The organism is Pseudomonas sp. Y5-11, assembly GCF_022368695.1.
Taxonomy (GTDB): Bacteria; Pseudomonadota; Gammaproteobacteria; order Pseudomonadales; family Pseudomonadaceae; genus Aquipseudomonas; species Aquipseudomonas parakoreensis.
In genome coordinates, this window is sequence record NZ_CP058974.1 from 2628036 (window position 1) to 2989641 (window position 361606).

Consider the following 361606-nt stretch of genomic DNA (forward strand, 5'->3'; position numbering starts at 1 on the left):
GGCTTGGTCTGACCGTGGTCAAGGCCGTGGCCCGGGCACATCAGGGAGAATTGCGGCTGCGTTCGCGTGTCGGGCGCGGCACGTGCGCGCAGGTGATCCTGCCGCTGTTTTCCGCTGTACAGGGAGCTGAGTAAACGTCATGGGCATCAAGGTTTTGCTGGTCGAGGATGACCGCTCGTTGCGCGAAGCGCTGGCCGACACGCTGTTGCTGGCAGGCCACGACTACCACGCGGTCGGCAGCGCCGAAGAGGCGTTGCAGGCGGTTGAGCGCGAAGCGTTCAGTCTGGTGGTCAGTGACGTCAACATGCCCGGCATGGACGGCCATCAACTGCTTGGACTGTTGCGCGCCCGACAGCCGCAACTACCGGTACTGCTGATGACCGCACATGGCGCGGTGGAGCGAGCGGTCGATGCGATGCGCCAGGGAGCGGCGGATTATCTGGTCAAGCCGTTCGAGCCCAAGGCTCTGCTGGACCTGGTTTCGCGGCATGCGCTGGGCTGTGTCAGTGTGGCTGATAGCGACGGGCCGGTGGCGGTCGAGCCGGCCAGTGCGCAGTTGCTCGAACTGGCGGCGCGGGTGGCACGCAGCGATTCCACAGTGTTGATCTCCGGCGAGTCCGGTACCGGCAAGGAAGTGCTGGCGCGCTACATCCATCAGCAATCCCATCGTGCGAGCCTGCCGTTCATCGCGATCAACTGCGCGGCGATTCCTGACAACATGCTTGAAGCCACGCTGTTCGGTCACGAGAAAGGCTCATTCACCGGCGCCATCGCGGCGCAGCCCGGCAAGTTTGAACAAGCCGATGGCGGCACCCTTCTGCTCGACGAGATTTCCGAAATGCCCCTGGGCCTGCAAGCCAAGTTGCTGCGGGTGCTGCAGGAGCGTGAAGTCGAGCGTGTCGGTGCGCGCAAGCCGATCGCGCTGGATATTCGCGTGGTCGCGACCACCAACCGCGATCTGGCTGGCGAAGTGGCGGCGGGGCGCTTCCGTGAAGACCTCTTTTACCGTCTGTCGGTTTTTCCTCTGGCGTGGCGTCCACTTCGCGAGCGCACTGCCGATATCCTGCCGCTGGCCGAGCGGTTGCTGAACAAACACGTCAATAAAATGAAGCACGCGCCGGCGAAGCTGTCGCCAGAAGCCCAGGTTTGCCTCACTGGTTATCCGTGGCCGGGCAATGTGCGTGAGCTGGATAACGCCATTCAACGGGCGCTGATTCTGCAGCAGGGCGGTTTGATCCAGCCGCAGGATTTCTGCCTGACGGGCGCGGTGACGTTTGGTACTGCGCCGTCCGTCGTGCCGGTGCAGCCGCTGGTGCGCGAGATCGAAGTCGAGGCTGAATCCGCCGGTGCGTTGGGCGATGACCTGCGGCGTAGGGAGTTTCAGATGATCATCGATACCCTGCGCACCGAACGCGGCCGGCGCAAGGAGGCGGCGGAAAAACTCGGTATCAGCCCGCGAACCCTGCGCTACAAGCTGGCGCAAATGCGCGATGCCGGGATGGACGTCGAAGGCTATCTGTTCGCCACGTGAGCGGTGGAGCGAATGTTTGAAAGTGCTTTTCTGAAAGGCTGCCCGATAGCTGGCACCCTTGTTGCTAATACCTGTGTACCCGCCGAGTGAGTGTCAAAAAATTGCGGGCCGCCCAAGAGAGTAGACCATGAGCCAAGGTATTGAATTTAATCGGTTGATGATGGACATGAAGGCCATGAAAATGGACGCCATGGCCACGCCGAAATCGACTGCCGCCGTCCCTGAACTGGCAGGCAGCAGCTTTTCCGACATGCTCGGTCAGGCCATCAACAAAGTCAGCGATACCCAGCAGGCATCGACTCAGTTGGCCAACGCATTTGAAATCGGCAAGAGCGGCGTCGATCTGACCGACGTGATGATCGCCTCGCAGAAAGCCAGCGTGTCGTTCCAGGCTCTGACCCAGGTGCGCAACAAACTGGTTCAGGCTTATCAAGACATCATGCAGATGCCGGTTTAAGGACGAGATTGAGTCATGGCAGAAGCAGTCGCCGATAACGTTCCGGCCAAGGCCACCCCGATAGACGGCAAACCGCCGCTGTTCGGCCTGTCCTTCCTGGAAAACCTCTCCGAGATGACCATGCTGCGTCAGGTGGGCCTGTTGGTCGGCCTGGCTGCGAGCGTGGCGATTGGCTTTGCCGTGGTGCTGTGGTCGCAGCAGCCGGATTACCGTCCGTTGTACGGCAGCCTTGCCGGCATGGACGCCAAGCAGGTCATGGACACCCTGGCCTCCGCCGACATCCCTTACACCGTCGAGCCGAACTCCGGCGCCTTGCTGGTCAAGGCTGACGATCTGTCCCGTGCGCGGATGAAACTCGCGGCCGCTGGTGTCACTCCCAGCGACGGCAACATCGGTTTCGAAATCCTCGACAAGGAACAGGGGCTGGGCACCAGCCAGTTCATGGAAGCGACCCGTTACCGTCGCGGCCTCGAAGGCGAACTGGCACGCACCATCTCCAGCCTGAACAACGTCAAGGGCGCCCGCGTGCACCTGGCGATTCCGAAGAGCTCGGTGTTCGTGCGCGATGAGCGCAAGCCAAGCGCTTCGGTTCTGGTCGAGTTGTACTCCGGACGTTCGCTGGAGCCGGGTCAGGTGGTGGCGATCATCAACCTGGTGGCGACTTCCGTGCCTGAACTGAGCAAATCGCAGATCACCGTCGTCGATCAGAAGGGCAATCTGCTCTCCGATCAGGCGGAGAACTCCGAAATGACCATGGCCGGCAAGCAGTTCGATTACAGCCGCCGCATGGAAAGCATGCTCACTCAGCGCGTGCACAACATTCTGCAGCCGGTGCTGGGTAACGATCGCTACAAGGCTGAAGTCTCGGCCGACATCGATTTCAGTGCCGTCGAATCGACCGCCGAGCAGTTCAACCCGGACCAGCCGGCGTTGCGCAGCGAGCAGTCGGTCAATGAGCAACGCACCGCCAGCAATGGTCCGCAAGGTGTCCCGGGGGCGCTGAGCAACCAGCCGCCGGCGCCGGCCTCGGCACCGCAAACCACCGGTGGCGCGCAAGGCTCTACCGGCATGGTTCAACCCGGTCAGCCACTGGTGGATGCCAACGGTCAGCAGATCATGGACCCGGCCACCGGCCAGCCAATGCTCGCACCGTACCCGGCGGACAAGCGTCAACAATCCACCAAGAACTTCGAACTGGACCGTTCCATCAGCCACACCAAGCAGCAGCAGGGTCGCCTGAATCGTCTGTCGGTGTCGGTGGTGGTCGATGATCAGGTCAAGGTCAATGCGGCCAACGGGGAAACCACCCGCGCGCCATGGAGCGCCGATGAACTGGCGCGCTTCACCCGTCTGGTGCAGGACGCCGTTGGCTTCGATGCCAGCCGTGGTGACAGCGTCAGCGTGATCAACATGCCGTTCTCCGCCGAACGCGGTGAAGTGGTTGCCGATATTCCGTTCTACTCCCAGCCATGGTTCTGGGACATCGTCAAACAAGTACTGGGTGTGTTGTTCATTCTGGTGCTGGTGTTTGGTGTGCTGCGTCCGGTGTTGAACAACATCACCGGTGGCGGCAAAGGCAAGGAGCTGGCCGGTCTGGGCAGCGACGTGGAACTCGGTGGCATGGGCGGCCTGGACGGCGACCTGGCCAACGACCGCGTGAGCCTCGGTGGTCCGCAGAGCATTCTGTTGCCGAGCCCGAGTGAGGGTTATGACGCACAACTGAATGCAATCAAGAGCTTGGTGGCCGAGGATCCGGGTCGCGTGGCTCAGGTCGTGAAAGAGTGGATTAACGCAGATGAGTGATAACCGAGCCGCAACCGTCAAACTGAACAAGGTCGACAAAGCCGCGATTCTGCTGCTGTCCCTGGGTTCGACCGATGCCGCGCAAGTGCTGCGCCACATGGGCCCGAAAGAGGTTCAGCGGGTGGGTGTGGCCATGGCTCAGATGGGCAACGTCCATCGCGAGCAGGTCGAGCAGGTCATGAGCGAGTTCGTCGACATCGTCGGCGACCAGACCAGCCTCGGCGTCGGCTCCGACGACTACGTGCGCAAAATGCTCACCCAGGCGCTGGGCGAAGACAAGGCCAACGGCCTGATCGACCGCATCCTGCTCGGTGGCAACACCAGCGGCCTCGACAGCCTGAAATGGATGGAGCCGCGCGCCGTTGCCGATGTGATCCGTTACGAACACCCGCAGATCCAGGCCATCGTCGTCGCCTACCTCGACCCGGATCAGGCCGGTGAAGTGCTCGGCAACTTCGACCACAAGGTGCGCCTGGACATCATCCTGCGCGTTTCGTCGCTGAACACCGTGCAACCGGCTGCGCTGAAAGAGCTGAACCAGATTCTCGAGAAGCAGTTCTCCGGCAACTCGAATGCCTCGCGCACCACCCTGGGTGGCATCAAGCGTGCGGCGGACATCATGAACTTCCTCGACAGCTCGATCGAAGGCCAGCTCATGGACTCGATCCGCGAAGTCGACGAAGACCTGTCCGGTCAGATCGAAGACCTCATGTTCGTGTTCAACAACCTGGCCGACGTCGACGACCGCGGCATCCAGGCACTGTTGCGCGAAGTGTCCTCGGACGTGCTGGTACTGGCCCTCAAGGGCTCGGACGAAGGCGTCAAAGAGAAGATCTTCAAGAACATGTCCAAACGTGCGGCCGAACTGTTGCGCGACGACCTCGAAGCCAAAGGCCCGGTGCGCGTCAGCGACGTGGAAACCGCGCAGAAAGAAATCCTCACTATTGCCCGTCGTATGGCCGAAGCCGGCGAGATCGTGCTCGGTGGCAAGGGCGGCGAGGAAATGATCTAACCCCATGGACAAGCATGACGAGTCAGTGACGGATTTGATCCGCGCCCGCGATGTCCGTGGTTTCGAATCCTGGGCGCTGCCCAGCTTCGATCCGCCGAAACCGGAACCCGAGCCGGAACCGGAGCCCGAACCGCCGGAAATGGAAGAAGTGCCGCTGGAAGAAGTCCAGCCACTGACCCTGGAAGAACTCGAAAGCATCCGTCAGGAGGCCTACAACGAGGGCTTTGGCATCGGTGAGAAGGAAGGTTTTCACAGCGCCACGCTCAAGGTGCGTCAGGAAGCCGAAGTGGCGCTGGCGGCAAAACTGGCCAGCCTCGAGCAGTTGATGACCCACCTGTTCGAGCCGATTGCCGAGCAAGACACCCAGATCGAAAAGTCGCTGGTCGACCTCGTGCAACACATCACCAGACAGGTGATCAAGCGCGAACTGGCGATCGATTCCAGCCAGATCGAACACGTCATGCGCGACGCGCTCAAGCTGCTGCCGTTGGGCGTGGACAACGTGCGTCTGTACGTCAATCCGCAGGACTTCGAGCAGGCCAAGGCCTTGCGCGAACGCCATGAAGAAACCTGGCGCATCGTCGAGGACGAGTCGCTGATGCCCGGTGGTTGCCGGGTTGAAACCGCGCACAGCCGCATCGACGCGAGCATTGAAACCCGCATCACCCAGGTCATGGGCAAGCTGTTTGACCAGTTGCACGAACAGTCTCTGCACCCGGCTGCGCCGGATCTGAGTCTGGACATTCCTGAAGAAATCCCATCGGCGGCTGCGCCGCAAGCGCCGCTCGCGGACACCCCCGATGCGCCTTGAACGCACCAGTTTCGCCAAGCGCCTCAGCACCTATGCCGACGCCACTGACATCGCTGGCGCGCCGATTCTTGAAGGCCGTCTGCTACGCATGGTCGGCCTCACCCTCGAAGCCGAAGGCCTGCGCGCCGCCATGGGCACACGTTGCCTGGTGATCAATGACGACAGCTATCACCCGTCCCAGGTGGAAGCGGAAGTCATGGGGTTTTCCGGCAGCAAAGTCTTCCTGATGCCGGTCGGCAGCGTCGCCGGCATTGCCCCGGGCGCCCGTGTGGTACCGCTGGCTGAAACCGGTCGTCTGCCGATGGGCATGAGCATGCTCGGTCGCGTACTCGACGGCGCCGGACGCGCGCTGGACGGCAAGGGCGGGATGAAGGCTGAAGACTGGGTGCCGATGGACGGCCCGACAATCAACCCGCTCAACCGCGACCCGATCCACGAACCGCTGGACGTCGGCATCCGTTGCATCAACGGTTTGCTGACGGTCGGGCGTGGTCAGCGTCTGGGCCTGTTCGCCGGTACCGGTGTCGGTAAATCGGTGCTGCTGGGCATGATGACCCGCTTCACCGAGGCCGACATTATCGTCGTCGGCCTGATCGGTGAACGGGGTCGCGAAGTGAAAGAGTTCATCGAGCACATCCTCGGTGAAGAAGGCCTCAAGCGTTCGGTGGTCGTCGCCTCGCCGGCGGACGATGCGCCACTGATGCGTCTGCGCGCGGCCATGTACTGCACGCGCATCGCCGAGTATTTCCGCGACAAGGGCAAGAACGTCCTGTTGCTGATGGATTCGCTGACCCGTTTCGCCCAGGCCCAGCGGGAAATCGCCCTGGCCATCGGCGAGCCGCCAGCGACCAAGGGTTATCCGCCCTCGGTGTTCGCCAAACTGCCGAAACTGGTGGAGCGCGCCGGTAACGCGGAAAAGGGCGGGGGATCGATCACCGCGTTCTACACCGTGTTGTCCGAAGGCGATGACCAGCAGGACCCGATTGCCGACTCGGCGCGGGGCGTGCTCGACGGCCACATCGTGTTGTCCCGGCGTCTGGCCGAGGAAGGTCATTATCCGGCCATCGACATCGAAGCCTCGATCAGCCGGGTGATGCCGGCTGTGGTCTCGGCGGAACACATGCAGCGTGCGCAGTACTTCAAGCAGCTGTGGTCGCGCTATCAGCAGAGCCGCGATCTGATCAGCGTCGGCGCTTACGTCGCCGGTGGCGATCGCGAGACCGATCTGGCGATCAATCTGCAGCCGCAACTGACCCGCTACCAGCGGCAGGGGCTGAACGACAAGATCAACATGGGCGAAAGCCAGGCCTATCTGGAAACCCTGTTCGCACCTGCGGCGGGCGGGTAACCGGCCATGGCCGTGAGTCGCGCCGCACGTCTGGCACCGGTGGTGGAAATGGCCGAACAGGCCGAAAAAACTGCCGTCCAGCGTCTGGGATACTTTCAGGGCCAGGTCAAGGTGGCCGAAAGCAAACTCGCCGACCTCGACGCCTTTCGTCTGGATTATCAGGAGCAGTGGATCGTGCGTGGCAGCGACGGGGTTTCCGGACAATGGCTGCTGGGGTATCACGGCTTTCTCGCGCAACTGGACACTGCGATCGACCAGCAGCGGCAAAGCCTGGTCTGGCACCAGAACAATCTGATCAAGGCGCGAGACGCCTGGCAGCAGGCGTTCGCCAAGGTCGAGGGCCTGCGCAAACTGGTGCAGCGCTACCGCGAAGAGGCGCAACGCCTCGAAGACAAGCGCGAGCAGAGATTACTGGACGAGTTGTCGCAGCGTTTGCCGCGGCACGATCCTCTTGAATAATGTCAAAAGTTCACAGCCTTCGGCAGCTCCTGCAGGTGATTGATGTAGGAGCTGCCGAAGGCTGCGATCTTTTGATCTGGCTTCCAGCCTTGCCCCAACCCTGTCCAAGTGCTAAACCTTGTACACGTTCGTCAATGACAAGGAAGCCAGTCAATGTCAGTCGTTACAGAAGTCTCTCCGGATGGCCAAAAACTGACGATTTCGGTCAGGGGGCGGTTCGATTTCGGGCGCCATCAGGAATTTCGCGAGGCCTATGAGCGGCTTAACCACAAGCCTGACTCCATCGTGGTCGATCTGAAGGATGCCACCTACCTAGACAGCTCCGCGCTGGGCATGCTGCTTCTGCTGCGCGATCACGCCGGCGGCGACGACTCGGACGTGCGGGTGGTCAACAGCAACTCCGACGTGCGCAAGATTCTCGCCATCTCCAACTTCGACAAACTGTTCGACATCAGTTGACGGTCATGCAGGCACAAGAGCCGCTGACGATCCTGATCGCCGAAGACAGCGCCGCCGACCGGTTACTGTTGTCGACCATCGTCCGGCGTCAGGGGCATGAAGTGCTGACCGCCGCCAATGGCGCCGAAGCGCTGGAAGTGTTTCGGCGCCAGCCGCCGCACCTGGTGCTGATGGACGCAATGATGCCGGTGATGGATGGCTTCGAAGCGGCGCGACAGATCAAGGCGCTGGCGGGGGAAACCCTGGTGCCGATCATCTTCCTGACCTCGCTGACCGAAAGCGAAGCGCTGGCGCGCTGTCTGGAGGCGGGCGGCGACGACTTTCTGGCGAAGCCGTACAACCAGGTAATCCTTGCCGCCAAAATCAAGGCGATGGATCGCTTGCGTCGTTTGCAGGCCACGGTGCTGCAGCAGCGCGACCTGATTGCCAAACATCACGATTACCTGCTCAACGAACAGCGCGTGGCCAAAGCGGTGTTCGACAAGGTCGCGCATTCGGGTTGCCTGAGCGCGCCGAATATTCGCTACCTGCAATCGCCCTATGCATTGTTCAACGGCGACCTGCTGCTGGCGGCCTACACGCCGGCCGGCGACATGCATGTGCTGCTCGGTGATTTCACCGGCCACGGTCTGCCGGCGGCGGTGGGGGCGATGCCGTTGGCCGAAGTGTTTTACGGCATGACGGCCAAAGGTTACGGCCTGGCCGAAACCCTGCGCGAGATGAACGCCAAGCTCAAGCGCATCCTGCCGGTGGACATGTTCTGCTGCGCGACCATGCTTTGCCTGAGCTTTCAGCGCCGTACTGTGGAGGTGTGGAACGGGGGCATGCCCGATGGCTATCTGCACCGGATCGCCACGGGCGAACGGCTGCCGCTGCCGGCGCGGCATTTACCGCTGGGGGTGCTCAGCCCGCAGGCATTCGACGATCGCACCGAAGTGCAGGCCATGGCGGCAGGGGACCGAGTGTTCCTGCTGTCAGACGGCGTGATCGATACCACTGATGCCGATGACCGGTTGTTTGGTGTCGAGCGTTTGCAGCAACTGTTTGCCGCCAATCGTGAACCGGACAATCTGTTCGCCGAGATCGAACAGGCCTTGCACGCATTTCGTGGCGAGCCCCGCGACGATGTGAGCATGGTCGAGATCAGTCTGCTGGAAGCGGCGCAGGTGGTGCCGTCGGCGCCGGTGTATTCCGACAGTGGCCAATCCTGTCCGCTGGACTGGTCGGTAAGCTTCGAGTTTCGCGGTGCGACGCTCAAACGCTTCAATCCGTTGCCATATTTGCTGCAATTGTTACTGGAAGTACATGGCTTGCGCACCCAAAGTGGCGCAATCTACAGCGTGCTTGCCGAGCTGTATTCCAACGCACTGGAGCATGGCGTGCTGGGACTCGATTCCAGCCTCAAGCGTGATGCGGCCGGATTCGCTCGCTACTACGAGCAGCGCAATGCACGACTCGAGGCGTTGCAGGACGGTTATGTGCGCGTGCATTTGCAAGTCAGGCCGCAAGGTGCCGGTGGTTGCCTGGTCATCCGCGTCGAGGACAGCGGCAAGGGGTTTGACGTGGCGCGCGTGATGGAGCGACCGCTGGACGGCGTCCGTCTGTCGGGGCGCGGCGTCAGCTTGATCCGGCAATTGGGGCATAACGCCAGTTGGTCGGACGAAGGTCGCAGTGCTTGCGTAGAGTTTTTCTGGGAGGTTAGGGCATAATTCGCCGATTCTTGATCAAGGAGTGAACAAGTGACTGACCAACATGTGGATCGCGAAGTACTCGATGCGTTGCGCGAAGTGATGGAAGACAGCTATCCGGATTTGCTGGATACCTTCCTGACCGATTCTGAAAGTCGCTTGCATCAATTGCAAAAGACCGCCGACGCCAAGGTGTTGGCCGAGGTCGCCCATAGTTTCAAGGGCAGCGCCAGCAACATGGGTGCTGTGCGACTGGCGACGCTCTGTCAGGCGCTCGAGGCGGACGCCAGAAACAAAAGTCCCGCCGAAATCGTCGATCTGGTGGCGGACATCAGCAGCGAATTTGCCGATGTGCGACCTGTATACGAAGACGAACGCCAGCACGCCATCACGCATTGAATCCTGCCGTCCGGCGCTTTTCGCCAGCGCCGGACAAAACTGGCCCGACACTTGCAATAATCCCCGTCAACTGTACCTACGATCCCAGTGCAGCGGAGACCGTGTCATGCCTGCGACCCCCAATGTTCTTCTTCAATCTGCCGCCCAGGCCAAGGCGCAAGCCGCTGCCGCAAAAGCGCCGGTCATGGCCGCAGACACCGGGGACAAGGCCTCAAGCTTCGCTCAGGTGTTCGCCGATCAAGGCCCGAAAAAATCGCTGGCGAGCGCTGACAGTTCGCTGAAACCTTCGCGCGACAAGGTTGCCGACAACAGCGACAAGAAAGATTTCGGCAAGGACAAGTCTGCCGCCACACAACCGGCCGTTGCCGATAGCGGCAATGCCTTGCCTGCCGACAAGACCGCTTCGACTGCATCCGATGAACAGGCGGCCGCTGACAAGGCCGCCACCGATGCGGCCGCTGATAGCGCGCAGACGCCAGTGGCAGACACCACCCCGGTAGATCCGGCGCTGGTGCAAACCCTGCAACCGCTGGTGACTGCACCGGCGGTGCCCGCGCCAGTCGCTGCAACACCGGAGCCGGTCAAGGCCGAGACGCCGGTCGTGGCTGCAACCGTTGCGCCAGCCGTGGTCAAAGACCCGGCGGCATCGACCGATAGCGCTTTCGACCCGGCGGCCGATCCACTCGATTCGCTGCCGGCGGTGCGCATGGCGATGGAGCAGGGCGGCCACATTTCCGCCAGCAGCCAGGCACAACCCAAAGCTACGCCGGCACAGACCCAGGCCGACGGTGAATTGACTTCAGCGCAGAATTTCGCCGCTGGCATGGCCAGCATGCTCGATGTGCAGGCCGACAAGGACAGCACCAGTCAGAACGGCGAGAAAGCCTTCAGCGGTCTGATCGACGATGGCCTGAAGGATCTGAAGGCTGCCACCAGCGACACCCGTGTCGATGATTTCGCCAACCGTCTGGCGGCGCTGACTCAGGCGGCTACGCCGAAAACCGCGAACGCGGTGCCGGTGAATCAACCGATCGCCATGCACCAGAGCGGCTGGACCGAAGAAATCGTCAACCGCGTCATGTACCTGTCCAGCGCCAATCTGAAGGCGGCGGATATTCAATTGCAGCCGGCAGAGTTGGGACGCCTGGACATCCGCGTGAACATGGTGCCCGACCAACAGACTCAAGTGACCTTCATGAGCGCACATCCAAGTGTGCGTGAAGCGCTGGACGGCCAGATGCATCGCCTGCGTGACATGTTTACCCAGCAGGGCATGGGCCAGGTTGACGTCAACGTCTCTGACCAGAGTCGTGGCTGGCAGGGTCAGCAGGGTCAGGAACAGGCGCAGCACGGTCAGAGCGGCCGTACCAGCGCTGCAGGTGGGCGTCTGGATTCGGCGGAAGAAGAATTGGCGCCTGTGAGCGTGGCCGAAGCCGCTGCACAAACCACCAGCGTGATCGGCAGCAGCGCCGTCGACTATTACGCCTGATTCAAGGTGTTCACAAAAACCTGTGGGAGCTGGCTTGCCAGCGATGGCGGCGGCACATTCAGAACCAATGTGTCAGACCAATCGCTATCGCTGGCAAGCCAGCTCCCACAGGGCTTGTATCGATTCATGCATCCCGCTCCTCCAACGCTCCGACACTTCTGGCATAACACTTGCTCTTGCCTTGCCGTGCGACTGTGAAAACCCGATTAGTGACGGATTATTGGCATGGCGAAGAGCGAAGCAGCAGCTGTAAAAGACCCCGCGACCAAAGGCAAACTCAAGATGATCATCCTGATCGTGGTGGCTCTGCTGCTGGCGATCGGTGTGTCCGTGGGCGCGACCTGGTACTTCATGCACAGTGCTCAGAGCAAGCCTGCCGCCGCGGCCGAGACCGCGCCGGTCGGCAAGCAGCCGGCGATTTTCGAGCCGATGGCGCCGGCGTTTGTCGCCAACTACAACCAGAACGGCCGTCAGCGCTACATGCAGGTGAGCATCACCATGCTGGCGCGTAACCAGGCCGATCTGGACGCGCTCAAAGTGCACATGCCGGTGATCCGCAACAACCTGGTGATGCTCTTCTCCGGTCAGGATTTCGCCACACTGGCGACCCCGGTCGGCCAGGAGATGTTGCGCCAGAAGGCCACAGCCAGCGTCCAGGAAGTGGCGCAGAAAGAGCTGGGCAAAGTGGTGATCGAACAGTTGCTTTTCACTAATTTCGTACTGCAGTAGGAACACGACATGGCCGTGCAGGATCTGCTGTCCCAGGATGAAATCGACGCGCTGTTGCATGGCGTCGACGATGGTCTGGTACAGACCGATAACGCTGCCGAACCCGGCAGTGTCAAAAGCTACGACCTGACCAGCCAGGATCGCATCGTCCGTGGACGCATGCCGACCCTGGAAATGATCAACGAGCGTTTTGCCCGTTACACCCGCATCAGCATGTTCAACATGCTGCGCCGCTCGGCGGACGTTGCCGTCGGTGGCGTGCAGGTGATGAAGTTCGGCGAATACGTGCACTCGCTGTACGTGCCGACCAGCCTCAACCTGGTCAAGATCAAACCGTTGCGTGGTACCGCGCTGTTCATCCTCGACGCCAAACTGGTGTTCAAGCTGGTGGACAACTTCTTCGGCGGCGACGGTCGTCACGCCAAGATCGAAGGGCGTGAATTCACCCCGACCGAACTGCGCGTGGTGCGCATGGTGCTGGAGCAGGCGTTCGTCGATCTGAAGGAAGCCTGGCAGGCGATCATGGAAGTCAATTTCGAGTACATCAACTCGGAAGTGAACCCGGCCATGGCCAACATCGTCGGCCCGAGCGAAGCGATCGTGGTCTCCACCTTCCACATCGAACTCGATGGCGGTGGCGGCGATCTGCACGTGACCATGCCGTACTCGATGATCGAGCCGGTGCGCGAAATGCTCGATGCCGGTTTCCAGTCGGACCTCGACGATCAGGACGAGCGCTGGGTCAACGCCTTGCGTCAGGACGTGCTCGATGTCGACGTGCCGATCGGCGCCACTGTGGCCCGCCGCCAGTTGAAACTGCGCGACATCCTGCACATGCAGCCGGGGGATGTGATCCCGGTCGAAATGCCGGAAGACATGATCATGCGCGCCAACGGCGTACCGGCCTTCAAGGTCAAGATGGGCTCGCACAAAGGCAACCTTGCGTTGCAGGTGATCGAGCCGATCGAGCGGCGCTGAAGCGCCGCTCTCACCCCCACGCATTTAACTGAATTGTTGCCCGCCGAGGACAAATGATGAACGACGAAATGAACGCCCAGGACGATCAGGCACTGGCCGACGAATGGGCTGCAGCCCTGGAAGAGACCGGTGATGGCAGCCAGGCTGACATCGACGCGCTGCTGGCCGCCGACGCTGGCGCGGCAAGCTCCAACCGTCTGCCGATGGAAGAGTTCGGCAGCGTGCCGAAGAACAACGATCCAGTGACGCTGGATGGCCCGAACCTCGACGTGATCCTCGACATCCCGGTGTCGATCTCAATGGAAGTGGGCAGCACCGATATCAACATCCGCAACCTGCTGCAACTGAACCAGGGTTCGGTGATCGAGCTCGATCGTCTGGCCGGCGAGCCGCTGGACGTGCTGGTCAACGGCACCCTGATCGCGCACGGCGAAGTGGTGGTGGTCAACGAGAAGTTCGGCATCCGCCTGACCGACGTGATCAGCCCAAGCGAACGCATCAAGAAGCTGCGCTGAGTGAAACGGTTTCTCTGGGCATTGCTGGCATTGCCATTGAGCGTGCTGGCCGCCGAGCCGTCGACGGCGACCACCGTGCCTGCTGCCACCGCGCCGATGGTCAGCAGCGGCGTGGCCGGGCAACTGACGCAACTGGTGTTCGGGCTGTTGCTGGTGCTGGGGTTGATCTTCTTCCTCGCCTGGCTGCTGCGCCGGGTGCAGCAGGCCGGGCCGGCGGGCAAGGGCCAGGTGATCGAACTGATCGGCTCCCGCGCGCTCGGTCCGCGTGACCGCTTGATGCTGGTGCAGGTCGGCAACGAGCAGATTCTGTTGGGCCTCAGTCCTGGCACCATCACCGCGCTGCATGTGCTCAAGGAGCCGGTGCAAGTACCGAGCAGCGGCGAAAAAGCGACCCCGGAATTTGCCCAGCATCTGCTGAAGATTCTCGGCAAGGATCAGAAGGATAAGAAGTAATGGCTGCGCTACGCATCGTCTTGACGCTGGCCCTGATGCTGGCCGCGCCGTTGGCGTTCGCCGCCGATCCGTTGTCGATTCCGGCGATCACGCTGGGCACCAACGCCAACGGCGCGCAGGAGTATTCGGTCAGCCTGCAGATCCTGCTGATCATGACTGCCCTGAGCTTCATTCCGGCGGCCGTGATTCTGATGACCAGTTTCACCCGGATCATCATCGTCTTCTCGATCCTGCGTCAGGCCCTCGGCTTGCAGCAGACGCCGTCGAACCAGATCCTCACTGGCATGGCGCTGTTCCTCACGCTGTTCATCATGGCTCCGGTGTTCGACCGGGTGAACAACGATGCGCTGCAGCCGTACCTGGCGGAAAAACTCACCGCGCAGCAAGCGGTGGAAAAGGCCCAGGTACCGATCAAGGACTTCATGCTCGCCCAGACTCGCACCAGCGATCTGGAGCTGTTCATGCGTCTGTCCAAGCGCACCGACATCGCCACCCCGGATCAGGCGCCGCTGACCATTCTGGTGCCGGCGTTCGTTACCTCCGAACTGAAAACCGCGTTCCAGATCGGTTTCATGATCTTCATCCCGTTCCTGATCATCGACCTGGTGGTGGCGAGCGTACTGATGGCGATGGGTATGATGATGCTCTCGCCGCTGATCATTTCGCTGCCGTTCAAGATCATGCTGTTTGTACTGGTGGATGGCTGGGCGCTGATCATCGGCACCCTGGCCAGTAGCTTCGGAGGTGTTTCGCCATGACGCCGGAAGTGGCGGTCGATATCTTTCGTGAAGCGCTGTGGCTGACCACCTTGATGGTCGCGATTCTGGTGGTGCCGAGTCTGTTGGTCGGCTTGTTGGTGGCGATGTTTCAGGCCGCGACGCAGATCAACGAACAGACCCTGAGCTTCCTGCCGCGTCTGTTGGTGATGCTGGTGACGTTGATTGTGGGCGGTCCGTGGATCGTGCAGACGTTCATGGAATACATCATCCAGCTCTACAAAAACATTCCGATGGTCATCGGCTAAGCCATGCAATCGCTGCTTCAGCTGACCGACACCCAGATCAGTACCTGGGTGGCGTCGTTCATGTTGCCCCTGTTTCGTGTCGCCTCGATGCTGATGGTCATGCCGGTGTTCGGCACCACCCTGGTGTCACGCCGCGTGCGGTTGTATTTCGCCGTGGCCATTACCGTGTGCATTGCCCCGGGGCTGCCGCCGATGCCGGCGGTCAATCCGCTGGCGCTCAGTGGCTGGTTACTGATTGGCGAGCAGATTCTGGTCGGCGCGGTGCTGGGGTTTTCCCTGCAACTGTTTTTCCAGGCGTTTGCCGTGGCCGGACAGATTGTCGCGATCCAGATGGGCATGGGCTTCGCCTCGATGGTCGACCCGGCCAACGGCGTCTCGGTGGCGGTCATCGGCCAGTTCTTCACCATGCTGGTGACGTTGTTGTTCCTGTCAATGAACGGCCATCTGGTGGTCTTCGAAGTGCTCACCGAGAGCTTCACCACGCTGCCGGTCGGCGGCGGCTTGATGACGGCGCAGTACTGGGAACTGGCCGGCAAGCTCGGTTGGGTGCTCGGGGCGGCGTTGTTGCTGGTGTTGCCGGCGGTCACCGCGCTGCTGGTGGTCAACATCGCGTTCGGCGTGATGACCCGCGCCGCGCCGCAACTGAACATTTTCTCCATCGGTTTTCCGCTGACCCTGGTACTGGGCCTGTTCATCGTCTGGGTCGGTCTGGCGGACATCCTCAATCAGTATCAACCGCTGGCCTCCGAGGCCCTGCAGTTGCTACGCGAACTGGCACGGGCGCGCTGAGGCATGGCTGAGAGCGAAAGCGGTCAGGACAAAACAGAAGACCCCACGGAGAAACGCAAAAAGGACTCCCGTGAGAAGGGTGAGATTGCCCGCTCAAAAGAGCTCAACACCCTGGCGGTGATGCTTGCTGGCGCTGGTGGCCTGCTGATCTTTGGCGGCATGCTGGCGCAGGAGTTGATGGACCTGATGCGCCTCAATTTCAACCTTTCGCGGGAAGTGATCATGGACGAGAAATCCATGGGCACCTTCCTGCTGGTTTCGGGCAAGATTGCCCTGTTAGCGATCCAGCCGGTCATGATTACACTGTTGCTGGCCGCATTGATCGGGCCGATCTCCCTCGGTGGCTGGCTGTTCGCTGCCGGCTCCATGGCGCCGAAATTCAGCCGGATGAACCCCGCTGCGGGCCTTAAACGCATGTTCTCGATGAAGGCCGTGATCGAACTGGTCAAGGCGCTGGCCAAGTTCATCATCACGCTGTTCGTGGCCTTGATGGTGTTGTCGGCCGACATCGATGACTTCCTGCGGATCGCCCATGAACCGCTTGAGCAGGCGATCATTCACAGCGTGACGCTGGTGGGCTGGAGTTCGCTGTGGCTGGCCTGCGGGCTGATCATCATCGCTGCGGTGGACGTGCCTGTGCAGCTGTGGGAAAGCCACAAGAAACTGCTGATGACCAAGCAGGAAGTGCGCGACGAGCACAAGGATCAGGAAGGCCGGCCGGAGGTCAAACAGCGCATCCGCCAGACCCAGCGCGAGATGTCGCAGCGGCGGATGATGGCGGCGATTCCCGACGCCGACGTGGTCATCACCAACCCGACCCACTACGCCGTGGCGCTCAAGTACGACTCGGAGAAGGGCGGCGCGCCGGTCCTGCTGGCCAAGGGCAGCGATTTCCTCGCGCTGAAGATCCGCGAAATCGCCGTGGCCAACAACGTCATGCTCCTCGAATCGCCCGGGCTGGCACGCTCGATTTACTACTCCACCGAGCTGGAACAGGAAATCCCCGGTGGGCTGTACCTGGCGGTCGCTCAGGTATTGGCCTACGTCTACCAGATCCGCCAGTACCGCGCCGGCAAGGGCAAGCGCCCGGATCCGCTCAAGGACGATTTGCCGATTCCGCCGGATCTGCGGCGCGATTCCTGACGTCACTGTGATGAAAAAACCGCCGCCCCGATTTGACGAGGCGGCGGTTTTTTTATGCCTGACCCAATGATATTTTGGTTCCTGTCGCCGTCATTGTGGTGAGGGGATTCATCCCCGACGGGCTGCGCAGCAGCCCCAAAACCTACCGCCACGATCCCCGAAATATCAAGGATTCAGGATTTGCGGCTGCTGCGCAGCCGATCGGGGATGAATCCCCTCGCCACAGGTTCTTGTCTGCCTTCTTAGCCCGCCAACTCCAGATTATTCAACGCCCGATTCACCGCCAGCTCCCCAAGCATGATCAATTGCGCGATGCCCAGCAGCGTTCGTCGCTGCGAGGCGGGTATGAGGTGGGCGAAGTCGTGGGCGATGGTTCTGGCTGACGCGAGGGTTTCGCAGGCATCGGCCAGCAGCTCCTCGTTTTTGAAGTCTGCGGTCACGGCTTACATCGAGCGGGTTTTGCGTTGAATGGGGGCGCCGCCGGGCGGGCAGAGGTAGTGGTCGAGTGCGCGGTCGGCCGCTTCGTGGAGTTTTTTTGAGTCGAGGGATTCGTAGGGGGAGGTGGCGTCGGTTTCGGGTGGGTTGGGTGTTGGTTTGATCATGATGAAGCCTCTAGAGTGGTGAGGCCGACACCGTTCGCTGCTAACGAAGGAGGTGGCGGCTGTACGCGGGTTAGCAGACCAGGACTCTAGAACCCGGCGCACCGAAGTGCCCCACGCAAAGCCGCCATAACGGCAACGGACTTTGTGCGTCTAGAGAAAAATCCGGGCTGCTAAACCCGATCACTGAACAATCAGCGACCGACCCACAATAGAACCCGACCTCAAGGCGCACAAGCCGGCAGATTCTGGCTTAGCTGTAGGCAATGGCGCAAGGATGTGTAGCCCAAAAGGCGTGTCTTCAAGTGTCTTAAACACCAGAGTTTAAAAGAGCAATTTGCGCTGACTGCACTGACCCCTTCGCGAGCAGGCTCGCTCCCACATTCGGAATGTATTTCACTCCCGGATTTGGAATGCATTTCCACTGTGGGAGCGAGCCTGCTCGCGAAAGCGTCAGTCCAGGCGCCGCAATTTCCCCGATGAATCACCGCTCGGCTACAAAATCAAAAGATCGCAGCCTTGGGCAGCTCCTACAAAGATCGGTGTAGGAGCTGCCCAAGGCTGCGATCTTTTGATCTGGCTTTTGAAAAGCGAAAGATCGTCCGGTCGCGGCCCGAGCCTTCGGCAGTTTTTACAGAGGTCAGAGAAGCGTTCTACTGCGGCAACTGCAGATTATCCAGCGCCCGATTCACCGCCAGCTCCCCAAGCATTATCAATTGCGCGATCCCCGGTTGCGTCCTGCGCTGCGACGCCGGTATGAGGTGGGCGCGGTGTCAGTGCCGTTTGTCTGAAATCTGCACGTACCTGTTAGTTCTGACAGTGGTCGAACGTTGTCGTGAAGTTTTCAATGCCCTCTCCAGATCCTTGGCAAGCCGCCACAGATTTTTTCAGGAGCAGGGCAATGATTGGTTTGATGGTGATGCCGATTTCGGATGAAATTGACGATACGCAACATGACATTGTCCCTTTTGACTCCAGCGGAGGTCTGGGGCTCTTTTCGCTGTACCCGCCCAATATCCCCGGGCAGTTCACAGGTATCGATTTTCCCCCGGCGCAAGTGGGGGTCAACCGCCCCTTGCTTTATACGAGTGCCAAGGGACTTCGGGTACTGGTTCAGGCTTATCTGAATATGGCGCAAGAGGACACCATTCGACTGTACGTCGATAAGAATCTGGTTGCCACCTCGGTGTTGCCTGCTGATCACGGTAATCTCGACGTGGTGATGCACATCGCTGCGAATCAGGTTCCGGCCGGCGTGCATACCTTGCGCTACGAGATTCTGCGCAAAAGCGGTCAGCCCCCCGAGGGGGCGCAGATCGAGGTCTGGTTCAAGATCGATCCGCCGGGCGGCAACGATCCCGAGCCGGACTTGCCCGGCCATCAACGACTCAAACCGGCTCGACTTCAGTTGAAGCCCGGGCAGGTCATTGACGAGGAAGTGGCTGCCGAGGGGGTCACGGCGATCATTCCTCCCTGGCCCTTCATGACCAAAGGGGACCAGTTGAAACTCCGTTTCCACGGTATTGCTGTCACGCCCTACACGGTGCTGGAGGGCGAGGTCGGAAAAGAGATCAGTGTTTTCATTTCGCCAGAGAATATCCGGGTTGCGGGCCCCGCGAATCCGGCGGTGGTGGTCTATCAGATCGAAGATCAGGTAGAGAACGTCAGCGACTTTTCGGAGCGTACGACCGTCGTCAGCGATCCAGACAACAACTGGCTCGATCCGGTATTCGTTCCTCTCGCCTATGAAGATCTGGTCAGTCTTGATGAGGTTGGATTCGACGACCTGGAGGTTCAGATCATTACGCGCCCCGGCTTTGCGCTGAAAGAGAAACTACTGCTTCGATGGGCAGCTACAACGCAAAGCGGTGAAGTGGTCGAGCACAGTGAAGAGCAATCGATTAGTCGTCTCGGCATTCAGTCTTTTAAAGTTCCCAATTCCGTTGTGCTTGCCAGCGCTTCCGGCCAGGTGCAAGTGGATTACCTGCGGACCAAAGCTGACGGTGAGCAAAATCGTTCAGAGATCTATGTCTTTACGTTGCAAGGAAAGACCTTGCGACTGCCGGCGCCGCTGATAACGGATCTGGTGGGTGGCACTCTGGATCCTGCGCTAAGCCGGACTGTGGTGTTGTGCGGTCCCGATGACCGGATAAAAAAGGGCTTCAGAGTCACATTGACGTGGCTGGGAACCAGTGCTTCCGGGCGTCCGCACCTGTATCAGACGTATCGCGACGTCAGTGATCGATTGGTCGGCCAGGCTATTGCCTTTAACGTAACCGGCAAGGACATCGCCCCATTGAATCGAGGGTCGGTCGTTGTCTCTTTTGAAGTCAGTCACGCCACGTTGAATCCTGCGCTGGTTTCCGAGGCGACGAATGCGCGCATCGGTGAACTCAAACCCGTCTTGCCAGCGCCGCAGGTTGGGGGGGCCGTGGACGGTGTGCTCAATCCTGCGCAGGTGCCGTACGGCACGGATATTCAAGTTGCGGCGGCTGCCTATACCCGCTTGGGCGATGTGGTGCACGTGGAAGGTCGTGGGGATGCGGGCGGCGTGGTTTTTCGGGACAAGTTGCCGATAGATCAAACCCAGGCAGGCAAGGACCTTGAGTTCTGGCTGGACGGCGAGGCTATCGAATTCTATCGGGAGCAGTTCTTCAATCTGCTTTGGTGGATCGAGCGGCCAGACGAACTGCCGCAATCATCCGCGTTGCTCGAGTTGTATATCGGCGACCCGGCGCAGTCGTTGCAGCCACCAACTGTTCGGCGCGCGCCTGATGGCGTACTTGACCCGCTGGAAAATAATGGTGGTGCCCGCGCGCGTGTCCATGTGGCCAGCCCGCGCCCGGGTGATCAAGTGCGATTGCTGGTCAAAGGCGCGCCGGGAGATGGCTCGCCGACGTTTGCTCCTCAGCAGTTGAATACTGACAACGTTGCATTCTTTGTGCTGCGGCCTTCATTCATTGTGGAAAATCTGGGAAAACGGGTTGAAGTTCTTTACGAGCTGCTCAGAAATGGCAAGACGATCCAGTCCAGGCCGTTGAATTTGACGGTCAAGACAATCAGTGACGGTGATCCCGTCCTGACTCGGCCGCATATCGTCGAAGCCGGTGCTGTACCGCTGATCGATCTGAGAATCATCCAGACTGACCTCACATGCGTGGTCAAGCCGCCGCTGCCGATTGCCGAGGTCGGGCAGCGCGTCTGGATCATGGTCAGCGGCGAGGGCGTTGAGCCGTTGGTATTGCGCCCCGGTACCGCGTTGACTGCCGAAGAAGTGACTCAAGGCATCAGCGTCAAGGCGGCGCGAAGCTGGTTCTTTGAACTGAAGGATCTCTCTGGCTGTGAGGTGACCTGCAAAATAGCGCTGGGCAGCTCTGATGGTGAGGACACGGCACTGGTGCTACCGGTGGCGCGGTATACCGTCAAAGTCACACAGAAATTGGCGATTGATACTCAGCCGATGCTTTTGAATGGCTGGAAACTGTTGGGCGGCGCAGCGTATGGATTACGCGAGCTGGAGGTCGTCAACAACGTGCAAGTGCGCGTGCCAACGGGTGGACGGCCGCCTTACACCTATCGTTCAGCCAATGCCGGCATAGCATCGGTCGATGCCAACGGCAAAGTGTCGGGGCTGAGTAATCAATCAACCACCATCACGGTGACGGATGCCGATGGAAACCAGGTGGCCTATCCGGTGCGGGTGATGAATGTCCACCGGCTGATATTGAACGATACCTTCATGACCGCAGCCCAGGCCGGCGCCTGGTTCAGGCAATTCGGTGCCGTCAGCATGGACAACAGTGGACAACCCATGGGATGGGGGATTTTGCAAACCAACTTTGTTGACGTGACGCCTATTTATGGTGGGCGGGGCTTGTATTACGGGCGATTTGTGTCGGTCAATCTTTCATACCCGCACTTGTATGCGATCGAACATTCGTTGCTCGAGAGCGACGGGAGAATGGGCAGTCGCAACGTGCTTTTATCCGATGGGGCGACTCGCTCTCGGGTAATGGGGTATTTCCCGACGTAGTCGGTCAGGCATGTGTCATTTTCATGAGTCTGAGGAAATCGTGACATTTGGCTGTCCTGAGCAAGAGTATGTCGAGGAAGGAGGTAGGCCGTCCGTAAGGGGACGGGCTATCTGGTGGGCCGCGACTTGCTTCTTGGTGAAATTAAGCCAGAGCAAATTTTGATTGCCTGATAAATTCGTCAGTGCGCGGTTTTTCTGATTTTTGTTCACCTGCGCTAATGGTGATAGCCGTCCCGCGTCTGTTTTGCGGTCGGCTCCAGGGCGCCCGGCTTCAGGCAAGACAATTCCCCGAAACAAACTTCAATTTCAATCCCCGGCAAAAGTTGGAAGGCTTCTTGCAATAGCCGCCGTGCGCCTGCTTCGGGCGTCAAAAGTTTGCTTTAAAGGAACGGGGAAAACCGGTGGATCGCTCTCAGTTATTCAACACTGCTCGCTCGAATGTTGCCGACCTCAGTCGAGGCAATCTGGGCGTGCCGTTGTTGCTGCTGGTCATGCTGGCCATGATGATGCTGCCGGTGCCGCCGTTCCTGCTGGACGTGTTCTTCACCTTCAACATTGCCCTGTCGATTGTCGTCCTGCTGGTCTGCGTGTACGCGCTGCGGCCGCTGGATTTCGCGGTGTTCCCGACGATTCTGCTGGTGGCGACGCTGTTGCGGCTGGCGTTGAACGTGGCCTCGACGCGGGTGGTGATGCTCCACGGGCAGGACGGCCACGCCGCCGCCGGTAAGGTGATCCAGGCCTTCGGTGAAGTGGTGATCGGTGGTAACTACGTGGTCGGTATCGTGGTGTTCGCGATCCTGATGATCATCAACTTCGTCGTGGTGACCAAGGGTGCCGGGCGGATTTCCGAGGTGAGTGCGCGTTTCACCCTCGATGCGATGCCCGGCAAACAAATGGCGATCGACGCCGACCTCAACGCCGGTTTGATCGATCAGAACCAGGCCAAGGCGCGCCGTCAGGAAGTCGCGCAAGAGGCGGAGTTCTACGGTTCGATGGACGGTGCCAGCAAGTTCGTGCGGGGTGACGCCATTGCCGGCTTGCTGATCCTGTTCATCAACCTCATCGGTGGCATGGCGGTCGGTATCTTCCAGCACAACATGAACTTCGCTGACGCCGGCAAGGTGTACGCCTTGCTGACCATCGGTGACGGTTTGGTGGCGCAATTGCCATCACTGTTGTTATCGACAGCGGCAGCGATCATGGTGACCCGTGCTTCCGGTTCGGAAGACATGGGCAAGCAGATCAACCGGCAGATGTTCGCCTCGCCCAAAGCCCTGGCGGTGGCGGCAGGTCTGATGGCGGTCATGGGCCTGGTCCCGGGCATGCCGCATTTCTCGTTTCTGAGCATGGCTGCGCTGGCCGCCGGTGGCGCGTACCTGTTCTGGAAAAAGCAGAACGTCGCCAAAGTGCAGGCGCTGCAGGAAGTTCAGCGTCAGCAGGAACTGCTGCCGTCGCCGGCCCGCGCCATGGAAACCAAGGAACTGGGCTGGGATGACGTGACGCCGATCGATATGATCGGCCTGGAAGTCGGCTATCGCCTGATCCCGCTGGTGGATCGCAATCAGGGCGGGCAGTTGCTGGCGCGGATCAAGGGCGTGCGCAAGAAGCTCTCGCAGGACCTGGGCTTCCTGATGCCGACCGTGCACATCCGTGACAACCTCGATCTGGCGCCGAGTGCCTATCGCCTGACCCTGATGGGCGTGATCCTGGCCGAAGCCGAGATCTACCCGGATCGAGAACTGGCGATCAACCCGGGGCAGGTCTACGGCACGCTCAACGGCATTACCGCCAAAGATCCGGCTTTCGGCCTGGAGGCGGTGTGGATCGAAGTCAGCCAGCGCGCGCAGGCGCAATCGCTCGGTTACACCGTGGTCGACGCCAGTACCGTGGTCGCAACCCACTTGAACCAGATTCTGTACAAACACTCCAGTGAGCTGATCGGCCACGAAGAAGTGCAGCAACTCATGCAATTGCTGGCCAAAAGCTCGCCGAAACTGGCTGAAGAGCTGGTGCCGGGTGTGGTGTCGCTGTCGCAATTGCTCAAAGTGCTGCAGGCATTGCTGGCCGAACACGTGCCGGTACGCGACATCCGCAGCATTGCCGAAGCCATCGCCAACAACGCCGCCAAGAGTCAAGATACCGCCGCTTTGGTGGCCGCCGTACGCGTCGGCGTATCCCGCGCCATCGTCCAAAGCATTGTAGGCACTGACTCCGAGCTGCCTGTGATCACCTTGGAACCAAGGTTGGAACAAATATTGCTCAATAGTCTGCAGAAGGCAGGACAAGGCTCGGAAGAGGGCGTTCTGCTGGAGCCAAGCATGGCCGAGAAGCTGCAGCGTTCGCTCATCGAAGCGGCGCAGCGCCAGGAAATGCAAGGTCAACCGGTGATCCTGTTGGTAGCAGGCCCGATCCGCGCGATGCTCTCGCGTTTCGGTCGCCTCGCCGTCCCGGGGCTGCACGTGCTGGCCTACCAGGAAATTCCGGACAACAAGCAAGTGACCATCGTTGCGACAGTAGGGCCCAACGGCTGAGGTAGTGGTTTATGCAAGTTAAGCGTTTTTTCGCCGCCGATATGCGTCAGGCCATGAAGCTGGTTCGTGATGAGCTGGGCGCTGATGCCGCCATCATTGGCAACCGCCGCATTGCCGGCGGTGTCGAGCTGACGGCGGCGCTGGATTACAAATTGTCGGCGCTGGCGCCGCGGGTTCCGAACATGGAACTCGAGGACGAACTGCGCAAGACCCAGTCGCGCATCGTCACCGCTCAGGCCGAACTGAGCCTGCGTGGCGAAGCCGATGGCAATAGCAATCGCCAGATCTTTGCCGGGCTGCCGTTGACGGCCGGCCTGCCACTGACCGCTGCCGAGCCGTTGAGCGAACCGACCTACGCCGCCCCGGCGCGTCCGGCGCCGGCACCTGCACCGGCATCGGCGGGTGTCGATCCGCGTGCGCTGGATTCGATGCGTTTCGAATTGAACAGTCTGCGTGAGCTGATGGAAGTACAGCTCGGCACCCTGGCCTGGAACCAGCTGCAAGGCAGCCGTCCGGCACAGGCCAATCTGTATCGCCGCCTGCAGCGCATCGGTCTGTCCGGGCCGTTGTCGCGCGATTTGCTGGCGATGATCACTGACATCGAAGAACCGCGTCAGGCCTGGCGCATGTTGCTCGCGCACCTGGCGCGGATGATTGCCGTACCGGAAGTCGAGCCGCTGGAAGAGGGTGGAGTGATTGCCATGGTCGGCCCGGCCGGCATGGGCAAGACCACCACCCTGGCCAAACTGGCTGCGCGCTACGTGCTCAAGTACGGCGCGCAGAATGTCGCGCTGGTCAGCATGGACAGCTTCCGCATCGGTGCGCAGGAACAACTCAAGACCCTGGGGCGGATTCTCAACGTGCCGGTGACCCACGTCGACCCGGGCCAGTCGCTGGTGCAGGCGCTGGATCCATTGCTGCGCAAGCGCGTGGTGCTGATCGATACCGCCGGCCTGCAGGCCAGCGATCCGGCGCTGCGCATGCAGCTGGAAAGTCTGGCCGGGCGTGGCATCCGTTCAAAAAATTATCTGGTGCTGGCAACCACCAGCCAGAAACAGGTTCTAACCGCCGCTTATCACAGTTACAAGCGTTGCGGGCTTGCCGGCTGCATCCTGACTAAACTGGATGAGACGGCCAGCCTTGGCGAAGTGTTGAGCCTGGCGATCAGTCATGAACTGCCGGTCGCGTACCTGACCGATGGCCCACGGATTCCGGATGATCTGCATCTGCCGCGCCGTCATCAGCTGGTCAGCCGCGCTGTCAGCGTGCAAATGCAGGAAGAACCCAGCGAAGAAGCCATGGCTGACATGTTCGCTGATATCTACCACAGCCCGACCAAGCAGGTTGGCTGAGGTAATGAACAGTTTTTGTACCTACATCGATGGTCTGCCATGCATTGTTCCGGTTGTGAACGCGCAGCCAGTAATGTGGCCTCCGTCTATGCAAGACAAGGTAAAGAAATAACATGGGCAGCATGCATCCCGTACAGGTGATCGCGGTGACCGGCGGCAAAGGTGGCGTCGGCAAGACTAACGTGTCAGTGAACTTGTCTCTGGCGCTGGCAGAGCTTGGCCGTCGGGTCATGCTGCTGGACGCCGACCTGGGGCTGGCGAACGTCGACGTTCTGCTGGGACTGACCCCCAAACGCACGCTGGCTGATGTGATCGAAGGCCGCTGCGAGCTGCGCGACGTGCTGTTGCAGGGCCCCGGCGGGATCCGCATCGTGCCGGCCGCTTCCGGCACCCAAAGCATGGTGCACCTGAGCCCGGCGCAACATGCCGGTCTGATTCAGGCGTTCAGCGACATCGGCGACAATCTCGATGTACTGGTGATCGACACCGCTGCGGGCATTGGTGACTCGGTAGTCAGTTTCGTGCGCGCGGCGCAGGAAGTGTTGCTGGTGGTCTGCGACGAGCCGACCTCGATCACCGACGCCTACGCGCTGATCAAACTGCTCAATCGCGACTACGGCATGAACCGCTTCCGCGTCCTCGCCAACATGGCGCAGAGCCCGCAGGAAGGGCGCAACCTGTTCGCCAAGTTGACCAAGGTCACGGATCGCTTTCTCGACGTCGCCTTACAATACGTCGGCGCGGTGCCGTACGACGAAAGCGTGCGCAAGGCCGTGCAGAAGCAGCGAGCAGTCTATGAAGCCTTTCCGCGTTCCAAGTGCGCGCTGGCGTTCAAGGCGATCGCGCAGAAGGTCGATACCTGGCCGCTGCCTGCCAACCCGCGTGGGCACCTTGAGTTTTTCGTCGAGCGCCTCGTGCAGCAAACGGCAGGGCCTGTGTTATGACCGCCAGCGGTATGAACTACTACAAGAAATCGGCACGTGACGCGCAGTACGAGTTGATCGAGCGTTACGCGCCACTGGTCAAGCGCATTGCCTATCACTTGCTGGCGCGCTTGCCGGCGAGTGTGCAGGTCGAAGACCTGATTCAGGCCGGGATGATCGGCCTGCTCGAAGTCTCGACCAAATATGACGCCAGCAAAGGCGCCAGTTTCGAAACGTACGCGGGCATCCGGATCCGCGGCGCGATGCTCGATGAAGTGCGCAAAGGGGATTGGGCACCACGCTCGGTTCACCGCAACACCCGTATGGTCAGCGACGCAATTCGCTCAATTGAAGCTAAAACCGGCCGTGATGCTAAAGATCACGAGGTTGCGGCCGAACTCCAATTGAGTCTCGATGATTACTACGGGATTTTGAATGACACGCTGGGCAGCCGGCTGTTCAGTTTCGACGACCTGCTGCAGGACGGCGAACACGAAGGGCTGCACGAGGATGGCGCCAGTGCTCATCTTGAGCCGTCACGCGATCTGGAAGATGAACGCTTCCAGGCTGCGCTGGCGGACGCGATTGCCAATTTGCCGGAGCGTGAGCGACTGGTGTTGGCGCTGTACTACGACGAAGAACTGAACCTCAAGGAAATCGGTGAAGTCCTTGGCGTCAGTGAATCGCGGGTCAGCCAGTTACACAGCCAGTGCGCGGCCCGTTTGCGGGGGCGTTTGGGGGAGTGGCGAGCGCGCTGAAGGCAGTGTGGGGACACTGCGAACGAGGCTGGTGCGGTGATGAACGGCACCGGTCTTGCTCTGTTGTGCTCCAGACAGTCATCGAGTGCTTTGCCGGATTGATTGAAATGGCGCGTCCAGGTGCTGGGCGCGTTTAAGACTGCTTGGAGGTCGAATTGGACAAGAACATGAAAATCCTCATCGTTGATGACTTCTCAACGATGCGGCGGATCATCAAGAACCTGCTGCGTGATCTGGGGTTCACCAACACCGTCGAGGCCGACGATGGCACCACTGCCATTCCGGTGCTCAACAGCGGAAGCATCGACTTTCTGGTAACGGACTGGAACATGCCGGGCATGACCGGTATCGACCTGCTGCGCCACGTGCGTGCCGATGAAAAACTCAAGCACCTGCCCGTGCTGATGGTGACTGCCGAAGCCAAGCGCGAGCAGATCATCGAAGCGGCCCAGGCCGGCGTCAACGGCTACGTGGTCAAACCTTTCACGGCTCAGGCGCTGAAAGAAAAAATCGAGAAGATTTTCGAACGCATCGGCTGATGAACGCGCGGGGGAGCTATGGAGCATAACGAATCTTCACAGGGCGATTTCGAATCGACCCTGAAAAAACACGCGGTCGAACTGGTCGAGAGCCTTGAAAAAGGCAGGTTCGGCGACGCTGTGCAACTGATCCATGAGCTCAATCAGACCCGTGACCGTGGCCTGTATCAGGAAGTGGGCAAGCTCACACGCGAACTGCACAGTGCGATCGTCAACTTCCAGATCGATCCGCACATGCCGCAGGCCGAGGAAGTGTCGCAAATCACCGACGCCACCGAACGCCTGGGCTATGTGGTCAAGCTGACCGAAGCCGCGGCCAACCGCACCATGGATCTGGTGGAAAGCGCGACCCCGGTGGTCAATGGCCTGGCTGAAGAAGCCCAGGCGCTGAGCACCGATTGGGGCCGCTTCATGCGTCGTGAAGTCGGGGCTGAAGAGTTCCGCGAACTGGCGCGCCGGGTCGACGGTTTTCTGTCACGCAGCAGCACGGACAACCGTGCGGTGTCGAGCAACCTGAACGACATCCTGCTGGCTCAGGATTACCAGGACCTCACCGGTCAGGTGATCAAGCGTGTGACCCAACTGGTCACCGAAGTCGAAAGCAATTTGCTCAAACTCGTCCTCATGGCCAGTCAGGTTGACCGCTTTGCGGGCATCGAACACGACCGTGCCGCGATGCTTGCAGAAAAAGATCCACAAAAACATCTCTCGCAGGGTGAAGGTCCGCAGATTCATGCCGATAAACGAGAAGACGTTGTGTCCGGTCAGGACGATGTGGACGATTTGTTATCCAGCCTCGGATTCTAGAGTTTTGGAATTTTAGGTTTTTTGGGTTTTTAGACCTGTAGGAGCACCCCATTAATGAGCTTCGGCGCCGATGAAGAGATCCTTCAGGATTTCCTGGTTGAGGCCGGCGAGATTCTTGAGCAACTGTCCGAGCAACTGGTCGAGCTGGAAAGCCGCCCGGATGACGCAGATCTGCTCAACGCAATTTTTCGCGGTTTCCACACTGTAAAAGGGGGCGCCGGCTTCCTTCAGCTCAACGAGCTGGTGGAGTGCTGTCACATCGCCGAAAACGTGTTCGACATCCTGCGCAAGGGTGAGCGTCGCGTTGATGCAGAACTGATGGACGTGGTGCTTGAAGCACTGGACGCGGTGAACAGCATGTTCAGCGAAGTCCGTGAACGTGCACCGATCACGGCGGCCACTCCGGAACTGCTGGCCGCGCTGGCGCGTCTGGCCGAACCGCAATCGGCCGACGAAGCCCCGGCTTCGCCGGTGGCCGAGATGATCGAAGAGCTGGTCGTCGAAGGCGATTCGAACGATTCGGGCGACATCACCGATAACGAATTTGAACAGCTGCTGGATTCGCTGAACGCCGTCAAGGCCGAAGCCGAAGCCCCGGCCGCTGCTGCGCCTGCGCCGGCTGCCGATGCGGCCGCCAGCGATGAAATCACCGACGCCGAATTCGAGTCGTTGCTCGATCAACTGCACGGCAAAGGCCAGTTCGCGCCAGACGCCGTCGCACCGACTGCGGCTGCTCCAGCGGCACCGGCGGCGGGTGACAGCTCGGACATCACCGACGACGAATTTGAAGCACTGCTCGATCAGTTGCACGGTAAGGGCAACTTCGCCGTCGAAGCACTGGAATCGGCTATTGCTTCGGCACCGGCGGCGCCTGCCGCACCGGCGGCCGCCGCTGCCGGCAGCGATCTGATCAGCGATCACGAATTCGAATCGCTGCTCGACGAATTGCACGGCAAAGGCAAGTTCACCGACGTTGGCGCCGCTGCTGCGGGCACCGCGTCGACCGTGGCTGCGCCTGCCGCCAAGGCTGCCGCTCCAGCTGCTGCGCCGAAAGCGGCGCCCAAGCCTGAACCGAAAGCCGAAACGCCGAAACCGGCTGCCGCTGCTGCACCGGCTCCGGCCCGTGCGCCCGCTGCGCCGCCGCCGGAAAAACCGGCGAGCGAAGCCGAGACCACCGTGCGGGTCGATACCGCGCGTCTCGACGAAATCATGAACATGGTCGGCGAACTGGTGCTGGTGCGTAACCGCCTGGTGCGCCTGGGTCTCAACAGCGGCGACGAAGCCATGTCCAAGGCCGTGTCGAACCTCGACGTGGTCACGGCTGACTTGCAGACCGCGGTGATGAAGACCCGGATGCAGCCGATCAAGAAGGTCTTCGGGCGCTTCCCGCGTCTGGTTCGTGACCTCGCGCGTCAGTTGAAGAAAGAGATCAACCTGGAACTGGTGGGTGAAGAAACCGACCTCGACAAAAACCTGGTCGAGGCCCTGGCTGACCCGCTGGTCCACTTGGTGCGCAACGCGGTCGACCATGGCATCGAGTCGCCGGAAGAGCGCGAAGCTTCGGGCAAGGCCCGTGGCGGTCGCGTGGTACTGGCGGCCGAGCAGGAAGGCGACCACATCCTGTTGTCGATCTCCGACGACGGCAAGGGCATGGACCCGAACGTCCTGCGTTCGATCGCGGTAAAGCGCGGTGTGATGGACAAGGACGCGGCCGATCGCCTGAGCGATACCGAGTGCTACAACCTGATCTTCGCCCCGGGTTTCTCGACCAAGACCGAGATCTCCGACGTGTCCGGCCGTGGTGTCGGCATGGACGTGGTGAAGACCAAGATTTCCCAGCTCAACGGTTCGATCAACATCTACTCGACCAAGGGCCAGGGCTCGAAGATCGTCATCAAGGTGCCGCTGACCCTGGCGATCATGCCGACCCTGATGGTCATGCTCGGTAATCAGGCGTTTGCGTTCCCGCTGGTCAACGTCAACGAAATTTTCCACCTCGACCTGTCGACCACCAACGTGGTGGATGGCCAGGAAGTGGTGATCGTGCGGGACAAGGCGTTGCCACTGTTCTACCTCAAGCGCTGGCTGGTCAGCTCCGCCGCTCACGAAGAGCAGCGTGAAGGCCATGTGGTGATCCTGTCGGTGGGCACCCAGCGGATCGGCTTCGTCGTCGATCAACTGGTCGGCCAGGAAGAAGTGGTCATCAAGCCATTGGGCAAAATGCTGCAGGGCACTCCGGGCATGTCCGGCGCCACCATCACCGGTGACGGCCGCATCGCGCTGATCCTCGATGTTCCAAGCATGCTCAAGCGTTACGCGACGAAGCGTATTTGAATCCGGGGCGGCGGGACGACAACGTCCCGCTGCACCTAATGGAGTGTTTATGGCAGTCAAAGTCCTGGTGGTGGACGATTCGGGTTTTTTCCGCCGCCGCGTCTCGGAAATTCTTTCAGCGGATCCGAGCATCCAGGTGGTCGGCACGGCCACCAACGGTAAAGAGGCGATCGATCAGGCCCTGGCCCTCAAGCCGGACGTGATCACCATGGACTACGAGATGCCGATGATGGATGGCATCACGGCCGTGCGGCACATCATGCAACGCTGCCCGACCCCGGTGTTGATGTTCTCCTCGCTGACCCACGAAGGCGCCCGGGTGACCCTGGATGCGCTGGACGCTGGCGCGGTGGATTTCCTGCCGAAGAATTTCGAAGACATCTCGCGTAACCCGGAGAAGGTCAAACAACTGCTGTGCGAGAAGGTCCATAGCATCTCGCGCACCAATCGTCGTTTCAGTGCCTACAGTGCGCCGGCTCCGGCCGCTGCACCGACGCCTGCGCCAGCCCCGGCGGCTTCGAGTTTCAGCAGCCACAGCACTGCTGCTCCGACGCGTCCGGCGCCGGCTCCAGCACCTGCTCGCGCGCCAGCCGCCAGCGCGTCGTCGCCGGCTCCGAAACGCAAAGCCTACAAACTGGTTGCCATCGGTACCTCCACGGGCGGTCCGGTTGCGCTGCAACGGGTGCTGACTCAGTTGCCGGCAAACTTCCCGGCACCGATCGTGCTGATCCAGCACATGCCGGCGGCGTTCACCAAAGCCTTTGCCGAGCGTCTGGACAAGCTGTGCCGCATCAGCGTCAAGGAAGCCGAGGATGGCGACATCCTGCGTCCGGGCCTGGCGCTGCTGGCCCCGGGTGGCAAGCAGATGATGATTGACGGCCGTGGCGCGGTGAAAATCCTGCCGGGCGACGAGCGTCTGAACTACAAGCCGTGCGTGGACATTACCTTCGGTTCGGCGGCCAAGTCCTACGGCGACAAAGTTCTGGCGGTGGTCCTCACCGGCATGGGCGCCGACGGCCGTGAAGGCGCGCGTCTGCTCAAGCAGGGCGGCAGCTCGGTATGGGCCCAAGACGAAGCAAGCTGCGTGATCTACGGCATGCCGATGGCTATCGTCAAAGCCGATCTGGCTGACGCGGTTTACGGCCTGGACGACATCGGCAAGCACATCGTCGAGGCGTGTATCTGATGGATGTTCTAAGCCTTATCGGGATTATCCTGGCGTTCGTCGCCATCATCGGCGGCAACTTCCTTGAAGGCGGTCACCTCGGCGCGCTGGCCAACGGCCCGGCGGCGCTGATCGTTCTCGGGGGCACCATCGGTGCAGCGCTGCTGCAATCGCCGATGAGCGCCTTCAAGCGCGCCATGCAGATTCTCGCCTGGATCCTGTTTCCGCCACGGGTGGATCTGGCTGGCGGCATCGACCGCGTGGTCAACTGGAGCCTCACCGCGCGCAAGGAAGGCCTGCTCGGCCTGGAAGGCGTCGCCGATGCCGAACCGGACAACTACTCGCGCAAGGGCCTGCAACTGCTGGTCGATGGCGCCGAGCCGGAAGCGATCCGCAGCATTCTCGAAGTGGATTTCTACACCCAGGAAGCCCGCGACATCGAAGCGGCCAAAGTCTTCGAAAGCATGGGCGGCTACGCGCCGACCATCGGCATCATCGGTGCGGTGATGGGCCTGATCCATGTGATGGGCAACCTCGCTGATCCGACGCAATTGGGCAGCGGTATTGCCGTGGCATTCGTCGCGACCATCTACGGCGTGGCCAGTGCCAACCTGGTGTTGCTGCCGGTGGCGGCCAAGCTCAAGTCAATCGCGTTGCGGCAGTCGCGTTATCGCGAAATGTTGTTGGAAGGTATTTTGTCGATCGCCGAAGGTGAAAACCCTCGCTCTATCGAGCTGAAGCTTCAGGGCTTCATGGATTGATGGGGGTAATGGACTATGGCTCGCCGCAGGCATCAGGAAGAACACGTTAATCACGAGCGCTGGCTCGTGTCCTACGCGGATTTCATCACGCTGTTGTTCGCGTTCTTTGTGGTGATGTATTCCATCTCGTCGATCAACGAAGGCAAGTACAAAGTCATTTCTGAAGCGCTGATCGGGGTTTTCACCGACTCCGATCGCTCGCTCAAGCCGATTCCGATTGGTGAGGAACGACCGAAAACCGTGACCCCGGCCAAGCCGCTGGTCAAGGACAGCGAGCAGGTCGATGCCGGTATCGCCGGGGCCAGCGATCCGTTGAAAAGCATTGCCGATGACATCAGTGCCGCGTTCGGCGACCTGATTGCTTCCAACCAGATGACTGTGCGCGGCAACGAGTTGTGGGTCGAGATCGAACTCAACTCCAGCCTGTTGTTCGGCAGTGGCGACGCGATGCCGAGCGACATCGCCTTCAACATCATCGACAAGGTCGCGGCGATCCTCAAACCGTTCGACAACCCGATCCACGTCGAAGGTTTCACCGACGATCAGCCGATCCGCACCGCGCAATACCCGACCAACTGGGAGTTGTCCTCGGCGCGTTCGGCGAGCATCGTGCGCATGCTGGCGATGCAGGGCGTGAACCCTGGGCGTCTGGCCTCGGTGGGCTACGGGGAGTTTCAGCCGGTGGCCAACAACGCCACCGCCGAAGGCCGGGCGAAAAACCGTCGCGTGGTGCTGGTGGTGTCGCGCAACCTCGATGTGCGCCGCAGTCTGACGGGGACCGGAACCGCCAATGCGCAACCGGACGCGGCATTGAAGCGTGCTGGCACACAAACTGCACCGACCCCGGTCAAGACGCCGGGACGCGAGAGTGCCGTCAATTCTCCGTCGCCCGCATTAATACGCTGAGCTATGTCTCGGTCGAGGATCTCGGCCGGGAGGAACGAACCGAATGAGAGTCTGGGCAGTCGCCAATCAAAAGGGTGGTGTCGGTAAAACCACATCTTCCATCGCTTTAGCCGGGTTGCTGGCGGAGGCGGGCAAGCGCGTGGTTGTGGTCGATCTCGACCCGCACGGCTCGATGACTAGCTATTTCGGCTACGACCCCGACAGCCTGGAACACAGCAACTACGACCTGTTTCTGCACAAGGGCAGCGTGCCGCAGGGTTTGCCCGGGCAGTTGCTGTTGTCGACCAGCGACGAACGCATTTCCCTGTTGCCGTCGAGTACCGCACTGGCCACCCTCGAGCGCCAGTCGCCGGGGCAGAGTGGTCTGGGCCTGGTGATCGCCAAGAGTCTGGCGCAGCTGTGGCAGGACTTCGATTACGCGATCATCGACAGCCCGCCGTTGCTCGGCGTGCTGATGGTCAACGCCCTGGCCGCGAGCCAGCAACTGGTGATCCCGGTGCAGACCGAGCACCTGGCCGTCAAAGGCCTGGAGCGCATGGTCAACACCCTGGCGATGATCAACCGCTCGCGCAAACAGGCGCTGCCGTTCAGCATCGTGCCAACCCTGTTCGACCGCCGCACCCAGGCGTCGCTGGGCACCTTGCGCGTGCTGCGCGACAAATTCCCCGAAGAGATCTGGCAGGGGTACATCCCGGTCGATACCCGTTTGCGCGACGCCAGCCGGGCCGGGGTCACGCCTTCGCAATTCGACGGCAAGAGTCGTGGGGTGCTGGCGTACCGCGCGTTGCTCAAGCACCTGCTGGCGCAACAACTTGTTCCGCAGGTGGCCTGAGCATGATCTCTCTTCGTGTAGGAGCTGCCGCAGGCTGCGATCTTTTGATCTTGCTTTGTGGTGCTTCTGAAAAGATCAAAAGATCGCAGCGTTCCGCAGCTCCTACAGGGGGGGGCGTATGAATCGGCCGCTGAAGTTGACGTCGAAGCCGCAACTGGCGCTGCAGTCCTATCTGGACAGCTTGCTGCAGGAGATTCCTGACGAGTTGCCGCCAGTGGAAATGCCGGTCGAGGCGCCGGTCGAGGTGGCCGAAAGTGCTGCGGCGCTGGATGAGTTTCAGGCTGCGGTACTGGAAGAGCAGGCGCGTGATGCGCAGAAAGCCGCCAAACCTGCCGCCCCGGTTGTCGCGCCTGTCGCCGCACCGATCGCCAAGGCGCCGGTGGCGCTGATCGAACAAGCCGAGCCGCCGCGCGCGCCGGTTTCGACACTCGCCCCGCTGCTGCAGACCCAATTGCTGAAAACCGCGCCGGAACCGGTTGTGACCGAACCTGCGCCGGTTGCGCCGGCACCCGTCGAACAGACGCGGGTGCCTCCGGTGGTGGAAGTTCACCTGCCACCGAGCAACACGCCGCCCCCGGTGGACACCGATGGCCGTCCGGCCTGGGCTGCCGAAGCGTTCGAGTGCCTGTTGTTCGATGTCGCCGGGCTGACGCTGGCGGTGCCGCTGGTGTGCCTGGGCTCGATCTATTCGCTGGCCGGCCACGAGTTGACGCCGCTGTTCGGGCAGCCGGAATGGTTCCTCGGGATTCTGCCGAGCCAGGCCGGCAATCTGAAAGTCTTGGACACCGCGCGTTGGGTCATGCCGGATCGCTATCGCGATGACTTCCGTCAGGGCCTGCAGTACGTGATTTCGGTACAAGGTTACGAATGGGGCCTGGCGGTGCATCAGGTCAGCCGTTCGTTGCGTCTGGATCCGAATGAAATCAAATGGAGAAGTCACCGGGGTCAGCGGCCATGGCTCGCCGGCACGGTGATTGAGCACATGTGTGCATTACTTGATGTAGCCGCGCTGGCCGAGTTGATCGCCAGCGGCGGGGCAAAGCACATGGGCGGCCACAAGCCGCTACATAAATCGACATAGCAGCCGACATAACAGTCAGGCGAAGGCATTTTTCAATGCCTCCACACAGAACACACACCGCCCAGTGCGGTTTTTTCGAGGGGTCAGGGTATGAGTAGTCAGGCGACGAATGCAAAAGGTTCTGAAGATCCGATCCTGCAATGGGTGACCTTCAAGCTGGACAACGAAACCTACGGCATCAACGTGATGCGCGTGCAGGAAGTCCTGCGGTACACCGAAATCGCTCCGGTACCGGGTGCGCCAAGCTACGTGCTGGGCATCATCAACCTGCGCGGTAACGTGGTCACCGTGATCGACACCCGTCAGCGCTTCGGCCTGAACAGTGGCGAGATCAGCGACAACACCCGTATCGTCATCATCGAAGCCGACAAGCAAGTGGTCGGGATCATGGTCGACAGCGTGGCCGAAGTGGTTTACCTGCGTCAGTCGGAAATCGAGACCGCGCCGAACGTCGGTAACGAAGAGTCGGCCAAGTTCATTCAGGGCGTGTGCAACAAGAACAACGAGTTGCTGATCCTGGTCGAGCTGGACAAGATGATGAGCGAAGAAGAATGGTCGGAACTGGAGAGCATCTGATTGATTCTCGAAGTTGCGGTCATTGTCCTGTTTCTGTTCTGGGCAGGCACGCTGGCAATGTTTCTGGCGTACATCAAGGCGCAGCGCGTAATCGCTGCGCAACAGGCTCAGGGCGATGCGCTGCGTGACCAGCGCATCAAGGACCTGGCCAAGCGCGTTGACGACTACCAGAACGGCAACGTGCGCATGGGCGAAGCCCTGCACGAGCTGCGCTCGGTAGTCGGTCCGTTGCCGGACAAGATTGTGGCGCTGGAACAGCGCGACCCGTCGAGCCTGTCGTTCGCCCAGGCGGCGAAACTGGTGGGCATGGGCGCGAGTGTCGATGAGCTGACTCAGTCCTGTGGCTTGACCCAGGCTGAGGCGGAGTTGATGCGCAAGCTGCACAGAAGCTGAAGCTGAAGATCAAAAGATCGCAGCCTGCGGCAGCTCCTGCATTGGAACGCGTTTCCCTGTAGGAGCTGCCGCAGGCTGCGATCTTTTGCTTTCAAGGCTCAATAATCATCCCCGCGTGCGGTGATGTCCTTCTCGACCATCGGCGCATCCGGATCCTGTCCCTCGGGGAATTTCCCCTTCAGATTCCATGCAAACGCGATGATCTCGGCAATCGTGCGGTACAGCTCTTCGGGGATGCTGTCGCCCAGCTGCATTCGCGCCAACAGGCGCACCAGCTCGGCGTTTTCATAGATCGGCACTTCACAGTCGCGGGCAATGCGCAGGATTTCTTCGGCCAGTTCTTCGTCGCCCTTGGCGGTGAGGGTCGGGGCGTGGTTGCCGTCGTATTTGAGGGCGATGGCCTGACGTGGAGCAGTGGAATCGTTCATGCGGTTTCGTCGACCCAGCGGTGTTCGAGACGGGTTTGATTGCCTTGCGGCGGGGTGCCGAGGTGGCAGTCGAGATCACCGACGTTCAGCCCGCGATCAAGCAGACGCTGGCGCAGCGCGAACAGGTTGGTTTCGATCAGGTCGGCGGTGTATGGGCGTTCGGCCCAGAGCTGACTCGACAGGCTGCCGGCAATCAGCTGCGCCTGAATCTGCATCGGCCCCAACGGCTCCATGTCGAACGCCAGATCGACGCGCCACAGTTGTTGTCTGGGTTCGCGCTCGTCGCGGCGTTCGTTGGGTTGCGGTTCTCTTTCCGGCGCTTCTTCGCGCTGGAACTTGACCTGCAACGGCACGATGTCCTGCAGGTTGCGCATGGGGATTTCCAGCTGCCAGGTGCTGAGCAGGCGGCCGTCATCGGTGACCCCGGTCTGTTCCAGACTCGACAACTGATGGCTTTGCAGGCGCGACACGGCGGCGGCGGCGAGGCGCAGCAGATGTTCCAGATCGCCTTCGCCGTCCAGGCTTTGCAGCAGGCGGTCGGGCAGCGGGAAACTGCTCGGCACGGGTTTGGCGCTGACCTGACCCAGGGTGCCGAGGGCGTTGCGCACGAAACTCGGTAGCGCTTGCGCCAAGGTGTTGGCGGCGATGATCGCGTTGAAACTGGCATTGCCTGGCACACCCGGCGACAGTTGCGCGATCAGCTTGAGCAGATCGGCTTTCATGTCCGGGGCCAGCGCCGGATTCTGTCCGCTGAGCAATTTGGCTTCGAGGAAGGCGCCACTGTTGGCCAGGGCCAGGGCCACGCCTTTGGCGCTGCTCATCTGCTGTACATCGGGCAGATTGGCAAGCAGACGCACGACGGCAGCGCGCAGATCCTGCGAGGTCTGATCGTCGTCGGCCGGCAAGTTCTGCAAGGCGTTGAGCAAACCGTCCAGCGAGCCTTGGCGACTCTGCTGGCCGAGCAGTTGCTGGCTCACCGCCAATTGCTCCTGACGGCTGCTCAGCGGCACGAACTTGAGGGTTTGCGAATCCTCGACCAGTGCCGAGAGCAGGGTGCCGATGCGCAGCGGCGTCGGGCTGTCGATGTCCAGCGTGGCGCCACGTTGCGCGGTGTTGAGCAGACTGACCAGCGAGCGGTACACCGTCGGCTGCCCCGGCACTTGCGGCAGTGTCTGCGAGGTCAGCACCTTGCCTTGCAGCAGTGTGCCGACCGGCAACTGCGCGGTATCGATGCGGGTGAGGGCGGCGACGCTGCTGGCAATCGCCTGTTGCACGGTGATCGCCAGATTGCCCGCCGATGGCTGAGTAACCGCCAGGTTGGTGCCGGTCGGCAACGGCAGGTTGCTGCTGGCTTGCACGGTGGTCTGGCGGCCGCCGTCGACGGTCACCTTGAGCAGCAGTTGGAAAGTCTGATCCGCCTGCTTGAGTGACAACACCTCGGCCTGAGCGCTTTGCCCGGCACCGATCAAGCCTTCGACCGGGGTCAGCAGCTTGAGCAACTCACCGCTCATCACCAGCGGGCGCGTGTTCGCCGGGGTGGTGGGCGGAAGCGGGAGGATGTTCATTTCGCCTGTCATACGCGGACACAACCTGAGGAAATTGCGCTCTTGGGAGTAAGGCACGCCATGTATAATGCCGCGCGTCTTGCGCTTCGTTCAGAAAACATAGCAATTGTTTGATCCAGCTCTCTGGTTCGCACCGTCATTGCATTTATCCTGCATCTCTTTAACGGCCGCGCCAGAGCCGACTTGAACCGTATAAGGCCCGTGATCCCTTGACCAGTCCTGTCCTGCAAACCGTTGCCCTTGCCTGCGAGCGAGACCTGCGGCTGCTCTTCGAAAATCTCGAATTAAGACTGGCCAGTGGCGATATGGTGCAGATCAGCGGCCCCAACGGCAGCGGCAAGACCAGCCTGCTGCGCCTGTTGTCCGGGCTGATGCAGCCGACCAGCGGTCAGGTGCTGCTCAACGGTCAGCCTTTGACCGCACAACCGAGCGAACTGGCGCGCAACCTGTTGTGGATCGGTCACGCCGCCGGGATCAAGGACCTGCTGACCCCGGAAGAGAACCTGTCCTGGCTCTGCGCCCTGCATCGACCCGCCGCGCGCGAGGCGATCTGGCAAGCATTGGCTGCCGTAGGATTGCGCGGTTTCGAAGATGTTCCCTGCCACACCCTGTCCGCCGGTCAGCAACGCCGCGTGGCACTGGCGCGGCTGTATCTGGACAGCCCGCCGCTGTGGATTCTCGACGAGCCGTTCACTGCGCTCGACAAACAGGGCGTGGCGCAACTTGAAGAGCACCTGGCCGGGCACTGTGAACGCGGCGGTCTGGTGGTGCTGACCACGCACCACACGCTGAGCCGGATGCCGGCCGGTTATCTCGATATCGATCTGGGGAACTGGGCAGTATGAGTGTGTTCGGCCTGCTGGTTGCCCGTGAGTCCCGCCTGCTGTTTCGCCGCCCGGCAGAACTGGCCAATCCGCTGATTTTCTTCGCCATCGTCATCGCATTGTTCCCGCTGGCCGTCGGCCCGGAAACTCAAGTCTTGCAAAACCTGTCCCCGGGGTTAGTCTGGGTGGCCGCGCTGTTGTCGGTCCTGCTGTCGCTGGACGGATTGTTTCGCAGTGATTTCGAAGATGGCTCCCTGGAACAGTGGGTCCTTTCGCCGCACCCGCTGCCCCTACTGGTGCTGGCCAAGGTGCTGGCACACTGGCTGTTCTCGGGACTGGCACTGGTTCTGCTCTCGCCGTTGCTGGCGTTGATGCTCGGTTTGCCGGTCGCCTGCCTGCCGGTGTTGCTGTTGTCGTTACTGCTGGGTACCCCGGTGCTGAGCTTGCTCGGTGCGGTGGGTGCGGCGCTGACGGTCGGTCTGAAACGCGGCGGCCTGTTGCTGGCGTTGCTGATTCTGCCGTTGTACATCCCGGTGTTGATCCTTGGCAGTGGCGCCTTGCAGGCCGCGTTGCAAGGCATGCCGGCGACCGGGTATCTGCTGTGGCTGGGTAGCCTGACTGCCCTGGCGATCACCCTGACACCTTTTGCAATAGCGGCTGGCCTGAAGATCAGCGTCGGCGAATAATGAGGTCTGGTTAAAAATTAACCAGCAAAGACCCTGAGACCGCTCACATCGATGAGCGGCACCGTGATGGAAACAGTATGAACTGGACCTGGTTTCACAAGCTCGGCTCGCCCAAGTGGTTCTACGGCATCAGCAGCAAGTTCCTGCCGTGGTTGAGCATCGCAGCGTTGCTGCTGATCAGCATTGGCGTGGTCTGGGGCCTGGCCTTCGCGCCGCCGGACTATCAGCAGGGCAACAGCTTTCGCATCATCTATATTCACGTGCCGGCGGCGATGCTCGCGCAGTCGATCTACGTGATGCTGGCGGTGTGCGGCGTGGTCGGCCTGGTGTGGAAGATGAAACTGGCCGACGTCGCCCTGCAATGCGCCGCGCCGATCGGCGCGTGGATGACCGCCGTGGCGCTGGTCACCGGGGCGATCTGGGGCAAGCCGACCTGGGGCTCGTGGTGGGTCTGGGATGCGCGGCTGACGTCGATGCTGATTCTGCTGTTCCTGTATTTCGGGGTGATTGCGCTGGGCAACGCGATCAGCAATCGCGACAGCGCCGCCAAGGCCTGCGCGGTGCTGGCGATTGTCGGAGTGATCAACATTCCGATCATCAAGTACTCGGTGGAGTGGTGGAACACCCTGCACCAGGGCGCGACCTTCACCCTTACGGAAAAACCGGCGATGCCCGCTGAAATGTGGCTGCCGCTGTTGCTGACGGTGCTGGGGTTCTACTGCTTCTTCGGTGCCGTGCTGTTGCTGCGCATGCGCCTTGAAGTGCTCAAGCGCGAAGCGCGCGCCAGTTGGGTCAAAGAAGAAGTGCAGAACAGCCTGGAGGCCGTGCGATGAGTTTCGCTTCATTTGGCGACTTCCTCGCCATGGGCCACCACGGCCTGTATGTCTGGTCGGCCTACGGCATCTGTCTGGCAGTACTGATCCTCAACGTGGTCGCACCGATTGCGGCCCGCAAGCGCTATCTGCAACAAGAGGCGCGTCGTCTGCGCCGGGAGAACGGCAAGTGAATCCGCTGCGCAAAAAACGTCTGACCCTCATTCTGGCGATTCTGGTCGGGGTCGGCGCTGCCGTCGGCCTGGCCCTCAGCGCCCTGCAGGAAAACATCAACCTGTTTTACACGCCGACCCAGATTGCCAACGGCGAAGCGCCGCACGACACGCGCATCCGCGCTGGCGGCATGGTCGAGAAGGGCTCGCTGCAACGTTCGCCGGACTCGCTGGACGTCAAATTCGTCGTCACCGACTTCAACAAAGCCGTGACCATCACCTACCGCGGGATCCTCCCGGATCTGTTCCGCGAAGGGCAGGGCATCGTCGCCCTGGGCAAACTCAACGCCGACGGCGTGGTGGTGGCCGATGAAGTGCTGGCCAAGCACGACGAGAAGTACATGCCGCCGGAAGTGACTAAAGCGCTGAAAGACAGTGGTCAATCGGCACCGACCCCAGCGAAGGAGGGTTGATTGATGACGTCTGCACTGTTTATTCCCGAGCTCGGCCATCTGGCGATGATTCTGGCGCTGTGTTTCGCGCTGGTGCAGGCCGTGGTGCCGCTGCTCGGTGCGTGGCGCGGCGACCGTCTGTGGATGGGCCTGGCCCAGCCGGCGGCGTGGGGGCAGTTCGCGTTCCTGCTGTTTGCCTTCGGTTGCCTGACCTACGCATTCATGACCGACGATTTTTCGGTCGGCTACGTGGCCATGAACTCCAACAGCGCCTTGCCGTGGTACTACAAGTTCAGCGCGGTGTGGGGCGCCCACGAAGGGTCGCTGCTGCTGTGGGCGTTGATCCTCGGTGGCTGGACCTTCGCCGTATCGGTGTTTTCCCGGCAGTTGCCGCAAGTCATGCTCGCTCGCGTGCTGGCGGTAATGGGCATGATCAGCACTGGTTTCCTGTTGTTTCTGATCCTCACCTCCAACCCGTTTTCGCGGATCCTGCCGCAGATTCCGGCCGACGGTCGTGACCTCAATCCGCTGCTGCAGGACATCGGCCTGATCGTGCATCCACCGATGCTCTATATGGGGTATGTGGGGTTCTCGGTGGCGTTCGCCTTCGCCATCGCCGCACTGCTCGGTGGTCGTCTTGATGCTGCTTGGGCGCGCTGGTCGCGGCCGTGGACGATTGTCGCCTGGGCGTTCCTCGGCATCGGCATCACCCTCGGTTCGTGGTGGGCCTACTACGAACTCGGCTGGGGCGGCTGGTGGTTCTGGGACCCGGTGGAAAACGCCTCGTTCATGCCCTGGCTGGTCGGCACCGCGTTGATCCACTCGCTGGCCGTCACGGAAAAACGTGGGGTGTTCAAGAGCTGGACGGTGTTGCTGGCGATTGCCGCATTTTCGTTGAGCCTGCTCGGTACCTTCCTCGTGCGTTCCGGCGTGCTGACCTCGGTGCACGCGTTTGCTTCCGACCCTGAGCGCGGCGTGTTCATCCTGATCTTCCTGCTGTTCGTGGTCGGTGGTTCGCTGACGCTGTTTGCGTTGCGCGCGCCAGTGGTCAAGAGCCAGGTCGGCTTCAACCTGTGGTCGCGGGAAACCCTGCTGCTGGGCAACAATCTGGTGCTGGTGGTGGCGGCGTCGATGATCCTGCTCGGCACCCTGTATCCGCTGATTCTCGATGCCTTGAGCGGCGCCAAGCTGTCGGTCGGCCCGCCGTACTTCAACGCGCTGTTCATCCCGCTGATGGCGTTGTTGATGCTGGTGATGGCGGTCGGCGTGATCGTGCGCTGGAAAGACACGCCGGTGAAGTGGCTGGCGAACATGCTGACCCCGGTGCTGCTGGGCAGCGTCGCGTTGGCGGTGGTGGCCGGTGTCGCTTACGGCGATTTCAACTGGGCGGTGATCGCGACGTTCCTGCTTGCTGCGTGGGTGCTGCTCGCCGGTGTGCGCGACATCTTCGACAAGACTCGCCACAAGGGCCTGATCAAAGGCCTGCCAACCTTGACCCGCAGCTACTGGGGCATGCAGATCGCGCACCTGGGCATCGCCGTGTGCGCCCTAGGTGTAGTGCTGTCGAGCCAGAACAGTGCCGAACGCGACCTGCGTCTGGCGCCGGGCGAGTCGATGGACCTGGCCGGCTATCACTTTATCTTCGAAGGCGCCAAGCACTTCGAGGGGCCGAACTTCACCTCCGACAAGGGCACCATCCGGGTGATCCGCGACGGCAAGGAAGTCAGCGTGTTGCACCCGGAAAAACGCCTGTACACCGTGCAGAGTTCGATGATGACCGAGGCCGGGATCGACGCCGGTTTCACTCGCGATCTCTATGTCGCCCTAGGCGAGCCGCTGGAAAACGGCGCGTGGGCGGTGCGGGTTCACGTCAAACCGTTCGTGCGCTGGATCTGGTTTGGTGGTCTGCTGACCGGTCTGGGCGGATTGCTGGCGGCGCTGGATCGGCGTTATCGAGTCAAGGTCAAAGCCCGGGTGCGTGAAGCCCTCGGCCTGCAAGGAGCGGCTGCATGAGACGTTGGTTGATGCTGGTACCCCTGGCGATTTTCCTGCTGGTGGCGGTGTTTCTTTATCGCGGTCTGTACCTCGATCCGGCGGAACTGCCGTCGGCGATGATCAACAAGCCCTTCCCGGAATTCAGCCTGCCGAATGTGCAGGGCGACAAGACCCTGACCAAGGCCGACATCCTCGGCAAACCGGCACTGGTCAACGTCTGGGGCACCTGGTGCATTTCCTGCCGGGTCGAGCACCCGGTGCTGAATAAACTGGCCGAGCGCGGCGTGGTGATCTACGGCATCAACTACAAGGACACCAACGCCGATGCGTTGAAGTGGCTGGCCGAATTCCACAACCCGTACCTGCTGGACATCCGTGACGATGAAGGTTCGCTGGGCCTCAACCTCGGCGTGTACGGCGCGCCGGAAACCTTCTTTATCGACGCCAAGGGCATCATCCGCGACAAGTACGTCGGGGTGATCGACGAACAGGTCTGGCGCGAAAAACTCGCAGCCAAGTATCAGGCGCTGGTCGATGAGGCCAAGCCATGAAGCGCTTTATCGCTGCCGTGGTCTTGGGCCTGAGTCTGGCCGGTATGGCGCATGCCGCGATCGACACCTACGAGTTCGCCAAGGAAGGCGATCGCGAGCGTTTCCGCGAGTTGACCAAGGAACTGCGCTGTCCCAAGTGCCAGAACCAGGACATCGCCGACTCCAACGCACCGATTGCCGCTGACCTGCGTAAAGAGATTTTCCGCATGCTCGGCGAGGGCAAGGACAATCAGCAGATCATCGATTTCATGGTTGATCGCTACGGTGATTTCGTCCGCTACAAACCGGCGCTCAACGCCAAGACTGCGCTGCTGTGGTTCGGCCCGGCCGGGCTGCTGCTTGGCGGTCTGGTAGTGATTGTGCTGATCGTGCGCCGTCGTCGCGGTCAGCGCGCCGAAACCCCGTCATCGCTGTCCACCGAAGAACGTCAGCGCCTCGACCAACTGTTGGATAAAAACCAAGAATGATTGATTTCTGGCTTGCCGCAGGGCTGTTGCTTCTGGTCGCCCTGAGTTTTCTGCTGATTCCGGTTTTGCGTGGCCGTCGCGCCCAGCGTGAAGAGGATCGGACTGCTCTGAACGTCGCGCTGTATCAGGAACGCGTCGCCGAACTGCAAGCGCAGCAGGCCGAAGGCGTGCTCGATGCGGCGCAAATGGACAGCGGTCGTGCGGAAGCGGCGCGTGAACTGCTCGCCGATACCGAGGGCGTTGCCGCACCGCGTGTGTCGAAACTGGGCAAGCCGTTGCCGTTGTTGGCAGCGGTGCTGGTGCCGGTGTTGGGCCTGGGGCTGTACCTGCATTTCGGTGCTGCGGACAAGGTCGAGCTGACCCGCGAGTTCGCCCAGGCGCCGCAGTCGATGGAAGAGATGACCCGGCGTCTGGAACGAGCCGTCGCCGCGCAACCGGATTCGGCGGAAGGTCTGTACTTCCTCGGTCGCACCTACATGGCCCAGGATCGCCCGGCGGACGCGGCGAAGATGTTCGAACGCGCGGCCAACCTTGCCGGTCGCCAGCCGGAGCTGCTCGGGCAGTGGGCACAGGCGCAGTATTTTGCCGACGGTAAAAAATGGTCGGACAAGCTCCAGGCCCTGACCGACGAAGCGCTGAAAGCCGACCCGAAAGAAGTCACCAGCCTCGGCCTGCTCGGCATCGCCGCGTTTGAAGGCGAGCGTTATCAGCAGGCCATCGACTATTGGAATCGCCTGCTGGCGCAATTGCCAGAGGACGACAAGTCCCGCGAAGCCCTGCAGGGCGGCATCAACCGCGCCACTGAACGGCTTGAAGCCAGCGGCGGCAAGGTCGCCGCCGCACCGGCCGCCAAGGTTGCCGCGCTGCTCAAGGTGCGCGTCGATCTGGCCAGCGAACTCAAAGGCAAGGTGCAACCGGGCGACAGCGTGTTCATCTTCGCCCGTGCCGTTTCCGGCCCGCCGGCACCGTTGGCGGCCAAGCGCCTGACCGTGGCGGACCTGCCGGTGACCGTCGAACTGGGCGATGCCGACGCGATGATGCCGCAGTTGAAACTGTCGAACTTTCCTGAAGTCCAACTGGTTGCGCGCATCTCCCGCGCCGGTCAACCGACCGCCGGGGAGTGGGTGGGTCGCAGCGGCCCGCTGGCCAGCAGCACCACCGCGCCGCAAACACTGACCATTGACAGCCCGGACCAATAACCCCGGAACCCACAGGAAAGCACCGCCATGCACAGCCTCGCCCGCATCACCGTCATTACATTGGCCTTGAGCATGAGCGCATGTGCGGTGCACCGACCGGAACCGACCACCAACCTGCCACCCATCCCGCCGTCACAACCGAGCCCGACCCCGTCGACCTCGCCGACACCAGGCAAGAGCATCCCGGCTAAACCGTCCAAGCCAGTCCCGCGCACCTCAGCCAGTTTCGCCCCGCCACCGGGCGGCAACAGCCACTGGGACCAGAAACTCGGCGTCTACGTCCTCGACAACCAGCCCAACACCTTCTACCGCCAGCGCACCTACTTCCGCTGGAACAACGGCTGGACCCGCTCGATCAGCCCCAACGGCCCGTGGGAAGACACCGACATCCACGGCGTGCCGCCGGGGTTGGGCAAACAGTTCGGGCAGTGATGAGCACGCGGCGATCTTTGGATCGCCGTTTGTTTGTCTGGTGTTCCAAAACGAGTATTCAGAGCATCGCACGGTAGGCGCTAAGCGCCCGAACTGACTCAACCAATCCCTGGCGCCGCAAAAGGTCAAGGAACGGCTCGATCTCCATTGGCGGAAATTTCAGTTGTTGGCGCTGTCGTTGCGCCGCAGCGATAACAGCTGCCGGATTAAGGTGAAACAGGTTCTCGACAAACTCATCTGGGTGTTGGGCCTCGACGCCATAGGGGGCGAGGCAGGTATCGGGAAAATCTTTCAGGTTGAATGTCACGATCACCCCAGCGCCGCAGCGTATGGCTGCAGCCAATACATGGCGGTCGTTGGGATCGGGCAGGGAAAGCCCGGTGATCAGCGCTTCATAGTCACAGACACAGGCATCGGGTATCGCACGATCCATAAGCTCGGACGTGCGATCCAGTTGCTCCATCGTCAGATCGGTTCGCTTCTTCAATAAATTGCGTTTCCATTCGCCGTGAATCTCCTGGGTCCATCGGGCTCGAAATCGCCCCGAAAGCGCGAGCCACATCAGCAAGTCTCTAAGCGGGGCGGGGTACAAAACACATGCATCGTATACAGCGGTGAAAGGGGAATGCCTCACTCGTATCCTGTCCTTAAAGCCTGTGCCTGCTCCGCGAGAAGCGCCATTGCCTGCTCGCTGGCGGTATCGCGCCGGGTTTTATAGTCCATCAAATCGGCGAAACGCACACGTCGGTGCTTGCCGGTTTTGTGGTAGGACAACTCGCCGCTTTCCAGCAGTTTTATCAGGTGCGGGCGTGAGACATTGAGCAGGTCGGCGGCCTCCTGAGTGGTCAGTTCGGCATGCACCGGTACGACTTTGACGGCGTTTCCTTCAGCCAGCTCCGCCAGAATATCCATCAGTAGCCGCAGTGCCGACGTCGGAAGCTCGACCTGATGCGCCTGGTTCTGTTCGTCGAAAATCTGGATGTGCTGTGTTTCGAATTGGGTCGCCAGATAGGCGGCGAGCGCGCGTTTGCCTTCGATGGCGGCTTGGACTTCGCGCTCCACCGGGAGGTTGAGAGAGGGGTGGAGGACAATCGACATAATGGATTCCAGCATTCTGAATAAGATGCCGGAACGTTATTCGAATTAAACGAAAACCGCAATAAACGAAACAGGCGCTGGTTCAGTTCAGGTGTGTCAGCAAGTTTTCCATGTACTCCACAAATGCCCGCGCCTTCGCACTGACCATCCGTCCCGTGGGGAACACCGCCCACAAATCCTGATCCGGCAATGCCCAATCACTCATCACCGCCCTGACCGCGCCGCTTGCCAGCTCCGGGGCGAACATCCATTGCGAGGCAATCGCCAGGCCCTGATCGGCCAGCACGGCTGCGCGCAAACCTTCGGCGGCGCTGACGCGCAGGCGGCCGGTCAAGGTGTGTGTCTGCTGTTCGCTGCCTTTGGTGAAGGTCCAGGTGGCGCCGCCGCTGAGGTTGTAGACAATGCCTTGATGCTGATCCAGATCGGTCGGGCAGCACGGCTCACCGTGGCGGGCGAAGTAGGCCGGGCTGCCGAGCACCACGCGGCGGCAGTCGGCGATTTTGCGCGCGGTGAGGCTGGAGTCACTGAGCGGGCCCATGCGCAGGGCGACGTCGATGCCTTCTTCGACCAGATTGATGTTGCGGTCATCGAGCATCAGGTCGATGTTCAGGTGCGGATGCTGAGCGAGAAACGCCCCCAGTTGCGGCACGACGTGCAGGCGACCGAACGTCACCGCCGCGCTGATCCGCAGGTTGCCGCGCAAACCGCCGGCGCTGCCACGGGCGGCGTTATCGGCTTCGTTGGCTTCGTCGATGGCGCGTCTGGCTCGCTCAAAAAACGCCAGGCCGGCTTCGGTTGGCGTCAGGCCACGGGTCGAGCGCAGCAACAGGCTGACCGCCAGGCGCTTTTCCAGCTGAGCGATGGTTTTCGACACGGCGGGCTGGCCGATATTCAAGAGTCGCGCGGCGGCGGAAAACGAGCCGGTTTCGACGACGCAGACGAAGGTTTCCATGGCGGCGAGGCGGTCCATCTCAGGTCCTTGTGCAATCTTCAAGCATTCAGAGGAGCCCTGTGGGAGCGAGCTTGCTCGCGAAGGCGTCGGATCAGCCAGCACATTTGTTGAATATCAGACCGCTTTCGCGAGCAGGCTCGCTCCCACAGGGGAACAGTGTGTTGGCCAGGATATAGCTTTGCGAGTCGCTGAGTTTAATCCGTGGACAAGACTGTGCCATCGATCACATGCGGTAAAACAACCGAACGTCGTTCTGCAGATTCATGTGCTTGAGTAAAGATAACTCTAGAGTTACTTTTATTCGGCCGGAGCAAGAAGGCGGTAGGTGCAAAGCAGGCTATTGATCAAGGAGCTGGAGGAGGCAGGCTGGACGCTGGATCGAGTCACCGGCAGTCATCACATCTTCAGGCATCGTTACAACCCGTACACCATTCCCGTTCCCCACCCGAAAAAGGATTTGCCGCTGGGGACGGTCAAAAGCATCAGGAGGCGTGCCGGGTTGTACCACCCGCCAGCCAGCTGCAAGGGAGATCCATAATGCAATATCCGATCTGCATCGAATGGGGTGACGACAACACCGCCATCGGTATTCAGATACCTGACATTCCCGGCGCCGTCACGGCCGGGGACACTTTCGAGGACGCTTACAACGCAGCCGTTGAAGTTGCCCATCTCATGCTGCAGGAGATGGCGGCGGACGGCGAATCGATTCCGATGCCGACGTTGGCAGCAACCCATCGCAATAACCCGGAGTTTGCCGACATGGGCTGGGGCATGCTCGAGCTGGATATCTCGCCGTACATGGGCAAGACCGAGAAGGTCAACGTGACGTTGCCAGGCTATGTGATCCAGCGCATCGATCGCTATGTGCGTGAACACAATGTCAAAAGCCGTTCTTCGTTTCTGGCGGATGCGGCGATGGAGAAACTGGTTCGGTATTGAGCGTCATCGCTCCCATGGGCCCGGTGAACAACCTGTGGGAGCGAACCTGCTTGCGATGCTTTTGACGTCTTAAGCGGTTGCCAATGAACCACGTTGCGAAGCACTCAAAAACCGCACCAGCGCCAGCAGCGGGAACGCGCTGCCGATAATCACGATCCACAACCAGCCGCCGTGCTCATATACCGCACTGGCAACCGACGAGCCGAAGGCGCCGCCGATGAAGATGCTGGTCATGTACAGCGCATTCAGGCGACCACGGCTTTTGGCGTCCAGCGAGTAGACCGCGCGCTGGCCGAGAACCATGTTCATCTGCACGCAGAAATCCAGTACCACGCCGGTCACGGCCAGGCCGATGACGCTGTAGGCCGGGTGGATGAAGGCGGGCAGGAAGCTCAGGCTGGCGAACAGCATGGCCAGCAGCGAGGCGATGCGGGTGTGGCCGGCGTCCGCTAGGCGTCCGCTGATCGGCGCGGCGATGGCACCGATGGCGCCGACCAGGGCGAAGATCGCGATCTCGCTCTGCGACAGGCCATGGTTACGCGCCAGCTCCAACGGCACGGCGGTCCAGAACAGGCTGAAGGTGGCGAACATGCAACCCTGATAAAACGCGCGCTGACGCAGCACCGGTTGCTGGCGCAGCAATGTCCACAATGAGCCGATCAGTTGGCCGTATGTGGCGCTGTGATCCGGTTGACGCTTGGGCACGGTCAGCGCCAGCACCACGCTGATCGCTGCCATCAACGCCGCAGCAATCATGAACATCGCGCGCCAGCCGAAATGGTCAGCGACGACGCTCGATACCGGTCTTGCCAGCAGGATGCCCAACAGCAAGCCACCCATGATCCCGCCGACCACCCGGCCACGGGATTCTTCCGGCGCCAGATGTGCAGCCAGCGGAATCAGGATCTGCACCGACACCGAACTGAAGCCCACCAGCAAAGAGATCAGCAGGAACACGTTCGGCTGACTGGTGAACGCCGCGCCGAGCAGGCTGGCAATGGCCACCACGGTGGTGATGATCATCAGTCGGTGGTTTTCCAGCAGGTCGCCCAGCGGCACCAGGAAAAACAGACCCAGCGCATAACCGATCTGTGTCAGCGAGACGATGAAGCTGGCCATGGTGTCGGAGAGGCCGATGTCCGGTGCGATCAGACCAATGATCGGTTGCGCGTAGTAGATGTTGGCGACGATGGCACCGCAGCAAAAGGCGAACAGCAGCACCATGCCTCGGGTCATTGCGTGAGTTGTAGCGTTCATAAGGTTTCTCGATCCAGCGAAAGGGAATGCGGTGAGGCTAAGGGACGCACCGACGTGGCGGTAGAAGCCTTGTATCGATAGCAGTTATTCCGTTGCGGAATGATTGGCTTCAAGCGCGGTGTCGTCCATCGGCGAACCTTGCGTCCGGCCGGAGAGCGTCGATGATACATTCACTTACATCTTCTTCGATAGCGTGCTTATGTTTACCGCTGCTGTTCAACTGTTTACCAACGGAGGATTGCCATGTTGCGTCGGCTGCTGCGTCACACCACCACGATTGTCCTGATCGGTCTGCTTGGCGCCAGCGCAGTACAGGCTGCGGATGCCCCGGGGATGCGGATCGGCGTACGCGGCGAGATCACCGGAGTCAGCGCTGACTCGTTGAAAGTCCACGTCAACAGCGGCGAGAACGTGGTGATTCAATTGACCGCTGACACCAAAGTGCGCGCCGTCACCCTGGCCAATATCGAGGACATCAAACCCGGCAGTTACATCGGCTCGGCGGCCATGCCGCAAGAGGACGGTACGCTCAAGGCGCTGGAAGTGCATGTATTCCCACCAGAACTGGCCGGCAGCGGCGACGGCCATCGGCCGTTCGACCTGGCCAAGGGCAGCAGCATGACCAATGGCAGCGTCGGTGATCTGGTGGTGAGCAATGGCCGGGTGCTGACCGTCAACTACAAGGGCGGGCAGCAGAAGATTCTGGTGCCGGAGGACGTGCCGATCGTCAACCTGATGCCAGGGGATCGGAGTTTGCTCAAGGTCGGGGTGAAGATCGTGACGTTCGTCACGCAAGGCGCGGACGGCACGCTGACCGCGCAATCGATTTCCGCTGGCAAGGATGGCGTCACGCCGCCGATGTAACTGTAGGAGCTGCCGCAGGCTGCGATCTTTTGATCTTGGTTTTTAAAATCCAAGTCAAAAGATCGCAGCCTGCGGCAGCTCCTACAGGGGTTCGCCACAAAAAAGGCGACCTGTTGAGGTCGCCTTTTTCATTTCAGTTCACGCCTTACTGACCGGTATAAATCTGATCAAAGATCCCGCCATCATTGAAGTGGGTCTTCTGCACCGAACGCCAGTCGCCAAAGGTCTTCTCAACCGAGAGGAAGTCGACTTTCGGGAAACGATCGGTGTACTTCGCCAGCACTGCCGGGTCCCGTGGACGCAGGTAGTTGGCGGCGGCGATTTCCTGGCCTTGCGGCGACCACAGGTACTTCAGGTATTCATCGGCGGCAGCGCGGGTGCCTTTCTTGTCGACCACTTTGTCGACCACCGACACTGGTGGCTCGGCTTCGGCGGAGACGCTCGGGTAGATCACTTCAAACTGATCGCGACCGAATTCGCGAGCGATCATCTCGGCTTCGTTCTCGAAAGTCACCAGCACGTCGCCGATCTGGTTGGTCAAGAACGTGGTGGTCGCGGCGCGGCCACCGGTGTCGAGTACTGGTGATTGCTTGAACAGTTTGCCGACGAAGTCCTTGGCCTTGTTTTCGTCACCGCCATTTTTCAGCACGTAGCCCCAGGCCGAGAGGTAGGTGTAGCGGCCGTTGCCCGAGGTTTTCGGGTTCGGCACGATCACCTGCACGCCGTCCTTTAACAGGTCCGGCCAGTCTTTCAGGGCTTTCGGGTTGCCTTTACGGACGATGAAGACGGTGGCCGAGGTGAACGGCGCGCTGTTGTTCGGCAGGCGGGTGACCCAGTTTTCCGGCACCAGTTTGCCGTTGTCGGCGAGGGCGTTGATGTCGGTCGCCATGTTCATGGTGATGACGTCAGCAGGCAGGCCATCGATCACCGAGCGCGCCTGCTTGCTCGAACCGCCGAAGGACATCTGCACGGTGATGTTTTCGTTGTGCTCGGCCTGCCAGTGTTTCTGGAACGCCGTGTTGTAGTCCTTGTAGAAATCGCGCATCACGTCATAGGAGACGTTGAGCAGGGTCGGTGCGGCTTGAGCCACGCTGCCAAAGGCAAGACCGGCGGCGAGAAGTGAGGCGCCAAAGAGTTTTTTCACTGCGCATTCCTTGTTTTGTTTTGTGTAGGAGCTGCCGCAGGCTGCGATCTTTTGATTTTGGTCTAAAAACAAGATCAAAAGATCGCAGCCTTCGGCAGCTCCTACAGGGATTGTGGGTGATGCCAATTTGCTAGTGACTATAACGGGGCACGCATAGTCGTTTAAAGATTAAAAAGCTCTGTGCTTATTCCATTTTCTTGAACAGCTGACTGCCACACCGAGAGCAAAACGCTGCGTTCTGTTCATGGCTGTTTTTCTTGCACACCGGGCAGTCGTGTTGCAGCTGTTCGCCCCGCATGGCGTTGGCCAGTTCTGCGGTGAAGATCCCGGTGGGCACGGCGATGATCGAGTAACCGGTGATCATCACCAGCGAGGAAATTACCTGGCCCAGCGGGGTTTTCGGCACGATGTCGCCGAAGCCGACGGTGGTCAGGGTCACGATAGCCCAATAGATGCCTTTGGGGATGCTGGTGAAGCCGTGTTCCGGGCCTTCGATCACGTACATCAGGGTGCCGAACACCGTCACCAGGGTGCAGACGCTGACCAGGAATACCACGATCTTCTGCTTGCTGCCGCGCAGCGCCGACATCAAATAGTTGGCTTGCTTGAGGTATGGGCTGAGCTTGAGTACGCGGAAGATCCGCAGCATCCGGATGATCCGGATGATCAGCAGGTACTGCGCATCGCTGTAATACAGCGCGAGGATCCCCGGCACGATCGCCAGCAGATCCACCAGTCCGTAGAAACTGAAGGCGTAGCGCAACGGCTTCGGTGAGCAGTACAGGCGCAGGATGTACTCGCCGAGAAAAATGACGGTGAAGCCCCATTCGATGTAGGCCAGCACATCGGCGTAGTTCTGGTGAATGCTGTCGATGCTGTCGAGCATCACCACCACCAGGCTGGCAAGGATGATCAACAGCAAGGTGCCGTCGAAGCGCCGCCCGGCGAGGGTGTCGCTCTGGAAAATCATCACGTAAAGCCGTTCACGCCAACTGTTGCTGCTGTCCATGGATAACGCCTGAATTGAAGATCAGCGCAGCCTAGGTTGATTGTCCCCCTGTGCGCAAGGCGTGGCGTCGACGGCCGCTTTGCCGAGCATCTGGATCCCGGCGCGGATCAGCCAGCCGGCGAGGATGAACGGCGCGGTCAGCGTCGCCAGACCAAGGGCGGCGAACAGCGGGGTGACCAGCAGCGCCAGGACGATGCCCAGCAGCGGTAGCCACGGTTGTTGACGCTGTGAACTGAAGGCGAGGGCGGCGAGCACCGCGTTGTAACTGCCCAGTCCCAGCAACGCTGCAGCGGTTTCGTGGTGCAGCAGGCTGGATGCCAGGCCGATGCCGGAAGCCAGCAGCGCCCAGCAGAACGCGCGGCGATCGGCGATCAAAAGACCGATGCCGATCAACGCGCCGGCCAGCGGATGACCGAGGAACATCACCTGACCCAGTCCACGCAGTTCAGCGGCGAGCAGGTTCAGCGTGGTCATCTCGATGTGAGTCATCGGCGCAGACGGTTCGGCGAACAACAGTAACACCCAGCTCATTGCTACAAACGGTGAGGTGTAGGCCGGTATCGATCGGCTGCGGTACACGTGTTTAAGCCATTGCTGAGTGACCATCGCACTGAGGCCACCGGCCGCCAGAATCAGCGGCGGCAGCATCGGCGACCACGGGAAATACAGGCTCAGCACCAAGCCAAGCAGCACGCCGTTGTAACTGAACAACCCGGCCTGACGATCCGCCTTGACATAGTTGCGTCGTTGCGCGGTGAGCAGTCCGGCGACTGCACCGAGCAGCGCGCCGGCAAACAGCACCGGCGCAGTGAGCAGGATCGCCAGCAGGCACAACAGGCCGCACAGCGGATGGCGCTGGAGGAAAATCTGACTGAAACCGTTGAGCAAAGCCTCGGCCCAGTCGGGGCAGTGGGTGTTGAAATGATTGGCAGGCATGTTGAAAAAATCTGGGCAGTGGGACAATCAAAAGGTCTTGCTTACCTGTGGTGAGGGGATTTATCCCCGATGGCTGCGAAGCAGCCCCAAATCGGTGAATGCGGTTTTTCTGTGAAAACCGTCACTCTCTTGAAGCGGTGACTGCTGCGCAGTCAATCGGGGATGAATCCCCTCACCACAGGTTTTGTATTCACATCAAAATATGGGTCAGATCAGCGTTTCGATCCGCAGTGAGTTGGTCGATCCCGGCTGCCCGAACGGCACACCGGCGGTGATCAGCAAGGTATCGCCACGCTCGGCCATGCCTTGCGCCTGGGCGATTTCCAGCGCCGTCGAACACACTTCATCGACCTGACGCAGGCGATCGTTGACCACCGAATGAATGCCCCATGCCACGCTCAAGCGCCGCGCGGTCTGCAGGTTCGGCGTCAGGTTGAGGATCGGCGCTTTCGGTCGTTCCCGTGCCGCGCGCAAAGTCGAAGCGCCCGATTCGCTGTAGTTGACCAGCACCGCCACCGGCAGCACGTTGCTGATGCGGCGGATCGCGCAACTGATCGCATCGGACACCGTTGCCTCGGCTTTCGGTCGGCTGACGTCGAGTTGGGTCTGGTAGTCCGGACCGTTTTCCACCTGGCGAATGATTTTGCTCATCATCTGCACGGCTTCCAGCGGGTATTCGCCGGACGCGGTTTCGGCCGACAGCATCACCGCATCTGCGCCTTCAGCCACGGCGTTGGCCACATCGGTGACTTCGGCGCGGGTCGGGGCCGGGGAGAAACGCATCGATTCGAGCATCTGCGTCGCCACCACCACCGGTTTACCCAGTTCGCGGCAGGTGCTGATGATGTTCTTCTGGATTTGCGGCACGCTTTCCGCCGGCACTTCCACGCCGAGGTCGCCGCGAGCGACCATGATCGCGTCGCTCAGTTGGGCGATTTCGCGCAATTGCTCAACCGCCGACGGCTTCTCGATTTTCGCCATCAGGAAGGCCTTGTCGCCGATCAGCTCGCGGGCTTCGAGAATGTCCTGCGGGCGTTGCACGAACGACAGCGCCACCCAGTCCACCCCCAGTTCCAGACCGAAACTCAGGTCGCGGCGATCCTTGGCGGTCAGTGGGCTGAGGTCGAGCACCGCTTGCGGCACGTTCACGCCTTTGCGGTCCGACAGTTCGCCGCCGGCGAGCACGGTGGTGTCGATCGCGTCGGAGTATTTGCTGACCACGCGCAGGCGCAGTTTGCCGTCATCCAGCAGCAGATCCATGCCGGCTTCGAGCGCGGCGATGATCTCCGGGTGCGGCAGGTTCACCCGGCGTTCATCGCCCGGGGTCGGGTCCAGATCGAGGCGGAACGCCTGACCGCGATGCAGCTGCACCTTGCCGTCGGCGAACTTGCCGACGCGCAGTTTCGGCCCCTGCAAATCCATCAGAATGCCCAGCGGATAGTTGAGCTGGCGCTCGACTTCGCGGATCCACTGATAGCGCTTGGCGTGGTCGGCGTGATCGCCGTGGCTGAAGTTCAGGCGGAAGATGTTGACCCCGGCCTCGACCAGTTCACGGATGTCTTCGATGCCGTCGACGGCAGGCCCGAGGGTGGCGAGGATTTTGACCTTTTTATCAGGCGTCATGATTTGCAGTTCTCAAGGATCAGGATGGCGCGGAAGTCGTTGACGTTGGTGCGGGTCGGTTCGGTGACGATCAGCGCGTCGAGCGCCTCGAAGTAGCCGTAACCGTTGTTGTTATCCAGCTCGTCGCTGGCGCTCAAACCGAGGGCGGCGGCGCGGGCGTAGCTGTCCGGGGTCATGATCGCGCCGGCGTTGTCTTCCGAACCGTCGATGCCGTCGGTGTCACCGGCCAGCGCGTAGACGCCGGGCTGGCCTTTGAGGCTGTCGGTGAGGCTGAGGAGGAATTCGGCGTTGCGCCCGCCACGGCCATTGCCGCGTACGGTCACGGTGGTTTCGCCGCCGGAGAGAATCACGCACGGCGCTGCCAGTGGCTGCCCGTGATTGATGATCTGCCGGGCGATGCCGGCGTGGACCTTCGCCACTTCGCGGGATTCACCTTCCAGGTCGCCAAGGATCAGCGTGCTGAAACCGGCCTGGCGGCATTTCACCGCCGCGGCATCCAGCGATTGCTGCGGGCGGGCGATCAACTGGAAATGGCTGCGGGTCAGGCTCGGGTCGCCGGGTTTGACGGTTTCCGATTCCGGGCTTTGCAGCCAAGTACGCACGGACGCCGGGACTTCGATGCCGTAGCGCTTAAGGATCGCCAGCGCTTCGGCGGAAGTGCTCGGGTCGGCCACGGTCGGGCCGGAAGCGACGACCGTGGCGAGGTCGCCCGGCACATCGGAAATCGCATAGGTATAGACAGTGGCAGGCCAGCAAGCCTTGCCGAGGCGCCCGCCCTTGATCGCCGAGAGGTGCTTGCGTACGCAGTTCATTTCGCCGATGGTCGCGCCGGATTTGAGCAGGGCTTTGTTGATCGACTGCTTGTCCGCCAGGGTGATACCTTCGGCCGGCAGGGCGAGCAGGGCAGAGCCGCCACCGGACAGCAGGAAGATCACGCGGTCGTCTTCAGTCAGATTGCTGACCAGTTCCAGCACGCGTTTGGCCACGGCCAGGCCGGCAGCGTCCGGTACCGGGTGCGCGGCTTCGACCACTTCGATTTTTTCGCACGGGGCGCCGTGACCGTAACGGGTCACTACCAGGCCCGAGACTTCGCCCTGCCAGCTGCGCTCGACCACTTGTGCCATGGCAGCGGCGGCTTTGCCGGCGCCGATGACGATCACCCGACCCGTGCGATCGGCAGGCAGATGGGCTTCGAGGACCTGGTTCGGATGGGCCGCGTCGATGGCTGTGGCAAACAGCTCACGCAGCAGTTGTTGCGGATCGACCGACATGGCGGGCTCCCGGAATTCTTGTTATTGGGATGGAACGACAACGGTGCAGCGACGCGATCCTTGTGGGAGCTGGCTTGCCAGCGATTCAGGCGCCGCGGTCATTCAGGCGGACCGAGTCGATGCCATCGCGGGCAAGCCCGCTCCCACAGGGAGCGAGCCAGAAGCGCAGATTACTTCTTGTCGCGAATCGAGAAGTTGGCCATGTGTTCCAGGCCCTTGATCAGCGCCGAGTGGTCCCAGTTGCTGCCACCGATCGCCGCGCAGGTGCTGAACACTTGCTGGACGTTGGCGGTGTTCGGCAGGTTGATGTTCAGTTCCTTGGCGCCTTGCAGGGCCAGGTTCAGGTCCTTCTGGTGCAGGCTGATGCGGAAGCCCGGGTCGAAGGTGCCTTTGATCATGCGCTCGCCGTGCACTTCGAGGATCTTCGACGAAGCGAAACCGCCCATCAGCGCTTCACGCACCTTGGCTGGATCGGCACCGTTTTTCGAAGCGAACAGCAGGGCTTCGGCCACGGCCTGAATGTTCAGCGCGACGATGATCTGGTTCGCCACCTTGGCGGTCTGACCGTCGCCATTGCCACCGACCAGGGTGATGTTCTTGCCCATGGCCTGAAACAGCGGCAGGGCGCGTTCGAAGGCATCGGCATCGCCACCGACCATGATGCTCAGGGTCGCGGCCTTGGCGCCGACTTCACCGCCGGATACCGGGGCGTCGAGGTACTGCGCGCCTTTTTCGTTGATCTTCGCGGCGAAGGCCTTGGTGGCGGTCGGCGAGATCGAGCTCATGTCGATCACCACTTTGCCTTTGCCGATGCCAGCCGCGACGCCATCGGCGCGGAACAGCACGTCATCGACCTGCGGGGTGTCCGGGACCATGACGATGATGAATTCGGCTTCCTGCGCCACTTCGCGCGGGTTGGCCAGGGCGACGGCGCCAGCAGCTACCAGGTCGGCCGGAGCGGCGTCGTGGTGCGCCGACAGGAACAGGCTGTGACCGGCTTTCTGCAGGTTCGAAGCCATTGGGTGGCCCATGATGCCGGTGCCGATAAATCCGATTTTAGCCATGAGAAAATCCTCTTGTTTTTGTGTGGCTCTCTGTAGGAGTTGGCGAAGCCTGCGATCTTTTGATCTTGATCTTGAAAAGCAAAGTCAAAAGATCGCAGCCTTCGGCAGCTCCTACAGGAATGACCGTGTTCGATCAGATTGCGTTATGCGTTTTGAGCCAGCCCAGACCGGCTTCAGTGGTGGTCAGCGGCTTGTATTCACAGCCGACCCAACCCTGATAACCAATCCGATCCAGGTGTTCGAACAGGAAGCGGTAGTTGATCTCGCCAGTGCCCGGCTCATTGCGCCCCGGGTTGTCCGCGAGCTGCACATGGTTGATCTCGGCCAGGTGCGATTGCAGGGTGCGGGCCAGATCGCCTTCCATGATTTGCATGTGGTAGATGTCGTATTGCAGGAAGAGGTTGGCGCTGCCGACCTGCTCGCGAATCGACAGGGCTTGCGCCGTGTTGTTCAGGTAGAAGCCCGGGATGTCGCGGGTGTTGATCGCTTCCATCACCAGTTTGATGCCCGCCGCCTGCAGCTTGTCGGCCGCGTACTTGAGGTTGGCGACGAAGGTCTTTTCCACGGTGGCATCGTCGACGCCTTGCGGGCGGATACCGGCCAGGCAGTTGACCTGGGTGTTGCCCAGCACCTGCGCGTAGGCAATCGCCAGATCGACCCCGGCGCGGAACTCTTCAACGCGATCCGGCAGGCAGGCGATACCGCGCTCACCCTTGGCCCAGTCACCGGCCGGCAGATTGAACAGCACTTGGGTCAGCCCGTTGGCATCGAGCTTTGCCTTGATTTCGGCAGAGCTGAAGTCGTACGGGAACAGGTATTCCACACCACTGAAACCGGCCTTGGCGGCGGCGTCGAAACGGGCAAGGAAATCCTGTTCGGTGAACAGCATGGACAGGTTGGCTGCGAAACGCGGCATGGTGGTCTCCTGTTGCGAATTAATGATGATGGCTTTGTGTAGGAGCTGCCGCAGGCTGCGATCTTTTGATCTTGATCCTGAAAAACAAGATCAAAAGATCGCAGCCTGCGGCAGCTCCTACAGGGGAGTAACCGCGGCCATCAAATCCCGGCAGATCAGTCGAGCAGCGAAATCGCCGTTGGCGCGTCGTTGCCGACCAGCGCCAGGTCTTCGAATTCGTTGACGGCGTTGATCTCGGTCCCCATGGAGATGTTGGTCACACGCTCCAGGATGATTTCGACGATCACCGGCACCTTGAACTCTTCGATCAGCTCTTCGGCCTTGCGCAGGGCAGGGGCGATGTCCGCCGGTTCGAACACACGCAGCGCTTTACAGCCCAGGCCTTCGGCGACGGCGACGTGGTCGACACCGTAACCGTTGAGTTCCGGCGCGTTCAGGTTATCGAAGGACAGCTGCACGCAGTAGTCCATTTCGAACCCGCGCTGGGCCTGACGGATCAGGCCCAGGTACGAGTTGTTCACCACGACGTGGATGTAAGGCAGTTTGAACTGAGCGCCGACCGCCAGCTCCTCGATCATGAACTGGAAGTCATAGTCCCCCGACAGGGCCACGACTTTACGGTTCGGATCGGCCTTGACCACGCCCAGCGCTGCCGGAATGGTCCAGCCCAAGGGGCCGGCCTGACCGCAGTTGATCCAGTGACGCGGCTTGTAGACGTGCAGGAACTGCGCGCCGGCAATCTGCGACAGACCAATGGTGCTGACGTAGCAGGTGTCTTTGCCGAACACCTGATTCATTTCTTCGTAAACGCGCTGTGGCTTGACCGGCACGTTGTCGAAGTGGGTCTTGCGCTGCAGGCTGGCCTTGCGCTGCTGGCAATCCTGCAGCCAGGCACTGCGGTTTTTCAGCTTGCCGGCGGCTTGCCATTCGCGGGCGACTTCGATGAACACGGTCAGCGCGGCAGCAGCGTCGGAGACGATGCCCAGGTCCGGGGTGAACACACGGCCGATCTGCGTGCCTTCGATGTCGACGTGAATGAACTTGCGACCTTCGGTGTAGACGTCGACCGAACCGGTGTGACGGTTGGCCCAACGGTTACCGATGCCCAGCACCACATCGGATTTGAGCATCGTCGCATTGCCGTAACGGTGCGACGTCTGCAGACCGACCATGCCGACCATCAGCGGGTGATCGTCAGGAATGGTGCCCCAGCCCATCAGGGTCGGGATCACCGGAATACCGGTCAGCTCGGCGAACTCCACCAGCAGATCGCTGGCATCGGCGTTGATGATGCCGCCACCGGCTACCAGCAATGGACGCTCGGCCTGATCCAGCAGCGCCAGCGCCTTTTCGACCTGAACGCGGCTCGCGGTCGGTTTGGCCAGCGGCAGTGGCTGGTAAGCGTCAATGTCGAATTCGATTTCAGCCATCTGCACGTCGAACGGCAGGTCGATCAGCACCGGGCCTGGACGGCCGGAGCGCATTTCGTAGAAGGCTTTCTGGAACGCGTAAGGCACCTGGCCTGGCTCCAGAACGGTGGTCGCCCACTTGGTGACGGGCTTGACGATGCTGGTGATGTCGACCGCCTGGAAGTCTTCCTTGTGCATACGGGCGCGAGGTGCCTGGCCGGTGATGCAAAGGATCGGGATCGAGTCGGCCGAGGCGCTGTAGAGCCCGGTGACCATATCGGTACCGGCCGGGCCGGACGTACCGATGCACACGCCGATGTTGCCGGCCTTGGTGCGGGTGTACCCCTCGGCCATGTGCGACGCGCCTTCGACGTGGCGAGCGAGGACGTGATCGATGCCACCGACTTTTTTCAGTGCGGAGTACAGCGGGTTGATCGCTGCACCCGGAATGCCAAAAGCGGTATCAACCCCTTCACGGCGCATCACCAGAACGGCGGCTTCGATTGCTCTCATTTTGCTCATGGTTTTGTGCCTCTTTACGTTTTGTAATTGTATACAAGTGGCTTTGCGCAGAGTGTATTCACGGCGGACGGCGCAGGTCAATCCATTTTCTCAAGCGTCTGTTTCATTCGTCGGAAGCCATTTTTACTGTGGCTTTTCGTCGCATGCGGCGCTTTTCGAGAATTATTGTATACAAAAAAATAATTTATTGTGTTCTATTTGTGGCATCGGGCTGCGGCACAAACGCGCAGTTCCACGACTTTCCCAATAACAAAATGAGGACGGCACCATGAGCGCTTTAACCTTGAAAGTCGCAGTCAACCTGGTCGAACAGGCCATCACTACCGGGCGCGGGATCAACGCCGCGCCGCTGACCATCGCGGTACTCGACACCGGCGGCCACCTGATCACCCTGCAACGCGAAGACGGCGCCAGCCTGCTGCGCCCGAACATCGCCATCGGCAAAGCCTGGGGCGCCATCGCCCTGGGCAAGGGCTCACGCCTGCTGGCACTGGATGCGCAACAACGCCCGGCGTTCATCGCCGCACTCAACAGCATGGGCCAGGGCAGCGTCGTGCCTGCGCCGGGCGGGGTGTTGATTCGTGATCAGGCGGGAAATGTGCTGGGCGCGATCGGGATCAGCGGTGATCTGTCGGATATTGACGAGCAGGTCGCGATCAAAGCGGTGGAGGCGTTGGAGTTGAGGGCGGATGCGGGGGTGGCGGCTTGATTTTGTAGCGTCTGAACTGAAGTTTTCGCGAGCAAGCTCGCTCCCACAGGTTTGTGTTCTGACACATAAAGTGTGAACACCTCAAATCTCCTGTGGGAGCGAGCTTGCTCGCGAAGGCGATTCAACGGACACATCTGGCTAACAGTCTTGACGCTTCCTCCCCGTGTGCAGATCTAACCTTTCAGGTCATCTCTTGAAAGGGGCAAAGGAATGCCGAAAATTTCCGCTTCACATCGCTTGCGCTTTGGTCGTTACGACGAGCTCAACCGAATTTATCTGCTGACTGCCAATACGCTAAATCGCGAACCCGTTTTCCGCGATTTTGCGTTAGGCAGGTTGGTCGTTGCCCAATTTCGAAGCGCCCAAGAGCAGGGCTTTGCCAACTCTTTGGCGTGGGTGGTTATGCCTGACCACTTCCATTGGTTGATCGATTTGAAGCGAGGTTCCTTGAGTGACCTGATGCAACGGACAAAATCCTTAAGCGCGCGGGCAGTGAATCTGGCTGCGAATAGAGAAGGCAGCCTATGGCAGCAGGGATTTCACGATAGGGCACTACGGCGAGAGGAGGATCTGGTGAAAATAGCGCGATATGTCGTGGCCAACCCATTGCGGGCAGGTTTAGTGCAGAAGCTTGGCGACTATCCGCTGTGGGATGCCATTTGGGTCTGACAGTCAAACCTGGTCGCTCCATTCGCGAGCAAGCTCGCTCCCACATTGGATCTGCGGCGTTCACAAATCCCTGTGGGAGCGAGCTTGCTCGCGAAGCAGTCACCGCGGTCTATCAGTCCGGCTCGCACCCCTTCAACACCAACCGGATAATTGTCTGCGCCGCCGCTTCGTAATCCGCCTCGTCCAGCTTGTCCTTTCCCGTCACCGCAGAAATCTGCCAGTCGAAGTCGGCGTAGGTCTGGGTCGCGGCCCAGATGCTGAACATCAGGTGGTTGGGGTCGAGCGGGGCGATCTGGCCGCGGTCGATCCAGCTCTGGATGCAGTCGATGTTGTGCTTGGCCTGGCTGTTGAGCTGCTCGACCAGGTCGGCGCTCAGGTGCGGGGCGCCGTGCATGATTTCGCTGGCGAACACTTTGGAGGCGAAGGGCAGGTCGCGGGAGATGCGGATCTTCGAGCGGATGTAGCCGCTGAGCACTTCGCTCGGCACGCCGTCCGGGTTGAACGGGGTCGAGGCCTGCAGGATCGGCACGATGATGCTTTCCAGCACCTCGCGGTAGAGGTTTTCCTTGGACTTGAAGTAGTAGTAGACGTTGGGCTTGGGCAATCCTGCCTTGGCGGCGATGTCGCTGGTTTTGGTCGCAGCGAAGCCCTTGTCGGCGAATTCCTCACTGGCGGCACGCAGGATCAGTTCTTTGTTGCGCTCGCGGATTGTGCTCATAAACCCGGTGGTTCCTTGCCTGTTCTGGCGGTTGCGCATGGTAGCACCGGCCTCGCGCATGGCTCAAGAATGCCCCGTGTGGCCCGCAGTCGCGGTATGCTGCGCGGCATTATTCACATAAGGAAACACGATTCATGGCAGGAAGCAGTTTGCTGGTGCTGATCGACGATATTGCCACCGTTCTGGATGACGTGGCGTTGATGAGCAAAATGGCCGCGAAGAAGACCGCCGGGGTACTCGGCGATGATCTGGCGCTCAATGCCCAGCAAGTCTCCGGGGTTCGCGCCGAGCGGGAAATTCCCGTGGTCTGGGCGGTGGCCAAGGGCTCGTTCGTCAACAAACTGATTTTGGTGCCGTCGGCGCTGGCGATCAGCGCATTTGTGCCGTGGCTGGTGACGCCGCTGCTGATGGTCGGCGGCGCGTACCTGTGTTTCGAAGGCTTCGAGAAACTCGCGCACAAGTTCCTGCACAGCAAGGCCGAAGATGATGCCGACCACGCGCAACTGAGCGCTGCGGTGGCCGAGCCGACCACCGATCTGGTGGCCTACGAGAAGGACAAGATCAAAGGCGCAATCCGCACCGACTTTATCCTCTCCGCAGAAATCATCGCCATTACCCTCGGCACCGTGGCCGACGCTTCGCTGACCCAGCAAGTGATCGTGATGTCGGGCATCGCCATCGTCATGACCGTGGGCGTTTATGGTCTGGTGGCCGGCATCGTCAAACTCGACGACCTCGGTCTGTGGCTGACGCAGAAATCCGGCTCGGCAGCAAAAAGCATCGGCAATGCGATCCTGCGCGCCGCGCCGTACATGATGAAAGGCCTGTCGGTGATCGGTACAGCGGCGATGTTCCTCGTCGGTGGCGGCATCCTGACCCACGGCATCCCGGTGGTTCATCACTGGATTGAAAGTGTCGGCGCAGCGGCTGGCAGTGCCGGGTTTGCCGTGCCTGTGTTGCTCAATGGCGTAGCGGGGATTATCGCAGGCGCGGCGGTGCTGGCGGTGGTGTCGGTCGTGGGCAAAATCTGGCGTGCGATCAAGGGATAAACCCATCACCCCTGCTCGCGAAGGCGTCGAGTCAGTCACCCCTTTCGGGTCTGATGCACCGCATTCGCGAGCAGGCTCGCTCCCACACTGGATTTCAGTGATCCATGAAAAAGGGCCATTCGACTCGCATCGAATGGCCCTTTTTTGTTGCCGCTGAAGTTACTCGGCAATCTGCAGCTTGCGCGACTCGGTGTAGACGTAGCGCACTTTCTCGTACTCGAACGGCGAGTTCATCTGGCCGTAGCGGAAGTTGGTCTGGTAGCGCTTGTCGACTGCACGCAGGGCCCAGATTTCCGGGTGGTTTTCGCTGACTTTCGACACGTTCAGGTAGTTGATCGCCGATTCGGCGGTGTAGTCCACGGCCAGGCCGGCGGTATCGCGGATGTTCGACGGGCCGAGAATCGGCAAGACGAAGTAGGCGCCGCCCGGTACGCCGTAGAAACCCAGGGTCTGACCGAAGTCTTCGCTCTGGCGCGGCAGGCCCATGGCGGTCGCCGGGTCCCACAGGCCGGCAATGCCGATGGTGGTGTTGAGCAACAGGCGCGCGGTGGTTTCCATCGAACGCTTGCCCTTGAACTGCAGCAGGCTGTTGACCAGGTTTGGCACATCGCCGAGGTTGTTGAAGAAGTTGCTCACCCCGGTGCGCAGGAAGCTCGGCGTCACATAGCGATAACCGTCGACCACCGGCAGGAACACCCATTGGTCGAAGCGGTAATTGAAGTGGTAGACGCGGCGGTTCCACGACTCCAGCGGGTCATAGACGTTGAGCGCGTTGAGTGTCGAACGTTCGAACTCGCGTTGGTCCAGCCCCGGGTTGAACTTGAGTTTGGACAGCGGCTCCTTGAAGCCGTCGCTGTCGACCACCACTGGCGCGTTGGCTTTGCTGTTGTCGGCCTGGGCCACGCCTGCACTGAGGAGCGCTGCAATCAGCAGGAGATATTTAGCCACGGAAGAACTCCAGCATGGCGTCGCTGTTGACGCGGTAGTTAAGGTTGCCGCAATGGCCGCCCAGTGGGTAAACAGTCAGGCGATCACCGAAGGTCTTGCGCAGGAAACCCAGGTCGCCAGGGCCGAGGATCACGTCGTCAGCGTTGTGCATGACCGCGATTTTCGGGCTGTCATGCAGGTAATCCTTGAGTGCGTACAGGCTGACCTGGTCGATCAGTTGCAGCAGGCTGCCGCCGTCGGTACGGGCGCGCCACATCGGGATCACCTGTTCGGTCAGGTAGCAGTCGAAGTCGCATTGCAGCGCACGCTTGAGAAACGGCGTGAGGCTGGTGCCTTCGGTGATCGGGAATTTCGGCGGAGTGATCAGGCCCCGACGGTTGATCAGATCGGAGGTGAAGGCAATGTCGGCGGCCGAGAAGCGGAACGAGGTGCCGATCAGCATCGCCATCTGCTCGTTGGTCAGGTGCTGTTTGGACTGCTGGAAGTCGTAGAGCAGGGCGTCGTTGAGGTCGATGTAGCCTTTCTGCTGGAAGTAGCGGGTCAGCTTGTTCAGCACCAGTTCATAGAAAGTGGTGCTGTTGTTGATGCCCTTCACCTCGGTCTGTACCAGCTTGTCGAGGTTGCTGATGGACGTGTAGAGGTTGACCGGCGGGTTGAGCAGCAAGACTTTCTTGAAGTTGAAACTGCGTCGGGTCTCGTCCAGGTGCGCGACGAACGCGGCATCCAGCGCGCCAAGGCTGTAGCCGCTGAGGTAGTACTCGGTGACCGGCAGTTTCGGATGTTGCGCGCGCACGGCCTGCATCACCCGGTACATGTCTTCGGCGTCTTCCTTGGTGATGCCCGGGGTGGCGAAGCGTGAAGCGGCGCTGATGAAGTCGAAGCTGGTTGGCGACGACAACTGCACGACGTTGTAGCCGGCCTTGTAATAAAGCTTCTTCAGGTACTCATTGAGCGAACTGTCATAACGCGCACCGGTGCCGGCGATCAGGAAGATCAGCGGCGCCGGTTTGTCCTGCTCGGCGATACGGTAGGTGAGTTTTTTCACCGGCCAGAAGTTGTCCGGGAGGATGAAGGCCCGTTCCGGGCGCAGGGTGATGCTGTGGTCGGACTGATTGATCTCGTCGTTCGACGGCAATTCCGGACGCAGGTCCGGTGGCGTGGTGGCGATGGTCGCCTCGAACGGGTTGGTCAGGGGATAGCCATAACTGGCGGCATCGATATCCACCGCCAGTGCGGACGCACTCAGAATAAGGCCGCTGAACAGCGCGGCGAAGCGCAAGGAACGGAGCATGACTGGATCCCTTAAAGGAAGGTGCCGAATGAAGTTCGCAGGCTATGACCACCGGGCTTGCGCCAAAGTGCCATGCCTCGGCACCAAACAGGCAGAATTCGGAGTAATAGTAGCTGGACGATACACTCTGCAAGGCGCGGATGACCAGTTAACAGTTGTTAGTGCTTGCCAATGCGTGCGGGCAGATTAAGCTGGCCGCCGATTTCGTTGATTGGAGAGATTCATGTCCCGCCGCTTGCCCGTGATTCTGTTGCTCGTGCTGTTGCCGCTGTGGCTGGCCGCCAGTTATGGCGCGCGTTATGGCTTCATGGAGGATGGGCAGTGGGTCGGCATCTGCGTCGATGAGGCGAGCCGCTGGGAATGCGCGGTGCGCTCGAACCTGGGACTGATGATTCACTTCAAGGTATTGGGCTGGACCGCGCTGGGTGCGGCGCTGCTGGGTTTTGTGCTGCCGGGGCGGGCAGGGTGGTGGCTGGCGGTGCTGGCGCTGGTGTTCGGGTTGCCGGCGCTGGCGTTGTACAACACGACGCTGGCGGTGTTTGCGGTGGTGATTGCCGGATTGCGGCTGGTCCGGGCATCCCGCAGCGCCTGACAGAAAAAGATCGCAGCCTTCGGCAGCTCCTGCAAGGGGCAGTGAACCCTGTAGGAGCTGCCGAAGGCTGCGATCTTTTGATCTTGCTGCTAATCAGCGACTGCGAACCCGCAGACAGCGCCACAACGCAGCGACCATCAACCCGCTGACCAGCGCCCAGCCCCACGCCTGCTGATTCAACAAGCCTTCTTCATACAGCTGCGGCGCAATGCCGGCGCCGATGATAAAGGTCAGCAGGGCGATTTCCCGGCGCGGCACGCTGACCGGGCGGCACACATACACCAGCGCCGGCAGAATGAACGCCATGCTGGCAAAGCTGCGATAGCGTGCGTCAAAAACCATCTCCAGCATCATCACCGCTGCCGCAAAACCGGCCACGGCAACCAGCCATCCGGCGCGGCGTTCCAGCAGACTGAACGCGCGTTCACGCCAACCCTGGCGGGCGCTCAGGCTCAGCGCGGCATGTGCCAGCACCAACAGATTCAATACGGTCAGCAAGCCGACCCACAGCCATTCGCTGGCAAACCGCGTGGTCACTCGCGCCAGATCGCCCCAGGCGCCGATCGAACAGGCGGCCAGCGCACCGAGCAGCGGCAGGATCAATGCCGATCGGGTGGTGCGCACTCGGCCGCCGAGCAGCAGGGTGCCGAGGAAAATCAGTCCGCCGACGCCCAGCCATGCTTTCCAGTACGGCACATTGCTCACCGGCCCGGCGAGCACGCCCTTGTCCTGGCGATCGGCATCGAACAGGCCCCAGTAACCGCCGACTGCACCTTCGCTGCCACGCTTCCATGGCTGGTCGAACGCTTCGATCAAGTTGTAGTGCCAGCCTTCCTTTTCGGCCATCGCGACAAAACCACGAATGAACTTGGCCTCGTTGACCCGGCTCGGCAGGGCGGTTTCGCGCTGGCGACCTTCGCTGGGCCAGCCGGTCTCGCCGATCATCACGTCTTTGGGCGCGAATTTGTTGCCGAACACCTGGCGTACATCCGCCACATGTTGCAGGGCGACGTCGATGTTCGACGGATCATCTTCCCAGTACGGCAGCAAGTGAATGGTCAGGAAATCCACCGCCGGCGCGACTTCCGGGTGCTTGAGCCAGAACTCCCAGACATCGGCATAGGTAACCGGTTGCTTGACCTGGCTTTTGACCTTGTTGATCAGCTTCGCCAGTTGCGCGCCGGTGACTTCCTTGCGCAGCAGCGCTTCGTTGCCGACGATCACCGCGCTGACCACATCCGGGTTGGCGTTGGCCGAGGCAATCAGCAGGTCGACTTCCTTTTCGGTGTCCACCGGGTTGCTGTTGACCCAAGCACCGATCATCAGCTTCAAACCGTGCTTGCGCGCCAGTTCCGGCAGCGCTTCGAGGCCGGTCATCGAATAGGTGCGGATACATTCGAAACGCGTCGCCAGCAGGGCGAGGTCGGCATCCATGCGCTCCGGGCGCAGTTTGAACGGCACGTCGAACGGCGACTGATCCTTGTCGAACGGCGTGTAGGAGGCGCATTGCAACTTGTGCGTCGGGGTCGCGGCGTCCGGCAGGATCACCGGTTTGCCGAGGCCGTACCAGAAGCCGCCAAGGGCAAACAGGCCGAGCAGGCAGGCGAAGAGATAAGGAACAAGCGGGAAGCGGGAGGTTGCGGACATGGTCAGGCCGAGTGGCTGCAAAGCGACGCATGTTACCTGCATTTATCCGCGGGTTGGTGGCCTGCATGATTTGCACATGCAAAGTTCGGGCGGATTGTCTGGCGCCAATTATTCAGAGGTGATTAATGGCCTTCTGATGTCGTTTCTCGGTGTATTGAGGTCGCTGACAGAGCAGGTCGCGTTTGGCGTCAGGCCGATGATCGAAAGCGTCAGTACTCCACTGATGGTCGGTCGAGTTTGCAGTCAGGCGTGATGGGGGCGCTGTGCACCATAACAATACGTTGACGATGCCCGGCATCCGTCGGGCGCAGCATTTCGGGGAAGTAAACGATGAACATGCGACGACTTTTAGGCGCAGGTGCCGCTCTGGTGCTTGCGATGAGTTCCACATTCGCCAGCGCTGAAAAACAGACCCTGAACATCGGTTACGTTGACGGCTGGTCCGACAGCGTCGCGACCACCCACGTGGCGGCCGAGGTGATCAAGCAGAAACTCGGCTATGACGTGAAGCTGCAAGCCGTCGCCACCGGGATCATGTGGCAGGGCGTGGCCACCGGCAAACTCGATGCGATGCTCTCGGCCTGGTTGCCGGTGACCCATGGCGAATACTGGGCGAAGAACAAGGATCTGGTCGTCGATTACGGCCCGAACTTCAAGGATGCGAAAATCGGCCTGATCGTGCCGGAGTACGTCAAGGCGAAATCGATCGAAGACCTCAAGACCGATGACAGCTTCAAGAACCGCATCGTCGGCATCGACGCCGGCTCGGGCGTGATGCTCAAGACCGATCAGGCGATCAAGGATTACGGTCTGGACAAATACACCCTCAAGGCCAGTTCCGGCGCCGGCATGATTGCCGAGCTGACCCGCGCCGAGAAGAAGAACGAATCGATTGCCGTCACCGGTTGGGTGCCGCACTGGATGTTCGCCAAGTGGAAACTGCGCTTCCTTGACGACCCGAAAGGCGTGTATGGCGCGGCTGAAACCGTAAACAGCATCGGTAGCAAAGAATTGGCTACCAAGGCGCCGGAAGTGGCCAAGTTCCTGAAAAACTTCCAGTGGGCGTCGAAAGACGAGATCGGCGAAGTCATGCTGGCCATCCAGGATGGCGCCAAGCCTGACGCGGCGGCCAAGGATTGGGTCGCCAAGCACCCGGACCGCGTGGCTGACTGGACCAAATAAAAGTACCAACAACGCCTGACCCCTGTGGGAGCGAGCTTGCTCGCGAAAGCGGTGTAACAGTTGACAGAAATGTTGGCTGATACGACGCCTTCGCGAGCAAGCTCGCTCCCACATTTATTTCCAGCGACAAGTCCCGTCTTGCAGGGTTTACGGCTGTTTCAAAGCCGCTTTCCAATTCTTTCGGCTAATTAGCGTCCGAAAATTGGCGAAAACGTCATGTCGTTCTAATACTAAGGTCGTCTGGAAGCCGTTCCGCAGCCGCATACAGTGGATACGTTCCAACAATAATCTGTGCTGCGAGGATAAAAACAATGAACGACAGCATTTACCTCTCGATTCAAAACAGCCCGCGTTTCAAGGAGCTGGTGAGAAAAAGAGAAAAATTCGCCTGGATACTCTCGGCGATCATGCTCGGGCTGTATTCCGGATTCATCCTGTTGATTGCTTACGGGCCGCAAGTGCTCGGCGCGAAACTCAGCCCCGGGTCTTCGATTACCTGGGGCATTCCGATCGGTGTCGGGCTGATTGTCTCGGCCTTCGTCCTGACCGGTATCTACGTGCGACGCGCCAATGGCGAGTTTGACGACCTGAACAATGCGATTCTCAAGGAGGCTCAGCAATGATCCGGCGTCTACTGGCTCTTTTGAGCATCGCAGCATTCGCTCCGGCTGTCTGGGCTGCTGACGCCTTGACCGGCGAAGTCCACAAACAACCGCTCAACGTTTCCGCCATCGCCATGTTCGTGGTGTTCGTCGGTGCGACCCTGTGCATCACCTACTGGGCGTCCAAGCGCAACAAGTCGGCTGCCGACTACTACGCCGCGGGCGGCAAGATCACCGGCTTTCAGAATGGTCTGGCGATTGCCGGCGACTACATGTCGGCGGCGTCCTTCCTGGGGATTTCCGCGCTGGTGTTCACCTCTGGCTACGATGGCCTGATCTACTCGATCGGCTTCCTGGTGGGCTGGCCGATCATTCTGTTCCTGATCGCCGAGCGTCTGCGTAACCTGGGTAAATACACCTTTGCCGACGTGGCGTCCTACCGCCTCGGGCAAACCCAGATCCGCACGCTGTCTGCCTGTGGTTCGCTGGTGGTGGTGGCGTTCTACTTGATCGCGCAAATGGTCGGTGCCGGCAAGCTGATCCAGCTGCTGTTCGGCCTCGACTACTACGTGGCGGTGATTCTGGTCGGTATCCTGATGTGCCTCTACGTGCTGTTCGGTGGCATGCTGGCGACCACCTGGGTGCAGATCATCAAGGCGGTGCTGTTGCTGTCCGGTGCTTCGTTCATGGCGCTGATGGTGATGAAGCACGTCAACTTCGACTTCAACATGCTGTTCTCCGAGGCGATCAAGGTTCACCCCAAAGGTGAGGCGATCATGAGCCCGGGCGGTCTGGTGAAAGACCCGATTTCGGCGTTCTCCCTGGGCCTGGCACTGATGTTCGGTACTGCTGGCCTGCCACACATCCTGATGCGCTTCTTCACCGTGAGTGACGCGAAAGAAGCGCGCAAGAGCGTGCTGTATGCCACCGGCTTCATTGGCTACTTCTACATCCTGACCTTCATCATCGGCTTCGGCGCCATCCTGCTGGTCAGCACCAACCCGGCCTTCAAAGATGCAGCGGGCGCTCTGCTCGGCGGCAACAACATGGCGGCGGTGCACCTGGCTGACGCAGTGGGTGGCAGTATTTTCCTCGGCTTCATCTCGGCGGTGGCGTTCGCGACCATTCTGGCGGTGGTGGCCGGTCTGACCCTGGCCGGTGCTTCGGCGGTGTCTCACGACCTGTATGCCAGTGTGATCAAGAAGGGCAAGGCCAACGACAAGGATGAGATTCGCGTGTCGAAGATCACCACCATCGCCCTGGGTGTGCTGGCGATTGGTCTGGGCATCCTGTTCGAAAGCCAGAACATCGCGTTCATGGTCGGCCTGGCGTTCTCGATTGCGGCGAGCTGCAACTTCCCGGTGCTGTTGCTTTCGATGTACTGGAAGAAGCTGACGACCCGCGGCGCGATGGTCGGTGGCTGGTTGGGGCTGGTGAGTGCGGTGGGTCTGATGATCCTCGGCCCGACCATCTGGGTGCAGATTCTGCATCACGAGAAGGCGATCTTCCCTTACGAGTACCCGGCGTTGTTTTCGATGATCATTGCGTTCATCGGTATCTGGTTCTTCTCGATCACCGACAAGTCGGCGGCGGCCGAGAACGAGCGGGCGCTGTTCTTCCCGCAGTTTGTGCGTTCGCAGACGGGGTTGGGGGCGAGTGGGGCGGTTTCGCACTAAGCGTTGGTTGCATGGTTGAGAGAAATGCCCTGGTTGAGAGATCGGGGCATTTTTTTGTGGGCGGTTATCGGACTTGGGCCTTCGTGGTTGGCGGTTATGAGTACATATCCGTTGCTGCGGTAACGGCGGCTTAGGGTTCCGCCCTGACGGCGGGTCACTTTGGCAAAAGCCCCAAAGTAACCAAAGGGCTTTACCCTGACGTTCGGCCCTCGCTTGGGCTCGGGTTCCTTCGCTGCGGGATTCATCCGGGGGGCAGCGCCTACGGTTTGCTTCGCTGCACCTCCTCTCGCTGTGTTTGGCTGCGCCAAACGGTCGCTGCGCTCCCACCCCCGGATAAATCCCTCCACTCAGCCTGCCGACGGGCCCTCAGATCAAGAGCGGTACTCGAGCTAACGCTCATCGTGTGGAGTGGGGCGGCTTCGCCGCATGGGGCGTGCACGAATAAAGTTGTGGGAGCTGGCTTGCCAGCGATGGCGGCCTGACAGCCGACCAATTTCTAACTGAAAACACCGATCCCATGTAGGAGCTGCCGAAGGCTGCGATCTTTTGATCTGCTTTGGCTTTGGCTTTGGCTTTGGCTTTGGCTTTGGCTTTGGCTCTTGATCTGGCTTTTGATTTTTGCCCCATCGGCAGGCCGAGCGAAGGTGTCCATCAGGGGGAAGGCGCGCAGCGCCATGCGGCGAAGCCGCATACATCGAGAGGAGGTGCAGCGAAGCAAACCGTAGGCGATGCCCCCGGATGGACACCGTAGCGAGGGAACACTGAGCCTCAGCGAAGTGCCGTACGCCGGGGCAAAGCCTTTTGGGTTACCTTTTCGGCGTCTGGAAAAGGTGACTCGCTGTAAGAGCGAAACCGCCAGCGGCAGCACCCGCAGCAACGGATATGCCCACAAACACCCAAAAGCCAGTCGGCCCACAGGCCGCTGCGACCACACAAACAAAAACGGCCTCTATATAAATAGAGGCCGTTCCCGATACAACTTCAAGACATTATCGCAAGACAAGCCTTATTTGCGGTCTTCCAGCTTGGTGATATCACGCGACTCATAGCCAGTGTACAACTGGCGCGGACGGCCAATCTTGTACGGGCTGGAGAGCATTTCTTTCCAGTGCGAAATCCAGCCGACAGTACGTGCCAGGGCGAAGATCACGGTGAACATGCTGGTCGGAATACCGATCGCCTTGAGGATGATCCCCGAGTAGAAGTCGACGTTCGGGTACAGCGAGCGTTCGATGAAGTACGGGTCGGTCAGCGCGATCTCTTCCAGGCGCATGGCCAGTTCGAGTTGCGGATCGTTGTTGATACCCAGCTCCTTCAGTACTTCGTCGCAGGTCTGCTTCATGACCGTCGCGCGAGGATCGCGGTTCTTGTAAACGCGGTGACCGAAGCCCATCAGCTTGAACGGGTCGTTCTTGTCCTTGGCCTTGGCGATGAACTTGTCGATGTTGGAAACATCGCCAATCTCGTCAAGCATGGTCAGAACGGCTTCGTTCGCACCGCCGTGGGCAGGGCCCCACAGTGCGGCGATGCCGGCGGCGATACAGGCGAACGGGTTGGCACCCGAAGAACCTGCCAGGCGCACGGTGGAGGTCGATGCGTTCTGCTCGTGGTCGGCGTGAAGGATGAAGATCCGGTCCATGGCCTTGGCGAGTACCGGGCTGATCGGTTTGATCTCGCACGGGGTGTTGAACATCATGTGCAGGAAGTTTTCCGCGTACGTCAGGTCGTTGCGCGGGTACATCATGGGTTGGCCCATGGAGTACTTGTAAACCATCGCTGCCAGGGTTGGCATCTTGGCAACCAGACGGATCGCGGAGATTTCGCGATGCTGCGGGTTATTGATGTCCAGGGAGTCGTGGTAGAAGGCCGAGAGGGCGCCGACTACGCCGCACATGACGGCCATCGGGTGGGCGTCGCGACGGAAGCCGTTGAAGAAGGTTTTCAGCTGCTCGTGAACCATGGTGTGGTTTTTCACGGTGCTGACGAACTGGGCCTTCTGTTCTGCAGTCGGCAATTCGCCGTTGAGCAGCAGGTAGCAGGTTTCCAGGTAGTCCGACTTTTCAGCCAGCTGTTCGATCGGGTAGCCGCGGTGCAACAGAATGCCGTTGTCGCCGTCGATATAGGTGATCTTCGATTCGCACGAGGCGGTCGACATGAAACCCGGGTCGAAAGTGAAGCGGCCCGTGGCCGTCAGGCCCCGAACATCGATTACATCGGGACCAACGGTGCCGGTTAAAATGGGCAGCTCGACGGGGGCTGCGCCCTCGATGATCAACTGCGCTTTTTTGTCAGCCATGTGGCCTCCTATTTATGCTTGAACCATCAGACAGACCCCCCACGCAGGGCCCGCACCACTATAGTGAGATAAATTCGAATGTCAATTTGCCTAAAGTCTTGCTCCAGAAGGCTTTAAGCGCACTTTTTCCTCGAAATTGCCTGCCATTTACGCCTTTTATACGACTTGTGCAATCAGCTATTTGGGGTAGGTGATTGCGTTGTCATTAGTAGCCTAACTGTCTATACTCGGCCACCGACCGCCAAGGGCTTTTGGGCCTGCTTTATTGGGGGTCGCATCCCTGGGTGGTGGTTACCTGACCAGTGCACTCCCCAACAACTTTGCCCTGATTGTTAGGGGCTCTTCAGTGTGAAAAAAAAGCCGTGAAAAGCCAACGACCTGTAAACCTAGACCTAAGGACCATCAAACTCCCCATCACCGGCGTTACGTCGTTTCTTCACCGTGTTTCCGGCATCATCCTCTTCCTGGGTATCGGCTTCATGCTTTATGCATTGGGCAAGTCTCTGGGTTCCGAGGAAGGTTTTGCCGACGTGAAGGCATGCTTGACCAGCCCGCTGGCCAAGTTCGTAGCATGGGGCCTCCTGTCCGCTCTGCTGTATCACCTGGTAGCCGGTGTGCGCCACTTGATCATGGATATGGGCATCGGTGAGACGCTGGAAGGCGGCCGCCTGGGCTCGAAAATTATCATCGCGGTTTCCGTGGTGCTGATCGTTCTGGCAGGAGTTTGGATATGGTAACCAGCGTTACGAACCTTTCGCGTTCGGGCCTCTATGACTGGATGGCGCAACGTGTGTCTGCGGTTGTTCTCGCGGCTTATTTCATCTTTCTGATCGGATACCTTGCAGTGAATCCGGGCATTGGCTACGACCAGTGGCACGGCCTGTTCGCTCACAACGGGATGCGTATCTTCAGTCTGCTGGCCCTCGTTGCCCTTGGCGCTCACGCCTGGGTCGGCATGTGGACCATCGCGACCGACTACCTGACGCCAATGGCGCTGGGCAAGTCCGCGACCGCAGTACGTTTCCTTTTCCAGGCAGTATGCGGCGTTGCGATGTTCGCTTACTTCGTCTGGGGTGTGCAGATTCTCTGGGGTATCTGAGTCATGGCTAACATTCCAACGATTTCTTTCGACGCCATCATTATTGGTGGTGGCGGTGCCGGCATGCGCGCTGCGCTGCAACTGGCACAAGGCGGTCACAAGACTGCGGTGATCACCAAGGTTTTCCCGACCCGTTCGCACACTGTATCCGCCCAGGGCGGCATCACTTGCGCGATCGCGTCCGCTGACCCGAACGATGACTGGCGCTGGCACATGTACGATACCGTCAAGGGTTCCGACTACATCGGTGACCAGGACGCTATCGAATACATGTGTCAGGAAGGCCCGGCTGCCGTTTTCGAACTGGACCACATGGGTCTGCCGTTCTCGCGTACCGAGCAAGGCCGTATCTACCAGCGTCCATTCGGTGGTCAGTCCAAGGACTACGGTAAAGGCGGCCAGGCTGCTCGCACCTGCGCAGCATCCGACCGTACCGGTCACGCGCTGCTGCACACCCTTTATCAGGGCAACCTGAAAGCCGGTACCACGTTCCTGAACGAGTACTACGCTGTCGACCTGGTGAAAAACCAGGAAGGCGAGTTCGTCGGTGTGATCGCGATCTGCATCGAAACCGGCGAAACTTCGTACATCCGCGCCAAGGCCACCGTATTGGCCACTGGCGGTGCCGGTCGTATCTACGCCTCCACCACCAACGCCCTGATCAACACCGGTGACGGCGTTGGCATGGCGCTGCGTGCTGGCGTACCGGTACAAGACATCGAAATGTGGCAGTTCCACCCGACCGGCATCGCCGGCGCCGGTGTACTGGTTACCGAAGGCTGCCGTGGTGAAGGTGGTTACCTGATCAACAAGCACGGCGAGCGTTTCATGGAGCGTTATGCTCCGAACGCGAAAGACCTGGCTGGTCGTGACGTGGTTGCTCGCTCGATGGTTAAAGAAATCATCGCCGGCAACGGTTGCGGTCCGAATGGCGACCACGTAATGCTCAAACTCGACCACTTGGGCGAGGAAGTGCTGCACAGCCGTCTGCCAGGTATCTGCGAACTGTCGAAGACTTTCGCTCACGTTGACCCGGTGGTTGCTCCGGTTCCGGTGGTTCCGACCTGCCACTATATGATGGGCGGCGTTGCCACCAACATTCATGGTCAGGCAATCACCCAGAACGCCGAAGGCGTGGATCAGATCATTCCTGGTCTGTTCGCCGTAGGTGAAGTGGCTTGCGTATCGGTACACGGTGCCAACCGTCTGGGCGGCAACTCGCTGCTCGACCTGGTGGTATTCGGCCGCGCTGCCGGCCTGCACCTGGAAAAGGCGCTGACCGACGGCATCGAATACGACGACGCTACCGAAGCCGACATCGAAGCAGCCCTGTCGCGTCTGAACGCGCTGAACGGCCGTACCGATGGCGAAGACGTGGCAACCCTGCGTCGCGAGCTGCAAAGCTGCATGCAGAACTACTTCGGTGTATTCCGTACTGGCGAATACATGCAGAAGGGCATCGCTCAGCTGGCCGATCTGCGCAAGCGTATCGCCAACGTGAAGATCAACGATAAGTCGCAAGCGTTCAACACTGCGCGTATCGAAGCTCTGGAACTGCAAAACCTGCTGGAAGTGGCTGAAGCTACCGCCATCGCGGCCGAAGTACGTAAAGAGTCCCGCGGCGCTCACGCCCGTGAAGACTTCGAAGACCGTGACGACGAAAACTGGCTGTGCCACACCCTGTACTTCCCGGGTGAGAAACGCGTCGCCAAGCGTGCCGTAAACTTCTCGCCGAAGACTGTTCCGACTTTCGAACCTAAAGTCCGGACTTATTAAGGGTGATCGCCATGTTGCAAGTCAGTGTTTATCGCTACAACCCTGATCAGGACGCTGCGCCGTTCATGCAGGAATTCCAGGTCGATACCGGTGGTAAAGACCTGATGGTGCTGGACGTGCTGGCCCTGATCAAAGAGCAGGACGAGGGTTTCTCCTATCGTCGCTCTTGCCGTGAAGGCGTCTGCGGCTCCGACGGCATGAACATCAACGGCAAGAACGGTCTGGCGTGCATCACGCCGCTGTCCGCTGTCGTAAAAGGCAACAAGTTGATCGTTCGTCCGCTGCCAGGTTTGCCGGTTATCCGTGACCTGGTTGTCGATATGAGCATCTTCTACAAGCAATACGAGAAGGTTAAGCCTTACCTGCAGAACGACACGCCGGCTCCGGCCATCGAGCGTCTGCAGTCCCCTGAAGAGCGTGAAAAGCTCGACGGTCTGTACGAGTGCATCCTGTGCGCCTGCTGCTCGACCTCGTGCCCGTCCTTCTGGTGGAACCCGGACAAATTCCTGGGTCCAGCTGCCCTGCTGCAAGCGTACCGCTTCCTGGCAGACAGCCGTGACACCAAGACGTCCGAGCGTCTGGCTTCGCTCGATGACCCGTTCAGCGTCTTCCGCTGCCGGGGCATCATGAACTGCGTCAACGTATGTCCGAAAGGCCTGAACCCGACTAAGGCCATCGGTCACATCCGTAACATGCTGCTTTCGAGCGGCGTGTGATTCAGCTGCTGTAACCGTAGAACCGCTGTAACGAAGAGGCTGTGGCGCGGGCTTCAACCCGCGTCATGGCTATAACCAGAGCAGTAGCCACAAGCTGCAGCTCTTATTTTGAAGAAATGAGACAAGCAGGGGCATCCGGGCTGGTACCCGGACTATCAGCGTGATCCTAAGTGGCTTGTTTTGGTCGCTGCATTCGGACTTCTGCAAGTTTGCTCGGTATTGACGCCGATGGTGTTCCCCTAACCGAGGGTGACCAAGCATGCAAGAAAGCGTGATGCAGCGCATGTGGAACAGCGCCTACCTTTCAGGTGGAAACGCTGCCTATGTGGAAGAGCTTTATGAGCTCTACCTGCACGACCCTAACGCTGTGCCAGAAGAGTGGCGCACCTACTTTCAGAAGCTGCCTGCCGACGGCAGCTCTGCCACTGATGTTTCGCACTCCACAATTCGCGATCATTTCGTGCTGCTGGCAAAGAACCAGCGCCGCGCTCAACCGGTTTCCGCCGGGAGCGTGAGCAGTGAGCACGAGAAGAAGCAAGTTGAAGTGCTGCGATTGATCCAGGCCTACCGTATGCGTGGCCACCAGGCAGCCCAGCTTGACCCGCTGGGGCTGTGGCAGCGTCCTGCACCTGCAGACCTGTCGATCAATCATTACGGCTTGACCAATGCCGATCTTGATACGACCTTCCGTGCCGGCGACCTGTTCATCGGCAAAGAGGAAGCGAGCCTACGCGAAATTCACGAAGCGTTGCAGCAGACATATTGCCGCACCATCGGCGCTGAATTTACGCACATCACCGATTCCGAGCAGCGCCAGTGGTTCCAGCAGCGTCTGGAAAGCGTGCGCGGTCGTCCGACGTACTCCGCCGATATCAAGAGCCACCTGCTTGAGCGCGTGACTGCCGGTGAAGGCCTGGAAAAATACCTGGGCACCAAATACCCGGGCACCAAGCGTTTCGGTCTGGAAGGCGGCGAAAGCCTGATTCCGATGCTCGACGAACTGATCCAGCGTTCCGGTTCCTACGGCACCAAGGAAGTCGTCATCGGCATGGCCCACCGTGGCCGTCTGAACGTGCTGGTCAATACCTTCGGCAAGAACCCGCGCGAGCTGTTCGACGAGTTCGAAGGCAAGAAGAAGGTCGAGCTGGGTTCCGGTGACGTTAAATACCACCAGGGCTTCTCGTCCAACGTGATGACCGCCGGCGGTGAAGTTCACCTGGCCATGGCGTTCAACCCGTCCCACCTGGAAATCGTTTCCCCGGTGGTAGAAGGTTCGGTTCGCGCCCGTCAGGATCGTCGTAACGACCCGACCGGTGAGAAGGTTCTGCCGATCTCCATCCACGGTGACGCTGCATTCGCAGGTCAGGGCGTGGTCATGGAAACCTTCCAGATGTCGCAGACCCGCGGTTTCAAGACCGGCGGTACCGTGCACATCGTGATCAACAACCAGGTCGGTTTCACCATCAGCAACCCGCTGGACTCGCGTTCCACCGAGTACGCCACCGACGTTGCGAAGATGATCCAGGCACCGATCCTCCATGTGAATGGTGATGATCCGGAAGCTGTGCTGTTCGTGACCCAGCTGGCCATCGACTATCGCATGCAGTTCAAGCGTGACGTGGTGATCGACCTGGTCTGCTACCGTCGTCGCGGCCACAACGAGGCCGACGAGCCAAGCGGCACCCAGCCGCTGATGTATCAGCAGATCACCAAGCAGCGCACCACCCGTGAGCTGTACGCTGATCGTCTGACTCAGGCCGGTGTGCTCGACGCAGAGCGTGTACAGGCGAAAGTCGACGAGTACCGCAACGCGCTGGACAACGGTCTGCACGTGGTGAAATCGCTGGTCAAAGAGCCGAACAAAGAGCTGTTCGTGGATTGGCGTCCGTATCTGGGCCACGCCTGGACTGCGCGTCACGACACACGCTTCGATCTCAAGACCCTGCAGGAACTGTCTGCCAAGCTGCTGGAAATTCCGGAAGGCTTCGTGGTTCAGCGTCAGGTTGCGAAGATCTACGAAGACCGTCAGAAGATGCAAGCCGGCGGCCTGCCGATCAACTGGGGTTACGCCGAAACCATGGCGTACGCGACCCTGGCGTTCGAAGGTCACCCGATCCGCATGACCGGTCAGGACATCGGCCGCGGTACGTTCTCGCACCGTCACGCTGTGCTGCACAACCAGAAAGATGCCGGCACCTACATTCCGCTGAAACACCTGTACGAAGGTCAGCCACGTTTTGACCTGTATGACTCGTTCCTGTCGGAAGAAGCGGTACTGGCCTTCGAATACGGCTACTCGACCACCACGCCAAACGCGCTGGTGATCTGGGAAGCCCAGTTCGGCGACTTCGCCAACGGTGCACAGGTTGTTATCGACCAGTTCATCACCAGCGGCGAGCACAAGTGGGGCCGTCTCTGCGGTCTGACCATGCTGTTGCCGCACGGCTACGAAGGTCAGGGTCCTGAGCACAGCTCGGCACGTCTTGAGCGTTACCTGCAACTGTGCGCCGAGCACAACATTCAGGTGTGCATGCCGACCACGCCGGCGCAGATCTACCACTTGCTGCGCCGTCAGGTGATTCGCCCGCTGCGCAAGCCATTGGTCGTTCTGACTCCAAAGTCGTTGCTGCGCCACAAGCTGGCCGTCTCGACTCTGGAAGATCTGGCCGAAGGTTCGTTCCAGACCGTGATCCCGGAAATCGACGCCCTGGACCCGAAAAAGGTCGAGCGTGTTGTTCTGTGTAGCGGCAAGGTCTACTACGACCTGCTGGAAAAACGTCGTGCCGAAGGCCGTGACGATATCGCCATCGTGCGTATCGAGCAGATGTATCCATTCCCTGAGGACGACTTGAAAGAAGTCCTGGCGCCTTACACCAACGCCAAAGCGGCCGTCTGGTGTCAGGAAGAGCCAATGAACCAGGGCGCCTGGTACTGCAGCCAGCACCACCTGCGTCGCAGCATCGGTAACCTCAACAAATCTCTCGTACTCGAGTACGCGGGCCGTGAGGCTTCTGCTGCACCTGCATGTGGTTACGCATCGATGCACGCCGAGCAGCAGGAAAAACTGCTGCAAGACGCGTTTACCGTTTAACGCCTTCGCGCACCTGAAACCGAATTTAAGGAACCACAGATAATGGCTATCGAGATCAAAGCCCCCACTTTCCCGGAATCGGTTGCCGATGGCACCGTTGCCACCTGGCACAAACAACCGGGCGACGCCGTCAAGCGTGACGAACTGATCGTCGACATCGAAACCGACAAAGTCGTACTGGAAGTGCTGGCTACCGCCGACGGCGTGCTGGGCGCAATCGTCAAGAACGAAGGCGACACCGTTCTGTCCGACGAAGTCCTGGGCTCCATCACTGAAGGTGGCGCTGCTGCCGCTGCTCCAGCCGCCGCTGCTGCTCCGGCCGCTGCTGCCGCTGCCCCGGCTGCTGCCGAAGGCGAAGACGATCCTGTTGCTGCTCCGGCTGCGCGCAAGCTGGCTGAAGAGAACGGCATCAACATCGCCTCCGTTGCCGGCACCGGCAAAGGCGGTCGTGTGACCAAGGAAGACGTGGTGGCTGCTGTTGCCGCGAAGAAAGCCGCTCCGGCTGCCGCTCCTGCGAAAGCTGCTGCTCCGGCCGCTGCTGCCCCGGTATTCGCTGCCGGTGACCGCGTTGAAAAACGCGTGCCAATGACCCGTCTGCGTGCCAAGGTTGCCGAGCGTCTGGTTGAAGCCCAGTCGAACATGGCCATGCTGACCACGTTCAACGAAGTCGACATGACCGAAGTCATGGCCCTGCGTTCGAAGTACAAGGACCTGTTCGAGAAGTCCCACAACGGCGTACGCCTGGGCTTCATGTCGTTCTTCGTCAAGGCGGCCACCGAAGCGCTGAAACGCTTCCCGGCGGTCAACGCTTCGATCGACGGCGCAGACATCGTTTACCACGGCTACGCCGACATTGGTGTTGCCGTTTCCAGCGACCGTGGTCTGGTTGTTCCGGTTCTGCGTAACGCCGAGCTGATGAGCCTGGCTGAAATCGAAGGCGGCATCGCCACGTTCGGCAAAAAAGCCCGTGACGGCAAACTGTCGATGGAAGAGATGACCGGTGGTACCTTCACCATCACCAACGGTGGTACCTTCGGCTCGATGATGTCGACCCCGATCGTCAACCCGCCGCAGGCAGCGATTCTGGGCATGCACAACATCATCCAGCGTCCTATGGCCATCAACGGTCAGGTCGTGATCCGTCCGATGATGTACCTGGCACTGTCCTACGATCACCGTCTGATCGATGGCAAAGAAGCTGTAACCTTCCTGGTGACCATCAAGAACCTGCTGGAAGATCCGGCTCGTCTGTTGCTGGATATCTGATAGAAGCAGCCATGCGCTGCGGGTGGCGTACCGTCGGCAACGGCGGTACGGCCCGCAGCGCGCGGCTTGAAGCTTTTCGCTAAAGAGGATTTTTTGAATGTCGCAGAAATTTGACGTAGTAGTGATCGGTGCCGGCCCTGGCGGCTATGTTGCTGCCATCAAGGCCGCGCAGCTGGGTCTCACCACTGCCTGCATCGAGAAGTACACCGACGCTGAAGGCAAACAGGCCCTCGGTGGTACTTGCCTGAACGTCGGCTGCATTCCGTCCAAGGCGCTGCTGGACAGCTCCTGGAAGTACAAGGAAGCCAAAGAGAGCTTCAACGTTCACGGTATCTCGACCGGCGAAGTCAAAATGGACGTCGCTGCGATGGTTGGCCGCAAGGCTGGCATTGTCAAGAACCTGACTGGCGGCGTTGCCACCCTGTTCAAGGCCAACGGCGTGACCTCGATCCAGGGCCACGGCAAGCTGCTGGCTGGCAAGAAAGTCGAAGTCACCAAGCCGGACGGTTCGGTTGAAGTCATCGAAGCCGAAAACGTCATCCTGGCCCCAGGTTCGCGTCCGATCGACATTCCACCGGCTCCGGTCGATCAGAAAGTCATCGTCGATTCGACGGGTGCTCTGGAATTCCAGGCCGTCCCTAAACGTCTGGGCGTGATCGGCGCTGGCGTGATCGGTCTGGAACTGGGTTCGGTGTGGTCGCGTCTGGGTGCAGAAGTGACTGTCCTGGAAGCTCTGGACACTTTCCTGATGGCAGCCGACACCGCTGTTTCCAAGGAAGCACTGAAAACCCTGACCAAACAGGGCCTGGACATCAAGCTGGGCGCTCGCGTGACCGGTTCGAAAGTGAACGGCGACGAAGTCGTTGTTAACTACACCGATGCCAACGGCGAACAGACCATCACTTTCGACAAGCTGATCGTAGCCGTTGGTCGCCGTCCGGTGACCACTGATCTGCTGGCTGCCGACAGCGGCGTGACCCTGGACGAGCGCGGTTTCGTGCACGTTGACGATCACTGCGCCACCACCGTACCGGGCGTTTACGCCATCGGTGACGTGGTGCGCGGCATGATGCTGGCGCACAAGGCCTCGGAAGAGGGCATCATGGTTGTCGAGCGCATCAAGGGTCACAAAGCCCAGATGAACTATGACCTGATCCCTTCGGTTATTTATACTCACCCGGAAATCGCGTGGGTTGGCAAAACCGAGCAGGCCTTGAAAGCCGAAGGCGTTGAAGTTAACGTCGGCACCTTCCCGTTCGCCGCTTCCGGCCGTGCCATGGCCGCCAACGATACCGGTGGTTTCGTCAAGGTCATCGCTGATGCCAAGACCGACCGCGTATTGGGCGTGCACGTGATTGGCCCGAGCGCTGCAGAACTGGTTCAGCAGGGCGCGATCGGTATGGAATTCGGCACCAGCGCTGAAGACCTGGGCATGATGGTTTTCTCCCATCCGACCCTGTCTGAAGCCTTGCACGAAGCTGCTCTGGCGGTGAATGGCGGCGCCATCCACATTGCCAACCGCAAGAAGCGTTAAGACACACAATAAGAAACCACGGCGGTAACGGCCCGTCGTGAGCCTTGCGAGCAAGTCTCACCGCGGAATGTCCGCTGGACGCAGTCTTGCGTAGCTGAACCGGGTAACCGGATGGCTACGCAAGCAGCAGTCACAGGTGGCGCGGCACTCATCAAGAGCGCAGCGCCGAATGCGCAGTACCTAACGAAGACGGTAAAAAGCATGAATCTTCACGAGTATCAGGGTAAGCAGCTGTTCGCTGAATACGGCCTGCCAGTTTCCACTGGTTACGCAGTAGACACCCCGGAAGCAGCAGCAGAAGCTTGCGACAAAATCGGCGGCAGCGAGTGGGTTGTCAAAGCCCAGGTCCACGCCGGTGGTCGCGGTAAAGCGGGCGGCGTCAAGCTGGTTCGCAACAAAGAAGACGCCAAGGCCTTCGCACAGCAGTGGCTGGGCAAGCGTCTGGTGACTTACCAGACTGACGCCAATGGTCAGCCAGTCACCAAGATCCTGGTTGAATCGTGCACTGATATCGCTAAAGAGCTGTACCTGGGCGCTGTCGTTGACCGTTCGAGCCGTCGCATCGTGTTCATGGCCTCCACCGAAGGTGGCGTGGACATCGAGAAAATCGCTCACGACACGCCAGAAAAAATTCTGAAAGCCACTATCGATCCACTGGTTGGCGCTCAGCCGTTCCAGGGTCGCGAGCTGGCGTTCCAACTGGGTCTGGAAGGCAAGCAAGTTGCCCAGTTCGCCAAGATCTTCGTCGGTCTGGCCAAACTGTTCCAGGATCACGATCTGGCCCTGCTGGAAGTGAACCCGCTGGTGATCAAGGCTGACGGCGATCTGCACTGCCTGGACGCCAAGATCAACATCGACGCCAACGCCATGTACCGTCAGCCTAAGCTGAAGACTTTCCACGATCCGTCGCAAGACGATCCGCGCGAAGCGCACGCTGCCAAGTTCGAACTGAACTACGTAGCCCTGGAAGGCAACATCGGCTGCATGGTCAACGGTGCCGGCCTGGCCATGGGTACCATGGACATCGTCAACCTGCACGGCGGCAAGCCAGCCAACTTCCTCGACGTAGGTGGTGGTGCTACCAAAGAGCGCGTGACCGAAGCCTTCAAGATCATCCTGTCCGACACCAATGTCGCTGCAGTACTGGTCAACATCTTCGGCGGCATCGTTCGCTGCGACATGATTGCCGAAGGCATCATCGGCGCCGTGAAAGAAGTCGGCGTGAAAATCCCGGTTGTTGTTCGCCTTGAAGGCAACAACGCTGAGCTGGGCGCTAAAGTACTGGCAGAAAGCGGTTTGAACATCATCGCTGCTACCAGCCTGACCGACGCTGCTCAACAAGTTGTCAAAGCTGCGGAGGGCAAATAATGAGCGTCCTGATCAATAAAGACACCAAAGTTATCTGCCAGGGTATTACCGGTTCGCAAGGTAGTTTCCACACCCAGCAAGCCATCGAATACGGCACCAAGATGGTTGGCGGCGTAACCCCGGGCAAAGGCGGCACCGAGCACCTGGGTCTGCCAGTGTTCAACACCGTTAAAGACGCAGTCGCAGCCACTGGCGCTACCGCCAGCGTGATCTACGTTCCGGCTCCTTTCTGCAAGGACTCGATCCTGGAAGCAGCGTTCGGCGGCATCAAGCTGATCGTCTGCATCACCGAAGGCATTCCTACCCTGGACATGCTGGACGCTAAAGTTAAGTGCGACGAGCTGGGTGTTACCCTGATCGGCCCTAACTGCCCAGGCGTGATCACTCCAGGCGAATGCAAGATCGGCATCATGCCAGGTCACATTCACTTGCCAGGCAAGGTCGGTATCGTTTCGCGTTCCGGCACCCTGACCTACGAAGCTGTGAAGCAGACCACTGACGCCGGTTTCGGTCAGTCGACTTGCGTCGGCATCGGTGGTGACCCGATCCCGGGTTCGAACTTCATCGACATCCTGAAGCTGTTCCAGGAAGACCCGAAGACCGAAGCGATCGTGATGATCGGCGAGATCGGCGGTTCGGCTGAAGAAGAAGCGGCTGCCTACATCAAGGCACACGTGACCAAGCCGGTTGTTTCCTACATCGCGGGTGTGACTGCTCCTCCGGGCAAGCGCATGGGCCATGCTGGCGCAATCATCTCTGGCGGCAAAGGCACTGCAGACGAGAAATTCGCTGCGCTGCAAGACGCAGGCGTAAAAACCGTGCGTTCGCTGGCAGACATCGGCAAGGCCCTGGCCGAGCTGACCGGTTGGGCTGTCAAGTAAGCCTCGTGCTTGACTGACGCTTCACCAGACAAAGGCCACCTTCGGGTGGCCTTTGTTGTTTCTGCAATCTGGAAAATATATGGGTTTTTGTGGCGAGGGGATTTATCCCCGATGGGCTGCGAAGCGGCCCCCTGATCCCGTGAGTGCGCTCAGTCTGAAAAAACCATACGGTCTCAATCGGGGCCGCTGCGCGCCCCATCGGGGATAAATCCCCTCGCTACATGTCCTGGTTCTTCCTGCAGAGTGCTCCGCAGGAAAAATAGATGCGTAAACGCGACACCGACACGTCGTGTATCGGATAGTTCGCCCTCAAACAGTGCGTTTGTCAGACAAATTCGTTAGGCTAGCAGCCATTTTTGCGTCTGCCGCCCACAAGGCATGCAACGCGCTAAACGGGTCAGCCCCATACGGACTGACAGCATTTCCCTAACCCCACAGGGAAATCCCCCTCTAAATTCCGATTCAGTAGTGTGGTATTTCCTTAATGAAAGTTTTGAAAGGTCAGGACATCCTGGCACTGGGCTTTATGACATTTGCCCTGTTCGTCGGGGCCGGCAACATCATTTTCCCGCCTATCGTCGGCCTGCAGTCCGGACCTAACGTCTGGATGGCGGCGCTGGGCTTTTTGATCACGGCAGTCGGTCTGCCGGTGGTCACCGTTGTCGCTCTGGCCAAGGTCGGTGGTGCGATGGATGCGCTGAGCAGCCCGATCGGCAAGATCGCCGGTGGTGTGCTCGCCGCGGCGTGCTACCTGGCGGTTGGCCCGTTGTTCGCCACCCCGCGGACCGCGACCGTGTCGTTCGAAGTGGGTCTGGCGCCACTGACCGGCGAAAGCCCGCTGGCGCTGTTCCTCTACAGCTCGGTGTACTTCCTGCTGGTGTTCTTTATCTCGCTGTATCCGGGCCGTCTGCTCGATACCGTGGGGCGTTTCCTCGCGCCGCTGAAAATCATCGCCCTGGCGGTACTCGGCATCGCCGCGTTCGCCTTGCCGGCCGGTGATATTGGCCAGGCCACGCCTGAATACGTCGCGGCACCGTTCTCTCAGGGCTTCATCAATGGTTACCTGACCATGGATACCCTCGGCGCGCTGGTGTTCGGCATCGTCATCGTCAACGCAATCCGCTCCCGTGGCGTCGAGTCGCCTGCGCTGATCACCCGTTACGCGATCATTGCCGGCCTCATCGCCGGTGTCGGTCTGGCACTGGTGTACATCAGCCTGTTCCGCCTCGGTTCCGGCAGCCATGAAGTCGCGGTCGGTGCCACCAACGGCGCGGCGGTGTTGCATGCTTACGTGCAGCACACCTTCGGTTCGCTGGGCAGCGGTTTCCTCGCGGTGCTGATCTCGCTGGCGTGCCTGGTGACCGCGGTCGGTCTGACCTGCGCCTGCGCTGAATACTTCAGCCGCGTGCTGCCGCTGTCCTACAAGACCCTGGTGATCATCCTCGCCGCGTTCTCGCTGCTGGTGTCCAACCTGGGCCTGACCAAGCTGATCGCGTTCTCCATCCCGGTACTGACCGCAATCTACCCGCCGTGCATCGTTCTGGTGGCTCTGAGTTTCTGCAAGGACTTCTGGCATGAACACGGGCGGATCCTCGGCCCGGTCATGCTGGTGTCGTTCCTGTTCGGCACCATCGACGCGCTCAAGGGCGCCGGTCTGGCTGACTGGATGCCGTCGCAGCTGGCGCACCTGCCGCTGAGCGAGCAGGGGTTGGCCTGGCTGGTGCCATGCGTGATGACCCTGGTGGTCGCCGTGGTCTGCGATCGCCTGCTGGGCAAGCGCAGCGAAGCGGTTGCCTGACGTTGTCTGACCCGCCACAAGCGGGTCTTCAGCGCTTAAACGGAAATGCCCCGTATCAATCGATACGGGGCATTTTTTATGGGCGTCTGGCAGTGTCTTTTTTCGCGAGCTAACGTCGAAAGGTTGCCGAAGTCTTAATGTGGGAGCGAGCCTGCTCGCGAAAGCGTTGTGTCAGCCGCCATCAATGTTGTGTGATACGCCGCTTTCGCGAGCAGGCTCGCTCCCACAGGTAGCATCCATACTCCACAGGGAATTGCATGTCGTTCATCCAAGCCAACCTGATCCATCTGCTGGCCGCGCTCTGGTTTGTCATCTGCTGGGGCGGTTACACCCGTTATGCGTCGTGGAAGGCCCGCGATACCGCGTGCCTGGCCAGTGTGTTGCACCTGTACCGCGAAGACTGGATGCGCCGCATGCTCCTGCGTGACAACCGCATCGCCGACGCCAGCGTGATTGGCAATCTGGAACGCAACGCCTCGTTCTTCGCCTCCAGCACGCTGATTATTCTTGCCGGTATTCTGACCGTGCTCGGTGCATCCGAACGCGCCGTGTCGTTGCTGGCGGATATCCCGATGGTGCAACAGGCATCGCAGGGCATGTCGGAGATCAAGTTGCTGTGCCTGGCGCTGGTGTTCGTCTATGCGTTCTTCACGTTCAGCTGGTGCATGCGTCAGTACAACTTTGCCGCGGTACTGGTCGGCTCAGCGCCAATGATCGGCGAACGCCAGGTGTCCGAGCAGGAGCGCAAGGCGTTCGCACTGCGGGCGGCACGGGTGATTTCGATGGCGGCCAACCAGTTCAACTTCGGTCTGCGTTCCTACTACTTCGGCATGAGCATGCTGGCGTGGTTTGTCAGCCCATGGTTGTTCATGTTGATGAGTGCCGGTGTGGTTCTAGTGTTGTACCGCCGCGAGTTTCATTCCGACGTGCTCGATGTGATGGTCTATACCCCTACAGAGGCGCCATTGCCCGAAACCAATAAAGAGGCTGTTTGATGAGTATTCCGTTCTGGTGTGTGTTTATCAGTGCATTGTTGATCTACATCGCGCGTATGCCGGTGGGTAAAGCCATGAAAGAGCAGGGCGGTTACAACAACCACCTGCCGCGCCAACAACAGGCGCAACTCACTGGTTACGGCGCGCGGGCGCTGGCGGCGCATCAGAACTGCATCGAAGCGTTCATCCTGTTCGCCGTGGGTGTGCTGATGGCGCACACCACGCAAACCCAAGGCTGGTTGATTGATGCTCTGGCAATCATTTTTGTGATCGCGCGGGTTCTTTACGTGTGGTTGTACCTGGCGGATAAACCATCCCTGCGCAGCCTGGTGTGGCTGGTCGGCCTGCTCTGCAGTTTGTTGCTGATGATTAGTCCGACTTTTAGAACCGTATTGCTCTAAGAAAGCCTCTAAGCCAAGACTGACCAAAAATCACAGGCAAAAGAAAACCCGCACTTGGCGGGTTTTCTTTTTCTGCATCAAGTCGCAATTATTGCTTCTTGGCAGCTTCTTCCTGAGCAGCTTGATTCGATTCAGCCTGAGCTTTGGCAGCTTCGGCGTTTTCTTTTGCTGCGTCGTTCACTTTATCCTGAGCTTTGTTCATGTCTTGCTGAGCTTGCTCAGCATGTTGGTTGGCATCTTGAGCTTTGTCCTCGGATTTTTTATCGCAGGCAGCGAGACCGAGGGAAGCGGTCAACATCAAGGCAATAGCTAAAGTCTTACGCATGGGGTGTTTCTCCTTATGGAAAATAACTACTGGCCTTAAGAGCGCAGCGCCAAAGGTTAAGTTCCTCATTTTGTTCAGATATATAAGTTTGTTTTTCAGTGGAACTTTTGCCGTATTGCTTACTACTGGCAAAAGGCTCTAACGAGAGTAATTATCAAATGGCTGAAAACCCCGTTTTTGAGCGCGCGACACGCTTTCTCTCCGCCCTGCGCCATTGTCAGGTGCTCGGTTTGACGGTGCACAGCGCCAGCAGCGAAGGGCTGACAGTGAAGCTGCCGTACAGCGCGAAAATCGTTGGCAATCCGCAAACCGGGGTCATCCACGGCGGTGCGATTACTTCGCTGATGGACACCGCATGCGGCATGTCCACGTTGTGCGTTTTGCCGGAATTCGAAGTCTGCCCGACCCTGGACCTGCGCATCGACTACATGCACGCCGCAGAGCCGAACAAGGACGTCTACGGTTTCGCCGAGTGTTATCGGGTCACCACCGATGTGATCTTCGCCCGCGGTTTTGCCTATCAGGACGACCCGCAGCAACCCATAGCCCATGTGGTTGGCACCTTCATGCGCATGGGCAAGGGGCTGAAAGGCACCCAGGGATTTGGCGGCAGGATCAAAGGAGAACTTCGATGAGCGATGACTGGAAGCAACAACTGCTGCTGGCTCACGCCCAAGGCGATTACGCGCCTTTGCTGCAGATGATTCCCTACGCCGGGCTGATCGGCGTCGAATGCTCGCGAGTCGGTGATGACCTGCTGTTCAAGCTGCCGGCGAACAAGGACAACATTGGTAACCCTTTATTGCCTGCGATCCATGGCGGGGTGATCGCCGGATTCATGGAGCTGGCAGCCGCGTTGCATTTGCTGATCTTCACCGGAGCGCCCGGGGTGCCGAAGATCATCGATTTTTCCCTGGATTACCTGCGCGCCGGGCAGTTTCGCGACACTTGGGCCAAATGTCAGGTCTGCCGTCAGGGCCGGCGTGTGGCCAACGTCGCCATCACGGCCTGGCAAAGTACCGAGAGCGAGCCGATTGCCACCGCCCGTGCACACTTCAAAATCGATGAGCCCTTGAAATCCTGAACGCTGCCCCCAACTCAGTGAACAACCCGCCGCCGACCCTCCGGGTCGCGGCCACTGCCATCTGATTGGAGTTTGATGACCATGAGTGTGGAAACTCAAAAGGAAACCCTGGGCTTCCAGACCGAGGTAAAGCAACTGCTGCACCTCATGATCCATTCGCTGTATTCCAACAAGGAAATCTTCCTTCGCGAATTGATCTCGAACGCCTCTGACGCTGTCGACAAGCTGCGCTTCGAAGCTCTGGCCAAGCCGGAATTGCTCGAAGGTGGCGCTGAACTGAAAATCCGTGTGAGCTTCGACAAGGACGCCAAGACCGTCACCCTCGAAGACAACGGTATCGGCATGAACCGTGACGATGTGATCACCCACCTGGGGACCATCGCCAAATCCGGTACCGCCGATTTCATGAAGAATCTCTCGGGCGATCAGAAGAAAGATTCGCACCTGATCGGCCAGTTTGGTGTCGGCTTCTACTCCGCCTTCATCGTTGCCGACAAAGTCGATGTGTACAGCCGTCGCGCCGGCACTCCTGCCAGCGAAGGCGTGCACTGGTCGTCGAAAGGCGAGGGCGAGTTCGAAGTTGCCACTATCGACAAGCCAGAGCGCGGTACCCGCATCGTCCTGCACCTGAAGTCTGGTGAAGACGAGTTCGCCGATGGCTGGCGTCTGCGCAACATCATCAAGAAATACTCCGACCACATCGCGCTGCCGATCGAGCTGCCGAAAGAAGTGGCTGCTGCCGAGGGCGAAGAGAAACCAGCCGTTGAATGGGAAACCGTCAACCGCGCCAGCGCCCTGTGGACCCGTCCGCGCACTGAAGTGAAGGACGAGGAATACCAGGAGTTCTACAAACACATCGCCCACGACTTTGAAAACCCGCTGGCCTGGAGCCACAACAAAGTCGAAGGCAAGCTCGAGTACAGCTCGTTGCTGTACGTGCCGGCCCGCGCGCCGTTCGACCTGTACCAGCGTGAAGCGCCGAAAGGCCTGAAGCTCTACGTGCAGCGCGTGTTCGTGATGGATCAGGCCGAGTCGTTCCTGCCCCTGTACCTGCGCTTCATCAAAGGCGTGGTCGATTCCAACGATCTGTCGCTGAACGTGTCGCGGGAAATCCTGCAGAAAGACCCGATCATCGACTCGATGAAGTCGGCGCTGACCAAGCGCGTGCTGGACATGCTGGAAAAACTGGCGAAGAACGAGCCTGAGCAATACAAGGGCTTCTGGAAAAACTTCGGTCAGGTCATGAAAGAAGGCCCGGCAGAAGATTTCGCCAACAAGGAAAAAATTGCCGGTCTGCTGCGCTTCGCATCGACCACCGAAGGTGACGGCGAGCAGATCGTCGGTCTGGCGGACTACCTGGCGCGCGCCAAGGAAGGTCAGGACAAGATCTACTACCTCACCGGTGAAACCTATGCGCAGGTCAAGAACAGCCCGCACCTGGAAGTCTTCCGCAAGAAAGGCATCGAAGTGCTGCTGCTGACCGATCGTATCGACGAGTGGCTGATGAGCTACCTCAGCGAGTTCGACGGCAAGACCTTTGTCGACGTAGCACGCGGTGACCTCGATCTGGGCAACCTGGACTCGGAAGAGGACAAGAAAGCTGCAGAAGAAGTCGCCAAGTCCAAAGAAGGTCTGGTCGAGCGCCTGAAAACCGCGCTGGGCGATTCCGTTGCCGAGGTTCGCGTCTCTCACCGCCTGACCGACTCGCCAGCCATTCTGGCCATCGGCGAACAGGACCTGGGCCTGCAAATGCGCCAGATCCTCGAAGCCAGCGGGCAAAAAGTGCCGGAGTCGAAGCCGATCTTCGAATTCAACCCGAGCCACCCGCTGATCGAGAAACTCGATGGCGAGCAGAACGAAGCGCGTTTTGGCGACCTGTCGCACATCCTCTTCGATCAGGCCGCTCTGGCGGCTGGCGAAAGCTTGAAAGACCCGGCCGCTTATGTGACCCGTCTGAACAAGCTGCTGGTTGAGCTGTCAGCCTAATCACGATGTAGAAAAACCCGCTTCGGCGGGTTTTTTCATTCTGGTGTTTAACTAATCAGGAGTCAGAAATGAGCCAAGTTACTGTTCGTTCCGTGGTCTATCAGTTGGATGGTCAGCCCTATGAAGGTCGTCTGGCGTTCGATGCCGAGCACAAGGGCGCGCGCCCGGGTCTGTTGATGGCGCCGAACTGGATGGGCGTCAGCGCCGGTGCCGAGGAGATCGCCAAGTCGGTCGCGGCCAAGGGTTACGTGGTGTTCATTGCTGACGTGTACGGGCAAACAGTACGTCCGCAGAATGCTGACGAGGCCGGCGCGGCGATGATGCCGCTGAAGAACGACCGTGCACTGCTGCGCAAGCGCATGCAGGCGGCGTTCGAACAACTGCAGAAGCAGGCTGAGGCGGCGGTTGATACCTCAAAACTGGCGGTGTTCGGGTTCTGCTTCGGTGGTTGCTGTGCGTTGGATCTGGCGCGGACCGGTGCGCCGGTGAAGGCGGCGGTGTCGTTCCACGGCACGCTGGACTCGCCGAATCCGGCGGATGCCAAGAACATCAAGGGCTCGGTGCTGGTGCTGCACGGCGCTTCCGACCCGTTGGTGCCGAAAGAGCAATTGCCGGCGTTCGAAGATGAAATGAACGCGGCGAAGGTCGATTGGCAGTTGCTGAGTTACGGCGGTGCGGTGCACTCATTCACCGATCCGCACGCCAATGTGCCAGGCAAGATGATGTACGACGCGAAGACCGCCAAGCGTGCGTTCAAGTCGATGCATGATTTGCTGGAAGAAGTGTTCAAAGGCTGATTGTTTCAAAATCAAAAGATCGCAGCCTGCGGCAGCTCCTACATGCGATCGATGTAGGAGCTGCCGCAGGCTGCGATCTTTTGCTTTACCGGCCCGCCGGCAATTCAATCCGCTCAACTTCCCCCGGTACCGTCGGCCAATCCCCGGCCGCCCACTTGCGCCGCGCCTCATCGATCGCCGCCGGATCGCTCGCGACAAAATTCCAGTTGATCCGCCGTGGCCCGTCCAGTGCGGCGCCGCCAAACACCACCGCGTGCACATCACTCTCGGCAAACAGACTCATCGCTTCCCCGCCCGGCAACACCGCCAGCGCGTGGGGTTCAAGGGGCTCGCCATTTAATTGCGCATCGCCACTCAGCACATACACCGCGCGTTCTGCGTGCTCGGTCGGGATCAGCAGTGTGGTCGCGGTCTGCATTTTTATTTCGGCATACAGCGTAGGAGAAAGCACCGGTACCGGTGATTCCAAGCAAAAGCCTGACCCGGCAATCATCCGAATCTGCACGCCAAGGTTATTGCTGACCGGCAAGGTTGCGGCCGGGTGATGGCTGTAATGCCCAGGGCCTTGCTCATGATCCTTGGGCGAAGCCAGCCAGATCTGCAAGCCGTGCATCGTGAAGCTTTGCGCCCACAGCGGCTCGGGCGTGCGCTCGACATGGGCAATCGCACTGCCGGCGGTCATCCAGCTGACATCGCCGGCGCTGACCACCTGATTGGAGCCAAGGCTGTCCTTGTGCTGGATCTGCCCTTCGAAGAGGTAGGTCAGGGTCGACAGGCCAATGTGCGGATGCTGTCGGATGTTCATGCCTTTGCCCGTCGGATAAACCGTCTCGAGCATGTGGTCGAAAAATACAAATGGCCCGACGCTGCGGCATTTGGCTGACGGCAGCGGGCGCAGGATCGGCTGGCCTTCGACGTCTTCGGCGCGCGGGCGGATGATCAGTGGTTGCGTGTCCATGGTGCATTCCAGGCTGAGCGGGTGATGCCAGAAGCATAACCCGCCGCTGGCAAGAGGGTGATTACTGGCTGTCGAAGCCTTGTGGAGCGTGGGTTTCGATGCTGACGTCGCTGGTGGTCATCAGTTTGTGAATCGGGCAGCGATCGGCGACGCGCAGCAGTTCTTCACGCTGGGCATCGGTAAGGACGCCCTTGAGGGTAAGCGTCACATGCAGGGCATATTTGCCTTTCTGCTCTTCGCTGTTGTCGCGCTTGACCTCAACGCCGACGCCGGTCAGCGGGATGTCTTTCTTCTTCGCGTACATTTTCAGGGTCAGGGCTTTGCAGGCACCGAGCGCGGCGTCGAAGTAGTCGTGTGGCTCGGGTGCCGAGCCTTCGCCGCCGGCAGACTTCGGCACGTCGGCAAACAATTCGTGGTCATCGATCTGTACGGTGTGACGAAAACCTTCGGCGGAGACGGTATTGACGGTAACAGTCATGGCAACCTCACTGGCAGTAGGAAAAAGTCGTGCGATCAAAAAAGACCTTGCAGTTATAGAGCATTCCTACGGAGGCGCGTTCCACTTTCCTGCAGGATGAACCCTTGTTCTCGGCTCAGGGTCTAGGCTATGCCTACCTGTCGGAGATTACTTGTGTCCTTGTTTCGTTTGAGTCTTGCCTGCCTGCTGGCATGTGCCGGTAGCGCCAGCGCCCGTGATTACACTTACAGCGATGCGCACCTGCACTACGTGGATTTTTTCCAGGAAACCGCCGGCATGGCGAAATTGCTCACGGCCATGCAGGACAATTCCATCGACCATGTGATGATTTCCGGCATTCCCGTGGCGAAGAAATGGCATGAAGACGAACCCAAACGTCCGCGCTATTACGCCGGTGATGACGCCGACGCCTACTGGTACAGCGCCACCGACATGATCGTTGCCGATGCCGTGCAGAAACTGACGCCGGAGCAGCGTCTACACTTTCACCCATTCCTCTCGGGCTTCAACCCTAACGACAAGAACTCCGCCGCACACATCCAGCGCCTGCTCGATCTGTATCCGGGGCTGTGGCAGGGCATCGGCGAAGTGTTCACCCGCCATGATGACCTGACGGCACTGACCGCTGGCGATACCCCTCGGGCCAATAATGAAGCGATGAAGCGGATATATCACCTGGCCGCCGAAAACGATCTGCCGGTGATGCTGCATTCCAACATCACCTCCAAGCGTGAGAAAAATCCGCTGTACCTGAAAGAAGTCGAAGAACCGCTGCGAAATCACCCGCACACCCGGTTCATCTGGGCGCACGCCGGCACCAGTGCGGAGATCCATCGGCACCAGACGCAGCTGGAATTCCTTCTGCCCACCGTCAGCCGAATGTTGGAGGCTTACCCGAATCTGTTCATCGATCTGTCGTGGAGCATGCTCACGCCGTATCTGCTGGATGAGCAGGGCAAGCCGCGTGCGCAATGGCTGGCATTGGTGGAGAAATACCCTGAGCGCTTTATGCTGGGTTCGGATGTTGTAGGCCGATTCAACAAGCTCGGTGAGGAAATGCGCAGTTTCACGCCGTTCCTTGATGCCTTGCCCGAAGACGTGGCGCGTAAAGTCGCCCGGGATAACTTCCTGGCGATATTGCCGCGAACAGCAGCAAAGTCCGGTCAACCGCGCTGAATCGTTAATGCCGAGGGTTCGAAGTATCAAGGCCTTTTGATATCACCTTTTGGTCTTACGCAAATTTGCGCGGGGCCGATACCTTCTAGAGCAACCAGCTGCAGGGTTGATGCAGCGATTTTGGAAGGAACCAGAGTAATGAGCATCCGTAGTCTCAATATCGCGCCGCGTGCCGGCCTGGGTTTTGGTGTGTTGGCCTTGATGGTGTTTGCCTTGGGGGCGTTCGCCTTGCTGCAAATGTCGAACATGCGCGCCCAGTCGGATGAGGTCGACAACAACTGGCTGCCGAGTGTGATGGCGGTTGGCGAGATGAGTCAGGACATGCTGCGCCTGCGTGCGCTGACCATGCGTCTGTTGCTCAATCGGGATCCGCAGGCGCTGGCGCAGAATGTCGCCAAGCTCAATGACCTGCGCGGCGTGTTGAGCGAAGCCCAGCAACGCTATGACGTGTTGATCGTGCTGCCCGAAGAGCGCAAGTTGTTCGACCGCTTCAAGGTCGCCGAGCACCAGTATCTGGAGTTTCAGGCGCAAGTCATGCAGTTGTCCGCGAAGAATCGGGTGGAGGAGGCGGCGGCGATTCTCAACGGTGAGATGAGCCCGTTGGCCGATGACATGGCGGTCACTCTGAAAGAGTTGGTCGAGCTGAACAAGCACAACGCCAACCTTGCCACCGAAGCGGCGCGCCTGGTCTTCATCAATTCGCGGGTCTGGGTCGGCGTGATGATCGGCATCACTGCACTGATCACCATCGGTCTGGCGTTGTTGCTGACCCGCAGCATCGTCTTGCCTCTGACGCAGTCGCTGGGCGTGGCGGAAGTGGTGGCCGGTGGCGATCTGACGGGCGATATCAATATCTCCGGCAAGGACGAACCGGCGCGGCTGCTGCAGGCGCTGAAAAGCATGCAGCACAACCTGCGCGACACCATCCGGCAGATTTCCGAGTCGTCCAGTCAGTTGGCTTCGGCTTCGGAGGAGCTGAGTTGCGTCACCGAAGACGCCACACGTGGGCTGCACCAGCAGAGCCTGGAGATTGAACAGGCCGCCACGGCGGTCAATCAGATGACGGCTGCCGTTGAGGAAGTGGCGAGCAATGCGGTGGCGACGTCCGAGGCGTCACGCGAGTCTGATCGCATCGCCCAGCGTGGTCGCGAGCAGGTGCGGCAGACCGTGACGTCAATCGAATCCCTGGCAGATGACGTCACGTCGAATGCCACGCAGGTGGAGGATCTGGCGCAGAAGGTTCACGGCATCAGCAAGGTGCTGGATGTGATCCGTTCGATTGCCGAGCAGACCAACCTGCTCGCGCTAAACGCTGCGATCGAGGCAGCGCGGGCCGGCGATGCCGGTCGCGGCTTCGCGGTGGTGGCCGATGAAGTGCGCGCGTTGGCGCACCGCACCCAACAATCGACCCAGGAAATCGAGCAGATGATCGGCGGTATCCAGCAGGGTACCGATTCGGCGGTCAATTCGATGCAGCAGAGCAGCCTTCGCGCCAATTCAACGCTGGAACTGGCGAAGGCGGCGGGTGAGGCACTGGAGGAAATCGCCTCGGCGTTCACCTTGATCAACGAGCGCAACCTGGTGATCGCCAGTGCCTCGGAGGAGCAGGCGGCAGTGGCGCGGGAGGTGGACCGCAATCTGATGAATATTCGCGATCTGGCGACGCAGACTTCTGCCGGGGCTAATCAGACCAGTGCGGCGAGCCAGGAGTTGTCGCGGCTGGCAGTGGATTTGAACAATATGGTGGCCAGATTTTCGGTCTGATCTGACCGCTGAAGATCGAGCTGAACCCTGTGGGAGCGAGCCTGCTCGCGAAAGCGGTGTATCAACCACAAACATGTCGGCTGAACTGACGCCTTCGCGAGCAGGCTCGCTCCCACAGGGGGATATGTGTCGTCGCGAAAACTGCAGGCACAAAAAAGCCCCGCATCTGCGGGGCTTTTTGTTGTAGCGGCGGATCAGCTGCCCTTAACGGTTTTGCCGTTGACCGTGCCGTCCTGGAGCATGATGTTGTACTCCTTGCCGTCGGTTTCAACCTGTTGCAGGCGGACCAGCAGGTAATCCCAATCCTTGGCGAACCACAGCACGGTGGTGCGCTTGCTTTGTGTCGGATCGCGCACGCGCTCGACCTTGATTGCATCGATCTTGCCGGCCTTGGTGTCGACTTTCTCGGCACCCAGTACACGGAAGTCATAGGTATCGACTTCACCGTCATCGACCACCTGGTAGCTCATGGTCTTCTTGCCGGAGGCGACGTCGTGCTGCAGCGCCAGTTGATAGGTCGACTTGTCGACCATGCCACGGTTCAGCGGGATCTTCACTGCGTCGCCACGGTCGGTGCCGGTGACCATCTTGCTGTTCCAGTCGAAGTCCAGATCAGCCTTTTTCGCTTTGCCCAGACCACCACGTTCAAAGTGGTAGGACTGCGGCAGCAGAGTGTCCTTGTCCAGGGTCAGGGTGCTTTCTTCAGTCAGGCTGGCGATCATCATCGACGCCTTGAAGCTGAGTTTCCAGACGCCGTTGGCTTCCTTGGTCAGGCTGCGTTCGGCGGTGCCACTCATGGGCAACTGTTTCCAGTCGGCGGTGTAGCTCGCGGAGAACGGTTGAAGGTCTGCCGCCTGCGCGAAGGGCAGGGCGAGCAGAGCACAAGCGAAGAGCAGGGCGCGACGCATAAAATCTCCTAGTGTCGAATCAAGTGGCCGCTGGCCGCGAGTAACTGGCCATCCAGTAAAGCACCTTGCTCACCGAGTGCCAGTCGGCCTTCGGCAAACCAGCGTACAGCCATCGGGTAGATCAGGTGTTCCTGGACATGCACTCGCTGCGCAAGTGTCTGCGGCGTGTCGTGCAACTCTACCGGTATTACTGCCTGTACGACCAGTGGTCCACCATCGAGTTCCTCGGTGACGAAGTGCACGGAGCAGCCGTGTTCCGCGTCGCCGGCCTCGAGCGCCCGCTGATGAGTGTGTAACCCTTTGTATTTGGGCAGCAGCGACGGGTGGATATTGAGCAGGCGACCCTGGTAGTGACGCACGAAATCAGCGCTGAGAATGCGCATGAAGCCGGCCAGCACCACGAGTTTCGGGTTGAATTCGTCGATCAGTTCGATCAGGGCCGCATCGAAGGCCTCGCGACCTTCGAAGGCCTTGTGATCCAGCGAGCGGGTGGCGATACCCGCGTCACTGGCGCGTTGCAGGCCGTAGGCGTCGGCGCGGTTGGAAATCACCGCGGCGATGCGGACCGGGCTGTCGCCGGTCCGCGTGCTGTCGATCAGAGCCTGCAAGTTACTGCCGGTGCCGGACAACAGCACCACGACATCACAGGTCTGGGACATCAGTGAGCCTTGAGGTTTTTCAGCTCGACTTGAGCAGCGCCTTCGGCAGCGGCAGCGATCTGGCCGATGACCCAAGGCTGCTCACCAGCGTCACGCAAGGTGTTGAGGGCGACTTCAACGTGTTCCTGAGCCACGCAGATGACCATGCCAACGCCGCAGTTCAATACGCGGTGCATCTCGGTCTCGTCAACGTTGCCTTTCTCCTGCAGCCAGTCGAAGACCGCCGGGCGAGTCCAGCTGGCCACGTCAACCACGGCCTGAGCGCCTTTTGGCAGAACACGCGGGATGTTGTCCAGCAGGCCGCCACCGGTGATGTGGGCCATGGCCTTGACTGCGCCGGTGTCCTTGATCAGCTTGAGCAGCGGCTTCACGTAGATGCGGGTCGGGGCCATCAGCAGTTCGGTCAGCGGCTTGCCGTCGAGCTGAACGGTTTCGATGTCGGCGCCGGACACTTCGATGATCTTGCGGATCAGCGAGTAGCCGTTGGAGTGCGGGCCGGACGATGGCAGGGCGATCAGCGCGTCGCCGGTGGCGACTTTCGAGCCGTCGATGATGTCGGCTTTTTCCACGACGCCGACGCAGAAGCCGGCCAGGTCGTAGTCTTCGCCTTCATACATGCCAGGCATTTCAGCGGTTTCGCCGCCAACCAGAGAGCAGCCAGCCAGTTCGCAGCCTGCACCGATACCAGTGACGACGGTGGCGGCCACGTCAACGTTCAGCCTGCCGGTGGCGTAGTAGTCGAGAAAGAACAGCGGTTCAGCGCCGCACACCACCAGATCGTTGACGCACATGGCGACCAGGTCCTGGCCGATGCTGTCGTGCTTGTTCAGGTTCAGCGCCAGGCGCAGCTTGGTGCCAACGCCATCGGTGCCGGAAACCAGCACAGGCTGCTTGTAGCCGGCCGGGATTTCGCAGAGGGCGCCGAAACCGCCCAGGCCGCCCATGACTTCCGGGCGCGCAGTGCGCTTGGCGACGCTCTTGATGCGTTCGACCAATGCTTCACCGGCGTCGATGTCTACACCGGCGTCCTTGTAGCTCAGGGAGGGTTGCTTGCTCATGATCCAGGCCTTTAGGGGAGGGGATTCAGGGGTAACGACCGAGTTCAGCGGGAACATCGAAATCGAGAGGGCGATGGCCTCACGCGAATTTCGGGGTGCCCGGCTGTTGCCGGTCTGCGAAGGCGCGCGATTTTATCAGGCTTGAGGGGCAGCGGCCATCCTCGCGCCGACGGGCAGGGGCATAATCAGCGGAAATTTTTTGCAATTGTGCCGGGTGGCTGCCTGTATAAGGTGTACCGATTAACCGTCTATCGTTATCCCTGTGCAAAAACTTACCGCCGCCGTGTGAATGTTTTGCGATGGCAGATTGTCACAGCCTTGCTTAACCGGTTCACGCGGCCTGTTCCAGCCGCTCCTGTCGACGGGAATTTTCCATGCGTTTTTGTAAATTGTTGGTTGTGGGTTGTTTGTCCGTGGTCAGCCTGGCGAGTCATGCCGAAAACCTCAAAGGTCTCTATCAAGTGCGTCAGCCGGTCAGCAGCCAGGCGCCGGAAGAGCGTGATCGCGCCACGCAGGCGGCGCTGGATACGTTGGTATTGCGCCTGACCGGCGACCCGAAGGCGGTGCAAAATCCAGGGTTGGCAACGATTCGCAAAGACCCGCAGCAGATCATCAGCCAGTTCGGTTTTGATGCCGGGCCACCGGAAGTGCTGAAAGTCGATTTCGACCCGGCCACCACTGAGCAGGCGCTGCGTCGTGCGGGATTGTCGCTGTGGGGCGCGAGCCGGCCGTCGATCCTGAGTTGGTGGCTGAACGATTCGACTGAAGGTTCGAGCCTGGTCGGCGACGGTCAGGCAGCGGCGGCACCACTGCGTGCGGCGGCTCAGCATCGTGGTTTGCCCTTGCGTTTGCCGCTGGCGGATCTGAGTGAGCAACTGGTGGCCACCGCGCCGGTGCTCGACGGCACCGATCCCGCGCCGTTGCGCGGCGCTTCGGAGCGTTACGGCGCAGATGCCTTGCTGGCGGTGCATGCGCACGAAGAGGGCGGGCAGTGGCAGGCCAAGTGGCATCTGTGGCTGGGCGATCAGAAAGAGGCCGGCAGTGTGCAGGGCGCCGATCAGGCTGCCGTGGCCGATGCGGTGATGCTGGCGGTAGCGGAGCGTCTGGCGCCGCGCTTTGTCGCCAGGCCTGGCGCTTCGGGTCAACAGACTCTGGAAGTGCAGGGTATGAATCTTGAGCATTACGCCACGCTGCTGCGGTTACTCGAACCGTTCGGTGTGCGTCTGCAAAGTGTCGATGGTGATCGCATCGTGTATCGGGTCAACGGCAGTGCCGATCAGTTGCGCGCGCAATTGTCGCTGGCGAAGTTGCAGGAGTTGCCGGCCGAAGCTCCAACGCCAGCGCCAGCGCCAGTGCCAGCGCCAGCGCCGCAGCCAGCCGTCGCAGGTGCGGCGCCTGTTGCGGCTCCGGCGCCTGCACCGATAGCGCCTTCGTTGCGGTTTCGCTGGTAAGTCTTTCCTTATATAGAAAAGCAGGAGTGATACATGGCCGATACGCGGCGTTGGTTCTGGCTCGGTGGGGTAGTCCTGCTTTGCGCGTTTGTCTGGTTGCTGCACCCGATCCTCACGCCGTTTCTGGTGGCGTTGCTGCTGGCGTACCTGTTCGATCCGCTGGTGGATCGTCTGGAACGGCTGGGCCTGTCGCGAACCTGGGGCGTGATCGCGGTGTTTGCCTTGTTCACCCTGATTGTCACCACGTTGTTGCTGGTGTTGGTACCGATGCTCGCCAAGCAGTTGCTGCGCTTGTACGAACTGGCGCCGCAGATGCTCGATTGGCTGCAGCATACGGCGCTGCCCTGGGCGCAGTCGAAACTGGGGCTGTCGGATGGCTTCTGGAAGTTCGACAAGGTCAAGGCCGCGATCAGCGAGCACATGGGGCAGACCACCGACATCGTCGGTGTGGTGCTGAGTCAGGCCACGGCCTCGAGCCTGGCGCTGATCGGTTGGCTGGCGAATCTGGTGTTGATCCCGGTGGTGAGTTTTTATCTGCTGCGCGACTGGGACGTGATGATGGCCAAGATCCGCAGCCTGTTGCCGCGTGATCGTGAAGAAACCATCGTCTCGCTTGCGGGGGAGTGCCACGAGGTGCTCGGCGCGTTCGTGCGCGGGCAGTTGCTGGTGATGCTGGCGCTGGGCGTAATCTACGCAGCAGGTCTGATGATCGTTGGGCTGGAACTGGGGCTGTTGATCGGCCTGATCGCCGGTCTGGCGGCCATCGTGCCGTACATGGGCTTCGTGATCGGGATTGGCGCGGCGCTGATTGCCGGCTTGTTCCAGTTCGGTGGTGATCTGTATCCGATGATCGGGATTGTGGCGGTGTTCATGGTCGGGCAAGCGCTGGAAGGCATGGTGCTGACGCCTTTGCTGGTGGGTGACCGGATCGGTCTGCATCCGGTGGCGGTGATTTTCGCGATTCTGGCCGGCGGCGAGCTGTTCGGCTTTACCGGTGTGCTGCTGGCACTACCGGTGGCGGCGGTGATCATGGTGCTGGTGCGTCACGTGCATGATTTGTACAAGGACTCGGATATTTACAGCGGGACCGATGAGCCCGAGTTGTAATCCGATCACGGGTGGCCCGACATTGCGCCGGGTTGGCCCGTGTTTTGCGGTGAGTTCGTTCGGCGCCGCGTCAGAGAAACTGTCATAAAACCAGCGTGTTAACGCAAACCTTTGATTTTGCTTGAGGTCTGTCGCATTGTGCGCTCAGCTTCACGGGTATAAACTTCGCAAACTTTACACAGAGGCCACTAACGGTTCCTTGAGAACTGTTCAGTCAGCATGAAACCGATTCAGCTGCCCCTAGGTGTGCGTCTGCGTGACGACGCCACCTTCATCAACTACTACCCAGGCGCCAATGCCGCTGCACTCGGCTATGTCGAGCGCCTATGCGAAGCCGACGCCGGCTGGACCGAAAGCCTGATCTACCTGTGGGGCAAGCATGGGGTAGGGCGTACGCATCTGTTGCAGGCGGCTTGCCTGCGTTTTGAGCAGATGGGTGAGCCGGCGGTGTACCTGCCGCTGGCCGAATTGATGGATCGCGGCATCGAAATTCTCGACAACCTTGAACAGTATGAACTGGTCTGTCTCGATGACTTGCAGGTGATTGCCGGCAAGCCGGACTGGGAAGAGGCGATGTTTCATCTGTTTAACCGTCTGCGCGACAGTGGTCGACGCTTGCTGATTGCCGCTTCAACCTCGCCTCGCGAGCTGCCGGTGAAACTGGCAGACCTCAAATCGCGTCTGACGCTGGCGCTGATCTTCCAGATGCGCCCGCTTTCCGATGAAGACAAATTGCGTGCCCTGCAATTGCGTGCTTCGCGACGCGGCCTGCACCTGACCGATGAAGTCGGACACTTTATTCTGACCCGTGGCACCCGCAGCATGAGTGCATTGTTCGACCTGCTCGAACAGCTGGATCAGGCTTCGTTGCAGGCGCAACGCAAGCTGACCATTCCGTTCCTGAAGGAAACCCTCGGCTGGTAGTGCAGCCCTTGAAATCCGCAGGTTTCAGGCGGTTTCGACATATTTCAGGCGCCAGAAAATCCGCTTTTCCGCACGGGGTGCAGACTGCGTATCGAGTCAAATGGGCTTAAGCGCTTAGATGTAAACGAGAAACCGGGAAGTCACAAAAAGATCGATTGAATTTGCAAATGAGGCCGATAGCGGGCATAGTCTCGGCTTCTTTACAACTTCAGCCACGGTCGTGCCCATGCTAAATCGCTTCGCACCCCTCGTGCCTCTCGCACTCGTCACCCTGTTGTTCGGTTGCGCTGCTCATTCTCCAGTTCAAGAGCAGCCTCAACAGGTTAAAAATTCTGCCACTGCCCAGTCTTCCGTTATTTACCAGGAAGAGCTGGCCACCGAAAAAGAACTCGCCGATTTCAACGGCAAGAAGCCCTACGAGCTTCCGGTTCTGGCCGACAGCATCCTCGAACGCGGCATGTCCCTGATCGGTACCCGTTACCGTTTCGGCGGTACCTCTGAAGCCGGTTTTGACTGCAGCGGTTTCATCGGTTATCTGTTCCGCGAAGAAGCCGGCATGAATCTGCCGCGCTCCACCCGCGAAATGATCAACGTGGATGCGCCTCTGGTCTCGCGCGGTAATCTTGAGCCGGGCGATCTGCTGTTCTTCGCCACCAATGGTCGTCGCGGTCGTGTAAGCCACGCCGGGATCTACCTGGGTGACAATCAGTTCATTCACTCCAGCAGCCGTCGCAGCGGCGGTGTCCGCATCGACAGCCTGGGTGACAGCTACTGGAGCAAGACCTTCATCGAAGCCAAGCGCGCCCTCGCGATGGCACCGACCGTGGTCACCGCTCGCAAGTAATTCCCCGTTGTCGCCACGTCCGTGGCGACAAAAACGGATCCCGGCAAGGGAGTAGACCTAGACTTTACAAGGTGAAGTTAAAGTCTTACTTGAAGTTTGCCGTGTAGCCGCTAGAATCCTGTATCTATATTGATGGCAAACCGCCTGCGTGCTCCGCAGGCGGTTTTGTTTCTGTCCATTCGGCAGAGAAAGCCGCAGCCAGATCAGGATGTTCTGCTTATGACGATGTCGGCCCGCCTCACATTGATTTTCTTCGCAGCGCTGCTCAGCGCCTGCGCCAGCCGCACCCCGCCGCCTGCGCCCGTGGTACGCGCTCCGGTGGTGTTCGGGCCCTCCCAAGCTTTTTCGCCCGCTGCTGAGGATGTGCTGTTTCGCGCGCTGGGCCTGGTTGGCACGCCCTATCGCTGGGGCGGCAACACGCCAGACTCCGGGTTTGATTGCAGCGGTCTGATCGGTTTCGTCTACCGCGATGCCGCCGGCATCTCCCTGCCGCGCTCCACCCGCGAGATGATCGTGATGCAGGCGCCGAATGTGGGCAAGGAAGGGTTGCAGACCGGCGACCTGATCTTCTTCGCCACCAACGGCGGCTCTCAGGTCAGCCATGCGGGGATCTACGTGGGGGAAGGTCGCTTCGTGCATGCGCCAGCCACCGGCGGCACAGTGAAGCTGGACAGCCTGTCGAAGGCGTATTGGCAGAAGGCGTATTTGAGTGCCAAGCGGGTGTTGCAGCCGGAGCATCTGGCGCATAACCCCTAGTAAAAAATCGCAGCAATCCTAATGTGGGAGCGAGCCTGCTCGCGAAAGCGGTGTATCAGTCAACTCAATGTAGGCTGACACTCCGCATTCGCGAGCAGGCTCGCTCCCACAGTTGTTTTGTGGCGGGCCCACGTTACTTGGCGGACGACACTCGCCACACCTTGTTCCCCACATCATCGGCCACCAGCAAACCACCTTGCTGGTCAATCACTACGCCAACCGGGCGGCCCAATGCGTTCTCGTCCTTGTCGAGGAAGCCGGTCAGCACATCCACCGGTGCTCCGTTCGGCTTGCCGGCGGTGAATGGTACAAAAATCACCTTATAGCCACTGTGCGGTTTGCGGTTCCATGAGCCGTGCTGGCCGATAAACGCGCCTTCCTTGAACTGCGCGGGCAAGTTGTTGCCCTCGGCGAAGGTCAGGCCCAACGAGGCGGTGTGCGGGCCGACGGCATAATCCGGAGCGATGGCCTTGGCCACCAGATCCAGATTCTGCGGCTTCACCCGAACATCCACGTGCTGACCGTAATAGCTGAAAGGCCAGCCATAGAAGCCACCGTCCTTGACCGAGGTGATGTAGTCCGGCACCAGGTCGCTGCCGATTTCGTCACGTTCGTTGACCGCTGTCCACAGCGCGCCTGTGGTGGGCTCCCACGCCAGGCCGTTGGGGTTACGAATGCCCGAGGCGAAGATCCGGTGATTGCCCGTGGCGCGATCCACTTCCCAGATCGCGGCGCGACCTTCCTCTTTATCCAGACCATTCTCGCCGACATTGCTGTTCGAGCCGACGGTGACATACAGCTTGCTACCGTCCTTGCTGGCGATGACGTTCTTGGTCCAGTGATGGTTCAGCGTACCGCCCGGCAGGTCGGTAACCTTGATCGGCTGTGTGTTGATCTCCGTCGCACCGGGTTCGTAGTGGAAGCGCAGCAGGCGATCAGTGTCAGCGACGTACAAATCGTTGCCGACCAGGGTCATGCCGAACGGCGAGTTGAGGTTCTGCAGAAACACCGTGCGGGTCTCGGCCATGCCGTCGTGATCGGCGTCGCGCAGCAGGGTGATACGGTTCGGGCTTGGCACGCCGGCACCGGCTTTGCCCATGACTTTCTTCATCACCCAGCCGCGAATACCGCTGCTGTCATCCGGTTTGGGCGGCGCGTTGGTTTCCGCCACCAATACGTCACCGTTGGGCAGCACGTAGAGCCAGCGTGGGTGATCGAGGCCTTCGGCAAATGCAGCCACTTGCGTACCGGCTGCGGCGGTCGGTTTGCCACCTGCAGGCCAGCCGACCGCTGGGGCGATGTTCACCGTCGGGATCAGGGTTTTGTTCGGTTCAGGCAGTTTCGGTGACGGACCGGTGCCGTCGGAAACTTGCAGGCTGGAGGATTCACCGCAGGCGGCGAGCCCTCCGGCGAGAGCGATGACGAGAGCGAGTCGGGTTTTGCGCATTGCTGATCTTCCCTATGAATGCATGCTTAATCATAGAGAACCCTGCGCACCCGATGGTTCAACCGCTATCCGCGAGCCTCTTTGAACAGCACGGCGATGCCCGGGTGATAATTGCCCGCTTCGCTGCGCAACTTGCGGTAGGCGTAGGGGAAATACCAGGCCACGGCGCAGCAATGCTCCTTTTGCAGGTCGTCGACCATGTCCTGCAGTTCTTCGGGGCTGGCACTGTGCTGGGCCTTCTGCGGGGCGACGAACAGACAGCCGAGCTTGAGGTCGCTGGCGAAGCTGATGCGTTTGGCATCGCTGGTGATGTCCAGCAGGGCCTGAGTCAGGTTGAGGTTGTTGACCCGCGGCCAGCGCTGGGTGGCCTGAAGGTAGGCGCGGTCTTCGGCGCCGGCGATGAACAGATCGGCGCGGGCATTGCGCTCGCCATCCTCGTTCTGTTTGCGAGTGGTGGTATCGCAGAGGGTAACCAACTCGGCCATCCAGGCCGCAGCGGAGAGCAAGCCGAGATTGGCGTTCTCGTCATGCCAGTAGGGCGTGTCGTTGTCACCGCGTACCGCGTTGTAACGGTCAATACAGTCAAACCAGCGTTCAAGCACCGGGCGCAGGAATTCCAGGCGCGGGTTGCTGATGATCATGCCTTGCATCGTCATCATCCTTATTGTTGTGGTGTGCTTTTTCAATCAAAAGCATGGCTCTTTGATATCACTTGTCTCAGTGTGGCACAAGATTGGCGTCAGATAATTGATCGGCGGCAGTTATTCGCCCGACGGCCCCCTCTTTAATTGACGCTCCACCCCCAACCCTCTAACCTTCGCGGCTTGTTTCAGGTGCTCTGTGACGCGTGTCGACAGAGTGAAACAGGGAAGCCGGTGAGGGTTGTCTTCAGGTGAAGCACGATCACGATCCCGGCGCTGCCCCCGCAACGGTAAATGAGTGAAAACTGCGCATTGAGCCACTGTGTCGACCGACGCGGGAAGGCGCGCAGTCAGGCGATTCGCCGCTCATGAGCCCGGAGACCGGCCTGATCCATCCAGCGGCATCACGGTGGGCGATGCCAGGCTTTTTGCCGTCTGTTCTTGTGCCTGCCCGCCGTTATCCAGCCTCAACGGAGAGCTCCCCCATGACCGATTCCCCCGAGCGCGACGAACGCCATCTGGCGCGTATGCAGCGCAAAAAAGCCGTGATCGACGAACGCATCGCCAATTCCCCTGACGAGTGCGGCCTGGTGCTGGTGTTGACCGGCAATGGCAAAGGCAAAAGCAGCTCGGCGTTCGGCATGCTTGCCCGTGCCATGGGCCACGGCATGCAGTGTGGCGTGGTGCAATTCATCAAGGGCCGCAACAGCACCGGTGAAGAGTTGTTCTTCCGCCGCTTCCCCGAGCAAGTGCGTTTTCACGTGATGGGCGAGGGTTTCACCTGGGAAACCCAGGATCGCCAGCGTGACATCGCCGCCGCTGAAGCTGCGTGGGCAGTGTCCCGCGAGCTGCTGCGTGATCCGTCGATCGGCCTGGTGGTGCTGGATGAACTGAACATCGCCCTGAAACACGGCTATCTCGATCTGGATCGAGTGCTCAGCGACCTGCAGGCGCGTCCGCCGATGCAGCACGTGATCGTCACCGGTCGCGCGGCCAAGCCGGAAATGATCGAAATGGGCGATACCGTCACCGAAATGGGCATGCTCAAGCACGCCTTCCAGGCCGGCATCAAAGCGCAGAAAGGCGTCGAACTTTGAATCAACCACGTCACTGCCCGGCGGTACTCATCGCCGCGCCGGCCTCCGGTCAGGGCAAGACCACCGTCACTGCCGCGCTCGCTCGCTTGCATCGCAATCAGGGGCGCAAGGTGCGCGTGTTCAAGTGCGGCCCGGACTTCCTCGACCCGATGATTCTCGAACGCGCCAGCGGTGCGCCGGTGTATCAACTGGACATGTGGATGGTCGGCGAGCAGGAAAGCCGCCGTCTGCTGTGGGAAGCTGCTGCAGAAGCCGATCTGATCCTGATCGAAGGCGTGATGGGCCTGTTTGACGGTACGCCATCGAGCGCCGATCTGGCACGGCATTTCGGCGTGCCGGTGCTCGGCGTCATCGACGGCACGGCCATGGCCCAGACGTTCGGCGCATTGGCCCTGGGCCTGGCGCGCTATCAGCCGGACTTGCCGTTTGCCGGCGTGCTGGCCAACCGCGTCGGCACGGTGCGCCATGCGCAGTTGCTGGAAGGCAGCCTCACCGAAGGCCTGCGCTGGTACGGCGCACTGTCGCGGGAAACCGGAATCGAGTTGCCGAGCCGCCATCTCGGTCTGGTGCAGGCCAGCGAATTGAATGATCTGGACCTGCGTCTCGACGCGGCCGCCCAAGCGTTGGCCAGCAGTTGCGAGGTAGCGCTGCCACCGGCCGTGGAGTTCGCCGCGCCTGAAGTGATCCCTGCCGAACCGCTGCTCGACGGCGTGCGCATTGCCGTCGCTCGTGACGAAGCCTTTGCCTTCACCTACGGCGCCAGCCTCGATCTGCTGCGGGCGATGGGCGCCGAGTTGAGTTTCTTCTCGCCGATCCGCGATACGCAGTTGCCCGACGCCGACAGTCTGTATTTACCCGGCGGTTACCCGGAGTTGCACCATGTGGCGCTGGGGCAAAACACCGCGATGCTGGATGCGATTCGCGCGCACCACGCAGCCGGCAAACCGCTGCTTGCCGAGTGCGGCGGCATGCTCTATCTGCTCGACGCGTTGACCGATGTCGACGGCACCCGCGCCGAACTGGTCGGGCTGCTGCGCGGTGAGGCAGTGATGCAAAAACGTCTGGCGGCACTGGCACTGCAAGCGGTGGATTTGCCAGAAGGTTCGTTGCGCGGCCACACCTATCACCATTCCCTGACCAGCACCGAACTGACGCCGATTGCCCGGGGAGTCAGCCCGAATGGCGGGCGCGGGGCGGAGGCGGTTTATCGGGAGGGGCGGATGACGGCGTCGTACGTGCATTTTTACTTTCCGTCGAATCCGGCGGCGATTGCCGCATTGTTTGCGCCAGATCTCAAGGCCGCCATCGCTGGCAAGCCAGCTCCCACAGTGGCCGGTGTCATGCCTGAAGAAACGCGATTCCCTGTGGGAGCTGGCTTGCCAGCGATGGGGCCATGACCGACAACGCCTATTCCGAGGCCGAACGCGCAGCCGTCTACCGAGCCATCGCCGAGCGCCGCGACATGCGCCACTTCACCGGCGGCACGGTCGAGCCGGAGCTGCTGCGCCGTCTGCTGGAAGCCGCGCATCAGGCGCCCAGCGTCGGCCTGATGCAGCCATGGCGCTTTATCCGCATCAGCGATCGCGCCTTGCGTGGGCAGATCCAGAACCTCGTCGAAGAAGAACGCGTGCGCACCGCCGAAGCCCTCGGCGAGCGCAGTGACGAGTTCATGAAGCTCAAGGTCGAAGGCATCAACGACTGCGCCGAAGTGCTGGTCGCGGCGCTGATGGACGATCGTGAAAAACACATTTTCGGCCGTCGTACGCTGCCGGAAATGGACCTGGCCTCGCTGTCCTGCGCGATTCAGAATCTGTGGCTGGCGTCCCGTGCCGAGGGGCTGGGCATGGGCTGGGTGTCGCTGTTCGAACCGCAGGCGCTGGCCGATCTGCTGCAGTTGCCGGCCGGGGCCAAGCCATTGGCAGTGTTGTGCCTGGGGCCGGTCAAGGCATTCTATCCGGCGCCGATGCTGGTACTCGAAGGGTGGGCGCAGGCGCGGCCGCTCAATGAGTTGCTGTACGAAAATTATTGGGGAGTGAGTCAATGAGTGTGGCGTTGTTGAGTGTCGCCGCAGTCGCGCTGGATGCGCTGCTGGGTGAACCGAAACGCTGGCATCCGCTGGTGGCGTTCGGCAATTTTGCCGGGCGCATCGAGCGCCGTTTCAATGCGGGCGGACGTGGCTGGCGCAGTCACGGGGTCACCGCGTGGGTGATCGCGGTGCTGCCGCTGACCTTGCTCGCCACCGCGTTTTCCTGGGCGCCGTACGTGGGCTGGATCGTCGAGATTCTGGCGCTGTATTGCGCCCTTGGCATGCGCAGTCTTGGCGAACACGTCGAGCCCGTGGCCAAAGCCCTGCGCAGCGATGATCTGGAAGAAGCACGCAAACGCGTGGGTTATCTGGTCAGCCGTCAGACCAGCGAACTGGACAGCACCGCCGTCGCCCGCGCCGCCACCGAATCGGTGCTGGAAAACGGCAGTGACGCGGTGTTCGCCGCGCTGTTCTGGTTTGTCGTGGCCGGTGCGCCGGGCGTGGTGCTCTATCGCCTGAGCAATACGCTCGACGCAATGTGGGGCTATCGCAACGAACGCTTCGAGCGCTTCGGCTGGTGCGCGGCAAAAATCGACGACGTGCTCAACTACATTCCGGCCCGACTGGTGGCGCTGACCTACGCGCTGCTGGGCAACACCCGGCTCGCCTGGAAATGCTGGCGCAGCCAGGGCCCGCAATGGGACAGCCCCAACGCCGGTCCGGTAATGGCGGCTGGCGCCGGTGCGTTAGGCGTCGAACTGGGCGGACCGGCGATTTATCACGGTGAGCTGCATGAGCGTCCGCAACTGGGCGAAGGTGCGCCGGCGGATGCCGATTCGATTGATCGCGGCTGGCAATTGGTCCAGCGCGGGGTATGGTTATGGCTGCTGATTCTCTGCGTGGGGGCTGAATTCTATGCTTGAGCACGGTGGCCGGCTGCGCAAGGCTGCACTCGATTACGGGATTGCCGAGGCCAACTGGCTCGACCTGTCCAGCGGGCTTGCGCCGTGGCCGTTTGCGGTGCCGCAGATTCCGTTGCGCGCCTGGGCACGCTTGCCGGAAACCGACGACGGGCTGGAGCAGGCCGCGTGTGATTACTACGGTGCTTCGCAGGTGCTGCCGGTGGCCGGTTCGCAAATGGCGATCCAGCTGCTGCCGCGTTTGCGCCGTGCCGGCAAGGTCGGTGTGTTGTCGCCGTGTTATGCCGAGCACGCCGAAGCCTGGCGTTGCAGTGGTTATATCGTGCGCGAAGTGCTGGAGCAGGAAGTGGAATTCTTTCTCGACAGCCTCGACGTGCTGGTGGTGGTCAATCCGAACAATCCCACTGGCCTGAGCCTGACCCCGGCGCGGCTGCTCGATTGGCATGCGCGGCTGGCCCAGCGCGGCGGCTGGCTGGTGGTCGATGAAGCGTTCATGGATAACACGCCGCAGCTGAGCCTGGCCTCGCACACCCATCAAGTTGGCCTGATCGTGTTGCGCTCGTTCGGCAAGTTTTTCGGTCTGGCGGGGGTGCGTCTGGGGTTTGTACTGGCCGAGCGCAAGTTGCTCAGGTTGCTCGCCGAACAGGTCGGACCGTGGGCGGTGAGCGGGCCGACACGGGTGCTCGGTCAGGCCTGTCTGCAGGACACTGAAGCGCACACTCGGCAACGTATTCGCAGCGATGAGGCCAGTGAACGTCTGGCGCTGCTGCTGGAGCGTTATGGCTTCAAACCCCATGGGGGTTGTGCGTTGTTTCAGTGGCTGATCACCGAGCACGCGCCTGCGTTGCACGAGTTCATGGCGCGACGCGGCATCCTTCTGCGCCTCTTCACCCACAACAGCAGTCTGCGTTTTGGCCTGCCCGCCAACGCCGCTGAAGAAGCGCGCCTCGAACAGGCGCTGCAAGCCTTTGCCAAGGAATCGAAATGACCACCCTGATGGTGCAAGGCACCACCTCCGACGCCGGTAAAAGCACGCTGGTGACGGCGCTGTGCCGCTGGGCCACCCGTCAGGGCGTGGCGGTGGTGCCGTTCAAACCGCAGAACATGGCGCTCAACAGTGCGGTGACCGCCGACTGCGGCGAGATTGGCCGGGCGCAAGCGGTGCAGGCGCAAGCCGCGCATCTCGAACCGCACACCGACATGAACCCGGTGCTGCTCAAGCCCAACAGCGACACGGGCGCGCAGGTGATCATCCATGGCCGCGCGATCACCAGCATGAACGCAGTGGCGTATCACGACTACAAAGCCATCGCCATGCAAGCGGTGCTCGCGTCGCACGAGCGGCTGAGCGCGGCCTATCCGCTGGTGATGGTTGAAGGCGCCGGCTCGCCGGCCGAGATCAATCTGCGTGCCGGTGACATCGCCAACATGGGCTTCGCCGAAGCGGTGGATTGCCCGGTGCTGCTGATCGCCGACATCAATCGCGGCGGGGTGTTTGCGCATCTGGTCGGCACGCTGGAGTTGCTGTCGCCGAGCGAGCAGGCGCGGGTCAAGGGCTTCATCATCAACCGCTTTCGCGGTGACATCGCCTTGCTGCAACCGGGCCTCGACTGGCTGGAACAGCGTACCGGCAAACCGGTGGTCGGCGTGCTGCCGTATGTGATGGATCTGCATCTGGAGGCTGAGGACGGTATCGACCAGCGCCAGACCGACAAGGCTGAGCAAGTGCTGAAAGTGGTGGTGCCGGTGCTGCCGCGTATCAGCAATCACACGGACTTCGATCCGCTGCGTTTGCATCCGCAGGTTGATCTGCAATTCATCGGCCCGGGGCAGGCGATCCCTGCCGCCGACCTGATCATCCTGCCCGGCTCGAAAAGCGTGCGCAGCGACCTCGCGTATCTGCGTGCCAATGGCTGGGACGCGGCGATCAATCGGCACTTGCGCTATGGCGGCAAGTTGCTGGGGATCTGCGGCGGTCTGCAAATGCTCGGCGAGCAGGTGCACGATCCGCTGGGCCTGGAAGGCGCGCCGGGCTCCAGTGCCGGCCTCGGTTTGCTGGCGTTCGAAACCACGCTGGAAGCCGAGAAGCAGTTGCGCAATGTCCGTGGGCATCTGGCGCTGGAAAACGCCGAGGTCAGTGGCTATGAAATCCATGCGGGCGTGACGGTGGGGCCGGCGCTGGAGAATGCGGCGGTGCATCTGGATGACGGTCGTTGCGACGGCGCGCAGAGTCTGGACGGGCAGGTGTTCGGCACCTACCTGCATGGCTTGTTCGAATCACCGCAAGCCAGTGTCGCGTTACTGCGCTGGGCCGGGTTGAGTGATGTGCAGACGGTGGATTACCACCGCTTGCGCGAGCGCGATATCGGGCGGTTGGCGGATCTGGTGGAGCGGCATCTGGATACCGGGCTGCTGCGTCAGCTCTGCGGGATTTGAATGGCCTGCCCAGGCCCCATCGCTGGCAAGCCAGCTCCCACAAGGGAGTGAGGTGTTTCAGCCACTGCGATCACTGTGGGAGCGGGCTTGCCCGCGAAGGGGCCGGTTGCCTCAACACTTAATTTTCAGGATGTCCCCATGCACCAACTGATCCTCGGCGGCGCCCGCTCCGGCAAAAGTCGCCTGGCGGAAAAACTCGCCAGCGACAGCCAGCTGGCGGTCACTTACATCGCCACCAGCCAGCCGCTGGACGGTGAAATGAACGAGCGGGTCGCTCATCACCGCGCCCGGCGTCCGGCCGAATGGGCACTGATCGAAGAACCCGTAGAACTGGCCCGCGCCCTGCGTGAAAACGCCGGCGCCGAGCGTTGCCTGTTGGTGGACTGCCTGACCCTGTGGCTGACCAATCTGCTGATGCTCGATGACGTCGCGCGGCTCGCCGCCGAGCGTGAAGCCCTGCTGGACGGCCTGGCGTCATTGCCGGGAGAAATCATTTTTGTCAGCAACGAGACCGGAATGGGTGTCGTGCCGCTGGGCGAATTGACTCGCCGCTACGTCGATGAAGCCGGTTGGCTGCATCAAGCTCTGGCCGAGCGTTGTCAGCGAGTCGTCCTGACCGTCGCCGGCCTGCCCCTGACCCTGAAAGGACCTGCGTTATGACTCAAGCGTGGTGGTTGAACCCGTGCCAATCCGTGAATGCCGAGATCGTTGAACAAGCGGCGGCGCGCCAGCAGCAACTGACCAAACCGGCCGGCTCCCTCGGTCGCCTCGAAAGCGTGGCGGTGCAATTGGCCGGATTGCAGGGGCAGATCAAACCGACCCTCAAGCAGGTCTGGATCGCGATTTTTGCCGGTGATCACGGTGTGGTCGCGGAAGGTGTTTCCGCATTTCCGCAGGAAGTCACCGGGCAGATGCTGCTCAACTTCGTCAGCGGCGGTGCGGCGATCAGCGTGCTGGCGCGCCAGCTCGATGCGCAGCTGGAAGTAGTCGATCTGGGCACCGTGACACCGACGTTGAATCTGCCGGGCGTGCGTCATCTGAACATCGGCCCGGGCACGGCGAACTTCGCCAAAGGCGCGGCGATGACCCAGGCGCAGGGCGAACTCGCCTTGCAGGCCGGTCGTGACAGTGTGCTGCGAGCCAAAGCGGCCGGCGCACAGTTGTTCATCGGCGGCGAAATGGGCATCGGCAACACCACTGCCGCCAGTGCGCTGGCGTGTGCCTTGCTCGATTGCCCGGTGGCGCACCTGACCGGTCCCGGCACCGGGTTGAACGCCGAAGGCGTCAGCCATAAAGCACAAGTGATCGAGCGCGCACTGGCGCTGCACGCGGCGCAACGTGGCGATGCGCTGCAAACCCTGTTCAACCTCGGCGGTTTTGAAATTGCCGCACTGGTCGGCGCGTACCTGGCTTGTGCGCAGGAAGGCGTCGCGGTGCTGGTCGACGGCTTTATCTGCACGGTCGCTGCGTTGGTCGCGGTGCGGCTAAATCCGGCCTGCCGCGAGTGGCTGCTGTTCGGCCATCGTGGCGCCGAGCCGGGCCATCGTCACGTGCTGGAAACCCTCAATGCCGAACCGCTGCTGGAACTCGGTTTGCGTCTGGGCGAGGGCAGCGGGGCGGCGTTGGCTGTGCCGCTGTTGCGTCTGGCCTGCGACCTGCACGGGCAGATGGCGACGTTCGCTGAAGCGGCGGTAGCGGATCGTCCGGCATGACGTTGCGTCTGGACCTGCTGCGCCACGGTGAGACTGAGCTGGGCGGTGGGCTGCGCGGCAGTCTCGATGATGCGCTCACTGAAAAAGGTTGGGCGCAGATGCGTGCGGCGGTGATCGCGGGGGGGCCGTGGGACCGACTGGTCAGTTCGCCGCTGCAGCGTTGTGCGCGGTTTGCCGCCGACCTGGGCAAGCAGTTGGGGCTGCCGGTTCATTTGGATAAAGATCTGCAAGAACTGCATTTCGGTGCCTGGGAAGGGCAGAGCGCAGTGGCACTGATGGAGACCGATGCCGAGGCGCTGGGGTTGTTCTGGGCCGATCCGTATGCGTTCACGCCGCCACAGGGTGAGCCGGTCAGTGATTTTGCGGCGCGCGTGCTGGGCGCGGTTGCGCGGTTGCATCAGGCCTATGCTGGTGAACGCGTTCTGCTGATCAGTCATGGCGGGGTGATGCGTCTGTTGCTGGCGCAGGCGCGAGGTTTGCCGCGTGAGCAGTTGCTCAATGTCGAAGTCGCGCATGCTTCGCTGTTCGCGCTCAGCGTCGAGGCCGATGGCGTGCTCAAGGAAGGTCACTGAGATGCTGCCACTGTGGATCGCCCTGCAATTTCTCAGCAGCCTGCCGATTCGTCTGCCGGGGATGCCGGAGCCGCAACAACTCGGGCGTTCGCTGCTGTTTTATCCGTTGGTGGGGCTGCTGTTCGGGGTGATCCTCTGGGCATTCAACCTGGTATTGGCCGGCGCGCCGTTGTTGTTGCATGCGGCGCTGTTGCTGGCGGTGTGGGTGCTGCTCAGCGGCGCGCTGCATCTGGATGGTCTGGCTGACAGCGCCGACGCCTGGCTTGGTGGTTTCGGTGATCGTGAGCGCACGCTGACGATCATGAAGGATCCGCGCAGCGGGCCGATTGCCGTGGTGACGCTGGTGTTGGTGTTGCTGCTGAAGTTTTGCGCGTTGCTGGCGCTGGTCGAGCAAGGGCACGCGGTGATGTTGATCATCGTGCCGCTGCTGGGGCGCGCGGCGTTGCTGGGGCTGTTTCTGACTACGCCGTATGTTCGCGCGGGTGGGTTGGGGCAGGCGTTGGCTGATCATCTGCCGCGCCGGGCCGGTTGGTGGGTGCTGGGGGCAAGTGCGCTGGCCTGCTTGCTGATTGCCGGGGTGAAAGCGATTGTTGCGCTGGTTGTCGCGTTCGTCGGGTTTGTCTGGCTGCGGCAGGTGATGATGCGGCGGTTGGGCGGGACCACGGGCGATACGGCGGGAGCATTGCTGGAATTGCTGGAGGTGGCGGTGCTGGTTGGGGTTGTGTTGGTCTGACAGGTGCCTGTTGCCTGTTCGGACCTCATCGCTGGCAAGCCAGCTCCCACAGGTATTGGGGCGTTTGCAGATTTTTTGAACACTTGCAAAAAACTGTGGGAGCTGGCTTGCCAGCGATGGGGATGTGTCAGACGCCACAATCCTTATTGATAAACTCATGTGTAACTTGATTTAACACAGTCGCGGGTATATACACGCATCATGCTTCCTTCTCAGTGTTTGTGCACCAACCTGCGTCGCGCCGCTCGTGGCGTCAGCAGGCATTACGACGGCGCTCTCGACGGCTTCGGGATCAACGTTGCCCAGTATTCTTTGCTGTGCAACCTGCAGCGTCTGGATCAACCGAGCATCTCGGAACTGGCCGAAGCCATGGGCCTGGATCGCAGCACTTTGGGGCGCAACCTGCGGGTACTCGAAGGCGAGGGCCTGGTGGCGCTGGCTGAGGGCGAGGACATGCGCAACCGCATCGTCCGGCTCACCGAAACCGGTGCACAGCGCCTTGCGGCAGCGCTGCCGGCCTGGGAAGCGGCGCAACAGCGATTGATCGATCGCCTGGGCGCCGAGAAGCGTGAAACCTTGCTGCGACTGTTGGATGAACTGGCCTGAGGGCCGGTTTTTCCGGATTTAAGCGGGTATATACCCGCGAACGGAGAATAATAATGACATCGATGTGGCGTACGTGCGGTTGGGTGTTGCTGGGAAGTGCGCTGATTCTGGCGTTGTCATTGGGCGTGCGACACGGCTTCGGTCTGTTCCTGTCGCCGATGAGTGCGCAGTTCGGCTGGGGGCGCGAAGTGTTCGCCTTCGCCATTGCCTTGCAGAATCTGATCTGGGGTCTGGCGCAGCCGTTCACTGGCGCGCTGGCTGACCGATTCGGTGCGGCCAAAGTGGTGCTGGTCGGCGGCGTACTCTACGCCCTGGGCTTGGTGTGCATGGGCCTGTCCGATTCGGCGCTGACCTTGTCGCTGAGTGCGGGTCTATTGATCGGTATCGGCCTGTCCGGCACCTCGTTTTCGGTGATCCTCGGCGTGGTCGGGCGTGCGGTGCCGCCGGAAAAACGCAGCATGGGCATGGGCATTGCCAGTGCCGCCGGCTCCTTCGGTCAATTTGCGATGTTGCCGGGCACACTGGGTTTGATCGGCTGGCTCGGCTGGTCGGCGGCGTTGCTGGTGCTGGGCCTGCTGGTGGCGCTGATCGTGCCGCTGGTGAGCATGCTCAAGGACAAGCCGCTGCCGGTGCTGGGCCATGAGCAGTCCTTGTCTGAAGCACTGCGCGAAGCCTGTTCGCACTCGGGCTTCTGGCTGTTGGCATTCGGCTTTTTCGTCTGCGGCTTCCAGGTGGTGTTCATTGGTGTGCATCTGCCGGCCTATCTGGTTGATCAACATCTGCCGGCAACCGTCGGCACCACGGTGCTGGCGCTGATCGGTCTGTTCAATATCTTCGGCACTTACACTGCCGGCTGGCTCGGCGGGCGCATGTCCAAGCCGCGTCTGTTGACGGCGTTGTACCTGTTGCGTGCAGTGGTGATCGTGCTGTTCCTGTGGCTGCCGGTGACGACGACTTCGGCGTACCTGTTCGGCATGGCCATGGGCTTCCTGTGGCTGTCGACGGTGCCGTTGACCAACGGCACGGTGGCGACCTTGTTTGGTGTGCGCAATCTGTCCATGCTCGGCGGTATCGTGTTCCTCTTTCATCAACTTGGCTCGTTCCTCGGCGGCTGGCTGGGTGGCGTGGTGTATGACCGTACCGGGAGTTATGACTTGATCTGGCAAGTGGCGATTCTCTTGAGTCTGCTGGCGGCCGCGCTGAACTGGCCGGTACGCGAGCGTCCGGTGGCGCGTCTGCAGCCGGCGGTCGGCGCCGTATGAAGCGTTCCTGGCCGCGCATCGTCTTTACCGCACTCGGCGCGCTGTTGCTGGCGCTGGTGTGGTGGGGCTGGCATCAGGGCGGCCTGGCGTTGATGCAGTTGGGCCTGGGCGCTTGCTTGTAGGCTTGGATGGCGAGTAACGTCGGGAGTCTGATGACTGCTCAAAGGATGCCCGACATGCTCATGCGCTGGTGTGCTGTACCTGCGTTGCTGATGGCGTTGACCGGACTGGCCCAGGCGGCTGATTGCCCGGAGGCGCTGCAAGGTTCGTTGCCCAAGTTGCGCGCAAAGGAATCCGTCGATCTGTGCCAGCGCTACGCCGGCAAACCACTGGTGGTGATCAATACCGCCAGTTTCTGTGGCTTCGCCCCCCAGTTCGAGGGCCTCGAAGCGCTCAATCAGCATTACAAGGCGCAAGGCCTGGAAATGCTCGGCGTGCCGTCCAATGACTTCAAGCAGGAGTCCAAGGACAGCGCCGAAACCGCCAAGGTCTGCTACGCCAACTACGGCGTGACGTTCACCATGACCGAGCCGCAGAAGGTCCGAGGCGACGATGCGACTCATCTGTTCAAGGTGCTGGCCGAACAGAGCAGTGCGCCGAAGTGGAATTTCTATAAGTACGTGATTGATCGTCAGGGCAAGGTGATCGCGAATTTCTCCAGCCTGACCAAGCCGGATGATCCGGAGTTTATCGCGGCAGTTGAAAAGGCCATTGCCTCAAAACCACTGCAACCCTGACCCTGTAGGAGCTGCGGAACGCTGCGATCTTTTGATCTTAAAAAACAAGATCAAAAGATCGCAGCCTCGTTTCACTCGACAGCTCCTACAGGTTGTAAATCTCAGGCACAAAAAAGCCCCGCTTTCTGCAAAGAGAGCGGGGCTTTTCTGTGGGCGAGGGTTTAGCCTCGCCGTGCAGCATCAGAAGCGGTAGGTAGCGCCGACGCCGAAACCGTTTGCCGAGTTTTCATACTTGGCGTCGTAGGTCTGGCCACGATTGTTCTGGTTGTGGACCTTGACCGACTCTTCTTTCAGGTACGAGTAAGCCACGTCGATGGTCAAGTCTTCGGTCGGGCTCCAGCCGGCACCGATGCTGAAGATTGTGCGGTCGCCAGTAGGGATGCGTGGCGAGCGGTCGACGTTGTTGGTCGGCGACTGGTCGAAGGTCAGACCGGTACGCAGTACCCATTCCTTGTTCAGCTGGTACGAAGTACCCACGGCGTAAGCCCAGGAGTCGTGCCAGTTCTGCTCTTCAGTGATCTCGCCGAACTGACCGGCCAGCAGCGGCTGGACGCCGGAGTTTTCAACGGTGATCTTCTTCAGCTGGCTCCAGCGGGTCCAGGTCGAACCGGCGTAGACGTTCCAGCGATCATTGATCGCCTGAGTCACCGAGAAGTCCACCGATTCAGGTGTGGTGATCTTCAGCGAAGCGTCGTACTTCTGCTGGGCGCCCAGACCGACTGCGCCCAACACGCTGTAATTGACCTTGGTGTTGCCTTCGAGCTTGTAATCGACTTTCGAGTGGTAGGTCAGACCCAGACGCGTGGTGTCGGTGGCTTGTACCAGCACGCCGATGTTGTAGCCCAGCGCGGTGTCGTCACCCTTGATCTTGACCTTGCCGTCCGGCGCGGCCTGGGTGATCGACAGGTTGGATTCCAGCGTACCGTCGATACGGTTGATGGTCGGACCGAAACCGATCGACACCACATCGTTGAACTTGTAGCTGACAGTTGGCTGGAAAGTGATGACTTGTACTTCGGACTTGCTGCCGAAGTAACGGCCGCCAAAGCCTTTTTCATAGTCGGTAATCAGGCCGAACGGCACATAAACGCCGAGGCCGAATGCCCAATGCTCGTCGATCGGTTTGACGTAGAAGCCCATAGGTACGGAGGTGAAGGGCACCATGTCGCCTTTGTTGCTGCCGCCGTTAGGGCTGGAGCTGGCGTCGCTGATATCGGTCTTGGCATCGAGGAATGCAACACCGCCGGTGACTTGTTCACGCGTGAGGCGCGACATGCCGGCAGGGTTGCCATAAACAGTGCTTGCGTCGTCGGCAGAAGAGGATCGCCCAGCGTAACCAGTACCCATCCCGCTGATGCTGTGTTCGTTGATGGCAAAGCCAGCTGCGAAGATCTGGGTGGATGCCATGGTAACGGCGAGGCTAAGGGTGGTTTTGAGCATGACTTTTTTCATTATTAGAACTCCTGGTGATCACCGGGGCGAAAATTACCAACATTTTCGTTCCAGCGCTATAGTCCCTATGCCTTGAGTTAGAGCGGTTTTGTAGGACAATCCGACCAGATTCGCGACCTGTTGAGCGATCTTTCAAAACTCGCCAGTCAACAAGCGACCTGATTCACCGGTGAAACACACGTTTGCCAAGCGTAGGTGAAGTCGCGCAGACGGCCTTGCGGCTGGAAGGTCTGACGCCAGATTCGCGCCATGCCCAGCAGATCGCCCGGGGCGGGGAGGGTGGGGTGTTGTTCTTCTACCAGCAGCCAGGCGATGGCGGTGGCGTAACGCAGATTGACGGTCAATTCCAGGTGCGGGCCGCTAAGAAAAGCATGCTGGCTGGCGAGACCGCGAACAAGGCTCGCGCGCTCCGGATCCAGAGCCAGGTAGTGATCCCAAAGGGCTTGGTGGCGATGCTCGGCTATCCGGTAGAGGCCGTGGCCACGGCGGTCATGCAGGGCGGAGCCGAGGGCGGACTGACTGGCGGCGATTCCCAGCAGCAGGGATTCGGCGGTTGCGCAATGACGTCCCAGATAAATCAATGTGGGACGGATCACGTAGCGACACAGTTCGCTGGCAGCGATACCCATAATGCCCTCGATTCTTGTAATGGGGCGGCGAAACCTGAAGGGGCTTTGGCAGCGGTGGATCGACTCAGGCTCGCCGGAAGCGGATCAAGCCGCTTGAGTTGAAGTGTAGTGTCATATTCGCGACGTAAAGGCCTGTTTTTAAAATATTTCCAACAGCGAGCGAAAAGCGTTATATCCGATGGTGCTTAGGCACCGGCGGCTAAAAGCGAAACATCGGGCAATAAAAAACCCCGCATTGTGTGCGGGGTTTTTGCTTTTGCAGCCTTTTCGGCTCTCAGGCAATCAACGCCTGACGCGTACGATCAATAATGGCCTGCAGCGGCTCGGCGCTGGAGTATTGATCGGGGTACAGACGCTCGCTGTGGCGGGCGATTCCGTGTTCATTGACCACGGTGAAGCTGAAGCAGCCTTTGCGAGCGGCCATGATCAGGCAGTTCATTGGGGCAAAAGCGTTGGTTAGGGTGCGAATGGCATCCTGAGTCTGGATTTGAGTAGACATAGTTATTAGGTGTTCCTACAAATGACACGGATAAGAACCGTGCAACGTTAAAACGTTCCAGTAATGTCGACCACCATTGGTCGAACAAAGAACCCGACTGGAACAAAGCAGCCAGTTTGAAGCGCTATTAAGTTGGCGCGCTTGGGCTGGCAGGTAGGTACTTAGGAGGACAGGCAACACATCGAGGGCAGAGGTTCTGGGCCCGGGGTGAAGATCCTGATCAATTTGCAGGTTGGTTCGGTCAGAGTAAGTGGTCTTCGCAGCACCCTTTGCATTCATTCAAAGGCTGTGCTGGCGCAAGATTTACCTGGAAACCATCGAGGGGTCGTTCCCGCTTTTTTCGGTGAAGGGCTTCTGGGAAGAAGGTTGACCGTGGGGATGTGTTCGACCGGAATTGACTTTCAGCTTGGTACTAACGCCGCGGATAGTAACGGAACGTCCTGGGCAATGCAAACCCTGCGGCAAAAAAAGATTTCGGCCGGTGGCGCGAATCATGGGTGACAGGGCTGCCCTTCGCGAGCAGGCTCGCTCCCGCAGGAGAACAGGGATCCGAATGTGGGAGCGAGCCTGCTCGCGAAGAAGCCGTCCGTCGCCACAAAAGCGTGCAGTCCTGCCCATCGCCAACCCGCTTATCCACTGCTCAGGGTGCAAAACGACCCGAAAAAGCGCATCGATATAACCGGGTAACAGGTACTTGTGCACATTAGTTGCGCAGACGGTAACCTCACTGTCATATCAATCCTGACCCCGATGGCTGCCTGCATCAAAAGTTTAAGTCAATGAAAAATATCGTCTTTTTTTGTTGGTGAAAAAATCGTCAGTTTGACTGCGAGCCCCATTCCACAAGGCTTTGCGCGAGTTCGGAAGCGGTTGTCCACTGAGTTATCCACAGCTTCTGTGGATTGTCCCTAGCGCTTGCTCTAGCACGGGCGTGCCGGGTTTTTTTCGACTTTACCTGTACGAAAAAGAGAGTAGAGTGGCGCGCCTTCCGATCTGTCCCACAGTGTTTTATGAAGTTTCGCTCAGTATCAGACTCTGTTACCTCCGAACACCCTCGTGTTACCTCTCCCAAGCGATTTTCCGTGCGTGTGGCCGAATGGCTGCTCGACAGCCCGCGGCTGGGCGATAGCCGTAATGCCAAGCATCTGGCGGGGCGCCTGCTCAAGCAACCGGCACGCGAAGGCGTAGTCGCGGCGCAAAGTCGCCTCGGCCAATTGATGTGCCGCGAGTGTGGCAATGCCCGGGATCGGCGCATCGGCCAGGATCTGCTGCGCCAGGCCGCTCGCGCCGGCGACCGTCGTGCACAACGGGAACTCGGTCTGCTCGAAGACTGAGCTGTCCAACACCCCACGCCTTGGTTAACCTTCAGGCTTTATCGGATCGGCAGGAGTGGCTATGGCTATGGACTTGACCAGCGTGTTGCTCGGTCTGGCGGGCGCGGGATTACCGCTGCTGGCGCTGGCCTGGCAACTGCAGCGGCGGGCCAGCGACCGGCAAGCCGAGGCCGCCTTGCTCGAAGAGCGCCTGGCCATGGCGCAACTGGCGCAGGACGGGCTTAACGCGCAGTTGGAAGCCAGTCGCGATGAAATCGTCGACCTCGGCCAGGCCAATGCCGCCAGGCAGGCGGAGTTGGCGGCCCTGCGTCGCGAAGTCGAGTTGCTGCAGATCGAGCGCGATGACGCCCGTGACGCGTCCCACGCCTGGAACATCGAGCGCGCCAACAAAGAGGCCGAATTGCGTCGTCTCGACGCCCAGGCCGCGTCGCTCAACGCCGAACTGCGCGAGCAACAGGAAAGCCATCAACAACGCCTCAACGACCTGCAAGGCTCACGCGATGAGTTGCGCGCGCAGTTCGCCGAGCTGGCGGGGAAGATCTTCGATGAGCGTGAACAGCGCTTTGCCGAGACCAGTCAACAGCGCCTCGGCCAGTTGCTCGATCCACTGAAAGAGCGCATCCAGTCCTTCGAAAAACGCGTGGAAGAGAGCTATCAGGCCGAAGCCCGTGAACGCTTCTCGCTGGCCAAGGAACTGGAGCGCCTGCAAGCGCTTAACCTGCGCCTGAGTGATGAAGCGACCAACCTGACCCGCGCCCTCAAAGGCCAGAAAACCCAAGGCAACTGGGGTGAGTTGATTCTTGAGCGGGTGCTGGAGCACGCCGGTCTGGAGAAGGGCCGCGAGTACCAGACCCAGGTCAACCTCAAGGGGCCGGACGGCGAGCGCTTCCAGCCGGACGTGATCATTTACCTGCCGGGCGACAAACAGGTGGTGGTCGACTCCAAGGTCAGCCTCACGGCGTATCAGCAGTATGTCGCCGCTGAAGACGACACCCTCGGCCAGGTCGCGATCAAGCAGCACGTGCTGTCGCTGCGCAGTCACGTCAAAGGCCTGGCCGGAAAGGATTACAAGCGTCTGGAAGGCCTGCACAGCCTCGATTTCGTGTTGCTGTTCGTGCCGATCGAAGCGGCATTTTCCGCCGCTTTGCAAGCCGAGCCGACGTTGTTCCAGGAGGCATTCGACCGCAACATCGTGATCGTCAGTCCGACCACGTTGCTGGCGACGTTACGGGTGATCGACAGCCTGTGGAAGCAGGAGCGGCAGAGCCAGAACGCCCGGGAAATCGCCGAGCGTGCCGGCTGGCTGTACGACAAATTCGTGCTGTTCATTCAGGATCTGGACGAGGTCGGCAATCGTCTGCAACAGCTGGACAAGGCTTACAGCTCGGCGCGCAACAAACTCACGGAAGGGCGCGGTAACCTGGTCAGCCGCAGTGAGCAGCTCAAACTGCTCGGTGCGCGGGCCAGCAAGAGTCTACCGGCGGACTTGCTGGAACGGGCGATGACCGATGTCGACGGGCTGGTCGAACTGCCAGAGTAAAGAGCAAAAGATCGCAGCCTGCGGCAGCTCCTACAGGATGAATGCAAATCCCATGTAGGAGCTGCCGAAGGCTGCGATCTTTTGCTTTTACAGCGGCACATACCGACTCAACAACGCCCGCAATGCCGCCGGTTTCACCGGTTTGGCCAGATAATCCAGCCCTGCCGCATGCACCTGCGCCACCGTCTCCGGGCGGCCATCGGCGCTGATCACCACCCCCGGCACCGGCTCGCCTAACGTGGTGCGCAGCCACGCCATCAGCTCGGTTCCGGTATCGCCGTGGTCGAGGTGATAGTCGACCAGTGCCAGTTGCGGTCGTACGCCATCGTTGAGCAACGCCGCGCATTCCTCGCGATTGCGCGCCGTCCACACCTGACAGCCCCAGCGGGTGAGCAGGCTGTTCATGCCAATCAAAATGCTGTCTTCGTTGTCGATGCACAGCACTTGCGCGCCGCTGAGCAACTTGCCGTTCAACTCCACCGCGGCGCTTTGCGGCAGCGCTTGCGCCCGGGCCAATGGCACGCTGACACTGAACACGCTGCCGCGTCCCGGCCACGAACGTACGCGTAAGGTATGGCCGAGCACGCGACACAAACCGTCGGCAATCGCCAGGCCCAGGCCGAGGCCTTTTTCGGCGCGGGTCTGATGGCTGTCGAGGCGTTTGAACTCCTCGAAAATCACCTGTTGCTTGTCTTCCGGAATCCCCGGTCCGCGATCCCACACCTCCAGACACAGTTCACTGCCGCGTCGACGCACGCCCAGCAACACCGGCCCTTTGGCGTAGCGGAACGCGTTGGTCAGGAAGTTCTGCAAGATCCGCCGCAGCAGCTTGATGTCGCTGTCGATACGCAACTGGCTGCCGCGCACCCGGAACGTCAGCCCTTGTTCCTGTGCCAGCGCCTTGAATTCGGCGCCGAGGGTGTCGAACAGCTCGTTGACCGCGAACGGCTTGCGATCGGGGTTGATCTTGCCGTTCTCCAGGCGGGAAATATCCAGCAGGTCGCTGATCAGGTCTTCTGCCGAACGCAGCGAACTGTCGAGGTGTTGCACCAGTTTCTGCGCCTCGCTGCTCAAGCCGTCGTCCTGGTGGGAGAGGGCGGCAGAGAACAGGCGCGCGGCGTTTAGCGGCTGCATCAGGTCATGGCTGACGGCGGCGAGGAAACGGGTTTTCGACTGATTCGCGGCCTCGGCATGGCCCTTGGCTTCAGTCAGTGCAACGTTGAGCTGCGACAGCTCTTGGGTGCGCTCGCTGACCCGTTGCTCCAAACCTTCGTTGGCCTCGGTCAACGCCTGCTCGGCCTCGCGGAACGCAGTGATGTCGGTGAAACTCATGACGAAGCCGCCGCCGGGCATCGGGTTGCCGATCAGCTCGATCACCCGGCCGTTGGGGAACAAGCGTTCGGAGGTATGCGCACGGCCCTGACGCATCCAGTGCAGGCGCCGGGCAACGTGGACTTCCGCCTCGCCGGGGCCGCACAAGCCGCGTTCGGCGTTGTAGCGAATGATGTCGGCAATCGGCCGGCCGACGCTGATCAAACCGTCCGGGTAGTTGAATAGCTCCAGATAGCGCCGGTTCCACGCCACCAGTTTCAGCGACTGGTCGACCACGCTGATGCCTTGAGTGATGTTTTCGATCGCGCCTTGCAGCAAGGCGCGGTTGAATTGCAGGACTTCCGAAGCTTCGTCAGCGATTCGGACGACGTCCTCCAACTGCATTTCCCGACCTTCAATCGCGGCTTTTACCACCGCCCGTGTCGAAGAAGCGCCGAGTACGCCGGCCAACAAGCGTTCGGTGTGGGCGATCCATTCGCCGTCAGCATTCTGGTTCGGGTTGAAGCCCTTGCCCTGGCGGTAAGCGAAACGAATGAAGCTCTGTCGCGCGCGTTCTTCACCGACAAAGCGTGCCGCCAGTTGCAGCAAATCATCAATCTGCACCGCGAGCATCGAACGCGCACTCGGCCGCGCGCTGATTTCCTGACCGATGAAGCGCCCGGCCTGCCAGTGCTCCGAAACCCGTGTACGCGACAGCACCGAGACCCAGGCGAACAAGGTGAAGTTGCCCGCCAGTGACAGCACCACGCCTTGGGTCAGCGGGGTGATCGGCAGGTTCAGCGGGTTACTGTGCAGCCACGAAAGGCCGGGGAACGTGCTCAGCGACCAGCCGAGGCTGTGGGCGGCAATCGGCAGGATCAGCGTGTAAAACCAGAGGAATGTACCGGCGGCCAGACCGGCGAATACCCCACGGCGGTTGGCCTGCTTCCAGTACAGCGCGCCAAGCATCGCCGGTGCCAGTTGGGTGACGGCGGCGAAGGCGATCTGGCCGATGGTCGCCAGGCTCGCGGTGGAGCCGAGCAAACGGTAGCTGACGTAGGCCAGCAACAGAATCAGCACAATGCTCACCCGGCGCACCGAAAGCATCCACTGGCGGAACACTTCGAACGGGCGCTCGGCGTTGTTACGGCGCAGCAACCACGGCAAGAGCATGTCGTTGGAAACCATGGTCGACAGCGCCACACTGGCCACAATCACCATGCCGGTGGCCGCTGACGCACCGCCGATGAACGCCAGCAACGCCAGGGCCGGATGGGCCTGGGCCAGTGGCAGGCTGATCACGAAGGAGTCGGGCAGTACGTGGCTCGGCAGCATCATCTGCCCGGCGAGGGCGATCGGCACCACGAACAGCGCGGCCAGCGCCAGATAGGCCGGGAACACCCACTTGGCCAGACGCAGGTCCTGCGGGTCGATATTCTCCACCACCGTGACGTGAAACTGTCGTGGCAGGCAGATGATCGCCATCATCGCCACACCGGTCTGCACCACCATCGACGGCCAGTTGATGGTTTCTTTCCAGTATTGCTCCAGTCGTGGCGCGAGCATGGCCTGATTGAACAGGTCGTCGAAACCGTCATACAGGCCGAAGGTGACGAAGGCGCCGACAGCAAGAAAGGCGAACAGCTTGACCAGTGATTCAAAGGCAATCGCCAGCACCATGCCGCGGTGGTGCTCGGTGGCGTCGAGGTTGCGCGTACCGAAGACAATGGTGAACAGCGCCAGCACCAGCGACACGATCAGCGCGGTGTCCTGGGCGCGGGTGCCCATGGCGTCGGCACCGGCGCCGATCAACAGGTTCACGCCGAGGACGATGCCTTTGAGTTGCAGGGCGATATAAGGGAGGACGCCGACCAGGCAGATCAGCGCGACCACCACTGCCAGCGATTGCGATTTGCCGTAGCGCGCGGCGATGAAGTCGGCAATCGAGGTGATGTTCTCCTGTTTACTGATCATCACCATTTTCTGCAGGACCCACGGCGCGCCCAGCAGCAACAGGATCGGTCCGAGGTAGATCGGCAGGAATGACCACAGCTGTTCGGCGGCTTGGCCGACCGCGCCGAAGAACGTCCAACTGGTGCAATAAACCGCCAGCGACAGGCTGTACACCCACGCGCGCATCCGCGGCGGCAACGGCGTGCTGCGACGGTCGCCGTAGAAGGCGATGGCGAACATGATGGCCATATAGGCCAGGGCGACGGCGGCGATCAGCCCGGTGGACAGCGACATGCAACACTCCCGACAAAAGACTCCCCGGCAATCCTGCCCGGGCGGACAGTCTCGCATGAGTGCGGCGGTTAGTCAGTGTCGACCAAGGTCGTGGCGTGGCGGGGTGTCGCAGGTTTGAAACCGGGTGGTTTCTCGGGTGACCGGTCAGGCCCCATCGCTGGCAAGCCAGCTCCCACAAGGAACTCCAGTGGGCACATATTTTGTGAACATCACAGACCCTGTGGGAGCTGGCTTGCCAGCGAAAGCGTCAGTCCTGTCGCAGTGCGATATCGATCAGCCGATGCAGCTCATCCACCTCCAGCGCCGCCGCCGAAAACAGAATCCGGAACACCACCGGGGCCACCACCAGATTGATCAGATGATCAACGCTCGGCGCCGGCTCGTCAGGGTGACGCTCGATGATCGTCTGCAACTGCGCGCCAATGATCGTCACGCAATACCCCGGCGTGGCGCTGGCCTGCACGTCGCGCATCATGTGGCGCCCAGGCTCCGAACTCATTTCGTCCAGATATTGCTCGGCCCAGGCGCGGATATCACCGCGCAGTTCACCGGTCACCGCCGGTTCGCTGTCGGGGCGCATGCGGGCGAGGGCGACATCGGCGAGCAATGCTGCCAGATCACCCCAGCGCCGATAGATCGTCGACGGCGTGACCCCGGCGCGCGCCGCGATTTGCGGGACGGTCACGGTGCTGCGCTCCTGTTTTTGCAGAAGTGCGCGGACTGCCGAATGAATCGACTCTTGCACCCGGGCACTGCGGCCACCGGGGCGTAAACCTTCTTTAATAGCCATGCGCCAGACCTTAACACAAAGAATTTGCTTTAAGCCAAAGTCGAGCGCACACTCCGCAAAAGCAAAAAATTAGCTTTTGCGGAGTGTGCCCATGACCAGCCTTTCTTCCAACCGTGGCAGCCTGATTTTCCTGGCGATCACCTTACTCAGTTTCCTCGCCGCTTCCACAGCGCCGACGCCGTTGTATCACCTGTATCAGGATCAACTGCACTTCTCGGCAGCTGTGCTGACCCTGATTTTCGGCGTGTATGCGCTGAGTCTGCTGGCGGCGCTGTTGACGGTCGGATCGCTGTCCGATCACCTGGGGCGCAAGCCGGTGATTTTCACTGCCGTGCTGCTCAACGCGCTGGCGATGCTGCTGTTCATCAGCGCCGACAGTGTTGCCTGGCTGATCAGCGCCCGCGTGCTGCAGGGTTTTGCCACCGGCATGGCCACCGCTGTTTTGAGCGCCACACTGCTCGACACCGACCGCCAGCAAGGGCCGTTGATCAACAGCGTCGCACCGTTGCTCGGCATGGCGCTGGGCAGTATGGGCTGTGGCCTGCTCGCCGAATTCGCCCCGGCGCCGTTGCAACTGACTTACGGGTTGTTGCTGGCGCTGTTTGTGTTGCAGGCGGTGTATGTCTGGCGTCTGCTGGAAAGCGTCACCCCGCAATCCGGGGCTTGGGCTTCACTGCGGCCGACCCTGCATGTGCCGGTTCAGGCGCGTTCGACCTTATGGCGTGTGCTACCGCTGAACACCGCAACCTGGGCCCTCGGCGGCTTTTTTGCCTCACTGGCGCCGTCGCTGGTGCGCACCGCCACGGGCTCGACGTCGAACCTGATCGGCGGCGCGACCGTCTCGGCGTTGACCGTGACCGGGGCGCTGATGATTTTCACTTTGCGCAATCGTCCCGCCGGCAAAGCCCTGCAAATCGGCGCCAGTCTGCTGCCTGTCGGCGTGCTGCTGATTTTGCTTGGCGTGCACAGTGCCAGTCTGGCGCTGTTTTTCCTCGGCACACTGGTTGCCGGTTGCGGCTTTGGCTCGGGTTTCCTCGGCGCGGTGCGCAGCCTGGTGCCGTTGGCCCTGCCGCATGAACGGGCCGGTTTGATGTCGGCGTACTACGCGCTGAGTTATCTGGCGTTCTGCCTGCCGGCCTTGTTGGCCGGGCATTTGACCCGCGCCTATGGATTGCTGGCGACCACCGACGGCTACGGCGCCGGATTGATCGTCCTGGCCGTCACCGCGCTGTTGCTCAGCCTGCGCCCGCAAGCAGTGAAGGCTTGCAGCACTCCATAAACGCGGTGGTTTCAGTTACCTTTGTCCGGCCTTCTTTTCACGGATCGACAGATGAAGATTATCCGCAGCAAGTCGTTCACCGCCGAGCGTGCCTGGGGCGCGCTGGACATCGCCAACATGAACGGCATCACCACGCGCCTGCACTGGACCGATCAGCCGTACAAATGGCACGTCAACGATGGTGAGGAAGTGTTTGTGGTGCTCGATGGTCAGGTGCAGATGCGCTATCGCGAACAGGGTGAAGAAAAGCAGGCGCTGCTTGAGGTCGGCGACATTTTCTACGCTTCGGTCGGCACCGAGCACGTGGCACATCCGCAGGGCGCGGCGCGGATTCTAGTGATCGAAAGCGAAGGCAGTGTTTGACTGCTTATCTGTAAAGTAGATAACAGATAGAGAAATTACCCGTTATATAGATATTCGATTCGGTTCTACCATGGACTCAACCTCACCTGAGGACAGGAGTTCATGATGATTTGCCCCAACACTGCCAAACCCGGTATCAAGCCGTTCAGCCAGCTTCAGCATCCGCGTGAAGCGATCCGCCAATTCACCCCGAACTGGTTCGCCGCAACCATGGGCACCGGCGTGCTAGCCCTGGCGCTGGCGCAACTGCCGGTGGCGATCCCCGGGTTGCACGCGGTGGCCGAAGGGTTGTGGCTGTTCAACATTCTGTTGTTCACCTTATTTACCTTCGCCTATGCCGCGCGCTGGGTGCTGTTTTTCGATGAGGCGCGGCGAATCTTCGGCCACTCCACCGTATCGATGTTCTTCGGCACGATTCCCATGGGCCTGGCGACCATCATCAACGGTTTTCTGGTGTTTGGTCTGCCCCGCTGGGGCGATGGGGTGATTCATCTTGCCGAAGTGCTGTGGTGGCTCGATGTGGCGATGTCGCTGGCCTGCGGTGTGTTGATTCCGTACATGATGTTTACCCGTCAGGAACACAGCATCGACCAGATGACCGCCGTCTGGTTGTTGCCGGTGGTGGCGGCGGAAGTGGCGGCGGCCAGCGGCGGTTTGCTCGCGCCGCACTTGGCCGATGCCCACGCGCAACTGGTGGTGCTGACGACAAGCTACGTGCTTTGGGCATTCTCCCTGCCGGTGGCGTTCAGCATTCTGACCATCCTGTTGCTGCGCATGGCCTTGCATAAACTGCCGCATGAAAACATGGCCGCCTCGAGCTGGCTGGCCCTCGGCCCGATCGGTACCGGTGCATTGGGCATGTTGCTGCTGGGTAGCGATGCACCGGCGATCTTCGCCGCCAACGGCCTGCCGGGCATCGGTGAAATCGCTGCGGGCCTCGGGCTGATTGCCGGGATTACCCTGTGGGGCTTCGGCTTGTGGTGGATGTTGATGGCACTGCTGATCACCGCGCGTTACCTGCGTGACGGCATCCCGTTCAACCTCGGCTGGTGGGGCTTCACCTTCCCGCTGGGTGTGTACTCGCTGGCGACCCTCAAGCTTGCCAGCACGCTGAACCTCGGATTTTTCAGTGTGGTGGGCTGCGTGCTGGTAGCGTTGCTGGCAGTGATGTGGCTGATCGTCGGTAAACGCACCGTGCAAGGCGCGTGGCGCGGTGAGTTGTTTGTCTCGCCGTGTATTGCAGGTTTGAAGAAATAACCTGAAAAGTTTAGGTAAGGTGTGGCCTGGAGCGCCGATCGAGATTCCAATAAGCAGATCCAGGCCATTCTCTACCGACCTCAGGGAAACACGGAAGATGAGTCACCCCTCACAGTTCAACCTGCTTCGCACCCGGCGCTTCCTGCCGTTTTTCATCACGCAGTCGCTGGGCGCGTTCAATGACAACGTGTTCAAGCAGTCGCTGATTCTCGCCATTCTGTATCGGCTGACCATCGAGGGTGACCGTTCGATCTGGGTCAACCTGTGTGCGCTGCTGTTTATCCTGCCGTTCTTCCTGTTCTCGGCGCTGGCCGGGCAGTTCGGGGAAAAATTCGCCAAGGACGCGCTGATCCGTCTGATCAAACTCGCGGAAATCGCGATCATGGCCGTAGGATCGGTCGGTTTCCTCTTCGATCACCTGTCGCTGATGCTGGTCGCGCTCTTCGCCATGGGCACGCATTCGGCGCTGTTCGGGCCGGTGAAGTATTCAATCCTGCCGCAGGCATTGCGTGAGGATGAACTGGTTGGCGGCAACGGGCTGGTGGAGATGGGCACGTTTCTGGCGATTCTCGCCGGGACCATCGGCGCCGGCATCATCATGTCCTCGACCCATTACGCGCCACTGGTGTCGACGGCGATTGTCGGCATTGCCGTGCTGGGTTATCTCGCCAGTCGCGGCATTCCACGCGCTGCCGCGGCATCGCCGGAAATGCGCCTGAACTGGAACATCTTCAGCCAGTCCTGGGCCACCCTCAAACTCGGTCTGGGCCAGACCCCTGCAGTGTCGCGTTCGATTGTCGGCAACTCGTGGTTCTGGTTTGTCGGGGCGATTTACCTGACGCAGATCCCGGCCTACGCCAAGGAATGGATGCACGGCGACGAAACCGTGGTGACGCTGATTCTCACGGTGTTCTCGGTAGGCATTGCATTGGGTTCGATGCTGTGCGAGAAGCTCTCCGGGCGCAAGGTCGAGATCGGTCTGGTGCCGTTCGGTTCGTTCGGCCTGACCGTGTTTGGCCTGTTGCTGTGGTGGCATTCCGGGGGAATCCCGGAAAGCGTCACCGGCCACAGCTGGATCGAAGTGCTGGGCTTTGCGCATACCTGGGCGGTGCTGGTCGATATTCTCGGTCTCGGGATTTTTGGCGGCTTCTATATTGTGCCGCTGTACGCCTTGATCCAGTCGCGCACCGCCGAGAACGAGCGGGCGCGGGTGATTGCCGCCAACAACATTCTCAACGCCCTGTTTATGGTGGTGTCAGCGATCGTTTCGATCGTGTTGCTGAGTGTGGTCAAACTGTCGATTCCGCAATTGTTCCTGGTGGTGTCGCTGCTGAACATCGGCGTCAACGCCTACATCTTCAAGATCGTCCCCGAGTTCAGCATGCGTTTCATGATCTGGCTGCTCAGCCATTCCATGTACCGTGTCGAGCACCGCAACCTCGAGGCGATCCCGGACGAGGGCGCGGCATTGCTGGTGTGCAACCACGTGTCGTTCGTCGATGCCTTGCTGATTGGCGGCGCGGTGCGTCGGCCGATTCGCTTTGTCATGTACTACAAGATCTACAACCTGCCGGTACTGAACTTTATCTTCCGCACGGCGGGGACGATTCCGATCGCCGGACGCAACGAAGACATCCAGATCTACGAAAAGGCCTTCACCCGGATCGCCCAGTATCTGAAGGACGGTGAGCTGGTGTGCATCTTCCCGGAAGGCAAGTTGACCACTGACGGCGAGATCAACGAGTTCAAGGGCGGGCTGACGCGGATTCTCGAAGAAACCCCGGTGCCGGTGATTCCGCTGGCGTTGCAGGGGTTGTGGGGCAGTTTCTTCAGTCGTGATCCGAACAAGGGACTGTTCAAGCGGTTGTGGTCGCGGGTGACGTTGGTGGCCGGTTCGGCGGTGGCGGTGGAATCTGCGGAACCGGCGAAATTGCAGGGGTTGGTGGGGGCGTTGCGCGGGGCCGTCAGGTAATCGGTGATAGTGCTGGCCCCATCGCTGGCTTGCCAGCTCCCACAGGTTTTCTGGATTTACACAAGATTTGTGTTCACCGGAGATCCCTGTGGGAGCTGGCTTGCCAGCGATGGGGCCATTGGCTTAAGCGCTTACTTTAAGACCAATCAACCCGGTAATGATCAACGCCACACTGGCCAGCCGAATCAACGCCATCGACTCGCCAAACAGCATGATCCCGGCAATCACCGTGCCCACAGCGCCGACTCCGGTCCAGATCGCATAAGCCGTACCCAGCGGCAATTCCTTCATCGCCAGGCCCAGCAGGCCAAGGCTGATGGCCATGGCCGCCACGGTCAGGACGGTGGGGAGCGGGCGGGTGAAGCCGTCGGTGTACTTCAGGCCGACGGCCCAGCCGACTTCGAACAGGCCGGCGAAAAACAGAATGATCCAGGACATGAGAGACCTCCATCGATTGACGGGGCCGTCCCCAGATTGATAACTCGATCGAGCCGCAGGGTCGTCCCCGCGTAGCGCAACAGTCTGCCGAGCATTAATCCGGGGATCAAGTTTCCCGGTCAGTCGGCCGGCTGTTGCGCCAGCGCCTCACGGTCTTGCTTCTCGCTCATGCGCCGGAACCAGGTCGAGAGCAGTGCCCCGGAAATGTTGTGCCAGACGCTGAACAGCGCGCTCGGCACCGCCGCCAGCGGCGAGAAGTGCGCACTGGCCAACGCCGCGCCCAACCCCGAGTTCTGCATGCCGACTTCCAGTGCCAGCGACTTGCGCTGCGCCAGTGGCAGCTTGAACAGGCGTCCGGTGAAGTAACCCAGCAGGTAGCCGAAGCTGTTGTGCAGCATCACCACGGCCATGATCAGCAGCCCGGATTCGGCAATCTTCGCCTGACTGGCGGCCACCACGGCGGTGACGATGATCACGATGCTGACCACCGACACCAGTGGCAACACGTCCACCGCGTGGCGCACCTTGTCGCCGAGCACGCGTTGCGCGACCACGCCGAGCACGATCGGCAGCAATACTACTTGCAGGATTGACCAGAACAACTCCATGAACGACACCGGCAACCACGCCGACGCCAGCAGCCAGATCAGCGCCGGGGTCAGCAGCGGGGCGAGCAGGGTGGTGACAGCGGCAATCGCCACTGACAGTGCCAGATCGCCGCGGGCCAGCCAGGTCATGACGTTGGAGGAGGTGCCGCTTGGGCAGCAGCCGACCAGAATCACCCCGACGGCGATTTCCGGTGGCAGATGGAAGATCTGGCAGAGCAACCACGCCACACCGGGCATGATCACAAAATGTGCGACCACGCCCAACGCCACACGCCACGGATGGCGGGCGACGGCAGCAAAGTCGTCAAGTTTGAGGGTCAGCCCCATGCCGAACATCACCAGCCCCAGCAGCGGCACGATCGCACCCTTGAGACCGAGAAACCACGCCGGTTGCAGGAACGCGATCACGGCGAAAATCAGAACCCAGTAAGCGAAAGTGTTGCCGACAAAGCGGCTCAGTGCAGCCAGTGCTCGCATGGCGTGTTCCTTATTATGTGAAAGCGTTAGGAAGCTAAGCATACGGTGCCAGCAAAAAGATCGCAGCCTTCGGCAGCTCATACAGGAAAACACATTCCAAATGTAGGAGCTGCCGAAGGCTGCGATCTTTGCTTTTTCAGGCGCCCTCAATAAAGGAGGGCGCCGGAGAGAGGTTTAGATCCCCTGCGGAGTCTCTTCCCCGCCCAACGCTTCCACCAGCGCCGGCAGGAAGTCGCCAAAAGTCAGCATCATCAGGGTGAAGCTGGCGTCCAGTTGGCCCAGGGCCTCGTCGCCACCGTCCTGTTCTGCCTGATCCTGCAGCAGGTCTTCGAACTTCAGGCGTTTGACGGTCATCTTGTCATCGAGCATGAACGACAGCTTGTCTTGCCAGGCCAGCGACAGCTGAGTGACGACTTTGCCGGTGCTCAAGTGCAACTGAATTTCTTCGCTGGTCAGGTCCTGACGCTTGCAACGCACGATGCCGCCGTCTTCGTGGGTATCGCGCAGCTCGCATTCGTCCAGCACGAAGAAGTCCGGTGCTGCTTGCTGGGTGGTGACCCACTCGGTCATCACCGCGGTCGGCGCGGTTTTCACGGTCAGCGGACGCACGGGCAGGGTGCCGAGCACTTCACGCATTGTGGAGAGCAGGTCTTCGGCGCGTTTCGGGCTGGCCGAGTTCACCAGGATCAGGCCCTGTTTCGGTGCGATGGCAGCGAAGGTCGACGAACGACGGATAAAGGCACGCGGCAGGAACGCCTGGATGATTTCATCCTTGATCTGATCGCGTTCTTTCTTATAGACCTTGCGCATTTGCTCGGCTTCGATCTCTTCGACCTTTTCCTTGACCGCGTCGCGCACGACGCTGCCCGGCAGAATACGTTCTTCCTTACGTGCAGCGATCAGCAGGAAGTCGCCGCTGACGTGCACCAGTGGCGCATCTTCGCCCTTGCCGAACGGCGCGACGAAACCGTAGGTGGTCAACTCCTGGCTTGCACATGGACGCGCCAGTTTGGTGGCCAGTGCAGTTTCCAGCGCCTCGGCATCGACAGGCAGGTCTTGGGTCAGGCGATAGATCAGCAGGTTTTTGAACCACATGGGGTGAGTCTCTCCTTTATACAAAGGGGGGCATTATTGTCTTCGCCGTGGCATAGGCCAACCCTTCTCTAAGCCTTTGGAAGGCCTGAGAAAATTAATTAAAAAAGTGCTTGCCAGAGGTTGGGTCGCTCCGTAGAATGCGCGCCACACCGAAGCGAAGGGTGATTAGCTCAGCTGGGAGAGCGTCTGCCTTACAAGCAGAATGTCGGCGGTTCGATCCCGTCATCACCCACCATTCGTTTCAAGTGTTTAGCGCAGCGGTAGTTCAGTCGGTTAGAATACCGGCCTGTCACGCCGGGGGTCGCGGGTTCGAGTCCCGTCCGCTGCGCCATATTCGGTAACCTGGACCACTGAACGCCAGGTCACCACGGAAAAACCCGCTGAAGCGGGTTTTTTTCTGTCTCACGTTTGTACCTTGTTCCATCGGGTTTGTGTCGTTTCACCGGTTTTCGGATTTATTTGAAAAAAAACTTCAATTAAATCAACACTTTACGAAAACTTGTGGCATAATGCGCCCCGTAACGAAGCGAAGGGTGATTAGCTCAGCTGGGAGAGCGTCTGCCTTACAAGCAGAATGTCGGCGGTTCGATCCCGTCATCACCCACCATTCGTTTCAAGTGTTTAGCGCAGCGGTAGTTCAGTCGGTTAGAATACCGGCCTGTCACGCCGGGGGTCGCGGGTTCGAGTCCCGTCCGCTGCGCCATATTCGGTAACCTGGACCACTGAACGCCAGGTCACCACGGAAAAACCCGCTGAAGCGGGTTTTTTTCTGTCTCACGTTTGTACCTTGTTCCATCGGGTTTGTGTCGTTTCACCGGTTTTCGGATTTATTTGAAAAAAAACTTCAATTAAATCAACACTTTACGAAAACTTGTGGCATAATGCGCCCCGTAACGAAGCGAAGGGTGATTAGCTCAGCTGGGAGAGCGTCTGCCTTACAAGCAGAATGTCGGCGGTTCGATCCCGTCATCACCCACCATTCGTTTCAAGCATTTCGCGCAGCGGTAGTTCAGTCGGTTAGAATACCGGCCTGTCACGCCGGGGGTCGCGGGTTCGAGTCCCGTCCGCTGCGCCATATTCGGTCACCTGGACCACTGAACGCCAGGTCACCACGGAAAAACCCGCTGAAGCGGGTTTTTTTCTGTCTCACGTTTGTACCTTGTTCCATCGGGTTTGTGTCGTTTCACCGGTTTTCGGATTTATTTGAAAAAAAACTTCAATTAAATCAACACTTTACGAAAACTTGTGGCATAATGCGCCCCGTAACGAAGCGAAGGGTGATTAGCTCAGCTGGGAGAGCGTCTGCCTTACAAGCAGAATGTCGGCGGTTCGATCCCGTCATCACCCACCATTCGTTTCAAGTGTTTAGCGCAGCGGTAGTTCAGTCGGTTAGAATACCGGCCTGTCACGCCGGGGGTCGCGGGTTCGAGTCCCGTCCGCTGCGCCATATTCGGTCACCTGGACCCACTGAACGCCAGGTCACCACAGAAAGCCCGCCGAGTGCGGGCTTTTTGCTGTCTGCGATTTAAGAATTTCTGCAATGCCTGTGTGGTGAGGGGATTTATCCCCGATGGCCTGCGCAGCAGGCCCATAGTCTTGAAGCTGGGGCTGCTTCGCATCCCATCGGGGATAAATCCCCTCACCACAAATCATCTCCTCGTCTTCTCACTATTCGGCATTGCGACTGTGCCGATAATCGCTCACCGCCTCATACACCGCTTTACGCAAGCGATTGATCCCGCCAATCGGCCGATGCGCCTCGATACCAAACCACGGATTGAACGACAGGTTGTCGCATGCCAGATTTAGCGCCGGCGTGTCGAAGTCCTGCGCCGGCAGGGTGATCCGTGCCACTGTCTCGAACGCTGAATCCTGCTCGCGCCACTCGATGCTGGTGTCCTCGATGGGCATGTACTTGTTCGCATCCTGGCGCTGAATCTGCAGCACGAAACACGCCGGTACCCGATCTGTCGACAGTTGTTGGTTCAAGGCGCTGCGCAGGAAATTCGGCAGGTCGTGATTTTGTGCGGGCAGGGTGTAGGTCGGGCAGTTGTCCGGATCCGGCGCAACGCGAAACTTGGCATTGGCCTCGCCAAATTTGTAAGGCGATACCGAAAAGTAGGTGGTCGCGGTCGGGCTGTCCGGCGGCGGTGACAGAGTCGCCAAGGCGATGAGCAGGTGACGGATCTGCCAGGTGCGCGGATCCCAACCGGGGAAAAACGCCATGATTTTTTTGCCGTCAGCCTGAGCAGCCACATTTTGACGGTACTCGGCGACATCGCTGACGAAGAAGTTCGGATGGCTGAACATCACGAAGTCTTGTTCGCGGCGCACCGGAAGGTCGTCGAGCAGCTGCTTGCCGGGGACATCGAGCAGCTTGATTGCCATCCCCCGGGCGTCGCGGATGCTGTCGAACTGCGGGTAGGCGTTGCCATTGGACAAGCGAATCAGCGCCTGCCAGGTTTTGCCCGGTTCGCCGAAAACACCCTGGCGCAGCGCTGGCGTCAGTTCTGGCAACACCGTGACCTCGGCTTTTACGCAACCGTGTGCCTTGGCATGCGCATCGCGCAAGTAGCGTGTGCCTTCGCGGTGTTGATCGACGATACGCACGGCGGTCTGGATCACGTCCTGGGTCATGGCCGCTTCACCGGCGGGAATCTGTTCCTGCGCCGACACCGGACCTCTGTGTTGCCAGATGAACCACGCGCTCGCGATCGCCCAGCCCAGCAGGCCGACAATCAGCAGGGCCAGCAGGGTTTTGCCCAGCAGTCGCCCCAGCCACAGCCAGAAGCGGGCGAGAAGGGAGGGTTTTTTGTACGAGTTGATCATCATGGCAGTTGCGCCTCCAATGGCCCGCCCAATACTTTCAGGTACTCCAGCAAGGCCCAGCGTTCTTCCGGTTGCAGCAGGCGGCCGATAACCCCATTGCCGCGCTCGCCAGCGCGGAACTCGTGGCCGCTGTTGTGGTTGCCGGTGATTCGCGTATCGAACAAAAAGCCGTTGGTGAAGGCTTCGGTGCGATAACCCAGATGGCGCGGGTCATACTCGAACGAACCCTTATAGAAAGTCGTCGCGCGCTCATCCTGCGGCGACAGCAACTGATAAAGGCTTGGCACCGAACCGTTGTGCAGGAACGGCGCGGTGGCCCAGACGCCGGCCAGTGGCCTGGCCTTGTAGGCAACCTTTTCACGCACACCGATCGGCAGGCCGAAGCCGTCGAGTTGTGGCTTTTCCTCAGCGGTGACGCCGGCCTCGCGATAGGCACGGTTCTCGACGAACGCGGTGACGTAGGCCAGGCCCTTGGCCACCGACAGCTGGCTCAGATCCAGTGGTTCGGTGGGCGTCGGATGCAACTTCACATCCATCTGTTCGAGTTCTTTCAGGTCCCATTGCAGCGGGGTCAGGTCGAAACGGTGGGTGGCAATATTGGTCGCGGCATTCGGGTCGGTGCCGATCACCTCGACCGGCAACATGTGCAAGTGCTGCACCCAGCGCTCGCCTTCCTGAGTCTTGCGCGGCACGTGGCAACCGGCGCAGTTCTCGGCAAACAGCGTGCGGCCCTTGGCGGCCAGCGGTTTGTCGATGGCGCCCAGGACATCTTCCGGCCAGGCTGGTGGTTGCAGGCGTTGCAGGGTTTCCTCGATTGTGTGCAGATCGCGTACGCGCACACTCGAGGCATAACGCGCATCGCCTTGCAGCGGCTGGCCGTTGCTGTCGAAGAAATTCAGCGTGGCGCCGACGCCCAACGCTTCACCGATGTTGCGCGCCATCGGTTGCTGCGCCGAGCCGTTCCACTGCACCCAGTCGAAGGTCCACATGTCCCACAGTTGCGGGTAGTCGACCGGGGCGTTCGCCACGCGGTAGTTGGCGGGGGAAATTGCGTCGCCGAAGGTGGCGTTGGCAATGCGGCCGAACGCATCGGTGCGTCCAGGGCCTTCTTCGGTCGGGTAGAGGCCGCGATGGGTATCGTTCCAGGCGACTTTGAGGAAGGTGTTCAGCGATTGCTTGACGTCTTTGCGCAGTTGCTCGCGGCGCGGCTCGTAGTCATCGCCCAGAACATTTCTGGCGAAGCGTTCGAATTTCCACGGGTTGTAGTAAGTCGAGGTCAGACTGGCGACCAATGCCTGCCCGAAACTGCCGCCGCGCAACGTAGGAACGCTGGAAGGCAAAACATGCTGCGCCGACCCGCCGTCGATCCGCACGGCCTGGCCGTTGAAGCGCAGTTCGCCGGTGTGGCAGGCAGCGCAGGTGATATCGAGGTATTGCTCGGTACCGCCGGAGTTCTGATGGCGCGCGAAACCGACCGGCAGATTGCCCGGATTGTTCGGCGTGGCTTTCTGCTGCGGATCAACCAGAAAACCGAAGCGTGCGAGGTATTCCGGGGACGCGAAACGCTGCTGCGAGAAGGGCAGCTCCAGCGCCTGGAACCATTCATAGCGCAGGCCTTTGACCTGCGTCCCTTGCGGGGTGAAATAGTAAGTCTGGCGCTCCTCCTCACTCCACTGTTGCAGGTAATGCACCTGCTGGGCCGGGGTATAGAAGGGCAGTTTCGGGTTGGCGATGTAGTACAGAATCACGGCCAGGACCAGGCCCAGCAGTACCACGATCAGAGTCAGCACACGGAATAAGAGGCGCAAGATAAACATCCTTGTCGAGTTGTTGCGCTGTTATGCCTCAGCTGCTGCAGGTGCGGCAAGTGGCCATTACGCCAACTGTCGTAGGAAGTCTCGTCAGCCCTTGTCAGGCCCAGATGACAGAAGCTTCATCGTCGCTTTGCCCGAATGCGTTTTAATCCCTGAACTTATCGGACGTTTCCTGCTCTCATGCCGGTAGCCATTGGTCGTGGCGGCCTGATAAGCTCGCGGCTTTACTCGATTGCCCTTTCGGCGCATGAACAAGGAAATAGCATGAAACAGCATCGGTTGGCGGCGGCGGTAGCCCTGGTTAGCCTGGTCCTCGCGGGTTGTGATTCGCAGACCAGCGTAGAGCTGAAAACCCCGGCGCAAAAAGCTTCCTACGGTATCGGCCTGAACATGGGCAAGAGCCTTGCTCAGGAAGGCATGGATGATCTGGACTCCAAAGCGGTAGCCCAGGGCATCGAAGATGCCGTCGGCAAGAAAGAACAGAAGCTGAAAGACGAAGAACTGGTCGAAGCTTTCGCCGCGCTGCAAAAGCGTGCCGAAGAGCGTATGGCCAAGATGAGCGAAGAGTCGGCAGCCGCCGGCAAGAAATTCCTCGAAGAAAACGGCAAGAAGCCTGGCGTTACCACCACCGCTTCCGGTCTGCAGTACGAAGTGGTCAAGAAAGCCGACGGCCCGCAGCCCAAGCCGACCGACGTAGTGACTGTTCACTACACCGGCAAGCTGACCAACGGCACCGTGTTCGACAGCTCCGTGGAACGTGGCAGCCCGATCGATCTGCCGGTCAGCGGCGTGATCCCGGGTTGGGTTGAAGGTCTGCAACTGATGCACGTTGGCGAGAAGTACAAACTGTACATCCCTAGCGATCTGGCTTACGGCGCGCAATCGCCAAGCCCGGCAATCCCGGCCAACTCGGTTCTGGTCTTCGACCTGGAACTGCTGGCCATCAAGGATCCAGCCAAAGAAGACGCCGCTGCCAAGTAACAGGCATCGGTAACGGCTTCGCCAACAACGCCTCGCTTATGCGGGGCGTTGTTGCATCTGAAGGATGGCGCAGGTAAACAGAGCGAACGGATGCCGCTGACAGCAGTCCTAGAGATTGAGGCCACCGTGGGTAGACGTCCTGAGCCGCCAAGTCAATGAAATATTGGGTTTTTTTATGTGAGTAAAAAACGCCCGATCTGAGCGAAGCCCTTATGAAACGGGGCTCTCAGCGCTGAAATGCAGCTCTGTTCACAAGGTTATCCACAATTTGTGTGGATAACATTTCAACGGGAGAAATAGATGAAAGCGCCGTGGAATTTCGCCCGGTTTCTGCCTCTGGCGGGACGCCTGCTGGCCCGTGGCCGGCTGCCGACTCTGCTGTTCGCCGTGGCGAGCAAGGGCGCTGCGCAAGGTAATCGCCTGGGCAAGCTCAAGGATGATCTGCGCTTGCTCCAGGCCTTGTGTCTGGCTTACTGGCGCGGCGAGTACCGGGCGATCAGTCCGAAGGCCATCGTTTCGGTGGTGGCAGGGTTGATGTATTTCCTCAGCCCGGTGGACGCGATCCCGGATTTCATCCCCGTCTTCGGCATGCTCGATGACATTGCTGTTCTCGCCTGGCTGATGAAAACCCTCGACGACGAACTCGCTGCCTTCCGGCTCTGGCGCAATCGACAACAGCCGGAAAAACTCGCAGTGGTCGAACGTTTGCCCGATACCCCCGAGCAACTTCAACTGCAGGGCCCGAAAAAAACCTGATTCACCTCGCCTGCAGGCAGATTGATACCCCCCCGCGACCTTGGCCGCTGTTAGGATTACACTTCTAGGGAAAAGTGCCGACTCGCTAAGTGTTGTTGTCCTACGGGGTAGTCATGGATATTCAGATAATTGCACGCGATGGCGAACCCGAATACGCGGTTCTGCCATGGGGCCAGTATCAGGCTCTACTGAAAGCAGCAGGCATCAACGACATACCGCAGCAGCAGGCGCCAGCGCCGGCCGCCGCAGCGCCAGACCCGATTCTTCCAGGTCTGGATCAACTACGCAGTTTGCGCGAAGGGAAGGGCATCGCCATCGAGGCGCTGGCCCGCACGGTAGGCATCAGCCCGTCTTATCTGGCCATGATCGAAAGCGGCGAGCGTCAACCTGACGCCGCGATTCGCCGCAGCCTGGCCTGGGAACTGACGGTGCCGGGTTGGAGGGATGAATCGTGAGCGTACGCATCAGTCGTCAACATTGGGACGGATTGCTGGGGGAGCTGGATCAGGCGCGCAGGCAGCGCCATCTGTTGACCTATCGAGCCTTGCTCGAACGTTTGCAACTGCCGACGCCGGCGATGCAGACGCTGACCGCGGCACTTGAGCATCTGGCCGCACTCGACGCCAAGGCCGAGCAGCCATTGCGCAGTTCGCTGGTGATCAGCCAAGGGGCCAGTCGTTTGCCACGAACCGGTTTTTTTGAATGCGTTGAACGTCTGGGACGTTTCTCCGGGCCATCCGATGGCGTTGCGGCTGCCTCTTGGCATGCGTCGGAAGTGGTCAGGGTCTTCGAATACGAGTACCCGGAATCGGCGGAGGCCTGAGTGTTCTTTCGACTCAAGGCGTCAGCCAGTTACTGGTTGGCCCGCAGGCTGTTTCACTGGTCGTGGTTCGTCCGCCAGCCCAGAGGCTGGCGCTGGCTCGAAGGGCAGTTTGCGCGCATGGCCAATCTGGGCGATGTCGGTGCGCAAAGCTTTTATGGGCACATTCTGACGTTTCGCGGTGTTGGCCTGGGCGCCCGCGAAGAAGGTGTGCGGCTGTTGCGTCTGGCGGCGCTCGCCGGCGATGGCAAAGCGGCTTATCAGGTCGGCGTGATCAGCCTGGCCGGTACTCCGGGCAAAGCGCCGGATCCGACAGAAGCGGCGCGCTGGTGGACGCTGGCCGCCAAGGCCGGCCACCCGTTGGCCGAGCTCAAACTCCAAGAGTTGAGCGCTCGGGCTTAAACCCAGTAAATCATTTTGTATCGTCCGATAAACGTGGCGTGAGGGAAACCTCACGCCACGTTTGCGTTTATCGCCATACGTTTTGTAGTAATCAGTCCTTTGCAGATTTGTCCTACAGCAAAAGCCTACTCGCCTGACTTCTTTCCTGATTGATCCCCCGCAAAGTCCCCGCGCCTAATTTTTGCGCGAGGGAACGTTCATGTTTGACCCGGTTTTTCATTCCACCCCGCATCGTTGCGTGCGCTGATGGAAGCCGTCAGCCGTATCGAGCAGGAACTCGACAGCTTTCCCGACACCCTCAGCCTCTATCGCCAGCAGCTTGAACACTGGTTCAGCAGAGCAGCGGATCAGGTCAGCCACGCGGCGGATCTGCCGTCGCTGATGGGCATGGAGCGGATCATCCGTTTCGGTGATCGCATCACCGCTGTCAGCACAGGAGACAGTGAGTTTGCCTCCGGCGTCGTGCAGTGCCCGAAAAGCGGGGTGCTGACGATCGAGAGCAAATTCGAGTCGGTGTACGACATTCCGCTGGGCGACATCGTGGTCGATGTGGTGGCGGTGGATGATGGCCAAATATTCCCCGTCCGACTTGATGCGCAAGGCCGGGGAACATTCACCGGGACGCCCGGCAAGTTCTATCGCGTGCAGGTGCACAGCGACGTTACCTCGGAGCAGATCGAGGCGCTGTTCAAGTCCTACGACGGTTTGACCGGCAATCTGGAGGGCTGGCTGCGCAGCGAGTGGCAGGGGTTCAAGCCGCAGTGGTCGCAGTCGGTGGCGACAGCGGCAGGCAACGGCATGCTCGCCGGGAGCTGGGCGGCGATCGAGGGGGTGTGGGACAGCCTCGGCATGCTGTCGGAAATTCTGCAGGATCCAGGCGCGTTTGCCGATCGCCTTGGAAGCGGCGCGGCCGATCTGATCCGCCTCGCAGAATCAGCTCCGGATGTCATGCAAAAGCTGCAGTTGCTGGTCAGCGATGAGGCGGCGCTGTGTTTGCTGCTGCGCAGTGCGAGTCTCTGGCTGGAGATGCTGCCGCCCAGCCAGATCGCCGGCAAAACCGCTGAAACGGCGTCGATGATGATCGTGCAGCTGCTGCTCGATGTGCTGATCGGCGTTGTGTTGACATTCGTCGGGGCTGGCGCAGGGATCGCTTATCTGACGCTACGTCTGGCGGATCGCGCCGCCCAGCTGCTCACGGTTGTGAAACGTCTGGTCAAGGCGATGTTCGGCATCGTCAACACGTTCATCCATTACATCGACCAGTACAAAACCGTCGCCGCGCGAGGCATTGCCGCCGGCGTTAAAAAGGGCCGCATGCAGTTGCGCTGGGATGCGAAGCGCAACGCCGCCCTGAAGAAAAACGAGCATCACGACGACTCGCCGGAACAAGCGAAAAACCCCAACGGCGACAGCGCCGATTGCGCGCCGCTGACCTGCACCAACGGCTGCCCGGTGTCGATGGTCACCGGCGAAGAACTGCTGACCCTGACCGATGGCAGGCTCGATGGCTTGCTGCCGTTCGAGTTCACCCGGCTGTATCGCACCAGCGCGGTGGAGATCGATGTCGGGCTGGGGTTTGGCTGGAGCCATTCGCTGGCGCATCGGCTGGAGTTCGCTGGCGAGGCGGTGGTCTGGGTCGATCACGAGAATCGCCGCACGCGGTTTCCGTTGCCCAGTGTTGAACGGCCGCAGATCCACAACAGCTTGTCGCGGGCGGCGATTTTTCTCGGTGATGAGCCGGAGGAACTGATCCTCGCGCTGGCGGGGGAGGCGGCACGGTTTTATCACTTTCGTGCCGGGCGGCTGACGGCGGTCAGTGATGCATATGGCAATCGTCTGACGGTGCATCGCGATCATTCCGAGCGTCTGCAGCGCCTGGATAACGGGGCCGGGCGCTCGCTGCTGTTGCGCTACGACCGGGCACATCTGGTGGCAGTTGATTACCAGGTGTTTGAGGCGGGTGGCTGGCGCACCGAGCAAACGCTGGTCAGTTATTGCTACGACGCCCGTCAGCGATTGTTGGCCGCGACCAACGCCGTCGGTGACAGCGAGCGTTACGACTACGACGATCAGCACGTCATCCTGCAGCGGCAACTGAGCGGCGGCGCGAGCTTTTTCTGGGAGTGGGAACGTTCCGGCAAAGCCGCGCGTTGCGTGCGCCATTGGGCCTCCTTCGCGCAGATGAATACGCGGTATGTCTGGGACGACAGCGGCCGCGTCACGGTGCATTACGTTGATGGCACCGAAGAAACCTACGTCCACGATGACAGCGCGCGGCTGGTGCGCAAGGTCGAGGCTGATGGCGGTGAGCACCTCAAGGCTTATGACGCTGCGGGCCGGGTGATCGCCGAGCAGGATCCGCTGGGTGCGGTCACCGAATACCGCTACGACGACGTCGGACGGCTGATCGCGCTGCTTCCGCCGGACAATGAGCCAACGTCCTACGAGTATCGCAACGGTTTCCTGCACAGCCGTTCTCGTGGTGACGCGGTCTGGACGTATCGGCGCAACGCCGAAGGGGATGTCACCGAGGCGGTCGATCCTGACGGCCAGGTCACCCATTACTACTACGACACGCGCGGGCAGTTGCTGTCGATCCGCTATCCGGACAGCAGCCGGCACAAGTTGTCGTGGAATGACCTCGGCCAACTGATCGAGGAAACCCTGCCTGACGGTGGTGTGCGGCGTTTTTCCTACGATGCGCTGGGACGACGGACGACCACTTGCGACGAACACGGTGCCGTCACTCGCCAGCAGTGGGATGCCATTGGCCGACTGGTTCAGACGACGTTGCCTACAGGCGCCACCCGCGCCTACAGCTACAGCGTGTACGGCCAGGTCACGGCCGAGCGCGACGAACTCGGGCGCATCACCCGTTACGAGTATGACGACGACCTGCATCTGGTCTCGCGCAGGATCAATCCCGACGGCACGCGGGTGCAGTATCGCTACGACCATGCGCAACTGCTGCTGACGGAAATCGAGAACGAATCCGGCGAAAAGTACCGACTGGACTACACGCCTACCGGATTGATCCGACAGGAAACCGGCTTCGACGGCCGGCGCACCGCATACGCCTACGACCGTAACGGGCACCTGCTGGAGAAGACCGAGTTCGGCGACGACGGCTCGACGCTGGTCACTGCCTACGCGCGTGATGCGGCCGGGCGTCTGCTGCTGAAAACCCTGCCCGACGGAGTTCAGGTCGAGTATCGCTATGACCGCCTGGGCCGGTTGATCGGCGTCGATGACGGCCAGCAACATCCACTGGCCTTTGAATACGACCTGCAGGACCGGCTGATCACCGAGCATCAGGGCTGGGGCACCCTGCGTTATGCCTATGACGCCTGCGGCCAGCTCAAACGCCAGCGTCTGCCGGACAACAGCAAGCTCGACTATCACTACGCCAAGGGCGGCGCGCTGACCGCCATTGACCTTAATGGCACGCGGCTGACCAGCCACGTCTATCAATCGGGTCGTGAACAACAACGCCAGCAAGGCCTGCTGCTCAGCGAATACGCCTACGACGACCAGGGCCGTTTGCTGGCCCACGCTGTAGGTCATCAGCACGCTTCGCTGTATCGCCGCGATTATGCCTACAGCGCCAACGGCAATCTGGAACACATTGCCGACAGCCGTCACGGTCAGCGCACCTACGGCTACGACGCCCTCGACCGCTTGATCCGCGTACGTCATTCGCGCGACGAACTGCCGGAAGCCTTCGCCCACGACCCGGCCGGCAACCTGCTGATGCAGGACCGTCCCGGCCCCACCCGGATCAAGGGCAATCGCCTGCTGATGCAGGGCGACCGGCATTACGACTATGACGCCTTCGGCAACCTGATCCGCGAGCGTCGCGGCCGCGATCAACTGCTGATCACCGAATACCGCTACGACTGCCAGCACCGCCTGATCGGCCTGACCCGCCCGGACGGCCAAACCGCGACCTACCAATATGACGCTTTTGGTCGACGCATCCGCAAGACCGTCGACGGCCACAGCACCGAGTTCTTCTGGCAAGGCGACCATCTCGTCGCCGAAAGCAGCAAGGTCCAATACCGCAGCTACGTCTACGAACCCGGCACCTTCCGCCCGCTGGCGCTGCTCGACGGTAAAGGCCCGAAACGCGCCTGCCCGTTCTACTACCAGCTCGACCACCTCGGCACCCCGCAGGAACTGACCGATTACAGCGGCGAAATCGTCTGGTCGGCGCAATACGACGCCTACGGCAAAGTCGCAGCCATCACCCTCGCCGGCGAGGACTACCTCGACCAGCCGCTGCGCTTTCAGGGGCAGTATTTCGACGCGGAGAGTGGGCTGCATTACAACCGGCATCGGTATTACGACCCGAGGTTGGGACGGTATCTGACGCCGGATCCCATCAAGTTGGCAGGTGGGTTGAATCAGTACCGGTATGTGCCGAATCCGACGGGGTGGGTGGATCCGTTGGGGTTGGCTTGCAATCCGTGTCCGGGGGCAATACAAGCTGAAGGGCCTTACAGCGAGATAGTTCCAGGTGGGGGCTTGGCTGCGCATGAGGCTCAGGGCGGACATCTAATAATCAAACATATTGGTAGAACAGATGCGCAGTTAGCCCAAAGATTAATGGCGGAGCCACATATTCCAGCAGCTTCTACATTTTCCAACCGCGCCGGAGCTGAGGCCGCTGTTTCAGAAGCTTTGAGGGTGAATGCGCAAAAGGTGCAAGATTTTTTAAATAGCACAAAGGGAAAGACAACTATCACCCACGATCTCAACCAGCCGGTGGGAGTGAGCTTGCTGAATGGCGCCACACATCCTCGGTCGGCACTAAAACTCCTGCTAGTTCTGAAAAAAGACCCTACACTCCCTTTGGGATATTTTTTGCTGACCGGATTTCCAGAACTATGAATCAAGAATTTCCCGAGCTTCACGACTTTTTTGGGGCCTACTTTCATCAAGATTGGCTAATAGAGTACGACACCCCCGATAAAGTTATTGCTGACTTCTTACAAACCTCAGATCCGGAAATAATACTTTTGGTTTGTGAAGAGTTGCAGTCTTTGCTGAGTCAAGATAAAGATGAGGTGACGATAAGAGATTACTTGTTGAGAGATCTCAGTTGCTACTACTGCTATTGGAATAAGTGGACTTCCGGTCAAGAATGGTTAAGCCACGTGCTGGCTATGCTGCAAAGTGGAAAAAATTAGAGTGAGTTGCTTTTTTAAGTTCTGGAGTTGATCTGAATAATTTTTTTCAGATTTGGAAAAGTGGTTATGTCGTCTGTGGAATCATCGTTGACCAATCAGTTGCGGCAGTTGAAGGTCGGCAGCACTGAGACTATCAATCACATGCACGCTATACCCCGGAACATTCTTCGCATGATGCTTCGCCTGCGAAGCCATTTCCGCGAGTTGGCTGGCATCCAGTTCTGCGCAGGCCTCGGGTTGCAGGTGGACGACGCCGATCGATAACGAGAGCAGCGGAAACTCCTGCCGCACACCCTGGCGATTCGGCGCGATGAAGCAGCCAGCTTCAAGGTGCTCCGGGCGATAGAAACGGCGGCATTGGCTCTGGAAGTCGTCGAGCAGTTGATTGAGGCGTTTGCGCCAGTCTTCCGGGCCGAGCACCAGCAGGAAGTCGTCGCCGCCGATGTGGCCGACGAAGTCGCGGGACGGGTCGACGCGTTCGTTCAGGCATTGCGCCAGGCACAGCAGGACTTCGTCGCCACGGCCGTAGCCGTAGATGTCGTTGAAGGGTTTGAAGCTGTCGATGTCGACGTAGCAGATGATCGATTCGCGGCCCTGTTGCAGCAGGCGGGTCAGGCATTGCTGGATCGGCACGTTGCCGGGCAGCAGGGTCAACGGGTTGGCGTAGCGCGCCTGCTGGATTTTCAGTTCGGTGATCAGTTTGAGCACGTCGATCACCCGACCGAGGCCGAGATAGCCGCCATTGAGGGTGATGATGAAATCTTCTTCGATGCGCTGCCGGGCGCGACTGGTGATCAGGCGGCTGACCTGTTGCAGCGACTGGCTCATTTCCACGGCGAGGAAGTCATCGTTCATCAGGCGGCTGATCGGTTTGCGTGCGAACAGGTCGGTGGCGAACGGTTTGAGCAGTGCGTCGGACAGCGAATGGCGATGGACGATACCGCATGGCTGGCCCTGTTCGTCGAGCACCGCCAGTGAGTTCAGATTGGCCTGACGGCGAAAGGCCTCCAGCACCGTCGCGGTTGGTGTGTCGCGATGCACCGCCGGTTGATCGTTGAGCAGGGCGCTGAGATCGCTGCCTTCATCGTTCAACGCTACGGCGCTGCTGTCGTGTTTCGGCATCAAGGCCCGGGCGTCGCGGGGCGGATGCTCCTGTGGACGACCGAGCAGGTAACCCTGTACCAGATCGACGCCCATTTCGGTCAGCACCGCCAATTCTTCCGGCAACTCGATCCCCTCGGCAATCACCTGCGCCCGCGAGGCCTTGGCGATTTGCAGGATCGAGCCGACGAACTCTCGTTTCAACGCGTCCTGATGAATGCCGTCGATAAAGTGCCGGTCGATCTTCACGTAGTCCGGGCGCAGTTCTGACCACAGACGCAGGCTCGAATAGCCGGCGCCCAAGTCATCCAGCGCAATCGAAAAGCCCATCGCCCGATAGTGATGCAGCGCGGTTTGCAGCAACTGGAAATCGTCGATCGGCGTCTGTTCGGTGAGTTCGATGACCACTTGGCTCGGCGGAATGCCGAAGTCCTGCAGCAATTGCAGGGTCCGTCCCGGTTGGTGCGCAGCCTCGAGCAGTGACTCCGGCGAGACGTTGAGGAACAGCTTGCCCGGCAATTGCTGCTCGTTGAAACGACGGCAGGCCGACTGGCGGCAGGCGATCTCCAGTTCGCTCAAGCGGCCGGCCTGACGCGCCACGGCAAACAGCGCGATTGGCGAGTGTAGCGGGCTGTTGGACGGGCCTCGGGTAAGGGCTTCGTAGCCGAGAATGCGACGCTCGGAGAGACAGATGATCGGCTGGAACAGGCTGTGCAAACCGCTTTGAGTCAGGATCGAGCTCAAGGCACTCAGCTGTTCGGTCGTGGTCATGGCAATCTCTGGCGATAAAAAAAGGACTGGGAGCGCTCTTGCTTGAAGAGGCGCTCCCAGTCCTTTATTTCACGACAGAATGATGACTGTTTGATGACGCTCCGGGGAGCGTCACCATTAAATTGCCATCATCTTACTTCTTGGCCACCTGATTGCTCAGCTTCAGGTAATCCAGCAGGACGCGACCGGTTTCGCTCAGGTAAGCGTCGTCCTCTGGTTTGACCTTGTCCGGCTCAGCCGCAGCCAGCGCGTCTTCATCTTCTTTCTTCAGCTCTTTGAGCGGCTCTTCGCCTTTGGCTTTGCGACGGATGTTTTCCATCGCCAGTTGCTTGGCATCGATGTCCGCGTGCTGGGCACGACGATCGGCTTCGTTGAGGCTGACGGTTTTTTCTTCCATCAACTTCTGCGCCAGGGCCAGCTTGTCGCGGATGAACACGAACTCGGCGTCTTTGGCGCTGCGTGCGTCGTGCTCGGACTTGAGCTGCGCGAGGAACGGTTTGAACGGATCGGAGGCCGGCTTGATCGCCGCCTTGATGGTGTCCCACGGCATGGCTTCCGGCAGGGCACTTTCGCCGATTTCCTTGGTGTCGATGATCGACGGGTAGTCGATGTCCGGCAGCACGCCCTGATGCTGGGTACTCTGCCCGGACACCCGGTAGAACTTGGCCAGGGTCAGTTTCAGTTCGCCATGGTTCAGCGGCTGAATGGTCTGTACGGTGCCTTTGCCGAAGGTCTGGCCACCGATGATCAATGCGCGATGGTAGTCCTGCATGGCGCCAGCGAAAATCTCCGAAGCCGACGCGGACAGGCGGTTGACCAGCAGTGCCATCGGGCCTTTGTAGAACGCGCCCGGGTTTTCATCTTCGAGGACATCGACGCGGCCATCGGCATTACGCACGAGGACGGTTGGGCCCTTGTCGATGAACAGGCTGGTCAGTTCGGTGGCTTCCTGCAGGGAGCCGCCGCCGTTGTTGCGCAGGTCGATGACCACGCCGTCGACTTTCTCTTTCTGCAGTTCGGTCAGCAGTTTCTTGACGTCACGGGTGGTGCTCTTGTAATCCGGATCACCGGCGCGGAACGCCTTGAAGTCAAGGTAGAAGGCCGGGATCTCAATGACGCCGAGCTTGTAGTCCTTGCCGTCCTGTTTCAGGTTCAGCACGGACTTTTTCACCGCCTGGTCTTCAAGCTTCACCGCTTCGCGAGTGATCGGCACGATCTTGCTGGTCTGGTCGTTCGGCGCATTGCTCGCCGGAATCACTTCCAGGCGCACCACGGTGCCTTTCGGGCCGCGGATCAGCTTGACCACTTCGTCCAGACGCCAGCCCACCACGTCGACCATCTCTTTGTTGCCCTGGGCAACGCCGATGATCTTGTCGGCCGGTGCGACCTGTTTGGTCTTGTCGGCCGGGCCTGCCGGCACCAGACGCACGACTTTCACTTGATCGTTATCGCTCTGCAACACGGCGCCGATGCCCTCCAGGGACAGGCTCATGTTGATGTCGAAGTTCTCCGCGTTATCCGGCGACAGATAATTGGTGTGCGGGTCGTAGGACATGGCGAAGGTGTTGATGTACGCCTGGAAGATGTCTTCCGCGCGGGTCTGATCGAGGCGCGCCAACTGATTCTTGTAGCGCTTGGTCAGGGTTTCCTGGATCTGCTTGGAATCCTTGCCGGCAATCTTCTGCCGCAGCACTTCGTCCTTGACGCGTTTGCGCCACAGGTCGTCGAGTTCAGCGGTGGATTTGAGCCAAGGGGCGTCCTTGCGATCGATCAGCAGGGTTTCCTTGGTGGTGAAGTCCATCTTGTCGACGCCCTTGTTCAGCTCCGCAATGGCGAAGTCCAGACGCGCCTTGACGCGGTCCAGATAGCGCTTGTAGATGGTGAACCCGGCGTTGAGGTCGCCGCTTTTGAGGAAGTCGTCGAACTGGGTCTTCCACTTGTCGAATTCGGCGATGTCGCTGGCCATGAAATAGCTGCGCGACGGGTCCAGCAGCTTGATGTAGCTGTCGTAGATGATCACCGAGCGCGCATCGTCGAGCGGCGGCTTGCTGTAGTGGTGACGCTTGAGCAACTCGACGACGTTGAGACTGGCGATCACTTCGTCGCGATCAGGCTGCAAGTTGTCCCAGCTGTTGGCTGCGAAGGTTTTGCCCGACATCGGCAACAAGCCGATACCGATGAAAAGAGCGAGGGCGGTGCTGGGGAGCAAATGCTTCATGCTGATTCGACGCGGGGACAATTGATAACGCATATTAGGCCGTCTTTGAAGTCGCCGGTTCTACGAGAGCCGGTCGCATAATGCAAAAAGCCCGGCGCTACAGCTTCGGGCTCAGTCCAGACTCACTATGGAGGCACTGTGAAGGCATTGCAAGGCGTTGAAGGTCAAGTGGCATGGGTTGAAGAGCCGAGTCCGGCATGTGATGTAGGACAAGTGCGCATTCGTGTGGCGGCAGCCGGCCTCAATCGCGCCGATTTATTACAGAAAGCCGGGCTTTATCCACCGCCGCCCGGTGCCAGTCAGGTGCTCGGTCTTGAGTGCTCCGGGGTGATCAGCGAAGTCGGCGCCGGCTCGTCCTGGCAGGTCGGCGACCGGGTCTGCGCGTTGCTGGCCGGGGGCGGAATGGCTGAAGAGGTGGTCGTCGACGGACGGCACGTGCTGCCGGTGCCCGAAGGTGTTTCGTTGATCGAGGCCGCGGCATTACCCGAGGTTTATGCAACGGTCTGGCTCAACGTGTTTCAACTGGCGGCGTTGAAACCGGGCGAGAAGGTTCTGCTGCATGCTGGCGCGAGTGGAATTGGTTCAGCCGCCATTCAGCTGTGCAAGGCGTTTGGCAATCCCTGTTGGGTCAGCGTTGGCTCGCCCGAGCGTCTGGCCTACTGTGAAGCGCTGGGTGCCCAGGGCGGGGTGGTGCGCAGCGATGACCTGGAGAGTCTGCGCGACTTCGGCCCGTTTGACGTGATCCTCGATCCGGTCGGCGGCAATTACGCGGCGCTGAACCTCAAGCTGACGGCGCTGGATGGACGCTGGGTGCTGATTGGTCTGATGGGCGGGCGTGAGGCGAAACTGGACCTGGCACAGGTACTGGCCAAACGTGTGCAGTTGCTCGGTTCGACGTTGCGCAGTCGCGATGATCAGTTCAAGGCCGACCTGTTCAGCGACTTGAGCCAGCATGTATGGCCGCTGTTTGCCGAAGGACGGTTGAGTCCGCAACTGGCGAAAACCTTTCCGGTGAAAGACGCCGAGGCGGCGTTTGCCGAGCTGGCGAGCAATACGGTTTCGGGGAAAGTGGTGCTGGTGATTGACGACAGTCTGAGCTGATTGGAAGGGCAAGATCAAAAGATCGCAGCCTGCGGCAGCTCCTACAGTGGGAGGGTGTACACCCTGTAGGAGCTGCCGCAGGCTGCGATCTTTGTTTTTACTTCCAGAGATGGATCGGCCAGCCGGCTTTTTCGGCATGCTCCAGCAGCACCGGATCCGGATTCACCACATGCGGGAAATCCACCTTCAGCAGCAACGGCAAGTCATTGCGTGAGTCGGAGTAGAAACTCGCGCCTTCCAGGTTCTCTTCCTCGGCGTCCAGCCACTCCAGCAGGCGGGTGATCTTGCCTTCGCGGTAGGTCAGCGTGCCGACGGTCTGGCCGCTGTAAACACCGTGTGCGACGTCCAGTTCGATGCCGAGGATTTCGTCGATGCCCAAGCGCTCGGCGATCGGTTTGACCAGGTGCGTGCCCGAGGCCGAGATCACCAGTATCCGGTCGCCGGCCTTGCGATGGGCGGCGATGGTTTTGGTCGCGTCGCTGAAGATGATCGGTTCGATAAAGTCTTCGACCCATGGGCCGACCAGGTGCTCGAGCTCTTCCGGGGTACGGCCGATCAGCGGTTCGAGGCTGAACGCCATGAATTCTTCCATGCGCAATTTGCCATGGCTGTAGGCGTCCATCAGCTCGTTGTTCTTGCGCATGAACGACTCGGGATCGACCCAGCCCAGGCGCCCCATCTGCTCGCTCCAGAGGGTGGCGCAGTCGCCGTGGATCAGGGTTTCGTCCAGATCAAAAATTGCCAGGGCCATCAGTGCAGTTCTCTCTTCAACGTCAGCAAAGTCATCAGGCTACCTCACACAGGGCCGTCGGATCGATGGAAAGCGCCAGACGCTGACCGTCGGGATGCAGATCCGCCGCCGAGCGGTTGAGCACGTCCACCACCAGTTCCACACCGCGCGCTTCGACCCGATAGCGGATCACGTTGCCGAGCAGGCTGTGGCTGCGGATCTGCGCATCGAGTTCACCATTGAGGCTCAGTTCGATGGCTTCCGGGCGTATGGCGATGCGGTGGTTGATCGGCCGTTGCAACAACTTTGAGGCACTGTCGGCGTCGAGCAGGTTGTAGTTGCCGATGAAGCCGGCGGCGAACACATCGACCGGTGCGGTGTAGAGGGTTTCGGCGTCTCCGCTTTGCACGATCTTTCCCTGGTTCATCAGGAAAATCCGGTCGGACATGGTCAGCGCTTCTTCCTGGTCGTGGGTGACGAAGATGGTGGTCAGGCCGAGTTCGCGCTGGATCTGGCGGATCTGTTCGCGCAGGTGTTTGCGGATTCGCGCATCCAGCGCCGACAGCGGTTCATCCAGCAACAATAGGCGTGGGCGGGTGACCAAGGAGCGGGCGAGGGCGACACGCTGGCATTGGCCTCCGGACAACTGATGCGGATAGCGGCTGGCGAAGTCGTGCAGTTCAACCAGTTTCAACACTTCGCTGACGCGTTTGTGACTGTCGTCAGGATTGACCTTCTGCATGCGCAGACCGAAGGCAACGTTCTGCTCGACGGTCATGTTGGGGAACAGCGCGTAGCTCTGGAACACCATGCCGATCCCGCGTTTCTGCGGGCTCAGCGGCACGATGTCGACGCCATCAAGCAGGATCTTGCCGCCATCCACCGGCGTCAGCCCGGCGATACAACGCAGCAGGGTGGACTTGCCGCAACCGGACGGGCCGAGCAGGGTGACGAATTCGCCCTTGTTGATCTCGCAGTTGATGTCGCTGAACACCGTGGTGCCCGCGTAGTTTTTCTGCAGGTGTTGGACGCTGACGTAGCTCATTCGCTTTTGTCCTTGTTCAAGATGTTGGCGATCCAGGTCAGGACCAGCACGAAAAAGAAGTACGAGATCACCAGCGCACTGGTGAAGTGGCCGCTGCTGTTGCGCATGTTGTTCAGGTATACCTGCAGGGTTTCGTAGCGCGTGCCGACGAGGATGTTGGCGAACACGAATTCCCCGAACAGGAACGAGAACGACAGCAACAACGCGACCATCAGGCCTTTGCGCAGGTTCGGCAGTACCACCAGAAACGCGGCCTGAAAGGTGCTGGCGCCGAGCAGTTGCGCGGCGTCCATCAGGTCGCGCAGGTTGATCGCCTGCAGGTTGTTGGTGATCGCCCGGTACATGAACGGCAGCGCCACGGTGAAGTAGCAACCGATCAGGATCCACGGCGTACCGACCATCGCCAGCGGCCCGGAACCGTACAGTTGCAACAGGCCTACCGACGACACCACTGGCGGCACCGCGAAGGGCAGCAGGATCAGGATGTTCATCAGCGCATCGAGCTTCGGGAAGTGGTAATGCACCACGAACAGCAACGGCAGGATCAGCACCACCGACAGCACCAGCGCGCCCACGCACACCAGCAGCGACTGGCCGAAAGCATGCAGGAAGCGTGGATCGCTCCACAGCTGGAGGTACCACTTGAAGGTGAAGCCGCTAGGCAGGATGGTCGCCGACCAGCTGCTGGCGATCGAATAGATCAGCGTACCCACCAGCGGCAGCAGCAGGATCGCGAACAGCAAATAAACCACGACGCGGTGGTAGACGCCGGCCGGGCCGGATTCAGCGCGAGACATGGTAGCTCCTCTTCAGCAGCAATTGATGCACGACAGTGACGAGGGTCATCAACGCCACCAGCACCACGGCCAGGGCGCTGGCCAGATTCGGATCGAGGGAAATATCCCCGGAAACCATTGCCGCGATGCGAATCGGCAGCACGTTGAAGTTACCGGTGGTCAAGGCGTACACCGTGGCGTAGGCGCCGAGAGCGTTGGCCAGCAGGATCACAAACGTACCGAGCAGTGCCGGGGTCAGCACCGGCAGACCAATATGCCGCCAGAACTGCCAGCCGTTGGCGCCGAGCAGCGCAGCGGATTCGCGCCAGTCTTCACGCAAGGCGTCGAAGGCCGGGTAGAGCAGCAGCACGCCGAGGGGAATCTGGAAGTAGGTATAGAGAATGATCAGGCCGGTTTTCGAGTACAGGTTGAAGTCCTGAATGATCCCGGCCTGCTTGAGCATGATCGTGATGCTGCCGTTGAAACCGAGCAGGATGATGAACGCGAAGGCCAGGGGCACGCCGGCGAAGTTGCTGGTCATGTTGGCGAAGGCATTTACGAAGTTGCGCAGTTTCGAGTCGACCCGGCGCAATGAGTACGCGCCGAGCACGGCGATGATGATGCCGAACACACTCGACCAGAAACTGATCTCCAGGCTGTACTGGATTGCCTGCAGATAGAACTTGGAACTGAAGATCTTGCTGAAGTTGGCGAGGCCCCAGCCGAATTCTTCCGATTGCAGGCTGTTGATCATCACCCAGACCAGCGGGGCGATTTCGAACACGATAAAGAACAGGGCGAACGGCACCAGGCACAGGGCTGCCAGCCATTTGCCGCGAGTCATGGCATTCACTTGAGCAGCTCCCGGCATACAGGTTTGTCGTGGGGGGCGCCGAGCAGTTCGCAGACGGTGCCGCAGATCTCGGTTTGTTTCGGCGCGGCATCAATATTGAAGCTGAAGGCGTCACCGAAAACGAACAGCGGCACCTGGCGTTCTTCCGGCAACAGGCCGTTGTGCGAGCGGTCGTTGTTCATGCCGTGGTCGGCGGTGACCAGCACCTGATAGCCCGCATCAAGCCAGCCTTGCAGGTAGTCGGCGAGGATGATGTCCGCCGAGCGTGCGCTGTTGCGGTATTGCGTGGAGTCGAGGCCGTGCTTGTGGCCGGCGTCGTCGATGTTCATCGGGTGAATCAGCAGAAAGTTCGGCGCATGGCGCAGACGCAGGTTTTCCGCATCGGCAAACAGGTGCGAATCCGGGTAGTGATCGCTCCAGTAGAAGTGGCCGTGCTGAATCGGCAATGACAGTTTTTCGGTGTGCCGGTCGCGGGCCACGACGAACGGCGAGCGGTTATACAGCTCGCTGACCCAGTGATAGGCCGCTGCGGCGGTTTTCAGACCGGCGTCGCGGGCGTAGTGATAGATGCTGCGCTGGTTGGACAGACGCGCGACGTTGTTGTGGACGATGCCACTGTCGATCGGCGGCACGCCAGTAAGGATGCATTCGTAAAGCGGTCGGGACAGGGCCGGCAACTCGCACTCCAGCTGATAGAGCGCGGCGCGTCCTGCGCCAACGTAAGCCTGCAGATGCCCCATGGCGTGCCGCGCGACCTCGTAATTGAGACCGTCGAGCACGACAAGGATGACGTTGTGCTTCATAGGGGCAAAAACTCCGAAAACAAAACTTGGATCGTTCAATGTAGGAGCTGCCGCAGGCTGCGATCTTTTGACTCTGCCTTTTAAAAGCAAGATCAAAAGATCGCAGCCTGCGGCAGCTCCTACAGATGAAGGATTACTTCATCTCGACGATGACTTCTTCGTTCCACTTCTGCGGCAGGGCCTTGGAGGTTTTTTCCCACGCGTCGGCGTCCTTGATTGGCGTGACGTTCTTGTACTGCTCGTTTGGCAGCAGCTTGGCTTTCACGTCTTCCGGCAGTTGCAGATGTTCGGCACGGATCGGACGGGCGTTGCCGCGCGCCAGGTTGGTCTGGCCGGCGTCGCTGAAGATGTATTCGCGGGTCAGCTTGGCGGCGTTCGGGTTTTTTGCGTACTTGTTGATGATGGTGGTGTAGCCGGAAATCACCGAGCCGTCGGACGGGATCAGCACCACGTAGTCATCCGGGTTGGCCATCTTGGCCTTGTAGCTCAGACCATTGAAGTCCCATACCACGCCGACTTCGATCTCGCCTTTTTCCATGGTGGCGATGGTCGGGTTGGCCATCGACAGGCGACCTTGCCTGGCGATGTCTGCAAACAGCAGCAGGGCCGGCTGGAGGTTTTTCTCGTCGCCACCGTTGGCCAGGGCCGCGGCGAGTACGCCGTTGGCGGCTTGCGCGGCGGTGCTCACGTCACCGATGGAAACCTTGTATTTGCCGCCCTTGAGGTCAGCCCATTTGGTCGGTACTTCTGAACCGTGCAGCAGCTTCTTGTTGACGATGAAGGCGATGGTGCCGGTGTAGGCCAATGCCCAGTTGCCGTCCTTGTCCTTGGCCCAGGCCGGCACCTGATCCCAGGTGCTCGGTTTGTACGGTTGCACCACGCCCTGCTTGACCGCGATCGGGCCGAAGGCGGCGCCGACGTCGCCGATGTCGGCGGTGGCGTTGTCTTTTTCAGCGGCGAACTTGGCGATTTCCTGGGCCGAGCTCATGTCGGTATCAATGTGTTTCAGGCCGTAGGTCTTGGCCAGGTCTTCCCAGGTGCCTTTCCAATTGGCCCAGTCATCGGGCATGCCGACGCTGTTGACGGCGCCTTCCGCTTTCGCAGCGGCTTCGAGGGTTTTCAGATCGGTGTCGGCCGCCATGGCGGCGGTGCACATTGCAATGGTCGAGCCTAACAGTGTTGCCAGGAAAAGCTGTTTCATTCCGAAGCTCCTTGGTCGTGTTCAACGCTGCGATTGCGGTTTGTGTTGGTCTAGGTCAGCAATACCTGAGCCAATTTAAGGGGGCTGGATGACACTTTGATGTCGGCGGTCGCCCGGCAGGCCTTTTATTGGCCCGGTTTCGGCGCTTGCCCGCTAAGCGTAGACCAAGGTCAAAGCCCCGGCTGGCAAGGGACTTGGCCGAGGTATTGCAAGTCATGAGGGCGACCGTCGGGCGGGTTTGTCATCTCTCGGTCATCTGCACTGCCTAGGCTTGCAAGACATGGAAACGGCTTGCAGGCCGTACGGTTTTTGCCCCGAAACAGTGCTGGTCTAGTCCAGATAGGTAACGTTGATGCGCGATGAGGCAACAAAAGCGGTGACAGCCATCGGCCAGGTGCTGCAGGAGCAGCTCGATCACGGCCTGTTGGCGCCGGGCAGCAAGCTGCCGGCCGAGCGCAAGCTCAGTGAGTTGTTCGGCACTACGCGCATTACTGTGCGTGAGGCGTTGTTGCAACTGGAGGCACAGGGGCAGATCTATCGCGAGGAGCGCCGAGGCTGGTTCGTTTCGCCGCCGCGTCTGGCGTACAACCTGATGCAGCGCAGTCACTTTCACGCGATGGTCAGTGCGCAGGGCCGGGTGCCGTCGACCGAGGTGATTTCCGCGCGTCTGCAGCCGGCTTCGGCGGCGGTGTGTGCGTGGTTGCAGTTGCCGGCGTTGTCCAGCGTGATCCAGATTTGCCGGTCGCGGCGGATTGACGGGCGGCTGGTGCTGTATGTGGAGCATTATCTGAATCCGCAGTATTTTCCGGGGATTCTGGGGTTCGATTTGAATCAGTCGATGACCGAGTTGTATGCGCGGCATTACGATTTGCACTATGGGCGGGTGCGGTTCGAGATTGTGCCGACGTCGTTGGCGGTGGATGCGGCGGCGGCTTTGCGCGTGTCTGTCGGGAGTCCGGGGTTACGGATTGCTCGGGTCAATTATGATCAGCATGAGCGGTTGATTGATTGTGATCTGGAGTTTTGGCGGCATGATGCGATTCATGTGGGGGTTGATGTGGTTTGATCGTTTTGGGTGAATATCCGTTGCTGCGGTAACGGCGGCTTAGGGTTCCGCCCTTACGGCGGGTCACTTTTGACAAACGCCTCAAAAGTAACCAAAAACGCTTGCTCCTGCGTTCGGCCCGCTCGCTGGGGCTCGGGGTTCCTTCGCTCCGGGATTGTTCCGGGGGCAGCGCCTACGGTTTGCTTCGCTGCACCTCCTCTCGCTGTGTTTGGCTGCGCCAAACGGTCGCTGCGCTCCCACCCCGGATCAATCCCTCCACTCAGCCTTCCGACGTCGCCCGTGGATCAAGATCAAGAGCTGCAGCCGAGCTAACGCTCATCCTGTGTAGGAGCTGCCGAAGGCTGCGATCTTTTGATCTTGATCTTCAGCACACTAAAAGATCGCAGCCTCGTTGCACTCGTCAGCTCCTACAGGTTAGTGGGTGTTGGTGTAGAGGTAGTCTGTTGCCAGTGAGGCCAGTGTGCGTACGCCCACCACCAGCGCCGACTCATCCACAAAGAACCCCGGATTGTGATTCGGCGCGGCCTTGCTCATGTCCTGATCCCGTGGTGTGACGCCGAGAAATACGAACAACCCCGGTACTTCCTTGGCGAAGAACGAGAAGTCTTCCGCGCCGCCCACCAGCGGCGCATTGACCACGTCATCCTTGGCTGCCCACTTCAACGTCGGCAGCATTTTTTCTGTCAGTGCCGGGTTGTTGATCGTGGGGTCGTATTTTTCGATGATGGTCACGTCGGCTTTCGCGCCGCCGCTTTCGGCGATGTTTTCGATGGTCTGGCGTACGTCGGCGTGGAGTTTCTGGCGGATGCCGTAGTCGTAGGAGCGGATGGTGCCGCTCATGTCCACGGACTCGGGAATGATGTTGTAGCGGGTGCCACCATTGATGGTGCCGATGCTGACCACCGACGGGTAAGACGAAATATCGGTGCGCCGACTGACCACGGTTTGCAGGCCGACGATGGTTTGCGCGCCGACGGTGATCGGGTCGATGCCGTCCCACGGGCGGCCGGCGTGGGTTTGTTTGCCGAGGATTTTGATGCGCAGGTCGTCGGAGCTGGCCAGGGTGGCGCCGGGGCGGTAGGCAATCTGTCCGGCGGGAACGCCGGCCCAGACGTGCAGACCGAATACGGCGTCGGGTTTGGGTGATTTCATCACGCCTTCCTGCACCATCATTTTTGCGCCCCAGGTGTTCTTGCCGTCGGGGATGAAGTCGCTCGGGCCTTCTTCGGCGGGCTGGAAGTAGAACACCACGGTGCCGGGCAGGGTGTCGCGCAGACCGGTGAGGATTTTCGCCGTGCTCAACAGGATCGCGGTGTGGGCGTCATGGCCGCAGGCGTGCATCACGTCGACTTCTTTGCCTAGGTAGGTGCTTTTGGCTTTCGAGGCGAAGGGCAGGTCGGCGACTTCCTTGACCGGCAATGCGTCCATGTCGGCGCGCAGGGCCACGGTCGGGCCGGGCAGGGCGCCTTTGAGGATGGCGACCACGCCGGTGCGGGCGACGTTGGTTTTGACCTCCAGGCCCATGGCCTTGAGCTGTTTGGCGACCAGTTCAGAGGTGCGTGTTTCGGTGTTGCCCAGTTCCGGATGGGCGTGGATGTCGCGGCGGGTTTCCAGCAGTTGCGGCTCAAGTGCCTTGGCTTGCGCGGCGATCTGTTCGCGGGTGCTGTCCAGGGTGGCGGCGCTGGCGGTGCCGGCCAGCAGCGTGAACAGAACGGTCTGGGCGATACGTGTCAGCTGCATCGGGTTTCTCCATGGTTATTGTTTTTCTGGCTTCCCTGCCTGTGACCCGAGTGTCTGCGCGAAGTGCTATTCCTTCGGCTGGCCACCACCGGCAGTGATGACCTGCACGCTCATGCGTGGCGTCGCCAGATCGAGCCCGGCCTCGTCCAGATGGCGTTTGAGCGACAGGTTGAAGGCGCGGGAAACTTCCCATTGCTTGATTGGCGCGGTCTTGAAGCGCGCACGCAAAATTGCGCTGCCGGACTCGAAACTTTCCACGCCCTGGATCTCCAGTGGCGACCAGATGTTGCGCCGTTGCAGCGGGTCGGTGCGCATTTTCTGGCCGACTTCGCGCATCAGTTTGATCGCGTCGTCGATTTCCATGTTGTACGGCACCGCCACGCGGAAGATCGCGTAGCCGAATTCCCGTGAGTAGTTCTTGATGCTTTTGATTTCGCTGAACGGGATGGTGTGGACGATGCCGTCGATGTCGCGCAGGCGCACGGTGCGGATGGTCAGGCCTTCGACAGTGCCCAGATGCCCGCCGACATCGACGTAGTCATCAATGGCCAGCGAGTCTTCGATGATGATGAACAGGCCGGTGATCAAATCCGCCACCAGCGACTGCGCACCGAAACCGATGGCCAGACCGATCACACCGGCACCGGCCAGCAGTGGCGTGACGTTCATACCCATGTTCGCCAGGGCGACGATCAGCGCAATGATGAAAATCGCCACGAACAGCACGTTGCGGATCAGCGGCATCATCGTCTGCGCGCGGGCATTCGCCAGGCCTTTGCGCGAGCGGGTAAGGGCGTGATGCACGGCGGTGTCGGCGAGGATCCAGACCAGCCAGGAGAAAATCAGCGTGCCGATCAGGCTGAACAGTTTGACGCTGACGTCGTGGCCTTCGCCCTCGGCAAAGCCGATCAGCGATTTGCCCCAGACGCGCAGGCCGAGCTCGATGAAGATCAGCCACACCAGCAGGTGGGCGAGGGTGTAGAAGAAGCTTTTCAGGCGTTCCGAGTACAAGGCATGGCGCTTCGGCCCGCGTTGCGGTTTGAGTGAGTGCCGGCGCACGAGACCGTTGATCACCATGCACATCACCAGCAGCACCGTGCAGATCAGTGACTGGCGCAGGGCGGTGCTGGTGTCGCCGGCGGAGACGAAGGTGGCGAACAGCGAAATCCCGACCAGCACCAGCGCCGGCACGTACCAGAAGGTGCCGAGGATATCGATGGTGTCGCTGAGGGCGCGGCGGGTCAGGCGACGGGACAATGGCTGGTTGCGGATCAGATGGGCGATTGGCCGGCGGAAACGCAGGATGAACAGCCCGGTGAACAGCGCCGCGAGGACATTGGTGACGGTCGCGGTGGTGTGCGCCAAATGCACGCCGAGGCTTTCCACCAGGCGCGGGTCGTTGAGCGCTTCACCGAACGCGGCGAAGCTGCCGATCAGCCAAAGCGGACGGAACGCCTGATGCCGCAGGATGTACAGCGCCCGGTGCCGGTGCGGGCCGTCGAGCAGCGAGAAGGCGATCACGCAGATCGCCGAGAAACAGGTGCCGACCACCAGCGCATACGCCAGCACCATCGCCAGGCTCTTGCCCAATGACGACGGCAGCGCGTAGCTCATGTAAACGGTGATGACCAACGCGATCAGCCATGGCCCGAGCTTGCGCAGGGCGAAGCGCAGCATGTCGAGGGCCTTGGGGTGCTGCGGCAGTTCTTCGGTCAGGCCGAAGCGCATGCGCACCCGGTGACCGAGCCAGATCAGCGCGGCGGCGAGCAGGCTCCAGACCATCAGGATCACCGCGAAGCCGAAGATGATCGGCAGCCACTCGCTGGCTGGCAACATCAGGTTATCGAGTTCGTCCCTGGCCAGATCGAACTCGTCGGACCAGCGGGTCAGCGGACTGTCGTCGCCGGAGAACTGCTTCTCGAAACTGGCCAGCGTGCCGCCAATCAGGCCCAGCACGCCTTCTTCCGGTGAAACCTGGGCTTTCTTGGTGGCGTCGCGCAGCTTTTTCAGATCGCTCAGCAACTGTGCGCGTTGCTTGTCGTTTTCCAGCGACTTGATGACTTCATCCAGCGACTGGCCCAACGGTTCCTGCGCCTCGGGCTGCGCCTTGGTGGAGTTGAGCAGTCCCGGCAAGCCGACCGCGTGGGCAGGGGCCAGCGGCAGCAGCGTCATCAGGCAGACAAGGAACAGGCAGGGCAGAGCAAACAGACGAGCGAACACTAGGCGGTCAACCTCGCAAAGGGGCGAATTGAGCGAGTGTACGAGGCAGTCAGAATCAATGCGAGCCGGGCGCGGATTTATTCGTTGAGTTTGGCGAGGATCTTGTAGACCACGGTCGCCAGGATCATCAGCATGCCGATCCACATGGCGAAGACGCCGGCGTTCTTGTCGCGGAAGTTGAAGCCGATGGCCAGCAGGATCATCCCGCTCAGGATCGGGACGAGCATGGCATGGAACGAAGACATCGAGATCATGGAGACTGCCTTGTCGAAGGGGATGATGTAAGTCTAGGTCGGTTTCATTGAAGCTGTATTGATCTGTGTAGGAGCTGCCGCAGGCTGCGATCTTTTGATCTTGCTTTTGAACTGCAAAAAACAAGATCAAAAGATCGCAGCCTGCGGCAGCCCCTGCAGAGATTTGTGATCACCCCGAGAGATGATCGTTTAGCGATTACGGCAATTCACGGGAGGCGTAGAACGCGCTCAGCACTTTGACCAGGTGTGCCAGGTCATGGCTGCCGCACAGTTCGCGGATCGAGTGCATGGCGAAGGTCGGCAGGCCGATATCGACGGTGCGCACGCCCAGGTGGCTGGCGGTGATCGGGCCGATGGTCGAACCGCAACCCATGTCGCTGCGTACCACGAAGCTCTGCACCGGCACTTCTTCGGCCATGCACAGGTGGCGGAAAAATCCGGCGGTTTCGCTGTTGGTGGCGTAGCGCTGGTTGCTGTTGACCTTGATCACCGGGCCGGCGTTGAGTTTCGGGCCGTGGTTGGCGTCGTGCTTCTCGGCGTAGTTGGGGTGTACGCCGTGGGCGTTGTCGGCCGAGACCAGCAGCGATTTCTGAATGGTGCGCACGAACTCGTCGCCTTCCGGCAGCAGGCGGCGCAGGGTCTGTTCGAGCATCGGGCCATCGGCGCCGCACGCCGAGCAGGAGCCGACTTCTTCGTGATCGTTGCACACCAGCACGCAGGTTTCTTCGGTGTCGGCGCTGAGCAGGGCTTGCAGGCCGGCGTAGCAGGACAGCAAGTTGTCCAGGCGCGCGCCGGCGATGAAGTCGCCATGCAGGCCGATGATCGCCGCGCTTTGGGTGTCGTAGAAACTCAGCTCGTAATCCAGCACCACGTCGGCGTTCAGGCCGTGTTCGCGAGCCAGTTGATCGGTCAGTACCGCACGGAAGTCGACGCGCTCGTCACCGGCAAACTGCGCGAGTATCGGCGGCAGCTCGGTCTGTGCGTTGATCGCCCAGCCTTGGTTGGCTTCACGGTTGAGGTGAATCGCCAGGTTGGGAATGATCGCGATCGGTGCCTTGAAGTCGATCAACTGGCTTTCGACCTTGCCGTCGCGACGGAAGGTGACGCGGCCGGCCAGCGACAGGTCGCGGTCGAACCACGGCGCCAGCAGAGCGCCGCCGTACACTTCAACGCCCAGTTGCCAGAAGCCCTGACGTTGCAGTTCCGGTTGCGGCTTGACCCGCAGGCACGGGCTGTCGGTGTGGGCGCCGACCAGGCGGATACCGTCGTGCAGCGGCGAGTTGCGGCCCATTTTGATCGCGACGATCGAGGAGTCGTTACGGGTGACGTAATAGCGGCCGTTGGCCTCGGTGGTCCATGGCTCGCGCTCGTCGAGGCGCACGTAACCGGCGGCCTCCAGACGTTGAACAAGGCTGGCGGTGGCGTGGAACGGGGTAGGGGAGGCCTTGAGGAAGTCGATCAGGCCTTGGTTCAACTCTTCGCGCATAAGAAGCTCCAGACAGCAATGGGCGCGAGTTTAACGCATCGGCCGGGGAATTGAATCCGGACCGGATCCCTGTGGGAGCGAGCCTGTTCGCGAAAGCGCTATTACATTCAACATTGATGCTGACTGATCAATTGCTTTCGCGAGCAGGCTCGCTCCCACATGGGCTCGGTGGTGCTTGTCAGAACGGTGCCGGGCATTCGAAGCGCAGACGTTCACCGGTTTGCGGGTGGGTGAAGCTGAGCATGCTGGCGTGCAGGCACAGGCGCGGCCAGGCGGCGAGGGCCTGTTCGTGGGCGTAGAGCCCGTCGCCCAGCAACGGGTGCCCGATGGACAGCATGTGCACGCGCAACTGGTGCGAGCGCCCGGTGATTGGCGTCAGTTCGACGCGGCACCAGTCGCCGCAACGGTCCAGTACGCGCCAGAAAGTCAGTGCGTGTTTGCCGAATTCGTGGTCGACCACGTGGCGCGGTTTGGTCGGTGGGTCGTAGCGCAGTGGCAAATCGATGCTGCCGCTGTCCAGTTCCGGCTGACCCCAGGCCAGCGCGGTGTAGGCCTTTTCGGTTTCGCGGTCGTGAAACTGTCGCGACAATTCGCGGTGGGTGTCGGCGTCACGGGCCAGCAGAATGATGCCGGAGGTTTCCCAGTCCAGGCGATGGACGATACGCGCCTCCGGGTAGCCGTTTTCCTGCAGGCGGGTGATCAGGCAGTCCTTGTTGTCGTCGGCGCGACCGGGCACCGAGAGCAGCAAGGTCGGCTTGTCGACCACCAGTACAGCGGCGTCCTGATGGATGATGCGGATGTTGGACAACGGCATTAAAACAGCCTCGTAACAAATGCCAACGGCGGTTCAGGGCCATTCCCGCATGGGAGTGACCCTGAACCGCCGTCGTTCCTGCCGGATCGACTCAGCGATCAGGCAGGGTGATGTTGAGTTCCAGAATCGAGCAACTGCCCTGGCTTTCCAGTGCAACATGTACGTCGTCGTTGCCGATGTTGACGTACTTGCGGATCACGTCGACCAGTTCCTTCTGCAAGGCTGGCAGGTAATCCGGTGTGCTGCGCTGGCCGCGCTCATGCGCCACGATGATCTGTAGACGCTCTTTCGCTACCGAGGCGGTACTTGGCTTTTTGTTGGCACGAAAGAAGTCAAAAAGGTTCATTACCTACCTCCAAACAGGCGCTCGAAGAATCCCTTCTTCGTAACATCGAGGAAACGATGTTCTTTTTCTTTGCCCAGCAGACGATCAACGGCATCGCTGTAGGCCTGACCGGCATCGCTCTGGTCGTCGAGAATCACCGGCACACCCGAGTTGGAAGCCTTCAGGACTGCCTGCGACTCAGGGATGACGCCCAGCAGGGTCACGGCCAGGATTTCCTTCACGTCTTCGACGCCCAGCATTTCGCCATCGCTGACGCGCTGCGGGTTGTAACGGGTCAGCAGGAGGTGTTCCTTGATCGGCTCTTCGCCGAGTTCGGCACGCCGCGATTTGCTGGCCAGCAGGCCGAGCATGCGGTCCGAGTCACGTACCGAGGACACTTCCGGGTTGGTCACGATGATCGCTTCGTCGGCGAAGTACATCGCCAGGTGCGCGCCTTTCTCGATGCCCGCCGGGGAGTCGCAGACCACGAAGTCGAAGTCTTCCTTCAACTGCATCAGGACTTTTTCCACGCCTTCCTGGGTCAGCGCGTCTTTGTCGCGGGTCTGGCTGGCGGCCAGTACGTAGAGATTTTCCAGGCGCTTGTCTTTGATCAGGGCCTGCTGCAGGTTGGCTTCGCCGTTGACCACGTTGACGAAGTCGTACACCACGCGACGCTCGCAACCCATGATCAGGTCGAGGTTACGCAGGCCCACGTCGAAGTCGACGATCACTGTTTTGTGGCCGCGCAGAGCGAGGCCGGTACCGATAGCGGCGCTGGTGGTGGTCTTACCCACACCACCCTTGCCGGATGTAACCACGAGAATCTTGGCCAAGGTGTTTCACCCCTAAGGAAGAAGGACTGTTTAGCCCCTGAAAAACATCTCTTGAAAACTACTGCAGTCGGACAGCCTTGGCTGGAATTCGGCGCAAGTCGCACTTGCCGGGGGCAAACGCTCCTTGATCCTTTTTCCTACTTCGTTTGAGCCGTTTTCGCTACGTTTTAGAGATGCTTGGAAAATGCGGCAGTATCCGTTAAAGCCGAATGATGTTCAACACGTCGGCCGACAGGCTGACCTGTACACCGGAGCCCCACAGTGGATCGCGGCGCAAATCTTCGGAAACCTTGTAATGCCCGGCGATGGAGATCAGTTCAGCGCTCAATTGCTGACAGAAAATCCGCGCCTTGGTGTCGCCTTTGACGCCGGCCAGGGCGCGACCGCGCATCGGGCCGTATACATGGATGTTGCCATCGGCCAGAAGTTCCGCCCCCGGACTGACCGACGACACCACGACCAGATCGCCACCCTGGGCGTATATCTGTTGGCCACCACGTACTGGCGTGGTGATGACGCGGGTCGGTTTGACCGTCGGCTCCGGCGGCTTTTCCGGCTTCTTTTTGACTTCCGGTTCCGGGGCTTCCAGCGGCCGCTCACGGGCACCGGACGGCGGCAGCACCGGGATGTCGATGGCGATGGCGGCGGCGATGTCTTCGATACGGCTGGCGCGGATCGCCAGGGTGCGCAGACCATGCTGGCGGCACACGCGCATCAGCCCGGGCAGATCGACCGCGCCTTCGCCGGGCGGCAGTTTGTCCAGCGCCAGGACCAGCGGCGCATTGCTGAAGAAATTCGGCGCCTGGGCGACTTTGGCGGCCAGTTGCCGATCAAGGCTGTCGAGGTCGTTGCGGGACAGTTCCAGCACCGTAATGGCCAGCATGCTGCCCTTCAACTGGAACACGGGATCTCGGTCTGGCGATTCGTTTTGGCTCATATCGGCATACAACGGCTTGTCACTAAAAGTGCCGAGACTTATAACGAGAACGCCCGCGAGCCGCAAGCCGGGTCGAACGATGTAGAATGCGCGGCCACTGAATTTACGGAAGCTTTAATGGATCGCCCGCGTTTTCGAAGAGCCTATCTTTCTCCCCGCTTCTGGCCGCTCTGGTGCGGTCTGGGGCTGTTGTGGCTGGTCGTGCAGTTGCCCTATGCGGTGTTACTGACGATCGGTCGTGTGCTGGGCGCAGTGATGTATCGCGTGGCCGGCGACCGGCGGCGCATCGCCAAACGCAATCTGGAGCTGTGCTTCCCGGAAAAATCCGCCGCCGAGCGCAAGCGTCTGCTCAAGGAAAACTTCGCCTCCACCGGCATCGCGTTTTTTGAAATGGCGATGAGCTGGTGGTGGTCCCGTGAGCGTCTGGCCAAACTGGCTCACGTCGAAGGCCTGGAGCATTTGCAAAAGGCCCAGCGCGAAGGCAAAGGCGTGATCCTCATGGCCGCGCACTTCACCACCCTGGAAATCGGCGCGGCGCTGCTCGGCCAGCAGCACACCATCGACGGCATGTACCGCGAGCACAAGAACCCGTTGTTCGACTTCGTCCAGCGTCGCGGCCGCGAGCGGCACAACCTCGATTCGCTGGCGGTGGAGCGTGACGACGTGCGCGGCATGCTCAAGCTGCTGCGTTCGGGCCGGGCGATCTGGTACGCGCCGGATCAGGACTATGGCGCCAAGCAGAGTATCTTTGTGCCGCTGTTCGGCATTCAGGCGGCGACCGTGACCGCGACCACCAAGTTTGCCCGCTTGGGTAAAGCGCTGGTGGTGCCGTTCACTCAGGAGCGTCTGGCCGACGGCAGCGGTTACAAGCTGGTGATTCATCCGCCGCTGGAAGACTTTCCGGGTGAAACCGAAGAGGCCGACTGCATCCGCATCAACCAGTGGGTGGAAAGCGCCTTGCGCGCCTGCCCTGAGCAATACTTGTGGGCGCATCGCCGCTTCAAGAGTCGTCCACCGGGCGAGCCGAAGCTTTACCCCAAACGACGCGGCTGATTCACTCACCCTTTCAAGCACCACGGAGCGTTGCGATGAGCCCAGCTGAACCGGTTACAGGTTTGATTCTTTCCGGCGGCGGGGCTCGGGCGGCGTATCAGGTGGGGGTGCTGGCGGCGATTGCCGAATTGCTGCCGCTGGGCGCGGACAATCCGTTTCCGGTGATCGTCGGCACTTCGGCCGGGGCGATCAATGCGGTCAGCCTGGCCAGCGGCGCCACCGATTTTCGCGCGGCCATCGAACGCCTTACGCTGTTCTGGCAGGGCTTTCGCAGCCATCGGGTGTTGCGCAGTGACTGGCCCGGGGTGATTCGTCAGGCCAGCCGCTTTGTCAGTCACAGCCTGCTCGGCATCGGTCGGCAACTGCCGGTGGCGCTGCTCAACAGTTCGCCGCTGCGCGACCTGCTCAATGAAAAACTGCACATGCCCGGCATCGCCGAATCCATCGCCCGCAAGCAGTTGCATGCGGTGGCGGTAACCGCGTTCGGCTACGAGTCGGGGCAGGCGGTGACCTTTTATCAGGGCGGCGGCACGATCGATGCGTGGTTGCGCCATCGACGGATCGGCGTGCCGGCGCAATTGTCGGTGGACCATTTGCTGGCCAGTTCGGCGATCCCGTTGCTGTTTGCCCCGGTGAAAATCGGTGAGGAATATTTCGGCGACGGCGCAGTCCGCCAATCGGCACCGATCAGTCCGGCGCTGCACCTGGGCGCGAGCCGGGTGCTGGTGGTGGGGGTGAGCGGCAACCCGCGCGGTTTTGATCCGCAGCAGCCGCTGGAACGCGCCTACACCGGTCAGCAACCCACCCTGGCGCAGATCGGCGGGCACATGCTCAACAGCACGTTCATTGACAGTCTGGAAAGCGACATCGAGTTGCTCCAGCGTCTGAACCAGTTCAGTCGACTGATGCCCGATGGCGTGCCGACTCGCGAACTGGGGGTAGCGCCAGTGGACGTGCTGGTGATTGCGCCGAGTCAGCCGATCGACGAGATCGCCGCGCGGCATCGGCAGGAGTTGCCGGCGGCGTTGCGTCTGTTCTTGCGCGGCCCGGGGGCGACCAAGACCAGTGGGGCAGGGGTGCTGAGTTATCTGCTGTTCGAGGCGGGGTATTGCAGCGAGCTGATCGACCTGGGACGGCGCGATGCGTTGGCCAAGCGCGAGGAATTGTGCCGGTTTCTGGGGATCACCGAGTCGGTGGTTCCGGCCTGAGATTTGCGGTGAAGCCTTCGCGAGCAGGCTCGCTCCCACATTGGAACTCGGTCGAATGTGGGAGCGAGCCTGCTCGCGAAGCTTTTAAGATCAGAAGTGGAACTTCACCAGGAAGCTGGTCACGTTCTGATTGGTGGTGAAGCCACGGGTGTCGTCGATCCCGTACTTGTCTTTCCAGTAGTCGTATTCAACACCGACGTACAGTTGCTTCTCGCCGAAATGCAGCGCCTTGCCCAGGTCGTATTTGACCTGTGGGTTGAAGTGCAGGTTGGCGTGGTATTCGCCTTTGCTGTTGACGTCGTTGTCGACCACCCAGTCCATGTAACCGTCGATCAGCACGTTCGAGCTGCCGACCGGGATGGTGTAGGACCAGACCGGGGTGATCTGCCAGACGTTATCACCCGGACGCGAGCCGTCGGTGTGGCGCTGGTAGAAATTCAGCTGGAAGTAGTCGAAACCCGGGATCGCCAGGTCGAAGCCAGGACCGATCAGGTACGACTCGACGTCGCCTTCACCGAACTCGTAAGTCATCGCCAGCAGCACGTCTTTGATCGGACCGAATTCGAGCTTCTGGTCGAGGACTTTGCCCAGCGAGATGCGCGGCTGGAATTCACCGTAATAGGTGTTGTTGCCGACGCCACCGTCTGGCTTGCCGTTGTAGAAGATCTTGTCGATGAACAGGAAGTTATCCCCGTACTTCCAGGCATCGGCGTGCTCGAAGGTGACGGTCTGCTGGATCGCCGGGTTGACCTTGAAGTCTTTGCCGTAGAGGTAGGTCAGGCTGTTGTTCTGCCATTGCAGCAGGCCGTCGGCCATGGCCTGGCCGCCGGCCAGCATCGATCCCGCGAGCATCAGGCTGGTGCACATACGTTTCATTCGGTTGCTCCCAAAGTAGGTGTTCCACGTTTATTTTTTTTAAGATCGGCGCTCTGGTGTGGCGCCTTTTTTCGTTGCTGCAAAAGTCATCCGATCGGTCAGCTTCGCTGGTGATAGCAAGAGCTGGGCCAACGCTTTCGAAAAGCAAAAAAACGCCCGTTCGGCTGCTGAAAAACAGTCGATTGCGCGTGTTTTCGGGATGCCTCGGTACTGGCCGGGGCCGGGATAAGTTGGCCCGTCGGTCAGGAATTAAATCCGGGCTTTTTTTTAGACCGAATTCAAGAGGCCGCGGAGAATACTGACTCCTCGGCCAGCTCTCAAGTGCCCCGCAACAGAGCACCGACGACAGGTATGGGGCACGGTTGCGGGCCATCTCAGAAGTGCACCTTCACCAGCAGGCTGGCGGTGTTCTGGTTGGTGTCGAGGTTGTGACTGCTTTCGACGCCATATTTGTTCTTCCAGTAGCTGTATTCGGTGCCGACGTACAGCTGCTTCTGGCTCCAGCCCAAGGCTTTGCCGAGGTCGTATTTGATCTGCGGATTGATGTGCAGGTTGGCGTGGTAAGTGCCGCGCGAGTTCTGATCGTTGTCGACCACCCAGTCCAGATAGCCGTCGATCAGCAGGTCGGAGTTGCCCAGCGGCACGCTGTACGACCAGCCCGGGGTGATCTGCCAGACGCCGTCGCCGGGGCGCGGGCCTTCGGTCTGGCGGCGGAAAATGTTCAGGGTCACGTAGTTGAAGCCGGGCACTTTCAGGTCGAAGCCGGGGCCGATCAGGTAGGCTTCGCTGTCGCCTTCGCCGTACTCGTAGGTCATCGCCAGCAGCACGTCCTTGATCGGGCCGAATTCGATTTTCCGGTCGAAGATCTTGCCGAACGAGAAGCGTGGGGTGAATTCGCCGTAGAAGGTGTGCGGGCCTTTGTTGCGGTCTTCCTGGCCGTTGTAGAAGATCTTGTCGACAAACAGGAAGTTGTCGCCGTACTTCCACTTGTCGGCGTGCTCGAGCGTCACCGTCTGCTGGATCGACGGGTTGATCGCGAAGTTCTTGCCGTACAGGTAGCTCAGGCTGTTGGTCTGCCACAGCAGTAAATCGCCGGCCATGGCCTGACTCGCGGCCAGCAGGCCGCCACTCAACAGAACGTTGGTTTGCGTGCGAATCATCGATTGCTCCCTCTTGTTTTTATTGTTGAGGCAGGGTGTTGCACGTCCCCTGTGAGAGCGAGCCTGCTCGCGAAGAGGGCGTGTCAGTCGCCATCACTGTTGAATGACACAACGCTTTCGCGAGCAGGCTCGCTCCCACAAGGTTTTGTGGTGATTTGGTTAATGCTGATGTGCGTGGCAGTCGTTGATCGCGGCGCGTTCGGCGCCGCCGAGGATGTTGAACAGCAGGTTCAGGGTCAGTGCGCTGAGCGTGGCCATCGCGATACCGCTGTGAGTGATCGGGCTCATCCACAGCGGCAGATGCGCGAAGAACTCCGGACGCACCACCGGGATCAGGCCCATGCCGATGCTCACTGCCACCAGCAACTGGTTGCGACGGTCACCGATGTCGGCTTCCTGAAGAATCTTGATCCCGGTGGCAGCGACCATGCCGAACATCGCAATCGCCGCGCCACCCAGCACTGCCGGTGGAATAGACGCGACGAGGAACGCCGCTTTCGGCAGCAGGCTCAGCACGATCAGCAGGCCACCGGCGACGATGGTCACCGAGCGGCAGCGCACGCCAGTCATCTGCACCAGGCCGATGTTCTGTGCGAACGAGGAGTGGGTAAAGGTGTTGAAGAAACCGGCGACGAACGAGGCGCCGGCATCGCACAGCAGGCCGCGACGCAGCATGCGTGGGCAGACTTCCTGACCGGTGATCTTGCCCAGCGCGAGGAACATCCCGGTGGACTCGACGAAGATGATCACCACCACCAGACACATCGACAGGATCGGCGCCAATTCGAATTTCGGCATGCCGAAGTGCAGCGGGGTGACGAACTGAACCCATGGCGCGTTGGCCATGCCGCTCAGGTCGACCATGCCGATGGCGCCGCAGAGCACGTAGCCCAGGCACATGCCGATCAGCACGGAAATATTGACCCAGAAACCGCGCATGAAGCGGTGGATCAGCAAAATGGTCGCCAGCACCAGCGCGGCGATGGCCAGATAAATCGGTGAACCGAATTGCGCCGCGGCGGCTCCGCCACCGGCCCAATTCACGGCCACGGGGAACAGCGACAGACCGATCGAAGTGATGACCGTGCCAGTCACCAGCGGCGGGAAGAAACGCACGACTTTGGACATGAACGGAGCGATCAGCATGCCGAAGAAACCGGCGGCAATGGTCGCACCGAAGATCCCTTGCAGACCGATACCGGGCATGCCGGCCATGGCGACCATGCTGCCGACCGCCGCGAAACTGGCGCCCATCATCACAGGCATGCGGATGCCCATCGGGCCGATGCCGAGCGACTGGACGATGGTGGCGATACCGGCGACCAGCAGGTCGGCGTTGATCAGGAAGGCGATTTCTTCACGACTCAGGCCAGCGGCCTGTCCGATGATCAACGGCACCGCGATGGCACCGCCGTACATCAGCAGAACATGTTGCAAACCGACCAGGATCAGTTGCAAAAGGGGCAAACGCTGAATGGCGGGTGCGTCGGGGATGCGCGCTTTGGACAGCTCGGACATGCAACACCTCGGATCTTTTTTATTCTTGTGATTAACAGCTGTCGGGTTGCTCACAGCTGTTTCTTTGCATCAGGTCTGTGGCGAGGGAGCTTGCTCCCGCTGGACTGCGTAGCAGTCCCTGCTCTTCAGGCAAAGAGAGGGGCCGCTTCGCGACCCAGCGGGAGCAAGCTCCCTCGCCACAATTTGTGTTGCTTAGTTGGTCTGGGCTCCCTGGGCGATCCATGCACCGATCAGGTCACGTTCCTGCTGGGTCATCTGCGTGATGTTGCCCAGTGGCATGATCTGCGTGGTGATGGCTTGCGCCTGGATCCGCGCCGCGTTCTGACGGATCTGCTCGGGGGTGTCGAACATCACACCGGCCGGTGCCGCGCTGAACAACGGGCTGGTCGGTTTGGCCGAGTGGCAAACCGCGCAGCGTTCCTGGATCACGTTGTGCACCTTGTCGAACGCAGGACCGGCGTTGGACGCTTGCGCCGGTGCCGCAGCCGGGGCTGCTGCTGGCGCCGCAGGTGCCGCCGCTTCAGCCGGTTTCGCGCCACCGCCCAGTGCCGTTTCCGGCAGCGGTTGGTACTCGATTTTCGCGGGTGCCTTGGCCACGTCCGGTGCGGTCGGCATCGGCGCCGGGCCGGTGACGTACGCCAGGGTGATCATGCCCACCGCTGCCACGGGCAGGGTCCAGGCAAACTTGTGGCTGTCGTGACGGGTGTTGAAGTAGTGACGTACCAACACCGCCAGCACCGCGATCCCGGCCAGGATCAACCAGTTGTACTGGCTGCCATAAGTGCTCGGGAAGTGGTTGCTGATCATGATGAACAGCACCGGCAGGGTGAAGTAGTTGTTGTGACGCGAACGCAGCAGGCCTTTGGCGGGCAGCGCCGGGTCCGGCGTGCGGTTCTCGGCAATCGCCGCCACCAGTGCACGCTGCGCCGGCATGATGATGCGGAACACGTTGCCGACCATGATGGTGCCGATGATCGCGCCGACGTGCAGGTACGCACCACGACCGCTGAACACTTTGCTGAAGCCATACGCCGCGCCGATGATCAGCACGAACAGGATGAAGCCGAGCAGGGCCGGTTTCTTGCCAAGGGCCGAATCGCAAAGAAAGTCGTAGATGAACCAGCCGGCGATCAGCGAACCGATGCCGATGGCCACGCCTTCAGGGCCGGTCAGGCCGCTGCCGGGTGCCACGAGGTAGAGCACGGGGTTGGAGTAGAACACCACGCACAGCAGCGCGATCCCCGACATCCAGGTGAAGTAGGCTTCCCATTTGAACCAGTGCAGGTTCTCCGGCATCGACGGTGGGGCCAGTTTGTATTTTTCCAGGTGATAGATACCGCCGCCGTGGATCGCCCACAGATCGCCGGCCAGACCGGTTTTCGGGTTGACGCGGTTGAGGTTGTTCTCCAGCCAGACGAAGTAGAACGACGCGCCGATCCAGGCCACGCCAGTGATCATGTGAACCCAGCGCACGCTCAGGTTCAGCCATTCCAACAGATGTGCTTCCACAGTCTTTACCTCTCGCCTGTCACTCTTGTTGTCGAGTGATCAGACCTTCTCTTATTGGTGGGGGGCGAGGATCAACCGCTCATCCTCTTTGAAAAAATGCTCATCGCAGTTATTGCCTGTGCCACTGCGATCAACCACCAGGAAGTCATCCCGCTTTTCGATCGTCAGCACCGGGTGGTGCCAGACGCCGCGATGGTAATTGATGCCCTGCCTGCCGTTGGTGACGAAGGCGCGGACCAAGCCTGATACAGGTACATCGCCAAGTGGCGCGACCACGATCAGAAAGGGGTTGCCGAGCAGCGGAATGAAAGCCTGGCTGCCCAGCGGATGGCGTTCCAGCATGCTCACGGTCAACGGCATGTCCTGCGCGTCGGCGCGGAAGATGCTGATGATCGCGTTGTCCTCAGGCGTAGCGGTTTCGACCGTCGCCAGTTTGTGGAAGCGCATGGTCGAACCGTTATTGATCATGAAGTGGTCGCTGCCGTCGGTTTCGATCACGTCACCGAAGGGGGCGAAGGCTTCTTTGGTCAGCGGTTCAATCTGTAGTGTGCGCATGCTGTTCTTATCCGAATTCTGTGTTGTTCAACTTGTCAGTGCGTCTTGCGCGATCCCTGTAGGAGCTGGCGAAGCCTGCGATCTTTTGACTTTGTTTTTTAAGATCAAGATCAAGAGATCGCAGCCTGCGGCAGCTCCTACAGGCTCAGCATTACTTCGCGACCTTGCCCAAAACGCGCAGGCGGCTCACACCACCATCCGGGAACACATTGAGGCGGATGTGGGTGATCGGGCCCAGTGCCTTGATCTGCTCGACGAAGGTGTGTTCGGCGTGCATTTCCAGTTTCTGGCTCGGCAGCAGTTCGCGCCAGAACAGCGACTGGGTTTCGATCTGGCTGTCGGTGCCGCCCTTGACGAACGCGCCCTGGATCGAGCAGGTGTCCGGGTAGTTGCCCTTGAAGTGCAGGGTGTCGACGATGATTTTTTCGATCTCGCCCGGGTGGCCCAGCGCGACGATCACCCAGTCATTGCCCGGGGTGCGACGACGTGCGGTTTCCCAGCCGTCGCCCATGTTGATGCCACGGCCCGGGTTGAGGATGTTGCTCATGCGGCCGAAGTGTTCGTCGGAGCAGGCGAGGGCGCGGCCACCGTTGAGGGCTGCTGCCAGGTCGACTTGCTCGTTGTCGCCAACTGCGGACCAGTCGCGGAACGGAATGCCGTACACGCGCAGACGGGCGACACCGCCGTCCGGGTAGATGTTGAAGCGCAGGTGGCTGAACGCTTTTTCGTTGCTGATTTCATGGTAGTGGTGGCTGTTGCCCTGCAGCTCGACGGCCGACAGCACTTCAGTCCACTGGGTGTTTTCGTCCGGCTCGCCGGAGGCCAGGAAGCACGCTTCCAGCGAGGCCGATGGCGGGAAGTTGCCGGTGAAGAATGAAGTGTCGATGTCCACGCCTTTGATCGAACCTGGTACGCCCAGGCGGATTACCGCGCTGTCGTAGCCTTCGAAGCGCTTGCGGCGCGATTCCCAGCCATCCATCCACTTGCCGTTGTCGTCGAACACACCCTCCTTCCACACGGCCGGGGTCGGCTGAAACAGACGATTGGCGTCTGCGAACCAGTCATCGGTGACCGAGATGATTTTGGTGCCCAGACGGGCATCGGCCAGGTTGACGAACTTCTCGAAAGGTACGGCGTAAGCTTTCATTCTTCTTGTCTGCCTTTAATAAGTTGGCTGGGGATGCTTGCAAGGCCCTGGGTGCTCTCCGCGTTTGACGCACTCGGGCCAGGCTTCGCTAGAGAGTCAGTAAACGGAACAGGGCGATCTTGTTGATCTCCGCCAGCGCGCATTTGAATTCGGTGTCGACCGAGTTGTGAATGCGCGTTTCGAACGCCGCGAGGATCTGATGCCGGTTGCTGCCTTTTACCGCCATGATGAAGGGAAACTTGAACTTGGCCTTGTAGGCGTCGTTCAGCTCGGTGAAGCGCTGGAACTCTTCGGCCGTGCATTGGTGAATACCGGCGCCAGCCTGTTCATTGGTGCTGGCTTCGGTCAGTTGGCCCTGGACGGCGGCTTTGCCGGCCAGGTCCGGGTGAGCGTTGATCAGCGCAAGCTGGCTGGCGTGATCGGCGCTCAACAGGATGTCGCTCATGCGCTGGTGCAGGGTTTCGATCTCGTCGATCGAAGCGTCCGCGCCCAGGTCGTAGGCCTTCTCGGCCACCCATGGCGAATGTTCGTAGATGTCGGCGAAAGCGTTGACGAAAGCGTCGCGGCTCAGGGTCGACGGTTGCAGGGTTTGAAAGCGGCTCATTTTGTGGCCCCTTGATACGGATGGGTTTCGTGCCAGTGGCGCGCAATATCGACGCGACGGCTGAACCACACCTGTTCATGACTTTTGGCATATTCGATGAAGCGCTTGAGCGACGCCAGACGCGCCGGACGGCCGATCAGGCGGCAGTGCAGACCGATCGAAAGCATCTTCGGCGCTTCGGCGCCCTCGGCGTAGAGCACGTCGAACGCGTCTTTGAGGTATTCGAAGAAATCGTCGCCCTTGTTGAAACCCTGCACCTGGGTGAAGCGCATGTCGTTGGTGTCGAGGGTGTACGGGATCACCAGGTGCGGCTTGCCGGTCGGGTTGTTCGGTTCCCAGTAGGGCAGGTCGTCGTCGTAGGTGTCGCAGTCGTAAAGGAAACCGCCTTCTTCCATCACCAGGCGCCGGGTGTTCGGGCCGGTGCGGCCGGTGTACCAGCCCAGTGGGCGTTCGCCGGTGAGTTCGGTGAGGATGCGGATCGCTTCGAGCATGTGCTCGCGCTCCTGCGCCTCATCCATGTACTGGTAGTCGATCCAGCGGTAGCCGTGGCTGCAGATCTCGTGGCCGGCTTCGACCATCGCGCGGATCACATCCGGGTGGCGCTGGGCGGCCATGGCCACGGCGAAAATGGTCAGCGGAATGTCGAATTCCTTGAACAGTTTCAGGATCCGCCAGACGCCGGCGCGGCTGCCATACTCGTAAAGCGATTCCATGCTCATGTTGCGCGCGCCTTGCAGCGGCTGGGCGGCAACCATTTCCGAGAGGAAGGCTTCGGATTCTTTGTCGCCGTGCAGAATGTTGCGCTCGCCGCCTTCTTCGTAATTGAGCACGAAGGACAGGGCGATGCGCGCGTTGCCCGGCCAGTGTGGGTGAGGAGGGTTACTGCCGTAACCGATCAGGTCGCGTGGGTAGTCAGCGCTCACTGCAGTCTTCCTTCTTATTCGTTGACAGGTTTGTGTAACGGCCTGCGCAGGCTGGCGTCACAGCGATGGGCTGATTGTATACAACTTTATTCGCAATTTGTAAGCCTGATTTTTTGCATTTTTCACCGACTGTCATCTTTTGCTGCTAATGGCGTGAGCCTGCAAGAAACCTGCCTGATCAGTCAGCTAATGGCTGTGAGGTTCAATACTCTGGCGCTTGAGGGGCAGATCAAGGTGAAACACCCGAATGGCGGGGGTGGTGCGAAAAATGTCGTTTTTATTGTGTACAATTTTTTTGAAAAGTGTCTTAATCAGTCGCTCGCCGCAGCTTTTCGTGCTCCGAATCGGTGCGGTCTCCTTTTACCTGACTTCGGGAGGCGCGAAGTCTGACTGCTCTTTGCGGCCAGGCGCGCAGAATCAATGGGACGTTTGACAACACACGTTTTGGACGCTGCACACGGTTGCCCGGGCAGCTCGATCAAGGTCGAGCTGTACCGCGTTGAAGGTTCGCATCTGGAATTGGTCGCCAGTGCCATTACCAACAGCGATGGCCGGGTCGATGCGCCGCTGCTGCAAGGCGATGACTACCGCACCGGGGTCTATCAGGTGCAGTTCCACGCCGGCGATTACTACCGCGCCCGTGGCGTGCAACTGCCGGAACCGGCGTTCCTCGACGTGGTGGTGCTGCGTTTCGGCATCTCCGCCGAGCAGGATCACTACCACGTGCCACTGCTGATCTCGCCTTACAGCTATTCCACCTACCGGGGCAGCTGACCCCCAAGCAGCTGCCCCCACCGGGAAGCGACTGCGCATATAGCTTCTTTGGTCTTTCGCCCGCTCACACTGCGGGCTTTTTTTTGTCTGCCTTAAAGTCAAAAGATCGCAGCCTGCGGCAGCTCCTACAGAGGATTGCATTCCAAACTGTAGGAGCTGCCGCAGGCTGCGATCTTTTGCTCTTTAACGGCTCAACAGCGACGCAGCGCCCGCACCACTGAACAACCCGGCACTCACCCGGTTGAACCAGCTCTGCCCCTTGCCGCTACGCAAATAGCGCGCCGCACCATGCGCACCCAGCCCGTAAGCCAGTTTGCAGCACAGGTCGAGCACCACCCAGGTCGCGATCATGATCAGTAACTGCGGCAAGAACGGTTGTTGCGCGCTGAGGAACTGCGGCAGAAACGCAGCGAAAAACAGAATGTCCTTCGGATTGCTCGCGCCCAGCACAAACGCGCGGCCGAACAGGGTGCGGAAACGTGGCAGCGGTGCGGCCTGCGGCACTTCGGCGCCCACCGCTGGCTGACGCGATTGCTGCCAGCTCTGCCAGGCGAGGTAGAACAGGTACAGCGCGCCGACGATTTTCAGGGCGCTGAACAACTGTTCTGACGCCAGCAGCAGAGCGCCAAGCCCCAGCGCCGACGCGCTGAGCAGGCAGATCGAGGCGATCACGCCGCCGAGAAACGCCGGGTAAGAGCGGCGCAAGCCGTAGTTCAGACTGTTGCTGATCATCAGCAAAGACAGCGGCCCCGGAATCAGGATCACCACCAATGCAGCGCCGCTGAACAGCAGCCAGGTTTCCAGACTCATCACTTTGCTCCTTTTTTTGTTGTACTCAAGAATGTGCAAAAGCCCCACCCGTGAGGGTGAGGCTGGTTTGACGCTTGAACCGCGTGACGCTTACAAGAAGATGAACTTGGCGATGAAGATCGCGCAGAGCACCCACAGGCTGACGGAAATTTCCTTGTACTTGCCGGTACCGGCCTTCAACGCCACGTAGGTGATGAAGCCCAGCGCAATGCCGTCGGCGACCGAGAAGGTCAGCGGCATCATGATTGCGGTGACGATCGCCGGAATCGCATCGGTGGCTTCGTCCCACTCAATGTGCGCCATGCCGCCCATCATCAGCATCGCGACGTAAATCAGTGCACCGGCGGTGGCGTAAGCCGGAATCATCCCAGCCAGTGGTGCGAAAAACATCGCGGCTATAAATAGCACACCCACGGTGACTGCGGTAAGACCAGTCCGACCACCAGCGGCTACGCCAGCGGCACTTTCCACATAGCTGGTAACAGGAGGAACACCGACCACCGCGCCGAAAACACTGGAGGCACTGTCGGCTTTCATCGCGCGGGAGAGGTTTTCGATACGCCCGTCAGCGTTGACCAGATTGGCGCGTTGGGCGACGCCCATCAGCGTGCCGGCGGTGTCGAACATGTGTACGAAGAGGAAAGCCAGGACCACGCTGATCATGCTGACGTTGAACACGCCCGCGACGTTCATTGCCATGAAGGTCGGCGCCAGGCTTGGCGGGGTTGACATGATTCCTTCGTAGTGCACGATGCCCAGGCCCCAACCGGCGAGGGTCACGGTGATAATGCTGATGAGGATCGCGCCGAATACTTTGTGGTAGCTGAGGATCGCAATCATCAGGAAGCAGATCGCCGCCAGCAGCGGGCCGGGTTCACGCAGGGAGCCGAGTTTGATCAGGGTGGCCGGGCTGTCGACGACGATACCGGCGGTTTTCAGACCGATCAGCCCGAGGAACAGACCGACACCGGCGCCCATCGCAAAGCGCAGGCTGACCGGGATGCTGTTGAGCAGCCATTCGCGAATCCGCGAGAAGGTCAGGATCATGAACAGCACGCCGGAAACGAACACTGCACCCAGCGCGGTTTCCCAGTTGTAGCCCATGGTGCCGACCACGGTGTAAGTGAAGAAGGCGTTGAGGCCCATGCCTGGTGCCAGGCCCACCGGCCAGTTGGCGTACAGGCCCATCAGCAGGCAGCCGAGTGCGGCGGCGATGCAGGTGGCGACGAAGGCTGCACCGTGATCGATCCCGGCATCGGCCATGATGTTCGGGTTGACGAAGATGATGTAAGCCATGGTGATGAAGGTTGTCAGACCGGCAATCAGCTCGGTCTTCACCGTGGTGCCATGCAAGCTGAGTTTGAAGATGCGCTCCAGCACGCCTGTGCGTAAGGGCGGCGAGAGTTCCAGCGTCGATGCTTCGGATTTGCGGCTTTCCACAGCGAGTACTCCTCAAGAGTTTTATTGTTATTTCCAGGGCTGGACCCATGAGGGGTGGCAGCAGCCCTTTGAGGCATACGCGAATTTGTTGACCATGCGGTCAGGAACTCGCACGCAGTGGATTATGCTTTTGTGTACAAATAAAGCAAATATTGTTTTTGGTTTTGTTTACGAAAGGTCAGGCGATAGGGATATATCGCCCTCAGAGGCCCCATCGCTGGCAAGCCGGCTCCCACAGGTTTTGTGTACGCTGCCGATCATTGTGGGAGCTGGCTTGCCAGCGATCAGGCCGGATCAGTCAATCAAGATGTGACTGAGTGCTCCCAAGCGCCATGTTCACCGCCAACCACCCATTCACCGCCGCTTCCCCAGCCTCGGCAAACACCCGTTCGAGCAACTTCACCTGCTCACGGCGCAACGCCTGCTCGAACTTCGCACCCTCTACGGTCAGCTCTAGCAGGCGCTTACGCTTGTCCGCCTCCGACGCCACGCTGTCCACCAAGTGCATTTCCTGCAGCTGGCGCAACGGCATGTTCAGCGCCTGCTTGCTCACGCCGAGCAATCCCAGCAACTCCTTCACGCTCAAATTCGGATAACGCGCGATGAAAAACACAATCCGCTGATGCACCCGGGACAGGCCGCGACGTTCGAGCATTTCGTCGGCCTTGGCGGTGAACGCCTGATAGCCGAAGAAAAACGCTTCCATCGCCTGCTGCTGGCTGGCGGGGTTTTTAAGGTCAAGCATGTTGACGTACTCGCTCAAGCTGTCGTAGTTTCAGTCAACCAGTTTGACTCATTTTCTCCAGCCCTCGCTACCGGTGACTCCCATGGCTTTTTCCGAACGTGTTTCGCGCCTTAAAAGTTCTCTGATCCGTGAAATCCTCGCCGCCGCCCAGCGCCCGGAGGTGATGTCGTTTGCCGGTGGCTTGCCTGCCGAAGCCATGCTGCCGAAAGTCGAATGGGCCGACATGCCGCTGTCCCTCGGCCAATACGGCATGAGCGAAGGCGAGCCGGCGCTGCGTGAAGCGCTGGCGGCGCAGGCGCAAGCGTTGGGTCTGGCGTGCACGGCGAGTCAGGTGCTGGTGGTCAGCGGCTCCCAGCAGACTCTCGATCTGGTCGCCAAGTTGTACATCGACAAAGGCACCGAAATTCTTCTGGAAGCCCCGACCTACCTGGCCGCGTTGCAGATCTTCCAGCTGTTCGGCGCCGATTGCCTGACCGTGCCGCAAGAGTCCGACGGCCCGAACCTGGCTCAACTGCGCAGTCGTCTTGAGCAACACCGCCCGGCATTCATCTATCTGATCCCGACATTTCAGAATCCATCCGCCGTGCGCTACAGCGAAGCCAAGCGCGCTGCGGTCGCCGCATTGCTGGATGAATTCGGCGTGACCCTGATCGAAGACGAGCCGTATCGTGAACTGACTTTCGATGGCGGCAGCGCCAAACCGATTGCCGGGCGTTTGAAGAAAGCCAGCTGGATCTACACCGGCACCGTGTCGAAAACCTTGCTCCCGGGTTTGCGCGTCGGCTACCTGATCGCCAGCCCGGACCTGTTTCCGCACCTGCTCAAGCTCAAGCAATCGGCGGATCTGCACACCAACCGCATCGGCCAGTGGCAGGCGCTGCAATGGATTGGCAGTGAAAAATATCAGCAGCACTTGGTTGAGTTGCGTGGCTTCTACCGGCAGCGCCGCGATGCGTTTCAAGCGACGCTGGAAACGCATTTCTCTGATCTGGCGGACTGGAACATGCCGCAGGGCGGGCTGTTTTTCTGGCTGACGCTCAAGCAACCGCTGGATACGCGAACGCTGCTCAACGAGGCGCTGGCCAATGACGTGGCGTTCATGCCGGGCGAGCCGTTCTTTCCCGAGCCGGATAAAAACCTTGGGCACCTGCGTTTGAACTTCAGCCACATCGACCCGGCGCGACTGGATGAAGGGTTGAAGCGGTTGGCGGCGGTGGTGAGGCAGGCGCAACTAGACAAAGCAGCCTGAAAAAAATAAACCGGCTCGAGGGCCGGTTTATTTTTGACTGGAATTTGTGGTGGCTGAGTAGGCCTCTTCGCGAGCAGGCTCGCTCCCACAGTGGAAGTGCATTCCAAAGGGTGGGAGCGAGCCTGCTCGCGAAGGCGTCAATCAATCCACCACATAATCATCAGACCGCCGCAAACCGCTTATCCAGATAATCAATAATCACCTTGGACTCATACATCCACGTCGTCTGCCCATTCTCTTCAATGCGCAGGCACGGCACCTTGATCTTGCCGCCCTCGTCCAGCAGGGTCTGGCGATCCTGTGCGTTGTTCTTCGCGTCCTTCAGTGCGACCGGCACATTCAGGCGACGCAGGGTGCGGCGGGTTTTCACGCAGAACGGGCAGGCGTGGAACTGATACAGGGTCAGGCCTTTGGCGGCGGCGTTGACTTGCGCCTGTACCTCGGCGGGGCGCTGTTTCTTGCCCGGGCGGGTGATGAAGTCGATGAAGATGATCAGTTGGCCAAGGCCGACACGAAGCGCTTTTACGAACACGTTGAAAGCCTCACGGTGCAAAGAGAGAAGGGCGCGCAGCTTACCCGATTTTTCACGGACGAAAAAAAACCGGCGATCAACGCCGGTTTTTTCTGCAGCCGATTACTTGATCAGGCTGAGGAACTCGCTGCGAGTCGCCGCGTTTTCGCGGAACTCACCGAGCATCACCGAAGTGATCATCGACGAATTCTGTTTCTCGACACCGCGCATCATCATGCACATGTGCTTGGCCTCGATCACTACGGCCACGCCCAGCGCACCGGTGACTTGCATCACTGCATCGGCGATCTGGCGGCTGAGGTTTTCCTGGATCTGCAGGCGGCGGGCGTACATGTCGACGATCCGCGCGACCTTCGACAGGCCCAGCACCTTGCCGCTCGGGATGTAGGCGACGTGCGCCTTGCCGATGAACGGCAGCAGGTGATGTTCGCACAACGAGTACAGCTCGATGTCCTTGACCAGCACCATTTCGCTGTTGTCGGAGCTGAACAGGGCACCGTTGGTGACCTCTTCGAGCGTCTGTTCATAACCGCGGCAGAGGTACTGCATGGCTTTGGCGGCACGCTTTGGCGTGTCGAGCAGGCCCTCGCGGGAGACGTCCTCGCCCAGTTGGCCGAGAATCGCGGTGTAATTCTGTTCCAGGGACATGAAACTACCTGTGGGGATTTTCGCAAAGGGCAAGGGTACGGTGGCGGACACAACCCTGCAAGTTCGGTGTAACGCGATTATTCGTCGCGGCCTTCCATCATGGTGCGTTTGAGCATCACATACACCGCACCGGCACCGCCGTGTTTTGCCTGACACGAGCAGAAACCGAGCACTTGCGGGTGCTGGCGCAGCCAGGTGTTGACGTGGCTTTTGATCATCGGCCGCTTGCCGTCCAGGCGCACGGCCTTGCCGTGGGTGACGCGCACGCAGCGGATTTCGAATTTGGTCGCCTCGGCGAGAAACGCCCAAAGCGTCTCGCGGGCCTTTTCCACGTTCATGCCGTGCAGGTCGAGGCTGCCTTCGAACGGGATCTGGCCGATCTTGAGCTTGCGCATCTGGCTTTCCTGCACCCCGTCGCGGGCCCACATCAACTCGTCTTCGGGGCCGACGTCGATCACGAACTGATCGGACAGACCATCCACGGTGGTGTTGTCGGTGCGCACAGTGGCGGACTGGCGCAGCTTGGCAATTTGCGCGCGGTCAGCCTTGGGTTTGCCGGTGTCGGCGCGGTCGTGCTTGATCGGCTTGACGCCTTGGATCGCACTTTTGAACAGGGAAAAATCGTCGTCTTGCATGTCAGCCTCCGCGAAGGGCGGCCAGTTTACCCAAGTCGAAACAAAACGGCCCGGCAAAAAGCCAGGCCGTGCAGTCAGTCGTGTTTTTTCATCAGGTGCGGGGACATGTTCAGTTCCCGCGATTGTCGGGCGCGACGCCGGCATCGACGCCACAGGGCCACGCCGAAGTACAGGAACAACAAGCCGACCGCGAGAATGATCGCCGAACCCATCGGCGTGGCATTCAAGTCGCCGAGCGCCGGCGGGCGTCCCAGCAGGCTGGCGGCACCGGCCATCGCCAGCAGCACACCGAACGTCGCCAGCATGGCGGCGATCGCTGCGCCGAATCGAAAACGCCAGTTGCTTTGGCCTTTGGGCCGCAAGCGGCGTGCGTCAAATCCATCGGATAACTTCATTCCGACCTTCCTCAATGGGTATCGGCCCTTCGACCGGGAGTTGACCGGGTTGTTCCTGAGGCTAAGGCAATTGAAGCAAATGCGAGGCTTTTGCGGATGAGCGGCGCGCTGAGCCGCTCATTCGTAGAGATCAGATCAGATCCTGAGTCAGGGCGAGGGTGGCGAAGTTGTCGGCCATGATCGCCATTTCCGCTTCCTGCACCACGGCGGCGCTGAGCACGCGGCCCTTGAACGGCAGGTCACGGGTGGCGCAGGCGTCTTCGACCAGGGTGCAACGGAAGCCCAGGTTCTTCGCCGCGCGTACGGTGGTGCTGACGCTGGAGTGGCTCATGAAACCGCAGACGATCAGGTCCAGCGAGCCAAGATTCTGCAAACGGTCGAGCAGTTCGGTGCCGTGGAACGCGCTCGGCAGCAGTTTGCCGATGATGGTTTCGTCACCTTGTGGCTCAAGGCCGGGGATGAATTCGCCACGTTCGCCCTGTGGGTCGAACAGGCCACCGACGGTGCCGAGGTGACGCACGTGCACGATCGGCCGACCGGCTGCACGGGCCGCAGCGACCAGTTGTTTGATGTTCGCGACGGCCGCGTCCATGCCGCTCAGGGCCAGCGGGCCACTGAGGTACTCTTTCTGGGCATCGATGATGACCACGGTGGCATGGCTCAGTGTGGCCGCTGCGTAACCGCGGCCGCTGAGTTGAAACATCGTTTTTGGAACGGACATTCTGGGGCTCCTTGGGGTGGGGCTTTTGCGGCATTGTCCTCTGGCTGAGCGCTTCTGTGAACCGCTACCATCGTAGGCGCCGTCGTTATTGGCCTGCAGCCTTGTCAAGTTACACGTTCTGTTCAATAGCTGATGCAAAAATCAGAAAGGTCCTACTGTCGCTCCGCGGATTTTCCTGCGTCGTCGGCGCGCGATTTGGCTGGTAGAATCGCCAGTCGTTTTTTCTGGAGTTCTGCCCCGTGATCACTTCCCGACTTCGTACCCTGCGCGACCACATCCGTTGGGCCGTCAGCCGCTTCCATGGGGAGGATCTGTTTTTCGGCCATGGCACCGACAACGCCTGGGATGAAGCCCGGCAGCTGGTGCTCGGTGCCTTGCACCTGCCGTGGGAGATCGCCGACAGCTACCTCGACTGTGCGCTGGAAGACGACGAACTGGTCAACCTGCAGCGCCTGCTCAAGCGTCGCATCGAAGAGCGCATCCCGACTGCCTACCTGCTGGGCGAGGCGTGGTTCTGCGGCATGTCGTTCATCGTCGATGAGCGCGTGCTGATCCCGCGTTCACCGATTGGCGAGCTGATCGAAAACCGTTTTGCCCCATGGATCGGTGACGAACCTGCGCGGATTCTCGATTTGTGCACCGGCTCCGGTTGCATCGGCATCGCCTGCGCCTACGAGTTCCAGAACGCTGAAGTGGTGCTGGCCGATCTGTCGTTCGAAGCGCTGGAAGTGGCCAATCAGAACATTGAGCGCCACGGCGTCGATGAGCGCGTGTACACCGTGCAGGGTGATGGTTTCGATGGGTTACCAGGCCAGCGTTTCGATCTGATCGTGTCGAACCCGCCGTACGTTGACGCAGAAGATTTCGCCGACATGCCGGACGAATACCAGCACGAACCGGAGCTGGGCCTGGCCTGTGGTGATGACGGCTTGAACCTGGTGCGACGGATGCTCGCCGAGGCGGCGGATCACCTGACCGAGAAGGGTTTGCTGATCGTGGAAGTGGGCAACAGCCAGGTGCACGTCGAAGCGTTGTACCCGGAAGTCGATTTCGCCTGGCTCGATTTCGAGCGCGGCGGGCATGGCGTGTTCATGCTGACCGCAGAGCAGTGCCGCGCTCATCAGGCCTTGTTCGCCTCCCGCGTTTGACCTGACTGACTTCTGTGGCGAGGGAGCTTGCTCCCGCTGGTCTGCGAAGCAGACCCAAAATATGCAATGACGGTGCACCAGACATACTGCATGTGCATGTTTTACGACTGCTTCGCAGCCGAGCGGGAGCAAGCTCCCTCGCCACAGGTCATCGCTGATTTCAGCGGTGTGTGGCAATCCAGATCAACAACCCCGCCTGAAACACCGCAAACGCCACCAGACAGGTAATGGTGAAGCGCAAGCCAGCGTCTTCACGCTTGAACTTGCTGACCTTCTCTTCCTGCTTCTTCAGCTTTACTTCCTGCTCGGCCAGGTTCTGCTCGGCCTGCTGCAGCATCTGCGCCGCTTCGAGAATTTCGACGATCTGCAGCTTCTCGCTGTTCCAGTCGCCCAGCAAGTCACCGACCTGCACCTCTTTGACGCTGCCCTTCAAATGCTGGGCGTCGGCGTAGACCACGTCAAACCCATGCACGCGCAAGAAGTGATCGCGACGCAGGCGGGTGTCTTCGTTCAGCGCGTCCTTGTTGTTCAGGTCCATGCCGTCGACGGTGTAGGCGGGCCAGCGTTTTTTCGCCCAATTGATGCCTTGCGCGGCCAGGAAGCGACCGATGCCACGGTTCAGCGGTTCGATCTGCAAGCCGCTGTCGGGGCCGAAATGCACACGCTTGCTGGTGTGATTGACCCACACATCGAGATGGTTCTGTTCTTTGCGCACGCGCTGGCCGGGCAGTTTGATTGCCATGCGCATCAGGCTGTGCTCTTTGCTGTTGCGCTCGGCATAGCCGAATTCGACAAAACGCAACGGCCGGCCACCGGTGTGACGGTCAGTCTGCAGCGGAGCCAGGCGGAGCATCTTGTGGTGCTCGACGCTGACGTCCGCCCATGGCAGCTCGACCGCTGGCGGTGCGTCTTTTTCAGCGGTGGTGTCGGGTGAAGTCTGGGTATCAGTCATAACGGCGAGATCCTGTCCAAGCCCTGCTTGTCGCCAGCCGGTACGCTGGCGACAAAGGCTTATCGGCCGTTTTTTTCAGGACTGGAGGGTAAACACCGTTTAACGGCTGCGAAGTCCGTCAATAAATTCGATGAGTTTGCCGCCCAACTCCGCCGCCAGTGGCAAATTCGGGTCCTTGTAGGAGGCCAATTGCCGCTTCACATCGGCGGCGACGATGCGCATGACGTGGTTCATGCCGTCGATCACCACCAGTTCGGCATTGGGATTGGCCGCTTTGAGCGCCTGTGCATCGCCGACGCCGACCTGCATGTCGTTGCTGCCCTGAACGATCAGCGCCGGCATCTTCAACTGTGCAAACGCCTTGGCCGGATCCTGACGGAACAGCGAAATCAGGTACGGCTGCACGCTCGGGCGAAAAATCGGTTGCAGTGGCGCCGGCACGTTGGCGTCGGTATGGCCGGCCTTGAGGCTGTCGAGCAGCTGATTGCTGCGCAGCATCAACGGTGGTGGCAGGCTGCGCGCCAGTTGTTCGCGAATCACTTGATCCACTGGCCTTGCGCTGCCGGACAGGGAAATCAGCGCAGCAGCCTCCGTGCGCGGTGCGGCGAGGGTGGCGATGAGGGCGCCTTCGCTGTGACCGAGCAGGATCAGCGGGCCGAAGCGCGGATCACTTTTCAGCTTCTGGCTCCAGGCCACAGCATCGTTGACGTAGGCCTCCACCGACAGATTGCGCTCGTCGGGCGTGGCCGCGAAGCTCGCAGCGACACCGCGCTTGTCGTAGCGCACGCTGGCAATGTTGTGTTTGGCCAGCACCCAGGCCAGCCGTTTCAGGCTGTCATTGCGCCCGCCATCGGGGTTGTTGCCGTCACGATCCGTAGGACCGGAACCGGCAAGGATCAGGACAACCGGTACCGGGGTGTCGGATTTTGGCAGCAACAGCGAGCCGAAAAGCTCACCGTTGCCGGTGTCCAGAGAGATCGGGCGCTGCAGGACAGTCGCATGGGCAAAACCGGTCAACAGGGTAAGACTCAAGATCAGAACTCGCAGCATCATCACGCCATCATTCGCCAAGGTGCCGGTTGGACTCACCAACACCACTAAGGTTCGAGGATGAACTACTCGGTTAGCCTGCGTATACTGGCGCGCATCACGAATTCGGGTTTGATTTCACGGAGCGTCCTGCATGTCCGGCAATACCTACGGCAAGTTGTTCACTGTCACCACCGCTGGCGAGAGCCATGGTCCGGCGTTGGTCGCCATTGTCGACGGCTGCCCGCCGGGCCTGGAGATCTCTCTTGAAGACCTGCAGCGCGACCTCGATCGGCGCAAGCCGGGCACCAGCCGCCACACCACCCAGCGTCAGGAAGCCGACGAAGTCGAAATCCTCTCCGGCGTGTTCGAAGGGCGCACCACCGGTTGCTCGATCGGCCTGTTGATCCGCAACACCGACCAGAAGTCCAAGGACTATTCGGCGATCAAGGATCTGTTCCGTCCGGCGCACGCCGACTACACCTACCACCACAAATACGGTGAGCGCGATTATCGCGGCGGCGGACGCAGTTCGGCGCGCGAAACGGCCATGCGCGTGGCGGCCGGGGCGATTGCGAAGAAATTCCTCGCCACCCAAGGCATTGTCATTCGTGGCTACATGAGCCAGCTCGGCCCGATCGAAATTCCGTTCAAGACCTGGGATTCGGTGGAACAGAACGCCTTCTTTAGCCCGGACCCGGACAAAGTGCCGGAGCTGGAAGCCTACATGGACCAGTTGCGCCGCGATCAGGACTCGGTCGGGGCGAAGATCACCGTGGTTGCGGAGGGCGTGATGCCGGGTCTGGGCGAGCCGATTTTCGATCGCCTCGACGCTGAACTGGCGCACGCGCTGATGAGCATCAACGCGGTGAAAGGCGTGGAAATCGGCGCCGGTTTCGCCTGCGTCGCTCAGCGCGGCACCGAGCATCGTGATGAACTGACCCCGGAAGGTTTCCTCAGCAACAACGCTGGTGGCATTCTTGGCGGGATCTCGTCCGGTCAGCCGATTGTTGCGCACCTGGCGTTGAAGCCAACGTCGAGCATCACCACCCCGGGTCGTTCGATCGACATTCATGGCAACCCGGTGGACGTGATCACCAAGGGCCGCCATGACCCGTGCGTCGGCATCCGCGCCACGCCGATTGCCGAAGCAATGATGGCCATCGTGCTGATGGACCACCTGCTGCGTCACCGTGGGCAGAACGCCGACGTGCGCGTCAGCACGCCGGTGCTGGGTCAGCTTTGATGGTTGATCGCCAAGCCGTCGCGGTCTGACCGTGGCGGCGCTCCCATACTGGCGGCTGTCCAGTTTCTATCTGTTCTATTTCGCCTTGCTCGGTTCGACAGCGCCGTTTCTGGCGCTGTATTTCAATCACCTCGGCTTCAGCCCCGCGCGCATCGGCGAACTGGTGGCGATCCCGATGCTGATGCGCTGTGTGGCGCCGAACATCTGGGGCTGGCTCGGCGACTACACCGGCAAACGCCTGGCCATCGTGCGCTTCGGCGCAGTGTGCACGCTGCTGACGTTCTCGCTGATTTTCGTCAGCAAGACCTACGCCTGGCTGGCGATGGTCATGGCGCTGCATGCGTTCTTCTGGCACGCGGTATTGCCGCAATTCGAAGTCATCACTCTCGCGCATTTGCAGGGACAAACCTCGCGCTACAGCCAGATTCGCCTGTGGGGTTCGATCGGTTTCATTATCACCGTGGTCGCGCTGGGGCGCTTGTTTGAATGGCTCAGTCTCGATATCTACCCGGCGGCGCTGGTGCTGATCATGGCCGGTATCGTCCTCAGTAGCCTGTGGGTGCCGAATGCGCAACCGCCGCAGGGTAACCGGCCAAACGGCGAAGGCTTCCTCAAGCAACTGCGCAGCCCCGGTGTGCTGGCGTTTTACATCTGCGTCGCACTGATGCAGATGAGCCACGGCCCGTATTACACCTTTCTGACCTTGCACCTTGAACGACTCGGTTACAGCCGAGGCGTGATCGGCATGTTGTGGGCCGTCGGCGTAGTGGCGGAAGTGCTGATGTTCATGGCCATGAGCCGGATTCTCGCGCGGTTTTCCTTGCGTCGGGTGCTGATGGTGAGTTTTCTGCTGGCGGCGCTGCGCTGGTTGCTGCTAGGTTCGTTCGCCGAATTCCTGTGGCTGCTGTTGTTTGCGCAGGTGCTGCACGCGGCGACTTTCGGCAGCTTTCATGCGGCTGCCATCGCTTTCGTGCAACGTAGCTTCGGTGCGCGCCAGCAAGGCCAGGGCCAGGCGCTTTACGCCGCGCTGGCCGGCACCGGTGGCGCGCTCGGTGCGTTGTATTCCGGTTACAGCTGGAATGCCCTCGGCGCGACATTGACCTTTAGTATTGCCAGTCTCGCGGCGCTCGCTGCTGCCGTTATCATTGCCACACGTATGCAAGAGGACAGGCCATGAGCCTTACGCGTGAACAGCTCGCCCAGCAAATCGTCGACGCCGGGCGTTTTCTTTATGGTCGCGGCTGGTCGCCGGCCACCAGCAGCAATTACTCGACGCGCCTGTCGCCGAGCCAAGCGCTGCTGACCGTGTCCGGTAAACACAAGGGCCAGTTGGGTCTGGACGATGTGCTCGCCACGGATCTGTCCGGCAACAGCCTGGAACCGGGCAAGAAACCGTCCGCCGAAACCCTGCTGCACACCCAGCTCTATAGCTGGCGCACGGAAATCGGTGCGGTGCTGCACACCCATTCGGTGAACGCCACGGTCCTGTCGCGGCTGACACCGCAAGACTTTATCGAGTTCGAAGACTACGAACTGCAAAAAGCCTTCAGCGGCATCTCCACCCACGAATCCCGGGTGCGCGTGCCGATCTTCGACAACGATCAGGACATTGCGCGCCTCGCCGCCAAGGTGCAGCCTTGGCTCGACGCCCATCCCGATTGCGTCGGATATCTGATTCGCGGCCACGGCCTCTACACCTGGGGTGCGCAGATGAGCGATGCGCTGCGGCAGATCGAGGCTTTTGAATTTCTGTTTGAATGCGAGTTGAAAACCCGCAGCGTCATGAACCGTCAAGGCTGACTTCACCCGAAGCCGCCCGTTTGCCTGATCAAATGCACTGCCCGACCGGTCTGCAAGAACCGGACGGCAAGGCCGTTACCGAGGAATTGCCCATGAGCAGCCTGTCCGTTTATCACGTATCCAGCCCCGAGATTCCGAACAAGGTGCTGACCCATTTCGAAGACATCGCCTCGACGCTCGCCGAGCAGGGCGTACGCTTCGACCGCTGGCAAGCCGCGACGAAGATCCAGCCCGGCGCCAGCCAGGAAGAGGTGATCAGCGCCTATCAGGAGCAGATCGACAAACTGATGACCGAGCGCGGTTACATCACCGTCGATGTGATCAGCCTCAACAGCGATCACCCGCAAAAAGCCGAGCTGCGCGCCAAGTTCCTTGAAGAACACCGCCATGGCGAGGACGAAGTGCGCTTTTTCGTCGCTGGTCGTGGCCTGTTTACTTTGCACATCGACGATTACGTCTACGCGGTGCTGTGCGAGAAGAACGACCTGATCTCGGTGCCGGCCGGCACCAAACACTGGTTCGACATGGGCGAGCACCCGCATTTCGTGGCGATTCGCCTGTTCAACAACCCGGAAGGCTGGGTCGCCAACTTCACCGGCGAAGATATCGCCGGGCGCTTCCCGCGTCTGGAGGACTGAGCCGATGTCGATCAAAGTCATCCTCACCGACATTGAAGGCACCACCAGCGCGGTGAGTTTCGTCTTCGACGTGCTGTTCCCGTATGCCGCCAGACACCTGCCGGACTTCGTGCGGCAGAACGCCGAGCGCGCCGATGTCGCCGAGCAGATCGCCGCCGTGCGCCGCGACAGCAACGAGCCGCAGGCCGATGTTGAACGGGTGGTGGAAATCCTCCTGAGCTGGATCGCCGAAGACCGCAAGGCCACGCCGCTCAAAGCGCTGCAAGGCATGGTCTGGGCGCAGGGCTATCAGGCCGGGCAGTTGAAAGGCCACGTTTACCCGGACGCTGTTGAAGCGCTCAAGCGCTGGCATCAGGCCGGTTATCAACTGTTTGTGTATTCGTCCGGTTCGATCCAGGCGCAGAAACTGATCTTTGGTTGTTCCGAAGCGGGGGATCTGACGCCGCTGTTCAGCGGGTATTTCGACACCACCTCGGGGCCCAAACGCGAAGAACAGTCCTATCGCAACATCCAACAGGCAATTGGCGTCGAGCCGGGGGAGATTCTGTTTCTGTCGGATATCGTCGAGGAACTGGATGCCGCGCAGGCTGCCGGTTTGCAGACCTGTGGCCTGGCCCGCGAGGGTGGAGAACTGGGAAGCCATATCACCGTCGACAGCTTCACCGGCATCGAACCCGAAGCCTTCTAACCACACAAGTCCCTGTAGGAGCTGCGGAACGCTGCGATCTTTTGACTTTGATTTAAAAGATCAAGATCAAAAGATCGCAGCCTTCGGCAGCTCCTACATAAGAATTGCGTACAAACAAAAGGCCGTGGAGCAGATGCTCCACGGCCTTTTTTGTTTAATGCGTTTACATTTTTACAGCGAGTGATACGTCGGCAGGGCAAAACGCTGCTGGCTTTGCAGCATTGCAATCTGCGGCAGTTCACTGGCTTCTTCTGCCAGGTCACGACGGATGGCGCTGATTGCCCACGACAGTTGGTCGGCGTTGTGCATTTGCTGGTAGGTCAAGGCGCGCTTGAACACTTTGCCTTCGCTGCTGCGCAAGGTCAGCAAAATCCCGCCATCAGGACGCGGTGCAGTGGTGACGTTGAAGTTGGAGAACAGGGAGGTAAATTTTTCTTGAATCAGGCTCATGTCTTTCAGCTCCGTATGCACTTGAAGGGCAAGCATGCACAGGAGGTTGCAGCGATTGTGCCAGCATTTGAAAAATAAAAAATCCTTTAAAATCAATGGCTTAAAAATCATGAAATTTGCACGGGTCGTGCAAACTGCATGAATGGCCATCGTGCATCCTGCATTTTGCGGGATTCTCTTCAGTTGGACGGAACCAAATGGCAAAGGCGCAATCCCCCGCTGCCAGGCATGAGCGGGCGGATACAAAACATTGCAAAAACCGCGTGTACAGCTTGAGAAGCGCTGTCGTATTTTCGATCCCGACCTTGCCCGCAACGCAGGTCATGCCACGGCCCGAACAATAAGAAACCGGCCTGCCAGGTCGAACGGGGAGCTGCCATGCGTCACGCGCCGAGCGACACGATTACCTGGAGCATGATGCTCCGCAAACTGCCGACAATCGCCAAAGCCATCCCGCGGGTGGTCAAGGGCATGAAAGTCGCCAACGTCACGGATCCGACCCAAACGTGTGGCCTCGGCTGGACCTTCGAGCAGGCAACCCTGCGTAACCCTGAAGGCCTGGCGATCCTGCAGGACAACGTCTTGCTGACCTACGCGCAGGTCAACCAGTGGGCCAATCGCATCGCCCACTATTTGAGTACGCAGGGCATCGGCAAGGGCGATGTGGTCGCGGTGTTCATTGAAAACCGGCCGGAACTGCTGGTGACCATTCTGGCCCTGGCTAAGCTCGGTGCCGTTAGCGCATTGCTCAACACCTCGCAGACCCGCGACACGCTGATTCACAGCATCAATCTGGTGGCGCCAGTGGCGATCGTGCTCGGTGAAGAACTGCAGCCGGCGTTTGCCGCGATCCGCGAGCAGGTGTCGATCCCGGCGCAGCGCACCTGGTTTATCGCTGACCGCGACACCTACAGCCACCCGGGCATTGCGCCCGAGGGCTACCTCGACCTGATCAGTGCCAGCGCCGATGCGCGCGGTGACAACCCGCCCAGCAGCGGCGAAGTGTTCTTCAACGACCCGTGTTTTTACATCTACACCTCCGGCACCACCGGCCTGCCCAAGGCCGGGGTGTTCAAGCACGGCCGCTGGATGCGCAGCTCGGCCAGCTTCGGCATGATCGCTCTGAACATGACGCCCGACGACGTCGTCTATTGCACCTTGCCGCTGTACCATGCCACCGGCCTCTGCGTGTGCTGGGGCTCGGCGATCAATGGCGCTTCCGGGTTCGCCATCCGCCGCAAGTTCAGCGCCAGCCAGTTCTGGCCGGACGTGCGTCGCTATAACGCGACCACGCTCGGGTATGTCGGCGAATTGTGCCGCTACCTGGTCGATCAGCCGCCCAGCGCCGATGACAGCCGTCACGCCGTGCGCAAGATGATCGGCAACGGCTTGCGTCCCGGCGCCTGGGCCGAGTTCAAGACCCGGTTTGCCGTCGAGCACATCTGCGAACTGTACGCGGCGAGTGATGGCAATATCGGCTTCAGCAACATTCTCAACTTCGACAACACCATTGGTTTCTCGCTGATGGCCTGGGAACTGGTGGCTTACGACCACGACAGCGGGCAGCCGCTGCGCAGCGCCAACGGCTTCATGCGCAAGGTCGGCAAGGGCGAGCAGGGCTTGCTACTGGCACGGATCGACGAAAAGGCCCCGCTGGACGGCTACACCGACCCAGAGAAAACCGCCAAAGTGGTGCTGCACGATGTGTTCAGCAAGGGCGACCGCTTCTTCAATACCGGCGACTTGCTGCGCAATATCGGTTTCGGCCATGCGCAGTTTGTCGATCGCCTCGGCGATACCTACCGCTGGAAGGGCGAAAACGTCTCGACCACGGAAGTGGAAAACCTGTTGTTGCAGCATCCGCACATTTCCGAGGCGGTGGCCTACGGTGTGGAAGTGCGCAACACCAACGGTCGCGCCGGGATGGCCGCCATTACGCCCGCCGAGTCACTGGCGACCCTGGATTTCACTGAATTGCTCGCGTTCGCCCGTCAGCGTATGCCGGCGTATGCGGTACCGCTGTTCCTGCGGGTGAAGGTGAAAATGGAAACCACCGGGACGTTCAAATACCAGAAGACCCGTTTGAAAAACGAGGGCTTCGACCCCGCCCAGACGGGGGATGACCCAATCTATGCCTGGTTGCCCGGCACTCAGACTTACGTGCAGGTGACGGATCAGGTGCTGGCCGATATTCATCAGGGCAAGTACCGCTATTGAGATTGGCTATGGCAGGACTTGAGAAAAAGGGGGTGACAGCGATGGTCGCGCTCGGGAAACTGTCGGCTTTGCGAATAACCGAAAGTGGAGTTGCCCCATGTCTGACCAAAGCCGCCAGATGACCCCTGAAGAAGCTGCCGAATTCACTGAGCAGGTGTTCAACAAGGCGCGCGAAGGTGATGCGCTGATGCTTGATCGGCTGATCAGCGCCGGTTTGCCGGTGAACCTGAAAAACAGCAAGGGCGATACGCTCTTGATGCTCGCCAGTTACTACGGCCACGTCGACGCGGTGCAGGTGCTGCTCAAGCACAAGGCTGACCCGGAAATGCGTAACGGCAACGGCCAGAGCCCGATTGCCGGCGCCGCGTTCAAGGGCGATCTGGCGGTGGTCAAGGCGCTGGTGGAAGCGGGTGCCGAGATCGAAGGTTCGTCCTTTGACGGGCGCACGGCGTTGATGATGGCGGCGATGTTCAACCGCGTTGAAATCGTTGAATACCTGATCAGCAAGGGCGCCAACCCGCAAGCCAAGGATGCCAACGGCATCACCGCGCTGGACGCGGCCCGCACCATGGGCGCAGTCGATACCACGGCGCAGCTGGAAAAGCTGCTGGCCTGATAAGGTCAAAAGATCGCAGCCTGCGGCAGCTCCTACAGGTCTCACATTCGTTCGCCAAATGGGTGCGGAACTTGTAGGAGCTGCCGCAGGCTGCGATCTTTTGCTTTGTGCGCTATCCTCCGCGCCCTCAAATTCAACCTTCCACAGGATCCGCCCTCATGAAAGCCGCACTCGTCGAACTCATCAGCAAAATCAGCTCCGGCTGCATGGGCGAGGACGAGATCCTGAACGTGGCCGACGAAGCGGCGCAGGCCTACGCCGATGCCGATGCGTTCCTCGCGGCCAACCCGGACATCAACTACGACGACACCTTCCCGATTCCGCTGGGTGAGTGGGTGGTGGTCGGCAGCCTGCCGGACACCGTGCTGTTCCAGGCCGACACCTACGTTGACCTGTTCGCACAGATCGTCGCCTCGTTTGGCCCGGGCGTCGAATTCAACCTCAAGCCCAAGCAACTGGCCAAGACCGAGGCACTGACCGCACTCAACCGCATTCAGGTGCAGATGAGCAGCCTGAACAAGGAAAACGGCGGTTACACGCTGATGAACTTCAGTCAGCTGCTCGATGACGAGCTGCAAGTGGTGCTGGTCTACGGCAACGACGTGCCACGAGTGCTGGAGCTGTGTGCCGAAGTCGGCATCGCGGCGACGCCGTCGCTGGAAGCGCTGAAAGTCGCCGTTCACGTCTGAACGCAATAAAAGGGAACCCTGCGCGCGACCGTCTATCCTAAAAGTGCATGCCACTAATCTGGAGTGACACCATGGGTTCCACGTTCAACGGGCTGATTGGCCTGATCATTCTTGCCCTCGACATCTGGGCGATTATCAACGTACTGAAAAGCGGTGCCGAGACCGGGATGAAAATCCTCTGGGTCCTGCTGATCATCCTCCTGCCGGTGCTGGGCCTGATCATCTGGGCGATTGCCGGGCCGCGGGGCAATGTGCGGGTCTGACCACAACTTTGAATGCACCCCATAACCTGTGGGAGCTGGCTTGCCAGCGATAGCATCGCAGCGGTTTCACTGACAGACCGCGTTGACTGCATCGCTGGCAAGCCAGCTCCCACAAGGTTATGCGGATTGTCGATGAACAGAGGTTCGACCTGTCATCTTCGGCAACGTAGAATGCGCGCCTTTCCCGGGCAATCGTCCCCACGATCGACGCCCGCGCATTCATCGGAGCACTTGACCATGACCGTCACCAAGACCAGCGAGTACCTGGAAACCCTCTACGAAGGCTACGGCCAGCGTTTTCGCATGGAAAAACTGCTGCACGAAGTGCGCACCGAACACCAACATCTGGTGATCTTCCAGAACCCGCGCATGGGGCGGGTGATGGCGCTGGACGGCGTGATCCAGACCACCGAAGCCGACGAATTCATTTACCACGAAATGCTCACCCACGTGCCGATCCTCGCCCACGGCACCGCCAAGCGGGTGCTGATCATCGGCGGCGGTGACGGTGGCATGCTGCGCGAAGTGACCAAACACGCCAGCGTCGAGCACATCACCATGGTCGAGATCGACGGCACCGTGGTCGACATGTGCAAGGAATTTCTGCCGAATCACTCCAAGGGCGCCTATGACGATCCACGCCTGAACCTGGTGATCGACGACGGCATGCGTTTCGTTGCCACCACCACAGAAAAATTCGACGTGATCATCTCCGACTCCACCGACCCGATCGGTCCGGGCGAAGTGCTGTTCTCGGAGAACTTCTACCAGGCCTGTCACCGTTGCCTGAACGAAGGCGGGATCCTCGTGACCCAGAACGGCACGCCGTTCATGCAGATCGATGAAGTCAAAACCACCGCCGGTCGCCTGCGCAGCCTGTTCCCGGACTGGCACTTCTATCAAGCGGCCGTGCCGACCTACATTGGCGGTTCGATGACCTTCGCCTGGGGCTCGACCAACCCGGCCTACCGCAAGCTGAGCCGTGAAACCCTGCAGCAGCGCTTCATCGGCAGCGGCATCGTCACCCGCTACTACAACCCGGAAATCCACATCGGCGCGTTCGCGCTGCCACAGTACGTGCTGCAGGCGATCAACAAGCCAAGCAACGACTAACCAGGTCGATGGATTCCTTGTGGCGAGGGAGCTTGCTCCCGCTTGAGTGCGCAGCACTCACAAAATCTGCGATTTTTAAATATTTTGGGGCCGCTTCGCAGCCCAGCGGGAGCAAGCTCCCTCGCCACAAAATTTTTCCAGTCATAAAAATGATGTTTTTTTCATGTTCGTGCGCCGCAATCCTTTTGAACGATCAATCTCGCCAAAAGTCGAGATACTAGTAAGCCCATTTGCGGGTTTGATCGAGGAGGCACCGATGCAAAAGTGGAAAGTCACTTTCGTGGACGATCATGGTGAAATTGTCGATGAGGTGTTCGAGCGCGCGGAATGCCCCAGTGATGACGAGGCTGCACGCCTGATCAAGGAACGGCTCCTGCCGGTGGCCGCCAAACTGGATCTGAACGATCTGGAAGGGCGAACCCCTGATGCGGGCGTCAAAAGCCTCGAAACCCAGAACAGCATCAAGATCCGCAGCATCACTCCAATCTGAAAATCTTCCTTTCATCCGAAACAACCAGGCCTTGGCAGCAGCTCTATCTTGGGGCTACTCTGCAAGCGAGATCAGCGAACGAATCGCTAAGGTCTGGTCTTGTCAGCTACATGCTTGTTTCCCGCCGGCAATCGGGTTGCCGATGTACTTCTGGCCTGTAAGGCCCGGGGCGGGAATACGGAAAGTCTATCCATCTATCCGAGGGGGACGTTTCATGAGCACAGCCTATCAAGAAGACATCAGCAGCAACGTACTGCGCCGCATGAAAGAAGGCGGTTTCGACTTTTCCCGGTTCCATCCCATCGAGTTCTACGCCATTTTCCCGGACGAGGAGCGGGCGCGCAGGGCGGCGGGCAAATTTCGTGGTGAATCCATCAATGCCCAGGTCAGTGCGCGCGAAGATGGCGCCTGGTCACTGGAACTGAGCAAAGTGATGCACGCGACCTATGACGACATTGGCGATTTCGAGCAGGGCTTTTCTGCCGTGGTCGAGCCGCTGGGCGGCATCATCGAAGGCTGGGGCGTCAAGCAGGAGGTGCGCAACCGCCATCGTCTGAACTGATCTCTGGTTTCAGGTATTGAGCAACGGCTGACCTTCGGGTTGGCCGTTGTCGTTTTCAAAGATCAAAAGATCGCAGCCTCCAGCAGCCCCTGCACCAATCACCTGCAGGAGCTGCTGGAGGCTGCGATCTTTTGCTTTTTACTTTCAAAACATTTCAGAAAGGCAAAAAAAAGCCACCGGAGAGGGTGGCTAAAAGGGAAGACCGATAAGGAGAGGAAACCGGTCAGGGTTACGGCCTGCGGGGACTGCGCGGGCAGTCCGGATCAGTGGAGCTGAAGCCTTCAGTGGGGAAGTTTTCAGCGGATGCGCCGATTATCCGCAGCCCGGCGCAAGCAGTGAAATCAACTCTGACTATGCTGGTGATAGGCGATGCAGTGCGTCGCAATGAAGCGGGGGCAATCCTGTTGGAGCATTTGCCGCACAGGAATGGTGCGGTGTTTGCGGCTTGATTATCCAACCGATTGAAATCAAAGCGTTTATGCCGATGGCACGGGCCTTGCGAAGGCCTGTAGGTCCGGGTGACAAGGAGTACGGCATGATCCGCACCTATTTTGATGAAATGTACGATGCCGGCGGCCAAGTCCGCCCGCATTACCGGGAGTTCGCCCGCTGGCTTGCCGACACGCCTGACGAGTTGCTGGCGCAACGGCGGCGCGAGGCCGACCTGCTGTTCCACCGGGCCGGGATCACCTTCACGCTCTATGGCGACGAGCAGGGCACCGAGCGCCTGATTCCGTTCGACACCATTCCGCGCAGTATTCCCGCCAGCGAATGGCGGATCGTCGAGCGCGGCTGCATCCAGCGGGTCAAGGCGCTGAACATGTTCCTCGCCGACCTCTATCACGAACAGCGCATCATCAAGGCCGGGATCATCCCCGCCGAACAGGTGCTGGCCAACGAGCAGTACCAGTTGGCGATGCAGGGCCTGGACCTGCACCGCGATATCTATTCGCATATCTCCGGCGTTGATCTGGTGCGCGACGGCGACGGCACCTACTACGTGCTCGAAGACAACCTGCGTACCCCAAGCGGCGTCAGCTACATGCTTGAAGACCGCAAGATGATGATGCGCCTGTTTCCGGAGCTGTTCGCTGCCCAGCGCATCGCGCCCATCGATCACTACCCGAACCTGTTGCTCGACACCCTGAAAAGCTCCAGCCCGATCGACGACCCGAGCGTGGTGGTACTGACGCCGGGGCGCTTCAACAGTGCGTTCTTCGAACACGCCTTTCTGGCACGGGAAATGGGCGTCGAGCTGGTGGAGGGCGCGGATCTGTTCGTGCGTGACGACAAGGTCTTCATGCGCACCACCGACGGGCCGAAAGCGGTGGACGTGATCTACCGGCGTCTCGACGACGCTTTCCTCGACCCGCTGGCGTTCCGTCCGGACTCAATGCTCGGCGTGCCGGGACTGTTGTCTTCCTATCGCTCGGGCAACGTGGTGCTGGCCAACGCCATTGGCACCGGCGTGGCGGACGACAAGTCGGTGTACCCGTTTGTCACCGACATGATCCGCTTTTACCTCGACGAAGAGCCGATCCTGAAGAACGTGCCGACCTGGCAGTGCCGCAACCCTTCGGAACTTTCCCACGTCCTGGCCAATCTGCCGGATCTGGTGGTCAAGGAAACCCAAGGCTCCGGCGGTTACGGAATGCTGGTGGGGCCGGCGGCGACGGCGGCGGAAATCGATGCATTCCGCGAGCGGATCAAAGCCAAACCCCACGCGTACATCGCGCAGCCGACGTTGTCACTGTCGACCTGTCCGACCTTTGTCGAAAACGGCATTGCACCACGCCATATCGACCTGCGTCCGTTTGTACTGTCTGGCCGCGAAACCCGGGTCGTGCCCGGCGGTTTGACCCGAGTCGCCCTGCGTGAAGGCTCCCTGGTGGTGAATTCCTCCCAGGGTGGCGGAACCAAGGACACCTGGGTGGTCGAGGATTGAAGGAAGCTTGCCATGTTAAGTAGAACTGCCTCGGATCTGTACTGGATGTCGCGTTACCTGGAGCGGGCGGAAAACCTCGCGCGGATGCTCGATGTCAGTTATTCGCTGTCGCTGATGCCGCAGGACGGTCGCGGCGACGGTCTGCACGAGCTGGCCATGCCGCTGCTGATTACCGGCACCCTCGACGATTACCTGGAGCGTCACGGCGAACTGCATGCCGAACGCCTGCTGCACTTTTTCGCCCTCGATGCGGCCAACCCGGCGAGCATCTACAGCTGTCTCGGCGCGGCGCGGGCCAGTGCGCACGCGGTGCGTGGACGAATCACCGCAGACATGTGGGAGAACATCAACGCCACCTGGCTGGAGATTCGCGGCATTGCCGAGCAGGGCCTCAGCCGTTACGGCATGAGCCGTTTCTGCGAGTGGATCAAGGAGCGCTCGCACCTGTTCCGGGGCGCGTCCTACGGCACGATCATGCGTAACGATGCATTCCGCTTCATTCGCCTGGGCACCTTCATCGAGCGTGCAGACAACACGCTGCGCCTGCTCGATGCGCGCTACGAAATGGCTGGCGATCAGGCCGAGGCCGTCAGTGACGGCACCGCCCACGCTTACTATCAATGGAGTGCGCTGCTGCGGGCGCTGTCGTCATTCGAGGCCTACACCGAGATCTACCGCGACGCACCCGGCGCCCGGCATGTCGCCGAGCTGCTGCTGTTGCGTGCCGATGTGCCGCGCTCGCTGCGCGCCTGCACCGAGGAAATCGACCAGATCCTCGCCCAGTTGCCAGGGGCCAACGGCCGTCCGGCGCAACGTCTTGCCGCTGAGATGGACGCGCGTCTGCGCTACACCGGCATCAACGAAATCCTTGCCGAAGGCCTGCACGCCTGGCTCACCGAATTCATCCCGCTGGTGCGCCAGTTGGGCAATGCGATTCACAGTTCATACCTGGAGGCTGCATGAGACTTTCCATTAGCCACGAGACCACCTATCACTATGAAGATCAGGTGCGGGCGAGCATCCAGTATCTGCGCCTGACCCCGCACGACAGCGAGCGTCAGCACGTATTGAGCTGGCAGCTTGACCTGCCGCGACCGGTGCGCGCCCAGCTCGATCCGTTCGGCAACATCCTGCATGTGCTGACCATGGACGAACCGCACGAAGCGATCATTATCGGCGCCCGCGGCCAAGTGGATATCGACGAATTGCGTGAGGCCGAGCATGAGAGTCAGTCGGCGCTGCCGTTCCTGCGCTTCACTCGCCTGACCGAGGCGGACGAAGCGTTGCGTACGTTTGCCGAAAAATCCTGCAAGCAGCGACGTGACCGCACAGCCCTGATCGATCTGATGCACGGCTTGAATCAGCACATGACCTACACGCCGGGCTCCACCGAAGTCGACACCAGTGCCGCCGAAGCCTTTGCCGGGCGCGCCGGGGTTTGCCAGGATCACACTCATGCCTTTCTCGCCTGTGCACGCAGCCTGGGGATCCCGTCACGCTACGTTTCCGGCTATCTGTACAGCGAGGACGCCGAGCATCTGGCCAGCCATGCCTGGGCCGAAGCATGGCTGGATGACGCCTGGTACAGCTTTGACGTGACCAACCAATTGGCCCGCCCGGAGCGGCACTTGAAACTGGCGGTGGGCCTGGATTATCTGGATGCCTGCCCGGTGCGCGGCATGCGCCGGGGCGGGGGGAGCGAGCAGATGCATGCGAAGGTGTTGGTGTCGCCGACGCCAGTCATTTCCGTGCAGCAACAGTAGATCCGGAATACCGCTATCGCTGGCTTGCCAGCGAAGAGGCTGGTGATATCACCGCAACGCTTATGGCTTGATCTTGCGCCCAGCCATGTGCTGCAAATAGCCAATCAACAACTGCAAATCCGCCTCCGGCAACACCTCCGCTGAAAACCCCGGCATCTTCGCCTGCGGCCACTGGCGCAAACTCTGTGGATCACGAATGTAGCGCTTGAGGAAATCCGCGCCGAAATACTCGGTCGGGTTGTACGGGATGTTCAGGTCCGGTCCGAACTGCGCATCTCCCGCACCGTTCAAGCGGTGGCAGGCCAGGCAGTTCTTCTGGAACAGCGCAAAACCCTGATTCACCGGGTCATTCGCTTTCAGCGCGGGATCCGGCAACAGGGCAGGGAAGCGCTCGGCCACTGGCGCCATGCGCTTGATGCTTGCCACCTGGAACGGCCATTGTTCCGGGCTGATATTACCGGCCTGCGGGTCGGTCCATACCAGATAGAACGGCCCTGCGCTGTGCTTGCCTTCGGACAGGGGCGGCCACGGCTGCGCCGGGTCTTCGATCGCCAGCCAGGCCCGTGCGCCTTTGGTATTGAGCAACGGTGCAGCGCTGAGCTCGGCGGCAAAGCCGTCCAGCGCCACCGCTTGCAGATGATCGCCCGGTTTGATGCCCGTCAGAAGTGCCGCGACCGGGACGGCGCGATAAGTCATGTCCTTCTTGTAAGACACATCATTTTTGATGGTCAGGGTTTGTACCTGAGGGTGCTTGAGCAAATCCTCGGTCTGCCAGGTGTGATGGGGTGCGCCGAGCTGCAGATCCAGCTGTGCGGCAGACAAAGGCATGCTTAGCAGCAAGGCCAAGAACATAATGAGCGTTTTCAAATGATCGCCGTCCATGTCGTAGGAGTGCGCAAAGGTTGGCACAGCCACGCTGGCCCGGGAAGCGGGCCAGTCACATTGTTGATGGCAATGAAATGCACCCGGCCGGCGAGTCAGCCGATGACCTTGGTCAGGTTCGGCAAAATCAGCAACAGCGTGGTGGCGAAAAGAATGAGCCCGGCTTGACGAACTTTCGGTTGTTTGAACATGGCTTGACCGCCTTTATTGTTATTTCCTGATGTTTGCCTGCATATCCATGACGGCAAACGCTGCACTTCCTGTAGAAGAACGTCGGCCCCGGCAAAACCCGACGACCCTGACGTACATGTACTACCTTAGAGCCCGCGTCACGCGCGGCTTAGATCCATTTCGTATGTATTTACTGCTGCTGGCAATAAAAAAGACATGAGGCGTATTGCCAGCTTCTGCGCCGACCGCTTGCTAGACAACTCGCCGACCTGAACCGGTTCACCTGAAGGTGGATGACCGTCCGTCTGAGCGTGCGCGTCAACATCATTGAGCGCTGTGGTCATTGAATCCTCGACGGCGCGGGATAACAGTGAAACCACGAAATTCACTCACCGCACAGGTTCGAGGACGTCATGACCCAAGCTTTGATTTTCGATGCGCTGCGTACGCCCCGCGGCAAAGGCAAGGCCGATGGCGCGCTGCACAGCGTCAAACCGGTGAATCTGGTCGCGGGGCTGTTGACCGCACTGCAGAGCCGTACCGCGCTGGACACCAGCCAGGTCGATGACGTGGTACTCGGTTGCGTCACGCCGATTGGCGATCAGGGTTCCGATATCGCCAAAACCTCGGTGCAGGTGGCGGACTGGGACGTCAGCGTTGCCGGTGTACAGATCAACCGCTTCTGCGCCTCCGGTCTGGAAGCGGTGAATCTTGGCGCCATGAAAGTCCGCTCCGGTTTCGAAGACCTGGTGGTGGTCGGTGGCGTCGAGTCGATGTCGCGGGTGCCGATGGGCAGCGACGGCGGCGCCTGGGCGCTGGACCCGCAGACCAACCTGCACAGCCACTTCACCCCGCAGGGCGTTGGTGCGGATCTGATCGCTACCCTTGAGGGCTTCAGCCGTGAGGATGTCGATACCTATGCGTTGCACTCGCAGCAGAAAGCTGCGCGGGCACGGGCCGACGGTTCGTTCAACAAGTCGTTGGTGCCGGTGCAGGACCAGAACGGCATTATCCTGCTCGACCACGACGAATTCATTCGCGCCGAATCGACGATGGAAGGCCTGGGCAAACTCAAGCCAAGTTTCGAAATGATCGGCCAGATGGGCTTCGATGCCACCGCGCTGCGGGTTTACAGCCACGTCGAGCGAATCAACCACGTACACACGCCGGGCAACAGCTCCGGGATCGTCGACGGTGCGGCGCTGATGTTGATCGGCTCCGAAGCCAAGGGCCGTGCGCTGGGTTTGCAGCCTCGGGCGCGTATCGTCGCCACGGCGGTGACCAGTACTGACCCGACGATCATGCTCACCGGCCCGGCGCCGGCCACCCGCAAGGCACTGGCCAAGGCCGGTTTGCGCGTGGAAGACATCGACCTGTTCGAGGTCAACGAAGCGTTTGCCTCGGTGGTGCTCAAGTTCATCAAGGACATGGCGGTCGACCCGGACAAGGTCAACGTCAACGGCGGCTCGATCGCCATGGGCCATCCGCTGGGCGCAACCGGTTGCGCGATCCTCGGCACCTTGCTCGATGAACTGGAAACCCGGGGGCTGCGTTACGGCCTGGCGACGCTGTGCGTCGGCGGCGGCATGGGCATTGCCACCATCATCGAACGCCTTTGAGCCCCGAATTCAAGGAACCTTGTTATGAGCGAAGCCATTCGTTACGAAAAAGGTCAGGACGCCATCGTCGTGCTGACCATCGACATGCCGGGCCAGAGCGCCAACACTATGAACGCCGTATACCGCCAGGCCATGGGCGCCTGCGTCGCGCGGCTGGTGGCGGAAAAAGACAGCATTGCCGGGGTCATCATCACCTCGGCGAAGAAAACCTTCTTTGCCGGCGGCGATCTCAATGAGCTGATCAAGGTCGGTAAACCCGAGGCCAAAGCGTTCTATGACATGGTGCTGGGCCTCAAGGGGCAATTGCGCACCCTGGAAACCCTCGGCAAACCGGTGGTCGCAGCGATCAACGGTGCGGCGCTCGGCGGAGGCTGGGAAATCTGCCTGGCGTGCCATCACCGGGTGGCGCTGGACGATGCGGCGGTGCAACTCGGTCTGCCGGAAGTAACCCTCGGACTGTTGCCGGGCGGCGGCGGGGTGGTGCGTATGGTGCGTATGCTGGGGATCGAAAAGGCGCTGCCGTATCTGCTCGAAGGCAAGAAGATCCGTCCACAGCAGGCGTTGCAGGCCGGTCTGATCGATGAGCTGGCGGCGGATCGTGACGAGTTGCTGGCCAAGGCGCGCGCCTGGATTGTCGCCAACCCGAGTGCGGTGCAGCGCTGGGACGTGAAGGGCTACCAGATTCCCGGCGGCACGCCGTCGAATCCGAAGGTCGCGCAGATGCTGGCGATTGCGCCGTCAATCCTGCGCAGCAAGACTCAGGGCACGCTGCCCGCGCCGGAGAAAATCCTCTGCGCGGCGGTGGAGGGCGCGCAGGTCGACTTCGACACCGCGCACCTGATCGAAACGCGTTACTTCACCGAACTGACCACCGGGCAGATTTCGAAAAACCTGATCGGCACCTTCTGGTTTCAGCTCAACGAAATCAATGCCGGCGGTTCGCGGCCGCAGGGCTTTGAGCCCTATGTCACGCGCAAGGTCGGTGTGCTCGGCGCAGGCATGATGGGCGCCGGTATCGCCTTCGTCAGTGCTTCGGCCGGTATCGACGTGGTGCTCAAGGACATCAACCTGGCGGCGGCCGAGAAGGGCAAGGCCCACTCGGCGGCATTGCTGGACAAGAAAGTCGCCCGTGGGCAGATGACGACTGAGAAACGCGAGGCGGTGCTGGCGCGGATCCAGGCCAGCGAGAGCGATGCCGATCTGGCGGGTTGCGATCTGATCATCGAGGCGGTGTTCGAAGACCGTGAACTGAAGGCCAACGTTTCCTCTGCAGCGCAAAAGATTGTCGGTCCTGACGCGGTGATTGCCTCCAACACATCAACGTTGCCGATTACCGGACTGGCGACGGCAGTACCTGATCAGAGCAAGTTCATCGGTCTGCATTTCTTCAGCCCGGTGGACAAAATGCCGCTGGTGGAAATCATCAAGGGTGCGCAGACCAGTGCTGAAACCCTGGCGCGCGGTTTCGACTTCGTCCTGCAAATCAAGAAAACCCCGATCGTGGTCAACGACAGTCGTGGTTTCTTTACCTCGCGGGTGTTCGGCACCTTCACCAACGAAGGCATCGCCATGCTCGGCGAGGGTGTGAGTGCGCCGATGATCGAGACCGAAGCGCGCAAGGCCGGGATGCCGGTCGGGCCGCTGGCGATCTCCGACGAAGTTTCCCTCAGCCTGATGAGCCATATCCGTCAGCAAACGGCCAAGGACCTGCAAGCGGAAGGGAAACCGCTGACAGAGCATCCGGCGTTCGCTGTGATTGACTTGCTGCTCAACGAATACAAGCGCCCGGGCAAAGCTGCCGGCGGGGGCTTCTACGATTACCCGGCGGGTGGTCAGAAGCATCTGTGGCCGGAGCTGAAGACGCGTTTCGAGAAGGCTGACGGGCAGATTTCGCCGAAGGATGTGCGTGATCGTCTGCTGTTCGTGCAGGCTCTGGAAACTGTGCGCTGCGTAGAGGAGGGTGTGTTGACTTCGACGGCAGATGCCAACGTCGGCTCGATCTTCGGCATTGGGTTTGCCCCATGGACCGGCGGCGCATTGCAGTTTATCAATCAGTACGGGGTGCAGGACTTCGTCGCACGCGCGCAGTATCTGGCAGAGCAGTACGGCGAGCGCTTTGCGCCACCGGCGTTGTTGCTGGAAAAAGCCGCGAACGGCGAGTTGTTTTAAGTGATCGGCTGAGCGCTGCGGGGCTTGCCTTGCCGGGCTGTTTCAAGGCAGGCTCTGGGTGTTCATTATTCCCATCACGTGTCAGGTATTTTTTATGTCGCTACGCATCTGCATTCTGGAAACCGACATCCTGCGTCCGGAACTGGTCGATCAATATCAGGGTTACGGGCAGATGTTCCAGCGCCTGTTCTCGCAGCAGCCGATTGCCGCCGAGTTCACCGTGTACAACGTGATGCAGGGCGAATACCCGAGCGACGACCTGACCTTTGACGCGTACCTGATCACCGGCAGCAAGGCCGATTCGTTCGGCACCGACCCGTGGATCCAGACCCTCAAGCAATACCTGCTGACCCGTTACGAGCGTGGCGACAAGCTGCTCGGCGTGTGCTTCGGCCATCAACTGCTGGCGCTGTTGCTGGGCGGCAAGAGTGAGCGCGCCACTCAGGGCTGGGGCGTCGGCACCCACAACTACAAACTGGCGGCCAAGGCACCGTGGATGAGCCCGGTGCGAGAAGAGTTGACGTTGCTGATCAGCCACCAGGATCAGGTCACGGCGTTGCCGGAAAACGCCACGGTCATTGCCTCCAGCGATTTCTGCCCGTTTGCCGCGTACCACATCAACGATCAGGTGCTGTGCTTCCAGGGCCACCCGGAATTCATCCACGACTATTCGCGGGCACTGCTGGATCTGCGCCAGGACGCGCTGGGGTCACAGATCTATTCCAAAGGCGTGGCCAGCCTGGAGCAGGAGCACCATGGCACCACCGTGGCGGAATGGATGATGCGGTTTGTGGCGCACAAGCCAGAAGCTGCTTTATAGCAGATCAAAAGATCGCAGCCTGCGGCAGCTCCTACAGGGTGTACACCATCCCAATGTAGGAGCTGCCGCAGGCTGCGATCTTTTGCATTTGCTTCCCTATAACCACCCCGACCTCTTGAAACTCGCCCACAAACTCACGCACCCCACCGTGATAAACCCCAGCACAGCGAAATAGCCGTAATGCCAGCTCAGCTCCGGCATGTTCTGGAAGTTCATCCCGTAAATCCCCGCCACCGCCGTCGGGAACGCCAGAATCGCCGCCCACGCGGCAAACTTGCGTTGCACCACACTTTGCCGTGACGCCTCCAGCAACACGCCGATCTCGATGGTCTGGCTGGCAATGTCCGCCAGCGTTGTCAGGTCTTCCATCTGCCGCGTGACGTGAATCTGCACGTCGCGGAAGTACGGGCGCATGTTCTTGTCGATGAACGGGAAACTCAGTTTCTGCAGCTCCTCGCCAATCTCCACCATCGGCGCTGCATAACGGCGCAGGCGCAACACATCGCGGCGCAGGCCGTGAAGTTTCTGGATGTCATGCTCGTTCAACGCACTGCACAGCACGTTGCGCTCCAGTTCATCAATCTCGGCATGAATCGCTTCGCCGACTGGCTGGTAGTTTTCGATCACGAAATCCAGCAGTGCATAGAGGACGAAATCTTCGCCGTGCTCGAGCAACAGCGGCCGCGCCTCACAGCGCTGGCGGACATGCGCGTAGGACGCCGAGTGGCCGTTGCGGGCGGTGATGATGTAGCCCTTGCCGGCGAAGATATGCGTTTCGATGAACTGCAAAATCCCATGCTCGCGGATCGGCGAGTAGGTGACGATAAACAAGGCGTCACCAAAGGTTTCCAGCTTTGGCCGGCTGTGTTTTTCCAGGGCGTCTTCGATGGCCAGTTCGTGCAGGTTGAACTGGCGTTGCAGATTGGCCAGCTCCTGAGCGTCCGGCTCTTCCAGGCCGATCCAGACAAAATGCCCGGTTTTTGCGGCCCAGGCGGCGCCTTCGTCAAGTGTGATATTGGTGACTTTCTTACCGGCGCTGTAAACCGCAGCAGCAACAACTCGACCCATGGTGGTGATTCACTTCTTCTTGGCAGATGGCAGGGAATACAAGGCTTCAGCTTAGCCGTGTCGCTGCTTGAGAGTCAGTGAAATCTGCACAGTTCACCCGGCAAAAGAAAACCCGCACGAGGCGGGTTGGTTTTTCACGCAGCTTGCAGCTGCTGATCCATCGCGGCGATGCATTCGCGCATCTGTTCGCGGCACTGGGACATGAGCATGGGCATGTCATCCATGGTCAGCCCGGCTGTAGGAATCGCCGGCAGCGAGCGTATGAGAATTTTCCCGCTGCGCCAGCGGTTCAGGCGCATGTGCTTGATGTAGCTGCTGACGCACACTGGCACGATCGGCACACCGGCGGCGATCGCCATCTGGAACGCACCTTTCTTGAATGGCAGCAGTTCTTCACCGAGGTTGCGCGTGCCTTCCGGGAACACCCAGATCGACGTATCTTCGTGCTGCAAAGTGTGGGTGGTGGTGAGCATCGACTTGCGTGCCTTGTGCGCGTTCCCACGATCGATCAACACGTTGCCCGCCAGCCAGAACAGTTGCCCGAACAGCGGCACCCATTTCAGGCTCTTCTTGCCGATGCACACGGTCCGGCGGGGTACCACGTTGCCGAACACGAACAGGTCGTAGTTGGACTGATGGTTGGCCACGATCACGCAGCTGTCGGGCTTGTTCATCAACGGGCCGACATCAGCCTTCACACGCAAACGCAAAATACACATGGCCGGTAGCGCGTAGAGGCGGGCGCACAGTCGGCTGTTGTCCGGGTTGAACGGACGGCACAGCCCGAGGATCACGCCCAGCACGCCGGCCAGAATAAAGTGCAGGCCCATCAATAACATACGAAACACAAACAGCATTTTCAGGCCCCACCGGGACAAAAGGTGGCGCAGTGTACGGATGTGCACTGTTTTCGGCAATTGCTGCTATAGAGTGCGGAGATAGGCGATGTTTAAGCGCATGTTTCCGAGTCGACCGTCAGACCCGTCCTAGAGCCGTTGATGCTTGATTAACCAAACGCGCAGGAAAAAGCCCGACACGACGGTCGGGCTTTTCTTCGGCTCGGGAAGCGTGGGTTTAACCCAGATGCTCCTGATCCTGAATGATCGCGTTGTCGAGGGCTTCGAGCAGTGCCTTGCGCACTTTGAGCTTGGTGTTCTTGTGCGCGTTCATGTTGATCTTCTTCAGCTGACGCGCTGCTGCCAGGGCTGCACCTTGCAGCTCTTCGGCAGCCACCACCTTGTCGAGGAAACCGGCATCCACCGCGCTTTTCGGATCAAACATCTCGCCGTTGATCACCGAACGGTGAAACGCCGAACGACGCAAGCGATCACGGGCCAGCTCGATGCCGGCGTGGTGCATGGTCATGCCGATCTGCACTTCGTTCAGGCCGATGCTGAACGGGCCATCGACGCCGATGCGGTAATCGGCAGACAACAGCAGGAACGCGCCTTTGGCCACAGCGTGACCAGGGCAGGCGACAATCACCGGGAACGGATGAGAGAGCAGGCGGCGGGCGAGGGTCGAGCCAGCAGTGACCAGCGCCACGGCTTCTTTAGGCCCGGCGGTCATCACCTTCAAGTCGTAGCCGCCCGACAGAATTCCCGGCTGACCGGTAATGATCACGATGGCACGATCAGTCTTCGCCTGATCCAGCGCCGCGTTGAACGCCGCAATCACGTCCGGGGAAATGGCATTGACCTTGCCGTTGTTCAAGGTCAGGGTCGCGATACCGTCTTCGAGGTGGTAGGCAATCAACTCACTCATGACGCTATTCCTTGTAAGAAAGATGGGCAGACGTTACCCACCACCGCAGGCCAGGTAAAGCGCCGTGACTGACCCGCCAGTCACCGTTTCCGGCCGCGCCCGGCGTAGCACGCCGTTCTGCTTCTATATAAGAGGGTGGCCGTCACCAGAGATTGTCCGGTTTGCCATCGCCCAAGGTGGGGCGAAACGCCTTTATGCCTTAAGCGCATGAAAATTCTGAAAAAAAGTTTGCCATCAGAAAAGCTTTCGACTACATTAGCGCGCCTCGACAGACAGAACATGTTTGAAGAGATACGGTGAAGTGTCCGAGTGGCTTAAGGAGCACGCCTGGAAAGTGTGTATACAGGAAACTGTATCGAGAGTTCGAATCTCTCCTTCACCGCCACATTCAGTAAACGCAAACCCCTGATTTTCCTAGAGAAAGTCGGGGGTTTGTGGTTTTTGGCGTCTGAAAAAAGGCCATATGGGACTGAGATGGGAATGGGCACTGTTTTGGTGCGCAAATTGAACATTCGAAAGAGTACGTGCCTTTGTCGCCGATTAGATGAACTAGGCTTCTGCAAACCGTACTTCCGGGACGAATTCCATGCCTAATGACTCAGGTTCCAACATAGCCACTGCCGATGCATTGACGCTGCTGCATAACCAGCATGCGCTGGGTGCGGCGATGGAGGAGGTCACTAAGTGGCTTTCACAGAATGGCGCAGAGACTGTTGCAGAAAATGCACTCGTGGCCATGGAGACCTTGGACACAAATGCAAAGGCGATTACTAATGCGATTATGCGGCTACGGCAGTCATAGAAAATCGTGCAGTTAGGCAGTAGTGGCCCATTTAAGGACACTCAACCCAATTGTTAGCGAAAACCGGATAGTTTAAGTCGGCTCTCAGTAGAAAAAAGGGGTAGTTTCCTACCCCTCTACCACCTAGAACTCAAACATCAACTGAGTCCAGGGGGGGCTACGATAATGCTCACACACGCTTTCCCGGTGCCCAAAGCGACTGCGGCTATAGGCGCTAACGTGGACTGTCCGGAGGTGCTGTGGTGTGCGACGCCGAACACGGCGATTTTTCGTCTCTCTCATGGTTGGTTCCTTGAAGAGGACGCCAACGCTAGACGGTCGAGAAGGAGTGCCAGCTATCCGCCAACAGCTATTACGGTATTGTAATACCATACCCAATAGCCCACACTTCCCTCACGACCTCTGCCTTTGGCATCGGTTTAGTCGTTGTAGGGTCAGTACTTGCCGGTCTTTCCCCTATAACAACGCCAGACCCTGTCCCTCGCGGGACGGGGTTTTTTGTGCCTGGCAATAAAGCCAAGCCACAAAATCTGCTCAGTTATGTTTTCGCTGAGTGTTCGCGCATAGTATCAGCAAAGGCCAGCCAGATGGCAGCCAGACCGGCACATCCAAGGAACACAACCGACAGACCGCCATGCAGAGGCGCTTTGGAGGCTGTGACGCCTGATACGTTGAATTCCGCCCTATGTTCAATCGGCCCCCACACCTGGTCATGGTGTGGGGGCCTTTTTCTGGCATCGTGGAAACCAGTCCTTCCCTGGCTGGCTTACCACTCCATGACCTTCTGGCTTCTCCGAAAGTGCTGGCCTCAGCGGATTCAGCGCAGAGCTGAAACCGGTGACAGCTTCAAGGCCATTTGCAACATCCCCACCACATCAGATCCGTCTTCATTTATCCACGTCCCGTAGTGTTGACGGATCATGTTCCCGTTAGTGTGGCCCATCTGTTCGGCGATCCAGTTGATCGACGCCCCCCCGGTGGTCAGCAACTGACTGGCGTAGGTGTGCCGGCACTGCCCGGGTCCCCGGTAGCGAACGGCGGCAGCGAGCAAATGCGCCTTGAAGAAACGATCGCGCACCGCGAAATCATTGGCGTGCGGCAGGCCGTTTTTGGTGTTCAGGAACACAAAGTGCGGCTTGTGTTCCGCACCGTCTTCGAATCTCTCCTTCACCGCCAAATTCAATACACAGAACCCCTGATTTCGAAAGAGATCAGGGGTTTTGTGGTTTCTGGCGTCTGGATTTTAAACCGCTGCGCAAGTGTTCGGCCTGATTTTCCATAGCGCATTACAATCGCCGCTTTATCAGTAGAAAAAAGGACTGTTCCCATGATCATCTCCACCACCCACGCCATCGAAGGCCGCCAGATCACCGCGTACCTGGACATTGTCAGCGCGGAGTCGGTGCAGGGCGTCAATGTGATTCGTGATGTGTTTGCCGGCATGCGCGACTTTTTCGGTGGGCGCTCGCAGACGCTGGAGCGGGCGTTGAAAGAGGCGCGGGTTCAGGCGACGGACGAGATCAAGGAGCGGGCTCGAGCGTTGCAGGCGGATGCGGTGGTCGGGCTGGATTTCGAGATCAGTATGCCGGCGGGCAAGGGCGGCATGGTTGTGGTGTTCGCGACCGGCACAGCGGTCAAGTTGCGTTGAGGTTGTGCAGGTCAGCGCCATGGCTTGGATCCCTTAAGCTTTAGGGCGCCTTCGGGTAACGGGATGTTGAAGAGGTGTAGGCCATTCGTCGGGCATCGGTCGAACTGAACCGCAAGTCCAGTAATGACCGGCTAGTCTCAAAAGCCTTGGAGGTCGATATTTTTTCGGGCAAAAGGGCTTTGCCGGTGTCGATCTATTGCAAAGGGGAGAGGCTATGACTGATCCGTATATCGAAGACGATGGAGCCGAGTTTTCATTCAATAACTGTGTCCGTTGCGGCCAGACGGAGTACCAATCGGGCTTTGGCGAGGACCCGGTGCAGACCGGCAAGATCAAGTCCACCGCGCCCAAGGGGCCGAAAGCCAAATTCCTTCCGAAGGTTTCGGCCCGGTCAAGAAAGTAAGGTGAGACCAAACAACCCCGTCTATGAACGGGGTTTTTTATGCCTGATATTTATGAAAGGAAATCTCCTACAAGTGATAGGGCAGATTCGGTTTTTTTTCACAAACTTTTCACGTCCACGGACGTAGGGTGAAGCCATCCGTTAGAAAGCAAGTCTCCAGCCCGTCTCCCCAGCGGGCTTTTTTTTGCCTGCGATAAAACCTTTTGCCAAATCGCTGTCCAATCGGCGCCAAGTGCTCGGCGGCAGCTGATTTTTCTGGACTTCAGCGCGTCGGCAGCTTTCAATCCCGGCCCCTTTTGATCTCCCTATTTTTGAGGTTTTTGTCATGCGTCTAACATTGCCCGCTCTGGTTCTAGGGCTTCTGGTTGCTCAAGGTGCGGTGGCTGGTGAAGGCACTGCGGCACTCGGCGGCGGTCTGGGTGGTGCGCTGGGTAATGTGGTCGGCCAGAAAATGGGCGGCAGCACTGGCGCGGCGATTGGTGCCGGTGTTGCAGGCGCGGCCGGCAGTGCGATGGCCGCCGGCAAAGGCAGCCGCACCAAGGCGGCTATCGGCGGTGGTGTCGGCGCGGCCGGTGGTTCGGTGATCGGCAACAGCCTGGGCGGCCGAAATGGCGCGACCATTGGCGCCGGCCTGGGTGGCGCTGCCGGTGGTGCCGTCGGCGCCAACCTGTCCAAAGGTCACAAGCGTCACTGATTGCGAACGTTTGTCAGAAAAAGCCCGGCTCGACGCCGGGCTTTTTCATGGCTGAACGTTTTTCCGAAAAATGTCTCCAATCTGACATAGGCCCTGTGGGCATTCCGTCCCGATTCGGGAACTGTGAGGTTCAAATGCGTTTGTCATTATCTGCACTGTTTTTCGGATTACTGGTCGCCCAAGGTGCGATGGCCGCCGGCGATGGTAGCGCCGCCGTCGGTGGCGGACTGGGCGGTGTGCTCGGTAACGTGGTCGGTGGCCAGCTCGGCGGCAGCACTGGTGCCGCGGTTGGCGCAGGCGTCGGTGGCGCAGCAGGCAGCGCGGTCGGAGCGAATAAACACAATCGCACCGAAGCCGCCATTGGCGGTGGCTTGGGTGCTGCCGGCGGCTCGGTGGTTGGCAATAGCCTGGGCGGCTCCACCGGCTCCGCCATCGGTGCCGGTTTGGGCGGCGCAGCGGGTGGTGCGGTGGGCAACAATCTGGGTGACGATGGCGGAAGCGGGCATTCCGGCGGTGGTCACAAGCACAACAAGTACAAACATAAAAACCGCCATCATTGATTGAATATTCGAAAGCAAACCCGGCCTGGTGCCGGGTTTTTCGTGTCTGGCGGTCGGACACTGGAACGATTGGCTGTAGGGCTTTTCGAACGTTATACAACCCACCAGACGTAGAGGTTTGCCATGACGCCCGAAACCGAAGGCAAGGAAGAAAAAGGCCCGAGCGGTTTGCCGTTTATCAATGATCCGGGCAACGAGGATCCAGGGTCGCTGATGGATGATGCGACCGTGCCGTTGAATGATGCGGATGAAGCAGACATGGAGTATGAAGAGGATGAGGATGAGCAGTAATTGCTTGTTCTTTTGATCCTGATCGGTGGTGATGCGAGTCTTTAGGGCCTGGGGTTCTGTCAGGCCCTTGGGAGGTGGGAGATGGGTGGTGAGCAGAAAGATGACGATGTCGATCAAACGCCGGAGTATCCGCTGCCTTCTCCTACGGATCCTTTAGGGCGGGATGAGTTGCCGTTGGAGGATGAGGAGGAGTAGCGCCTCTGGTGTGATTCTGAAGGTCTCGCCAGCACCTAGGTAAAAAAGTCGGGAAATCAGGCGTTATCTGTAGGGCATTTCGCTAAACATCAGCGAGTCATTCCACGGCCGGTAGACATTGCCCGTTGCTCAATGTCTGCTGGCCTCGCTATGCTGCTGAACCCATTAATCAGATCCAAGCAGCGGCGCCGGCCGCGCCGCCCGGGATGTTTTTGATAACGGATCCGATGATGAATGCACCGATGAAGACGTTTGGCCCGATCAAGGCCGTGATTTTCGACATGGACGGTTTGCTGCTGGACACCGAGGGCATCTACACCGAGGTCACCTCGCTTATTGCCGAGCGTTACGGGCGGACCTTCGACTGGAGCGTTAAACAGAACATCATCGGTCGCGGCGCCAATGATCTGGCGAACTACGTGGTGCAGGCGCTTGATCTGCCGATCAGCGCTGAAGAGTTTCTGGTGATCCGCGAGCCGCTGATGCGTGAACGCTTTCCCAATGCTCAGGCGATGCCGGGCGCGGAGGAGCTGATTCGCCACCTCAAGGCACACAACATCCCGATCGCCGTGGGCACCAGTTCGTCGCGACAGTCGTTCGGCCAGAAAACCACCTTGCACCGCGACTGGTTTGCGCTGTTCGACTTCATTGTCACGGCGGACGACCCGGAAGTCGGCGCAGCCAAGCCGGCGCCGGACATCTTCCTCACTGCGGCCCGGCGTCTGGGTGTCGCGCCTGAGGATTGCCTGGTGTTCGAGGATTCGCCGTTTGGCGTTACCGCGGCGAAAGCGGCGGGGATGACGGCCATCGCGATTCCCGACGCGGCCATGGCTGATGAAAAATACGCTCACGCCGACGGGATTCTGCGCACGCTCAAGGCATTCACCCCGAGTGCCTGCGGTTTGCCAGCGCTGGAGTGGGCTTGAGCCCCCAGTAACGCGCCCATAAAAAACGCCGCCCTCTGTAAAGAAGTGCGGCGTTTTTTGTATCCGGGATTCAGCGCAATCAGGCGCCGAAACCACCGTCGATGGTCAAACTGGCACCGGTGATGTAGCCGGCTTCCGGGCCCACCAGATAGGCGACGAAACCGGCGATTTCATCGGCAGTGCCGTAACGGCCCACCGCCATCAGCGGGATCAGGCTTTCAGCGAAATCACCGTGCGCGGGGTTCATGTCGGTGTCGACCGGGCCGGGTTGCACGTTGTTGATGGTGATGCCGCGCGGGCCGAGGTCGCGGGCCAGGCCTTTGGTCAGACCGACCAGTGCTGATTTGCTCATCGCGTACACACCGCCACCGCCGAAGGGCATGCGGTCGGCGTTGGTACTGCCGATGTTGACGATGCGCGAGCCTTCGCCCATGTGCTTGGCGGCTTCCTGAGACGCGATGAACACGCTGCGTACGTTGATCGCCAGCGTCTGGTCGAAGTCTTCGAGTTTGAAGTCTTCCAGCGGCGCGATGGCCAGGACGCCGGCGTTGTTCACCAGAATATCCAGGCGGCCAAAGGCGTCGACGGTGGCGCTGACGGCGTTGCGGATAGCGCCTTCGTCGGCGCTGTCGGCCTTGATCGCCAACGCTTTGCCGCCGTTGGCGGTGATGCTGTTTTGCAATTCTTCGGCCTTGGCGGTGGAGCTGACGTAGGTGAAGGCGACAGCGGCGCCTTCGGCGGCCAGACGTTTGACGATGGCGGCGCCGATACCACGGGAACCGCCTTGAATCAGAGCGACTTTGCCGCTGAGGTGTTGAGTGGTCATGTTCGATCTCCAGAAAATTCAAGGCGGGGTGCCTTGTTGTTGGAGCCGAGTATCGGCCTCGCATCGACAACCGTGTAGACCATGATTGCTATAGTCTGTGTAAACCAGAAGTTTATAGTGGCGATCATGGAAACTTTCAGCAGTATCGAATGCTTCGTGCGCAGCGCCGAAGTCGGCAGCTTTGCCGAGGCCGCCCGGCGCTTGAGCCTGACCCCGGCCGCCGTCGGCAAGAGTGTGGCGAAGCTCGAGGTGCGGCTCGGTGTACGGCTGTTCCAGCGTAGTACACGCAGCCTGACCCTGACCGAGGCCGGCAAGCTGTTTTTGAGTCAGGTCAGTGGCAGTCTGACGACGATTCAGAATGCGGTGGCCAATCTGTCGAGTGTGGAAGGACTGCCGGCGGGGACGTTAAAAGTCAGCATGGGCACGGTATTCGGGCGTTTGTACATCGTGCCGTTGCTGCAAGAGTTTTTACGTCGGTTTCCGGCGATCAACCCGGACTGGCATTTTGATAACCGTCAGGTCGATTTGATTGGACAGGGTTTCGACGCGGCGATTGGCGGGGGCTTTGAATTGCCCCAAGGCGTGGTCGCACGCAAGTTGGCACCCGCGCATCGTGTGTTGGTGGCGTCTGCTGACTACCTGCAAAAGCACGAGGCGATTGCCGAACCGGACGACCTGCAACGTCACGATGGCATCCTGATTCGTTCGCCGCAAACCGGTCGCGTGCGCTCCTGGCAGTTGATCAGCAGCGGCAGTCAGCTCTGTCAGCCCTTGACCCTGAAGACGCGAATGACCATGAGCGACTCCGAAGCCGCCTGCGCCACGGCAGCGCAGGGGCTGGGAATCGCGCTGGTCAGCATGCCGTTTGCCGTGGGGTATCTGGAGGCTGGCACATTGCAGCGCGTACTGCCGGACTGGTACATCGATGACGGCAACATTTCGATCTACTACGCCGAGCATAAATTGTTGCCAGGCAAGACTCGGGCGTTTGTCGATTTTGTGATTGAGCAGTTTGCAGAGCGGGGGTTGGCCCGGCGGTTCAGTGCTGTTTGAGCAGGACTTTGGGACCGAGGTGTGGCCATCGCGGGCAAGCCACGCTCCCACAGGTTCTTCGTCGTTCACATGATGGTACAACGCGAAACCTGTGGGAGCGAGCCTGCTCGCGATAAACGATAACGCGGTCTACCGGGCAAACCGCTCCGCCCAGCCAATGATCTGTTTCGGCCGCGGCGTCGCATAAGTCCGCACTTTGGACGTCGACAACCCCAGCCGCACCAGCGATTCAGCAATGGTCACCGCCGCCGTCACGCCATCCACCACCGGCACCCCGGTACGGCGGCGGATCTGTTCGTCCAGCCCGGCCATGCCGCCGCAGCCCAGACAGATCACTTCGGCCTTGTCCTGGGTCACCGCCAGTTCCGCCTGTTGCACGATGGCTTCCAGCGCCCGTTGTGGCTCGTGCTCCAGTTCCAGCACCGCCAGACCGCTGGCCCGCACCGATGCACAGCGATCCCACAAGCCGGACAGTTTCAGCCGATCCTCGATCAGCGGCACGGTGCGATCCAGCGTCGTGACCACCGAATAGGCGTGGCCGAGAAACATCGCAGTGCTGGCGGCGGCGTCGGTGATGTCCACCACCGGAACGTTCAGCAGTTCCTGCAAACCTTCGCGACCGTGTTCGCCGTAACCCGCTTGAATCACCGCGTCGAAAGGCTGGTCGTAGGACATCACCCGATCCATCACGGCGATGGCCGCCAGATAACTTTCGAAATTGCCTTCCACCGAGTCGGCGCCGAAGAACGGCGTCAGACCGACGATTTCCGTACCGGGGGCAGCGACCGCTTGCGCCGAGCGGGCGATGGCCTGGGTGATGGATTCGGTGGTGTTGACGTTGACCACAAGAATACGCATGAGAAGTCCTTATTGCGGGCAGTTCAGCGGCCCGAAGTCCGGGCCGCGAGGAAATTAATGGCTGACGTTATCGACGGCGATGGATTCGCCGCTGACGTCGGCGTAGTGCGGCTGACGCTTGGCGATGATCAGGTAGAGCAGGGCGGCGATGCCGGCACCCACCAGCCAGGAGAATGGCGAAATGCTTTGGAAACCCGGGACCAGCGCCAGGACGATGGCAATCAGCGCTGCCGGAATGAACGCCGCCACCGCGCGGAAATTCACCCCGCGGCTGTAGTAATAGGCACCGTCGGGATCTTCGCTGTACAACTGCGGGACGTGGATCCGGCCTTTGCGGATCAGCCAGTAGTCGACCATGATCACGCCGTACAACGGGCCGAGCAGGGCGCCGAGGCCTGAGAGGAAATACACGATTACCAGTGGGCTGTTGTAGAGGTTCCACGGCAGGATCAGCACGGCGATGGTCGCGCTGATGAGCCCGGCGCGGCGGAAGGTCAGGTATTTCGGCGCCAGGTTGCTGAGCACGAAGGCCGGGGCGACGAAGTTGGCCATGATGTTCACCGCCACGGTGACGATCAGGAACGCCAGGCAACCGAGCACCAGAAAGAATGTGTTGGGAATCGAAGCGATGATTTCGGTCGGGCTTTCGATGACCCGCCCGTTGATCTGAAATTGCGCGCCGCAGAGCAGGACGGTGATGGCAGCGAACACCAGAATATTTACCGGCAGGCCCCAGAAATTGCCGACCTTGATGGTTTTGCGGCATGGCGAGGAGCGGGCGAAGTCGCAGAAATTCAGGATCAGCGTGCCGTAGATCGCCAGCCACAGCGCGCCGCCGGCAAAGATGTTGCGCCACATCTCGCCACCGGTCAGCGGGTCGCGGATCGACCAGGCGATGGTCGCAATGGCCTGGGTGTACATCCACGCGGCGAGCGCGGCGACGGTCAGCAGAATCACCGGCCCGGCAAAGGCTTCGTAACGGCGGACCATTTCCATGCCATAGGCGAGGATCGCCAGTTGCACGAACCAGATCACCACGAAGCACACCCAGCCCAGCGTTGACAGGCCGAGAATCGAGTTGTGGTCGTAATCGGCGAACCCGGGGTGAATCGCTGTCAGCAACACGCGAAATACCACCGACGCCAGATACGTCTGAATGCCGAACCAGGCGATGGCGATTACCGCGCGAATCAATGCCGGAATCTGCGCGCCGTGAATGCCGAAACTGATCCGGCTGATCACCGGAAACGGCACCCCGGTTTTCTGCCCCATATAGCCGGACAGGTTCATGAAGAAGTACACCAGCGCCGCACCGATCCCCAGCGACAGCAGAATCTGCCAGCCGCCCAGGCCCAACGCATACAGGCCGATGGCGAACGAGTAGTTGGCGATGTTGTGCACATCGTTGGTCCACAGGGCGAAGATGCTGTATTTGCCCCAGCGCCGACCTTCGGCCCGGGTCGGTGCGAGGTCACTGTTGTGCAGGCGTGGGCTCAGTTGTAGCGGGGCGGCCAGAGCCGCGTCGGGCGATGGTTGGTCGAGGGCAGAGGCGGGCAGATTCAACGCGATGTTGTTGGAGAGACTTGTACGCATTCCGGCAGGCTCCTGATGGGCGGGGCCGCGATGACTGTGCATGAGCTCAGGGCTCGACAAATCTTCGTCGCGGCCAGCAGACATCACTGGTTACGGGGCATCTGCAGCCTGTACGGGATAGGGCGCTTCAGGCTTGCGGATCGAAAGTGTGGATAGATGTTTTGCAGTTTTGTATACAAAACATGTATGCACCAAAGCCAGATCTGTGCCAGTTAGCGATCTATGGAGCGCTGCGCTCATTTCGAAAAGTTATCAATGAACGCTAAGTGGTTGAAAATATTTGGTTATAAATTGACCGATTGAACAGGTATTTATTTTTTGCGGGGGATTTTGCGCAGGTGGCAAGACAGAGGTGTTTTGCCAAGGGATGTAACTTTTCAGGGCGCTAAAACAAAAAGTGCACACATAAATGGCACCGATGGTGACATTCGTGTGTACACATTTTTTCATGGCACCACAAAGCAAATGTGGGAGCGAGCTTGCTCGCGAAGGCGTCTTTCCAGTCAACAAATCCGGTGACTGTCAGAACGCTTTCGCGAGCAAGCTCGCTCCCACAGGGGGCATCATTGAGGCAGAGATTTACGCCTTGCTGATGATATTTCCCGCATGCAGCCCGCACTCTTTCTGCGTGGCTTCTTCCCACCACCAGCGGCCTTCGCGTTCGTGCTGGTTCGGCAGGACCGGGCGGGTGCAGGGTTCGCAGCCGATGCTGATGAAACCGCGCTCATGCAGGCTGTTGTAGGGCAGCTCAAGCATGCGGATGTAGCCCCAGATCTCTTCGCTGGTCATTTGCGCCAGCGGGTTGAATTTGTACAGGGTGCGTTCCGGGGTGGAGAACGCGGTGTCGATTTCCAGCACCGCCACGGCGCTGCGGGTGCCCGGGCTCTGGTCGCGACGCTGGCCAGTGGCCCAGGCTTTGACGCCAGACAGTTTGCGGCGCAGCGGCTCGATCTTGCGGATGCCGCAGCATTCGCCATGACCGTCCCTGTAGAAGCTGAACAGGCCTTTTTCCTTCACGAACGGTTCGAGTTTCGTGTAGTCCGGCGACACCAGTTCGATATCGATCTTGTAGTGCTCGCGCACCTGATCGATGAAGCGATAGGTTTCCGGATGCAGGCGGCCGGTGTCGAGGCTGAACACCTTGACGTTCTTGTTCAGCTTCCAGGCCATGTCCACCAGCACCACATCCTCGGCGCCACTGAAAGAGATCCACAGTTCATCACCGAACTCGGCGAACGCGAGTTTCAGGATGTCCTGGGCGGATTTGTTGGCATAGGTCGTGGCGAGTTCCACGACATCGAACGTTGGGCTCATCAGGGCGGCTTCCTACAGGTCGGTGGCGCTGGGCGCTCTATATGGCGCCGATGGTAACAAAAAGCGGCGGAGTAAGGGGCGCCCGCTGCGTTGCGCGGTCGCGGGGGAGTCGCTAGAGTTCGGGCTCGCTCGACTCGATAATCACTACAAACGGGAGTGTCTTGTGGAAATTGCTTGCCTGGATCTTGAAGGGGTACTGGTACCGGAAATCTGGATCGCCTTCGCCGAAAAAACCGGAATCGAATCCCTCAAGGCCACGACCCGGGACATTCCCGATTACGACGTGCTGATGAAGCAGCGTCTGCGCATCCTCGACGAGCACGGCCTGAAGCTCTCGGACATTCAGGAAGTGATCGCCACCCTCAAGCCGCTGGACGGCGCGGTGGAGTTCGTTGACTGGCTGCGCGAGCGCTTTCAGGTGGTGATTCTCTCGGACACCTTCTACGAATTCTCCCAGCCGCTGATGCGCCAACTGGGCTTCCCGACCTTGCTCTGCCACCGCCTGATCACTGACGACAGTGGGCGGGTGACCAGCTATCAACTGCGTCAGAAAGACCCCAAGCGTCAGTCGGTGCTGGCATTCAAGAGCCTGTACTACCGAGTGATTGCGGCGGGTGATTCGTATAACGACACGAGCATGCTCGGCGAGGCGGACGCGGGAATTCTGTTCCATGCGCCCGACAACGTGATTCGCGAGTTCCCGCAGTTCCCGGCGGTGCATACGTTTGCCGAGCTGAAGCAGGAATTACTCAAGGCTTCGAACCGAGACCTGTCCTTGTAACCCTCAATCCCTCTGTAGGAGCTGCCGAAGGCTGCGATCTTTTGATCTTGATCTTGATTGTTTAAAAACAGGATCAAAAGATCGCAGCCTTCGGCAGCTCCTACAGGGGTTGCGTCATTCAGAGGTTTTGCAGGGTGTCGAGGAGGATTCGGACCTTGGTAATCGACTCCTGATACTCCGCCTGCCAATCCGAATCAGCCACGATCCCGCCACCCCCCCAGCAACACACCTGCCCATCCTTGACCAACAGACTGCGAATCGCGATGGAGCTGTCCATCTCGCCGCGTACGTCCAGGTACAGCAGCGAGCCGCAATACAACCCGCGTCGCGTCGGCTCCAGTTCGTCGATGATCTGCATCGCGCGGATCTTCGGGGCGCCGGTGATCGAGCCGCCGGGGAAGCTGCCGGCGATCAGGTCGAGTGCGTCGCGGTCATCCGCCAGTTCCCCGGTCACGCTGCTGACCAGGTGATGCACGTTCGGATAGCTTTCCAGGCTGAACAGCTCCGGTACCCGCACCGAGCCGATGCGGCAGGTGCGGCCGAGGTCGTTGCGCAGCAGGTCGACGATCATCAGGTTTTCCGCGCGATCCTTGGGGCTGGCCAGCAGTTCGGCGGCGTTGGCCGCGTCTTCGGCAGGCGTCAGGCCGCGCGGGCGAGTGCCTTTGATCGGGCGGGTTTCCACTTGGCGCTGGCTGACTTTGACGAAACGCTCTGGCGACAGACTCAACACCGCGTCGCCGTCGGGCAGGCTCTGGAAACCGGAAAACGGTGTCGGGCAAGCCTCGCGCAACGCGCAGTAGGCCAGCCATGGATCGCCTTGGCAGGTTGCGCGGAAACGCTGGGCGAAGTTGACCTGATAGCAGTCGCCGGCCTGGATGTATTGATGAATGCGCTCCAGCGCCTGGCGATAGTCGTCCGGCGAAAGATCGGCAGTCATCGGCGTGTGCAGCTTGAACGGCATCAGCGGCGCTGAGGTCGGTTGGCTGAACAGCGCAATCAGTCGTTGCTGCTCGCTGTCGGCCAGTGACGGGTGAAACACCAATTGACTGGTGGCGGTCTGGTGATCGCTGATCAGCGCCCAGTCGTACAGGCCGAACCGCGCGTCGGGCAGTTGCAGATCGTCCCGGGCCAGGCTCGGCAGATTCTCGAGATGTCGGCCGAAGTCGTAGCTCAGATAGCCGATCAGGCCGCCGGCGAAGGGCAGTTCATGGCTCGCAGGCAGTTGCGCTTCGCCCAGGCGAGTCAGATTATCCCGCAGGCGTTGCAGGAATACGTCGCCGCTTTCATCGGGCAACACCGCCAGTTGTGCCAGCGGCCAGGCGCTGAGCAGGTCATAACGGCCACGGTCGGCACTTGGCCGGCCGCTGTCGAGCAGCACGGCGCCGGGTGCATGGCGGATGGCCGCGAAGTAGTCGGCGGGGTTGGCACGGTAGGGCAGCGGGTGTACGGAACAGGTCAACATGGGCGGGGCAGGTCGGCCATCGAGGCGGGGTGGGGATTGTAGTCCTCTGCGGGAATTGCTCCTAGAGGGGATGTCGGGGATTGGCAGATCCGCAGCGGCCGCCGAGCAACCTGTGGCGAGGGAGCTTGCTCCCGTTGGAGTGCGAAGCGCTCCCCAAAATCTTACGACTGCTGCGCAGCCGAGCGGGAGCGAGCTCCCTCGCCACGGGGATCAGCCCTCGACCGCCGGAATATGCCCAAACATCTCCTGAGTAAACGCCACTCGTTCCTCGACCGACTCGGTCACGCCACGCGCCTTCAGCTCCTCCAGATGCGCTTCGACTGCATGCGTACGCTGAGTCAGCCCGCAGTCGTTGGCTATCTGGATATTCAGCCCCGGCCGCGCATTCAGTTCGAGAATCAGCGGGCCTTTTTCCTGGTCCAGCACCATGTCCACACCGATGTAGCCCAGGCCGCACAGTTCATAACAGCCGGCGGCGAGTTTCATGAAACCGTCCCAGTAGGGCAGTTGCACGCCGTCCACCGCGTTGGTGGTGTCGGGGTGTTTGTTGATGATGTTGTTCAGCCAGGTGCCGCGCAGGGTCAGGCCGGTGGCGAGGTCGACACCGACGCCGATGGCGCCCTGGTGCAGGTTGGCCTTGCCGCCAGACTGACGGGTTGGCAGGCGCAGCATGGCCATCACCGGATAGCCCATCAGCACGATGATGCGGATGTCCGGCACGCCTTCGTAGCTGATGCTCTTGAAGATCTGATCCGGGGTCACCCGGTACTCGATCAGCGCGCGGTCGCGGTGGCCGCCCAGCGAATACAGGCCGGTGAGAATGCTCGAGATGTGGTGCTCGAGTTCTTCGTGGGCAAGGATCTTGCCCGACACCGTTCGGTAGCGGCCCTCAAAGCGGTCGGCGATGACGATGATGCCGTCACCGCCCGCACCTTGAGCCGGCTTGATCACGAAATCGTTGCGCCCGCCGATGATCGCGTCGAGCTTGTCGATTTCCTTCTCCGTGGAGATCACGCCATACAGCTCCGGCACATGAATGCCGGCCTCGATCGCGCGTTCTTTGGTGATGATCTTGTCATCGACGATCGGGTACAGGCTGCGCTTGTTGTACTTGAGCACGTAGTCGGCGTTACGCCGATTGATGCCCATGATGCCCCGCGCCTCCAGAGCCTTCCAGGTCTTCCAGAAACCGAACATCAGGCGTCAGCCTTCTTCAGGAAAGCCTTGAAGCGCACCAGTTCGGTCAGGCGGTAACCGCGATAGCGGCCCATCGCCAGCATGAAACCGACCAGAATCAGCAGGATCGCCGGGAAGGTAAACACGAAGTACACCAGCTCCGGCACGGTCATGATCAGGTGGGCCAGCGAGGCGGCGAACAGGGTGCCGATCGCCACTTTCATGGCATGGCTGGCGCCGCGTTCTTCCCAGGTGATCGACAGGCGTTCGATGGTCATGGTCAGAATCACCATCGGGAACAGCGCCACCGACAAGCCACGCTCCAGCCCCAGCTTGTGGCTGAACAGGCTGATAGCGGCAATCAGGACTACCACGAAGGTCAACACCACCGACAAGCGCGGCAGCATCTGCAGCTTCAGGTGTTCCAGGTACGACCGTAAGGACAGGCCCAGCGCGGTGATCACGGTAAACAGCAGGATGCCGAAGCCCAGTTGCGTTTCGCGGAAGGCCAGGGCGATCAGCACCGGGGTAAAGGTGCCGAGGGTCTGCAGGCCGATCAGGTTGCGCAGGATCAGGATCACCAGCACGCCGATCGGGATCATCACCATGATCATGAACGTCTGCTGGGTCTGCAGCGGCAGGCCGTACAACGAGTATTCGAGGAAGTTGGCATCGGTATTTTCGTCGGTCAGCTTGGCCAGACGAATCGCGTTCATCTCGCTGTTGTTCAGGCTGAAGGTCACGTTGGCTTTCTTCGCGCCGTCGACGGTGATCAGGTTTTCATCACCGGTCCACCACAGCAGACGGTCGGTCGGCAGGCCTTGCTCACCGGTTTCCGGGTTGAAGTACAGCCAGTCGTTGCCATTGAAGCTGCGCAGCCACAGCTCCGGGGTTTGCGGTTGATCGGCAACGAGGCGGATGGTGTGGACTTTTTCTACCGGTACGTGGGCGATCGACAACAGCAGTTCGACGATCTTCGCCTTGTGCGGCGTTGACGGGTCGCCGGCCAGCAGCAGTTTGACGTTGTCGTCGTTGACGTTGTTGACGCGTTTGATCGCTTCGCCGATGAAGGTCTCGACGTCGGCCGAGTGCTGGCGGATCGGTGCGAGCAGGGCTTCGGCGGCGATTTTTTCCGGGCCTTCGATGGCGATGCTGTCGCGGAAGGTCGGGCCTTTGATCTTGGATTTTTCTGCGGTATAGCGTTTGGTCAGCACCAGACGGTAATAAAGGGTCTGGTTGCCCTTGGCCCGGCGCGCGGACCAGGTGACCTTGCGGTTGCCGTCGACGCGGTTGACCGCCACGCCGTAATTATTGGAGATAAAGCTTTCGTTGAGGCTGACGTAATCGCGGCTCAGCGGCGGCACGAACATCTGGACTTTCACCGGATCCTTGGTGCTGGCGACGAACTCGACTTTGGCGTCGATGTTCCACAGGTCGTCGGTAGCGTCTTCGGTCACCGGGATGCCGAGCACAAAAATCTGATAGGCCGTAACCGAAACGCCCAGGAGCACCAGAATGGTGATCAGGATTTTCAGGTGGAAGGTTAGAGAACGCATGGAAATTACTCGGCGGTATGAGCGGCGATGGTGCAGGCGGGTTTGCCGGCAGCGTATTTAAGACTGGGGTCGACCAGCGCGTCGAAGCGTTTCAGCGCTTCGGAGCCGATCAAAAGCGGGTATTGGAACGCACTACGGTCGGTCAGGTTCACTTCGATGCTGCGCAACGCCGTGCCCATGCAGATGTCCAGCTCGATCACCGGACGCGCGGTGTACTTCTTGCCTTCTTCCGGGTCGTAGTCGCCGGCGCGGCGCTTGATCTTGCTGACCCGGGCCAGCGGCCGTTCGATCGGGTGCGAATGCGCAGCGTCGATCGCCAGGTAGAAACGCACCCACGACTCGCCATTGCGTTTGAAGCGTTTGATGTCGCGGGCACTCAGTGAGGCGGTTTTGGCGCCGGTGTCGAGTTTGGCCGCGACTTGCAGATTGATGCCGTCAAGCGATGCATATTCGTTGAGGCCGTACACGGTTTTTTCCCCCGCCGCGGCGAGGCCGGGCAGGCAAAACAGCGCAAAAAATGTGGGGAAGGGCTTGAGTCTCATAAATCCTGGTGCGCAGCGTTCCGTTTTCGGTTCAGGTTCCTGGCAAAACTTGCGCAAGCGCCTGCGTGTGCCTATCAGCTTTTTATGACAAGCCGTACAAATGGCCAGCAAATGCGGGCGGCATTCTAGCACGGTGGTTTTATGGCGCCAGCGCTCGCGCCGGTCTATAACCCTTGGGGTTGTTGGAGAGGGTTATTAGACGATTGTCGACAATGTGGATTTATACTTTGACTGGTGCGGGCTAATTGGCTAGTTTTTGCCGCATTGGATTTGAAGGTGTCGACAATCATGCTGGATCAACTCGATCCCCCGGTCATCAGCGGCGACGATTCCGAGACGCTCTCGGAAAACGTCTTCCGGCGCATCCAGGCGGCCATCGTCAAAGGTGAGATCGCCCCCGGCAGCAAGATCTCCGAGCCGGAGCTGGCGCGCACCTACGGCATCAGTCGCGGGCCGCTGCGCGAGGCCATTCATCGGCTCGAAGGCCAACGCCTGCTGGTGCGCGTACCGCATGTCGGCGCGCGAGTGGTGTCGCTCAGCCACGCCGAATTGCTTGAGCTCTACGAAATCCGCGAATCCCTTGAAGGCATGGCCTGCCGTCTGGCGGCCGAGCGCATGAGCGTCGAAGACATCGACGAACTGCGCCGGGTGCTGGAAACCCACGAGCGCGACGCGGCGTTTCAGGCCGGCGTCGGCTATTACCAGCAGGAAGGCGATTTCGACTTTCACTATCGAATCATTCAGGGCAGCGGCAATCGCACCCTGACCCAGATGCTTTGCGGCGAGTTGTATCAACTGGTGCGCATGTACCGAATCCAGTTTTCCACCACGCCCAATCGGCCACGTCAGGCGTTTGCCGAACACCACCGGATTCTCGATGCCATCGCCGACCGTGACGGCGAGCTCGCGGAATTGTTGATGCGCCGCCACATCGGCGCCTCGAAACGCAACATCGCCCGTCATTACCAGGACGGCGCCGACAATAAGACAGCCACTGAACGAGGTGAGTCATGAGTTCCAAGCAGAACACTCCAGGCCAGCGTTTCCGCGATGCGGTCGCCAGCGAGCATCCATTGCAGGTGGTCGGCGCGATCAACGCCAACCATGCGCTGCTGGCCAAGCGTGCCGGTTTCAAGGCGATCTACCTGTCCGGTGGCGGGGTGGCCGCAGGCTCGCTCGGCGTGCCGGACCTGGGCATCACCGGCCTGGATGACGTGCTGACCGACGTGCGGCGCATCACCGACGTCTGCGACCTGCCACTGCTGGTGGACGTCGACACCGGTTTCGGCGCCTCGGCGTTCAACGTGGCGCGCACCGTGAAGTCGATGATCAAGTTCGGCGCGGCGGCGATTCACATCGAAGACCAGGTCGGCGCCAAGCGCTGCGGCCACCGTCCGAACAAGGAAATCGTCACCCAGCAGGAAATGGTCGACCGCATCAAGGCAGCGGTCGATGCTCGTACCGATGACAGCTTTGTGATCATGGCCCGCACTGACGCGCTGGCGGTTGAAGGTCTGGAGTCGGCACTGGATCGCGCCGCCGCGTGCATCGAGGCCGGCGCCGACATGATCTTCCCGGAAGCCATCACCGAACTTGAGATGTACAAGCTGTTCGCCAACCGCGTGAAGGCACCGATCCTCGCCAACATCACCGAGTTCGGTTCGACGCCGCTGTACACCACCGAGCAACTGGCTGGCGCCGATGTGTCGCTGGTGCTGTATCCGCTGTCGGCGTTCCGCGCGATGAACAAGGCAGCGGAAAACGTCTACACCGCGATCCGCCGCGACGGCACCCAGCAGAATGTCATCGACACCATGCAGACACGCATGGAGCTTTACGATCGCATCGACTACCACACCTTCGAGCAAAAGCTCGATGCGTTGTTTGCACAGAAGAAAGGCTGAACAAGATCCCCTGTGGGAGCGAGCCTGCTCGCGAAAGCGGTGAGTCAGGCGATAACAAAGTGACTGACACGACGCTTTCGCGAGCAGGCTCGCTCCCACACGTTTCCCCTACAAATTCAAGAAAATTGGAGACAGCAATGGCCGAAGCAAAAGTACTCAGTGGCGCCGGGCTCCGGGGCCAGGTTGCCGGGCAAACCGCACTGTCCACCGTGGGCCAGGCCGGTGCCGGGCTGACTTATCGCGGCTACGACGTGCGTGAACTGGCAGCCGACGCGCAGTTCGAAGAAGTGGCGTACCTGCTGCTGTACGGCGAACTGCCGACCCAGGCGCAACTCGACGCCTACCAGCAAAAGCTGAGCAAGCTGCGCGATCTGCCGCCAGCACTGAAAGAAGTGCTCGAACGCATCCCTGCCGACGCTCACCCGATGGACGTCATGCGCACCGGTTGTTCGTTCCTCGGCAACCTCGAACCGGAGAAAGATTTCTCCGAGCAGCGCGATAAGACCGATCGTCTGCTCGCCGCTTTCCCGGCGATCATGTGCTACTGGTATCGCTTCAGTCACGACGGCAAACGCATCAACTGCGTCAGTGATCAGCCATCGATTGGCGGCCACTTCCTGCACCTGTTGCACGACAAGAAACCGAGCGAGCTGCACGTCAAAGTGATGAACGTGTCGCTGATCCTTTACGCCGAACACGAATTCAACGCTTCGACGTTTACCGCTCGCGTTTGCGCATCAACCCTGTCCGACCTGTATTCCTGCGTCACTGCAGCGATCGGTTCGTTGCGCGGCCCGCTGCACGGCGGCGCCAACGAAGCGGCGATGGAAATGATCGAGCGCTTCTCGTCGCCGGAAGAGGCGATCAAGGGCACCCTCGGCATGCTGGAGCGCAAGGACAAGATCATGGGCTTCGGCCACGCGATCTATAAGGACAGCGATCCGCGCAACGAGGTGATCAAGGGCTGGTCGAAAAAACTCGCTGACGAAGTCGGTGACAAGGTGTTGTTCGCGGTTTCCGAAGCCATCGACAAGACCATGTGGGAGCAGAAGAAACTGTTCCCCAATGCCGACTTCTACCATGCCTCGGCGTACCACTTCATGGGCATCCCGACCAAGCTGTTCACGCCGATTTTCGTCTGCTCGCGCCTGACCGGCTGGGCCGCGCACGTGTTCGAACAGCGCGCCAACAACCGCATCATCCGTCCGAGCGCCGAGTACGTCGGCGTTGAACAGCGCAAGTTCGTGCCAATCGAACGTCGCTGAATGGTGAGGGCCAATCATCGGCATTGAAATTACCCAGATCCTGTGGGAGCGAGCTTGCTCGCGAATGCGGTAGATCAGTCGACATTGATGTTGAATGTCAGTCCATCTTCGCGAGCAAGCTCGCTCCCACAGGGTTCAGTGTGAATTTCAGGGTTGACGTTCGGCCCCACCCTTTGAAACCACCGTGACCCGAGTCCTGACCCGATGAACACAGCATTCCGCAAAAACCTGCCCGGCAGTTCCCTGGATTATTTCGACGTCCGTGCGGCGGTCGAGGCGATTCAGCCCGGCAGCTACGACACTTTGCCGTACACCTCCCGCGTGCTGGCGGAGAACCTGGTGCGTCGCTGCGACCCGGCCACGCTCACCGACTCCCTCAAGCAACTGATCGAACGCAAGCGCGACCTCGACTTCCCGTGGTTCCCGGCGCGCGTGGTCTGCCACGACATTCTCGGCCAGACCGCACTCGTGGACCTCGCCGGCCTGCGTGACGCGATTGCCCAGCAGGGTGGAGACCCGGCGCAGGTCAATCCGGTGGTGCCGACGCAACTGATCGTCGACCACTCGCTGGCGGTGGAAGCGGGCGGTTTCGACAAGCAGGCGTTCGAGAAGAACCGCGCCATCGAAGACCGGCGCAACGAAGACCGTTTCCACTTCATCAACTGGACCAAAAAGGCCTTCAAGAACGTCGACGTGATCCCGCCGGGCAACGGCATCATGCACCAGATCAACCTGGAGAAAATGTCTCCGGTGATCCAGGTGCGCGACGGCGTGGCGTTCCCCGACACCTGCGTCGGCACCGACAGCCACACCCCGCACGTCGATGCACTGGGCGTGATCGCCATCGGCGTCGGTGGCCTCGAAGCCGAGAGCGTGATGCTCGGTCGCGCCTCGTGGATGCGCCTGCCGGAAAGCGTCGGCGTTGAACTGACCGGCAAGCTGCAACCGGGCATCACCGCCACCGACATGGTGCTGGCCCTGACCGAGTACCTGCGCAAACAGAAAGTCGTTGGCGCCTGGCTGGAGTTCTTCGGCGAAGGTGCCTCCGCGCTGACCCTTGGCGACCGTGCGACCATCTCCAACATGGCCCCGGAATACGGCGCCACGGCGGCGATGTTCTACATCGACCAGCAGACCATCGACTACCTGAAACTCACTGGCCGTGAAGACCAGCAAGTGCAGTTGGTCGAGCAGTACGCCAGACTCAACGGCTTGTGGGCCGACAGCCTGAAAGGCGCGCAATACGAGCGTGGCCTGAGTTTCGATCTGTCTTCGGTGGTACGCAACATGGCCGGCCCGAGCAACCCGCACGCCCGTGTGGCGGTAGCGGATCTGGCGGCCAAAGGCATCTCCGGGCAGTGGGACGACGTGCCGGGGCAAATGCCTGACGGCGCGGTGATCATCGCCGCGATCACCAGCTGCACCAATACCAGCAACCCGCGCAACGTGATCGCCGCCGGCCTCTTGGCGCGTAACGCCAACAAGCTGGGGCTGACGCGCAAACCGTGGGTCAAATCCTCGCTGGCGCCGGGTTCGAAAACCGTAGCGCTGTACCTCGACGAAGCGGGGCTGACCACGGAGCTGGAACAACTCGGTTTCGGCGTCGTCGCGTTTGCCTGTACCACCTGCAACGGCATGTCCGGCGCACTCGATCCGGTGATCCAGCAAGAGATCATCGACCGCGACCTGTATGCGACTGCTGTGCTCTCCGGCAACCGCAACTTCGACGGCCGCATTCACCCGTACGCCAAACAGGCGTTCCTCGCGTCGCCGCCGCTGGTGGTCGCTTACGCCATCGCCGGGACCATCCGTTTCGACATTGAAAAAGACGTGCTGGGCGTGGTCGATGGCAAGGAAATCCGCCTGAAAGACATCTGGCCGAGCGACGAAGAAATCGACGCGGTGGTGAAATCTTCGGTCAAGCCTGAGCAGTTCCGGCAGGTCTACATCCCGATGTTCGCCGTCCACGAAGACACCGGCCCGAAAGTCGCGCCGCTGTATGACTGGCGCGAAATGAGCACCTACATCCGTCGGCCGCCGTACTGGGAAGGCGCACTGGCCGGGGCGCGTCCGCTGAAGGGCATGCGCCCGCTGGCGGTGCTGCCGGACAACATCACCACCGACCACCTGTCGCCCTCCAACGCGATCATGCTCGACAGCGCCGCCGGCGAATACCTGGCGAAAATGGGCCTGCCGGAAGAGGACTTCAACTCCTACGCCACGCACCGCGGCGACCACCTGACCGCGCAGCGTGCAACCTTCGCCAACCCGAAACTGTTCAACGAAATGGTCCAGGAAAACGGCAAGGTCAAGCAGGGTTCGCTGGCGCGGGTCGAGCCGGAAGGCAAGGTGATGCGCATGTGGGAAGCTATCGAAACCTACATGGAGCGCAAGCAGCCGTTGATCATCATTGCCGGCGCCGACTACGGCCAGGGCTCCTCCCGCGACTGGGCGGCGAAAGGTGTGCGTCTGGCAGGCGTCGAAGCGATCGTCGCCGAAGGCTTCGAGCGTATCCACCGCACCAACCTGGTGGGCATGGGCGTGTTGCCGCTGGAGTTCAAACCGGGTACCGACCGTCACACGCTGGCCATCGACGGCAGCGAAACCTACGACGTGATCGGCGCCCGCACCCCGCGTGCCGACCTGACGCTGGTAATCCACCGCAAGAATGGCGAGCGCGTTGAAGTGCCGGTGACCTGCCGCCTCGACACCGCCGAAGAAGTGTCGATCTACGAGGCCGGCGGCGTGTTGCAACGCTTCGCCCAGGACTTCCTCGAAGAGTCGGCGGTTGCCGTTTAAAACAAGTTAAGCGACCAAGGGATGATGAATCCCTTGGTCCTTTGAGGAGCAACCATGGCTCACGCAGCTCATTTCGCACCGCAGATAAAAATACCCGCCACCTACATGCGCGGCGGCACCAGCAAAGGCGTGTTTTTCAGCCTCAAGGATCTTCCCGAAACCGCGCAGATTCCCGGCCCGGCCCGCGATGCCTTGCTGCTGCGGGTGATCGGCAGCCCCGACCCGTACGACAAGCAGATCGACGGCATGGGCGGCGCCACCTCGAGCACCAGCAAAACCGTGATCCTGTCCAAAAGCATCAAGGCTGATCACGACGTCGATTACCTGTTCGGTCAGGTCTCTATCGACAAACCGTTCGTGGACTGGAGCGGCAACTGCGGCAACCTCTCGGCAGCGGTCGGTTCGTTCGCCATCAGCAACGGTCTGGTGGACGCCAGCCGCATTCCGCACAACGGCGTCGCGGTGGTGCGCGTGTGGCAGGCCAACATCGGCAAGACCATCATCGCCCATGTGCCGATCACCAACGGCGAAGTGCAGGAGACCGGTGATTTTGAACTCGACGGCGTGACCTTTCCGGCCGCCGAAGTGCAGGTCGAATTCATGGACCCGGCGGCGGAAGAAGAGGGCGGCGGCGGTTCGATGTTCCCCACCGGCAACCTGATCGATCAGCTGGAGGTGCCGGGTGTCGGCACGTTCCAGGCGACCATGATCAACGCCGGGATCCCGACGATTTTCGTCAACGCCGCAGACATCGGCTACACCGGCACCGAGCTGCAAGGCGCGATCAACAGCGACCCGAAAGCGCTGCAGATGTTCGAAACCATCCGCGCCTACGGTGCGCTGCGCATGGGCCTGATTTCGAGTCTGGATGAAGCAGCGAAGCGGCAGCACACGCCGAAAGTCGCGTTCGTCGCCAAGCCTGCGGATTACGTCGCGTCCAGCGGCAAATCGATTGCTGCCGCTGATGTCGATCTGCTGGTGCGTGCATTGTCGATGGGCAAACTGCACCACGCGATGATGGGCACGGCAGCGGTGGCGATCGGCACGGCGGCGGCGATTTCCGGGACGCTGGTGAATCTTGCTGCGGGCGGTATCGAACGCAATGCCGTGCGCTTCGGCCACCCGTCCGGGACCTTGCGCGTCGGTGCCGAAGCCAGCCTGGAAAACGGTGAGTGGGTGGTGAAAAAAGCCATCATGAGTCGCAGTGCGCGCGTCCTCATGGAAGGCTACGTGCGCATCCCTGGCGACTCCTTCTGAATCCAACACCGAACAGAACTGTAGGAGCTGCCGCAGGCTGCGATCTTTTGATCTTGATCTTGAAAAGCAAAATCAAAAGATCGCAGCCTTCGGCAGCTCCTACAGAGATTGCATTTCAAAAATAAAAATCCATCGCCTGAACCGAGGTCCCATCAACGAACCACTGCCAGAGTGAATCGAACATGAGCGCCAACGTCGACCTGAACAACCGCCCCGACTACGACCGTGTCCTGCAGGACATCGCCGATTACGTCCTCACCTTCAACATCGAATCTGCCGAAGCCCTCGACACCGCCCGCAACTGCCTGATGGATACGTTGGGCTGTGGCCTGCTGGCGCTGCGGTTCCCTGAATGCACGAAACACCTCGGCCCCATTGTCGAGGGCACGGTCGTGCCGTTCGGGGCGCGGGTGCCTGGCACTCCCTATCGCCTGGATCCGGTGAAAGCCGCGTGGGACATCGGCTGCATCGTGCGCTGGCTCGATTACAACGACACCTGGCTCGCGGCCGAATGGGGGCATCCGTCGGACAACCTCGGCGGGATTCTCGCGGTGGCCGATCACCTGTCGCAGAAGCGTGTCGCCAACGGCGAAGCGCCACTGACCGTGCGCGACGTGCTCGAAGCAATGATCATGGCCCACGAGATTCAAGGCGTGATAGCCCTGGAAAATTCCTTCAACCGCGTCGGCCTCGACCATGTGTTGCTGGTGAAAGTCGCCTCCACAGCCGTCACCGCGAAACTGATGGGCGCCAATCGCGAGCAGCTGCTGTCGGCGTTGTCCCATGCCTTCGCCGATGGTCAGGCCTTGCGCACTTATCGTCATGCGCCGAACGCCGGGTCGCGCAAGTCCTGGGCGGCGGGGGATGCGACCAGCCGCGGCGTGCGCCTGGCCGACATCGCGCTACGCGGCGAGATGGGCGTTCCCGGGGTGTTGACGGCCAAGCAGTGGGGCTTCTATGACGTGTCGTTCAGCCACACCAACCACGATCTGGCGCTCAAGCCGGAGGGCAAACGCACCTTCAGTTTTTCGCGGCCCTACGGCAGTTACGTGATGGAAAACGTGCTGTTCAAGATCAGCTTCCCCGCCGAGTTCCACGCGCAGACGGCCTGCGAAGCGGCGGTGACCTTGCATCCGTTGGTGCGCAACCGCTTGCATGAAATCGACCGCATCGTCATCACCACCCATGAGTCGGCGATTCGCATCATCTCCAAGGTCGGGCCGCTGGCCAACGCCGCCGACCGCGATCACTGCCTGCAGTACATGACCGCCGTGCCGCTGGCGTTCGGCAATCTGCTGGCCGAGCAGTACGAGGACGACTTCCACGCCGCGCACCCGATCATCGATGTGCTGCGCGAGAAAATGGTCATCGTCGAAGACCCGCGTTTCACCCGCGAATACCTGGAGGCTGACAAGCGCTCGATCGCCAACGCGGTGCAGGTGTTTTTCAAGGATGGATCGAGCACCGAGAACGTGGTGGTCGAATACCCGATCGGCCACCGTCGGCGCCGGGTCGAAGGTATTCCATTGCTGGAGGACAAGTTCAAGGCGAATCTGCTGACCCGATTCACTGCGCAGCGCAGCGGCGAGATCTTCGCGTTATGCGCGGATCAGGCGCGGCTTGAAGCGACCCCCGTGAATCGTTTCATCGACCTGTTTACCCTCTGAATACTTTCCCCTGTAGGAGCTGCCGCAGGCTGCGATCTTTTGCTCTTGCTGTTAACGATCAACATCAAAAGATCGCAGCCTGCGGCAGCTCCTACAGGAGGCGAGTGGTGTTACTTGAAACGCCGTTCGACGCCTTTCTCCACCAGAATCTTCGCCGAAATCTCTTCCACCGAAAAATGCGTGGAGTTGATGTGCGGGATGTTCTCGCGGCGGAACAGGTTTTCCACTTCGCGCACTTCGAATTCGCACTGGGCATAGCTCGAATAGCGGCTGTTGGGCTTGCGTTCGTTGCGAATCGCGGTGAGGCGGTCCGGGTCGATGGTCAAGCCGAACAGCTTGTGCTGATGGGCGCGCAGGGCGGTCGGCAGGGTCAGGCGCTCCATGTCGTCTTCGGTCAACGGGTAGTTGGCCGCGCGGATGCCGAATTGCATCGCCATGTACAGGCACGTCGGCGTCTTACCACATCGCGACACGCCCACTAGTATCAGGTCGGCCTTGTCGTAATAGTGGGTGCGTGCGCCGTCATCGTTGTCGAGAGCGAAGTTCACCGCTTCGATGCGCTCCATGTAATTGGAGTTGTGGCCGATCGAATGCGACTTGCCGACGGTGTAGGAGGAATGCTCGGTCAGCTCCTGTTCGAGCGGGGCGAGGAAGGTCGAGAAAATGTCGATCATGAAACCATTGGATGTTGCGAGAATCTCACGGATGTCCTGATTGACGATGGTGTCGAAGATGATCGGGCGGAAGCCGTCGGTTTCAGCGGCTTTGTTGATTTGTTGTACCATGGCCCGCGCTTTGTCCGCGTTGTCGATATACGGCCGCGTGAGCTTGGTGAAGGTAATGTTTTCGAACTGCGCCAGAAGGCTTTGACCCAGGGTTTCGGCGGTAATGCCGGTGCCATCGGAGATAAAGAAAGCAGATCGTTTCATTTGCACCTTGGGCCTTAAGCTAATGAGCATTCTTGGATATGATAGGCGCGATTTGCCGGCCGCCATTGGCCCGCATTCTCACTTATTTTCCAGGTCCAGGCCATACAGCCGGCCAACGCTCCCCCGAGCTGCCGGTTTCTGAGCTTTTCCAACACAGTTAGTGGAGAGATCACCTTGGTAGAGTACGTAGTTTCCCTCGATAAGCTCGGCAAACACGATGTTGAGCATGTGGGGGGCAAGAACGCATCCCTGGGCGAGATGATCAGCAACCTGGCAGGTGCCGGTGTGTCGGTCCCCGGCGGCTTTGCCACCACCGCGCAGGCCTATCGCGACTTTCTCGAACTGAGCGGCCTCAACGACCAGATCCACAAGGCTCTCGACGCCCTGGACGTCGATGACGTCAACGCGCTGGCCAAGACCGGTGCACAGATCCGTCAATGGATCATGGAAGCCGAATTCCCCGAAAAACTGAATACCGAGATCCGCACCGCGTTCGCCGCGCTGTCGGCCGGTAATCCTGACGTGGCCGTGGCCGTGCGCTCTTCCGCCACCGCCGAAGACTTGCCGGACGCCTCGTTCGCCGGTCAGCAGGAAACCTTCCTGAACATCCGTGGCGTGGAAAACGTTATCCGCGCCGCCAAAGAGGTGTTCGCTTCGCTGTTCAACGACCGCGCCATCTCCTACCGCGTGCACCAGGGCTTCGACCACAAACTGGTCGCCCTGTCGGCTGGCGTGCAGCGCATGGTGCGTTCGGAAACCGGCACCGCCGGCGTGATGTTCACCCTCGATACCGAATCCGGTTTCCGTGACGTGGTGTTCATCACCGGCGCCTACGGTCTGGGCGAAACCGTCGTCCAAGGCGCGGTCAACCCGGATGAGTTCTACGTGCACAAAGGCACGCTGGAGGCGGGTCGCCCGGCGATCCTGCGTCGCAACCTGGGCAGCAAAGCCATCAAAATGATCTACGGCGACGAGGCCAAGGCCGGTCGTTCGGTGAAGACCGTCGATGTCGACAAGGCTGAGCGCGCACGTTTCTGCCTGACCGACGCTGAAGTCAGCGAGCTGGCCAAGCAGGCGATGATCATCGAGAAGCACTACGGCTGCCCGATGGACATCGAGTGGGCCAAGGACGGTGACGACGGCAAGCTGTACATCGTGCAGGCCCGCCCGGAAACCGTGAAAAGCCGCACCCAGGCCAACGTCATGGAACGTTACCTGCTGAAAGAAACCGGCACTGTGCTGGTGGAAGGTCGTGCCATTGGCCAGCGCATCGGCGCCGGTAAAGTGCGGATCATCAAGGACGTCTCGGAAATGGACAAAGTCCAGGCCGGTGACGTGCTGGTCTCCGACATGACCGACCCGGACTGGGAACCGGTGATGAAGCGCGCCAGCGCCATCGTCACCAACCGTGGCGGCCGTACCTGTCACGCGGCGATTATCGCCCGTGAACTGGGGATTCCGGCGGTGGTGGGTTGCGGCAACGCCACCCAGCTGCTGAAGGATGGCCAGGGCGTGACCGTGTCCTGCGCCGAAGGCGACACCGGTTACATCTTCGAAGGCGAACTGGGCTTCGACGTCAAGAAAAACTCCGTGGACGCCATGCCGGAGCTGCCGTTCAAAATCATGATGAACGTCGGCAACCCGGACCGCGCCTTCGACTTCGCGCAGTTGCCGAACGCCGGTGTCGGTCTGGCGCGTCTGGAGTTCATCATCAACCGCATGATCGGCGTACACCCGAAAGCGCTGTTGAATTACGACGGCCTGCCGCAGGAAATCAAGGACAGCGTCGACAAGCGCATCGCCGGTTACCACGATCCAGTCGGTTTCTACGTCGAAAAACTGGTGGAAGGCATCAGCACCCTCGCGGCCGCGTTCTGGCCGAAGAAGGTCATCGTGCGTCTGTCGGACTTCAAGTCCAACGAGTACGCCAACCTGATCGGCGGCAAGCTGTACGAGCCGGAAGAAGAAAACCCGATGCTCGGCTTCCGTGGCGCTTCGCGTTACATCAGCGAATCGTTCCGTGACTGCTTCGAACTCGAATGCCGCGCGCTGAAACGCGTGCGCAACGAGATGGGCCTGACCAACGTCGAAATCATGGTGCCGTTCGTCCGTACACTGGGCGAAGCCAGCCAGGTGGTCGATCTGCTCGCCGAAAACGGCCTGGCCCGTGGCGACAACGGCCTGCGCGTGATCATGATGTGCGAACTGCCCTCCAACGCGATTCTCGCTGAAGAATTCCTCGAATTCTTTGACGGTTTCTCCATCGGTTCCAACGACCTGACCCAGCTGACCCTGGGCCTGGACCGTGACTCCGGGATCATCGCGCACCTGTTCGACGAGCGTAATCCGGCGGTGAAGAAGCTGCTGGCCAACGCGATTGCCGCGTGCAACAAGGCCGGCAAGTACATCGGCATTTGCGGTCAGGGCCCTTCGGATCACCCGGACCTGGCCAAATGGCTGATGGAGCAGGGCATCGAAAGCGTGTCGCTGAACCCGGACTCCGTACTGGAAACCTGGTTCTTCCTCGCTGAAGGCCAAGCGCAGGCGTAAGCAGATGTGAACGGCCCGTTCCCTTGTGGGAGCGCGCCTGCTCGCGAAGACGGAGCAACATTCATCAGTGATGTTGGCTGACACTCCGCTTTCGTGAGCAGGCTCGCTCCCACAGGAGGCGGGTTTGAGATTTGAGTAGGGCGGGCTCCTGTAGATGCCGCCCTTTTTTGTGCAAGAGCATTATGCAAAGCAGCAGCAACCTGTTTCCTGTCGCCCTGATCAGCGCCGAACGTCGCGGTGATCTGAGCGAAGATGTGTATCGACTCAAACCCGGCAACAGTCCCGACTGGTCCGTGGAAATCGCCGTGACCCGCTTGGGCATGGCGGATGACACGGCGCCGCGCGGCGTGCCGGTGATTTTGCTGCATGGCAGTTTTTCCAACCGGCGCTTCTGGTTTTCCCCCAAAGGCCTGGGCCTGGGCGCTTACCTGACGCGTCTGGGCTTCGACGTGTGGATCCCGGAAATGCGTGGTCACGGCCTGTCGCAGCGCAACGAGGATTACCGGCGCAACCGTGTGGCTGACTACGCCCGTTACGATCTGCCGGCGATTGCCGCGTTCGTCCGTGAGCAGAGCGGGCAGGTCCCGCACTGGATCGGCCATTCGCTGGGTGGCATTACCCTGGCGGCGGCGCTCGGTGGCGAATACCTCGGCGAGCCGGCGGTGGCCTCGGCGGCGTTTTTCGGCACGCAGGTCAGCCGCACTTACTGGCCGTTGAAGATCCCGCCAGTGGAGTGGAGCGGGCGCTTCATTCTCAAGCGCTTCGCGCAGTTGTCGGGCTCCCGCCTCAAGCGCGGACCGGAAGACGAACCCATCGGTCTGGCGCTGGAAAGCATGCGCTGGTACGGCCTGTTCGGGCGGTTTGGCGACAAGGACAAGGATTGGTGGGCGGGACTTGCCGAGGTGCAGGTGCCGGTGCTGGCCGTGACGGCAGCGGGGGATCACCAGGATCCGGAGTGGGCCTGTCGCAAACTGTTCGAGCAGATCGGCTCCGAGCACAAACAGTTCGTCAATCTGGGGCGCGAGCAGGGCTTCAGCGACAACTTCGGGCATGTCGAGATGCTGGTGAGCAAAGCGGCGCAGGCCGAGGTTTGGCCACTGGTGGCGCGCTGGTTGAGCGATCAGCAGACGCCGTTGCTCGGCGACAAGCCGGATCTTGCCGCTGCGGTCTGAGTTCGGGGCTCTGAAAAGGGCATTTCGTTCAGGTCGGCTTGCGGCTAAGATATGACGCATTGTGCGATTCTGGTCATATTTGGTGGCTGTTTAGCTATTACGTTTCAGCGTTTGTTCAGGTTCGTTCAGCGACCATGGCATGAACTAAGGTAAACAGCGACCGCCGGGACTCGTTTCAACAGAGTGCGACATCTTTGATCGTCTTCCTTTTTACAGGAGTTTTTCGATGAACCATTACCTCACGCCTGACCTGTGCGACGCCTATCCGGATCTGGTGCAGGTGCTGGAACCGATGTTCAGCAATTTCGGCGGCCGTGATTCCTTCGGCGGCGAAATCGTGACCATCAAATGTTTCGAAGACAACTCGCTGGTCAAGGAGCAAGCCGAACTCAAGGGCAATGGCAAGGTGCTGGTGGTCGATGGCGGCGGTTCGCTGCGTCGCGCGCTGCTGGGCGACATGATCGCCGAGAAAGCCGCGAAAAACGGCTGGGAAGGGATGGTCATCTACGGTTGCATCCGTGATGTCGACGTTATTGCCCAGACCGATCTCGGCGTTCAGGCGTTGGCCAGCCATCCGATGAAGACCGAAAAACGTGGCATCGGCGATCTCAACGTAGCGGTGACTTTCGCCGGCGTGACGTTCCATCCGGGCCAATACATCTATGCGGACAACAACGGCGTGATCGTTTCGCCGAGCCCGCTGCAGATGCCTGAATAAAGTTTTCGACAAAGGGATGCGGATGTTCGAGGAAGAAAACGCGCAGTGGGGGCTGGTGCATGCCCTGGTGCTGGACGGTAAAGGCGGTGCGCGTTCGATTGCCCGGACTGAGCTCGACGATCTGCAACTGCAGGCTCATGAGAGCCTGTGGCTGCATTGGGATCGCAGTCATCCGCAAACCCAGACCTGGCTGCGCAAATCCAGCGGCCTGAATGAATTCGCCTGCGACCTGCTGCTGGAAGAGAACACTCGGCCGCGCCTCCTGCCGTTGCCGGATGCCGAGTTGCTGCTGTTTCTGCGCGGGGTCAACCTCAACCCGGGGGCCGAGCCGGAAGACATGGTCTCGGTGCGGATTTTCGCCTCCGCCCAGCGCGTCATCTCGCTGCGTCTGCGCCCGTTGCGTGCCACCGATGAACTGCTGGCGCTGTTGAGCGAAGGCAAAGGCCCGAAAACCTCTTCTGAACTCATCCTGTATCTGGCGCAATTCCTCACCCACAAGGTGCAGGATCTGGTCACCTGCCTGTCGGAGCTGGTCGATGAAGAGGAAGAAAAGCTGGATGCCGACGAACGGTATACCCCCGAACATGGCTCGATTTTGCACATCCGTCGCCGGGCGGCCGGATTGAAACGTTTTCTGGCGCCGCAGCGGGATATTTTCGGACAACTGACGCGGATAAAACTGCCATGGTTTGTCGATGATGATGCCGACTACTGGAACGAATTGAACAACAGCCTGACCCGCTATCTCGAAGAGCTGGAACTGACCCGAGAGCGCATGGGGCTTGTACTGGAGGCCGAAGACCGGCGTTTGAACGTGCGCATGAATCGCACGATGTACCGCTTCGGCATCATCACCTGCATCTTTTTGCCGATGAGTTTTCTCACCGGCCTTTTGGGTATCAACGTGGGCGGCATTCCGTTCTCGAGCAGCCCTTATGGTTTCCTGATTGCCTGTCTGACAGTGCTGGCGATGGCCTTCGGTCAATGGTGGTTATTCCGCCGTTTGCGCTGGGTGTGAATATGCAACATGTGACCCGACCAAATTTGCCCGCGTCTTTCACAGACATCACGAGAGGTGCGTATGCACGATCCGTTTGAACAGTCTTTGCGCGACATGCTCAACGCTTCGCCGTCCAGCCGCGACGACGATGCCTGCCTGGATCGCGTACTCAAAACCGCCAACCGCCAGGTGGGCGCCGGTGATCTGTTCAGCCTGCTGGGCCGCTGGTTGCCCGCGCTGATGATCGCCCTGAATAACGGATCGGCCCACGTTTCGCCGGTTTCCCGTCTTCGTAAAACTACTGCACGCACTGCTGATAAGGCTGATTGAATATGGAACTTGATCTCTGGACTCAGAGCCTCGTCACTGCAATGACTGCGTTGTGGACCAAAGTCGCCAATTTCATCCCGAACCTGTTCGGCGCACTGGTCGTGCTGCTGTTGGGCTTCGTGGTGGCCAAGTTGCTCGATACCTTGCTGTCCAAGCTGCTGGCCAAGCTGGGCCTTGATCGCCTGATGGGCGGCACCGGTCTGACCAAATTGATGTCGCGAGCCGGCCTGCAAGTGCCGATCTCGACCTTGATCGGCAAGATCGTTTACTGGTTCGTTCTGCTGATTTTTCTGGTTTCTGCAGCAGAGTCCCTTGGACTTGAGCGAGTTTCAGCTACGCTGGACATGCTGGCGTTGTATTTGCCGAAAGTTTTCGGCGCCGCGCTGGTGTTGCTGGTGGGTGTTTTGCTCGCGCAATTGGCCAATGGCCTCGTGCGCGGGGCGGCAGAAGGCGTAGGGCTGGACTACGCTTCGGGTTTGGGCCGCATTGCCCAGGGACTGGTGATCATCATCAGCATCTCGGTCGCGATCAGTCAGCTTGAGGTCAAGACCGACCTGCTGAACCATGTGATTGTCATCGTATTGATTACCGTTGGTCTGGCCGTAGCGCTGGCCATGGGGTTGGGAAGCCGGGAAATTGCCGGTCAGATTCTTGCGGGAATCTATGTGCGTGAGTTGTACCAGGTTGGGCAACAAGTGCGTGTTGGTGAGGTCGAAGGCCAGATCGAAGAGATCGGCACGGTTAAAACCACATTGCTGACCGATGAGGGTGAGCTAGTCTCACTTTCCAATCGGATCCTGCTGGAACAGCATGTGAGTAGCCGCTAACCCGGCAAACCCTGCTAATGTATGCCGCCGCAAAATGCCCTGAGAGGGGTGCGGCGGACATTGACCTGACTGTCGGCACGACTTGTTTTGAATAAAGCCCAAACGCTATCCACGCGCTACGACCCCCGTGAGCTCTCTGATGAGGAGCTGGTCGCGCGCTCGCATACCGAGCTGTTTCACGTGACGCGCGCCTATGAAGAGCTGATGCGGCGTTACCAGAGAACATTATTTAACGTTTGTGCGAGATATCTTGGGAACGATCGCGACGCAGACGATGTCTGTCAGGAAGTGATGCTTAAGGTGTTGTATGGCCTGAAGAACTTCGAGGGGAAATCGAAGTTCAAAACCTGGCTCTACAGCATCACGTATAACGAATGCATCACGCAGTATCGGAAGGAACGGCGAAAGCGTCGCTTGATGGACGCCTTGAGTCTGGACCCGCTGGAAGAAGCGTCGGAAGAAAAGGCGCCGAAACCCGAGGAGAAGGGCGGACTTGATCGCTGGCTGGTGTATGTGAACCCGATTGACCGTGAAATTCTGGTGCTACGATTTGTCGCAGAGCTGGAGTTTCAGGAGATCGCAGACATCATGCACATGGGTTTGAGTGCGACAAAAATGCGGTACAAACGTGCTCTAGACAAATTGCGTGAGAAATTTGCAGGCATTGCTGAAACTTAGTTCAGCGCAAATATCTCTTACGTGTAGGCAAGTTCTGATAGACTTGCCGCCGAGTTGTCCCCCGGTTTGCGGGACTGCTTCACAATCACCAGATGGGGATTTAACGGATGAAACTGAAAAACACCTTGGGCTTGGCCATTGGTTCTCTTATTGCCGCTACTTCGTTCGGCGCACTGGCACAAGGCCAAGGCGCAGTTGAAGGCGAGATCAACTACAAGAAGCAGTACAACGACAGCATTGATCATGTCGAAGACGGCTTCAACCCAGGCGCCAAAATCGGTTACTTCCTGACCGATGACGTCTCGATCAACTTCGGCTGGGATCGTAACAACCACACCCGTTCGAACGACGGTACCGGCAGCCAGAAACTGCGTGGTGACAACTTCGGTCTGACCGCTCAATACCACTTCAACAACGCTGGCGACGCTCTGCGTCCATACGTTGAAGGTGGCGTTAAGCACGGCAACCTGACCAACGTAGCTGCTGACGGCCACACCGGTCGCGACCAGTCGACTTTCCTGACTGCTGGCGCTGGCGTTAAGTACTACTTCGCCGAAAACTTCTTCGCCCGTGCTGGCGTAGAAGCTGACTACAAACTGGACAACGGCCGTTGGGACTACGCTCCATCGGTTGGTCTGGGTGTGAACTTCGGTGGCGGCGGCAAGCCAGCTGCTGCTCCAGTTCCAGCTCCGGCTGAAGTCTGCTCCGACAGCGACAACGACGGCGTTTGCGACAACGTTGACAAGTGCCCGGACACCCCAGCCAACGTAACTGTTGACGCTGATGGCTGCCCAGCAGTTGCTGAAGTTGTTCGTGTAGAGCTGGACGTGAAATTCGACTTCGACAAGTCGGTCGTCAAGCCAAACAGCTACGCTGACATCAAGAACCTGGCTGACTTCATGAAGCAGTACCCAGCCACTCACACCACTGTTGAAGGTCACACTGACTCCGTCGGTCCTGACGCTTACAACCAGAAACTGTCCGAGCGTCGTGCAAACGCCGTTAAGCAAGTTCTGACCCAGCAGTACGGTGTTGAGTCGTCCCGCGTTCAGTCGATCGGCTACGGCGAATCCCGCCCAGTAGCTGACAACAAAACTGAAGCTGGCCGTGCTGTTAACCGTCGCGTAGAAGCGCAGGTTGAAGCTCAAGCTAAGTAATTAGCTGCCGCTACGAGAAAAGCCCGGCTCAGGCCGGGCTTTTCTTTGCCTGCGATTTGGCGTTGAAGCGCTACAGATCGCAACCTGCGGCAGCTCCTGCACGGGGTCTGCTTCTGTAGGCGCTGCCGAAGGCTGCGCTCCTCTGATTTTCAACAACTGCGGCCACCGCGCCAATGACCAGAATGGCCGGGCTCTTCAGTCCAAACCTGCAGGCGTCGTTACCCATGCTCATCAGATCACTGCGGCACTCGCGCTGTTCTGGCAGAGAGGCATTCTCGATCATCGCCACTGGCATATCCGCCGCCATCCCGCCGGCCAGCAGTTGATCGCGGATCTCGTCCAGTTTGGCCACCCCCATGTAGATCACCAGTGTCGTCCCGCCTTGCGCCAGCGCCTGCCAGTTCAATTGGCTATCGTCCTGGGTATGCGCGGTCACCAGCGTCACCCCGCGCGCCACGCCGCGCAACGTCAGCGGAATATCGCACTGTGTCGCGCCAGCAAGGCCGGCGGTAATGCCGTTGACCAGCTCGACCTCAACCCCACGTTCGCGTAACCACTGCGCCTCCTCGCCACCACGGCCGAAAATGCACGGGTCACCGCCCTTGAGCCGCACCACGCATTGGCCCTGGCGGGCATAACGCAGCATCAGCCGGTGGATGAAGGCCTGCGGCGTCGAGCGGCAGCCACCGCGCTTGCCCACGGCAATGATTCGCGCCGTAGGGCAATGCTCCAGCACGGCGTCATTGACCAGATCGTCAATCAACACCACCTCTGCTTCGCGCAACGCGCGTACCGCTTTGAGCGTCAGTAATTCGGGATCACCGGGGCCTGCGCCCACCAGCCAGACTTTTGCATTCATGGTGTTTTCCTTCAGATGACCGATACCGGCTGCAAATCAGCGGCCAGCAAACGCTTGATTTCAGGGACACACGAGCCGCATTGCGTGCCGCACCCCAGTTGTTGTTTGAGACCTTGCAGATCCAGGCCCTGGCGAATTCCGGCACACACCGCGCTGTGGCTGACGTTTTTGCAGTTGCACAGGGTTTTGCCCGAATTGGCCTGAACGCCGGCATTGCCGGGTGGTGCACTCATCGGCGCCAGCAGCCAGCGGCGCAGTTGTTCATCGGCGCGACCCTCCAGCCACAAGCCTTGCAGCCAGTGCTGAGCCAGGGTTTCGCCCGCGAGGCGGATTGCGGTGATTCGGCCGTTTTCGATGCGTACCCGTTTGCCAATGGCGCGGCGCGGGTCGTCGTAGGCCAGCACTGGGCCGTCGAGCAGCGCCAGGCACTGGTCGATATCGCGCAGCCGTTGCGGCTCTGGCGGCGTGACGCTGGCAGCGCGTATCAGCAGCGCGGGCCGCTCACGTCCGACAAGGCTGAGGCTCACGTAGGAAAACGCCTCGCAGAGGGGTCGTAGCGTCTCGAAATGCCGTTGAACATCGCCCTCGATCAGGGCGAACAAGTGCCATGGCAGATTTACCGTTTCCAGACGCACGCCGCTGTGTTTGAGTTCGGGCTGCTTCGACAGAGGATCGAAGGCCGGCAAGGTCAGACTGTTGACCCCGCCCTTGAGAAACCGGTCGCCCCAATGCATCGGCAGAAACGCCTGGCCGGGGCGCACGCTGTCATCGCTGGCGACCGCGACGATAACGGCACCGCGCCGACTCTTCAGGTTGACCAGATCCCCCGGCTGCAAGCGCTGCCGGCGTAGCTCGTCCGGGTGCAGGCTTAACACGGCTTCGCTGACATGCCCGAACAATTGCGCCGCCGTGCCGGTGCGGCTCATGCCGTGCCATTGATCGCGCAGCCGGCCGGTGATCAGCGTCAGTGGGAACCGTGCATCGCGTTGTTCTTTGGCGGCGCGATAGGGATCGGCGACGAACTGCGCACGACCGTTAGCCGTGGGAAAAATCCCGTCGCCATACAAGCGTGCCGTGCCTTGCCGGGCGCCGGCGGGGAAGGGCCATTGCTGCGGTCCCAGTTCATCGATCAATTGATGGCTGAGGCCCGACAAGTCCAGATCCCGTCCACGGGTCAGTTGTTTGTATTCGTCGAACAACTGCGCCGGCTGTTCGAAAGCAAACAGGCTCGGATGAAGTGGGCGCAGACGTTTCTCCAGCCGCTGTGCGAAAGCCACGGTGATCGCCCAGTCCGGCCGTGCTTCGCCCGGTGGGAGAATGGCCTGTCGTACGTGGGAAATGCGCCGTTCGGAGTTGGTCACCGAACCTTCTTTCTCGCCCCAACTGGCAGCGGGTAACAACAGGTCGGCGAAGGCGGCGGTTTCGGTGGTGCGGAAGGCTTCCTGCAACACCACGAACGGGCAGGTCTGCAGCGCCTCGCGCACCGCCTGCTGGTCAGGCATGGACTGTGCGGGATTGGTGCAGGCAATCCACAGCGCCTTGATCTGGCCGCTGCGCATCCGCTCGAACAGCTCGATAGCGCTGAGGCCACTGGTTTGAGGCAGTTGATCGACACCCCAACAGGCTGCCACTTCGTCGCGATGCTCGGGATTGGCCGCTTCACGGTGACCGGGCAGCAAATTGGACAGGCTGCCGGTTTCCCGCCCGCCCATGGCATTTGGCTGACCGGTCAAAGAGAAAGGTCCTGCACCCGGGCGGCCGATTTGCCCGGTGGCCAGGTGCAGATTGATCAGCGCGCTGTTTTTTGCGCTGCCAGCGGTGGACTGATTCAGGCCCATGCACCATAGCGACAGGAAGCTTGGCGCGGTGCCCACCCATTCCGCGCACTGCTGCAATTGCTCGACACTGATCCCGCAGAGTTGCGCAACCATTTGCGGGGTGTAGTCGCGCACCAGATTTTTCAGCTCGGGCAAACCGTCGGTGTGCGCCTGGATGAAGTCGCGGTCGATCCGGTCTTCCCACAGCAGCAAATGCAAAATCCCATGGAACAGCGCGACATCGGTGCCGGGCAGAATCGCCAGATGTAGGTCCGCCAGCTCACAGGTGTCGGTGCGCCGGGGATCGATGACGATGACCTTCATCTGCGGCCGGCGCGATTTTGCCTCTTCCAGGCGTCGGAATAGGACTGGATGGGCGTAGGCCATGTTACTGCCGGCGATCATCACGCAATCGCTCAGCTCCAGATCCTCGTAACTGCACGGCGGCGCATCGGCGCCGAGGCTGCGCTTGTAACCGACCACTGCCGACGACATGCACAGCCGGGAATTGCTGTCGATGTTGTTGGTGCCGACCAGTGCTCGTGCCAATTTGTTGAAGGCGTAATAGTCCTCGGTCAGCAACTGCCCGGAAATGTAAAACGCCACGCTGTCCGGGCCGTGTTCGGCGATGGTCTCGGCAAAAACCTGGGTCGCGTGATCCAGCGCCGTGTCCCAGTCGCAACGGCTGCGCGCCAGGCCTTTGCCCAAGCGCAGCTCCGGGTACAGCGCCCGGGCAGCCAGATCGCCGGTCAAGTGCAGGGTCGAGCCTTTGCTGCACAGTTTGCCGAAGTTGGCCGGATGCGCCGGATCGCCGCTGACGCCGAGAATGCGCTCGCCGTCATGCTCGATCAGCACGCCGCAGCCGACGCCGCAGTAGCAGCAGGTCGAGGCGGTCGTCTGGCGGTTCATCAGACCGCTTCCCGCAGGGCCAATTGCACGCGGCCGTTTTCGACTCGGGCCGGATGATGGTGCGCGCAGCCGATGTCCGGAGCCTGGGCCTCGCCGGTTTGCAGGTCGATTTGCCAGTTGTGCAGCGGGCAGGCCACGCGTTTGCCGTAGATCAAACCTTGTGACAGCGGACCGCCCTTGTGCGGGCAGCGGTCGTCGAGGGCGAAAACTTCATCATCACTCGTCCGAAAAATCGCGATGTCGCCTTTCGGCCCGGCAATGATTCGCGAACCGAGGGCATTGATCTCTTCCAGGGCACAGATATCGAGCCAATTCATGCCGGCACCTCCAGGTTTTTCACGGGGATCACGTCGAATTCTTTCTTCAGTTGCGGCTGCGCGAGGCGCTCTTTCCATGGGTCTTGCTCAAACGACAGGGAGAATTGCAGGCGCTCATTCAGGGCCTTGCGGCGCTCGGGGTCTTCCAGCACGGCTTTCTTGATGTGCTCCATGCCGACCCGTTGCAGGTAGTGCACGGTGCGTTCGAGGTAGAAGGCTTCTTCGCGGTACAGCTGCAGAAACGCGCCGTTGTATTCGCGGACTTCCTCGGCGGTTTTCAGCTTGACGAAGAACTCGGCGACTTCGGTCTTGATCCCGCCGTTGCCGCCGATGTACATCTCCCAGCCGGAGTCGACGCCGATGATTCCTACGTCCTTGATCCCCGCTTCCGAGCAGTTGCGTGGGCATCCGGAGACAGCGAGTTTCACTTTGTGCGGTGACCACATGTTGAAGAGGTCGTGTTCCAGCTCGATGCCCAGCTGCGTCGAATTCTGCGTGCCGAAACGGCAGAACTCGCTGCCGACGCAGGTTTTCACGGTGCGGATGGATTTGCCGTAGGCGTGGCCGGAGGGCATGTCGAGGTCCTTCCAGACGCCGGGCAAGTCCTGTTTCTTGATCCCCAGCAGGTCGATGCGCTGACCGCCGGTGACCTTGACCATGGGTACGTTGTATTTGTCCGCCACGTCGGCAATCCGGCGCAGTTCCGAAGGGTTGGTCACGCCGCCCCACATCCGTGGCACCACCGAATAGGTGCCGTCCTTCTGAATGTTGGCGTGGGCACGTTCGTTGATCAGGCGCGATTGCGGATCGTCTTTGGCTTCGCCGGGCCAGGTGGAAATCAGGTAGTAGTTCAGCGCCGGACGGCAGGTGGCGCAGCCATTCGGGGTGCGCCAGTTGAGGTAGCTCATGGTGCCGGCGATGGTCAGCAGATGCTGTTCGCGGATCGCCTGGCGGATCTGTCCGTGGTTGAGGTCGCTGCAACCGCAGATGGCTTTTTCGCTTTTCGGTTTGACGTCCGCCGCGCCGCCGACGGTGTTGATCAGGATCTGCTCGACCAGCCCGGCACAGGAGCCGCACGAGCTTGCAGCTTTGGTGTGCTTCTTCACTTCATCGACGCTGAACAGACCGTGTTCCTGAATCGCCTTGACGATGGTGCCCTTGCACACGCCATTGCAGCCGCAGACTTCGGCGGTGTCGGCCATGGCCATGGCTTTGTCCTGGCCCTGATGTCCTACGTCGCCGATAGAATTTTCACCAAACATCAGGTGATCGCGGATCTCGCCGATGGCGTGATTCTCACGAATCTGTCGGAAATACCAACCGCCATCTGCCGTATCGCCGTACAGACAGGCGCCGACCAGCACGTCATCCTTGATCACCAGTTTTTTGTACACGCCGCCGATCGGGTCGGAGAGGGTGATGGTTTCGGTGCCTTCGCCGCCCATGAAATCGCCGGCGGAAAACAGGTCGATGCCGGTGACTTTCAATTTGGTCGAGGTGACCGAACCCTGATACCGGGCGAAACCCAGTTGCGCGAGATGGTTGGCGCACACCTTGGCCTGTTCGAACAGCGGCGCCACCAGGCCATACGCGATGCCGCGATGGCTGGCGCACTCGCCAATGGCATAGATGCGCGGATCGTAGGTTTGCAGGGTGTCGTTGACCAGAATCCCGCGATTGCACGGGATGCCGGCGCGTTCCGCCAGTTCGGTGTTGGGGCGGATGCCGGCCGCCATCACCACCAGATCGGCAGGGATGATCTCGCCGTTCTTGAACTGCACCGAGCCGACCCGGCCATTGCCCGCGTCGTGCAGGGCCTGGGTCTGCTCGCACAGACGAAAGTGCAGGCCACGGGCTTCGAGGGCGCTTTGCAGCAGTTGCCCGCTGGTCTTGTCCAGTTGCCGCTCCAGCAGCCATTCGCCGATGTGCACCACCGTGACGTGCATGCCGCGCAGCATCAGGCCGTTGGCGGCTTCGAGGCCGAGCAGGCCGCCGCCGATGACCACCGCGTGCTTGTGGGTTCTGGCGGTGTCGATCATGGCCTGGGTGTCGGCGATGTCGCGGTAGCCGATCACCCCCTGCAAGTCATTGCCCGGGATCGGCAGGATGAACGGTGTCGAGCCGGTGGCAATCAGCAGGCGATCATATTCGGCTTCAGTGCCGTCTTCGGCGATCACCCGGCGTTTGACCCGGTCGATCTGCACCACCTTGCGGTTGAGCAGCAACTTGATGTGGTTTTCCAGGTACCAGTCGAGGTCGTTGAGCACGATCTCTTCGAAGGTCTGCTCACCGGCCAGCACCGGCGACAGCAGGATGCGGTTGTAGTTGGTGTGCGGTTCGGCACCGAAGACCGTGATGTCGTACAGCTCGTTGCTCAGCTTGAGCAGTTCTTCCAGGGTGCGAACCCCGGCCATGCCATTGCCGATCATCACCAGTTTGAGTTTTTTCATCAGGTTCTCCGGGGAGCGGTGGCTGGCCTCTTGTGGGCAGTCAGGCCGTGCTCGACAAAAGTTGCGCAAACAAAAAAAGGCGTCCCGCTAGTTGCCTAGCGAGGACGCCTTTGTCCTGGTCCCGTTCTCTCGGGAAGCGCAACCTTCGTCGTTGAAGGTTGGGCTTTATGTATGGTGAAACGGGTAATGCAGTGGTTGTGCCAAGTGGGAGAATGGCGTGTTTATTAGGCGAAAGCGGTTATAGACGGGGATTTTTTGCACCGAATCGACGCGGGTTGCTCGTTCGCGGGGCATTCAGGCAGACAGAATTGCTGTGATTGGGCTGGCCTCTTCGCGAACAGGCTCGCTCCCACAGTGGATCGGTGTCGTTCACAAAACCCCTGTGGGAGCGAGCCTGCTCGCGAATGACGCGACGCGGTCTCAGCCGTGAAACAACACAACCAGCAGCACCAGATTCCCCAGCAGGGCCAACAACGCCACCGTCCGCCAGACCTTCAACGGCTCGCGCTCCAATAAAGGCCTGGGCCGCACACTCAAACTGCGTCGTTCGCCTTGCTCCAGCACCAGCAACCATTCTTCGGCCGTTTCAAAGCGCTGTTGCGGATCGGCAGCCACGCCTCGCTCCAGACTCTGCGCAAGCCATTCCGGCACGTCCGGGCGGTAGCGACCGGCACTCACCGGCACACCGAAGCGCGGCCGTTGAAAGGCTTCGATTTCGCCATAGGGAAAATGCCCCGTGAGCAGGAAATACAAGGTCACGCCCACCGCGTACAGATCCTGTTGCGCACTCGGTGGCTCGCCGCGAAACGCTTCCGGGGCGATATAACTCGGGGTTCCCGGCAGCGTTGACGGTGCGTCTTCGGACAGACCGGAGCAGTACGCTAGACCGAAATCCAGCAGGCGTAACTCGCCATCGTCACCCAGATGCAGATTCTCCGGTTTGATGTCGCGGTGCAGAATCTGCCGTCGATGCAGCAGGCCCACCGCCCGCAGCAGACGCTCGGCAATGTCCTGCCACTGTGCCAACGGTAACGGGCTGCTGTGTTGAAACAGCCGCGCCAGGGTCATCCCGGAATATTCGCGCATCACGTAGTACACATGCTGACGCTGGGTGCCGCTGTGGACTTCAGGAAAATGCCGCCCGGCGACACGCCTGAGGAACCATTCTTCCGACAACAAGGCTTGCCCGGCCTGTGGATCATCGGCCAGCCGTGGCGGCAGGGTTTTCAACAACCAGCTCCGACCTTGCCCGTCCAGCACGCGATACAGCAGCGATTGCTGGCTCTGGGCGACAACGCCCTGCACCTGCCAGACTTCGAACATTTGCGCAGTTTTCAACGCTGGCGGCAGTGGCCATTGCTGCAAATGGATCAGCGCGTCGCCAATGCTCGCCTCGCCCAGCGCATCGACCCGCACCAGCAGAGCACTGGCGTTGTCCTGGCTGCCGGCCAGATGCGCGGCGTTGACCAGCGTGTGTGCGGCGCTGTCGAGATCCGGTTGATCGCGCAGGATCGCTGCAATCGCGGTATCGCCCACAGTCGACCACACGCCGTCGCTGACCAGCACGAAGCATTCACCCTCGCGCAATTCGCCGTCGAGAAAGTCCAGCACCAGATGCTGATCCAGCCCCAGCGCACGCTTGAGCACGTGCTGCATGCCCGGCTGCTCCCAGACATGGTCCTGCGAAATCCGCTGCAAAGCGTCGGCGTGCCAGCGATAGACCCGGCAATCGCCGACGTGGGCCAGGGTGAAACGCTGGCCGCGCAGGATGAGCGCGCTGACGGTGGTGAGCAGTGGCTGTCCGCCGCCGTTGGCCTGTAACCAGCGGTTTTGTGCGAGCAGCAGGCGATCCAGTGCCTGGGCCACGCTCCAGGTTTGCGGCGTGGCGTAGTAGTCCAGCGCCAGTGCTTGCAGGGTCGAGCGTGCGGCCAGGCCGCCGTCGGCGCACTGGCTGACACCGTCGGCAATGGCGACCAGATAGCCTTTGCTCGCGGCCAGCGCCGGGGCGGGTGTCACCAGGCGCAGGGCGTCCTGGTTTTCCGCGCGCGGGCCGGTGGCGCTGGCCTGGGCAAAGCTCAGTTGCAGGGGCATTGCCGCCTCACACGCGCGCAGCAGTGGCCGCCGCCGAACCCCAGGTGGTTCTCCAGCGCCGCTTGACCCCGTGCAGGCCGAACCACGCCAGCACGCCGAGGCTGGCGAACAACCACAGCGCCAGTTGATAGCTGCCGGTGCTTTGCTTGATCGCGCCCATGCCGGCCGCCAGGGCAAAGCCGCCAATGCCACCGGCCATGCCGATCAGTCCGGTCATCACGCCGATCTCCAGACGGAAGCGTTGCGGCACCAACTGGAACACCGCGCCATTGCCGGCGCCGAGCCCGAGCATGGTGCAGACGAACAGCGCCAGTGCGGCGTAGGAGCTGGGCAGGTTGAAACCGACGGCGGCGATGCAGATCGCCGCCACGGTGTACATCGCCAGCAAGGTGCGGATGCCGCCGAAGCGATCCGCCAGCGCACCACCCAGCGGGCGCATCAGGCTGCCACCGAACACACAGGCAGCGGTGTAGTAACCAGCGGTTACCGGGCTCAGCCCGTACTGATCGTTAAAGTAGCCGGGCAGGGCGCTGGCCAGGCCGATGAAGCCGCCGAAGGTGACGCTGTAGAAAAACATGAACCACCAACTGTCGCGGTCGCCGAGGGCCTTGAAGTAGTCGGCCATGGCTTTGGCCTTGGGCCGCTGCGGGGCGTTTTTCGCCAGCCAGGCGAACAGCACCAGCGTCAGGATCAACGGAATCAGGGCGAAACCGAACACGTTGCTCCAGCCGAACGACGCGGCCAGCACCGGGGCGATCAGCGCGGCGAACACGGTGCCGGAGTTACCGGCGCCAGCGATGCCCATCGCCTTGCCTTGATGTTGTGGCGGATACCATTGCGAGGCCAGCGGCAGGGCCACAGCAAACGAGGCGCCGGCCATGCCGAGGAACAGCCCCAGCAGCAGCGCCTGTTCATAACTGTGGATACCGAGTTTCCACGCACCGAACAGCGCGCAGATCACGATCACCTGGCCGATCAGCCCGGCGGTCTTCGGTGACAGACGATCGGCCAGCATGCCCATCACAAAGCGCAGCACCGCACCGGCGAGTATCGGCGTCGCCACCACCAGCCCGCGTTGTTGGGTGCTCAGGTGCAGGTCGGCGGCGATCTGCACCGCCAATGGGCCGAGCAGGTACCAGACCATGAAGCTCAGGTCGAAATACAGGAACGCTGCGAACAGGGTCGGGGTGTGGCCGGATTTCCAGAAGCTTGAATTCATCGCGCACCTCAGCTGAAAAGAGTCTCGAAAGGAGTCACAGCAGGTGGAGCGCCGCCACGGCCGCACCACCGGCCCCGGGCTGTGGGGCCAAAACGCAAAAACGCCGCTACCTGGTTCGCCGATGGGGCGAGCGGGGTGAGCGACGTCTTTGTCGTGGGTGGGGCAACCGCCGTTGGTTACCTGTGCTGAATGCTTAGCCAGATTTGTGCCAAGGATCAAAAGATCGCAGCCTTCGGCAGCTCCTACAGGAAATTGCGTGCCTTTGTAGGAGCTGCCGAAGGCTGCGATCTTTTGCTCTTCAATCAGCCGAGCAACTCACTCATGGCAATGATCTGCTCCGCCACCTGAATCAGTTTCTGCTGACGGCTCATGGCCTGGCGGCGCATCAGGGTGTAGGCCTCTTCTTCGTTGCAGTCCTTCATTTTCATCAGCAGCCCTTTGGCCAGCTCGATGCGTTTGCGCTCGGCCAGTTGCTGGTCGCGGGCCAGCAGTTGCGCGCGCAAGGCCTGATCGCTTTCGAAGCGGGCCATGGCCACATCGAGAATCGGCTGCAGGCGCTGGGCGTGGATGCCTTCGACGATGTAGGCGCTGACCCCGGACTTGATCGCCTGACGCATCACCCCCGGGTCGTGTTCGTCGGTGAACATCACGATCGGCCGGGGCTGGTCGCGGCTGACCAGCACCACTTGCTCCATCACATCGCGGCCCGGTGACTCGGTATCGATCAGGATCACGTCCGGGCGCACCGTTTCGACGCGGGCCGGCAGGTCGATGGTCAGGCCGGACTCATCGATGACCTCGAAACCCGCCTCGGTCAGCGCGGCTTTCAGGCGCCCGACTTTTTTCGCGGTGTCGTTGATCAGCAGAATGCGCAACATGCTGGCGGCCTCCTGTCAGCGGCGGGCGAGAAGAGGAGCGGCGTCGCTCAGGGCGTGCAGCTTGAAACTGCGGGCGTATGCGGCCGGATCGCTGCCGTCCCAGACTTTGCCATCGAGCAACTGGCTGCTGCGCATCTCCTTGCCCCACGCGGCGACACCGACGGCGGTGGCGGCTTCGCGGTAGATGTCCAGTTGCTGAACCTGGCGGGCCACCGCGAGGTAGTCGGGATCCTCGCGCAACAGGCCCCAGCGACGGAATTGGGTCATGAACCACATGCCGTCGGACAGATACGGCAAATTCACCTCGCCGTTGCCGTGAAAACGCAAGGCGTGCGGGTCCTGCCAGCGATTGCCGAGGCCGTCGGCGTAATCCCCGAGAAAACGCGGTTCGATGCAGGACAGCGGGGCGTCGAGATATTCCGGGGCGCTCAGCAACTGCGCGGTGCTGCGGCGGTTTTCCGCGCTTTGTTCAATGAAACGGCTGGCCTCGAGAATCGCCATTACCAGCGCCCGGGCGCTGTTGGGGTATTGCTCGACGAACGCGCGGGTGCAGCCGAGGACTTTCTCCGGATGATCGGGCCAGATGCTCTGGCTGGTCGCCAGGGTGAACCCCAGATCCTGTTGCACGGCGGCCGCCGCCCACGGCTCACCGACGCAGAAACCATCGATGCGCCCGGCTTGCAGGTGCGCGACCATTTGCGGCGGCGGCACCACCACGCTGTCGACGTCCTGCAACGGATGAATGCCCTGACTCGCCAGCCAGTAATACAGCCACATCGCGTGGGTACCGGTGGGGAAAGTCTGGGCGAAGGTCAGTTTTGCGCGGGTTTGGTGCGCGTGCCGATCCAGCGCTTCAGGACTGGTCACGCCCAGTTGCTGTAAACCGTGGGACAGGTTGAGGCTCTGGCCGTTCTGGTTCAGCCCCATCAGCACCGCCATGTCGCTCGGCGCCACGCCACCGATACCCAGATGCACCGCGTAAATCAGCCCGTACAGGCTGTGGGCGACATCCAGTTCACCGCTGACCAGTTTGTCGCGCAAGGTCGCCCAGGACGCCTGACGCTTGAGGTTGATCGTCAGGCCGTAAGGCTGGGCGAAGCCTTGTGTGGCGGCCACGATCACCGAGGCGCAGTCGCTCAAGGCCATGAAACCGAGATTGACCACGCTTTTTTCCGGGGTATCACTGCCATTGACCCAGGCCAGTGGCCCGACGGACGAATCATTCATATAAAACCACCTTGAAAAAAAACGCCGTCCCAGGCTTTGCCCGAGCAAACCTGAGGACGACGCCATTGTCCGTGCCCGCACGCCGCCATTGGCCTGCGGGCTGATAACCGCAAAAGTGCAAGGCATATGCCAGTCAGGCTGATTTGCCTGTGCGCCTCGCGCCGGGGGGCGATGCCCGGCTATAATCGCCGCCTCTTTTCGCCGCCCGAGTCATCGCCGCCCATGTACACCCTGGCCCGTCAGCTGTTGTTCAAACTTTCCCCGGAAACCTCCCACGATCTGTCGCTGGATCTGATCGGCGCGGGTGGGCGTTTGGGCCTCAACGGCTTGCTGTGCAAGAAGCCGGCGAACCTGCCGGTGACGGTCATGGGCCTGGACTTCCCGAATCCGGTGGGTCTGGCGGCCGGTCTGGACAAGAACGGCGCGGCCATCGACGGTTTCTCGCAACTGGGTTTCGGCTTTGTCGAAATCGGCACCGTGACCCCGCGTCCGCAGCCGGGCAACCCGAAACCACGGATCTTCCGCCTGCCGGAGGCCGAGGCGATCATCAATCGCATGGGCTTCAACAACCTCGGTGTGGATAACCTGCTGGCGCGGGTCGCTGCAGCCAAATACAAGGGCGTGCTGGGGATCAACATCGGCAAGAACTTCGACACTCCGGTCGAGCGCGCCGTGGATGACTACCTGATTTGCCTGGACAAGGTGTATGCCCACGCCAGCTATGTCACGGTCAACGTCAGCTCGCCGAACACCCCGGGCCTGCGCAGTCTGCAGTTCGGTGATTCGCTCAAGCAGTTGCTGGCGGACCTGGCCACGCGCCGCGCCGAACTGGCCCTGCGCCACGGCAAACATGTACCGCTGGCGATCAAGATCGCCCCGGACATGACCGACGAAGAGACCGCGCAAGTGGCTCAGGCATTGATCGAAACCGGGATGGACGCGGTGATCGCCACCAACACCACCCTGAGTCGCGTCGGCGTCGAAGGCATGGAGCACGGTGACGAAGCGGGCGGTCTGTCCGGCGCCCCGGTGCGCGACAAGAGCACGCATACCGTGAAGGTGTTGGCGGCTGAGCTGGGGGGGCGCTTGCCGATCATTGCCGCTGGCGGCATCACCGAGGGCAAGCATGCGGCCGAGAAGATCGTGGCGGGTGCGAGCCTGGTGCAGGTTTACTCCGGGTTCATCTACAAAGGCCCGGCCTTGATTCGTGAAGCGGTAGACGCGATCGCCGCGCTGCGCAAATAACCCAGGGTGACCCGGTCAATGTAGGAGCTGCCGAAGGCTGCGATCTTTTGATGTTGTTTTTTAATATCAAAAGCAAGATCAAAAGATCGCAGCCTTCGGCAGCTCCTACATGAGATGTGTGTCATTTCAGGCAAGCATAAAAAAGGGCTCCTCGAAGGAGCCCCTGGGCCGTAGCCCGCCGTCCGGGAAGGACGTGCATGGTAAGTCGCTAGAAATCCAGATTGTCGTGTTGCAATAAGTGCCCTGTGTCAGCCGACGGCGTGAAGTTCGTTGAGTCTGTGGATTCCCGCAGTGCCGGTCATACCGTCCCAGTTGTCGCCGCGTCCTTCTCGCCAGCCGTTGATCCAGGCTTGACGTACCGACGGTAGAGTAAATGGGCAAAGCTCGCGGGATTTGCCACCAACGCCATATTGATATCCGCGCAAAAATGCTCTTTCCAACGGATCACGCTTAAGTCTTCTCATAGGGTGTTTCCCTCACTTGTTGACTGTTTTCGTCGCGTTGACCTCAATCGAGGTCTGGCAGAAAAACTCTGCCGTTGGGCGGCTCGCTGCCGGCGTGGCGAGCCAAGGTGTTGACGCCGTTGCGACGTCAACCTGTGGTCAGTTCTAACCAATGAGTCACACCGAGGGAATGATCGTTTTGTCATAAGGACGTAACGAAAGTAGTGCTACAGCCATAAGTAACGACGGGTTTCATGAAGGTTTCTCCAGCAAACCCCGGTATGATCAGCCCCGCGCTGGATGATGGGGTTAATCCTTTAGTGAGAATGACCCACGTTTGCGCTTGGGTAATATGCGACGAAGGGTCGCTTTAAGACTTTTTGTTTCATCAACTTTTTTATCTGTCCCGGCATCTAAGCTCTTTTAACCCGAGCAGCGGGGATGGAACGGCACACCTTCGTGCCACGCGGGCGTTCTTTTGGAAAAGCGCCTGATTGAAAACCGGACCGGCAATGCGTTGCCGGTTCACTAGCCAAAGGCTCTGGAAATACCATGTCCGATCGTTTCGAACTCTTCCTCACTTGCCCCAAAGGCCTTGAAGGCCTGCTCATCGAGGAAGCCGTCGGGCTTGGCCTTGAAGAGGCCCGCGAACACACCTCCGCCGTGCGTGGCATGGCGACCATGGAAACCGCTTATCGCCTGTGCCTGTGGTCGCGTCTGGCCAACCGGGTACTTTTGGTGCTCAAGCGCTTCCCGATGAAAGACGCTGAAGACCTGTACCACGGCGTGCTTGACGTCGAGTGGCAGGATCACATGCTCGCCGACGGCACTCTGGCCGTCGAATTCAGCGGCCACGGCTCGGGCATCGACAACACCCACTTCGGCGCGCTGAAAGTCAAAGACGCCATCGTCGACAAACTGCGTACCCCGCAAGGCGACCGTCCGTCAATCGACAAGCTCAACCCGGATCTGCGCCTTCACCTGCGCCTGGATCGCGGCGAAGCTATTTTGTCCCTCGACCTGTCCGGTCACAGCTTGCACCAGCGCGGTTACCGCCTGCAGCAGGGCGCGGCACCGCTGAAGGAAAACCTCGCGGCAGCGATCCTGATCCGTTCCGGCTGGCCGCGCATTGCGGCCGAAGGCGGCGCGCTGGCTGACCCGATGTGCGGTGTCGGTACGTTCCTCGTCGAAGCGGGGATGATCGCCGCCGACATGGCGCCGAACCTGCGCCGTGAGCAGTGGGGCTTCACCGCCTGGCTGGGGCACGTCCCGGCGCTGTGGAAAAAACTCCATGAAGAAGCCGTCGAGCGTGCCGCTGCCGGTCTGGCCAAGCCGCCGCTGTGGATTCGCGGTTACGAAGCCGACCCGCGTCTGATTCAACCGGGTCGCAACAACGTCGAGCGCGCCGGTCTGAGCGAGTGGATCAAGATCTATCAGGGCGAAGTCGCGACCTTCGAGCCGCGTCCGGACCAGAACCAGAAAGGTCTGGTGATCTGCAACCCGCCGTACGGCGAGCGTCTGGGCGACGAAGCCAGCCTGCTTTACCTCTATCAGAACCTTGGCGAGCGCCTGCGTCAGGCCTGCCTGAACTGGGAAGCGGCGGTGTTCACCGGCGCGCCGGATCTGGGCAAGCGCATGGGCATTCGCAGCCACAAACAGTATTCGTTCTGGAACGGAGCGTTGCCGTGCAAACTGCTGTTGATCAAAGTGCTGCCGGATCAGTTTGTCACCGGCGAGCGGCGGACCCCGGAACAGCGTCAGGCCGAGCGTGAGCAAGCCGCTTACGATCAAACCCCGAACGAGCCTCAAGAGCGCAAGTTCAACAAGAACGGCAACCCGATCAAACCGACGCCAGCCCCGGCCCCGGTGATCGAGCAGCCGCGCCTGAGCGAAGGCGGGCAGATGTTTGCCAACCGCCTGCAGAAAAACCTCAAGGCAATGAGCAAGTGGGTCAAGCGCGAAGGCATCGACTGCTACCGCGTCTACGATGCCGACATGCCGGAATACGCCATGGCCATCGACCTGTATCACGACTGGGTGCACGTGCAGGAGTACGCCGCGCCGAAGTCGATCGATCCGGAAAAGGCCTCGGCACGCATGTTCGACGCCCTGGCCGCGATCCCGCAGGCGCTGAACGTCGACAAGAGCCGCGTGGTGGTCAAACGCCGCGAGCGCCAGAGCGGCACCAAGCAGTACGAGCGTCAGGCGGCGCAGGGCAAGTTCAACGAGGTCAGCGAAGGCGGCGTCAAGCTGCTGGTGAACCTCACCGACTACCTCGACACCGGGCTGTTCCTCGATCACCGGCCGATGCGCATGCGCATTCAGAAAGAGGCCGCCGGCAAGCGCTTCCTCAATCTGTTCTGCTACACCGCGACGGCCAGTGTGCACGCGGCCAAGGGCGGTGCGCGCAGCACCACCAGCGTCGACCTGTCGAAGACTTACCTCGACTGGGCGCGGCGCAACCTGTCGCTGAACGGCTTCTCCGACAAGAACCGTCTGGAGCAGGGCGACGTGATGGCATGGCTGGAAAGCAGCCGCGACGAGTACGACCTGATCTTCATCGACCCGCCGACCTTCTCCAACTCCAAGCGCATGGAAGGCATCTTTGACGTGCAGCGTGACCAGGTGCAGTTGATCGACCTGGCCATGGCGCGCCTGGCCCCGGGCGGCGTGCTGTACTTCTCCAACAACTTCCGCAAGTTCCAGCTGGAGGAGAACCTGGCCGAGCGTTACGCGGTCGAGGAAATCAGCGCGCAGACCATTGATCCGGATTTCGCCCGCAATACCAGGATTCACCGCGCCTGGAAAATCACGGCGCGTTGACACTTGCCGTGGTTGGATCCACAGAGCCTTGATTTTTAAAGGCTCTTGGATCCGATCAGCGCTAGCCAAATTAATGGCTAATAGCTATAACTCAACGCATGGCCAATGGGGTTTTCCCCCGAAACAATGGCGTCGTGAGTTGCCCCTATGTCGTTGCACCCCGTGCGCCCAAAGATTCTGGGTTTTATCAGTGAAGACGTCTCGGCCTGGCTGGTCGCGATACTGGTATTGCTCGCCGGCGGGATTCTCACGGGGCTGCTCGCCTGGGCCTCCCTCAATCAGTTTCACCATCAACTGCGCCAACGCTTCCAATTGCTGGCCAATGAGCGTTACAGCCGCATCGAAGAACGTTTTCAGGATCAGGAACAGCGTCTCGATGGTCTGCGCCGTTTTTTCGCCAATTCCGATTCGGTTTCGCGCAGCGAATTCGACGGCTATGCCAAACCGCTTCTGTTACGCACCCAAGCCTATTCCTATGCGCCGCGGGTCAGCCGTGCCGAGCGTCCGGCGATCGAACAAGCGGTGCGTAGCGAAGGGTTCAGCACCTTCACCTTTCGCGAGCTGAATGCTGACGGCCAGTTGCAGACCGCCGGTGATCGTCCCGAATACGTTCCGGTGATCTACACCCAGAGCCAGAGCCGCTTGCCCACCCCGCTGGGCTATGACCTGTTGGCACAACCGTTGCGCCGGGCGACGCTGGAACGCGCCGACCGCAGCGGGCACATGGCGGTGTCGCAGCCGTTGCATCTGGTGGGGATTGATCCGGCCTATGCCCGGGGCGTCTTGCTGCTGGCGCCGGTCACCGAGGAGGGCGCGGCGAAAGGTTCTGCGCAAGGGTACGTGATGGCGGTGATCAGCATGCAGCAGTTGCTGGCCGACGGACTGCCGGAGGAAACCCAGGATTTCCTCACGGTGCGTATTCTCGACCTGTCCACCGACGATCAGCATGAAGTGCTCTACGAGTCCGCCAACAAGGCCGGGGCCAGCGACCTGTCCGCCACACGCTTGGTTCGCATGGCCGACCATGATTATCAAGTGGACATTCAGCCCAGCGAGGCATTTTTACAGGCCAACCATTCTTCCATCAGCAGCCTGGTGGTGCTGGGCGCGCTGCTGAGCCTGTTGCTCAGCGCGTTGCTGTATGTGCTGGTCAGTCAACGCCAGCGCGCCCTGCGCATGGTTGAACTGCGCACGCAGGAACTGCACGCCCGCGAGCAGGAGTTGCGCGGCACCCACGGTCAGTTGCGCGGCGTGCTGAATGCCGCGACCCAGGTGGCGATCATTGCCACGGATCTGCGCGGGGTGATCAACACCTTCAACCCCGGCGCGGAACAGATGCTCGGCTACAGCAGCACCGATGTCGTCGGCCACATGACCCTGGAAAACCTGCATCTGCCGCGGGAACTGGCCGCGCGTTCGGCGGAATTGAGTGCGCGTTACGGCAAGAGCATTCCGACCTGCCACGCGATGTTGGTCGAGGGCGGTGAAGTGGGCGGTCACGAGGCGCGCGAATGGACGCTGGTACGCCGCGACGGCAGTTATCTGCCGGTGAACATGCTCGCCACCCCGGTACTGGATGAGCAGGGGTTGTGGGTCGGCCATCTGGCGATCTGCATCGACATCACCGAACGCAAGCGCGTGCACGAAGCACTGGCGGCGCGCGATGTATTGCTGAAAAAACTCAGTGCTCATGTGCCCGGCGGCATCTACCAGTTCAAGATGGAGTTCGACGGGCGTTTCAGCGTGATTTATGCCAGCGACGGCATCCGCGAGATCTACGAGCTGGAGCCCGACGTGTTGCTGCTCAATGCCGAGGCGATTTTCACCCGCATTCATCCGCAGGACGTTTCGCGGGTGCGCAGCTCGATCCGCGCTTCGGCGGACAGCCTCAGCCCATGGCGCGAGGAATACCGTGTGCAGTTGCCCGAGCGCGGCCTGCGCTGGGTACGCGGCGAGGCGACGCCGGAGGAACTGCCGGGCGGCGGCGTGCTGTGGCACGGCTACATCTCGGACATTTCCGACTTGAAACGGGTGGAGGAGGAACTGCGGGCGCTGTCGGTCACCGACTCGCTGACCGGCATCCACAACCGCCGCTACTTCCAGGAACGTTTGACCACCGAAATGGCCCGGGTCGAGCGCGGCGGCGGTGAGCTGTCGGTGATCATGCTCGACATCGATCACTTCAAACGCATCAACGACCAGTATGGCCATGCCGTCGGCGATCGGGTGCTGCAGGCGGTGTGCGAGCGCATCGGCCATCGCTTGCGGCGGACCGATGTGTTCTGTCGTCTCGGTGGCGAGGAATTCATGGTGCTGTGCCCGGACATCGACGGCGAACATGCGTACATGCTGGCGGTGGAGTTGTGGCAAGGCCTGCGCAGCGCGCCGGTGGACGTGGTCGGGGTGGTGACGGCCAGTTTCGGCATCGCCAGCTGGCGTCCGGGGGAAGGCGCGGATGCGCTGTTGCTGCGGGCGGATTCGGGGGTGTATGCGGCGAAGCAGGGTGGTAGGGATCGGGTGGAGCAGATGAGCTGAGATTCAATACACCACAATCCTGTGGGAGCTGGCTTGCCAGCGATAGGGGCGTTTCAGTCAGCATCTTTGGTGGCTGACATTCCGCTATCGCTGGCAAGCCAGCTCCCACGGGGTTTGGTGGTGTTCGCAGGATCGTATTACAGCGCCGAAGCGGTCTGTGGCAAACGCGGCTGCTTGTACAGATCCAGCAGCACCTGATCCAGCACCGACGACGCGCCGAACGGGGCCTTGTCGTTGAGGATCGCCACCACCGCCCAGGTGTTGCCGTTGACGTCGCGGCTGAAGCCGGCGATGGCGCGCACGGTGTTCAGGGTGCCGGTCTTGACGTGGGCTTCGCCACGCATCGCGGTGGTTTTCAGGCGTTTGCGCATGGTGCCGTCGGTACCGGCAATCGGCAGCGAGCTGATGTACTCGGCAGCGTATGGGCTGTGCCAGGCGGCTTGCAGCATGTTGGCCATCTCGCGGGCGCTGACGCGTTCGGCGCGCGACAGCCCGGAGCCGTTTTCCATCACCAGGTGCGGCGCGGTGATGCCTTTCTTCGCCAGCCACTGGCGGACTACGCGTTGTGCGGCCTTGGCGTCGTCACCGTCGGCTTCGTTGCGGTACTTCTGACCGAGGCTCAGGAACAGCTGCTGGGCCATGGTGTTGTTACTGTATTTGTTGATATCGCGGATGATTTCCGCCAGATCCGGCGAGTAGGCGCGGGCCAGCAGTTTGGCGCTGCTCGGGGTCGCGGCGAGGCGATCCTTGCCCTGGATGCTGCCGCCCAGTTCTTTCCAGATCGCGCGCACGGCACCGGCGGTGTAGGTCGCGTGGTCGAGCAGCGACAGATAAGTCTGCGAGCTGCAGCCATCGCCCAACTGGCCGGCGACGGTCACGGTCACGCTGCCATCAGGCTGGGTCACCGGGTTGTAGCGCACGCCACCGGTGCACTGCTTGGAGTTGAGCGCCTTGACCGTGTTTTCGATGCGCACGCTGGCAATCGGCGGTTCCACCGAGATCAACACCCGGCCACCGTCATTGCGCGCGACGAAGCGCAGGGCCTTGAGGTTGACCAGCAGGGAATCCGGTTTGACCAGAAACGGCTTGTTCTCGTCGTTGCCGTCGTCGTTGAATTCCGGCAGTTGCGGCTGGATGAAGAAGCTGCGGTCGAGGATCAGGTCGCCGGTGACCTGGGTCACGCCATTGGCGCGCAGGTCGCGCATCAGCAGCCAGAGTTTTTCCATGTTCAGCTTCGGATCGCCGCCACCCTTGAGGTAGAGGTTGCCGTTGAGGATGCCGCCGCTCAGGTCGCCGTCGGTGTAGAACTCGGTTTTCCACTGATGGTTGGGGCCGAGCATTTCCAGCGAGGCGTAGGTGGTGACCAGTTTCATGGTCGAGGCCGGGTTGACCGAGACATCGGCGTTGTACACGGTCGGATTGCCCGGGCCGTCGAGCGGGATCATCACCAGCGACAGCGCGGTCGGCTGCAGCTTGCTGGCCTTGAGGGCTTTTTCGACGTTGGGGGTGAGGGCGGTGTTGATGGTGGCAGCGGCAACCGGCAGGGCCAGGGGCAGAATAAGGCCGGCAAGAAACAGAGGACGCAACGATTTGATCATATGAAATAAAACCCTGCAGAAGAGGGGAAAAATAACGAGGGCATGGATGAAAAAGCCCTCAGTGGTCATGAAAGTGTCGGCATTATGCCCCAAGGTGTAACAGCTTGTGCCTTGCCCGGGGCGGCCATTTCGTTATTTTTTTTACAGGCGGTCGGCCATAGCACCCAGAGAGTCGGGCAATTGACGGCTTAAACTGGTAAAGTGCCGGCCGTTATTACTTAAGAGGATTGTTCCAATGGCGACTAACCGTTCCCAGCGTCTGCGCAAAAAACTGTGCGTTGATGAATTTCAAGAGCTGGGTTTCGAACTGAACCTGGACTTCAAAGAAGACTTGTCCGAAGAAGCCATTGACGCTTTCCTCGAAGCATTCATCAAAGAAGCCATGGAAGCCAACGGTCTGGGTTATGTTGGCGGCGATGACTTCGGTCTGGTATGCCTGCAGAAGCGTGGCTCGGTCAACGAAGAGCAGCGCGCTGCCGTTGAAGCCTGGCTGAAAAACCGTAGCGAACTGACCGGCATGACCGTCAGCCCGCTGCTGGACGTCTGGTATCCGGAAAAGCCGATCAACGCGGCCAAGTGATACTGAAAAAAACGGCGACCTTCGGGTCGCCGTTTTTTTTGGGAAGATCAAAAGATCGCAGCCTGCGGCAGCTCCTGCACCGATCGCTGTAGGAGCTGCCGCAGGCTGCGATCTTTTGCTTTAAGCTTTACGCCAGTTGAGTATCAGCAAGGTCAGCCCCCCCGCGACAATCCCCCAGAACGCCGAACCGATGGAAAACAGCGTCAACCCCGACGCCGTGACCATGAACGTGATCAGCGCCGCCTCGCGTTCTTTCACCTCGGTCATGGCAATGCTCAAACCGTTGATGATCGAACCGAACAGCGCCAATGCGGCAATCGACAGCACCAGTTCTTTCGGCAGCGCGGCAAACAGCGCCGCCAATGTCGCGCCGAACACCCCGGCAATCCCGTAGAAAATCCCGCACCAGACCGCGGCGGTGTAGCGTTTGTTGCGGTCTTCATGGGCGTGCGGCCCGGTGCAGATGGCTGCGCTGATCGCCGCGAGGTTGATGCCGTGAGAACCGAACGGCGCCAGCAACAGCGAGGCGATGCCGGTGGTAGTGATCAGTGGCGAGGCCGGGACGTTGTAGCCATCGGCGCGCAGCACGGCGATGCCGGGCATGTTCTGCGAGGTCATCGCCACCACGAACAGCGGAATGCCGATGCTGATGGTCGCGGCCAGTGAGAAGTGCGGCGTGGTCCAGACTGGCGTCGCCACTTCCAGGTGAAAGCCGCTGAAATCCAGCAGCCCCATGAAGCCCGACAGCGCGGTGCCGATCAGCAATGCAGCGAGCACCGCGTAACGCGGCGACAGGCGCTTGACCAGCAGATAGGTGAAAAACATCCCCAGCACCAGCCCGGTACGGTGCTGTGCGGCGACGAAGATTTCGCTGCCGATCTTGAACAGAATCCCCGCCAGCAACGCCGCCGCCAGCGATGCCGGGATTTTTTTCACCAAGCGTTCGAAGCTGCCGGTCAGCCCACAAATGGTCACCAGTACTGCGCAAGTGATGTAGGCGCCGATGGCCTCACCGTAGCTGACACCGCCCAGACTGGTGATCAGCAGGGCTGCACCGGGGGTCGACCAGGCGATGGTGATCGGTGTGCGATAGCGCAGCGACAAGCCAATCGAGCACACCGCCATGCCGATTGAGATCGCCCAGATCCACGAGGAAATCTGTCCGCTGCTCAGGCCCGCCGCTTGCCCGGCCTGGAACATCAGCACCAGCGAACTGGTGTAGCCGGTCATCATCGCAATGAACCCGGCGACGATCGCCGAGGGCGAAGTGTCGGCGAGAGGGCGCAGGCGGGTGTAGGTGGCGTCGTTCATGACGGCGGTGTTCCTTATACAGATGGAGATCCCCGCATTTACGCTGAACCTGTGTAGGAGCTGCCGAAGGCTGCGATCTTTTGATTTTGATGTTTGGAAGCAAGATCAAGAGATCGCAGCCTTCGGCAGCTCCTACATAAGAGCAGGTGTGCGCAAAAGCGGATTCTGCGATCAAGCCTAAACTCAATCGTAACGGATCGTTGCAATACAGCCGTGGTCACAAACAGCCATACAGTCGTGTTGCCACCATCCATTGTGTACAATCGCGCTGTTTTTTACGCGATACTTGCCAGCGACCTACTGTGCCGTATTACAGTCACGGTCTATTCGCCGCAGTTCTCCCGACTCGAGTGCCCATGAACGAACAGTTGCAACCCCTCAAGAAACAACCGCGAGCAGGCAAAGCCGGCCGCAGCGGAACCCAGGACGATATTGTCTACGCGCACATTTTCGAGGCGATCCTCGAACAGCGTCTGGCGCCCGGTACAAAATTGAGCGAAGAAGCGCTGGGGGAAATCTTCGGGGTCAGCCGCACCATCATTCGCCGCGCGCTGTCGCGTCTGGCCCATGAAGGCGTGGTGCTGTTGCGGCCGAATCGTGGCGCTGTCGTCGCCAGCCCGAGCGTAGAAGAAGCGCGGCAGGTGTTCATGGCCCGTCGTCTGGTGGAGCGTGCAATCACCGAGCTGGCCGTGCAGCACGCCACCGCCGAGCAGATCGCCGAACTGCGCCAGATGGTCAACGACGAGCGCGACAGCTTCTCCCGCGGCGATCGTGGGGCCGGTATCCGTCTGTCGGGCGAATTCCACCTGAAACTCGCCGAAGCGGCGAAAAATGCGCCACTGATCAGCTTCCAGCGCAGCCTGGTCTCGCAGACCTCGCTGATCATCGCCCAGTACGAAAGCGGCAACCGCTCGCATTGCTCCTACGACGAGCACACCCAGTTGATCGACGCCATCGAAGCGCGCAACGGTGAGCTGGCGGTGGACCTGATGATGCACCACATGGACCACATCGACAGCAAGCTCAACCTCGATGAGGAAAGTGCGTCGGATGACCTGCATGCGGTGTTCTCGCATTTGTTGCAGACCAAGAAGCCTGGGCGCCCTGCGGCCAAGCTTTAAAAGATCGCAGCCTTCGGCAGCTCCTACAGGGGAGTGCGATCCAATGTAGGAGCTGCCGCAGGCTGCGATTTTTTGATCTTCCTACAGGCAACAAAAAATCCCCCGGGGTGAACACCACCGGGGGATTTTTTATGCCTGGAGAAAACTCAGCGCTGATGCACCAGTGCACCCGCCGCATACGTCTGCTGCACTGTGCGGTCATCCCCGAGCGTCATCAGCACAAACAACGTTTCGGCAATGTTGTTGGCCTGTTTCAGGCGATAGCTCAGTAGCGGCGTGGCGTTGTAATCCAGAACCAGGAAGTCGGCGTCGGAACCCGGTTGCAGGTTGCCGATCTTGTCTTCCAGACGCAGTGCCCGCGCACCGCCCAGCGTCGCCAGGTACAGCGACTTGAACGGACTCAACCGCGCGCCCTGCAGCTGCATGACTTTGTAGGCTTCGTTCAGGGTTTGCAGCAGCGAGAAACTGGTGCCGCCGCCGACGTCAGTGCCGAGGCCGACGTTGAGCTTGTGCTTCTCGGCCATCGGCAAGTTGAACAGGCCGCTGCCGAGGAAGAAGTTCGAGGTCGGGCAGAACGAGATCGCCGAGCCGGTTTCCGCCAGACGCGCACATTCGTCGTCGCACAAGTGCACGCCGTGGGCGAACACCGAGCGCTCGCCGAGCAGCTGGTAGTGATCGTAAACGTCCAGATAGCCCTTGCGCTCCGGGAACAATTCCTTGACCCACTCGATTTCCTTGAGGTTCTCGCTGATGTGGGTCTGCATGTACAGATCCGGGTATTCGGTCAGCAACTGGCCGGCGAGGGTCAGTTGTTCCGGGGTGCTGGTCGGGGCGAAACGCGGGGTGACCGCGTAGTGCAAACGACCCTTGCCATGCCAGCGTTCGATCAGCGCCTTGCTCTCGACGTAGCTCGATTCGGCGGTGTCGGTCAGGTAGTCCGGCGCGTTGCGGTCCATCATCACCTTGCCGGCGATCATCCGCAGGTCGAGCTTCTCGGCGGCCTCGAAAAACGAATTCACCGACTGCGGGTGCACGCTGCCGAACACCAGCGCGGTGGTGGTGCCGTTGCGCAGCAGTTCCTTGATAAAAATGTCCGCGACTTCATCAGCGTGGGTCTTGTCACCGAACTGGCTTTCGCACGGGAAGGTGTAGGTGTTGAGCCAGTCCAGCAGTTGCTCGCCGTAGGCCCCGACCATGCCGGTTTGCGGCAGGTGGATGTGGGTGTCGATGAAGCCCGGGGTGATCAGCGCATCCTGATAGTGGGTGATCTCGATGTCCGCCGGTAGGGTCGGCAGCAGTTCGCTGGCGTGGCCGAGGGCGCTGATCTTGCCGCCATCGACCACCAGCAGGCCGTCCTCGAAATATTCGTAGGAGGCTTCGATACCGACCTCGGCGGGGTCGGCGATGCTGTGCAGGATGGCGGCGCGGTAGGCTTTGCGAGTCAGAGGCATGAGGGTTCTCTAATCAGTTTGAGGCTTTGAGTGTGGCGGCCTGACTGCGCCGGGAAACCGGCAGCAGTTTGGCAATCGGTTCGGCGCTGGCGCTGTGCTGGCCGAAATTGGCGTTATAGGTGGCGATGATTTCGCCGGCGATGGAGATGGCGATTTCCACGGGCAGCTTGCCTTTGACTTCGCCGATGCCCATTGGGCAGCGCATGCGTTGCACGACGCTGCTGTCGAAACCGCGATCACGCAGGCGATGTTCGAATTTGACGCGTTTGGTCTTCGAACCGATCAGGCCGAAGTAAGCGAAGTCGTTGCGCTTGAGGAGCGCGGCCGTCAGTTCCAGGTCGAGCTGATGGTTGTGGGTCATGACGATGCAGTAGCTGCCGGCGGGCAGGTCATCAATTTCATCCAAAGGCTCTTCGGCGACGATTTTACGCACGCCGTGGGGAATCTGATCGGGGAATTCCTCTTCCCGCGAATCGATCCAGCGTACCCGGCACGGCAGGCTGGCGAGCAGCGGCACCAATGCGCGGCCGACATGTCCGGCGCCGAACACGGCAATTTGCGCCTGCACCTGGCCCATCGGTTCGAACAGCAACACGGTGGCGCCACCGCAGCACTGGCCGAGGCTGGCGCCGAGGCTGAAGCGCTCCAGATGGGTGTCCTGCTTGCCGCTGGCGAGCATCTCGCGGGCGATCTGCATGGCTTTGTATTCCAGATGCCCGCCACCGATGGTGTCGAAGGTCTGTTTCGCGCTGACGACCATTTTCGAGCCGGCATTGCGCGGGGTCGAGCCGAGTTCTTCGATGATTGTCACCAGAACACAGGGTTCGCCCTGGTTCTGCAGGTCGGCGAGGGCGTCGATCCAGTTGTACATGTTCACCTCGACATCTGTCGTTGTCTGTTCGGGCCGCATCGCTGGCAAGCCAGCTCCCACAGGTTTTGTGGTGTACCGCAAATCCTGAAATCACCACGGATCACTGTGGGAGCTGGCTTGCCAGCGATTGGCCGCGCCTCGGTCCTAGAGCGGAGCCAACTCGGCTTCAGCTTCGACCGCTTTCACCGTCTTGAGCTGACGCATCTGCTCACACCCCCACAACACCCGCTCCGGGGTCGCCGGCGCATCGATCTGCGGTTGATGCTTGTAGTCACCAAGGCTCGCTACCGCGTCCTTGATCGCGCACCACGCGGCAATCCCAAGCATGAACGGCGGCTCACCGACGGCCTTGGAATGGAACACCGTGTCTTCCGGGTTCTTGCGGTTTTCCACCAGTTTCACCCGCAGGTCCAGCGGCATGTCCGCCACGGCCGGGATCTTGTAGCTGGCCGGGCCGTTGGTCATCAGCTTGCCCTTGTTGTTCCAGACCAGCTCTTCCATGGTCAGCCAGCCCATGCCCTGGATGAAACCGCCCTCGACCTGACCGATGTCGATGGCCGGGTTCAGCGAGGCGCCGACATCGTGGAGGATGTCGGTACGCAGCATCTTGTACTCGCCGGTCAGGGTGTCGACGATCACTTCGCAACACGCCGCGCCGAAGGCGAAGTAGTAGAACGGCCGGCCCCGGGCCTGGCTGCGGTCGTAGTAGATTTTCGGGGTCTTGTAGAAACCGGTGCTCGACAGCGAGACCTGATTGAAATACGCCAGTTGGATCAGCGCCTCGAAGGTCATGATGTGGTCACGCACGCGCACATGGCCGTTGTGGAATTCCACGTCTTCTTCGCTGACCTTGTAGTGCCGTGCGGCGAACTCCACCAGACGCTGCTTGATGATCTCGGCGGCATTCTGCGCGGCCTTGCCGTTGAGGTCAGCGCCGCTGGAAGCCGCAGTCGGCGAGGTGTTTGGCACTTTGTCGGTGTTAGTCGCGGTGATCTGCACGCGATCCATTTCCACCTGGAACACTTCGGCCACCACCTGCGCGACTTTGGTGTTGAGGCCCTGGCCCATTTCCGTGCCGCCGTGGTTCAGGTGGATGCTGCCGTCGGTGTAAACGTGGATCAGCGCGCCGGCCTGGTTGAGGAAACTGGCGGTGAAGGAAATGCCGAATTTCACCGGGGTCAGCGCCAGGCCTTTTTTCAGGATCGGGCTGTTGGCGTTGTAGCGGCGGATCGCCTCGCGGCGCTCGGCGTACTGGCTGCTTTCTTCCAGCTCGGCGGTCATCTCTTCGAGCATGTTGTGCTCGACGGTCTGGTAATAGTGAGTGACGTTGCGCTCGGTCTTGCCGTAGTAGTTGGCCTTGCGCACGGCCAGTGGATCGAGGTTGAGATGGCGGGCAATCGCGTCCATCACTTCTTCGATGGCGACCATCCCTTGCGGACCGCCGAAACCACGGTAGGCGGTGTTCGACGCGGTGTTGGTCTTGCAGCGGTGACCGTTGATGGTCGCGTCACCGAGGTAATAAGAGTTGTCCGAGTGGAACATCGCCCGGTCGACAATCGAAGCGGAAAGGTCCGGCGAACAGCCGCAGTTGCCCGCCAGGTCCATGGCGATGCCGTGCAGGCGCCCGGTGCTGTCGAAGCCGACGTCGTACTCGACATAGAACGGGTGGCGCTTGCCGGTCATCAGCATGTCTTCGACCCGTGGCAGGCGCATCTTGGTCGGCTGGCCGGTGAGGTGCGCGATCACCGCGCACAGGCACGCCGGGCTGGCGGCCTGGGTTTCCTTGCCGCCGAAACCACCGCCCATGCGGCGCATGTCGACGACGATCTTGTTCATCGACATGTCGAGCACTTCGGCCACCAGTTTCTGCACTTCGGTGGGGTTCTGCGTCGAGCAGTAAACGATCATGCCGCCGTCTTCGGTGGGCATTACCGAGGAGATCTGCGTCTCCAGATAAAAGTGTTCCTGGCCGCCGATGTGCAGCGTGCCTTGAATGCGGTGTTCAGCGGTGGCCAATGCCGAAGCCGAATCGCCACGCTGATGGGTGTGGCTGTCGAGCACGAAGTGGCGTTTGCGCAGGGCCTCGACCACGTCCAGCACCGGCTCCAGATCTTCGTATTCGATGATCGCGGCCATCGCGGCTTTGCGTGCGGTTTCCAGGTCTTTCGCGGCCACGGCCAGCACTGGTTGACCGACGAACTGCACGTCATCGATCGCCAGCAGCGGATCGCCCGGCAGCAGCGGGCCGATGTCTTTCAGGCCCGGCACGTCTTCGTGGGTGATCGCAATGCGCACGCCTTCGAAGGCGTAGCAGGGCTTGGTGTCGATGCTGATGATTTTCGCGTGGGCGCGGTCCGACAGCCGTGCGTAAACGTGCAGCTGATTGGGGAATTCCAGGCGATCGTCGATGTACTGCGCTTCACCGGACACATGCTTGGCGGCGCTGTCGTGCTTGACGCTGCGGCCGACGCCGGTGGTCAGGTCCCTGGCGAACAATTCCGCCAGTTCGGCTTGAGTCTTCTCTACGGCGTGATGGTTAGACATAAGCGGTCACCCGAGTCTCGATGTGCGGTGTTTGCAGTTCGATGAAGTATTTGCGCAGCAGGTTCTGCGCGCTGAGCAGGCGATATTCCTTGCTGGCGCGGAAGTCCGAGAGCGGCGTGAAGTCTTCGCCCAGTGCGGCGCAGGCGCGTTCGATAACGGCGTTGCTGAATGGCTGGCCGAGCAGCACGGCTTCGCAATGGGCGGCGCGTTTGGGGATCGCGGCCATGCCGCCGAACGCCACGCGTGCGTCAGTGATCACGCCATTCTCGACGCGCAGATTGAAGGCGGCGCAGACGGCGGAAATGTCATCGTCCAGACGCTTGGAGACCTTGTAGGCGCGGAAACGCTGCCCGGCCGTGGCACGCGGGACGATGATCTTCTCGATGAACTCGCTTTCCTGACGGGCGGTGACCTTGTAGTCGATGAAGTAATCTTCCAGGTTCAGGGTGCGCCGGGTTTCACCCTTGCACAGCACCACCTGCGCGCCGAGGGCGATCAGCAGCGGTGGCGAATCACCGATCGGCGAGGCGTTGCCGATGTTGCCGCCGAGGGTGCCCTGGTTGCGGATCTGCAGCGAGGCAAAGCGGTGCAGCAGTTCGCCGAAGTCCGGGTATTCGGCAGTCAGCGCTTCGTAGCAGTCGGAGAGGGCGGTGGCGGCGCCGATTTCGAGGCGGTCATCGAAGCTTTCGATGCGCTTCATTTCGGCGACGTTGCCGACGTAGATCATCACCGGCAAGGTCCGGTGAAACTGGGTGACTTCCAGCGCCAGATCGGTACCGCCGGCCAGCAGCCGCGCTTGTGGGTAAGCGTCATACAGATCAGCCAGATCGGCCACGGTCAGCGGCACCAGGCAGCGCTTGTCGCCACTGTTGAGTTCACCGATATCGGTCGGGGCGATGGCTTTGAGGCGGGCGATGGTCTCGGCTTCGCGGGCATCGAACTGGTCCGGCTGTTTGCCGCAGCAGGATTGCTCGGCGGCGGCGAGAATCGGCCGGTAGCCGGTGCAGCGGCAGAGATTGCCGGCCAGCGCTTCGTGCGCCTTGGCCTGATCCGGTGCATCGCTGTTCTTTTGCAGGGCGAACAGCGACATGACGAAACCGGGGGTGCAGAAGCCGCACTGCGAGCCGTGGCACTCGACCATGGCTTGCTGCACGCTGTGCAGTTCGCCCTGGTGCTTGAGGTCTTCGACGCTGATCAGTTGTTTGCCGTGCAGCGACGACACAAAGGTCAGGCACGAGTTGAGGCTACGATAGCGAATGTGTTCGCGGCCGGCGTCATCGGTTTGCAACTCGCCGACTACTACGGTGCAGGCGCCACAGTCGCCGCTGGCGCAGCCTTCTTTGGTGCCGGATTTGCCTACATGCTCACGCAGGTAATTGAGCACGGTCAGATTCGGGTCCAGGGCGTGCTCGCTACGGAGTTCCTGGTTAAGTAAAAACTGGATCACGGAAGGCCTCGCAGACTCATTATTGTTGTTAACCGACGTGAGCCGAATTTAGCAGGTCTGACTTTTCGGTCAATGGTTTTCTGACTTAAAGGTCAGGAAAATTGGTTTTGTCGATTAACGTGTGCTCTATTGAGTATTGACCCTGAGCGGAACCCCTGCTTTTTTGCTTGAATCGTGCCAAAAAGCGCCGTGCGGGCACTCCGCCATGCACGTGCATTTGCGCTACACTGCGCCGCTTGTGCAGATCGAAGAGTTTGAAGGACAACCATGACGTTCAAGGCGCCGGACAGCCTCGCCGAGCAAATCGCTCACCACCTCGCCGAACGCATCATTCGCGGCGAAATGAAGCCGGGAGAGCGCATTCAGGAACAGAAGGTCACGCTGGCCCTCAATGTCAGCCGCGGATCGGTCCGCGAAGCCCTGCTGATCCTCGAACGCCGCCACCTGATCGCGATCCTGCCGCGACGTGGCGCCCATGTCACCGAACTTACCGCGCACAAGGTGCAGAGCCTGTGCACGCTGATGAGCGAGCTGTACATTCTGCTCGGCAATGCGGTCGCCAATGGCTGGCAGACCCAGGCCGACATGGCGCCGTTCGTGCAGATCCAGCAGCGCCTCACCGCCAGCTATGAGCGTCAGGACATCCGCACCTTCGTCGATGACAGCTTCGCCGTGATGCGCGCTGCGTACCCGTTTGCCAACAACCCGTACCTGCAAGAGACCGTCGAGAACCTGCAGCCGGCCATGAGCCGCGCCTACTTCCTCGCCCTCGAACAGCTCAAGGCCGAAATGAGCGAGTTCCTCGAACTGTTCGAACGCCTGCTGGCCGCTGTGCTCGCCCGTGATTTGCCGCAGATCCGCATCGTGCTGACGGCTTATGCCCAGCGCAGCAGCGATCTGGTGGTCTCCGCCCTGACGGTTGCCTGAGCGTGCGGCTAAAGTGCATCAAACTGGCGGGGTTCAAGTCCTTCGTCGACCCGACCACGGTGAACTTCCCCAGTAACATGGCGGCAGTCGTCGGGCCGAACGGTTGCGGCAAGTCGAACATCATCGACGCCGTTCGCTGGGTGATGGGCGAGAGTTCGGCGAAGAACCTGCGTGGCGAGTCGATGACCGACGTCATCTTCAACGGCTCGACCAGTCGTAAGCCGGTGAGTCAGGCGAGCATCGAACTGGTGTTCGACAACTCCGACGGCACGCTGGTCGGCGAATACGCGGCGTACGCCGAGATTTCCATTCGCCGCAAAGTCACCCGCGACAGCCAGAACAGCTATTTCCTCAACGGCGCCAAGTGCCGCCGTCGCGACATCACCGACATCTTCCTCGGCACCGGCCTCGGCCCGCGCAGCTACTCGATCATCGAGCAGGGGATGATCTCCAAGCTGATCGAAGCCAAGCCGGAAGACCTGCGCAACTTTATCGAAGAAGCGGCGGGCATCTCCAAGTACAAGGAGCGTCGGCGCGAAACCGAAAACCGCATCCGCCGCACCCACGAAAACCTGGCGCGTCTGACCGACCTGCGTGAAGAGCTGGAGCGCCAGCTCGAACGCCTGCACCGCCAGGCCGAGTCCGCCAAGAAGTATCAGGAATACAAGGCCGAAGAGCGCCAGCTCAAGGCGCAACTGTCGGCCCTGCGCTGGCAGGATCTGAACGATCAGGTCGGCCAGCGCGAATCGATCATCGGCAACCAGGAAGTCAGTTTCGAAGCGCTGGTCGCCGAGCAGCGCAATGCCGATGCCGCCATCGAGCGCCTGCGCGACGGGCACCATGAACTGTCCGAACGCTTCAATCTGGTGCAGGGACGCTTCTATTCGGTCGGCGGCGACATCGCCCGGGTCGAGCAGAGCATTCAGCACGGCCAGCAGCGCTTGCGTCAGTTGCAGGACGATCTGAAAGAAGCCGAGCGCGCGCGTCTGGAAACCGAATCGCACCTGGGCCACGACCGCACGTTGCTGCTGACCCTCGGCGAAGAGCTGGACATGCTCATCCCCGAGCAGGAAGTCACCAGCGCCGCCGCCGAAGAAGCCGCCGCCGCACTGGAAGATTCCGAAAGCGTCATGCACGGCTGGCAGGAGCAGTGGGACACCTTCAACCTGACCGCCGCCGAACCCCGGCGCCAGGCCGAAGTGCAGCAGTCGCGGATCCAGCAACTGGAAACCAGCATGGAACGGCTGGCCGATCGGCAAAAGCGTCTCGCCGAGGAGCGCGACTTGCTCTCCGCCGACCCGGAAGACGCGGCGATCATGGCACTCAACGAGCAGCTCGCCGAATCCGAAGCGACCCTCGAAGATTTGCAGACCAGCGAAGAGGCGCAGGTCGAAAAACTTGAACAACTGCGTCAGGAATTGCAGCAGGCACTGACCGCGCAGCAGCAGGCGCAGGGCGATCTGCAACGGCTCAACGGGCGACTGGCGTCGCTTGAGGCCTTGCAGCAAGCTGCGCTCGACCCGGGCACCGGCACCGCCGAATGGCTGAAAGAACACAACCTCGCCGAACGGCCGCGTCTGGCCGAAGGCCTGAAGGTCGAGGCTGGTTGGGAGCTGGCGGTGGAAACCGTGCTCGGCGCCGATCTGCAAGCGGTGCTGGTGGATGACTTCAGCGGCTTCGATCTGTCCGGTTTCACCCAAGGCGATTTGCGCCTGCTCAGCCCCGCCAGTGATGGCGTGCGCGTCGCGGGCAGTTTGCTGGATAAAGTCGAGGCGCAGATCGATCTGTCGCCATGGCTCGGCCAGGTCAAACCGGTCGACAGCCTCGAACAGGCGCTGGCCCTGCGCGGGCAGTTGAGTGCCGGGCAGAGCCTGATCAGTCGCGATGGTTACTGGGTTGGTCGACACTTCCTGCGCGTACGTCGCGCCAGTGAAGCCGAGAGCGGCATGCTCGCCCGGGGCCAGGAAATCGAGACGCTGCAGGCCGAGCGCGAAGAGCGCGAAGCCACGGTCGAAGCCATGGAAACCCGCTTGCAGACCTTGCGTGCGCAACAGCGTCAGCAGGAAAACGGCCGCGAACATTTGCGTCGCCTGCTGCAGGATGAGGCCCGCTCACAAGGTGAATTGAAAGCCCAACTGTCCGCCGGTAAAGCCAAGGCCGAACAACTGACGCTGCGCCGCACGCGGCTTGACGAAGAGCTGATCGAGCTCGCCGAGCAGCGCGAACTTGAGCACGAACAAGTCGGCGAAGCGCGCATGCAATTGCAGGAAGCGCTCGATGCCATGGCGCTGGACACCGAGCAGCGCGAATTGCTGCTGGCCCAGCGTGACAGCTTGCGCGAACGCCTTGATCGCGTGCGCCAGGAAGCCCGCCAGCACAAGGATCACGCCCATCAACTGGCGGTGCGTCTCGGTTCGCTGCGTGCGCAGCACGATTCCACGCGCCAGGCGCTGGAGCGTCTGGAAATGCAGGCCGAGCGCCTGAGCGAAAAACGCGAACAGTTGAGTCTGAATCTGGAGGAGGGCGAGGCGCCGCTGGAAGAGCTGCGCCTGAAACTCGAAGAACTGCTCGACAAGCGCATGACCGTCGACGAAGAACTGAAGACCGCGCAGATCGCCCTGGAAGACGCCGACCGCGAACTGCGCGAGGCGGAAAAGCGCCGGACCCAGGCCGAGCAGCAATCGCAATTGATCCGTGGTCAGCTCGAACAGCAGCGCATGGAATGGCAGGCGCTGACCGTGCGGCGCAAGGCGTTGCAGGATCAATTGCTTGAAGACGGCTACGATCTCAATGGCGTGCTCGCGACATTGACGCCTGAGGCCAGTGAACGCGCCGCCGAAGAAGAACTCGAACGGATCAATGCGCGGATTCAGCGCCTGGGCGCGATCAACCTCGCGGCCATCGACGAATACACGCAACAATCCGAGCGTAAACGTTATCTGGATGCGCAGGACGCCGATCTGGTCGAAGCATTGGAGACCCTGGAAAACGTCATTCGCAAGATCGACAAGGAAACCCGTAACCGTTTCAAAGATACCTTTGATCAGATCAATGGCGGTTTACAGGCGCTTTTCCCGAAAGTTTTCGGTGGCGGCAGCGCGTATTTGGAACTGACGGGCGAAGATCTACTCGATACAGGGGTGACGATCATGGCGCGGCCGCCAGGAAAGAAGAACAGCACCATCCATTTGCTCTCCGGCGGGGAAAAAGCCCTGACCGCGCTGGCACTGGTTTTTGCGATCTTCAAATTGAATCCGGCGCCGTTCTGCATGCTCGATGAAGTTGACGCGCCACTGGATGACGCTAACGTTGGACGCTACGCACGATTGGTTAAAGAGATGTCGCAGACCGTGCAGTTCATCTATATCACCCACAACAAGATCGCCATGGAAATGGCCGATCAACTGATGGGCGTGACGATGCACGAGCCGGGTTGTTCGCGACTGGTTGCAGTGGATGTCGAGGAGGCGATGGCGATGGTGGACGCCTGAGTCAGCGTGGTGTCGGAAGGGTATGAATAGCCTGTAGGACTTTTTTACCGACTTCGACTTGCTGGCCAATCGACATATTCGCGCAAGCCAACGTGACAGACGGTGTAAAGTTGTCTTTGGTCGTGCTAGTTTAATGTCAATTTTTCGTATACGTGGGCAAAACGCCTGTCAGAACATAGAGTTGGCGCCACGTTTTAAAGCGGTTTGCACAATGTAAACCCCTTATTTTTCAGCATTTTTTATAGAGGCACGGGATTACATGGAAATCGGTCTGCGCGAGTGGCTGATCGTCATCGGCATCATTGTGATAGCCGGTATTCTTTTCGATGGCTGGCGCCGTATGCGCGGCGGCAAGGGAAAACTGAAATTCCGTCTTGACCGAAGTCTGTCCAACCTGCCGGACGAGGACACCAGCGCTGAGCTGTTGGGCCCGGCCCGCGTGCTGGATACGCATAAAGAGCCGCAACTGGACGAACACGATCTGCCATCGGTGAGCATGCCGGCCCGCGAAGCACGCGAGCCTCGCGAATCCGGTTCGAAGCGTGGCAAGCGCGGCAGCAACGGTCCGGCCCAGGGCGACTTGAACCTCGATCTGGACCTGGACGGCGGCCCGAGCTTCAGCAGCCGTGATGACGACTTCGTCGAAGACAGCAAGCCTGCGCCGGCCGTGGCCGACAAGGATCAGCCGCAAGCCGAAGAAGTCCTGGTGATCAGCGTGATCTGCCGTGACGCCGCCGGCTTCAAAGGCCCGGCCTTGCTGCAGAACATTCTCGAAAGCGGTCTGCGTTTTGGCGAGATGGATATTTTCCACCGCCACGAAAGCATGGCCGGCAACGGTGAAGTGCTGTTCTCCATGGCCAACGCGGTCAAGCCGGGTATTTTCGATCTGGACGACATCGACCATTTCAGCACGCCGGCGGTGAGTTTCTTCCTCGGTCTGCCAGGCCCGCGTCATCCGAAGCAGGCCTTCGACGTGATGGTGGCGGCAGCGCGCAAGCTGTCCCAGGAGCTGAACGGCGAGCTGAAAGACGACCAGCGCAGCGTGCTGACCGCGCAGACTATCGAGCACTACCGTCAGCGCATCGTCGAATTCGAGCGCCGCGCCCTGACCCAGAAGCGCTAAGGCCAAGATCAAAAGATCGCAGCCTTCGGCAGCTCCTACAGAGGAACGCGATCCCTGTAGGAGCTGTCGAGTGCAACGAGGCTGCGATCTTTGAATGATGAAACTGGAGCAGCCTCGGCTGCTCTTTTGCTTTATGAGAGAACACCCATGACCGCCGCCAAAAACCGCATTCTAGAGCTGCGTGCTGAACTCGATCAGCACAACTACCGGTACCACGTCCTCGACGAGCCGAGCATTCCGGACGCCGAGTACGACCGGTTGTTCCACGAGCTCAAGGCGCTGGAGGCGGCCAATCCGGAGCTGATCACCAGCGACTCGCCGACCCAGCGTGTCGGCAGCGTGGCGTTGACTGCCTTCACCCAGGTGCGTCACGAAGTGCCGATGCTCAGTCTCGGCAACGCCTTCGAAGAAACCGACATGCGCGAATTCGACCGCCGGGTGACCGAAGGCCTGGATCTGCCGGCCGGTGATCTGTTCGGTGGCGGTGCGGCGGTGGAATACAGCTGTGAGCCGAAACTCGATGGCCTGGCGGTCAGCCTGCTGTATCAGGACGGTGTGCTGGTACGCGGCGCTACCCGTGGCGATGGCACCACCGGTGAAGACATCAGCGTCAACGTGCGCACGGTACGCAACATTCCGTTGAAGCTGCATGGCGAAGGCTGGCCGGCCACTCTGGAAGTGCGTGGTGAAGTATTTATGTCCAAGGCCGGTTTCGAGCGCCTTAACGCTTCGCAACTGGAAGTCGGCGGCAAGACCTTCGCCAACCCGCGCAATGCCGCGGCCGGCAGCCTGCGCCAGCTGGATTCGAAAATCACCGCCAACCGCCCGCTGGAATTCTGCTGCTACGGCATCGGCCAGGTCTCCCACGATATCTCCGATACCCACATCGGCAACCTCAAGCAGTTGCAGAAGTGGGGCCTGCCGATCAGCCACGAGCTCAAACTGGCCAAAGGCATCGGCGAGTGCCTGGATTATTACCGCGACATCGGCGAACGGCGTAACGCGCTGGCCTACGAAATCGACGGTGTGGTGTTCAAGGTCAACAGCATCGCCGATCAGCGCGAGCTGGGCTTCCGTGCCCGCGAACCGCGCTGGGCGATTGCGCACAAATTCCCGGCCATGGAAGAGCTCACCGAACTGCTCGACGTGGAATTTCAGGTCGGCCGCACCGGCGCCGTCACGCCGGTGGCGCGGCTGAAACCGGTCAAGGTCGCGGGCGTCACCGTGGCCAACGCCACCCTGCACAACATGGACGAAGTGGCGCGCCTGGGCCTGATGATCGGCGACACCGTGATCATCCGCCGCGCCGGAGACGTGATCCCGCAGGTGGTGCAAGTGGTCACCGAACGTCGCCCCGAGAATGCGCGTCCTGTAGCGATTCCAGAGAACTGCCCGGTCTGCGGCTCCCATGTCGAGCGCACGCAACTGGTCAAACGCAGCAAGGGCAAGGAAACCATCAGCGAAGGCGCAGTGTACCGCTGCGTAGGCCGTCTGGCCTGCGGTGCGCAACTGAAGCAGGCGATCATTCACTTCGTCTCGCGTCGGGCGATGGATATTGAAGGCCTTGGCGACAAGAGCGTCGAGCAACTGGTCGACGAAGGTCTGGTCAGTTCGCCGGCCGATCTGTATGCGCTGAAGTTCGACGACATTGTCGATCTGGAAGGCTTCGCTGAAGTCTCCAGCAACAAGCTGCTGGCGGCGATTGAAGACAGCAAGCAGCCGGGGCTGGCGCGTTTCATCTACGCCCTCGGTATTCCCGACGTCGGCGAGGAGACGGCCAAGGTGTTGGCGCGCTCGCTGGGTTCGCTGGAGCGCGTGCAACAGGCGCTGCCGCAAGTGCTGACCTACCTGCCGGACATCGGTCTGGAAGTGGCGCACGAGATTCACAGCTTCTTTGAAGATGCGCATAACCAGCAGGTGATCAGCGAGTTGCTGGGGCATGGCCTGCAGATTCAGGATCAGGGCGATCTGGGCGCCGAGTTCGCCGCCAGCACCACCCTTGGCGGTCTGCTCGACAAGTTGCACATTCCCTTTGTCGGCCCGGGCGGTGCGCAGAAACTGGCAGACAAGTTCGGTTCGCTGGACGCGGTGATGAATGCCGACTGGCTGGACATGCGCCAGGCGCTGCCGGAGAAGCAGGCCAATTCGGTGCGTGAGTTTTTTGCTGTGGCCGAGCACCGGCAGATTGCCGAATCGGCGGAGAAACAGCTGCGTGATTTCGGCATGCACTGGCTCAGCGAGAAGAAAGTCGTCGAAGGCCTGCCGTTGTCCGGCGAAACCTGGGTGCTGACCGGCAAGGTCGAGCTGATGAGCCGTGATGTGGCCAAGGAACATCTGGAAAGCCTTGGCGCCAAGGTCGCCGGTTCGGTATCGGCCAAGACCCACTGCGTAGTGGCGGGGCCCGGAGCCGGTTCGAAATTGACCAAGGCCAATGAGCTGGGGGTGAAGGTGATGGACGAAGAGGCGTTTATCGCTTTCCTGAAGGGACACGGTCTGTCCGTTTAAGAACAAAAGATCGCAGCCTTCGGCAGCTCCTACAGGGGATCAATGTGGCAAGACACTAATTCTGTAGGAGCTGCCGAAGGCTGCGATCTTTTGCTTTTCCCCACACAAAGCGTGGGAACGATCAGCGCACGAGGATGATCTAGTCTTGGCAAGCCCCAGGGAGAGATCGCCATGTACCGCTTTTTCGAGCAGCTCAGTTCTCGCATCGTCGCGCCGTTCATGGGCGAGTCTTCACGCAACAGCAAAATCTGGCCGTGCCGCTGCGGCCAGTCGCTGTTCTTTCGCAACAGCCAGTGCCTGGCTTGCAGCGCCATGCTCGGCTATCAGCCTGAAGCAAGTCGCCTGACCTCGCTGCAGCCCGGACCGCAGGACGGTAGCTGGACACTCGATGCCGATCCCGACGCCGGATTGTTCCGCCGCTGCGCCAATCTCGACACTCCCGCCGCCTGCAATTGGCTGCTGCCGGATAACGGCCGCGACAGCCTGTGCGTCGCCTGCAGCCTCAATCGCACCATCCCCGACCTCTCGGTGCCGGAAAACCCTGAGCGCTGGCGCAAAGTGGAAATTGCCAAGCGCCGGCTGGTGGCGCAACTGATCACCCTCGGGCTGCCGGTCATCCCGAAAACCGTGGATGAAGAGCGCGGCCTGGCCTTTGATTTCATCGGCGTCGACCTCGAAGGCAACGCGCCAATGACCGGCCACGCCAACGGCCTGATCACCCTCGACATCAAAGAAGCCGACGACGCCCATCGCGAGCAGGTGCGGGCGGCGATGCATGAACCTTATCGCACGCTGCTGGGGCATTTCCGGCATGAGGTCGGGCATTATTACTGGGATCGTCTGATCGCCAACGGCCCGTGGCTCGAAGCCTTCCGCAACCTGTTCGGCGACGAGCGCGCCAGTTACGCCGAAGCGCTCGACCGTCACTATCAACAAGGCGCGCCGCTGGACTGGCCGCAACACTACGTCAGCGCCTACGCGACCATGCACCCGTGGGAAGACTGGGCGGAAACCTGGGCGCACTACCTGCACATGATGGACGCGGTGGACACTGCACTGGGTTTCGGCATGAGTGCACGGGAGATGGACTTCGACTATCAGCCGTTTCCACCCAGCACACTGTATGACCCAGAGCATCCCGGCGGCGCGGCGTTCCTGTCGTTCGTCAACGCCTGGATCGAACTGGCGGGCATGCTCAACGAACTGTCGCGCAGCATGGGGCAGCCGGATTTCTACCCGTTCGTGCTGCCGGCGGCGGCGATTGCCAAACTGCACTTCATTCATCTGGTGATCCAGCAGGCGGGCGGCAAAGCGGACGAGGTGCTGACCCTGTAGGCGCTGCCGCAGGCTGCTATCTTTTCGGGCTCAGCGCATGTCCTTGAACCCGTTCATATTTTTATCTGCAACCAACGGTTGTAACTTCATCTCAGACAGGTACAATGGCGCGGCTCGCCGACAGGTGAGTGTCGTTATGGTGACCCCATCGGTCCCCCCGCAACGATTACCCGTGAACCTGGTCAGATCCGGAAGGAAGCAGCCACAGCGGGAACATTGTGTGCCGGGGTGTGGCTGGTGGGGTTACCACCTTAACGAACAAAGAACGCTTCAGCAGAACTGCATGGGTTTCGCCCACTGCGGTTTTTTTATGCCTGCGATTTGGGCTTTCACGCCAGCCCCTGTGGGAACAAGCCTGCTCGTGAAGGCAGCCACCCCGATGCCTGTTCAGCCACCAAGGTTGAACAGTGGCATACTCCACCGTCTTGCTGCGCGCGTCGTTGACAAGTTCGCGCCCTGGCTACGAGGTTGTATGCACCCGGAACATCACGATTTATCCACCGCTGTTTACTTGCCCGTGACGGACGAGACCTGCGCGAGCCTGTTGCAGCCCGATGGCGCGAAAGTCCTCGACGCGCTGACCGATGCGCAGCTCGCCGCCGTGCTGGTCATCCAGAATCTGGCTCAGGCCGCCGAGAAGGATCTCACTGCCGCTGCGGCGGAGAAGGTGCTGGCGCGGCTGATTGCGTGGGCGGTCGATGGCCGGACAGGGTTGTTGTCCGAGGCGCAACGACTGTTCGATCCGCGTCAGCTGTATTTCGGTCTGAACGCCATGAGGGGGTTGAATCTGCGTTTGCTGTTGGCTGACGAGGTGTCGGCGCAGGATTACCTGCTGCCCGATGGCAAGTGGGATGACGAGTTCAAGACGCGCCACCACGCGGCCAATAATCCGTTCAGCCAGCAGATGATCAGCCCGGCACACCGCGAGCGCTGGCTCAGCGCTGCGCAAGACAAACTGGTCAGAACCTTCCGCGCCAACCTCGATGAAGACCTGCACGTCCAAGGCTACGCCGGGATCGGCAAGAGTCACCTGATCGGCGCCTTGACCGAGTGTCTGGATCCCGCGAAAACCCTGCTGCTGGCACGCACGCCGGAAAAACTCGCGACGCTCCGCCAACGCATGGGCGTTACCGGTGACCGCAAACCCGGCATCACCTTTGAAGCGTTCGCACGCGGGCTGATTTATGGGCGCAAGCTGCCACCCGCAGGCGCCGCCGGTCGGGTCGCGAGCAAACAGAGTCTGGCGCAGGCGCTGAATATCCTGGGCTTTCGCGAGCACGACGCGCAATGCACCCTGAGCGTTTGTCTGGAAACCCTCGAGCGCTATTGCCACTCCCGGGACTACAGTCTGTCGGCGCATCATCTGCCGCATTTCAAACTGTCCTTGTCCAGCCTTGAGTCCAAGGTGTTGCTGGAGTATTCGAGCCGCGTCTGGACTTACCTCGAGGCCAACCCGGCATGGGGCCGGCAGAGCGGCTTCGAAGCCTTGTTGCTGATCAAGCGGGCAAGCCTCGCGGGCTGCGTGGTGCCGCCGCGGTATACCCATGTGCTGATCGACGAGAGCCAGGACATTCCTGCGTCGCTGCTGCAGATTATCGAGCGCGGCCGGCAGGTGCTGATCACGCTGGGCGATGAGTACCAGCACGCCGAGCGCGATCTGGTGAAAAGAAAACGTGAAGTGCGCCAGAGCGATATCACCTATTCGGTGCGTTCGGGGCGCAACGTCGAGCGTCTGGTCAATCCGCTGATTTCCCGGCACTCGGAAAAGAGCAAGATACCCTTCGAAGGCGCGCGTGAGGCGGACGTCGGCATCGAGTTTTATCCACAGGGCTTTGTCCCGCCGCAAGGTTGTGTGGTGCTGACCGCGTCACCGTGGGACACCATGAAGTGGGCGATACAGCTGCACGATGCCAATTGCCCGTTCAGCTTTGCCGACATGAAAGCGCAGCGCGACCTCGAACACTTCATGACCAGTGCCATCGAGTTGTTCAGGGTCGATTACTACAGTTCCACGCACAGCGAGAAGGGCGCGCATCGCTATTTCAGCGACGTGCCGAAGTGGCAGCAGCTGCGCGAGGCCAACCAGTACGACGAGGCGTTTTTGTGGGTCGAGGCCGAGCTGGAGAAGGGCTTCAAGGTCGCTGACCTGACCCGGCTCAACCGGATGATCGGCAGCCCCGGCAAAAGCTGCCTGTTGATGCAGGCCCAGGAGGCGGGCGGCATGGAGTTCGACCGCGTTCTGCTGACGCCCGAACTGCTGACCAACGTGCAGTTCAAGGACGCCTACGCGTTCGATCAGCGGATCTGCGCCGTGTACATCGCCATCTCCCGCGCCCGCCAGCAGCTTTTCCTGCCGTACGATGTGGTCGAGTGGATCGAGTTTCACGACTACCAGAAATTCCGTGAGTCACACGGTTACTGAATAATTCTCTGTGGGAAATATCTCCCCATAAAAAGGGGTTATGGGGTGGTTTCCGAGGATCCGGTATACAACCGGATGATGTCATCAATCTCCCCCGACATTTTCATCCGCAGCAACGTGCGCAGAATTCGCTGCACCGGCACCTGCGGATCATTCCTCACATAGCAGCCGACATGCTGTTCTTGCAGCACCGCCACCCTCTGCAGTTGCTGCGTGGGCAGCAGGCGCTGATTGAACCAGTCCAGTGTCCATTGATTGCTCACCGCATAGCGATAACGCCCGGCCAGGAGTTTTTCCAGCACTTGTTCCTGATTGCGCGCGTCGTCGCGTTGCAGGTGGTCGGCGTCGAACAGCGGTTGCAGAGTCGGGTAGGTGTAGCCGAGCACGGTGCCGATCGATTGCCGGGGCAGGCGGGCGGGATCGACGTGGAGCGGTTGATTGTCGCGGCTGATCAGCAGATCGCGCTGGAACAGCAGCGGGAGGCTCCAGATGTAGTCTCCGGACTGATTCGGCAACCATGATTGTGCGGCATAGCAGCGCACGTCGACTTCACCGTGTTCCATGGCGTTCTGCACCCGGGCGCGCGGCAGCACATGGAATTCGGCCGGCACGCCGACCTGCGTTGCCAGGCTGAGCATGATGTCGTGGAGAATGCCCTGGGTGGGGCGGCCGTGCTCGATTTGCACCATGGGCATCGCCCAGCTGTCGGCCACGACGAAGCGCAGCGGCGGTTCGGCGGCGTTCACGCTCAGACTGATCCCCAACAAAGCTCCCAAGGCCCAACGCATAAATGCTCCGATGAGTCCCGACCACGAGCGAAATTTCCTCGCCAACAGCAGCTTAGCCAGATTAGACGAGCACACCGGATGCAATTTTGCCCTTGCTCCGCTAGCATTAGCCGCTTCAGCTTCCTTCGTTGCGACGGTTTTCGATGAGTTATCAGGTTCTTGCACGTAAATGGCGTCCGCGCTCGTTCCGCGAAATGGTCGGCCAGACCCATGTGCTCAAGGCTCTGATCAATGCCTTGGACAGCCAGCGGCTGCACCACGCGTACCTGTTCACCGGTACCCGCGGGGTCGGCAAGACCACCATTGCGCGGATCATTGCCAAATGCCTGAACTGTGAGACAGGTATCACTTCCAGCCCCTGCGGCGAGTGTTCGGTGTGCCGCGAGATCGATGAAGGGCGCTTCGTCGACCTGATCGAGATCGACGCCGCGAGCCGGACCAAGGTCGAGGACACCCGCGAGCTGCTCGATAATGTGCAGTACGCGCCGAGCCGCGGGCGCTTCAAGGTCTACCTGATCGACGAAGTGCACATGCTCTCCAGCCATTCCTTCAATGCGCTGCTGAAAACCCTCGAAGAGCCGCCGCCGTACGTCAAGTTCATCCTCGCGACCACGGATCCGCAGAAACTTCCGGCAACGATTTTGTCGCGCTGCCTGCAGTTCTCCTTGAAGAACATGACGCCCGAGCGCGTGGTCGAGCATTTGACCCACGTCCTCGGCGCCGAAAACGTGCCGTTCGAAGACGACGCGCTGTGGCTGCTGGGCCGCGCCGCCGATGGCTCGATGCGTGACGCCATGAGCCTGACCGACCAGGCCATCGCCTTCGGTGAAGGCAAGGTATTGGCCGCCGATGTGCGGGCGATGCTCGGCACGCTGGATCACGGCCAGGTCTTCGACGTGCTGCATGCACTGATCGAAGGCGACGCCAAGGCGTTGCTCGAAGCCGTGCGCCACCTGGCCGAGCAGGGCCCGGACTGGAATGGTGTACTCTCGGAAATGCTCAACGTGCTGCACCGTGTCGCCATTGCCCAGGCCTTGCCTGAAGGTGTCGACAACGGTCATGGCGACCGTGACCGCGTATTGGCTTTGGCTCAGGCGCTGCCGGCCGAAGACGTGCAGTTCTATTACCAGATGGGCCTGATCGGCCGCCGCGACTTGCCGCTGGCGCCGGACCCGCGTGGCGGTTTCGAGATGGTGCTGCTGCGGATGCTGGCCTTCCGGCCCGCCGACACCGCGGACGCCCCGAGGCAACCGCTAAAGCCAGTGGGGATCAGCCAGGCCACAGTTGATTCCGCAAACTCCGTGGCTGCCGCGCCCAAGCCTGCGCCGGTAGTCGCTGCGGCCGTTGCGCCAACGCCAGCGGCGGTTGCTGCGCCGGTTCCGGAGCCAGCGCCTGTGGTGGTCGCCGTGCCGGCACCTGCGCCGGAACCAGAGCCAGTCGCCGAAGCAGTGGTCGACCTGCCGTGGAACGATCCGGTCGAACCTGAGCCGGAACCCGCGCCTGTGCAGCAGCCGGCCGTCGAGCCGGTGCTGGAAACCGCCAGCGAGCAGCCCGAATTGCCGCCGATGCCGCTGCCGACCCCGGACAGCGTGGTGCCGGACGCGCCCGAGTGGGCCGCTGCGCCGATTCCCGAACCGTCGGTCGCCGACGTTGATGCCGCCACGCCGGGCATGGACCTCGACGATGAGCCGCCGCTGGACGAAGACTACATCGAACCGGACATGGATTCGGCCTACAGCTACCTCGACGACCTGGCCAGCGAGCACACCGCCGAGCCAGCCCCGGAACCCGAGCCGGAGCCTGCCGCCGCGCCGGCCACCGGTCTGGCGTTGCAATGGCTGGAGCTGTTCCCGCAACTGCCGATCTCCGGCATGACCGGCAGCATCGCCGCCAACTGCACGCTGATCGCGGTCGATGGCGACCATTGGCTGATGCACCTGGACCCGGCGCACAGCGCACTGTTCAACGCCACGCAACAACGGCGTCTGAACGACGCGTTGAACCAGTTCCACGGTCGCACGCTGAGCCTGACCATCGAGCTGATCAAGCCCGAGCAGGAAACCCCGGCGCAAGCTGCTTCGCGGCGTCGGGCCAACCGTCAGCGCGAGGCGGAGGAATCGATCCACGGCGATCCGTTCATCCAGCAGATGGTCCAGCAGTTCGGTGCGGTGGTGCGACACGATACTATTGAACCTGTCGATGCCTTGGTCGCCCAAGGCTAATAACTGAGGGCGTTCGGCGTTAAGCGCCGGGCGCTGTTTTGATCCAAGTACTTTTGAGGTGATTCCCATGATGAAAGGTGGCATGGCCGGCCTGATGAAGCAGGCGCAGCAGATGCAGGAAAAAATGGCCAAGATGCAGGAAGAACTGGCCAACGCCGAAGTCACTGGCAAGGCCGGTGGCGATATGGTCACCGTGGTCATGACCGGTCGTCACGACGTGAAAAGCGTCAGCATCGACCCAAGCCTGGTTGAAGGCCTGAGCGAAGACGACAAGGAAATGCTCGAAGCCGTGGTCGCCGCCGCCGTCAACGACGCCGTGCGCAAGATCGAAGCCAACAGCCAGGAAAAAATGGGCAGCATGACCGCCGGCATGAACCTGCCAGCGGGGATGAAACTGCCATTCTGATTCGCCAACGCGGGTTGGATGAGCTACACAAAATGCCAGGCATCGCGCCTGGCATTTTTTTTTCCGTCTCTGGGGCGTTCGGTGTTCGTTTGTGGCGAGGGAGCTTGCTCCCGCTCGGCGACGAAGTCGTCGTAAACCCTGAAAACCCCGTATACCTGAAAGGAAGCTGGGGGAGCGCTTCGCACTCCAGCGGGAGCAAGCTCCCTCGCCACAGGCGTCTAGTAGAAACATCGAACGCTGTGATGTCACCAAGGTCTGCTCCCTATACCCCCGAATTCATCATTCACAGGAGACGCTGACATGTCCGACCCTCTGACCCTCAATCAACGCTTCGTCCTCGCCTCGCGCCCGGTCGGCGCGCCGACTCCGGAAAACTTCCGTCTGGAGCGCGAAGCGTTGCCGGATCTCGAAGATGGCCAGGTGCTGCTCAAGACCCTGTACCTGTCGCTGGACCCTTACATGCGCGGACGCATGAGTGACGCACCGTCCTACGCCGCGCCGGTACAAATCGGCGAAGTGATGACCGGTGGTGCTGTCAGCCGAGTCGAGGATTCGCGTCATCCGAAATTCCACCAAGGCGATCTGGTGGTCGGCCTCACCGGCTGGCAGAGCCACAGCATCAGCGATGGGCGCAACATCATGCCGATCCCGTCCGGCCTGCCGAGTCCGTCGATGGCGCTTGGCGTGTTGGGCATGCCGGGTATGACTGCGTACATGGGGCTGATCGACATCGGTCAGCCGAAAGAAGGTGAAACGCTTGTCGTCGCAGCTGCGTCCGGCGCCGTCGGCTCGGTGGTGGGTCAAGTGGCAAAAATCAAAGGCCTGCGCGCCGTGGGTGTGGCCGGTGGTGCCGACAAATGCCAATACGTGGTCGAGGAGCTGGGTTTCGATGCCTGCATCGATCACAAGGCGCCGGACTTTGCCGAGCAACTGGCCAAAGCCTGCCCGAACGGCATCGATATCTATTATGAAAACGTGGGCGGGCATGTGTTCGATGCGGTGGTGCCGCTGCTCAATCCCAAGGCGCGCATTCCGCTGTGCGGGCTGATTGCCGGTTACAACGCCACTGAAGCGCCGCAAGGTCCGGATCGCCTGCCGATGCTGCAGCGTACGTTGCTGACCAAGCGTGTGCGGATTCAGGGCTTCATCGTGTTTGATGACTACGGCGACCGTCAGCCGGAGTTCATCAGCCACATGGTGCCGTGGGTGCGCGACGGCAAGGTGAAATTCCGCGAAGACGTGGTGGAAGGTCTGGAGCAGGCGCCCGAGGCGTTTATCGGTCTGCTGGAGGGGCGCAACTTCGGCAAACTGGTGGTGAAGGTCGCCCAGGACTGAGCATTTGACGCTGGCCGGAGGCGCGGGTATAAACCGCGTCTCGTTGTTTTGTCGGACTTTTTACCCATGAGCTTCAGCCCTTTGATTCGCCAACTGATCGACGCCCTGCGCACCTTGCCCGGCGTGGGTCAGAAAACCGCCCAGCGCATGGCGTTGCAGTTGCTCGAACGTGACCGCAGCGGCGGCACGCGCCTGGCCCAGGCTTTGAGCCAGGCCATGGAAGGGGTGGGTCACTGCCGTCAGTGCCGCACGCTGACCGAAGACGATCTGTGCCCGCAATGCGCCGACACGCGCCGCGACGACACGCTGCTGTGCGTGGTGGAAGGGCCGATGGACGTCTATGCGGTGGAGCAGACCGGTTTCCGTGGACGCTACTTCGTGCTCAAGGGCCACCTGTCGCCGCTCGACGGTCTGGGGCCGGAAGCCATCGGTATTCCGCAGTTGATGACGCGCATCGAAGAGGCTGGCACCTTTACCGAAGTCATCCTCGCCACCAACCCGACGGTGGAGGGGGAGGCGACCGCGCATTACATCGCTCAACTGCTCAGCAACAAAGGCCTGATCGCCTCGCGGATTGCCCACGGTGTGCCGCTGGGGGGGGAGTTGGAGCTGGTGGATGGCGGGACGCTGGCGCATTCGTTTGCCGGGCGTAAGCCGATTTCCCTCTGACAGGTGTATCGCCTGATCTGGCCCCATCGCTGGCAAGCCAGCTCCCACAGTGATTTCGGTCGTTCACAAATGTTGTGCACACTAAAGAAACCTGTGGGAGCTGGCTTGCCAGCGATGGGCGCACCTCGATTTGGCTGATTCACACAATTGTGTTGAAAACCAAGCAAGCGCTCGGTTAACGTCGGCCAACCCTTCGATGGAGTTCGCCGATGCCTGCCTTCCAGGAATACTTCGACCCCAGCCACCAAATGGTTCGCGACAGCGTCAGACGTTTCGTCGAGCGCGAGATCCTGCCAGACATTGACGCGTGGGAAGAAGCCGAAGGCTTTCCCCGTGAGCTGTACCTGAAGGCCGGGGCGGCGGGGATTCTTGGCATCGGTTATCCCGAAGCGCTGGGTGGCAGCCACGAAGGTGATCTGTTCGCCAAGGTTGCCGCCAGCGAAGAACTGATGCGCTGCGGTTCCGGTGGTCTGGTCGCCGGCCTCGGTTCGCTGGATATCGGCCTGCCACCGATCGTCAAATGGGCCCGGCCCGAGGTGCGCGAGCGTGTCGTGCCGCAAGTGCTCAGCGGCGAGAAAATCAGTGCGTTGGCGATTACCGAGCCCGGCGGGGGTTCCGACGTCGCCAACCTGCAAACCCGCGCCGTGCGTGACGGCGACGTCTACCGGGTCAGCGGCAGCAAGACCTTCATTACCAGTGGCGTACGCGCCGACTTCTATACCGTCGCCGTGCGCACCGGAGCGCCGGGTTTCGGCGGCGTCAGCCTGCTGTTGATCGAGAAGGGCACCCCCGGCTTCACCGTCGGCCGCCAGTTGAAAAAAATGGGCTGGTGGGCCTCGGACACCGCTGAGCTGTTTTTCGACAATTGCCGGGTGCCTGTGGGCAATCTGATCGGCGCCGAGAACATGGGTTTTGCCTGCATCATGGGCAATTTCCAGAGCGAACGGCTGGCGCTGGCGTTGATGGCCAACATGACCTCGCAGCTCGCCCTCGAAGAAGCGCTGAAATGGGCACGCGAGCGTGAGGCATTCGGCAAGCCGATCGGCAAGTTTCAGGTGATCAAACATCGGTTGGCCGAAATGGCCACGGCGCTGGAAGTATCGCGCGAGTTCACTTATCGGCAAGCGGCGAAAATGGCGGCGGGGCAGAGCGTGATCAAGGAGATTTCCATGGCCAAGAACGTCGCCACGGACACCTCGGACCGGATCACCCGCGAAGCGGTGCAGATCCTCGGTGGCCTGGGTTACATGCGCGAGAGCCTGGTGGAGCGGCTGTATCGGGATAACCGCATTCTGTCGATCGGCGGCGGGACGCGGGAAGTGATGAACGAAATCATCAGCAAGCAGATGGGGCTTTAAAAGCAAAAGATCGCAGCCTTCGGCAGCTCCTACAGGGAAACGCACATCCCTTGTAGGAGCTGCCGAAGGCTGCGATCTTTTGATCTTTACTATTTATCGGTCAAAGCAAACTGCGTCAGACAGAAAGTCGGGATGCCCATGTCTTCCAGACGCTGCGAACCGCCAAGCTCCGGCAGATCGATAATCGCCGCCGCCTCATGCACCCGTGCGCCCATGCGGCGGATCAGGTTGGCCGCTGCGATCAGCGTGCCACCGGTGGCAATCAGGTCATCGAACATCACCACCGAATCACCTTCGCACAGGCTGTCGGCGTGGACTTCGAGGAACGCTTCGCCGTACTCGGTTGCGTAACCTTCGGCCAGCACGTCTGCGGGCAGTTTGCCCTGCTTGCGGAACAGCACCAGCGGCTTGTTCAACTGGTAGGCCAGCACCGAACCGATCAGGAAGCCGCGCGCATCCATCGCGCCGATGTGGGTGAAGTCGGCTTCCACATAGCGGTGGGCGAAGCTGTCCATCACCAGGCGCAGGGCCTTGGGCGACTGGAACAGCGGGGTGATGTCGCGAAAGATCACGCCCGGTTTCGGGAAGTCGATCACGGGGCGGATCAGGGATTTGATGTCGAAGGAGTCGAAGACCATCGTCGAGGTGTCCTGGCAGGGCTGCAAACGGCGCAGTATACCCGCGGCTGAAACGCTTCGCTCAACCGCGGATCGAGATCAGCCTTCCAGCGAGCCGCCGGCCAGGGCGCAGAGCTGGATCGGGTCGAGGATGTGGATCTCCTTGCCCTCGGCGGCGATCAGTTCGTTCTGCTGGAAGCGCGTGAACACCCGCGACACGGTTTCCACCGCCAGGCCCAGGTAATTGCCGATTTCGTTGCGCGACATGCTCAGGCGGAACTGGTTGGCCGAGAACCCGCGAGCGCGGAAGCGGGCCGACAGGTTGACCAGGAACGTGGCGATGCGCTCGTCGGCGGTTTTCTTCGACAGCAACAGCATCATTTGCTGATCGTCACGGATCTCGCGGCTCATCACCCGCATCAGTTGCCGGCGCAGCTGCGGCAGTTGCAGGGCCAGTTCGTCGAGGCGTTCGAAAGGGATTTCACAGACCGAGGTAGTTTCCAGCGCTTGGGCCGACACTGGATGTTTCTCGGTGTCCATGCCGGACAGGCCGACCAGTTCGCTCGGCAGGTGGAAACCGGTGAGCTGTTCTTCGCCGGTGTCGCTCAGGCTGAAGGTCTTCAGGGCGCCGGAGCGTACTGCATAAACGGAATCGAAGGTGTCACCCTGGCGGAACAGGAACTCACCCTTTTTCAACGGGCGACCACGTTTAACGATTTCGTCCAGCGCATCCATGTCTTCCAGATTCAGAGAAAGTGGCAGGCAGAGAGGAGCCAGGCTGCAATCCTTGCAATGGGCCTGGTTGTGAGCGCGCAGTTTGACTGGCTCGGACATTTCTTAAATCCTTGTGGGAAAACACACATAAGCCGTAAGGGTAACCCACGGGAGGACATTCAGGCCAGTCTGGGGCGAGATTGCCCTGCGGGCATAAGGCCGCAGGGCAAACAAAGACACGGGGCGTTCGCGATACATTGGGTTCATGAGCAGGGCGTTTCAGATCACCCGCGAGAAACGCTGACGGTTCTGTTGTTCCAGGTACGCGTCGAACACCATGCACACCGAGCGCACCAGCAGGCGTCCGGCCGGCAACACTTCGATGCGCTCGCGCTCCAGCTTGATCAGCCCGTCGTTGGCCATGCCCTGCAGTTGCGGCCACAGTGCGCCAAAATAGCCCTGAAAGTCGATGTTGAACGCTTGCTCGATTTCGGCGAATTCCAGGCTGAAATTGCAGATCAGTTGCTGGATCACCGCGCGGCGCAGGCGATCGTCGGCATTGCACACCAGGCCCCGGCTGGTCGCCAGTTGCGCGGCGGCGAGGGTGTTTTGGTACTGGTTCAGATCGCTGTTGTTCTGGCAGTAAAGATCGCCGATCTGGCTGATCGCCGACACCCCCAGACCAATCAGGTCGCAATGGCCGTGAGTGGTGTAGCCCTGGAAATTGCGCTGCAGGGTCTGTTCTTCCTGGGCAATCGCCAACTCATCGTCGGGCAGGGCAAAGTGATCCATGCCGATGTAGCGATAACCGGCGGCGGTCAGTTGTTCGATGGTGCGCTGGAGCATTTGCAGTTTTTGCGCAGGGCTTGGCAGCTCCTGGCTGTTGATCCGCCGCTGTGGCATGAAGCGCTCCGGCAGGTGCGCATAGTTGAATACCGAGAGCCGGTCCGGTTGCAGGCTGATGACTTCCTCGACGGTTCGCGCGAAATTTTCCGGAGTCTGCTTCGGCAGGCCGTAGATCAGGTCGATGTTGATCGAGCGAAACTGCAGGGTGCGCGCCGCGTCGATCACTGCGCGGGTTTCTTCCAGGCTCTGCAGGCGATTGACCGCCCGTTGCACCGCCGGGTCGAGGTCTTGCAGGCCGATGCTGACCCGGTTGAAGCCGAGTTCGCGCAACAGGCCCATGGTCGACCAGTCGGCCTCGCGCGGATCGATCTCGATGCCGTAGTCGCCGGAGTCATCATCCAGCAGATTGAAGTGTTTGCGCAGGTGCGCCATCAACTGCCGCAGCTCGTCATGGCTGAGGAAGGTCGGGGTGCCGCCGCCGAAGTGCAACTGCTCGACTTTCTGCGCCGGTTCCAGGTGACAGGCAATCAACTGGATTTCCTGTTCCAGGCGTTGCAGATACGGCTGTGCCCGCCCGCGATCCTTGGTGATGACCTTGTTGCAGGCGCAGTAGTAGCAAATATTTGCGCAGAACGGCACGTGCACGTACAGCGACAATGGGCGCAGCGCCTTGCGACTTTCGCGCAGGGCGTGAAACAGGTCGAAGGTGCCGACCTGACTGTTGAATTGCACGGCCGTCGGGTACGAGGTGTAGCGCGGCCCCGCCAGGTCGTAGCGGCGGATCAGATCAGTGTCCCAACGAATGGCGTCGAGCATGCGGGCATTCCCCCGGATAGGCTGGCAGTGTGGCGAGTCTATCGGGGTGCGGCGCGGGGGCTCTTGATTTGCATCAACGGCGGATTAGTGACTGCTTTGTGGTGAGGGGATTTATCCCCGATCGACTGCGAAGCAGTCGTAAACCTGTTTGCAATGTATGAATGGAAGAATGCAGGGGCGCTTCGCACCCCATCGGGATAAATCCCCTCACCACAATGGATCTTCTCAGGGCTTTGATCGGATCAGTGACCCATCAGCCAATGTTGGTGGGGGCCAGGAAGGGTCCAGATCCCGAACACAATCACCAGCAAGCCCCCGGCCACGCGCACGCTGCGTTTGCGCAGCAACGCCGTCACCCGCTCGGCAGCCAGCCCTGTCGCGAGCAGCACCGGCCACGTGCCCAGCCCGAACGCCAGCATCAACAACGCACTGTCCAGCGCATTGCCCTGGCTCGCCGACCACAGCAGCGTGCTGTAAACCAGTCCGCACGGCAGCCAGCCCCACAGTGCGCCGAGCAGCAGGGCGCGGGGCAAACTCGACACCGGCAGCAAGCGGTTGGCCACCGGCTGAATGTAACGCCACAAGCCACGGCCAAGGCTTTCGATACGGGTCAGGCCGCTCCACCAGCCGGCCAGATACAGGCCCATGGCAATCAACAGCAACCCGGCGAGAATACGCATGAACATCGCCGCCGGACTGTTCGCCACCGCCCAGCCAGCCAGCCCGATCAGCAAACCGGCCGTCGCGTAACTGAGGATCCGTCCGAGGTTGTACGCCAGCAGCAGACGAAAGCGTCGGCTGCGCTGTTCCTTGGGAATCGCCAGGGTCAGCGCGCCCATCAGGCCGCCGCACATGCCCAGGCAATGCCCGCCACCGAGCAGGCCGAGGATCAGCGCAGACACCAGGAGAGGCGCAAGCTCAAGCATGGGGTGGCGCCTTGTCCTGCGGTTTGTCGGATTTGGCTTCGTCGACGGCGGCGGTGTGGTTCGGGTCCTGATCATCGAACAGGATGCTGTGGGCCGGGCCATCAAGGTCGTCGTACTGGCCGCTGTCCACCGCCCAGAAGAAGATGTACACAGCGATGGCCACGATCAGCAGGGCGGCGGGGATCATCACGTAAAGAGCTGGCATCGGTACTCCAGGCCCGCGCGGCTCAAGCCGGCAACGGGCGGGTTTCTGAACGGGTGCCGGCAACCGGCGCGCTCGGCAGGCGAGTCAGGCGCAGGGCGTTGAGCACCACGGTCAACGAACTGATCGACATGCCGACGGCGGCCCACACCGGGGTGATCCAGCCGAGGGCGGCGAACGGCAACATGAGGCCATTGTACAGCGCCGCCCACAGCAGGTTCTCGATGATTACCCGACGGGTTCTGCGCGCTAACGTGAAGGCGTGCACCAGCGCGTCGAGGCGGTTGGACAGCAGCACCGCGTCGGCACTGGTTTTCGCCAGATCGGTGGCCGAACCCATGGCCACGCTGATGTCGGCAGCGGCCAGCACCGGCACGTCGTTGACCCCGTCACCGAGCATCAACACCTTGCGTCCTTCCTGATGAAGTTGTTGCAGCACGCGCAGTTTGTCATCCGGACGCAGACCGCCACGGGCCTCGTCGATACCCAGTTCGGCGGCGACGCTGGCGACCATCGGCGAGCTGTCGCCGGACAGCAGCAATGTGCGCCAGCCACGGGCCTTGCAGGCGGCGAGCAGGGCGGGCGCATCGTCGCGCAGGCGATCGTCGAGGACGAACCACGCCAGCGCTGCCGAGTCATCACCGAGCAGCAGCCACTGACCCGGCTCATCCGGCATCGCCGGCAGTGGCGAACCGCTGAGGGCGCAGACAAACTCCGCCTGACCAATGCGCAAGCGCTGTGTACCTACCCGTCCTTCGAGACCGAGTCCCGGCGTGCTGTGCACATCTTCAGCGGCCAGTGGCGCACGACCGAAGGCGCGGGCAATCGGGTGTTCCGAACGGTTTTCCAGGGCGGCGGCAAGGCTCAGGCACTGGTCGCTGCTGAGTGTGCCCAGCGGGCGAATCGAGCGCAGGACCAGGCGGCCTTCGGTGAGTGTGCCGGTCTTGTCGAAGATCACCGTGTCGATCTGGTTCAGGCCTTCCAGCACATGCCCGCGCGTCAGCAACAGGCCGAGTTTGTGCAGGGTGCCGGTGGCGGCGGTCAACGCCGTCGGGGTTGCCAGCGACAGCGCGCAAGGGCAGGTCGCGACCAGCATCGCCAGGACGATCCAGAACGCCCGCGACGCATCCAGTTCCCACCACAACAGGCCGATGGCCGCCGCCGCAATCAGCGACAACAGCAGGAACCACTGCGCCGCGCGGTCGGCGATTTCCGCCAGGCGCGGTTTTTCTGCCTGGGCGCGATCGAGCAGGCGGACGATGGCCGACAGGCGTGTGTCCTGACCCAGCGCCAATACCTCGACGGTGAGCGCGCCCTCGACATTCAGCGTGCCCGCGGTGACCGCATCGCCCAGCGTGCGCGGTTGCGGCAGGTATTCGCCGGTCAGCAGCGATTCGTCGATGCTTGACTGGCCATCGAGAATCCTGCCATCCGCCGGCAGGATCGAACCTGGTTGCACCAGCACCCGGTCACCCAGGCGCAGTTCGCTGAGCAGGATGCGTTCGCTTTGGCCGTCGGTGTCGAGACGCAGGCACGAGGCCGGCAGCAGGTTTACAAGCTGCGCGGTGGCAGCGGCGGTGCGCTCGCGGGCACGGCGTTCCAGATATCGCCCGGCGAGCAGGAACAGCGCAAACATCCCGACCGCATCGAAATACAGTTCGCCGACCCCGGTGATCGAGGTCCAGATCCCGGCGATGTAGGCGCTGCCGATGGCCAGCGACACCGAGACGTCCATGGTCAGGTGGCGGGTGCGCAGATCGCGCATCGCGCCCTTGAAGAACGGCGCGCAGCTATAGAACACGATCGGTGTTGTGAGAAATAGCGCGACCCAGCGCAGGATCGTGTGCAATTCGGGGCTGAGGTCGATGTTGAATTCCGGCCAGGTGGCCATGGTCGCCATCATTGCCTGAAACCACAGCAATCCGGCGACGCCGAGCTGGCGCAGGGCCAGGCGATTTTCGCTGGCCAGTTGTTCGCTGGCGCGGTCGGCCTGATACGGGTGGGCGACGTAACCGATGTGGCGCAGCTCGGCGAGGATCTGGCTCAGCGGCAATTGCGCGTCGGCCCATTGCACATGCAGGCGATGGTTGGACAGATTCAGTCGTGCCTCAGCCACTGCCGGCAGAGTGCGCAGGTGTTTCTCGATCAGCCAGCCGCAGGCGGCGCAACTGATGCCTTCCATCAACAGCGTGGTTTCGGCGAGTTCGCCCGCGTGACGGACGAAGGGTTTTTGCACGTCGGCGCGGTCGTACAGCGCCAGTTCATCGGTCAATTGCACCGGCAAGGCTTCGGGGTTGGCCGAGGCTTCGCTGCGATGCTGGTAGTAACTTTCCAGACCGCCGGCGACGATGGCTTCGGCCACGGCCTGACAGCCGGGACAGCAGAACTCGCGGGATTCCCCGAGCACGACGGCGGTGAAGCGACTGCCCGACGGAACGGGCAGGGCGCAGTGGTAGCAGGGGAGTGGGGTGGTCATCGAATATTCGCTAATACTGCTGAATCAACACCATCCTTGTAGGAGCTGCCGCAGGCTGCGATCTTTTGATTTTGTTTTTCAAAGCAAGATCAAAAGATCGCAGCCTGCGGCAGCTCCTACAGGGTTCGGTTTACTTCTTCTGGTCTTCAGCGCCCTGCAACGGTTCGTCACCGAGCAGCAGGTCCTTGTCATGGCTGACCTGTTCTTCTTCGAACATGCGCCACACGTGGTCGTCCTGAGTACCCAGCAATTCGACAAAACGCCGACCTTCGACCTTGTCGCCCAACTGGCCGATGTAACGGCCGGCTTCGGTTTCACTGCGGGTCAGGACAATCTTGCGATCCTTCTCCGGCTGGGTCGGCGAGATCAGGTTCAGTTCCAGGGTTTTCGGCTGGCTGGCACCGCTCAGGCGCAGGTCGACTTCGCCGGTGAGTTCATCCAGATGGACGTTGGCGCGCATCTTCAACTCCTGCGCCAACAGTTCGCGATCCAGCGAGCGGTTGATGCCTTTGCCGGCCTCGTAGTAGTTGTCGTTGACCAGATTGTCCGGGTTGTTCACCGCAATGGTCACCATTGACAGGGTCAACGTCACCGAGCAGGCCAGGATCCCGATGATGATCCATGGCCAGAGGTGCTTGTACCAAGGGCTTGCGGCGTTTGCAGCGGGCATGTTCAGTTCTCTCAACGGGTTTGTGGGCCGATGAATCGGCTCTTGGCTTCAACGTGGACGCTGTCGTCGTCGGCGTCCTTGAGGATGAATTTCACCTCGTTGGTGCTCGACGGCAATTGTTCCGGTGCGCTCGACAACTCCACCGGCATGCTGAAGATTTCGCCGGCCGGGACCGTGATCTCGCGTTTGCCTTGCAGGCGCAGATCCGGCAGGCCGGCGGCCTCCAGCACGTAGGTGTGGTCGCGCTGATCCTTGTTCATGATCTTCAGGCTGTAGACGTTTTCGATCCGGCCTTCGGCGTTCTCGCGGTACAGCACGCGGTCCTTGCTGACGTCGAAGCCGACCAGCGAGCGCATGAAGAATGCGGTCACCAGCAGGCTGATCATCGCCAGCAGCACCACCGCATAGCCGATCAGGCGCGGCCGCAGTTTATGGGTTTTCTGGCCCGAGAGGTTGTGTTCGGTGGTGTAGCTGATGAGGCCGCGCGGGTAGTCCATCTTGTCCATGATCGCGTCGCAAGCATCGATGCACGCAGCGCAACCGATGCACTCGATCTGCAGGCCGTCGCGGATGTCGATACCGGTCGGGCACACCTGGACGCACATGGTGCAGTCAATGCAATCGCCCAGGCCCATGGCTTTGTAATCGACACCTTTCTTGCGCGGGCCACGGCTTTCGCCGCGACGCGGGTCGTAGGACACGATCAGGGTGTCCTTGTCGAACATCACGCTCTGGAAGCGTGCATACGGGCACATGTAGATGCACACCTGTTCGCGCAGCCAGCCAGCGTTGCCGTAGGTGGCGAGGGTAAAGAAGCCGACCCAGAAATACGACCAGCCATCGGCCTGGCCAGTGAAGAAATCGAACACCAGTTCGCGGATCGGCGAGAAGTAGCCGACGAAGGTCATGCCTGTGACGAAACCGATCAGTAGCCACAGCGAATGTTTGGCGAGCTTGCGCAGAAACTTGTTGCCGCTCATTGGCGCTTTATCGAGCTTGATACGCTGGTTGCGATCGCCTTCGGTGACCTTCTCGCACCACATGAAAATCCACGTCCACACGCTTTGCGGACAGGTGTAGCCGCACCAGACGCGGCCGGCGTACACGGTGATGAAGAACAGGCCGAACGCGGCAATGATCAGCAGGCCAGACAGCAGGATGAAGTCTTGCGGCCAGAACGTGGCGCCGAAGATGAAGAACTTGCGTTCCGGCAGGTTCCACCACACCGCCTGATGCCCGCCCCAGTTCAGCCACACCGTACCGAAATACAACAGGAACAGCGCAGCGCCGCCCATCATCCGCAGATTGCGGAACAGGCCAGTGAAAGCACGGGTGTAGATTTTTTCTCGAGAGGCGTAAAGGTCGACGCTGTTGTTCGCGTTTTTGCTCGGCGGTGTGACGTCGTGTACCGGAATCTGGTTGCTCATCATTGCATCCCACGGCAGTGGACAAATGCCTCGGTCGATACGTGCCGACCGCGGTCAGAAAGGGGTGTTGCAGTGGCGCAATGATACGCCTGTCGCTCTAACTCAAGGGTGCGACCTTTGGTCGCGTTGGGAAAAAAGCATTATTGGTGTAGCGAATGCAGAAAAGCCTGATGCAGATCAATTGACTTGTTGAGTATGGACGGTTTTGCAGTGGCAGCTAATTCATTGTTCCCACGGATTGATCACGGCGACGCCGCTCGAGCGGAAATCATCGACATTACGCGTGACCACCGTGAGTCCATGCACCAGGGCCGTGGCAGCGATCAATGCATCGCTTTCATTGGCCTGGTCGGGCACATGCAGGCTGGCACAACGCAGTGCTACTGCGGCATCAACCGGCAGGATTCGAGCTTCGAATGCCGGCATGACGTGACGCGTCAGCCAACTGCGCAACAGCTTTCCTTGAGCAGGATCACGCCGTTCCATTCGCAGGACTCCGGTTTCCAGTTCTTTCAGAGTAATGGCGGAAATGTACAGACGCGGGGCGATGACGCCTTTGGCCCAACTGACCACATTGGCATCGGCTTGCGGCTTGCGGAGTTCGGAAATCACATGGGTGTCGAGTAAATACATCAGGACAGGTCCACGGGACGATGAATGATGACTGCGCGCTCGGTTTCGAAATCGATGTCGGCAGCCTCCGGCATGACCAACCAATCGACAATGCTTGTGTTTGCGCCGCTCAGTTTCTGATATTCCTCAATGCTCAAAAGAACATGAGAAGCCTTACCACGGTCTGTGATGATCACTGGACCCAGACGCGCAGCTTTTTTGGCGCTGCTGGTGTCCTGATTGAATTCACGGCTGGAGATGGTGGTGATTGCCATCATGGTTGACCTCTCGCAATACAGATGTAGCAACGTTACTACTCCGCCTTGGGGGCGGCAATCGAGGAAGACAGGACTCAGCCGTCCGTTGGTCGGTCCATGGCTGGCATTAGTCGAGCCAGCCCCGCACAAAGCGCAGGCTGGCTCAGGTTGATTCATACGTGGCTTCAAGACTCAGGGCAGCCTGCCGCCGCCCAGGCTGTCGAGACTGCCGGTATTTCGATGGCGTTTTGTGGTGCTCTTGGAATCGGGTTGTGACGGATTGTCGAATGTCACGGTAATGGTTTCTACAGTTGTTTCCAATGATTCAATTGGTTGATCAGATTCAGTAAGCGGCTGATCAACCGGAAGACAATGTTTGTCGTTACTCAACATAGCGGCTTCATCCTTGAAGTGGCTCCGGTGCGGGTCACCGGGCTGTGGCAGACCCTACAGAGCATGCTGAAACGCGTCCACCGCACATGTGTCTCAAAGTATTAATTTCAACGGCTATGCCAATAACGTAGAAATATAATTAGTTAATTGAAGGCTTTTAATTTTTTATTATTTTCGAATAGCTTGGTGGCTGTTCTGCAGCGTGCGAGTTGCATGTTCGTGTTTTGAAAGTTAACGCAATAATGGAATGTTATGAAAATCAAGGAAGTTAAAAAGCTGTTCGCTTGTCTGTACCTGTTATCGCTGACCTCTCTCGCCAGTGCCAATGAGGGTGTTCCGCAGCACATGGTGTTTGCCTCGGACCCGCAATACCCGTGGACGGAAAAATCGGACAGTGGTGAAGATGAGCCGAGCGCGGATTTTGAAAAACGCTCGAAATGGCTGGTGGAGAATCAGTTCGCGAGTATTGCGCAGTTTCGCAACGAGATGGGCGGCCAGGCCAGCGTACCGTTGATGATCAACGGCGACATCACTGCGTTCGGTCATGGCTGGCAGCGCTCCTTCATGAGGACGATGCTGAGCAAATACTTTGGCGATCACTTTCTCTATGGGTTGGGCAATCATGATTATCAAAACAACGTGAATGATTGTTTTAGTGAAAGTTGTGCGGCGGGCAGCATTGTCGATTATCGCGATCATCACGTGGATAAAGTCGATGAGTTCGATCTTGAAGTGAGCGGCAGCTTTTTGAATAAGCACTATCTCGGCAGCCTGGCGTATTCAAAGAATATCGGTGAAGTCCACCTGGTGCAGTTGAATAATGAGCCGACTTACCAGGTGAAGATTTCCCATGCGCTGAATCCGACTTCGTTCGACATCAAACCGTCGCTGGACTGGCTGGAAAATGATTTGCGAATAGCGCGAGCGCAAGGCTACGCGATCATTATCAACATGCACAAACCCTATGACTGGGCAGGCAGTTGGGAGCAACAGAAGCGCTTTCGCGACATGATTGAAAAGTATCAGGTGACGGCGATGTTTGCTGGCCATTATCACGGCGAGGGTGGCAGCCAGACCTACATGGGCAGTGTGCCGATGTTTCTCAGCGGTGCCGCCTCTCAACAGACGTACCTGACGGCGAGCTTTTCCAAAGACCGCAAACAACTGGAGGTGAGTCTGGTCGAGGGTAATCAGTGGCGCAATCGTCAGCCGGTGGCCACAGTGCCGGTGAAATCGATCTGGGCCAGTCGCCCATGAAAAAGCCCCCGCCAGAGCACTGGCGGGGGCTTTATTTTGCGTCAGGCGTTGGCCTTATTGGGCCTCGGCTTCAGCGGGTTTTTCACCGTGGGACAGGCTGTAAACATACGCCGCCAGCAAGTGCACCTTATCGTTGCCTTGCAGTTGTTCCTGCGCAGGCATCTGGCCCTGACGGCCGTAACGGATGGTCTGTTGCAGTTGGGCGAAGCTTGAACCGTAGATGAACGCGGCCGGGTGGGTCAGGTTCGGTGCGCCCATCGCCGGGGTGCCTTTGCCTTCCGGTCCGTGGCAGGCCACGCAGTTGGCGGCGAACAGTTTCTGGCCGTTGGCCGGGTCAGCCTTGGTGCCTTCCGGCAGTTTGCGGCCATCAAGTTGAGTGACCACGAAGGCTGCGACGTCGGCGACGCCTTGCTCGCCAATGACGTCGGCCCAGGCCGGCATCACCGCGTGACGACCGCCCATGATGGTGGTCTTGATGGTTTCCGGCTCGCCGCCCCAGCGCCAGTCGGCGTCGGTCAGGTTCGGGAAGCCATAGGCGCCTTTGGCGTCGGAGCCGTGGCACACCGAGCAGTTGGAAGCGAACAGACGGCCACCCATCTTCAGTGCTTGTGGATCCTTGGCGACTTCCTCGATCGGCATCGCCGCGAACTTGGCGAAGATCGGACCGAACTTGGCGTCCGAGCGGGCCATTTCCTTTTCCCACTCGTGCACGCCGGTCCAGCCGGTCTGGCCGTTGGCGAACGCGGTCTGCTTGTCGTTATCAAGGTAGTTGTAGCCCGGCAACAGGCCTTTCCAGTTGCCCAGACCCGGGTACAGCACCAGATAACCGAGGGCGAAGACGATGGTGCCCACGAACAGCATGAACCACCATTTCGGCAGTGGGTTGTCGTACTCCTCGATCCCGTCGAAGGAGTGGCCCACGGTCTCTTCCGTCTGCTCGCTGCGCTGGCCCTTGCGGGTCGACAGCAGCAGCCAGGTCAGGGAAAAGATCGTACCGAGACTGAGGACTGTGACGTACAGACTCCAGAATGTAGTCATTCTTTGTTACTCCTAGAAGCTTGCTCGACGTGCTTGATGGCTTCGGGATCATCCGCAAAAGGCAGCAAGGTTGCGTCTTCAAACTCCGACTTGCGCTTGGGGCTGAATACCCACAACGCCAAACCGATGAAGGCCACCATCACGACAACGGTGCCCAGGCCGCGAATCATCCCGATATCCATAAAGAATCACCGTTTGCTTTTGATGATGGTGCCCAGGCCTTGAAGGTAGGCCACCAGCGCGTCCATTTCGGTTTTGCCCTTCACGGCCTCTTTTGCACCGGCGATGTCTTCGTCGGTGTAAGGGACGCCGAGCGTGCGCAACACTTCCATTTTCCTGGCCGTGTCTTTGCCGTCGAGCTTGTTTTCCACGAGGAACGGGTAAGCCGGCATTTTCGACTCAGGCACTACGTTGCGCGGGTTGTACAGGTGCGCACGCTGCCAGTCATCGGAGTAACGACCGCCCACGCGAGCCAGGTCCGGACCGGTACGTTTGGAACCCCACAGGAACGGGTGGTCCCAGACGCTTTCACCGGCGACCGAGTAGTGGCCGTAGCGTTCGGTTTCGGCACGGAACGGACGGATCATCTGCGAGTGGCAGCCGACACAACCGTTGGCGATGTAGACGTCGCGGCCTTCCAGTTCCAGTGCCGAGCGCGGCTTCATGCCTTCGACCGGCTTGTTGGTGACGTCCTGGAAGAACAGCGGAACGATTTGGGTCAGGCCGCCAATGCTGACGGCGATAACCATGAAGAAGGCCAGCAGGCCAATATTCTTCTCGACAGCTTCATGCTTCATCAGTGAGCTCCAACGACAGCGATCTGGGCGGCGGCTTCGGCTTCAACCGGGTTCGAGGCGCGCACGGTGCGCCAGACGTTGTAAGCCATCAGGAACATGCCGCTGGCGAAGAATGCACCGCCCAGGGCACGGACGATGTAGCCCGGGTGGCTGGCCTGCAGCGCTTCGACGAACGAGTAGGTGAGGGTGCCGTCATCGTTGATTGCACGCCACATCAGGCCCTGAGTGATGCCGTTGACCCACATCGAGGCGATGTACAGCACGGTACCGATGGTCGCGAGCCAGAAGTGCGCGTTGATCAGGCCGACGCTGTGCATCTGCGCGCGGCCGAACAGTTTCGGGATCATGTGGTAGATCGCGCCGATCGAGATCATCGCTACCCAGCCGAGCGCGCCGGCGTGTACGTGGCCGATGGTCCAGTCGGTGTAGTGCGAGAGCGAGTTGACGGTCTTGATCGCCATCATCGGACCTTCGAAGGTCGACATGCCGTAGAACGCCAGCGACACCACAAGGAAGCGCAGGATCGGGTCGGTGCGCAGCTTATGCCAGGCACCCGACAGGGTCATCATGCCGTTGATCATGCCGCCCCAGCTTGGCGCCAGCAGAATGATCGACATCGCCATGCCCAGCGATTGTGCCCAGTCCGGCAGTGCGGTGTAGTGCAGGTGGTGTGGGCCGGCCCAGATATACAGCGTGATCAGCGCCCAGAAGTGCACGATCGACAGGCGATAGGAGTAGATCGGGCGTTCGGCCTGTTTCGGCACGAAGTAGTACATCATCCCGAGGAAGCCGGTGGTCAGGAAGAAGCCCACGGCGTTGTGGCCGTACCACCACTGGATCATCGCGTCGGTCGCGCCCGAGTAGGCGGAGTAGGACTTGAAGAAACTCACCGGCAAGGAGGCGTGGTTGACGATGTGCAGCATTGCGGTCACGACGATGAACGCGCCATAGAACCAGTTACCGACATAGATATGCTTGGTCTTGCGCTTGGTGATGGTGCCGAAGAACACCAGCCCGTAGGAGACCCAGACAATGGCCAGCAGAATGGCGAGCGGCCATTCCAGTTCGGCGTATTCCTTGGTGGTGGTGTAGCCCAGCGGCAAGGTAATGATTGCGCCGACGATAACTGCCTGCCAGCCCCAGAAGGTGAAGGCGGCGAGGCTGTCGGAGATCAGTCGCGTCTGGCAGGTTCGCTGCACGACATAGTAGGAAGTGGCAAACAGTGCACAACCACCAAAGGCGAAAATCACCAGGTTTGTGTGCAACGGGCGCAGGCGTCCAAAGCTCGTCCACGGCAGACCGAAGTTCAACTCCGGCCAGACCAGTTGCGAGGCGATGAAGACACCAAGCCCCATGCCAAGGATCCCCCAGACCACCGTCATGATGGCGAACTGGCGGACTACCTTATAGTTATAAGCAGTCGGACTGATTGCTGTGCTCATTCTAAGGTTCCACGGTTTGGGTGTTTTATTAGGATTAAAATCGGCCGCAAGTATGCAGAGAGCAGGGGGTCATTGCAACGCGCCATGACCTGGGTCAATGCTTTCCAACGCTGATTCTGCGGCCTTTCCATACGCCGCGTAAGGACAAAATCGGCCTCGGACAAAATGTCGCAGCGGACGAAAAAAGCGAGGGGTTCAGGTCAGATGTAACGAGGTGTGTTCGAACGCATTGATCGTGTGACGGACGGTCATCGACGCGACAGCCGGTATCTACCGGGCTTTGCGCCCTGTCAGTCAGGCGATTTGTCGAACACATCGCTCAAGGTCGACCTGGAACCGGCACGGGCCAGTCCGCATCGAGCAAGCGTAGACCCGAATCGGAGGATTCGAAAGGAGAGGGTGTGACGGGGTGCGACAATGCGTCGCAAAGGGGCGGGATGCTGCCGCATCGAGAACGATGCGGCAGAGGTGTGCGCAATACTTATTGCTTGTTGTCTTCGGTAATCAGTTTTTCTGTATTCAATCCGTGCGACAGACTGTACACATAAGCGGCCAGCAATTGCACTTTATCGTTGCCCAGCAATTCGTTCTGCGCTGGCATATGGCCTTGGCGACCATGGCGAATGGTCTGCTCAAGCTGCGTCAGGCTGGTGCCGTAGATAAATCCGGCCGGGTGCGTCAGGTTCGGCGCACCCATGGCTTCAGTGCCTTGGCCGGTTGCCCCATGACAGGCTACGCAGGTGGTGCTGAACGCTTGCTGTCCGGCTTGCAGGTCAGCCTTGCTGTCGGCTGGCAGCGGCAGGCCGGCCAGTTCGTGACGCACATACGCCGCGACGTTCTTTACACCCGTCTCGCCGAGCACTTCGCCCCAGGCCGGCATCGCCGCCATCCGCCCACCCATGATGGTGGTCTTGATGGTCTCGGCACTGCCGCCCCAGCGCCAGTCCTTGTCCGCCAGGTTGGGGAAACCGAACGCGCCCTTGGCGTCGGAACCGTGGCACACCGAGCAGTTGGAGGCGAACAGTCGGCCACCCATTTTCAGCGCCTGCGGATCCTTCGCCACTTCTTCCACCGGCATGGCGGCGAACTTGGCGAAGATCGGCCCGAATTTGGCGTCGGCCTTGCTCATTTCCTTTTCCCATTCGTGGACGCCGGTCCAGCCGTCCTCGTAGCCGGGCAGAATGCCTTTCCAGTTGCCCAGGCCCGGATACAGGATCAGATAGCCCACGGAAAACACCAGCGTGCCGGCGAACAGCATGAACCACCACTGCGGCAGCGGGTTGTCGTACTCCTCGATGCCGTCGAAGCTGTGGCCCATGGTCTGGTCGACGCTGCCCTTGGTCTCGCCCCGGCGGGTGCCGATCAGCAGCCAGGTCAGGCCGATCAGGCTGCCGATGGTCAGTACGCAGATCCACGTACTCCAGAAGGTGGTCATGGCCGGGTACTCCTTGTTTCAGATGCGGGGGTAGTGTCGGGTTGCGGCTCGTCGGCGAACGGCAGCAGACGTGCTTCGGCAAACTCCGGGGTGCGCTTGCGATTGAATACCCACAAGGTCAGACCGACGAAGGCGACGAACACCACGACCGTGCCGAGGCCACGTATGAGGCCTGTGCTCATTTCAATGACCATGGCTCACCTCTTGCTCTTGATCGCAGTGCCAAGCACTTGCAGGTAGGAGACGAGGGCGTCCATCTCGGTCTTGCCCTTGAGGCTGGCAACCGCGCCGCTGATGTCATCGTCGGTGTACGGCACGCCTAGGGTGCGCATGGTCTTGAGCTTGGTTTCGGTGTGGCTGCTGTCGACCGCTTGCGTCACCAGCCACGGGTAGGCCGGCATTTTCGACTCGGGTACCACGTTGCGCGGGTTGTACAAGTGCGCGCGGTGCCAGTCATCCGAGTAACGCGCGCCGACCCGGGCCAGGTCCGGACCGGTACGCTTGGAGCCCCACAGGAACGGGTGATCCCACACGCTCTCACCGGCCACCGAGTAGTGCCCGTAGCGTTCGGTTTCGGCGCGGAACGGGCGAATCATCTGCGAGTGGCAACCGACGCAGCCTTCGCGGATGTAGATGTCGCGGCCTTCCAGTTGCAGCGCGGTGTAGGGCTTCATGCCCTCCACCGGTTTGTTGGTGACGTCCTGGAAGAACAGCGGGACGATCTGGGTCAGGCCGCCGATGCTCACGGCAAACACCATCAGCAGCATCAGCAGGCCGACGTTCTTTTCAATCGTTTCGTGTTTCATGGCGGACTCCTCAGGCCATCTGCGCGGCAGCAACGACGTCAGCAGGCTGCGAGGCCCGCACGGTGCGCCAGGTGTTGTAAGCCATCAGGAACATGCCGCTGAGGAAGATCGCCCCACCCACCAGACGCACGATGAAGCCTGGGTGGCTGGCCACCAGGGTTTCGACGAAGGAGTAGGTCAGCGTGCCGTCCTCGTTGACTGCGCGCCACATCAGGCCCTGGGCGATGCCGTTGACCCACATCGAGGCGATGTAGAGCACGGTGCCGATGGTCGCGAGCCAGAAATGCGCGTTGATCAGGCCGATGCTGTGCATCTGCTCTTTGCCGAAGACTTTCGGGATCATGTGGTACAGCGCGCCGATGGAAATCATCGCCACCCAGCCGAGCGCGCCGGCGTGTACGTGGCCGATGGTCCAGTCGGTGTAGTGGGAGAGGGCGTTGACGGTCTTGATCGCCATCATCGGACCTTCGAAGGTCGACATGCCGTAGAACGCCAGCGACACCACGAGGAAGCGCAGGATCGGGTCGCTGCGCAACTTATGCCAGGCGCCCGAGAGGGTCATCATGCCGTTGATCATGCCGCCCCAGCTCGGTGCCAGCAGAATCAGCGACATCACCATGCCCAGCGACTGCGCCCAGTCTGGCAGCGCGGTGTAGTGCAGGTGGTGCGGGCCGGCCCAGATGTACAGGGTGATCAGCGCCCAGAAGTGCACGATCGACAGGCGATACGAATACACCGGACGTTCGGCCTGTTTCGGCACGAAGTAGTACATCATCCCGAGAAAACCGGCGGTGAGGAAAAAGCCTACGGCGTTGTGGCCGTACCACCATTGCACCATCGCGTCGGTCGCACCGGCGTATACCGAGTAGGACTTGGTCAGGCTCACCGGCAACTCAAGGTTGTTGACGATATGCAGAATCGCCACGGTGATGATGAACGCGCCGAAGAACCAGTTGCCGACGTAGATGTGCTTGGTTTTGCGCTGCATGATCGTGCCGAAGAACACGATGGCGTAGGCGACCCAGACGATGGTGATCAGGATGTCGATCGGCCATTCCAGCTCGGCGTATTCCTTGGAGCTGGTGTAACCCAGCGGCAGGCTGATGGCTGCCAGCAGGATCACCAGTTGCCAGCCCCAGAAGCAGAACGCGGCGATTTTCGGCGCGAACAATTGCGTCTGGCAGGTGCGCTGCACCGAATAGAACGAACTGGCGAACAGCGCACAACCACCGAAGGCGAAGATCACCGCGTTGGTGTGCAGCGGGCGCAGACGGCCGAAACTGGTCCAGGGCAAATTGAAGTTGAGTTCCGGCCAGACCAATTGGGCCGCGAGAAAAACCCCGAGCCCCATGCCGACGATGCCCCACACCACCGTCATAATGGCGAATTGGCGGACCACCTTGTAGTTGTAGGCGGTACTGATAGAAGTGTTCATGGTTCCCCATCCACGGTTCAGCCGAAGTGAGCGCGCGCAGAAAACGCCGCGAATCCTTCGCCTGGAGTTATAGGCAGACTAAAAGCGAGGCAAGCATGGACAAACAGCACAAGGCCAGTATTGACGGGGATCAATGGGCGCAGTGTGTGCGGGATCATGGGTGGCTTTGGGATGCAGCGTCGGGCGAGGCTTCGGCGACATTGATCCTGGCCCATGGGGCGGGTGCGCCGATGGACAGTGACTGGATGACGAATATGGCTGGGCGCCTTGCTGGATTGGGCGTGAACGTGTTGCGGTTTGAGTTTCCTTATATGGCGCAGCGGCGGGTTGATGGCAGTAAACGTCCACCGAATCCGGCGCCGAAACTGCTTGAGTGCTGGCGCGAAGTATTCGCTGAAGTGCGACGTCATGTCGCTGGGACTTTGGCCATCGGTGGTAAGTCCATGGGCGGGCGGATGGCCAGTCTCTTGGCCGATGAGTTGGGGGCTGATGCGCTTGTCTGTCTTGGATATCCGTTTTATGCGGTGGGGAAACCGGAGAAACCTCGGGTTGAGCATTTGGCTGCTTTGCGGACTCGGACGTTGATTGTTCAGGGGGAGCGGGATGCGCTTGGCAATCGGGAGGCTGTCGAGGCTTACGATCTATCGCCGAGTATTGAGGTGTTTTGGCTGGCCTCTGGAGATCATGATTTGAAGCCGTTGAAGGTTTCCGGGTTTACGCATTCGGATCATTTGGCTTCGGCGGTGGAGAAGGTTGCCGGGTTTCTTCGTTGAGGTTTGGTTTTGGGGTGTATATCCGTTGCTGCGGTTATGGCTGCTTAGGGTTCCGCCCTTACGGCGGGTCACTTTTGGCAAACGCCCCAAAAGTAACCAAAAGGTCTTGCTCCTACGTCCGGCCCGCTCGCTGAGGCTCGGGGTTCCTTCGCTGCGGGATCGATCCGGGGCGCAGCGCCTACGGTTTGCTTCGCTGCACCTCCTCTCGCTGTGTTTGGCTGCGCCAAACGGTCGCTGCGCTCCCACCCCCGGATCAATCCCTCCACTCAGCCTTCCGACGTCGCCCGCGGATCAAGATCAAAAGCGGTACTCGAGCTAACGCTCATCGTGTTGAGTGGTGAGGAGCAAGAGCGGTGCGTGTTCTGTTCTTGCTCTTGTGTGGTAGCCAGCCTGCTGGTGATGGCGGCCTGACAGCCGACCAATCTCTAACTGATGAGACCTGATCCCACTGTGGGAGCATGCTTGTTCGCGAAAGCGGTCTGCCAGGCACCATGAGTTTCAGGCTGGCAAAAAAAGCCTGGACGCTTTCGTCGTCCGGGCTTTAAAAGTCAAAGGTTCGCAGCCTGCGGCAGCGCCTGCACGAAGTCATTCTTTCAACGGACGTTGAGGTGGGCTCGCCCGGAGTTGCTGGGAGCCAGCTTCAGTCGGTCTCACCCGGGTCATGGTGAAAGTCCCCTTGGGCATCAGACGATAGCGATGACTTTTGAACAAGGCCTCGAATGATCCCGTCGCGATGTCTGTTTCAGGGTCATATTTGATGCTAAGGGTCGCCGAGTCGGCGTCTACCGTAGCCATTCCGATGAACCCCGGTGGCGCAGGGATCCAATGGCTGTGTACACATGTCAGCCCTTTTTTGAGGTCATAAACACCTGTGAGAGTCTCATCAGATCGGTAGGGCAGAGTCATCGAGAAAGCAAAATAGTTTTCATCGTCGAAATTCCCTGTTCCACCACTTATGGCCCAATACAACTCGCCCAAAAACTCGTCTTGATAGAAGGAGCTGAATTCCGCTGTTATCCGTTTGCCGCCCAATCTCCATTCAAATTTTTCATCGCGCACCAGTGGCCTTTTTGGAAGAAAAATAGCGTGAGTGGTCATTGTTAAACCTGCCTTTTCGAGTAAGAGGAGGTGTTACAACCGACTGCATTTACGGTTTCTCTTGATACCCGCTCGAACAGGTGGGCGTCTACTGTCAGATCTGACAGGTAGCACCGCAACAAAAAACCCGGAAGCTTTCGCTGTCCGGGTTTTCAGATGAAGCGGCGATCTTGCTTTTAGCGGTTAAACCGCTCCACCAACGAATACTGCGTGTTGGCCGTCTTGGTCAGCTCTTCACTCAGCAGCGCCGAGTTATGCGCCTGTTCCGAGGTCTGGTCCGCCAGTTCCGAAATGTTGCTGATGTTGCGGCTGATTTCTTCAGCCACGGCACTTTGCTCTTCGGTGGCCGCGGCGATCTGGGTGGTCATGTCGGTGATGTTGGCCACCGCTTCGCTGATGCCGACCAGTGCCTGGTCTGCTTCCAGAACCCGTGCCACACCTTCTTCCGCCTGGCGATGGCCGGCTTCCATGGTTTGTACGGCGCTGGAGGCGGTCTGTTGCAGCTTGGCGATCAGGGCGTGGATCTGACCGGTGGATTCGCTGGTGCGTTGTGCCAGTTGGCGGACTTCGTCGGCGACCACGGCAAAACCACGGCCCATCTCGCCGGCGCGGGCGGCTTCGATGGCAGCGTTGAGCGCGAGCAGGTTGGTCTGGTCGGCGATGCCTTTGATCACGTCGACCACGCCGCCGATTTCGTCGCTGTCCTTGGCCAGTTGGGTGACGGTCAGGCCGGTTTCCCCGACGACGACCGACAGGCGCTGGATGGCTTCGCGGGTTTCCCCGGCGATGTCGCGACCGCGACCGGTCAGGCGGTTGGCTTCTTGCGTCGCGTCAGCAGTGCGCTGTACGTGGCTGGCCACTTCCTGGGTGGTGGCGGCCATCTGGTTGACGGCGGTGGCGACCTGTTCGGTTTCCACACGCTGACGTTCCAGACCGCTGGAGCTGTTGTGCGCCAGGGCGTCGGACTGTTTGGCCTGATCGGTCAGGTGCTCGGCGGTGTCCTGCAGGCGGGTCAGGCAGGTTTTCAGGCGCGCTTCCTGGCTGAGGATCGACATTTCCAGACGCGCCTGCGCGCCACGGCTGTCGGTGTACATCTGCGCGATCAGCGGGTCGGAGGTGGTCTGCTCGGCCAGGCGCAGCAGGCGCTTGAGCCCGCGTTGCTGCCATTGCAGGCCCATCAGGCCCAGTGGTACCGACAAACCGGCCGCGAGGGCAAAGCCCCAGTGCGAGTTCAGCGTCGCGCCGATCACGAAGCTCAGCTGGCTGACCAGAATGAACGGCAGCCAGTCCTGCAACACCGGCAGCCATTTGTCGCTGGAAGGGATCGCCGACTTGCCCTGGTTGATGCGTTGGTAGAGCGCTTCGGCACGGCGGATCTGTTCGGCGGTGGGTTTGATCCGCACCGACTCGTAACCGACCACCTGATTACCGTCGAACACCGGTGTCACGTAGGCGTTCACCCAGTAATGGTCACCGGATTTGCAGCGATTCTTGACAATGCCCATCCATGGCAAGCCTTGTTTCAGTGTGCCCCACATGTGCGAAAACACCGCGGCCGGCACGTCAGGATGACGGACCAGGTTGTGCGGCGCACGGATCAGTTCTTCACGCGAAAACCCGCTGATTTCGACGAAAGCGTCGTTGCAGTAGGTGATCACGCCCTTGGCGTCGGTTGTGGAAATCAACCGCTGCTGAGCCGGGAAAGTCCGTTCGCGTTGTGTAATGGGCTGGTTGTTACGCATGGTTTTTCAATCCGCAAGGCTTTGAAAGGTTGTCGGCGCTGACAGGAAATTATTGAAGTTTTTTTTCAGATATAAGTACGGCGTCGCAAAACCGCCCTTGCTTCAACCGGCCAGCATCGGATAGGTGAACAGCGCAAAATGCAGCAGGTTCAGCCCGAAATGCGTGGCGATCGCCGCCGCCAGCCCACCAAAACGGTAGGCCAGACCATAGCCGACCCCCGCCAGACCTGCCAGCAGCACCCAGTGCCAGCCTGCGCCCACATGCGCCAGGGCAAAGATCAGCGAGGCCAGCAGCAGGGCGAGGTTTTCGCCGTAAGGCAGGTGCTTGAACAGACGGCTCAAACCGCCCTGTATATAGCCGCGAAACAGCGCTTCCTCGACCAGCGTCACCAACAGCAGATTGTTCAGCAGCCACAGCCACGCCTGATCGGGCCACTTCGGCGCCCAGGCAATCATGCCGAATAGCAGTGCGCCACCCAGGGCCAGGGTTGCGCTCAAGATCAGGCCGAGGACGCTGGCGAATACCGTCAGACGCAGCGAGCGGGCGGCGACGATCCACGGGCAGGCCAAAAGCAGCCAGAAGCCGATCAGCGGTTTGTCCAGATTCAGGTACATCGCGAACGGCACGGCGTCATCGGTGAAACGCATCTTCGCGATGGCCCGACCGTTATCGAACCCCGGCAACCAGTGCAGCGCCAGCGACAGGGCGAGGAAAACAAACACCGCGTGGCCGAGCAACCGCGCCACCGGCACCACCTGTTGGCGCACGGCGAAACCGGCCACCAGCAACAGTCCGAAGGAGATCAGCGCCAGCCAGCCGAGTTGGCCAAAGCTCAGCGCCAATCCGTAACCGAGGCTGAGAAGTGCCAGATAGGGCCATGGCAACGCCTTCATCGAAAGTCCTTGTGCAGAATGGGGGGGGGGAAGGGCTTTCTACACGGGTGAGGGCGTGGGGACAAGTAAAGGTGTGGCGGGAAACGGTGACACGCCGCAATCCGTCCTGTAGGAGCTGCCGCAGGCTGCGATCTTTTGATCTTGAAAAGCCAAAGTCAAAAGATCGCAGCCTGCGGCAGCTCCTACAGGGTTCTGAGTGTGGCTGAGGATCAACGCAAGTTGAGTTTCGCCGCCGCCCGCTCGGTGATTTCCGTACGCAGTTTTAACGACGGCGTTGCCCGCAGGCGAGCCTCATCGATGATCGCGCTCGGTGCGGTATCAGGGCTTCCGGAGCTGAACGGCGGCGCCGGCGCATATTCCAGTTGCAGCTGAATCAACTGCGCCGCCTCGGCCCCCACCAGTTCGGCGGCCAGCACCAGCGCAAAGTCGATGCCTGCGGTAATCCCGCCACCGGTAAACAGATTGCCGTCGCGCACCACCCGGTCCTGCACCGCAATCGCGCCGAGTTTCGGCAGCAGTTCGTGATAGGCCCAGTGGGTGGTCGCGCGTTTGCCTTTTAGCAGGCCCGCCGCGCCCAGCACCAGCGAGCCGGTGCACACCGACGTCACATACCTGGCCTGCGCCGCCTGACGCTTGATGAACCCCAGCGTCTGTTCATCCTCCATCAACGGCCCGACCCCGGCGCCGCCGGGTACGCAGATCACATCCAGATCCGGGCAGTCGTCGAAGGTGGTGGTCGGTTTCAACAGCAGGCCGGTGCTGGCGGTGACCGGCACCAGATCCTTCCAGACCAGATGCACCTGCACGTCCGGCAACGAGGCCAGCACATCATAGGGGCCCGTCAGGTCGAGTTGCTGCACCTGTGGAAACAACAGAAAACCGATCTGCAACGCCATGATTCTTCTCCGTGAAAAGGGCTGGACGGCTTCACTGTAGGCGCGTAGGTTTTGGCGCGTACGCCAATCAGCCCACGAATTACGCCAAATGTCGAAAACCATCCACGTTCTCGCGTTCGCCAATGTGCAATTGCTCGATGTTACGGGCCCGTTGCAAGTATTCGCCTCGGCCAACGATATCGCCCGCCAGCAGGGTTTGCCTGCGCCGTACGCGCCAACGGTCATCGCCAGCGGCGGCGGCGGCGCGGTGAACGCTTCCGCCGGGTTGGCGATGCTGGCCGAGCCGCTGCCGAAGCAGCCCAGCGATACCCTGATCATCGCCGGTGGCTGGGGTGTTTACGCGGCTGCCGAAGACGCTGAATTGGTGAGCTGGGTGCGTGAACATGCCGGTGGATGCCGGCGGGTTGCCTCGGTCTGCACCGGCGCGTTTCTGCTGGCGGCCAGCGGCTGGCTCGACGGTCGCCGGGTCGTCACCCACTGGACACGCTGCGAACAACTGGCGCGGCAGCACCCGCAATTGCAAGTCGAGCCCAATCCGATCTTCATCAACGACGGCCCGGTCTGGACCTCGGCGGGCGTCACCGCCGGCATCGACCTCGCGCTGGCCATGGTCGAAGACGACCTCGGTCGCGACATGGCCCTGGACGTCGCCCGACAATTGGTGGTGTTCCTCAAGCGCCCGGGCGGGCAGTCGCAGTTCAGCGTGACGTTATCACTGCAAAAACAAGGCAACCGTTTCGATGATTTGCACGCCTGGATCGCCGAAAACCTCACCTGCGACCTCGGCGTCCCGACCCTGGCCGAACAGGCTGGCATGAGCGAACGCAGTTTCGTCCGGCACTACCGCGCCGACACCGGCCAGACCCCGGCCCGCGCCATCGAACTGATCCGCGTAGAAACCGCGCGGCGTCTGCTCAGCGACACCGGGCTGCCGGTGAAACGCATTGCGGCCAATTGCGGGTTTGGCAGTGAAGAAACCTTGCGCCGCAGCTTTCTGCGGACCATGGGCGTGACGCCGCAGGCGTATCGGGAGCGGTTTTCGGTCAGTGCTGGAGCAGATCCAGTAATGCCTTGAGGGTTTGCTGCGGTGCTTCTTCGGGAATGTTGTGGCCGACACCGGGCAGCACGCGCCTTTCGTACAGCCCGGTGAAGTGCGCAATGTCTTCATCGACTTCCGGCGCCGGGCCGACCCCATCGTCGGCACCGCACAGTGAGATCGTCGGTACGCTGATCGGCGGTTGTTTGATCAACGCGTCTTCCATCCATTGCAGTGCCGGATCGCCTGCGGCATACATGAAGCGATGACGGTAGGAATGAATCACCACGTCCACGAAGTCCGGGTTGTCGAAGGCCGGCGCGCTCAGCGGATAACGTTCGGCGTTGCGTGTCCAGGTCGGTGACCACAAGCTCCAGAGCAATTCACATAGCGCCCGCCGGTTTTGCGTCAGGCCCGCGACGCCTCGAGGCGTGTGGAAATAGTACTGGTACCAATAACGGTGCTCGGTCTCGGGATCCAGAGGCCGGGTCGAATTGGCGATGTCCTGCACGTTATAGCCATCCCCCGTCACCAGCCCACGTACCCGCTCGGGAAACAACGCCGCAACAATGCACGCTGCCCGACCGCCCCAGTCGTAACCGCAAAGCGTGGCGTGTTCGATACCCAGTGCGTTCATCAACTCCAGCAAATCCTGGGCGAGGGCTGCTTGCTGGCCGGAGCGCAGTGTTTCGGGGTGGTTGAAGCGGGTCGGCCCGTAACCGCGCAGATAAGGGACGATCACCCGATAACCGTGGGCGGCGAGGGCGGGGGTGATTTCATCGTACGCCCTGGGCGAGTAGGGGAAGCCATGCAGCAATACGACCGCGTCGCCGTTGGACGGGCCGTGCTGTTCAAAGGCAACGGTCAAGTTCGGTGTCAGTATGCGTTGAATGTCAGACACGGCAGACTCCACAGCAATTGGGCGTCAGGCAACACTAGACCATTCCGTTGTGGCGAGGGAGCTTGCGCCCGCCGGGTTGCGAAGCGACCCCATACTTAAATGCACTGCTGCGCAGGCCTGCGGGAGCAAGCTCCCTCGCCACAGGGGAAGCGTCACTTGTCGGCGTTCCTTCTTAAGCCTCGGCTTCCGCCACCTGATTGAAATACTTCGTCCGATCCGGGGTAAACGTCACCCGCATCTTCGTCCGTGAGCAGGTCAGCGAGCGCTCTTCAGCCAGATCAATATCCAGATCCTCGCCCCGTAAGCCCTGCCACTGGGCGAGGTATTTCAGCGAGCCGTATTTCTCGTTTTTCTTCAGGCTGCGGCTGACGCCACCTTTCCAGCCGAGTACTGGCAGTTCACCGGCGAGGCATTGTTGCGCGAGGTCGGGGAAGCGGCTGGCGCGCTGGCGGCCGATTTCCCAGCACTTGATCAGGCCTTTGTCGGCGGCTTCCCAGAGTTGGGTGCGGGTCAGGCCGGTGCGCAGGGGCGTGGCGATGGGGCGGTGGACGTGCTGGGTCATTCTGGTTCCTTGAATTCGGGTTTTATTGGACAGCTCCGCTGTGCCCGTTGCGGTGGATGGTAGGGGTGGATGTAACAGCTGGCAACAGGGTATTTCAGGGTGTAAGTGCAGGTTGCGGGGGAGGGATTTGCCTGGGTGTTGTTTACAAGAAGCAGGAACAAATTACCCAAACTGTGGCGAGGGGATTTATCCCCGATCGACTGCGCAGCAGTCGCAAAGCCATGCAATGCGGTACTGCTGAACAAATAAGCAGGCAAAGAGCGGGGCCGCTGCGCAGCCCATCGGGGATAAATCCCCTCACCACAGGAGATCTGATCTGTTTATTTCTGTGTAGGGGTTAGCCCAGCGAAGCGTGCTGATGCGGCATATTTCCTACAGATACTGGCGAAATTACGGCTGCCACTCACCCTTTTCCCCACTCAAACGCCGATCAAGAAAACTCGCCGCACTGATCAACGCCAGATGCGTCAGCGCCTGCGGGGTGTTGCCCAGATGCCGGCCATGGCTGTCGAACTCTTCGGCGTATAACCCCAGCGGGTTCGCATAACGCAGCAATTGCTCGAATTCCAGATGGGCCTTTTCCACCTGACCGGCCCGGGCCAGGCATTCGACGTACCAGAACGAGCAGGCGGCAAAGGCGCCTTCGGTGCCGGTCAAACCGTCAATGTTGGCGTCATCGTTGCGGTAGCGGTAAACCATGCCGTCGCGCACCAGCGTCTTTTCGATCGCTTCAAGGGTCGACAGCCAGCGCGGGTCCTTGGCGCTGACGAAGCGCACCAGCGGCATCAGCAGCATCGAACCGTCGAGCGCGGTACCGCCCTTGTACTGGACGAAATGCCCGCGCTCCTCGTCCCAGAAGTTGTCCCAGATGTCAGCGTAGATCGCCTGGCGGGTCTGATCCCACTGGGCGAACGGCGCCGGCAGCGAACGCTTCGAAGCGAGCCGTATCGCCCGGTCCAGGGCCACCCAGCACATCAGTCGCGAGTGCAAGAAGTGATGCTGCTCACCGCGCATTTCCCAAATGCCGACATCCGTGGTCTGCCAGGTCTCACACACCTGATCAACCACTTCGCGCACGTGTTTCCAGCCTTGGTGGGAAATCGCGTCGCCGTATTTGTTGACCAGGTACACCGCGTCCATCAGCTCGCCGAAGATGTCGAGTTGAATCTGATCGTACGCGCCATTGCCGATGCGCACCGGTTGTGCGCCGCCATGGCCGCAGAGGTGCGAGAGTTCGGTTTCCGGCAGTTGCTGGCGACCGTCGATGGCATACAGGATATTGAGTTTGGTTGAATGACCATGGCAATCGCTGACCCGTCCGCGCAGCCAGCCCATGTAGGCGTTGGCCTCATCGACAAAGCCCAGGCGCATGAACGCGTAGACGGTGAACGAGGCGTCGCGGATCCAGGTGTAGCGGTAGTCCCAGTTGCGCTCGCCGCCGGGGGTTTCCGGCAAGCCGAACGTGGCGGCGGCGAGAATCGCGCCGTGCTTGCGCGAGGTCAGCAGCTTCAGCGCCAGGGCCGAACGATTGACCATCTCCCGCCAGCGCCCACGGTAGTTGGACTGGCCGATCCAGTCGCGCCAGAACTTCAGCGTTCGCTCCAGGCACATTTTCGCGCCGTCATCCTTGAAGCGCGGATCGTCGGCGCCACCGAGGACAAATTCGGCGTGCTGATCCTGCTTCAAACGAAAGGAGGCAACGGCCGATTCGCCATCAATGCGCAACGCCTGATCCGCCACCAGCCGCAACGACGGCTGACCCTCGGCGCTGAAAATCACCGATTGTTCATCCATCTGCGCCCGGGTGTTGGCGCGCGCGTAGTCATGGCGCACCGCGCAGCGCATGTGAAACGTCGCTTCACCGCTGACCACGCGCACCCGGCGCATCAGCAGCGGCAGATCATCGACACTGTCGCCGATCGGCAGCAGGTCGGTGATTTCCACCACGGCCTGTTCGCTGAGCCAGCGCGTCTGCAGCACGTTGGTGTCCGGCAGATAGATTTGCTCGCGCCGCGCATCGGGCAAGTCCGGGGCGAGCTGGAAAATCCCCGCTTCTGGGGTATCGAGCAGCGAACAGAAGATCGACGGGCTGTCGAATTCCGGCCAGCAGAAAAAATCCACGCTGCCCTTGTCGTTGACCAGCGCGGCACTGCGCAGGTCGCCGATGATGCCGTGGGCGTCAATCGGGCTTTGTCGTTCAGAATGATGCTCAGCCATTGCCGCGAAACTCCGGATAAAGACTCATGCCGCCGTCGATGAACAGGGTGGTGCCGACGATGTAGTCGGCGGCGTCGGAAGCGAGAAACACCACCGCGTTGGCGATGTCCTCGACGTCGCCGATGCGCCCGTAGGGAATCAGCTCCAGCAGTTTGTCAGCGGCGGCGCCTTCGGTGGCTTGCTGATTGATCGCCGTGCGAATCGCCCCCGGCGCGATGCCGTTGATGCGAATGCGCTGCTGGCTGACTTCCTGGGCGAGGGTCTGCATCAACTGATCGACGCCGCCCTTGGACGCCGCATAGTTGACATGCCCGGCCCACGGAATGCGCTGATGCACCGAACTCATGTGAATGATCTTGCCGGCGGCGCGGGACACGCCTTCACGCACGCCCTGACGGTTGAAAATCCGCAGCGCGGCACGGGCGCAGAGAAACTGCCCGGTGAGGTTGACGCCGATCACCGTGTTCCAGTCTTCCAGAGTCATGTCCACCGCCGCGGCATCCTTTTGCAGACCGGAATTGGCCACCAGAATGTCCAGCGCACCAAAGGCTTCGAGGGTCTCGGCGAACAGCCGTTCGACTTCATCTTCCTTGGAAATATCGGCGCAGATGGCCAGTGCCTGACCGCCGTCGGCGATGATTTGCTGCGCCAGCGCTTGAGCAGGTTCGGCCTGACGGTGGTAATTGATCACGACGGCGGCGCCGGCAACGGCCAGCGCTTTGGCGGCGGCATGGCCAATGCCGGAGCTGGCGCCGGTGACCAGTGCTACTTGGCGGGCGAGGGAAATCTGCATGCTCGAAATGCCTGGGTTAAGGGCTCAGTCAGCTGACCCATGGCGAGCTGCGAGAGTTCATCCGCATGCATGAAAAGATCGACACGTTCAGCCGTGATAGCGGCCACTGTGCCGGTGCCATTCAAGACTGCCGGAGACCCAGCTTTTTATGCCGGTCAGAAAACGCTGCAGCAGCGGCGATGCATCCGGCAGCACGGCTTGTTCCGCCGCTTCATACAGGTGCACGATTTCGTCATGAACGTGCGCACACTTGATCATCGCTTGTCGGGGCGTGCAATTGTGTTCGCGAGCCAGTAACAGCGGCAGATTGAAATCGCCGATTGCGGTCTGATTTTCCTTGTGTGCGGAATACAGATCGTTGGCGACGATCGTGGCGCTGGCGGCCAGCGTGGTCACGCGCCGCACGGCAGGGGCGCTGTAAAGGTGTGCTGGCAGTTCGTATCCGCCGATCACGTCGATCAATGACATGCAGGGTAGAAAACTGTTGGTCTGGCGTTGCGCGAGGTATTCCCAGATGGGTGGGGTCAATCCTTCCAGACGCCAGGCCGCTTCGGCAGTCATGGTGACAAACATGGCGATGATTTCGTGGCGTACCCTGGCCACTTGTACGGAAGATGCGAATGCCTGAACGCGGTCCATATAGGCGCGAAGCGCAACCAGTACCGGGTCACTGTTCAGTGCCTGATCAAGACCGCAACGAAAGCGAGAGGGCAGGTGCGCCGGCTCCAGTGCGGCCAGCGCCAGCGAAAGTCGGGGCCCTACCAGGCGCGGTTCGGAGCCGGTTCGCTCGTCATCGCAGTAGTAATCATCCACGGCAAACAGGGCGGCGATGCACTGTGCCGAAAGCAGCAGGCGATCGGGATCGTGAGTGTCGGTATGGCAAAGCATGGCGAAGCGACCGAACCCCATGGCGCGGACCTTTTCGAGTTGTCCCGCAAATATGCCGACCTCCTTGATCCATGGCATAAGCCGATCTTCGACAGCCTCGGCCAGCGCCGTATCAATCCGGAACGGCGCCGGACAATACAACGGCGGGACGGCCCAGGGTGATCTTGCGTTTTTCCCAAAAACATCAGGCATTGATCGTGCCGCTGACGCATCGCGGGCGGCCTCGAACCATTGCCTTACACCCCCTGTCCCGAACTGCTCGAACATCCGGCGAAACCAGATCGTGAACTGCTCGGGTGTCTGTTCGATCCGTTCGGTGATCTCCTCCAGCGACAGCCACTCCCAACTTTCGACTTCCTCCGGATTGGCTACCGGATCGAGCTGGCTGAGGCCGGCAAACACGTGGTCAAATTCATGCTCGATCAGTTGATTGGACATTTGCTCGTAATAGATCATCGAGGCGACTTTCTGCAGTTTGCACGTCGTGCCCATTTCCTCCTGCAGTCGACGCAGGGCTGCGGCGGCCGTGCGTTCGCCAGGGCGAGGATGCCCGCAGCACGTGTTGGTCCATAATCCGCCGGAATGATATTTGCCCAACGCGCGTTGCTGCATCAGCATCCGACCTTGTGAGTCAAAGAGCAGAATCGAAAATGCGCGATGGCGCAGTCCCTGGTGATGCACTTCCATCTTTGAGGCTACACCGGTCTGGCGATCCTTGGGCGATACCAGAATAAGCTGTTCTTCCATGGCAAGGCTCCTTGGCGCGTGCGCTACGGGATAGGCTCAAGAGCAGTTGCCCGTTCATTCAGGAGCGGTACGCCATTGAGTCAAGGCCTCATGAGAACTGCAATCGCATGCAAAGGCACCTGTAAAACCTGACAGGTGTGCGCGATTTTCGATTATTGGTTATGTGATTCCAGACGTCGGCGGCAATGCCATTGGTCTTGGGGAGAGATCCTCGGAGAGTGCCTGGAATCGCAAGGTGTCGAGTTTCGCGCCTTCACATTCCACCAACAATTCCCCGCTTCCACGCTCATCAACCTTTATGGCAACTTGGCGGCCCCTGATGAGGCTGTACCCATGGCAAACCCCTACCGCGAATTATTCACCGCCCCCGGCGCCCGTGCCTTTGTTCTGGCCGGGATGATCGCGCGCATGCCGATTTCCATGACCGGCATCGGCGTGATCACCATGCTCTCGCAACTCAAGGGCGGGTACGCACTGGCCGGTGCAGTGGCGGCGACGTTTGCCCTGGCCACGGCGTTTTGTGCACCGCAGGTGTCGCGGCTGGTGGATCGTTACGGCCAGGGCAACGTGCTGCCGCTGTCGGCGTTGATCGGTGGCGGGGCGCTGTTGATGTTGCTGTTGTGCACGCGTTTGCAGGCGCCGACCTGGACGTTGTTCATCTTCGCCGCGCTGGCCGGGTGCATGCCGAGCATGTCGGCGATGGTGCGCGCACGCTGGACCGAGATCTATCGTGGCCAGCCGCAATTGCAGACCGCCTATGCGCTGGAATCGGTACTCGATGAGGTTTGTTTCATCGTTGGCCCGCCACTGTCAGTGGGCTTGTGCGTGGTGGCGTTTCCCGAGGCCGGGCCGTTGGCCGCGCTGCTGGCGCTGGCAATCGGGGTGACCGCGTTTGTCGCCCAGCGCAGCACCGAGCCGGCGGTGCACCCGCAGGAATCACAGCAGCAAGGTTCGATCATTCGCTCGACCGACGTGCAATGGCTGCTGGCGCTGATGCTCGCCATGGGCATCATCGTTGGCGTGGTCGATGTGGTCAGCGTCGCCTTCGCCCAGCAGCAGGGCCAGCCGGCGGCGGCGAGCATCGTGTTGTCGGTGTACGCCATCGGTTCGTGTCTGGCGGGTATCGCTTTCGGCGCGATGCGTTCGACACTGCCGTTGCCGAGGCTGTTTCTGTACGGCGGCGTGGCGACGGCGGTGACCACGCTGCCGTTGTTGCTGGCGAGCAATATTGTCAGCTTGTCGCTGGCAGTGTTTGTCGCGGGATTGTTCTTTTCGCCGACGCTGATTGTGGCGATGGCGTTGATCGAGCGCATCGTGCCGCCAGCCAAACTGACTGAAGGCCTGACCTGGCTGGTGACCGGATTGAGTATCGGCGTGGCGATTGGCGCCGCCGGCTCCGGCGCGTTGGTGGACGCGTTTGGCGCGCGTAGCGGTTTCTGGCTGGCGATTGTGGCGGGGGCGGTGGTGTTGGCGTCGGCGTTTCAGAGCTATCGGCACCTGAAATAAGCCGGCATTGATGAGCTGTTGGGGTGAGGGAGCTTGCTCCCGCTCGATTGCGCAGCAATCGCAAGCCAGTCGGCCAGATTTCAGAAATCATTGAGACTCAGAGCTTGGGACCGCTTCGCAGTCCAGCGGGAGCAAACTCCCTCGCCACAGTTATCGATACCTTCAGGCGTTTGGTGGTGTCGGTCACCACCCCCGTCCCGAATTCACCCAGAAATTCACCGACAGTGACGTTGACACCGACTCCACCTGATGGAACCAGCCCTCCGGCAAAAACAGCAGATCCCCGGCTTCCAGCGTCACGCGCAGGAACGTCACATCGCGTGCTGCAGGAAAGCGCTCAAAGTCCGGTGCGTCGGGGTTGAAGTCGCAGCCGTCCAGGCCACCCTTTGGCGCGGTCGACCAGGTGCCCAGTGCTTCGCGGTGATGTGGGGCGGCGAGGGTGAACTGCTTCTGGCCCCAGACCTGCGCGAACAAATTATCGGTGTCGTCGCGGTGCAGCGGCGTCAGCGTGCCCTTGGGGCCGATCCAGATGCGTGGCGGGATGAACAGCGAGGCATCGAAGTAGGGCGGGTATTTGATCTGCTGCAGTAATTGCGCCGGCAGGATGTTGTTGCCCATGTAGGCCGGTGGTTCGCCGTCGGCGCTTTTGACTGCCGGTTGGTCGAGTGAGGCAATGAACTCGGCCATCGACGTCGAGCGGAAATCACGTTCGGTGGAAAAGGTCTTCTTCACGTAATCGCCGTGGCGGGTGATGCCCTGCAGTTCGGCGAAATGCACCAGTGATTCCTCGCGACTGAGCTTGAACAGCGGCCAGTCCTGCAGGGCATTGCTGATCACCACCGGGATGCCGTTGGGCAAATACTTGCTTTTGAACTCGCTGACCGACAATTCATCGCGCGCATGGCGCTCGACGCGGGTCTGGACCGGCAGCCCGGCGGTGAGTTGTTCGCTGAAGCGTGGCGGGGTCGGGTAGCGCTTGTTCATGTCGACCTTTTGCGCCACGGCTCCACCGTGCATCGCATGCTCGATGATCTGCGGCAGCAGCGTCGCCAGGCCCATGTTGCCGCCGATTTTCAGGCGTCCGCTGGCGAACAGTTCTTCGACATTGACCCGGCCGCCCATGATCCCGAGAAAATCGCTCTCGGCGACTTCAATGGTCACGTCGGGGCTGGGATGGCGTCCGGGCGCGGTGCGACTGCTGGCCTTGACCTCCGACCAGTAGGCCTGCTGCGGGCCAAACACGAATTGGAAAACGCCTTCGATGCCGACGGCACCGGCGTTGGCGAACAACTTGCCCAGGATGCTCTGCAGGTCCACGGTGAATCCTCGTTATTGGTTTTGGCCTGAACAGTTAACGAGCGCCTGTTGGCGCAATTTACCGGTGCGCGACTAATTTGCCGGGGGCGTAATCCGTTTATCTCTACAGACAAATTTTTCGAGGAAAGCCGGGTGAACAAGCTGACCCTGCTGTGCCTGCCGTACTCCGGCGCCAGCGCCATGGTCTATAGCCGCTGGCGGCCTAAACTGCCGCAATGGTTGCAATTGCAACCGGTGGAACTGCCGGGGCGCGGTGCGCGTTTCGACGAGCCGCTGCACACGGATATGCGTGCGCTGGCGATGCAACTGGCCAAGGAATTGCGGCCGAATCTCAAGGCGCCGTATGCGGTGTTCGGCCATAGCCTGGGCGCGCTGCTGGCCTGCGAAATCGCTCACGCGCTGCGCGCATTGGGCTGTCCGGAACCGGTGGCGCTGTTTGCCTCGGGCACGGCGGCGCCGACGATGCGCGCCGATTACGATCGCGGTTTTGCCGAGCCGAAAACCGACGCCGAGCTGATCGATCAATTGCGCACACTCAACGGCACCAGCGAAGAAGTGCTGGCCAATGCCGAACTGATGAGCCTGACCCTGCCGATCCTGCGCGCCGACTTCCTGCTCTGCGGCAAATTTGAACCGTTGCAACGGCCGTTGCTCAACTGCCCGGTGCATGTGCTGGGCGGCAAGGCGGATCGCGCGACCACCGAGCAACTGATCGGCTGGAGCAAGGAAACCCGCGGCAGCTTTTCGGTGGACATGCTCGCCGGCGGGCACTTTTTCATTCATGAGCATGAAGCCAAAGTGCTGAAGGTGATCAAGGATCAGCTGGAAGGACATCATCGCCGGCATATCATGGCCGCAATCGCCTGAACGCCGTAGAACCTGTGGGAGCGAGCTTGCTCGCGAAGACGCAATGTCAGTCAACATCTGTATTGGCAGACATGCCGCTTTCGCGAGCAAGCTCGCTCCCACAGGGTATTTCGCAGATCTGAAATTCCCCGCACTACCTCCCGCCTGACACTTGTTCTCATTCGCTAATTTTTCCGGTCTGCATTCGTTTTATAGGGACGACGTGCCTTTGTGCTTCCTGCCTACTGATCCGGATGCTGAGAAATGAATGCTGAAGACTCCTTGAAACTTGCTCGCCGGTTTATCGGGTTGCCCCTGGAAAAGCGCCAGATGTTCCTCGCGGCCCTGCACAAGGAGGGCGTGGATTTCGCGCGGTTCCCGATACCCGCCGGCATAGAAGCCGAGGATCGTCAGGCGCTGTCTTACGCGCAGCGACGCATGTGGTTCCTCTGGCAACTCGACCCGCAGAGCGGCGCCTACAACCTGCCCGGTGCGGTGCGGCTCAACGGGCGGCTGAACCTGGCGGCGCTGGAGCAAGCCTTCGCCAGCCTCGTGGAGCGTCACGAAACCCTGCGCACAGTGTTCCAGCGCCAGGCCGATGACAGCCTGCTGCAAGTGCCGGCTTCGGCGCCGCTACTGATTAACCGGGAAGACTTCAGCGCTCTGTCGGCCAGCGAGCGCGAACAGGCGGTGATCGATGCCGCCGAACAGCAGTCGCTGCTGCCATTCGATCTGGCGGTCGGCCCGTTGCTGCGCGTGACCTTGCTCAAGCTGGCCGAGCAGGAACACGTGCTGCTGCTGACCCTGCACCACATCGTGTCCGATGGCTGGTCGATGAACGTGTTGATCGACGAGTTCATCCGTTGCTACGACGCGTTCGACGCGGGTCAGATGCCGCAATTGCCGCCACTGCCGATCCAGTACAGCGACTATGCGCTGTGGCAACGCCGCTGGCTGGAGGCCGGTGAGCAGGCGCGTCAGCTCGACTATTGGCAGGCGCAACTGGGCGACGAACACCCGGTGCTGGAGTTGCCATTGGATCATTCGCGCCCGGCGATGCCGAGCTATCGCGGCACTCGTTACGAGTTTGCGGTCGACGGCCAACTCGCCGAGCAGCTGCGCAGCACGGCGCAACAGCATCAAGTCACTTTATTCATGTTCCTGCTCGGCGCCTTCAATGCGCTGCTGCACCGTTACACCGGGCAGACCGACCTGCGGGTCGGCGTGCCGATCGCCAACCGCAATCGCGGCGAGATCGAAGGCCTGATCGGCTTCTTCGTCAACACCCAGGTGCTGCGCACGCAACTCGACGGCCAGACCCGGGTCGACGAGTTGCTGCGGGCGGTCAAGGAAACCGCGCTGGGTGCGCAGGCGCATCAGGATCTGCCGTTCGAGCAACTGGTCGAAGCGCTGAAGCTGGAACGCAGCCTCAGCCACACGCCGCTGTTCCAGGTGATGTACAACCACCAGCCGCACGTCGCCGATATCGCCACCCTCCGCACCGCATCCGGCCTGCAACTCGACAGCCTCGACTGGCAGAGCCGCACCACCCAGTTCGACCTGACGCTGGACACCTGGGAGCAGGGCGGCAAGCTGCACGCCGCACTGACCTACGCCAGCGACCTGTTCGCTGCACCGACCATCGAACGCATGGCGCGGCACTGGCTGCGCCTGCTGACGGCGATGGTCGCTGATCCGTCGCAGCGCATCGGTGAGTTGCCGCTGCTGGAGGCTGACGAGCAGCGCACGTTGGTGCACGACTGGAACAACGTCCACGCGCAGTACCCGAGCGACACGCCGATTCACCGACTGATCGAAGCGCAGGTCGCGCGTACGCCGCAGGCACCGGCACTGCTGTTCGGCGAACAGACCCTGAGTTACGCCGAACTGGATGCCCGGGCCAATCGCCTGGCGCATCTGCTGCGCGAACAGGGCGTGCAAGCGGACAGTCTGGTTGGCGTGTGCGCCCTGCGTTCGGTGGAAATGGTCGTCGCGCTGCTGGCGATTCTCAAGGCCGGCGGCGCCTACGTGCCGCTCGATCCGGAGTACCCGCAGGAGCGTCTGGCCTACATGATCGAGGACAGCGGCATCACCATGCTGCTGACGCAACAGGCGCTGCTGGCAACGCTGCCGACTGACGGCGTAAATGTCATCACCCTGGATCAGCCGGAGCTGCTCGACCGTTACAGCGATAGCCGTCCCGACGTCAGTGTCGATCCGCTGAATCTGGCGTATGTGATTTACACCTCGGGTTCCACCGGCAAGCCGAAGGGCGCCGGCAACAGCCACGCGGCGCTGGTCAACCGTTTGTGCTGGATGCAGCAAGCCTATGCGCTGGACGCCCGTGATGCGGTGCTGCAGAAAACCCCGTTCAGCTTCGACGTGTCAGTGTGGGAGTTCTTCTGGCCGCTGCTGACCGGCGCGCGCCTTGTGGTGGCCGCGCCGGGCGCGCACCGTGATCCGCTGCAACTGATCGATAGCATCAACCGCCACGGCATCAGCACGCTGCACTTCGTGCCGTCGATGTTGCAGGCGTTCATCCACGAACCGGGCGTGGAAAGCTGCAGCAGTCTCAAGCGGATTGTCTGCAGCGGCGAAGCGTTGCCGCTGGATGCGCAGCTGCAAGTCTTCGCCAAGCTGCCGAGCGCCAGCCTCTACAACTTGTATGGCCCGACCGAAGCGGCCATCGACGTCACCCACTGGACCTGTGTCGATGAAGGCGCCGACAGCGTACCGATCGGCCGGCCGATCGCCAACCTGCGCACCCATGTCCTCGATGCCGAATTGCTGCCGGTGCCGAGCGGTGTCGCCGGTGAACTGTATCTGGGTGGCGCCGGGCTGGCGCGCAGTTATCACCAGCGTCCGGCGCTGACGGCCGAACGTTTTGTGCCGTGCCCGTTCCATGACGGCGCGCGCCTGTACCGCACCGGCGACCGTGTGCGGCAGCGCGCTGACGGGGTGATCGAATACCTCGGTCGTCTCGACCATCAGGTGAAGTTGCGCGGCCTGCGCATCGAGCTGGGTGAAATCGAGACCCGCCTGATGCAGCACTCGCGGGTGCGTGAGGCGGTGGTGCTGGTGCAGGGCGGCAAGCATCTGGTGGCTTACCTTGTGCTGGAACAGGCGCAAGCGGACGAACAGTGGCAGCAAGAGGTCAAGGCGTGGCTGCTCGGCAGCCTGCCGGAATTCATGGTGCCGACCTACCTGATCACCCTCGACAAATTGCCGGTCACCGCCAACGGCAAACTCGACCGCAAGGCCTTGCCGCAACCGGATGCCGCGCCGCAACAGGCGTTCGTGGCACCGCAGGACGCCATGCAAAAAGCCCTCGCGGCGATCTGGGAAGCTGTGCTCGGCCTCGACCGCGTTGGCCTCGATGACAACTTCTTCGAGCTGGGCGGCGATTCGATCATCTCGATTCAAGTGGTCAGCCGCGCGCGGCAAGCCGGGATCCGTATCAGCCCGCGTGACCTGTTCCAGTACCAGACGGTGCGCAGTCTGGCGCTGGTCGCGAGCCACGATCATCTGTCCTCGGTGGATCAGGGACCGGTGAGCGGCGATGCCGTGCTCGGGCCGATCCAGCAGGATTTCTTCAACCGCGCGATGCCGGTGCGCGAGCACTGGAACCAGTCGTTGCTGCTGACTCCGCGTGAGGCATTGAATGCGCACTGGCTCAATGTTGCGCTGACCCACCTGATCAATCACCACGACGCCTTGCGTCTGCGTTTTGTCGAAGGCAGCGAAGGCTGGCAGCAAAGCCACGGCCCGCTGCTGAGCAGCGCTGAACTGTGGCAACGCGATGCCGAATCTGCCGAACAGTTGCAGGTGTTGTGCAACGAAGCGCAGCGCAGCCTCGACCTGCAAAACGGCCCGTTGCTGCGGGCGTTGCTGGTGACCATGGCCGACGGCTCGCAACGACTGGCGCTGATCATTCATCACCTAGCGGTCGATGGCGTTTCCTGGCGGGTGCTGCTGGAAGATCTGCAGCAGGCTTACGAGCAACTGGCGGCGGGCGGCGGCATTCAGTTGCCGGCCAAGACCAGCGCGTTCCAGAGCTGGACGGCGCGTCTGGCGCAGGAAGCGTCGCGCTTCGATGAGCAATTGAGCTATTGGAAAGCCCAGCATCAGGGTGCCAAGGATCTGCCGTGCGACCGCCCGGATGGCAGCCTGCAAAATTTGCATGGCGAGAAAATCGAATGGCGCCTCGACGCCGAGCGCACCCGCCAGTTGCTGCAACAGGCGCCGGCCGCCTATCGCACCCAAGTCAACGATCTGTTGCTCACCGCACTGGCGCGCACCATCAGTCGCTGGAGCCAGCAGCCGGGCACGCTGATCGAACTGGAAGGCCATGGCCGCGAAGATCTGTTCGATGACATTGACCTGACCCGCACCGCGGGCTGGTTCACCAGTCTGTTCGCGGTCAACCTGACCGCCAGCGCTGATCTCGACGGCTCGATCAAGGCGATCAAGGAGCAACTGCGCGCGGTGCCGGACAAAGGTCTGGGTTACGGCGTGCTACGGCATCTGGCCGCGCCGTCGGTGCGCGCCGAACTGGCCGCGCTGCCGCAACCGCGCATCACCTTCAACTACCTCGGCCAGTTCGACCGCCAGTTCGACGAGGCGGCGTTGTTCGTGCCGGCTGTTGAAACCAGCGGCGTGGCGCAGGACTCGTCGGCGCCTTTGGGCAACTGGCTGACCGTCGAAGGTCAGGTGTATGGCGGCGAACTGTCGATGAGCTGGGGCTTCAGCCGCGAGATGTTCGACAGCGCCACGGTGCAGCACCTGGTCGATCAATACGCCATCGAGTTGCAGGCGCTGATCGAACACTGCTGCACGCTGCCCATTGCGCAAGCGACGCCTTCGGACTTCCCGCTGGCTCGGGTGACCCAGGCGCAACTGGATGCGCTGCCGGTGCCGGTCGGTCAGCTTGATGATGTCTATCCGCTGTCGCCGATGCAGCAGGGTTTGCTGTTCCACACTCTCTACGAGCAAGCGGCGGGGGAATACATCAACCAGTTGCGCGTGGATGTGCAAGGCCTTGACCCTGAGCGCTTCCGCGCTGCATGGCAGGCCACCGTCGATGCGCAGGACATTCTGCGCAGCGGTTTCGTCTGGCAGGGCGAACTGGCGCAACCGCTGCAGATCGTGCACAAACAGGTGCAGTTGCCGTTCAGCATTCTCGACTGGCGCCAGCGTGATGATCAGCCGGCAGCCCTCGCGGCGCTGGCCGATGGTGAACGTCAGCAAGGGTTCGATTTGAGCCATGCACCGTTGCTGCGTCTGGTGCTGGTGCAGACCGCTGCCGAGCAATGGCACCTGATCTACACCCATCACCACATTCTGATGGACGGCTGGAGCAACTCGCAGTTGCTCGGCGAAGTCTTGCAGCGCTACAGCGGTCGCACCCCGGCCCATGGCGGTGGACGGTATCGCGATTACATCGCCTGGCTGCAGCGTCAGGACGCGCAACTGAGTCAGGACTTCTGGAGCGCTCAGTTGGCCACGCTGCAAGAGCCGACCCGACTGGCCCGCGCCGCCATCGGCGGCGAAGGCGACAGCGGCCACGGCGACCATTACCTGACGCTGGACGTGACGCGCACCCAGGCGCTGGAAGCGTTTGCCCGCCAGCAGAAAGTCACCGTCAACACCCTCGTGCAAGCTGCGTGGCTGCTGTTGCTGCAGCGCTACACCGGTCACGAAGCGGTGGCGTTCGGTGCGACCGTGGCCGGGCGTCCGGCGGATTTGCCGGGCATCGAGCAACAGGTCGGCCTGTTCATCAACACTCTGCCGGTGATCGGCGCGCCGCGTCCGGACCAAAGCGTTAGCCAATGGCTGCAAGCGGTGCAGGCGCAAAACCTCAGCCTGCGCGACTTCGAACACACGCCGCTGGCGGACATCCAGCGCTGGGCCGGGCAGGGCGGGGAAGCGCTGTTCGACAACATTCTGGTGTTCGAGAACTACCCGGTCGCCCAGGCGCTGAGCCAGGCCGGGCAAGGCCTGACATTCGGTGAGGTCGGCAACCTGGAGCAAACCCATTACGCCCTGAGCGTGGCGGTCACCCTCGGTCAGCAACTGGCGTTGCACTACAGCTTCGACCGCAGCCAGTTTGCCGGTGAGGTGATCGAAGGCATCAGTGCCCACCTGCTGCAATTGCTTGAGCAATTTGCCGTGTCGGCCGAGCGCAACCTTGGCGAAATCGCTCTGGCCAGTGCGCAAGAGCATGCCCGCCAGCAAGCCGAAAACCAGCCGCAGCCTTACCCGTTGGACATCGCTGTGCATCAGCGCATTGCTGCGCTGGCGGTCGAGCGTCCGCAGCGCACCGCGGTGATCTTCAACGGTCAGCACTTCAGTTATGGCGAGATCGAGCAGCGTGCCAATCAACTGGCTCACGCGCTGATCGCCCGTGGCGTCGGCGCCGAGACCCGGGTCGGTGTGGCCCTGCCACGCAGCGAGGCGGTGATCGTCGCGCTGCTGGCGGTGCTCAAGGCTGGCGGCGCCTATGTGCCGCTGGACACCAGTTACCCGCGTGAACGCCTGGCCTATCTGATCGAGGATTCAGGGCTGGCACTGTTGCTCAGCGATTCATCGGTGTCGGCGCAATTGCCGGTCGGCGAATCGGTGCCGTTGCTGGAGCTGGATCGTCTCGACCTGCACGAGTTGCCGAGCACGGCGCCACAGGTCGCAGTCGATCCGCACAATCTCGCGTACGTGATCTACACCTCCGGTTCCACCGGCAATCCGAAAGGCGTCAGCGTTGCCCACGGCCCATTGGCGATGCATTGCCAAGCCATCGGTCAGCGCTACGAAATGCGCGACAGTGACTGCGAATTCCACTTCATGTCGTTCGCCTTCGACGGTGCCCACGAACGCTGGCTGACCAGCCTGACCCACGGGGCTTCGCTGCTGATTCGCGACGACACGCTGTGGACACCGGAGCAGACCTACAACGCGATGATCGAACACGGCGTGAGCGTGGTCGCGTTCCCGCCGGTGTACCTGCAACAACTGGCCGAACACGCCGAGCGTGTCGGCAACCCGCCGAAGGTGCGGATCTATTGCTTCGGTGGCGATGCGGTGCCGAACGCCAGTTTCGAGCGGGTAAAACGCGCGCTCGATCCGGACTACATCATCAACGGCTACGGCCCGACCGAAACCGTGGTCACCCCGTTGATCTGGAAGGCTGGCCGTGAAGAGCCATGCGGCGCTGCTTACGCACCGATCGGCAGCCGGATCGGCGACCGCAGCGCCTACGTGCTCGACGCCGATCTGAACCTGCTGCCACAAGGTATGGCCGGTGAGCTGTACCTCGGTGGTACCGGGTTGGCGCGGGGTTATCTGAACCGTCCGGGGCTGACTGCTGAGCGTTTTGTCGCCGACCCGTTCAGCGCAAATGGCGGGTTGCTCTATCGCACCGGCGACCTGGTGCGTCAGCGCGTCGACGGCACGTTCGACTATCTGGATCGCATCGACAATCAGGTGAAGATTCGCGGGTTCCGTATCGAACTGGGCGAAGTCGAAGCGGCGCTGCAAGCCCTCGACGGCGTGCGCGAAGCGGTAGTCGTGGCGCAGGAAGGCAGCGCCGGCAATGGCAAGCGTCTGGTGGCCTACGTGGTCGGTGATTCGGCCCGTGCCGAGTTCACCGACGACCTGCGCGCGCAGCTCAAGGCCAGCCTGCCGGCGCACATGGTGCCGGCGTATGTTCTGCGTCTTGAACGCATGCCGCTGACGCCGAACGGCAAGCTCGATCGCAAGAACCTGCCAAAACCGGACGTCAGCCAACTGCAACAGACCTACCTCGCACCACAGACGGCGCTGGAGCAGCAACTGGCGGCGATCTGGCAAGACGTGCTCAAGCTTGAGCAAGTGGGTGTCAGCGACAACTTCTTCGAACTGGGTGGCGACTCGATCATCTCGATTCAGGTGGTTAGCCGGGCGCGGCAGGCCGGGATTCGCTTCAGCCCCAAAGACCTGTTCCAGCACCAGACCATTCAGGCCCTGGCCACGGTCGCGCAGACCGGCGAGGCGGTGCAGCCCATCGATCAGCATGCGCAAACCGGCGAAACCGCGCTGCTGCCGATTCATCAGGCATTCTTCGCCGAAGCGATTCCCGACCGTCACCACTGGAACCAGTCGGTGATGCTCAAGCCGACGCAGGCACTGGATGCTCAGGTACTGGAGCAGGCGCTGGATGCGTTGGTGGTGCAGCACGACAGTTTGCGTCTGGACTTTGTTGAGCAGGCCGCGGGTTGGTCGGCGCATTACCGCGACGTTGCTACGCAAGCGGGGGAAACCATTCTCTGGCAAGTCGAGGTCGCTGATCTCGCCGCCCTTGAGGCACTGGGCGACAAGGCCCAGCGAAGTCTGCAACTGAGTGGTGGTTCGCTGATCCGCGCGGTGCTGGCGAACCTGGCTGATGGCAGTCAGCGCCTGCTGCTGATCGTTCATCACCTGGTGGTCGATGGCGTGTCGTGGCGGATTCTGTTCGAAGATCTGCAAAACGCCTATCGCCAGCTCCTCGTGGGCAATCCCGTGCAATTGCCGGCGAAAACCAGTGCGGTCAAAGCCTGGGCGGCGGCGTTGCAGGACTACGCTACAAGGCCTGCATTGCAGGCCGAACTGGGCTTCTGGCAGCAGCAGTTGCAGGGCGCTTCGGCGGCCTTGCCTTACGACCGTCCGCAGGGTGGTCAGCAACACGATCAGGCGCTGACCCTGCGCCGCAAACTCGATCAGACCCTGACCCGCCAGCTGTTGCAAGAAGCTCCGGCGGCCTATCGCACCCAAGTCAACGACCTGTTGCTGACCGCACTGGCGCGGGTGCTGGTGCGCTGGACCGGTGACGACAATGCGTTGGTATTGCTTGAGGGCCATGGTCGCGAAGACCTGTTCGAACACATCGATCTGACCCGCACCGTGGGCTGGTTCACCAGCGTATTCCCGGCACGCCTGGCACCGGCCGCCGAACTCGGCGCGTCGCTCAAGCAGATCAAGGAACAGCTGCGGGCGATCCCCCACAAAGGCATCGGCTTCGGCGCACTCGCGCACCTTGGTGATGAGCCGACACGTACCGCCCTGCAAGCCTTGCCGGCGCCGCGCCTGACCTTCAACTATCTTGGCCAGTTCGACGGCAGCTTCGATGCTGCCAGCGATGCTCTGTTCGTGCCGACCAGCGAGTCCGGCGGCGCCGAGGTCAACCTGCAAGGGCCGCTGGGCAATCCGCTGGCGCTCAACAGCAAGGTGTTCGGCGGCGAGCTGGACCTGAGCTGGACCTACAGCGGCGCGATGTTCGACACCGCCACCATTCAGCGTCTGGCCGACGACTATGTGCATGAACTGACCGCGCTGATCGGCCACTGCTGCGACACTGCCAACCGTGGTGTGACGCCGTCGGACTTCCCGTTGGCGCAACTGTCGCAAGCGCAACTCGACGCGCTGGTACTGGAGCCGCAAGGCATCGACGACATCTATCCGCTGTCGCCGATGCAGCAGGGCATGCTGTTCCACACCTTGCTCGAACACGGCAATGGCGACTACATCAACCAGATGCGCCTGGACGTCGACGGTGTCGACCCGCAACGCTTCCGCGCAGCGTGGCAGGCGGCGGTAGATGCCCACGACATCCTGCGCAGCGGCTTCTTCTGGCAAGGCGATCTGCCGCAACCGGTGCAAGTGGTGCAGCGTCAGGTCGAGGTGCCGTTCAGCGTACTCGACTGGCACGACAGGACTGATCTGGAGGCAGCGCTGCAAACCCTCGCCGATGAGGAGCGCGCACTGGGTCTGGACCTGAGCTGTGCACCGCTGATGCGCCTGGTGCTGGTGCGCACCGCAGCCGAGCGTTATCACCTGATCTACACCAACCATCACATCCTGATGGACGGCTGGAGCAGCGCGCAGTTGCTCGGCGAAGTGTTGCAGCACTACAGCGGCGAAGCGGTCGCCCGTGGTGCGGGTCGCTATCGCGATTACATCGCCTGGCTGCAGCGTCAGGATGGCGCGGCGGCTGAAGCTTACTGGCTGGCGACGCTGGGCAATCTGCAGGAACCGACGCGCCTGGCCAATGCCATCGCACGGCCGCAGGCCGGTTTGCCGAGCGTGGGTTACGGCGATCATTACCAGGTGCTCGACGCTGAGCTGAGCCAGCGCCTGGGCGAGTTTGCCCGGGCCGCGAAAGTCACCGTCAACACCTTGGTGCAAGCGGCGTGGCTGCTGCTGTTGCAGCGCTACACCGGCAAGGATTGCGTGGCGTTCGGCGCCACCGTCGCCGGGCGCCCGGCGGACCTGCCGGGTGCCGAAGCGCAGATCGGCCTGTTCATCAACACGCTGCCGGTGATCGCTGCGCCGTCCGCGCAGCAGAGCGTGATCGCCTGGCTGCAAGCAGTACAGGCGCAGAACCTCGCCTCGCGCGAGTTCGAACACACGCCGCTGGCGGATATTCAGCGCTGGGCCGGGCAGGGCGGCGACGCGCTGTTCGACAGCCTGATGGTGTTCGAGAACTACCCGATTGGCGAAGCACTGGAGCGCGGTGCGCCGCAAGGTCTGCGCTTCGGCGCGGTGGCCAATCAGGAACAGACCAACTATCCGCTGACCCTGCTGGTGAACATGGGCGCGCAACTGTCGGTGCATTTCAGTTATCAGCGCGACAGCTTCGCGGCGGCCAGCGTGGCGCAGTTGGGCGCGCATCTGCAGCGTCTGCTGAGCCAGATGGCGGATGCCGGTGAGCGCACGCTCAGCGAGCTGAACCTGATCGAACATAACCTGCCGGTGAACAGCGATTTCGCCACCGAGCAGTGCATCCATCAAGCCATCGCCCGTCAGGTGGCGGCGACGCCGGATGCCCTCGCGGTGACCTTCGCCCATACGCAACTGACCTACGCCGAACTGGACGCGCAGGCCAATCGTGTGGCGCACAAGCTGCTTGAGCTGGGTGTCGGCCCGGAAGTGCGCGTGGGCGTGGCAATGCCGCGTTCCGAGCAGTTGCTGGTCGCCTTGCTCGCGGTGCTCAAGGCTGGTGGCGCTTACGTGCCGCTGGACCCGGATTACCCGGCGGATCGCGTGGCTTACATGCTCGAAGACAGTCGGGCGCGGGTGTTGCTCACCGAGCAGGCGGTTGCCGCGACGCTGAGCGTACCGGGCGATACGCAAGTGCTGCTGTTGGATCAGGTTTCCTTGAGCGATTATCCGAGCTGCGCGCCTGAAACATCGGTCGCTCCAGATAACCTCGCCTACGTGATCTACACCTCCGGTTCCACCGGCAAACCGAAAGGCGTGGCGATTGCCCATCGCAACGTCATGGCGTTGATCGACTGGTCGGCCAAGGCCTACCGCCGCGAGGACATTCAAGGCGTGTTGGCTTCCACTTCGGTGTGCTTCGACCTGTCGGTGTGGGAGCTGTTTGTCACTCTGGCTAACGGTGGCTCGCTGATCATCGCCCGTAATGCCTTGGAGCTGCCGCACTTGCCGGCCCGCGATCAAGTTCGTTTGATCAACACTGTGCCGTCGGCGATTGCCGCGCTGCAACGTGCCGGGCAGATTCCGTCGAGCGTGCGCATCATCAACCTCGCTGGCGAGCCGCTGAAACAAGCGCTGGTGGAGGCGCTGTATCAGCAGCCGACGGTTGAACACATTTACGACCTGTACGGCCCGTCGGAAGACACCACTTATTCGACCTGGACCCGCCGCAAGGCTGGCGGTCAGGCGCGGATCGGTCGTGCGCTCGAGCACAGTGCCAGCCATCTGCTGGATGCCGATCTGCACGCGGTGCCGCAGGGCGTTTCGGCGGAGCTGTACCTGTCCGGCGCCGGCATCACGCGCGGTTATCTGGGGCGTGCGGCAATGACCGCCGAGCGCTTCGTGCCGAATCCTTTCGGCGGCAACGGCGAGCGCCTGTACCGCACCGGCGACCTGATTCGTGAGCGCGAGGAGGGCGAGCTGGAGTACATGGGCCGGATCGACCATCAGGTGAAAATTCGTGGATTCCGCATCGAACTGGGAGAGATCGAGGCGCGATTGCTCGCGCAACCGGCAGTCAGCGAAGCGGCGGTGCTGGCCGTCGAAAGCGACAGCGGTGCGCAACTGGTGGCGTATGTGGTTGCCCCGCAATTGAACATGCACGACGGCGACGCGCAGCGGCAACTGCGCGAGGGACTAAAGACTGGCCTCAAGTCTTCGTTACCTGACTACATGATTCCCGCGCACCTGCTGTTCCTTGAGCAGTTGCCACTGACCCCCAACGGCAAACTCGACCGCAAGGCCCTGCCGGCGGTCGATGCCAGCCAGATGCAGGCCGCGTATGTCGCGCCGCACAGTGAGCTTGAGCAGCAGGTCGCGGCGATCTGGCAGCAAGTGCTCGAAGTGCAACGCATCGGTCTGAACGATCACTTCTTCGAACTCGGCGGGCACTCGCTGCTGGCGGTCAACGTGGTGTCGCGCATGGCTCTTGAACTGGGCCTGACGCTGACCCCGCAACTGTTATTCCAGCACCCCGTCCTGAGCGATTTTGTCGCTCGACTCGATACAGGAGGCGGGGCAATCAACGAACAGAAACTGAGCAAGCTGGAAGCCCTGCTTGACGATATGGAGGAAGTCTGATGGACAAGAGTGTTGCTTTGAGGGTAGCCAAGCGCTTTATCACTCTGCCGCTGGACAAACGTAAGCTGTACCTGGAAAAGATGCTCGAAGAGGGCGTCTCTCCGGCCAACCTGCCGATCCCGGAAACACGTTCCGGGTTTGCGGCGATTCCTCTGTCGTACGCTCAGGAACGTCAACTGTTCCTCTGGCAAATGGACCCGCACAGCACCGCGTATCACATCCCCAGCGCCCTGCGCCTCAAGGGCCGGCTGGATGTGGCAGCGCTGGAGCGCAGCTTCAACGCAGTGGCGGCGCGCCATGAAAGCCTGCGCACCACTTTTGCCGAACAGGGTGAAAGCTTTTGCCAGGTGATTCATCCGCCGCTGCCGCTGAGCATCAGCCTGACGCCGTTGCCGGAGGGCCTCGACGCCGCCGGTGAAGACGCCGCGATCAAGGCCTTCGTCGAGAGCGAAACCGCACGCCCGTTCAATTTGCAGCAGGGCCCGCTGCTGCGGGTGGCGCTGCTCGAAGTGGCACCGGACGACCATGTGCTGGTGCTGATCCAGCACCACATCATCGCCGATGGCTGGTCGATCAAAGTCCTGGTCAACGAGCTGATCCAGCATTACGCCGCCGACACCGCCGGGCAGCCGCTGAGCCTGCCGGAACTGGAAATACAGTACGCCGACTACGCGATCTGGCAGCGCCACTGGCTGGAAGCGGGCGAGCGTGAGCGCCAGTTGGCCTACTGGGTCAAGACCCTGGGCGGTGAGCAGCCGGTGCTGGAACTGCCGATCGATTTCCCGCGTCCGGCCGTGCAAAGCCTGCACGGTGCGCGGCTGGAACTGAACCTGCCGGCAGACCTCGGTAATGCCCTCAAACAGCTGGCGCAGCGCGAAGGTGCGAGCCTGTTCATGCTGCTGCTGGCGTCGTTCCAGGCGTTGTTGCATCGCTATAGCGGACAGGCGCAGATTCGCGTCGGGGTGCCGACCGCCAACCGTAACCGGGTCGAGACCGAAGGCCTGATCGGCTTCTTCGTCAACACGCAAGTGCTGAATGCCGAGGTCAGCGGGCAGTTGCCGTTCAACCAGTTGCTGGCTCAGGTCAAGCAGGCGGCGATGGCTGCGCAGGCGCATCAGGATCTGCCGTTCGAGCAACTGATCGAAGCCTTGCAACCGGAGCGCAGTCTGAGCCACAGCCCGGTGTTCCAGGTGATGTTCAACCACCAGACCAGCCGAGACCAAGGCCGCAGCGCGGCGCAGTTGCCGCAACTGAGTGTCGAGGATGTGCAGTGGGAAGGGCGCACCGCGCAGTTCGATCTGACGCTGAATACCTACGAATCCAGCGACGGCTTTGCCGCCGAGCTGATCTACGCCACTGATCTGTTCAAAGCTGAAACCGTCGAGCGCCTGGCGCGTCACTGGCAGAACTTGCTGCGCGGCATCGTCGCCGCACCGAGCCAGCGCGTCGGCGAATTGCCGTTGCTGGAAAGCGCCGAACACGGCGTGCTGTTGCAGGATTGGCTGCGCATCGCTGACCGCAGCACGCAAGCCGAATGCGTGCAGCAGGATTTCTCCCGGCGTGCGCAGCAAACGCCGCAAGCCACTGCACTGATCATCGGCGAACACGTGCTGAGCTACGCCGAGCTGGATGCCCGCTCGAGTCAACTGGCGCACAAGCTGATCGAGGCCGGTGTCGGCCCGGATCAATTGGTCGGCATCGCCGTCGAGCGCAGCGTGGAAATGATCGTCGGCCTGCTGGCGATCCTCAAGGCTGGCGGTGCTTATGTGCCGCTGGATCCGGCGTATCCGCAGGATCGCCTGGCCTACATGATCGAGGACAGCGGCCTGCCATTGCTGCTGACCCAAAGCCATTTGCAGGCGCAGTTGCCGATCCCGCCGGGCGTGCAAACGCTGCTGCTGGATCAACCTCGCGAGTGGCTGGCGGCTTATCCACAGAGCGCGCCGGACGTTGCAGTCAATGGCGAGCATCTGGCCTACACGATCTACACCTCCGGTTCCACCGGCAAACCGAAAGGCGTGATGGTGCGCCACGCGGCGCTGAGCAACTTTGTCGCGAGCATGATCAAGCAGCCGGGCATCGTGGCCACGGATCGCGTGCTGTCGCTGACCACCTTCTCGTTCGATATTTTCGGCCTGGAAATCTACGCTCCATTGCTGGCCGGCGCCTGTGTGGTGCTGACCGGCAAGGACGTGCATCAAGACCCGCAAGCGGTGCTCGAACTGATCGAGCGTCACGCCGTGACGACGCTGCAAGCCACGCCTTCGACCTGGCGCATGCTGCTGGACAACCAACAGGCGCCCATCCTGGCGGGCCGCACGTTCCTCTGTGGCGGTGAAGCGCTGCCGCAGGAGCTGGCGCAACGCATGCTCGCACTGACGCCGAGGGTGTGGAACCTCTACGGGCCGACCGAAACCACCATCTGGTCGGCGCAGCATGCCTTGAGTGCGGACAACAGCCGTCCATTCCTCGGCACGCCCATCGACAACACCGCGTTGTACATCCTCGGCAGCGACCTTGAGCTCAATCCGCTCGGCGCCCCGGGTGAACTGCTGATCGGCGGCGACGGCCTCGCGCGTGGTTACTTCCAGCGCCCGAGCCTGACCGCCGAACGTTTTGTCCCGGATCCTTTTTCGAAAACCGGCGCGCGCCTGTACCGCACCGGCGATCTGACCCGTTACCGCGCCGAAGGCGTGATCGAGTACATCGGGCGGATCGACCATCAGGTGAAAATCCGTGGTTTCCGGATTGAACTCGGCGAGATCGAAGCGCGTTTGCTCGCCCTCGACAGCGTGCGCGAAACCGTCGTAGTCGCTCAGGACGGCCCGACCGGCCCGCAACTGGTCGGCTATGTGGTGCCGATCGCCGACAATATTGATGAAGGCGAACTGCGTGCTGCATTGAAAGCCAGCCTCAAGGCCGAACTGCCGGAATACATGGTGCCGGCGCACCTGTTGTTCCTCGCGCAACTGCCACTGACGCCGAACGGCAAAGTCGACCGCAAAGCCTTGCCAGCACCTGACGCCAGCCAACTGCAATCGACTTACATCGCCCCGGAAACCGCCACTCAACACAGCGTCGCCGAGATCTGGCAAGCGGTACTCAAGCTTGATCGCGTGGGCTTGAGCGACAACTTCTTCGAACTGGGCGGGCACTCGTTGCTGGTCACGCAAGTGGTCTCGCGCGTCCGTCAGGCGCTGAACGTGCAGGTGCCGCTGCGCACGTTGTTCGAACACAGCACGCTGGAAGATTTTGTCGCCGCGCTGGGTGTCGATCAGGCGCATCGGGAGCCGCCGATTGTTGCCTTGCCACGCCAGCAACCGCTGGCGCTGTCCTATGCCCAGGAACGTCAATGGTTCCTCTGGCAACTGCAACCGACCAGCACCGCTTATCACGTGCCGGCGGCGTTGCGTCTGCGCGGTGAGCTGGATCTGCCGGCGTTGCAGCGCAGCTTCGACGCTCTGATTGAACGCCACGAATCGCTGCGCACCTGCTTTGTCGAACAGCAGGGCCAGACCCTGCAAGTGATCCAGGCTCACGGCACGCTCGATATGCAGGTGCAGGACGTGGCGGCGGATCTCGACGAGGCGGCGCTGCAAGCGCTGGTCGCCGCCGAAACCCTGCACCTGTTCAATCTGCAGCAAGGCCCGTTGCTGCGGGTCAAACTGCTGCGTCTGGCCGCCGATGACCACGCACTGGTCATCACTCTGCATCACATCGTCTCCGATGGCTGGTCGATGAATGTCATGGTTGATGAACTGGTGGCGTTGTATGCCGCCTACAGCCAGGGCCAGCGCGTGCAATTGCCGGCGCTGCCGGTGCAATACGCCGACTACTCCGTGTGGCAGAAACAGTGGATGGACGCCGGTGAACGCGAGCGTCAATTGAGCTACTGGACCGCACAACTCGGCGCTGGCGATCAACCGCTGCTGGAGTTGCCGATCGACCGTTCGCGTCCAGCCGAGCAGAGCTATCGTGGCGCCCGTCGCGATATCCCGCTGAGCCGCGAACTGGCCACCGCGCTCAAGCAACTGGCGCAGCGCGAAAACGTCACGCTGTTTGCGCTGCTGCTGGCGTCGTTCCAGACCTTGCTGCATCGCTACAGCGGTCAGGCCGATATCCGCGTCGGGGTGCCGGTGGCCAACCGCAACCGGGTCGAGACCGAAGGCCTGATCGGCTTCTTCGTCAACACCCAGGTACTGAAGGCCGAGTTCGACAGTCAGCAGACGTTCCGCAGCCTGCTGCAGCAAGTGAAAAATACGGTGCTGGGTGCGCAAGCGCATCAGGATCTGCCGTTTGAACAACTGGTCGATGCGCTGCAACCGGAGCGCAGCCTCAGCCACAGCCCGCTGTTCCAGGTGATGCACAACCACCAGAGCCAGGTGCGTCAGGCGCAGGGCGCCACACGGCTGCCAAAACTGGCGATTGAAGGCTTGTCTTGGGCGTCCAGTACCGCGCAGTTCGACCTGACCCTGAACACCTTTGAATCGAGCGACAACGTCTGGGCCGAGCTGACCTATGCCACCGATCTGTTCGACGTCGAAACCATCGAACGCCTGGCGCAGCACTGGACCCGTCTGCTGCAAGGCATCGTCGCCGACTGCGCTCAGCGCATTGCCGAACTGCCGCTGCATGACGCCGCCGAACACGCGGCGACCTTGCAGCAGTGGAACCCGGCCATCCGCGATTTCCCGAGCGAGCAGTGCCTGCATCAGCGGATCGAACAACAAGCCGCCCGCGCCCCGCAAGCGATTGCCGTGAGCTGTGCCGGGCAGTCCCTGAGCTACGGCGAGCTGAACAGCCGCGCCAACCAGTTGGCCCACAAGCTGATTGCCAGCGGTGTCGGCCCGGACGTGCGCGTCGGTCTGGCGGTGGAGCGCAGCCTCGACATGCTGGTCGGCCTGCTGGCGATTCTCAAGGCCGGCGGCGCCTATGTGCCGCTGGACCCGACCTACCCGGAAGAACGCCTGAGCTACATGATCGGCGACAGCGGCATCGCCTTGCTGCTGACCCAGAGTCATCTGCTGGGACGTCTGCCAGTACCCGATTCGCTGCGCAGCCTGATGCTCGATCAGGAACGTGATGGTCTGGAAGGCTACAGCGACAGCAATCCGCAGGTGCGCATGAGCCCGGACAACCTGGCTTACGTGATCTACACCTCCGGTTCTACCGGTCAACCGAAGGGCACGTTGCTGGCCCATCGCAACGTGCTGCGGCTGTTCGAGGCCACTGATGCGTGGTTCGGTTTCGGCGCCACGGATGTCTGGAGCCTGTTCCATTCCTATGCTTTTGATTTCTCGGTGTGGGAGATTTTCGGGGCGCTGCTGTACGGCGGCAAACTGCTGGTGGTGCCTTACGAGGTCAGCCGCTCGCCGGAAGATTTCTTCGCCTTGCTCTGCCGCGAAGGCGTCACCGTGCTCAACCAGACGCCGTCGGCGTTCAAGCAATTGATGCAAGTGGCCTGCGCCCCGGAGCACGCGGCGCAAGCACTGGCGCTGCGTTACGTGGTGTTCGGCGGCGAGGCGCTGGAGGTCAAGAGCCTGCGTCCGTGGTTCGAGCGTTTCGGCGATCAGGCACCGCAACTGATCAACATGTACGGCATCACCGAAACCACCGTGCACGTGACCTACCGGCCGATTACGCTGGCCGACTTGCAGCGTGACGCCAGCAGCCCGATCGGCGAGCCGATTCCCGACCTGTCCTGGTACTTGCTCGACGGAGATCTGAACCCGGTCGCCAAAGGTTGCATCGGTGAGCTGTACGTCGGTCGTGCCGGCCTGGCTCGCGGTTACCTGAACCGCGCGGACCTGACCAGCCTGCGCTTTATTCCCGACCCGTTCGCCGCCGATGGCGGGCGTCTGTACCGTACCGGTGACCTGGCGCGCTACCGCCCCGACGGCGTGATCGAATACATCGGGCGCATCGACCATCAGGTGAAGATTCGCGGTTTCCGTATCGAGCTCGGCGAGATCGAAGCGCAACTGCTGGAACAGGCTGCCGTGCGCCAGGCCGTGGTGCTGGCGCAACCGGGCCTCAGCGGTCAGCAACTGGTGGCGTATCTGGTGCCAGACGACGCCGCGCTGCTCGACGCGAGCCCGGCCGAACAGGCGCTGTGGCGCGACAGCGTGCGCGCCGAACTCAAGGCCAATCTGCCGGACCACATGGTCCCGGCGCACCTGTTGCTGCTGGCGCAATTGCCGTTGACCGCCAACGGCAAACTCAACCGCAACGCCTTGCCGTCGCCGGACGCCAGTCAGGCGCAGCAGTCCTATCAGGCGCCGCAAAGCGCGATGGAGCAGGGGCTGGCCGCGATCTGGCAGGACGTGCTGAAGCTGCCGCAAGTCGGCATCCACGACAACTTCTTCGAACTGGGCGGTGACTCGATCATCTCGATTCAGGTGGTCAGTCGCGCCCGTCAGGCCGGCATTCGCCTCAATCCCAAAGACCTGTTCCAGCACCAGACCGTGCAGCGTCTGGCGCTGGTCGCGCAGTGGGGTGGCGACGAATCGAGCATTGATCAGCGAGCCGCGAGCGGTGCAGCGTTGCTGCTGCCGATCCAGCAGCAATTTTTCGCCGACGACATTCCGCAGCGTCATCACTGGAACCAGTCGGTGCTGCTGCAACCGCGGCAGACGCTGGACGCTGAGAAAATCGAGCAAGTGTTGCGCGCCCTGGTGGCCCATCACGATGCCTTGCGCCTGAGCTTCACCCAGCACGATGGCGTGTGGCAGGCCGAGCACCGCGCGGTCGAAGCGCTGCCACAGAACCTGCTTTGGCAGGAAGACGTCGCGGATGCCGCCGCCCTTGAAGCCTTGGGTAATCGCGCCCAGCGCAGCCTCGATCTGCAACACGGGCCGTTGCTGCGTGCGGTGCTGGCGACTCTGGCCGATGGCACGCAGCGGTTGCAGTTGGTGATTCATCACCTGGCGGTGGACGGCGTGTCGTGGCGGATTCTGCTGGAGGACCTGCAAAACGCTTATCAGCAGCTGCTCAACGATCAGCCGTTGAGCCTGCCGTCCCGGACCAGTGCCTTCAAGGACTGGGGCGAACACTTGCAGCGCTACGCCAACAGCCCGGCGTTGCAGGCCGAACTGGATTATTGGCAGGCCTGCCTGAGCGATGTGAGCACCGATCTGCCGTGCAAGCGCGTTGACGCCAGCCAGGACAATCGTCTGGCCCAGACCGTACAAACCCGCCTCGGCACCGAGCTGACCCGGCAACTGCTGCAAGAGGCCCCGGCGGCGTACCGCACCCAGGTCAACGATCTGTTGCTGACGGCATTGGCGCGGGTCATCGGCCGCTGGAGCGGGCAGGCGTCGACGCTGATCCAGCTCGAAGGCCATGGTCGCGAAGCACTGTTCGACGGCGTCGATCTGACCCGCACGGTGGGCTGGTTCACCAGCCTGTTCCCGGTGCGCCTGACGCCGGCAAACACGCTTGGCGAGTCGATCAAGCAGATCAAGGAACAACTGCGCTCGATCCCCAACAAGGGTATCGGTTTCGGTGCCTTGCGTTACCTCGGTGATGCCGGAGCGCAGCAGCGCCTGCAGGCCTTGCCGAGCCCGCGCATCACCTTCAACTACCTTGGGCAGTTCGACGGCAGTTTCGCCGGCGATGACGCTGCGCTGTTCGTGCCGTCGCCGGACAACGCCGGCCTTGATCAGAGCCCGGAGGCGCCGCTGGGCAACTGGTTGACCCTCAACGGTCAAGTGTATGGCGGCGAGCTGCGGGTGGGCTGGACGTTCAGCCGCGAGCGTTTTGACAGCGCGGTGATCGAAGCCCTGGCCGCAGATTACGCCGCAGAACTCGCAGCGTTGATCGGCCATTGCCTGACCCCGGGCGTCGAAGGCCTGACCCCGTCGGACTTCCCGCTGGCCGGCCTGACGCAGGCGCAGCTCGACCAGTTACCGCTGGCGCCACGCCAGGTCGCCGATGTGTATCCGCTGTCGGCGATGCAGCAGGGCATGTTGTTCCACAGCCTCTACGAGCAGGCGACTGGCGATTACATCAACCAGGTCCGGCTCGATGTCGAAGGCCTCGACCCGCAACGCTTTCAGCAGGCCTGGCAAGCGGCGGTGGACAATCACGACATCCTGCGCAGCAGCTTTGTCTGGCAGGGTGAACTGGCGCGTCCAGTGCAGGTGGTGCACAAGCAACTGGACATGCCGTTCCGCGTGCTCGACTGGCGTGATCGCGACGCTTGCCAAAGCGATCTGAATGCACTGGCGGCTGCCGAACAGGCGCAAGGTTTCGACCTGAGCCAGGGGCCGCTATTGCGTATGGTCGTGGTGCGTCTGGACGAGCAGCGTTGCCATTTGATCTACACCAACCACCACATCCTGATGGACGGCTGGAGCAACTCGCAGTTGCTTGGCGAAGTCCTGCAACGCTACAGCGGGGTTGCCCAGCCGCCACTGGCTGGACGTTATCGCGATTACATCGATTGGCTGCAGCGCCAGGACGTGCAGGCCAGCGAACGTTACTGGACCGCGCAACTGGCTGACCTGCAAGCGCCGACCTTGCTCGCGCAAGCGCTGCAGGCGCAGCGCGGCGATGCACCGCGTGACGGTCATGGCGAACATTTCTGCGTGCTCGACGCTGAACAGACGCGGCGTCTGGGCGAGTTCGCGCGCCAGCAGAAGGTCACCCTCAACACGCTGATTCAGGCGGCCTGGCTGCTGCTGTTGCAGCGCCTGACCGGCCAGTCGTGTGTGGCGTTCGGCGCCACGGTGGCGGGGCGTCCGGCTGAACTCAAAGGGGTCGAGCAGCAGATTGGTCTGTTCATCAACACCTTGCCGGTCATCGCCAGCCCGCAGTCCTCATCGAGCGTTGGCGAATGGTTGCAGAGCGTGCAGGCGCAGAACCTGGCCTTGCGTGAACATGAACACACCCCACTGTTCGATATTCAGCGTTGGGCCGAGCGCAACGGTGAGGCGCTGTTCGACAACATTCTGGTGTTCGAGAACTACCCGGTGTCCGAGGCGCTGGCGCAGGGCGCACCACAAGAACTGCGCTTCGGTGAAATCCACAATCATGAGCAGACCAACTACCCGCTGACACTGCTGGTGCACTTGAGCGACGAATTGTCGATGCACTTCAGCTACCAGTGCGAAAGCTTTGCCGCGCACAGCGTGGTGCAAATGGCCGGGTATCTGCAGCGTTTGCTCGGGCAGATGAGCGAGTCGGGGCAGCGTTCGCTCAGCGAGCTGAACCTTATCGAGCACAGCCCGCCGGTGAACGGCGATTTCGTTACCGAGCGGTGCATCCATCAAGCCATCGCCCATCAAGTGGCGGCGACCCCGGATGCCTTGGCGGTGACCTTCGCCCATACGCAACTAACCTATGCCGAGCTGGACGCGCAGGCCAATCGTCTGGCGCACAAACTGCTTGAGTTGGGTGTCGGCCCGGAAGTGCGCGTGGGCGTGGCAATGCCGCGTTCCGAGCAGTTGCTGGTTGCCTTGCTCGCGGTGCTCAAGGCTGGTGGCGCTTACGTGCCGCTGGACCCGGACTACCCGGCGGATCGCGTGGCTTACATGCTCGAAGACAGTCGGGCGCGGGTGTTGCTGACTGAGCGGGCCGTTGCCGCGACCCTGAGCGTGCCGGGCAATACCCAAGTGCTGCTGATGGATCAGGTTTCGCTAAGCGGCTATTCGGCTGTTGCACCACAGACTGCGGTGCAGCCGGATAACCTCGCCTACGTGATCTACACCTCCGGTTCCACAGGCAAACCGAAAGGCGTGGCGATTGCCCATCGCAACGTCATGGCGCTGATCGACTGGTCGGCCAAGGTCTACCGCCGCGAGGACATTCAAGGCGTGTTGGCCTCGACGTCGGTGTGCTTCGACCTGTCGGTGTGGGAGCTGTTTGTCACTCTGGCTAACGGTGGCTCGCTGATCATCGCCCGTAATGCCTTGGAGCTGCCGCACTTGCCGGCCCGCGATCAAGTTCGTTTGATCAACACTGTGCCGTCGGCGATTGCCGCGCTGCAGCGTGCCGGGCAGATTCCACCGAGCGTGCGCATCATCAATCTGGCGGGTGAGCCGCTGAAGCAAGCCTTGGTCGATGCGCTGTATCAGCAATCGACGGTCGAACACGTTTACGACCTGTATGGCCCGTCGGAAGACACCACTTATTCGACCTGGACCCGCCGCAGTGCTGGCGGTCAGGCGCGGATCGGGCGTGCCCTTGATCACAGCGCCAGCCATCTGCTGGATGCCGATCTGCACGCGGTGCCGCAGGGCGTTTCGGCCGAGCTGTACCTGTCCGGCGCCGGCATCACGCGCGGTTATCTGGGGCGTGCGGCGATGACCGCCGAGCGCTTCGTGCCGAATCCTTTCGGCGGCAACGGCGAGCGCCTGTACCGCACCGGCGACCTGATTCGTCAGCGCGAGGAGGGCGAGCTGGAGTACATGGGCCGGATCGACCATCAGGTGAAGATTCGCGGCTTGCGTATCGAGCTGGGCGAAATCGAAGCACGCCTGCTGGCGCATGCATCCGTGCGTGAGGCGGTGGTCGTGGCCAGCGAAGTGTCGGGCAGTCAGCAACTGATTGCTTATCTGGTGCCGAGCGATCCGGCGATCATCGACGCCGACGCCGAACAACAGGCCGAACTGCAGCAAAGCCTCGGCAAGTGGTTGAGCGCAACCCTGCCGGATTACATGGTGCCGAGCCATCGCCTGTGGCTGGCGCAGTTGCCGCTGACCCCCAACGGCAAGATCGATCGCAAGCGCCTGCCGGCACTGGAACTCAGCGCCGCGCAGTTGCATGTCGAACCGGCGAATGCCACTGAGCAGGCGCTGGTGCAGATCTGGAAAGACGTGTTGGGCCTTGAGCAGGTCGGCACTCACGACAGTTTCTTTGCCTTGGGCGGCGACTCGATCATCTCGATTCAGGTGGTCAGTCGCGCCCGTCAGCAAGGGCTGGAGCTGAGCCCGAAAGACCTGTTCCAGCAACCGACCATTCAGCAACTGGCCCTGTGCGTGCAGGCTGCCNCAAGGGCTGGAGCTGAGCCCGAAAGACCTGTTCCAGCAACCGACCATTCAGCAACTGGCCCTGTGCGTGCAGGCTGCCGAGGGGCGTGTGGCGCCGGAGCCGGCGCTGATCGACCTGCCGCTGCACGGCTTGAGCGAGGCGCAAGTCGCGCAACTGCCACTGCCGGCCGGGCAACTGGACGGGCTCTATCGCTTGTCGCCGATGCAACAGGGCATGCTGTTCCTCGGCCTGAATTCGCCGGAATCGGACCTGTATGTCAACCAGTTGAGCGTTCCGGTGCAGGGCCTTGAGCCGCTGCGTCTGCAAGCCGCGTGGGAAAGCGTCAGCCGTCGTCACGATATTTTGCGCACCGGTTTCCTTTGGCAGGACATGGCCGAGCCGCTGCAATTCGTACTCGCCGATCCGCAGTTGCCGTTCAGTCTGCTTGACTGGCGTGAGCGGGATCATTCGGCCGAAGCCTTGCAAGGTCTGGCGGATGCCGAGCGGGCCAAGGGCTTCGACCTTGACCAGCCACCGCTGCAACGCCTGACGCTGGTGCAAGTCGGCGAGCACAGCTATCAGTTGATCTGGACCTACCATCACATTCTGATCGACGGCTGGAGCAGTTCGCAGTTGATCGGTGAGGTGCTGAGCCAGTATTCCGGACGACCACTGGCCGACGCGGTGCCGTACCGCGGTTACATCAACTGGCTGCAACAGCAGGACGCGAACGCCAGCGAAGGTTTCTGGCGTCAGCACCTGAGCCTGCTCGACGAACCGACCTATCTGGCGGACGCGGTGACGCGTACCGGCAGCGGTCGCGGTCACCAGGCGCTGTACAGCCGTCTGGGCGAGGCCCGCACCGAACAGTTGAAAGCCTTTGCCCAGGCGCAGCAGGTCACCCTCAATACCTTGGTGCAAGGCGCGTGGCTGGTGCTGCTCAGCCGTTACAGCGGCCAGCGTTGCGTGGCGTTCGGCGCCACGGTGGCGGGGCGTCCGGCGAGCCTGCCGGCTTCGGAATCGATACTGGGCCTGTTCATCAACACCTTGCCAGTGATCAAGGACGTGCCGGCCGAGCAGGCCGTGGGCGCCTGGTTGCGCGAGTTGCAGGATTTCAACCTGGAGATGCGCGAGCGCGAGTACACCCCGCTGACCGACGTCCAGCGTTGGGGCGGGCGTGCCGGGCAGTCGCTGTTCGACAGCATCATTGTGTTCGAAAACCACCCGATCGATCAGGCGCTGCGCGAGTGGCGCGATGATTCGCTGACGTTTGGCGAGATCAACAACTCGGGCCTGACCAACTTCCCGATGGACCTGATGGTCACCCTCGAAGACGGGTTGGTGATCGAGTACATGTTCCTGCGCGAACATTTTGATCTGGCGACCGTGGAGGGCATCCGCAGCAACATGGAAGGTCTGCTCACCGCACTGGTTCAGGACGCCGGGCAGGCGCTGGGACGCATCGGTCTGCCGACCGGGCACGTCGCGCCTGCGCCGCACGTTGTCGCGCAAACGCAGACCACGCTGGTACATCAGCGCATTGCCGAGTGGGCTGCGCAGCGGGCCGAACAAACCGCCGTGATCTTCAATGAGCAAGCCTTCAGCTACGGTCAGATCGACGCGCGGGCCAATCGTCTGGCGCATGCGCTGATCGCCGAAGGTGTCGGTCCGGAAGTTCGGGTCGGTGTGGCCCTGCCACGCAGCGAAAACATGATCGTCGCGCTGTTGGCGGTGCTCAAGGCCGGTGGTGCCTATGTGCCGCTGGACGCGACTTATCCGCGCGAGCGCTTGAGTTATCTGATGCACGATTCAGGCATCGCCTTGCTGCTCAGCGATTCGAGTCTGCGTCAGGTGCTGCCGACCCAGGCCAACCTGCAGGTGCTGGAACTCGATCAGCTGGATCTGCGTGCTCAGCCGGATTCGGCGCCGCAGGTGGCGGTGCAGCCGGGCAACCTGGCCTACGTGATCTACACCTCCGGCTCCACCGGTCAGCCGAAAGGTGTCGGCGTGGCGCACGGGCCGCTGGCGATGCACTGCCAGGCGATCGGTCAGCGTTACGAAATGAGCGCGGCCGATTGCGAGTTGCACTTCATGTCGTTCGCCTTCGACGGCGCGCATGAGCGCTGGCTGACCACCCTTACACACGGCGCTCGTTTGCTGATTCGCGACGATAATCTGTGGACGGCCGAACAAACCTTTGACGCCCTGCATCAGCATGGCGTGAGCGTGGCCGCATTCCCGCCGGTGTACCTGCAGCAACTGGCCGAACACGCCGAACAGCACGGCAATCCGCCGCCGGTACGGATCTACTGCTTCGGCGGGGATGCGGTGCCGGTGGCGAGTTTCGAACTGGCCAAACGCGCACTGCAACCGCAGTACATCATCAACGGCTATGGCCCGACCGAAACGGTGGTCACGCCGCTGATCTGGAAGGCCGCGGTCGACGATCAATGCGGCGCGGCCTATGCGCCGATCGGCAGCGTGGTTGGCGAGCGCACGGGTTATGTGCTCGACAGCGACCTCAATCCGCTGCCGGCCGGCATTGCCGGTGAGTTGTACCTGGGGGGTGCGTTGGCGCGCGGTTATCTGGGACGCGCCGGTGGCACCGCCGAACGTTTCGTTGCCAACCCGTTCAGCGCCGACGGCAGTCGCCTGTACCGCACCGGCGACCTGGTGCGCCAGCGTGCCGACGGCACCGTCGACTACCTCGGGCGGATCGACCATCAGGTGAAGATCCGTGGTTTCCGCATCGAACTGGGTGAAATCGAAGCGCGCCTCAAGCAGCAGCCGGGCGTGCGTGACGCCGCCGTGGTGGCCCGCGAGGGTGTCAGCGGCAAACAACTGCTCGGCTATGTACTGGCCGCTACCGACACGCCGGCCGACGGTTTGGGCGAGCGTCTGCGCGAGCAACTCAAGGCCAGCTTGCCGGATTACATGGTGCCGGCACACTTGATGGTACTTGAGCGCATGCCGCTGACGCCGAACGGCAAGCTCGACCGCAAGGCCTTGCCGAATCCGGACGCCGAACAGCGTCTGGCCTACGTCGAGCCGCGCACCGAGCTGGAAAAAGCCCTGGCGAAGATCTGGCAGGAAGTGCTGAAAATCGAACGGGTCGGGCTCACCGACAATTTCTTCGAACTGGGTGGCGATTCGATCCTCAGCCTGCAAGTGGTGGCCCGCAGCCGCGCGCTCAAGGCTCAGGGCCTGAGCCTGAAACTGCGCGATCTGATGCAGAAACCGAGCATCGGCGAACTGGTAGCGAGTGTTCAGGGCACGGCGGAAAAAGCCTCCGGGTTGCTGGCGATGAACGCCGAGGTCAAGGGCGTGGCGCCGCTGTTCTGCCTCCACGCCGGATTCGGCACGGTGTTCGACTACGAGCCGCTGGCGCGCCGTTTGAGCGGTCGGCGTCAGGTGTTGGCGATTCAGTCGCGGATGCTGCTGGATCCGGCGTTCAACGACACCTCGCTGCAGGAAATGGCCAGTGAGTATCTGGCGCAGATTCGCCAGAAACAGCCGCACGGGCCGTATCACCTGCTGGGCTGGTCGCTGGGCGGTACGCTGGCGATGTTGATCGCCGCGCAACTGGAGCAGGCCGGGCAACAGGTCAAGTTTGTCGGGCTGGTCGATAGCTTCGTGCCGTCGGCAGCGGTCGACGCCGGGGCGGTCGATGACTGGCAAGCCGACCTGCGCGACTTCCTGCAGGTGACGTTGCCGGACGCCGCACCGGGCTTGTCCATCGACGGTGAAGAAACGCCGCACAACCTGCGTGCGCTGTTCCAGCGTGCCATGAGTGCCGAGCGCGGGGCGTCGACTTACGTGGCACTGGGTGCCGATGAACTGGCGCATGTGTTCAGCGTGGCGCGCCGGCTCAAGCAGCTGTCGCTCAAGCTTGAGCGCTGCGCGCCGTTGGCCGTCAACCCGACGTGCTGGTGGACCTTGGGTCGCGAAGCCGAGGCACTGGAGCTGGCGGCGCAACTGGGTCAGCCGGGCATGGGCGGCGAATGGCTGGATTGCGGGCACTTCCAGATCCCGCGTGATGAAACTTTCCTGTCCGAGGCTGAAGAAATGCTCGGCCAGATCGTTGAATCAGTAGTCATGTCCTGAAACCTGCTGTGAAACCCAAGTAAAACCGATCGGGCGCTGCTGGCGCCCGATCGCTTTGGAGATTTGAATGTCATTGAATCCTGATATCGCCGCATTTCTGCAACTGGTCGGCAACGGCCGGGCCAGTGGCAAACGCGTCGGCATGCACGAGTTGAGCCCGACCGAGGCCCGTGAACAATTCGATCAGTCGTCGTTGCTGATGGACGCCGGCGGTGAAGAACTGGCCGTGGTGGATGAGCTGCAATTGCCGGTGCGTGACGGCGCACTGTTGCACGCGCGGATCTACAGCAATCATCCGTTGCAGGCGGGCGCCGGTCGTCCGGCGCTGTTGTATTTCCATGGTGGCGGCTATGTGGTCGGCAGCCTCGACTCGCATGATTCGCTGTGCCGCGCGCTGGCCTCGCTGGCCGATTGCGTGGTGCTGTCGGTGGCGTACCGACTGGCGCCGGAACATCGTTTTCCGACAGCGGCCGATGACGCCCGCGATGCCTGGGACTGGCTGGTGGCGAGTGCTGCAGATCTGGGCATCGACACGGCGCGACTGGCGATTGCCGGTGACAGCGTCGGTGGCAGTCTGGCCACGGTGCTGGCTGCGCAACTGACGGCTGCCGCTGAGCAGCCGCGCTTGCAGGTGTTGATTTATCCGGTCACCGATGCCAGTCGCAGCACGCCGTCGATCGAGCGTTTTGCCGAAGGCTATCTGCTGGAGAAGGCTTCGCTGCAGTGGTTCTACGCGCACTATCAGCGTGATGCCAGCGATCGTTTTGATCCACGTTTTTCGCCGTTGCTCGGCGATGTTCCGGCCAATGTCGCGCCGGTGCTGATGGTGTTGGCCGAGTGTGATCCGTTGCATGATGAAGGGGTGACTTATGCGCGGCATTTGCAGGCGGCGGGGGTTGCTGTGGATTTGCAGGTGTACTCGGGCATGACCCATGACTTTATGCGGATGGGGGCGATTGTTGATGAGGCTGAAGAGGCGCTGGGGTTGATTGCTGGGCGATTGGTAGAGGTGTTTGCTTTGGCTTGACCGGGGTGGGGGGGGGCATATCCGTTGCTGCGGTAACGGCCACTTAGGGTTCCGCCCTGACGGCGGGTCACTTTTGGCAAACGCCCCAAAAGTAACCAAAAGGTCTATGCCCTGACGTTCGGCCCTCGCTTAGGCTCGGGTTCCTTCGCTGCGGGATTCATCCGGGGGGCAGCGCCTACGGTTTGCTTCGCTGCACCTCCTCTCGCTGTGTTTGGCTGCGCCAAACGGTCGCTGCGCTCCCACCCCCGGATAAATCCCTCCACTCAGCCTGCCGACGGGCCCTCAGATCAA

The 361606-nt window shown here is 60.8% G+C and carries 307 protein-coding genes, 9 tRNA genes, 1 other RNA gene, 4 pseudogenes and 1 riboswitch (1 of these 322 running past the window's edge); of the genes and pseudogenes, 189 read left to right on the plus strand and 132 right to left on the minus strand.

All coding sequences use genetic code 11. The features are described 5' to 3' along the window. From HXW87_RS11785 to flhB, 20 genes are all read left to right on the plus strand, one after another. Window positions 1-134 carry the final stretch of an ATP-binding protein gene (locus HXW87_RS11785; protein WP_179294989.1) on the plus strand. Its footprint begins 1060 nt before the window's first position, so only the last 134 of its 1194 coding nucleotides appear in the window; the start codon falls outside the window, past its left edge; its stop codon occupies window positions 132-134. 5 nt (window positions 135-139) lie between these two features. After that, entirely contained in the window at window positions 140-1531 is a 1392-nt protein-coding gene (locus HXW87_RS11790; RefSeq protein WP_239778956.1) for a sigma-54 dependent transcriptional regulator, read from the plus strand. Window positions 1532-1658: 127 nt separating this feature from the next. Beyond that, on the plus strand, window positions 1659-1988 hold the full coding sequence (fliE, locus tag HXW87_RS11795; protein WP_003222869.1) for a flagellar hook-basal body complex protein FliE: 330 nt from the start codon (window positions 1659-1661) through the stop codon (window positions 1986-1988). A 15-nt stretch (window positions 1989-2003) separates the two neighbouring features. After that, on the plus strand, window positions 2004-3791 hold the full coding sequence (fliF, locus tag HXW87_RS11800) for a flagellar basal-body MS-ring/collar protein FliF (RefSeq protein WP_047292533.1): 1788 nt from the start codon (window positions 2004-2006) through the stop codon (window positions 3789-3791). Further along, window positions 3784-4803 carry a flagellar motor switch protein FliG gene (gene fliG, locus HXW87_RS11805; protein WP_007920042.1) on the plus strand — a complete coding sequence of 340 codons (1020 nt, stop codon included), beginning with the start codon at window positions 3784-3786 and terminating at the stop codon, window positions 4801-4803. Before fliF ends, fliG begins: the two co-directional genes overlap by 8 nt. A gap of 4 nt (window positions 4804-4807) precedes the next feature. Beyond that, window positions 4808-5614, plus strand: a complete 807-nt coding sequence (gene fliH / locus HXW87_RS11810) for a flagellar assembly protein FliH (protein WP_121184345.1) — start codon at window positions 4808-4810, stop codon at window positions 5612-5614. Further along, the gene (gene fliI, locus HXW87_RS11815) at window positions 5604-6962 is read left to right on the plus strand and encodes a flagellar protein export ATPase FliI (RefSeq protein WP_047292537.1); all 1359 of its coding nucleotides are present in this window, start codon (window positions 5604-5606) and stop codon (window positions 6960-6962) included. The genes fliH and fliI overlap by 11 nt, the downstream gene beginning before the upstream one ends. A gap of 6 nt (window positions 6963-6968) precedes the next feature. Further along, window positions 6969-7421 carry a flagellar export protein FliJ gene (gene fliJ / locus HXW87_RS11820; RefSeq protein WP_047292539.1) on the plus strand — a complete coding sequence of 151 codons (453 nt, stop codon included), beginning with the start codon at window positions 6969-6971 and terminating at the stop codon, window positions 7419-7421. 153 nt (window positions 7422-7574) lie between these two features. Further along, window positions 7575-7880 carry an STAS domain-containing protein gene (locus tag HXW87_RS11825; RefSeq protein ID WP_047292541.1) on the plus strand — a complete coding sequence of 102 codons (306 nt, stop codon included), beginning with the start codon at window positions 7575-7577 and terminating at the stop codon, window positions 7878-7880. Window positions 7881-7885: 5 nt separating this feature from the next. Further along, complete coding sequence (locus HXW87_RS11830; RefSeq protein WP_182404127.1) at window positions 7886-9589, plus strand: fused response regulator/phosphatase; 1704 nt, start codon at window positions 7886-7888, stop codon at window positions 9587-9589. 30 nt (window positions 9590-9619) lie between these two features. Then, window positions 9620-9967, plus strand: coding sequence for an Hpt domain-containing protein (locus HXW87_RS11835; RefSeq protein ID WP_047292545.1), 348 nt, complete (start codon window positions 9620-9622; stop codon window positions 9965-9967). 106 nt (window positions 9968-10073) lie between these two features. Then, window positions 10074-11456 (plus strand): flagellar hook-length control protein FliK, encoded by a 1383-nt coding sequence (locus HXW87_RS11840; protein ID WP_239778957.1) that lies wholly within the window; start codon window positions 10074-10076, stop codon window positions 11454-11456. Window positions 11457-11681: 225 nt separating this feature from the next. Then, window positions 11682-12185: a flagellar basal body-associated protein FliL gene (gene fliL, locus HXW87_RS11845; RefSeq protein ID WP_041072981.1), complete on the plus strand. Its 504-nt coding sequence runs from the start codon at window positions 11682-11684 to the stop codon at window positions 12183-12185. 9 nt (window positions 12186-12194) lie between these two features. Continuing rightward, on the plus strand, window positions 12195-13163 hold the full coding sequence (gene fliM / locus HXW87_RS11850; RefSeq protein WP_003222890.1) for a flagellar motor switch protein FliM: 969 nt from the start codon (window positions 12195-12197) through the stop codon (window positions 13161-13163). Window positions 13164-13216: 53 nt separating this feature from the next. Then, complete coding sequence (gene fliN / locus HXW87_RS11855; protein WP_164747895.1) at window positions 13217-13678, plus strand: flagellar motor switch protein FliN; 462 nt, start codon at window positions 13217-13219, stop codon at window positions 13676-13678. Continuing rightward, entirely contained in the window at window positions 13679-14131 is a 453-nt protein-coding gene (fliO, locus tag HXW87_RS11860) for a flagellar biosynthetic protein FliO (RefSeq protein ID WP_047292553.1), read from the plus strand. Then, complete coding sequence (gene fliP, locus HXW87_RS11865; protein WP_095667178.1) at window positions 14131-14889, plus strand: flagellar type III secretion system pore protein FliP; 759 nt, start codon at window positions 14131-14133, stop codon at window positions 14887-14889. Before fliO ends, fliP begins: the two co-directional genes overlap by 1 nt. Further along, window positions 14886-15155 carry a flagellar biosynthesis protein FliQ gene (gene fliQ, locus HXW87_RS11870; RefSeq protein ID WP_041072975.1) on the plus strand — a complete coding sequence of 90 codons (270 nt, stop codon included), beginning with the start codon at window positions 14886-14888 and terminating at the stop codon, window positions 15153-15155. The genes fliP and fliQ overlap by 4 nt, the downstream gene beginning before the upstream one ends. 3 nt (window positions 15156-15158) lie before the next feature. After that, a complete protein-coding gene (fliR, locus tag HXW87_RS11875) occupies window positions 15159-15944 on the plus strand; it encodes a flagellar biosynthetic protein FliR (protein WP_047292556.1) in 786 nt (261 codons plus the stop codon). Window positions 15945-15947: 3 nt separating this feature from the next. Next, the gene (flhB, locus tag HXW87_RS11880) at window positions 15948-17087 is read left to right on the plus strand and encodes a flagellar biosynthesis protein FlhB (RefSeq protein ID WP_121184357.1); all 1140 of its coding nucleotides are present in this window, start codon (window positions 15948-15950) and stop codon (window positions 17085-17087) included. 242 nt (window positions 17088-17329) lie between these two features. Here the strand turns inward: flhB and HXW87_RS11885 are convergent. Beyond that, a pseudogene (locus HXW87_RS11885) lies at window positions 17330-17689 on the minus strand (hypothetical protein). A gap of 898 nt (window positions 17690-18587) precedes the next feature. Between HXW87_RS11885 and HXW87_RS11890 the strand changes: the two are divergent. From HXW87_RS11890 to HXW87_RS11960, 15 genes are all read left to right on the plus strand, one after another. After that, the gene (locus tag HXW87_RS11890; RefSeq protein ID WP_239778958.1) at window positions 18588-21719 is read left to right on the plus strand and encodes an Ig-like domain-containing protein; all 3132 of its coding nucleotides are present in this window, start codon (window positions 18588-18590) and stop codon (window positions 21717-21719) included. Between the two features lie 401 nt (window positions 21720-22120). After that, window positions 22121-24250 (plus strand): flagellar biosynthesis protein FlhA, encoded by a 2130-nt coding sequence (gene flhA / locus HXW87_RS11895; protein ID WP_041072957.1) that lies wholly within the window; start codon window positions 22121-22123, stop codon window positions 24248-24250. A gap of 11 nt (window positions 24251-24261) precedes the next feature. Beyond that, a complete protein-coding gene (flhF, locus tag HXW87_RS11900) occupies window positions 24262-25602 on the plus strand; it encodes a flagellar biosynthesis protein FlhF (protein ID WP_047292565.1) in 1341 nt (446 codons plus the stop codon). A 113-nt stretch (window positions 25603-25715) separates the two neighbouring features. Next, complete coding sequence (gene fleN / locus HXW87_RS11905; RefSeq protein ID WP_003222917.1) at window positions 25716-26546, plus strand: flagellar synthesis regulator FleN; 831 nt, start codon at window positions 25716-25718, stop codon at window positions 26544-26546. Then, entirely contained in the window at window positions 26543-27283 is a 741-nt protein-coding gene (gene fliA, locus HXW87_RS11910) for an RNA polymerase sigma factor FliA (RefSeq protein ID WP_007920004.1), read from the plus strand. The genes fleN and fliA overlap by 4 nt, the downstream gene beginning before the upstream one ends. A 167-nt stretch (window positions 27284-27450) precedes the next feature. Next, a complete protein-coding gene (locus HXW87_RS11915; RefSeq protein ID WP_003183998.1) occupies window positions 27451-27822 on the plus strand; it encodes a chemotaxis response regulator CheY in 372 nt (123 codons plus the stop codon). A gap of 18 nt (window positions 27823-27840) precedes the next feature. Beyond that, entirely contained in the window at window positions 27841-28629 is a 789-nt protein-coding gene (locus tag HXW87_RS11920) for a protein phosphatase CheZ (protein ID WP_027613919.1), read from the plus strand. Between the two features lie 54 nt (window positions 28630-28683). Then, on the plus strand, window positions 28684-30963 hold the full coding sequence (locus tag HXW87_RS11925) for a chemotaxis protein CheA (protein WP_121184361.1): 2280 nt from the start codon (window positions 28684-28686) through the stop codon (window positions 30961-30963). Window positions 30964-31012: 49 nt separating this feature from the next. Then, window positions 31013-32149: a chemotaxis response regulator protein-glutamate methylesterase gene (locus tag HXW87_RS11930; protein ID WP_239778959.1), complete on the plus strand. Its 1137-nt coding sequence runs from the start codon at window positions 31013-31015 to the stop codon at window positions 32147-32149. Then, entirely contained in the window at window positions 32149-32889 is a 741-nt protein-coding gene (locus HXW87_RS11935; protein ID WP_007967839.1) for a flagellar motor protein, read from the plus strand. Before HXW87_RS11930 ends, HXW87_RS11935 begins: the two co-directional genes overlap by 1 nt. A gap of 15 nt (window positions 32890-32904) precedes the next feature. After that, window positions 32905-33795 (plus strand): flagellar motor protein MotD, encoded by an 891-nt coding sequence (gene motD, locus HXW87_RS11940; protein ID WP_003222931.1) that lies wholly within the window; start codon window positions 32905-32907, stop codon window positions 33793-33795. 43 nt (window positions 33796-33838) lie between these two features. Continuing rightward, on the plus strand, window positions 33839-34627 hold the full coding sequence (locus tag HXW87_RS11945; RefSeq protein ID WP_003222933.1) for a ParA family protein: 789 nt from the start codon (window positions 33839-33841) through the stop codon (window positions 34625-34627). A 118-nt stretch (window positions 34628-34745) separates the two neighbouring features. Further along, window positions 34746-35708 (plus strand): CheW domain-containing protein, encoded by a 963-nt coding sequence (locus HXW87_RS11950; protein WP_239778960.1) that lies wholly within the window; start codon window positions 34746-34748, stop codon window positions 35706-35708. A gap of 90 nt (window positions 35709-35798) precedes the next feature. Then, window positions 35799-36284: a chemotaxis protein CheW gene (locus tag HXW87_RS11955; RefSeq protein WP_003222936.1), complete on the plus strand. Its 486-nt coding sequence runs from the start codon at window positions 35799-35801 to the stop codon at window positions 36282-36284. After that, window positions 36285-36677 (plus strand): DUF2802 domain-containing protein, encoded by a 393-nt coding sequence (locus HXW87_RS11960; RefSeq protein ID WP_007961680.1) that lies wholly within the window; start codon window positions 36285-36287, stop codon window positions 36675-36677. Between the two features lie 98 nt (window positions 36678-36775). Here the strand turns inward: HXW87_RS11960 and HXW87_RS11965 are convergent, their stop codons facing one another. Both HXW87_RS11965 and HXW87_RS11970 read right to left on the minus strand, forming a co-directional pair. Then, window positions 36776-37105, minus strand: coding sequence for an EscU/YscU/HrcU family type III secretion system export apparatus switch protein (locus tag HXW87_RS11965; RefSeq protein ID WP_182404128.1), 330 nt, complete (start codon window positions 37103-37105; stop codon window positions 36776-36778). Then, window positions 37102-38682, minus strand: coding sequence for a flagellar hook-length control protein FliK (locus tag HXW87_RS11970; protein WP_182404129.1), 1581 nt, complete (start codon window positions 38680-38682; stop codon window positions 37102-37104). The genes HXW87_RS11965 and HXW87_RS11970 overlap by 4 nt, the downstream gene beginning before the upstream one ends. A 197-nt stretch (window positions 38683-38879) precedes the next feature. Between HXW87_RS11970 and ccmA the strand changes: the two genes are divergently transcribed. The 10 genes from ccmA (at window position 38880) to HXW87_RS12020 (ending at window position 46261) form a co-directional block, all read left to right on the plus strand. Next, window positions 38880-39515: a cytochrome c biogenesis heme-transporting ATPase CcmA gene (ccmA, locus tag HXW87_RS11975; protein ID WP_182404130.1), complete on the plus strand. Its 636-nt coding sequence runs from the start codon at window positions 38880-38882 to the stop codon at window positions 39513-39515. Next, window positions 39512-40180: a heme exporter protein CcmB gene (ccmB, locus tag HXW87_RS11980; RefSeq protein WP_003222942.1), complete on the plus strand. Its 669-nt coding sequence runs from the start codon at window positions 39512-39514 to the stop codon at window positions 40178-40180. The genes ccmA and ccmB overlap by 4 nt, the downstream gene beginning before the upstream one ends. A gap of 77 nt (window positions 40181-40257) precedes the next feature. After that, window positions 40258-41013 carry a heme ABC transporter permease gene (locus HXW87_RS11985; RefSeq protein WP_095667169.1) on the plus strand — a complete coding sequence of 252 codons (756 nt, stop codon included), beginning with the start codon at window positions 40258-40260 and terminating at the stop codon, window positions 41011-41013. After that, window positions 41010-41186 (plus strand): heme exporter protein CcmD, encoded by a 177-nt coding sequence (gene ccmD, locus HXW87_RS11990; RefSeq protein ID WP_003222944.1) that lies wholly within the window; start codon window positions 41010-41012, stop codon window positions 41184-41186. Before HXW87_RS11985 ends, ccmD begins: the two co-directional genes overlap by 4 nt. After that, window positions 41183-41638, plus strand: coding sequence for a cytochrome c maturation protein CcmE (gene ccmE / locus HXW87_RS11995; protein ID WP_041072935.1), 456 nt, complete (start codon window positions 41183-41185; stop codon window positions 41636-41638). The genes ccmD and ccmE overlap by 4 nt, the downstream gene beginning before the upstream one ends. 3 nt (window positions 41639-41641) lie before the next feature. After that, window positions 41642-43630 carry a heme lyase CcmF/NrfE family subunit gene (locus HXW87_RS12000; protein WP_239778961.1) on the plus strand — a complete coding sequence of 663 codons (1989 nt, stop codon included), beginning with the start codon at window positions 41642-41644 and terminating at the stop codon, window positions 43628-43630. Next, a complete protein-coding gene (locus tag HXW87_RS12005; RefSeq protein WP_041072930.1) occupies window positions 43627-44163 on the plus strand; it encodes a DsbE family thiol:disulfide interchange protein in 537 nt (178 codons plus the stop codon). The genes HXW87_RS12000 and HXW87_RS12005 overlap by 4 nt, the downstream gene beginning before the upstream one ends. After that, a complete protein-coding gene (locus tag HXW87_RS12010) occupies window positions 44160-44630 on the plus strand; it encodes a cytochrome c-type biogenesis protein (RefSeq protein WP_108182063.1) in 471 nt (156 codons plus the stop codon). The genes HXW87_RS12005 and HXW87_RS12010 overlap by 4 nt, the downstream gene beginning before the upstream one ends. Continuing rightward, a complete protein-coding gene (gene ccmI / locus HXW87_RS12015; RefSeq protein WP_047292588.1) occupies window positions 44627-45829 on the plus strand; it encodes a c-type cytochrome biogenesis protein CcmI in 1203 nt (400 codons plus the stop codon). The genes HXW87_RS12010 and ccmI overlap by 4 nt, the downstream gene beginning before the upstream one ends. 27 nt (window positions 45830-45856) lie before the next feature. Then, window positions 45857-46261, plus strand: a complete 405-nt coding sequence (locus HXW87_RS12020; protein WP_182404131.1) for a hypothetical protein — start codon at window positions 45857-45859, stop codon at window positions 46259-46261. A gap of 58 nt (window positions 46262-46319) precedes the next feature. Here the strand turns inward: HXW87_RS12020 and HXW87_RS12025 are convergent, their stop codons facing one another. From HXW87_RS12025 to HXW87_RS12035, 3 genes are all read right to left on the minus strand, one after another. Continuing rightward, complete coding sequence (locus HXW87_RS12025) at window positions 46320-46895, minus strand: PIN domain-containing protein (protein WP_182404132.1); 576 nt, start codon at window positions 46893-46895, stop codon at window positions 46320-46322. Beyond that, window positions 46892-47359 (minus strand): helix-turn-helix domain-containing protein, encoded by a 468-nt coding sequence (locus HXW87_RS12030; protein WP_095667166.1) that lies wholly within the window; start codon window positions 47357-47359, stop codon window positions 46892-46894. Before HXW87_RS12030 ends, HXW87_RS12025 begins: the two co-directional genes overlap by 4 nt. A gap of 82 nt (window positions 47360-47441) precedes the next feature. Then, window positions 47442-48329 (minus strand): LysR family transcriptional regulator, encoded by an 888-nt coding sequence (locus HXW87_RS12035; protein ID WP_239778962.1) that lies wholly within the window; start codon window positions 48327-48329, stop codon window positions 47442-47444. A gap of 307 nt (window positions 48330-48636) precedes the next feature. On the opposite strand from HXW87_RS12035, the gene HXW87_RS12040 reads away from it, so the two are divergent. Both HXW87_RS12040 and HXW87_RS12045 read left to right on the plus strand, forming a co-directional pair. Then, complete coding sequence (locus HXW87_RS12040) at window positions 48637-48849, plus strand: type II toxin-antitoxin system HicA family toxin (protein ID WP_041072921.1); 213 nt, start codon at window positions 48637-48639, stop codon at window positions 48847-48849. Then, window positions 48849-49253 carry a type II toxin-antitoxin system HicB family antitoxin gene (locus HXW87_RS12045; RefSeq protein WP_239778963.1) on the plus strand — a complete coding sequence of 135 codons (405 nt, stop codon included), beginning with the start codon at window positions 48849-48851 and terminating at the stop codon, window positions 49251-49253. The genes HXW87_RS12040 and HXW87_RS12045 overlap by 1 nt, the downstream gene beginning before the upstream one ends. A 69-nt stretch (window positions 49254-49322) precedes the next feature. Here HXW87_RS12045 and HXW87_RS12050 read toward each other — a convergent pair whose 3' ends face one another. Continuing rightward, window positions 49323-50510, minus strand: coding sequence for an MFS transporter (locus HXW87_RS12050; RefSeq protein WP_239778964.1), 1188 nt, complete (start codon window positions 50508-50510; stop codon window positions 49323-49325). Window positions 50511-50753: 243 nt separating this feature from the next. Between HXW87_RS12050 and HXW87_RS12055 the strand changes: the two genes are divergently transcribed. After that, a complete protein-coding gene (locus HXW87_RS12055) occupies window positions 50754-51374 on the plus strand; it encodes a DUF5666 domain-containing protein (RefSeq protein ID WP_041072915.1) in 621 nt (206 codons plus the stop codon). A 145-nt stretch (window positions 51375-51519) separates the two neighbouring features. On the opposite strand, the gene HXW87_RS12060 is transcribed toward HXW87_RS12055, so the two are convergent. From HXW87_RS12060 to gcl, 8 genes are all read right to left on the minus strand, one after another. After that, window positions 51520-52518, minus strand: a complete 999-nt coding sequence (locus HXW87_RS12060) for a sulfate ABC transporter substrate-binding protein (RefSeq protein ID WP_239778965.1) — start codon at window positions 52516-52518, stop codon at window positions 51520-51522. A gap of 184 nt (window positions 52519-52702) precedes the next feature. After that, window positions 52703-53527 carry an ion transporter gene (locus HXW87_RS12065; protein WP_239778966.1) on the minus strand — a complete coding sequence of 275 codons (825 nt, stop codon included), beginning with the start codon at window positions 53525-53527 and terminating at the stop codon, window positions 52703-52705. A gap of 21 nt (window positions 53528-53548) precedes the next feature. After that, on the minus strand, window positions 53549-54463 hold the full coding sequence (locus HXW87_RS12070; RefSeq protein ID WP_239778967.1) for an urea transporter: 915 nt from the start codon (window positions 54461-54463) through the stop codon (window positions 53549-53551). 207 nt (window positions 54464-54670) lie between these two features. Then, complete coding sequence (gene pyk / locus HXW87_RS12075) at window positions 54671-56086, minus strand: pyruvate kinase (protein ID WP_131670002.1); 1416 nt, start codon at window positions 56084-56086, stop codon at window positions 54671-54673. Continuing rightward, window positions 56083-57357, minus strand: coding sequence for a glycerate kinase (locus tag HXW87_RS12080; protein ID WP_239778968.1), 1275 nt, complete (start codon window positions 57355-57357; stop codon window positions 56083-56085). Before HXW87_RS12080 ends, pyk begins: the two co-directional genes overlap by 4 nt. Window positions 57358-57527: 170 nt before the next feature. Beyond that, window positions 57528-58421 carry a 2-hydroxy-3-oxopropionate reductase gene (locus HXW87_RS12085; protein WP_239778969.1) on the minus strand — a complete coding sequence of 298 codons (894 nt, stop codon included), beginning with the start codon at window positions 58419-58421 and terminating at the stop codon, window positions 57528-57530. Between the two features lie 133 nt (window positions 58422-58554). Next, window positions 58555-59337: a hydroxypyruvate isomerase gene (hyi, locus tag HXW87_RS12090; protein ID WP_007961652.1), complete on the minus strand. Its 783-nt coding sequence runs from the start codon at window positions 59335-59337 to the stop codon at window positions 58555-58557. A 155-nt stretch (window positions 59338-59492) separates the two neighbouring features. Beyond that, window positions 59493-61268 (minus strand): glyoxylate carboligase, encoded by a 1776-nt coding sequence (gene gcl, locus HXW87_RS12095; protein ID WP_041072901.1) that lies wholly within the window; start codon window positions 61266-61268, stop codon window positions 59493-59495. 268 nt (window positions 61269-61536) lie between these two features. Between gcl and HXW87_RS12100 the strand changes: the two genes are divergently transcribed. Next, window positions 61537-61977: a heme-binding protein gene (locus HXW87_RS12100; protein ID WP_239778970.1), complete on the plus strand. Its 441-nt coding sequence runs from the start codon at window positions 61537-61539 to the stop codon at window positions 61975-61977. 210 nt (window positions 61978-62187) lie between these two features. Then, window positions 62188-62646: a transposase gene (locus HXW87_RS12105; protein WP_182404135.1), complete on the plus strand. Its 459-nt coding sequence runs from the start codon at window positions 62188-62190 to the stop codon at window positions 62644-62646. A gap of 112 nt (window positions 62647-62758) precedes the next feature. Here HXW87_RS12105 and HXW87_RS12110 read toward each other — a convergent pair whose 3' ends face one another. Next, window positions 62759-63364, minus strand: a complete 606-nt coding sequence (locus HXW87_RS12110) for a TetR/AcrR family transcriptional regulator (RefSeq protein WP_047292618.1) — start codon at window positions 63362-63364, stop codon at window positions 62759-62761. Between the two features lie 134 nt (window positions 63365-63498). On the opposite strand from HXW87_RS12110, the gene HXW87_RS12115 reads away from it, so the two are divergent. Continuing rightward, on the plus strand, window positions 63499-64413 hold the full coding sequence (locus HXW87_RS12115; protein WP_121184391.1) for a DUF808 domain-containing protein: 915 nt from the start codon (window positions 63499-63501) through the stop codon (window positions 64411-64413). 159 nt (window positions 64414-64572) lie between these two features. Here HXW87_RS12115 and HXW87_RS12120 read toward each other — a convergent pair whose 3' ends face one another. After that, complete coding sequence (locus HXW87_RS12120) at window positions 64573-65361, minus strand: VacJ family lipoprotein (RefSeq protein WP_041072896.1); 789 nt, start codon at window positions 65359-65361, stop codon at window positions 64573-64575. Then, on the minus strand, window positions 65354-66652 hold the full coding sequence (locus tag HXW87_RS12125) for a serine/threonine protein kinase (protein WP_041072894.1): 1299 nt from the start codon (window positions 66650-66652) through the stop codon (window positions 65354-65356). The genes HXW87_RS12120 and HXW87_RS12125 overlap by 8 nt, the downstream gene beginning before the upstream one ends. Before the next feature lie 223 nt (window positions 66653-66875). Between HXW87_RS12125 and HXW87_RS12130 the strand changes: the two genes are divergently transcribed. Beyond that, on the plus strand, window positions 66876-67244 hold the full coding sequence (locus HXW87_RS12130) for a hypothetical protein (RefSeq protein ID WP_047292624.1): 369 nt from the start codon (window positions 66876-66878) through the stop codon (window positions 67242-67244). 93 nt (window positions 67245-67337) lie between these two features. Here HXW87_RS12130 and HXW87_RS12135 read toward each other — a convergent pair whose 3' ends face one another. Further along, entirely contained in the window at window positions 67338-68933 is a 1596-nt protein-coding gene (locus tag HXW87_RS12135) for a beta (1-6) glucans synthase (protein WP_239778971.1), read from the minus strand. 288 nt (window positions 68934-69221) lie between these two features. On the opposite strand from HXW87_RS12135, the gene HXW87_RS12140 reads away from it, so the two are divergent. The 3 genes from HXW87_RS12140 (at window position 69222) to HXW87_RS12150 (ending at window position 72351) form a co-directional block, all read left to right on the plus strand. Next, window positions 69222-70073 carry a glycine betaine ABC transporter substrate-binding protein gene (locus tag HXW87_RS12140; protein ID WP_239778972.1) on the plus strand — a complete coding sequence of 284 codons (852 nt, stop codon included), beginning with the start codon at window positions 69222-69224 and terminating at the stop codon, window positions 70071-70073. A gap of 311 nt (window positions 70074-70384) precedes the next feature. Continuing rightward, a complete protein-coding gene (locus HXW87_RS12145; protein ID WP_041072887.1) occupies window positions 70385-70696 on the plus strand; it encodes a DUF485 domain-containing protein in 312 nt (103 codons plus the stop codon). Continuing rightward, window positions 70693-72351, plus strand: coding sequence for a cation acetate symporter (locus HXW87_RS12150; RefSeq protein ID WP_041072885.1), 1659 nt, complete (start codon window positions 70693-70695; stop codon window positions 72349-72351). The genes HXW87_RS12145 and HXW87_RS12150 overlap by 4 nt, the downstream gene beginning before the upstream one ends. Before the next feature lie 1006 nt (window positions 72352-73357). Here the strand turns inward: HXW87_RS12150 and gltA are convergent. Continuing rightward, entirely contained in the window at window positions 73358-74647 is a 1290-nt protein-coding gene (gene gltA, locus HXW87_RS12155) for a citrate synthase (RefSeq protein WP_003222994.1), read from the minus strand. Between the two features lie 362 nt (window positions 74648-75009). Between gltA and sdhC the strand changes: the two genes are divergently transcribed. The 12 genes from sdhC to HXW87_RS12215 all read left to right on the plus strand — a co-directional run bounded on the left by sdhC (window position 75010) and on the right by HXW87_RS12215 (window position 89572). Continuing rightward, window positions 75010-75384, plus strand: coding sequence for a succinate dehydrogenase, cytochrome b556 subunit (gene sdhC, locus HXW87_RS12160; RefSeq protein ID WP_047292829.1), 375 nt, complete (start codon window positions 75010-75012; stop codon window positions 75382-75384). After that, window positions 75378-75746, plus strand: a complete 369-nt coding sequence (gene sdhD, locus HXW87_RS12165; protein WP_047292833.1) for a succinate dehydrogenase, hydrophobic membrane anchor protein — start codon at window positions 75378-75380, stop codon at window positions 75744-75746. The genes sdhC and sdhD overlap by 7 nt, the downstream gene beginning before the upstream one ends. Window positions 75747-75749: 3 nt before the next feature. After that, window positions 75750-77522, plus strand: a complete 1773-nt coding sequence (gene sdhA, locus HXW87_RS12170; RefSeq protein WP_007962857.1) for a succinate dehydrogenase flavoprotein subunit — start codon at window positions 75750-75752, stop codon at window positions 77520-77522. Window positions 77523-77533: 11 nt separating this feature from the next. After that, entirely contained in the window at window positions 77534-78238 is a 705-nt protein-coding gene (locus tag HXW87_RS12175) for a succinate dehydrogenase iron-sulfur subunit (RefSeq protein ID WP_003223007.1), read from the plus strand. 259 nt (window positions 78239-78497) lie between these two features. Next, window positions 78498-81329 carry a 2-oxoglutarate dehydrogenase E1 component gene (locus HXW87_RS12180; protein ID WP_239778973.1) on the plus strand — a complete coding sequence of 944 codons (2832 nt, stop codon included), beginning with the start codon at window positions 78498-78500 and terminating at the stop codon, window positions 81327-81329. A 42-nt stretch (window positions 81330-81371) separates the two neighbouring features. Beyond that, on the plus strand, window positions 81372-82595 hold the full coding sequence (odhB, locus tag HXW87_RS12185; RefSeq protein WP_047292841.1) for a 2-oxoglutarate dehydrogenase complex dihydrolipoyllysine-residue succinyltransferase: 1224 nt from the start codon (window positions 81372-81374) through the stop codon (window positions 82593-82595). A gap of 97 nt (window positions 82596-82692) precedes the next feature. After that, a complete protein-coding gene (gene lpdA, locus HXW87_RS12190) occupies window positions 82693-84129 on the plus strand; it encodes a dihydrolipoyl dehydrogenase (RefSeq protein WP_041074385.1) in 1437 nt (478 codons plus the stop codon). A gap of 201 nt (window positions 84130-84330) precedes the next feature. Further along, window positions 84331-85497 (plus strand): ADP-forming succinate--CoA ligase subunit beta, encoded by a 1167-nt coding sequence (gene sucC, locus HXW87_RS12195; protein ID WP_003223015.1) that lies wholly within the window; start codon window positions 84331-84333, stop codon window positions 85495-85497. Next, a complete protein-coding gene (gene sucD, locus HXW87_RS12200; protein ID WP_003223019.1) occupies window positions 85497-86378 on the plus strand; it encodes a succinate--CoA ligase subunit alpha in 882 nt (293 codons plus the stop codon). Before sucC ends, sucD begins: the two co-directional genes overlap by 1 nt. Window positions 86379-86862: 484 nt before the next feature. Further along, complete coding sequence (gene brnQ, locus HXW87_RS12205; RefSeq protein ID WP_047292845.1) at window positions 86863-88176, plus strand: branched-chain amino acid transport system II carrier protein; 1314 nt, start codon at window positions 86863-86865, stop codon at window positions 88174-88176. 257 nt (window positions 88177-88433) lie between these two features. Then, entirely contained in the window at window positions 88434-89171 is a 738-nt protein-coding gene (locus tag HXW87_RS12210) for a DUF599 family protein (protein WP_047292847.1), read from the plus strand. After that, entirely contained in the window at window positions 89171-89572 is a 402-nt protein-coding gene (locus tag HXW87_RS12215; RefSeq protein ID WP_182401382.1) for an MAPEG family protein, read from the plus strand. Before HXW87_RS12210 ends, HXW87_RS12215 begins: the two co-directional genes overlap by 1 nt. Before the next feature lie 88 nt (window positions 89573-89660). Here HXW87_RS12215 and HXW87_RS12220 read toward each other — a convergent pair whose 3' ends face one another. After that, complete coding sequence (locus HXW87_RS12220) at window positions 89661-89897, minus strand: hypothetical protein (RefSeq protein ID WP_007962865.1); 237 nt, start codon at window positions 89895-89897, stop codon at window positions 89661-89663. Between the two features lie 158 nt (window positions 89898-90055). On the opposite strand from HXW87_RS12220, the gene HXW87_RS12225 reads away from it, so the two are divergent. The 4 genes from HXW87_RS12225 to HXW87_RS12240 all read left to right on the plus strand — a co-directional run bounded on the left by HXW87_RS12225 (window position 90056) and on the right by HXW87_RS12240 (window position 93764). Then, entirely contained in the window at window positions 90056-90532 is a 477-nt protein-coding gene (locus tag HXW87_RS12225) for a PaaI family thioesterase (RefSeq protein WP_121184399.1), read from the plus strand. Continuing rightward, window positions 90529-90981: a PaaI family thioesterase gene (locus tag HXW87_RS12230; RefSeq protein WP_041074374.1), complete on the plus strand. Its 453-nt coding sequence runs from the start codon at window positions 90529-90531 to the stop codon at window positions 90979-90981. The genes HXW87_RS12225 and HXW87_RS12230 overlap by 4 nt, the downstream gene beginning before the upstream one ends. Window positions 90982-91062: 81 nt before the next feature. Next, window positions 91063-92967, plus strand: a complete 1905-nt coding sequence (htpG, locus tag HXW87_RS12235) for a molecular chaperone HtpG (RefSeq protein WP_047293050.1) — start codon at window positions 91063-91065, stop codon at window positions 92965-92967. 68 nt (window positions 92968-93035) lie between these two features. Continuing rightward, window positions 93036-93764 (plus strand): dienelactone hydrolase family protein, encoded by a 729-nt coding sequence (locus HXW87_RS12240; protein WP_239778974.1) that lies wholly within the window; start codon window positions 93036-93038, stop codon window positions 93762-93764. A gap of 85 nt (window positions 93765-93849) precedes the next feature. Here HXW87_RS12240 and HXW87_RS12245 read toward each other — a convergent pair whose 3' ends face one another. Together HXW87_RS12245 and HXW87_RS12250 are read right to left on the minus strand one after the other, a co-directional pair. Continuing rightward, the gene (locus HXW87_RS12245; RefSeq protein ID WP_239778975.1) at window positions 93850-94722 is read right to left on the minus strand and encodes a pirin family protein; all 873 of its coding nucleotides are present in this window, start codon (window positions 94720-94722) and stop codon (window positions 93850-93852) included. 61 nt (window positions 94723-94783) lie between these two features. Further along, window positions 94784-95200, minus strand: a complete 417-nt coding sequence (locus HXW87_RS12250) for an OsmC family protein (RefSeq protein WP_047292859.1) — start codon at window positions 95198-95200, stop codon at window positions 94784-94786. 153 nt (window positions 95201-95353) lie between these two features. On the opposite strand from HXW87_RS12250, the gene HXW87_RS12255 reads away from it, so the two are divergent. Both HXW87_RS12255 and HXW87_RS12260 read left to right on the plus strand, forming a co-directional pair. Continuing rightward, on the plus strand, window positions 95354-96376 hold the full coding sequence (locus HXW87_RS12255; RefSeq protein ID WP_239778976.1) for an amidohydrolase family protein: 1023 nt from the start codon (window positions 95354-95356) through the stop codon (window positions 96374-96376). A 138-nt stretch (window positions 96377-96514) separates the two neighbouring features. After that, complete coding sequence (locus HXW87_RS12260; protein WP_239778977.1) at window positions 96515-98140, plus strand: methyl-accepting chemotaxis protein; 1626 nt, start codon at window positions 96515-96517, stop codon at window positions 98138-98140. A 194-nt stretch (window positions 98141-98334) separates the two neighbouring features. Here HXW87_RS12260 and HXW87_RS12265 read toward each other — a convergent pair whose 3' ends face one another. Genes HXW87_RS12265 through purM form a run of 3 tightly spaced genes read right to left on the minus strand, consistent with a single transcriptional unit; the run spans window position 98335 to window position 100765 of the window. Further along, window positions 98335-99048 carry a DUF3108 domain-containing protein gene (locus HXW87_RS12265; RefSeq protein WP_041074363.1) on the minus strand — a complete coding sequence of 238 codons (714 nt, stop codon included), beginning with the start codon at window positions 99046-99048 and terminating at the stop codon, window positions 98335-98337. A gap of 8 nt (window positions 99049-99056) precedes the next feature. Continuing rightward, window positions 99057-99707 carry a phosphoribosylglycinamide formyltransferase gene (gene purN, locus HXW87_RS12270; protein ID WP_108182081.1) on the minus strand — a complete coding sequence of 217 codons (651 nt, stop codon included), beginning with the start codon at window positions 99705-99707 and terminating at the stop codon, window positions 99057-99059. Continuing rightward, window positions 99707-100765: a phosphoribosylformylglycinamidine cyclo-ligase gene (purM, locus tag HXW87_RS12275; protein WP_239778978.1), complete on the minus strand. Its 1059-nt coding sequence runs from the start codon at window positions 100763-100765 to the stop codon at window positions 99707-99709. The genes purN and purM overlap by 1 nt, the downstream gene beginning before the upstream one ends. A 374-nt stretch (window positions 100766-101139) precedes the next feature. Between purM and HXW87_RS12280 the strand changes: the two genes are divergently transcribed. From HXW87_RS12280 to HXW87_RS12300, 5 genes are all read left to right on the plus strand, one after another. Then, window positions 101140-102216, plus strand: a complete 1077-nt coding sequence (locus HXW87_RS12280; protein WP_239778979.1) for a DUF2066 domain-containing protein — start codon at window positions 101140-101142, stop codon at window positions 102214-102216. Window positions 102217-102249: 33 nt separating this feature from the next. Further along, a complete protein-coding gene (locus tag HXW87_RS12285; RefSeq protein ID WP_041074356.1) occupies window positions 102250-103323 on the plus strand; it encodes an AI-2E family transporter in 1074 nt (357 codons plus the stop codon). Window positions 103324-103542: 219 nt separating this feature from the next. Next, a complete protein-coding gene (gene hda, locus HXW87_RS12290; protein ID WP_025111852.1) occupies window positions 103543-104247 on the plus strand; it encodes a DnaA regulatory inactivator Hda in 705 nt (234 codons plus the stop codon). 226 nt (window positions 104248-104473) lie between these two features. Beyond that, on the plus strand, window positions 104474-105091 hold the full coding sequence (locus tag HXW87_RS12295; protein WP_041074354.1) for an NlpC/P60 family protein: 618 nt from the start codon (window positions 104474-104476) through the stop codon (window positions 105089-105091). A 219-nt stretch (window positions 105092-105310) separates the two neighbouring features. After that, on the plus strand, window positions 105311-105847 hold the full coding sequence (locus tag HXW87_RS12300; RefSeq protein WP_034156233.1) for a C40 family peptidase: 537 nt from the start codon (window positions 105311-105313) through the stop codon (window positions 105845-105847). 133 nt (window positions 105848-105980) lie between these two features. On the opposite strand, the gene HXW87_RS12305 is transcribed toward HXW87_RS12300, so the two are convergent. Both HXW87_RS12305 and HXW87_RS12310 read right to left on the minus strand, forming a co-directional pair. Continuing rightward, the gene (locus HXW87_RS12305) at window positions 105981-107294 is read right to left on the minus strand and encodes a sorbosone dehydrogenase family protein (protein ID WP_239778980.1); all 1314 of its coding nucleotides are present in this window, start codon (window positions 107292-107294) and stop codon (window positions 105981-105983) included. A gap of 65 nt (window positions 107295-107359) precedes the next feature. Then, the gene (locus tag HXW87_RS12310) at window positions 107360-107944 is read right to left on the minus strand and encodes a hypothetical protein (protein ID WP_145593439.1); all 585 of its coding nucleotides are present in this window, start codon (window positions 107942-107944) and stop codon (window positions 107360-107362) included. Between the two features lie 164 nt (window positions 107945-108108). Then, window positions 108109-108340, plus strand: a riboswitch (cobalamin riboswitch). 80 nt (window positions 108341-108420) lie between these two features. Between HXW87_RS12310 and cobO the strand changes: the two genes are divergently transcribed. The 14 genes from cobO to HXW87_RS12375 all read left to right on the plus strand — a co-directional run bounded on the left by cobO (window position 108421) and on the right by HXW87_RS12375 (window position 120036). Beyond that, entirely contained in the window at window positions 108421-109032 is a 612-nt protein-coding gene (cobO, locus tag HXW87_RS12315; RefSeq protein WP_041074346.1) for a cob(I)yrinic acid a,c-diamide adenosyltransferase, read from the plus strand. Then, a complete protein-coding gene (locus tag HXW87_RS12320) occupies window positions 109029-110429 on the plus strand; it encodes a cobyrinate a,c-diamide synthase (protein ID WP_239778981.1) in 1401 nt (466 codons plus the stop codon). The genes cobO and HXW87_RS12320 overlap by 4 nt, the downstream gene beginning before the upstream one ends. Beyond that, entirely contained in the window at window positions 110426-111076 is a 651-nt protein-coding gene (gene bluB / locus HXW87_RS12325) for a 5,6-dimethylbenzimidazole synthase (RefSeq protein WP_239778982.1), read from the plus strand. The genes HXW87_RS12320 and bluB overlap by 4 nt, the downstream gene beginning before the upstream one ends. Continuing rightward, window positions 111073-111981, plus strand: a complete 909-nt coding sequence (gene cbiB, locus HXW87_RS12330; protein WP_095667135.1) for an adenosylcobinamide-phosphate synthase CbiB — start codon at window positions 111073-111075, stop codon at window positions 111979-111981. The genes bluB and cbiB overlap by 4 nt, the downstream gene beginning before the upstream one ends. Continuing rightward, a complete protein-coding gene (cobD, locus tag HXW87_RS12335; RefSeq protein WP_239778983.1) occupies window positions 111974-112966 on the plus strand; it encodes a threonine-phosphate decarboxylase CobD in 993 nt (330 codons plus the stop codon). Before cbiB ends, cobD begins: the two co-directional genes overlap by 8 nt. Beyond that, window positions 112963-114414: a cobyric acid synthase gene (locus HXW87_RS12340; RefSeq protein WP_239778984.1), complete on the plus strand. Its 1452-nt coding sequence runs from the start codon at window positions 112963-112965 to the stop codon at window positions 114412-114414. The genes cobD and HXW87_RS12340 overlap by 4 nt, the downstream gene beginning before the upstream one ends. Window positions 114415-114552: 138 nt before the next feature. Beyond that, window positions 114553-115074, plus strand: coding sequence for a bifunctional adenosylcobinamide kinase/adenosylcobinamide-phosphate guanylyltransferase (cobU, locus tag HXW87_RS12345; protein WP_182401397.1), 522 nt, complete (start codon window positions 114553-114555; stop codon window positions 115072-115074). Next, on the plus strand, window positions 115071-116126 hold the full coding sequence (cobT, locus tag HXW87_RS12350; protein WP_182401399.1) for a nicotinate-nucleotide--dimethylbenzimidazole phosphoribosyltransferase: 1056 nt from the start codon (window positions 115071-115073) through the stop codon (window positions 116124-116126). The genes cobU and cobT overlap by 4 nt, the downstream gene beginning before the upstream one ends. Continuing rightward, window positions 116123-116698 (plus strand): alpha-ribazole phosphatase family protein, encoded by a 576-nt coding sequence (gene cobC, locus HXW87_RS12355; protein ID WP_182401401.1) that lies wholly within the window; start codon window positions 116123-116125, stop codon window positions 116696-116698. The genes cobT and cobC overlap by 4 nt, the downstream gene beginning before the upstream one ends. Window position 116699: 1 nt before the next feature. Beyond that, complete coding sequence (locus tag HXW87_RS12360) at window positions 116700-117431, plus strand: adenosylcobinamide-GDP ribazoletransferase (protein ID WP_239778985.1); 732 nt, start codon at window positions 116700-116702, stop codon at window positions 117429-117431. Between the two features lie 201 nt (window positions 117432-117632). After that, a complete protein-coding gene (locus HXW87_RS12365) occupies window positions 117633-118037 on the plus strand; it encodes a MarR family transcriptional regulator (RefSeq protein ID WP_007950413.1) in 405 nt (134 codons plus the stop codon). Window positions 118038-118090: 53 nt separating this feature from the next. Further along, window positions 118091-119299, plus strand: a complete 1209-nt coding sequence (locus tag HXW87_RS12370) for an MFS transporter (protein ID WP_121184424.1) — start codon at window positions 118091-118093, stop codon at window positions 119297-119299. Continuing rightward, window positions 119296-119421 (plus strand): hypothetical protein, encoded by a 126-nt coding sequence (locus HXW87_RS29485; protein ID WP_275588967.1) that lies wholly within the window; start codon window positions 119296-119298, stop codon window positions 119419-119421. Before HXW87_RS12370 ends, HXW87_RS29485 begins: the two co-directional genes overlap by 4 nt. Window positions 119422-119475: 54 nt before the next feature. Then, window positions 119476-120036 (plus strand): glutathione peroxidase, encoded by a 561-nt coding sequence (locus tag HXW87_RS12375; protein ID WP_047292891.1) that lies wholly within the window; start codon window positions 119476-119478, stop codon window positions 120034-120036. A 180-nt stretch (window positions 120037-120216) separates the two neighbouring features. Here the strand turns inward: HXW87_RS12375 and HXW87_RS12380 are convergent, their stop codons facing one another. The 3 genes from HXW87_RS12380 to HXW87_RS12390 form a co-directional block, all read right to left on the minus strand. Next, the gene (locus HXW87_RS12380) at window positions 120217-121488 is read right to left on the minus strand and encodes an outer membrane protein transport protein (RefSeq protein WP_239778986.1); all 1272 of its coding nucleotides are present in this window, start codon (window positions 121486-121488) and stop codon (window positions 120217-120219) included. A 146-nt stretch (window positions 121489-121634) separates the two neighbouring features. Continuing rightward, window positions 121635-122117 carry a hypothetical protein gene (locus HXW87_RS12385; RefSeq protein WP_041074321.1) on the minus strand — a complete coding sequence of 161 codons (483 nt, stop codon included), beginning with the start codon at window positions 122115-122117 and terminating at the stop codon, window positions 121635-121637. Between the two features lie 274 nt (window positions 122118-122391). Next, on the minus strand, window positions 122392-122616 hold the full coding sequence (locus tag HXW87_RS12390) for a hypothetical protein (RefSeq protein WP_007962908.1): 225 nt from the start codon (window positions 122614-122616) through the stop codon (window positions 122392-122394). A 1010-nt stretch (window positions 122617-123626) separates the two neighbouring features. Here HXW87_RS12390 and HXW87_RS12395 point away from each other — a divergent pair. Both HXW87_RS12395 and rmuC read left to right on the plus strand, forming a co-directional pair. Beyond that, complete coding sequence (locus tag HXW87_RS12395; protein WP_084234297.1) at window positions 123627-123950, plus strand: sel1 repeat family protein; 324 nt, start codon at window positions 123627-123629, stop codon at window positions 123948-123950. Window positions 123951-124125: 175 nt separating this feature from the next. After that, window positions 124126-125490: a DNA recombination protein RmuC gene (gene rmuC, locus HXW87_RS12400; RefSeq protein ID WP_239779151.1), complete on the plus strand. Its 1365-nt coding sequence runs from the start codon at window positions 124126-124128 to the stop codon at window positions 125488-125490. 87 nt (window positions 125491-125577) lie between these two features. Here the strand turns inward: rmuC and HXW87_RS12405 are convergent, their stop codons facing one another. Together HXW87_RS12405 and HXW87_RS12410 are read right to left on the minus strand one after the other, a co-directional pair. Next, complete coding sequence (locus tag HXW87_RS12405; protein WP_239778987.1) at window positions 125578-129048, minus strand: PAS domain-containing hybrid sensor histidine kinase/response regulator; 3471 nt, start codon at window positions 129046-129048, stop codon at window positions 125578-125580. A gap of 247 nt (window positions 129049-129295) precedes the next feature. After that, window positions 129296-129838 (minus strand): TetR/AcrR family transcriptional regulator, encoded by a 543-nt coding sequence (locus tag HXW87_RS12410; RefSeq protein WP_239778988.1) that lies wholly within the window; start codon window positions 129836-129838, stop codon window positions 129296-129298. A gap of 91 nt (window positions 129839-129929) precedes the next feature. Between HXW87_RS12410 and HXW87_RS12415 the strand changes: the two genes are divergently transcribed. The 4 genes from HXW87_RS12415 to HXW87_RS12430 all read left to right on the plus strand — a co-directional run bounded on the left by HXW87_RS12415 (window position 129930) and on the right by HXW87_RS12430 (window position 134709). Further along, window positions 129930-131117: an MFS transporter gene (locus tag HXW87_RS12415; RefSeq protein WP_239778989.1), complete on the plus strand. Its 1188-nt coding sequence runs from the start codon at window positions 129930-129932 to the stop codon at window positions 131115-131117. A 51-nt stretch (window positions 131118-131168) separates the two neighbouring features. Continuing rightward, window positions 131169-131480 (plus strand): cupin, encoded by a 312-nt coding sequence (locus HXW87_RS12420; protein WP_097087529.1) that lies wholly within the window; start codon window positions 131169-131171, stop codon window positions 131478-131480. Window positions 131481-131585: 105 nt separating this feature from the next. Beyond that, window positions 131586-132737, plus strand: a complete 1152-nt coding sequence (locus HXW87_RS12425; RefSeq protein ID WP_239778990.1) for a TDT family transporter — start codon at window positions 131586-131588, stop codon at window positions 132735-132737. A 97-nt stretch (window positions 132738-132834) separates the two neighbouring features. Next, entirely contained in the window at window positions 132835-134709 is a 1875-nt protein-coding gene (locus tag HXW87_RS12430) for an MFS transporter (RefSeq protein ID WP_095667127.1), read from the plus strand. A 123-nt stretch (window positions 134710-134832) separates the two neighbouring features. Here HXW87_RS12430 and sugE read toward each other — a convergent pair whose 3' ends face one another. The 3 genes from sugE to rdgC form a co-directional block, all read right to left on the minus strand. After that, on the minus strand, window positions 134833-135147 hold the full coding sequence (gene sugE, locus HXW87_RS12435; protein ID WP_047292910.1) for a quaternary ammonium compound efflux SMR transporter SugE: 315 nt from the start codon (window positions 135145-135147) through the stop codon (window positions 134833-134835). A 119-nt stretch (window positions 135148-135266) separates the two neighbouring features. Next, entirely contained in the window at window positions 135267-136232 is a 966-nt protein-coding gene (locus HXW87_RS12440) for a bile acid:sodium symporter family protein (protein WP_047292912.1), read from the minus strand. Between the two features lie 174 nt (window positions 136233-136406). Then, a complete protein-coding gene (rdgC, locus tag HXW87_RS12445; RefSeq protein ID WP_003223096.1) occupies window positions 136407-137327 on the minus strand; it encodes a recombination-associated protein RdgC in 921 nt (306 codons plus the stop codon). Between the two features lie 159 nt (window positions 137328-137486). Between rdgC and HXW87_RS12450 the strand changes: the two genes are divergently transcribed. From HXW87_RS12450 to HXW87_RS12485, 8 genes are all read left to right on the plus strand, one after another. Beyond that, window positions 137487-137562: transfer RNA gene (locus tag HXW87_RS12450), tRNA-Val, on the plus strand. A gap of 19 nt (window positions 137563-137581) precedes the next feature. Then, window positions 137582-137658 (plus strand) — tRNA-Asp (locus tag HXW87_RS12455). Window positions 137659-137858: 200 nt separating this feature from the next. Next, a tRNA-Val gene (locus HXW87_RS12460) sits at window positions 137859-137934 on the plus strand. Window positions 137935-137953: 19 nt separating this feature from the next. After that, window positions 137954-138030, plus strand: a tRNA-Asp gene (locus HXW87_RS12465). A gap of 200 nt (window positions 138031-138230) precedes the next feature. Beyond that, a tRNA-Val gene (locus tag HXW87_RS12470) sits at window positions 138231-138306 on the plus strand. Between the two features lie 19 nt (window positions 138307-138325). After that, window positions 138326-138402 (plus strand) — tRNA-Asp (locus HXW87_RS12475). A 200-nt stretch (window positions 138403-138602) separates the two neighbouring features. Next, window positions 138603-138678: transfer RNA gene (locus tag HXW87_RS12480), tRNA-Val, on the plus strand. A 19-nt stretch (window positions 138679-138697) separates the two neighbouring features. Next, window positions 138698-138774, plus strand: a tRNA-Asp gene (locus tag HXW87_RS12485). 221 nt (window positions 138775-138995) lie between these two features. On the opposite strand, the gene HXW87_RS12490 is transcribed toward HXW87_RS12485, so the two are convergent. Further along, window positions 138996-140159: a catalase family protein gene (locus tag HXW87_RS12490; RefSeq protein WP_239778991.1), complete on the minus strand. Its 1164-nt coding sequence runs from the start codon at window positions 140157-140159 to the stop codon at window positions 138996-138998. Next, window positions 140156-141964, minus strand: a complete 1809-nt coding sequence (locus tag HXW87_RS12495; protein ID WP_239778992.1) for a di-heme-cytochrome C peroxidase — start codon at window positions 141962-141964, stop codon at window positions 140156-140158. Before HXW87_RS12495 ends, HXW87_RS12490 begins: the two co-directional genes overlap by 4 nt. Window positions 141965-142234: 270 nt before the next feature. On the opposite strand from HXW87_RS12495, the gene HXW87_RS12500 reads away from it, so the two are divergent. The 7 genes from HXW87_RS12500 to HXW87_RS12530 all read left to right on the plus strand — a co-directional run bounded on the left by HXW87_RS12500 (window position 142235) and on the right by HXW87_RS12530 (window position 150118). Beyond that, the gene (locus tag HXW87_RS12500) at window positions 142235-142951 is read left to right on the plus strand and encodes an FKBP-type peptidyl-prolyl cis-trans isomerase (protein WP_007966725.1); all 717 of its coding nucleotides are present in this window, start codon (window positions 142235-142237) and stop codon (window positions 142949-142951) included. A gap of 300 nt (window positions 142952-143251) precedes the next feature. Beyond that, a complete protein-coding gene (locus HXW87_RS12505) occupies window positions 143252-143707 on the plus strand; it encodes a YkvA family protein (protein WP_041071886.1) in 456 nt (151 codons plus the stop codon). A 113-nt stretch (window positions 143708-143820) separates the two neighbouring features. Further along, entirely contained in the window at window positions 143821-144162 is a 342-nt protein-coding gene (locus HXW87_RS12510) for a helix-turn-helix transcriptional regulator (protein ID WP_041071888.1), read from the plus strand. Beyond that, window positions 144159-144530: a hypothetical protein gene (locus HXW87_RS12515; protein ID WP_003223109.1), complete on the plus strand. Its 372-nt coding sequence runs from the start codon at window positions 144159-144161 to the stop codon at window positions 144528-144530. The genes HXW87_RS12510 and HXW87_RS12515 overlap by 4 nt, the downstream gene beginning before the upstream one ends. Beyond that, complete coding sequence (locus tag HXW87_RS12520) at window positions 144531-144929, plus strand: sel1 repeat family protein (protein ID WP_239778993.1); 399 nt, start codon at window positions 144531-144533, stop codon at window positions 144927-144929. 246 nt (window positions 144930-145175) lie between these two features. Next, entirely contained in the window at window positions 145176-149819 is a 4644-nt protein-coding gene (locus HXW87_RS12525) for an RHS repeat-associated core domain-containing protein (protein WP_239778994.1), read from the plus strand. Beyond that, window positions 149816-150118: a contact-dependent growth inhibition system immunity protein gene (locus tag HXW87_RS12530; RefSeq protein ID WP_121184442.1), complete on the plus strand. Its 303-nt coding sequence runs from the start codon at window positions 149816-149818 to the stop codon at window positions 150116-150118. The genes HXW87_RS12525 and HXW87_RS12530 overlap by 4 nt, the downstream gene beginning before the upstream one ends. Before the next feature lie 81 nt (window positions 150119-150199). On the opposite strand, the gene HXW87_RS12535 is transcribed toward HXW87_RS12530, so the two are convergent. Together HXW87_RS12535 and HXW87_RS12540 are read right to left on the minus strand one after the other, a co-directional pair. Continuing rightward, window positions 150200-151990, minus strand: coding sequence for a bifunctional diguanylate cyclase/phosphodiesterase (locus tag HXW87_RS12535; protein ID WP_239778995.1), 1791 nt, complete (start codon window positions 151988-151990; stop codon window positions 150200-150202). A gap of 133 nt (window positions 151991-152123) precedes the next feature. Then, window positions 152124-154208 carry a carboxy terminal-processing peptidase gene (locus tag HXW87_RS12540; RefSeq protein WP_161794910.1) on the minus strand — a complete coding sequence of 695 codons (2085 nt, stop codon included), beginning with the start codon at window positions 154206-154208 and terminating at the stop codon, window positions 152124-152126. A gap of 138 nt (window positions 154209-154346) precedes the next feature. Between HXW87_RS12540 and HXW87_RS12545 the strand changes: the two genes are divergently transcribed. Next, window positions 154347-155309, plus strand: coding sequence for a zinc-binding dehydrogenase (locus tag HXW87_RS12545; RefSeq protein ID WP_121184446.1), 963 nt, complete (start codon window positions 154347-154349; stop codon window positions 155307-155309). Between the two features lie 97 nt (window positions 155310-155406). Here HXW87_RS12545 and HXW87_RS12550 read toward each other — a convergent pair whose 3' ends face one another. The 6 genes from HXW87_RS12550 to HXW87_RS12575 form a co-directional block, all read right to left on the minus strand. Further along, window positions 155407-156060, minus strand: a complete 654-nt coding sequence (locus HXW87_RS12550) for an HAD family hydrolase (protein ID WP_239778996.1) — start codon at window positions 156058-156060, stop codon at window positions 155407-155409. Between the two features lie 34 nt (window positions 156061-156094). Then, window positions 156095-157084, minus strand: coding sequence for an ABC transporter ATP-binding protein (locus HXW87_RS12555; RefSeq protein ID WP_047292927.1), 990 nt, complete (start codon window positions 157082-157084; stop codon window positions 156095-156097). After that, the gene (locus tag HXW87_RS12560; protein ID WP_007965346.1) at window positions 157081-157881 is read right to left on the minus strand and encodes an ABC transporter permease; all 801 of its coding nucleotides are present in this window, start codon (window positions 157879-157881) and stop codon (window positions 157081-157083) included. Before HXW87_RS12560 ends, HXW87_RS12555 begins: the two co-directional genes overlap by 4 nt. Further along, a complete protein-coding gene (locus HXW87_RS12565) occupies window positions 157868-158704 on the minus strand; it encodes an ABC transporter permease subunit (protein WP_239779152.1) in 837 nt (278 codons plus the stop codon). Before HXW87_RS12565 ends, HXW87_RS12560 begins: the two co-directional genes overlap by 14 nt. A gap of 5 nt (window positions 158705-158709) precedes the next feature. Further along, a complete protein-coding gene (locus HXW87_RS12570) occupies window positions 158710-159516 on the minus strand; it encodes an alkaline phosphatase family protein (RefSeq protein WP_239778997.1) in 807 nt (268 codons plus the stop codon). A gap of 133 nt (window positions 159517-159649) precedes the next feature. After that, entirely contained in the window at window positions 159650-160717 is a 1068-nt protein-coding gene (locus tag HXW87_RS12575; RefSeq protein ID WP_239778998.1) for an ABC transporter substrate-binding protein, read from the minus strand. A 352-nt stretch (window positions 160718-161069) separates the two neighbouring features. On the opposite strand from HXW87_RS12575, the gene HXW87_RS12580 reads away from it, so the two are divergent. Next, window positions 161070-161783 carry a UTRA domain-containing protein gene (locus tag HXW87_RS12580; RefSeq protein ID WP_047292936.1) on the plus strand — a complete coding sequence of 238 codons (714 nt, stop codon included), beginning with the start codon at window positions 161070-161072 and terminating at the stop codon, window positions 161781-161783. Window positions 161784-162197: 414 nt separating this feature from the next. On the opposite strand, the gene HXW87_RS12585 is transcribed toward HXW87_RS12580, so the two are convergent. From HXW87_RS12585 to minC, 8 genes are all read right to left on the minus strand, one after another. Then, entirely contained in the window at window positions 162198-163523 is a 1326-nt protein-coding gene (locus HXW87_RS12585; protein WP_239778999.1) for an amidohydrolase, read from the minus strand. 66 nt (window positions 163524-163589) lie between these two features. Next, complete coding sequence (locus HXW87_RS12590; protein ID WP_239779000.1) at window positions 163590-165743, minus strand: mechanosensitive ion channel domain-containing protein; 2154 nt, start codon at window positions 165741-165743, stop codon at window positions 163590-163592. Between the two features lie 77 nt (window positions 165744-165820). Continuing rightward, window positions 165821-165997, minus strand: a complete 177-nt coding sequence (locus tag HXW87_RS12595) for a hypothetical protein (RefSeq protein WP_177327380.1) — start codon at window positions 165995-165997, stop codon at window positions 165821-165823. A gap of 196 nt (window positions 165998-166193) precedes the next feature. Then, on the minus strand, window positions 166194-167483 hold the full coding sequence (locus tag HXW87_RS12600) for a M18 family aminopeptidase (protein WP_047292939.1): 1290 nt from the start codon (window positions 167481-167483) through the stop codon (window positions 166194-166196). A 178-nt stretch (window positions 167484-167661) separates the two neighbouring features. After that, window positions 167662-168297 (minus strand): RluA family pseudouridine synthase, encoded by a 636-nt coding sequence (locus HXW87_RS12605; protein WP_121184458.1) that lies wholly within the window; start codon window positions 168295-168297, stop codon window positions 167662-167664. Window positions 168298-168388: 91 nt separating this feature from the next. Then, a complete protein-coding gene (gene minE / locus HXW87_RS12610; RefSeq protein ID WP_003223146.1) occupies window positions 168389-168643 on the minus strand; it encodes a cell division topological specificity factor MinE in 255 nt (84 codons plus the stop codon). Then, window positions 168643-169455, minus strand: a complete 813-nt coding sequence (minD, locus tag HXW87_RS12615) for a septum site-determining protein MinD (RefSeq protein WP_007960626.1) — start codon at window positions 169453-169455, stop codon at window positions 168643-168645. Before minD ends, minE begins: the two co-directional genes overlap by 1 nt. 199 nt (window positions 169456-169654) lie before the next feature. Beyond that, on the minus strand, window positions 169655-170392 hold the full coding sequence (gene minC, locus HXW87_RS12620; RefSeq protein ID WP_027613349.1) for a septum site-determining protein MinC: 738 nt from the start codon (window positions 170390-170392) through the stop codon (window positions 169655-169657). A 117-nt stretch (window positions 170393-170509) separates the two neighbouring features. Here minC and HXW87_RS12625 point away from each other — a divergent pair, with 117 nt between their 5' ends. Together HXW87_RS12625 and HXW87_RS12630 are read left to right on the plus strand one after the other, a co-directional pair. Next, a complete protein-coding gene (locus HXW87_RS12625; protein ID WP_047292940.1) occupies window positions 170510-171445 on the plus strand; it encodes a lipid A biosynthesis lauroyl acyltransferase in 936 nt (311 codons plus the stop codon). Window positions 171446-171480: 35 nt separating this feature from the next. Continuing rightward, on the plus strand, window positions 171481-172653 hold the full coding sequence (locus tag HXW87_RS12630) for a patatin-like phospholipase family protein (protein ID WP_095667116.1): 1173 nt from the start codon (window positions 171481-171483) through the stop codon (window positions 172651-172653). Window positions 172654-172743: 90 nt separating this feature from the next. Here HXW87_RS12630 and HXW87_RS12635 read toward each other — a convergent pair whose 3' ends face one another. The 8 genes from HXW87_RS12635 to puuE form a co-directional block, all read right to left on the minus strand. Continuing rightward, window positions 172744-173529: an outer membrane protein OmpK gene (locus tag HXW87_RS12635; RefSeq protein ID WP_041068818.1), complete on the minus strand. Its 786-nt coding sequence runs from the start codon at window positions 173527-173529 to the stop codon at window positions 172744-172746. A gap of 374 nt (window positions 173530-173903) precedes the next feature. Then, window positions 173904-174689: an outer membrane protein OmpK gene (locus HXW87_RS12640; protein ID WP_239779001.1), complete on the minus strand. Its 786-nt coding sequence runs from the start codon at window positions 174687-174689 to the stop codon at window positions 173904-173906. A gap of 159 nt (window positions 174690-174848) precedes the next feature. Next, entirely contained in the window at window positions 174849-176207 is a 1359-nt protein-coding gene (locus tag HXW87_RS12645; RefSeq protein ID WP_047292943.1) for a nucleobase:cation symporter-2 family protein, read from the minus strand. 192 nt (window positions 176208-176399) lie between these two features. Continuing rightward, entirely contained in the window at window positions 176400-177716 is a 1317-nt protein-coding gene (locus tag HXW87_RS12650; RefSeq protein WP_041068826.1) for a urate hydroxylase PuuD, read from the minus strand. Window positions 177717-177767: 51 nt separating this feature from the next. Then, window positions 177768-178271, minus strand: a complete 504-nt coding sequence (locus tag HXW87_RS12655; protein WP_041068829.1) for an ureidoglycolate lyase — start codon at window positions 178269-178271, stop codon at window positions 177768-177770. Window positions 178272-178422: 151 nt separating this feature from the next. Further along, window positions 178423-179418 (minus strand): allantoicase, encoded by a 996-nt coding sequence (alc, locus tag HXW87_RS12660; protein WP_121184460.1) that lies wholly within the window; start codon window positions 179416-179418, stop codon window positions 178423-178425. 88 nt (window positions 179419-179506) lie between these two features. After that, window positions 179507-180022 carry a 2-oxo-4-hydroxy-4-carboxy-5-ureidoimidazoline decarboxylase gene (gene uraD, locus HXW87_RS12665; RefSeq protein ID WP_047292945.1) on the minus strand — a complete coding sequence of 172 codons (516 nt, stop codon included), beginning with the start codon at window positions 180020-180022 and terminating at the stop codon, window positions 179507-179509. Next, complete coding sequence (puuE, locus tag HXW87_RS12670; protein ID WP_047292947.1) at window positions 180019-180945, minus strand: allantoinase PuuE; 927 nt, start codon at window positions 180943-180945, stop codon at window positions 180019-180021. The genes uraD and puuE overlap by 4 nt, the downstream gene beginning before the upstream one ends. Before the next feature lie 420 nt (window positions 180946-181365). On the opposite strand from puuE, the gene uraH reads away from it, so the two are divergent. Beyond that, complete coding sequence (gene uraH, locus HXW87_RS12675) at window positions 181366-181719, plus strand: hydroxyisourate hydrolase (RefSeq protein ID WP_003223171.1); 354 nt, start codon at window positions 181366-181368, stop codon at window positions 181717-181719. Window positions 181720-181902: 183 nt separating this feature from the next. Here uraH and HXW87_RS12680 read toward each other — a convergent pair whose 3' ends face one another. The 3 genes from HXW87_RS12680 to HXW87_RS12690 all read right to left on the minus strand — a co-directional run bounded on the left by HXW87_RS12680 (window position 181903) and on the right by HXW87_RS12690 (window position 184714). After that, on the minus strand, window positions 181903-182529 hold the full coding sequence (locus HXW87_RS12680) for a LysE family translocator (RefSeq protein WP_095667114.1): 627 nt from the start codon (window positions 182527-182529) through the stop codon (window positions 181903-181905). A 90-nt stretch (window positions 182530-182619) separates the two neighbouring features. Beyond that, window positions 182620-183969, minus strand: coding sequence for an NCS2 family permease (locus tag HXW87_RS12685; RefSeq protein ID WP_027613339.1), 1350 nt, complete (start codon window positions 183967-183969; stop codon window positions 182620-182622). A 298-nt stretch (window positions 183970-184267) separates the two neighbouring features. Next, a complete protein-coding gene (locus tag HXW87_RS12690; protein WP_047293052.1) occupies window positions 184268-184714 on the minus strand; it encodes a MarR family transcriptional regulator in 447 nt (148 codons plus the stop codon). 82 nt (window positions 184715-184796) lie between these two features. Between HXW87_RS12690 and HXW87_RS12695 the strand changes: the two genes are divergently transcribed. Then, the gene (locus HXW87_RS12695; RefSeq protein WP_239779002.1) at window positions 184797-185963 is read left to right on the plus strand and encodes a PLP-dependent aminotransferase family protein; all 1167 of its coding nucleotides are present in this window, start codon (window positions 184797-184799) and stop codon (window positions 185961-185963) included. A gap of 160 nt (window positions 185964-186123) precedes the next feature. Here HXW87_RS12695 and HXW87_RS12700 read toward each other — a convergent pair whose 3' ends face one another. The 5 genes from HXW87_RS12700 to HXW87_RS12720 form a co-directional block, all read right to left on the minus strand. Then, the gene (locus HXW87_RS12700) at window positions 186124-186495 is read right to left on the minus strand and encodes a glutathione S-transferase N-terminal domain-containing protein (protein WP_239779003.1); all 372 of its coding nucleotides are present in this window, start codon (window positions 186493-186495) and stop codon (window positions 186124-186126) included. Window positions 186496-186597: 102 nt separating this feature from the next. Beyond that, entirely contained in the window at window positions 186598-187143 is a 546-nt protein-coding gene (gene folE / locus HXW87_RS12705; RefSeq protein ID WP_003442011.1) for a GTP cyclohydrolase I FolE, read from the minus strand. A 77-nt stretch (window positions 187144-187220) separates the two neighbouring features. Beyond that, complete coding sequence (locus HXW87_RS12710; RefSeq protein ID WP_095667111.1) at window positions 187221-187778, minus strand: Smr/MutS family protein; 558 nt, start codon at window positions 187776-187778, stop codon at window positions 187221-187223. Between the two features lie 74 nt (window positions 187779-187852). Then, a complete protein-coding gene (locus tag HXW87_RS12715; RefSeq protein ID WP_041068857.1) occupies window positions 187853-188173 on the minus strand; it encodes a hypothetical protein in 321 nt (106 codons plus the stop codon). Between the two features lie 130 nt (window positions 188174-188303). Continuing rightward, complete coding sequence (locus HXW87_RS12720) at window positions 188304-188894, minus strand: cysteine hydrolase family protein (protein ID WP_003223193.1); 591 nt, start codon at window positions 188892-188894, stop codon at window positions 188304-188306. Window positions 188895-189133: 239 nt separating this feature from the next. Here HXW87_RS12720 and prmB point away from each other — a divergent pair, with 239 nt between their 5' ends. After that, window positions 189134-190042: a 50S ribosomal protein L3 N(5)-glutamine methyltransferase gene (prmB, locus tag HXW87_RS12725; RefSeq protein ID WP_047292951.1), complete on the plus strand. Its 909-nt coding sequence runs from the start codon at window positions 189134-189136 to the stop codon at window positions 190040-190042. Window positions 190043-190202: 160 nt separating this feature from the next. Here the strand turns inward: prmB and HXW87_RS12730 are convergent, their stop codons facing one another. Both HXW87_RS12730 and HXW87_RS12735 read right to left on the minus strand, forming a co-directional pair. After that, window positions 190203-190994, minus strand: a complete 792-nt coding sequence (locus HXW87_RS12730; protein WP_047292952.1) for a hypothetical protein — start codon at window positions 190992-190994, stop codon at window positions 190203-190205. Between the two features lie 99 nt (window positions 190995-191093). Next, window positions 191094-192047 carry an alpha/beta fold hydrolase gene (locus HXW87_RS12735; RefSeq protein WP_047293054.1) on the minus strand — a complete coding sequence of 318 codons (954 nt, stop codon included), beginning with the start codon at window positions 192045-192047 and terminating at the stop codon, window positions 191094-191096. A gap of 130 nt (window positions 192048-192177) precedes the next feature. Between HXW87_RS12735 and aroC the strand changes: the two genes are divergently transcribed. From aroC to mtnC, 5 genes are all read left to right on the plus strand, one after another. After that, window positions 192178-193269: a chorismate synthase gene (gene aroC / locus HXW87_RS12740; protein WP_041068866.1), complete on the plus strand. Its 1092-nt coding sequence runs from the start codon at window positions 192178-192180 to the stop codon at window positions 193267-193269. 31 nt (window positions 193270-193300) lie between these two features. Continuing rightward, window positions 193301-194446, plus strand: a complete 1146-nt coding sequence (locus tag HXW87_RS12745; RefSeq protein ID WP_239779004.1) for an MFS transporter — start codon at window positions 193301-193303, stop codon at window positions 194444-194446. Next, on the plus strand, window positions 194443-195069 hold the full coding sequence (locus HXW87_RS12750) for a methylthioribulose 1-phosphate dehydratase (protein WP_047292955.1): 627 nt from the start codon (window positions 194443-194445) through the stop codon (window positions 195067-195069). Before HXW87_RS12745 ends, HXW87_RS12750 begins: the two co-directional genes overlap by 4 nt. 92 nt (window positions 195070-195161) lie before the next feature. Beyond that, complete coding sequence (locus tag HXW87_RS12755) at window positions 195162-195707, plus strand: acireductone dioxygenase (RefSeq protein ID WP_047293056.1); 546 nt, start codon at window positions 195162-195164, stop codon at window positions 195705-195707. A gap of 4 nt (window positions 195708-195711) precedes the next feature. Next, window positions 195712-196395: an acireductone synthase gene (gene mtnC / locus HXW87_RS12760; protein ID WP_095667107.1), complete on the plus strand. Its 684-nt coding sequence runs from the start codon at window positions 195712-195714 to the stop codon at window positions 196393-196395. Between the two features lie 171 nt (window positions 196396-196566). Here the strand turns inward: mtnC and HXW87_RS12765 are convergent, their stop codons facing one another. Then, window positions 196567-196845 (minus strand): DUF3509 domain-containing protein, encoded by a 279-nt coding sequence (locus tag HXW87_RS12765; protein WP_027613327.1) that lies wholly within the window; start codon window positions 196843-196845, stop codon window positions 196567-196569. Between the two features lie 378 nt (window positions 196846-197223). Between HXW87_RS12765 and HXW87_RS12770 the strand changes: the two genes are divergently transcribed. The 10 genes from HXW87_RS12770 to HXW87_RS12815 all read left to right on the plus strand — a co-directional run bounded on the left by HXW87_RS12770 (window position 197224) and on the right by HXW87_RS12815 (window position 206503). After that, a complete protein-coding gene (locus HXW87_RS12770; RefSeq protein ID WP_239779006.1) occupies window positions 197224-199062 on the plus strand; it encodes a long-chain-acyl-CoA synthetase in 1839 nt (612 codons plus the stop codon). Window positions 199063-199159: 97 nt separating this feature from the next. Then, window positions 199160-199678, plus strand: coding sequence for an ankyrin repeat domain-containing protein (locus HXW87_RS12775; protein WP_047292959.1), 519 nt, complete (start codon window positions 199160-199162; stop codon window positions 199676-199678). 158 nt (window positions 199679-199836) lie between these two features. Continuing rightward, window positions 199837-200367 carry a hypothetical protein gene (locus HXW87_RS12780; protein ID WP_145593234.1) on the plus strand — a complete coding sequence of 177 codons (531 nt, stop codon included), beginning with the start codon at window positions 199837-199839 and terminating at the stop codon, window positions 200365-200367. Between the two features lie 71 nt (window positions 200368-200438). After that, entirely contained in the window at window positions 200439-200630 is a 192-nt protein-coding gene (locus tag HXW87_RS12785; RefSeq protein WP_007960694.1) for a PLDc N-terminal domain-containing protein, read from the plus strand. Window positions 200631-200867: 237 nt separating this feature from the next. Then, window positions 200868-201743 (plus strand): polyamine aminopropyltransferase, encoded by an 876-nt coding sequence (gene speE, locus HXW87_RS12790; protein WP_041068886.1) that lies wholly within the window; start codon window positions 200868-200870, stop codon window positions 201741-201743. Between the two features lie 256 nt (window positions 201744-201999). Then, window positions 202000-202233, plus strand: coding sequence for a hypothetical protein (locus tag HXW87_RS12795; RefSeq protein WP_041068889.1), 234 nt, complete (start codon window positions 202000-202002; stop codon window positions 202231-202233). A 214-nt stretch (window positions 202234-202447) separates the two neighbouring features. Further along, on the plus strand, window positions 202448-202795 hold the full coding sequence (locus tag HXW87_RS12800; RefSeq protein ID WP_041068892.1) for a ribonuclease E inhibitor RraB: 348 nt from the start codon (window positions 202448-202450) through the stop codon (window positions 202793-202795). A 535-nt stretch (window positions 202796-203330) separates the two neighbouring features. Next, window positions 203331-204740 (plus strand): circularly permuted type 2 ATP-grasp protein, encoded by a 1410-nt coding sequence (locus HXW87_RS12805; RefSeq protein ID WP_041068899.1) that lies wholly within the window; start codon window positions 203331-203333, stop codon window positions 204738-204740. Window positions 204741-204752: 12 nt separating this feature from the next. Beyond that, window positions 204753-205703, plus strand: coding sequence for an alpha-E domain-containing protein (locus tag HXW87_RS12810; protein ID WP_007960702.1), 951 nt, complete (start codon window positions 204753-204755; stop codon window positions 205701-205703). After that, entirely contained in the window at window positions 205700-206503 is an 804-nt protein-coding gene (locus HXW87_RS12815) for a transglutaminase family protein (RefSeq protein WP_047292964.1), read from the plus strand. The genes HXW87_RS12810 and HXW87_RS12815 overlap by 4 nt, the downstream gene beginning before the upstream one ends. 60 nt (window positions 206504-206563) lie before the next feature. Here HXW87_RS12815 and HXW87_RS12820 read toward each other — a convergent pair whose 3' ends face one another. Then, window positions 206564-207385, minus strand: a complete 822-nt coding sequence (locus tag HXW87_RS12820) for a cytochrome c (protein ID WP_239779153.1) — start codon at window positions 207383-207385, stop codon at window positions 206564-206566. Between the two features lie 584 nt (window positions 207386-207969). Here HXW87_RS12820 and HXW87_RS12825 point away from each other — a divergent pair. The 3 genes from HXW87_RS12825 (at window position 207970) to HXW87_RS12835 (ending at window position 212164) form a co-directional block, all read left to right on the plus strand. Beyond that, complete coding sequence (locus HXW87_RS12825; RefSeq protein WP_047292966.1) at window positions 207970-209175, plus strand: acetyl-CoA C-acetyltransferase; 1206 nt, start codon at window positions 207970-207972, stop codon at window positions 209173-209175. 24 nt (window positions 209176-209199) lie between these two features. Beyond that, window positions 209200-211344 (plus strand): 3-hydroxyacyl-CoA dehydrogenase NAD-binding domain-containing protein, encoded by a 2145-nt coding sequence (locus HXW87_RS12830; protein WP_239779007.1) that lies wholly within the window; start codon window positions 209200-209202, stop codon window positions 211342-211344. Window positions 211345-211438: 94 nt separating this feature from the next. Continuing rightward, window positions 211439-212164, plus strand: coding sequence for an amidotransferase (locus HXW87_RS12835; protein WP_239779008.1), 726 nt, complete (start codon window positions 211439-211441; stop codon window positions 212162-212164). A 96-nt stretch (window positions 212165-212260) separates the two neighbouring features. On the opposite strand, the gene HXW87_RS12840 is transcribed toward HXW87_RS12835, so the two are convergent. The 3 genes from HXW87_RS12840 to HXW87_RS12850 form a co-directional block, all read right to left on the minus strand. Beyond that, complete coding sequence (locus HXW87_RS12840) at window positions 212261-213232, minus strand: magnesium and cobalt transport protein CorA (RefSeq protein ID WP_027613314.1); 972 nt, start codon at window positions 213230-213232, stop codon at window positions 212261-212263. Between the two features lie 134 nt (window positions 213233-213366). Continuing rightward, on the minus strand, window positions 213367-214089 hold the full coding sequence (locus HXW87_RS12845; protein ID WP_047292972.1) for a 1-acylglycerol-3-phosphate O-acyltransferase: 723 nt from the start codon (window positions 214087-214089) through the stop codon (window positions 213367-213369). Window positions 214090-214306: 217 nt separating this feature from the next. Then, window positions 214307-214996, minus strand: coding sequence for a crotonase/enoyl-CoA hydratase family protein (locus HXW87_RS12850; protein WP_064586733.1), 690 nt, complete (start codon window positions 214994-214996; stop codon window positions 214307-214309). A 295-nt stretch (window positions 214997-215291) separates the two neighbouring features. On the opposite strand from HXW87_RS12850, the gene HXW87_RS12855 reads away from it, so the two are divergent. After that, window positions 215292-215381, plus strand: a tRNA-Ser gene (locus tag HXW87_RS12855). 201 nt (window positions 215382-215582) lie between these two features. Next, window positions 215583-215798: a hypothetical protein gene (locus HXW87_RS12860; RefSeq protein ID WP_041068925.1), complete on the plus strand. Its 216-nt coding sequence runs from the start codon at window positions 215583-215585 to the stop codon at window positions 215796-215798. A gap of 817 nt (window positions 215799-216615) precedes the next feature. Here HXW87_RS12860 and HXW87_RS12865 read toward each other — a convergent pair. Continuing rightward, window positions 216616-216942, minus strand: a pseudogene (locus HXW87_RS12865) (tyrosine-type recombinase/integrase); the annotation flags it as partial. A gap of 183 nt (window positions 216943-217125) precedes the next feature. Here HXW87_RS12865 and HXW87_RS12870 point away from each other — a divergent pair. The 5 genes from HXW87_RS12870 (at window position 217126) to HXW87_RS12890 (ending at window position 220515) form a co-directional block, all read left to right on the plus strand. Next, a complete protein-coding gene (locus HXW87_RS12870) occupies window positions 217126-217446 on the plus strand; it encodes a YbjQ family protein (RefSeq protein ID WP_239779010.1) in 321 nt (106 codons plus the stop codon). A 214-nt stretch (window positions 217447-217660) separates the two neighbouring features. Then, window positions 217661-217849 carry a hypothetical protein gene (locus HXW87_RS12875; RefSeq protein ID WP_007960727.1) on the plus strand — a complete coding sequence of 63 codons (189 nt, stop codon included), beginning with the start codon at window positions 217661-217663 and terminating at the stop codon, window positions 217847-217849. A 325-nt stretch (window positions 217850-218174) separates the two neighbouring features. Next, window positions 218175-218543, plus strand: coding sequence for a glycine zipper domain-containing protein (locus HXW87_RS12880; RefSeq protein ID WP_007960728.1), 369 nt, complete (start codon window positions 218175-218177; stop codon window positions 218541-218543). A gap of 134 nt (window positions 218544-218677) precedes the next feature. After that, complete coding sequence (locus tag HXW87_RS12885; RefSeq protein ID WP_041067599.1) at window positions 218678-219103, plus strand: YMGG-like glycine zipper-containing protein; 426 nt, start codon at window positions 218678-218680, stop codon at window positions 219101-219103. Window positions 219104-219819: 716 nt separating this feature from the next. Beyond that, window positions 219820-220515 carry an HAD-IA family hydrolase gene (locus tag HXW87_RS12890; protein WP_131670036.1) on the plus strand — a complete coding sequence of 232 codons (696 nt, stop codon included), beginning with the start codon at window positions 219820-219822 and terminating at the stop codon, window positions 220513-220515. 79 nt (window positions 220516-220594) lie between these two features. On the opposite strand, the gene HXW87_RS12895 is transcribed toward HXW87_RS12890, so the two are convergent. Continuing rightward, a complete protein-coding gene (locus HXW87_RS12895; RefSeq protein WP_047292979.1) occupies window positions 220595-221341 on the minus strand; it encodes a 3-oxoacyl-ACP reductase family protein in 747 nt (248 codons plus the stop codon). 126 nt (window positions 221342-221467) lie between these two features. Here HXW87_RS12895 and HXW87_RS12900 point away from each other — a divergent pair, with 126 nt between their 5' ends. Next, window positions 221468-222394, plus strand: coding sequence for a LysR family transcriptional regulator (locus HXW87_RS12900; protein ID WP_047293057.1), 927 nt, complete (start codon window positions 221468-221470; stop codon window positions 222392-222394). 129 nt (window positions 222395-222523) lie between these two features. Here the strand turns inward: HXW87_RS12900 and HXW87_RS12905 are convergent, their stop codons facing one another. The 3 genes from HXW87_RS12905 to HXW87_RS12915 all read right to left on the minus strand — a co-directional run bounded on the left by HXW87_RS12905 (window position 222524) and on the right by HXW87_RS12915 (window position 226159). After that, the gene (locus tag HXW87_RS12905) at window positions 222524-223252 is read right to left on the minus strand and encodes an aspartate/glutamate racemase family protein (protein ID WP_047292982.1); all 729 of its coding nucleotides are present in this window, start codon (window positions 223250-223252) and stop codon (window positions 222524-222526) included. Window positions 223253-223306: 54 nt separating this feature from the next. Then, a complete protein-coding gene (locus tag HXW87_RS12910) occupies window positions 223307-224845 on the minus strand; it encodes an NCS1 family nucleobase:cation symporter-1 (RefSeq protein ID WP_239779011.1) in 1539 nt (512 codons plus the stop codon). A 579-nt stretch (window positions 224846-225424) separates the two neighbouring features. Continuing rightward, window positions 225425-226159, minus strand: coding sequence for a phosphoadenylyl-sulfate reductase (locus HXW87_RS12915; protein ID WP_047292986.1), 735 nt, complete (start codon window positions 226157-226159; stop codon window positions 225425-225427). Window positions 226160-226322: 163 nt separating this feature from the next. Between HXW87_RS12915 and thrH the strand changes: the two genes are divergently transcribed. Beyond that, complete coding sequence (thrH, locus tag HXW87_RS12920; RefSeq protein ID WP_239779012.1) at window positions 226323-226940, plus strand: bifunctional phosphoserine phosphatase/homoserine phosphotransferase ThrH; 618 nt, start codon at window positions 226323-226325, stop codon at window positions 226938-226940. Window positions 226941-227058: 118 nt separating this feature from the next. Here the strand turns inward: thrH and pabB are convergent, their stop codons facing one another. The 4 genes from pabB to HXW87_RS12940 all read right to left on the minus strand — a co-directional run bounded on the left by pabB (window position 227059) and on the right by HXW87_RS12940 (window position 231676). Next, complete coding sequence (gene pabB, locus HXW87_RS12925; RefSeq protein WP_239779013.1) at window positions 227059-228402, minus strand: aminodeoxychorismate synthase component I; 1344 nt, start codon at window positions 228400-228402, stop codon at window positions 227059-227061. Between the two features lie 210 nt (window positions 228403-228612). After that, on the minus strand, window positions 228613-229599 hold the full coding sequence (locus HXW87_RS12930) for an alpha-L-glutamate ligase-like protein (protein ID WP_041067621.1): 987 nt from the start codon (window positions 229597-229599) through the stop codon (window positions 228613-228615). Then, window positions 229599-231134, minus strand: a complete 1536-nt coding sequence (locus HXW87_RS12935; protein ID WP_041067624.1) for an inactive transglutaminase family protein — start codon at window positions 231132-231134, stop codon at window positions 229599-229601. Before HXW87_RS12935 ends, HXW87_RS12930 begins: the two co-directional genes overlap by 1 nt. A 5-nt stretch (window positions 231135-231139) precedes the next feature. Further along, complete coding sequence (locus HXW87_RS12940) at window positions 231140-231676, minus strand: ATP-dependent zinc protease (protein WP_025110318.1); 537 nt, start codon at window positions 231674-231676, stop codon at window positions 231140-231142. Window positions 231677-231967: 291 nt separating this feature from the next. Between HXW87_RS12940 and HXW87_RS12945 the strand changes: the two genes are divergently transcribed. The 6 genes from HXW87_RS12945 to prpD all read left to right on the plus strand — a co-directional run bounded on the left by HXW87_RS12945 (window position 231968) and on the right by prpD (window position 240568). Continuing rightward, a complete protein-coding gene (locus HXW87_RS12945) occupies window positions 231968-232690 on the plus strand; it encodes a GntR family transcriptional regulator (RefSeq protein ID WP_174377155.1) in 723 nt (240 codons plus the stop codon). After that, window positions 232687-233580, plus strand: a complete 894-nt coding sequence (gene prpB, locus HXW87_RS12950; RefSeq protein ID WP_003223269.1) for a methylisocitrate lyase — start codon at window positions 232687-232689, stop codon at window positions 233578-233580. The genes HXW87_RS12945 and prpB overlap by 4 nt, the downstream gene beginning before the upstream one ends. Before the next feature lie 137 nt (window positions 233581-233717). Beyond that, window positions 233718-234845, plus strand: a complete 1128-nt coding sequence (prpC, locus tag HXW87_RS12955; RefSeq protein WP_182404171.1) for a 2-methylcitrate synthase — start codon at window positions 233718-233720, stop codon at window positions 234843-234845. Window positions 234846-235049: 204 nt separating this feature from the next. After that, entirely contained in the window at window positions 235050-237644 is a 2595-nt protein-coding gene (acnD, locus tag HXW87_RS12960) for a Fe/S-dependent 2-methylisocitrate dehydratase AcnD (protein ID WP_121184486.1), read from the plus strand. 54 nt (window positions 237645-237698) lie between these two features. After that, window positions 237699-238901 carry a 2-methylaconitate cis-trans isomerase PrpF gene (prpF, locus tag HXW87_RS12965; RefSeq protein ID WP_182404061.1) on the plus strand — a complete coding sequence of 401 codons (1203 nt, stop codon included), beginning with the start codon at window positions 237699-237701 and terminating at the stop codon, window positions 238899-238901. 182 nt (window positions 238902-239083) lie between these two features. After that, window positions 239084-240568, plus strand: a complete 1485-nt coding sequence (prpD, locus tag HXW87_RS12970; RefSeq protein WP_239779014.1) for a 2-methylcitrate dehydratase — start codon at window positions 239084-239086, stop codon at window positions 240566-240568. Between the two features lie 110 nt (window positions 240569-240678). On the opposite strand, the gene HXW87_RS12975 is transcribed toward prpD, so the two are convergent. Continuing rightward, window positions 240679-241497 carry a pyruvate, water dikinase regulatory protein gene (locus tag HXW87_RS12975; protein WP_007960912.1) on the minus strand — a complete coding sequence of 273 codons (819 nt, stop codon included), beginning with the start codon at window positions 241495-241497 and terminating at the stop codon, window positions 240679-240681. Between the two features lie 174 nt (window positions 241498-241671). Here HXW87_RS12975 and ppsA point away from each other — a divergent pair, with 174 nt between their 5' ends. From ppsA to HXW87_RS13015, 8 genes are all read left to right on the plus strand, one after another. After that, complete coding sequence (gene ppsA / locus HXW87_RS12980) at window positions 241672-244047, plus strand: phosphoenolpyruvate synthase (RefSeq protein ID WP_041067660.1); 2376 nt, start codon at window positions 241672-241674, stop codon at window positions 244045-244047. Window positions 244048-244229: 182 nt separating this feature from the next. Next, window positions 244230-245219: an alpha/beta fold hydrolase gene (locus HXW87_RS12985; RefSeq protein ID WP_182404173.1), complete on the plus strand. Its 990-nt coding sequence runs from the start codon at window positions 244230-244232 to the stop codon at window positions 245217-245219. A 226-nt stretch (window positions 245220-245445) separates the two neighbouring features. Further along, complete coding sequence (rraA, locus tag HXW87_RS12990; protein WP_182404174.1) at window positions 245446-245937, plus strand: ribonuclease E activity regulator RraA; 492 nt, start codon at window positions 245446-245448, stop codon at window positions 245935-245937. 22 nt (window positions 245938-245959) lie between these two features. Then, window positions 245960-246955, plus strand: a complete 996-nt coding sequence (locus HXW87_RS12995) for a zinc transporter ZntB (RefSeq protein WP_121184492.1) — start codon at window positions 245960-245962, stop codon at window positions 246953-246955. A gap of 63 nt (window positions 246956-247018) precedes the next feature. Then, complete coding sequence (locus HXW87_RS13000; protein ID WP_239779015.1) at window positions 247019-247267, plus strand: CrfX protein; 249 nt, start codon at window positions 247019-247021, stop codon at window positions 247265-247267. A 2-nt stretch (window positions 247268-247269) separates the two neighbouring features. Continuing rightward, a complete protein-coding gene (locus HXW87_RS13005; protein ID WP_007916401.1) occupies window positions 247270-248094 on the plus strand; it encodes a mechanosensitive ion channel domain-containing protein in 825 nt (274 codons plus the stop codon). A gap of 87 nt (window positions 248095-248181) precedes the next feature. Further along, window positions 248182-248772: an RNA polymerase sigma factor SigX gene (sigX, locus tag HXW87_RS13010; protein ID WP_011333251.1), complete on the plus strand. Its 591-nt coding sequence runs from the start codon at window positions 248182-248184 to the stop codon at window positions 248770-248772. Between the two features lie 107 nt (window positions 248773-248879). After that, a complete protein-coding gene (locus HXW87_RS13015; RefSeq protein ID WP_027613290.1) occupies window positions 248880-249929 on the plus strand; it encodes an OmpA family protein in 1050 nt (349 codons plus the stop codon). Window positions 249930-249999: 70 nt separating this feature from the next. Here the strand turns inward: HXW87_RS13015 and cobA are convergent, their stop codons facing one another. From cobA to HXW87_RS13055, 8 genes are all read right to left on the minus strand, one after another. Further along, window positions 250000-250788, minus strand: a complete 789-nt coding sequence (gene cobA / locus HXW87_RS13020) for a uroporphyrinogen-III C-methyltransferase (protein ID WP_182404175.1) — start codon at window positions 250786-250788, stop codon at window positions 250000-250002. An 11-nt stretch (window positions 250789-250799) separates the two neighbouring features. Next, the gene (locus HXW87_RS13025; protein WP_239779016.1) at window positions 250800-253514 is read right to left on the minus strand and encodes a nitrate reductase; all 2715 of its coding nucleotides are present in this window, start codon (window positions 253512-253514) and stop codon (window positions 250800-250802) included. Next, window positions 253514-253831, minus strand: coding sequence for a nitrite reductase small subunit NirD (gene nirD, locus HXW87_RS13030; protein WP_041067740.1), 318 nt, complete (start codon window positions 253829-253831; stop codon window positions 253514-253516). The genes HXW87_RS13025 and nirD overlap by 1 nt, the downstream gene beginning before the upstream one ends. Next, the gene (gene nirB / locus HXW87_RS13035; RefSeq protein WP_239779017.1) at window positions 253828-256281 is read right to left on the minus strand and encodes a nitrite reductase large subunit NirB; all 2454 of its coding nucleotides are present in this window, start codon (window positions 256279-256281) and stop codon (window positions 253828-253830) included. The genes nirD and nirB overlap by 4 nt, the downstream gene beginning before the upstream one ends. Before the next feature lie 420 nt (window positions 256282-256701). After that, the gene (locus HXW87_RS13040; RefSeq protein ID WP_239779018.1) at window positions 256702-258372 is read right to left on the minus strand and encodes a bifunctional protein-serine/threonine kinase/phosphatase; all 1671 of its coding nucleotides are present in this window, start codon (window positions 258370-258372) and stop codon (window positions 256702-256704) included. Window positions 258373-258379: 7 nt separating this feature from the next. After that, on the minus strand, window positions 258380-259591 hold the full coding sequence (locus tag HXW87_RS13045) for a nitrate/nitrite transporter (RefSeq protein WP_121184500.1): 1212 nt from the start codon (window positions 259589-259591) through the stop codon (window positions 258380-258382). 302 nt (window positions 259592-259893) lie between these two features. Continuing rightward, window positions 259894-260469 (minus strand): ANTAR domain-containing protein, encoded by a 576-nt coding sequence (locus HXW87_RS13050; RefSeq protein WP_047293011.1) that lies wholly within the window; start codon window positions 260467-260469, stop codon window positions 259894-259896. A gap of 15 nt (window positions 260470-260484) precedes the next feature. Further along, on the minus strand, window positions 260485-261696 hold the full coding sequence (locus HXW87_RS13055) for a CmpA/NrtA family ABC transporter substrate-binding protein (RefSeq protein ID WP_182404177.1): 1212 nt from the start codon (window positions 261694-261696) through the stop codon (window positions 260485-260487). Between the two features lie 222 nt (window positions 261697-261918). Between HXW87_RS13055 and HXW87_RS13060 the strand changes: the two genes are divergently transcribed. Beyond that, window positions 261919-262941 (plus strand): quinone-dependent dihydroorotate dehydrogenase, encoded by a 1023-nt coding sequence (locus HXW87_RS13060; protein ID WP_047293015.1) that lies wholly within the window; start codon window positions 261919-261921, stop codon window positions 262939-262941. A 248-nt stretch (window positions 262942-263189) separates the two neighbouring features. Here HXW87_RS13060 and HXW87_RS13065 read toward each other — a convergent pair whose 3' ends face one another. Continuing rightward, on the minus strand, window positions 263190-263405 hold the full coding sequence (locus tag HXW87_RS13065; protein ID WP_003223300.1) for a ribosome modulation factor: 216 nt from the start codon (window positions 263403-263405) through the stop codon (window positions 263190-263192). A gap of 531 nt (window positions 263406-263936) precedes the next feature. Here HXW87_RS13065 and rlmKL point away from each other — a divergent pair. Next, window positions 263937-266207 carry a bifunctional 23S rRNA (guanine(2069)-N(7))-methyltransferase RlmK/23S rRNA (guanine(2445)-N(2))-methyltransferase RlmL gene (rlmKL, locus tag HXW87_RS13070; protein ID WP_239779019.1) on the plus strand — a complete coding sequence of 757 codons (2271 nt, stop codon included), beginning with the start codon at window positions 263937-263939 and terminating at the stop codon, window positions 266205-266207. 147 nt (window positions 266208-266354) lie between these two features. Continuing rightward, window positions 266355-268742 (plus strand): diguanylate cyclase, encoded by a 2388-nt coding sequence (locus HXW87_RS13075; protein ID WP_239779020.1) that lies wholly within the window; start codon window positions 266355-266357, stop codon window positions 268740-268742. A gap of 137 nt (window positions 268743-268879) precedes the next feature. Here the strand turns inward: HXW87_RS13075 and dacB are convergent, their stop codons facing one another. Then, a complete protein-coding gene (gene dacB, locus HXW87_RS13080) occupies window positions 268880-270340 on the minus strand; it encodes a D-alanyl-D-alanine carboxypeptidase/D-alanyl-D-alanine-endopeptidase (protein WP_047293022.1) in 1461 nt (486 codons plus the stop codon). 235 nt (window positions 270341-270575) lie between these two features. On the opposite strand from dacB, the gene HXW87_RS13085 reads away from it, so the two are divergent. Continuing rightward, on the plus strand, window positions 270576-270920 hold the full coding sequence (locus tag HXW87_RS13085) for a YggL family protein (RefSeq protein WP_003223308.1): 345 nt from the start codon (window positions 270576-270578) through the stop codon (window positions 270918-270920). Between the two features lie 120 nt (window positions 270921-271040). On the opposite strand, the gene HXW87_RS13090 is transcribed toward HXW87_RS13085, so the two are convergent. Continuing rightward, on the minus strand, window positions 271041-272231 hold the full coding sequence (locus HXW87_RS13090; protein WP_239779021.1) for a benzoate/H(+) symporter BenE family transporter: 1191 nt from the start codon (window positions 272229-272231) through the stop codon (window positions 271041-271043). A 356-nt stretch (window positions 272232-272587) separates the two neighbouring features. Between HXW87_RS13090 and HXW87_RS13095 the strand changes: the two genes are divergently transcribed. After that, on the plus strand, window positions 272588-273352 hold the full coding sequence (locus HXW87_RS13095) for a GntR family transcriptional regulator (protein WP_007961054.1): 765 nt from the start codon (window positions 272588-272590) through the stop codon (window positions 273350-273352). A 146-nt stretch (window positions 273353-273498) separates the two neighbouring features. On the opposite strand, the gene guaD is transcribed toward HXW87_RS13095, so the two are convergent. The 4 genes from guaD to xdhA form a co-directional block, all read right to left on the minus strand. After that, window positions 273499-274803: a guanine deaminase gene (gene guaD, locus HXW87_RS13100; RefSeq protein WP_131670046.1), complete on the minus strand. Its 1305-nt coding sequence runs from the start codon at window positions 274801-274803 to the stop codon at window positions 273499-273501. Between the two features lie 13 nt (window positions 274804-274816). Further along, window positions 274817-275674, minus strand: coding sequence for a xanthine dehydrogenase accessory protein XdhC (gene xdhC, locus HXW87_RS13105; RefSeq protein WP_047293026.1), 858 nt, complete (start codon window positions 275672-275674; stop codon window positions 274817-274819). 144 nt (window positions 275675-275818) lie between these two features. Then, window positions 275819-278218: a xanthine dehydrogenase molybdopterin binding subunit gene (gene xdhB / locus HXW87_RS13110; protein ID WP_239779022.1), complete on the minus strand. Its 2400-nt coding sequence runs from the start codon at window positions 278216-278218 to the stop codon at window positions 275819-275821. Beyond that, on the minus strand, window positions 278211-279665 hold the full coding sequence (xdhA, locus tag HXW87_RS13115; protein WP_182404180.1) for a xanthine dehydrogenase small subunit: 1455 nt from the start codon (window positions 279663-279665) through the stop codon (window positions 278211-278213). Before xdhA ends, xdhB begins: the two co-directional genes overlap by 8 nt. Window positions 279666-279932: 267 nt before the next feature. On the opposite strand from xdhA, the gene HXW87_RS13120 reads away from it, so the two are divergent. The 7 genes from HXW87_RS13120 to HXW87_RS13150 all read left to right on the plus strand — a co-directional run bounded on the left by HXW87_RS13120 (window position 279933) and on the right by HXW87_RS13150 (window position 291468). After that, the gene (locus tag HXW87_RS13120) at window positions 279933-280592 is read left to right on the plus strand and encodes a GntR family transcriptional regulator (protein WP_239779023.1); all 660 of its coding nucleotides are present in this window, start codon (window positions 279933-279935) and stop codon (window positions 280590-280592) included. Window positions 280593-280594: 2 nt separating this feature from the next. Continuing rightward, a complete protein-coding gene (smc, locus tag HXW87_RS13125) occupies window positions 280595-284083 on the plus strand; it encodes a chromosome segregation protein SMC (RefSeq protein ID WP_095667079.1) in 3489 nt (1162 codons plus the stop codon). A 259-nt stretch (window positions 284084-284342) separates the two neighbouring features. Beyond that, window positions 284343-285206: a cell division protein ZipA gene (zipA, locus tag HXW87_RS13130; RefSeq protein ID WP_047293036.1), complete on the plus strand. Its 864-nt coding sequence runs from the start codon at window positions 284343-284345 to the stop codon at window positions 285204-285206. Between the two features lie 147 nt (window positions 285207-285353). Next, window positions 285354-287711: an NAD-dependent DNA ligase LigA gene (gene ligA, locus HXW87_RS13135; RefSeq protein WP_239779024.1), complete on the plus strand. Its 2358-nt coding sequence runs from the start codon at window positions 285354-285356 to the stop codon at window positions 287709-287711. Window positions 287712-287882: 171 nt separating this feature from the next. Continuing rightward, the gene (locus HXW87_RS13140; RefSeq protein ID WP_047293062.1) at window positions 287883-289046 is read left to right on the plus strand and encodes a putative zinc-binding metallopeptidase; all 1164 of its coding nucleotides are present in this window, start codon (window positions 287883-287885) and stop codon (window positions 289044-289046) included. 146 nt (window positions 289047-289192) lie between these two features. Beyond that, window positions 289193-289289, plus strand: an RNA gene (ffs, locus tag HXW87_RS13145) — signal recognition particle sRNA small type. 229 nt (window positions 289290-289518) lie between these two features. After that, window positions 289519-291468, plus strand: coding sequence for a hypothetical protein (locus HXW87_RS13150; RefSeq protein WP_239779025.1), 1950 nt, complete (start codon window positions 289519-289521; stop codon window positions 291466-291468). Window positions 291469-291506: 38 nt separating this feature from the next. Here HXW87_RS13150 and HXW87_RS13155 read toward each other — a convergent pair whose 3' ends face one another. After that, window positions 291507-292256: a transporter substrate-binding domain-containing protein gene (locus HXW87_RS13155; protein WP_239779026.1), complete on the minus strand. Its 750-nt coding sequence runs from the start codon at window positions 292254-292256 to the stop codon at window positions 291507-291509. A 143-nt stretch (window positions 292257-292399) separates the two neighbouring features. Between HXW87_RS13155 and dnaX the strand changes: the two genes are divergently transcribed. The 5 genes from dnaX to HXW87_RS13180 all read left to right on the plus strand — a co-directional run bounded on the left by dnaX (window position 292400) and on the right by HXW87_RS13180 (window position 298246). Next, window positions 292400-294478 carry a DNA polymerase III subunit gamma/tau gene (dnaX, locus tag HXW87_RS13160; RefSeq protein WP_239779027.1) on the plus strand — a complete coding sequence of 693 codons (2079 nt, stop codon included), beginning with the start codon at window positions 292400-292402 and terminating at the stop codon, window positions 294476-294478. A 67-nt stretch (window positions 294479-294545) separates the two neighbouring features. After that, complete coding sequence (locus HXW87_RS13165) at window positions 294546-294884, plus strand: YbaB/EbfC family nucleoid-associated protein (RefSeq protein ID WP_003223337.1); 339 nt, start codon at window positions 294546-294548, stop codon at window positions 294882-294884. 300 nt (window positions 294885-295184) lie between these two features. Next, complete coding sequence (locus HXW87_RS13170) at window positions 295185-296219, plus strand: NADP-dependent oxidoreductase (protein WP_121184534.1); 1035 nt, start codon at window positions 295185-295187, stop codon at window positions 296217-296219. A gap of 66 nt (window positions 296220-296285) precedes the next feature. Next, complete coding sequence (gene recR / locus HXW87_RS13175; RefSeq protein WP_121184536.1) at window positions 296286-296888, plus strand: recombination mediator RecR; 603 nt, start codon at window positions 296286-296288, stop codon at window positions 296886-296888. A gap of 209 nt (window positions 296889-297097) precedes the next feature. Then, window positions 297098-298246 carry an acyl-CoA dehydrogenase family protein gene (locus tag HXW87_RS13180; protein ID WP_239779028.1) on the plus strand — a complete coding sequence of 383 codons (1149 nt, stop codon included), beginning with the start codon at window positions 297098-297100 and terminating at the stop codon, window positions 298244-298246. Between the two features lie 89 nt (window positions 298247-298335). Here the strand turns inward: HXW87_RS13180 and HXW87_RS13185 are convergent, their stop codons facing one another. From HXW87_RS13185 to HXW87_RS13235, 11 genes are all read right to left on the minus strand, one after another. Continuing rightward, window positions 298336-298884 carry an adenine phosphoribosyltransferase gene (locus HXW87_RS13185; protein ID WP_003223345.1) on the minus strand — a complete coding sequence of 183 codons (549 nt, stop codon included), beginning with the start codon at window positions 298882-298884 and terminating at the stop codon, window positions 298336-298338. 78 nt (window positions 298885-298962) lie between these two features. After that, a complete protein-coding gene (gene fnr / locus HXW87_RS13190) occupies window positions 298963-299697 on the minus strand; it encodes a fumarate/nitrate reduction transcriptional regulator Fnr (protein ID WP_025110355.1) in 735 nt (244 codons plus the stop codon). Between the two features lie 159 nt (window positions 299698-299856). Then, complete coding sequence (gene hemN, locus HXW87_RS13195; RefSeq protein WP_047293078.1) at window positions 299857-301239, minus strand: oxygen-independent coproporphyrinogen III oxidase; 1383 nt, start codon at window positions 301237-301239, stop codon at window positions 299857-299859. A gap of 242 nt (window positions 301240-301481) precedes the next feature. Then, the gene (locus HXW87_RS13200; RefSeq protein WP_121184540.1) at window positions 301482-302165 is read right to left on the minus strand and encodes a sulfite exporter TauE/SafE family protein; all 684 of its coding nucleotides are present in this window, start codon (window positions 302163-302165) and stop codon (window positions 301482-301484) included. Beyond that, window positions 302158-302370, minus strand: coding sequence for a cbb3-type cytochrome oxidase assembly protein CcoS (gene ccoS, locus HXW87_RS13205; RefSeq protein WP_025110359.1), 213 nt, complete (start codon window positions 302368-302370; stop codon window positions 302158-302160). Before ccoS ends, HXW87_RS13200 begins: the two co-directional genes overlap by 8 nt. 22 nt (window positions 302371-302392) lie before the next feature. Then, window positions 302393-304843, minus strand: a complete 2451-nt coding sequence (locus HXW87_RS13210; RefSeq protein WP_239779029.1) for a heavy metal translocating P-type ATPase — start codon at window positions 304841-304843, stop codon at window positions 302393-302395. A gap of 130 nt (window positions 304844-304973) precedes the next feature. Beyond that, a complete protein-coding gene (locus tag HXW87_RS13215) occupies window positions 304974-305513 on the minus strand; it encodes a FixH family protein (protein ID WP_095667071.1) in 540 nt (179 codons plus the stop codon). A gap of 11 nt (window positions 305514-305524) precedes the next feature. Continuing rightward, on the minus strand, window positions 305525-306940 hold the full coding sequence (gene ccoG, locus HXW87_RS13220; RefSeq protein ID WP_047293085.1) for a cytochrome c oxidase accessory protein CcoG: 1416 nt from the start codon (window positions 306938-306940) through the stop codon (window positions 305525-305527). Between the two features lie 222 nt (window positions 306941-307162). After that, window positions 307163-307573, minus strand: coding sequence for a type II toxin-antitoxin system VapC family toxin (locus HXW87_RS13225; RefSeq protein ID WP_239779030.1), 411 nt, complete (start codon window positions 307571-307573; stop codon window positions 307163-307165). Beyond that, window positions 307573-307827 (minus strand): type II toxin-antitoxin system Phd/YefM family antitoxin, encoded by a 255-nt coding sequence (locus HXW87_RS13230; protein ID WP_041067899.1) that lies wholly within the window; start codon window positions 307825-307827, stop codon window positions 307573-307575. Before HXW87_RS13230 ends, HXW87_RS13225 begins: the two co-directional genes overlap by 1 nt. 174 nt (window positions 307828-308001) lie before the next feature. After that, complete coding sequence (locus HXW87_RS13235; protein ID WP_239779031.1) at window positions 308002-308202, minus strand: hypothetical protein; 201 nt, start codon at window positions 308200-308202, stop codon at window positions 308002-308004. A gap of 252 nt (window positions 308203-308454) precedes the next feature. Here HXW87_RS13235 and HXW87_RS13240 point away from each other — a divergent pair, with 252 nt between their 5' ends. After that, window positions 308455-309459, plus strand: a complete 1005-nt coding sequence (locus HXW87_RS13240) for a metallophosphoesterase (RefSeq protein WP_095667067.1) — start codon at window positions 308455-308457, stop codon at window positions 309457-309459. A gap of 54 nt (window positions 309460-309513) precedes the next feature. Here HXW87_RS13240 and ccoP (HXW87_RS13245) read toward each other — a convergent pair whose 3' ends face one another. The 8 genes from ccoP (HXW87_RS13245) to ccoN (HXW87_RS13280) form a co-directional block, all read right to left on the minus strand. Further along, the gene (gene ccoP / locus HXW87_RS13245) at window positions 309514-310497 is read right to left on the minus strand and encodes a cytochrome-c oxidase, cbb3-type subunit III (RefSeq protein WP_047293090.1); all 984 of its coding nucleotides are present in this window, start codon (window positions 310495-310497) and stop codon (window positions 309514-309516) included. Next, window positions 310494-310679 (minus strand): CcoQ/FixQ family Cbb3-type cytochrome c oxidase assembly chaperone, encoded by a 186-nt coding sequence (locus HXW87_RS13250; protein ID WP_003175465.1) that lies wholly within the window; start codon window positions 310677-310679, stop codon window positions 310494-310496. Before HXW87_RS13250 ends, ccoP (HXW87_RS13245) begins: the two co-directional genes overlap by 4 nt. 6 nt (window positions 310680-310685) lie before the next feature. Beyond that, window positions 310686-311294, minus strand: coding sequence for a cytochrome-c oxidase, cbb3-type subunit II (gene ccoO / locus HXW87_RS13255; protein WP_041067866.1), 609 nt, complete (start codon window positions 311292-311294; stop codon window positions 310686-310688). Next, the gene (ccoN, locus tag HXW87_RS13260) at window positions 311294-312736 is read right to left on the minus strand and encodes a cytochrome-c oxidase, cbb3-type subunit I (protein ID WP_047293093.1); all 1443 of its coding nucleotides are present in this window, start codon (window positions 312734-312736) and stop codon (window positions 311294-311296) included. The genes ccoO (HXW87_RS13255) and ccoN (HXW87_RS13260) overlap by 1 nt, the downstream gene beginning before the upstream one ends. Before the next feature lie 481 nt (window positions 312737-313217). After that, the gene (gene ccoP / locus HXW87_RS13265) at window positions 313218-314171 is read right to left on the minus strand and encodes a cytochrome-c oxidase, cbb3-type subunit III (protein WP_041067872.1); all 954 of its coding nucleotides are present in this window, start codon (window positions 314169-314171) and stop codon (window positions 313218-313220) included. Continuing rightward, the gene (locus HXW87_RS13270) at window positions 314168-314365 is read right to left on the minus strand and encodes a cbb3-type cytochrome c oxidase subunit 3 (RefSeq protein ID WP_041067875.1); all 198 of its coding nucleotides are present in this window, start codon (window positions 314363-314365) and stop codon (window positions 314168-314170) included. Before HXW87_RS13270 ends, ccoP (HXW87_RS13265) begins: the two co-directional genes overlap by 4 nt. 3 nt (window positions 314366-314368) lie before the next feature. Further along, window positions 314369-314977: a cytochrome-c oxidase, cbb3-type subunit II gene (gene ccoO / locus HXW87_RS13275; RefSeq protein WP_003223389.1), complete on the minus strand. Its 609-nt coding sequence runs from the start codon at window positions 314975-314977 to the stop codon at window positions 314369-314371. Between the two features lie 10 nt (window positions 314978-314987). Then, on the minus strand, window positions 314988-316412 hold the full coding sequence (gene ccoN / locus HXW87_RS13280; RefSeq protein ID WP_047293096.1) for a cytochrome-c oxidase, cbb3-type subunit I: 1425 nt from the start codon (window positions 316410-316412) through the stop codon (window positions 314988-314990). 95 nt (window positions 316413-316507) lie between these two features. Here ccoN (HXW87_RS13280) and HXW87_RS13285 point away from each other — a divergent pair, with 95 nt between their 5' ends. Beyond that, window positions 316508-317185 (plus strand): alpha/beta family hydrolase, encoded by a 678-nt coding sequence (locus HXW87_RS13285; protein ID WP_239779032.1) that lies wholly within the window; start codon window positions 316508-316510, stop codon window positions 317183-317185. 585 nt (window positions 317186-317770) lie between these two features. Here the strand turns inward: HXW87_RS13285 and HXW87_RS13290 are convergent. From HXW87_RS13290 to inhA, 4 genes are all read right to left on the minus strand, one after another. Further along, entirely contained in the window at window positions 317771-318283 is a 513-nt protein-coding gene (locus tag HXW87_RS13290) for a hypothetical protein (protein ID WP_239779033.1), read from the minus strand. Between the two features lie 176 nt (window positions 318284-318459). Beyond that, window positions 318460-320025 carry a PAS domain-containing methyl-accepting chemotaxis protein gene (locus HXW87_RS13295; RefSeq protein WP_003223402.1) on the minus strand — a complete coding sequence of 522 codons (1566 nt, stop codon included), beginning with the start codon at window positions 320023-320025 and terminating at the stop codon, window positions 318460-318462. Between the two features lie 102 nt (window positions 320026-320127). Then, window positions 320128-320919 carry a type II CAAX endopeptidase family protein gene (locus HXW87_RS13300; RefSeq protein WP_239779034.1) on the minus strand — a complete coding sequence of 264 codons (792 nt, stop codon included), beginning with the start codon at window positions 320917-320919 and terminating at the stop codon, window positions 320128-320130. A gap of 209 nt (window positions 320920-321128) precedes the next feature. After that, complete coding sequence (inhA, locus tag HXW87_RS13305) at window positions 321129-321815, minus strand: isonitrile hydratase (RefSeq protein WP_182404189.1); 687 nt, start codon at window positions 321813-321815, stop codon at window positions 321129-321131. A gap of 88 nt (window positions 321816-321903) precedes the next feature. Here inhA and HXW87_RS13310 point away from each other — a divergent pair, with 88 nt between their 5' ends. Next, the gene (locus HXW87_RS13310; RefSeq protein ID WP_239779035.1) at window positions 321904-322890 is read left to right on the plus strand and encodes a GlxA family transcriptional regulator; all 987 of its coding nucleotides are present in this window, start codon (window positions 321904-321906) and stop codon (window positions 322888-322890) included. Here the strand turns inward: HXW87_RS13310 and HXW87_RS13315 are convergent. From HXW87_RS13315 to HXW87_RS13335, 5 genes are all read right to left on the minus strand, one after another. Continuing rightward, entirely contained in the window at window positions 322859-323752 is an 894-nt protein-coding gene (locus HXW87_RS13315) for an alpha/beta hydrolase (RefSeq protein WP_239779036.1), read from the minus strand. The two genes, HXW87_RS13310 and HXW87_RS13315, sit on opposite strands and share 32 nt — an antisense overlap. A gap of 172 nt (window positions 323753-323924) precedes the next feature. Continuing rightward, window positions 323925-324314 (minus strand): hypothetical protein, encoded by a 390-nt coding sequence (locus tag HXW87_RS13320; RefSeq protein ID WP_047291345.1) that lies wholly within the window; start codon window positions 324312-324314, stop codon window positions 323925-323927. A 390-nt stretch (window positions 324315-324704) separates the two neighbouring features. Next, the gene (locus HXW87_RS13325; protein ID WP_239779037.1) at window positions 324705-326531 is read right to left on the minus strand and encodes a glycoside hydrolase family 15 protein; all 1827 of its coding nucleotides are present in this window, start codon (window positions 326529-326531) and stop codon (window positions 324705-324707) included. Further along, window positions 326524-327324, minus strand: a complete 801-nt coding sequence (locus HXW87_RS13330; protein ID WP_239779038.1) for an SDR family oxidoreductase — start codon at window positions 327322-327324, stop codon at window positions 326524-326526. The genes HXW87_RS13325 and HXW87_RS13330 overlap by 8 nt, the downstream gene beginning before the upstream one ends. Window positions 327325-327411: 87 nt before the next feature. Further along, window positions 327412-328959 (minus strand): family 2 encapsulin nanocompartment cargo protein terpene cyclase, encoded by a 1548-nt coding sequence (locus tag HXW87_RS13335; RefSeq protein WP_239779039.1) that lies wholly within the window; start codon window positions 328957-328959, stop codon window positions 327412-327414. Window positions 328960-329292: 333 nt separating this feature from the next. Here HXW87_RS13335 and HXW87_RS13340 point away from each other — a divergent pair, with 333 nt between their 5' ends. Further along, the gene (locus HXW87_RS13340) at window positions 329293-330465 is read left to right on the plus strand and encodes an MFS transporter (protein WP_047291351.1); all 1173 of its coding nucleotides are present in this window, start codon (window positions 329293-329295) and stop codon (window positions 330463-330465) included. A 183-nt stretch (window positions 330466-330648) separates the two neighbouring features. Here the strand turns inward: HXW87_RS13340 and HXW87_RS13345 are convergent, their stop codons facing one another. Next, window positions 330649-331782, minus strand: a complete 1134-nt coding sequence (locus HXW87_RS13345) for a cupin-like domain-containing protein (RefSeq protein WP_182404194.1) — start codon at window positions 331780-331782, stop codon at window positions 330649-330651. Window positions 331783-331962: 180 nt separating this feature from the next. On the opposite strand from HXW87_RS13345, the gene HXW87_RS13350 reads away from it, so the two are divergent. From HXW87_RS13350 to HXW87_RS13375, 7 genes and pseudogenes are all read left to right on the plus strand, one after another. Then, window positions 331963-332649 (plus strand): alpha/beta fold hydrolase, encoded by a 687-nt coding sequence (locus HXW87_RS13350; protein ID WP_047291365.1) that lies wholly within the window; start codon window positions 331963-331965, stop codon window positions 332647-332649. Next, a pseudogene (locus HXW87_RS13355) lies at window positions 332646-332753 on the plus strand (metal ABC transporter ATP-binding protein); the annotation flags it as partial. The gene HXW87_RS13350 and the pseudogene HXW87_RS13355, both read left to right, overlap by 4 nt. 139 nt (window positions 332754-332892) lie before the next feature. Next, a complete protein-coding gene (locus tag HXW87_RS13360; RefSeq protein ID WP_239779040.1) occupies window positions 332893-345213 on the plus strand; it encodes a non-ribosomal peptide synthase/polyketide synthase in 12321 nt (4106 codons plus the stop codon). Further along, window positions 345213-356495, plus strand: a complete 11283-nt coding sequence (locus HXW87_RS13365) for an amino acid adenylation domain-containing protein (RefSeq protein WP_345773077.1) — start codon at window positions 345213-345215, stop codon at window positions 356493-356495. Before HXW87_RS13360 ends, HXW87_RS13365 begins: the two co-directional genes overlap by 1 nt. Then, window positions 356419-358935: pseudogene (locus HXW87_RS29595) on the plus strand (amino acid adenylation domain-containing protein); the annotation flags it as partial. The gene HXW87_RS13365 and the pseudogene HXW87_RS29595, both read left to right, overlap by 77 nt. Before the next feature lie 60 nt (window positions 358936-358995). After that, window positions 358996-360288: an alpha/beta fold hydrolase gene (locus tag HXW87_RS29600; RefSeq protein ID WP_345773079.1), complete on the plus strand. Its 1293-nt coding sequence runs from the start codon at window positions 358996-358998 to the stop codon at window positions 360286-360288. 67 nt (window positions 360289-360355) lie between these two features. Beyond that, entirely contained in the window at window positions 360356-361315 is a 960-nt protein-coding gene (locus HXW87_RS13375) for an alpha/beta hydrolase (RefSeq protein ID WP_239779042.1), read from the plus strand. Window positions 361316-361606 lie beyond the last annotated feature (291 nt).

What these genes read in the sequence shown, in the direction of transcription:
- HXW87_RS13180 (WP_239779028.1), top strand. Translation starts at nt 297,098, where the DNA reads ATGCCTGCCTTCCAGGAATACTTCGACCCCAGCCACCAAATGGTTCGC.
- HXW87_RS12420 (WP_097087529.1), top strand. Translation starts at nt 131,169, where the DNA reads ATGAAGATTATCCGCAGCAAGTCGTTCACCGCCGAGCGTGCCTGGGGC.
- HXW87_RS13285 (WP_239779032.1), top strand. Translation starts at nt 316,508, where the DNA reads ATGGACAAACAGCACAAGGCCAGTATTGACGGGGATCAATGGGCGCAG.
- HXW87_RS13350 (WP_047291365.1), top strand. Translation starts at nt 331,963, where the DNA reads ATGGTCTATAGCCGCTGGCGGCCTAAACTGCCGCAATGGTTGCAATTG.
- HXW87_RS13325 (WP_239779037.1), bottom strand. Translation starts at nt 326,531, where the DNA reads ATGGCTGAGCATCATTCTGAACGACAAAGCCCGATTGACGCCCACGGC.
- fliQ (WP_041072975.1), top strand. Translation starts at nt 14,886, where the DNA reads ATGACGCCGGAAGTGGCGGTCGATATCTTTCGTGAAGCGCTGTGGCTG.
- HXW87_RS12995 (WP_121184492.1), top strand. Translation starts at nt 245,960, where the DNA reads ATGTTCGAGGAAGAAAACGCGCAGTGGGGGCTGGTGCATGCCCTGGTG.
- HXW87_RS13360 (WP_239779040.1), top strand. Translation starts at nt 332,893, where the DNA reads ATGAATGCTGAAGACTCCTTGAAACTTGCTCGCCGGTTTATCGGGTTG.
- rdgC (WP_003223096.1), bottom strand. Translation starts at nt 137,327, where the DNA reads ATGTGGTTCAAAAACCTGCTGATCTATCGCCTGACCCAAGACCTGCCT.
- HXW87_RS12490 (WP_239778991.1), bottom strand. Translation starts at nt 140,159, where the DNA reads ATGATGATCAACTCGTACAAAAAACCCTCCCTTCTCGCCCGCTTCTGG.
- HXW87_RS12860 (WP_041068925.1), top strand. Translation starts at nt 215,583, where the DNA reads ATGCCTAATGACTCAGGTTCCAACATAGCCACTGCCGATGCATTGACG.
- HXW87_RS12895 (WP_047292979.1), bottom strand. Translation starts at nt 221,341, where the DNA reads ATGACCACTCAACACCTCAGCGGCAAAGTCGCTCTGATTCAAGGCGGT.
- fliI (WP_047292537.1), top strand. Translation starts at nt 5,604, where the DNA reads ATGCGCCTTGAACGCACCAGTTTCGCCAAGCGCCTCAGCACCTATGCC.
- recR (WP_121184536.1), top strand. Translation starts at nt 296,286, where the DNA reads ATGAGCTTCAGCCCTTTGATTCGCCAACTGATCGACGCCCTGCGCACC.
- HXW87_RS13210 (WP_239779029.1), bottom strand. Translation starts at nt 304,843, where the DNA reads ATGACCACCCCACTCCCCTGCTACCACTGCGCCCTGCCCGTTCCGTCG.
- HXW87_RS12985 (WP_182404173.1), top strand. Translation starts at nt 244,230, where the DNA reads ATGCAAAGCAGCAGCAACCTGTTTCCTGTCGCCCTGATCAGCGCCGAA.
- HXW87_RS12175 (WP_003223007.1), top strand. Translation starts at nt 77,534, where the DNA reads ATGTTGCAAGTCAGTGTTTATCGCTACAACCCTGATCAGGACGCTGCG.
- HXW87_RS12100 (WP_239778970.1), top strand. Translation starts at nt 61,537, where the DNA reads ATGAGCGCTTTAACCTTGAAAGTCGCAGTCAACCTGGTCGAACAGGCC.
- HXW87_RS13295 (WP_003223402.1), bottom strand. Translation starts at nt 320,025, where the DNA reads ATGCGTAACAACCAGCCCATTACACAACGCGAACGGACTTTCCCGGCT.
- gltA (WP_003222994.1), bottom strand. Translation starts at nt 74,647, where the DNA reads ATGGCTGACAAAAAAGCGCAGTTGATCATCGAGGGCGCAGCCCCCGTC.
- HXW87_RS12905 (WP_047292982.1), bottom strand. Translation starts at nt 223,252, where the DNA reads ATGCGTATTCTTGTGGTCAACGTCAACACCACCGAATCCATCACCCAG.
- HXW87_RS13225 (WP_239779030.1), bottom strand. Translation starts at nt 307,573, where the DNA reads ATGTATTTACTCGACACCCATGTGATTTCCGAACTCCGCAAGCCGCAA.
- ccoP (WP_041067872.1), bottom strand. Translation starts at nt 314,171, where the DNA reads ATGACCACCTTCTGGAGTACGTGGATCTGCGTACTGACCATCGGCAGC.
- cobU (WP_182401397.1), top strand. Translation starts at nt 114,553, where the DNA reads ATGCACCAACTGATCCTCGGCGGCGCCCGCTCCGGCAAAAGTCGCCTG.
- HXW87_RS12805 (WP_041068899.1), top strand. Translation starts at nt 203,331, where the DNA reads ATGATCCGCACCTATTTTGATGAAATGTACGATGCCGGCGGCCAAGTC.
- fliL (WP_041072981.1), top strand. Translation starts at nt 11,682, where the DNA reads ATGGCGAAGAGCGAAGCAGCAGCTGTAAAAGACCCCGCGACCAAAGGC.
- ccoO (WP_041067866.1), bottom strand. Translation starts at nt 311,294, where the DNA reads ATGAAGCATGAAGCTGTCGAGAAGAATATTGGCCTGCTGGCCTTCTTC.
- HXW87_RS12265 (WP_041074363.1), bottom strand. Translation starts at nt 99,048, where the DNA reads ATGCGTCGCGCCCTGCTCTTCGCTTGTGCTCTGCTCGCCCTGCCCTTC.
- speE (WP_041068886.1), top strand. Translation starts at nt 200,868, where the DNA reads ATGACCGTCACCAAGACCAGCGAGTACCTGGAAACCCTCTACGAAGGC.
- purN (WP_108182081.1), bottom strand. Translation starts at nt 99,707, where the DNA reads ATGTCCCAGACCTGTGATGTCGTGGTGCTGTTGTCCGGCACCGGCAGT.
- HXW87_RS12755 (WP_047293056.1), top strand. Translation starts at nt 195,162, where the DNA reads ATGAGCAGCCTGTCCGTTTATCACGTATCCAGCCCCGAGATTCCGAAC.
- HXW87_RS12525 (WP_239778994.1), top strand. Translation starts at nt 145,176, where the DNA reads ATGGAAGCCGTCAGCCGTATCGAGCAGGAACTCGACAGCTTTCCCGAC.
- HXW87_RS13150 (WP_239779025.1), top strand. Translation starts at nt 289,519, where the DNA reads ATGCACCCGGAACATCACGATTTATCCACCGCTGTTTACTTGCCCGTG.
- guaD (WP_131670046.1), bottom strand. Translation starts at nt 274,803, where the DNA reads ATGCCTCTGACTCGCAAAGCCTACCGCGCCGCCATCCTGCACAGCATC.
- HXW87_RS12210 (WP_047292847.1), top strand. Translation starts at nt 88,434, where the DNA reads ATGTCGTTCATCCAAGCCAACCTGATCCATCTGCTGGCCGCGCTCTGG.
- ligA (WP_239779024.1), top strand. Translation starts at nt 285,354, where the DNA reads ATGACCGCCGCCAAAAACCGCATTCTAGAGCTGCGTGCTGAACTCGAT.
- HXW87_RS12125 (WP_041072894.1), bottom strand. Translation starts at nt 66,652, where the DNA reads ATGCTCCGTTCCTTGCGCTTCGCCGCGCTGTTCAGCGGCCTTATTCTG.
- HXW87_RS13375 (WP_239779042.1), top strand. Translation starts at nt 360,356, where the DNA reads ATGTCATTGAATCCTGATATCGCCGCATTTCTGCAACTGGTCGGCAAC.
- HXW87_RS12605 (WP_121184458.1), bottom strand. Translation starts at nt 168,297, where the DNA reads ATGCCGTTGTCCAACATCCGCATCATCCATCAGGACGCCGCTGTACTG.
- HXW87_RS11985 (WP_095667169.1), top strand. Translation starts at nt 40,258, where the DNA reads ATGAACTGGACCTGGTTTCACAAGCTCGGCTCGCCCAAGTGGTTCTAC.
- HXW87_RS11950 (WP_239778960.1), top strand. Translation starts at nt 34,746, where the DNA reads ATGAATCGGCCGCTGAAGTTGACGTCGAAGCCGCAACTGGCGCTGCAG.
- HXW87_RS13230 (WP_041067899.1), bottom strand. Translation starts at nt 307,827, where the DNA reads ATGGCAATCACCACCATCTCCAGCCGTGAATTCAATCAGGACACCAGC.
- minE (WP_003223146.1), bottom strand. Translation starts at nt 168,643, where the DNA reads ATGAACCTTTTTGACTTCTTTCGTGCCAACAAAAAGCCAAGTACCGCC.
- brnQ (WP_047292845.1), top strand. Translation starts at nt 86,863, where the DNA reads ATGAAAGTTTTGAAAGGTCAGGACATCCTGGCACTGGGCTTTATGACA.
- prpD (WP_239779014.1), top strand. Translation starts at nt 239,084, where the DNA reads ATGAGCGCCAACGTCGACCTGAACAACCGCCCCGACTACGACCGTGTC.
- ccmD (WP_003222944.1), top strand. Translation starts at nt 41,010, where the DNA reads ATGAGTTTCGCTTCATTTGGCGACTTCCTCGCCATGGGCCACCACGGC.
- HXW87_RS12975 (WP_007960912.1), bottom strand. Translation starts at nt 241,497, where the DNA reads ATGAAACGATCTGCTTTCTTTATCTCCGATGGCACCGGCATTACCGCC.
- HXW87_RS12220 (WP_007962865.1), bottom strand. Translation starts at nt 89,897, where the DNA reads ATGCGTAAGACTTTAGCTATTGCCTTGATGTTGACCGCTTCCCTCGGT.
- HXW87_RS12730 (WP_047292952.1), bottom strand. Translation starts at nt 190,994, where the DNA reads ATGACTGATACCCAGACTTCACCCGACACCACCGCTGAAAAAGACGCA.
- HXW87_RS12130 (WP_047292624.1), top strand. Translation starts at nt 66,876, where the DNA reads ATGTCCCGCCGCTTGCCCGTGATTCTGTTGCTCGTGCTGTTGCCGCTG.
- HXW87_RS12380 (WP_239778986.1), bottom strand. Translation starts at nt 121,488, where the DNA reads ATGAAAAAAGTCATGCTCAAAACCACCCTTAGCCTCGCCGTTACCATG.
- HXW87_RS12425 (WP_239778990.1), top strand. Translation starts at nt 131,586, where the DNA reads ATGATTTGCCCCAACACTGCCAAACCCGGTATCAAGCCGTTCAGCCAG.
- HXW87_RS12415 (WP_239778989.1), top strand. Translation starts at nt 129,930, where the DNA reads ATGACCAGCCTTTCTTCCAACCGTGGCAGCCTGATTTTCCTGGCGATC.
- HXW87_RS12410 (WP_239778988.1), bottom strand. Translation starts at nt 129,838, where the DNA reads ATGGCTATTAAAGAAGGTTTACGCCCCGGTGGCCGCAGTGCCCGGGTG.
- sucC (WP_003223015.1), top strand. Translation starts at nt 84,331, where the DNA reads ATGAATCTTCACGAGTATCAGGGTAAGCAGCTGTTCGCTGAATACGGC.
- HXW87_RS12080 (WP_239778968.1), bottom strand. Translation starts at nt 57,357, where the DNA reads ATGTCGGTCGATCCGCAACAACTGCTGCGTGAGCTGTTTGCCACAGCC.
- HXW87_RS12770 (WP_239779006.1), top strand. Translation starts at nt 197,224, where the DNA reads ATGCGTCACGCGCCGAGCGACACGATTACCTGGAGCATGATGCTCCGC.
- lpdA (WP_041074385.1), top strand. Translation starts at nt 82,693, where the DNA reads ATGTCGCAGAAATTTGACGTAGTAGTGATCGGTGCCGGCCCTGGCGGC.
- HXW87_RS12835 (WP_239779008.1), top strand. Translation starts at nt 211,439, where the DNA reads ATGTCGCTACGCATCTGCATTCTGGAAACCGACATCCTGCGTCCGGAA.
- bluB (WP_239778982.1), top strand. Translation starts at nt 110,426, where the DNA reads ATGACCGACAACGCCTATTCCGAGGCCGAACGCGCAGCCGTCTACCGA.
- pyk (WP_131670002.1), bottom strand. Translation starts at nt 56,086, where the DNA reads ATGACGCCTGATAAAAAGGTCAAAATCCTCGCCACCCTCGGGCCTGCC.
- cobC (WP_182401401.1), top strand. Translation starts at nt 116,123, where the DNA reads ATGACGTTGCGTCTGGACCTGCTGCGCCACGGTGAGACTGAGCTGGGC.
- HXW87_RS12775 (WP_047292959.1), top strand. Translation starts at nt 199,160, where the DNA reads ATGTCTGACCAAAGCCGCCAGATGACCCCTGAAGAAGCTGCCGAATTC.
- HXW87_RS12690 (WP_047293052.1), bottom strand. Translation starts at nt 184,714, where the DNA reads ATGCTTGACCTTAAAAACCCCGCCAGCCAGCAGCAGGCGATGGAAGCG.
- fliE (WP_003222869.1), top strand. Translation starts at nt 1,659, where the DNA reads ATGAGCCAAGGTATTGAATTTAATCGGTTGATGATGGACATGAAGGCC.
- flhF (WP_047292565.1), top strand. Translation starts at nt 24,262, where the DNA reads ATGCAAGTTAAGCGTTTTTTCGCCGCCGATATGCGTCAGGCCATGAAG.
- HXW87_RS12430 (WP_095667127.1), top strand. Translation starts at nt 132,835, where the DNA reads ATGAGTCACCCCTCACAGTTCAACCTGCTTCGCACCCGGCGCTTCCTG.
- fliF (WP_047292533.1), top strand. Translation starts at nt 2,004, where the DNA reads ATGGCAGAAGCAGTCGCCGATAACGTTCCGGCCAAGGCCACCCCGATA.
- HXW87_RS12135 (WP_239778971.1), bottom strand. Translation starts at nt 68,933, where the DNA reads ATGCAGGTAACATGCGTCGCTTTGCAGCCACTCGGCCTGACCATGTCC.
- HXW87_RS12145 (WP_041072887.1), top strand. Translation starts at nt 70,385, where the DNA reads ATGAACGACAGCATTTACCTCTCGATTCAAAACAGCCCGCGTTTCAAG.
- fliA (WP_007920004.1), top strand. Translation starts at nt 26,543, where the DNA reads ATGACCGCCAGCGGTATGAACTACTACAAGAAATCGGCACGTGACGCG.
- HXW87_RS12180 (WP_239778973.1), top strand. Translation starts at nt 78,498, where the DNA reads ATGCAAGAAAGCGTGATGCAGCGCATGTGGAACAGCGCCTACCTTTCA.
- HXW87_RS11970 (WP_182404129.1), bottom strand. Translation starts at nt 38,682, where the DNA reads ATGACAGGCGAAATGAACATCCTCCCGCTTCCGCCCACCACCCCGGCG.
- HXW87_RS13015 (WP_027613290.1), top strand. Translation starts at nt 248,880, where the DNA reads ATGAAACTGAAAAACACCTTGGGCTTGGCCATTGGTTCTCTTATTGCC.
- HXW87_RS13155 (WP_239779026.1), bottom strand. Translation starts at nt 292,256, where the DNA reads ATGCGTTGGGCCTTGGGAGCTTTGTTGGGGATCAGTCTGAGCGTGAAC.
- HXW87_RS12005 (WP_041072930.1), top strand. Translation starts at nt 43,627, where the DNA reads ATGAGACGTTGGTTGATGCTGGTACCCCTGGCGATTTTCCTGCTGGTG.
- HXW87_RS12845 (WP_047292972.1), bottom strand. Translation starts at nt 214,089, where the DNA reads ATGCTGTTTGTGTTTCGTATGTTATTGATGGGCCTGCACTTTATTCTG.
- minC (WP_027613349.1), bottom strand. Translation starts at nt 170,392, where the DNA reads ATGAGCCAAAACGAATCGCCAGACCGAGATCCCGTGTTCCAGTTGAAG.
- HXW87_RS11790 (WP_239778956.1), top strand. Translation starts at nt 140, where the DNA reads ATGGGCATCAAGGTTTTGCTGGTCGAGGATGACCGCTCGTTGCGCGAA.
- HXW87_RS12340 (WP_239778984.1), top strand. Translation starts at nt 112,963, where the DNA reads ATGACCACCCTGATGGTGCAAGGCACCACCTCCGACGCCGGTAAAAGC.
- HXW87_RS12680 (WP_095667114.1), bottom strand. Translation starts at nt 182,529, where the DNA reads ATGAGTCTGGAAACCTGGCTGCTGTTCAGCGGCGCTGCATTGGTGGTG.
- xdhC (WP_047293026.1), bottom strand. Translation starts at nt 275,674, where the DNA reads ATGTACAACTGGATCGACGCCCTCGCCGACCTGCAGAACCAGGGCGAA.
- HXW87_RS12500 (WP_007966725.1), top strand. Translation starts at nt 142,235, where the DNA reads ATGAAACAGCATCGGTTGGCGGCGGCGGTAGCCCTGGTTAGCCTGGTC.
- HXW87_RS12230 (WP_041074374.1), top strand. Translation starts at nt 90,529, where the DNA reads ATGAGCGATGACTGGAAGCAACAACTGCTGCTGGCTCACGCCCAAGGC.
- xdhB (WP_239779022.1), bottom strand. Translation starts at nt 278,218, where the DNA reads ATGTCTAACCATCACGCCGTAGAGAAGACTCAAGCCGAACTGGCGGAA.
- HXW87_RS12550 (WP_239778996.1), bottom strand. Translation starts at nt 156,060, where the DNA reads ATGGCCCTGGCAATTTTTGATCTGGACGAAACCCTGATCCACGGCGAC.
- HXW87_RS11955 (WP_003222936.1), top strand. Translation starts at nt 35,799, where the DNA reads ATGAGTAGTCAGGCGACGAATGCAAAAGGTTCTGAAGATCCGATCCTG.
- HXW87_RS11965 (WP_182404128.1), bottom strand. Translation starts at nt 37,105, where the DNA reads ATGAACGATTCCACTGCTCCACGTCAGGCCATCGCCCTCAAATACGAC.
- fnr (WP_025110355.1), bottom strand. Translation starts at nt 299,697, where the DNA reads ATGTCCGAGCCAGTCAAACTGCGCGCTCACAACCAGGCCCATTGCAAG.
- HXW87_RS12820 (WP_239779153.1), bottom strand. Translation starts at nt 207,385, where the DNA reads ATGGACGGCGATCATTTGAAAACGCTCATTATGTTCTTGGCCTTGCTG.
- HXW87_RS12600 (WP_047292939.1), bottom strand. Translation starts at nt 167,483, where the DNA reads ATGCGCGAAGAGTTGAACCAAGGCCTGATCGACTTCCTCAAGGCCTCC.
- ccoO (WP_003223389.1), bottom strand. Translation starts at nt 314,977, where the DNA reads ATGAAACACGAAACGATTGAAAAGAACGTCGGCCTGCTGATGCTGCTG.
- rraA (WP_182404174.1), top strand. Translation starts at nt 245,446, where the DNA reads ATGAACCATTACCTCACGCCTGACCTGTGCGACGCCTATCCGGATCTG.
- HXW87_RS12110 (WP_047292618.1), bottom strand. Translation starts at nt 63,364, where the DNA reads ATGAGCACAATCCGCGAGCGCAACAAAGAACTGATCCTGCGTGCCGCC.
- HXW87_RS13120 (WP_239779023.1), top strand. Translation starts at nt 279,933, where the DNA reads ATGACGTTCAAGGCGCCGGACAGCCTCGCCGAGCAAATCGCTCACCAC.
- HXW87_RS12800 (WP_041068892.1), top strand. Translation starts at nt 202,448, where the DNA reads ATGAGCACAGCCTATCAAGAAGACATCAGCAGCAACGTACTGCGCCGC.
- HXW87_RS12815 (WP_047292964.1), top strand. Translation starts at nt 205,700, where the DNA reads ATGAGACTTTCCATTAGCCACGAGACCACCTATCACTATGAAGATCAG.
- HXW87_RS13320 (WP_047291345.1), bottom strand. Translation starts at nt 324,314, where the DNA reads ATGACCCAGCACGTCCACCGCCCCATCGCCACGCCCCTGCGCACCGGC.
- prpF (WP_182404061.1), top strand. Translation starts at nt 237,699, where the DNA reads ATGGCTCACGCAGCTCATTTCGCACCGCAGATAAAAATACCCGCCACC.
- HXW87_RS12935 (WP_041067624.1), bottom strand. Translation starts at nt 231,134, where the DNA reads ATGCGTTCTCTAACCTTCCACCTGAAAATCCTGATCACCATTCTGGTG.
- HXW87_RS12115 (WP_121184391.1), top strand. Translation starts at nt 63,499, where the DNA reads ATGGCAGGAAGCAGTTTGCTGGTGCTGATCGACGATATTGCCACCGTT.
- HXW87_RS12365 (WP_007950413.1), top strand. Translation starts at nt 117,633, where the DNA reads ATGCTTCCTTCTCAGTGTTTGTGCACCAACCTGCGTCGCGCCGCTCGT.
- HXW87_RS12140 (WP_239778972.1), top strand. Translation starts at nt 69,222, where the DNA reads ATGAACATGCGACGACTTTTAGGCGCAGGTGCCGCTCTGGTGCTTGCG.
- HXW87_RS12915 (WP_047292986.1), bottom strand. Translation starts at nt 226,159, where the DNA reads ATGAGCCCAACGTTCGATGTCGTGGAACTCGCCACGACCTATGCCAAC.
- nirB (WP_239779017.1), bottom strand. Translation starts at nt 256,281, where the DNA reads ATGAAAAAACTCAAACTGGTGATGATCGGCAATGGCATGGCCGGGGTT.
- HXW87_RS12540 (WP_161794910.1), bottom strand. Translation starts at nt 154,208, where the DNA reads ATGAAGCATTTGCTCCCCAGCACCGCCCTCGCTCTTTTCATCGGTATC.
- HXW87_RS12565 (WP_239779152.1), bottom strand. Translation starts at nt 158,704, where the DNA reads ATGACTCGCGGCAAATGGCTGGCAGCCCTGTGCCTGGTGCCGTTCGCC.
- flhB (WP_121184357.1), top strand. Translation starts at nt 15,948, where the DNA reads ATGGCTGAGAGCGAAAGCGGTCAGGACAAAACAGAAGACCCCACGGAG.
- HXW87_RS11935 (WP_007967839.1), top strand. Translation starts at nt 32,149, where the DNA reads ATGGATGTTCTAAGCCTTATCGGGATTATCCTGGCGTTCGTCGCCATC.
- HXW87_RS11915 (WP_003183998.1), top strand. Translation starts at nt 27,451, where the DNA reads ATGAAAATCCTCATCGTTGATGACTTCTCAACGATGCGGCGGATCATC.
- uraD (WP_047292945.1), bottom strand. Translation starts at nt 180,022, where the DNA reads ATGAGCCGCTTTCAAACCCTGCAACCGTCGACCCTGAGCCGCGACGCT.
- HXW87_RS13050 (WP_047293011.1), bottom strand. Translation starts at nt 260,469, where the DNA reads ATGTTGCGCATTCTGCTGATCAACGACACCGCGAAAAAAGTCGGGCGC.
- HXW87_RS29485 (WP_275588967.1), top strand. Translation starts at nt 119,296, where the DNA reads ATGAAGCGTTCCTGGCCGCGCATCGTCTTTACCGCACTCGGCGCGCTG.
- folE (WP_003442011.1), bottom strand. Translation starts at nt 187,143, where the DNA reads ATGTCCCTGGAACAGAATTACACCGCGATTCTCGGCCAACTGGGCGAG.
- aroC (WP_041068866.1), top strand. Translation starts at nt 192,178, where the DNA reads ATGTCCGGCAATACCTACGGCAAGTTGTTCACTGTCACCACCGCTGGC.
- HXW87_RS12530 (WP_121184442.1), top strand. Translation starts at nt 149,816, where the DNA reads ATGAATCAAGAATTTCCCGAGCTTCACGACTTTTTTGGGGCCTACTTT.
- HXW87_RS11840 (WP_239778957.1), top strand. Translation starts at nt 10,074, where the DNA reads ATGCCTGCGACCCCCAATGTTCTTCTTCAATCTGCCGCCCAGGCCAAG.
- HXW87_RS12635 (WP_041068818.1), bottom strand. Translation starts at nt 173,529, where the DNA reads ATGAAACGTATGTGCACCAGCCTGATGCTCGCGGGATCGATGCTGGCC.
- HXW87_RS12810 (WP_007960702.1), top strand. Translation starts at nt 204,753, where the DNA reads ATGTTAAGTAGAACTGCCTCGGATCTGTACTGGATGTCGCGTTACCTG.
- HXW87_RS12720 (WP_003223193.1), bottom strand. Translation starts at nt 188,894, where the DNA reads ATGTCCGTTCCAAAAACGATGTTTCAACTCAGCGGCCGCGGTTACGCA.
- HXW87_RS12240 (WP_239778974.1), top strand. Translation starts at nt 93,036, where the DNA reads ATGAGCCAAGTTACTGTTCGTTCCGTGGTCTATCAGTTGGATGGTCAG.
- HXW87_RS12910 (WP_239779011.1), bottom strand. Translation starts at nt 224,845, where the DNA reads ATGCGTACAAGTCTCTCCAACAACATCGCGTTGAATCTGCCCGCCTCT.
- HXW87_RS12875 (WP_007960727.1), top strand. Translation starts at nt 217,661, where the DNA reads ATGACTGATCCGTATATCGAAGACGATGGAGCCGAGTTTTCATTCAAT.
- cbiB (WP_095667135.1), top strand. Translation starts at nt 111,073, where the DNA reads ATGAGTGTGGCGTTGTTGAGTGTCGCCGCAGTCGCGCTGGATGCGCTG.
- HXW87_RS12900 (WP_047293057.1), top strand. Translation starts at nt 221,468, where the DNA reads ATGGAAACTTTCAGCAGTATCGAATGCTTCGTGCGCAGCGCCGAAGTC.
- HXW87_RS12850 (WP_064586733.1), bottom strand. Translation starts at nt 214,996, where the DNA reads ATGAGTGAGTTGATTGCCTACCACCTCGAAGACGGTATCGCGACCCTG.
- HXW87_RS12035 (WP_239778962.1), bottom strand. Translation starts at nt 48,329, where the DNA reads ATGGACCGCCTCGCCGCCATGGAAACCTTCGTCTGCGTCGTCGAAACC.
- HXW87_RS13090 (WP_239779021.1), bottom strand. Translation starts at nt 272,231, where the DNA reads ATGAACGACGCCACCTACACCCGCCTGCGCCCTCTCGCCGACACTTCG.
- HXW87_RS11825 (WP_047292541.1), top strand. Translation starts at nt 7,575, where the DNA reads ATGTCAGTCGTTACAGAAGTCTCTCCGGATGGCCAAAAACTGACGATT.
- ccoN (WP_047293093.1), bottom strand. Translation starts at nt 312,736, where the DNA reads ATGAGCACAGCAATCAGTCCGACTGCTTATAACTATAAGGTAGTCCGC.
- HXW87_RS13040 (WP_239779018.1), bottom strand. Translation starts at nt 258,372, where the DNA reads ATGCCCCTGCAACTGAGCTTTGCCCAGGCCAGCGCCACCGGCCCGCGC.
- dacB (WP_047293022.1), bottom strand. Translation starts at nt 270,340, where the DNA reads ATGATCAAATCGTTGCGTCCTCTGTTTCTTGCCGGCCTTATTCTGCCC.
- HXW87_RS12285 (WP_041074356.1), top strand. Translation starts at nt 102,250, where the DNA reads ATGGCCGATACGCGGCGTTGGTTCTGGCTCGGTGGGGTAGTCCTGCTT.
- HXW87_RS12825 (WP_047292966.1), top strand. Translation starts at nt 207,970, where the DNA reads ATGACCCAAGCTTTGATTTTCGATGCGCTGCGTACGCCCCGCGGCAAA.
- HXW87_RS12930 (WP_041067621.1), bottom strand. Translation starts at nt 229,599, where the DNA reads ATGTTCGGTTTCTGGAAGACCTGGAAGGCTCTGGAGGCGCGGGGCATC.
- HXW87_RS12370 (WP_121184424.1), top strand. Translation starts at nt 118,091, where the DNA reads ATGACATCGATGTGGCGTACGTGCGGTTGGGTGTTGCTGGGAAGTGCG.
- zipA (WP_047293036.1), top strand. Translation starts at nt 284,343, where the DNA reads ATGGAAATCGGTCTGCGCGAGTGGCTGATCGTCATCGGCATCATTGTG.
- HXW87_RS12890 (WP_131670036.1), top strand. Translation starts at nt 219,820, where the DNA reads ATGAATGCACCGATGAAGACGTTTGGCCCGATCAAGGCCGTGATTTTC.
- dnaX (WP_239779027.1), top strand. Translation starts at nt 292,400, where the DNA reads ATGAGTTATCAGGTTCTTGCACGTAAATGGCGTCCGCGCTCGTTCCGC.
- HXW87_RS11890 (WP_239778958.1), top strand. Translation starts at nt 18,588, where the DNA reads ATGATTGGTTTGATGGTGATGCCGATTTCGGATGAAATTGACGATACG.
- ccoP (WP_047293090.1), bottom strand. Translation starts at nt 310,497, where the DNA reads ATGACTACATTCTGGAGTCTGTACGTCACAGTCCTCAGTCTCGGTACG.
- gcl (WP_041072901.1), bottom strand. Translation starts at nt 61,268, where the DNA reads ATGAGCAAAATGAGAGCAATCGAAGCCGCCGTTCTGGTGATGCGCCGT.
- HXW87_RS12795 (WP_041068889.1), top strand. Translation starts at nt 202,000, where the DNA reads ATGCAAAAGTGGAAAGTCACTTTCGTGGACGATCATGGTGAAATTGTC.
- HXW87_RS13165 (WP_003223337.1), top strand. Translation starts at nt 294,546, where the DNA reads ATGATGAAAGGTGGCATGGCCGGCCTGATGAAGCAGGCGCAGCAGATG.
- HXW87_RS11920 (WP_027613919.1), top strand. Translation starts at nt 27,841, where the DNA reads ATGGAGCATAACGAATCTTCACAGGGCGATTTCGAATCGACCCTGAAA.
- ccoS (WP_025110359.1), bottom strand. Translation starts at nt 302,370, where the DNA reads ATGCCAGCTCTTTACGTGATGATCCCCGCCGCCCTGCTGATCGTGGCC.
- htpG (WP_047293050.1), top strand. Translation starts at nt 91,063, where the DNA reads ATGAGTGTGGAAACTCAAAAGGAAACCCTGGGCTTCCAGACCGAGGTA.
- HXW87_RS12045 (WP_239778963.1), top strand. Translation starts at nt 48,849, where the DNA reads ATGCAATATCCGATCTGCATCGAATGGGGTGACGACAACACCGCCATC.
- HXW87_RS12280 (WP_239778979.1), top strand. Translation starts at nt 101,140, where the DNA reads ATGCGTTTTTGTAAATTGTTGGTTGTGGGTTGTTTGTCCGTGGTCAGC.
- HXW87_RS12510 (WP_041071888.1), top strand. Translation starts at nt 143,821, where the DNA reads ATGGATATTCAGATAATTGCACGCGATGGCGAACCCGAATACGCGGTT.
- HXW87_RS12245 (WP_239778975.1), bottom strand. Translation starts at nt 94,722, where the DNA reads ATGGACACGCAACCACTGATCATCCGCCCGCGCGCCGAAGACGTCGAA.
- HXW87_RS12215 (WP_182401382.1), top strand. Translation starts at nt 89,171, where the DNA reads ATGAGTATTCCGTTCTGGTGTGTGTTTATCAGTGCATTGTTGATCTAC.
- HXW87_RS13000 (WP_239779015.1), top strand. Translation starts at nt 247,019, where the DNA reads ATGCACGATCCGTTTGAACAGTCTTTGCGCGACATGCTCAACGCTTCG.
- HXW87_RS13005 (WP_007916401.1), top strand. Translation starts at nt 247,270, where the DNA reads ATGGAACTTGATCTCTGGACTCAGAGCCTCGTCACTGCAATGACTGCG.
- HXW87_RS12750 (WP_047292955.1), top strand. Translation starts at nt 194,443, where the DNA reads ATGAGCCTTACGCGTGAACAGCTCGCCCAGCAAATCGTCGACGCCGGG.
- uraH (WP_003223171.1), top strand. Translation starts at nt 181,366, where the DNA reads ATGGGACGTTTGACAACACACGTTTTGGACGCTGCACACGGTTGCCCG.
- HXW87_RS12630 (WP_095667116.1), top strand. Translation starts at nt 171,481, where the DNA reads ATGAGCCCAGCTGAACCGGTTACAGGTTTGATTCTTTCCGGCGGCGGG.
- HXW87_RS13055 (WP_182404177.1), bottom strand. Translation starts at nt 261,696, where the DNA reads ATGAATGATTCGTCCGTCGGGCCACTGGCCTGGGTCAATGGCAGTGAT.
- HXW87_RS13185 (WP_003223345.1), bottom strand. Translation starts at nt 298,884, where the DNA reads ATGGTCTTCGACTCCTTCGACATCAAATCCCTGATCCGCCCCGTGATC.
- odhB (WP_047292841.1), top strand. Translation starts at nt 81,372, where the DNA reads ATGGCTATCGAGATCAAAGCCCCCACTTTCCCGGAATCGGTTGCCGAT.
- sdhD (WP_047292833.1), top strand. Translation starts at nt 75,378, where the DNA reads ATGGTAACCAGCGTTACGAACCTTTCGCGTTCGGGCCTCTATGACTGG.
- HXW87_RS12150 (WP_041072885.1), top strand. Translation starts at nt 70,693, where the DNA reads ATGATCCGGCGTCTACTGGCTCTTTTGAGCATCGCAGCATTCGCTCCG.
- HXW87_RS12830 (WP_239779007.1), top strand. Translation starts at nt 209,200, where the DNA reads ATGAGCGAAGCCATTCGTTACGAAAAAGGTCAGGACGCCATCGTCGTG.
- HXW87_RS12555 (WP_047292927.1), bottom strand. Translation starts at nt 157,084, where the DNA reads ATGAGCTACGTCAGCGTCCAACACCTGCAGAAAAACTACGCGGGCACC.
- HXW87_RS11930 (WP_239778959.1), top strand. Translation starts at nt 31,013, where the DNA reads ATGGCAGTCAAAGTCCTGGTGGTGGACGATTCGGGTTTTTTCCGCCGC.
- fliG (WP_007920042.1), top strand. Translation starts at nt 3,784, where the DNA reads ATGAGTGATAACCGAGCCGCAACCGTCAAACTGAACAAGGTCGACAAA.
- HXW87_RS12765 (WP_027613327.1), bottom strand. Translation starts at nt 196,845, where the DNA reads ATGAGCCTGATTCAAGAAAAATTTACCTCCCTGTTCTCCAACTTCAAC.
- acnD (WP_121184486.1), top strand. Translation starts at nt 235,050, where the DNA reads ATGAACACAGCATTCCGCAAAAACCTGCCCGGCAGTTCCCTGGATTAT.
- HXW87_RS12625 (WP_047292940.1), top strand. Translation starts at nt 170,510, where the DNA reads ATGGATCGCCCGCGTTTTCGAAGAGCCTATCTTTCTCCCCGCTTCTGG.
- fliM (WP_003222890.1), top strand. Translation starts at nt 12,195, where the DNA reads ATGGCCGTGCAGGATCTGCTGTCCCAGGATGAAATCGACGCGCTGTTG.
- sdhA (WP_007962857.1), top strand. Translation starts at nt 75,750, where the DNA reads ATGGCTAACATTCCAACGATTTCTTTCGACGCCATCATTATTGGTGGT.
- HXW87_RS13170 (WP_121184534.1), top strand. Translation starts at nt 295,185, where the DNA reads ATGTCCGACCCTCTGACCCTCAATCAACGCTTCGTCCTCGCCTCGCGC.
- HXW87_RS12070 (WP_239778967.1), bottom strand. Translation starts at nt 54,463, where the DNA reads ATGCCTGCCAATCATTTCAACACCCACTGCCCCGACTGGGCCGAGGCT.
- HXW87_RS11830 (WP_182404127.1), top strand. Translation starts at nt 7,886, where the DNA reads ATGCAGGCACAAGAGCCGCTGACGATCCTGATCGCCGAAGACAGCGCC.
- HXW87_RS13340 (WP_047291351.1), top strand. Translation starts at nt 329,293, where the DNA reads ATGGCAAACCCCTACCGCGAATTATTCACCGCCCCCGGCGCCCGTGCC.
- prpC (WP_182404171.1), top strand. Translation starts at nt 233,718, where the DNA reads ATGGCCGAAGCAAAAGTACTCAGTGGCGCCGGGCTCCGGGGCCAGGTT.
- HXW87_RS12585 (WP_239778999.1), bottom strand. Translation starts at nt 163,523, where the DNA reads ATGCAGCTGACACGTATCGCCCAGACCGTTCTGTTCACGCTGCTGGCC.
- HXW87_RS13240 (WP_095667067.1), top strand. Translation starts at nt 308,455, where the DNA reads ATGAAAATCAAGGAAGTTAAAAAGCTGTTCGCTTGTCTGTACCTGTTA.
- HXW87_RS12595 (WP_177327380.1), bottom strand. Translation starts at nt 165,997, where the DNA reads ATGATCTCGATGTCTTCGTTCCATGCCATGCTCGTCCCGATCCTGAGC.
- prpB (WP_003223269.1), top strand. Translation starts at nt 232,687, where the DNA reads ATGAGTTCCAAGCAGAACACTCCAGGCCAGCGTTTCCGCGATGCGGTC.
- HXW87_RS12020 (WP_182404131.1), top strand. Translation starts at nt 45,857, where the DNA reads ATGCACAGCCTCGCCCGCATCACCGTCATTACATTGGCCTTGAGCATG.
- HXW87_RS13065 (WP_003223300.1), bottom strand. Translation starts at nt 263,405, where the DNA reads ATGAGAAGACTTAAGCGTGATCCGTTGGAAAGAGCATTTTTGCGCGGA.
- HXW87_RS12390 (WP_007962908.1), bottom strand. Translation starts at nt 122,616, where the DNA reads ATGTCTACTCAAATCCAGACTCAGGATGCCATTCGCACCCTAACCAAC.
- HXW87_RS12440 (WP_047292912.1), bottom strand. Translation starts at nt 136,232, where the DNA reads ATGCGAGCACTGGCTGCACTGAGCCGCTTTGTCGGCAACACTTTCGCT.
- fliP (WP_095667178.1), top strand. Translation starts at nt 14,131, where the DNA reads ATGGCTGCGCTACGCATCGTCTTGACGCTGGCCCTGATGCTGGCCGCG.
- HXW87_RS12940 (WP_025110318.1), bottom strand. Translation starts at nt 231,676, where the DNA reads ATGAGACTCAAGCCCTTCCCCACATTTTTTGCGCTGTTTTGCCTGCCC.
- fleN (WP_003222917.1), top strand. Translation starts at nt 25,716, where the DNA reads ATGGGCAGCATGCATCCCGTACAGGTGATCGCGGTGACCGGCGGCAAA.
- HXW87_RS12880 (WP_007960728.1), top strand. Translation starts at nt 218,175, where the DNA reads ATGCGTCTAACATTGCCCGCTCTGGTTCTAGGGCTTCTGGTTGCTCAA.
- HXW87_RS13300 (WP_239779034.1), bottom strand. Translation starts at nt 320,919, where the DNA reads ATGAAGGCGTTGCCATGGCCCTATCTGGCACTTCTCAGCCTCGGTTAC.
- HXW87_RS12570 (WP_239778997.1), bottom strand. Translation starts at nt 159,516, where the DNA reads ATGAAGCACAACGTCATCCTTGTCGTGCTCGACGGTCTCAATTACGAG.
- sucD (WP_003223019.1), top strand. Translation starts at nt 85,497, where the DNA reads ATGAGCGTCCTGATCAATAAAGACACCAAAGTTATCTGCCAGGGTATT.
- nirD (WP_041067740.1), bottom strand. Translation starts at nt 253,831, where the DNA reads ATGAATTGGCTCGATATCTGTGCCCTGGAAGAGATCAATGCCCTCGGT.
- ccmB (WP_003222942.1), top strand. Translation starts at nt 39,512, where the DNA reads ATGAGTGTGTTCGGCCTGCTGGTTGCCCGTGAGTCCCGCCTGCTGTTT.
- HXW87_RS12375 (WP_047292891.1), top strand. Translation starts at nt 119,476, where the DNA reads ATGCTCATGCGCTGGTGTGCTGTACCTGCGTTGCTGATGGCGTTGACC.
- cobA (WP_182404175.1), bottom strand. Translation starts at nt 250,788, where the DNA reads ATGAATGCAAAAGTCTGGCTGGTGGGCGCAGGCCCCGGTGATCCCGAA.
- HXW87_RS13025 (WP_239779016.1), bottom strand. Translation starts at nt 253,514, where the DNA reads ATGAACCGCCAGACGACCGCCTCGACCTGCTGCTACTGCGGCGTCGGC.
- HXW87_RS12885 (WP_041067599.1), top strand. Translation starts at nt 218,678, where the DNA reads ATGCGTTTGTCATTATCTGCACTGTTTTTCGGATTACTGGTCGCCCAA.
- HXW87_RS12710 (WP_095667111.1), bottom strand. Translation starts at nt 187,778, where the DNA reads ATGCAAGACGACGATTTTTCCCTGTTCAAAAGTGCGATCCAAGGCGTC.
- HXW87_RS12560 (WP_007965346.1), bottom strand. Translation starts at nt 157,881, where the DNA reads ATGTCTCGCGCTGAATCCGGCCCGGCCGGCGTCTACCACCGCGTCGTG.
- motD (WP_003222931.1), top strand. Translation starts at nt 32,905, where the DNA reads ATGGCTCGCCGCAGGCATCAGGAAGAACACGTTAATCACGAGCGCTGG.
- HXW87_RS12505 (WP_041071886.1), top strand. Translation starts at nt 143,252, where the DNA reads ATGAAAGCGCCGTGGAATTTCGCCCGGTTTCTGCCTCTGGCGGGACGC.
- HXW87_RS11925 (WP_121184361.1), top strand. Translation starts at nt 28,684, where the DNA reads ATGAGCTTCGGCGCCGATGAAGAGATCCTTCAGGATTTCCTGGTTGAG.
- HXW87_RS12655 (WP_041068829.1), bottom strand. Translation starts at nt 178,271, where the DNA reads ATGCGCACACTACAGATTGAACCGCTGACCAAAGAAGCCTTCGCCCCC.
- HXW87_RS13335 (WP_239779039.1), bottom strand. Translation starts at nt 328,959, where the DNA reads ATGGAAGAACAGCTTATTCTGGTATCGCCCAAGGATCGCCAGACCGGT.
- hyi (WP_007961652.1), bottom strand. Translation starts at nt 59,337, where the DNA reads ATGCCGCGTTTCGCAGCCAACCTGTCCATGCTGTTCACCGAACAGGAT.
- HXW87_RS12405 (WP_239778987.1), bottom strand. Translation starts at nt 129,048, where the DNA reads ATGTCGCTGTCCACCGGGCTGATCGCCGCCGTCGCCCTGGCCTATATG.
- cobT (WP_182401399.1), top strand. Translation starts at nt 115,071, where the DNA reads ATGACTCAAGCGTGGTGGTTGAACCCGTGCCAATCCGTGAATGCCGAG.
- inhA (WP_182404189.1), bottom strand. Translation starts at nt 321,815, where the DNA reads ATGGCGTTGCAGATCGGTTTTCTGTTGTTTCCACAGGTGCAGCAACTC.
- HXW87_RS12310 (WP_145593439.1), bottom strand. Translation starts at nt 107,944, where the DNA reads ATGCAAGGCATGATCATCAGCAACCCGCGCCTGGAATTCCTGCGCCCG.
- HXW87_RS12085 (WP_239778969.1), bottom strand. Translation starts at nt 58,421, where the DNA reads ATGGCTAAAATCGGATTTATCGGCACCGGCATCATGGGCCACCCAATG.
- fliH (WP_121184345.1), top strand. Translation starts at nt 4,808, where the DNA reads ATGGACAAGCATGACGAGTCAGTGACGGATTTGATCCGCGCCCGCGAT.
- HXW87_RS12870 (WP_239779010.1), top strand. Translation starts at nt 217,126, where the DNA reads ATGATCATCTCCACCACCCACGCCATCGAAGGCCGCCAGATCACCGCG.
- HXW87_RS12640 (WP_239779001.1), bottom strand. Translation starts at nt 174,689, where the DNA reads ATGATTCGCACGCAAACCAACGTTCTGTTGAGTGGCGGCCTGCTGGCC.
- HXW87_RS13075 (WP_239779020.1), top strand. Translation starts at nt 266,355, where the DNA reads ATGTCGTTGCACCCCGTGCGCCCAAAGATTCTGGGTTTTATCAGTGAA.
- fliR (WP_047292556.1), top strand. Translation starts at nt 15,159, where the DNA reads ATGCAATCGCTGCTTCAGCTGACCGACACCCAGATCAGTACCTGGGTG.
- HXW87_RS12065 (WP_239778966.1), bottom strand. Translation starts at nt 53,527, where the DNA reads ATGGACAGCAGCAACAGTTGGCGTGAACGGCTTTACGTGATGATTTTC.
- HXW87_RS12000 (WP_239778961.1), top strand. Translation starts at nt 41,642, where the DNA reads ATGACGTCTGCACTGTTTATTCCCGAGCTCGGCCATCTGGCGATGATT.
- HXW87_RS13045 (WP_121184500.1), bottom strand. Translation starts at nt 259,591, where the DNA reads ATGAATTCAAGCTTCTGGAAATCCGGCCACACCCCGACCCTGTTCGCA.
- HXW87_RS13200 (WP_121184540.1), bottom strand. Translation starts at nt 302,165, where the DNA reads ATGCTTGAGCTTGCGCCTCTCCTGGTGTCTGCGCTGATCCTCGGCCTG.
- HXW87_RS13085 (WP_003223308.1), top strand. Translation starts at nt 270,576, where the DNA reads ATGGCGACTAACCGTTCCCAGCGTCTGCGCAAAAAACTGTGCGTTGAT.
- HXW87_RS13270 (WP_041067875.1), bottom strand. Translation starts at nt 314,365, where the DNA reads ATGGTCATTGAAATGAGCACAGGCCTCATACGTGGCCTCGGCACGGTC.
- HXW87_RS12305 (WP_239778980.1), bottom strand. Translation starts at nt 107,294, where the DNA reads ATGCGCAAAACCCGACTCGCTCTCGTCATCGCTCTCGCCGGAGGGCTC.
- HXW87_RS12715 (WP_041068857.1), bottom strand. Translation starts at nt 188,173, where the DNA reads ATGAAGTTATCCGATGGATTTGACGCACGCCGCTTGCGGCCCAAAGGC.
- HXW87_RS13095 (WP_007961054.1), top strand. Translation starts at nt 272,588, where the DNA reads ATGAACGAACAGTTGCAACCCCTCAAGAAACAACCGCGAGCAGGCAAA.
- HXW87_RS13310 (WP_239779035.1), top strand. Translation starts at nt 321,904, where the DNA reads ATGTCGAAAACCATCCACGTTCTCGCGTTCGCCAATGTGCAATTGCTC.
- HXW87_RS12535 (WP_239778995.1), bottom strand. Translation starts at nt 151,990, where the DNA reads ATGACCACGACCGAACAGCTGAGTGCCTTGAGCTCGATCCTGACTCAA.
- HXW87_RS13060 (WP_047293015.1), top strand. Translation starts at nt 261,919, where the DNA reads ATGTACACCCTGGCCCGTCAGCTGTTGTTCAAACTTTCCCCGGAAACC.
- HXW87_RS13140 (WP_047293062.1), top strand. Translation starts at nt 287,883, where the DNA reads ATGTACCGCTTTTTCGAGCAGCTCAGTTCTCGCATCGTCGCGCCGTTC.
- HXW87_RS13235 (WP_239779031.1), bottom strand. Translation starts at nt 308,202, where the DNA reads ATGTTGAGTAACGACAAACATTGTCTTCCGGTTGATCAGCCGCTTACT.
- HXW87_RS13215 (WP_095667071.1), bottom strand. Translation starts at nt 305,513, where the DNA reads ATGCCCGCTGCAAACGCCGCAAGCCCTTGGTACAAGCACCTCTGGCCA.
- purM (WP_239778978.1), bottom strand. Translation starts at nt 100,765, where the DNA reads ATGAGCAAGCAACCCTCCCTGAGCTACAAGGACGCCGGTGTAGACATC.
- HXW87_RS12840 (WP_027613314.1), bottom strand. Translation starts at nt 213,232, where the DNA reads ATGGGTCGAGTTGTTGCTGCTGCGGTTTACAGCGCCGGTAAGAAAGTC.
- HXW87_RS12030 (WP_095667166.1), bottom strand. Translation starts at nt 47,359, where the DNA reads ATGTCGATTGTCCTCCACCCCTCTCTCAACCTCCCGGTGGAGCGCGAA.
- HXW87_RS12055 (WP_041072915.1), top strand. Translation starts at nt 50,754, where the DNA reads ATGTTGCGTCGGCTGCTGCGTCACACCACCACGATTGTCCTGATCGGT.
- pabB (WP_239779013.1), bottom strand. Translation starts at nt 228,402, where the DNA reads ATGTTGACCTGTTCCGTACACCCGCTGCCCTACCGTGCCAACCCCGCC.
- alc (WP_121184460.1), bottom strand. Translation starts at nt 179,418, where the DNA reads ATGAAAGCTTACGCCGTACCTTTCGAGAAGTTCGTCAACCTGGCCGAT.
- hemN (WP_047293078.1), bottom strand. Translation starts at nt 301,239, where the DNA reads ATGCTCGACGCCATTCGTTGGGACACTGATCTGATCCGCCGCTACGAC.
- HXW87_RS12250 (WP_047292859.1), bottom strand. Translation starts at nt 95,200, where the DNA reads ATGACTGTTACCGTCAATACCGTCTCCGCCGAAGGTTTTCGTCACACC.
- hda (WP_025111852.1), top strand. Translation starts at nt 103,543, where the DNA reads ATGAAACCGATTCAGCTGCCCCTAGGTGTGCGTCTGCGTGACGACGCC.
- HXW87_RS13330 (WP_239779038.1), bottom strand. Translation starts at nt 327,324, where the DNA reads ATGCAGATTTCCCTCGCCCGCCAAGTAGCACTGGTCACCGGCGCCAGC.
- rlmKL (WP_239779019.1), top strand. Translation starts at nt 263,937, where the DNA reads ATGTCCGATCGTTTCGAACTCTTCCTCACTTGCCCCAAAGGCCTTGAA.
- HXW87_RS13250 (WP_003175465.1), bottom strand. Translation starts at nt 310,679, where the DNA reads ATGGATATCGGGATGATTCGCGGCCTGGGCACCGTTGTCGTGATGGTG.
- ccoG (WP_047293085.1), bottom strand. Translation starts at nt 306,940, where the DNA reads ATGAGCAACCAGATTCCGGTACACGACGTCACACCGCCGAGCAAAAAC.
- HXW87_RS12295 (WP_041074354.1), top strand. Translation starts at nt 104,474, where the DNA reads ATGCTAAATCGCTTCGCACCCCTCGTGCCTCTCGCACTCGTCACCCTG.
- HXW87_RS12695 (WP_239779002.1), top strand. Translation starts at nt 184,797, where the DNA reads ATGGCTTTTTCCGAACGTGTTTCGCGCCTTAAAAGTTCTCTGATCCGT.
- HXW87_RS12645 (WP_047292943.1), bottom strand. Translation starts at nt 176,207, where the DNA reads ATGTCCGAGCTGTCCAAAGCGCGCATCCCCGACGCACCCGCCATTCAG.
- HXW87_RS12050 (WP_239778964.1), bottom strand. Translation starts at nt 50,510, where the DNA reads ATGAACGCTACAACTCACGCAATGACCCGAGGCATGGTGCTGCTGTTC.
- HXW87_RS12010 (WP_108182063.1), top strand. Translation starts at nt 44,160, where the DNA reads ATGAAGCGCTTTATCGCTGCCGTGGTCTTGGGCCTGAGTCTGGCCGGT.
- HXW87_RS12735 (WP_047293054.1), bottom strand. Translation starts at nt 192,047, where the DNA reads ATGATGCTGCGAGTTCTGATCTTGAGTCTTACCCTGTTGACCGGTTTT.
- HXW87_RS12300 (WP_034156233.1), top strand. Translation starts at nt 105,311, where the DNA reads ATGACGATGTCGGCCCGCCTCACATTGATTTTCTTCGCAGCGCTGCTC.
- mtnC (WP_095667107.1), top strand. Translation starts at nt 195,712, where the DNA reads ATGTCGATCAAAGTCATCCTCACCGACATTGAAGGCACCACCAGCGCG.
- HXW87_RS12580 (WP_047292936.1), top strand. Translation starts at nt 161,070, where the DNA reads ATGCGCGATGAGGCAACAAAAGCGGTGACAGCCATCGGCCAGGTGCTG.
- HXW87_RS13290 (WP_239779033.1), bottom strand. Translation starts at nt 318,283, where the DNA reads ATGACCACTCACGCTATTTTTCTTCCAAAAAGGCCACTGGTGCGCGAT.
- fliJ (WP_047292539.1), top strand. Translation starts at nt 6,969, where the DNA reads ATGGCCGTGAGTCGCGCCGCACGTCTGGCACCGGTGGTGGAAATGGCC.
- ccmI (WP_047292588.1), top strand. Translation starts at nt 44,627, where the DNA reads ATGATTGATTTCTGGCTTGCCGCAGGGCTGTTGCTTCTGGTCGCCCTG.
- HXW87_RS12575 (WP_239778998.1), bottom strand. Translation starts at nt 160,717, where the DNA reads ATGAAACAGCTTTTCCTGGCAACACTGTTAGGCTCGACCATTGCAATG.
- HXW87_RS12360 (WP_239778985.1), top strand. Translation starts at nt 116,700, where the DNA reads ATGCTGCCACTGTGGATCGCCCTGCAATTTCTCAGCAGCCTGCCGATT.
- HXW87_RS12105 (WP_182404135.1), top strand. Translation starts at nt 62,188, where the DNA reads ATGCCGAAAATTTCCGCTTCACATCGCTTGCGCTTTGGTCGTTACGAC.
- HXW87_RS12395 (WP_084234297.1), top strand. Translation starts at nt 123,627, where the DNA reads ATGAAGTTTCGCTCAGTATCAGACTCTGTTACCTCCGAACACCCTCGT.
- HXW87_RS12385 (WP_041074321.1), bottom strand. Translation starts at nt 122,117, where the DNA reads ATGGGTATCGCTGCCAGCGAACTGTGTCGCTACGTGATCCGTCCCACA.
- cobD (WP_239778983.1), top strand. Translation starts at nt 111,974, where the DNA reads ATGCTTGAGCACGGTGGCCGGCTGCGCAAGGCTGCACTCGATTACGGG.
- cobO (WP_041074346.1), top strand. Translation starts at nt 108,421, where the DNA reads ATGACCGATTCCCCCGAGCGCGACGAACGCCATCTGGCGCGTATGCAG.
- HXW87_RS12260 (WP_239778977.1), top strand. Translation starts at nt 96,515, where the DNA reads ATGAGCATCCGTAGTCTCAATATCGCGCCGCGTGCCGGCCTGGGTTTT.
- ccoN (WP_047293096.1), bottom strand. Translation starts at nt 316,412, where the DNA reads ATGAACACTTCTATCAGTACCGCCTACAACTACAAGGTGGTCCGCCAA.
- fliN (WP_164747895.1), top strand. Translation starts at nt 13,217, where the DNA reads ATGATGAACGACGAAATGAACGCCCAGGACGATCAGGCACTGGCCGAC.
- HXW87_RS12780 (WP_145593234.1), top strand. Translation starts at nt 199,837, where the DNA reads ATGAAAGCCGCACTCGTCGAACTCATCAGCAAAATCAGCTCCGGCTGC.
- sugE (WP_047292910.1), bottom strand. Translation starts at nt 135,147, where the DNA reads ATGTCCTGGATCATTCTGTTTTTCGCCGGCCTGTTCGAAGTCGGCTGG.
- HXW87_RS11945 (WP_003222933.1), top strand. Translation starts at nt 33,839, where the DNA reads ATGAGAGTCTGGGCAGTCGCCAATCAAAAGGGTGGTGTCGGTAAAACC.
- HXW87_RS12785 (WP_007960694.1), top strand. Translation starts at nt 200,439, where the DNA reads ATGGGTTCCACGTTCAACGGGCTGATTGGCCTGATCATTCTTGCCCTC.
- HXW87_RS12225 (WP_121184399.1), top strand. Translation starts at nt 90,056, where the DNA reads ATGGCTGAAAACCCCGTTTTTGAGCGCGCGACACGCTTTCTCTCCGCC.